Origin of the sequence: Paenibacillus sp. 37 (genome assembly GCF_008386395.1) — a bacterium.
Classification (GTDB): Bacteria; Bacillota; Bacilli; order Paenibacillales; family Paenibacillaceae; genus Paenibacillus; species Paenibacillus amylolyticus_B.
In genome coordinates, this window is record NZ_CP043761.1 from 749,730 (window position 1) to 1,211,102 (window position 461,373).

Below are 461,373 nucleotides of genomic sequence, written 5' to 3' on the forward strand. Positions count from 1 at the left end.
ATGGCTTGACCTACCGCTGGATCGGACCGGAAGACATGGACAAGATGGCATTCCCGAATATCTTTCTGAAGCTGATCAGCAGTTATTTTGCCGGTGCGTATGATCAAGTGAAGGATTAAATGGGGAAGCTAACGAACCCCAGAGGTCTTATTATGTGGATATACCACAATTATAGATTCTAACGAACCTGAGTGACGTTATCTTAGCCAAATCAACAAAAAATGCGAATCAAAGCTCGTATTTGGGGAAATAGCTACTCTGAGATTTGTTAGGTTCGCGATATGATGAAATATGGAGCAATAGCGGGTCCTGGGTTCGTTAGAAACAAAACACCCATTAACTATAGCGATAGCAAAAAGAGAGCCTGATCACGGTCACGACGACCGAATCAGGCTCTCTTTTATGTTAACTGTTGCATACTAAAACAGTCTTATTTTGCAGAAGCGTAACGTTTGTTCACTTCATCCCAGTTGATTACATTCCAGAAAGCGGCGATGTAGTCAGGACGTTTGTTTTGGTAGTTCAGGTAGTAAGCGTGCTCCCATACATCCAGACCCAGAACCGGAGTCAGACCTTCGAAGAGAGGGCTGTCTTGGTTAGGTGTACTAGTGATGGACAATTTGCCATCTTTGCCAACTACGAGCCAAGCCCAGCCGGAACCGAAACGAGTTGTAGCTGCTTTAGCGAAATCTTCTTTGAATTTATCAAAGCCACCCAGTTCGCTATCGATAGCTGCTGCGATATCGCCTGTAGGAGCGCCGCCGCCGTTAGGTCCGATGATTTCCCAGAACAAGCTGTGGTTAGCATGTCCACCACCATTGTTGCGAACCGCTGTGCGGATGCCTTCTGGTACGCTGTCAAGGTTAGCGATCAGATCTTCCAAGCTTTTTTCTTGCAGTTCAGGAGCGCTTTCCAGAGCTGCATTCAAGTTGGTTACATAAGTATTGTGATGGCGATCGTGGTGGATTTCCATCGTTTTTGCATCGATATGTGGTTCCAGTGCGTCGTTAGCGTAAGGAAGTGCTGGTAATTGAAAAGTCATAATGAAATACCTCCTGAGATTTTAGTTTTTTTTGAAAACAGGTACATATGTAATAATACCCTTGCCACTAATATTAAACCGCATTCGAGCTAATTAAGCAACATTTTTGTTTATTAAGTCCCCCGAGGCGTTGATCTAATGATGGGCCAGAGATAACAAACATATTTTACCCTTTATGCAACTATTTATGTGTTATAAGGCGTTTAAATGGATGAAAAGTTTAATATCCTATTGTAAACGGTTACAATTAAGCGCTTTCAAAAGAAAATGCGTGTTTTATGGAGAAAAGTATGGTTTAATTGACGAAGAAGCGGTATTTTCTCGTTTTTTGTCATTATATGAACATTGGGTTTTTGGTAAAAAGGGATTCCCTTTTTGTAAAAAACCTCATCTAAGCTAACGAAAAGGGAGATTTAAGACATGCACGTTCGTTCCTTTCAGTTGAGTGATGCAAGCCAGATGACGGAGCTTCTCCAGGTTGCACTATCGGAAGAGTGTTATGAGAACACGATGGGCCCGTTTGCCCGTCAATTGTCATGGGATTCTGACCTGATCATGGTTGCGGAAGAAGAGGGAGACCTCGTCGGCGCTTTGATCGGTACGATTGATCACAACCAGGGTTGTATCTACCGTATTGCGGTACATCCAGACTATCGTCGCCGTGGAGTCGGCAAAACACTTGTCGAGGCTATGGAACAGCGGTTCCAGCAGCGTAAAGTCAGCCAAGTATGGGTGGCGGGTGATGAGCACAACAAAGTAGCCATGCCTCTATATGAAGCAATGGGTTACGGTGCCAATCAGATTATGAGCGCTTTCCAGACTCTTAGTATTTTGTCCAAAGCTTAGTTTGCATGTTTAAAAAGAAATAAAAAAAAGATTTTCATTTCATATTAGGCATATCTCTTTAACGTGTAAGAACGTGGGGGATGTGCCTTTCTATTTATATGATTGTTCTTCACGTCATATTCCTCTGGTTTCCTCATTTTCTGAACATGTTTCGGAGTCTCCGAATTCTGTTTAAATTAACGCGATTATCCCGGCTGTATTCACGATAACGAAGGTACTGGTGCTCATAACCAATTGTTTCACTCTCCCAAATGAAGTAGACTGAAAGGGAGTGTGGTCATCAGGTTACAAGTTTAATTCAACTATTTAATAAATGAGGTGTCCCTTTGAATTCCAATCATCATTCAATGGAACATGTGACTTCCGAGCAACGAAATGAACCGTCAAAGCCTGAACAACCGGGAAAATCCTGGGTTGTCGAGCTGTGGGACTGGGTCAAAACGATTGTTGTTGCTTTTGTAATCATGATGCTGCTGAACCTGTTTGTGTTTAATCTGTCAATGGTCAAGGGACAGTCCATGCAGCCGACACTGGTTGAGCGAGATCGCCTTTTCGTCAACAAAATCGTATACCATCTGGGTACTCCTTCCCGATCAGATGTGATCGTACTTCGTGATCCAAGTGAAGGTGTGGAGAAGAAGGATTTTCTGGTGAAACGGATCGTTGGACTTCCGGGAGATACAATTGAAGTTAGGGATCACCATCTATATGTGAACGGTGAGCAACAAGCGGAGACGTACACCGATATTGAGGTGCAGGACCCTGATTTTGGCCCAATCACACTGGAACCGGATCATTTCTTCGTGATGGGGGATAATCGTCATGAAGGCAAAAGTAAGGATAGCCGAGTGTTTGGCAGTATTACATCCGACCAGATTGTAGGCAAGGCTGAATTTATTTTCTGGCCGTTTTCTGAATTGAAGAAATTGTAAAATGCTTACAGGACAACAACTTCAGACTGCATTTTGCGTTAAACCATATAGACTCGTTCCGTTTGAATTCAAATATGTAAGGCATATATAGAAATTAACGCCTGTCCTCTTACCGTGAGGCGGGCGTTCACTATTTACGGAATAAGTGTCGGAAGAAGAGAGGGAAGAGAAATGACGAGCGTACAGACCGGGGCAGCACAGGATGCCTCTGTATGGGAGAGGTTAAAACAGGAGATCAAGGCAGCTGGCCCCGGACTGGGCATTGATGATATCGGATTTGCTTCGGCTGATCCTTTTGTTTCCCTGAAGTCGCTGCTGGAGCAGTCGCGGGATAAAGGGTATGCTTCAGGTTTTGAAGAGCCGGATATTGAAAAAAGGGTGCACCCCGCCTTAAAAGATGGCGAGCCTGCTTCACTCATTGCAATAGCCGTGGCATACCCATCCAAAATGGTGAATCCGCCGAAATCGGAGCCTGGTGCGTATCGAGGTATTTTTGCCCGTTCGGCTTGGGGTCAGGACTATCATCAGGTCCTGCGTGCAGCGATGGACAAGCTGGTCAATTTTATAAAGGAACGCGTACCTGAAGCCATGATCGAAAGCATGGTAGACACTGGAGCATTGGTGGATCGTGCGGTGTCCCAGCGTGCGGGGATTGGTTTTAGTGCCAAAAACTGTGCCATTATATCACCCAAATTTGGTTCATGGATTTTTCTCGGAGAACTGGTAACGAATATTCCTTTTCAACCAGACACACCTGTGACCGAAGACTGCGGTGAATGTACAAAATGTATCGATGCCTGTCCTACAGGAGCATTGGAGGGGCCGGGGCAGTTGAATTCACAGCGTTGTATTTCTTTTGTAACCCAGACGAAAGGGTTCGTGGATGAAGAATTTATGCTGAAAATAGGCAACCGGCTGTACGGTTGTGACACGTGTCAGATCGTATGTCCGAAGAACCGGGGCAAGAACTGGGATCACCATCCCGAATTTCACCCTGATCCGGAGATTGTGAAGCCGTTGTTGCTACCACTACTGGACATTGGTAACCGGGAATTCAAGGAACGTTTCGGTCAGAGTTCCGCCGCTTGGCGGGGCAAGAAGCCGATTCAACGCAACGCCGTTATTGCCCTGGGCAATTTCAAAGACAAAAGTGCTGTACCCAAACTTACAGAAGTATTAAAACGTGATCCGCGCCCCGAGTTGCGGGGAACCGCAGCCTGGGCGTTAAGCAGAATTGGAGGAGAAGACGCCATGAGAGCAATTGGGGAAGCTGCCGCTAACGAACAAGATGGGAACGTACTAAGCATGCTGCAGAAGGCCGAGGAGCGACTGAGTTCGTCCGAGACCTTACCCAAACAGCCACAGGCTGGGCAAGTGAGTGAGAAGCAGCCAGAGGAACAGAACAACGAGAACAATGCTTTACGTGCGTTACAACAGGATTTGAAAATGGAAGCTGGGATTGAACCGGGTAGTGAGCAGTCTGCACAGCCTGACAAACCGGAAGCCGCAGCGTGGAAACCTTCAGCCGTTACGGGTCTTCATGGCAAGCCCGTATACTACGATGAGGTACTGACACCGATTGGTACTCTTACGTTATGCGCGACGGATGAAGGGCTGTGTCATATTGATTTTGGCGCCTTTCACGTACGGGAAGCTCATCTGCAACAATGGGCCCGCATCTGGATTGGCGAGTATCGATATGAGAAGAATGAAGAGAAGCTCAGCGAAGCTGCAAAACAGTTAAAGGAGTATTTTGCAGGGGAGAGAAAAACGTTCGACTTGCAGCTTGAACGGCTTGGAACACCATTCCAGCTACAAGTATGGCAAGTACTGTCCGATATATCTTATGGAGAGGCCTCATCACACCAACAGGTTGCGGAAATCATCGGCAGACCCAAGGCTGTTCGTGCAGTTCTGGACGCCATTAGCAAGAATCCGATTCCGATTATTATTCCCTGTCACCGTATCAGTGGTAAAGACGGTACCCTGGTGGGTTATGTAGGCGGTCTGCAAACCAAGGAGCAATTGCTCGCATTGGAGCAGCTATCGTAAGAGCGGGGGACGTTCATGAAGTATGTAAACGTGGAGAGCGTGGAAGCGGGGGAGCTTCTGGGCAAGACGGTATATTCCAGTAACGGCACGGTACTGCTGTCTGCCGGAGTCCAGCTCACCGTATACATGGTCAATACGCTGAAGCGTATTGGCGTGACCATGTTATACATCCAGGATGAAGCGTATAAAGATGTGGATGCAGAAGACATTCTGGATGAAACCACGAAACGGGCAATAATTAACGAAATGAGTGTCACACTCGAATCCATTCGATCCGGGAAAGATTGGAGTCCGAGAAAGGTTGCCCTCAGTATAGAGAAGTTGCTGAATGATGTACTGAACGGGCGTGAAATGCTTGTGCAGCTCACCGATATTCGTACCAAAGACAATGCACAGTATGTTCATGCGATGAATGTATGTTTGTTGTCTTCGGTCATCGGACTGAATATGGGACTCAATTATAATCAACTGAAGGACCTTGCTGTGGGGGCATTATTGCATGATATTGGCAAAGTGGGGGAACCTCCTGGCAGTGGCTCTGCTGCAAATTCTTCGCTGCACCATACATGGCGTGGATTTGAAGTGATTAAGAACAAACGGGAGTTCAGTCTGTTGGTCGCCCATACGGCCCTGCAACATCATGAGCATGTAGATGGTACAGGCATGCCGAGGGGAATCAAAGGGAGTGACATTCATCTGTTTGCGAGAATCGTTAGTGTGGCTAATATCTATGATAATCTCATTAATGGTTTATCCAAGGACAGTTTGATGCCACATGAGGCCTGTGAAGAGATGATGGCGTTGTCTGGTACAAAGCTCGATCGGGACATTCTGATTGAGTTCAACAAGAGTGTATCCGTGTATCCCAATGGTACAGCGGTACGACTGTCCACCAAAGAGACTGGAGTCATTGTGCGTCAACATCGGGGATTGCCCGGCAGACCTGTAATCAGGGTGGCACGCGGAAGTACGCGTTATTCTCTGGATGTGGTTGAAATCGATCTGGCTCAGCATACAACCGTTTTCATTGAAGCTGTCATGACGTAGCTTGTGTGCGGTTCAACTGGAAAATCCGTTTGCTCAAGGCGTGCGGAAATGCTATGATACTTTCAGGAAATCCGGTCTGTGTCAGGTTTGCAACATGTGCGCTTAACATCATGAAGTGACACGGATTATCAGGCTTTTTAGAATGCATACAGAGGTGTCTAAGAGATGGATATTGTTATACCGATTATTACATTGATTGTTGGTCTGGTCGGGGGATTTTTCATCGGGGTGTTCTACTTGCGTAAACAACTTGAGAAAATGCAAAGCAATCCGGACATGCTTCAGAAAATGGCGAAGCAAATGGGCTACAACCTGAATGGCAAGCAAATGCAGCGTGCCCAGCAGATGATGAAGAATCAGCAGCCAGGAGCGAAAATGCCTCAGCCGCAACAGCATCCTGCGCGTAAAAGTTCGGGCCGCCGAAAATAATAGCAGGGAATAACTGCTTAAAGTGCGTGTTCAAAAAGTTGGGTCGGACTTTTTGAACAACCTCTTACAGTAGTGGTTCGAAAGGAGGCGTTTGGCAGTGGCTGGCGTTAAAGATTATTTGAATTCAAAAGTATCCGACAATCGGGAAAAGATCGAGTATCATGTAGAGCAGATCCTGAAATTGATCGGGGAAGATAGTACACGTGAAGGGCTGCTTGAAACGCCTGCACGTGTGACCCGAATGTATGAAGAAATTTTTGGTGGTTATGAAGTAGATCCACGCGATGTGCTCGGTGTTACGTTTGACGAGAATCATGAAGAACTGGTTATCGTTAAGGATATTGTCTACTACAGTCAGTGTGAGCACCATATGGCGCCGTTCTTCGGCAAGGTACACATTGGCTATGTACCAAGCGGCAAGATCGTTGGTCTGAGCAAAATGGCTCGTCTGGTCGAAGCAGTAACACGTCGCCTTCAAGTTCAGGAACGTATTACTTCACAGATTGCTGACATTCTGACAGAGGCCGTTGAACCTCATGGAGTTATGGTCGTTGTGGAAGGCGAGCACTTGTGCATGTGTTCCCGCGGCGTGAAGAAACCGGGAAGCAAGACGGTAACGTCTGCTGTACGTGGTTCTTTCCGTGAGAATCCGGCACAACGTGCGGAGTTCTTGTCTTTGGTGAAAGATTAAGATCAGGTATGTCCACACGCTGGACAAGCCGGATGTGTAAGTTCCTTTGGTTTTGGAAGCAGTAGTTTCTAAGCCATAGGATGTGATATAAATAAGCCGTGTTCCCTGGGAACCGGCTTATTTATATATGTGTTGTCATTCCTATATACTGGATACATATGAATTCGTTAAGCCGGAGGTAATGGAACGATGAGTGTACCTTCCCATTCAGATCAACCGGTTCAGCCGGAAAAGGGACTACAGGCAGATCAACAGGCTACATTGCGTCTGCAAATCTGGGAGACACCACTCATGCGACAAGGGAGTAGTGTACTCGAAGCTTTTGCTTGGGAAGAAGTTATGTGCAGGCGGGTTGGGGCAGGGCATCTACCTGTTGCACATATATGGAGACACCCAGCTGCCTTTGTAGCGGGTCTGCGTGACCGCAGGTTGCCACAGGCTGTAGAAGCGATGGAACAGATTAGAAGCCAAGGTACAGCGGTCTGTGTTCGGCCTTCCGGTGGAGCGGCAGTACCCTTGAACCCAGGGGTAGTTAATGTGTCACTGATTCTGCCTAATCCCGGACATGCCATCAATATTCATGATGATTTCCGGGAGATGGCTTCGATTATTGCCGAGTCGCTAACGCCGTGGTCGAATCAGGCGCAAACTGGTGAGGTTCAGGGTGCTTTTTGCCCGGGAGATTATGATGTCAGTGTAGGTGGCCTAAAATTCTGTGGTATTGCCCAGCGTAGACAAGCAAAGGCGTATATTATTACTGCTTTTATTATTGTGGAAGGTCAGGGAGATCAATTGGCAGCGGCCGTGCGACAATTCTATCAGCATGCAGCAGGCGGGGCGAGTGAAGGATATCCCGATGCTCAGCCTGGCACGATGGCAAGTCTGAAAGAATTGGCAGGTGTACCTTCAGCTGCGGCATATACTGCGGCTTTGGTTCGCACACTGCGCGATCGCTATCCGCAGGCGGAGACCAGCAGGGTGCTTAGCGTTGGTTCTGAAGAAGTACGCGTGACAGCTGAGCAGATGAAGCTACGCTACGATTAACACTTTTTACTAGGGCTTGGAATTGGTTAATAGAGATGATATGATGTGATTTCGGAAGGAGAGTGTTAGGATGGACACATTGAGATATACGTATTTATATGAGGTTGTATCAACAGGCGAAAAATCCGAGTTCAGCCAAATGGCAACAAGCAAGGAAGAGGCTGCTGCACTGATCGTTGCACGTATAGCCGATCTGGAGTTTACAGATGAGTCTGATATCAAGCTGGGCGATCTGATCTCCATTAGCAAACAGGTTGGCGACAACTATGTGGCGTGCGAGGGCTGTGCTTCTTAAGTGAACATTTAGAAATAGGAAGTCTCTCAAAATACAAGCAAGTCTCTTTTTACAGGAGGCTTGCTTTTTTGTATACACCAAAAAGAGATATCTTTCAGTCATTCGGCTGGAGATATCTCTTTTTTCTCTAATCGATCTAACCCCAAGCTTAATAAGGCGGCCACAACAACTTGCGTGCCGTTTCGTAACGCTCCGCAACAGCGGGCCAGTAGACAACGTTCCACCAATCCTCGATATATTTTTTGCGTTCATTCTGATGTTTCAGATAGTAGGCATGTTCCCACACATCCAGTGGCAGGAGCGGTACGATATCGGACTGGGACAGGTTCTGGTGTTTTTCCGCCTGCAAAATCTCCAAACGATGTGCTCTCGGGCTCCAGACAAGCATCGCCCAGCCACTGCCTTCCACTTTATTCGCGGCTTCTGTGAATTGATTCTTAAACGCTTCATAACTTCCGAAATCTCGCTTGATCTGCTCTGCCAGCATACCGGAAGGTTTGCCGCCGCCAGCAGGATTCATAATCGTCCAGAAGATCGTATGCAGGTAGTGGCCAGCCCCGTTGAAGGCGAGTTCACGTTCCCAATGTTTGATGAGTTCAAAATTATTCTTTTTTCGCGATTCCGCCAGCTTCTTCTCTGCTACATTTAATCCGTCCACATAAGATTGATGGTGTTTGTCATGATGGATACGCATCGTCAGCTCATCAATATGTGGCTCCAGCGCATTGTACGCATAGGGAAGAGGGGGCAGTGTGTGCCCTCCAATGGGAACCGGCTTTTCTTTTACGGGAGGTGCTGTAGTGCTGGGTGTGGCTTGTGTTGTTCCGGTAGAAGGCGGTTGAACGGTTGCAGATTGGATCTGAGCTGAAGCAGCAGGTGCATTTACATTCCCCTCTGGAGAAGTTGGAGCTTCTGAAGCTTGGCGATGGACGCTTCCGGACCCTGACGTATGAAGCGCATTTTCCAGAAAAAGTGATGGCTCCGAATCCGTTTCACGCAAGATGCCCGGTTGGCCAAGCGTATCCAATACGCCCAGAAAATACTCCGATTCGCGGATAAAATGCAGAATGAGTACTTTGGCAAGCGGAACAGCTTGCACAGCAGCGCTTTGTTCCAGAAGAACATACAGCTGTTTGATGAACTCTCTCGATTGCTGCCGAGCTGCCAGCACAAGTTGATCGATACAACGAACCATGTAGGGAGCAGGTGGATGGGTTGCGGGCAATAGTTGTTTTAAAAGCTGATTGGCTACTCGCTCACTGTTTGCAAAGGTAACCTCCCATTCCTCCAGCAGCTTGACGTATGGGGGCTCCAGATCAGGAACCAGGGCACGGATGACGAGTGTATGTTCTTTCTCTTGCTCTTTCCAGAAACGAATTTCCTCCAATGTCCGCAGAGGCAGCAGGTGACCATATCCATACCAGTTCATCTATGTTGAACCTCCTTCAGATGAAATTCATTGCATGCAGACCGTCTGTTCATGCGTCACAAGAGTATATTCCGCGAGCTTGTTGTCCTATGAGTACAAAAAAAGAGCCCCTGAGGGCTCTGGAAAAAATTCAATGATTAAAATTTGGTTATTGTCCATTATTCGTGTTCTGCACATCGTCACTGCTTGTTTTCGTTACATGACTGAGGAAAGTTGAGACACGACGCAGATATTCCTTTGGATGCTCCCGGAAGATCAACTCATGATGCGCATCCTGGACAATCCATACATCGGAGTACGGATTGGTCTGGTTGGCGGCGAGTTGCTCCGCAATTGGATAAGGTGCCTTCTCGTCCTCTGTACCATGGATGAAGAAAATCGGGAACGGATAATCTTCCTTTTTCACTTCCTGGTATGGAATCTGTTGTAATCCGGTACCATTCAGAACAGGGAACAACAGCTTCATGATCTCCAGTGTAGGCTGACGTGGCAGATCGATCTGGTTGTGAATGTTGTGGTACAGTGTATCTGGCTCCAGCAGGAACGCACTGTCCAGAATCATTGCATCCACTTCCTTCGTAATCAGTCCGGTTTGTAACGCTGTACCGGCACCCATCGAGAAGCCCCAGACAACCAGTTCCTGCGCACCACGTTGCTTGGCGAACTGGATCGCACCGAGCAATTGCTGTGACTCAGCTTTGCCACCTGTTGCTACAGCTTTGTTCACCTGTGAGGCGAAGCCATAATCGAACATGACCACGTTGAACCCAAGTTGATGAGCATAGTGTGCCAGGTCATACATGGGAACCCATGTTTCTTCACGATTGGCACCATAGCCGTGACTGAAAATAATCGTTTTGCTTGCAGCATTGTCAGCAGGTATATACCATCCCTGCATCGTCCGGCTGCCATCTGCTGCCGGGAACGTGATGTCTTCGTACTTCATGTTCTTGGCTTGCATCGGATTGGAGAAGACCGGCGCTACAGTAGGATTGGATAATACCCATGCGATATAACCATGCAGTGCAATAAAACAAAACAGTAGAAAAAATACAACGGAGAGCAGCAGCGCTACGATAATATGTTTGAACCGAATCAGCCTCGGTGATAGGGAAGAGGGCAGATCGGACACTTTTGTTTGCAGCGGGGCTTCGCTCTGGGATGTTGGATACATGAATGCCCCTCCTTTGAAGTTCAGTTGAAGATAACAACGACATGAAAAGAGAATTGCGTCGATTTCAGAGCCTGCTTCAGAGCGATATCTTAATGTAATATATCTTTATCGTATGTTCCAATATAGTCAAAGTCAATTGATTGAGGGCATTTGTTACGCAATTGTTATATAGTTCTTAAGATATATGGGTAACATTACCTTAGTGTGTAAATTACAGGGGATTAAGTCTTATAAAAAGGAAAAATTTACACGTTGGCCTATTTTAATTTTGGCTCTTTTTGGTTTACAGATGAGACCGTTTCTCATATAATTTATGTAACCAAGTTTCATGTGATGAAACATGAGGAGGGCATTATGCCATGGAAGATCGAAAGTTAACCGTCCGGGCTGTGGAACGGGCGCTGGATATATTATTATGTTTTACCACACGCAGTGATCTGGGACTCACCGAAATTGCCAGCCAGATTGGCCTGCACAAAAGTACAGTGCACCGTTTGATGGCTACGCTGGAGGATCGAGGGTTCGTGATCCGCGATGCAGCAACAGAGAAGTACCGACTTGGCATCCGAATCTGGGAGCTGTCAGCTCATATGTCCCGCAGTGATGATCCCGCTATTCTGCTGCTGCCTGCGATGGAGCGACTGAGAGATCGATTGGGGGAGACGGTAAGTCTGTACTTGCGTGATGGGAGTGAAAGGATACGGATTCAAGCTGTGCAAAGTGATCAGGCGATCCGCCGAGTCGCTCCAGTGGGTGTTAGACTCCCGCTGTCTGTGGGCGCTTCCAGCAAAGTTTTGATGGCGTTTGCCACGGACGAGGATCGTGAAGAACTGATGAACGGGCCGGAATGGCCGGTGTTTATTGATCCCGCGGTGTATTTGGCGCAAATGGGAGATATCCGGGATAACGGATATGCGACGAGTTATGAGGAGCGTGAGCCGGGAGCTGCCGCGGTATCTGTACCGATTATGGATCGCCGAGGCAATATTGCAGCTGCTCTCTCGGTCTCAGGGCCTGTCAGCCGACTTTCGCAGGAGACATTGCATGAATACGCACCTGTGTTGAAGGATGCTGCTACGCAGATGGGGCTCATGTTATCCTGATGCTGATGTAAGTTTTTTTCCAAATTGAGTTGGTGTTCTGGAATATAAAGGTTGTTTTTATGTTCCGGTTGCGCTACTCTGTAATGGACTGCCCATCGGGGTCAGCTTCATTGAATATGAACGGCGGCTTATGTATGCCGCAACTTTTAACGTTACTGGGGGAGTCCGAATTGTCCGGACTGAGACGGAATCGCATGAGATTCCGGACCCTTTGCACCTGATCTGGATCATACCAGCGTAGGGAAGTAATCGGCGATATGACCACAACCACCATATGATGTGACCCTTGTAGGGCTCCGTTTAGGAGCCGCATGAAGGTGCATTATTGGTGATGGACATAAAAGTCGGTTCCTTCGGGGACCGGCTTTTTTATATACAGTGAACGGGCGATATAGCACGTACTCCATCGACTTCTTTTTCAATAACCTGCGAAAGTGGGCTTGGATGATGAGAGAGAAGTCACCATAGATCCATGATCTGTGGTAGCCTCCGTTCTGTCGTTAACTGTACATGAATAATGTCTCCCTCTGGTCTGGCGTAGGATCGCTCTTTCTTCTCTGCATTGCGCATGATTTGGGACAGGTACGTAAGCGAGCTAATGACGATACCAACCAAACAAGCGATGAACACTGAGGAGGAGACAATCGAACATGAGTACAGGAAATCAAACGGGACAACAAGCGATGGAACAGGAACATAACGGTCAGCAGGTGGAAAAAGAAACAGGAGCGGCCGGACGGGTTCAGCCCTTTCCGGGCAGCCGCAAAGTCTACATTCAGGGCTCACGGTCGGACATTGCTGTACCGGAGCGTGAGATAGCCCTTCATGACACGAATACTCCCCAAGGGGTGGAGCATAACGAACCGCTGCGTGTCTACGATACGAGCGGCCCCATGACCGATCCCGCATTTCATGCGGATATCCGTGCAGGTCTGCCAGCCCTGCGCACCCGTTGGATCACAGAGCGCGGCGATGTTGAAGCTTATCGGGGCCGTACGGTTAAACCGGAGGATAACGGACTGAAGCCCGGAGGGAAGAGAGCCGGCGCCGAAGAGTACCCCGGATTACGTGGCAAACCGCTGCGGGCACAGCCAGGACGCTGTGTGACCCAGATGCACTACGCGAGACAGGGAGTCATTACGGCAGAGATGGAATTCGCCGCCATTCGTGAGGGCGTGGAACCGGAATTTGTACGTCAGGAGCTGGCGAGTGGACGGGCCATTCTGCCATCCAACATCAATCACCCGGAGAGTGAGCCGATGTTGATCGGTCGTCATTTTCACGTGAAGATCAATGCCAACATAGGGAACTCTGCCGTATCCTCTTCCATCGAGGAAGAGGTGGAGAAGATGACTTGGGCAGTACGCTGGGGATCGGATACCGTGATGGATCTGTCCACAGGCAAAAACATTCATACGACCCGGGAATGGATCATTCGTAATTCTCCTGTGCCGATTGGTACGGTACCGCTGTATCAAGCGCTGGAGAAGGTGAATGGCGAAGCGGAGGCGCTGACCTGGGAGTTGTACCGTGACACACTCATAGAGCAGGCAGAGCAAGGCGTGGACTACTTTACGATTCATGCAGGTGTACTGCTGCGTTATATCCCGATGACGGCCAAACGGATGACAGGCATTGTGTCCCGGGGCGGGTCCATTATGGCAGCATGGTGTCTGGCGCATCATCAGGAGAATTTTTTGTACACTCATTTTGAAGAAATCTGCGAGATTATGAAAAGGTATGATGTGGCGTTTTCGCTGGGAGATGGACTTCGTCCAGGCAGTATCTACGATGCCAATGACGAAGCTCAGATGGCAGAACTGGCTACGCTCGGGGAACTGACGCAGATCGCATGGAAGCATGATGTGCAGGTGATGATCGAAGGCCCGGGTCATGTGCCGATGCACAAGATCAAAGAGAATGTGGATCTACAGATGGAGATCTGTAAAGAAGCACCTTTCTACACACTGGGGCCGCTAACGACCGACATTGCGCCAGGATATGATCACATCACGTCTGCCATTGGGGCAGCCATGATTGGCTGGTTCGGCACGTCGATGCTCTGTTATGTTACGCCAAAAGAACATTTGGGCCTGCCCAACAAGGACGATGTGCGCGAAGGGGTTATCGCCTACAAGATCGCAGCTCATGCCGCCGATCTGGCGAAAGGCCATCCACGTGCTCAACGCCGCGATGACGCATTGTCCAAAGCGCGGTTCGAGTTCCGTTGGCGTGACCAGTTCAACCTGTCACTGGACCCTGAACGTGCGTTGTCCTACCATGATGAGACTCTGCCAGCAGAAGGGGCCAAAGAAGCTCATTTCTGCTCCATGTGCGGACCAAAGTTCTGTAGCATGCGCATTACGCAGGACATTCGTGCCTTTGCCGCTGATAAAGGATTGTCCGAGAATGAGGCTGTAGCTGCCGGGATGCGGGAAAAGGCCGAGGAATATCGGACACGCTCCTAAGGAAGCCAAGTGATGAAGGTTTTTGAAGCTTTAAATTATAAATATTGATTAAAGTTTGGACAAGGCCAAACCCGCTTCACCGTAACTCTTGGATTCAATCCAACTTACGCCAAATCTGAAATAGGATACCTGCGATGACAAACAGCACGCCATCAGAAAGTTTAAGATTACTAGCATGTAGAAGTGCGGAAGAACCCATACCGACTAGGAACAAGATAAGAATATATAAAAATCGCATTAATTTATTCACCTCTCTTTTTGAGTGAAATGTGTAAAAGAGAACGATTGTTATATCGTTCTCTTTTGTGAATTTAAATTTATTCTACCTTTTATTACATAAACATATTTAACAAAGACTTTATTAATAATTAAAATTTTTAAGTGTACCTCTGGAATCATTATCAGCAGAGCCTGAGAAGCTAACCTCTAGAGCTCCAAAACTCAATCCTACACTGCCCGTACCTTTAATGTGGTAGTAATTGGATTGTATTTGAGATAGACCACTTTGATTTCCTTGCTTTTTATGTTCTATTGTAAAGACGGCAGAGGCAACCTGTTCTGTTATAATAATGCCCCCTTTGAGATCAGCATTGAATCCAACACCATTCTCACCAGTATATGAGAAATTACGTCCACTTCCTAAAGTTGTAAACGTAGAGTTTCCGCTATACTTGACTTTATCTTCATAATACCCAGAACCTGGAACTGTTCTCCAAATTTCTTTATCAAAAGAAGCGCCATAAGCATCAGATAAGCGCCAAAAAGGCATTGATTTCCACTTTCCTGTTAATGCAACCATAAACCGCTCACGATTATTAACATTATCAGTTCGAACTATGGTTATATAATAGTCAAATTGATCATCCTTGATATTTCCAAGTGGTCCAACCTCTCCGTTGAATTCAGGTGCTGAGGCTTTTTCATGAGCCACTACTTCAATTGATCCATCTTCTTTCGAAAGACTTTTCTTAAACTCAGGGCTCCAGGATTCTATTACTTCATAAGGAATACCCTGCTTTAATAAAGTTATATCCAATTTCACAGTTTTATTCTCTGCAGAAGCGAAAGCACTGGTAGGAATAAGTAATAGGCATAGACAGCAAACCAACAGTAACTTCGATAAACGCAATAATTTCAATGTAAAACCTCACCCTCTGAGTAATTTGTTAAATTATAACAATCTAAATTTATCATATAACCCTAGGTTTGTACACCTAAATTATGTATATTTAATTATTATTTTAAAAAAATAGGATTAATATGTATTTATGTAAATAATAAATTAAACATAATTATATTTATGCTACTAACTCTTAACAAGATCACAGGAGCACATCCAATTTGTATCAATTAATTGTTTGATGCATCTACTGTCGAGCCACGCCCAAATTCTTCTCCAAATACGTCGCAAGCAATGCCAGCGGGCTATGGATTGGAATACCGCGATCTATTGTGACCTGTGCAGCTGCGGGAGCCATAGACAGTTGGGCTGCCACTACCGTTTTACCCGGATGCTGCTCAGCAATCTGCTGTAATCCCTCACGTACCGCTGTGAGATATCCTTGCTGATCTCCACGCATAATCAACTCAAATGTCCCAGGGATGCACACCGCATCCGTCTGAGATGTCTTGGCAACGTGTAGTTGCCCATTCTCATCCTCTTGCTGTAATGCCTGATTCAACCGTGCCATCGATCCTTCAACGGTTGCCGGGTTGGTGAATGCGATTATGTAATCTCCTGTTACTCGCCGCATCTCCTGCAATAACGGATCATCTATGCCGATCACAGGCACAGGGACCTGTGTGGCTTCCTGCTCCAGTACTGTCGCAAACAGGGTACACGTGACCAGAATGGCATCGGCATGACACTTAGCGATCCATTGGAGCGTCTGGGCTACTTTCTCGTGAATGACGACCTCGGAAAAGTCAGCGTCATGTTTAAGGCGGTCCAGACCTGGATCGACGTAATGGACTAATTCAACTTCATAAGGAGCAAGCGTCTCTTTAATTAAGGCAATGTTGGAATAATGAGCGTGAAAACAACCAATGGTGATCATGTGCTAAGTCCCCTTTTACAGTTCGTATATGTCATGGATCTCGTAGATATTTAAAACCATTATAGAAACATGACTGAGGACTGTACAGTTGTTTATTGCTCAACGCCAATAACCGCCCTTCCGCCAAGCTGCGGAAAGACGGTTGATAAGCGGACTCGAATAGGGTCCGGTGTCCATTTTTATCTAAGGGAAGGAGAAGCATTTTTCTTCGCCATTTTTTGCTGTAGAATTTCATGAAAGGATAGACCTTGAGTGTTCTCATTCTCCTTTTTAGGAGCAGTGGTCGCCGTGTTGCGCGGATATTGGTGATGGTACGGGATCATTTGCTGAATAGGCATGCGGATCATCTTGGTTCCTCCTTTGATGCGTTTTTTCGAATTATGTATTTCGACTGGTTACCATGCCAGGTGCGCATATAGGTACATGTGACTTGTTAGACGAAATAGAAGAGTTTAAAGCGTAATTCCAATTGGATTGTAGTGATTTTACCCGGTTTTAAGGAGATGTAAACGTTTTTAGGGAAATTCAGGAGTAAAGGACCTGATATGAGAGGGTGTACATGGGAAGATCGAATCGGTTGTTATGCGAATAGTCCCAATTTTAAGGAAGTCAATGGTACCCGCATATGAGGCATATTATCTGGTTAAATGATGCAAAGCATGCTAACTAACTTGGTACCATGGTCGGGTTGTTTAGGGAGTAATGTAGTTCCGGATATAACAAAAAAGCTGCCGAGTGTACTCGACAGCTTGCGTGATATGAAGAAGGATGCGAACTAACTTTGATTCTGACTGAGATGTATATCGTACTACTTTTATCTACTTTGGCGAACAGCGATGTATATATCCACTTGTACACTTTCGGGATTCAGGCTGCGTTCATCATACAATTCAAAATCCCCGGTGAACGTACGATCGATTTGTTTCTCCCATGCCCACACGGCTCCCCATGCTTCACTAACAACCTCTGCCATTGGCCCTTTTCTGGAAGTGAATACGGCGTAAGTTGCAGGCGGGAGCAGAATGTCGTCCAATCCTTCAGGTAATGACTCCTCCGAACTGACCTCATGCCCTACCAGTATGGTGTACTCTCCGGTTATGCCATCGGTGTAATCCGTGTAACAGCCATAGCGGGCAGCTTCGGGTGCAGGGAGGTGCTCTGAGGCAAAATAATTGTTCCAGAGTCCCTGAATACAGCCTTTGCCACTAATCTCAATGGCATTGGTTGTGCGGGCGGATATGCCGGCCAGGCGTTTGCCCGGAAGGGTGACATAACGAACGGGCTGGGCAGATAACGATTGAGTTGTTGTAACCTGACCTGGTATAGCGGAAGTGACAGAGTTTTCAGCTGGAGATACTTCGTGTTGATCCGTTGTATTCGTGCGCCAACGTTTCAAAAAAGGAAGCTGATTACGCAGCATCGAACGAGCGGATTCCTCATCCATGCCCTCGTCCTTCAGAATGGCGGTGCACATCTCCGTCATGCCTTCCAGTGAAATACCGGGCTGCGCGAACTCGCCCTCTTTGTAACAATAGATACAGTATTCGCGGGTTGTGCTTCCATCTGCTTCCGTTCCGAATTGTGCAGGGGTGGTGAGTGGCATACCGCAGCTTTGACATACCGTAACATTCATCTTTCATTCCTCCTTGGGTATATATGCAACTTCAACCTGAACATATTTGAAGTATACGGGGAGGAACTGGACAACTGTCTGTCAGGTTTGATCGGAGGTTTTATAATTTTGAACAATTTGTTCGGCTATACGACACACGTTATCCCGAATATGCAACGGTTCCAGGACCTCAACATCCGCCCCAAAGCCCAAGATGAAGCCGTACAGCCAGTTATCTTCTGGAAAAGCGACCTGGCTGATATAATACCCGTTCCTGTCAGGCAATACATTTTCAATACCGAACCATTCCTCCGCAAGATGACGGATACGGGCATGGAATCTCAGGGTAATCCCAATCTGGTTGTCTGGCCGGCTCCATTCCTGCTGCCACGGCCGGTCTTGAAGGTTGATGGATTTTCGTTCATAGTGCTCTGTAGTAAGAGAGACGTCTTTCATACGAACCAGCTTGAACATGCGGAATTCATTTCGTTCATGGCAAAAAGCATACAGATACCACGCGTGCCTCTTCAGTACAAGCGTGTGGGGTTCAACTGTACGATAGGTCTGTGCACCTTCGGCGCTGCAATAGGCGAAATAAATGCATTGTAGTTGATCGATTCCCTGATCAATGACTTTTAATTTTTGTTGCAGCGCTTCAGGGTGTGTCCACGTTGAATGATCCACGATGAATCGGTGCGTGCTGGCCTGAAAATCTTCATTTTTGGCTTCCGGGACGATACTGCTTAGCTTTTCCACCAACAGTTCACGTGCAGCATTTGTATGTGAGGTCGATATACTGCGCAGGGCGGTGACGATGGAAACAAGATCCTTATCGGTTAACAGATTGCGATCCAGACGATACCCTTCCGCTAGGCCGATGCCTCCGCTTGCTCCCTGATAGGTCACGACCGGAATTCCGGCTTGTCCCAATGTGTCGATATCCCGATAGATCGTACGAATGGAAACTTCAAACATATCGGCCAGGTCTTTGGCCTGTAACCGCCCCCGGTTGATAAGCAGTACAACGATGGCTAACAAACGCTCCAGTTTCATAGTTAGGGTTTCCTTTCATTTATGGTTATAACATTGCTTTCAATTGTTTATCTGGTACTTATCTGTTAGATTCATAGGTGTTATATTGCCCAGCATCCCATATAGGAGTGAAATAAGCAATGAAGCGAATTACGATTCTGATTGCGGACGATGAGGTAGAGATCGCAGATCTGGTGGCTTTACATTTACAAAAAGAAGGCTATCATACCGTCAAGGCATCTGACGGACAGTCGGCACTACAGGCGATTCAGACACATGCCATTGATTTGGCCGTACTGGACATTATGATGCCGGGTATGGACGGGTACGAGGTGACCCGCAAAATACGGGAGCAGCATCATTTTCCGATCATTTTCCTGAGTGCCAAAACCTCGGATATGGATAAAATTACGGGGCTGGTAATGGGTGCCGATGATTATATGACCAAACCATTTAACCCGATGGAGCTTGTAGCACGCGTGAATTCTCAATTGCGTCGCTCATTGCAATTCAGCCAGTCCACAGCGGCGGTTCAGCGCTCGATTCTGGAAAAGGGCGGACTTGTCATTATACCTGAACAGCATAGCGTGACGCTTTACGGTAAACCGCTGGAGTTAACACCGAAGGAATTTGATATTTTAGTGTTGCTCGCGAGCAATCCAAAACAGGTCTTCAGCGCAGAAAGCATTTTTGAAAAGGTGTGGGGAGAGGCTTATTTCGAAAGTGGCAATACCGTTATGGTACATATTCGGACGCTGCGCAAGAAGCTCGGAGAAGATGTGGACAAGAACAAGTTTATCAAAACGATCTGGGGCGTGGGGTACACGTTCAATGACTAAACGCAGAAGCTTTCGCACAACGATGATTATGCTGCTCGGTCTAAGCATGCTGTCTTCTGGCGCTGTAACATTTATCGTGTACAGGCTCTTGCAGTTGTATTATTCAGGTGTGCGGATGGAAGATCCGCTGGCGGAATATCGAAATATCATGAGAAGTATTGGCGATTTATATGTCTTTATGCTGCTCTTCATCCCGCTTGCGATTTTATTTTTCTACTTGTTTACGAGACCCTATGTCACGTATTTCAAAGAGATTTCCACAGGCATTAATCACTTAGCGAACGGAGACTTTCAGCATCGTGTTCAGATTTCGTCCAAGGATGAATTGGGTTCGATTGCGGAGGGTATGAATATGGCAAGCCAGAAGCTGCGGGAGGCGATGGAACGAGGTGACTTTGCCGAGAACAGCAAAGACCAGCTCATCGTAAACCTTGCGCATGATCTGCGTACACCGTTAACCTCCGTGCTGGGCTATCTGGATCTCCTTATGAAGGATGATCAGCTGACAGAGGAACAGGTTCGGCATTTTACGTCGATTGCATTCACCAAATCACAGCGTCTGGAGAAGCTGATTGATGATTTGTTCGAAATTACCCGCATGAATTATGGCATGCTACCGATCAATAAGGCTCCACTGGATCTTAGTGAATTGCTGAAACAGATGAACGAAGAGCTCTATCCTGTATTTGAAAAGAACCAACTGGTCACCCGCTTGAAAATAGACACTGACCTTACCATCTCTGGTGATGGCGAGTTGCTGGCTCGTGTGTTCGAGAATCTGCTGATTAACGCTGCACGGCACGGCAAGGACGGCATGTACGTGGATATTAACGGATATCGTGATGCGGAACAGGTTATCATTCAGGTGATTAACTATGGCGGACATATTCGTCCAGAGGAATTGCCACATATTTTCGATATGTATTATACCGGAGATCGTGCCAGAACCCCTCAGGAGGGTGGGACAGGCCTCGGCTTATTCATAGCACGTAATATCGTGGAACAGCATGACGGTACAATTTCAGCCCAGAGTGATGTGGTACGGACATTATTTGAAGTTCGTTTGCCCCTATTGCAATGAGGTTCGACGTCAAATTTAAGAAAAACTTTAAAAATGCCCTGCTTTTTCTTTAACTTGTTTTGTCTATCCTTGATGTATGAGGTAAAAGGAGGAACAAGCATGAAGAAGTGGGGCTTTTTAATATGTATCGTTTTGATCGGATATATCGTTACACAATCACCAGGATGGATTCATCAAAAGGATGAGCTACCTATCGAGATTCAGAATACGTGTGAAAATCCCGCAGGTTATACGGTATCTGTCACGGGAAATATTCAGGATCAGGTACATAAGGGCAATTTGTTACTGGTTAATAAGCAATACCCCGTTCATGAGGAAGGGGTTAAATCGGATATTGTATATGTGGCGGATGAGGATGATCTGCTTCGTGGATATGGAATAATGGATCGGAAAATCATGTTATCCCGGCAGGTGGCACAGGAGTTTCGGAAGATGGTTGAAGCAGCAGGCGAAGAGGGAGTCCGATATTTTCTTGTCAGCAGCGGGTACAGGGACTTTGCGAAGCAGGACGAGCTGTATCAGGAAAAGGGTGAAGACTATGCACTGCCTGCCGGTCACAGTGAGCACAATCTCGGGTTATCCCTGGATGTCGGTTCCACATTGGCTGCTATGAATGAAGCACCAGAGGGAGCCTGGCTGGAGAAGAATGCATGGAAATACGGATTTGTTTTGCGTTATCCGAAGGATAAAGTGCGCATCACGGGAATACAGTATGAACCATGGCACTTTCGATATGTAGGGCTGCCGCACAGTGCTGTCATGTATAAGAATAATCTGGTGCTGGAAGAGTATTTGGATTTGCTAAAAGAGAAAGAGAACATTAATGTGGAGGTAGAGGGTGAGGCGTATCATATTCGCTACTATGGAGCCACCCGAGATACGACCGTTTACATACCTGAGCAAGGCCAAACTGAAATCTCGGGTGATAACATGGATGGCGTCATTGTCACCGTAAAGAAATAACAGGGCAGCACAAAGGAGGAGGAGCAGCAGCATGAAGCACAACAACCAGAAGAAAAACAAACATTACATCCTTTGGATTGCCGTTTTCATTATCTATGTATATCTACTTACGAAGCTGATCCTGTTCAAAGGAAGCCCGGTCGATTTTGGCATCGTGAAGGTTCGACTGATGGCGTTCTTGCAACAACCGGATCTGATCCATACACGAACTGTCAACCTGACGCCATTTCAGGAAATTTCACGAGACTGGAACAGTCTGTCGTTACATCGTCCGGGCACCGCAATCCATCTGGTAGGCAATATATGGGCCTTTATTCCACTGGGCATCTTCATCCCTGTGTTGACGGGCAACAAGTTATTCTCTGGAGTAAAGGTACTCCTGCTGTCCCTGCTGCTCAGTTTGGGTTATGAAGTGACACAGTTGTTGACGGGGATGGGAATATTTGATGTGGATGATCTGATGCTTAATACACTCGGCGGCTTGATTGGATATATTGTTTTCACTATGGCTATGGGTCTGAAAAAGGTGTTGTCGGGAGGAGAATCCCGCGTGACGACGAAAAAGTTAAATTCTAAGGAAAGTCACGTGTAAGGAGGGGAACAACTTGATTATAATAGCTGCAATCTTCATTAGCGCAGGGCTAATGTTTCTCGTGTATCCACACAAGGTAACAGATGCTTCGGAGAAACAGATTACGGAGCGAGTGATCGCGTCGAGATGGATCGGTGGCTCGTTAATAGCTCTGTCATGTTTGTTTCTGATCATGGGTACGATTCAACTGTTAGATCAAGCATCACATCACATTGGGCATTAAAAGGCAGTTGGTCTTGAAGCAACGGAGAACACACATACTGAAAACAAAGGCTCTCCATCACTGTGCAGATTGCACGTTACGGGGAGTTTTTTTGTTGTTTCATAAGGTATCGAATTTAGGATAGGATCAGTGAACTTTGCGAGTAACATCGCAAATGAGGTAGAGTAGAGATGATGCGTTAGTACCTATTCCTTACAAAAAAGGAGGATATACATTGTATTCATTAGCTAAAGAACTAGCAGGAACCATGAAAGCCATTATGCAAATTGAAACCGAAATTGCTGAAGCTAAGATTGATCAACAGGCTGAAGAGATCATACTTGGTATGGAAGAGAGAAGATCGGCTTTAATAAATAATGTCACACGTGATGAATTATTGGTCATCCAAACAGTGATGAACGTAGGAAGGTCAGAAAGAGGGTATCGTTATCATTTTAATTCGGAAGACGTTGAGATTATTAACCTTCCCGTTGAGTTAAACGAGCATGAGTTGATGCAGAAATATTCCTACTATCTGATACATAAAACCAAAGAGGAATTAGCATGTGAAATTGAATATCATACGCTTGTCTCATCATTTCTAAAAGAAGGTATAGAGATCTTAAAACTCTAGACCGTTACCCGACATACTAATAGGGGGTCTGCAAGATGATAATGAAAATTTCGTATTATACGCCAGATGGATTCTACTATTATGTCCCCGATCAATATGCAGAGAAGATGGAAGAGTGGAGAATTCAATTTTCAGATTTTTTGCAGAGTATAGAGGGGAAACATCCATTCACAGAATACGTGGAGTCCATTAATTATGAGGGTAAGTTGGAATATGCTATTTTTGGACGTAGTTATGGCGGAGATGAGTTTGTAGACTGGATTAACGTAGAGAAATTAAACTGCAGAGGTATATATCGTATAGCTGAGCCACCTGATGATTCGGAAGTTGGCTTGAAGATTGATTTTTAACCATACCCCGATTATAAAAAGCAAAGCCAAAAAAGCTCCCCGCCACGTGCTGATTGCACGTAATGGGGAGCTTTTTTGTATAACTTCATCGCATTAATGATTTATATCATTAAGCTTTTTTCATCATTTGACGCAATACGGTTTGCAGGATACCGCCGTTATGGTAGTAATCCACGTCAACCATGCTGTCCAAACGAGCGATGACAGGGAATTCGAACTGTGTACCGTCTTCACGAGTTACGGTAACTTTCAACTCTTGTCCTGGCTTCACGTCATTGCTGAGGCCAGTAATGTCGTACGTTTCACGTCCGTTCAGACCAAGGCTGGACCAGCCGTGACCTTCCTGGAATTGCAATGGCATTACGCCCATGCCGACCAGGTTACTACGGTGAATCCGCTCGAAGCTTTCTGCGATAACGGCTTTGACGCCGAGCAGGAATGTTCCTTTTGCCGCCCAGTCACGGGAGCTTCCTGTACCATACTCTTTACCAGCGATAACGATCAGGTTCTGTCCTTCATCCTGATACTTCATGGAAGCATCGTAGATGGACATTTCTTCGTCTGTTGGCAGGTACTTCGTAATGCCGCCCTCAGTACCCGGAGCCACCTGGTTACGAATACGAATGTTAGCAAACGTACCACGCATCATGACTTCATGGTTACCACGGCGTGAACCGTACGAGTTGAAGTCTTTGCGCTCTACGCCATGTTCTTTCAGGTACAGTCCAGCTGGGCTGGATGGTGCAATATTACCTGCTGGCGAGATGTGATCCGTTGTTACGGAATCCGCAAGCAATGCCATAACACGTGCAGAACGGATATCTGCGATATCGTTCAACTTGTCGCCAAGCTCTTGGAAGAACGGAGGATTCTGAATGTATGTGGAGTTCGGATCCCACTCGTACAATTCACCTTCCGGTACAGAAATTGAATTCCAACGCTCATTGGCTGTAAATACATTCTCGTACTTGTTGCGGAACATCTGAGCGTTCAGGGAACTTGCGATGGTATCCTTGATTTCCTCGGAAGTAGGCCAGAGGTCTTTCAGGAACACAGGCTCATTGTTCGTATCATAACCGATTGGATCGGTTTCAAAGTCAATATTCACGGTACCCGCAAGTGCATACGCCACAACGAGTGGTGGTGATGCCAGGTAGTTGGCTTTAACCTGTGCATGCACACGGCCTTCAAAGTTACGGTTACCGGACAATACAGCCGCTACGGTCATATCGTTCTCAGCAATAGCTTCGCTCACTTCGTCCGGCAGTGGGCCGGAGTTACCGATGCACGTTGCACAACCGTAGCCGGCAACGTTGAATCCGAGTTTGTCGAGATACGTGATCAGACCTGCTTTTTCCAGGTACTCGGTAACCACAAGGGAACCTGGTGTCAGACTGCTTTTCACATATCCTGGTTTGGTCAGGCCGCGTTCAACTGCTTTTTTCGCCAGTAGTCCCGCTCCAACCATAACACTTGGATTCGAAGTGTTCGTACAACTTGTGATCGCCGCGATCACAACAGCGCCTGCCTTCAGTTCACTGTTGGAACCGTCCGGATGCTTCACAGGTACGGATTGTTCGATTTTCTCATCGCTCAGACCGTAGCCGCCTTTATCTACAGGTGTGCGAATGATGCTGTTGAAGCTTTCTTTCATTTGTGTCAGCTCGATGCGATCCTGTGGACGTTTTGGTCCGGCAAGACTTGGTACAACAGAGCCGAGATCCAGTTCAATCACATCTGTGAATTCAGGATCAACGGTGCTTGAAGTACGGAACATGCCTTGAGCTTTGTAATAAGCTTCAACCAATTCTACCTGCTCGTCAGGACGGCCAGTGTTACGCAGATAGTTCAACGTTTCACTATCAACAGGGAAGAAACCGATTGTTGCGCCATATTCTGGTGCCATGTTGGCTACTGTTGCACGGTCAGCCAGACCGATGTTGGCAAGACCTGGTCCGTAGAATTCTACGAATTTACCAACAACACCTTTTTTACGAAGCAATTGGGTAACGGTGAGTGCAAGATCCGTTGCTGTTGCGCCTTCGCTCAGGCTGCCTGTCAGTTTGAAACCGATAACGTCCGGTGTTACAAAATAAAGCGGTTGGCCCAGCATACCTGCTTCGGCCTCAATACCACCAACACCCCAACCAACAACGCCAAGTCCGTTGATCATGGTGGTGTGGGAGTCTGTACCTACGAGGGAATCCGGGAATACAACGGTTTCGCCGTCCACGGTTTTGGTTGCTGCCACGGAAGCCAGATACTCCAGGTTAACCTGGTGAACGATCCCTGTGGATGGTGGAACGGCACGGAAGTTGTTGAATGCCGTTTGCGCCCAACGCAAGAAGCGGTAACGCTCTTCATTACGCTCAAACTCAACTTTGATATTGTAATCAAGTGCATCGTTGGTACCAAAAGCATCAACCATAACGGAGTGGTCGATAACAAGATCGACGGGTACGAGCGGGTTGATCTGTTTTGGATCGCCGCCTGCTTTTTTCACAGTATCACGCATTGCAGCGAGGTCAACGACAACCGGTACACCGGTGAAATCCTGCAGAACGATACGTGCAGGGATGAATGGAATTTCCTTGTTATTGTCACGGCCATCTGCCCAGCCGGTCAGTTGTTTTACGTGTTCTTCGGTGATAGCACGTCCGTCGAATTGACGAATTGCTGCTTCAAGCAACACTTTAATGGAGAAAGGAAGCCTGGAAAGATCGCCGTGGCCGTTTTCCTGAAGAGCATCGAGACTGTAGTAGCGGTAAGACTTGCCTCCAACCTCAAGACTGCGAGCGGCGGAGAAATGATTCTTTGCTGACATACATGTACCTCCTTGGGATGTGTCGGTGAGATGAAGAAAACGTTCATTTAGGTGAAGAACAGGCCTTCATCGTTCCGTGTTCTTGTTCGTTAGTTTCATCAGATGAAACGTAATTTCATAATCATAACTTTAGTTTTAAGTATACCGTTTTCACCTCCGTACGTAAAGGTCTTTTTGCCTGATCAAGCAAGCTTTTGGAGCGATGAAGGCGTTTTCGTGAAGCGAGCAGGAATAAGATATCTTGTGTACCTGTATTTGCCGAATTTCGAATCTCCCTCCTGAGCCGTGTACATACAACCGAAGACCCTTTCATATGAATAGTAGGAGTTTATATACGCAATGAAATATTCCAGACAGAACTCATGCCAAAGGGGGACATAGGCTTGGAACGGGAATGGAAGAGTGCCTTATATACTTACGTGAACCAGTACAATCGCTGTGAGATCGACTACCGTCCACAGACCAGCGAACGGATCGTTACCGATCCTGACTTTGTGGTGGAACGGGGAGAGCGTATGGCAAGGCTGGACGAATGGTATCGTAAGCGCCGCGCCGTGCCTCTTCGCAGCGAGACCAGCGCCAAGCTTGTGCGCACGCTTATGGATGGTCAGGAAGAAGCGGTGGTGGATGTACAATTGTACAGCAGACTGTTCTACGAGAAGAGCGGGATCACCCACCGGGAGGACCGGATTGAGCGGGAGCGGTTAACCTTTCTGAGGCAGAGTGGTGGATGGATCATTGGACGGGTTGAGCGAGAAGTGCCGGAGCGTCGCCCTGCTGGGGAAGGACGTCCGTTTCAACAAGCTGATTTTGTACAGGCGATGAATCGGCCGCTGCTGAATCGGGAAGTGTTGGGTCAAGGAAGAAGCTCACGGCAACAGTCATATCGCAGAGATCTGGCAGTTGCCTATGCAGATCGGTGGTGGAATGCGGGCAATCCGGCATTTGAGGAATTTGATGTGGATTGTACCAATTACGTGTCCCAATGTCTCTTTGCAGGGGGCGCACCCATCCACTATACTGGTAGAAGAGAAGCCGGCTGGTGGTATAAAGGGTATGTGAACGGCTCCGAAATGTGGAGTTACAGTTGGGCAGTTTCCAACAGTCTGGAGCGTTATTTGTCAGGCAGCAGCTGGGGTCTGACCGCGACAGAAGTGGAGCGTCCTGAGCAGCTGATGCTCGGCGATGTTATTCTCTACGATTGGGATGGAGATGGACGATTTCAGCACAGCACCGTTGTGACCGCGTTTGATGCGGGCGGTATGCCGCTTGTTAACGCACATACGGTTAGCAGCCGTCACCGATTTTGGGATTACCGGGATTCTTACGCTTGGACGGAGCGGACGGTATACCGGCTTTTTCATATTGCAGATGAGTTTTGATGACGAAAGATTTTCGGGATGCGGTGACGCAGACATTCAGTTCCGTGTAAAATAAGATCAGATAACGCAAGCAGAATAACAAGGGTGCTGAGCATGCAAACATGACAGCATCAGGCACAGATAATCGGAGGGTACACATGAGTATGGATAAATTAAAAGTAGGCGTCGTGTACGGCGGAAAATCGGGCGAGCATGAGGTGTCGCTGCAAACGGCGTTTGCTGTAACAAACGCATTTGATTATGAAAAGTATGAACTGGTTCCTTTTTATATCTCCAAGCAGGGGACATGGAAAAAAGGACCTGTCATGCATGCGCCGTTCGCGCAGATTGAAGATCTGAAGCTGGAGCAATCGGCGGGTGGAACGCAGGATGCGCTGAATGCCCTGTTTGGTCGTTTGTATGGCGGAGCAGAAGCGCTGGACGTGATGTTCCCTCTGCTGCATGGTACGTTTGGAGAGGATGGCACCATTCAGGGCATGTTCGAGATGGCGGATATGCCATATGTAGGTGCGGGTGTACTCGCTTCGGCTGGCGGCATGGACAAAGTGGTCATGAAAAAGCTGTTTGCACAGGCTGGCATTGACCAATGTGCCTTTACGTATTTTAACGCGACACAATGGAAGCAGACTGAGCACGAAATGATCGTACAGGTCGAAGATCAGCTGGGGTATCCTTGTTTTATCAAACCGGCCAATCTGGGCTCCAGTGTAGGCATCTCCAAAGCACGTAACCGCGATGAACTGAAGACAGCTGTTGAGTTCGCACTTCGGTATGATACGAAGGTTGTCATTGAGGAGTTCGTTGAAGCACGCGAGGTTGAAGTCAGTGTCCTCGGTAATGACGAGCCCATGGCTTCCGTTCCAGGTGAGATCGTATCCTCCGGTGAGTATTATGACTATGCAGCCAAGTATATTGATGGTCAATCACAGATGCTGATTCCAGCTCCACTGGACCCAGAGGCCGCAGATCGCATTCGCGAGGCAGCTTTGCAGGCGTTCCGTGCGATTGAAGGTAACGGTATTTCACGTGCGGACTTCTTCATTCGGAAAAATGACGGCGCTTTGCTTATTAATGAAGTCAACACCATGCCTGGTTTCACACCGTACAGCATGTATCCACTTCTTTGGCGTGAGACAGGTGTATCGTATGCCGAACTGCTGGATCGCATGATTGAGCTGGCACTGGAGCGTTACAACCGTAAGCAGGCACTGAATTACGAGAACGGCGTACAGGCGTAGCCTGCGACCACAAGATCAGGAGGGATATGCATGGGATTTCAGACTGAATTCAATTCCGTATGCAAGTTCAAGAATGAGCAGGAGCTGTTCGAACTGCTTGAATACGGACGCGGCAAAATGGTCAAACAGGGCTTCCGGGTATTTCCTACCGGCCAGAAAGTGATTGCATACACACCGGATAACGTGGCTGTAGCCATCGTCAAGATCGTGGTTTCCATTGCGGAGATCAACTTCCAGGGGCAAGAGGTAACTGAGGTGGAGATGCAACTCATCCGCAAATTGACTGAGGAAGAATCACGCATTCAGACTGCCCTTGCGGATGAGATGTTCTTTGGAGAGCAAGCACAGGAATAGTTGTTGACTGTAAGTGCGGGTCGGAAGGACGGATTTGCCAGAATACGATTATGGTCACTCTTTTAGGGTAAAACTTGGTTATATACAGTGACGGTACATCCTGACGGCTGAATGCCGTGCGGGTTCTCCGCCCTAATAGAGAGGAAGAGATTCATGCTCGTACGCTTTGGTTACGTGGCCATGTCCGTGCTTATAGAGAATGCCTCGCCTTCCCGGACCATGACCATGTCGAGTTTTAACAAAATCGGTGACAGGGAAGCAGCGATCCGCAAGCTCGAACGGATTGCAGCTGAGAACCTGCACAATACATTACGTTTGCTCAGGCACAACAAGGGCAGCCATATTCATGTATATCGCTTCTCTTCCAAATTGATTCCACTGGCAACACACGAGGATCTGAATGACTGGGACCCGTTCCCGGCACTGAAGCAGGACTTTGCGGCCATTGGTGATTTTGTGAAGGAAAATCATATGCGTGTGTCCTTTCATCCAGATCATTTTACCGTACTTAGTACCCCCCGCGAGCAAGTTCTGCGCAACTCGATTCGCGACCTTCGTCATCATGTTCGGATGCTGGATGCCATGGGGCTGAATGCCACTGCCAAGAACAATATACATATTGGTGGTGCATACGGGGACAAGCCTTCAGCGGCGCTTCGTTTTGAAGAAAACTTTTTGAAGCTGGATCGGGACATTCAGGAGCGGCTCACACTCGAAAATGATGACAAAACGTTCAATGCGCCTGAGACACTTGCCGTGTGCCAGCGCTTGGGATTGCCCATGGTACTGGATATCCATCACCATTGGGTGAACAACGAAGGAGAACAGGCATGGGATCTGTGGCCTGATATTCTAAAGACCTGGCAGTCACCGCTTGCCCAGGCAGATTCACCGGCTGATCAGCCATTGCCACCCAAAATCCATGTCTCCAGTCCAAAGAGTGAGAAGGATCTGCGAGGTCATGCCGATGGTGTGGAGGTAGAGCCTGTGCTCGATTTCTTGCGTCATATCGCAGCAGACACCCCAAGACTTGACGTGATGATTGAGGCTAAACGCAAGGATGAGGCTCTTGTGCAACTGATGCAGAAGCTGGCATTCTATCATGAAGAGGGTGTGGAGTGGGTGGACGAGTCTACCGTCATCATTCATCCGTAGTGCCAAAAGGGGCCTGGGCAACGAGAAACTTTACGACCTGTGGGGCGTATACTTTTAACAAGTATTTCAACTTTTCGTAGATTGATATAGAAAGTAGAGTGAACGCTTTGAATGAGAAGGAAAAGACACCTTATGTCGTGACAAGCAAAAGCTATACTGCCGTTGCCATTAATGCAGCTTCCAAAGCTGGCGAATGGATCAAAAGCCGTCTTGGGACGGTAGCTGAACTTGGCACCAAATATTCACCCCAAGATCTGGTGACCGAAGTGGATAAAGGAGCGGAACAGATGATCCGCCGCCTGATTCTTACGCATTTTCCCCACCATGCCATTCTGGGTGAAGAAGGCGTAGAACCGGGACCGGAAGCTTCGGCAAAAGCACTGAAAGAGGCCGAGGAAGAAGAGTTCCTGTGGATTGTTGATCCTGTGGACGGAACGACGAACTTTGTACACGGATTCCCGTTTTATTCGGTGTCCATCGCATTGGCTCACAATGGTGAAGTCATTGTTGGCGTGATCTACGACCCTTCCCGTGATGAAATGTTTGTTGCGGAAAAAGGGAAAGGGGCATATGTTCACGGAAACCGGATGCTTGTATCTGGTGAACAAGAACTGGCTCAGAGCCTGATTGCGGTTGGATTCCCGGCAGACACAACCTTTGCGTTGCCACTGAACATGGCAGCTGTGCAGGCGCTTGCTCCGCAAGTCCGTAACTTGCGTGCAGGCGGATCTGCCGCTCTTCATCTGGCATATGTTGCCGCAGGACGCCTCAGCGCCTACACCGAAGTTGGATTGAAACCGTGGGATATTGCCGCAGGTGCGCTGCTGGTTGAAGAATCCGGCGGCAAGGTGACCGATACCATCGGAACGCCTTACCAACTGTCTGTGAATCATGTCGTTGCCAGCAATGGCAAAATCCATGATGCACTGACGGATGTGCTGAAGGAAGCGAAGGCTACCGGGTTGGAGTGAGTTAGTTCAACTCATTGATGCTTTAATAACCTGTAATTGTACATTAACGGAGGGGACAGAAAGCATTTGAAGAAACGAAGTGCTCGCCTTTATCACCTGATTTCTTCCTTGGAAAAGGGAATCAAAGAAATCTGGGGATAACAGCGATCGGAAGATGATTCTGTATACGAAGTGAAAGTACAATAGCAATATTTAACGCATGTATGACTTTAATTAAAGGAGCGAGAACAATGGATGAATCCAAAGAACTGGAACGACGGCTCAGTGATATGCTGACGGAAGGGGACATGGAAGAGTCCGGCGACACCGATCAGCGTGAACGCCAGCTGATTCCTCCCAAGTATGAAGTGCGAATCCAGACAGAACGTGATCCAATTGTCGAGGAAACGTTAAAGTACCGGAAGATGGCACGTGAAGTGGATGATCGTTATGATCGATATCTGGAGCGAGCTGCCGGGAACAAACCGGAGAGCGACAAGGGTCATTCAAATTCTGAGGACTCGAATAAGCCGCAATCTTAACTAATCAGTGAACGTCATAGCTGAGCTTAACCAGTAACAGGCTCCCCTTTAGGGGGTCTGTTATTTCATGTGTGTTCTCAGCAGAGAGGACAACGCCTACTTTAAAATGATAGAATAGAGTAACACGAACCTATGTCATTGGAATGACCGATGTACACTATATTAGTGTAAATTATTATAGATTTGCGAGAAGGAGTGTTACCTGAATGAAGCGTAAACGTATATGGGAAAATACAGCTGCCGGTTTAACGGTAAGCATGTTGGCAGGAATGTTGCTCTTCACATCTTCTGCATTGCCTGCACACGCGGCTGACACCAAAACCGGTGTATTGCCAGCGGGCACAAATGAGACTTCGCTGACAGCGAAGAAAGATGCAGTAGCTGTAACCAAGGAGTTCCGCATCGTCACATTGGGAGATTCCATAACGGTAGGTTATGAGCCCAACACAAAAGAATTGTCTTATGGTTATGTAGAACGTTTGCATGAGCAAGGTTTGCTGCATGGACGTACACAGGTGGACAACTACGGGATCGCCGGATTGAAAACCAGTGGCCTGAAAAACTTTACTACTGCAATTAAGGATGGAAAAACGCTGACTTCAGAAGCCATTCAACCAACTCTTCCTGATCCAAGAGCGGGACAGATCGGAGCCAATACTGCTGCAATCCGTGAGAGCGTAGCACAGGCCAATCTGGTTGCAATTACCATTGGGGGAAATGATGTATCTGAGCTTCTCGGTACAGCAGACAAACTGAGTGATCAGGATCTGCAAGCGAAGGTAAAAGAATTACTCGCAACATATACAGCCAATGTTAGTGCAACGATTAATGATATCCATGAAATTAATCCGACGGCTACAATTGTCATCGCCGACCAGTATCAACCGATGCCGGAAGTAGCAGGCAAGGCAATCTATGCCAAACTGATGGAGGCATCCCAAGGTTTCACACAGACCATTGATGGCATTGCAGCACAATTCACTGCTCAGGGTACTGATGTCAAAGTCGCACACGTGGCCAAGGAGTTTGTTGGTGGTGAAGGCACGATGACACATATGATCAAAGATCGTGATTTCCACCCGAACCAATTTGGATATGCGGCCATTGCCGAAGTATTTTCCAAAACGATCTGGGGCGACTACACCAAGCTGACTGCACCTGCGACAGGTGAGCCGATGAACATTATTGTGAGTGGCAAAACATTGAATACACCGTACAAACCGATTATCCGTAACGGCAAAAACTTTGTGGCGATCCAAGACATCGTGAATGCGGTCGGTGCTACTACAGTGTGGGATAACAAAACTTCAACCGCAACCATTACATATGGAGACCGAAAGGTTGCTGTGAAGATTGGTGCCAATGCTGTGAAGGTAAATGGAGCATCGGTTACTGTGGATACACCTGCATTCCTGAATAAGGTAGGCAAAGAGTCCAAAACATATGTACCACTTGCCATGGTGGCTGAAGGTCTTGGCTTTGATGTGCAATATGTAGCGAAGCTGAAAACTGTTTTTGTTAATCCGTAAATTGTATTTCATGCTTTAACCTGATGTTATTCAACAGCCAGAATACCTTGATCTGTTCAAGGTATTCTGGCTGTTTTGTGTTCTTTTTGAGTTGCTGACACAGATGTATACCTTCTCTAATGACCTAAAATGTTGCATAAATATATCTTGTCAGATGACCAACGGATGTGTAAATATGAAAATAACTTACAATAAAACCACTAATGCATAGGATGACAGGCACCCCTCGCAAGCCAAAGGAGCGCTTAGGATGAACAAAATTAAGAACGCTTTCACAACACTGCCGATTCATCACAAAACGATTCTTCTCATCGGACTTTTGATGTTGATCAGCTTTACGTTTTATGCGTCCGTACTCCGATATGTGTTCAGTATCTATGACCGTCAGATCTATGAGAAATCATCGCAGGTCCTCAATATGTCCTCGGTAGGTATTGAGAATCAACTACGTGAAGTTTCCAATCTCTCCTTCAAGGTGATGTCAGACGAGCCGCTCCAACAATATTTGCTTCAACTTGAAAAGGCCGAGACGGGATATGAGAGAAATGGTCTGCGCAAGAAAATTACCAATCGATTGGTTGCTTATGCGGGTTCTGAGAAGTACGTCTATTCCATGCTATTTATCGATAATGATAATAACGTCATGGCCGCAGGCAATCGGGAGGGAATTTCGGAGTCGAAGCAAAAAGAACTGGTTGCACTGGGACAGCAATACTCGGGCTCCAATGCCTGGCATACCAGTGGGGATAAACAGTCCCGACTCTTGTCGGTCCGGCAGGTGAAATCCTTTATTGGGGGAGCATTTACATTGGAAGACCTCGGCACACTGATCATCCGCGTACGGCTGGACCGAATTGTACAGGACCAGATGCAAGAACCGGCTGAGGACTCCCAATTACTCATTACGGATGGAAAAGAAGTGATCTATCCAACAGAATCGTCGGTCAGTGAAGCTGAGATTGAGTCTGAACTGAAGCGCACCCAGCCCTATGGGATTGCCATGTTAGAGCAAGGGAGACACTTTGTAGCTCGTGCTCATTCTTCCTATACGGATTGGACCTATTTGTACACAACCCCGTTTGACCAGATGTTTAAACAGATCCAGTTTGTCAAACAGTTGGTCACGGTGATTTTCATCATGATTTTTCTGGCGGCGCTTATCATTGGAGCGAGATTCTCTCGCAGTATTACCCATCCGATTGCGCAGTTGATCAAGAAGATGCGTAATATCGAAAAAGGCGATCTGGATAAGCTGGAGGAGGCTGCTCTCGGAAATGTTCCGATATCTCCACAGAATGAGGTTGGGCTGCTGCATCGCACATTCAAGATGATGCTTCAACGGATACGTGAATTGATTGATGAGAATTATGCCAAGCAACTGGTGATTCGTGAGACTGAATTGAAAGCGCTTCAGGCTCAGATTAATCCACATTTTCTCTACAACACGCTGGAATCGATTAACTGGCTGGCTAAAGTACAGAAGCAACGACAGATCTCGGAAATGGTTGAGGCTCTCGGATTCCTGCTGCGTAGCTCTGTGAATATGTCCGAGAAGTGGATTACGCTGGAAAGAGAGCTGGACATTGTCCGCAGTTACGTGACGATTCAGCGCACTCGTTTTGAGGAAAGACTGGATTTCGACATGGAAATTGCCCCAGAGGTAGGAACGGCGCGGATACCGAAGTTAACATTACAGCCTTTGGTGGAAAACGCCATACATTATGCACTTGAACCAAGCATTGACCCTTGCCGGATCCGTATTCGGGCGAGAGCAGATGGAGATAAGGTGATTATTGAAGTCGAGGACGACGGTCCGGGGATGACACCGGAATTCCTGGAACAACTACACGAAGGACGTATTCAGACAAGAGGACAGGGCATTGGGTTATCTAACATCCAGGAACGAATCAGACTGACCTTCGGCGATGAAGGTGGAATGGTGATGAGCAGCAAGCCCGGATCAGGAACTGTAGTATCGATCAGCATACCTTGGATCAGAGAGGACGATGACGATGTACAAAGTGATGCTCGTAGATGATGAACGTGTCATTCTGGAGGGGATTTCCCAAGTGGTCGATTGGGCCGCGGCAGGTACGGAATTGGTGGATACGGCGAGGAACGGGATCGAAGCATTGGATAAAATCGGACAGTCGAGGCCCGATATTATCATTACGGATATTTCCATGCCGGGTCTGGATGGTCTCGGACTCATAGAGAAGGCATCTGAAGCATACCCGGGTGTACGTTTCATTATGTTATCCGGCTATAAGGAGTTCGAGTATGCCCGCAGAGCGATGCAATATGGTGTGAAGCATTATTTGCTCAAGCCCTGTAACGAGAATCAGATCCATGATGCATTAACTGAACTGTTGCAGGAACATCAGGATGCCCAGGTGAAGGAGAATGTTGCAGGGGAGATGAAACAGCGATTGCAGCGAGTCCTTCCACATGTGAAGGAGCAATTTCTGCTGGAGTTCATGACCAACCGCACCTATGGGCCGGTTGATCTGGAGTATTATCAGGAGCTGTTTGATCTGGAGCTTGAAGAGAACGCAGTTCGGTTACTGTTGTTCCGAATTGTAGATGAACATGATTACAGCCACTTATTTGCGATCAAAAACATTGCCAGTGACCTGCTCCCACATGTCCTGTTAAGCACAACCATTGAAGGTAAACTCCTCATTCTGCTCGCGGATTCAGCTGATCCGGCTGGACTGAAAGAAAGTATTGAAGAGGTTCGGGCTGCATTTACCAGACTATATAAATTGGAAGTGACCGCTGCGCTGAGTGAAGCAGATCGAATGATTCAGTCCCGGCGGTTGTTTCGTGAGGCGTTGCAGTATCTGAACCATCGCTTCTTTATCGGTGAAGGCAAGCTGATTACGAAGAATGATCTGGTATTGGCGGGAGAATGCGACGGATTGCATGTAGAACAGGATGCCGAGCAACTGTGTCAGTTGATCAAATCGGGAAATACCGAGGAAACAGCGGTAGAGGTGGAGCGTCTGTTTGATCTACTATCACGTCAGCAGCTGGAAATCGAGGTGACTCGCTCTTATGTAGTGCAGCTCTACTCGGCGATGGTTCATGTTTGTCCACCTGAGGAGGCAACGGAATTCACCCAGCGTATGGCAGAATTGCCTCATATCGATACGTTATCCGGTTTGAAATCTTTTGTTGCAAGCAGTACAGCCCGATTAACTTCCGGTTATTACAAAAACCATATCAGCCGCCAGTCTTCAGCCGTGGAGAAGATGATGGATATCGTGGATCGTCATTATGGAGAGGCGGATCTCTCACTCAATGGAGTTGCTCATCAAATGTTGTATATGAATCCGGATTATTTGGGTAAGATTTTCAAAAAAGTCACAGGCGAGAATTTTTCCAACTACGTGAATCGTCTGCGCATTGAACGCGCATGTGACCATATTCGCAGAGGCGGGGATGTGAAAGTATTTGAGCTTGCTGAATTGTTCGGATTCGGCGGGAATTCACAATATTTCAGTCAGGTGTTCAAAAAGTGGACTGGGATGACACCTACGGAATTCCGTAGGATCGGCATATAACAATGGACTACCAATCATGTAATTCATGTCTGAGGAGGACGAACAGCGACGAGAGGAGGCTGTTGTCCTCCTCTGTTTTTTGAACCAACTAGACGGTTTTGTGTATTCAACTATGGTCGTACATTTGCGAAAATGACATTAACAAGTTTGTGAAAGCGTTATCAGAAATAAAAGGATAACTCGTTCACACAACCATATCAACATAAAAGGGGAGATTGGCATGGTGAAAAAGGCAATATTCCTGATGATGGCTGCTTTGCTCGTGTTTACAGCGGCATGTAGCTCAGGTGGAGGAACTGAAGGAGCATCTGGAGATGACTCAGTTACCCTGCGGATCGCTTGGTGGGGCTCGGATGCAAGGCATGAATATACACAGAAGGTCATCGACCTGTATAAATCGAAAAACCCGAATGTCAAAATCGACGTGGAATATGCTTCATTTGATGACTACTGGAAAAAGCTCGCACCACAAGCAGCGGCAAATCAGTTGCCTGACATCGTTCAGATGGATATTTCCTACATCAGTCAATATGCACAGAATGGTCAGCTTGAGGATCTAGCGCCTTATCTTGGCAACCAGATCAAAGTGGACGATGTGTCCGAGAATGTTATCAGCACAGGTGTAATTAACGGTAAACAATACGGTGTACCTGCCGGTGTTAACGTTCTGGGCTTCCAATATGATCCGGCATTGCTTAAAAAAGCAGGCGCAGATGCAATTCCTGACAATATGACTTGGGAGTCGTACGAAGCACTCGGTAAACAAGCCGCAGATAAAGGTCTGTATCTGGATGGAGGCGTAGCTCCGGATATTTTCTTCCATTACTTCCTACGTACCAAAGGGTTGTCGCTATACAATGCGGAAGGCACAGGTCTTGGTTATGATGATGACCAATTGTTTGTTGAATTCTTCGGACTTATGCGCCGCATGATTGAACAGGGCGCAGCACCTACACCGGATGTAGCCAACCAAACCAAAGGCATTATTGAGGAATCGGATCTCGTGAAGGAAAAAGGAATTGGCGTATGGCAGTGGTCCAACCAGTTCGTAGCCTTGCAACAGGTAGCGAACCGTCCGCTCGAAATCGCCCCAATGCCAGGACCGGATATGGAAAAAGGACTATATATGCAACCAAGTATGTATTGGGGTGTAACGTCCAACTCCAAAGTGAAGGAAGAAGCGGCTAAATTCATTGATTTCTGGGTGAATGACGTGGAAGCCAACAAACTGATCAAAGGTGAGCGTGGTGTACCAATCTCCGGAGCAATCAAAGAAGCTATCGCACCTGAGCTGAGTGACGCCACGAAACAAGTCTTTGAATTCGTAGCAGCCATGGAGCCTAAGGCTTCACCAATGAGTTCTCCGCCACCGGTTGGTTCACCTGAAGTAATCTCTTCCCTAGCAGATGTGGTTGAAGAGTTGAACTTTGGCAAAATTACACCTGAACAAGCAGCAGAGACATTCCGCAAGAACGCCGAATCTGTTCTTGCGAACAATAAATAACAGTTGAATGATGGCTTGCTCATCCTACTTCAGGGATGGTCGGGAATGGGGCTACTCGCAAATGCGAGGGCCTTTCCCCGTCCAGATGACCGAAGCCAGGATGAGGGAGCAAGCTGATCCATGAAGGAGGTTCGTTCCATTGAGGCAGTATTCGTCGTTACGTAGAAACTTAACTGGATATGCGTTCATAAGCCCGTTTATTATTGGATTCCTGGGCTTCACACTCATCCCCATGTTTGTGTCCTTATATATGTCGTTCACGAGTTATAATTTGTTCACTTCTCCACGGTGGATTGGGCTTGATAACTACACCAAAATGTTTTTTGATGACCCGAAATATTGGAATTCGGTTAAAGTGACGTTTCTGTATGTATTCATTGGGGTACCGTTAAGATTGATCTTTGCCCTCTTCGTAGCGATGGTCCTGAACACTGGCTCTCGTATGATTGGAACGTACCGGACGTTGTATTACCTGCCATCCATTATCGGTGGTAGTGTGGCCGTATCCATTATGTGGCGTAACCTCTTCAGTAATGAGGGTGTTATCAACAGTGCTCTAACGGCAATCGGGATTGGGCCTATAAGCTGGTTTGGTGACCCGAATGCATCCTTGGTTATGCTCATCTCACTGTCTGTGTGGCAGTTTGGTTCGTCCATGCTGATCTTCCTGGCTGGTCTCAAAAATATCCCTACTGAGATGTACGAGGCAGCAGGTGTGGATGGCGCGAACCCTATACGGAAATTTTTCAGCATCACCTTGCCACTACTTAGCCCGATCGTCCTGTTCAATATGATTATGCAGACGATTGGTGCATTCATGACGTTTGTACCTGCCTATATTATCTCCAAAGGCGAAGGTGGTCCAATGGACGGTACGATGCTGTACTCCCTGTATCTGTTCCGTCAGGCGTTTATGTTTAACAACATGGGTTATGCTTCGGCAATGGCCTGGATCATGCTAATCATGATCGGTATACTCACGGTAGCTGTGTTCCTGACATCCAAGTACTGGGTGTTCTACGAATCTGAAGGAGGGAAGTAACGATGGTTTGGAGAAATGTAAAATGGCCCATTTATCACCTGTTCGTTGCAGCTCTTGCCCTCCTGATGCTCTATCCCGTCCTATGGATGCTATTTAGTTCATTCAAGGAAAGCCGTACGATTTTTGTCACAGCGGATACCCTGTTTCCTGCGGAGTGGATCTGGAGCAACTATGTGGATGGCTGGAAAGGCACAGCTGGAAGACCGTTTATGGATTACATCACCAACTCACTTGTAATCGTGGTTATTTCCACGATCGGTGCCGTAATATCGTCATCGCTGATCGCTTTTGGTTTTGCCAGACTTAACTTCAAGGGACGCACGTTCTGGTTCTCCTTAATGATGTTGACGCTGATGCTGCCACATGATGTGGTATTGGTTCCTCAGTACATCATTTTCACGAAGCTCGGCTGGCTGAACACTATCTTGCCAATCGTTGTACCTACATTTTTCGGAATGCCATTTTTCATCTTCCTGATGGTACAGTTCATTCGAACGATTCCGAAGGAGCTGGATGAGGCTGCAACCATCGATGGGTGTAACAAGTTCAGACTGTATATTCAGATTATTATGCCGCTGATCAAGTCTTCTCTGGCGACTGCAGCCATCTTCTCCTTCTATTGGAGATGGGAGGATCTGCTCGGTCCGGTATTGTACCTGAACTCGCCTGATAAATACACCGTGTCGATGGCGCTGAAAATGTTCCTGGATAGCGAATCTGCTTCCAACTGGGGCGCAATGTTCGCGATGTCCATCGTCAGTCTGGTTCCGGTTGTAGCTGTGTTCTTCATCTTCCAAAAACAAATTGTTCAAGGGATGAGCACCAGCGGATTGAAAGGATAAGCCAGATTACTGTATCTTCGTATCTTCGCCCGAATGAACGTTTACGAAAGTTAACCAAGGAGGGTATCGCTTTTGAATAAAGCTCAAGGTAGTCAGGCCGTTGCCATGGAGGCAGCGGCAGAGGGCCAGGCAGTTTCCGTGACCAGCTGGAAGTTTAACTTTGGACCGGACTCGGGAAGAGCAGATGAGACAGGGGATTATCTGAAAGTAACTGCAACAACCGCATATGAGGAACGCGGAGGATACGGATTCGAAGCAGGATCTCTGGTGTATGAGAAACAACGCATTAGTGATGACGATGTGTCGGATCCCACGAAACAACATCATAACCATCCGGGGCAGACAACCATGTCTGCCCGATTGCGTTCGGGCTTCTGTATTCCACTTAAAGCATCCTTCATCGTGGATGTTCCCGATGGAACCTATCAAGTTTTACTTGTTGCAGGTGATGAATTGGCTGAGACAGTGACCCGTGTGAAAGCTGGTGAGGGCAGGCTTGTACTGCCAACCATTCGTACACTTCCCGGGCAATTTGCAGAGATGCGATTCTCGGTCGTTGTTCGCGGCGGCAGACTTCGTCTGTCATTCTCCGGTCCTGCACCGAGAATTAATGCTTTGGAGATTACTCTTGCGAATCAGACCATGACCGTATTTCTTGCCGGGGATTCAACCGTAACAGATCAGCCGGAAAGTGGATATCCGTATTGCGGTTGGGGCCAGTTATTTCCAGCACAGTTCAAACATGATGTGGCAGTAGATAATCACGCCCAGTCAGGGCGCAGTTCCCGCAGCTTTATGAATGAAGGCAGGCTCAGGGCCATTCTGGAGCTAATTAAGCCCGAAGATTTTCTGTTTATTCAATTTGGACATAACGATGAGAAGCCGGACCCTGAACGTGGGACCGACCCATTCACAACATATAAGGAATATCTGAAAAAGTATATCGATGCTGCCCGTGAAGCCAAGGCTCGTCCGGTGCTCATAACCCCCGTGCATCGTCGCTATTTTGCGGATGATGGCACATTGAATGATACACATGGCGATTATATCATCGCCGTTCGTGAGCTTGCAGAAGAGGAAGGTGTTCCGCTGATTGATCTGGCTGAGCGCAGCCGTCTTCTGTTCGAACAGGCGGGCGTTGAAGGCACCAAGGACGACTTTATGTGGGTGCTGCCAGGCGAGTATGTGAACTTCCCCTCAGGCGTGGAGGATAACACGCATTTTCAGGAACGCGGTGCCCGCCGCCTTGCCCAGCAGGTGGCAGAAGCCATCCGCGAGTTGCAATTGCAACCGCTGCAGATGTATCTGCGGTAGGCGAGTAATCATCACAGTTGTAAAGGTTCTAATTCTATTGCACTAGTGGATAAGTTCCCGCAGGATTTTAAGTCCTGTTCGTCCGTATTTATGCAAAGCGAGTTAAACGAAGTAACGAGCCAGCAAAAGTTGCCCAGCGAAAGAGCGAAGGCAATAATCTTTTAAATCAGTCCGGCGAGCGTAGCAGCGGAGGAGGGCGGAATCGGGTAGAGGGAGCGAAGCGTCCGCCTTTGGAGCGGGATTTCCCCTGCTGAGGGGGGAATTGAATAGAAATCCCGAGCCAACAGCGGCCCACAGCCCGATCCGCCCGCCGAAGCGACTGTCGTGCGAGCCCACCAGATTTTTAACCTATATTGCAATCGCAAAAAAGGAGGATGTATTTCAATGACACCTGACCAGACAGAATCAGGCACATCTGCCCGTAAGAACGTTTCAGTAGCTACAGGTCACACCTACTGGGTCATTCCGGATGGTTACATTCCCCCGGAGAGCCGGGGCACATTGGAGAGTCATGAGAGCATCTGTGTACTGAACACCAGTGCCACGGATGCGGAGCTGCACATCACGATTTACTTTGAAGACAGAGAACCACTCGAAGGTATGGTCGCTGAAGTGCCAGCGAGAAGGACGAAGCATATTCGCACTGCATCGCTACGATCCGGGGAGCAGTCTATTCCGCCGGGCGTGCCTTATGCGATTACGGTTTCCAGCAATATCCCCGTTATCGTCCAGTACAGTCGTTTGGATACGACCCAGCCTGAATTGGCTTTGATGAGTGTCATGGCGTATCCATTAGGATAACTTCCCCAATCGACAGCAGTTGGAGATGGTAAGAAGCCCCGTAACCTTGCATCCAATGCAGGCACGGGGCTTCTTTTTCTTCATTTATTCGCTGTATTTATACGTGCTCGCATTAAGGATATCCACGTGAACCTCCACTTTTCCAAGCTTAAAACGTTGGAGTGGGTCCGCCCGGTTGTAGACTTCCTGTTTCCATAAGGGAAGGTTGTGGCGATATAAGTGTTCCACAAGACCGTATGAATCAATCATGCGTGACTTGGTTTTTTCGAACGTATCTCGGATTTGGGATTCGATTTGTTTCTCCGCTTCTTGTTCCATGGCCTGAGGCGTGCGCGGGGCTCCATGGTCTTCGGTGATGGAACTTTTGACCGAGGTAACCAGATCAAATGTGACGCCATCTCCTTGTTTCCTTGCCTTGATTCTAGTCTTGGGATCACGAAGCATCAGGGTTAAATCAGGAGTCTTTCGACCATTCCCATATACGTATAGTGGGTACTGATGTACGCGCTCATAATTTACGTATCGTGTACCGTCCGCGTCTGCTCCTGCAACTCTACCCTGACTTGTTCCTTTGGAAATAACATAAAATCCATCCATTCTAACAAGGGGGGGAGTTTTATCCCCGTTGAACCAAGTCTCGTTCCTTGTTGAAACCGAGGGTAAAAGAACAACGGAAGCTGGCTCCCGTAGTCCATCAAGAAGCTGATGGAGCCGGATTGGTTCGTAACCGGAATGCTGTTTGTATAGCCTCATGGGCTCAAATAACTCAATGGTCTGGGCGGATTGGTTCAGCAGCGCAGAAGGGGAGAGCACGTCCGGAATGTTATGTTCTGTCGCGTAAATCCAGGGTGTATATCTCAGTTGACCTGAATGCAGCAACGTGTTAAATATATCCTCCAGCTTCCCGTCGAGAGCATTTTTCGATAAAACAATAGCTTTAACATGAGTCCAGAGCGTTTGCTGCTGTGACGTTTCATACAAGTCGTTAATAGCCATACTCAGTGTTGTACCTTCGCCCCGTCCAATCCAGATATCCCTTGTCTCCCGGGAAGTTGGTGTTTCCTGTTTTGCAATACTGGAGAAGTCAATCAGTTGGGCATACGCAATATACCGGTTGTCTACATAATCAATTCCTATCGCCGTAATGAAGTTTATACTTTGCACCTCTTTGGAATCCCAGCACCCCGTTAGCAGGATCAAGCAGCATATAAGAAGGCCGCTTATGGATACCCATCGTTTCACGGACGTTTCCTCCGGCGGGTAGAATCCTGTGTATGAAGTGCTTCTGGGCGCTTGGTTCTTTTCATGGAAGGTGGCATGGATACGGCCTGAGTGAAGTCTCCGGGAATGTAAGGAGATACAGGTGACAGATAGGATACGCCATAACACTCCAACGATACGAGATGCACCAACAGGGCGAATAGTCCGATCATAAAACCGAACAATCCAAGAATTGAAGAGACGAGTAACATCCCGATCCGAACATGGGCAGTAGCCCCGCTTAGCACAGTATTCACGAGAATATAACTAGAGATGACCGAGATCGCAACCGTGACTATTATGGTGGGAGAAGTAATCCCTGCACGAATAGCGGCATCCCCAATAATAAGCCCGCCAACAACGCTGACCGTTTGCCCCAACGCACGTGGTAATCTACGCCCTGCTTCGTTGAATAGCTCAAACATAAAGATCATCAGGAACGCTTCCAGCGTCACCGGCATGGGCAGGCCCATTCGAGTACCAGCAATTGTAGCCAAGAGAGGTAGTGGGATCTGTTCCACATTGAAACTGGTCAGGCCGATATAGAAGGCTGGGAAGAAACAGGCAATCAGCAGTCCGGATATACGCAAAATTCGTTCGAAAGTAACGATGAAAAAGGGTGTACTTTCGTCTTCAGGAGATTTCAATTGATTGAAAAGTGTAGTTGGCGCGATGACCGCTACAGGAGAGCCTTCAATAAGAACGGCAAACCGTCCATTTAACAGGGAATCGACAACAAAATCAGGACGTTCAGTGTTATCCGTGAGCGGAAAGATGCTCCGAACCCCTCCCATGACAGCCCGCTCCATGATCGAGGTTCCCAGAATGCCATCGATCTCAATCTGATCCAGATTGTGTCGTGCTTCTTTTAGAATGTCTGGATTAATAATATCTTTTACATATACAAGTCCAATGGCAGTTTGAGTACGTCCGCCTTTGACATATTTCTCATAACACATCGAAGATGTTTTCATTCGTTTGCGTATAAGGGCCACGTTGGTAGTGAGTTCTTCGGTGAATCCATCGCGCGGGCCTTTAACTGATGTTTCAATGGCTGATTCTTCGGGACTGCGTCCCGGGATATCAGCAATATCTACACTGCAGGACTGTACACCATTACCGAAAATGATCAATAGTTGTCCACTAAATATCAACATATTAAGCTTGTTAGTATCTTTGAGGTCATCCAACGGATTCAATGTTAAGCCGAGTTCTTTGGGATGTGATTCCTCAATGATCAGGGAGTGCTGTTCCAGACGGGGAATGATAAATTGGTTAATTTGTTTACCGTCGACGAGACCGTCACAATAAAGCAGAATTACGGGCTGATCAGATTCGTCTTTAACAGGAAAGGTCTGAATAACGACATCTGCACATGGATTGAATTGCTCTTTCAAAGAGGCAAGCAGTGTTTCATGGGACGTGGTGTCAATCGCTTGATGCTCCATGATGTTTCCTCCTCTGATGGCGTGAATGGATAAAGGCAACCGTCGTCGCGATAATCGCAAGTCCGCTCAGATACACGAGATTGAACGGAAATATGTATTCGACCAGAAGCTTTTCGAAGGTCATATCATCCATAGGATACAACATGGTCAGGATAAAGAAGACACCCAACGAGATACAACTGATAAGCCTTTTGGTAGAGCTCTTAATATTCCATATTTCAACTACAATATACATGGCAAGACTAATTCGGGTGAATGCACCTGCCAGCCATTGGTAGATTGAAAAGAAGTCGGTCTGGGCAATGTATTTGCCCAGAGAGGCAATTCGCCATTCTTCAAAGGCGGGATATCTCATTTTGGCAGCCTCAAAAGGATCGAATTCCACAATCGCCCCAATGAGTGGGCCGACAGTCAGTCCTACAAGAATGAGTGCGAGCATCAGATACTGCCATACACGTATACGTTTGGTGAGATGAGGCTGGATGTACCAGATGAACAGCAGTTCAAACATGCCTGCAAGACTGTAGACCATGCCATTAAGAATAGGATGCCATCCATGTTCAAGAACGGGCAACAGACGACTGTAGTCCTTGTACTGGGTATTTACGATAGCAACATAGAAACCTAACAAGACAACTAGTGGCAGGACTAACCCTGCGGTAAAGGCCAGCGAGCGAATACCTTTATACGCAGCGTAGGCACAGAGAGACATCAGGGCAATACTGGTTACCAACACGGGCGTTTCGGTCAGATAGTTCGTTTTAGCCCAAGCCGTGGTATCATGCAGTGTGAAAAAGATTACGCTTAGAAAAAAGAGACTGTTACCAACTCGAAATAACATGCCAATGGGCTTCCCGAGACGGGAGGTTAACCAATCATGCAGGGTTTGATGCTGTAGGAAACGAGAGACATAGGCGAGCATTAGCGCAAATATCAGAAATGGTCCGGCTGATAGCAGGACGGAAATCCAAGAATCCCTTTTGGCCGCAGCCAAAAGGGCAGGAATAATCAGAACATGGCTGATCAAGCCAACGGACAACATGATCAACATCATAGCTTGTAAAAAAGAAGGCTGTGTTCGTTTCATGCTGAGGGGTCCCCTTTTCCCAATAGACTGTCCTCAGCAGTGTTAACGTGATTGGGGCGCTTCATACCGTCAGTTGAAATAACGAATACCCATGGCTTCTCTTACCTCTAACATCGTTTCCCGGGCCGCTTTCCTGGCCTCACGGGTACCCTCGATAAGAATCTCTTTCACTTGATCATCACGCTGTTCATAATAATTCCGTCGTTCGCGAAAAGGAGCAAGCAGATCATTGATGGCTTCACCTGCGATCTGTTTACAATCTTTGCATCCAATCCGCCCCTGACTGCAACTGGCATGTATTTCGTCTGCGTTCTCCTTGCGGAAAAGCTGATGATAGGCAAAAACAGGGCAGATATCCGGGTGTCCTGGATCAGAACGATGGATGCGGGCAGGATCAGTCTTGGCCTTGATCAATTTGGCTTTTACATCTTCAGGACTTGCATTTAATGAGATCGCATTGCCCATGCTTTTGCTCATCTTACCAACGCCATCCAGTCCCCCAAGCCGCTCTCCGGTCAAAATGCGGGGTTCGGGGAGAATGGGAGCGTATAACTCGTTGAACCGGCGAACCAATTTTCGTGCTGTCTCAATGTGAGGAATCTGATCTTCCCCTGCCGGAACAAGGGTGGCTTTACAGAATGCAATATCAGCAGCCTGACTGACCGGATATCCGAGAAATCCGTAGTACAGGTCGGTATATCCGCGATCACGTGCTTCGCTCTTGATGGTCGGATTATGCCGGAGTGTATTGACGGTAACAAACATGGAGAAGATCACAGTCAATTCCGCAATTTCCGGAATCATGGATTGAATGAACAGGGTAGCTTTGTTCGGATCAATGCCTACGGCGAGGTAATCAAGCGTGACTTGATGAACACTATCTGCAATCAGGCCAGGTTGATCATAGTGGGTGGTGAGTGCCTGAACATCTGCCAGTAAAATATAGGTTTTGTACTCTTCCTGCAATTGCACCCGACTGCGCAGGCTGCCTACGTAATGGCCGAGATGAAGTTGTCCGGTAGTCCGATCTCCTGTCAAAATAATATCCTTGTTTTTGTTCATGGTTTATTCTCCTTTGGTTTTGTGATTTTTCAACGTTGAGCTGTCGCCACCAGCCGTCTTCCACGACCATCACCTCCTTTCAGCCTGCAAAAAAATCAAAAAAGCTTCGTCTTTTATCCCATTCCCCGGTTGGGAACAGAATAAAGGACGAAGCTTGTGCCTCGCGGTCCCACCTTCATTGGCCGCTCTGTTGCGGCCCACTTGAGGGATACGGATGAGGTATCTACCGGGAGCTCTTTTATGAGCTTCCATGCCTATCGATATCCTGTCCATGGATAACGGCTGGACATGCCGCCTCGCCTACTGAAAGTGTGTATTCCTAGGAAAGGATACAGACTTTGTTCAACTTGGAACTCCGAAGCCCATTTCCACATATCCGATGCACCGACTCCCACCAGCCGCCGGCTCTCTGTAGCATCCTGACATATGTACTTCTCTTCATCATCGCGGATAACAAATGTTTACAATTTCCAGAATTATATCACGCTTTGATTCCACTGACCAGCCTATGTTTGCGACCGCTCATATTGGTGCCAAGCACACCAGCGATAATCAACAATGCACCAATATAGTGGTAGCTACCCACTGGTTCATGCAGAATCCATGCCCCTCCTACAATAGAGATGAGCGTGGACAGATTGCTGAATACACTCATTTGGGAAGCCTCCAGATGGGTCAGGGCATAGCTCGCAAGCAGGGTGGAGATCATGGTGGAGAGGATCGCCAGATAAGCGAGTGCACCCAGATAGGATGCATCTCCCAGTGGTTTGATGTAATCCATCATGGAGCCGCTGGACGCATGGCGGATCAGGGAAGCTGCGTTAAATACAATACAGCCAACCATCAGTGTGACCCAGGTTAATTCCATTGGTTTATACTTCTGGGTTAATGGTCTTGCAAGCACGCCATACCCTGCAAAACAGACCGTGGAGAGTAGCAATAATGCAATACCCTTCAGGTTACCTATAGACATGCCACTTCCTTGCATTATGAAAATAAAGACCACTCCAGCGACAGACAGTAGCAGGAACAGCTTCTGCATCGTGGATGTGCGTTCTTTCAGGAAGACTGAAGCGAGAACGAGTGTGAATACAGGGGCCATGGCCTGAATAATACCCGCTTCCGATGAGTTGGAAGAGACAAGTCCAAAGGCTTGAAAGGCAAAAAATAAGACGGGAGATAACAGCCCCAGTGGAATGATTCGCCACAGATCACGAAGGCTCAGTCGGATCTTGATCCAACCCAAAATGACAGGAATGCTGACAACGATCAGCGACAGAGCGAATCGATGGGCAAGCACATCAATGGGATGTGCAACAGTGACGGTCATTTTAACAAATAGAAAAGATAGACCTATAATAGCCGCGTATAGTATAGCTGCGATATAAGCGTATCCCCGAGTGTGTGTTGTGTTCATGAATGCTCCTCCAATACAGTAGTCATAGCTCTTTATTTTTCAATATCCTGAATAATGTCAGGTTCGAAGGCATGTGCTGGCCTTATTCAATATACTGCCAGGTGCATCGTGCTACAATAGATAAAAGGATGAACTGTAACGGTACAATTGTGGGAGAGGGATGGGTGCAGTGAGAAAATACGAAGTGATTGCCGAAGCGTTAAAGCAATGGATTCAGGAACAGATGCACCAGCAGGATCGTCGCCAGTGGGCAGATAAGGGCATTCGACTGCCAGCAGTTCGAGTTGTAGCAGAACAATATCAATGCAGTGTAAGTACAGCAATTCGTGCATATGAGTGGCTGGAGCAACGTCATTTGGTGTACGCCATACCTCAATCCGGTTATTATGCCGTACAGAACGGGACAGGTGCTCAGGACATGGACTGGCAGGGGGCGTTGGACTTCGCTTCGGCTGCTCCCGATCCAAGGGTGTTCCCTTATGCAGACTTTCGTCATTGTGTGGATCAGGCGATGGAGAAGAAACAGGCAGAGTTATTCATGTATGGCACGGATCAGGGATTACCTTCGCTAATTCTGCTGTTGCAGAAGCAGTTTGCGGATTATCAGGTGTTTGCGAGAACAGAGCAGTTCTTTATCACATCAGGTGTGCAACAGGCGCTGGCTGTACTTGCATTAATGCCTTTTCCCAATGGAAAGAGAAAAGTATTGCTTGAACTACCGACCTATCACAATATGCCCTCGCTACTGAGTGGATTAAATGTGCCGATTGCCGGTGTGAGACGTGCCCTGGATGGGCTGGACTGGGCATCGCTTGAACGTCAGTTCGCTGAGGAAGATATTAAGTTTTTCTATGTCATGCCGCGCTTTCACAATCCGATTGGCACATCGTTGACTGTTGCTGACAAGAAGAGACTGATCCGGCTTGCACAGCGGTACGATGTCTATCTGATAGAGGACGATTATCTGGCTGATCTGGAGGACAATACGAAACAGGACCCGCTATGGTCCTATGATACCGAAGGTCGGGTCATCTATCTGAAGAGTTACTCCAAAATTTTGTTTCCAGGCTTGCGCATTGGTGTAGCTGTTCTGCCCTCACCACTAATTCAATCTTTTGGGACTTACAAAAAAATGCTCGATATCGACACTTCCGTTCTGTCTCAAGCTGCTCTGGAGATCTATGTCCACAGTGGAATGTTCGCTCATCACAGGAAAGTGATTCGTAACCGCTATGCTGCCCGGATGCAAAAGGTACATGAGCAACTGGACTCATATCCAGACTTTGCTCCGTTTATGGACGCTCCTCGAACAGGAGGGGAGCATACCGTATTACCTTTGGCGGGTGATATGCCGCTTCGTGTTCTGCTGTCCCGGCTTCAAAAGCGAGGAGTCATCGTTGATACGACAGAACGGTATTATCCGGAGAGAACATATCAGGTGCATCAGGATCAGATGCTGCGCTTGAACATCTCCAATGTGCCGAAGCAGCGAATTGAGGAAGGGATGAGGAAGATCCGGGAGGAAATTTTGAAACTTCAGATCAGGCAGAGATAAAGACAAAGCTATAACAGCAAGGCCATTACAACAAAACGCATATAGTTGTTACACTTAGCATCTATCTAGTCGTATTGGCCACTCACCACTGTCTGTATATAACAAAAGGCGTCCACACAAGTTGATCACTTGTTGGACGCCTTTTCCATGAGTTGTTATCCATCAACGATGTAGCTTGTACGCTACATCGTTGATGGAAATAATCTAATTTATTCCTGAGCCATCGCTTTGAAGGAAGCTTCTGCAGCTTCCAATGTAGCCTGAACATCCTCGTCTGTATGAGCCGTGGTCAGGAACCAGGCCTCATATTTGGATGGAGCCAGGTTAATGCCACGGTCCAGCATGTGACGGAAGAAGGAAGCGAACAGCTCTCCATCCGTGTCTTGAGCATGATCGTAGTTCGTAACTGGGTGATTACAGAAATGGGTGGAGAATGCACCACGAATCCGGTTGATCGTCAGTGCAATCCCATGACGGTCAGCAGAAGCTTGCAGACCCGCTGTCAGGTCGATAGCAAGACGTTCCATCTCTTCATATACACCCGCGCCTTGCAGGACCTCCAGACACGCGATACCAGCCGAGATGGATGCAGGGTTACCAGCCATCGTTCCCGCCTGATAAGCAGGGCCGAGCGGAGCAACCTGCTCCATAACATGTTTGCGTCCGCCGTAAGCACCGATGGGCAGGCCACCACCAATAATTTTACCAAGAGCCGTCAGATCCGGTTCAATCTCTGCATGGTTATCGAGTCCGGCATACGTCTGAGTAGAACCGTAATGGAAACGGAAAGCCGTAATGACCTCGTCATAGATAACCAGTGAGCCGTTAGCCCGTGTCATGGCACAGAGGCCTTCCAGGAAGCCAGGTTCCGGCATAACCATACCAAAGTTACCAACGATCGGTTCAACCATGACCGCGGCAACATCATCACCCCAGCGCTCCAAAGCATCCTTCAGGGCTTCCAGATCATTGTAGGGCACAGTAATGACTTCTTGTGCAATACTGGCTGGAACTCCCGCGCTGTCAGGAATTCCGAGCGTGGACGGGCCTGAACCGGCAGCGACAAGCACCAGATCGGAGTGACCATGGTAACATCCGGCGAATTTTACGATCTTGTTGCGTTTGGTGTAGGCACGAGCGACCCGAATCGTAGTCATGACCGCCTCCGTACCGGAGTTTACAAAACGCACTTTATCCATGGAAGGAATAGCTTCCTTCAGCATTTTGGCGAGCTTGATCTCAAGCTCTGTTGGGGTACCGTACAGTACACCATTTGCTGCTGCTTCCGTAATGGCCTGCGTAATATGCGGGTGGGCATGTCCTGTAACAATCGGACCGTAAGCGGCCAGATAATCAATATAACGGTTGTCATCGACATCCCAGAAGTGGGCGCCTTGGGCTTTTTTCATAAATACAGGTGCACCGCCACCAACGGCTTTGAACGAGCGTGAAGGGCTGTTAACACCTCCTACAATATGCTCAAGTGCTTCTGCGTATAGAAGTTCGGAACGGGAACGTGATGGTTTCATAAGATAACTTCCTTTCGTAATTCAAAATATGATAAATTAACAAGCCACAGAAAGATATGATGATTTTCTCATAATAGTATAGCCGGGCACAACGAGAGGGCAGCGTAATGGCTGCCCTCTGCATGTTTAGGTTACTGAGCCGGTTGTTCTGACTTTTGATCGTCACCACTGGCTGTTTTATCTTCGGTACTGGTCGTACTATCATCCGTTGTAGCAGGCGGGTGAATAATATCCTGAATATGCTGCTTCAATTTCTCTTCATTGGTAACCGTCAATACTTGCGCACCGCCTGCTGTACGTTCTTCTTTCAGCAGGTTCATTGGCGGAATCTGCTCACTGCCGTTCATGCTGCTCTGGTAACCGAGGCCACCCAGCTTCCACATATCGGAGAGTGTCAGATTTGTATCCACATAAGGATTAACCTGTTCCAGTATGGAAGGCAGTTTGGCAATGGTAGTTGTTGACTGCATTTTCGCTGTTACAGCTTTCAGCAATTCACGCTGACGCTCGGACCGAGCGAAATCAGACATTGCATCATGACGGAAACGAACGTACATGAGCGCTGTCTCGCCATCCAGATGCTGATATCCTTTTTTGAGATCAATATCGTATTCGTTATTGTCTGCTTTACTTGTATAGTGCATGTCTTTCTCCACATCAAAATCAACACCGCCAACGGCATCCACCAATTTGATGAATCCCTGGAAATCCGTATACACATAATACTGTACAGGAATGCCGAGCAGGTCGCCGGCAGCTTGCATCGCTGCATTAGGACCATGGGTGATGGCAGTGTTGATCCGTTCCTTGCCATATCCGTCAATATTGACGTAAGTGTCGCGCAGAATGGAGAACAGATTGATTTTTTTGGTAAGTGGGTCGAGCGATACAACCATCATGCTGTCGGAGCGGGGAACTTCACCTTTTTTCAATCCGCGCGCATCGACACCCATAACGAGAATATTTACCGTTTCTGTACCTTCCCATTTGGGTGGGTCAGGAGTATTTACTTTCTCCACATTCTCGATACCTGCGAATGGTGATTCGTCACCGTCTTTTGCCAAACCGTCCAACTGATTGAGAATAGAACCGAAATAATATGCCGCTGCTCCTCCAATAATCAACACGAAGGCGGCAAGAGAAATCCATATGGTTCTCTTCGTCTTTCTGGTCATGCTAGCTCTCCTTTGTATTTGAGATGAAATAAAAAAACGAGTTCGAGTATTCAAGTAAGATCTAGTCGGAGCTTTCCGTACACGTCTTTTCCCAACATAAGGGGAGGAACGCGGCTCCAGACTATTTTAAAGCTTGCTGAATTTTGACTGATACCATTATAATTTCTTTTTGGGCTACAAGCAATTTCAACAAAATCCAAGTGAGGTATAATCATGCTGGCGATTGATGTCAAAGATTTGCGCAAGTCGTTTAGCGTCCAGAAAAGCCGAGGTGGGCTGAAGGGCGCGTTCCAGGACCTGTTTGCACGTCAATACCAAGAGGTATTGGCTGTAAATGATATTTCATTTCAGATTCCGCAAGGCGAAATATGCGGATATATTGGGGAGAACGGTGCCGGTAAATCAACAACAATCAAGATGTTGACCGGCATTTTGGTGCCTACTTCAGGGCAAATATCGGTTGGTGGCTATGTTCCGTATCAGGAACGGGAGAAGTTTGTACAGAATATTGGTGTTGTTTTTGGTCAGCGCAGTCAATTGTGGTGGGATATTGGCGTTATCGAATCCTTCCATTTATTGCGCAAAGTATATCGTGTCGGAGAGGTCGATTTCCGTAAACGGCTGGATGAACTGGTTGAGCGATTACAGCTTCAGGATCTGCTAAGTCGTCCGGTACGGAAGCTCAGTCTTGGTCAGCGTATGCGCTGCGAGTTAGTTGCAGCATTATTGCATAACCCAAGTATTGTTTTTCTGGACGAGCCAACTATTGGTTTGGATATTGTGGTGAAGTCGGAAATTCGGGATTTCTTGAAAGACATGAACAAGGAGCATGGAACGACCATTCTGCTCACAACCCATGATTTGCAGGACATTGAGGCACTGTGCTCCCGGGTGATCATGCTTGATGCAGGCAACATCATTTATGATGGAGGTCTGGATCATCTCAAGTCCCAGTGGGGTAAGGAGCGGGAGATCCGCTTCAAGTTTGGTTCAGCTCACAACATCAGTCAGATGCAGGAATGGACTGCTGCGTTGCCTGTACGTTGGACGGTTGAGAATGAACTGTCCGCATCCGTATGGATTCCGCTGGAACTGAACGTTTCGGATGTACTCGGACGTGTTGTTGGACAAGCGGATATTACCGATATTCAGATTATCGAGATCAACACGGATGAGATTGTGCGCAGTATTTACCAATCCGGTTCCGCCGAGCGTCCCGAGATTGTGGGAGCAGGGAAAGAAGCGGTGGGTGTATCCTGAGATGAATAGTGCATTTATTGATTTTATGCGCATCCGTTTTCTAACGATGCTGGCATACCGGGTGAATTATTACTCCGGCATTTTGATATATACGCTGAATATCGGCGTGTATTACTTTACCTGGCAAGCCATTTACGGCAGCAGTGGTGAACTCGGCGGCTTCACGGCAGCGCAGATGACCACTTACATCGCTGTATCCTGGATGGCACGTGCGTTTTACTTTAACAACCTGGACCGGGAGATTGCCGCAGATATACGGGATGGCTCCATTGCGATTCAATTCATCAGGCCGATCAATTACGTTATGGTCAAAATGATGCAAGGGCTTGGGGAAGGTATTTTCCGCTTCCTGCTGCTCATGATTCCGGGGATGCTCATCGCCATTTTGCTGTTCCCGGTTGAATTGCCTACGGCCCCATCGGCGTGGATTGGCTTTCTCGTCATGCTGTTCTTCAGTTTCCTCATTAATTCCCAGATTAATGTGATCACGGGACTAGCGGCATTTTTTGTGGAAAACAATGAAGGCATGATGCGTATGAAACGCGTCGTGGTTGATTTGTTCTCTGGTCTAATCATCCCGATCAGCCTGTATCCAGGCTGGATGTCCGCGGTGATGAAAGTATTGCCTTTTCAGGCCATTACGTATCTGCCCGGTTCCGTCTTCACTGGAAGAGTGGAAGGTACCGCCATCTGGAGTGTACTCGGTATTCAGGTGTTCTGGTTTGCCGTACTGCTGCTTCCGATGGTATTGATCTGGCGTAAGGCGCGCAAGCGTCTGTTCGTGCAAGGGGGATAACAGATATGTACTATATGGGTCTGATCTGGGAATATTTGAAGAATTACATGAAAACACGACTCACGTACCGTGCTGATTTCTGGGTGGAGATCCTATCGGATCTGCTGTTCCAGGCAACCAACCTGATCTTTATCTTTGTGGTCTTCCGTCATACGGATAACCTGGGCGGCTGGAGTGAGAGTGAAGTGCTCTTTGTTTATGGATATTTTATGGTGCCCTATGGCATTTTTAGTTGTTTTATCAATCTGTGGGGATTCAGTGAGCGGTACATCGTCAAAGGAGAGATGGATCGTATCCTGACACGCCCCGCACATAATTTGTTCCAGATCTTGCTTGAAAATGTAGATCCGCCTGCACTGGTGGGCTCGTTTATCGGCTTGATCATCATGATCTTTAGCGGAGCAGAGATGGGTCTGATGCTGGAGTGGTGGCATATCCCTGCCTTAATTATATTGGCACTCAGCTCAGTCATGATCTATGCCGGCATCTATACTACGTTGACTTCACTATCCTTTTATTCGGACGCGCCAACAGGTATCCTGCCATTGATGTATAACATCCAAGGGTATGGGCGTTATCCGGTAACGATCTACAACCGTGCCATTCAGGTGCTGTTAACCTGGATCATTCCGTTTGCCTTTGTGGGCATCTATCCCGCAGCCTTGTTCCTGGAAAGGTCCGAGATGCATCGCATGGCGCTGCTTACACCTGTGATGGGATTGGTGTTTGGCTCCATGGGCTTGCTTTTGTGGAATTTTGGCGTGAAGCGGTATCGCGGAGCAGGTTCATAATAACGCCCTATAGCAATTCATGGGGGAGATTAGGGAGGAACTGACATGACGTTAAAAGTAGGCGAATTGGCACCGAATTTTGAGCTTCCGTCTAGTACGGGAGAATCAGTAAAGCTTTCGGATTACCGCGGACAGCGGGTGCTGCTTTATTTTTATCCCAAAGATATGACCTCGTCCTGTACACAACAGGCTTGTGATTTCCGGGATCGACATGCTGAATTTGAAGGGCTGAACACGGTCATTCTCGGAATCAGCACCGATCCGATGAAACAGCATGACAAGTTTATCGCCAAATATGGACTGCCGTTTGCCTTGTTGTCGGATGAAGAGCACGTTGTAGCCGAGCAATACGGTGTATGGCAGCTGAAGAAAATGTATGGCAAGGAGTACATGGGTATGGTTCGCTCCACTTTTCTGATTGATGAAGAGGGGAAGTTGATCAAGGACTGGTCCAAAGTTCGGGTCAAAGGACATATCGAGGCTGCGCTTGAGGCTTTGAAGGCTATATAATACTGCTTTCACAGCATATATGTACCCTTAATATAAAGGCTGTGTTCATGGAAGTTGCCATGTACACAGCCTTTTGTATATCCTTTTATAATACAATTTGTTCGTCAGCTTCAGATGTTATCCGATTCATGAGGGGATGGGTTTACTCTTACGGGAACGAATGCGATAAACCAGTAAGAGGAACAGTGGGATGATAAAGCTGACAGTGATATCCCAGTCTACCCAAGCAGGCATGATCGTATCTGTATAGAAAATAACATTTGGAGCGATCAGCACGCCTAGGGCGAATAATAACAAGGACGAAGGCAAAATGAGAGGCTTATATGTCTTTAACCGAAATAATTGTGCTGTTCCCAACACAAAGGCGAATAGATATAACAGACTTTTGAAATAGGTAGAAATTAACCAGGCGATAGCCATGAAGGCCTCAATTCGTTCAAAGAAATTACCTATATTAATCTTCTGTGAAAGGGCGTATGAGATATAGATGCTGTGCTGCGTAAGTGTGTGTCCCATCACCATAAGTGACAGAAGCAGTAACAGGCTTAACAGTACTCCCCCAAAGAGGGTAGCCAGTAGAAAATCCCTTTTGAAATGAAATCCTGTTTGTACATACGGAAGAAACACAGAGAGAATGATAAGTTCGCCAAAGGAAGTGAACGCTGCGCGTATGCTAGACTCTACAAGATGTATCCAGGGCGTACTGAAATACGGCTGCAGATTTGCACTTTTGGCTTGAGGCAGGAGCCCCAAAAAGAGAAAAAGAATAAACACCACAACGATGGGAGTTAATAGTTCTGCGCTCAGCCCCATCGTACGAAAACCATGAATAAGTCCCCAAGCCAGGGAACAAATGATCATCAGAATAATGACCCGAATGGGAGTTTTCAGATATATTTGCGTCGTCATGAAGTCACCGACTTCACGGACACATATGGCTGCACCTATGGCGAAATAAAATAGATAGGCAACTGATAACATGGAACCTACCCAGGTCCCAAGTAATTGGTTACAGATTTCAAAAAGAGACAACTGGGGATGTGTTCGATGTAGCTTGTACAGGACCCACATGATGCCAACACCGATCGGCAGACCAATCAGAGAACAGAACCAGGCGTCCTGCTTGCCTACTGCGGTAACGAGGGAGGGGTAGATCAGGATCATATCTCCAACCATAACCAGAAAGGTGAGCAAGGTGAACTGTCGAATCGTAAGTTTTTCGTTCATCAACATTTCCTTTCGCTCCTTCCCATGAGGGATAATTTTCCTCAATTCCCTACGAATTATCCTTCAGTAGTTGGCTGAGGTTGTGAACGGGATGTTCTGCGGGATTTCACTAACGCTATGAGAACCAGCATACCCGGAAGAATGATACCTAGCGTGGTGTCCCAATCCACCCAGTACGGAACGATGGTGATGATAATAAATGTCAGGCTGGGCGCAACGAGATTGGCCATTCCATAAACGAGAAGTGTTGATGGTAGAATGAGCATTTTAAATTCCTTTAGTTTGAAGAGTTCTGCGCATCCGACAATAAAAGCGTATAAATAGATCATCGCTTTGAAATAGGTAGAAATGAGCCATGAGCAAGCCATGATAACCTCGATTCGTTCGAAGAAACCGCCGATACTAATCTTTTGAGACAAAATAAACGAAGCATATATATTGTGTTGGGTTAGAAAGGGGCCGAGTACGAGCATGGATATGCTAACAAGAATGGCAAGGATCAAATTACCGAAACCTGCTGTGATAACGATGTCACGCATACGATGGCGACTGTTTGCGACATGGGGAAGAATCATCAAAATGGGAATGGTTTCTCCGACAGGATATATGATACTCACAAGGATTCCTTGCGATATGGAGACAACACCAGTATCCGATATGGGCTCCAGTTTACTGGTACTAACCTGTGGCAAAAGACAGAAGGCGAGTATCACGATAAACAGTATAACGAGGGGCATGAGCAGTTCACTTGTTCTCGCGATGGTCTCCAAGCCGTGATATACCCCCCATCCGATGGCAATCACAAAAATAAGAATGATGACACGAATAGGGGTGTATTGAAATATTTGGGACGTCATGAAATCACCGACTTCCCGGGTATGTGTGGATGTGCCAATCATGAAGAAGAACAAGTAAAAGCACGACAAAAAGGTGCCTGGCCAAAACCCCAGAATATCTCGGGAGATCTGCACCAGGTTTTTCCCTGGATGCATCGTGCCCAATTTCAATATCAACGCCATGAGAGCCATTCCGAGCGGAACGCCAATAAGAGCACATATCCACGCATCTTGTTTGGCATAGGACGTGATGACGGAAGGATAGATCAGCATCATATCACCTACCACTAACATAAATGTAAGGGTGGACAATTGTCTTGTACCGATCCGTCCCTTTTCGAGCATGATATACCCTCCCTCTTCACCTAAGTTCCAGTCAAGCGTGCTAATAAATGGTTCACGGGATCATAGATCCACATAATGATATACAGGGGACTGGGGAACTCCCACAAATTAGATGCAATAACACCGAAGAATGTAGCTGTGAGAAGCATTGCACTGTATACAGCCGTTTCTCTCCACTCCTTCCGGCGAATGAGGCCAGGCAGATCAACCCAGCCAATAATTACTGCTACGAAGATAACCGCCAATGTAAGCAACATGCTTCCTCACTCCTTCAGTTCATCTTTGAATGAATCATCCAGTGTACCGACACGTTTAATCTGCACATTGGCTTTGTACTTGATATCCAGTTCTTCGAAATATTTATCCCAGTCATTCTCTATCTTCTTGAAGAACTTGGGATCTGCATGGTACACTTCCTGTCCAAAACCAAATATATCGACATGAAACTTACGTCTTACTGAATGCACAGATTCCTGCATCAGTTCAATTAACCGTTCTTCACTATCGGATTCCAGCTCTTTGAGAACTTTCATTGAACCGATCCGTATTCCACATTCAACTGCGCCTATGGAGGAGACATTCTTGATATCAATGTTGATGACAGGTTTGCCATTTACGATTTTGGCTTTTCTCTTCGTTGTGGTGCGGAGTGTCTTAAATGTCACGTTGCCCTTCTTGCGACAAGGCATGTGGCTGACAGTAGATTCTACATTATCACGAATGTAATTGTAGCCTTTGGATTCATCCTCTGTTAACCAGCCAATCAGCTTGTCTTTCCGGAATACACTTAGCCCCGTTGTATTAAGGCGGGCTGGTGACCGGATGGTGGCTATATTCTCTTTATTACCACTTTGTTCTTGGTTACCGAGGATTTCTACACCCGTAATGACAGGCTGGATGCCGGGAGATATCATGAAATCCATTAATTCATCCCCGGTTACCGTGGTAGTAGGGGACCAGGTCTTGGCGGATACATCCAAGGAATTAAACAACTTTTCCGCAGGAATATTTTCTAAAGGTGTAAGCACATCAAGGACATGGGAGGCCGTTGTATTCTTTGCTACCATAACGTAATAATCAGGTCGAGCCGTAGGTTCACGCATTAGCGCTTCGATAACGTCGTATATTCCATCTTTTCGCGCATATTCCTCGCCAAATACCAGTACGCGGATATGCGCCATGAATATGCGGCGTGGACTGGTCTCCGTTAATTTCTGAATCGCTTCGAACAAAGTGGCAGCAGATGCTTGATACTGCGTAACCGGGGTGCCTTTGCCTCCTCCTGCCTTGGAAGATACCTCATTTGGAACAACGACCTGAGCACTCACTTTGATCATATCGCCATCTTTGTCCACACCGAGACCCAGCATAATGCCAAGTTCATTCAGTTCCTGGCGATCCCAGCATCCGGTAAGGAGAGGAAGCAGAAGGGCAAAGGATAAAATTAAGCGTAAGCATCTGTTCATGGATGTGCACTCCTTACCGAATTTCTACCGCTTCGTTTTTTTGGTGGACTGTCTGACTTCATTGGTTGCATGAGTAGAGAGTGGGCGAGTTCTCATATGGGACCAAGGCACACGAAAGATCGTGTCTTTAAGATCTTTCTGAATAAAAGGTGCAAATGGAGACATGTAGGACACCCCGAAAGAACGCAAGCTGCAGAGGTGAGTTACGGTAATTAACAGCACGATCAGGATGCCATAGAAACCAAATGCTGCCGCAAGTATCATCAATACAAATCGCAGAATACGTACAGAGATGGACAGTCCGTTTTCCGGAATAACATAACTGGAGATCGCAGTGATGGATACGATGATGACCATCGCAGCGGATACAACCCCAGCATCTACCGCTGCCTGACCAATGACAAGCGTACCGACAATGGATACGGCTTGACCCACCGTCTTGGGAATCCGTATGCCTGCTTCCCGCAAAATCTCATAGGTTAGCTCCATAAGTAAGGCTTCAATAAAGGCGGGGAAAGGTACGCCTTCTCGCTGTGCTGCCAGACTGATGAGAAGATTGGTAGGCAACATCTCCTGATGGAACGTGGTAATGGCAATATAAAAGGATGGGGCAAGCAGGGCAATAAAAAAGGCTAGATATCGGATCATTCGAATCAGCGTACTGATATCGGCTCGTTGATAATAGTCTTCTGGAGACTGAAAGAAATGAACAAACAAGGCAGGAACGAGCAATACAAAAGGTGTCCCGTCCACAATGATTGCAACACGCCCTTCAAGCAAAGCGGCAGACACGGTATCAGGTCTTTCACTGTTGTAAACCGTGGGAAAGATCGTCCCCGTCTTGTCTTGTACCAGTTCCTCGATATAACCACTCTCAAGGATGCTATCGATATCGATTTCATCGAGTCTTCGACGCAGTTCTTTTACAATTTCCTGATCCACGATATGCTCCAGATAGAGCACGGCAACCCGGGTCTTGGTGACCCTGCCGATTTCTCTTTCTTCAATCCAGAGATGAGGATTACGGATTCGTTTGCGAATTAATGAGGTATTGGTCCGCAGGTTTTCGTTGAATCCCTCCATTGGTCCGCGAACGACGGTTTGGGAGACAGGTTCTCCAACGGATCTATCTTCCCAGCCTGCTGCGCCAATCTTTAATCCACGTACAGATCCTTCGAGTAGTAGGATAGCCGATCCCGAAAGAAGTGCATTCATTACCTCCTCCATATCGTCCACCAGCAATACATCACTGGCGATCAGAATATCATTCTGAAGGTAGCTGAGATGTTCATCGTCTGCGGAGAATTCAGGGAGATCACGCTTTTGCAACAACGATTCCATGATGGAGTGATTCAGAATGTTCACATCCACCAATCCATCGATGTACAACATGACAGCAGGCCATTTGTGCAAACATTGCAGAGGTCGGATCATCAAGTCGTTGCTGTTCCCCATCACTTGTTTGCAATATTGGGTATTGTCATTCAGATTCGGAGAGATCTTCTTCTGGTCCTGATGGTTCTGCACCGATGCACTCATGCCTTCGCCTCCCTATATACCCTATATTTGCAAGTTAGTATGACCGGGATGAATTCGGATTATCACAAAAAAATAAAAGAATGATTCGTTCTTACACTGTTCGTATAAACGAAAAAAAAAGGAGCTGCGAAGACTCGCAGCTCCTTACTTTTATAGGTGGACGTTTGTCCGAATTTACTTTTGTCTTTGTCGAACAGGGGCTGGCTTGGATACGGTGGATCTTGCTGTCCATGCTTTGCGGTAACGATAAAGCACGGCTACGATAAGCAATAGGCCGATTCCTCCCACGATATATGCTGCATATTGGTGAGCCAGATGGAATACGGCATTCCATTGGGGGCCGAATATTTTGCCAATACCCAGAAACAGCACGACCCAGAACAGTGCGCCTGAATAGGCATAGAGAGCGAATTTACGAAAGGGAACAGCAGCTATGCCCGCAAAATATCCGGTGAAATGCCTTACACCCGGAATGAAATAACCGATGAAGATTAAGGCATTACCATACTTGGCGAACCACTTTTGCGTTTTATCGAGTTTGTCCTGCTTCAGCAGAAACCATTTTCCGTATCGTGTTATAAAGGGCAGTCCTGCTTTGGCTCCAATAAAATAAGTGATGGTCATGCCAATCGTTGTTCCCAGAAAAGCCAGTATGGTGAGGATTCCAAAGTCGAGATGCCCCTTGTAGGAGAGAAACCCTGCGTAAGCCATCGTTGTTTCACCAGGAAAGGGAAGTGCGATGAATTCAAGCAACAAGCCAAAAAACAATACGCTGTATCCGTAGGACCCAAACAGATGTTGGATCTTCTCAAGCAATTCCAATAGATTTCACTCTCCTGAATACGGGGTGGGAGCATGAATACTCTCCAAGGTGTTTTAATGTGTTCTGCCTGTCCATTATGCTACCTAATCTGAAGCTAAGAATCAATCAGGCTAGATAGCAAATTGTGAAAAAATATTAAACAAAATCACGTCTTTTTTCAATGTAGCCTCCATATAATTCTAACAAATCTGCTGAAGTCTATCAGCAAATTCACTAGAGACGGTGGAGGGCGATTCGTAAATGGTACAGAGACCGGAATTCACAATCAAGGAATTAGGGGGAAACTCTGCAACAACCATACATACGTTTTTATCTGGACAATGGTATGTCATTCTCGTGCGAATTACGATATTGTTATGTGCATTTGCTGTATATGCAGGCACGGCTTATGCATCTTCTGCTTCCGGCTCAGGTGATCCAATCCCGGAAGATAAGAATACTCAAGACAAGGTAGTCTATCTGAGTTTTGACGATGGACCGGGTAACCATACCCGTGAAGTATTGGATATTTTGCGTAAGGAGAAGGTGTTGGCTACATTTTTTGTGCTGGGTGAGCAGGCAGAGCGTTATCCCGAGTTAATCCGGGGGCTAGTGGAGGATGGACATGCTTTGGGCAATCATACGTTTAATCATCAATACGAACAATTGTACAGTGATTTTAAAGTGTTCTGGAAACAGATCAAGCAGACAGAGGAAGTGCTGGAGCGTATAACCGGTTTCCGTCCGAATCTGGTGCGGGCACCAGGCGGTACCTACGGGCATTTTGACCAGAGTTATTTTGATTTGCTCCAACTGGGTGGATACACCGTCATGGACTGGAACGTCGACAGTGGGGATTCCAAGCGTAAAGGTGTTCCGGCCAAAGAGATCCTCAGCAATTCGACCAAAGTACCTGCGGGAGCACGTTCGGTCATTGTCCTGATGCATGACGGTGGTGCACATGCTGAAACGGTAAAAGCACTTCCGGGTATTATCAAATATTATCGTGATCATGGATATCGTTTTGACACCATAAAGAGTACGGATCAACCAGTTCAATTCCGTGTACATCCAGATGGTAAGTATAAGGCCCGCAAGGCGCCGGGAAAGGCCTGGATCGCAGAGCATGTAGAAGCGAACGCGACGTTATGGCTTGCAAACAAGAAGCTGAAGGTAGAGGTGGGATTGGCTGCGGCTACCTTGCAACCGGGTGAGTTCCGCATGGAGGGTCAGCGAATCATGGTGCCTTTGCGTACTTTTATGAAAAAATTCGGGGGCAGCACTCGCTGGGACTCTGAAACAAGGACAGCCATAGCAGTATGGAAAGAAAGAACGATTCATGCAGACAGTGTGAGCGGAACACTGACAACAACAGGGGCAATTGAAACGGGGGCAGTACAGAGTCATGGTGGAACCATCTGGGTTCCATTACGTGAGTTACTGGAGCAGATGGGGTTGAGGGTGAATTCCTTAACCAGTAATGAAGCAGAGTGGACGGTAAAGGCGGGCGTTTCCAGATCCATTTCGGCAATGAATAACATATTTAAGTATAAAATGATCTGAAGAAAGTCATTCTTGCAGGACTATTCTCTCTACTTCCGGGCAACACTGAATCATAGATTACTATGGTTCAGGAATGCTGATGAACGGAAGGAGATCAGGAGAAATGTCTTATATCCGAATGGAACATGAACATGCTGTTGAATTGTTAAACAGGGTCATGAAGCGTGTTGAGAGTGTGATTATTGGCAAAAAAACAGAGATTCGTTATGTCCTCACTGCAATGCTCAGTGGGGGGCATGTACTTCTGGAAGATGTGCCGGGTACCGGGAAAACGATGCTGGTTCGTGCCGTTGCTTCTGCACTGGACTGCTCCATGGGCCGGATTCAATTCACGTCCGATGTCATGCCGGCAGATGTTACGGGCACTTCAATCTATCATCCACATACAGCTGAATTCAAGTTTCGGCCCGGACCTGTCATGTCCAACGTTGTCCTGGCTGATGAAATAAATCGCGCTTCACCACGCACTCAGTCTGCCCTGCTGGAGGCAATGGAGGAACGGCGTATTACGGTTGATGGCACAACCTACGCCTTGCCACGCCCGTTCTTTCTGCTGGCGACACAGAACCCGTTACAGTTCGAGGGTACGTACCGTCTGCCTGAAGCGCAGCTGGATCGATTTATCATGAGAATTGGACTGGGGTATCCCGATCCGGAACAGGAATTGGAATTGTTAACCCGTATGCAAAGTAGAGAAGCGCTTGATGAACTTCGCCCTGTCCTGCTTGCTGAAGAGGTCGTAGCCATGCAGCGTGAAGTCAAACAGGTACATGTTGACCCGGTCGTCAAACAGTATCTGGTGGCCGTTGCTGTAGCCTCTCGCAGCCTTCCGGCGGTCAGACTGGGCATCAGTCCGCGTGGAACACTGGCCTGGATGGCTGCCGCGCAGTCATTTGCCTATCTTCAAGGACGCAGTTATGTCATTCCGGATGATGTGAAAGAGGTAGCTGTGCCTGTCCTTTCCCACCGTGTTCAATTGAAGGCCCAGAACAGAGCGGAGGTTTGGGGACAAGTACAAGTCATTGAAGAAGCATTGTCATCGGTCCCGGTACCTGTACAGATGGCATCACAGGGAAGGGGACGGAGGCAATGACTGCGCTGGGACAACGGATGGTGAGTGCTGTCTTGGTAGTTGCTTTCGCTTCCTTGTATCAGTGGCATGGGGGCAAAGCGGCGTTGTTTCTATCCATTATAGCTTTCTTGATGTTCACAGGAGGTTTGCTTCTCCATTGGTTCAGACCACGGTGTATTCACATCCGTCGGACAATACACACGAACCGGATTGAGGCAGGCGAGCAGGTACGGGTTCTTGTCGAACTGGAATTCAATTGCCGTATTCCATTGTTATGGATCGTTCTGTGTGAGAACACACCTGCAGGTGTTCATCGCAAATTGATTTTCCCGGGAACACGGCGACAATTTTCCTATCAATATGAATGTTCCGGTTTACGCAGAGGAGTCTACAGATGGGATACGGGCAGATTGTACTGGGGTGATATGTTTGGCTGGAATACCCTCTCTGCAGAGACCGAAGGAGGTACTCCCCTGATTGTTGTTCCTCAAGCAACGGCTTGGGGGAAGGGGGATTCGGTAGAATTCGCAGCGATGATCGAAGGGACTCTGTCGGAGCGAAGAAATAGCCAGGGTAACCGTAGCCCGGAGTTCCGTGAATATCAGCAGGGTGACCCCCTGGGACGTGTTCATTGGAAAAGTACAGCCAAAACGGGAAAACTTCAGACCTTTCTGCCTGATACCACGGATTTAGCTTCGCTCGGCATCCTTGTGTATGAAGGCGCGTCAGGTTATGACGTAAAACAACGGGAGAACATGGATGCACCTGCTTTTGAACGAGTGGTTCGTGCAGCAGCCAGCTGGATTCATACCGCTGAGCGGGATGACATTCCTTATCATCTGTGGATGGAAGGCGGAGATAAGACCCATGGTGCACAAGATCAATGGCAACATGGGTCATTCCTTGCAGATGATGAGAATCATGGACTGGACAGACTAGCGGGGGCACGAATATCCAAAGCACAATCTGTGTCTGTTTCACTCCGAACGGAGATGTTGGATGGACTGGCGAGCGGTTCGCGAATTGTGGTTCTCACAGGTAAGATGGATCAGGTTCTGGCCGAATGGATCATAACTGCAATCGGGTCGGGTTATCGTGTAGAGGTGCAATTGACTGAAGCGAACCAGAGCGAATTAGGATCAACGGATAGATTGATGAATGGATTGGGATATGACAGCTTAAGTTTGGAACGGCTTCGTCACAGCGGGGTGCCGATCCACGCGGTTACAGACATTGCGTTATCTTCATTGGGAAAGGTGGAGGTAACGGATGTGGGAGCGTAATGGTAACCAGCAACCCAATTCCACTGTGGCCGACTTAGAGTCAACGGACCGTACGAGAATAGAATCGGCCCATTCCGTATATAAAGCTGTGAACCAGAATTCAGTGACGGACATAAAGGATGAGGGATATGTGAGCGTACCTGTCCTGTACAAAATTGTTATTTCGGCCATTTTACTAATACTGTCTCTGGAGTGGATATATCCTGTTACATCATCAGGTCAGCAGGGCAGTGAACGGTTCTTGTCCGTAATGGCGGGATTAACGGGAGCATTGTTGCTCGCGGGGTTAATTCGTACAGGATGGATCACCGGAGTGCTGATCCGATTATTCATTGCACTCGCTGCTTTATGCCTGATGTACGGAGGAAGTGATCCTGTCCGTTGGGCGATCGCTTATCCGGGGATATTTTCAGCGGATAAGGACACTTTTATAAATAACTGGCGATTTCACTCGATTAGTACAGAAACGAGAGGTTTGTTCATGATGTGCGGCTGGAGCATGCTCATGGCTTCTGTGCAATCCCTTGTGTTGTTACGTCGAAGTGTTATGCTGTTTGGCAGTGCAACGCTGCTCTATTTGCTTTTGCTTGAATCTTTTGCGGGGCTGGATGTGTATGCTTCTGTAATGCGGTCTGTCCTATGGACTTTTCTTATTCAGGCTCTGCTCCAGCTATTACGTCTCAATGCAGCAGTCACTACTCCGAGTTATCGCGGCAGCCCCTATGGCCGTTGGAGTGCAGTAACTATCGTTGCATCTGCAGGTATGGTGTTTTTATCAGCGTTACCTGGCCAGTTTGCTTCCATTCCTCAACCGGAACGCATATCTCTGGAACAGATGGGTGAACGCATAGCTCGCTGGGCAGGTTATACAAAGCACAGTAGTATCCCTGCTGCAACGGCAGTCACGGGATATAGCACAGCGGACGCGCCTATGGGAGCACCGTTGGTGCAGGGGAACTCCATCTTTTTTATAGCAAAGAGTCCAAAAGTGACGTATTGGCGAGGGGAGACCCGTTCATATTATAACGGTAGTACTTGGAGTGATCCGGGTCAAAGCTTCGAAACGGCAAGTCCATCCGGAATGCTGCGTGCTGATGGTTGGGAGAATCCAACCTATTGGAGTCGCATTCGCCAAACCGTTACGATGCAGCGAGAGTGGAAAGGACCAAATCCACTCTTTACCGGGGGCATACCGGTCAACGTATCGTTCCAGGACAAGAACAAGGATAATCAGGAAAACATGTTTTCCTTGCTGTCTAATCGAGATTCGGCAACATTGTGGCTCACAGGCTCCGGAAACGATAAGATAGTTAAAAATTATTCGGCAGATGTCATGGTTCCTGTCGCAACACCTGAACAGTTACGTCTGCTTGAGGAAACGAATAAAGAGAAAGATCCGGCAGCCATTCGGAGGGACTATCTGCAATTGCCTACGTCACTCCCTGGTCGAGTGCAGACGCTCGCCAAGGAAGTTATTCAAGGCAGTGAGACCCGGTATGACGCTGTGCAGGCCGTCAAGACTTATCTGGCTGCTCATGCCGAGTATACGTTGGATACCCGTATGCCACCGCGAGGAACAGACTTTGTGGACGATTTTCTATTCGTCACCCGGCAGGGGTATTGCAATCATTTCTCCACAGCCATGATTGTGTTACTTCGTTCGGAAGGTATCCCCGCACGCTGGGTTAAAGGTTTTGGCTCCGGAGTTGCTGACCCGGATGTGCCCAGTCAGTATGTGATTTCACAGGGAGATGCACATTCCTGGGTAGAGGTGTATTTTCCGGGTGCAGGCTGGATGCCGTTTGAGGCCACGCCGGGTTTCACCATGGCGCAAGGCGCGGGCGAAAATGTCGCAGCGCTCACCGAACCACAGCCTGTTGCGGAGAATCCGCCGTATATGATCGGCGGATTGGCTAACGCGGGCGCATGGCTGCTCGCCCGCGCACGGGCCATTGCCGCGGAGCCATGGCTCGCGGCAGCCCTTGTGGCAGCGGCCTTGCTGGGCGCCGCTGCTCTGGTCCGCATGCGGCGGCTACGCCCCGCGCTGCGGTTAGGGCTGCTGCTGGCGTGGCCGCGCAGCAGCTTTCCAGACCGCGAGCGGCTGCTGGGTGCCGCCGCTCCGGTCTGGTCCGCGCTCGCGCGCCGGTACGGCCCGCGGCCGCCGGATATGACGCTGCGTGAATATGCAGCGTCACCGGCTTTGGCCGCAGGCGCGGACGGCGCGGACATCGCGCGGTTTGCAGCCGACTGGGAACGGCTGCTGTACGGTCCAGACCGTCCGCTGCGCGCGGACAGTCTGGACTTCCTGCGCCGGGCACTTCGTCTGGCCCGGCGCTTACAGGCGTTGTAACACAAGGATGTTACAACGTTACACCAAAGCATACAATCGCTATCGATTTCCAATAAAGCTTGGCCGCTTGAGGGTAGCTTGTGGGCAGATGAAGATCGCCATTGCTGGCGCACTGTTTTTAAATGCAGCGTTTGGTTCATCGCTGCATGCCATACATAAGACGCCTTTCGCGCTGCGCTGCGAACGAGGCGTCTTTCCACGATCATACACTTGAACCAGCATCTTGCTGCCAAGCTTTTCTATTCGGAATTTCATATTTAGAGGCATTTGGTAATCCTGTTTTGATATGTCGAAAAAAGGAGTTTCGCCTTTCCTTGACGGTATGTTTTGTCGTTGCGTATAATTAGTTTCATTGAATTGAGGGAGGCACGGTTATGAATAAGCAGAATGAGATTGTGGTTGTCCTTGACTTTGGGGGCCAATACAACCAGTTAATCGCCAGAAGAATCCGGGATCTTGGCGTATACAGCGAGCTTTTGCCGTATAACACACCGGCGGAAAAGATCGCAGAAATGGCACCAAAAGGAATCGTATTTTCAGGTGGGCCGTCCAGCGTATACGCTGAGAATGCTCCACACGTGGACCCAGGTGTCTATGACCTGGGCTTGCCAATCTTCGGTATCTGCTACGGGATGCAGCTTATGGCCCAACAGCTCGAAGGTAAAGTAGAACGTTCCGAGAAGCGAGAGTACGGTAAAGCAGACCTTGAGTTTGCTGCGGGATCTACACTGGCAAAAGGCATTGAAGGCGAACATACGGTATGGATGAGTCACGGTGACCACGTGGTTACACTTCCTCCAGGTTTCAAACTGGATGCAGGCACGGAAAGTGCGCCAATCGCTGCCATGAGTGACGATGAGCGTAAATTGTATGCTGTTCAGTTCCACCCTGAGGTACGTCACTCTGTTCGCGGTAACGACATGATTCGTAACTTCCTGTTCGAAATCTGTGGTTGCGAAGGCAACTGGACGATGGAGACATTCATCGATGACACCATCAAAGACATTCGTGAAAAAGTGGGCGACAGTAAAGTACTGTGTGCGCTTAGCGGCGGTGTAGATTCTTCCGTTGTAGCTGCATTACTTCACAGAGCCATTGGTGATCAACTGACATGTATGTTTATCGACCATGGTCTGTTGCGTAAAGGCGAAGCAGAAAGTGTAATGGAGACGTTTGTTGGCAAATTCGACATGAAAGTTGTCAAAATTGATGCACAAGAGCGTTTCATGTCCAAACTGGCTGGCGTGGATGATCCAGAACAAAAACGTAAAATCATCGGTAACGAGTTTATTTACGTATTTGACGAAGAGTCCAAGCAGTTCGATGACTTTGCATTCCTGGCACAAGGTACACTGTACACGGACATCGTAGAAAGTGGTACAGCGACTGCACAGACCATCAAATCCCACCACAACGTGGGCGGTCTGCCTGAAGACATGAACTTCAAACTGATCGAGCCACTGAGCACGTTGTTCAAGGATGAAGTACGTAAAGTCGGTACCGAGTGTGGCCTGCCGGACGAAATTGTACACCGTCAGCCGTTCCCTGGTCCGGGTCTTGCGATCCGTGTTCTAGGTGAGGTTACTGAAGAGAAACTTAAAATTGTTCGTGATTCAGACTACATCCTGCGTGAAGAGATTGCCAAAGCCGGTCTTGACCGCGAAATCTGGCAGTACTTCACTGCCCTGCCGAACATGAAGAGTGTTGGCGTTATGGGTGATGCACGTACGTATTCCTACACTGTGGGTATTCGTGCAGTAACATCCATCGACGGTATGACTGCGGACTGGGCACGTATTCCTTGGGATGTGCTGGAGAAAATCTCCGTACGGATTGTTAACGAAGTTGATAACGTAAACCGTATCGTTTATGACGTAACATCCAAACCACCTGCAACAATCGAGTGGGAATAGGGTATAGACTCTGAACGATAGATTATAAAAATGCTCTTTTATCTGCGGTATTTCGCAAATAAAAGGGCTTTTTTTTATAAGAAGAATATTGTGATCAAGTTTTCATTGGGTACTTTTTTTACAAATAGTACACTCTCAAAATTAATCCCATTTTAAAGTTCACTTCATGATCCTTTCAGGTCCAGCCTGTACAATAAGTACATACTAAGAGCTATATGCCTACTGAAAGGAGATTGAATGTATGCGTAAAACCGACTATATGAGCAAATGGAAGATGGGCATTGGAAGTGCATTTCTGATGGTGATGCTGGCAGGATGCGGTTCAGGTGTGCAAGATCTGGCTTCCGGTTCGGGGGACTTTCCATTTACGAATTTAGAGGCAGCGGATGCTTCTTCCGATCAGACCAGAAACCAGGAGTTATCCTCTGACACAACAACAAACGCGAATCAGGAACAACAAGAGATACAGGATACTCCGCAGACAGAGATCTAATTAACATAGGACTGATCCGGCAAAAAAAATTCTCCGGAACATGTCGCAAATTGCTCCATATACCTAATGAGTATATGCCTTCGGAATACGAGACATCGTTATTCCTAGATCATCATTCACCTCATTGCTAAAAACGCATCAGAAACATAAGCTAGCCTGATTAGAGCGCTTCTGCTCTTTGATCAGGTTAGCTTTTTATGTTATCCTGTGGAACTTTCAGCCTGAAAGAATGGACATATCCCATTGAGATTTCATCGAAAAAAGCGCATTCAATTGGGTTGTAAACCGCTGAACTGGTTCAATCTGTTAAATAATACGAACGATATTATACAAGGGTGAGATTAATATTCGTTTTTCTCATTGACAAAAACATACTGCCCTCCTAAAATAGTGATGGGAAACAAACAAATAGCGCATACTTATTCGTATAATCCTGGGGATTGGCCCGGGAGTCTCTACGAGATCACCCTAATGATCTGGCTACGAAGAGGAGAAGGCTAAGCACATGAATTCTACATGATTGCGGGGACATCACGCACATTAGAATTTTTTTTGTTCTTAGTAAAGGCATCATGCCACTCCTTGTCAGCTGAACCCTGGGTGAAGAATCTTCATCAGGGTCATTTGTCGTTTTTCAATATGGCTTCAACATCTCTAAGGGGGAGTTAGTAATTATGGATCGTTTCTTTAAATTAAAAGAAAACGGAACAAACGTTAGAACGGAGATTGTTGCGGGTCTCACTACGTTTATGACAATGGCTTACATTCTTTTTGTGAATACGTTGTTCTTGGGACAAGCCGGTGCGGGGATGTCGGATAATGCAGTATTCTTTGCAACAGCCGTCGGCGCCGGATTAATGACTATTATTATGGGATTGTTCGTGAATATTCCGATTGCGCTCGCACCAGGTATGGGATTGAATGCGTACTTCATGACTGTCGTTCTAAGTTCGAATGGAGCGATTACTTGGCAAGCTGCTCTCGGAGCGGTATTCCTTTCCGGTATCGTGTTCATTATTCTGACCGTGACCAAGATTCGGCAAATGTTGCTTGTTGCAGTACCGCAGTCGATCAAAATGGCCATTACGGTTGGTATCGGTCTCTTTATTACGATTATCGGTTTCAAACTTGCTAATCTCGTGGCTGTAACGGTGAATGTTGCGCCAGACGCAGATCTGAGCCAGCCGATTCCAGGCAGCAGCTTTAATCTTTCATTGGGTAACTTTATAACGCATCACGATGCATTACTTGCACTGATTGGTTTGCTCCTTATTGCTATACTGATGGTTATGCGTGTTAAAGGCGCTCTGCTAATCGGGATCGTAGTAACAACGTTAATTGGTATTCCGATGGGTGTTACAAATCTGAGTGGTCTTTCGGGCGCAAGCTGGTTGCCTAACTTCAGTGATCTGGCGGTTGGACAGCTGGATTTAAAAGGTGCCATCAGTCTGGGATTGTTCGAAATCATCTTTATCTTTACCTTCGTTGAATTGTTCGACACGTTCGGTACGATGGTAGGTACTGCAACGCGTATGGGCATTATGAAGGACAAGAAAAAAGGCGAGAAAACCATCGGTAAAGCGATGCTCGTCGATGCAGTTGGTGTCAGCGCAGGTGCTGCACTGGGTACAAGTACCATTACGGCATACGTTGAAAGTGCTTCAGGTGTTGAGGCAGGTGGACGTACAGGACTGACTTCGGTAACGACAGGTTTGTTGTTCATTTTGGCTCTGTTTATCGCGCCTCTTGCGCTTGTTGTTCCATCCGCTGCGACGGCTCCGGCATTGATCATCGTGGGTGTGCTTATGATGAGTCAAGTGCGCAGCATTGAGTGGGATGATTTCCTGCAAGCTTTCCCTGCGTTCCTTACCATTGTATTGATGCCTTTCACAGGTGGAATCGCAAACGGGATCTCCGCAGGTATCGTATCTTATGTGATTTTGGCGGTGTTCAGTAACTTGGTAACAGAGCGTAAAGTGAAAATTCACTGGCTTATGTGGATTTTGGCGCTCATTGTAGTTTGCCGATACGTATTTATTGGCGGGGAGTAGGGTTCGTTAGGTGTAACGAAGAAATATCTCAGATACGTTTGCTATCCTATAAATGAAGAAGCGGAAGCCACGGGATTTAGACCCTGGGCTTTCGCTTTTTTTATATTCTTTTTTTGGGAAAAATGAATTTGAAAAATGTTTTCCTTCTATATAGAAGGAAAGAATATAATGATCTATGATTTGTCGGTTGTTTATCCAATGAAATCATCGGTTAATAAGTTTCTATAACGTGATGAGTCTGTACTGTATACAATATGTGTTTCTCTATTACTCCGATTCATTAAAATTTATAACCGGATGTATCATCTGGTCGATAATAAGGAGATACTTGCTAAAAGGACAGCAGGGAACTTATTTTATAAGATTTAATGTTTTTCGAAAAAAGACTTGCGTTCCGTATCTGTACATGGTATATTCTATTTCCGGCCAAAAAAACACGAGATACACGGTGCGGCAAGCGGTTGAAATAAGCTTCGAAAGAAACTTAAAAAAAGAGCTTGCAAAGTTGGTTCGGACATGATATTATATAAGAGTTGCTGAAGAGAACAACATTCGGTAACGAAACAAGTTTGATCTTTGAAAACTGAACAACGAGTGAGTAAACATTCTGCTTGCAGAATGAACGCGAAAGTTGAGACAAGCTTTGGCTTGGATCGACTGGAGCACAAATGAGATTTTTAATCTCGTCAGATTCAAAATGAGCTTATCGCTCTTTTCAATACTTTATTGGAGAGTTTGATCCTGGCTCAGGACGAACGCTGGCGGCATGCCTAATACATGCAAGTCGAGCGGAGTTGATAGGAAGCTTGCTTCCTTGATACTTAGCGGCGGACGGGTGAGTAACACGTAGGCAACCTGCCCTCAAGTTTGGGACAACTACCGGAAACGGTAGCTAATACCGAATAATTGTTTTCTTCGCCTGAAGGAAACTGGAAAGACGGAGCAATCTGTCACTTGGGGATGGGCCTGCGGCGCATTAGCTAGTTGGTGAGGTAACGGCTCACCAAGGCGACGATGCGTAGCCGACCTGAGAGGGTGATCGGCCACACTGGGACTGAGACACGGCCCAGACTCCTACGGGAGGCAGCAGTAGGGAATCTTCCGCAATGGGCGAAAGCCTGACGGAGCAATGCCGCGTGAGTGATGAAGGTTTTCGGATCGTAAAGCTCTGTTGCCAGGGAAGAACGCTTGGGAGAGTAACTGCTCTCAAGGTGACGGTACCTGAGAAGAAAGCCCCGGCTAACTACGTGCCAGCAGCCGCGGTAATACGTAGGGGGCAAGCGTTGTCCGGAATTATTGGGCGTAAAGCGCGCGCAGGCGGTCATTTAAGTCTGGTGTTTAATCCCGGGGCTCAACCCCGGATCGCACTGGAAACTGGGTGACTTGAGTGCAGAAGAGGAGAGTGGAATTCCACGTGTAGCGGTGAAATGCGTAGATATGTGGAGGAACACCAGTGGCGAAGGCGACTCTCTGGGCTGTAACTGACGCTGAGGCGCGAAAGCGTGGGGAGCAAACAGGATTAGATACCCTGGTAGTCCACGCCGTAAACGATGAGTGCTAGGTGTTAGGGGTTTCGATACCCTTGGTGCCGAAGTTAACACATTAAGCACTCCGCCTGGGGAGTACGGTCGCAAGACTGAAACTCAAAGGAATTGACGGGGACCCGCACAAGCAGTGGAGTATGTGGTTTAATTCGAAGCAACGCGAAGAACCTTACCAGGTCTTGACATCCCTCTGATCGATGCAGAGATGTATCTTTCCTTCGGGACAGAGGAGACAGGTGGTGCATGGTTGTCGTCAGCTCGTGTCGTGAGATGTTGGGTTAAGTCCCGCAACGAGCGCAACCCTTATATTTAGTTGCCAGCACTTCGGGTGGGCACTCTAGATAGACTGCCGGTGACAAACCGGAGGAAGGTGGGGATGACGTCAAATCATCATGCCCCTTATGACCTGGGCTACACACGTACTACAATGGCCGGTACAACGGGCTGCGAAATCGCGAGATGGAGCCAATCCCAACAAAGCCGGTCTCAGTTCGGATTGCAGGCTGCAACTCGCCTGCATGAAGTCGGAATTGCTAGTAATCGCGGATCAGCATGCCGCGGTGAATACGTTCCCGGGTCTTGTACACACCGCCCGTCACACCACGAGAGTTTATAACACCCGAAGTCGGTGGGGTAACCGCAAGGAGCCAGCCGCCGAAGGTGGGATAGATGATTGGGGTGAAGTCGTAACAAGGTAGCCGTATCGGAAGGTGCGGCTGGATCACCTCCTTTCTATGGAGAATCGTTTCCTGCAACGGAAACATTCAAATATAAGTCTTCAGGAAGCATGCTTCCGAAGCGAGCTTTACTTCGTAAAGCTTTTAACTCACTCGTTGTTCGGTTTTGAGAGCTCAAACTCTCAAACAGCTTGCTTTTGCATGGAGCTTGTTCTTTGAAAACTAGATATCGAAACGAAACAAACGCGAATTAGAACATTCCTTTTTAGCTGAACTTGTGTTAAACAAGTTTCAATAAAAACGGTAGATTGCTGGAGCGAGTGATCGAAATGGAGTGACTTTTGGCTTTGGACGTAGTCCAAAACAAGGGAAGCGACAGCTCGAACACGAGCGCAATGGTTAAGCTACTAAGAGCACACGGAGGATGCCTAGGCGCTAGGAGCCGATGAAGGACGTGGCGAACAACGAAACTGCCTCGGGGAGCTGTAAGCAAGCTTTGATCCGGGGGTGTCCGAATGGGGAAACCCAGCTGGGGTAATTTCCAGTTACTCACAACTGAATACATAGGTTGTGTAGAGGCATACCAGGGGAACTGAAACATCTAAGTACCCTGAGGAAGAGAAAACAATAGTGATTCCGTCAGTAGCGGCGAGCGAACGCGGAGAAGCCCAAACCAGAGAGCTTGCTCTTTGGGGTTGTGGGACGTCTCACATGGAGTTACAAAGGAACCGGTTAAGCGAAGAGGTCTGGAAAGGCCCGCCAAAGAAGGTAAAAGCCCTGTAGTTGAAAGTCTGTTCCCTCCGAGACGGATCCCGAGTAGTGCGGGGCACGTGAAACCCCGTATGAATCCGGCAGGACCATCTGCCAAGGCTAAATACTTCCTAGCGACCGATAGTGAAGCAGTACCGTGAGGGAAAGGTGAAAAGCACCCCGGAAGGGGAGTGAAATAGAACCTGAAACCGTGTGCTTACAAAAAGTCAGAGCCCGTTTTAGGGGTGATGGCGTGCCTTTTGTAGAATGAACCGGCGAGTTACGTTCCCGTGCAAGGTTAAGGTGAAGAGCCGGAGCCGCAGCGAAAGCGAGTCTGAATAGGGCGACATAGTACGTGGACGTAGACCCGAAACCGGGTGATCTACCCCTGTCCAGGGTGAAGGTGCGGTAACACGCACTGGAGGCCCGAACCCACGCATGTTGAAAAATGCGGGGATGAGGTGGGGGTAGCGGAGAAATTCCAATCGAACTCGGAGATAGCTGGTTCTCCCCGAAATAGCTTTAGGGCTAGCCTCGGAAAACAGAGTCGTGGAGGTAGAGCACTGATTGGGTGCGGGGCCCGCAAGGGTTACCAAGCTCAGTCAAACTCCGAATGCCATAGACTTACTTCCGGGAGTCAGACAGTGAGTGCTAAGATCCATTGTCAAAAGGGAAACAGCCCAGACCATCAGCTAAGGTCCCCAAGTGTGTGTTAAGTGGGAAAGGATGTGGAGTTGCACAGACAACCAGGATGTTGGCTTAGAAGCAGCCACCATTGAAAGAGTGCGTAATAGCTCACTGGTCGAGTGACTCTGCGCCGAAAATGTAACGGGGCTAAACACACCACCGAAGCTATGGCTTGATGCTTTGCATCAGGGGTAGGGGAGCGTTGTATAAGGGTTGAAGGTGTACCGTAAGGAGCGCTGGACATTATACAAGTGAGAATGCCGGTATGAGTAACGAAAAGATCAGTGAGAATCTGATCCGCCGAAAGCCTAAGGGTTCCTGAGGAAGGCTCGTCCGCTCAGGGTAAGTCGGGACCTAAGGCGAGGCCGAAAGGCGTAGTCGAAGGACAACAGGTCGAAATTCCTGTACCACCGTAAGCCGTTATGAGCAATGGGGGGACGCAGTAGGGTAGTGACGCGGACTGATGGATGTCCGTCTAAGCAGTAAGGCTGATGTGTAGGCAAATCCGCACATTGTAAGGCTGAGCTGTGATGGGGAGCGAAAATTATAGTAGCGAAGGTCATGATCTCACACTGCCAAGAAAAGCCTCTAGCCAGGTGATGGTGCCCGTACCGCAAACCGACACAGGTAGGCGAGAAGAGTATTCTAAGGCGCGCGGAAGAACTCTCGTTAAGGAACTCGGCAAAATGACCCCGTAACTTCGGGAGAAGGGGTGCCCCGGTAGTGTGAATAGCACGAGGGGGCCGCAGTGAAAAGGCCCAAGCGACTGTTTAGCAAAAACACAGGTCTGTGCGAAGCCGTAAGGCGAAGTATACGGGCTGACGCCTGCCCGGTGCTGGAAGGTTAAGGGGAGTGGTTAGGGAGTAATCCCGAAGCTGTGAACCGAAGCCCCAGTAAACGGCGGCCGTAACTATAACGGTCCTAAGGTAGCGAAATTCCTTGTCAGGTAAATTCTGACCCGCACGAATGGCGTAACGACTTGGGCGCTGTCTCAACGAGAGATCCGGTGAAATTTTAATACCTGTGAAGATGCAGGTTACCCGCGACAAGACGGAAAGACCCCATGGAGCTTTACTGCAGCTTGATATTGAATTTGGGTACGATCTGTACAGGATAGGTGGGAGCCTTTGAAGCATGAGCGCCAGCTTGTGTGGAGGCAACGTTGGGATACCACCCTGATCGTATCTAGGTTCTAACCTGGTACCGTAATCCGGTGCGGGGACAGTGTCAGGTGGGCAGTTTGACTGGGGCGGTCGCCTCCTAAAGAGTAACGGAGGCGCCCAAAGGTTCCCTCAGAATGGTTGGAAATCATTCGAAGAGTGCAAAGGCATAAGGGAGCTTGACTGCGAGACCTACAAGTCGAGCAGGGACGAAAGTCGGGCTTAGTGATCCGGTGGTACCGCATGGAAGGGCCATCGCTCAACGGATAAAAGCTACCCTGGGGATAACAGGCTTATCTCCCCCAAGAGTCCACATCGACGGGGAGGTTTGGCACCTCGATGTCGGCTCATCGCATCCTGGGGCTGAAGTAGGTCCCAAGGGTTGGGCTGTTCGCCCATTAAAGCGGTACGCGAGCTGGGTTCAGAACGTCGTGAGACAGTTCGGTCCCTATCTGTCGTGGGCGTAGGAAATTTGAGAGGAGCTGTCCTTAGTACGAGAGGACCGGGATGGACGTACCGCTGGTGTACCAGTTGTTCCGCCAGGAGCACCGCTGGGTAGCTATGTACGGACGGGATAAACGCTGAAAGCATCTAAGCGTGAAGCCCCCCTCAAGATGAGATTTCCCAGTATGTAAGACCCCTTGAAGACGACGAGGTAGATAGGCTGGGGGTGGAAGTGCAGCAATGCATGGAGCTGACCAGTACTAATCGGTCGAGGGCTTATCCAATAGCAAGTGATAATTCGCGTGTTTCGTTTCGAATCTAGTTTTCAGAGAACAACAACTCTGAAATGTTAATTAAGCTATGCGTTTGGTGGCGATGGCGGAGGGGTTCCACACGTACCCATCCCGAACACGACCGTTAAGCCCTCTAGCGCCGATGGTACTTGGACCGCAGGGTCCTGGGAGAGTAGGACGCCGCCAAGCAATCTAAAGACACACTTGATGATATCGAGTGTGTCTTTTTTTGTTTTTGTTTATCTAATTTGATCTATGAAAGAGGAACAGCTCACATTTGTTGGGCTGTTTCTTATGACCCTCTCACTTCACTTACACGATTGTAAGGCAATTGCAAGATAGATCAATATTATCAACTCAGTGGCTCCTGTATACTAATCCTATCCATCGATGGGGTTGAATTTCAGGGGGAGTTGCCGTGAGGTTATTTGAAATCCTATTATTCTTCTCTAGTGTATGTTTATTGGCATTTTTGTTCATTCCCAATCAACGTATACGAAGAACAGCTTTGCTCATGACAAGCGGAGTCGGCTTTATTATTTTAGTGATACATTTTCTAGCTGAAGGATACAGGATTCAGCTTGTATTCTTATACGGATTTACGACCCTGATGTTCATGTTTTCTCTTATAAAAGTTGTTCGAACGCAGAAAGGAGTGTGGCCAGCCTCCCGAATTCCTAGAGTGCTTGGTCCCCTTTTTATTGCAATTGGGCTGATCGCAACAGTCTGTTTCCACTATGTGTTTCCGGTTTTTGACCTTCCAGCACCAACTGGCAAGTTAAAAGTAGGCACACAAGTCTTTCATTTCGTCGATCCAAACCAGGAGGAGACATTCGGGAAATCAGAGACAGGCAAGAGAGAATTAATGGTTCAGGTGTGGTATCCGGCTGAAGCTGGCACTGGGAAGTATACTCCATTTATCCCTAATCCCCGAATCTTATCTTATATGGCGGAGAATTATGGTCTCCCCGGGTTTACTTTTCAACACCTGAAGTATGTATCCAGTCATGCTTACTTGGCGACTGAAGTCTCTTCGGCTCAGGCCTCATACCCACTGATTCTTGCAAATCCCGGTTTTGGTTCCTCCAGGTTTCTTCACACGTCACAAGCCGAAAATCTGGCGAGTCACGGATATATCGTGGCAGTGATCGACCACACCTATAATACATTCGCAACCGAGTTTCCGGACGGTCAAATCACGACCAGCACAACCAGCGATTTGTTTTCACCCGAACATGATTACAGAACAGAAAGAGAAAACCGTGACAAGTTGGGAAAAGTGTTAACCGACGATGTGGTGTTTGTGCTGGACCAATTCGAACTGATTCAATCGGGGAAAATTCCAAGTCAGCTAAAAGGGAAGGTGGATGTGGGTCATATAGGAGTGTTCGGTCATTCCATTGGAGGAGCGACGGCCTATGATGCTTCATACGATCCACGAATAAAAGCTGGGATAGACCTTGATGGAGGACTTTATGGTCTGCATGACAAAGAGGGCCTGCGGAAGCCGATTTTGTTCATGAACTCGGAAAGTGGATACGAAAAATTAAAAATGTTGATCGATCACCGAGTCTACACGGATGTTGAACTTGAGCGTATGGGTAATACAAGAGAGTGGGTGGATCAAGAAAGGAAAGACAAAAAGTTGGAGCTTGATCGGATGCGTAAAACAGTTGCCGCAGGGGGACAAGTTCTATATATCGATAATGCGGAGCATTTAAATTTTACAGACGTGCAGTTCATTTCTCCAATTTTCAAAATTCTGGGTATTACAGGGAAGATTGCGCCCGATAGAGCGAATTTCATTATTAATTCCTATATGCTGGATTTCTTTGATATGTATCTGAAAGAAAAGGGTGGAATCTTAATGAATGGACCCGATAGTCGGTTTCCGGAAGTGAAGTTCATAACCCCACTATTATAATTATGGAACAGGTTGTCGATATTGCGATAACCTGTTTTTTATATGATTTTGTATCCGTTTCTTCAAACGTAGCTAGCAGAAATGTCAATCCCCCATCCCCGTTATTGAGGTTCACCTTAACCTGAAATTTTTAATTCGACTGATGTAACCCTTATATAAGGACAAAGTGTCTTTAGAAAGCTCGTAAATAGGGTAATGGTTCAGAAACATCTCTTCAAGCGGATAAAAGTAATGCTGATTCCAAGTATAAATTGAGTAAAGATTATAAAAAGATTAGTACCAACTACTAAGACTTAGTGCTATAATGATAAAAAACAAGTGAGGTGACTACCGGTATGAATCATCAATCAAAGGCAACCATCACGGCAATGGGGACGTATGTACCGGATCGAATATTAACGAATGCTGATCTGGAGAAATTAGTGGAGACTAGTGACGAATGGATTGTGCAACGTACAGGCATGAGAGAACGGCGAATTGCAGCTGATGATCAATATGTATCTGACCTGGCTACGAAGGCTGTAGAAGATATGATACGTCGTTATGATGTGAGTGTAGAAGATGTGGATATGATCCTTGTGGCTACAAGTACACCTGAATATGCTTTCCCAAGTACGGCATCCAGAGTACAGGCTAATCTTAAGATCTCACACACGGGTGTACTGGATTTAAATGCTGCATGCGCAGGTTTTACCTACGGACTACAGCTTGCTGACAGTCTGGTGACCAGTGGAATGTACCGCAAAGTACTGGTTATTGGAGCAGAGACATTATCCAAAATTACGGATTATACAGACCGTACAACTTGTGTACTGTTTGGTGATGGAGCGGGGGCCCTCTTGGTGGAGAGATCATCGGGTGCTGAAGGTGACTTTATGGCAGCCGTATCAGGTACACATGGAGAAGGCGGTGTACATCTCTATAAGACTGGCTTATCTTCTGAGATGAATGGTGTGCCTTTACAGGGTGAGGGATGTCTTGTCCAGAATGGCAGAGAGATTTATAAGTGGGCTGTACGGACGATCCCAGAGCAATTGGATAAGCTGATAACAAAAGCTGAATTAAGCCCTGACCAGATTGACTGGTTTGTCCCGCATAGTGCAAATATGAGAATGATTGAAGCTGTTTGCGAACGTGGTCCTGTTCCTTTGGAACGTACGTTAACCAGTGTCGAGTATCGTGGGAACACATCGGCTGCTTCCATTCCGCTTGCTTTACAGCTTGCAGTGGATGAAGGAAAATTGAAAGAAGGACAGAGCGTAGCTCTCTTTGGCTTTGGCGGTGGTCTGACGTACGCAGGTCTGGTACTGAGATGGGGCGTACCGGACAAAGTTCAGTAATGGATAACATACGAGAATTTGCAACATCAAATTAGACAAAGGAAATAAAAGAGATCACCCAGACTTCATACAATCATGAAGAGGGTGGTCTCTTTATTGAGATAACTCGTTTGAATAAAATGATATGAATGCATCTGTTTTTGTGTTAACAGGAAATGCTTAATCCCATAAATATTTTACGGCGTAAGTTTTGGGGCTTGACGGTGGTGAGTTCCTTGTTCGTAGCTGTACGCTAGCTTGATCAAAGTTCCTTCATCAAAAGCACGGCCCAGGAATTCCATGCCTACAGGCAGACCATCGGTTGTGAAACCAGCAGGAACCGTGACCGCCGGGAAGCCGGAGAATGGACTCAAACGGTTGTTACCACCGGAGTTTTGTGCTTCGCCAATAACACCAGCGGCTTGTGTGGACGTAGGATAGATGATGGCATCCAGGTTATTATCTGCCATAACTTTCAGCAGGGACTCACGTGTAACTTGGGTGCGTTTCAGAACGATGTCCTTGTATTCGGTAGTCTCCAATGTTTGGCGTGCATCCCGAGTTTTCATGGATTGCTCCTGAGACTTATCAAACTCTCCGGAAGCGATGATCTCGGACAGACTGTGATATGGAGCATCTGCACCCAATGATTCCAGATAGTCATTCAGCTGGAACTTGAATTCATATCCACTAAGGCTTGGGTATTTGTTGATCTCGGCCAAGTTCGGGATAGAAATTGGAACTGCGGTAGCGCCAAGTGACTTCAATTCTTCCACAGCTGTGTTGATTACGTCAGCAACGGCTTTTTCTTCAGCTTTGGTACTTGGGATGAGTTCTGTGGCCACACCGATGCGTGCACCTTTCAACCCGTTTACATCCAAGAAATCAGTGTAGCTGGAGGGGATTTTCCCAACCGCGTAAGCTGTAGCGACATCTTTTTTGTCATAGCCGGCTGTAGCATCCAGCATGATTGCGGCATCACTTACGGTACGAGCCATTGGTCCACCGACATCCTGTGTCAAAGCCAATGGAATAATGCCTTCACGGCTAGACAGTCCGATGGTTGGGCGCATACCCACAAGGCTGTTGAAGCTGGATGGGATTCGGATTGAACCGCCAGTGTCTGTACCCATGCCGGCTGCGGCAAAGTTAGATGCAATGGCAGCACCTGTTCCACCGCTTGAGCCACCTGGATAATGGTCCAGGGCGTAAGGGTTAAGTGTTTGTCCACCCAATGAGCTGGATGTCGTGATGCCAAATGCGAATTCATGTAGGTTTGTTTTGCCCAAAATAATGGCGCCAGCTGCTTTGAGTTTCTTCACTTGTTCAGCATCGTGAGCAGGAATGGAATCTTTCAGACAGATACAGCCTGCGGTTGTCGGCATGTCATTGGTATCAAAATTGTCTTTCACCAAAATCGGAACGCCATGCAGAGGCCCGCGAGCACCTTGGGCTGCACGTTCTTCATCCAATTGCTCCGCAATTTGGAGTGCATCCGGGTTCAGAGTTAATACGGCATTTATGCTCACGCCTTGATCATCGTATTTTTCAATGCGGTCCAGATATTTCTGAACCAGTTCTTTTGATGTCAGTTTTCCTTGCGTCATTGCGGCCTGGAGATCCATAATGGTTGCTTCCTCCAAGACAAACGGTTTTATGTAGTTATAAATGCGGTCTTTCAGTATGGATAGGTCATTCTCGGTAAGTACAGCTTTTGGAAGGAAGAGGGAATCGGTATAACCTTTCATTAACCCTGCGGTATTTAATGCACCAACAGCACCTGCGAAAGTGGCTTCATCCGGGACATCCTTAAATGATTCGGTAGTCGAATCCAGCTTGAGCCATTGTTGCAAGGCAACCGCAGCATCTTTACGTTGTACGGTTGTGCCGGAGAATTTGTCCATGGTAAAAGGAACACCTGCAAGTGTTGCCGCTTCTTCCATGGCCTGAACAAATGCTGCCGGAGTAACAGGCGCTTTTCCTTTGGATACAGCAGCTACTATTGTTTTACTCGTAGGCGTTGCCGTTGCGGCTGATGCCGAAGGCACCGTTCCTCCCCATGTTGTGGCAACAACAGCTCCCGCCAGTAACAAAGTCCCACTTTTTTTCAATACAGATCCATGATAAGTCATGCATCCACGCTCCCTTCCTGTGTCTCATTGATGTGTGCTAGCAGCGATTCTGTTTCTATGCTTTTGACACATTGTATAGTCATGTCAGGTAATCTTACAATGTTTATATTTATCCAAAAAAACGTATACATCAATATTGATCAGTATAAAACCTTATTCATGCTTCTATTTACGTGAGCTCAGAAAAACTATTAATTATTATAATGTGAGTAAATATGACATCTATTCGATATATTGATTAAACATGAGGTTACAGGATACGAGTAGATTAGGAAGTAGAGATGACAGAGCATACCTTTCGTGTGAAATGATATAATGAAAAGATAGGAATAAAAGAGACATAACGTTCTACCAGAGAGGAAGAGATATGAATTGAAGACATTGGTACTCGCAGAAAAACCGTCTGTGGCACGCGAAATAGCCAGAGTTATGGGTGCACGTGATAAACATAAAAGTTATATGGAAGGCCCGAAATATATCGTTACCTGGGCGCTTGGACATCTGGTTGGATTAGCTGAACCGGAGGATTACGACAAGAAGTATGCAACATGGAATCTGGAGGACCTGCCAATTCTGCCAGAACGTACGAAACTGAAGGTACTTAAAGAGACCAACCATCAATATAAAGCCGTCCAGCAGTTGATGAAACGTCAGGATGTAGGTGAGCTGGTCATTGCTACGGATGCGGCCCGTGAGGGAGAATTGCTGGCCCGTTGGATCATGCAGATGGCGGGGTGGAAAAAATCGTTCAAACGTCTGTGGATTTCGTCCCAGACAGATAAGGCGATCAAAGACGGATTTGCTTCGCTGAAGCCAGGCAGTCAGTTCGACCGTCTCTATGAATCAGCACGTTGCCGGGCCGAGGCCGACTGGATGATTGGACTTAACGTGACCCGTGCGCTAACCGTTCGTTTCAATGCACAGTTGTCTGCTGGACGGGTCCAAACTCCGACCTTGGGCATGATTATGGATAGAGAAAATGAAATTAATGGGTTCCGCTCGCAGGAATATGAGACGTTAACGGCAGATTTGGGCGATTTTCAGGCTGTTTGGCGGGCAGCAGGGGGAGATTCACGCATTTTCAACCCTCAAGAAATGCAAGAATTGAAGAAGCGGGTAGACGGGCGCAAGGGCACGATTGCCCAGGTGAAGAAAAGCGAGAAAGTAGAGCCGCATCCATTGGCATATGACCTGACAGAACTGCAACGGGATGCCAACCGGAAATATGGTTTCTCGGCAAAGCAAACATCAAATGTCCTGCAACGTCTGTATGAACAGCACAAACTTGTGACGTACCCACGTACGGACAGCCGGTACCTGACTGCCGACATGACAGCTACATTGAAAGAACGTCTGGACAGTGTAGCCATTGGACCTTATGCGTCTCTGGCACGTCCTTTGCTGCGCAAAAATCTGAATATCACCAAACGTATTGTGGATGACAGCAAAGTGACCGATCACCATGCCATTATCCCCACGGAGCAAACGGTACTTCTGAATCAATTGAACCCGGAGGAACGCAAATTGTACGATCTGATCGTACGTCGTTTTATCAGCCTGTTCTATCCGGCAGCGAAGTACGATTCCGTTGCAATCACGGTGCAGGTGGGGAATGATTCCTTCCATGTCAAAGGTACAACGGTGAAAGAAAGCGGATGGCGTGAAGTATACGGCGGCGATTACAGCGATGATGACGATGACCGTACTGATGATGCAGCAGACCATGAGCGTGCGCTTTTGCCAGATGTGCAGCAAGGACAGTCCGTGACGGTTCAGCGTTGTCATATTAAAAGTGGACGGACGATGCCGCCCAAACGGTATACCGAAGCTGCTTTGCTTTCCCAGATGGAAAAGCATGGACTCGGTACTCCGGCTACACGTGCGGATATTATCGAGAAGCTGGTCAGTTCCGATACAATAGATCGTCAAGGCAACAGCATGCACCCGACTGGCAAAGGAAAACAGTTGATTGAACTGGCTGCTCCGCAGCTTCGTACACCGGATCTGACTGCTCGCTGGGAGGCTGAGTTGGAACGAATTGCACGTGGGCAAGGGAAACCAGGACCGTTCCTGGATAGTATTCGTTCAATGGCGAAAGAGCTAGTGTCTACGGTAAAAGGCAGCAAAGCAGAGTACAAGCCACATAATGTGTCCAATAGCCATTGCCCGGACTGTAACGCACGGTTGTTGGAGAAGAAAGGCAAGCGAGGCAAGTTTCTTGTATGTCCTACCGAGGACTGTGGATATCGTCGTTCGGCAGAGAAAAGATTGTCCAATCGTCGTTGTGCGCAGTGCCACAAAAAGATGGAAATCAAAGAAGGCAAGGCGGGGTTATACGTACAATGTCTACCTTGTGGTATTACAGAAACGTTGGATAAGGACAAACAGCATGTGAACAAACGCGATCAGCAAAAGCTGGTAAAACAATATGCGAAACAGGAGTCCATTGGGTCTAACCTTGGAGATTTGCTGAAGGCGGCTATGGAGAAAAAGGGAAAGTAACACGCTTGAGGTAGTTGAGGTCGTACCTCGTGCACTACGAACCATGTGAATGATTTACTTATTTACTCCAAATAAACTGATTGAGACTTTTCTATTCATACTTGTAAAGTCGTATAAGATCCTCCGTTTTCAGGCAACGTAAGCCAAGGAGGTGATACCTATATGCCGCATAACAAACCAGAGAAAATCCATAACCAGCAAAACAAAGACAGTATTCGGGAAGAGAGTATCGCTGTGCGCCCGGACAAAGCAGCCAAAAGAGCACCAAGTCTGAACGGTATTCCAAAACAGGAGTCCTAGGTCAGGGCGATGAAGCATTTTACACAAATTTGCGGTTCCCTACCTGGTGCGTTGAACATGTCTCTGATGAGGACTATAATGGAGACAGGGAGATGTCCCGGGACAGGGGGATCGCTAGAATTATATGCAAACCGGACTTATATTGTGGTTTTTATTTATTAATGTAGTTGGTTATCTGGTGATGTCGGATGATAAGAGGCGTGCACAACAGCGTCGTGACCGTACACCTGAACGAACGTTATTCTTGCTTGCGTTTATTGGCGGTGCTTTGGGAGTCTGGATCGCGATGTATCGGAAAAGGCATAAGACCAAACATCCCAGCTTCACCATTGGCATTCCGTTGTTGTTGTTCCTGAATGCGGTAATCTATGGTTACTTTATTCAATGAACACTTGAAACACACGCGTAATCGTTCACAGGTTTCATATGTAAATTCTTTCGTATAAATGGTTCATTGTGGCTCCGGAACGTTTAAGAAGTTATATGCTATGTTAGTTTATTGGATGTTAGACCGAAGCTTGCTTCGCGTGCTCTACATATAAAGGAAGGGACGGGATTCACATGTTATTTTCTAAAATATTAGTGGCTTATGATGGTTCCAAAGCTTCAAATAAAGCACTTGATCGTGCAATTGAGCTAGCCAAAGTGTCCCCGAATGCTGTACTGGATGTCATTCATGCTTTTGATTTCCCGCGTGTATTCATCGGTGAGGGGTTGGCGCCACTGCCACCTTCACTTAATAATGACTACTACAATCTGGCGGTGCAAACGACAGATGAAGCGAAAGAACGAATTCAGGCTGCTGGTGTAACGGCCAATGTGGATCTGATTCAAGGGGCGGCAGCCGAAGTGTTGCTTGATTTTGCCAAAGAAAATGATTCTGATATCATTATTATTGGTAGTCGTGGACTTGGTGGAATTCGGGAATTTGTCCTGGGTAGTGTCAGTCACAATGTGGTGCAGCATGCTCAGGTTCCAGTACTTGTCGTAAAATAATGGATGAAGTGTGCACGCACTGAAAAGCAGGGAGCCGGTTGTCTTCGAGAGATTGAAGAGGAGCCGGCTTTCTTTTATGGGATGAAATGGATGGCTGAGCGAATTTAAAGAAGCAATTCCCGAACATTATATTTGTCAATATGTTAAATGTTCGTCTTTAAGTTGACATTAGCTGTAGGGGATTGTTAGAATGTTAGATGTGTCGATCAGGTAAGAATAAGGTCGAGTAGGAACGAAATATGTAATAAGAGATTACAAAAATGAACGAAGATAGTTTGATAGATATTTGCTCGTATAACGCCGGGAATAGGGCCCGGAAGTATCTACCCGGGAACCGTAAATTTCCGGACTACGAGGAGATACGGCTGAGAGTCGCATGCAACTAGATGCGGACAGCAAGCCCCCTTTTGGCATGCCCAAATGAGGGATACGTATTTCTTAGAGTCCGGTGTCCGGAGAAAATGTGATGTTTTCGCGGGTAGCGGATTTTTTCATTTCACACGTAAAATGAATTCATTAATACCTGATGTAATCAAAAAAGCTCAGACGGGAGTTGGATGTATTCATGTCACTGCAAGTCGCTGTAATTATGGGCAGCAAGTCGGATTGGGAAACGATGAAACATGCGTGCGAGGTGCTGGACGAGCTGGAGATTGGTTATGAGAAAAAGGTGGTCTCCGCCCATCGTACACCGGATTTGATGTTTGAATACGCAGAGCAAGCAATTGATCGAGGATTCAAGGTGATCATTGCAGGTGCAGGCGGGGCAGCACATCTACCCGGTATGGTCGCTTCCAAAACGATGCTTCCAGTCATTGGCGTACCGGTTCAATCCAAAGCATTGAACGGTCTCGATTCCTTGTTGTCCATTGTTCAGATGCCTGGTGGTATTCCCGTCGCAACTGTAGCGATTGGCAAGGCAGGGGCAACGAATGCCGGATTGCTGGCAGCTCAGATGATCGGAGCTTTTGACCCGGATGTCCAACGTCGCTCTGAAGCTCGCCGAGAGCGTATCAAACAAGAAGTACTCGAAAGCAGTGAAGAACTATGAGTAGTACAGGGAACCAATCCGGTATAGCAGGAGAGCTGAAAAATGTTCTGCTACCGGGGAAAACAACCATTGGCATTCTTGGAGGCGGACAGCTGGGACGTATGATTACGCTCGCAGGAACGGCAATGGGGTATCGATTCGTTACTCTTGATCCCGCTGCGGATGCACCTTGTGGTCAAGTTGCTCGTCAGATTGAAGCTGATTATGACGATGCCAAAGCTGCACTTGAACTGGCTCGGCAATGCGATGTTATTACGTATGAATTCGAAAATGTGGATGCAGAAGTCGCTGGGCTGCTCGAACGTGAGTCCTACGTTCCGCAAGGAAGTGCGCTACTATACACCACACAACATCGATTACGTGAAAAACGTGCAATTGAAGCCGCTGGAGTAAGAGTTGCACCTTATCGGGAGATCACGAGTGGGGATACGATGCTTGCTGCTGTAAGTGAACTTGGCGTGCCATGTGTACTGAAGACGGTGACTGGAGGTTACGATGGCAAAGGCCAGCGTGTAATTCGGGAAGCGAATGAGGCTGTGGCTTCGTACGAAGAGCTTGCGGCTACTGGTGCGGAACTGGTGTTGGAACAATTCATTAAGTTCGAATGCGAGATTTCGGTCGTTGTTGCGCGTAGTACAAATGGGGAGATCAAAACGTTCCCGCCTGCGGAGAACATTCATGTGAATAACATTTTGCATGCTTCAATTGTACCGGCTAGAGTTGCCGCAGATATCCAGATTGAAGCGCAAAAGCTGGCAGCAGCGGTAGCAGAATCGATGAAGGCTGTTGGGCTGCTGGCTGTGGAACTGTTTGTAGCGTCGGATGGAAGACTGTACGTCAACGAACTGGCACCAAGACCACATAATTCCGGTCACTATACGATGGAAGCTTGTGCGACTTCTCAGTTCGAACAACATATCCGTGCCATCTGCGGATTACCACTCGGTGACACTTCGTTATTGAGTCCGGTTGTTATGGTCAATGTGCTTGGAGAACATCTGGAAGGCATTATCGCAAGAACAGGGCAACCTGATGTAGAAGCGATAGACCTCGGTGTGATTCCCAAGCTTCACATATATGGTAAAACCGAAGCAAAAACAGGACGTAAGATGGGGCATGTGAATCTGCTTTGTCAGGATGTTGAAGAAGGATTGCAATGGATAGAACAAACTAACCTCTGGAGGAATACAAATTCATGATTGAACGTTATAGCAGACCCGAAATGAGAGCCATCTGGACCGAAGAGAACAAATTCCAATCGTGGCTGGAAGTTGAAATTTGTGCATGTGAGGCGTGGGCCGAACTGGGTGTAATCCCTAAGGAAGAAGCAGCATTGCTTCGTCAGAACGCATCTTTTGACATCGACCGCATCTATGAGATTGAAAAGGAAACACGTCATGACGTTATCGCATTTACACGTACGGTATCTGAAAGTCTGGGTGCGGAGCGGAAATGGGTGCACTACGGACTGACTTCCACAGATGTCGTGGATACGGCTCTGGGTTATGTACTGCGTCAAGCGAATGAGATTCTGGAAAAGGATATCGTGAATTTCATTGAAATTCTTCGTGAAAAAGCACTGGCTTATCAGCACACACCAATGATGGGACGTACACACGGGGTGCATGCGGAGCCAACAACATTTGGTCTGAAAATGGCGTTGTGGCATGAAGAGATGAAACGGAACCTGGAGCGTTTCCGTCATGCAGCAGACAATGTACAATACGGCAAAATCTCAGGCGCAGTAGGAACATACGCGAACATCGATCCGTTTGTTGAAGAGTTTGTCTGCGAGAAGCTGGGCACAAAGCCAGCGCCAATCTCGACTCAAACATTGCAACGTGACCGTCACGCAGAATATATGGCTACACTGGCGTTGATCGCAACGTCCTTGGACAAGTTTGCTACAGAGGTACGTGCACTGCAGAAGAGTGAGTTCCGTGAAGTGGAAGAAGCTTTTGCAAAAGGTCAAAAAGGATCTTCAGCAATGCCGCACAAGCGTAACCCAATTGGTAGTGAAAACATCTCTGGCTTGTCCCGCGTCATTCGCGGACATATGGTATCGGCATACGAGAACGTAACGCTCTGGCATGAACGCGACATCTCGCACTCTTCCGTAGAACGTATCATTCTGCCGGATGCAACGATGCTGCTGAACTACATGCTGAATCGTTTTGGTAACATCGTGAAGAACCTGACGGTTTTCCCTGAAAACATGAAACGCAACATGGAGCGCACCTACGGGGTACCATTCTCCGGTCGCATCATGACAAAGCTGATCGACAAAGGTTTCAGCCGCGAGCAAGCATACGATACCGTTCAACCACGTGCGATGCAAGCATGGGAAGAACAACGTCAGTTCCAGGATATCGTGAAATCCACACCGGAAATCACCGAAGTGTTGAACGCAGAAGAAATCGCAGATGCATTCAACCCGTCATGGCATCTGAAGCACGTAGACACCATCTTCAAAAAGCTCGGCTTGAACGATTAATATATAACTCCCATAAGGCTATAGCGCAGAATGATGGTTTTGCAGGGAACGCAGAGGACAGAAATAAGCTGAAGAAGCGAACCTAAACGTTTCTGATAGAAAGCTACTTCGGAAGCATACGCTGCGCCTTTATCAAGCTTGGAACAAGTTTTTCTAACTAAAGTATAGGTTGATTATGTGTTCACGCTGGAACGGAGAAGGTAGAAAAAACCTGGAGAAACGAAGTGTTCGCCTTTATTCCCGGATTTTAACCCTTTGAAAGTAAGATTAAAAAATCCGGGAATAACAGCGATCGAAAGGTTGTTCTGCATTCGGAGTGGCCCGCGTGATGAGGGGAATTGAACTTATATTTTACATCTCCTGAAAGAAGGTGAGCCCATGGCACTGTCCACTGCGGCAGATCTCGTTAAAGCACCTCTGTTATATAAAGGAAAAGTACGTGAATTGTACGATCTGGGTGAACATTTTCTGATCGTGGTTACCGACCGAATCTCGGCTTTTGATTACGTGCTGGACCCGGCAGTTCCCGAGAAAGGAAACGTACTGAACAAACTCAGCAGTTTCTGGTTTGAACTGACAGGCAGCATGATGGAGAATCACGTGGTTCATACCGATGTGAATCAATTGGGTGATCTCGTCACAGACCCAGAATTGCTCAAAGACCGCATCATGGTAACCCGCAAAGCAGAACGCATTGATATTGAATGTGTTGTGCGTGGATACATCACTGGTGGTGGATGGAGACAATACGAGACGAGCGGTGAAGTGAATGGCATTAAACTGCCTGACGGACTTCGCAAGAACGCCAAACTCGAAGTTCCCATTTTCACCCCGGCAGCCAAAAACGATGTTGGTCATGATGAAGACATCCCAATGGATCGCATGAAAGAACTGGTGGGAGACGCACTCGCAGTTGAGCTTCAGGAAAAAAGCCTGCGACTGTACGAATTCGCCCGTGATTACTGTGATCAGCGTGGCATCATTCTGGCAGACTGCAAATTCGAGTTCGGTATCGTGGACGGCAAGGTGATCCTGATTGACGAAATCTTCACGCCAGATGCTTCACGCTTCTGGGCCAAAGAGAATTATGAACTCGACATCGAGATTGACAGCATGGATAAAGAGCCAGTGCGCACCTATCTCGCTGGAACCGATTGGGACAAGAACAGCAAACCTGATCCACTCCCGCAAGAGGTAGTTGAAGCAACAACCGCAAGATACGTCGATATTTATAATCGTTTAACGAAATAATAAAGTTTAACGTTTGAGCGCGAGCTACGGGAAAGTTTGGCTTTCGATCGCTGTTGCCCCCGGAATGTTCTGATCGTATCCTTTTTTCAAAAGGAAACATTCCGGTTGCAAAGGCGAGCACTTCGTTTCTCTAGCTCAAATCTTTCCCTCCGCCAGTGTTCAAACTGGTGGGTGAGGCAATTAAAGAACAAAGACTTCTATTAAACAGGAAGTCTATAAATAGTAAAACAGTATAGTTACTCATGTAACGTAAAGACCATTCACCGTTTCCACGTAATGGTCAGTCTAGACCATTACACACCGTGCAATGTAAAAGGTTTAGGCCTTTAAAAAAACGTCGCATGGACTAGCGGAGGGGCGGAATTGTTCTTAAAGGAGCGAAGCGTTCGCCTTTGTCCCCGGGTTTTGACCGCAAAGCGGGCCAAAACAATCCAAAAAACCTGGGGACAACAAGCGACCGGAAAGAACAATCCGCCCCGGAGCAAGCTCCACACCCCTTTTTTAACAGCATAAAGCATTTATCCCGTTCATTACTGAGGAGGAACATAAGGATCATGATCAAAGCAACCGTATATGTCACTATTAAGCAAAGCGTACTCGACCCGCAAGGCGTAGCTGTTCAAGGAGCCCTGCATTCAATGGGATTCAACGAAGTGGAAAGTGTACGGATCGGTAAAGTCATGGAACTGAACCTGGATACAACAGATCGTGCGGAAGCGGAGAAACGTTTGAAAGTCATGTGTGAAAAGCTGCTGGCCAACACCGTTGTTGAAGATTACCGCTACGAATTGGAGGGTTAATCTCATGAAATTTGCAGTTCTTGTGTTCCCTGGCTCCAACTGTGACATCGACTGTTACAAGGCAGTGGAAGATGCGATTGGACAAGAGGTTGATTATGTATGGCACACGGCTACAGATCTTTCGGCTTATGATTGTATTTTAGTTCCGGGTGGTTTCTCTTATGGTGACTACTTGCGTTGCGGAGCAATTTCCCGCTTTGCACCGGTAATGAACGAGGTAGCGAAAGCTGCTGAACAAGGTAAATATATTTTGGGTATTTGCAACGGATTCCAGATCCTGACGGAAGCGGGATTGCTTCCAGGTGCATTGATTCGTAATACTTCCCTGAAATTCCGTTGTCACGATACGGTATTGAAAGTGGCGAATGCAGATACACCATTTACACGTGACTATGCACCCGGTGAAGAGATTATCATCCCGATTGCTCACGGCGAAGGCAACTATTATTGCGACGAGGAGACGCTCGCGAGTCTGCAAGCGAACAACCAGATCGTATTTACGTATGGTACCAACCCTAACGGTTCCTTGGGTGATATTGCAGGAGTTTGTAACGAGGCTGGAAACGTGGTCGGCATGATGCCGCATCCAGAGCGTGCAGTGGATTCACTGTTTGGTTCGGAAGACGGCAAACGTATGTTTACATCTATTTTGAAAGCATGGAGGGATCGGCATGACGCAGCAGCTATCCGCTAAGGAACCAACAGCAGAACAGGTCGCAGAACATAAACTTTACGCACAAATGGGCGTATCTGACAGCGAGTATGAGCTGATCTGTGAGTTCATGGGCCGCAAGCCAAACTACACGGAAATTGGTGTGTTCAGTGTAATGTGGTCTGAGCATTGTGCTTATAAAAACTCCAAGCCATTGCTGCGCCGTTTCCCAACCACTGGACCACGTGTCCTGATGGGACCTGGTGAAGGTGCCGGTATCGTGGATATCGGTGATAACCAGGCCGTTGTATTCAAAATTGAAAGCCATAACCATCCTTCCGCGGTTGAGCCTTATCAAGGTGCGGCAACAGGTGTGGGCGGCATTATCCGTGATATTTTCTCCATGGGTGCAAGACCGGTAGCAATACTGAACTCCCTGCGTTTCGGTAAGCTGGAGAGTGATCGCGTTAAATATTTGTTCGAACATGTGGTAGCGGGTATTGCTGGATACGGTAACTGTATCGGTATTCCTACCGTTGGTGGCGAAGTGATGTTTGATGAGAGCTATGAAGGCAATCCGCTGGTTAACGCCATGTGTGTGGGTCTGATTGATCATGACAAGATCCAGCGCGGTGTAGCTAAAGGTGTAGGTAACCCAGTCTATTATGTTGGGCCACCGACAGGCCGCGATGGTATTCATGGAGCAACCTTTGCATCGGTTGAACTGACGGAAGAATCCGAGTCCCAACGGACAGCGGTTCAGGTCGGTGACCCGTTTATGGAGAAACTGGTGATGGAATCTTGTCTGGAATTGATCGACACGGGCATCGTGCTCGGAATTCAGGATATGGGTGCTGCGGGTCTGACATGTTCGAGTGCAGAGATGGCAAGTAAAGCGGGTAACGGTCTGGAACTGTATCTGGATCAGGTACCACAGCGTGAAGAAGGCATGACCCCTTACGAGATGATGTTGTCTGAGTCCCAAGAACGGATGTTGTTCGTTGTTGAGCCGAAGGATGAGGCGCAGGCGATGGAAATCTTTGAACGTTGGGGCGTAATCTGTGCCAAAGTTGGTAAAGTAACGGATGACGGCCGTCTGAAATTGATCCACCACGGCGAAGTGGTCGGAGATATGCCGGTAACGGCTTTGGTTGACGAATGTCCAGTCTATGACAAACCTTCTTCTGTACCTGCCTACTACGAGCAAAGTGCTTCCATCGACACGCTTCGTTACGACGAAGTGTCGGATCTCGGCGGAGCGCTGAAACAAGTGCTGGCTTCACCAACAGTAGCAAGTAAAAAATGGATTTATGATCAATACGACTACATGGTGCGTACAAGCACTGCTGTTCGTCCAGGTTCGGATGCGGCTGTAGTTACGATTCGTGGCACACGCAAAGGTCTCGCAATGACAACGGACTGTAACGGACGTTATGTGTATCTTGATCCTGAAGTTGGCGGACGGATTGCCGTGAGTGAAGCTGCGCGTAACATTGTATGTTCTGGTGCAGAGCCACTGGCAATTACGGACAACCTGAACTTTGGTAACCCGGAGAAGCCGGATATTTTCTGGCAAATGGAGAAAGCGGTAGACGGTATGGCAGAAGCTTGCCGTGTGCTGGATACACCGGTAATCGGTGGTAACGTAAGTCTGTATAACGAAAACGCCAAAGGCTCCATCTATCCAACGCCAGTTGTCGGTATGGTAGGTCTCGTTCATGATACGGATCATATCACGACACAAGCATTCAAATCCGAAGGTGATGTGATCATCCTCCTCGGTGAGACAAAAGCTGAACTAGGCGGTAGCGAGCTGCAATACGCGGTTCATGGTCAAACGGAAGGTCGTCCACCAGAACTGAATTTGCAAACGGAAAAAGCGTTGCTGGGAACCGTGCTGGAAGCTATTCAATCCGGTCTCGTTCGCTCTGCACATGACTTGTCTGAAGGTGGCTTGGCTGTAGCACTCGCAGAGTCTTGTATCAGCGGTAACGTAGGAGCACAGGTGAATGTGGAGACTGCACTGCGTGCAGATCACGCCCTGTTCAGTGAGAGTCAATCCCGTATCTTGTTGTCGGCTACGCCAGAGCAAGCGGGTAAACTTGAAGCATTTGTACGTGAGCGTGGTGTACCTGTAGCTGTGATTGGACGTGTAGAAGGAAGTAACCTGACGATTGAATTGAACGGAACATCAGCCGTGAGCGAACCTGTAGGAGGTTTGGCTCAGGTCTGGGAGGATGCGATTCCATGTCTCATGAACTGATGACAGGACCGTTGTGGACAGGCGATTATTATAATGAAGGGTCCGGCAAGGAAGGACTCGACAAACTGAAGGAAGAATGCGGCGTGTTCGGGGTGTACAGACACCCTGATGCGGCTTCGCTCTCCTATTATGGACTGCATGCGCTCCAACATCGGGGCGAAGAAAGTGCAGGCATGTGTGTGAGTGATGGCAGCCAGTTTAACTATCATCGTGGCATGGGTCTGGTGAAAGAAGTGTTCACCAAAGATCTGATGCAGACGTTAACCGGGGATATTTCCATTGGACATGTCCGTTATTCAACAAGTGGTGACAGTAAACTGACGAACGCACAGCCACTGGTATTCAAATACCGTGATGGCGATTTGGCAGTAGCAACCAACGGAAACATTGTGAATGCACCAACGATCCGGCGTGAGCTGGAGCAGAGCGGTTCCATTTTCCAAACAACAAGTGATACCGAGGTTATTGCGCATCTGATTGCACGTTCCTCCAAAGGGCTTGTGGAAGCGGCAAAAGAGGCATTCCAGCGCATTGTTGGCGGTTATGCGTTTCTGATCATGACCAATGACAAGCTGCTCGTAGCTTCCGATCCACACGGACTTCGTCCGCTCACGATGGGTAAGCTCGGAGATGCGTATCTGTTTGCATCCGAGACGTGTGCGCTGGAAACAATTGGTGCAGAGTTAATTCGTGATATTGAACCCGGTGAACTGCTTGTGTTGGATGCAGATGGACTGCATGAAGATCGCTTCGATCATCACAAACACCGCAAGGCATTATGTGCGATGGAATATATATATTTTGCTCGTCCGGATAGTGATATGAATGGTGCGAACCAACATGCTGCCCGTAAACGGATGGGAAGCCGCATGGCGATTGAGTCGTTTGTGGATGCGGACTTGGTTACGGGGGTACCAGATTCCAGCATCTCGGCGGCGATTGGATATGCTGAACAGACAGGTATTCCGTATGAGATGGGTATGATCAAGAACAAATACACCGGACGTACATTTATCCAGCCAAGTCAGGAATTGCGGGAGCAGGGCGTGAAGATGAAGCTGAGCGCCGTGCGTCGCGTTGTGGAAGGCAAACGTGTGGTTATGATTGACGACTCCATCGTACGGGGAACGACCTCCCGGCGGATCGTGAACATGCTGCGTGATGCAGGAGCAACGGAAGTTCATGTACGCATTACATCGCCACCTTTCAAAAACCCTTGTTTCTATGGCATTGATACACCGGACAGCCGCGAATTGATCGCCTCACAGCTGTCGGTGGAAGAAATCTGTCGTGAAATTAATGCGGACTCCTTGGAGTTCCTCAGTCCCGATGGACTGATTGCATCCATTCAGGGAGATAATCAGGATGATCCCAAGGGCGGGCTTTGCCTCGCATGTTTTGATAATGATTACCCAACCCGCCTCGACTTTGGCGGCGAAGAAAAATTCGGTTGCAGCTGTTAATGCATGCGGATGAGAAAGAGTTATAACGAAGGTGACGTGTTCTTGATTCCGATGAAGGATGGCCGATTTGCGGTATGCCAGGTGGTATGCACACTTAAAGGTCGTTTTAAAAAGACATTTTCGTTCGGCGTGATGAGCATTCAGCGTGACGAAACCGAAAAGTTGGAAGATGGCGATTTTCTCTTCTATTCTTATGGGAACCGTAGAAGCAACGTTATATTCACTTCTCCGGCCAATATCCGAAACGGATCGTGGAGGATCGTGGGTAACACACCTTTGACGCCCGAAAAGGAAAAGCTGAAAGTGTTTCAGTGTGCCGGACATTTATACTGCGGTGATGAGTACATTCGTAACCTCCCGATAGAAGAGTATAGTCAGTTTAATACGCTCGGCGTGGCTGGGTTTGAATTGGTACAAAACCATCTGTTAGAGATGGAGCAAGGATAGGTAGGTTGAACTTAACATAGACACGATAAAAGCTGGAGATAACGGCAATCGAAAGGTTGTCCAGTCATCGAAGAGGTACGTGTTAATACGCTGGTTCAATTTTTATAAGATACGAAGGGTGTGATGGTTGTGTCCGAAGCATATAAAAAGGCCGGCGTCGATATCGCGGCAGGTAATGAAGCGGTTGAACGGATGAAAAAACACGTGAAGCGTACCTTCCGTCCGGAAGTGATGACAGATCTGGGTGGATTCGGTGCCCTGTTCGGTTTGAACAAAGATAAATACGATGAGCCTGTACTTGTATCGGGTACGGATGGCGTAGGCACCAAGCTGAAGATTGCATTTGCCATGGACCGTCACGATACCATCGGAATTGACGCGGTAGCCATGTGTGTGAACGACATTGTGGTACAGGGTGCAGAACCACTCTTCTTCCTCGACTATCTGGCATGTGACAAAGTCATTCCTGAGAAGATCGAAGCTATTGTTGCGGGTATCGCTGAAGGCTGTCATCAATCGGGTTGTGCGCTGATTGGTGGCGAGACGGCAGAGATGCCGGGCATGTACAGTGAAGGCGAATACGATATTGCCGGATTCACGGTGGGCATCGTGGACAAAGCAAAGATCATCAACGGCACAACCATCGCCCCTGGCGACACTGTGATTGGATTGGCCTCTAGCGGTGTACACAGTAACGGATTCTCGCTGGTACGCAGACTTTTGTTGGAAGATGCGGGACTTGATCTGCATGATGAAGTAGCGGAACTGGGCGGTAAGCTGGGGGATTCCCTGCTGGAACCTACGAAAATCTATGTTAAACCCCTGTTGTCCCTGCTGGAAAAGGTAAAAGTAAAAGGCATGGCACACATTACAGGTGGTGGCTTCATCGAGAATATCCCACGTATGTTGCCGAGCAACGTGAATGTGGATATTAACTACGGCTCTTGGCCGATCCTGCCGATCTTCAACCTGTTACAGGAAAAGGGATCTGTCTCGAACCGTGACATGTTCACCACATTTAACATGGGTGTTGGGCTTGTACTGGTCGTTAATGAAGCAGATGCAACGGAAGCACTGCAACAATTGAAAGCATCTGGTGAAGAAGCGTACATCATTGGCCGTGTTACTGAAGGAGATGCGCGAGTAACCTTCACAGGAGCGGATGTTTAATGGCGAACTACCGCATAGCTGTATTTGCCTCGGGTGAAGGGACCAACTTTCAGTCATTGGTTGATGCAGTACGAAACGGTGGGCTGAATGCATCCGTGGATCTGCTCGTGTGTGATAAACCGTCTGCACGTGTTGTGCAGCGGGCACAGGATGCAGGCGTGGATTGTCATCTGTTTACTCCGAAAAATTATGCTTCCCGTGAAGCTTATGAGGCAGAGATCGTGGAAGTGCTTGAATCCAAAAAGATCGACTTGGTCGTTCTTGCGGGATATATGAGATTGCTGACTTCGGTTGTGGTGGATCGTTACGCTGGGCGGTTGATTAACATTCATCCGTCCTTGCTGCCGGCATTTGCAGGCAAGGATGCGATTGGACAGGCTATCGAATACGGTGTGAAAGTTACGGGTGTGACCGTGCATTTTGTGGACGGAGGCATGGATACTGGACCGATTATTGCCCAGCATCCGGTTCCCATTTTGCCAAAGGATACGCCTGAGTCAATCAGCCGTTCCATTCATGCGGCCGAACAGCAGTTATACCCCGAAGTGGTATCTTGGTTCGCTCAAGGTTTGGTTCAATTGAATGGGCGTCACGTCACTGTTAACAAACCGGTTTGATACCACTTATATAACAGAAGTCGAAACTTGGTACGCATTTTGTGATATTTCTCGGGAAATAAATCGGCTGTGTTTCGTCAGGAAACGCGAAGCCATGGGACATTAAAGGAGGAGCATATTGTGAGTATCAAAAGAGCGCTGGTCAGCGTATGGGATAAAACAGGCATCGTGGACTTTTGCCGCGAGCTGTCGCAAATGGGTGTGGAGATTATTTCGACAGGAGGTACAAGCAGCCTGTTGTCGAAGGAAGGCGTACCTGTCATCGGAATTTCGGATGTGACCGGATTTCCGGAAATTATGGACGGACGTGTCAAAACATTGCATCCGGCAGTGCATGGTGGGTTGCTGGCTGTTCGTGACAGCGAAGAGCATAAGCGCCAGATGGAAGAGAACGGACTGGATTATATCGACCTTGTTGTCGTGAACCTGTACCCCTTCCAAGATACTATCGCTAAACCCGATGTGACGTACGAAGATGCGATCGAGAACATCGATATTGGTGGTCCTACCATGCTTCGTTCTGCTGCCAAAAACCATGCTTTTGTTAGTGTCGTTGTTGACACAGCAGATTACGGCAAGGTGCTTGAAGAAGTTCGCAGCAATGGAGATACCACTCTCGAAACACGCAAACGGCTTGCGGCAAAAGTGTTCCGCCATACAGCGGCTTACGATGCAGTTATTTCTGACTATCTCTCCAACCTGAACGGTGATCCGTTGCCAGAGCGTCTAACGGTTACTTACGAAAAACTCCAGGATTTGCGTTACGGCGAAAATCCACACCAGCAAGCGGCATTCTACCGCAAACCGCTGGCTGCTCAAGATACGTTGACAACAGCCGAGCAATTGCATGGCAAAGAGTTGTCTTACAATAACATCAACGATGCGAACGCAGCATTGCAGATTGTCAAAGAGTTTGAAGAACCGGCTGTTGTCGCGGTTAAACATATGAATCCATGTGGCGTGGGCATTGGCGCAAGTATCTATGAAGCTTACAGCAAGGCATATGCTGCAGATCCAACGTCTATCTTTGGTGGCATTGTGGCAGCGAACCGCATTATCGACAGCGATACAGCATCTAAATTGAGCGAGATTTTCCTGGAAATCGTGCTTGCTCCTGACTTTACACAAGAGGCTCTCGATATCCTGACGAAGAAGAAAAACATTCGTTTGCTCAAAACAGGTGAGTTGAATGCTGCTCGTAAACGGGAGAGCCAATTCGTGGTTACGTCCATCGACGGCGGCATGATCGTGCAACAGTCTGATGTTCACTCCATTGAAGCGAGCGAGCTGAACGTGGTTACGGATCGTGCGCCATCGGAAGAAGAACTGAAACAGCTGTTGTTTGGCTGGAAAGTAGTTAAACACGTGAAATCCAACGCGATTGTACTTGCTGCGAATGATATGACGGTAGGTGTGGGCGCTGGACAAATGAATCGTGTGGGTGCAGCCAAAATTGCGATTGAGCAAGCTGGCGAGCAAGCAAAAGGTGCTATTCTGGCATCGGATGCGTTTTTCCCAATGGGTGATACGCTGGAACTGGCAGCAAAAGCCGGAATTACAGCGGTGATTCAACCTGGTGGTTCGATCAAAGATGAAGAATCCATCAAAGTAGCCAATGAATACGGAATTGCCATGGTCTTCACAGGCGTTCGTCACTTCAAACACTAGAGCAAAAAAGATTTAATAAGGGGTGTCGCCAGTCATACTTATGACTTATGGTACACCCCCTCTTTTTTAGATTGTTCAATACGCAGTAGCGTAACAAATCCAGTTATGCACGGAGGGGGAACAGAGCGAATGGATATTCTGGTAGTAGGCGGCGGTGGCCGGGAGCATGCAATCATCTGGGCGCTGGCGAAGAGTCCAAAGGTAGACAAGATTCACTGTGCACCGGGAAATGCAGGTATTGCTCAGCTCGCTGAGTGTCATGCCATTGCGGTAAATGAATTTGATAAACTAACGGCTCTTGCTGTAGAGCTTAAAGTGGGATTAGTGGTTATTGGTCCAGATGATCCGCTGGCAGATGGGATCGTGGATGCATTTGATTCGACAGGTATTCCGGTATTCGGACCTCGTCGCAATGCAGCAGAGATCGAAGGAAGTAAAACATTCATGAAGGACCTGCTGCACAAGTACAACATTCCAACCGCAGCCTATGAGAAATTCGATAACTACGAACAGGCTCAAGCATACCTGAATGAGCAAGCGATTCCGGTTGTCATCAAGGCAGATGGACTGGCAGCGGGTAAAGGTGTGACGGTAGCTTATTCCCGTGATGAGGCTAATCAGGCTCTGCGCAGCATCATGGTGGAGAAGGTATTTGGTGAAGCGGGAGCCAAAGTGATCATCGAGGAATTCCTCGCAGGGCAGGAAATGTCCATTCTGGCCTTTGTTGATGGAGAGACGGTTCGTCCGATGGCCGCAGCACAGGATCACAAACCTGTATTCGACAATGACCAGGGGCCAAACACAGGCGGTATGGGTACATACTCACCATTGCCACATATCCCTGCATCCATTATTGAAGAAGCCGTGGAGACGATCATCAAACCAACGGCCAAGGCAATGGTATCCGAGGGGCGTCCATTCCAAGGCGTATTGTTTGCCGGGTTGATGATCTCGCCGGATGGCAAACCCAAAACCATTGAGTTCAATGCACGTTTTGGGGATCCGGAAACACAGGTTGTATTGCCACGTCTGAAGAGCGACTTGTTCGATATCTTCTGGGCAACCGTTCATGGCAAGCTGGCTGACATTGAGATTGAATGGAGTGATGAAGCCGCAGTATGTGTGGTGCTTGCTTCAGGAGGATATCCGGGACCTTATGCCAAAGGTGTAGTCATTGAAGGACTGAACCAAGTAGATGATGCTGTGGTATTCCACGCAGGTACAGCGCGTAGTGAAGCGGGAGACTGGGTTACGAATGGTGGACGAATCCTGGGCGTAGTTGGCCTTGGTGCGGATATTGCCGAAGCTAGAAACAAAGCCTATGCACAGGCGGAGCGTATCCGTTTTGATGGTAAACATCAGCGGACAGACATTGCTGCCAAAGCACTCGTATAGAATAAATACAAGAGCCCGTAAAGATGTATACCGAAAAGGTATTTGCATCCTGCGGGCTCTTTGCTGCGTATACAGATGTATCTTGTGTAAACGGCCGGACTCGTCCATACGAGAAAGCCATGGGAAAGACGCAAATTAGGAGTGGATCAGGATGATCACGCATGTTTAACGCCCAAAACTAAAGGGTAGTATTTTTATAAATTGGACTATACTAAACATGTGAAGATTATCACATTATGAGGTAATAACCATCATATTATAGAAAGTACGTAACATACATAGAGACTAATTTGTGAACATTATACTGTAACCTTGTTCCAAACCATAACGTGCAACTGGATGGTTGAGCGGGAAACATGGTATACTTTTCGGAAACAGGAATGAGTAAGAGGGGAGGTGGATATCTATTGGGTAGGCGATATTGTAAATTGTCCAAATGGCGAATCTAGGTGGAGTTAAGCGAGGAACAATTGACAGCATGAGGGGTAAACCCGATTTGAATGAAGAAGTTTCTGCAAGTCATTGACTTCATCTTGAATTCCTGTTTTGTAATTTTACAAGGTCAAACGTAAAACTTATACAAAAATTATCATTGATATCGATTTTATATAAGGCAGACGTCGTGTTGAAAGACTAACAGCGGATGAATGGTTAACACAGTTAACGGATCACGCTGTAACTATCTCTGGAGGTGAATCCCTGAGAATCGGGGAAATCATTGGACATAATTACCATATTGAATATCGCTTTACTTATTATCTTGATTGCATTGACTGCATTTTTCGTAGCATCGGAGTTCGCTGTAGTCAAAATTCGTACATCAAGAGTAGATCAACTGGTTGCCGAGGGCAATAAAAAGGCTGTACTCGCCAAAAAAGTTGTCTCGGACCTGGATTATTATCTGTCAGCCTGTCAGCTCGGTATCACGGTCACTGCTCTAGGACTGGGAGCACTCGGAAAACCGACGGTTGAGAGATTGTTATACCCGGTATTCAATTATTTAGACGTACCTGCTTCGATCTCATCCATTGCTTCCTATGCGATTGCCTTTATCCTCGTCACGTTTTTGCATGTGGTTGTTGGTGAGATGGCACCCAAAACATTGGCGATTCAGTTTTCGGAAAAACTGACGTTATTACTCTCGCCGCCTCTATATTGGTTTGGTAAAATCATGTACCCATTCATCTGGGCGCTTAATGGAACCTCACGTGTTCTTCTGAGAGGATTCGGTGTAAAGCCTGCCAAACATGATCAAGCCTACTCGGAGGACGAGATCAAAATCATCATGAACCAGAGTTATGAAGGTGACGAGAACAACAAGACCAAGCTTTCATATCTGGAAAATGTATTTGTATTCGACGAACGTGATGCCAAAGACATCATGGTACCACGTACGGAACTGGTGACGTTAGATCAGGATATGACCTATGACGATATTATTCCTATATTGGATGAACATAACTATTCACGTTACCCTGTCATCGAGGATGGGGACAAGGACCGCATCATCGGCGTTGTAAATGTGAAAAAGATTTTGCCTGACATGGTAGCCGCAAGATCATATCAACTAAGCGAGTTCGTTCGTGAGATCCCATTCGTTTCCGAAGTTACAAGTATCCAGGATGCGATGATTAAAATGCAGCAGGAACGTGTACACATGGCTGTGGTCGTGGATGAATACGGCGGTACTTCGGGAATTATTACGATGGAGGATATCCTGGAGGAGCTGGTCGGTGAGATTCGTGATGAATTCGATGCCGATGAGGTGGCCGATATCCAGGAGACCGGAGAGAATCAATATCTCATTAATGGTCGGGTACTTTTGGATGAAGTGGAGCGGCAGTTCGGGCTTAGCTTTGAAGGAAACGAAGAGATGGATACCGTGGCCGGATGGATTCAGTACCAGAAGGGTGTAGGTGTGGAAAAAGGCGACACGGTAGAACACGGCGATTATGTCTGGACCGTTGTGGATACCGAAAATTATCACATCAAACAAGTTCTTCTGGAACGAGTGAGCGGCGCGCAGGTTGAGGAAGTTGCAAGCGATCTGGCGTAATCTTACCCGGAAATTTTTTAAATTTAAATGTTTTTGCGATAACGGAGAGGGCAGAATAGACTGAAGAAGCGAAGCGTCCGCCTTTATCCCGGATTTTCCCCTTTTATATAAGGATCTAAAAAATCTGGGATAACAGCGGTCGGAAGGTTATTCTGTCATCGGAGTGGTCTGAGCAACCTTAATATAAATTTTACTTGGAGGTGAATCCCTCAACCTGAGGGAAATCATTGGACGGAATAATAGCCTTGAATTTATTTTTAGTAGCCGTATTTATAGGTCTGACAGCCTTTTTCGTTGGAGCCGAATTTGCAATTCTTAAAGTACGGATGTCCCGAATCGATCAATTGATCTCTGAAGGGAACAAAAAGGCAGTACTGGCCAAAAAAGTGGCGCACAACCTGGATTATTATCTGTCGGCATGTCAATTGGGGATTACCATCACGGCGCTGGTATTGGGAGCCTTGGGTGAACCTACCGTTGAGAAAATGCTGCATCCGTTGTTTGAACGAATGGAAGTGCCGGCTGCGTTATCTACCGTGCTTTCCTATGGTATTGCTCTGGCGATCATTACGTTCCTGCACGTGGTTATTGGTGAATTGGCACCGAAAACACTGGCGATTCAATTTGCAGAGAGAATGACGCTGTTGCTGGCACCACCACTGTACTGGTTCGGTAAAATCATGAATCCATTCATCTACGCGCTGAATGGAGCTGCTCGTCTGTTGCTTGGCATATTTGGTGTAAAACCTGCCGGGCATGATACCGTTCACTCCGAAGAAGAGCTGAAGCTGATCATGGCACAGAGCTACGAGAGTGGCGAGATCAACCAGACGGAGCTGGACTATCTCAAAAACATTTTTGCTTTTGATGAGCGTCTGCTTCAGGAGATTATGATTCCAAGAGATAAAATTGTTACTCTGAATAAGGAAATGCCGATTGATCAGATCATTGAGACGCTAAATCGACATGAATACACGCGATACCCTGTCATTGCAAATGGGGATCAGGCTCATTTTGTTGGCTTTATTAATACAAAAGAAATGCTGACGAGTGTGGCTGCGGGCAGAGATTTCAATATGGAGACATTTGTTCACAATACGCCGAGTTTTTCCGAGCGTTCTCCAATTAAGGATGTACTGATCCAGATGCAGCAGAGCCGTGTACACATTGCCACCGTGAAAAACGAGGCAGGTGCTACGGTAGGTATGGTTACGATGGAGGATATCCTTGAAGAGATTGTCGGAGACATCAAGGATGAATACGAGCATAAAGATTTGGTGAATCCACCAAAAAGAATGAAACTGGTTTAAGAAGCAGTAATACAAAAGTAATAGAGGAATACGAAACAACCTAATCAATCTTTATAATGCTAAGCAGGTTCCCGGAGTGATCGGGGCCTGTTTTTTATATTCAATCTTAATTTTAAAATAAAAGCTTGCATATTGAGGTCCAATGGATTAATATAAATTTAAAGAATCTTAATTTAAAGATAAATAACAAAGAACAACAAATAAAAGAAGCAAAAACAACCTATGATACAACTAAAACCAAAGGAGTGGAGATTATGTTCAGAACTTCAGGAATTCATCATATTACAGCTTTTGTTGACGATGCACAGAAAAACGTTGATTTTTACGCAGGTGTGTTGGCGCTCAGACTGGTGAAAAAAACAATTAACTTTGATGCACCAGATGTGTATCACTTGTATTACGGGAACGAGCAGGGTGCACCGGGCACAATCATTACCTTTTTCCCACAGCAAAATTCAAGAAGAGGTGTCATTGGTTCCGGTCAGACGGGAGTTACCGTATATGCGGTTCCTGTAGGAAGCCTGCCTTTCTGGAAAGAACGTCTTGCTTCCTTTGACATTCCATATGAAAATAAAACCAGATTTGGTGAGCAGTACATTCGTTTCTTCGACAAAGGCGGTCTGTTGCTTGAACTGGTTGAGCGTGAAGGCGGTCAGCCAAGCAACTGGAGTTTCAACGGTGTGACACCGGAGCATGCCATCAAAGGATTTGGCGGAGCTGTATTGTTCAGCCACGTTCCTGAAAAAACCATGGACGTCCTGGTGAGCAAACTGGGTCTGGAGCAAGTCGGTGAAGAGAACGGACTCCTTCGTCTTCAGGCAAGTGGCGATATCGGTCAGATCATCGATATTCAGTCCACAGGCATCCAACGCGGGATTGGTGGAGCCGGAACGGTTCACCATATTGCATGGCGTGCCAAAGATTACGTGGAGCATGAACAAATTCAGCAGGATCTTGAACAATCCGGATATCATCCAACGCCAGTCATTGACCGTCAATACTTCAACGCTGTGTATTTCCGGGAGCCGGGTGGTATACTGTTCGAACTGGCTACGGATCCTCCGGGATTTGCACGGGATGAACCAGCAGAGAGCATGGGTGAGAAACTGATGTTGCCTGAATGGTATGAACCACAGCGTGAGCAGATTGAACAATTGTTGCCACGAATTGAAGTACGTGAATGGAAAGGAGAGTCCAAATCATGACCACAACCAATACAATGAAACATATCTATAAAGCAGGTGCTCAGCCGGATGCGCCAACAATCCTGTTGCTTCATGGCACAGGCGGAACCGAGAATGATCTGATCGGTCTGGCGGAGATGATCGCACCAGGAGCTGGCATACTTGGGGTGCGGGGTAATGTATCGGAGAACGGGATGCCCCGTTTCTTCCGCCGTCTAGCCGAAGGTGTTTTTGATGAAGAAGATCTGATTGCTCGTACGGCAGAGCTGGGATCTTTTGTCGATGCAGCTGCGGTGGAATACGGTTTCGATCGGTCCAACGTGTATGCACTGGGTTACTCTAACGGGGCCAACATTGCGGCAAGCTTGATCTTCCATCAAGCAGATGTATTCAAAGGTGCAATTCTGCATCACCCGATGGTACCGCTGCGCGGACTGGAACTGCCGGATCTGAAAGGTCTGCCTGTGTTCATTGGTGCGGGCGAGAACGATCCGATTGTACCAAGACGTGAAACGGAGGAACTTGCTTCGCTACTGAGCGGTGCAGGTGCCGATGTAAACACGTATTGGGAGCGTCAGGGTCATCAGTTGACTCGTACCGAGGCAGAAGCCGCGGCAGCTTGGTTTAAGACACAGGCGTAAATTGGGTGGATAGACGGTTATGAAACGTATAGAGACAGCCTGATCGAGAAGATCGGGCTGTTTTTCCTTTTTATTTTGATCATCTTTAGGAAGAAGAAATGATTGACTGGTGTTATGTAACCGTTACTAACCGGGTAAACATTTGAATGTGTGGTAGATAACCTTGTATGCTTAGTGATATAGCTATGCATCAACATCATGAACTGGAGGGGTTAATGTGGAACGTGACATCAAGGAACTGGTACAGCAGATGACACTGGAAGAAAAAGCGGGTATGTGCTCAGGACTGGACTTTTGGCATCTGAAAGGGGTGGAGCGTCTTGGCATTCCATCCATCATGGTGACGGACGGACCTCATGGGCTGCGCAAGCAGGATGGAAGTGCGGATCATCTGGGTCTGACGTCGAGCGTGCCTGCAACCTGTTTCCCTTCTGCGGCAGGACTGGCTAGTTCATGGGACAAGGAGCTGGCGCGTCAGGTCGGGGTGGCCTTGGGGGAGGAGTGTCAGGCCGAGGATGTAGCGGTATTACTTGGACCGGGTGTAAATATTAAACGTTCCCCACTGGGCGGTCGTAATTTTGAATACTTTTCCGAAGATCCGTTGTTATCTACGCAGATGGCTACCGGTCATATTCAGGGTGTGCAGAGCCAGGGTGTGGGTACATCTCTCAAACACTTTGCAGTCAATAATCAGGAAGAACGGCGCATGTCGATTGATGCGGTGGTGGATGAACGGACGCTGCGCGAGATTTATCTGGCGAGCTTTGAAGGTGCGGTGAAGGATGGACAACCGTGGACGGTGATGTGTTCCTACAATAAGGTGAACGGTACGTATGCTGGTGAGAATGAATGGTTGCTTACGGATATCCTGAAAGACGAATGGGGACACGAAGGTCTTGTGGTATCCGACTGGGGCGCGGTCAATGAACGTGCAGACGCCCTTGCAGCAGGACTGGAACTGGAGATGCCCACAAGTGGTGGAATTGGTGAGCGTAAAGTGATCGATGCTGTAGAGAACGGACAACTGCCGCTGGACAAGCTGGATCGGGCGGTGGAGCGTTTGCTTACGCTGATCTTTAATGCTGTTGATCAAAAGCAAGATGGGGCTACATATAATAAGGACGAACATCACCACCTTGCGCGCAAGGTGGCAGCCGAGAGTATGGTTTTGCTGAAAAATGAAAAAGGTCTCCTGCCGCTGGGGCGTGAAGGCGAAGTGGCGTTAATTGGGGCATTTGCGCGTAAACCCCGCTTCCAGGGCGGTGGCAGTTCCCACATTAATCCAACCAAAGTGGATGATATTGTGGAAGAGATGACCCAGGTGGCTGGCGAAGGTGTAACCTTCTCATATGCTCCAGGTTATCGGATTGAAGCGGATGATGTGGATGAAACATTGATGCATGAGGCTATTCAGGCAGCGCAGTCGGCTGATACTGCCGTGGTGTTCGTTGGATTGCCGGATCGTTATGAATCCGAAGGGTATGATCGTGCCCATCTGCGTCTGCCTGACAATCATATTCGTCTGATCGAAGAGATTGCGAAGGTTCAATCCCGTGTGGTCGTTGTGCTGAGCAATGGATCTCCAGTGGAGATGCCTTGGCTGCCTCAAGTACAAGCCGTGCTTGAAGCTTATCTTGGTGGACAGGCCGTTGGTGGAGCGATAGCTGATCTGTTGTATGGAGAGGTGAACCCGTCCGGTAAACTGGCAGAGACGTTCCCTGCCAAGCTCAGTCATAATCCATCTTATCTGAATTTCCCGGGTGAAGGGGATCGTGTTGATTACCGGGAAGGCATCTTTGTTGGTTACCGCTATTATGATAAAAAAGAGCTGGAGCCACTGTTTCCATTTGGTTATGGACTGAGTTATACAACATTTGAATATGCTGACCTGCAGGTAAATCGTACAGAATTGACGGATCAGGATGAAGTGAATGTACATGTTCGAGTTACCAATACCGGAGATATCGCTGGCAAAGAGATAGTACAGCTGTATGTCAGGGATGTAGAGAGCACAGTTATTCGTCCGGTGAGAGAATTAAAAGGATTTGCCAAGGTGGCCCTTGAACCTGGAGAGTCCAAAGTGGTGAGCTTCACACTAAACAAACGTTCATTCGCCTATTACAACGTAGATATGAAGGACTGGCATGTGGAGACCGGAGAGTTCGAGATTCAGGTAGGCAGCTCCTCACGGGACATTCATGTGCACACACGTGTGAATGTAGAGTCTACAGCGACATTCCTTCCAACCTATACGCGTAATAGTACATTGGGTGATATCCAGCGTGATCCGGCGCATAAGAAGCTATTGGAACAGGCTTTGCAACAGTTCCAGAAAGCCAGCGGGTTCGGTGGTGAGGATGCTGGTGATCACGCAGATATGATGGATGCGATGATGAAATATATGCCACTGCGTGCACTGGTTGCGTTTAGCGGTGGGGCCATGACGGAAGAAGCGATGAATGAACTTCTGGAGCAGCTGAACAACAAGGATCATGGTATTCGGGGATAAGGGGCAGTAGCCTTAGACCGAGTATCTGTCCTTCATGGGATTAAGTAATTGTGCAATCCGTGCAGGAACTGCGCAGAAAGCAACAAGAAGGTGTATATGAGGGCCAGCCGCATAGTGGCTGGTACAGTTACCCGATCCGATTATGGATCGGGTTTTCTTTTTGCATAAAGAAAAAGAGGGAGAAAGGAACGGTGGGATAGGCGGATAATCCATGCAACGTAACAGAAAGCGATAGAAACGACAGGACGGCTGTAACTTTGCTGAAGCAACATGGTTGTCGTAAAGGATGGATTATTCTATAATGAAGTAATTGATAATCATTTTCAATTAGATTCGGTGATAGATGACTATGCACGTAATCAGGAGGGGAATATGAATCCTAACCCTAGCTCACATACATTTGGTTCAAGTGCGTTTGTTCAGACCCGCGATGGTCGCAAACTACATTATATGTCCAGGGGAACAGGAGAATTGACGGTAGTGTTTGAATCAGGTATGGGCGCCTCCAGATCGAACTGGGGACTGGTTGCACCAGCTATTGCTGAGCATGCACGTGCTGTTGTGTATGACAGGGCAGGGGCGGGGAGAAGTGATGTCGACTCGGCTCCCCGCAACCTTGAACGCATTGCAGGGGACCTTGGGGAACTGCTGACAGCTCTGGGCCCGGGCCCATTCATTCTGGTTGGACATAGCTGGGGAGGTCCGATCGTACGGGCTGCGGCGGCTGCAAATCGCAATAGATTACGAGGCATTATCCTGGTAGATCCATCAGACGAGCATTGCGAAATGTATTTTTCCAAGCTTACTAAAAAGAGCTTTGCCATCAATGGTTTCATTATTCCAATCATGGCGCGGACTGGCTTATATAAGAAACTTGGCAGCAAAGCTGGAAGTGTTCAGCCTGACGATGTGGCAGCGGATCATCTCAAGGAAGATTTCACTGTACGGGCAGCTAGCACGATGCTTGCGGAAGGCAAAACGTTTCTGGATGACATGGCAGCGCTGCTGAAACATCCTCCGGCTCTGGGTGATCTGGAAGTTAGCGTGATCTCGGGTACGAACCCGGGCAAGGGAGAGGGGAAAATCAGACCCGCCCTTATCACGGCGCATCGCCAGACGGTGAGCCAGCTGTCTAATGCGAGATGGATTGGGGCGGATCAATCGGGGCATATGGTTATGTATACAGACCCTCAGGTCATTATTGATGAAATTGTACGAATGATAAATGAAGTGGGCTCAAGCGCAAGAACAGATCAAAAGTGATACAATACAAAGAAAAGCAGTGCGCGACATTGCTAGATAAGTTGAATTAGTCATTTACACGATAACGAAGAGGACAGAAAGAACCTGAAAAAGCGGAGCGTTCGCCTTTATCACCGGATTTTTCCCTTGGAAAAGGGAATCAAAAAAATCTGGGGATAACAGCGATTGGAAGGTTGTTCTGTCATCGTAGTTTCAGTGTAAATAAACGTTGTTCAACTTATATAGACCATAAAAGCGGAGTGTGGAGACAACATGAAACCAGTTGAACAAGAACCAACGGGAACCACAAGTCCCGGTCGTGCCAGTGTTGGCATGGAAGATATCGTACGCGCACATCATGTGTTGCGTGAGGTCATTGTTAGAACGCCGTTACAGCGGGATGCTGTATTGTCGGCCAAATATAACTGTAATGTCTATCTGAAAAGGGAAGACCTTCAAGTGGTGCGTTCGTTCAAAATTCGAGGCGCCTATAATATGATTCGCAGTCTGACACCAGCCGAGATGGAGAAGGGTATTGTCTGTGCAAGTGCGGGCAATCACGCTCAGGGTGTTGCTTTTAGCTGTAATGCGCTCGGAATTAACGGCAAAATCTTCATGCCGAGTACAACGCCGAACCAGAAGGTGAAGCAAGTGAGACGCTTTGGCGGCAATAACGTTGAAGTGGTGCTGATCGGAGATACGTATGACGATGCATACGCAGAAGCAATGCGTGCATGTGACGAACAGGGCATGACGTTCATCCACCCTTTTGATCAACCCAAGATTATTGCAGGTAATGGTACGGTAGCGATGGAAATCATGGAAAGTCTCGATGAGAATGCCGACTATGTATTCGTGACGATTGGTGGCGGAGGGCTGGCAGCCGGCGTGGGAACCTACATGAAGACCGTGAGTCCAGAGACACGCATCATTGGAGTTGAGCCACTTGGGGCAGCTTCCATGAGTGAGGCGATGTTCCGCAAACAGGTTGTGACGTTGGATGACATAGATAAATTCGTGGATGGCGCAGCGGTGAAACGGGTTGGTGATCTCACCTTTGATATCTGCAATAGTATACTTGATGACATTGTGAAAGTGCCAGAAGGCAAAGCCTGCACAACTATTCTGGAGTTATATAATGAAAATGCGATTGTGGTCGAGCCTGCCGGTTCCTTGGCTGTTGCGGCGCTTGAGCAATATCGTGAGCAAATCGTGGGCAAGACGGTGGTCTGCGTCATTAGTGGCGGGAACAACGATATCGACCGGATGCAGGAAATCAAGGAGCGTTCCTTGATCTATGAAGGTCTGAAATATTATTTCATGGTTAATTTCCCACAGCGTGCAGGAGCTTTACGTGAATTCCTGGAGGAAGTTCTAGGGAAGAATGATGATATCACCCGGTTTGAATATACGAAAAAGCATGATAAGGAAAATGGCCCTGCCTTGGTGGGCATTGAGCTGATGTACAAGGAAGATTACCAACCGCTCATTGAGCGTATGAACCGCAAAGGTATCGCCTATACCGAGCTGAACAAAAACTTGAATCTGTTCAATATGTTAATCTGATGAATTATTCCAAGACAGGCATGCCATCGGAGGTGAAACAAATATGAAAGCAGATCACCACGAGGCCTCTCCTCTGATCAGACCTGCGCGCATAGAAGATGCAGATCAGGTCATTCCATTACTGTATCAGGCGATAGGAGACATTGCATACGCGCTTGCGGGTGAGGCGGACCATGAGAAGGCGATGCAGATTTTGCAGGCGTTTTATGTACAGGCAAACAACCGGATTAGCTATCGTCACGTAACGGTGATGGAGCAGGATGGGCTGGTCGCGGGAATTCTCGTAGCCTATGATGGCGGTCAAGCAGATCAGTTGGATCAGCCGATATTGAATCGCCCTGGACGAAGCCTTGAAGAGAAGTATGCATTGGTCAAAGAAACCCGTCCGGGTGAGTATTATCTGGATACTCTCTCGGTAAGTGAAGCTTATCAGGGGCAGGGTATCGGCCGGGCCCTGATGGCTGCTTTTGAGCAGCAGGGAAGAGAGCTGGGTCACTCGCAGGTATCCCTGATTGTAGAACGGGACAACGGCCGTGCGCTAATGCTCTATGAACGGCAGGGGTATGTCAAAGACGATGTAATTGTCATCGGGGGACATGAGTATAATCATATGGTCAAACCGATTCAATAGTACAGAGCGCTGACGGGTTAAGTCAGTTTCACAATTGAAAGCAAGAAGAAACCGCCACAGGAGCGAATCCTGTGGCGGTTTTTGTTGTGGTTATCTGTTGGGATTTAGCCTGAATTTGAACCGGATGTTAACCGTGGGAGCGGATTAACTCAATAGTTTGCATAGTCGCTTACAGGTACATTCTGCTCCAGCCATTTCTCGACAGTAGCCGTTTTCTCGAATTTGGCTTCGGTTACGATGTCCATGAACTTTTCGAGTTTGGTCAGGAAGGCACTGTCTTCGGAGGAGTTACGTTGTAAGACAGCTTTGTAACCTTTCTGGGCATTGGCTGTCATTTTGTTCGTTTCATAGTCAAATAAAGGCGTATTATTCAGGCCATAAAACGTATACAAGGTATAGTTATTCATCAGATTTTCTACCTGTTGTACCCGATTGGACTTCGGATATTCGTTCAGGAATCGTTCCTGATTCATAGCGCGATTGAGTACCTCCTGATAGCCAATGACCAGTGCACCATCATCGGCGGCAAGGTTGCTGGTTTCAACTGCCATGATATTAATGTATTGTTTGATGTCTGGTTTCACGTACGAGATATATTTCTGAAAAGCCATATAATTCATGATCGGATAGAGGGAGCCTTCCAACATAACCAGGCGATAACCGCTATCCCGTGCTTGCTGGAGCAGTGCACGCAGACTGGCGTCGTTGGTGCGGCTCATCAGTTGGGTGAAGCTATCATTCCACTTGTAGGCTTTGATCATCTTGTCTTGAACATTAGGCACCAGTAGACGGTCCGTCATGGCTGTTAACGCCTTGTTGCGGGCATTCTCCAGTTGTAAGACCATCAGAGTTGCATGATAAGTGGTGACTTGATTGATATGAGATTCGAGATAAATATCCGCGGCAGGCAAGCCGTTCTTTTTGTAGAGCATGGACTGAAATGTTTTATATATCGTTGTTGAACTGGCAGTTGTGACTTTGGGTTCTGTACTGGAAGAAGCGGCAGCAGCGACTCCGGATAAGGGAGCGACAGCCGTTTGGAGCAGCATGAGGATGGCGGTGGCTGTAATGAAGGTGCGCATGCCTTTACGTTTGGCAGATTGGAACGATGATGTCATAGATATGAACCTCCCGTAGTTAAGAAAATGATAGGTGTTGTTCACTAGTCACTATACATTAACCCAATTGGTGCAGGATGTGGTTGCGGAATGGTGACAAATTCTTCTGTTATTTTTAACTTTTGGAGGGTGGAAGATAGAGGAAGTTTTCTGCGAAAATAAATTTTGCACAACTGGAAACTTTTGAGCTGATCTGAACGTCTTAGATGTGCACAGGTAAATACAGGAATTAATGAAAAGAACAGCGAATCTATTTCGATGTTAACTAATTGTGAGAATGGGGATATGGGATATGAGGAAAGCGGGAGGAAAACAAGTGAAGAAGGTAATGTCAGCGCTGGCTGTATCGGCCATGCTGATGTCCGCACTTCCAACGTCGGTTATGGATGCAGCTGCGAGAATCAGCATATATATTAATGATGCAGAGTTATCCTCTGCTCAGGCACCTGTGATGAAAGGCGGACGCGTACTGGTTCCGCTTCGGTCGATTTTTGAAGGATTGGATGCGAAGGTACAGTACACGAACAGAACCAAAACGATTGTTGCAACTCGCGATGATCAGGAAGTTACTTTGAAACTTGGTTCCAAAACGGCATACATCAACGGGGAAGCGATATCGCTCGATGTACCTGCGAACACGATTAAGGGCAACACGATGGTTCCAATTCGTTTTGTCAGTGAAGCTTTTGGAGAAAAAGTGTTCTGGAACTCACGCAATCAGCGTGTAGATATTAAGACAACAGCAACACCTCCAGTAGATGAGACACAATATGCTGCTTGGAACATCTATGGTTCGGTATCCGGAAGTAACGGAGACGGTCGTGACTTGACCGTGAGCTTCACACGTCCAACTTCAGAGAAGGCGGTATCTGCTTACCGGATTATGCTGGTAAAAACACGCGATGTGAATAGCTTCACGGAGTCCTCAGCAACTGCCGTACCTTCTGCGAACTATACATCTGTTACACCGAATGGCAGCAACCCAAAACTGACGCTTAATGCACAGACGCGTGACGTGAACGGGGATTTGCTCAATAGCAATGAAACGTATCGCCTGTATGTACTGACTGTTGGTAACAGCAGCAATAATTATAAAAATGCATTGAACTGGTCTTCCCAGGCTTTGAAGCTCAATATTGTGAAATCCACAGTACAGGCAGTTACAAGTCTGCGTGCCGCAGATATTAGCGACTATGGCGATGGCCGCGATCTGGAGATTAACTTCACGCAGCCGAGCACGACATCGAACATTACGTATTATCGTGCATTTGTGGTTAAAGCGAAGGACTCTTCTGCATTCAATCTGGCTGCAGCGAACAAAGTGTCCAGTGCAAACTCCACGATCATATACAAAGGAAACAGTACCGCAGTGAAAAGCCAGCTGACCTCTTCGACACGGGATACCTCTGGCGAATTGATTAAAAGCGGCACAGCGTATGTGGTTTACATCTTGTCGGTAAGCACTAATACAACAACAGACAGCAAACTGTCCGCAGCATCATCTTCACTTACACTGTCCGTGAACACAGCAACGTCTCCAGTAATTACGCAGGTGAAGGATAACTCGGATTATGGAGATGGTCGTGATATTCAGGTGAGCTTTAACCGTTCATCGGATGAGTCCAAGGTGGCGAATTATCGCGTCTTTGTGGTGCGTAACTCGGTTGCCAGCAGCTTCAATCTGACAACGGCAAGTAACCTTTCCTCCAGTCTGTACTATACGGTGAATAAAACAGGTAACAACATTACAACGACTTTGCCTTCATCCATGAAGGACACAAGTGGTTATAACGTAACGAATCTGCAAGATTATCGCATCTTTGTGATGGCGGTGGGCAATCAGCAAAATGGATACACCAATGCGCTGTCAGCTTCCTCCACTGCTCTGAGACTGACAACGACCGGTAACGCGGGAGTCATTAGCAACCTGGCTGTTGCGGATATTGGTGACAACGGTGATGGCCGTGATCTGCGGGTTTCGTTCAACAAAGCTGCGGATGAGTCCAGAATCTCTGGATATCGAGTATACGTTGTTCGCTCCGGTAATGTGGGCAACTTCACACTAAGTGCAGCTAATGCGTCGAACTACTATACGCAGGTGAACAAAACGGGTGGTAACCTGTCCGTTACGCTTCCGAATGCATATGATACAAGCGGTTCTAAAGTCCAAGAAGGTGTGAGTTATCGTGTATTTGTTGTATCGGTGAGCAACAGTGGGAATGCTAGCCAGAATGCACTGTCTAGTTATTCTTCATTAATCACATTATCCAAAACTGCTGTATTGACTGCACCAACAAGCATCACAGCAAAGGATATTGGCGATAATGGCAATGGTAGCGACATAAGTGTGACGTTTAATAGATCGGCGAATGAGACTAACGTTCATCACTACCGTGTGTTTGTAGTAAAGAAAACGAATGTAAGTGGATTTGATCTGGCAGAAGCGAATCGAAATCCTAATTTTATTCCCCAGAGTAAAACTGGAGGAAGCGGAAACTACACTTTGACTTTAAATAATGCAAGAACGACAGATGGCGCAGATATTCGAAATGATGAAGACTATCGTATATTTGTACTGGCGGTGAGCAATACCGGTACTATTTCGAATGTTCTATCTACGGTCTATTATGATGTTAGGTTGTCTGTAACTAGTGAAGTTGGGAAAGTCGCAATCACTGATGTTGAAGTTAAGAAAGAAGAGCAAGCTGCAGGTAATGCTACCGATGTAAAAGTGACATATACAAAACCAGTCCCTGATCAAGCCATTGGACGTTATGTGTTAATGGTAGTACCTGCATCTACAACTTTCGATCTAAATGCGGCCAAAAAAACTGCGAAATCCAGCAATTCACTCGATGTTTCTGCAAGTACAGTTACAGAACTTCCTATTTCTTTATCCGATAGTAATGGTGACGAGATCAAAGCTGGAGCATACAAGATTGTTATTTTGTCCGAATCATCTGATGGTAAACGAGAATCAAGTATGACTACGTCGACTCCTTTCACGATTAAAGCAAAAAAACAGGCACCAACGCCTGTTAATAGTGTAATAGATCTAAAAACAACTGTAAGTGCTTCTTCCATTAATATAATTTTCACTAAGCCAAATGAAGTAGGCATTGCTCGTTACGATGTGTATATCATTAAAGAAGAGAGCAGCTCAGGAACTACTGGGAGAGTTTTAAAAGATGTTAGTGTAGGTGGTGCTCCTTTAGCAACAGTGGATATTGGAATTTCCGCCAAGGATTCAGAGGATGCAGTTTTCGGAGCAGGAAAATACAAAGTTTTGGTAGTCTCAGTGGTGAGTGAGCCGACGAAATATACATCTGTCCATGCAGAAGGCACATTTGAGATTTTGCCAGCTCCTTCTGGCACTGGTCAGGGAACTGACAATATGGGCGCGGGGACTTCAGGCGGTAATGGCACTCAACCATCTGCTACAAACGAGCTATCCACTACGCAGGGTTCATGATTTTAAGATAGGCAAACGCGGTTGAAATTCATAATGGATAATTAAATTTTAGGAATTCGAATCCATTAACTCCCTTTCCATACGGAAAGGGAGTCTTTATCATTCCCTCGTAGATACCGTTTAACGTTCTCGCGGCAACTTGCTTTATGAAAATCTTGTCGCCAAAAAGGTTCCTTAGACCATTGTTGCAACAGGACAAACAAATGGATAATAGAAGGAATAAGTTAAAAGCCTATGAGCCGAAAGGAATGATGGAATGCTTGCGTTTCGTTTGACGGGCCTGCCGGATTCCCGGTTGCCGTTGTACCTGTATTGTGTGGGCACGCAGGAAGAGAAGGTTCTGCATAGACCGGATGGATTTCCGGTGTATCAGTTGTTTTTGTCACACGGTGGTGAAGGGCAGTTCAAGATAACGGGAAAAGGGACATGGACGATGGGAGCAGGGCAGTTATTCATCGTGGAACCCGAGGTTGCGCATGAGTATGTACCTCATTCCAAATCCAAAGGGGAACTGGGTTATCTCGGTATTGGCGGTACATCGGCTGGATCGGTACTACAATCCGCGGGTTTGCTTCAGAACGAGCCGTGCCATATCTCCCGTTTTGAAATCATCTGGTCACGCATGACCAATCTTTGGCACGCGTTGGATCAAGGAGCAACGGAGATGTGGAACACATCAGCTCTCGTCTACCAGCTTATTTTAGATATAGCACAATCGAAAATTCCATCTGATGTTACTAGCGTATGTATTGGATCATCTAGGGCACAGGATGGCACTGTAAAACACTCTAATCGGGAGCCCGATCCGAGCAAGGATGCACTCGTCCGAGCAGTAGCATTGATGAATACACACTACCAGGATGACCTGTTATTGAAGCACATCGCTGACGCAGTGGGTTATTCGGTACAGCACCTAAACCGATTATTTCATCATCATTATGGCGTGACAGGACATCAATATATGCAACGATTACGTTTGCGGAAGGCTTCAGAATGGATGGACAAACATCCAAGAGCAAGTGTACGAGAGGCGGCAGAGACCGTAGGGATGGAAGTGAACTATTTTATCCGGATGTTCAAGCGGGAGTTTGGAGAGACACCGGGTAAAGGAATAAACATCGCAATCAGCTCCAAATGGAAAAAGACCTCACGAATTCGTGAAGCCCCTTAATCAATTATATAACGTGTTATGCTGTTTTCTTCTGACCGAATAAAGGCCTTAACGTGGCAAGCCCCACAATGCCAATCACCGCACTCAACCATGGAGCTAGTGCAAATACCGGAAGTTTATCACGTAGGGGGTACCCGACAAACAGCACGAGTACCACGACCACGATGTAGATGACGATCCCCCGAATATTGACTTTAGGTACCTTATTTCTGTCCGCCCCTTCATCGTCTGGTCTTTCAGCAAGACGGCGAAGCATCTCCACCAATGCAATACCGCCAACTGCCGCAACGATCAGAGAGAACAGACTGATGTGTTGGAACGGCTCCGTATCTCCGCCAGTCCAACCCACGAACAATCCCACACATCCTTGAATCAACATGACAAAAGACAAAGCCGCCCAAGCGATCATGGCATACCACATTGGTGTCCGTTTCACAGGCTCTGGATTCTCAGTTGGCTGTGGTTCTACAGCGTTGGCATTCTTTTTCGATGAAGCTGTTGGACTATTACCGCGGGTTGAACTGGATTTACCCACCTCAACGGCAGCCGTCTTCTCCAGTGCTGTATTTGTAATCCCGAGCTGTGCATGGATGTCTTGTTCCAGATCAGGTCCGTATAACTCGCGAGCGGGTTTATTATCCCGCTGAGCCTGTACGATTGCTTTTCCTGCGGAGAGTATCCACTCTTCCTGTGTTCTCTCGTCCGCTGGCGCATGACGCGCAATGGTGCTGATCTCGTCATACAGTTTCACATGTTCAGGTGTCATTCGACTCATCTCGGTTATTTGTCGATTCTGTATTTCTTTAAGCTTCTTATAGGAAATCCCCAATGATTGCTCCCCCTGTCTACACACGTTCTGATCTTCCAATTGTCAGAAGACCCTGACGGTATTTTAGTATACGGGAAGGGCTCTCGTTTCGCAAAGTCATTCCTTATAAAAAAGCTGCTCATGATTGGCCCATATCCATACACAGGCCAGTATAACACAGGTACATAACAGCACCAGTTTACCGTGATGTTGAATCCATTCCAGTAGATGTTCCATGAATTCATTCCTTTCGGCAGAAGGATTCCGAGGCATATGCTGCCTATGTTTTTTCGTTTATTTTCCCCTGTTCATGTGAAAAAATACCCTCATGCCTCACAGATCTAACGATTGTGTGAAGTATGCATAAAGAGCAGCCGATTCCATCACAATAGTAGCATTTCCAACAGAAATCCAAGATTGGAGTGTGCTTGTTATGGATAAACAAACAGAATTGACGCGAAAGCTGCTACTGAACAGCAACTCCCGTGGAGTCGTGGACGAAGTTGTATCCTTTGAAGAGAATCTGGAGGATACGGAGTATGCAGAAGAACTGACAGATGGCAATTTGAAGGGAAGAAGTTTCTGGGACAATAGTGATTCGGGTCATGAGCATGAGTGGAATGGACGGGTGGAGACCCACGAGATGTTCCGTAGAAGCTACGAATAACGATCCTGCAACACTTGGTTTTAATTTCAAATGATATCCGGGCCAGCTGTCATCAGCGTGGCTCATTTTTTTGTGCTTATTATCCGATAAAATGTAGATTGGTGGTCGACGTAGAAAGGTTTTTACTTACGTTGACTTGCAGGTTACGGGATGATAATATATGAATAACATCTTAATACACACTAAACTTATCGGATTATATATATTTAATAAATGGAAGTTAACAGGCTAAGCGTGGAAAGGGGAAATCGGTATGGAACGTCAGATCAGTATCCGTCATGGACAGGAAGAATTAACAGCCACGATTCATTATCCGGTCGTGAAAGATATCAAGGAGGAGAAGAGTCAGCAGCGAGTCCCTCTGGCGGTCATCTGCCACGGCTTCGTTGGTAGCCGGATCGGCGTGGACCGTTTGTTTGTAAAGACTGCACGGGAGCTGGCTGAAGACGGTTATCTGGTCCTGCGTTTCGATTATATCGGTTGCGGAGAGAGCAGTGGGGAGTACGGAGCGGAGGGACTGGAGTCCATGGTGCTGCAGACTCGTTCGGTGCTGGATTACGCGGTGAATTGCAGTGATGTAGATCCTACGCGTGTTACGCTGATTGGTCATAGTCTGGGTGGTGCCGTTGCATTACTAACGGCTGTACGTGACAAACGTGTCAAAAACCTGGTGATGTGGTCCTCCGTGGGTTATCCATTCAATGATATCGTGAAAATTACGGGACGGGAAGTATACGATGAAGGCGTGAAACTGGGTGCGGCTGATTATCTGGGATACAAATTCACACCAACGTTCTTCGAGTCTCTTGCTGAACAACAGCCATTCCAGGAAGCAGTTAAGTTTAGCGGAGATGTACTCGTCGTGCATGGCACGTCAGATGAGATTATTCCTGTAGACTACGCATTCCTGTATCAAAAGGTATTCTGGATGCGCCAAGAGGGCCGCTGTGATAAGGAGATCATCTTCCAGGGCGATCATACCTTCTCTTCAGGTAAAGAGCGGGAACAGCTAATTACGCGTACCAGAGAGTGGCTGGGCGAACGTCAGAAGATCGAGCAGGATTGGCAGCACTGGATGATATAAGTGGCAGGATTACAACTGTTTGGGGATGTCAGCTTGGAAAAGCGCCTTCTTAAGGGTAAAATAGAGGAGTAAGCATTCTATCCGTGTCTGGAGGTTGGCAGCAATGACATTACCCGCACTTTTCATTGCGCATGGTTCTCCCGCTCTGGCGGTGGAGAGCAATGACTACACTCAATTCTTGAACCAGCTTGGAGACAGGCTGCCGGCTCCGAAAGCCATTGTCGTATTTACGGCGCATTGGGATTGTCCTGAACCGTCCGTGACGATGGATGATACACATCAGACCTTGCATGATTTTTACGGATTTCCTTCTACGATGTATACGATGGAATACCCTGCATCTGGGCAGCCAGATTTAGCGAACGAGATATGTGCTTTGTTCACCCGCAGCAACCTGGCACATCAGCCGATTCGTGGCCGAGGGCTGGATCATGGCGTATGGGTACCGTTGCTCCATATGTATCCCGAGGCTAATATCCCTGTGATCGCTGTATCTGTAGACTCGCTGCGTACGCCGCAGGAACAGTATGATATTGGCCGAATGCTGGAACAGCTGCGTCATGATGATGTGCTGATCATTGGCAGTGGTGGAACGGTTCACAATTTACGATTGCTGGGCAATACGGATGAACCGCAAGAGTGGGCGGTGGAGTTTGATAACTGGATCGGGGAGCGCTTGCAGCAGTGGAACACAAGAGAACTGTTTCAATATGAGAAAAAAGCCCCTCATGCACGTACGGCAGTTCCGTCGTATGGTACAGAACACCTTGCACCTTTGTTCTACGCCATGGGTACAGCGGATATGTCCCGATCAGCGAAGCGTCTATTTCAGTCTTATCCTTATGGAACGCTCAGTTTGAACTGCTGGCAGTTTGGAGACGGCGTGTAACTTGGAACAGACAACAGCCTGATTATGGTGCCTGAAGCCAGTTTCATACGGATAACATAACGTGTATTAATGCATACAATTACAATATATAAACAAAAGAAGGTTCCTGTACACCCTTGATTGGATACAGTAACCTTTTTTCAATACGAAGACTTATTCGTGCAATAGATCTTTATTTGCGGATCTCGAACAATTCACAGTCTGTACGGGAATGATAAGCAAGTTCACTGACACTGGATTGTACAACTACGGTATTGCTGTCAAAACGGATAATAATGCCACCCGAGTCAATCTGGTGATTATCTTTAAAAACTCGAACCTTATACTTCATATTCATGGCTTCCTGGAAGTCTGCATCGGTTTCAAGACGTCGTTGGGTCGGCATATCGTGTACTCCTTTGAAGTTCAACTTTATTTTATCATAATACGATTTTCTGTGGATGGGCAAGTCAGTCAGGCATTCGGGCAGATTTTTGAAAAGTAAAAAGCCCTGCTCTCCAGGGGGATTGGGAGCAGGGCCGAGAATTCTATGAATGATTGCTTAAGCTGTTTTTTGAGTAGGGCTAATCGTTGGTGTGTCTTTAGGAAGATTACCTTTGTTGTTACGAGTGAACAATCCGCGAAGGTAAGGCAGTACCCAGTGATCCAGACCGATTTTACCTGCATTTGCACCAGCAACGACAAGGAAGATTTCCATTACAACCAGTTGAGCATTCGTGCTTACTGTTCCCGAGAAGAGGAACGCGAAGTTCATGACCATAGCCATCAGTGCTGCTAGTGTAGTGAAGCAACCGAGGATGAGACCCAAACCTACAAGGAATTCACCCAATGGGATAACGAAGTCGAAGAGTCCTGCGTTTGGTACTGCGAATTTCTCAAGGAACGTTGCCCACCAAGCTTGGACAGCCGGGTGATCACCTGTTGCTTTTTCTACCGCACCAGCCAAGAACCCGCCAGCTTCGAATCCGCCAGTCAATTTGCTCCATCCGTGAGTCATCCAATCATAACCGATATACACCCGAAGTACTGTTAAAATCCACATTGCTACTTTGTTTTCTCTAAGCCATTGGTTTGTGCTGAACATATAAACCACTCCTTCATGGAATCTAGTGTGTGTTGTTTTTGTTTTTTCTAAGTGATCACCTTTGATGTCTTTATTGTATAGTTCAAAAGTTGTTTTGTTTGTGATTAAAATCACAATCTAGTTCAAATTTTAAGTAAGGTTTGAGAAGTTCACATTTAGGACATATTTTTCTGGCTATATGCTGTTTCAAATGTGAATTTCAAGCTGTATCAAGGCCTTCTAGGCGCAGACAAATCGGATGGGGTGTGATTAAATGGAAAGAAATACGTGAAATGGTTGCCCACATGAGACATATATCACAACTTAGAACCAGGCCATATCGTTCAGGAGGTCCTCTATTGAAGCTTTTTAAATGGAACAAAGCAGCATCGGCAGCATCTCTGTTTATTCTCTCATTAAGTCTTGTTGCCTGCCAAAACCAGGAGGTGTTGCAGATGCCAGTTCAGCCAGAACCGACACCTGCACCTGTACAAGAAGAACACGTGGAGGAATCCAACACGTCTCTCTATACAGCACCTCTGACAGGTCTACCTGTAGATGAAGCGATTACGCGTCGACCACTCGCCGTAATGATTAATAATGCACCCGCAGCTCGGCCCCAATCGGGTCTAAGTTCAGCCGATATCATTCTTGAAGTTCTCGCTGAGGGAGGCATTACCCGCTTCATAGCCATCTTCCAGAGTGAAGGCGGTGCGGAGACAGTTGGACCCGTTCGCAGTATACGTCCATATCTAATTGAGCTCGGCGAGAGTTATGATGGGGTCCTTGTTCATGCCGGAGGCAGTCCGGAGGCGTATTCCATTTTGCAAAGGCAGCAGAAACAGCATATGGATGAAATCTCGAATGGTGGACCTTACTTCTGGCGTTCCTCGGATCGTAAAGCCCCTCATAATCTGTATACTTCAGCGGATAAGCTGAGAGAAGGGTCAGATATCAAGGGTTACAGCCATGATTTCAAGTCGCCGGTATACATCTATAATGAAGAAGGCGCGACATCCGCAGGAGAGGCAGTGAAGCAATTCGATATCCATTATTTATTGGATAGTTACCGGGTGACGTATGATTATGATGAAGTTAGCGGACGATATATGAGAATGGTGAATGGCAAGGCAGATCAGGATATGGATAATGAAACTCAACTTGGTGCAGCGAACATCATTGTGGCAGGTGCAGATCACAAGGTCCTCGATAGTGTAGGTCGGTTGTCCGTTAATTTGGAACAGGGCGGGGAAGCCATGTTGTTTCAGAAGGGCAAGATGATTCGTGGGCAGTGGGTGAAGAAGCAGGGAGATATTATACGGTTTGTTCAGGGTGGCAGTGAAGTTGCTCTTGTGCCGGGTAAAACCTTTATCAGCATTGTTCCCAATCAACCGGAATTTTCCAGTCATGTGAAGCTCGCTGTGCAGCAATAAAAGGATGTAATGAAAGAAAACAATGAAACATGTATCCATTTGTCGTCGAAAAGGCATTATATTTGTCCTTAGCGTAAAAAGTAGAATCGTGTCGGTTCTGTATTTTGATGTCGAATTGTAAACGCAGTGTAAAATCTTGACTTGAATTTACCATTATTCCAAATAATTAAGATTCATTTCAGATTAATGTGATAAGAATATAAAAAAGGATCACACCTTTTGTACAAACCATGAAACAAATATGATAAGATATCAAAGGTTGTCATTTCATGTTTCATCGGTTGTCGGCAATTTTTCTCGTAAAGGGGATAGAGCTATGAAGCTTAAGAAGAAGAAGGATATATTTTTTGAGACACTGGAGAATATGGCAGATACGGTTGTTCAAGCGGCAGATTATTTCTCCCAGCATGTTTCCAACCTTCAGGATGTGACTCTTTTTGCTAATGAAATGAAGAAGTACGAGTCGAAATGTGATGATTACGTGCATACGATCATTACAGAACTCAACAAAACATTTATCACGCCGATCGAACGCGATGATATTATGGAGCTGACAACAACACTTGATGACGTATTGGACGGACTCGAAGCAACGGCTTCCCGTTTCTATATGTACCAACTGACAGATCCTGATGATGAGTTCGTCATACAGTTTGCTGAAATTTTGCGCCAATCGGCTTATGAAATTCAGAAGGCGATCCATCTGCTGTCTCAGAAAAAATTGCTCGCGATCCGTGAGTACACCATTCGTTTGAATGATCTGGAAAACCAGGGCGACGAAGTGCTGCGCATGTGTATCAAACATCTCTTCGCTACCGTGTCTGATCCGATTGAATTGATCAAGCGTAAGGAAATTTACGAACGTCTTGAGACAACAACGGATGCTTGTGAAGACGTGGCGAACGTGCTTGAATCCATCATTATGCGTAATTCTTAAGGAGCCAGAGAATAATGGAAACAACGATTTGGGTATTGGGTATAGTCGTCTTCCTTGCACTGGCGTTTGACTTCATCAACGGTTTTCACGACACGGCCAATGCCATTGCGACTTCGGTCTCAACCCGAGCACTGACGCCGCGTCGAGCTATTCTTATGGCAGCGGTGATGAACTTTGTCGGTGCGATGATGTTCACAGGCGTTGCGAAGACGATTGGTGGGAGTGTGACCGACCCCACCACGCTGGATAACGGGATAGAGGTCGTCATAGTCACCTTGATCTCAGCGATTATCTGGAACCTGGTTACATGGTGGTTTGGTATTCCGTCTTCTTCCTCACATGCACTTATTGGAGCCCTTGCAGGTGCCGTGCTCGTTGGCGCAGGATCTGATAAAGTGAAATGGAGCGGATTCATTGATATCGTCGGAGGTTTGTTATTATCACCACTGATCGCATTTGCCATTGGTTATGTGGTCATGACGATTCTCAAATATATTTTCGCCAAACGCAGTCCGCATAATGTGAACAAAGGTTTCCGTACAGTACAGATTTTCACGGCAGCACTGCAAGCATTCACGCATGGTACGAATGATGCACAGAAAGCGATGGGGATTATTACCTTTGCTCTGGTTGCAGCAGGTGTGCAGGATAATCTGGATGTTCCGCTGTGGGTTAAAATCTCAGCAGCAACTGCGATGGCTCTGGGTACATCCATTGGTGGTTGGAAAATCATCAAAACGATGGGTACCAAAATCTTTAAAATTGAACCGATCAACGGTTTTGCGGCGGATCTGTCAGCTGCATCCGTTATTTTCACAGCAACGTTGCTTCACCTTCCAGTTAGTACAACGCACGCGATCACATCAGCTATTCTGGGTGTAGGCTCCGCGAAACGTTTCTCTGCGGTGAAATGGGGACTTGCTGGACGTATTATTATTACGTGGTTCATTACGATTCCGATTACTGGGGCACTGGCAGGATTATTGTACTGGATTATTTTCTAAAAAGAGAAGTTATCCCGAACAAAATTCGGAGTTATCAGACAATCTGTTCATAACTGTGTGAATATCGGGATATGTGGATAAATATACAACCAAAATCAAGAGACGCCTGTGCATGAACGTGTGGACAGGCTGGATATGTGGATAGCCATCCGTGGAATGATAAACCAAAAGAAGATATTCCTGTGGATACAGGGAACTGTGGATAGGGAAATGAGAGAAGCCAACAGGGTTGGCTTTTTTTGTTGTCGAGTTTGAAGGCACCTGTGTACAATAACGTAAAGATACAGGACAAGGATGTGATCTGATTTATGATTCGTACACTCGCCATTACACGAGAACATCAAGTCTCCGTTAACGTACCACTTACACAGCTGGATCTGAACGATTACGCCTGGGTATGGGCCGATTTTAACCAGCCGACGGAAGAGGAAAGCCGTTTGCTGGATACATATTTTCATTTTCACCCTTTAGCTATTGAGGACTGTCTGCATGTGTTGCAGCGGCCTAAGCTTGATTATTATGATAATCTGCAGTTTCTTGTACTGCATGCACTGAACCCGTCCACACTAGAAGCCGAGGAGGTTGACTTGTTTCTCGGATCAAACTTCCTCGTGTCTTTTCATCATGGCGTATTGGAAGAAGTGGATGAAGCGTGGGAGCGCTTGTTGCACCATGCACATGAACGAACCATCTGGGCGCGAGGTCCGGTGGCAGCAGCCTATACGGTGATGGACAAGCTGGTCGATCATTATTTTCCGTCTTTATTTGCGATTGAGGATGAACTGGCTGAACTGGAGAACCGGGGTGGACAAGAATCGGTTGAAGACTTGATGAACCAGGTGTTTGATCTGCGGACTCGATTGCTGAAGCTTAGAAGAACTGTAGTACCGATGCGGGATCTGCTCTATCGGGTGGTGAACTCCCAGCATGTGCAGCGAACAGGTGAACATACGGCTTATTTTACTGATATCTATGACCACTTATTGAAGCTGACGGACATGATTGAAGCCGATCGGGAGATGACCGCTGACCTGCGCGACAGTTATATTTCCCTGAACTCCAACCGGATGAATCAGATCATGAAGACACTCACGGTGATCACGACTGTATTTATGCCGCTCACACTGATCGCGGGTATTTATGGCATGAACTTTGCCTATATGCCTGAGCTTCAGTGGAAATTTGGGTATGGTGCTGTTCTGCTGTTGATGTTTGTGCTTGGTGGAAGCATGGTGGCCTGGTTTGTGAAACGAGGATGGTTTAAGTGAGAACGAATGTAATCAGATGTTAGTAACATAAACTTGTAATAACGTGTATCCACAGGTAAAATATAACGATATGTGAGTGAATAGAATCTGGATGAATTATCCATACATATCATTGTGGAAGGATGGGATACGATGAGATTGGCAGAGGCTCTTGTACTGCGAGCGGATGAGCAGAAGAAGATAGCTCAGCTCAAGCAACGTCTGGAACGCGTAGTCAAAGTTCAGGAAGGTGAACAGCCAGCAGAGGACCCACAGTTGCTTATGATCGACCTGGAGAACACGATCCGGAGCCTGACGGTATTGGTTAAGAAAATTAATAAGACCAATGCACAGACTGACTTCACTGCTGGAGTTACGCTTGCTGATGCCCTTGCAGAGCGGGATGGAATCATGCAAGAAAGAGCATCATTTAACGAAGTTTTGCAGAATGCGTCCATTCGCCAGGATCGGTACAGTCGTTCTGAAGTGAAGTATGAGCGAACCGTGAACATAGCAGATATTCAACATAAAGTGGATAGCCTTTCGAAATCCTATCGGGAACTGGATTTTAAAATTCAGGAGAAGAACTGGACCATAGACTTAATCGAGGAATAAAACTGCGTCGGTAACCCTATCCAAATGAAGCGAGCATAACCCACCAACGGGAAGTTGGAAACCTGGTAGACGCTGGGCCATGTCTAACCCACATCATCATTTAGCCCAATATTGTTACAAGAATGCGCAGCATGGATGTATCGTGTATCTTTCTAATTGTTACGACCATATGCAGGTCTTTGGATAGCGGTGAGGGTGGGTAAGGGGAATTGCAGTTTGAATTACATATGAAGAAGGCCACTGGGCCATGATCTCGGGCAGTAATAACTGTCGGGAGATGATGTTTGCCAGGTGGCCTTTCTGATTCTTCTATTAGAAGTTTTGAAAAAAAATGTATCCACATGTGAATAACTAATCCGCAGCAATAAGCTGTGTATAACTTACGAGGTTTTTCCTGTTACTCCACTTCAAGGATAAAAGAAGTCGTTGCTGCCTCTTTGCCATTCACAACAATCGTTAACGTATGCAGTCCAGCATAGTATTTTCTCGTTGTGATGACTTTGAACGATTGTTTAGTGGCTACCTTGGTTCTGCCTGTCGGGTACATTTTATCGGAGCATTTGAATCGTTTAGGGGCCTGTTTGCCGTTTGCCTTCATATAACCCATCTCATATTCAATTCGCAGCATCTGTGACTCGCCGCTCTCATTAACAACATCAAATGAAAAATGAAGATCCTCGCCAATGGAAATCGTATCCTGGACAAGCTGGAGCTGCTCAATGTGAATCGAATCCTGCTCGTTATAACCAAAAAGACTTAGTGCTTTGCGATGTCCTTTCTTCAGTAATGACCTGCTGGCATGCCGGACAATCCAGTCTGTGTGTACATGTTGTCCGTACCAGGTCGTGGCCAGATCCATAACCAGTTCAGGGTGGTCCTTGGAGATGTCATTCAGATGATTGGCGACACTTTTGCGAACATAGAGGGACTCGTCCTGTTTCAATGCATGCAGAATCGGAAGTACAGGTGTTGGATCAGTGATAAAGTTCTGGAGTTTCGCACCCCATGGCAAACGTGGCCGGCTGCCCTCACTGGCAAGTCTGCGGATATGCTCGTTGTCACTTTCTGCCCACGCCATCATATGTTTCATCGTTTGGATTGGATAATGTTCAATAAACGGACGTACCGCGAACTCTGAGCTGGAATAAGGTGTGAAGAGGGTTAGATACTTCATGGATAACTCGTAATCTTCTGGGTCAAGTCCGTTCACTTCAATAAAATCCGGTACAAATAGATATTCAACGCCTCTCATCGTCGGGGCGGCTTGTTCGATAATATGTAATGCTTCCTCATAATTGTCCGGCAGTACCTGGGTCAAAGCCAGTGTGATTCTGCGAATGCGCGCTTTGAATTCCAACTGTTCCCAGCCTTCAGCGAAAACCAATTCATGAAATTGCTGTGTATCCAGCTTAGGGTAGAATTGGCGCAACTGTTCGCCGGTCCGATCGATTAATGCGGGAGTGTATTTGTCTTTGATAAGTTCCATGGTCCGCCTCCTTTAGTTACTATTCAGTATACCTCAAATTACAGAAATAAGAACGTAAGTTCCTGAAAATTATTTGTTTACCGATGAACGGTGTTAAGGCACCCGCCTTCTGTAAGGGGGTGCCTGAATTTTCTTAACCTTTGCGACTTTTGGGACGGCGCTTCGTGGAATTGGATTTGCGGCGGACTGGAGTTGTATTGCGGCGACGTGTAGCATTCGTTGTTTTGTTCCGACGTTTGTTTTTGCGTTTCCGGGGCGGCGTATATTCTTCATAGTCTGCATCAGCTGCGCTGTTATTCGATTTTCCTTTTCCAAAAGGCAGAATGCCCATTACAAGTTTCATCATGGGAGCCATCTGCTGGATGCCACCAACGACCTTCTGCATTTTGCCTATTCCACTCATGATTCCATCAATACCGCCGAAGCGGTCGATCATTCCTTTTAACTCACCGATGTTGGCTAACGAAAAGCCGGTACTGCCAGTAGCAGGCGCCGTTACCGGAGCTGGGGGAACAACCTGAGCTGCACCTCCATAAAAGTTCCCGCCAGACACACCCTGCCCATAGGGTACGACTGCAGAAGCCTCGACTTCACCAAAGCCCGGGTAGTGTGGTTCTACGCCAGGATACATCGGTTGAATTTGAGTTTCATTTAAAGACCGCGGAACCACACCGGGCGGCATATAGGCAGAAGTATGTGCCTGTCGATGAGCATGAGAAGACGGACGCTGCCCTGGTGGTGGCTGGCGGTGATAATAATGCTGTGGCATGAACGATCACGTTCCTTCTATGTTGGATTTCGGAATTGCGTTCCATGAGTTGCATGACAGATGTACATCATAGACCCTTGTGGAACTCCCTTTTGTTATACTGTATGTCATTCGCGGAGAGACGGCGTAGGCGGGTGTCCCGGAAAACGGGATATTTGCGGATTTGGGCGCATGGCATGATGGCAGGTTCCCGAAGAGAAAATGAAGTTTGGACACAAAATTGTCACATTTAAGTGGGTTGAAATCCTACATAAGCAATCGGATATATACAGGTGAAAACTGGGAAATAACGCGGTAATTTCGTCTGATGTGCGCGAGGCGAGGACAATAGTACCTTTTGTAAGCGGTAACATGTATTTTTATTCTGTAGTGCGTGAAATCGGTAACGCTTGAAATACCAACTCAGTGTGAGTACAATGTAGGTACACAGTAACCGCTAGGGGATGATGATGAAATGCAGCTGAAAAAGCTAAATGATAAAAGCATTGAACAACTATTCGAGGCTATTTTGACGCTAAAAGATATTGAAGAGTGTTATGTTTTCTTTGATGACCTCTGCACAGTTAACGAGATCCAATCCATGTCCCAGCGGCTGGAAGTGGCTCGTATGTTGGGTAAAGGCAATACGTATAACCAGATTGAAGCAGAGACAGGTGCGAGTACAGCTACAATTTCACGTGTGAAACGCTGCCTGAATTACGGCAATGATGGTTATAAAATGACGCTCGAACGCCTGGGACGCTAACATGAAGAAGCCGGGTGTGCTCATCATCAGTCACGGTTCACAGGAGCAGACCTGGGTGGAATCCGTCGATGACGCGATCTCCCGGTTGAATCTGCCTGTTCCATTACCGGTTGAAGCCGGTTTTCTTGAACTTGTGGAAGGACGCCTGATCCAGGACGGTATCGACCGACTGGAAACACAAGGCGTAACCGATATTCTGGTCGTACCTCTATTTGTTTCGTCCGGGAGTACACATGTGGATGAAATTGAATATGCCATTGGTGCAAAGGAAACACCTGATCGCGAAACGGATCTGGAACCGTTCGATGTGAAGGCTCGGGTTCACTTCGGTTATCCAGTGGATAACGATCCGGATATTGCCGTAATGGTGTGGGACAAAGTCCGATTATTGTCGCAGCAACCGGAGGAAGAAACGATTCTGCTGGTAGGCCATGGGAGTATTCATAATGGTTTTCGCGAGCGTTGGGAAGCCGGAATTTCTTCCCTTGCAGAGCTTGTGCAGGAAGTTAGTGGTGTAGCCCATACGGATTATGCATTGTTGAATCCAGAGAGTGTGTACGACAAAGTGAAGTATTGGAGCGAAGAGCGGGGGAACCGAGTCATTGTGGCGCCGCTGTTTTTGAGTGCCGGTTATTTCACGAGGAACGTTATCCCGGGTCGGCTGCAGGAACTGAACTATGTGTACAGTGGAGAGACACTGTTGCCACATCCATTGCTCGGGCAGTGGCTGGAGCATCAGATCCAGATTTTGCTGGAGAGATGTAATGAAGTTAAAGCTTCTTCTTGAAGTGATCGTTTTGGCATAGGTGTGTGGTCACATCGCTCGCAGTAATGTTGCATCAATTGATTTGAACTCCATAGCTTCATAAACAATCAAACCACGTCAAAGGACGTGGTTTTTTGTTTGTTGTAGATCACTTAACAAGGATTAGTTTATCCATTAATGGGTGCGTGCAATTGCAGATGTAGCTCCAGTAAACTTATTAATTGGTCAACGATCTCCTCGGCCGGATAAGGCATGGAATTCATAATCCACCACTCCAGGAGGCCCACAGCAGCGGAAGCAAGAAACTGTATGGTAACCTCTTTTTTCATACCTTCCTGGATGCCACAGGCATCCATCTGTTCCTCCACTCCCTGGACCAACAATTTCATCAACTTACTACGGAATGCCGGAATACCTTTTTTGGTTAGAAGTGTGGTATAGGTAGAGGCATGCTGTTCCAGATAACGGAAAGTTCTGAGCAGCGCATCCTTGGCCGTAACGGGTGTTGTAGTAGAGCTTTCGATCATACAGGCATCCAACAACCGCTGCAAATAGGTTTCAATGCATTGATCCAACAAATCGAACTTGTCTGCGTAATGCAAATAGATGGTTCCTCGGTTTACATTAGCCCGATCAGCAATATCGTTTATCGTAATTTGCTCGAAATCCCGTTCTTCCAGTAACCCCACAAAAGCTTCGATTATCGCCTTTCGTGTCTTGAGTACTCGTCTGTCCATGGCCCCTCCTATGATGGTTTTCAACAATAAGGAATCATTCGTTGATTTTTCAACAAAAACGGATATTTTAACGATTGAAGCACAGTAGGTGCTTTGTTACTCTTATTTTATCAACAAATGTTCATAAAGCAACGAATATTGATAAAATATGAAAATAGAGGGATAACCAATGAAAATATTAGTGTATGGTGCAGGTGTTTTGGGAAGTCAATTGGCGCACGTTCTGGTGCGCGGTGGCAATGATGTTACTGTTCTGGCTAGAGGGAGGCGGGCAGAGGAACTGGAGAAGGATGGAATCGTCATCCGGCATATTTTTCAATTCAAAACGACAGTTGATCAGGTTCGGGTAGCCAGAACGTTGGAAGTGGATGACCAATATGATCTGATTTTTGTTGTCATGAAATATAACGATTTTTCTTCCGTGTTACCTATTCTGGCAGAGAATCAGAGCAGTAATATTGTGATTGTGGGAAACAACGCAGATGCGCGAAGCATGCAAAACTTTTTGGAGGAAAACAGCAAGGTGGCAAAACAGGTCGCGTTTGGATTTCAGGTGAGTGGAGGGAAGCGGGAAAAGGACCGCATGTTATCGGTCGGTGGAGGTGGCGGACAAATGGTGATTGGCAGTCTGGACGGTGATATCAACTTTAAACCTTTGCTGGATCAAGCTTTCCAACATGTGAAATACAAGTTGAATGTTCTGAGCGATATTGATGCCTGGCTGAAAAGCCATATCATCCCCATTCTGATGCTTAATGCGGTGAGCTTTAATGAGAAGCACGAATTGATCAAGTTGGACGGGAACAGAAAGCAAATCCAACATATGATTGGGGCGATGGATGAGGGCTTCAGCGTGCTTGAGGCTATGGGCATAACGATTATACCGGAGATTCAGGCTAAAATGATTCGCAAGCATCAACGGATGTTATACCTTCTGTTGAAGATCTATAGCATGCTTCCGGTTCATAAGCTGGTCGCGGGTTCTTTTGGAGAGATTGAGGCATTAAATAATGCATTTACCGATTGGAAAAAGACAACAGGCATCCCGACTCCCCATTGGGACGTGCTGAAAAGAGATTTTACTATCCTTAAATGAAGTATTGCTCATTCCTTGCATACCGACTAGAATAAAACCAACTAATAAAATGGGGATAAGGAGATATACAGATGCGGGAAGTGCCCATGCGTTATGTGAAAGCAAATCAGGTCGGTATTGTATTGTTTGTTTTACTCTTGTTTGTGTTTAATCCAATTGTAGTTCTGGGAGCGCTGTGGAGTATTCAGGTGGTTGGTCTGGCTTCCAGTGGCAAGCTTAATCTGTTTGTGCACATTGGGAAAGCTGTGTTGACTGGTAAAGGTAGAGAGATGCAGGCGGTGGAGCTGCAGCGATTCAACAATATTCTGGCCGTGCTCTTCCTGTCTCTGGCACTCATCTCGTTCTCGCTTGGCTGGGTAATCGCAGGTTATGTATTCTCCGTTATGCTTCTCGCGGCTGCAAGCGCGGCGCTGCTGGGTTATTGTGTAGGCTGCACTGTATATTTCTGGTATAAACAGCTGCGTGCAGGGCGAAAAATCGGATTTTGAGGTTGGCTGAAGCGAGACGGAGATACGATGACGAAAACGTCCGATACTTCGAGTAAAGAGAGCCATATTCCGAGGAGTTTTCTTGCGGCAAGTTTTCACCTGAACCTATAGCGATCGTGATACGATCACTTCATCATGAAATCCCCCTCAAGTGACTGTTCACTTGAAGGGGATTTTTTTACCTAAACCAAGCCTTGTTCAGATTGTTCGTGAAATTGTTATCGTTGAAAGGCACGTTCGCGCTACCGAAGTCCGTCGTGTTGAGTGCATTTCGTGCCGCAGAAGTCAGATCGTCCCATCCGATCAAAGGCTGAGTTCCACCCACAGTATTAGTAACGTTAAGCTCATGGTTCAGTGGCCAGGTACTATTATAGGAAATCAACGGATGGCTACCTTGTGTATTGGTATTGCTCGGTGTAACTTTGGTAAACTGGCCGTGACCGGAATAGGCGATGGAGAGGATTTGGGGATTGGCCGCTGCCGGATTATCGACCCACACGACGATTCCTTCCCAATCGTGACGATGGCCGAGTCCGGCAGAAGGGGAGTCTTTGGGGAAATACCACGAATACATGATGGCCCATACCCCATTGTGCCATGTGGAGCGGGAGTAGATCTGCCCTGTATTTGAGCTGCAGTTCCCATTGGATGACCCGGACGTATTCAAGCCAGCGCTGGTATTGCCCTGTTGATCGACTGCGGGAAAAGGGACACAACCATGATAGACCTTCAAAAACGGCTGAAAACGCTTGGCTGCTTGTTGCATTACGGTGACTGGTGTGACTTCCTGGAATCCGACAACCTGATCATGATTAATTTCTGCTGCTTCAACAACGGTGACCCAAGGAATACATGCCATAAGCGAAACCATGAGCATTAACACAATTTTTTTCATATACACTTCTCCTTCAAGGGTATGATATGGTGCTAAGTTGAGGGTTCACTAAAACTATATTGGAAAAAGGTTTATGTTATTTATCTTTTCATCTTAAGAATTGTAAATTTGTAACATATCTATGTCATAATCATATGAAGATCATCGAAATCGAAGACTAATTCCTGTCCAAGCGGGCAGAATGGTTGATTAATGAGACTATTTTACATAAAAGGTAGTGGGGAAGATTCAGGATCGGTGTGTGAGGTTTATTGGATAATGGATGGATTAGTGGGTACATATATGAAAAAATATACTTATGGATTACAGGCTAGGACATCTTTACATTTGATGATATGATAGGAGTTAAAGGCTTTGGAATGAGACGGAATTCCTGATGCATAGATATAGGTAAGACGAAAGATTAGAGCAACATTAACGGAAGTTCATTATTGTGTAAAAAATATGCCCTTTTGTGGACTGATGCAACGTAAGAATATGAGGTCGTTTAGACTCATGGATAATGTGGAATAGGTGGCGTATGAGATGAAAAAAGCTCGCTTAATATATAATCCGACCTCAGGCCGGGAAGAAATGAAGAAACGTCTGGCTGATATTTTGCAGCGTTTGGATCAAGGTGGTATTGAAGCTTCTTGTCATGCAACAACGGGCGAAGGTGATGCAACCCGCGAAGCTGAACTCGCTATTGAACGCGGCTATGACATGATTATTGCTGCTGGTGGAGATGGCACGTTGTACGAAGTGATTAACGGTATGGCAGAGCGGGAGAACCGTCCTCCGCTGGGTGTGTTTCCTTTGGGAACAACGAATGATTTTGCACGTGCACTCGGCATTCCGAGACAGTGGGAAGATTACGTAGATCTGGTCATTAACCAGCAACTTCGTCCGCTCGATCTGGGCAAAGCAAATGATAAATATTTTATCAACATCGCCGGTGGCGGATCATTAACTGAACTGACCTATGAAGTACCGAGTCGTCTGAAAACGATGATTGGGCAACTGGCCTATTATATGAAGGGTATTGAGAAAATGGCGAGCCTGTCTCCACAGGAGCTGATTATTCGCGCCGATGGTCAGGAAGAGATCCATGACGAATTCATGTTATTCCTCATCGCCAATACCAATTCGGTCGGGGGCTTCGAGAAGTTGGCTCCAGGTGCAACCATTGATGATGGTCTGTTCGATGTGATCGGTGTTCGCAAGTGTAATCTGGCCGATATGATCCGCCTCGTAACGCTCGCGCTGCGTGGGGAGCATCTGAACGACAAGAAAGTGGTTCATTTCCAGACGAGTCATATGGAAGTTACGTCGCCAGGATATGTCCAATTGAACCTGGATGGAGAGTTGGGGGGCACATTGCCAGCTACATTTACGAACCTCAAGCATCATCTGCAGTTGTATCGTTAAGAATATGGGTGCTGGGGGCAATATGGGTCGCTTGCGAAAAGCAATGTTGATCGCCTCAGAAAAGCAATGCTGCAGCAGCAGTGGTTGCACATTATCTCATAACTGTTGAGGAGAGTTGGATTCAACTCTGTGGTAAGGCGAGATGGAAGTGGATTTTCCAGTTGCCGTGTAGGGTGGGATCGCGTATAATCTCATGTGGTCACCGTGCGTTGAGCTGATAGAGGGTACATTGTGGTGATTGAGTTAACGTGACAGCGAACAGCGAATATTGAACGGTGAAAGTAAAAAGCGCTGTTCTTGTTCGATGGTACTGGAATGTGATTACCGTGCTGAAAATAGCAGTTTGGTCGGGTGTCGGCGGCTAACGAACTCAGAAAGCCTTAATATGGCGAAATCGCCTAAGCTGCGAATCTAACGAATTACAGCATCGTTATTTTAGAGAAAATGACCGAAAGAGGTCGCAAAACACCATCCGAAGATGATATAACGTTTCTGAAGTTCATAAGAAATTCGGAACGTTATTTTTGATGTGATACCATATAATAAGAAAGAAGTGAATGTACGTTGTCTAATACGAACCGCAGCGGTCGTGGAAAAAACCGCCGGAATTCGGCTGCCTCTCAGGGGCAAGGGAACGCTTCAGCGTCCCGTCAGCCAAGTCAATCATCTCGTCCATCACCACGTCAGCAAGGAAAAGAGGTGCGCCCACAAGGAGCATCTCTTTCTGCCGTTCGTCCAAAGGGGAGAGCGCGTGAATCTTTACCAATCGAAGGACTTCCGGTTAGCAAAAATGAAGAGACTGTCATCGACATCATTGGCATGAACCATGACGGTGAGGGCGTAGGTCGCGCGAATGGATATACGCTCTTTGTGCAGGGTGCGCTTCCAGGTGAAACTGTGCGTGTGCGCGTGATGAAAACCAAGAAGCAGTATGGCTACGCCAAGTTACTGGAGATCGTGAACGCCAGCCCGGATCGTGTGTCCGCGCCTTGCCCGATCTACGATCAGTGCGGAGGCTGCCAGATCCAGCATATGAGCTATGCCGGACAGCTTGCGTGGAAGCGCCAGTTGGTGGTCGATAATTTGCAGCGGATTGGCAAGCTGAACGTAATGGTGGAGGATGCAGAGACGTTGGCATCCAACGTGCAGGAAGATGAAGAAAGTGCAAAACAACGTGTGCAGAATGACGCTTCAGTTGGTGAGGCGAAGCTGGAGGAGCGGTTGGTACAGGATGAGAATCAGCCAACTCAACCTGGACAAGCATCTTCTGAAGCACAGATGATTGGAAGTAATCGCATTCGTTTGCGGCTTGAAGGTGTCATGAACGAAGAAGATACGGAACAGGGCATTCGCGTACTGCCTACGATGGGTATGGACGAACCATGGCGGTATCGGAATAAGGCACAGGTGCCGATTGGAGCAGCCGAGGGTGGTCTGGTAGGTGGCTTTTACGCTAAAGGAAGCCATCGGATCATCGATATGAAGAGCTGCCTCATTCAGCATGAGCATAACGACGAAGTGGTTGCGAAGGTGAAGGAGATCGGTAGTCATTTTGGAATTAGCGCATATAACGAAGAGACAGGCCGCGGTCTGCTGCGTCATGTGGTTGTGAAGAAAGCGTTCCGTACAGGCGAGATGATGCTCGTTCTGGTTACGAATGGTCGAGACATTCCGTACAAAGACGAATGGATTGGCAGTATCCGTGAAGCGATTCCGCATGTCGCGAGCATCTGCCAGAACGTGAACAAGAAACAGACCAACGTTATCTTTGGCGATGAGACCCGCGTTCTCTGGGGACGTGATGTAATCTATGACTTTATTGGCGATGTGCAGTTTGCGATCTCTCCGCGTTCGTTCTACCAGGTGAATCCGGTGCAGACGGAAGTGTTGTACGGGAAAACGGTAGAGTACGCCGGACTGACCGGCAAAGAAACCGTAATTGATGCCTATTGCGGCATCGGGACGATTTCTCTTTTCCTCGCGCAACATGCGGATCAGGTGTACGGGGTGGAGATCGTGCCTGAAGCGATCGAGGATGCACGTAGCAATGCGCTCTTGAACGAGATGCGTAACGTGAAGTTTGAAGTCGGCGCATCTGAGGATGTCATCCCGCGTTGGAAAGAACAAGGCATCGAAGCTGATGTCATCGTTGTTGATCCTCCGCGTAAGGGCTGTGATCCACGTTTGCTGGAAACGATTCTGGAAATGAAGCCGGAGCGCGTGGTGTACGTGAGTTGTAATCCGAGTACCTTGGCACGTGATCTTCGTGTGCTGGAGGATGGCGGATATCGAACGGTTGAGGTAACGCCAGTGGATATGTTCCCGCATACAGTACATGTGGAGAGTGTAGCGATGTTGGTTAGGGTGTAGTGTTTTGAAGCTACATTTACCTGTTTTAATATAGCTAATTTGCCCGAGGCTTCTAAAGCTCGGGCTATAATTGTTTTAACCGAAGTCATTCATTCAGCGAAAGGCATTCAGTTTATCAGTTTTTAATAGCTTGGTGTTGTTCAGTGTTTTCTAATGCCACAGTAAGACGTGGTAAAGGTATGCCTAACTTTTTTGCTTCTCTCACAACTTCAAGTACCGCAAAACCGGCTTTACTATTGTTGTATTCAATGAAAAGTCGTGGTAAGCTGCCCTTTGCAAGAATAACCTTGTTAAACAGCAGGCTGAGAAGTGCCGGTGGGATCTTGGTCAACAGTAGAGTAATCGCGTCCATCTTTGCGCCTCTTGCTTTAAGTACAGGGGTCATTTCCCGCATACTCTTACCGACATTTGCGAATGAGTCACTATGATTCAAGACTGCTGGGAAACTTCCTCGTTTTAACACCTCGGTCTCCATCGCCGCATTCATGGCAAAATGATTCCATAGCCAGCTTTGCATATCTTTTGTCCAATTGATTTTAAAATGGGCGCTTTCAAATAGTTCTTTGACCTTGTTGTTTATCTGTTCTGTGCCTACCCGTGGTTTTTCCAGAAATATCGTTTTTAAAAAGCCGCCCCTAAGCTTATTGTCCTCAATGCCGCCTCCTGCTCCTGGGAACCCAAAGACAACATTGTTCATAGACAAGGGCAAGATCGATGATTTTAAATCCTGCCAAATATTATTGAATATTAGGATAGGGGTGTTACCCGCGGCAGTCGATAGGAGCTGTGCTGCTGATGGAAGTTGCTCCGTGTTGACACTCGCAATGATGAGATCGTAATTTGGGCTTATCTCCTCATGCAGTTTGATGTTCCAGCTTTCTTGGATTAACTGTTTCCCTCTTCGTGCGTCCCACATTTCAAGCGCTATATGACTTCCGAGGGTTTCTTTTCTCCCTTTTCTAACGTAAAACTCAACGGTATGCCCTGCCTTTTCAAAAGCCCAAGCATACTGGGTCGATATGACACCTCTACCAAAGAATAAAATTCTCATATTACCTCCTGAAAAAAATATTTTAATCCTTATTGATGATCCAACAACATGTTGTATAATGTTATTGTATTGATTCACTTTACGATCATCAACCATCAGATTTTTAATATCTGTCGTATAATTGATCGAACAGCAGACGGAGGCAAATAATGAAAAAGCAACCTGAAATTACGGACAAAACAAGGCAGACATTTATAAATGTATTCTGTGATTTATATAGTCGAAAACCCATCGAAAAAATATCCATACAAGAGATCGCTAACCAATCAGGATATAATCGGAGTACATTTTATCAATACTTTACAGATATCTATGAGTTGTTGGACTGCGTTGAAGAGCGTGTTTTGAAATCCATTAACGAGGAAATGGCAGGCAGAGAGTTTTCTACACATACGTTCCAGGATGCACTTCAATGCTTGGAAAATGCAGAGGACATTTCAGTTCTGAAGGCCCTTTTGGGAGACTATGGTTCTGTTCATTTTGTGGAACGCTTGAAAAGAGAAATTCCCTTTGAGCGATTGATTGTGGATTTTCCAACAGATGATGTCTTGGCACCATATATCATTGAGTTTTACATTTCGACATTAATATCTATGTTTCGTCTTTGGATACGCAACGACAAAGATCTATCGTCAGAAGAATTGGTCAAGCTGATCGATAGCCTATTTGCAAAGGGGATAACACCGTATCATATCTTTGGCGAGGTCAATCCGAGCGCTCTGATCTGAATAAAAAGTAAAGGGACGAGGAGAAGGAGAATGAGGGCTTGACTGTTACAGAATCCCTGATACGAGGGTCGTTTCCCTAATCATTTTGCAAGACCCTTTTCTGGAGTGCCTATAAACAGATCATACAGATATTCTAGCGAAAAACAGTAAAGAGGAGCATTTGCTCCTCTTTACTTCAATAACTATAGTAGTCTAAAACTCCTCACTCCATCATCCCAAGCGGTAATTAATACACATGCACATCCGTACCAAGCACGGATTTGTTTTGTACGGAATTACCGGATAGATATACCTTTTGCAGATTAGGCAGCTGGCTTAGGGTCTCGATATTGGAAATGGCATTGTTCTCGAGATGAAGCTCTTCTATGGCCTGCCAGTTACTCATAAATTCGAGAGAAGACAAATTGCTGTCTTGCAGAGTAAAGGAACGTAGAGCCGGCATGTTGGCAAAGTAAGGCATCATCTGGTCAACTTCATTGACAGAGTTGTTATTTATGCTGAAATATGGCTGCTCTAAAGCCAAATGTTCAAGCACACTGTTCTCCGTGGCCGATTTTTGCTCGAAATTCAACCTACACTCGGAGCACATCAGAGATTTGATTTGCTTCAAACGAAATAAAGCATCGCTCTCCTTATATAGTGACGAGTCGTAAATGTTTAGAGTCTCTAGGCTGGGCAAACCGTCCAAGGCGCCAAGACGTGTAATTTCATCGATCTCCCAGAGGGAGAGTTGCTCCAGTTTTGGGAATTTCCCCAGCGCAGCCAAGTTCAATTCCCCGCTTCCGCCACGGAGCGTCAGACTGGTTGTAGCCGGGGCCTTTAGCCCAGTGAGAAAGGAGCTTGGAATTTCCACTCGCCCCACATTAGGCAATGTCAGCGCTTCTGCTTTCTCGTAGTAACCGGACAACGTTAATTCTCGCAGAGAGGGCAGACTGTTTATGACCTTTACCGAAGCAAGCTGACTTAGAGAAGCCAGACGTAGTGTAGTAATGGAGGCCTTGTCGGCCAAGGGCTCCAGGCTTGAGAAGTTTACGTTTTCGAGATCAAGTGTTTGTAGAGCAGGCATATTTTGTACAAAGTCGATGGACTTTACATTCGTTAAAAAGGATAGCTGAAGCTCCTGAAGCTGGGTCAAGGCGTACAGCGGCTGCAGGTCTGTGGTTTCACTGTAATGTATGGATAAGGATGACAGCCCGGTCATGGAGGACAACCATCCCAGTTCATCGACAAAGGTGAGCGACAGAGACTTGAGCGGCAGCTTGTTCAACAGAAAGAAATCCGTTACGGATTCATCCACATAGGTAATGGATAACGAGCTCAGATTAGGAAACTCCAGCAGCATGGCCAATTCCTGATTGCTGCGAAGCTGAGTGGAAAGCTCCGTAATTTTAGTCTTGTCTCCAAAGTAGCCCGAAAATGTACTGAAGGATTCGTTAAAAGCGCCTCCATAACTTTTTAATCCGGACATATGGGCCAAAGTGGTTTGATCCGTCTGGGAGATTTCATAGGTATTCGTCAGGTCCAATGCCGTCAGTCCCGTAAAGGCTTCAAAATCTCGCTGATCGATCTCCTGGCTATTCAGTTTCTTGTCCTGAGTAACATAAGTGATTTTCTCGGCCTGTTCATCGCTGAAGGGATCGGAGAGGCTATATGTAAACGTCCACTGATCATTCTCCGAATGCTCTACGGTTAAATAGCGAAGACGAGCCAGTTCCTCCTCTGTCGGTAGGGCAGATCCTTTATCGAAGATATCTCGCAAAAAGGAAAGAAGAACCTCGCTTTCGGGCATCTTTCGCACAGGCAGATTGGCTTCTGTTTTTGAATAAGTGGAGCTGTTGCTATAATAAAAATATGTACCGATGGCGCCTGATATGACAAGCAGCAGGACCAATAACAGCCTTAGGGGGATGGAGACGGAGACGGACGGCTTCGGCGTCGCCTCAGGAACTGTCCCGTGGTAATGATTAATGGTCTGGTCTACGTAATAGACATGATTTTGCTTCAATAAAAGCTCTGTTTCACAATAGGGACACTTTAAAACTTCATCCTCCTTGTATTCAATTCTTCCATTGCAATTGGGACAGTTTAACGGGATAAACGCCACGAATGTCCTCTCCTTCATTTCATTATGATGTTCATAAGATCATGCTGAACGGTCATCTGATTTCATTATACCTTGTGAATTTACGTTTGATGAGAGAAAGAAGTTTCACATAACGAAGGAGCAGGGAAATCCTGCTCCTTTTTGATCTTTTTTTAATATGGTCAGGTGGTAGGTCTTATTAAATAAATCATCAAGCAATAGATGTAATTGGATGTTTAACGTACACAGGGTAGAGATGTTCACCATGAGTTCTTACAAATAAACCTTCATTGGTGATTGTACTTTTTAGAACGATATGATCTGTTACATCTGGAGTGAAATGGAAGGTTATTTTCTCCGTATCCTCATCTGCGATCTTATCCAAGATATCTTTCATATTCAATTCGTTTAAGCTAACAACATCGTAGAGCTCAATATGATTGTCTTCTTTCTGATAAATAACAATGACGTTTTCGTTTTCCAAGTAATAAATATCATCACTAAAGACATTCAGGCAATAAAACATGAGTATTCCTTGAGCATGATAGGTTGCGAAGTGCTGAGAAACAGGTAATCTTTCCGATGCCAATTTTTGAATAAGACGTATATCATCCGCGTTATTTACATTTAGTTTTCGGATGTTCGCAGGCTCGGGTGATTTTATTGCCGTATAATTCATTGAAAAAAGATGTTCTTCCACAGGCTTAAACCCAAACTTGGGGTAAAAATCAAGCACCGATTCATTGGCAAAAAGGTACATGTAATCGTACTTGTTCTCATATTCCTCTAAAACTTTGATCATTAAACGTGTAGAGAGTCCTTTCCCCCGATAATCAGGATGTGTCATCACCGTGCCGATTTGAATCGCTTTTTTCTTCTCACCGTGAATGATGAGCTCAAGGATGTTAACAGAAACGTTGGCAATAACCTGGTCTCCATCGACATATGAATAAGGGATGTAACGCTCGCCCCAGTATCCTTGTTGATACCAATCTTCAAAGTTGATCTCAAACGTGTTGACAGCAAGCTCGAAAAAACTCTTGCGCAGTACTTCATTGTTTTTATAATTCTTCATAAATATTTCTTGCATGGTATTACCCCCTGCTCTCGATAAGTTTATTATTAAGTGAGTTAACTTACAATTCTACCAGATATTATTCGTCAGATGTTTCTGACCCCCTTAGAAGGTGTGATTCGTCAAACTTTAATTGAGAAAAATTATCTTGATACAGTTATAGGCTTGCCTGCTAACTTGTTTTACGGCGTATCAATTCCAACCACAATTTTGGTGTTTAAGAAAAATCGTAAAGCAAAGGATATTTTGTTTATTGATGCAAGCCACGAGTTTGAAAAGGGTAAGAATCAAAACAAACTTACGAATGAGAACATTAATAAAATTGTTGAAACTTATCGAAATCGTGTAGATGTTGATAAATACGCTCATGTGGCGTCACTTGAGGAAATTAAAGGAAATGAGTATAACTTAAATATTCCTCGTTACGTGGATACGTTTGAAGAAGAGCAAACGATAGATCTTGCTGAAGTGAATAAGCTATTAGAGCAAGATCGAAAAGAAATTGCTGAACTTGAAGCTAAGATTAATGCGCAATTGAAAATATTAGGAATTCATATGTAATAATGAACGAAAAATAGTCAAGGATAACAGTTCTTGACTCTTTTCGGTTTCCGCACTTCTCAAGTGAGAGTCCTATGGCTGACAAGCACGTTTGCGCCCATATAAATTTTACGACGAGCAGTTTCACTTAATGTACTTTAGAGGAGACCGAAGCAACATTGAAGTTGGAGAATCCCTTTTAGTTTTCTTTAATGTAGCTATCTATTTAGGCTTGAATGAGCAAGAAGCTTCTAAAACCACGAAGAGACGGTTTTGGAAGTTTCTTTGTTTACTTTAACTTTGTATGGACGAAGTATAGTTGAGATATAAAATTAACTTGTCCACTTACAGGTTCATTGTGTTATAAGGGATACTTTGGAGGATTATGGATATATTTGTCGTATATATACAACAAATATGAATATATAGATATCTGATCTTGCCAAGCAGGCGGGTCAGGGTTCAATAGGTGGAGGCAAGATATGGAGAAGATTGTATTTGTAGATACGGAGATTCAAGCAACGACGGGAAAAATTATGGACATTGGGGCTGTACACGAAGATGGAATGAGTTATCATTCCTCATCTGTGCAGGCATTCACAGCTTTTATACAAGGAGTGCGTTATGTATGTGGGCATAATATTATTCATCATGATCTGAATTATCTGCGTAGTTCTCTGAGTACAGTGGGGATCGACGAGCGGACATGTATTGACACACTATATTGGTCTCCTTTGTTATTTCCAAAGAAGTTCTACCATGCACTGCTAAAGGATGATAAGCTCCAGTCGGATGAAGCGAACAATCCGTTGAATGATGCAATGAAGGCACGGGAACTATTTGCCGATGAAGTGGAGGAGTTCCTTAGGCTACCAACAGCTTTGCGTCACATTTATAGTTCTTTGCTATGGAAGCAGAGAGAGTTCAGCGGTTTTCTGGACTATGTCCGGTTGCCAGTGTTCCAGTCTAATCCAGCTTCGCTTATTAAGGAATTTTTTTCTGCCAATATATGCGAGCATGCTGAAATAGGACGCATGGTTGCTGAGCAGCCAGTGGCGCTAGCTTATGCACTTGGGCTAATTTATACCAATGATCTGCATTTGATCACAGGAACAAAGGCGATTACACCTCCTTGGGTGCTGCAACAATATCCTGAGACAGAGCGCTTTATGTTTTTGCTACGCAGCAAGTCCTGTTTGAGTGGATGTGCTTACTGTAATGAGAAACTGGATGTGCATAAAGGACTGCATCATTTTTTCGGTTACAACCAATTTCGCAGATACGGTGGGGAGCCGCTTCAGGAGCAGGCAGTCAAAGCCGCTGTCGCCAATAAGTCACTGCTCGCTGTATTTCCGACAGGAGGCGGGAAGTCGGTAACGTTCCAACTGCCTGCGCTGATGAGTGGACAGACAATGGAGGGGGTGACTCTGGTCATCTCACCTCTCCAATCACTGATGAAGGATCAGGTGGACAATCTGGAGCGTAAAGGTATTACGAAGGCAGTGACCATCAATGGGCTGCTGGACCCTATTGAGCGTGCGAAGTCGTTTGCACGGGTGGAGGATGGATCAGCATCCTTGCTTTACATTTCACCAGAATCGCTGCGCTCTGCATCGATTGAGCGTTTACTGCTAGGGCGCAACTTAGTTCGTGTCGTTATTGATGAGGCACACTGTTTTTCATCCTGGGGACAGGATTTTCGAGTAGATTATTTATACATAGGAGATTTTATCAAGTCATTGCAGGAGAAGAAAAACAGTCCTGACCCAATTCCAGTGTCCTGCTTTACCGCCACTGCGAAGCAACAGGTCATTGAGGATATTCGGGATTATTTTCGGAATAAGTTGGGACTGGAGCTGGAACTTTACGAGACCCAAACAGGACGTACCAATTTGCGGTATAACGTACTTAAGATGAATGACGAGCAAGAGAAGTACAATACGACGAGAAGGCTGCTGGATAGCTATGAGGTTCCTAGCATTATCTATGTATCGAGAACACGTAAGGCTGCCGAGCTGGCTGAGAGGCTATGTCAGGATGGATATGTAGCAAGAGCATATCATGGGAAAATGGACAAGCAGGAGAAGATGAGCAACCAGGACGCTTTTATTGGCGGTGAAGTGCCCATTATGGTGGCTACTTCTGCTTTTGGGATGGGGGTTGACAAGCCAGATGTGGGGCTGGTGCTCCATTATGAAATCTCGGACTCGCTGGAGAATTACGTGCAAGAGGCAGGCAGAGCAGGCAGGGATGAGTCGATCTCGGCGGTATGTTATGTGTTATTTCATGATGAGGATCTAAGCAAGCATTTCATCCTTTTGAATCAGACCAAGCTCAGTATTCGGGAAATTGGGCAGGTGTGGCAGGCAATCAAGGTTCTGAGTAATTCCCGTTCGACGATTTCTGAATCTGCACTGGAAATTGCTCGTAAGGCAGGCTGGGATGAGAGCGTGCTGGACATTGAAACGAAAGTGAAAACGGCAATTGCAGCGCTGGAAAAGGCAGGGTATGTGAAGCGTGGACACAATCGTCCCCGTGTATTTGCCAGCGGTATTATATCCCGCAACGCCGCTGAAGCTATCGCACGGATTCAATCCTCTGAGCGGTTCGACAGTACGCAGAAGGAAGCAGCAGGCCGAATTATCCGGAAGCTATTTTCCACCAAGAGCCGCAAGCATGCTAATGAGGAGATTCCCGAAGCTCGTATTGATTACATTTCAGATCATCTCGGCATGAACAAAAAGGATGTTATTCGAATAATCCAATTGCTACGTGAGGAAAATATTCTTGCAGATACGAAGGATTTAACCGCATATATTAAGTCGAGGAACCAGATCAGCAGCTCAATGGCGACATTGAACAGATTCAAGAGGCTAGAGGTGTTCCTGCGGCATCAACTAGAGGATGAGGGGGAACATTTACTGCATCTGAAGGAGTTGAATGAACAAGCTGAGAGTGATGGAATCAAGAGAGTTTCTATAGATACCATTAAAATAATTCTGAACATCTGGGCTATTCAGTACTGGATCAAGCGGCAGACCATTTCCTCGAATCATGTTGCAATTGTGAGGGTGTTAGCTAAGCAGGTATGGGGTGAGAGAATGGAGCGCCGTCATGAGCTGGCAACATTCATAGTGAGCAATCTTCATCAGCGTAGCAGCTCAAGCTCTGTGGATACAGGAATGAAGGAAGATATGCTAGTGGAATTTTCGGTGCTAGAGTTGAAGGAGGCCTATAATAAATCGATTAAGGGTGTCCTAACCCAACAGGAGGCAACGATAGAGGAGATAGAAGATGCTATATTCTATCTGTCTCGTATTGATGCAATAAAGCTGGAGGGTGGTTTTCTGGTCATATACAACACGGTAACGTTGCAGCGGCTGGAGATGGACAAGAAACGGCGATACAGGCTGGAAGATTATGCGGATCTGACACAGTTCTACCAGAGCAAGATTCAGCAAATTCATATCGTTGGTGAATATGCAGCGAAGATGGTGGAGGACGAACGTGATGCATTGCAATTTGTGGGTGATTATTTTCAAATGCATTACGGCAATTTCCTGAACAAATATTTCAAAGGCCATCGGCGGGAGGAGATCAACCGCACGATCACTCCAACCAAGTTTCACCAGCTTTTTGGCGAGCTGTCTCCCGCACAATTAAACATTGTCAACGACAAGGATTCACATAACATTGTAGTGTTAGCTGGACCAGGAAGTGGCAAGACTCGCCTGCTCGTTCACAAGCTGGCTTCTCTGATGCTGATGGAGGATGTGAAGCATGAACAGATGCTAATGCTTACTTTTTCCAGAGCGGCTGCGACCGAGTTCAAGAAACGTCTGCTTGAGCTGGTGGGGAATGCTGCGCATTATATCGAAATTAAAACGTTTCATTCATACTGCTTCGATCTACTAGGTAAAATTGGATCGTTGGAAAAGTCTGATGCGATTATCAGAGAGACAGTTCGACGCATTCATAGCGGTGAGGTGGAGGTATCTCGTATTACTAAGACGGTATTGGTACTGGATGAGGCTCAAGATATGAATGCTGATGAATATGAGCTGGTGCAGACACTCAAGCAGCTTAATGAGGATATGCGTATTATTGCTGTAGGTGATGATGACCAGAATATTTATATGTTTCGGCATGCCAGCTCTCGCTATATGGCACAGTTGCTAGAGGCAGAATCCAGCAGGATGTATGAGTTAGTGGAAAATTATCGCAGTAGGCCTAACCTGATTGCATTTACGAATCAATGGGTACAGCAGCTATCAGATCGACTCAAGCGTACCTCAATACAGTCAATTCACCAGGAGAATGGCATGCTGGAGATCGTCACCTACAATAGTGATCAACTCGTAATCCCGCTGGTAGAACGGCTTCGGAATACTGGAATGGACGGTACCACGGCTGTGTTAGCCTATACCAACGAGGAAGCGATGCAGGTATTTACAAGGCTTGTAGAGAACAAAATCCCCGCCAAACTGGTGATCAGCAATGACGGGTTCAACTTGAGCAATCTTTTTGAATTGCGCTATTTTTTGTTGGAACTGCGTCAGCATTGCCAGACTGCCCGTATTCAACAGGACGTATGGGAGCAGACTTTGTGTAATTTCAAGGAACGTTTTAAGAGGAACCCTCATTTGGAAGCATGTTTGGGACTCTTTCAGGATTTCGCCGATATACATGCTGGTAGCATGTATATGACCGATTTGGAAAGCTTCATTAGCGAGTCCAATCTGGAAGACTTTGTAGCAATTGATAGGGAGACGGTATATGTGTCCACGATTCATAAGGCGAAGGGGCGAGAGTATGAGAAGGTGTTCCTTTTACTTAGAAACTTGAAGGCAGGAGACCCTACGGTGGTTCGCGCAATATATGTTGCCATGACCCGAGCCAAGCAGCACCTGTCCATTCATTATAATGGCAGCTATTTGGACCATCTGAATGTAGAATCGATGCAGCGTGTTGCAGATTCGACAGTGTATCCACCCTCGGCACAGTTGGCGATTCCGCTGACTCTCCGCGACCTGTGGCTGGACTTCTGTATGAGATGCCAGTCTGCGATAGTTCTCACACGTCCGGGTGATCAATTGCAACTCGATGGCAGATACATTCTGAACGCTCGAGGGCAGAAGGTAGCTGCACTTTCGGGACGAATGCTAGAGACAATAGGTGAATTGCACTCCAAGGGGTATGAGCCTGTAAATGTGGCAGTACGGTATATTGTTTATTGGAAGAAGGCGGGTGAGGAGAGGGAAATATTAATTCCTATACCAGATATTATGTTTAAGCGGGGATAGTTAGTCGGGACGTGTAAACCAGAGGGGGATATTATGAGTAGAAATCTCCACGCAGTAGTAACTGAAACGATGCTTTGTAACCAACCTCAATAAGGAATGTTGTCACAAAATGTAGTAGTATAATATTGGTAATAGATTTAGAAGCGCAGCGGGGAGCGAGAATAATGTCACTAGAAGAAACAGTAGAATACATAGGTGAAATGGTAAGCAATGGTGAGCTATCAGAACATTATAAGGATATGGCACTTTCACTGAAAAGAAGAGGTCAAATCATATTATATGGCCCGCCAGGTACGGGAAAGACATATACGGCAAAAAAGTTTATCGACTTATGCTCGGTGAAAGATAGTAGGGAACCAAGATTATGGTTGTATTCTACCATATTACATATGGAAGAACCGTTCTACTGGTATGTAAAGGGGAGTCTTTGTACTACAATTGCTGAAGATGATTTTATCTTAATCGTACACGTTTCCAAAACCCAAAATACTATTATTGGTTTGGCAAAAGTAAAATATTCAAAGGGCAAGAAATTTAAAAGTGAAGATGGGATGGAATGCTATAAAAACCACTTTGAGGATATATACTATTTTAAACCTTCACTGACTACATCTCTCCTTGCTAAGTATTACAAAGGAGCAGAGGATGAAATTAATGAAGCATCTGCTAGTGTGAATGCTCAAAAACAGGCCAATCAAAAGCTTATTTCAAATAATCTGAAAGAAGCAATTATTGCTTGTTTAGGTGAAATTAGTGAACGAGATAAGATAATCAAAATGATTAAAAAAATAGATAATGGAAGCGTACCTCTTCAAATGTGTACGTTTCACCCTTCATTCAGTTATGAAGACTTTATCGAAGGCTACAAGCCTATTCAAACCAATGAAGGTTTAGTCGCATTTCGATTGGAGGATGGGATATTCAAAGAATATTGTAAGGAGGCCGAAAAGAATCCGGGTACAGACTATTATTTTATCATCGATGAGATTAATAGAGGAAACACAGCCAAAGTATTTGGTGAAATTATTACGTTGCTGGAATTAGATAAACGAGATACGACATTGACATTACCTCAAAGCAAATCAAAATTTGCTATTCCAAGCAATGTATATATAATCGGTACCATGAATTCAGCGGATAGAAGCATTAGCTCCTTGGACGTGGCTCTAAGAAGACGATTTGCATTAATCGAAATTCCTTCCGAACCTCAATCACTCGGTAATACGATTAGCTATGAGAAAAATGGAGAGGAATGTGAGCTACAGCTAAGCAATTTACTGGAAGAGATTAATGATAGATTAAAAAATGAAATGGGCATCAGTGAAAATAAATTTATTGGGCATGGGTATTTCTATCAAGATGGTCAGGAAATTGAGGGGCCACTGGAAGTAAGGGATATTTTGAAGTTCGAAATATTGCCCATATTAATGGAGTATTGTTCCTATGAGACGAACAGGTATACAGAAGTATTTGGTTATTTAGAAGAATTGTGTTCCGATCTTACAGAAGAATAGGTGCTGACGATGGTCATACAAAAAGAGCAAGTTGTTCTTATGGAGTATGGAAGAGAGGAATGGTTAACTAAAGAAAGAGTGACTGAAGAGGATATTCGGTATTTAAAATCGCTCCAAAATCGGAAGAGCGCTGAAAAATCCTATGAAGAGGACGATGGTTGTTTAGTTTTTAATGAATGGACTTTTGGAATAAGGGCGTTAGGATGGGTAGGCGTTATTGAATTGAAAAACTATCAAATCACTATTCGTCCCAGATTTAATAAAGATTTTAAATACTTCATTAACATGTTACAGGTGGCTGAAGGATTGCCTAATATTCAGGAAAACAGCATGGTTGAATCAGCCAAGTTGCCTAAATTAATGCATGATTTTCTAGAATTATTGGCGCAACTGTATTTGAGTGAACTAGGAAAAATGATGCGCATTGGTGTCTATAAAAGTTACGTTACCGAGGAAGATAATCTAAGCATACTTCGGGGTAGGCCAGATTTCTATAAAAACCTAAAACATAACTATGCATTACCACCAAAAATTTATTGCAGCTACGATGAATTAACAACGGATGTACCTGAAAACCAATACATTCTTAAAGGGTTGGACTATCTCACCCATGTATCCAGATATTTAAATGAAACGACTAAGCAACAGCTTATGTATTATTACAATGATTTTATGGATCTTTGTACAGATGTTGATCACATTCAGAATTCATTTAACTATAATCAACTGAACAAGCACTATAAAGAGGCACATAGGTTAACACAGATATTAATTAATAGTATGACAGTCGTAAATCTTCATAGGCCTACAGAGCGATTGTTTACTGTCCTTTTCAATATGAATGATGTTTTCGAGAAGTTTACGGGGAAATTTCTCGAGGCATCACTGAAGGATTTGTACCAAGTTACTTTGCAGCCCGAAACATTTGGTGCGATCCAAAGTGATGGAGGTTTGATGAAAAAAAGAGCTATAACCCCAGATATTGTGATTTCATCCTTATCGGAAAATTCTAGTGACTCAGAGATGAAACTTGTCCTTGATACTAAGAATAAGGATTATGCCAATATAGGCAAAGTCTCCAATGCAGATATTTATCAGATTACGTTCTATGCTCAGTTCTTTTCGCAAATGTCTGTGATAGAACAAGGTAAAGAAAATAATGAGTTTTATGCAATTATGGTCTACCCAATAAGAAACAGTGGATATTCTGGGAAAATTGTGGAAAAGAACTCCAATATTATCGTCCCTTTAATGAATGGTGGGAGAGGAAGAATCCAAGCTAAAGGTATTCATGTGGATTCATTAATTGAACTTATCTACTCTCGGAAAAAGGTAGAACTAGTTCATGCTGCTGTGGACTTGATAAGTCAGGAATAGAATATCAATAAAAGTATTTTTTAAGCAAACATCATTCCTTTGGGAATTTAATGTTTCGTTTTCACTGAGTGCTTGTCACATGTGGATTCAGTGACGATGTTGGTCAAGCAGGATTTGTAACAAGGGATTAGTTAGCAAAAGAAGACGCGAGCAAATTTGCGTCTTCTTTTGCTTGATATATACTCCATCAATCTACGGCAAAATGCACGACTGCACTATATAACATTTTGGTGCGAATAGGATCAAATGTTACTTGATGTTGGACTTGCTTCACACGCAGCATCAGCGCTTTATTGATTTCAATTCGTTCTTCAATCACTCGCGCCAGTTCATGAAAGTCATAAGCCTGCAAGCATTCAACTTTATCTTTAATTATATCCAGTGAGATCTCCATATTTAAGTCATGCCTCCTCCAAATGACGATCTGCAGGTTAAATACCTGCCGAGCTTCATTTTAGAGGAGCTTTTCCAGTTCGGCAAGAGCAATCGGGCTGAAAATCTAATAAAGACGTGATAAAATCGGGAAAGGGCAATTTCGAGATCATCGAACTTTCAATAATCTGAAGATCTAATGGAAGTAATAACAGATACTGCTGTTTGAACAAAGTTACATTTGCATGGTATAAGTGAAGAAGAAGGCTAGGACACCATAATGTGAATTGCCACGAAACTGCGAATGATCTTGTAAATGATAGGCCAGCAGATGCATGAGTTACGAGTTTTACTATGTTAACTATTAATGAGGACAAAGACTGTCCTGGAATGTATAGAGGAGCTTTTGAGATGACAAAGGAAAATTTTTGGCGTGAATTGCCACGACCATTTTTTATACTGGCACCCATGGAAGATGTGACGGATGTTGTGTTTCGGCATGTCGTAGGTGAAGCGGGAAGACCGGATGTGTTTTTTACGGAGTTTGCGAATACAGAGAGTTATTGTCACCCGGAGGGGCACCATAGTGTGCGCGGGCGTCTGACTTTTACAGCGGACGAACAGCCGATTGTGGCTCATATCTGGGGAGATAAACCGGAATTCTTTCGTGAGATGAGTATCGGTATGGCGAAAGAAGGATTTAAAGGCATCGATATCAATATGGGTTGTCCGGTAGCGAATGTAGCCGAGAATGGAAAAGGAAGCGGATTGATCTGCCGGCCAGCCCTTGCGGCGGAGATTATTCAGGCGGCGAAAGCCGGGGGGCTGCCGGTCAGTGTGAAAACGCGTCTTGGATTTACTGAGGTCTATGAATGGCGCGACTGGTTGACCCATATTTTGCAACAGGACATTGTGAATCTATCTATTCACTTGCGGACGAGAGAAGAAATGAGCAAAGTAGACGCTCACTGGGAACTGATTCCGGAGATTAAAAAACTTCGTGATGAGATAGCACCCAATACTCTTCTAACGATTAATGGGGATATTCCTGACCGTGAGACGGGCCTCCGACTAGCTGAGCAATATGGTGTGGATGGCATTATGATAGGACGCGGTATCTTCCAGAATCCATTTGCTTTTGAGAAGGAGCCGAAGGAACACAGCAGCACGGAATTGCTTGATCTGCTACGGCTGCATCTGGATCTCCATGATCAATATTCCGAGCTTGAACCGCGTTCGTTCAGCCCGCTAGCCCGGTTTTTCAAAATCTATGTTCGTGGCTTCCGCGGTGCTAGTGAGCTGAGAAACAGCTTGATGAACGCCAAAACCACTTCTAAAGTACGCGAATTGCTCAATGAGTTTGAAAGTAATGAACAGGTGGAGTAGAGTAAGCCGTAATCATGGATACGAAGTATGATTCAGGTAGATTTAATAGAAAAAAAGAAGCGGTAACTTTTCCGCTTCTTTTTTTTGCTTTGCTGTTTAACGCGTATACTCTGGCTTCTCTATTGCGACTGGCTGAGGATTCGCTAATACCCATAACACAGCCAACTCGGATAATCTGGCAGGCGCATCAAAATCGTATCCATCATGAAGCCTGCTGACCAGGTTTGCTGCCTCTTGGAGTAGTGCCGGGGCGAGTGGCGCACCAATGCCCAGGTGACGAATCAGTGCATCCAGCATCTTGCGATACTCTGCATCCCAGTTTCCTCCGCCATTATCCAATACTTCATGGGATACACGCCCTGTGATGCGGATAACCTCTCCCTGCACCGTTTGAGCATGGCCCTGGGCGGGAATGAGATATTCCCACAGCTCTTGATGTTGCTTGGGCCAGGTGGTTGCCGTTACCTGAATGGGGGTGGTCCCATCGTGCATGATCCGATTTGCTACCGGCTCGACATCAAATAGCCGGTAAAGTTTGATTAGCGCGTCTGAAACTTCATCGACCTTGTCCTGATTGAACTTCTCACGAACGAATTCAAAATCCTTACCAATCCGCTTCACCGATTCTTTCATATCTGGCGTGACCGATGCACCAGCATTCAGCAGAATGGCGGCAATCTCCGCCAAATCGACAATATCACTATTCTGGCAATTGACTAATCCCTTAGCTAATGGCGTATTTCCCTTATTATTTTCAACGTTAATAGCAGCACCTTGGTTTACCAACTCTTGAACCACTGTGGTTCTATACCCATTGACCGCTGCATGTAACGGTGTTTCATTTTGGTAATCCACAGCGTCCAGATCCGCACCTAATTCAAGAAACAGGGCTACATTTCCTGACCAGTGTGAGGCATGAGCATGTAGAGGCGTGCGTTGATATTTGTCGCGTGCATTAATATCTGCCCCTTGCTCTACCAGCCAGCGGACCACTTCATCCGATATTTGACGAAAGCTGAGGGTCGTACCTTTGCTGTAGCCCCCACGGGCATCCCATTCACATTGCTCGAAAACTTCTTTTACAGCAGAAATATCATTATCTTTAACGAGTTTTTCCATATGAGCAGGTAAGGTTGCTTTCTTCTTAGCCATTACATTCTTCCTCTCCTTTGTGAATAACAACGTATGTTCCAATGGTAAGCTATGACGATTTAAGAGTAAGTAGATAATTTTCTGCAATTTTATCACACAGAGGAATTTAAAACCAATAACTGGGTTTCTTCCATCGTCAATTTGTTTTGCTATGTTATAATTTAGGTGAATGTTGATACTGGAGACGGATTGAAAAAAATATTTGAAATGATCGCCGCAATTCATGCGGTAGGCTTTTGATAATAGGAGGATTTATGTCCTGGAGCAAATTGAAGCAACAACTGGAGAGTTTTCTTAGTCCCGCGTTAGTTGGAAGGGTGGAGTACCGTGCTACCAGCTATCGCTATTCACCTGATAAATCAGGCAATTGTTATATTACTGTAGATAAAAAAAATGTACTCAACATGAGTGATACTACAACCCCAATCCGATGGTATCAGACAGAGCAGGAGATCAAGAGCGATCCGGAGATCATGATTCCTGTGAGCGATGAAGAGATTGAAGCTATCAGAAAAGATTCCAAAGGACCCATTCCCGAGGAGCGTCTTCAAGTCATGGCAAGAAGTAGAAAAATCTCGGTACATGCCAAAGAGCTGTTGTTGGCTCAGACCGCACTTAGTAAATCGAATTTTACCGTTGCAGCCACGACATATCTATCGACTTCTATAGAGGATAATCTGGAGAGCAAGGATATCTTGTTTAATATTCTGGCTTTAATGGACAGACGAGTTGGCAAAAAGCGAATTCTGAACATGTCGGAGCAGGTCAAATTAAAACATCCAGCGGTACAATATTTTTATGAACTGCGTCGTCGTACGGTGTGAAATTGAATAACGTTCACGGATAGAGGTACATTGTGTCGGTGACGGTTTCACTGAAATCTGTCTAATAAGTGGATATAGCTTTTAACTATAACCAGTTATGGTTTTTAAGTATCCCTTCTAACTGCTCTCAGCGTGATATGATCATTGTATACAACGAGGGGGGTTTTTACATGACTGATAAGTTCCAGATCGTAGGAAGTTTATTGCGGCCGGATGAGCTGCTGAAATATAAAACGCAAATTGAACATAATGATGATATCCAATATCCGTTCTATGAAAACTACGAAGGATATGAAAAGTGCGAGACGGAGGCTATCAAACAAGTTGTCGCTAAGGAAATCGAACATAACTTGTCCGTTGTTACCGATGGAGAATTTTCCAAATCGATGTGGCATCTGGACTTTGTATGGGGATTTGGCGGCGTGAAGCGTTACATCGCGGATCACGGCTATTTTTTCAGAGATGTGGACGGAACTTCGAAATATGAAACACGCAAAGATATTGGACTACGCATTACTGATAAATTGAGTGGAAAGAACCATCATTTCATTCAACTGTTCCAACAACTGCAAGACACAGCTGGCGAGCAACAAACGAAACTTTGTGTACCGTCTCCTTCCCATATTTTCGGTGAGCTTTCCTGGTCGGATAACATTGGTGGAACGGATGCTGTATATCAGAACATACAGGAACTCAAAGAGGGTCTTGTGATCGCGTATAAGGAATTCGTGGAGGAATTCGCTGCAGTGGGCGGTAAAATTCTGCAATTCGATGATTGCTTATGGGAACTGTTTGCAGACGACAACCCGAACTCTCCGTTTACAGGGGAAAATATTAATCAAGATGAAGTAAAGGGTCTCGCTACCGAATTCATTGATATTAATAATACCGTGATTGACTTTGGTCATAGCCTTGGCTTGAAAATGTGGACACATAACTGTCGTGGCAATTATGATTCCCGCAACATGGGTGGTGGATCGTATGCCAAAATTGCGAATCTGTTCCTGAAGCAATTGAAGTATGATCGTTTCTTCCTGGAATGGGATGATGATCGTGCGGGTTCAATTGAAGCTCTGGAAGTGTTCAAGGACAGACCTGAAACGGAAATTGTACTGGGTCTGTTGTCATCCAAAACGAGTACACTCGATGATGAAGCACGTGTTGTCCGTTTGCTGGACGAAGCTTCCAAAATCATCGATAAGGATCGGCTGCTGCTGTCTCACCAATGCGGCTTTGCATCTTGTGATGGCGGTAATGAATTAAGCGAAGCTCAACAATGGGCGAAGATTGATCAAGGGCAGAAGATTGCAAAGCAATATTGGGGCAGCACGATCTAGGATTTAAGCTGAATGGTATTGTGACCTTATAAACACAATGTTTGATCAATAGTGTTATGCACGATAATGAAACGGCGACTTTTCCTCTGGAATCTATCCAGGGAGAAGCCGCCGTATTTGTTGTGGAACGTACACATGGTTAGGTTCTCATGTCTATAACTTTTTTAAACTAATGATGACGCATAGGCATGTCTTTCTTTATTACTGCGATTCACGCTGAGCCAGCCATTCCTTTTTCAACAAAGCATATTGATACGTATTCTCGTATTTCGGTGTGCCGTCCTCATTATTGACAAATGAAATGAACTCCATAAAAAGACCTTCCCGGCGCATGCCCAGCTTCTCACACAGTTTCTGAGAACGGAAGTTATCATCCTCGACATAGGCGTACAGTCTTCTTATTCCCTGTTCCATAAAGAGATTTTCGATGAAAGCATTGGCGCTCTCACTGGCGTACCCTTTCCCTTCATATCTGCCATTAAAATTCCAACCAATACTATACGTATCTGAATTCGAATCCTTATCCGTATCGGAATCCCGATCTTCCCTCATACCAAACAGCTCACCGATCAGCTCGTTACTGTCTTTCAGGCAGACCGCGATGTGGGAATCGTCACTGCTTCTTTTTGCGACCTCTGTCTCCGCGTCTTCCAATGTTAAAATTCGTTGATCCATAAAACAATTCACTCTGGGATTTGCCGTGTATTCCAATAGTCCGGCTGCGTCCGTTACGGTGAAATTTCGCAGGATTAATCGATTGGTTTCAAGTGTTTGCATAAGATATACCTCCGGTTTTCATATCAATAGATTGGCTATGTTCATGTTGTATCTCTTTTTATTTTACGAGACTCCCTATTCGTACTATAACTGGGTATAGCCTTGGGTTTGGCTTTGGTACTGTCTGACCGGGAGAACAATCCCACCAATTTCTCCCTATAGATATAACCGAGTACAAACCCGATTACAGCGATAACAGAAATAATAATGGCGATTGTGTATTGTTGCATATGAATTGTGGACCCTATAACGGTAGATGCGATGATCCACGGCAGACGACCAACGATAAGGATCGTGAAGAACCTAAACGAACTAATCGATGTAAGTGCGGCGACAAATACAAGCATGTCTTTGGGCAAGCCGGGAATTACGAAAAATATAAATAAAAAAGCGGAGAACTTCTTCTCATCATGAATTAAAGACATCCACTTATTATTTTTCTTTTGCATTAGTCGTGAAATATAGGCGCGACCGATGTAACGAGTGAAATAAAAGGCGATCGCTGAGCCTATAATCAAGCCTATTGTAGTATACAAGGACCCAATTGTAACCCCATAGATATAACCGCCTGCAATCTGTACCACTTCTCCTGGAATAGGTGCAACCACGATCTGAAGAATCTGGAATAAAATAAACATGACCGGACCCCAATGGCCTGTTGAATGAATATACGCTCTGAAATTGTCCATGGAAGACATGATTTTAATAATGGCAGGAGAATAATACACCAGTAGACCAATGGACAACATGATGAACAGACCCAACAATATGTTAATCATTACTTTTTTCGAAGTTTGTGGCATTCCTGACGACCCCTTTGTGTAATAACTTCTACATATTTACAGTATAAGACGAAATTATTAAGAGATACCTACATAACTTCTGAAGAATTCTTAAGTCGATTGTATTTGCTGGTAGTCGCTAATAGCGCATATTATACTGAAATTAGACGGAGGGATCAGATGAGCAAGAAAATTCTAATTGCTGATGATAACAGTGAAATTCGTGAAATTGTAAGGATTTTGTTAGAGAGCGAGAATTATGAAGTGATTGAAGCGATAGATGGTCAAGATGCGATTGATAAAGTGAACGAAGAGACGGATCTCATTATTTTGGATATGATGATGCCCAATAAATCGGGGCTGAAGGCGTGTCTGGAGATTCGTGAAAAAACAAGCGCACCGATCCTGTTTCTCACAGCGAAAACGCAGGACTCTGACAAACAATTGGCCTTTTCCTCAGGCAGTGATGACTTTTTGTCCAAACCCTTTTCCTATACAGAACTCGTTTCGCGGGTGAAGGCTTTACTGCGGAGATATTATATATATCGGGGCAAGGAGAAGACCGAAGAAAAGGACCAAATTATCGTTAAGGATCTTACCGTCCATCAGGATTCAAAAGCCGTGTTTGTTGGGGAGAAGGAGATTGCTCTAACTGAAATTGAATACCAGATCTTGCTCCTACTGGCCAAGAAACGACGTAAGGTGTTTTCGGCAGAAAACATCTATGAGAGTGTTTGGGGGCAACCCTACTTTTATACGTGTAATAACACAGTGATGGTTCATATTCGTAACTTGAGAGGCAAACTGGAGGATGACCCGCAGAACCCTAAATATGTGAAGACCGTTTGGGGGAAGGGGTACAAAATTGAATAGATTATTCATAGGAAAAAAGCTGAAGATTAAACTGGTTCTGGCGGTTGTCATTTCTTTGGTCATTTCCATAAGTGCACTCGTTATTTTACAAGTTGTTGGCGAGACTCTATTGGATAGTTATTTAAGCAAATCCACTTTTGTAGAGAACAGGCAGCAAGATGCGCTTGATCGATTCGAAGCATTTGTGGATAACCAGAACGTGTCAACCCGTGATCATGAGGAATTGTCTGCTTGGATAAGTCATGAGCGCTACTTAAATCTGTATATTTTTGCAAAAGACAAATTGATATTTTCCTCCAATACGGGGATTGATCCGGCCATTAATGAAGAGTTGTTAACTCAATTCGTGCCATCGAAAATACCCATTACCACCATCCACTTTGCGGATCAGGATGCCCAGATATACTTGGTTAGCTTTTATGAGTATCAATACTACAACCTCATTCTGATTATTGGTGTTTTCATAGCGGCCATTGTGTTCCTCGTTTCCTTTCTACTGATGATTAATAAGAAAACATCTTATATTGGCGTGCTTGAACAAGAGATCAAAATACTCGAAGGTGGAAATTTGGATTATTCGATTACGATATCGGGAAAGGATGAACTGTCATCTCTGGCCCAAAGTATTGATGAGATGAGGAAATCATTTGTGGAGCGGCTGGACAGCGAGGAGAGGGTCAGGATGGCCAACCGTGAATTGATCACGGCGATTTCCCATGATTTGCGAACGCCACTCACGATTCTATTAGGATATATGGATATCATAGAGCTCAACAAATATAAGACACATGAGGATCTGTTGCAGTATATTCATAATAGCCGGGAGAAGGCCTATCAGATCAAAGTGCTGTCGGACAAACTATTCGAATATTTTACGGTATCCTCGGCCGCTGAAGAAGAGGAAGTAGAGTTTGAAATGTATGAAGGCAGAGCACTTATCGATCAACTCATAGATGAGCAATTAGTGGTTTTGGACGATATAGATGTGCAGGTTCAGACAGATGCACATCATGAGGAGTTTTTGTTGGAAATCAATCTGGTCGCCATGCGTCGCGTAATGGATAACATATTTTCAAATATTCGAAAATACGCCGATCCAGTGCATCCTGTTCATATCCAGATTTCTTTGAAGCAACAATGGGTCATTCTTGAGGTAGAGAATAAGATTAAACGTGTTGGCAAAAAGAATGATAGCAACGAAATCGGGCTCGTTAGTTGTCAGAAAATGATTCAGCAGCACAACGGGACGTTGACGGTTTCGCAGGAAAAGGATATCTTTTCACTACAGATTAAGCTACCTGTCATCCTCAATAAACCAACACAGACTCATATATAACGGATCTCTTGAAATGATACTGATTGTCTTCCGTGGGATTTCTCTGGCTGTCTGATTTTGTTGTTACCTTAGACTGCTGTAGTGGAGAAGCTTGCTAATGGGCATGGGCGAATGAACATCGCTCTACCATTCACACTATACAAAAAGAGCCATGCGACAGCATGGCTCTTACATATATCGTGAGAGGGCAAGACTCATGTTTTAAACAACAGGTTCATTCTGTTTCTTGAAATATTGTTCAATTAAAAACGCGAGCATCGGTCCGGGCTCAGCCTTCTGTAATTGAGCCTGATCGCCAAATTCCATGAGATACGGCTGTTCCGTAGTACAAGGAGTCCAATGAGGCATCAGCTTTCCGGTGGAGTCCGAGCCGTTTGGATCACCTGTAGCAATAAAGTTGGATAAATAATTACACATCTGGCGAGCCAGATCATAATGCTTGCCTGTGAAAGGCCGCCAGCATTTGGCGAGTGTTTCGAAGAAGAACCACAGATCGACGGAGTGAAAAGTGCCTGGCTGATCCCAGCCCGGAATCTCGGCGTCGAAGTTATAATAGTAGAGAGGCGTTTCAGACGGATGACCACTGTTCGCGCGAATGGCGAGCAGAATGGCATGTTGGATCATGCGGACCGATGCCTGTTGCAGGGCATGCTCGAATTGGCCGGAATTAGTCTCACATAGCTGCAAAAAGGTAGGAGCATCCTCGCCAAACAGCTCCACAGCCATCTGTTTCAGTTCTTCCAGATTGGCTGCGGCGGGACGGGTCCAGAATTCTGAAGACGTATGCCCCAGCATTACGGGTATCGCCTCGCGCTCCTGCTGAACAAAACGAGTAAACGAATCGCCTGCGCAGAATTGTTCGTCGATGACGGTTCCCCAGAAGCTTTTATATTCGAGTGCTTTGTCACGGAGAAATTCAGCATCCAGTTGTCTCGCCTCAGTCAGGGAAGATACGCCCAGGAAGTCGAAAAATGCAACCCCGGCTTGCTCTGCATCCCGCAGTGTGGAACGGACAGAAGGCACACGGACTTTCGGGTACAACTCCGTAGCCATACCGCTCATGATGACGGCTCGCTGGAACAAGCCCTTATTTTGCGGAGAGGTCATCTGGCTGAGTACACTTCCCCCGCCTGCCGACTGTCCACCGATCGTGATCTGGTCTGGATTACCGCCAAAGGCGGCAATGTTGCGTTTGACCCACTGTGTGCCCGCTTGCTGATCGAGATGACCGAAGTTGGCGGGTGCATGGGGGGATTCGGCACTAATCTCAGGATGACACAGGAAGCCGAAGGCATTCAGCCGATAATTAATCGTCACGACGACAATGCCTCTACGAGCGATTCGCTCACCGTCAAATTCCATTTCGGCCGTATGGCCCACTTGGAGGCCCCCGCCAAAGTACCAGACAAAAACAGGCAGCTTCTCGTCCGTGCGTTTGGCTGGTGTCCAGACATTCAGATACAGACAATCCTCATCCATGGGCAGGTCGGGATCAACGGCCCATTCGCGGGTATAAATATTGTTGTCATCGATGACTGTTGGGGCTTGCATGGAGATGGGGGCAAAATCAAAAGCTTGCAGTACACCTTCCCAGCTCGACTGCGGCTGCGGAGCGCGCCAGCGGTTCTCACCTACAGGAGGTGCGGCAAAAGGAATTCCCTTGAAGCTGGTAATCCGCGGGTCCGCCGCGGGCAGTCCTTGCACTTGTCCATGTTCTACCGTAACCATTCTAAGCATACAACATTCTCCTCTCTGGATTTAGCGTGTAAGCGTTACCGTACATCTGACCAACGTGGCATTAGAAAGGGGGAATCAAGGTTGAATCCGATTTGGCATGAGAGCAATAGAGCCAGTAATTTGTATTTTATCAGCGGTGGTCACAAGCCAGCCAACCCTCACCAATGGGGGCCAGGCGTGCGAGACGTTTATGCGTTGCACTATATTATCCGCGGCCAAGGGACGCTGGAGACGGGCGGCCGCGTTTTTCGGTTAGTTACGGGGGAAAGCTTTATCATATTTCCGCAAAAGGAGATTTATTATTATCCAGACCCGCAAGATCCATGGGAGTATGTCTGGGTGGAGTTTAGCGGTGAGGATGCCGGGCGGTTGCTGGGGCTGACGCAGTTCTCAGAGGTACAACCCGTGGTGTCGGTCTCGCCGGAGACACTACAGCCTTTTTTCCACCTTGCCTGGAACGCGGGTGCATCATCCTATGAATTACTGCGGGCTGATGCACGTTTGCGTCTGCTGCTCTCCTACTATATGGAGCATTATCCGAAGGAGCCGCAGGTGGATGCCAAGGATTATGTCTGGCTGGCGAGAAAGTACATCGAGCAAAACTACTGGAAGCCGACACTGACCGTCACGGAGATCGTAAAGGCAGTTAATCTGGAGCGCAGTTATTTGTTTCGTCTGTTTAAGGCAGCAACCGGCAAGTCTGTTTTGGAGTATATTACATCCTGTCGAATCGATCGCGCCTGTGAGCTGCTGAAAACGTCGGGCCTGCCGATTCAATCGGTAGCCTATTCTGTCGGATACAATGATCCGTTATATTTTTCCAAAGTATTTAAGAAAGCAACTTCACACACGCCAACATCGTACATGATGTTGCACGGGACCAAGGCATAACGTTAACGGAACAGGGCGCAGTTCCCGGACTCTCGGAAATAATGGATCAGCTTCTCAATAGGCTCGCGTCCACAGTTCAACTTCACTCCTATACAATCGATGCACAGAAATTGCTGGGCAGAGCGCGAGATCAATTTGAGGTAGATGCCCACATCGTCTGAAGAGAGCGGAACCTGACAGGATGTGCACAGGCGATGTTGAGTCATCTATTTCACCAGTTTCGCACGCACAATTAAACAATCATGTGCTGCGACAACGGGAGCGAAGCGTTCACGGAATACGCCAAGCTCTTTATGTTCCCAGCAGTCATACAGGGACAGGGCATAACCGGCAGCGTAAGGCAGACCCATATCCCAAAATTGCAAAGACAATTCCCGCTGGCTGTCGCTCAGGTTGAAGAAACCAATAGCTAGATCACCATCCGTGAGTACTTTCACCAGCATAAATACATCGTCTGTGTGAAACCATTGCGGTTCTGGTTTAATGCGGTAAGCTCCGCGTGCTTCTACATCCTGATTGATAGCGATCAGGTCAGGATTAAGGAGAATATCCTTTGTAATCTGGTTAGCTTTGCGCATGTCACATCCGATCATTAATGGGGAACCCATCATGGACCAGAGTGAGAAGTGGGTTTTATATTCGATGTCGTTGCATCCGCCGATGCTACCAATATAATCATTGTTGCTTCCACCGTACATACCAACGATTAGCATATCCATGTCGTTATGGCAGAAAGAGCCAGTGTAGCTTTGTTTCCCGAGTTGGGACAGGGCAAGTTCCTTCACTGAATCCCAATTGTCACGGATATCACCGGTGGAGCGGTACATATGAGCGCCCGATTCCCGTATCCAATCGTATACGTCATCAGCTCCCCAATTGCAGGCGGAGAACAGGATATCGCGTCCGCAGTTTTTGAGCGCAAGGCTCATCCGTTTGTACAGCAGCTCTCCTGAGATATGGCGCGGCTTGAAGCAGTAGTCATACTTCAAATAATCAACGCCCCATTCGGCAAAAAGGGCAGCATCCTGGAATTCATGCTCAAAGCTGCCTGGATACCCGGCACATGTATGCGTACCCACGCATGAATACATGCCGAACTTTAGTCCTTTGTTATGGATATAATCAGAGAGCGCTTTCATTCCACTCGGGAATTTCTCCGGGTCCGCCACCAGATTGCCGCTCGCATCACGTTCCTTCAGGCTCCAGCAATCATCAATGACAATATACTCGTAACCAGCGGCCAGATAACCTTCCGATACAAACACATCAGCGACATCCCGAATTAATTGTTCGTTAATATCCCACGTAAAGGTATTCCACGAATTCCAGCCCAAGGCAGGGGCAAAGCCTAACACTTGATTGTTGCTCATGCTCTCGCATCCTTCCTCATCTCGGTTTGGTTAACAACACTAAACTGAACATAAACGATGAGCGACGTATCCTGCCATAGCTTAACGTTGCTTGGACATGGACAGATGTTGCTCTGCTTGTGCTGGGGGAATTAGCTCTTCCAATCAGGCTCTCGGCAGGTATTCAGAAGTTGCCGGTAAAAGCATAAGAAAGGAAAAATGTCTGTCTGCGAAGAAGTTATATCTATCTTTTCAGGGATCTGTGCGAAACAATGGTGTAGATGTTATGATCGGTGATAATGCTCGAACAGGTTGTCAGAGCAACAGGGAAATTTGAATAGTATTCAGTTTTTTTAGGAAAAATACCCCATTAGGGAATCCCTCATGTGAATGGTAATAATCTCGCCGGAATGATTTTGCATATGGCAGAATAGTTCGAATTGGATAATGTACGATTTTGCATCGGTTTTTCGTTAAACATAAGTGTCTGTTTGATATGATCAGATACTAATTTATAGGATTGGGAGTGTTGCCAAATGAATCTAGATGAAGTAATGCAGGAGCTTGAAGCGTTGGGCAAAGAACGAACGAAAAAAATCTATATTTCCAATGGTGCGCATGAACCGTTATTTGGCGTGGCAACCGGGGCGATGAAACCAATGGCGAAGCGAATCAAAAAGGATCAACCTTTGGCGGAGCAACTATATGCAACGGGGAATTATGATGCGATGTACTTTGCAGGCGTGATAGCCGATCCTCAAGCGATGACAGAAGATGATTTCGACCGTTGGATTGACGCTGCTTATTTTTACATGATCTCTGACTTCATCGTTGCCGTTACGCTGGCGGAGACGGATATTGCTCAAGAAGTTTCGGATAAGTGGATCGCCAGCGGAGATGAATTGAAAATGTCAGCAGGATGGAGCTGTTACTGTTGGTTGCTCGGCAGTCGAAAGGATGCTGAATTTTCGGAGAATAAACTGATGGAGATGCTGGAACAGGTGAAAAAGACGATTCACGACTCTCCGGAACGAACGAAATATTCGATGAACAACTTCCTGTATACAGTCGCGACATCCTATCAACCGTTGCACGATCAGGCAGTGGAGACAGCCAAGGCTGTGGGACCTGTCGAAGTGAACAAGGACATGCCCAAGAGCAAGCTGCTGAATGCCTCTGAGAATATCCAAAAGGCAGTGGATAAAGGGCGAACGGGCTTCAAGCGTAAATATGTAAGATGCTGAAATTTTTGCCGTAGCGTCAGTTTTAACATACGGAACATATGATTATCGTGGGATTGAAATCCACAATCTCCATGTTAAAATGGGGACGGAAACAGCTTATCATGCAAAGAAAGCCGTGCGCTAACACGACACTCTGACGCAATAGCCGCTTTTAAGGGCGGTGGGCTTAACAAGAGGATACACGATCAAGTAGACCGCAACCTTTGCCAGGGTGAGCGGTCTATTTGTGTTTTTAACTTGATATAGCAACATCAAATCTACTTATTGTATAAAAACAAGAAACCCTTACATATCTTTTCTTTTAACCATTTCTTTGGCTTGCTGTCTGCCCGCCGAGAGAAAGCTGTCGCTAAGCTCAGGATCACTAACAGAGCGTGCAAGTACAAGCGAACCAACCATTGTACTGAACAGTGCACGACCGCTGGACATATCGATCTCAGCCAGATTGGAGATAAAAGTGATCATCCGCTCTAATTCATGGGTGAACACCTGCCGAATTTCTTCGGACGAACGGGATATTTCGCTGGAAAGGGCGGGGAAAATACAGCTCATTTCCGTTTGGTCGCGGTGATACGGACTCAAATAATAATCGATTACTTTATTAATTTTGGAATTCTGCTCTTCCTGATCAGCCACGTTCTTTAGAAGTGTAATGGTATCACTAATGGCATATTCACAGGCTTCGGCAACCAATTGTTCCTTGTTGTCAAAATGTGAATAGAACCCTCCGTGAGTTAATCCAGCTCCCTTCATAATAAACGGGACACTCACTTCCTGGATACCATTGGTGCGAAAAGCTCGAGCCGCACTTTCAACAATCTTACCTCGTACTTTTATCTTATGTCCTTTAGGATAGGGCATGATCATTCACTCCATAGTTTCATCATTATACTTTTTAAAATATTATAGTCATCATAATAAAGCCTGTCAATTTGGCGACTGAATATCTGTTGCTTTACAAACGGATAAAATACGGTTGTTGACGATTTTAAAATATGATGATTATAATATATTACGGTCATCATATTTTAAATTGACTTCAAATCGGGAGGTATCAGAATATGAGCAAGCTTAAATCTGTGGATACGTTAGTTATTGGATCAGGTCCAGGTGGTTATGTGGCGGCGCTTCGTTCTTCGCAGTTGGGGATGAAAACGGCGATTGTTGAACGTAAACAGCTCGGCGGGGTCTGTACACATGTGGGTTGCATACCATCCAAAGCTTTAATTGCGGAATCGCATCGCTATGATTGGTTCAGACAGTTCAATCAAGCTGACGCGGCAGCGACATTTAAGACTGCTCAGGATTTTAAACAGGGGGTTGTGGATAAACAGGCAGGTGGCGTCCACTATTTGTTAAAGACTGCGGGTGTTAACATTCTGGAAGGAGAGGCCAGTCTGGTGGATGAGCACACAGCCATGATCCAGCAAGCTGGGCAGGAGCAAAGCATTTCTTTTAAAAATCTCATACTGGCAACGGGGTCTCGTCCAATTGAATTGCCAGCATTTCCAGTTGGAGGTCGCATCTTATCTTCCACTGAAGCATTATCTCTACAGGAGGTTCCGAGTAGTCTGATTGTGATCGGCGGAGGTTATATTGGGGTGGAGCTTGGACAGATGTATGCCAAATTCGGAACCAAGGTAACGATTCTGGAGGGAGGCGCACAAGTATTGCCTGGATTCGAGGGGGAACTTGCAGCCCCTGTAGTCAAACAATTGAAGGCGGACGGCATCCAGATCGTAAACGGAGCGATTGCCGAAAAGGTGGAGCACAATGCGGATTCCGTTACACTGCATTATTCAAAAAATCAGGAGCAGCAACAAGTTACAGCAGAATATGTACTGGTTACAATCGGCAGAAAACCCAATACAGACGGCCAGTTAGGACTGGAACGCATAGGTGTGCTCGTAACGAACAAAGGACTGGTTGAGACGGATGAACAGTGCAGAACGGTTATCCCTCACATTTACGCTATTGGAGATATTACAGCCGGTCCGGCACTTGCCCACAAGGCATCCTATGAAGCCAAAGTAGCTGCAGAAGCCATTGCTGGTCTTACCTCCAAAGTGGATTACAAGGTAATTCCGCTTGTCGTGTTTTCTGATCCGGAGATATCCAGTGTTGGGGTAAGTGAGACGGAAGCCAATGCACAGGCCGTTCCGGTGGTTATTGGGAAATCTTCTTTCGGGATTAACGGAAGAGCATTGGCATTAAGAGAACCCGAAGGATTTGTGAAAATAGTGGCAGACCCGACCACAGGAATTGTCATTGGTGCGCAAATCGTAGGCGTGGAGGCATCCACACTGATATCGGAGCTCGCACTCGCAATTGAGATGGGGGCAACCGTGGAAGATCTGGCCATGACGATTCATCCTCATCCGACTTTGGGAGAAGTGATCATGGAGGCAGCCGAGAATGCGGTCACCAAAATTAAAAAGCAAAAATAGTCAGCAAATTTAACCATACACGAGGATTGGGAATGGGAGAGATATAAGAATGAAGATAAAAGCAGGTTTGTATATCGGAATTGCGATGGTGGTTATTATTGGAGGTTCACTTCTTACGGTTAAAGGGAAGGATGCTGTAAGTCAGGCCGAGAGCCGGAAACAAGGCATACTTGAGTCAGAGCAAACGACTTTATATTATCAGAATAGTCCCGGGACGATTGCAGAGGTTGGTGCATCTACGGGGGACTCTGTGAAAGAGGGAGAGGTTCTTTTCAAAGTGAAATCAGCCGGGGAGGGAGATGTGGATGTACTCGCACCGTATGACGGATTGGTTGACCGAGTCGCTGTGAGTAAGGGAGATCAAGTACAAGGAGGAGTTTCGCTAGCAGTTGTGCAAAAGAATACGTATTACACCGACCTTTACATACAGGAAAGTGAAATTCAACAGCTTGCAGTGAATCAAAGCATTGATGTTCATTTTCCATATTTGGATCAGCCAACGCAGGTGAAGGGGAGCGTCACTTCCATCTCAACTGCTCCTCAGTTCGCAAATTTGCGGATGTCCCGGGAAAAAGGGCAAGCCGATTTGAGTATGTTTTTGGTCCGGATATCGATGGATTCGAATACTGAATTGCTTCCGGGGATGACAGCAGAGGTGAAACTTGATGAAATCACTGATTGACGAGTGGAAGTACGTCATAGGAAGTAAGTATATACGGCTAATTTTTATTGGGCCAATGATTGCAGCCTTATTTTTTGGATTAATGTTCTCGCAGAATCAACTCAATAAATCACCAGTTGTGGTCATTGATGAGGATCATAGCGAATATTCACGGCAATTGATCTCCAAAATAAATGCGTCACAATACATGAGCGTCAAGAGCGTATATGCGAGCCGAATGAGTCCTGAAACATTACTTGCCAACGAGCAGGCTGTAGCGATCATTATGCTTCCCAATCAGTTGGGATTGCGTCAACAACAAGGGAAATCGACGAATATAGGTATCTTGATGGATAACACGATGCCCTCGGGGTTGACTGGTATTCGCACTGCGATTCAGGAGATCATCCAGACGGAAAATATGACCCTTTCCATGACACGTCTGATCCAAAAAGGGATGGATACCGAGACAGCTAAAGGAATCGTGTCACCGTTATCCCTTCAGCAGCGGATGCTGTTTAATCCAACCTCCAGTTATGTCGGTTTTATGGTGCTTGGATTTGTAAATATCGTAGTATTGATGATTACAACAAGTGCAGCGGGATCGATTGTACCTCGGCTTCGTCAGGAAGGGAAACTGTTTGCCAACGGAAAGTCACCTTTTCAACTATGGGTTCGGAGTGTACCTTACGCTGCGTTGAGTTCACTTTCACTGCTTCTATCCTATGGATTGTTAAAACAGGTGGGGGGAATGCGGTTTGAAGCAGAGGCTTATCTTTTTATCATTCCGTTAGTTGTTTATGCTTTTGCCTTGTCACTCATGGGTATGCTGATTGGATACACTGCCAAAGATATGTCGAAAGTAAGCCTTCGAACCAGCTTGGTATTGTATCCCTCCTTTCTGGCTACGGGAATTCAATTAACGCCGCTGGCGTTCCCAGAACCGTTCCAAATGTTCGCATGGGCATTACCCATGAACTGGCTTAACCGTCTGATTCGTGGAATGGCGTTTAGGGACGGGACGCTGACAGCCTACAGTCAGGAGTTGGGGGCATTGCTGATTATTATTGGCGGAGTGTCCTTGTTCATGGGATTACTGTTTCTGCGGGAAACAAGGAAAGTTTCTTCCAGCAGAGCACCCCTGTTGAATACGGATATATTGCTGAGCAGTAATTAATTATTTAAGAATCGTTAAACAACGAAAAAAGGCGCACGGGAGTCATTCCTGTTGCGTCTTTCTGTTTTCTTTTAAATCTCATTCGTGCCTCTCATACGGCGAGCTATTTTCCATATTCAAAAATGGTCTGCGATAGTAAGGGGGAAATACCATAGATTGTTTCTCATTAATCGTCATCATTATATGATATAATTTCTCACTGAGAGTACAGAAATGGAGAGCAAAAACGGCTTGATCCAGCTACTCCATAGCTGCGCCCATTTGTGACCTACTGCTCAGATGAAAACTTCCAAGGGAGCACTGGCTTTTAGGATATAGAGCTGCACGCAGATAAAATTATATATTGTGGGAGTTGTCTAACGAATCATGAATAAAAAAGAAGTCGCGCACATACGCAAGCAATTTAAACTCGATCACGATCTACTGAATATTTACGATATTCTCAACGTGTATATTACGAAGGAAACGAATGAGGTCTATCACTGGGAGCGTCATCCGTTCGAACTGGTGGACAGAGAGAAGCAGGAGCTGTACATGGGCAATTTCAAAAAATTGCTGACAGGTGATTTGGATCAGAAGTTGTTTGAGTTGAAGTTCCAGGAAGCGGCGGAGGACCCGGCACAGGTATTGCTTCACCAGGCTCTGGTAACAGGTGATCCGGATGAATGGCAGGATCTGATGCTGCTGCTCGTGGATCGAATGTTGGTGGATACGAAGTTTGAGCGGGACATGGTAGCTACGTTTGTGCGTGGACAGTATTATCTGCCGACCAAGGCTAGAAACGAAGCCACGGAAGAGAGTGAGAAGAATGAGGTGTTCGCCCATCCGTTCATTCTGTGCAGCGTAAATTCCACGGAGAAACAGCGGAAGACACTCTTGTTTGATTACGTGGAGAGAGAATTCAAATACAACATTATTGTCGATCCGATTATCAAATTAAGCACGCCAGAGCAAGGATTCTTGTACCCTAGCGTGACGGACAACTACTCCGATGTGAATCGTGTACTATATTGTACAGGGAAATCCAATTTCCCGGATCCGCATTTTGTTGAAAATGTATTGAATGGAGAAAGATCCGTAACCGCACTGGAAGAACGGGCGATCTTCGAAGATATCGTCAAGGAAGTGGCCGGTGAACAGCTCGATTCAGCCACCATTGCACATGTATACGAGGAGATCAACCGAGTCATCGAGATTAACGAAGAGTCCCATGAGGAAGAACCTCCGAAGCTGGATTATAAAGATCTGGAACGTGTACTGACCGCAAGTGGTATAGAGGATCTGACAACGGAGAAAGTAGAACGTGCCTTCGAAACGATCGTTGACAACAAGAACTATGAGATGAAGGCGACCAGTGTTATGCCGAAGTTTACGTCCAAATCCATTAAGATCGAAACCAAGGTTGCTACGATTTCGGTTAGCCCGCAAGACCTGAGATATGTGAAACAGGTGAACTATCAAGGCAGACGTTGCATCATGATTGAAGTGGACGAAGATGTTGTGATTGAAGGCTTTACCCTTAACACAGAAAAACTTATAAATGAGTGATTGATTATAGACCATGATGATGTAAAATCATCGGACAAGGACGGATAAACGTCCATCTATTGCAAAAAGCCCAAGCCTAAAGCAACACTGAACTGCTCCCTGTCATAGTAGACCGTAGAAGACTACGATGGGAGCAGATCAGTATGCCAAGGCATGGGCTGTTTTGCTGTTTCATGATTGTCGCAACAGTTGTTTGATATCTGCTGCCGGACTGGAGTCGAGCTCCTCTCTGAGCAATTCCTCCAGAACAAGATATTGGCGCTGCGCTTCGGTTCTTCGTCCGAGGGACAGATACAGCAGGATGATCTCGCGATGGATATCTTCCCGAATCGAGTCAATCTGGAGGATACGTTCAAAATAATACAGCGCCCTTAGCGGCTCGCCTTCCTTCGCGTGATAGTGGGCAGCAGTTTCCATCGTCATAATGAAATCCAGTTCCAGCTGTCTGGACCATGCGAAAGCCCACTCATAATGCCTTCCTTTCAGGAGTTCACCCGTATACAACGTGTCCATCCGCTCGAAGAGATCGGGGCGATGTACCGAGGCCTGACGCATCTGCCGGAACAAAACCTCGAACTCGTACAGATCACAGTTGATCGCTTCCCGGTCGATACGGATACCATTCCTGTCCTTAAGAATGATCGGCACGTCACTGTTATCCCCGATAGCACGTCGCACATAGTACAGCGTGGAATTGATGTTCGTCCAGGCCTTCTGCGGACTGAGGTCCTTCCACAACGTATCGGCCAGCGCATCACGGGTAGTCGATTTGGTATATAGCAAGAATGCGAGTAACTCTTCCGTTTTGGGCGTTCTAAGCTTGATGGGGCTGTCTGCTCCGACTCCACCGAACACGGTGAATTCACCGAACAGACGAACGTTCAGTTTCGGTTCAGGCACCGCTGGCTCGGGCGTTGTCACGGACTTGTGAAGCTTTTCCTGCAACCGCTGAATGCTGCGGTTCAGTCGCTCTGCCGTGACTGGTTTAATAACGTAATCGATCACCTCTTTGTCGAAGGCCTGCACCGCATATTCCTCATATCCGGTCACCAGCACGATGGGGAGCGAAGGGTGATGTTTACGTAATTCACCAATGAGGTGCATTCCCGAGATGCGAGGCATCGTAATGTCCAGAAATGCCGCATCGAAGCTATTCTCTGCTGCATATTCACAGGCTTCCTCCGGGTCGTGAAATGCGCGAGATACTTCAACTTCTCCACTTTCTGTCAAAATGCGATTCAGTCGCTTCAGCGACAAATCCTCATCATCCACGATGATGACTTTCATCATGTTTCATACCCCCCGTTCCCATCTGTGTTTAGACGTTGATTTGGAAGATCAAATGTAATCCGCGTTCCCTCGCCGTCCAGACTTTCCATCTGAAGGTGTCTGCCATACAGCAGGTTCAGCCGGCTGGAAATATTCCATAGTCCAACGCCGTTACTGCCGTCTGTAGATTGCCGAATTTCGTCCATCCGTTGCTTGGTTATGCCAATTCCGTTGTCCTCGATGGTGAAACGTGTTTCCGTATCATTCAGATTACGAATGGACAACATGACCCGACCACCGTGAATGCTGGACATCAGACCATGCCGAATTGCGTTTTCGATCAGGGGCTGTAACGTGAGCGGCGGAATGTCCATGTTCCGGTTCACATCCGCATCCACATCGATAATGACCTCCAGCCTTGAGCCAAAGCGTGCCTGTTCAATGGCAACGTATGCTTCGATCATCTCCAGTTCGTTCATCAGGCTGGTTTTGGAGTCCAGATGTTTGAAGTGCACACTGCGCCTTAAGTAACTCGATAATTGCAAAATCAATTGTTCTGCCCGATTCGGCGCATCCACGCACAATTCGGCAATGGCGTTCAGAGCGTTATATAGAAAGTGCGGGTTCATCTGTGACCGCAAAAAAGATATTTCCGCATCTCGCGCAGCTTGCACGGATGTTTTCATCCGAGTCAAACCACCGATCCGTGCCACCAGTTCCTCCGATTCGAACGGCTTGGATACAAAATCATTGGCGCCTTTCTCCAAGGCCAGCTTCAATTGATTAGCTTTATTACTCGCCGTCAGCATGAGTACAGGCAACTCGGAAGGAGAGAAGCGCTCCCTGATCCGTTCCAGCAATTCGTAACCCGACATGTCAGGCATCATGATATCAGCAATGACGAGATGCACGGCAGGTAGCTTGTCCAGCAGCTCCAGTACCGAAGGTGAGCGTGAAGTGACCACATAACTGTAACCCTCCAGCTTCAAGAGATTCACTATGGTCTGTAAATTAGCCGAGTCGTCATCCACAACGATGATCCATTCGTCTTTATTCCCTTGTACAATCGTTGGTTCTTCGAACCGGAGTAGCCGATTACCAGGACCTGTAGGAGCGATGGTAAGTGGCATGACGTTGGAACGTTTCTCTCCTTTTTTCTCTGCCAGCGGAAAAGTCAGGATGAACGTGGCACCCATGCCGGGTGCTGATTCCGCATGAATGGTTCCGTCGTGCAGCTCGACCAGCTTGCGCGTAATGCTCAGTCCAAGACCGGTGCCTCCGGCAACGACTGGCCCCGAATCTGCTTCCTGCTCGAACGGCAGGAAGATATGTTCCAGCTTGTCTGTACCGATACCACGGCCGGTATCCACAATGCGTATTTCCGCTTTGCCTTGCACAACCGCAGCTTTGACGCTTACCGTGCCATGTTCCGTGAACTTAACTGCATTGCCGATCAGATTATGCAAAATCTGAATCAATCGGTTGCCGTCTGCATAAATCGGCGGGAAATGCGCCGGGATGCGGTTGATAAGCTCCACCTTTTTCGCGCCAAGCAGGAAGGAGTGCATACGCATGACCGATTCGACAAACGAGTACAGATCGGTCGAAGACCGGTGGAGCGGGATGTCGCCATGTTTCATTTTCGAATAATCCAGTAATTCATCGACCAGATAGGTTAATCGTCTGCCACTTCCCGTCACGATCGCCAGATTGTGCGCTTGCTCATCGGTAAGGGGACCTTCTGCGCCTTTAAGCAGGCTTTCACTGATGTTGACAATCGCGTTCAGCGGTGTTTTGAGCTCATGCGAGGTATTGGACAGGAAGTCATCCTTCACTTTGTCCAGCAAGAGCAGCTGATCTTTGAGAGTACGGACCGTACGATAGGCCTCGAAGAACCGAAGCACCGCTAGAAACAGCATCAGGATGCTGAACAGGACAATGGAAGCCTGTCCGATGTTCATATTTTCCTTGAGCGAGATCGAGAAGAGATTAATGTCCAGACAGTACAGCATGATGCTTAAGAGAGCTGCGTACCACAGAAAAGTAGACAGCCGTTCGCCCTTCTCACTGGTTAGGAATTGTTTTGCACATTGATATAGCAACCAGAGCAGCATCAACGTGTACATAACGACGACGTAAGGTGCAGCCAGCCCATAGATGGAAATAGGCAGGAGCGTGACCATACATAAGTAAGCTCCGAAGATGATCAGGATCACCGCCGTGAGCATACCGGACAGGATGCGTGTTTTGAATCGGTAGAAGTAGAAGGTTAACAGACCCAGACATGCCACGGAGCAGAAATCTTTTAATTTATAGAGCGTGCTAAAGGAAATTTCCGTGCCGGCCATGGATAACACACGTTCGCTGATCATGCCGTTATAGAGTGCATACAGCAGACAGATTAGACCAAGCAGCAGCAGGGAATCGTCTCTGTTTCGGTAGAGCGCAGACCCCAGGTAACTGATGAGGAATATGATCGAAATGGTAGCCAGTACAGCAAGCGTGCCGAATTCAACGGCTGTGCTGATTTGATGTTTTTTCAGCATGGCTGCTTGTTCGCCGAAAAAGAGTGGCCCCGGAATGCCAGCGTCCGTGTAATCATAATTAGCCACCCGGATCAGAATCTCAATGTCACCGCCATGATAAGGGAAAAAGCCAATCTGGGGGGAGTTTCCTGGTCGATATCCCGCTGATTTCTCCACGGCATGCCCATCTTCCAGCAGCTTGTTGCCATTGATATAGATTTCGCTGGCAAAACGAATGTTCATTTTTTTGATCGCCAGCGTTCCTTCAACAGGTGTATTACGCAGTACCAGTCGATACGTGGCGAAGCCGTGGGTTGGCAGTCGTTCACCATCCACTTTAAGTCGATTCCAGGAGCCGGGAACGGTTGCATAAGTGTCGGGTGCTTTCGTTGGACCAGCCTGATTCGATGTTGCAGATTTGTCAGGAAGCAATCGCTCCCAGTAAAACTCCCACTCCCCGTCCAGCTTGATCCGCTCGTCTTGTTCAGGGTCCCAGGCCGAGAGGTCCAGAACACCTTGACGGGCATGAAGTGCAGCAGATTGTGGTTCTCTGATCGTTGACAGGAGCAGTACGGTAACAGCGACTACAACCGTCAGGACAACGCCTGAAATTTTTAATAACACGAAATGCTGCTCCTTTAGAGATTGTTCAATCCTTTGGTAGCTTCGGACAAAATCTCTTGTATTCTATCGGCATTGTAGCGAATATCTCTGGGGGGTGCAATCATATTTCGACAAATTCCTTCATACCCACCCCGTAAATTCCAGTATGGACGCTTTTGCAGACTGTGCTTCCGTATGTGCCCCTTTGCGCCAGGCTTTGGGTGATTCTCCCATCAGTTTGGCGAAGCAACGGTTAAAGCTGGAGATGGATCGGAAGCCGACCTGCTCAGAGATGGACAGAACGGAGGCCTCCGTGCTTTTTAATCGCTTGCACGCCTCTTCGACCCGGGTACTATTCAGAAAATCGAGCGGTGTGGTTCCCATAATTTCATGGAACTTGCGGCGAAAATGCGTTGTACTCAGATGACACAGTTCAGCGAGGTAATCGATGGTCACAGGCATCATATAGTTTTTGGTGATAAACTCCAGCACGGGTGAGATGACCAAGTTACCTTGGAGGTCTCGTTCCCGTTCCTGATCCTGAGATGACAAGCGCTCGCTGCTCGCATGAATTCGAAGCAGTTCGATATATAGAGACATCAACAAGCCGTACGCGCTCTCCCGATAGTAGGGGGACTGCTGCTTCATTTCTTCTACTACTGATGTTGCGAGCATGTGAATTTTGGGATGTTGTTCTTTATTCAGGATGCAATTGGTCCCCTGAATCGCCCATAAATTCGGTTCAATGTGAGTTTGTGCTGCTTTGAGCGAATGGCGGAAGAGTTCTTCCGGTGAAAAAAAGATATACGCCCACAGGCTGGCGTTATTAGGTGAACTGTACGTGGTATGCGGAAGATAGCGGGGAATGAACGTGACATCGCCTGCTCGAAAAGGCACAGATTCTCCCTTAATCTCCATGATTCCTCCATCGGAATAACAGATGCCAATCTCCATGTGGTTATGGAAATGAAGATGCTCACTCTTGATATCGGATATTCTCCAGCGGTCTCCACTGAGTAACAGGACAGGAAAATCAATGGGCAGGCTATAGTGACGATATTCAATGACAGGTTTCTTCGGTTTAGGCATTTTCGAGGACTCCTATGTATAAATGATTGAAATTGCACAGTTTTGTTGTGAATATGCTTAGATTGAGACTATTTTACTGCGTACAATGGAATAAGTAAAGCGTTTACAAAAATGGACGGACACCTCTCAGGGTGCACTTGGGGGCGTGTGCGCAGGGAGAGGGGAATAACAATGCTTCAAGTGAAATATGACAGAGAACAGATTCTGCACGTAATCGAGAACGTTACCAAGAAAACACTGGATATGGATCTGACATGGGATTGGCCCGGCGGTGTGGCGTATTACGGTGTATCCAGAGCCTATCAGACGACAGGCAACCAAGAAATACTGGACAGGCTGGTGAAATGGGCGGACGAATATATCGAGCTGGGTCTGCCAAGTTGGACTGTAAATACATGTGCCATGGGTCATGTGCTCATCACTTTATATGAAGAAACCGGGGATCAGAAATATTGGGATATTGTTCTCAGCAAAGTCGATTATCTCCAGAATCATGCGCTTCGCTTTGGAGACAACGTGCTTCAGCATACAGTATCCGTTTCCAATGATTTTCCGGAACAGGCTTGGGCGGATACCTTGTTTATGGCGGCATTTTTCCTGCTCCGTGTAGGTAGCAAATTAAAAGACGAAGCCATGATCCAGGATGCGCTGAATCAGTATTACTGGCATATCAAATACCTGCAAGATCCGAGCAGCAGTCTGTGGTATCACGGTTATAACCATATCAACAAGGACCACATGTCCGGATTTTACTGGGGAAGAGCGAACGCTTGGGGAGCCTATACCATGTCTCAGGTGAAACCGCAATTGAACGACTGGTACTTGTATCCGCAATGTATGGATGTAGAGTGTGCCCTTCGCGATCAGTTGGCGGCTCTCAAGCTGGTGCAGACCGAGAACGGCTTGTGGCGTACGGTTTTGGATGACGAAGAATCGTATGAAGAGGTGTCGGCTTCCGCGGGTATTGCAGCAGCCATGATCAATAACGGTAATCCACTGCATACGAAATATGTGCAAAAAGCACTGGAAGGTATCCTGAACAACATTAGCGAAGATGGGCGTGTGCTTGGTGTATCTGGCGGTACGGCGGTAATGAAGGATCGGGATGGCTATCGCAATATTCCAAAAGACTGGATTCAGGGCTGGGGTCAGGGCCTGGCTCTCGCTTTTCTGTCCGATATGTTGAGATAGGGAGGGAACCACATTGTCCAAAACAACCAAAGGCTCCTTTACACTACCGGGAGAATCCGGTTATGAAGCACTGACGCTGGAACTTGCCGATCGCTGGGGTGCCGATGTAATCCGTGACAGTGACGGTACGAAATTGTCCGATGAGATTATCAATGCCGGATATGGCATCTATTCAACCATTTGCATTATTCGGGATCATAATGAGTGGGCATCCCGTAATCTGGATAAACTGCAGCAATGTTTTCTCATTACGAATCCGAAGGTCGCTGTGCAAGATTATGTATCCATCTATCTGATGGAGGATTTCTTCGCTGAACAATTCAGGGTGAATGATTCCAAAGAAGCGTTTAAATATTGGCAAGTGTATGATCGAACGACTGGGGAAGAGGTACCTAGAGGACAGTGGAATTATGAAAGGGAATCAGGCAATGTTGTCATTACTGGTGTTGCTCCTTGGCATAAATACACGGTGAGTTTCATGGTCTATCGGATCTGGGAAGAGATCTCCATGTACAATCATACGACGAATAATTGGGATAAAGAGCATCTGATGCAGATTGACCCGATCTATACGGAAACGCAATCGTATCTACTAGATTGGATGGAAAATTGGTGCCAAAACCATCCGGAAACAACGGTTGTACGTTTTACATCGCTATTTTATAATTTCGCCTGGATCTGGGGCAGTGATGAACGGAATCGCCATCTGTTCTCGGATTGGGGTTCCTATGATTTTACGGTAAGTTCGAGAGCCTTGGATCTGTTCGCTCAGAAATATGGGTACTCACTCTCAGCCGAGGACTTTGTGAATGGTGGTAAATATCAGGTCACTCATATGCCTGCGGATCAGCGCAAACTGGACTGGATGGCATTTATCAATGATTTTGTCATTGAATTCGGTAAGAAATTAATTGATATGGTGCACAAACATAACAAGCTGGCGTATGTCTTCTATGATGACAGCTGGGTGGGAATGGAGCCGTACAATGATCGCTTTCAGGAGTTTGGATTCGACGGCATGATCAAATGTGTGTTCTCCGGTTACGAGGCTAGAATGTGCTCAGGCGTTAAGGCTGATATCCATGAGATTCGATTGCATCCCTACTTGTTCCCGGTTGGCTTAGGCGGACTTCCAACCTTCAAGGAGGGAGGAGATCCTACCCTGGATGCGAAGAAATATTGGATTAATATCCGGCGTGCGCTGCTGCGTGAGTCGATTGACCGGATTGGATTGGGTGGATATTTGCATCTGGTTGAGCCTTACCCGGACTTTGTGGATTATATCGAGAAGATTGCCCATGAATTCAGGGAAATGAAAGAGCTGCATCAGGCTGGAAAGCCTTATCAGATCAAGACAAAGGTAGCCGTGCTGCATAGCTGGGGCAAGTTAAGATCGTGGACCTTGTCCGGTCATTTTCATGAAACACATATGCATGATCTGATTCATGTGAATGAGGCCTTAGCCGGGTTGCCTGTTGACGTGCAGTTTATTGATTTTGATGATATTGGTCAGGGCGCGTTGAAGGATGTAGATGTCGTCATCAATGCCGGCTCTGCAGGTTCAGCATGGAGCGGTGGAGAGCATTGGAGTGACCACAAGTCTGTGGACTTATTGACCCAATGGGTGTATGAGGGTGGTACCTTTATTGGCATTAACCAGCCTTCGGCAATGGATGGGTACGACAGCTATTTTAGAATGGCCCACGTGCTTGGGGTGGATGAGGATACAGGCGCCAGAGTTGTCCATGGAAAATGGTCGTATGAGGTTAGTGATGAGTATGGTTTGGTGCCTGAGGGGGCTAGCATACTTCCGAAAAATAACATTTATCTTACTGATGGATCAGCAGCTGTAGTGAGTGAAACGGATGGTCAGATCACACTGTCCACACATGCTTTTGGAAAAGGAAAAGGGATCTACCTGCCTTCCTTCGAATTCAGCTGGGCAAATACAAGACTACTTCTGAATTTGATTCGATTTGCGGGCAATGAATTCCATGAAACAAAGTACATCACGGATAACTTGTACACCGAGTGCGCCTACTACCCTGAGAGCAACATATTGGTTGTGATCAATAATAGCGATCAGGTTCAGTCCACGACGATCCATACAGAGCATGGAAAACAGACCGTGGAATTGGAGCCGTATGATACGGTGATCACCAAAATTGGTTTAACAAAATCGGTATCCCCATAGAATGATGACTCGATAGACCGTATTCCTTAACCAGGGAGCGGTCTATTTTATTTATGAGTTGAATCAATTTCATTAACGTATATATTGCGGATCTTACAGAATCCCCGAACGAGAAAGCCAAATTCTTTAGATGTGGGATGAAAGTGAGGTCGGATACGGAGTATCACTATTGTGATGCTTCAAGTATCCGAAATGTCTGCCTTCTTAATTTTTTTAGTTTGTTTCAATTCATCTATTAAACTGATACAATATAGATATGAATGAATATAGAAGAACAAACACAACCGTATCTTTGTTGAACTATCATTTTGTGTTCTGCCCACGATACAGAAGAAAGATATTTCTCAAATTAGAGGTAGAACAGCGCTTCAAGGAACTGGTGCATGAGGTATGTGCAGAGCTTAAAATTGTGATTGTTGCCATGGAGTGCGACAAAGACCATACACATATGTTTCTCAATGCACTTCCAACATTAAGCCCTGCTGATATCATGGCAAAAATAAAAGGAGTCACATCAAAAAAACTACGAGAAGAGTTTCCACACCTTCTGCATTTGCCCAGTTTGTGGACACGTTCCTATTTTGTTTCTACCGCTGGAAATGTATCAAGTGAGACCATCAAGCGTTATGTTGAACAACAAAAGACAAGGGGGTGAAGTAACTGTCTCAGACCCTAACAGTTAAGGTAAAGCTGCTGCCGACTAAAGAGCAGATCCAACTATTGCAACAAAGTAGTCATGAATATATCCGAGTTGTTAATACACTCGTGGCCGAGATGGTAGAAGAAAAGAAAAGGTTGAAGAAGACAACAAAAGACATTCCTGCTAATCTACCAAGTGCAGTAAAAAATCAAGCGATTAAAGATGCGAATAGTGTCTTCTCTACCAAAGTTAAGAAAAGTAAATACGCAATCATACCGACCCTAAAGAAACCGATTTGCGTATGGAATAACCAAAACTATTTTCTTGACTTCACGCACATTTCCATTCCATTCATGGTAGAGGGAAAATCTAAGCGTTTAAAAATTCGTGCATTGTTCATCGACAAGGACCATCGAAACGTTGACCTTTTGAAGCATAAACTTGGTACGCTCCGTGTCACGAAAAGCTCAGGTAAGTGGATAGCCCAAATTGCTGTCACCATGCCAATAACTGAAAAAACGGGTATGCGGATTTTGGGCGTTGATTTAGGGTTGAAAGTCCCTGCCGTAGCCATCACAGATAATGATCACGCTCGATTCTTTGGGAATGGGCGAGAAAACAAATACAAGAAACGGAAGTTTCGTAGTGTTCGTCAAAAACTAGGAAAACAAAAGAAAGTGAACGCTATTCGCAAGTTAAATGATAAAGAACAACGATGGATGAAAGACAAAGACCACAAAGTCAGTCGTGAAATCGTTAATTTCGCAGTCGAAAATAAGACTTCTGTCATTCGCTTAGAGCAACTAACGAATATTAGGCAGACGACAAGAACAAGTCGTAAAAACGAAAAGAATCTACACACATGGTCATTCTACCGTTTGGCACAATTCATTGAATACAAAGCAAACATAGCAGGGATCAAAGTGGAATATGTGAACCCTGCATATTCAAGTCAAACCTGTCCAGAATGTTCAAAAAAGAACAAGGCGCAAGATAGAAGATATACGTGCCCATGTGGATTCAAGAGACATCGTGATATCGTTGGGGCGATGAATATTCGCTACGCAACTGTGATTGGCGGTAACAGTCAATCAGCCTAAGATGCTATATGCACTGTCTTAGGAGGGGTAATGGCATACCCTAATCTTAGCATCTGTCCAAAGCAGAAATGAAATGAGGACGTTAAGCTTAGCTAAGAATCCCAATCACTTTAGTGATCTTGCCCCTTTAGGGGTGGGAGTGTCAATGTATAGTGTTAACACTATTTAGTAGAATATTTAAATAAGGATAGGGATCATGAGCCCTAATATATTATTGTTTTCATCTTTTGAAAGGAGAGAATGCCCTAATGTACAGTTATAAAATGTTGGACAAGATAAGTATGGAAACAATTCACGAGGCGTTTGTGGATGCGTTCTCCGACTACCAGGTTAAAATGGATTTGCCTTTTTGGAAGTTTCAACAGATGCTCCAACGAAGGGGTTATCACCCCGAAATATCTATGGGAGCCTTTAAGGATGAGAGAATGGTCGGATTTGTTATCAATGGACTTCGAAGCTGGAATGGAAAGACAACTGCATATGACCTTGGGACAGGCGTTGTAAAAGATTGCAGACGGCAAGGCATTACAAGCGATCTGCTCTTAAATATTCAAAAGCTGTTAAAAGAAAAAAATGTAGAGCAATATTTGCTGGAAGTCATCCAATCCAACGAATCCGCAGTTCAGCTGTACAGTAAACAAAACTTCAAAATTCAAAGGGAATTTTCATGTTTCCAGTTGCAAAAAGATAAATTCATACCGCAAACGACCTGCACGGTGGAATGTGTGGAGAGAATCGATGTGGAGCAGTTTAAGGAATTTTGGGATGTGGAGCCCTCCTGGCAAAATTCAATTGATTCCATCTACGCTTTACCGGAAGCTTTTATCTATGTGGTTGCACGTCAGGATCACAGCATTGTTGGCTATGGCATTATAGATCAAAAAACAGGTGATGTTCCACAGCTTGCAGTGAACCAAAATTATCGGGCTAAAGGTATTGCAAGCAGCATCCTGACAGAGATGGTTCAACGCACAGAATCGCCTAGAATCAGTGTCCTCAATGTGGAGTCTCATCTGAAACCGATGCAAGATTTCCTCCTGGTCAAATCAGGTTTTGCATATCATGTGGGCCAGTACGAAATGCTCTTGAAATTATAACGTGATCGTCGTTTCGACTTAAGATCAGATCCGGTTCATACGAAAATATGTTGGTGTTAGTGTCTGTCTTGTTGGGCCAGTTGAACCGGAGGTTGATTAAAGGCTTCCCGGAAATCCTGGATTACAGTATCCAACCCATCCTGTACTCGTTATAATAATGTTGATATATGACATGGTTAGAGGAGACAAAGACATAACATGAGCCGAAAGACATACTGTAAGCGTATTCAGTTTCTGGATGATTGGAGTCTCAAAACCAAGTTGTACATATTGTTCATCTTTTGTGTGCTGGTCCCGGTCCTGGTCACAAATACCGTGTTTTACCTAAGCATCAAAGGCAACATTGAAGAGAAGGAGCATAGCCGATTTAATGAAATGCAGCAAAGGATCAAGTTCAACCTGCGGAACAGTATAGATAATAGCTTGTATGTGTCCAATTTTCTCTATACCGATGGAACGCTGAACCGGTTCATGGAGTACAAGTATCGCGATCAGGAAGACTATTATTCTGCCTACTATGATATGCTTAGCAACAACAATCTGGTCAGGTACTATTACAGCTACCAGCAGGTGAATCAAATTACGTTTTATGTTGGCAATGATACCTTCGTCAATGGAGGAAACTTTATTAAGCTGGATGATGAGGTGAAGAAAAGCGATTGGTATCAAGCGCTGATGAACACAAGCGACCATATCATGATCTATTCGTATTTTGACAAACAACAGGCTGAGATGTCGCAAAGTCAGGGAGGACGCAAAGTAAGCATTATTCGTAAGCTGGATTACTTTGGGGAGCAGCAGGTTGAAAAGGTGTTAAAGGTTGATCTGGACTACGCTTTCATTAACAAATCGCTTAAAAATGAGGGAGCAAATGGGAAGGTGTATGTCGTTTCGGATGGCAGGGTCATTTTCTCGAACGATTCAAAAATGAATCAGATGCGCAAGCCATTTAATCTGATTGCAAACAGTCCAATTGACCCTGTTCAATCCATGCAATCGATTCCCGTCGTATCCGAGGATTGGCAGATTGTCGTCAGCACGGAGAAATTGGACGTTCTGTCGGAGATTGTTAATTCCAAGCTTAATTTGACTTTACTAATCATTCTTAATCTGTTGGTGCCGACACTGCTAATCTGGTTGATATCCAGATCACTGGTCATCAGAGTTGATCGGATAGCGAAGCACCTGGATCAAGTGAAGCATGAGAAATTTGAGGTGATATCGGGACCTGTGGGCAAAGACGAGATCGGTAGCCTGACCCATAGTTATAACATGATGGTCATCAAGATCAAGAACCTGATTGAGATTGTGTTTAAGGGTCAGGTGGAGCGGCAAGCCCTTGAGCTCTCCAAGAAGCAGGCGGAGCTGAAAGCCCTTCAGAGTCAGGTGAATCCCCATTTCATGTTCAACACGCTTGAAACGATCCGTATGAGGAGTTTGATCAAGGACGAACTTGAAACCTCCGATGTCATTCATAAACTGGCACTGCTGTTACGTCAGACGATCAATTGGGGCGATGATCTGATTACAATCGCAGAGGAAATCCATTTTGTGGAGAGTTATCTGAGTATCCAGCAGTATCGCTTTGGTGAAAAGCTGCAATTTGCAATCCGGATCACAGACGAATCCATTACTGCCATGATGATACCTAAACTAACCGTTCTCACCTTTGTGGAGAATGCTTGTATCCATGGCATTGAGGGGACGTCGAATGATGGGGTCGTGGAGGTATTATTCGAAATTCGAAGTAATGAACTGTACATTTCCATTCGAGATACCGGAGTTGGTATGGATCAGGACAAGCTGGCCTCGCTCCGCAAAATGATGCAAGATCCGAGTATGGATCGGATGAGCGAGCTTAGCAGCATTGGTATGATGAATGCATATATTCGGCTGCGGATGTATTTTGATGATTTCGTTCAGGTGCACATATTCAGTGAAAAGGGGAAGGGAACAACGATTGGCATTCAAATTCCTCTTATGCAGGCATCCCAAGAATAAGGAGCGAGGATATGATCAACGTGCTGATTGTGGACGATGAGCCATTTATTCGCCAAGGTCTTCTATTGTTAATTGATTGGGGGTCTTACGGATTTCAGATTTGCGGTCAGGCTTCCAATGGCATGCAGGCATTGGAGTGTATACGCGCTATGCAGCCCGATCTGGTGATTTCCGACATTAAGATGCCGGAAATGGACGGATTGCAGCTTGCCAAAACCTTGTACGAGCAATATAGCCGTGACATCAAGCTGATTCTTCTAAGTGGATTCTATGAGTTCGGATATGCCAAGCAGGCGATTAAATACCAGGTGGATGACTACATTCTCAAGCCTATTGTGAAGACCGAACTGGTTCAGGTGCTTGAGGAGTTCAGGGATGCATTCAATGCGCGAATGGAAGAGAAGCGATATCAGCAAAAAAAAGATCAGATTATTATGGCCCAGCATATGCAGTCGATCTTGCTTGGGGTGGCCGAGGAGGAAGCTGTTACGAGTCTGCAGCCCCACTATCAAGATGCCGGCATACTGCGTTGCATCCTGATTGAGGCGGAAGCCGGTCCAGATCAGGGAACGGATTGGTGCGCTCGTGTTGAGGCATGGGTGGGCAAGACCTTGCCGGGACAAATTTTGAAGCCGTTCACAGGTGATAAAAATGCGGTTCTGCTCATGGTTACGGACCTGATGGTGAACCGTGAGGCAGTGACCTTGGAGCAATATTTGACCCGATTACATGCCGATCTGAGCCATGGTCAAGAGGCGGCTATTGCTTGTTATGTCGGGAAGGAAGTACATGAGTTGGAGGCGCTGCACGAGTCTTATCAATCCTGCGGCATAATGAAAGGCTTACGTTTCTTCACCACTTGCAGGCCCATTTATTACTTCGAACTTATGGATACGACCTTGTTTGTTAATCGGCCGGGACAGTTCGAAAAACAATTGTTTGATGGGCTAGTCAAGTGTATTGAGGAACAGCAGACGGATGAGCTATTTAGTCATGCAACGGCGATTTTTCAATTTTTTCTGGATGAGCGAATCGAGCCTGGTATTGTCCGCATCCACTTGCATTATCTGGCATACACTTTGCTGGATCTCGTGAATAACGATACGGTTACTCCAGATTCCGGGTTGATGGAATCGACTTTTCTGAAGGTGAACTACGCGATGTTATCCATGGAGGAAAACATTGAACATTTATGCGAATTCTCGCTCATGTGCGCAGAGAAACTGAAGGAGCAGCAAAAGTCAAATGCGATGGGCGTATTAGCCAAAATTGAGGCCTTCATTCACGAGCATTACAGAGAAAATATCAGCCTGAAGTTGCTCGGGGAGCAGTTTTACATGAATAGTGCATATCTGGGTCAGATTTTCAAAAAGCATTACTCGATCAGCTTCAGTGATTATTTGAATCAATTGCGTATTGAGGAAGCCGCCCGGCTGTTGCGCAGAACAGATCAAAGAGTATACGAAATCGCAACAATGGTGGGATATCGGGATTCCGATTACTTTATTAGCCGGTTCGAGAAACTCATGGGGGAGACGCCTGCACAATATCGTAAAAGTGCCCATGCTGCGTACTCTCTGGATTAACATCCTGCACTCCTTGACGGAGCGGCGGGATATTTTTTTTCGCAGATGCTGGAATTAGTGGGATTCCATCTATAGTTTATCCCGTTGAGAGGGGCATGGAAGCATGATAATTTTAAGTCAGCCTTTGGAAAGCGCTTTCCAAAAAGCTTCTGTCAATATAATCGATGGAGGGGTCATGATGAAAAAGGATGTTAGAAAAAGAATCAAGTATAGTGCTCTGCTCGCTTTAATACTGGTCATCGCACTCACTGGATGTACACCGGGATCGTCCTCAAAAGGGGAAAAGACAGCAGATGGAAGGGAATTGAAACAATTTTCCGCATTTTTTGCCGTACCGGGAAAAATTGCGCCTGACGATAATCGGGTGTTAAAGGCTATTGAGGAGAAAACAGGCGTCAGAGTTACGATGGACTGGCTTACAGGCCAAACAGCCAAAGAGCGGATTGGTGTACTCATTGCAGGCGGCGAATATCCCGATTTTATCGATGGGAGTGATGGTACTCAGCAACTGGTAGCAGCAGGAGCGTTAGTACCACTTGAGGATTACATCGATAAATATCCAAACATCAAAAATTACCTGGGCGAAGACTGGAAGAAGATGAAAAATACGACGGATGGACATATCTACTTCATTCCTCAATTCGGCAATATACAAGAAAAGTCGATGAAAGTATCCCATGACGGAGAAGCATTCTGGATTCAGAAGGCCGTATTGGAGTGGGATAATTATCCGACAATCAAAACGCTTGACCAATACTTCGACTTGATTGAACGATATAAAGCAGCTCATCCGACCGTTGATGGTCAGCCAACCATTGGATTTGAAATTATCTCCTATGACTGGCGTTATTTCGCACTGGAGAACCCTCCGCTCTTCATGGCTGGTTATCCTAACGAAGGCGCAGCCATCGTTGATAAAGAAACGCTGACGGCCAAAAACTATAATACCATTCCGGAAGCGAAGGCATATTTCAAGAAAATTAATGAGGTATATCATCAAGGCCTCGTCGATAACGAAACCTTTACAGCAAACTATGACCAATATATCTCCAAAATTTCAACCGGACGTGTGCTGGGCATGGTGGATCAAGGATGGCAGTTCCTTGACGCCGAGGCATCACTCGTGAAGCAAAAATTGTATGACAAAACCTATGTACCGTTGTCCATTACACTTTCCGAGAATGTTAAAGGGCGTTATCAGAACAATCCAATCCTTAACGTGAATGGTGGCCTGGCCATTACAAAGAGCTGCGAGGATATCGAGGGAGCACTTCAATATATTAATGATTTGCTGGACCCTGAGATGGAGGTATTGAGAACCTGGGGACAGGAAGGCGTGGATTACCAAGTCGATGACAAAGGCGTGTTCTCCAGGAATGAAGAGCAACGTGCGAATTCCAAAGATCCGGACTGGGTGCTGGCAAACACGGGAAGCCCGTTGGTCTATTTCCCGCATCATGAAGGCATGACCGCTGATGGGAAGAATGCTCTTGACCCTAAGGAGCAGCCGGAGGAGTACCTTGCCACATTGAATGACATCGACAAAAAAGTGCTGAAGGCTTATGGATATACGAAGTTTACCGACTTCCTTGAGCCTGCGGAGGAAAATGAACCGTGGTTCCCAATCTACACCTATAATTTCGAACCAAATAAACCGGAGACCATCGCCAGACAGAAAATGGACGATGTAAAACGCAAATGGCTGCCAAAAGTGATTATGACTTCACCAGCCGAATTTGATAAGGCTTGGGAAGAATATCAAGCCACGCTCAAGGAAAGCGCAGATATTAAAGCGTATGAAGATGCGCTGACGGAAGAAGTCCGCAGACGTATGGAACTGTAGGGATAAAGGCCTGTCACACAGAAAGGCTATGGGGAACCCCGTAGCCTTTCTTACACGCTAGATTGGGAGATTGGATAGGAATGGAATCGATTCACCCAGACTGGGTGATATAGATAAACTCGTAAGCAAGGAGAGAAAAACATGGCCAAAAAGGAGCTGCAGCCTTCGTTAAAAACCAGCCATATCCCAGCGGGAACAAGCTGGATCGGGTACAACCTGTCCAGAATGAAAAGTCAGCGACAATTAATGTGGATGTCATTTCCGTTTATTGCGTTTATCGCTATTTTTGCGTACGGACCATTATGGGGCTGGTTGATGGCGTTTCAGAATTATAGACCGGGCATTGGTTTTATGGAGCAGGATTGGGTTGGAGTGGATCATTTTCGAACGTTATTCACGGACCCTACATTTTTACGTGTCATTCGCAATACGCTGGCGATGAGCCTGATCAGTCTGTTTCTGGGATTTGTCGGCTCGATTGGTCTGGCGCTGTTATTGAATGAACTGCGAATGGTATTGTTCAAACGTGTGGTACAGACGGTTTCTTACCTTCCACATTTCCTGTCGTGGATCATCGTAACAGGCATTGTAGCGAATGTATTATCAACGGAAACAGGAATAGTGAATGTGCTGTTGACGAAATTGGGCCTGATTGATGCACCGATCAATTTTTTTGCCGAACCCAAATACTTCTGGGGGATTGTAGGTCTGTCCAGCATGTGGAAGGAAATTGGCTGGGGCACGATTATTTATCTGGCCGCCATGGCGTCGATTAATCCGAGCTTATACGAGGCAGCTTCCATCGACGGAGCCGGACGGTTTCGCAAAATGTTCAACGTCACACTTCCAAGCATCAAACCAACGATTATTATCCTGCTTATCATCAACGTTGGTAACGTACTGAACGCGGGTTTTGAGATTCAATACTTGCTGGGGAACGGACTTGTGCAGGATGTATCCGAGACGATCGACATTTTTGTTTTGAAATACGGGATTAATCTCGGCAACTACTCACTTGCCACCGCAGCAGGCATTTTCAAAAGTGTGGTCAGTCTGGTGCTCATATTTATCGCCAACGGGATTGCCAAGTCTCTTGGTGAAGAGCGATTGATATGATAAGGGGGCAGAACTGTGAAGCGATTTAGCAGAAAACGAAGCTTGGGTGACTCTATTTTTTCCATCACCAATGGCATATTTATGTTGCTTGTCATGGTTGTTACGTTATATCCTTTTTTAAACACCATTGCCGTATCTTTCAATAACGGGCTGGATACGATCCGCGGGGGGATCTATCTCTGGCCGAGGGAATGGACGCTGCAAAATTACGTCTCCGTATTCCAAAACCCGAATCTGACACAAGCCGCATTTGTTTCGGTCGCCAGAACTGTGGTGGGAACGGTTGTACAGCTGTTCTGTACAGCCATGCTGGCCTATGTGCTGAGCCGCAAGGAGTATATGTTTAACAAATTGGTCACAACGCTGTTTGTCATGACGATGTATTTCAGCGGTGGCTTAATTCCGGGATACATGCTGATCAAACAAGTGGGGCTGCTGAACAGCTTCTGGGTATACATTATTCCCGGGTTGATCGGAGTGTTCAACATGATCGTCATTCGTACCTACATTCAGGGACTGTCCGAGGGATTGATAGAATCCGCGAAGATGGATGGAGCCGGAGATTTTCGGATTTTCATGCGCATCGTGCTTCCGCTGTCCAAGCCGGTGTTGGCTACAGTTGCTCTGTTCATTGCTGTAGGTCAGTGGAACTCCTGGTTTGACTCCATGTTGTACACGGCGGGAAATCGGAATTTGACCACCTTGCAGTATGAGCTGATGAAATTGTTATCCTCTGCGACCTCACAGGGGGGAACCGTCAATGTGGATTCATTCAAAAATGTAACCAACATGGTGACGCCTGTATCCATTCGGGCAGCAATCACGGTTGTAACGGCAATGCCAATCGTTTTACTGTATCCGTTCTTGCAAAAATACTTTGTGACTGGACTAACCATTGGAGGGGTAAAAGAATGAAAAATGCAAATCAAAGCGAACAATGCACGTTTAACAATCCGATTATGCCCGGATTTTATCCAGATCCATCCGTATGCCGGGTGGGTGAAGATTTTTATCTGGTGACATCAACATTTGCCTATTTTCCTGGCGTTCCGATCTTTCAGAGCCGTGATCTAGTGAATTGGAAACAGATTGGCAATGTGCTGGACCGCCCTTCACAGTTGAATCTTCAGGGAGCAGGCCATTCACAGGGGATATTCGCACCAACGCTCCGGTATCATGAAGGCACCTTCTATATGATTACAACCAATGTATCACATGGCGGCAATTTTGTTGTAACCGCTACCGACCCGGCTGGGCCATGGTCTGATCCATATTTTATTGAAGGCGCAGAAGGCATCGACCCTACGATTTTCTTCGATGACGGCAAAGCCTATTACCTTGGTACACGTCCTTGCTCTGAGGGAGTTCGTTATAATGGCAATTGGGAAGTTTGGTTGAGAGAGCTTGATTTGGGCAGTATGAAGCTGGTGGGAGACAGTTACGTTCTGTGGCGCGGGGCGATGGTGGATGTCATCTGGCCGGAAGGCCCGCATCTGTATAAGATCGATGAATATTACTATTTATTGATTGCAGAGGGAGGCACAGGGCCAAACCACGCCGTGACCATTGCTCGTAGCAAAAGTTTAACCGAAGGATACGTCGGGAATCCGAATAATCCAATCATTACACATCGCCATTTGGGTAAGCGTTACCCTGTTGTTAATGTAGGACATGCCGACTTGGTGCAGGCTGCGAACGGTCAATGGTTCATGGTTATGCTTGCTTCGCGTCCATATGGAGGGAGCTATAGCAACCTGGGGCGGGAGACGTTCCTTGCTTCTGTCGTTTGGGAGGACGGATGGCCTGTTGTCAATGAGGGCCGCGGAATCCTGGAGGAGCAGGGCACGTTGGATTTGAAGCCTGTTCCGGTAGAGCCGCAACTGCGTTTTGACCATTTTGACAGTGATAAACTGGGCTTGCAATGGATGTTTCTGCGTAATCCCCAGGAAGACTTATATTCATTAACCGAACGAAAAGGATACTTGCGACTGAAGCTGAAACCGCAAACCTTGAAGGAAAAAGAAAATTCCAGCTTTGTTTGTCTGCGTCAAAGGCATATGGATTATGTCGCAGCTACAGCGATGGAATTTGTGCCTGGAAATGAAAACGAAACGGCTGGTCTCGTCGTCATTCAGAACGATCAGTATCACGTACGGATTGAGCGTGCTCTGGCCGAGAATCAGCAGGTGCTGCGTGTGGTGACCGTTATAGATGGTCAGGATAGCCACATTGCGCAAATCGCGCTGGATGATGAAGTATCGCGAGTGTATATCAAACTGGCTGCGACAGGTCAGCAACTCAACTTCTATTACAGCACGGATGGAAGTCATTATCATCTGGTGGCGGAACAGGTGGATACAAGCAGCCTGAGCACCGAAGTAGCCGGCGGCTTTGTTGGCTGTTGTATCGGAATGTTTAGCAGCAGCAACGGTACTTCTTCCGATCAGGTAGCGGACTTTGACTGGTTTGAATATGGTTCGTACTAACGTAAATAAAAAGGGAAGCTCAATCCAGCAGCGATGCTAAGGGTTGAGCTTTTTTCTAGTCTGCTTATCTTATTATGAAGCATCCCCACAGGAATTGACCCGGTTTATATCCAAAATTTCGTTCACATGATGTTCTTCGAAACGGTCTAGCAGAGCGTCCAAACCATATTCGAGCTTGTGCTCAAGCTCCTCCAGGTAAATAGGGAGGACTGCGTAGAAGTGCACAGTCTGTCCATCTTCCATGTCGAGCGTCAGGAAATCCTCATCGACTTCAAGCGGAGGCAGCACGATAAAGGCACACATTTCTGTGTTATTGGAAAATGGCATTGCCGGATCACCATTCGGCACCGTATGCCCCCAACTTAGCCAGGTATCGTAGTCATGCGGCAAGCGAGCCATCGTTTTTAACCAGCGTATTGGCCAGTAGTTGTCCGACTCCTCCAATTCCTCCTCTGATAGTGGCCAATCCGGCGGCAAACAAATCATCAACTCTGCGTACTCATAGTCCTCTGCATCTTCAGGCGTGTTCATAGGCAAGGCGCTCATGCCTGTGGTGTACAATGTGTAATAATTTCGTTCTGGTGTTGGACGAATCATATGGACATCGATATGAACCTTGTCTGACAGCAACTCATGGAATACAGACTCGGCTTCGCCGAGATATTGGTCGGCATGTTTCTCGATTTGCTCCAGCCATTCGTCTTTTGCATAAGAAGTAGACTGCCACTCACGCTTCCTATCCTTATGACGAAGGATAGGAACGCCGGAGGGTGAATATTCGGATGGTTTGGACATACTTACAGCTCCCCTGCACAGTATAATGTACTTGCTTTTTTCATCTTATCATATCATGTGAATTGAAGTCTGAACCTCGTTCTATGGTATGATATGAGCATGTTGACGAGTTCGATTGAAGGGGCATAGCGTATGAATCAGAGCATACAACAGTTTAAAGCGGATTTTTTCAAAGCGTTGGCACACCCGATGCGGATTCAGATTCTGGAGTTGCTGAGTGAAGGAGCCAAAAACGTGAATGAACTGCAAAGCATTCTGGGATCGGAAGGCTCTGCCGTTTCACAGCAACTGGCTGTACTGCGTAGCAAAAACGTTGTCCACGGAATAAAAGAAGGGACAACCGTCACCTATTCGCTGCGTGATCCGCTGATTAAGGACCTGCTGGCAGTCACCAAACAGATTTTTGACAATCATCTGGTTGATGCCATTTCCATGCTGGAAGATATTCGTAAAGAGTCCTGACACAATAAACAAGAGCAACTGGGTGTAATCACCGGAGGTTCTTGTTTTTTTGTGTTAAGTTCCTACTGAGATTGTGCATAATCCGATTGACAGGGCGTATGCAGGGGAGTAGTCTTTTAGATATATTCAAATATTCAAATATATGAAGAAAAGAAGGTTTTTGTGCATGAAATGGATGGGGAGATATGCAGGGTACAATGCTGCCGCTTTTCGCAAGGATCTGTTATCAGGACTGATTGTAGGTATCATTGCGATTCCACTCGGTATGGCCTTTGCCATCGCTTCCGGGGTCAAACCGGAGTATGGATTGTATACCACAGTAATCGCAGGGATTCTCATTTCCTTGCTGGGTGGGTCCAAGTTCCAGATTGGTGGGCCAACGGGGGCATTCATTCCGATCCTATTTGCCATTGTGATGCAGTATGGATATGAGAATCTGCTGATCGCCGGAATGATGGCCGGTTTGATGCTTGTGCTTATGGGCGTATTCAAGCTTGGGGCATTAATTAAGTTTATTCCAAGGCCGGTGACGATCGGTTTTACGGCAGGGATCGCCGTCATTATTTTTAGCGGACAGATTACGAACTTCCTGGGACTTCGAGGCATCGAGAAGCATGAAGATTTTTGGTCCAATATGAAAGAAATCGGGATGCACATCTCGACGATTAATATATACAGTGTGCTTACAGCTGGAGTCTGTCTGGCTGTTCTTCTGCTTTTGCCCAAGTTTGCACCAAAGGTGCCTGCATCACTGGTGGGGCTCGTTCTTTCGACGGTAGTCGCAGCGATCTTTTTTGAAGGACAGGTGGCTACAATTGGTTCGTCCTTTGGCGCCATACCTAACTCCTTGCCTCAGTTCCATATGCCTGAGATCACTTGGGAGCGTATCATGAACTTGCTGCAACCCGCTTTTGTCATTGCCATGCTGGGTGGAATTGAATCGCTGCTGTCAGCTGTTGTTGCCGATGGCATGACCGGAAGCCGACATAACAGCAATCGGGAGTTGATTGGGCAGGGAATTGCTAATATGGTGACGCCGCTGTTTGGTGGTATTCCTGCAACAGGAGCGATTGCACGTACAGCAACAAATATCAAATCCGGCGCAGTATCGCCATGGTCTGGCGTGATTCACGGTGTGGTGGTTTTGCTGGTACTTGTTCTCTTTGCGCCATACGCATCCCACATTCCTCTTGCCAGTATGGCTCCCGTTCTCATGCTGGTTGCCTGGAATATGAGTGAACGAAGATCCTTCGTGCATGTCATGAAAACCAAAACGAGTGATTCACTCGTTCTGCTGATTACCTTTTTGCTGACCGTATTTACAAGTTTAACAACGGCTGTAGAGGTTGGGTTAATTCTAGCGGTCCTTTTATTTGTTAAACGCATGAGTGAGATGTTGAAGGTTGCCAAAGTACTGCCCGATCCCGATCATAAACATGAGAAAGTCATGGCCCACATGGTTCGGGAAGGACATGACTGTCCGCAAATAAGCCTGTATACAATTGAAGGGCCACTGTTTTTCGGCGCAGCGGATATGTTCGAGAAGTCGGTCATGGATTCAATTCATCGGCGACCGGGCATTTTGCTGTTGCGCATGGGCAAGGTACCTTTTATGGATACAACAGGCGAGGCTAACCTGGCGAGTTTAATCAAGCATTTTGAACGGTCGGGCGGAATTGTATTGTTATCGGGCATACAAGAGCAGCCGCTAGAGATGTTGAAACGAACGGGTCTGTTAGAGCGTTTAAATCCTGCCCATCGTTTTGAACATACTGGGGAAGCCATTAATTATGCGTTACAGCATTTAAACGAGGAGAAGTGTAAGGGGTGCAAACATTTTGCCTTTCGTGAATGTGCTGCATTGTCGAGCGCTGGCATCGACCCAGAGTGTAATAGCCTGCTGAAATCTGGGAAGCGGGTCAATGCAAGCAGTTCTGTATAATCTACTGAAGAGAGAGGAAACTTTGGAATTCCAAAGATGATGCACCTGTTTAAAATATATATTCTGGAAAATTAACGAAAAATAGACTATATTATAGGTTGATAGGTGAATACGGTTACATCGTTCATCAGATGAGAAATAATCATATAAACTGAAGGAGTATACATATGTCCATTCAACCGACTGCTTTACGTTCAGTGCTTAACCCCAGGTATCTGGAGTCTGCATTGAGCAATCAATATGACATTGGAACATGGGAAGAATGTTTGTTTTGGCTTAGAGGATTGAATGATACCTACCGGGTTCGCACGTCCAGTGGCATGTATATTCTCCGGATCTACCGCACTGAAATTACGGAGGCAGATGTTCAGTATGAGCTTTCGTTATTGTCTCAACTGAAGAACGTTCTAGGTTCTGCGGAACATACCGACATTGGAGAATACATCGAGAAGAAAGATCATACGGGATATACGGTGTTGGAGGCTGCGGAAGGCAAGCGGGTTGCTGTGATGTTTCGGTATATTGAGGGTACGGAGAACAACCTGGAGGATGAGGAGTCTTGTTACGCCTTTGGTCAATCTGCCGCTGAATTGCATGAAGCTATGGATCAGGTGAACATGGAGCTGCCACGATATGAGCTGGATCTAAAGTTACTTATTGACGAACCCCTTGAGCGAATTATCCACTATATCGGTGAGAACAATGAAGCAGCAGCATTTCTCCATACGTTTGCCACAACGTTAAAAGAACGCATCGTTGCCATTTCCAGACAAGACCTGGACTTTGGTCTGTGCCATGGCGATATGCATGGGAATAACAATGTATTTCAACAGGAACATCAGTTCATCCATTATGACTTCGAGTGGGCAGCCAAAGGCTGGCGTGCCTATGATTTAGCTCAAGTGAAAGTTCGAAAAAGACAGTCGGGTGATTCAAGGCAGAAACAAAGACTATGGGATGCATTGATGAAAGGATACCGGTCGGTTCGGAAGTTTACGGATGCAGACGAACAGGCGGTTGATCTCTTTATTGTTGCTCGCCGATTCTGGGTGATGGGTCTGGATGTTGCTTTTATCGAGAGTGATACAGGTGCGCTGGATTATGGTTCGGATTGGCTGAATGACTTTCTGGACGAGTTCCGAGATACGGGGATTGTATCATAGCGAATGATGGACATTGTTTAAGATGTAGGTTTGAATGTTTTAAGACCCTTCCGAGTCAACTTGAACTCGGGAGGGTCTTTTTCATCTTATATTGAAGGAAACAGTGGCACTTATTAGTTGGATGATGATGAAGAAGCGGCAGCAGCCGATGCTGCGGCAGCTGCGGCCATGGCGGCCTGCTGGGCAATAATGTTTGTGATGCTGGTTGAGATGGTTGTGGTTAGAGCACCGTTGCGCAGATCCTCTACATATTGTATGGCTACCAGAGCAGACGAGAACAGGAGCAACTCCTGTTTGTCGATTGACCAGGCACCGAAGCCTTTTTGAGTCCGTAACCAGTCATTTGTTTCCGCGACTTCATCCACTAATGACTCTCTGTCCGAAGGCAGTAGAGAAAGTATTCCGAGAGAGGCTAACGTATACGTTTTGTCCATTCGAAGATTCCTTTTGCGAAAAGCTTCATTTAAGGCAATCACTCGAGCCCCTGCCTCCGGGACATCCTCTCCAAGAACCAGGACCTGTGTTAACGCCTGCACACTGTTTCTGGAAGAGAACTCCGGTTTTAATTCGCCATAAAGTTGTTCCATACGTGCCACACCGGTATCTACTTCGAGATCGGAAAGGGCTAACATGGCAGCGAAAATGTAGTCATCCTGTCCAGTGAGGAAACGATGCTCTGCTTTCATGCAATCATAAAATAATTTGGCCCGCTCCACCGTAGGTTGAAACTGGTCAGGTGATGTCTGAGTAGCGATCTGATAGGCGGCAATAACCAGATAATCAGAGTTGCGGAATTTGATCTCTTTCATCAAATCATAGACATGCAGGGTATCTGCCAGCTTTGTGTCCTCATCCGTTGTAAGGGAGAGCATGGTAGCAATGCTAATGGCCGAATTACCTCTGAATGCAGAGAAGAGTTTTGTGTTTTGCTTAATCAACTCATGGCTTTGATGAATAGCTTCCCCATCCGCTGTTTTATTCTCCGCTGCATAGAGCAGGGCAGCCAGACGTTGCATCATCGCATGTTGCCATTTGAACGACTTCTTGATGATCTGGGTGTTGGAAACAAATAATTCAACTCGTTCTGCATGAGATTGTTGCACGGGCACACCTCCATATTCACTGTTATTCAACAATACCTTTCCAGCTTCCTTCATTCCGTCGGTGTAAACAGATTATATGATTAGGAATATCAAATGAATTAAAGCGATTATTCCCATAGGGTAGATCAATGATCTGGAGAACCCGTTTTTAAATTCATTTCGAGGATGTTTTTCGAAAAAGAAGTGTAATACGGTATGTATGATGAAAAAGATATCCAGCACCCAAAATGTAATGGTCTGATATGGGCTAAAAAGAAGAGAGAGGATGATGGTATACATTGGCAGGTGAATCCAAGTGAAATACCTATAGGCTTTATCATCTTCCATATCTTTTAACACCATAAATAATTTCCATTCGGACCGCCTGATGGCATCCATTTCGTGAAGCAGAAAGAGAGACAGATTAAACAAAAATAAAACCAGTAAAAAGTCAGGCATGTAAAGTCTCCTTTTCCTATTCAATCTGCTCCTATCTTACTAAAGGTAATTTAATTTGGCAAAATATGAAAAAAAGGTTCACGCTCCGTTCATAAGTTCTTGATATGCTCTCGAAAGAAAGCAAGGAACAGGTATTAAAAATATGCGGAGTGGTGGGGGCGAGTCATGTCATTCTTGATAAGAAAGATTTTTGGGAAAATGATTTTACTGGTGTTATTGTTAGGCATGATATTAGGGGCAACTGGATTAGGGACCATGCCACTATCGGCAGCAGTATCCAATCAGGGATTAAACTCGGGCAAATTGGAGCAAGGAGTCGTAGTGAATCTGGATGATTCAGATCAGTTAACGGCATTCATGGATGGGATGATGGATGTGCAAATGCGATCTTTACAGATTCCAGGCGCAGTCATATCGATTGTGAAGGATGGGAAGATCCTGCTCTCCAAAGGGTACGGACATTCGAACATCCAAGAAAATAAACCCGTTGATTCCGAAACCAGCTTATTTCGAATTGCTTCGACAACAAAGTTGTTCACATGGACCGCGGTGATGCAATTGGTTGAGGCGGGCAAGCTTGATCTCGATACAGACATCAACACCTATCTAAAAACGGTGAAAATACCGAAAACCTATGAGGAAGCGATTACGTTGCGCCATCTCATGACCCATACCGCAGGGTTCGAGGAAGGCGGAGTAGGTTATCAGATTACTACCGATCCGGGGAAACTTCCTATCTCTATTGCTGAAACGATGGCGAAACATATGCCTGCACGGGTTAAGCCACCAGGCGAGATGCTGTCGTATTCCAATTATGGCGCTTCACTCGCGGGACTTATCGTCGAAGAAGTCAGTGGTGTTGCCTACAATGACTATATACAGAAAAATATATTTGATACGCTGGGCATGAATTATGCTACGGTAGAGGAGCCTGTTCCAGCGTCTCTGGAGCCTTATGCCGCCCTTGGATACGCCCGAGCTAACGGCGAGTTTGTAACCAAACGGCCAACGTATGAGGGCGGATTTCGTCCTGCGGGATCAGGGAGCGTGTCGGCAAACGATATGGCTCATTTCATGATTGCCCATCTTCAAGATGGGCGATATGAAGATAAACAAATGCTCAAGCCGGAAACAGCCAAGCTCATGCATTCTCCGGCATTCCAGTTTGATGAACGTTTACCCGCCATGGATCTGGGCTTTTACGAGTTGAATATGAATGGACTGCGTGTGATCTCTCATGGAGGGGCCGATGAGCTGTTTAATACAGCGCTTTATCTTGTACCGGACAAAAAATTGGGCATCTTTGTTTCCTATAGTGGAGGGGAAGGCGGAACGGCAGCAGAAGGGTTGGCGCAAGCCTTTTTTGACCGATACTATCCTGTACATGCAACTAAGCAGCCTAATGAAACTACTATTGAATTAGGGGAGTCCCTGGAAAAATATGCAGGCTCCTATCAATTTACACGTCGTAATCACACAAAGATCGATAAGTTTTTCAGTTTTCTGACTCAAATCAATATTGAGGTTTCGGATAACCGACTGTTTATTGGAAGTGGTGCAGATCAGCAAGTATATACTCCGATTGGCGTGAATTTATTCCAGGAGGTTGGAGGGAAACATCAGATGGGGTTCCGCACCGATGCAGGGGGCAAGGTCACGTATCTGTTTCTGGATATGTTAAACCCAATGCCGCTGGAACCTACACCGTTAATGAACCAATCGAAGTTCTGGCTCCTCTTGCTCGGCATTTCGGTTGTTCTGTTCATCACCGTATTACATGGACTTGTTTATCGCAGACGCGAAATCAAAGCGATGTCAAAAGCGCAAAAATGGGCAGTCCGGCTGTCGGCTATTACGTCTATATGGGGATTATTAACCTTGGGTGCAACACTTCTGGTGTTGAACATGAATCTGATTGATCGGCTTAGCCATATTCCACTATCTTTACGTCTCTATCTGTTTATGCCGGTGATCCTTGTAGGGTTGACTGCGGCAATATTCATCATGAGCGTCCTGGCATGGAAAAACCAATATTGGACGTTACTTAAGCGTGTGCACTATACGTTTGTAACGGTAGCAGCAGTGATCTTGAGTTTATTTTTCTATCATTGGAACCTGCTGGGTTGGCATTTTGGTTGAAGACTTCCTCCCAAGAGGAAGAAACAAGATAGATATCGGAGGCATACATTTGATATGACCAAAATCCTAGTTGTGGATGACGATGTGCATATTCGTGAGCTGATCACCTTGTTTTTGCGTAATGAAGGATTCGAGATTGTGGTAGCTAAGGACGGTACGAAAGCACTGGAGATCGTGGGGAAATCCCCAATCGATCTGGTTATCCTTGATATTATGATGCCGCGATTGGACGGTTGGGAATTATGCAGGGAGATCCGGCGTATGGATCTGAATATGCCATTGCTAATGGTCACGGTAAAAGGGGAATCGGCCCAAAAAGTGAAGGGATTTCAGTTGGGAACAGATGATTATTTAACGAAGCCCTTTGATCCGCTGGAACTTGTGATGAGAGTAAAAGCATTGCTGAAACGTTACTTGATTGTCTCTTCCCAGACCATTCAACTAGGGGGCATTGTGCTGAATCGACGCAGCTTCCAAGTGATTCGTGGAGAGGAAACAATCAATTTGCCTTTAAAAGAGTTTGAATTGCTGTTCATGCTGGCAAACCAACCTGGGCAGATTTTTACCCGGGAACAGTTAATCATCAAGATCTGGGGGAGTGATTACGAAGGGGATGACCGGACAGTTGATGTTCATATCAAGCGACTACGTGAAAAATTCGCTGGGGATGCACACCATTTTCAGATTGAAACGGCTCGTAGTCTGGGCTACCGGTTAGTCATCACATGATCAAAACCTTATATGTTCGTATTATTTGCACGTTTCTGGTCGTCATTGTTTTCAGCTTGCTGACCTCTTTCTTCATGGGGATCTTCTTCTTCAAAAAAGAAATAAATCATATCGGTCAGAATGACATGATTTCTGTGGGGGAGGAACTGATTCATCTATATGAGCAAACGCAACCTGAGGACAGGGATGCGTTCATCAAGAGTATGGTTAAAGTGTCCACTTATCCCATTCATCTATATGACGTTTCGGGTAACGTAACCTTTTATGACCTAGACCATACAGAGACCATTAAAATTGCACCAGAAGTGGTTCAAATGGTGTTGCAGGGTCAGGTCTATCGTTCTCCCGGAGAAGTGGAGCAGACGTTCATAGGTCTTCCTTTTCCATACAAAGGGGAACCACAAGCCATGTTTATGCAGTATTCTCCGCAGAATGAAAATATCATTAATCGGATGATTTTATTGGTGTTAATGTTTGCACTGTTAATCGGAAGTTTTTGTATCCTTATTGCTGCAAGGTATTTGGTAAAGCCGATCCAGGTATTGACGCGGGCAACCAAACGACTGGCGAAGGGTGATTTTAATGTGGAGATCCAAACAAAACGTGTGGACGAAATGGGAGCATTGACGCAGAGTTTTAATGAAATGGCGAGTGAGCTTAAACAGCTGGAACAGATGAGACAGGATTTTGTTTCCAATGTATCTCACGAGATTCAAACGCCTCTGACCTCTATTTCCGGTTTTGCCATGGCTTTGAAAAACAGCAGTCTGGTTGCGGAGGCCGATCGTAACTATTATCTCGATATCATTATTACGGAGAGTGGACGGCTATCCAGACTTAGTGATAATCTGCTGGAGCTTGCGTCTCTGGATTCAGATCATCATCCGTTCGAGACAACCACCTATAATCTTGATGAGCAAATCAGGCAAGTGGTGGTGACTTGCGAGCCTCAATGGTCAGCCAAAGGCATTCCAATTCACTTAGAATTGGCGGATGGCATCAAAATCAGGGCAGATCAGGATCAGCTTAACCAAGTGTGGATGAATTTATTAGGCAACAGCATTAAGTTTACTCCCGTGGGCGGGCGTATCGAAATACGCACGAGCCAGTCTGTGGATGGAATCTTTTTTACGATAACCGATTCGGGCATTGGAATAGTGCCGGAGCAACTGGATTATGTCTTCGAACGGTTTTATAAAACAGACCTGTCACGTGATCGTAGCATCAGTGGTAACGGTCTGGGCCTCGCCATCGTCAAAAAAATCGTGATGCTTCATCACGGAACTGTCGAAATTAAAAGTCAGGTGGGCGTAGGGACAACGGTGATGGTTCATCTGCCTTCCGGATGATTACTAAAATGGATTTAGGGCTGCCAAAGATATTTTTCTGGTAGCTCTTTTTTTGTGAGTTTTCAGATAAGTATTCCAGTGGGGATAAAAATCAGGATTATTCTGATTGCAATAAATCATCGGGGGTTATCCTAATCATGTCAGGTGAGAGCATGAGGAAGAGGCACCTTTTTCATGTAAAAGTCCTGTTTAGCTGGCTTTCCTCACATTCCTTGTTGTATTTCTGCGGCACATCTCGTACAATTTGGTGAAGTAATTCTGCATTGCGTTAATGTGAATGTGAAAATTAAAGATTACATCAGGAAGCTGTACACAAGAAAAGGGGAGAATCGTTTGGAATCAAAGCAACTATCTAGAGGGCTAAAGCCCCGGCATGTAGAGCTGATTGCACTCGGAGGTACAATCGGCGTTGGTTTGTTCATGGGATCGGCAAGTACGATCAAATGGGCAGGTCCATCCGTGCTGCTGGCTTATTTATTGGCTGGTATCGTTATCTTTTTTGTCATGCGCATTATGGGGGAAATGTTGATTCAAGAGCCGGTCACGGGTTCGTTTGCAACATTTGCTCACAAATATATTAGTCCGCTTGCCGGATTTCTGACCGCCTGGAGTTATTGGTTCCTGTGGGTTACGGTGGGTATGGCGGAAGTTACGGCTATTGGCATCTATGTCGGGTATTGGTTCCCGGATATTCCGCAGTGGCTGCCGGCACTTACTGGGGTGCTGATTATTGCGGCGGCAAATCTGGCGGCGGTGAAGTTCTATGGGGAATTTGAATTCTGGTTTGCGATGATCAAGGTGACGGCTATTGTAGCCATGATCGTTATTGGAACCGGGCTCATCTTCTTCGGCTGGGGGAACGGAGGACAGCCAATCGGGCTGTCGAATCTGTTCAGTCATGGCGGATTCTTCCCTGGAGGCATCAAAGGTTTCCTATTTGCACTGTGTATCGTAACAGCTGCGTATCAAGGGGTGGAGATGGTCGGCATTACAGCAGGCGAAGCGGAGAATCCAAAATACACCTTGCGTAAAGCGATCAAAAATATCGTGTGGCGTATTCTTATTTTCTACGTTGGAGCTATATTTGTTATCGTAACCCTGTACCCTTGGAACGAGGTAGGCGAGACGGGTAGCCCGTTTGTGCTCACCTTTGCCAAGGTTGGTATTGTTGCTGCAGCGGGGATCATTAACTTTGTGGTACTCACGGCGGCCATGTCTGGATGCAACAGCGGGATCTACAGTGCAGGACGGATGTTATACACGCTGGCTGAGAATGGGCAGGCACCTGCATTTTTCAAAAAGCTGTCCAAGGGCGGGGTTCCCCGCAACAGTATCGTCATTACAATCTCCTTGCTGTTGATTGGGGTTGTGCTGAACTACCTGATGCCGGACTCCAAGCTGTTCCTGTACATCTACAGTGCAAGTGTTCTTCCGGGTATGGTTCCATGGTTCGCGCTGGCGTTCAGCCAGTTCCGATTCAGAAAGCGTTGGGACAACGAGATGGCAGATCATAACTTCAAGTCCAAATGGTTCCCGATCAGCAATTACATTATCATCGTGTATCTGATTCTCGTCATTATCGGTATGGCGTTTAACCCGGATACGCGCTTGCCTCTGATAGTTGGAGCTACGTTTATGGCCATCGTGGTGGCTGGATATTTCGCATTTGGCATCGGAAAAAGACAACGGGTAGATGGCGGCGAAGATCGCTAGTCTAATATTCAAAAGTCAACTTAAATCGTAATATCAACCATGCATTCCTTGAAATGATTGGAGAACCTGAGGGTGATTCAGCGTCATTCAGGGAGTGCATTTTTTTATCTGAGAATCCATGCTTGATTATAAACTCTCAAATCTCAGGAGATTCAATTTTAGACGGTTGTCAGGGAATCTGGTTAGCTTAGTTTAAATAACGCCCAACTCGGTTACAAAGGAAAGAGTGCAACATTTAAGAAAACAACTTCTGTGATCGTACTGATCAATATAAATAACCAAGGAGGAATTGAACATGGCTAATCAAGACCAGCACACCATGCAAGACCCAACGACACAATATCCGAAGGCTACAACGGAGTGGAAACAGCAACAGGATGAGCCGGGGCTCCAGCGTGAGATGACCCCTGTCCCCGATGCGGGTGAGAAAAGTTATAAAGGCAGCGGACGTTTAACGGGACGCAAAGCAGTTGTTACCGGGGCCGACAGCGGAATTGGCCGGGCGGCAGCGATTGCGTTTGCACGTGAAGGTGCAGATGTCGTTCTGGCCTATCTGCCGGAAGAGGAAGCAGATGCGCAGGAAGTTGTGAAGCTGATTGAGGAAGCCGGTCGCAAAGCAATTACGATGCCAGGTGACCTGAAGGATGAGAAATACTGTGAAGAACTCATTGAATCTGCGGTAAAAGAGCTTGGCGGAATTGATATTCTTGCTAACGTGGCAGGCAAACAGCAGTTTGTAGAGCAGATTGCGGATCTGACTACCGAGCAATTCGATGCGACGTTCAAAACAAATGTTTATTCCATGTTCTGGCTCTGCAAAGCAGCTGTGAAACACATGAAACCGGGCAGCTCCATTATCAACACATCATCCATTCAGGCGTACAAACCTTCGCCAATCCTGCTGGATTATGCGACAACGAAGGCAGCCATTAACACGTTCAGCAAAGCGCTGGCTCAACAGGTGGGTAGCAAAGGGATTCGTGTCAACGTTGTTGCACCGGGCCCGGTATGGACTCCGCTTCAGGTCGTGGGTGGACAGCCAATCGAGAAGCTGGCCGATTTTGGCTCCAACACACCGCTTGGTCGGGCAGGACAACCTGCCGAGATGGCTCCGGCATTTGTGTTCCTGGCAAGCCAGGAATCCAGCTATGTGAGCGGCGAGACACTGAATGCAAATGGTGGTACGGTTAGTCCGTAAATAGTCTTAGTAATTCGATCAGGGTATCAGAGGATACGGTCTCCATATTGGGGGCGGTATCCTTTTTTTGTCGTTAAGATGAGAGAAATAAAATATTTTTATGTATGAAAGCGTTCTTATATAAATCAGGAAAGGTACATGGTAATATATTCAAGAACATGATCTTCGCTCCCAGATTTGAGAGTGCGTTGCTTATACAATGAATCTGTTCAGATGAATACACTATGCCTAGGAATCGAAGGAGGAATTCTGTAATGGCCAAGAATGTACTTAAACTAGGTGACCCTGTCATAAGCACGTACACATCATATGGGACATTAACATCCGTTATGCACGAAGATTTATGGCCATGGATTTTCAATAACTTTATACAAATCAGGTATGCACATGGATGGGGAATTTTTTCGTTTGATTCTCATCAGTTTTTGCTAAGTACCTGTCCGGGAATTTCCTTTTACAACCTGCCACAAGAAATTGTGATTAGCAAATGGGGAACATCACTTAAGCAAGTGATTACGGAAGCGATAGATATGGGGTATTATCTATATATTTATGCAGATAGATACTACCTTGCGTGTACAGACTTTTATCAAAAAGAACATCTCATGCACGAATTATTGGTGTACGGGTATGACCTGGATCAAAATGTGATATACATTGCTGATAATCTAGATGATGGTAAATTCATACAAACCGTATGTAGTCTGGATGAACTTGAGAAAGGCTACTGGACCATGTCTAATGAGTACAGTTTTTGGACAGAAGTGAGATTTCTCAAGCCTATCCAGAATATTAACTATGCAATTCATGTGGAGCAGATTATAACGGCGATGGAAAACTATCTTAACTCAAGCGAGACATATGACTTGGTGAGAGATCAGAAATACGATTTTGGAATGCAAGCCATTCAACGCATCTTTACCGACATTGAGCAGGCAGCCCTAGTTGGAGAAGCATTGGATTCACGAGTCTTTCATCTTATGTATGAACATAAGCTACTAATGGAGTTACGTTTATCTTATTTAATGGAGAAATCAATCATTAAGCCAGATACAGCCTTTATGGAATTAAGCACTGTTCTGAAACAGGACTACTTTAAATTGAGAAATATAGTTCTGAAATACAATATAACGCGTGATGCAAGTACACTTAGTAAAATAAGTGAGAGATTGCAAGAGAATCTCATAAAAGAGAAAGCTTTTATTTCTTCTTTTATTACCAGATTGCAACAGGTTGAATCACTGGTTTGAAGCCATCCAATAACAGACCAAAAATCCCCTTTGCTTGTAGTAAAGCAAAGGGGATTTTTGTGTAATAATAAATTTACTTCTGTTCTGGTTTCGGGTCCAGAATGGCATAACTGCCAAGCGTGGCTAATTGTGCTGTATTCAGAAGGGCTTCATCGACCGCAGCGAGGGCTTCACCGGCAGCTGTCATCAACTCATCAGAGTCAACAGGTGAGGCAAAGCGGAGAATAACCCGGTTCTCTCCTTTTTTAAGTTCACTCTCAGCCTTGGTTTTGTACTCATTAATAGATGCGACTTCAAGATCATTCTGTACATAATAATCATTGGCATCGCTCTCGCCATTAAACATCGCGAGCTCGGAATCAAGCCAATAATCTTGATCCGCTATCGTTTTCTGACTTGCAGCAGTCTCATCGTTGGCATTGTACAGGAAGTATGGGATGCCGGAGTTCGTCAGGTTGTTGGTGGCATCGACATGGAACCATTCGTTCCCGATTTTGACCTTGTTCCATGCATGTGGGACGCCGCTGGAAGCGCCCGTTACAACGATGCTTTCCAGTCCCGAGAGATCCGAGAGCAATTTGTAAACGGAAGCATAGCTGGCACATACCCCAACACCTTTGACCAGAATACCGTATGTGGTAAACGAGTCATTGAATTGCGGATCGACATTTTTAAAGTTGTTCTGTTCCGCACTCTCCAGTGCTGCATCATCATACTTCGCGTTATCGTTCAGATAATCGTAGATGGCTTTTCGTTTCTCGTCTTCGTTCATACCATCTTTAATGATAGAAGCCACGACTTCGTTCGCTTTGGCAATAATCTCATCCTGTTTCTTCTGGATACCACTAGCCGATTCATTGTAATGAATGGAAAGGGTAAGCGTACCATAGTTGTATTCGAAACCTTCCACACCAAGAATCAATGGATTCTGGTACATCACTTTCAGGACAACATCCGAGAGTGTCGTGAAATTTTGAGCTTCGGGGAAAGCTTTTAACGAAATATTATCTTGTGCCGCAATCATGTTTTTGGCTAAAACTTCTTCCAATGCAGAATCTGCATTGATCATTGCATCGCCTGTAGCAGGCTGAGGCACAGTTTCCTGATTACCTTGTTCTACATTTTGCTGTGTATTGGATTTCTGTTCATCTACCAGGTTGTCTTCTACAGCTTCAGGAGCTGGAGCAGGTGCTTCGTTCGAAGTTTCCTCAGAAGCTATATCTGAAGAAGTATCAGAAGTATCATCGGAAGCCTCAGTAGATAGAGGATCAGTTGCATCTTCTGACGTTCCAGTATCGGTTGTAGACTCTGGAGTTGAAGTTTCCGAAGCCGGTGCTTCTTTTGTTTCCGTTGCAGACTCAGGTGCATCATGATTGTTGATAATCGTTGGCACATCAGGTGCAGGAACGTAAGGTGTGTCATTCTTTGGTTCCACCAGTCCGTTGCTGGAATCGGCTACGGTTTGCTGAGCAAGTCTGTCCAGGTCTGCTTGGGTCACATTTTCTACGCGTACGTAACTTTTCAAAGCTGTTCCTTTAACGTGAAAAGGAATATTCGTCTCATTGAACTCTGAAATTTCTACGCTTTTGGTATCATAGACAATGGTTTCACGAGCTAGAGAGCCGTCATTGTACTCAACTGTTGCTTTCTGAGGAAGTACATCTATATTCTTTAATTTCTCCCTATACAATTGTTCTTTCAGAGATGTTGGTAACTGGGAAGCAAGCGGAGCTGTAGGGACACCTCTGCTAAAATTGGATTCTTTGCCTCCGCCGATTGCAGTGACATAATATTCTCCTCGTATACCATGGTTCTGAGTGGTAGTTATCATTTCATTATAAGTGCCTAGCCCGCCTTTTCCGTCTCTCAAAAAATCATTGAAAGACGTCTCTGTCGTTACCGCAATATCTAAAGGCAGACTATTACTGAAAGCGTCCTCTGCGCCAGTTAGAGGTACATTGGTTTCGAAGTTGGTTAGGTCAGAACGTTTATAAATTTTATATTCAGTGGCACCTTCAACCTTGTCCCAGACCAACTTGAACCGTCTATCTTTGTCAATTTCGTATCTTAGGTTAGGTACGGGTAACTCCGATTTCACTGTAAACGGAATAATGATGGGCTGATCGAGTAGTGTTAGCTTCTCAGCATCCGGATCATAATTCAGACGAATGTAATAAATGGGGGCACCGCCCCAAGAACTTTGATCCTTGTTCATCATGGAATCTGAACTTAAAACGCCCCATCCAAGAGGTTTAATAGAAACACTATTGTCGTTTGTTTCTGGAATGGCATATACATCGCTTGCTTTGAGTGCTTTAATATCGGTATGTACACTAATAATGTCACTAGCTCGCAGGTTACTTTTACGTAAATCTGCTTTAAACTTGAACGTAAATTCTTCATCCTGAGCTACGTTGTACATCGGCATAATCGCTTGTTCCGATTCGGAGCCGTATTTCTGCTTCAAACTTAAAATGGTAGAACCTTCTACGACTTCTGTAGGATTATTCTCGGACGGACTGCTTTCCTGCTCAGTACTCTGGCATCCAGCCAGTAACAGGGTGAGCGCAAACATAATAAAAAATAGACGTTTCATGATACACCGCTTTCTTGTTTTTCTGAGTTGTTCAAATAGCTACGTTCTACACACCGAAAGATTATCAGATTTGGTTAAAACCCATACTCAATCCTCTTAACGGCTAAACCTCCTATTAAATTCCTGACATCCTTTGCTAGTTTATGGTCATATTGACGCATTGTCAAGGTGAGAGGGTAGGTTTTAAGTCCTGTAGAACAATAGAACAGATGTAATTCCGTAGCGTGTGTTCCATGTTAAAATACAAGAATTACTACATATTTATATATAATCGGATATTTTGAATAGACTGGAGTGGCTCAGATGACAGTAGAACAGATTGTCAGATCCTTTTTTGAAGAGGTCCGATCAGGTCGGAATCCGGATTATGCAAGCAGCGTGATGGCAGAACAGGTACTGGCCCATCAAGTGATATCTGAAGAAGAAGTCACGGTGACCCGAACGCCTTCCGATTATGCGGATCATGTGCGGGAGATGATCGAAGCTTACGGGGAGTTTTCACTTGAAATCCAGGAGTTGCTGACGCAAGGGGATAAAGTCTACGTGCGCTGGAGACAAACGGGTACCCATGTCGGAGACGTGGACGGATATACACCAAGCAACTTACCAGTGATCGAAATTGCGAGCGCGGTATACCGGGTGGCAAACGAACGCATTGCAGAATATTGGATTCAGATCGACAGATTGGGCATCGAGAAACAATTGGAACGGAATCGGAGCTGATTTTTTCAGCTCTTTTTTAGTTTTTGATTTTCTGTAAGCGTTCCCGTGTTATAATGAACCAAGTTGTATACAAGTTACCTAAAACGTTTTCTGCCTTTTGACTTCATAATCTGAAAGCGAGGTTCAGTGATGATTAAAGCAACGGAAGATAATCAGTATGTTGAACTAACAAGCCCGACAAGTTTACCGAAGGCATCCGGATTTCTTTGGAATGAGAAGATGATGATTCATGTGAATTGCCGGGGGTACGCGGTGGCCCAATTCATGCAGCCCGAACCTGCCAAATACTCATACGCGCCCAACCTGGAAGCGAAGACATTTATGCAACCGGAGCAGCCATACTATGCCCACCATCCGGGACGGTTTGTCTACATTAAAGATGAAGTCAGTGGCGAAATCTTCTCAGCCCCGTATGAACCGGTTCGCAAGCAGGCGGATAGTTATACGTTCGCTGTAGGCAAACATGATATTCACTGGAAAGTGATTCAGGACGACATATGTGTCGAGATGTCCCTGCGCCTGCCGAAGGAAGATGTTATGGAGCTGTGGCGTGTGAAGGTAACCAATCTGTCTTCGAGAAAACGCAAGCTGAGTATCTACCCGTATTATACAGTCGGTTATATGTCATGGATGAACCAGTCCGGTTCCTATGTGGAAGAGTTACAGGGCATTGTCTGCTCGGCGGTTACGCCGTATCAGAAATATCAGGACTATAGCAAAATCAAAAACTATAGTGACAAAACCTATCTGCTTGCAGATCATCAACCGATCGCATGGGAAGTGAATCAAGAGAGCTTTGAAGGCGAAGGCGGACTTCATCAACCTTCTGGACTTCAGTCGGAGACACTCGCTGGTGGAGATGCGCGATATGAGACACCTGTGACCGTATTGCAATACAGAGTAGATCTGGAAGCTGGTGCTGAGCAGGCCTACCGATTTATCTTTGGCCCGGCTCATGATGAGGCAGAGATTGAGGGAATCCGTCAGCATTATTTTGTGAAGCAGAATGAGGAAGGACAGGATGGTTTTACGGCTGCCGAGCAGGAGTATGCGAATTATATTGCGGAAGGGCAAGGGAACATCCAGATTGAGACATCGGATGGCTGGCTGGATAATGTCGTGAATCACTGGCTGCCTCGTCAGATGTATTATCACGGGAAAACAAACCGTCTATCGACCGATCCCCAGACCCGGAATTATCTGCAGGATAATATGGGGATGAGTTACATTCAACCGCAGGTTGCGCGGGCTGCGTTCCTGACTGCATTGTCACAACAGCATATTAGCGGCGCCATGCCGGACGGCATTATTTTGCACCCGGATGCAGAATTGAAATATATTAACCAGATTCCTCATACCGATCACTGTATCTGGCTTCCGGTCTGTATGAAGACTTATCTGGATGAAACCAATGACTATAGCATTCTGGAGGAACAGGTTGCTTTTACAGACAGTGAACAGAAGCTTTCCGTACTGGAACATATGAATCTCGCGATGCGTTGGTTGATCCATGAGAGGGATGCGCGTGGGTTGAACTATATCAATCAGGGTGACTGGTGTGATCCGATGAACATGGTGGGATACAAAGGCAAAGGCGTATCCGGCTGGCTGACCATTGCGACGGCATATGCTTTTAATGTTTGGGCAGATCTTGCTGAACAGGCAGGGTATGCCGAGGTCGCAGCGGAATTCCGTCAGGAAGCGAATCAGACGAATGCGGTAGCGAATGAGTACCTGTGGGATGGGGACTGGTATGCCCGCGGAATTACGGATGATAACGTAGTGTTTGGTGTAAGCAAAGACGTGGAAGGACGCATCTATATCAATCCTCAGAGCTGGGCACTTATGAGCGGTGCTGCGGATCAGGAGAAACAGGAGAAGTTAATCCGTGCGGTAGAAGAGCAATTAGAGACGCCATATGGTGTCGAGAAGCTCGCGCCGTCTTTCACAGCGATGCGGGAAGATGTAGGCCGTGTCACGCAGAAACATCCGGGAAGTGCAGAGAATGGAGCCGTGTACAACCATGCGGCGGCTTTTTATATCTATGCGTTGTATCTGGTGGGCGAGAAGGAGAAGGCGTATCGTTTGCTGCGTAAAATGATTCCTGGCCCCGATGCCGAGGATATCCTCCAGCGGGGTCAACTGCCTGTATTTATCCCGAATTATTATCGCGGAGCCTATCGTCAATTCCCACGTACAGCTGGGCGCTCCAGTCATCTGTTCAACACCGGCACGGTACCTTGGGTGTATCGCTGCCTGATCGACGGATTGTTTGGCTTGCAGGGTCACGCGCAAGGGCTTCAGGTTCGCCCGCAGTTGCCAGAAGATTGGAACGAGGCATCGGTCACGCGTTTGTTCCGCGGAGCTGAGCTGCATGTAAACATGAAGAAGGATGCAACTGTCCAGGCGATTGAAGTGCATGTTGACGGTGAACGGATCGAAGGTGACATCATCAAGAATATCCAAGCTGGCGTGAATTATGAGGTGCTGGTGAAGCTGCCTTTGTAGAAAGAGTACGGAGTAGGTGATAAACGGTGTGAAGAGTTTTGGACAATCACTAAGAAAAATTAAAAACTGCCTTTCCTTTATAGAAGGAGGGCAGTTTTTGCTTTCAAGATGTTGTTTTGAATTAATCTGTTTGTCAGACTGAATATGATAAAAGAATTCACAAGCAAAGCTTGATTAGCAAACACTCTATTCTTTGACTCTGTACCAGTAGCTATATATTTCCGAATAACCAAGCTTGGCGTAGAGCTTTAACGCAGGTGCATTATTCGCAACAACTTGCAGATAACTGGAGGTAGCGCCTTGTTTTTTTGCCCAATGCAATAGATGCAAGATCATCTGTTCAGCAAGTCCCTGATTCCGGAAATTAGCGTCTGTAATGATATCATACAATCCAATATAGCCACGTTCGATGACACCAAACCCGCAAGCGACGACCTGCCCGTCAATCAACAGCGAGATGAAACCTACCTTTGTTCGGATATTGTCCAACATTAATTCCGTCGTTTTCCGTTGCAGATCATTCACCTTGTTCAGTCGGCAAAAGTGATCCAGCCACGCTGTGGTCAACTGTTCGTCGATCTGTACAGCTTGGTGTACAGGTTCTTTTATATCATCTAGACTCCGAGTCTGGATATGGGTCAGATCGACAACGCCATACCCTTTTTCTTGCAAAAGCTGGTCGAGATGATCCGGCTGAATAAACGGTGTGATTTTGAATATGGTATTTAACTGATTGGAGGCATAGATGCGCTCACATTCATCAATCTTTTCATGCACATCCAGAGTGGAGTAATGGATAGGTTGAACGGAGTTTGCACGCTTGGTATATCCTTTGGCAAAACGGAGTACCCAACCGTCATATAATAAGGTGGACAAGGGTTGCCAGTGATTAAGGGATAGTTCTTCAATGGTTTTGTATTCTGAATCTATGGTATGCGTCATATCCAACCTCCGATTTTATAATTAAATAATAATACATAATAATGTATAAAAATACAATACGAACATATATATCGTCGAACAGTATGCATTATAGCCGGAGATGGTATACAATTTGATTGAATGAATAATTTCAGAAGCGGAGCGCGTTATGTTAACGATAGAATTAAATAATCACAGCATTAACTGTCATATCCAATACGGCAAACGCAAGAAAGTGTCCATCACGATGGACTTGCCTTATATGGTAACCATCAAAGCACCCAATGGTACCAGTGAAGACATGATCCGGCAACTTGTGGAGCAGCATGGAGATGTAATTTTGAAGAAATCCGCTCTGATGCAGCGGGCGCTCGATGGTCCTCAAGCCAAGGAATACGAAGACGAAGGCAAAGGGAAGTTTTTGCTTTTTGGCAAGGAACACGCATTACATGAATTAATTCCTGTAGAGGGGCTTACAGAAGAAGAGCTGCGAGCGAATCTGAAGAAGTTTTATTTTGCCGAGTGTAAACGCATGATTGGGGAGCGCATTGGTCGTTATCAGCAGGAGTTGAAGGTGAAGCCGAAGTCAGTAGAGATCGTAGATTCACCCACCAAGTGGGGCAGTTGCAGCTGGGACAAAAAACTTACGTTCAATTATCGCCTGGCGATGGCACCATTGGAAGTGATCGATTATGTCATTATTCATGAACTTTGCCATATTCACCACATGAATCATGATCGCTCCTTCTGGCGGCGGATTGGCAGTATCATGCCGGATTACAAAACAAAAGAAGATTATCTGATGCGAAATGGTCGGGCCATGACACTATAATAACAAGCTTAAGCCTTCACTTGGACGCGCCATACCCTTCTATTATAATTCGTATAATCCGCGAAGGTCCCACTGTTTGCAGTGAGCGGCTTCGCGGATTTTTGTTGTGTCTGGATATTAGGAATAAGATAATTGAACGCCGTATTGTTTGAAAAAATGAGTAACCGCATCCATGTCCATTCGGTCATCGAACAGATGCTCAGGATAATAGATGCCTGGAGCCATAGGCTTGTCCGTTGGCATCATCAGTATCTTCTCGGCTTGCACCGCAGCGCCGAGTGCAGTCATATGAGTTTGACCGAGTGGGTCAGAGACTGTCATCGTTCGTTTAACGTCGTTTCCTTTTGCATCCAGCCCTTTCAATTGAATGACCAGGTGATGTGCACTCCCGGTTCCCGGATTATAGAGCAATTTCCGCCGGAATGGCTGGAAACGTTCACCACTGATCATCTTCCACACTCCGGTTTTGACCAATCCGGCGAGTGCATAGGTAGATACTTTACTATCGAATGAAATACGGAAACTGGCGGAATCGATATGGCTGGTATGAGGCAAAGTAACGTGATCAGGTGTATCCAATCTGTAACATGGGGTCGTGTACCCGTTCGGAAAATGTACTTTAACCGGATCTGTCATGGGATAGACAAGCCGGTTCATGTTGGATTCGGTCACCTGAAAGGGAATACTCATCCGATCCATAAAAGCTGCTGAGTCAGGCCCGGCCTTATCCCGCAGCGACCACAGGGCATGAATGTTTACTTCGACATGTTGCAGCGAGTTAGAAAGTATCATGGCAAATAGAGAAGCCGTTCCTGCCATCCACCCGGAAGACAACACTACCGGGGCATGAAGTTCCTCCTGTTCTACTGTGCGGATCGCTTGATTGAACACCTCAGTCCAACGTGTTACGTCAATGAGTGGAATTTTTCTTCGCACTGCCGATACCAGTAGCCGATCATCCAGATCGTTCACTGCATTAATGATTAACGATATATTCTCTCCTGCGTGAATCAGTGGATCGTCTGCATTGGTATCAACAACAACGGTTTGGACACGATTGGATGGAAAAGGTGCTGCTTTACCCGCAGAACGACCTCCCAATACCAATTCCAGATCAGGATGCCTGTCATGCAAAATGCGGGCAAGCTGTGCACCTACAGCACCATAACCTCCAGCGATAAGAACTCTTTTTCTATTCATTCGATATACCTCCGTTGATATGTTTATGTACTTATATGTTTAAACTGTTAAACGCAATAGAGTGAAGAAAAGGAATGCAGTACACCAGCGCGGTATGCGCTAGCTCTGACATTCCACTTCCACGAGATGAACGAGCTGTTTGAGTATTGCGATCGCATCGTTGAACTCCAGTTTGTAATACATCTCCGTACCTTTTTTCTGAACCGATAACAGCCCGGATTGACGCAATATTTTCAAGTGATGAGAGACCGTAGGGCGTGACATGGGAATATGCTCTGCAATCTGGGATACGTTCATGCTCTCTTGATCAATGAGCAGCGATATGATTCGCTGGCGAACGGGGTCTCCCAAACCTTGAAGATAAGGACTTAGATTCTCGAAAATATCAATAACTTTTTGGTTACCCATCGATTCGTTCATGGCTCACTCCGTTATAATGTTTAATTGTTTAAACGTATTATAATGCTTAGTTCACTTAAAAATCAAATTTAACATTCCAAGTTGCAGGAAAATAGCTGTTCCGCTTGTCCATTTGAAGTACAATAAAAGCAAATATGCCCGTACCACGAATCCATTGATGTATCCGTGGTGGAAGGAGTCCAAGATGGCTGAGAGTAACCATTATTCGGTGCTGGTAGATGAATATATCTCGGAGTTTACACCTGATGTACAGGTGAGATTACAAGCGTTAAGACAGATTATTCGCGAGTCGGCTCCGAACGCCGAAGAGAAGATCAGTTACAAGATGCCCACGTATGCACAGCATGGGAATCTGGTTCATTTTGCCGCATACCAGCATCATATTGGGTTTTACCCTGCTCCGAGTGGGATTCTGGCATTCAAGGAGGAACTCTCTAAATACAAAGGGGCCAAGGGATCTGTCCAGTTTCCGCTGGACCAGCCATTGCCGGAGGATCTGATCCGCCGGATTGTGGAGTATCGGGTGAAAGAAAATGTGGAGATCGCGCTGGAAAAGAAACGCAAAAAGTAGGAAATGATGGATGGAAATCTGTTAGTCTACTGAAGGGGAATTGCAGATGAACAAAGCACTAATCGTGTTGGATGTGCAGTATGGGATCACATCAATGAAGGATTTCACTGCTCAATTGGGCAAGATAGAAGCGGTTATCGCTGATTTTGAACAGCAACATGAGCCAATCATATACATGAAACATGTAGATTACGATCAGGAGGGTTCTTCACTGTTCTATAAAGATCCTGTAAACCTGGAAATTATAATGAGTACCGGACAGCATCCTGTTATGGAGAAAAGCAAACCAAGTGCCTTCAGCAATCCGGAGCTGAAAATTTGGCTGCATGATCATCAGGTAGAACATGTATTTATTGTTGGATTCAACATGGAATATTGTTGTCTGTTTACGGCAATTACTGCAGAACACGAAGGGTTTAAGGTAACCTTAATTGAGGACGCAACAGGTTCGGTGAACACAGCGGAGACGTATGAAATGCCGGGTCTGGATATTCAGGATTTTGTCGGTTCGATTCTGAATTGGTCGAATTGTATTGAAGTTTTATATGTGGATGAGTATAAAGAAATGTATCGTATCTAGCGTGGTTTACATGTGACGCCGGAGATTTGAGTATGGTATAATAAGAGCAGATTAGACGTAAAATGCACAGAGAGCCGTGCTGGTAACACGACTCCTCCGAGCAATAGCCGCTTTTAAGGGCGGTGGGCTTCGGTAACATAAGGGCACGATGAAATAGACCGCATTCCTTTGCTACGGGGGCGGTCTATTTGTGTGTATTGGATAGAATAAGGCATCCTTTGTCAACATCACAGTGTGCATTTTAGTTTGGAGGAGAATTCGTATGATCAAGGTTCATTTATCTCGTATTATGGGTGAGAAAAGAATTAATATTGCTGATTTATCCCGACTAACCGGATTACATAGAAATGGGATTGCCAAATTATATAATGAAGAAACCGATGGTGTGAAGTTTGATACGCTGAATCGAATATGTGAGGCTTTGGATTGTGACATCCAGGATATCATTGAGTTTATCAAGGACGAGAAGTGATCTTCAACAATTAGCTAATACCCTACCCTATACTTTCAAAAGAATGGACATATAGACCGTTACCTTAATCAAAGGGACGGTCTTTTCTGTCTGCATACACATGCCGATCAGTACCGATTGCAAGCGTTACTTCCTTTCAGCGATTTTTCAGCCAGAGCGATTATAATACTCACGGAATCCTGTAATGGAAAAGGAGTTTTCGCATGGCTAAGATGTTGCATAAGTCGTTTTATCTTATTTTGCTCATGTTTGTTGCTGTGTTTATTGCTTCGTCCTTGGTGGTTCGGGCCCAGTACAACTACGCCTTGTATGGGGACAATCCCATTTTGGGCATGCAGCAGTGGAGTATTTTTCTCCCGGTCATTCTTTTGCTTTTTGGTTCAGGTGTCGGGTTATATGCGCTGTGTCTGAAACTGAACAAATACAGTCCGAAGGTTGTTATTCCGATCGTGCTGTTATGTTCTCTGGCCATTCAGATCATCATCATTTTTGTATTTCCGAGAGTGCCCACCGATGATTCACAGACGGTTCTTTCACTCGCCATGAACATGCTGTATGACCAGGATTACTCCTCGTTTGAAACGGGTGGATATTTGCATATGTTCCCGTTTAACTACTCGATCGTGCTGTACCTTAAGACGTTGCTGTACCTGTTCCCGGACAACTATCTGGTCATCAAACTATTTAATATTTTGTTTTCAACATTAACAACTTTCATGATTTATCTTATTTATAAACAAGTGAATGACAGATCCACGGAACGTGATTACGGTGTGTTGATCTTTGCAGCAACGTACCTGCCTGCCTTGTTCCTGAACAACCTGATCTATAACGATGTGATTGCCACAGCATTTCTGACATCTTGTCTTTACTTTATCATTCGTTTTGTGCGTGAAAAGTCTTGGAAAACAATCATCCTTGCCGCCATTTTTCTCGCGATGGGCAATTACTTTCGAAGCATCGGCGTTATCGTGTTAATCGCAGCTATCATATATATCTTGCTGAATATGCGAAGCATCGGAGTGAAGAAAGTCATCATTTCCATCGGTGTGCTGGGTATGCTGTTTAATGTACCAACCTGGACTCAGAATGCGGTTCTTCAATCCTCCGGTGCTGTGAGTGGACCTGTTGGAGAGAATGCTGCACCAGTCTATATGTGGCTGAATATGGGGATTAATCTGGAGCGCTTTGGTTTCTGGGACAACATGGAGAGTTATCAGATCTATCAGAGGCAGGCCAACTACAATAAGGCCGAGAGCGCAGCATTGTTCAAACAGGAGATTGGCAGCAAGCTGTCCGAAGCAAGTGCGAGTGACTTGGTGCAGATGTATTACAAAAAGATCATATGGACCTGGACCGAAGGGACATACCAGATGGACCGATACGGAATCGGCAATGAAAGTTCCATCGGTGCCGGAAGAGGAAGGGGAGGCGGAATCGCAGGGTCCTATAGTTATACCAATGCGGTAACAGAACTGTTGCAGGGGGATTCGGCTTATCGGACGGGATTACTCTGGATCGTATATGTGATGAATTTCCTGATGTACTGTTTTATCCTCATCCGGTTGGTAGGTGGAATTCGTCGTAAAAGGTATGACGAAGTTTCATTGATTCTGGTCATTCTCGGATTCATCGGATTTTATATTCTCTGGGAGATTAAGTCCAGATACATCTACCCGGTATATCCGCTGTTGGTTGTGCTGTCCTATATGGGGTTCAAAGACACGTATGACTTCATATTCCATCGTAAAGGTACCTTGAGCAATATTCCCTGAGAAAAAGGTGATCATATGCGAAAAAAACAATATTTCACATCGGTTACGCTATTCCTGTTGCTAGGATGCATGGTTATGCTGACGGCTTGCGATGTTATAACCGCCCAGAATATTACCAACACCGGTTCTGTGCAAGGTATGAACGGGTTTGGGAAGCCAAATGGTGGCGGTCTGGGCATGAACGGAGGAACACCAAGAGGTGGAAGGGGTACCCCGGGCATGAATGATCGAACAGGCAGTCCCGACATGACGCAGGGGACGATGAATGCCGACATTACGGGTAGAATCATCTCCGTGGAGGGAAACACAGTTACGCTGGCGTTACTTGAAATGCAGGACACCTCATCTCCAAGCATGGAATGGAAGGATACCGGAATGGAATTGAAATTGAATATAACAGATGACGTTACTATTACTGAAGGCATGGGAACGCCTCGCTCGGGCAATTCCAACCCAAGTGCAAATTCGTCCATTCAAGTGTCTGATCTTCAAGAAGAAGACATCGTGATGGTGTGGTATACGGACAACACCGAGACGGTGGAACGGATGATGGTTGTCCAGTAAAAGATGATGGAATTATCGTCATTTTGTAATTGCTTACATTTGGCCTATGGGTTATTATGGAAACAGCTGTTTTTTGAAGGGAGTGAGCGTCATGAAACGACGGTCTAAGATGGTATGTTCTATTACTACAATGAAGGTTAGCATAAACTGAATAATTCCGGCAGATCATTCAGATACAGTGTGGGACACTTCCGGTTTCCCAGTCGATTTGAGATCTGCTGATATATAGGGATATAACTGCTCATTTTTTCTGGCGTATGCGAGGTTTATTTGCTTGTGCAAATTTCTCATACACTCAGAATTTTTAAAAGCCGCAGGCATAGCCTGCGGCTTTTTGCGCGCAAAAATAGGCACGAGTTGGCTATAAACCATCCACACGAAATGATCAAAAAGGAGAAATGCCCATGTTATCATTAAAACATTTATTTCAAAATAACGACCTTGCCGAGATGATTCTAAAGAATTGGAGTTATGATCCCGAGTCACTGGATATGTTTCAGTATTATCGCATATCCTCCAATGCGGTGTATCCGTTTAGAGATCAGGGGGAAGTCCGATTGCTTCGATTTGCCCCGGTAGAGGAAAAAAATCAAATCAACCTTAGTGCTGAACTGGAGTTCCTCCGTTATCTTCGAACGAATCATTATGGAGCCATGGAGGCTGTACCTTCTCATTTAGGGACAGAACTTGTAGAGGCTCACACCCCATGGGGAACGTACTATGCTTCCGTATTCAAGCGAGTCCCCGGATCACAGTTAGGAAGTATTGATTTGAATGACTCCATCCTGTACAGCTATGGTCAGGCGTTGGGTGAGCTGCATCATTTATCACGTATATTCATGCCTGAGCAAAAGGAGAAACGCTGGACCTATACGGATGTTTTGGATTGGATGCAGGAGATCCTGAAGGGTTTTCCTGGTGAAACGGCTGCTTTGAATGAGGTGGAGTTTCTTCGAACGTATTTTGCGACTTTACCGATGACCCGGCAAAATTTCGGTCTCATCCACTACGATTTTGAATTGGATAATGTCTTCTATGACGAAGATAGCCAGTCTTGTTACGCCATTGATTTTGATGACTCGATGTATCACTGGTACGCAATGGACGTGGAACAGAGTCTGGATAGTTTACGTGAGGAGATCGAGCCTGAACAATGGGAGCAGAAGAAACAATTGTTCCTGAACGGATACTGGTCCGAGACAGGAGAACGTTATGATCTGGAGAGTATGTTCCCCGCTTGTCGCCGTTTCGCCAACTTGTACGGCTATTTGCGTATGCTTCGATCTGTTGCAGAGCAGTGGTCACATGAGCCGGAGTGGATGAGCGGACTAAGAGCAAGATTGAGTCGGAAGATGACAGAACAGGCAGAGCAATTCGGAAAGGTAGTCAACAGCTAAGGTGTTCCAATTCATCCCAGGATAGTCAAGATCCATGAGCACTGAATTTTGGAAACATTCACGTAAATCCGGTCCCGCGGTCAGATGCAGATCCTTTGTATCGATCACGGGGCTTTTCATTTTGTTCGAACATTACCGAATAATGAAACGGAAGTGGAAATCTTGTTGAAAGGTTGGATGGGACTTTCATTGTTTCCATGCTAAAAAAGGGTTTTTGATGTCGAATTATATAAAAAAATGTTAAAAAAACAAATAAAATAGTTATTGATTAAATATGGGTGGAATGATAAGTTGTAATTAACTTATTTTAGGATAAATTATATATAAAGGAGAATTAGATGGGAAATGTATGTGTTGATTTGCATCCTTTAACAGAGCATCAACGAAGAATATGGTACATGGAAATGTTATATCCAAAATCAGATGTATGGATGATTACATCCAAGATGAGCATACCGGAACCGATCGATTTCACCTTGCTAGAGCGGTCGATTAACAGGGTTCTGAAGAATAACGAACTGCTTCGAACTCGTATTGTACTGGATCAAGGTGAGAATAAACAATACATCCAACCTTATGAGTACAGATCACTCAAGCATATTCATGAAGATCCAGCCTTAACGGATGAGACATGGACGGAGTATGTGGATAACCATCCGATTCATGTACACAGTGAAGATCTATGTCAGTTTTATACGTATGAGGGTCCTGGACAATACGGATACATCATTCAGATTCACCATATTATCTGTGATGGTCTGGGATTATTCCAGTTGACCGATGAGATTACGGCAACCTATCATGCCGAATTGAAAGATGATAATGCAAATAGAATGGAAACTACGATTCACGATTATGAATACTATATCAATAGTGAACAACAATATCTCGCTTCCAAACGCTATGCGAAAGATCAGGCCTTTTGGAGAGAGAAGTTTCATACGATTCCCGCATTTATGGAATTGAAAGCGCATAATCCCCTTCTAACTCACACCGCAGCCAGAAGAAAAACGATGAATATGGATCACTCCATGTATGTACGTTTGAAAGATTTCTGTCGTCAGAAGAATGTCAGCGTATTCACCTTTTTTCTCTCAACTCTAGCTATTCTGCTGAATAAACTCACTCACCAAACCGATTTGGTCGTTGGAACCAACTACGCGAACCGCACGAGTAAAACAGATAAAGACATGATTGGCATGTTTGTCACCACCATACCTGTCAGGATCGGGGTAGAACCCTCTGACACCGTGTTAACCTTGCTACAACGCATTTCCAATGAACAAAAAGAAATATTGCGTCATCAGAAATATCCGTATAATCAGCTGATCCGTGATCTAAGAGAGTCGCTCTCACTACCGGAACTGAACAGACTGTTCGGTATATCACTGGTCTATCGTCCAGAACGCTTTGACAAGATGCAAGGACATGATGTCTATATGGACAACAAATTTAACGGACATGAGACGAATGATCTGCTTATCAACATTATTGAAAAAATCAATGAGGATCGTATCATATTTCAGATGGATTATCGGACCCAATTGTTCAGTGAACCGTTCATGGGCAAGCTGTTCGATCAGTTTCTTAAGGTCACGGAAGCCGTTCTGGAGTATTCTGAACAAAGGATTGAACAGATCAGCATTGTAAGCGAAGCCGATAAACAATCGATGCTTATCGAGTTTAATGATACCGAGGCGTCTTATCCTAGCGACAAAACGGTCATTCAGTTGTTTGAAGAACAGGCAGCTGCTACCCCTCAACATACAGCACTTATCCTGGGGGATAAGGAGATGAACTATGAACAATTGAATGCCAGAGCTAACGGCTTGGCTACGACACTGATCAGCAGAGGAATCAAGCAGCGAGAACTGGTAGGCATTATTGCAACCCACAGTATGGAGATGGTTATCGCGATTCTGGCTGTTATGAAAGCCGGGTGCGCTTATATTCCGATTGACCCCGAGTATCCTGATGAACGAATTCAGCATATTTTGAAAGATTCTCAGATAAGGTTTGTCCTGGTTAATCAGCGTATCGATTTGTCGGACAGTCTAGAAATCATTCATATCCGTGAAGATAATGATGGGCATTTACCAGCAGGTAATCTGAACTTGACCATAGATATGAAGGATTTGGCTTATGTCATCTACACATCAGGGTCAACTGGAGCACCGAAGGGTGTATTGGTGGAGCATAGGGGATTGACGAACTATATATGGTGGGCGAGTCAGACCTATGTTACTGACGGTAAAACGACTTTTTCCCTGTATTCATCTATCGCTTTTGACCTGACTATCACATCCATCTTTACGCCGTTGATTACGGGTAACACGATGATTATCTATAACTCGTCTCATAACAAGGCGTTGATTGCGGATGTTGTTCTGGATCCGCGAGTAGATCTGGTCAAGCTGACTCCGGCACATCTGCAATTGATTCAGGACATGAACATTATGGACAGATCCAATGTTCGAACATTTATTGTAGGTGGCGATAATTTGAGTACTTCGCTGGCTGCAAATATTACCCGGCAAAGTAAGCATGAGGTTACCATTTTCAATGAATATGGACCGACAGAGACAGTGGTGGGCTGTATGATCTATGCCTACGATCCTCATGTTGATCAAACGGAGTATGTGCCTATCGGCAAGCCTATTCAGAACACATCCATATATGTGTTTGATCAATCACTGCAATATGTTCCTGTTGGTGTTCAGGGTGAATTATTGGTTGGGGGAGACGGCGTGACCAGAGGTTATCTGAACCAACCCGAGTTGACGGGCAGAAAATACGTCGAACACCCGGATCGTCCAGGCGAGCGCTTGTACCGGACTGGGGATCTATGCCGGTTAAGAGAAGACGGTCAGATGGAATATCTCGGAAGAATGGACGATCAAGTGAAGATTCGCGGGTATCGAATTGAACTGGGTGAGGTCAAGGCAGCTTTTTTGAAAATCAAAGGAGTTCGGGATGTTGCTGTAAGCGTCAAGACGGATCAGCAATCCCGTCAGTTATGTACTCATTACGTCAGTGAAGCATATGTAACCCGGAGGATGATTCGAGATACCTTGGCATCTCTGCTGCCGGAGTATATGGTTCCCACACATCTGATCAAGGTGTCTTCCATTCCACTTACGATTAACGGCAAGATTGATTACTTGGCGTTATCGATAGAGAAGCCGCAATCGGATGAAGACAATGTGTATGTGGCGCCGAGTTCAAGCATGGAACAGACGATATCTGCCATCTGGTCTGAGATTCTTGGCCTAGACAAGGTGGGGGTGACGGACCATTTCTACGAACGGGGTGGTGATTCACTGAAGTTGATTCAGATCTATACCCGACTTTCCGAGATAGGTTTTGAGTTTTCGATTAACGATATGTTTAATTTCCCTACAATCCAAGCCTTAAGTTCACATCTGGAACAGGTCATGGAAGGAAAGGAAGGCATGATAAGCATGGAACACAAGACAATAAAGAGATCCAAAGTGGATGTATTGAACGGAATTATGGACAAGCCGATCTTCCTTTCAACAGAGATTGCGAGCGTTGATCCGGCGCTCAAAGGTGTGATGTCATTCAATCAGGAATCCCTGTGGCTGGTTGAACAGTTCGAAGGAAAGAGCACCAAGTATAACATTCCCGGACATGTCATTTTCGAAGGCGCATTCTCGGAAGAGGCATACGTCTATGCATTGAATCAGATCCTACAGCGGCATGATGTATTGAGAACGTATTTTGTTGTAGAGAACAATACACCTGTGCAGCGAATCAGACCTTACGAGCCTTTTGGCATAGAGGTCCAGTATACGCTGAGGGATGACTCCCAAGCTAGTCTGAAGCGTGTGATTGAAGAAGAATCCAAACACCAATTCAACCTGGAAACCGGGCCGATGTATTATTTTGGATTGTATCAGATCCATGCACAACAATATTTTGCCTATTTTAATTTTCATCACATTATCTTCGATGGCTGGTCGCAGGATATCCTGATGGCTGAACTGGGGTCATACTATAATGCTTATCTGAGGGGAGAAAATGCTGCAATAGAGCATTTGAGTATTCAATATTCCGACTATTCACATTGGCAAAAAGGTAAATGGATGATTGAAGAATTTCCGACAGTTCTGGATTATTGGCGCAACCAGTTGGGAAGTACCGTCAACCGATCGGTAAAAGTATTGCCCTATGACCGGGAGCCTTCGGTGAACAACGTGGATACCGGAGATATACTGCTCGCAGAAATTCCGATACAAACCATTGAAATGATCAAAAAGGCCGGTATGAAAAACAATGCCAGTCTGTACATCACCATGCTCACCGCCTACAAAATGTTGCTGTACTTTTACTCGGGTGAAATCGAGATCGTCGTAGGAACACCCGTCGCAAACCGGAATCGTGCAGAAGTGCAGAAGTTGATCGGATATTTCTCCAACAGCCTTGCCTTGAAGACGGTCATGGACCCGGAACAGTCCGTGGATGCCCAGATTATTTCGGTTAGAAATACGGTATTTGAAGCGTTTGATCATCAGGAGATGCCTTTCGGCAAGCTGATTGAACTGCTGAACCCGGATCGTGCTTCGGGGCTCACCCCGTTCTTCCAGACGTGGTTTGTACTTGATGTCAAAAATACGTACAACATCGAAGGACTAAATATTGCTCAGAATGAAATTTTGTGGGGACACAGCGGCAAGAGCAAGTGGGATCTGACATTAAATCTTATCGAAGCTGACCATGTAATGAATGTAGTGGTGGAATACAAAACAGAGTTGTTCGGCAAATCCACCATGAAGAGATTCCTGCATGATTATATGGCAGTAGTAGAGCTGATTGCAGCTGATTCCTCCCGGAGTCTTCAAGCTGTTCGTCATGATTGGGAGGTGATGGCCCACGAGTACAAGATGGTGTTGCTGAATAGCAGTAAGAGCAAAAAAAAATTTAACAAAATTAAATCCTAGGAGGATTAACGATGAAGAAGAAATTTGATAAAGGCGCGCAGATGGTCATCCAGAAAGAAATTGTGAAGCAATCGTTTCTGGAGGAAGGTCAGGAACTGCCGTTGGTAATCAAACCCAATGTAGCCGGTCTGGATCTGAATCAATGGTATCTCAACAATAAGGATATGGTAGAAGAGAAAATTTTGAAATATGGTGGCGTGCTGTTCAGAGGTTTTGATACTACCACACCAGAGAGCTTTTATGGGTTCATCGATGTAAGCTGCCCCGAACCGCTCAGTTATAAGGAAGGAGCGACACCGAGAACCCAAGTACAGGGCAAGGTGTATACGTCAACGGAATTTCCGAACGAGGAGACTATTGCACCGCATAATGAATTGTCCTATGTCATGACATGGCCCAAAAAAATCTGGTTTTCCAGTATTGTTGTTGCTGATGAAGGAGGAGAAACACCTATTGTGGATGTACGGAAAGTATATAACCTCATTGATCCGGACATTCGGGATGTTTTTGCAGAGAAAGGCTGGATGTTGGTTCGAAACTATGGAACCGGATTCGGACAGACCTGGCAGTATGTTTTCCACACAGAGTCCAAGGATGAGGTCGAGCAATATTGCCTGGACAACAACATGACTTGCCAATGGAATGAGGATGGAACATTGACAACGAAGCAGGTGAGACCGGCTATTACGATCCACCCGGATACCAAAGAGAACCTGTGGTTTAATCATATTGCCTTCTGGCATAGCAGTAGCCTGAACGAGGAAGTTCGCAACTTGATGCTCGAAGAATTCGGAGAGAGTGGCTTGCCATACCAGACGTACTATGGAGACGGAACTTCAATTGATGCTGATGTGGCTGCACATATTCGTCAGGCTTATGCGGATGCCACGATCGCCTTTCCATGGCAAGCGGGAGATATTCTTATGCTGGACAATATGCTGGTGGCGCATGCACGGAACCCGTACCAAGGAGATCGGAAAGTACTCGTAGCCATGGGAGAACCGGTGAGTCGTTAAGCCTCAATTGCGACTTAAGGAAATTACATTCGAACTGAAAATACATTAGAAATGCAGGAGGATTGAACATGGAAAATGTAATGCTGGGTTATCCCCTTTCACCACAACAGAAACGACTGCATGAACTGAATAATAACGGATTAACATCACGCGTCCCAAGTGTAATTGCTGTTAACATCAAAGGTGAGTGCTCGAATGGTCAGATTGAATTAGCCGTGAAGAGAATAGCCGAGAAATACAGTACACTCCGCACCTCCATAGAAGCCGATCCCAATTATGGGGTCCATCTTCAGAAAGTAGATTCGGAGACCAGAAGCCGATTCCGTACTGCATATTCGGATGAACCGATTCAGGAGCAGGATCTCCAAGGGCTGATCCGAAAGGAGTTGGACACATGGACAGGTGATTATTCACTGGAAGCCATTAATGTGGATCTGTCCGAACGTTCCAAACTGTTGATTCTCGCTTTTGATCCGCAATTCTCGGATATTGAACCTGCCGTTATTCTTGAAGACTTGTCTCAATTCATTGCGGCCGAGGTAGACCCTGAACTTTTGGAAGAAGAGGTACCGTATTATGCTGTATCCGAGTGGTTGAATGACCTGTTGACCAATGATGAGCACGCGGAGGAAAGAAGTTTTTGGAACAATAAACGGTTTGATCATGTTGATAAACAATTGTCCATGGTATCCGGTAGCGGAACCACGAGTATTACGATGGCAAGTTTCCCTGTGGAAGGGTCACCAGAATTGTGGGCTGAACTTGAGAAAGTAGCAGAGAAGACTGGAAGTACAATAGATAACGTTGCGCTCGCCTGCTGGAATTTGACTTTGCATCTGCTGGGCGAGGATAAGGACCTAACGGTTGGCGTACATACGCGTGGCCGACAAGATGAGGATTTGGAGAAGGTTGTCGGTGCATTGAATCGATACGTACCTCTGTACTCGGGCTTGAAAGAGGACGACACGCTGACTCAGTTTTTCCAAAGAACGACGAGTGAAGCGAAAGATAGTGCAGAATATGCAGATTATTTTGACTTCAAAATGTTTAGCAAATCGGATTCGAGTCAATCTGTGTTCTCTTATGGATTCGAGAGTCGGGATGCATCATCCGTGGTGGAATCGGGTGGTTACACATTCCGGGTTGTGTATCAGTCGGAACAGATTGAACCGGTTCACCTTGGACTCAACATCCAGCAATACCCTGAACGTAGAGATATCGTTCTTCGATATAACAAGGAAACGTACACTCCGACAGAGATTGGCTACGTAGCAGATATATTCACACATATTTGCAACAAGGCTTATGTGAATCTGGATGAACCCGTATCGTTCAACATCATCCCTGATCATCTGACATTTACATTGCAATCGATTCTTCAAGGAGAAGTTCGGGAATATGCAACCTCTACATTGATAGAAATGCTGGACGAGCAAGCCTCGAAGACACCAGATCAGATTGCGATTGTGTCTGGTAACACACTGCTTACGTTCCGGGAGATCCATGAGAAGTCCAAACAGCTTGCCCATTATCTGCATCGGACAAGAAGTGTAGGGCATGGAGATGTAGTCGGGGTAAGCGTGGAGAGATCTCCTGAGCTGGTCATAGCCCTTGTGTCTGTGCTTCGGGCAGGAGCAGCTTATGTACCACTTGATCCGGATTATCCGAATGAGCGATTGTCCTATATCTGTGAGAATGCCCACATTAAAACGGTGCTGTTGTTGAATAAAAACAACGAACGGCTCAATTCCCTTTTTGCCAATCCTGTATTTCTTGAAGAAGAAGGCGAGGCCATTGCAACCGAGCCCACAGACGCATCGGCAATCGGAGTAGATGCCAGAGACATCGCCTATATCCTCTATACTTCCGGTTCCACAGGCAGACCCAAAGGGGTCAAAGTGTCACATCAGGCCATCAGCAACCATATGCATTGGATGAACAATGAATTTCCACTGAGCGGGGAAGACGCTGTATTGCAGAAAACATCAATTAATTTCGATGCATCAGTATGGGAGTTCTATGCACCGCTCACTACGGGCGCAAGGCTGGTTCTTGCTGAGCCGGACAAGCATGCTGATCCCGACTATCTGCTCGATATTATTCATAAGGAACGAATCACGACGTTACAGGTTGTACCTACCATGCTTCAGGCTTTGGTGGAAAAAGAAGCGCTCTCTTCAGCACCGTTAAAAAGGGTGTTCAGCGGCGGAGAGAGACTGGGAATTCCACTCCAGAAGGCTTTCTTAGATAGATCCAACGCTCAGTTGATTAACTTGTACGGCCCAACTGAGGCGAGTATCGATACGACGTATCATATCTGTGACAGGGATAACGTTCATGAAACGATCGGCAGACCCATTCATAATACGAATCTGCTCGTGCTCGACTCGAACCTGAATCTTGTCCCGCCAGGTGTTGCCGGAGAGTTATATATCAGCGGGAAGGGCCTGGCAGATGGATATGTGGATGAACATCTTAATGATCTGGCTTTCCTGACACATGCTTATACGCCGGACAAGGTGATGTACAAAACCGGCGACAGAGTGCGTTATTTCCCTGATGGTCATATCGAATACATTGGCAGGGTTGACCGGCAGGTGAAGTTAAGAGGGTATCGGATCGAACTCGGCGAGATCGAGAAGGTTCTAAATGAACACCCTCATGTGCGACTTGCAGCGGCGAAGTTGCAAGAGAAGACTGAACCATTGCTGGCTGCCTATGTAGAACTGGATACCGATGGAGAGATTCAGGATGTCAAACAGTGGATTTCATCCGCACTTCCCGAATATATGATTCCGAACGTCATCCAGGTACTGGAGCATTTACCGCTGCTGAGCAATGGGAAAATTGATTATCACGCCCTGCCGGATGTGGATATCAGTTCCGGGGCGGAATATGCCGCACCAACGACAAGCGTTGAGCAGATTGTTGCCCAGATCTGGAGAGCGGTATTGAAGCGGGAGCAGATTAGTATTGATGAGAACTTCTTTGCACTCGGAGGGCATTCGCTTATCGCAACGCAGGTCATCTCTGGGATCAGACAACAGGTAGGTGTTAATCTGCCGCTACGTAAAATATTTGATGCGCCTACCATTCGTGAATTGTCCGAAGTGATTGAGAATCTGTTGTTGGAAGCGAATGGATATTCTGCGGAGGGTAATTAAATGAAAAAATCAGGTGCAGTAATAAACAAAAGCGAACTGATTGATCGAATATTAAGTCAGATGAATGTGACCAATACAGTACAGCGCACTTCTCGTGACATAAATCGCTTTCCACTATCTTTTGCTCAGAAGAGGTTGTGGCTTCAGCAGCAGATTGAGCCAGCAAGTACGGCTTATAACATGGTTTTTGCCAATGAGATTAGGGGAGAGTTCGATAAGTCTGCATTCGAACAAGCTATCGGACTGCTGGTGGAGAGGCAAGAGGCATTACAAGTTCGGATGGATGCCGAGGAAGGCATACCTTATCAATATATTCAGGAAGACCAACCGGATTATGAATGGGTTGATATATCAATGTATCCGGGCGATCAGGCTGAAAGGCAGATTGTAGATGGAATTGAAAGGGCCGATGGCCCTTTTGATTTTACCCGAGATAGATTATGCAGATTCAAAGTATTTAAGCTGAACGATCACCGCCACATTTTTGTTCTGATGATGCATCATATCATCTCGGATGGTCAGTCGATCGAGATCATACGAAGAGACCTGTTATCTTATTATGAACATTTCCGCGGAGTAGGCCCTTTGCCGACATATGACGCATCCGCGACCCAATATATAGATTACGCAGTATGGCAGAATCAATTACTGGAAAGTAAGGAGTTTGCTAATCAGAAGAGGTACTGGATCGATCAACTGAAGGGGCACTCCTATACGCTCAATTTGCCATATGACCATGAACGTCCACAGAAACGGAGTGAAGAGGGGATATCAATATACTTCACGATTCCGGCACCTCTTACCAGCAGATTAAGAGAGATTTCGGAGAAGCATCATTCCACGTTATTTATGGTGATGTATACCTGTTTTGCGATTTTGTTACGCAAGTATTCGGGTGAAACGGATCTGATGATTGGTACGCCTGTCTCCAATCGGCCACAGTCCGATCTGGAGAAGATCGTGGGTTTCTTTGTTAATACACTGGTACTGCGAAGCCGTATCCATGATCAACAATCATTTCTGGAGCACCTGGACGCTTCCAAAAATACGATCCTTGATGCATTTGACCATCAGGATGTACCGATTGATCTATTGTTCGATGACCTGATCCAATCTAGAACCACAGGATATTCGCCATTGTTTCAGGTCATGTTCAGTCTGGGGAAAGCGGGCCATTTTGAACAGAAAGATCAACAGGCTGTGTTCAGGGAGATCAAGCTGAAGCAGATCAACACATCCAAATTCGACATGTCCCTGGATTTGACGGAAGATCAGGATGTGATTAAGGGTACGTTTGAATGTAGTCGGGATCTGTTCCACGTGAGTACGATCGAACGCTGGGCCAGTAATTTTATAGCGTTGCTTGAACATATTGTGGATTATCCAGGAAAGCCAATCGCAGAGGTTGAAGCCGTTAGTGATGAAGAACGACAGAAAGTTCTATATGAATGGAACGATACCGTAATGGATTACCCTGATCATCTCTGTGTACATCACCTGTTCGAAGCATCTGTAGCCCGAACCCCGGATCAAGTGGCTGTGGTATATGGGGAAGAACAATTAACTTATCGTGATTTGGACCGCCAAGCGAATCAATTGGCTCATCTTCTGATCGAAAAGGGAATCGGACCTGACAAGGCGGTAGCCATTGGCATAGAACGTTCGCTGCATTTGCCCATTGCCCTTCTAGCCGTGTTAAAAGCGGGAGGAGCTATCGTGCCTCTGGATCTGGATGCACCTGTCGAGCGTAACCGGCACATGTTAACAGACTCGGAAGCGTCGATCTGTCTCATCAATACGAATAAGTTGCCGATTCCCGAGGATGTTGCCCTTCTGATCGACGTATCTCAGCCTGAAACATATACGGACAAGCCGATGACAGTTCCACAGTCACAAGTAGGGCCTGATCATTTGGTAGCTATTTATTATACGTCAGGCACTACAGGGAAACCGAAGGGGGTATCTGTGCTGCACCAGGGGTGGGTGAACCGAATCTGCTGGATGCAGCATCAATTCAAGCTGGAATCCCATGAAACGGTACTTCAAAAAACAACTCTGACCTTTGATGATGTCGGTCTTGAATACTTCTGGACATGGATGGCAGGGGCAAGGGTTGCCCTGTTGGAGCCAGGATTCCATCGTGATCCGTATGCGATTATTCAAGCTTTGAAGCAATATGAAGTGGCCATCGTCTTTTTTGTTCCGAGTATGTTGAAAATGATTTTGGAGCGAATTGGTGGGGCGGATCTGGAGCAGTTAGCGTCATTACGGGAAGTATTCTCTAGTGGAGAGGCATTAAAGCCCGAGATGGTTGCAGCGTTCCACAACCATCTTCCCAAGCGTAATCTGCATAACAGTTACGGGGTAACCGAGGTTTCCATTGATTCGACCATTCATATGAATGTGCAAGTAGAAGGTCGTCGTGCTCGAAGAAATATATCCATTGGTCGTCCAATCGGGAACAATTTCATCTACGTTTTGGATGAGATGCAGAATCCGGTGCCCATCGGGGTTCAGGGCCATTTGTATATTGGTGGTGTTGGGCTGGCGAGGGGGTACTATGGAGATCCCGTGAAGACCGGACAGGCTTTCTTCGTGAACCCGTTTACGGATGGAAGGATCTACAGGACGGGTGACATTGCTTATTACGACGCCACTGGCAAATTATATATTGTCGGTCGAATAGACAATCAATTGAAGATCAGAGGCATGCGTGTAGAGTTGGGGGAAATCACCGATGTAATCTCCAGACACGCTGATATTCAGGAGTGTGCGATGCTGGCTGAGCGATGGGGAGATGATGAAGAACTTTCACTGAGTGCCTATATACAGCTGACTCCATCTTCTAAGATTCTCAGTACGGACCTTCGCAACTTCTGCCGAACCCTGCTGCCAAGTCACATGATTCCCTCACGTTTCATTACGATTGATCATATTCCGCTGAACAGTAACGGTAAGTTGGACAAGGCGGCGCTGAAGCAGCTGGATCGTGGCACATTGAAGGATTATATTGCTGCCCCGCAGGATGAGCTGGAAGAAAAGGTCATGCAGATCTTCATGGATATCCTTGGTGTGGATACCGTACATCTTCATGAAAGCTTTTTCGATCAGGGTGGCCATTCAATCAAAGCGGTCCGTTTAATGGATGTTCTGAACAGAACATTTCATACCGAGCTATCCGTGATCACTCTGTTTGATTACTCCACCGTGACCGAGATTGCACATATCATTCGGGAGGGGAACTTTCCTCAAGACCAATCGTTTGTTGTGTTGAAAGAAGGCGGCCGTAAAGATGAAACCCCGCTGTTCCTCATTCCAACAGGTGGTGGCAATCTGATCAATTATTATGAGTTGGTTAGTCAACTGGAAGGATTGAATATTTACGGGTTTGTACCAAAAGGATATGAAAATGACGAAGAACCGCTCTATACCGTCCAGGAGCTGGCTCACTATTATTATGGTGTTCTTACACAATTCAATCCGGTAGGCCCGTACCGATTACTGGGTTGGTCCTTTGGTGGCAATGTGGCATTTGAGATGGCACGGATCATTGAAGATGCGGGACAACAGCTGGAGTGGTTGATCATTCTGGATGCACCTGCCCGAAGCCATGAACGGGATGTTCGTCCAATAAATAAGATGGAGGCTCTTGCCGAATTAGCACACAATAACGGATATGAGTTCAAGCGCAATACAGACTATGAGGAACAGTTAAAAGAAGCCATGAATCACTTCCCAGGTGAAAACACGCTTAGACATCTCAAAGTGCGTTTGGCCAATGAAGTGGCCTTTGATAACTACTATTCAGCAAAACCGATTCAGTCCGATATCCATCTATTGTACGCAACCGCTCAGGATGAACGAAGTCCAGTTCCGTTAACGGATGCACAAGTTTGGCATGCCAAGACGACAGGTATATGCACTTCAATTCCGATTCCAGGTCATCATGAGAATCTGATCGACTACAATCATGCAGTGAATGTGGCCCAATATGTGAATCAAATGGTGAAGGGATGATCAGATGACTTTTGAAACGATGGAAAAGATCATGCCTCCATTGAACATCTCCAATCACAATCTGCGAAAAGGAATCGACATTCTGAAGGAAAGCATTACTTCTGTTTTGACGTTGCAAGAGGTGAAGGTTGTACAAAAGATTTAACTTTCGAACAGAATAACAGATTGAACCAAGCGAAGCAGGAATGACTTCGCTTGTCTTCATTCTTCATAGCTGCATGAAAGAGATGCTGAATGAGATATAGGTTCGACGTAGGCGGAGGTGGACCATGGAGATTTTCAAAAACAAGAACTTCAGTTTGATGTTTTTTGGCAGAATCTTAACCAACATTGGAGATAGCTTATATGCGGTATCCGCCATGTGGCTGGTCTACAATCTGGGAGGCTCCTCATTTTATACTGGACTCGCGGGATTTTTGTCCATTTTGCCGAAGCTTATTCAACTGTTGTCCGGACCGATGATAGATCGGATCCCGATTCGAGGGATTCTGGTATACAGTCAATTAATTCAGGCCTTATTGTTATTAATTGTGCCTATTGCAGCGTACTATGATTTTCTGAGCGTCGGCTTGGTATTGGTGATCACCCCTATTTTGAATATATGTAATACCTGGGTGTACCCTGTTCAGATGTCAGCTCTGCCAAGAGTATTGGAGAAACACCAACTCACGCAGGGCAATTCCCTGTTCTCCATCGCTTATCAGGGGATTGATGTGGCTTGTAATGCTATCTCCGGGATGCTCATTGTTGCGCTGGGTGCGGTGTCTTTGTATTTTTGGAATGCCATCGGTTTCTTCATAGGTGCTTTATTATTCTCTCAATTGCGGATTGCTCCTTATATCATGGAATCGAAGATGAAGAAGGAACAGGGTACATATGATGAGACTACTGAACAGGCGAGTGGGAGTACACCGTCAGGAATGCGTTTGTTTTTAAGGAATTACACCGATGATATGGTGAGTGGAATCAGGCTGCTTACACAGACGGCATTGGCCAAGTTACTCTTTGGCATTATGGTAATTAATGCTGCAGGAGGAGCGACATTTAGTGTACTTCCCCTATATAGTGATCAGATCGGCGGAGCCAATATCTACGGGTTGATGCTGATGGCACAGGCGCTTGGCAGCGTCATAGGTGCAACATGTGCACCGTATCTCAGACTGGAAAATGTACGTTTGGGTCGATTGTATTCTGTGGCATACATCATATCAGGAATTGCCTGGATTGGGTGCATATTTACCCCGTGGAGCTGGCTGAGCATTCTGGTATATGGACTGGCCTGGGTTCCTGGCGGAGCCGTTAACGTCATCATTAATACCGTTGTTCAGAAGGGGGTACCGCAGCAATATTTGGGTTTGGTGTTCTCCGCGACGATGGCGTTAAGCGGCATAGCCATGCCAATCGGCAGTCTGATCGGTGGTACGTTGGGAGTCTGGCTACACAGTTCTACAGTCATCACTTTATCTGGAATTACCGTTGTTCTGGTAGGGGTATACTGGATGCTTGATCGCGTATCCCGCAACCTGCCCAAGACGGAGCAACTGGATGAAGGACATTTCAATTTCACACCACGCGGCGGCACGGCTCGCTCGAATACCGAAATGGGGGCTTAACGCTGACATAACATAATGAGCCCGTCGTTTATCTCTAAATTTCATGTGTGAAAAAATAAAAAAATGGCACCTCCAGAAAGGCCATGAGGATAACGACTGGTTATCCCGTGCCTGTTCCATGAGGTGCCCTATTCAGGTTCATTCATGTTAAACCATGTTAAACGCTACCTGAGCAATGGAATATTGCAGGTTAATTGTTGTTACTCTGTATAATCACTTATCGCAGTTCGCCCCGCCTCTACACTGATCCAGTAGGCATAATCTTCGCGCACGTCCACATAGAGGTTAAGTTCCTTCGCATCAAGGTTACTTACCGTTAGTTTGAAATTGCCATAGGCATCTGTTGTAACCTGCTGCGTCTGGATGTGCTCTACAACAGGCGAAGGACCATGGATTTTAATTGGCATCGTCTGGTTGGCATACGTCGGGAACGTACCTTGAAGGACTAGTGTGTGATCGGCGGAATATACTGCTTTCATGGTCTGATCCGGTAGTCCGCCATTCTTTTCATTCTCGGTAGCTTCAGTGGCATTCTTCGGTCTGCTCCATAGTTCGAAGCCTTTTTCCTTCAGGTTCTGGAGAAAAACAACGGCCTCTGCCCGGGTCAAGGATTCTTGTCCCGCATAACCTTGCACCGTAGCTGCGGTTTTGCCTGAAGAGTATCCCATGTTCAGCAGATACCGGATGGCATCGTCATCCTGGGTATAATTTTTACCGCCAAGCCCCGCCACGATTACGGCTACTTCTGTTCGGTTCAAGGCATGATTGCGCAGCTTCGGATTCTGTTTGCTGGCATCCAGTTTCAGATTCAACGCGGAAGCATAGGTATAATAACGATCACTCCAGATGTTTCCTTTGATAGCTTGTCCCTCTACAGCATCGATGCTCTGAATGACATGGGAATTCGCATACAGCTTGAACAACATGGAGAGGAATTCGGCTTCACTCACCTGATTGTTGGGTTTGAACGTTCCATCCTCGTATCCACTGACCATCTCCTGTTGAACGGCCCATTGAATGGCATCTTTTGCCCAATGTGTGCGGATATCAGTTAATTGGGGAATTCCCGTTACCGTAACAGAGACAACCGCTTCTTTCCCTTCAAAACGAATCCGAATTTCGGCTTTACCAGCCTGAAGTCCAATGATTTTACCATCCTTGATGGCGATGCGATCTGACGTCGTGGTGAAGGAGACGTTAGATTGTGGAACATAGGATGTTCCGTTATCATTCACGGCAGTGATCGAAGGCAGATCAATCTGTTCTCCAGTTCGAACGTTCAGGTTTGGTTGTCCTGGTTTTATACGAGTAAGAGTTGTATCTTGTACACCGTCCACATGGAAGAAACGCGTGGAGTATGAGATTTCCGCCGCTGTACCGTTCTTCTTTTGCAGACCTGTAATTTGAATGTTGAACGTATCACCGTTTTTTAACAATTGCACATCGTCGGGACGGAAGATGATGGCGTAGCCATATCCATATCCACCTGTCTCTACATTGAAATAGGCTTGATTAAACCATTGTTTATCCGCAGGGTCCACGTTGTAATAACCGGTTGGAAAGCCGCTGTTCTGATTCTTGGCGTTAAAGGTCCACGTACGTTGATCGGAAGTCCGAGTCATCTCGACCTGTACCTCAGACAGTGATGGCTTCGCAAATACATCTGTATTAAGTTGAACAGACCAGGCCTGTGTGCTGCCAAAGGCTTCGATTGGAAAAGCGCCTTGATTCGGGAACAGACTGTAATTGAACGAAGTTCCCCCAGTTCTGCTTTTATCAAATACCTGCATGGCACTATAGTACTGATCATATGTCTTGCCTGCTTCACTACGAGTGGCAAGTCCAAATCCGATCCGTTGCAGTTGTGGGCTCAAAATCCAGCGCCGGTGACCCAGTCGATCAATATTGGAGGCATCCGAATCATTCATGTAGGCCTGAATGCTTTTTGTCAGGACGTTATTCTTGGCACTGCTGGTAACGTAAAGATTGGAGCTGCTAGCAGACTTTGAACCTGTGTCAAAGAAATCCTTTGGCATATCTCCTGGCTGTTCTGGATAATGGGACAGGTATCCACCTGTGGAGACCACAACAGCCCCATGCTGGGCTTGACGATTCAAGGTAGGATCAAGGACAAGATCTCCCTGCAGCCCCGCAATAAAACGATAAAAGTTGGCTGCGTTCAGACCCTGATCCAGATAGGCATCACTTACCACACCAGCAAAGTAGGGAGCACTTGTCGAAGGTGTCTCTGTATACAGGGGAGATGTATCATTGTCATTCATCCACTGATTCCACTTCTGAACAATCTCCTGCTGACTTCGCTCAGGCAACAAACTGTCTACCTGTTCCGCATGTGCCGCTTGAGCACCCCATAATAGAAACAGCAGGCCTGCCAAGGGTAGAGCGAACAGCGAATGCATTTTATGTTTCGGATAAACCATGTTTCCAACCCCTCTCAATTCTGAACGTACGAAGAACATATGCATGAACAGCATTATGGTATATTCATCGACATTACAGCTGATTTTGCTTAGAGACAGGTATGGGGAGCATAGTGCCGAGCGTATGAATGAGGGGATTTATAGGAGTGAAATTGGTGGTTCATTTGTGGAAAAAGAGCACAGGCTACCCGGCTGATTCGGGACAGCTTATGCTCTTTCTACATATGTATCTACTTGGTTAGTCGAGACTCAGGTCGAAATCAGGCTCACACATATAATCTAATGGGTACAAATCATCTCGTGCCGAGATTAATGCACGGAAATGAAGATAAAGATTATTGGGCTGTTCCACAATGCCACCAACACGATGAGGTATGAGTTCAGCCACGACGAAGACATCTTGGGCATTGTTACATTTAAAAAGAACATTCTTCGGATGAATGACTTCCTCCAGGTAACTGTATGTCATCACATGAAATGTTTGTCCACGCCAGTTTGTCTTGATTACTTTATAGGAATGTGTGCGAACTAGATCCAGATAACGTTCCAGCTGGAACGTATGTTCAAATTGCGTAATATAGCCTTTTTTATCTACATCAATCGTAAACTCCACATCGTAGCTCACATGCATTTCATCTCTATAAGTTCCGTTCATGACCTTCATGGAGTCAAAGTGTGATCCGAAGTTCGGATCTTCCACATAGGGAATGGTAATGAGTTCGGGGTCAACATGATCAGTGATCTTACTGTTCATAGAAGGTGCGCTGTAATACTTTGATGGCTGAAGATCAATTGATCCGATCATGCTTCCAGGAAAACCGGGGCTGCAAGATATTCGCATAGTCATCTCCTTCGTTGTTGGTCAGTAGTTAGACGAACGAGTAAGAAGAAAGTTGCATCAGAATAAGGAAGTGAAGGATGAGCGTGAATTCGATATGTTTCGTGTGAATAGGAGTACTGGCACTATTTCCAATCTACCTACTCTTTTGATACAGTAACTGTAGGACATATCGGAGGTATATATCATATATGGAACAAGCACTTCAGATCTTAATGCGAAATGCAGGTGCAGAAAAGAACACCTTTTTGTATATGCTGTAAGAGGAGGCACGTTTCGATCAGGAACTATTCTGGCAATACGTGAACAGTATTATGGAACTGACTCGTCTTACTGCCAATCAGCCTTTGGATCGCGAACTTTCCAGTGCCGTTAGCTTTACATATTCCAAAATCATGGAGTATCTGCAATGGCATCAGTTGGATCGTGATGTGTATGAGATTAAACAGTTTCCATATGTCTACGCACATCAGATTGTGAATCTGCTGGGCAATGTAGTCAACGGCTTATATAAAGGTATCGCACCAGATGAAGCCGATTTCGATGAGGAGTTCCCCAATCCGGCTTTCACAGGCGAAATGGCAGAAGAGCAACCAATCATTTTGCAATTAGGCTATTATAAACAACATACGAATGTACACGCCCTTGCCTTTCGAGAGGAAGATGGGACGTATCGAATTGTTTTGAATGAAGAAGAGGACCGGGATCTTGCAGATTCCAGGCTGAGTCGCCGTGAGGTGGAAGGAACGTATCTTTTTACGGCTCCGGATGCCAGTAGCGCCCACCAATATTTTCATGAATGGGTCATGGAGAACCGTGCCCCATATCGCTCTCAGAGAGGAGTCCATCCAATGAATGTGAATGAAAAAGTGATCGAACACCAGTCTCTTACCTTTGTGGGAATCAAACGAACGTTCTCTTGTGTGGATGGAGAGAATTTAAGAGAAATCCCAAAGATGTGGCAGGATGCTTTGGCAGACGGCATTGAGGAACGTTTAAAAGGGTTCAATAACGGAGCTATTCCCGGTCTGGTGGGCATCTGCATAGATCAGAGAGAGCTGAAGGACAATCAAATGGAGTATTGGATTGCTACCTCTTACTCAGGTGAAGTGCCTGAAGGTTTGGTGCCTATCGAACTCCCAGCGTCCAATTGGGTTGTATTTGAAGCGGATGAATTAAAGCCGGAGGCGATACAACGGTTGTGGCACCATATTATGACAGCGTGGTTTCCTTCCGCTTCATATAAGCATGCAGGGATCCCGGAACTTGAAGTGTACAGAGGTCATGGAGCACCTCCCCAAGTCTGGATACCTGTAAAATCTGTGTGAGCAAAATTGAACTAGGAGGTCTACGATGTTATCCAATAGAGTGATTGATCATTGCAAGGAGCAAGGCTGGTGGCATGAAGATGTCCCAGCAGCTTACGAAGAAGCATTACGGAAGCTTGAGATTGATTTTCAGTCGGATTTTGCACAATTTTATCTACATGCAGAGGATGGACCGACTTTTTATAGCAGGCATCAGGAGTTGTATCAGATCTGTTGGTTTATGGAGAACACCGTATATATGGAAGATGTGAATGTAGCACAGCTCACATTGGGACTCCCTGAGGCATATATTCCACTAGATAGTTTTGAAGGTGAAGGTGGATTTTTCTACAATCGTCAGACAGGAGAAGTGGTGCTGGTGGAACTGGGCGAGTCCATTGAACGGTTTCTTAATGGCGAAAGTAAGCCGCAGTGGTCTGATTTCAATGCTTTTTTGGAATGGTATTTCGTCCTGGAGGAGGAGACGGTGCAATGAAAGAGCTGACACCGGAACATGCCGAACTGGAGCGACAGATTATTGAGACCGTAGAAGCCGGTAATGTACTGGACGAGACGCAGCAGCATGAACAGGCCCTCGTCTATTATGATCAGGCATGGGGCATGTTGCCCGAGCCGAAGATGGGATGGGAGATCGCAAGCTGGATCGCATCCTGTCATGCGAATGCACATATCGATCTGAAGCAATATGAACTGGCAAAGCCGTGGGCTGAGATATCGTTACATACGCGGAGTACGGATAGAAATACGAGTCCATTGGTCGATCTCGGCATGATCTGCTTGAGACTTGAACAGCATGACGATGCGTATATGTATCTGCACCAGGCGTATGAGTTTGGCAGAGAGCGTGCATTTCAGGGAAGCCCTAGGGACGTGTTGAGTTATTACATTGAAGAGCGGGCTAAACGCAAAGTAGAGTGATTCCGACCATACCATGAAACAAAAAGGGTACCCCGGTTTGGCCAAAATATGACCACTGGAGTACCCTTTCGATTATTACGGGATGTTTTACTTCATCTAATCCGAAATGTTACGCGTATAGTATTCAATAATATCCTTACGACGGATAATACCGAGGAAGACACGATCGACATCCACCACGGGCACAAAATTTTGGTCAGCTGCAAGTGTCAGCATATCCTCCATTTCAGCCTCAATGAATACACATTCATTATATACCCGATTGTTAATCTCATGGACTTGAACCTGATCCATCGTATCAAAAGTCAATCCGGGTGTATTTCGCATTTTCCATAACAAATCGCCTTCGGACAGGGTAGCAACATATTTTCCATCCTGGTCAATCACGGGAATGGCGGTGTAGTGGTGCGATTCCAATTGCTCAATAGCATCTTTCATGGAAGCGGTAGACTTGATATAGGCCACTTCGGCTTTGGGGAGTAAAAAATAGCTGATTTCCATCATCGGGCTCCTTTTCAGCCTTTTGCATAGCAAAAAAGCTTTAGTATGTAATCTCACTATCCTTATTTAAACATATTATGTGAGCTTTCGGCTATTTTTAATGATAAATTCGTCAGATTTGTTTCATTGTTTAAATGGCGCTGGAAATCTATAGTGTATATTAGAGGTGATGTAACCATGAAATCCAAACGTAAATTAATGTACGGACTGCTACCCATCTTGTTTGCAGGTGGAATCGGAATGTATCTATACATGCAGAATAACAAAGAAGCAGAAGCCAAGCCCCAGACTACCGTGAATCAGTACATAGAGCATCTGCAAAAAAAAGAGTTTGATCAGCTGTATACCTTGATGACACCTGCTTCGGTGCAAGAGTCGGGCATGAACAAGGAACAATTTGTTGAAAAATACAATGCGATCTATTCGGGCATGGAAGTATCCACCGTCAAGGCGGAGGTTAAGCCAGTGGATGTTGCCGAAACGGCGGCCGATGACAGTAAGACCGATGCAGAGAAACAAAACCCGGATACGTATGAGGTGGATTACAACCTGCAACTGACAACTTTTTTGGGAGAAGTCAGTGAGACGCATACATTGAAACTGGTTCGGCAGGAGCTTGAGGATGGGGGCAAAAACTGGCAAATTAACTGGCAGCCATCGTTGATCCTGAATGACATGGTAAAGGGCAGTAAGGTGCGAGTGAGGACACTGTTCCCGGATCGTGGAGACATTGTAGATCGTGATGGCTTGCCACTGGCTACCAAGGGCACGATGAACGAATGGGGCATTGTACCTGAGAAACTTGGTGATAACCCGGACGAGATGATTACACGAATCGCAAGTCATTATCAGGTTTCGGAAGATGCCATTCAAAAGGCGCTTGCGCAGACATGGGTGAAGCCGGAGTACTTTGTCCCGATTGGTTCAACGGAGGAGTTTGACGTGCCAGAATCTTTAAGCGGGGTTACGATGCAGAGTAAGGAAATCCGTTATTATCCACTCGGTGATGCGGCTGCGCACCTGATTGGTTACGTGCGCAAAGCCACCAAAGAAGATCTGGATAAGGATACAGAAGGCTATTATCGCGCAGAGGATTGGATTGGCAAAGCGGGTTTAGAGCAGTCCATGGAGAAACAACTGCGTGGTGAACGTGGTGGTTTGATTGAAATTACGGATGAGTCCGGTAACTCCCGTTCTGAGCTTATTCGCAAGGATGCTGTAGATGGACAGAATGTTCAACTGACGATTAGCTCCAAACAACAGAAGAAATTGTATCAGACATTGTCCAGTGGTGGAGACGCCGGTGCGATGGTTCTGATGAATCCGACGGACGGCAACTTGCTGGCGTTGGTGAGCGCACCTTCCTATAACCCGAACAAGATGGTTACAGGACTTACACAGGCAGAGTGGGATGCTTATTCGGCGAATGAGAAGCTTCCTTTTATCAACAGAGTCACTACCCGGTATGCACCAGGATCAACCTTCAAAGCGATTACAGCCGCAGCGGGACTGATGGAGAAGGTGACTACAGCGGACAAAACACATGATATCTCTGGCTTGCAATGGCGTAAAGACGATAGCTGGGGCGGTTATTATGTCAAGCGTGTGAAGAGTTTATCTCCAGTAGATATGGTCGATGCACTAGTGTACTCGGACAATATTTACTTTGCCATGGAAGCGATCGAGATGGGCAGCGCCAAGTTTATTGATGGGATCCAGAAGTTTGGTTTTGGTGATAACTTTGGACTGGATGAACTGTATCTGAAGCCAAGCCAATATGCCAATGAAGCACATCTGGATCTGTCTTCCGAGGTATTACTCGCTGATACGTCCTACGGGCAAGGGGAGATGTTAATGTCCCCGATACATCTGGCATCGTCATTTACACCTTTTATTAATGAAGGGAAGCTGGTGAAACCTGTTCTAATCGAGGGAAAAGAAAGCACTGACCCTGAGGTAATCATTACTCCGGAAGCCGCAAATACGGTTAAGGATGCTTTGGGAGAAGTTGTTTCCCGGCAGGGAGGTACGGCCCACACCTTGAATTCAATTCCTGGAGGACTCGCGGGCAAGACAGGAACAGCGGAACTGAAAGCGAAGAAGGGAGAGAAGGGTCAAGAAAATGGATTTTTCGTAGTATTTGATACCGACTCTCCGACCTTCCTGTTATCCGCTGTGATTGAAGAGGTGAACGGTCGGGGAGGCAGCCACTATGTCGTGGATAAGTTGAAGCCTTTCTTGGAGAAGCTCGAGATGCCAGACGGGGAAAACATTGCAGAAGAATAAAGTGTGTGAAGAACGTAGAGAGAAGTTATAAATAAAAAAACACCGGTAACGGTGTTTTTTTTATTTGCAGTTATACCAAGGGTATACGAAATGGATTATATCTTTGTTAAGTATTCGGTTAATTGATTGAGTGTTCCGGTAAACCCCGCTTGTACCATCTCTTTTGCAGCCTCGAAAGTTTGAAGTTCTTCCTCCGTTGGAGATGCGGGAGCAACAGTCAGTGTAATGGCTGTTTCCCCTTCCTCTTCGCTGAACGTTAGAGTATTTAGAGTGTTCATCGGCCAACTTTGGTCAAAGGGTGCACGTACAATGTGACCTTTCTCGTCAGAAAAGAAACTGGTGTATATAATTTTCTCTGATGCAATAATCTCACTGTATACGAATTTGACCCACATGGTGTCACCGTCAGCAGGTTTCTGGCTGTAATGAAAGACACCGCCCGAACGAAAATCTGATTCAGCAACATTTAACGACCAACCTTTTGGGCCCCACCAGTTCTGCAGATGTTCTGAGTCGGTAAATGCTTTAAACACAAGTTCGCGTGGAGCATTGAAGCGATAAGAGATTTCAACTGGACTAGACATTGTGTTTCCTCCAATAGTTTTAAGATAAGGTTAGCCATTATTTTCTTGCAGTAATCATGAAGCGTGCCGAGTTGGTACGAATGCCCTTCTCTTCGTAATGTTCTCTCACAAACTTCTGGAATCGTTCAACGTCCGTTTCTACCTTTCCGAAATCAGGAATAATGGGGGCATGGGTTAGGAGAAACATCAAGTCTTCGGGTGTAGCGTAATGCTCCACCACATTATATTCACGGACCTGAATGTCATGGAAACCTGCTATTTGAAGTTCATGCTTGTATCGTTCCATCAATGTGCCGGGTTGAATGCCAAGGCTCTGTCCACGTCCAAAAGCTTCTGAAAGGTTGGATTTATCATGTTCGCTGACCTGCTGGGTTAGAAATATCCCACCCTGAGCAAGAACTCTAAATACTTCTGAAGCAGAGAAGCTGGAGTGTCTGGAGGATACCACGTTAAAGAAGGAATCTGGAAATGTTATGTTCTCTGCGTCCATATGCAGGAAGCGTACGTTGGGGTGAACTCCTGCAGCTAAGAGATTATTTTGTGCAGTTTCAATCATTCCTTGAGCGAGATCAATTCCCACCAATAACAAGGCTTCTTCTGCAATGGATAGAACAGCTTCTCCACCGCCTGTTCCAATATCGAGTAACAGATCGGACGATCGCGTATGGCGAACAACTTCCTCATAGAAATTCCATCCGATCTTCTCCGAGACAACGTTCATGGAGCTGAAGTTCCAGCCATTCGTCCGGCCTACGCGTTCATAAAAGTCAGCATAATCTATGTTGTTTTTCATTTTCATTTTCATTTCCTCCAATGTGAGTTTGTTTGAACAGGACAAGAGAGTTGTGCATATCGTTCTATTGTAAATGGTCGAATGGGATCAAATGGACAGACGTGTCCCTTGATAGCTGGTACGCGTTTTGACCCAGCCCGACAACTATGTACTTCGAACAATACGGAGCAACATCCGTGTCACCTCACAAGTTGGAATGTCTTCATTATATTCAATTGACAGCGTATTCGCGAGGTGTTATTTTGAGGTGGAATGTATTCTATGAGTTCGAGGTGATCGATGGTGGCTATTCGTGCTAAGCAGATTTTTGTCAATTTACCTGTCCAAGATTTGAAGAAATCCGTTGAGTTTTTTACCAAGGTGGGATTTGAGTTTGACGCCAATTTTACGGACGAGTCTGCTACTTGTATGATCATCGGGGAAAATATTTACGCCATGCTTCTGGTGGAGGAACGTTTCCAATCCTTCATCTCGAAAAAAATCTCCAATGCTGCCGATACAACCGAAGTCATCGTTGCCCTGTCTGTAGATAGCCGAGAGCAGGTAGATGTAATTGTACAAGCTGCCCTCGATGCAGGCGCGAAACCATACAACGAACCGCAGGATCACGGATTCATGTATGGATGGAGTTTTCAAGATCTGGATGATCACCTCTGGGAAGTCTCCTATATGGACCTAAGTGCTTTTCCTTCGGCGTGACAAAATGAAAATAAGTAGAACCTTCCTAGTATAATAGGAAGGTTTTTTTGCATCTTTTCTGCATCCATTAATTATCGGGAGTATGCATTCACACATCCCCATGTACATGGACATGAATAGGATAACCCGAGCTTTTTAAAAAGGGACGACAGTCAGCCAAGGCATCCGTTGGACAGGGCGGTAACGCATTTGCGACCAATGCCAACGAATTGGGCAACATCCGGGTGCGCGCAGGACAGCAGGACTGAACAGGAGGAGATACCGCGTGTCGGTATCTCCTTTATGCTTTATGGAAACACGCACCGAATTTATCCGGATAACATATGGTGTATTCTACCTTTTTGCTATATGATAAGTGTCGATTCATGTTGACGTTTTGTATCGAAAGATGCTATAAGCTCATGTACTAGAAAGTTAGAAGGTAAGTATACATACGTTTCTTTTTGATGGAGGGATTAGGATGTATTGTCACATATGTGGGACCAAAAGTAGTCCTGGGGATAGTACGTGTAGAACGTGTAACACAAAACTGAAAGATGCAAGCTCCACAGAGGAACAGATCTGGGCGGAAACAGCAGTGGGTTTGGAAAAAAGAACAGGGGAAACAGCCGAATTATTATCCCGGCAGCAACAGCCTGCACTCAGACAGGGCAACACCAGTCAAGGCCGCGCATTTAGTTGGATCATTCCACTGTTACTGGCAGCCGTGATGGGGACTTTACTAACGTTCTACTACAAGCAGGAGATGGGTATTAATGCGGAGGTGAAGTCTCTGCATCAACAGGCGGAACAAGCTGCACTAGAGGGGAAATATAAAGAGGCTCTTCAACTGCTAGACACCGCTCTAGTGAAACGACCAAACTATGATGCACTTATACAGGATCGTCAAATTACGGCGAAAGCGTTCAATCTGATGAATCAGTTGAATGAGGCTGCCACAAGTCTGAAAACAGGAAAACTCTCAGAAGGAGACAAATCCATTCAGACAGTAGCGAAAGTACTGAAAGAGCGAGAAGAGCCTGTTTTCACCAAAGTGCGTGCCACATTAAGTAATAGAAAGGTTACGCTGGCTGTGCTGAAGGTGAAGAAAGAAATCGATAGTTTGACGACAGTAGAGGCACTGGCTGAGAAGCTGGATACGATATCGAATCTGAAGGGTAAGGAAGCCGAAGCAGTAGAGAAGCAAATTGTTGATAAGCTGGCAGGGATTAGCTATAAGCAGGCTGAGCAGCAAGTCAAGACAAAGGATTTTACAGCGGCATTGCAAACGGTCGATCAAGGGCTGTCTTATGCGCCGGAGGATGACAAACTGACAGCGTATCGTGATCGGGTGCTAAGTGAGAAGAAGAATTTCGAGAAAGCGGAAGCCGAACGAATTCAACTTGCCGAACAGCAGGCAGCAGAAGAAGATCTGAAGAATCGAACGTCGGCAGTGAGCATTGTGAATGTCGAAGCAACGCTTGATATGTATGGTGACCTGTATATTAGCGGTTCAATCATTAACAATGCAACTCGGCCGATCTCTTCCGTCACCGTCATGGTCGATATTTATGGTACAGACGGTACTTATTTGGGCCAAACCTATGTGGATGTGTATCCAAGCTGGATTGAAGTGGGTGAAGAAGGATTTTTTGAGACGTATTATTATGGTGTATACCAAGAAGCAGAAGTATCTGTTGTGAATGCAACGTGGTATCTGGAATAGGAGGACAGGTCGGAATGGGCAAACGAATATGGAGCACCATTATATCCAGTGCAATCATTATAGGAGCCGGAGCAGGAGGCGTGTTCTGGATTCACAGTTATACAGCAGATCAGTTGCAGGCTGAACCGAGATTGGCAGTTGTTAATGCGAAAGAAACAGAAAACGCAGCATCCAAACCGTCCTCCAAGACAGCCGTGAAGAAAACACGTAAACAGATTATTGAAGAGAGTCAGAAGAAAGTGGTTACGATCGAGAGCAGCAGCGGGCTAGGCTCCGGTTTTCTCTATAATGATCAGGGAGATGTTGTAACCAATGCTCATGTGGTAGAAGGTTCGGAGGAAGTGACGATACGTACTCTGAATCATGAGGAATACAAAGGAACCGTAATTGGAATCGGGGAAGAAACAGATATTGCTGTTGTTCGAGTACCTGATCTGAAAAAGTTGAAACCGCTGGCTATCGCCAAATCTAAAGCCGAGACTGGAGATGAAATCCTAGCTCTTGGGAGCCCGCTGGGATTAGAGAACACGGTAACTACAGGCATTATCAGCGGTGTTGGACGCAGCTTCGAAATTGCGCCTTACATTTACAGCAATCTGTATCAGATCTCGGCGCCGATTACCCATGGCAACAGTGGCGGACCACTAATCAACGCAGAGACGGGCGAAGTACTTGGTATTAACTCAGCCGTTGTGGAGCAGGAGGGTGGAATTGGGTTCAGTATCCCTATCACCAGCGTGCTGAAGCAGGTGCAAGCCTGGTCCAAGAAGCCATCCAGCACAACGGCGGTTCAGACGGCTGGTGGTAATGGATCGGGATCGCTCTCAGCTTCTGCGAAAGCAGAAGGGGTGGTGACCGAGTTTTACAACAGTCTGAATCTAAGTGACTATGTTACAGCTTATGCTTTGCTTGGTAGTGAATGGCAGAGCGGCACAAGTTATGCCAAATTTCGTGAGGGTTACCTCAATACCAGTTATGTGACGATTGGAGAGGTCTCTTCTATAGACAAGGGCAATGATGGGATGGAAGTGACAGCAGTGATTACAGCCGATGAACGCAGGGACGGCGAATATGTAACGACGAAGTATAGGGTTACATATCAGGTTGCTTCTGAGAATGGTCAATTGAAAATATTGCAGGGTAAAGGTAAGAAAATAACATAAAATAAATCATCAAAGGAGAGTTGGCTGATGTGCCACTCTCCTTTTTTATTGCTTATATTGGATGCATCTGTTAAAATACAGAACGAATGTTCAGTATGGATGGGACGGAGTGAAATGGAATGAATATGAATAAAAAGCAACTTCAAACCGAGCAGACCAAGAAGAAACTTGCGGATGCTTCCAAAGCCCTTTTTGTACAAAAAGGTTATAAAGCAACATCCATTGAGGATATTGTAGCTGCGACGGGCAGCAGCAAAGGCAATATATATTACCATTTTAAAAGTAAGGAAGGTCTGTTCCTCTATCTAATCGATGAATGGGACCGAGAGTGGGAAGAGAGCTGGGCGGCCAAAGAACATCTCTATCACACCTCCACGGAGAAGATTTATGGTTTGGCGGAGCAATTAGTTCTGGACGATATGAATCACCCCCTGACGAAGGCGGCTGATGAGTTCTTCACAGGGGAAAAGAAAGAAAATGATATTGAGGAGCGGATCTCCTTAATGTTTGAGCGGCATATTCAATTTAATAAACAAATGATAGAGCAAGGCATTGAGAGTGGTGAGTTCAAAGCAGACAATGTAGATAATCTCGCACTGATATTGGAAAGTACCATTATTGGTCTTAGTCAGATGTCACGGGGGATGGAGCCTGATCAGGCTCTTGCGTTATACCGCCAGGCCGCCAGTGTATTCTTACATGGGATTGCAAAGGATAAAGCTTAAGCAACATTTTGACAACTACGGAGGATGGAATCATGGCATTACTTACACGGAACAGGGGCGCACTGCTGCTGTTAATGTTTAATATTTTTCTTGTTTTTACGGGTATTGGTCTGGTTGTGCCGATCATGCCTGCGTATATGGATCTACTGCAAATCACCGGATTCACGGTTGGATTGCTGGTAGCGGCATTCTCCTTCACCCAGTTTCTGTTCTCCCCGCTTGCGGGTCGATGGTCGGATACATGGGGACGTAAAAAAATTATCGTTGGCGGCATGCTGATCTTTGCCGTATCGGAGTTTATGTTTGGTGCGGTCAATGCACCAGTCTTGCTCTTCGCGGCCCGGATGCTTGGTGGTATTGGTGCGGCGATGATCTTCCCGGCGGTTATGGCTTACACCGCAGATATTACAACAGAGGAAGAACGCGGCAAAGGTATGGGATTGATTAATGCAGCCATTACAACCGGATTTATCATCGGACCGGGAATTGGTGGATACATTGCTGACTTTGGCATTCGAATTCCGTTCTACGCCGCAGGGGTTGCCGGGTTGCTGGCATCGATTATCACGTTGATTATTTTGCCTGAATCCACGCGAAGCACAGGAGAGCAAACTAAACCTGTAGCTGGCGCAGAGAAGGTCAAAGCTCCGGGTATGGTATCCCAATTGCTCAATTCATATCGTGAACCGTACTTTTTCAGCTTGATTATCGTGTTTGTTATGGCATTTGGTCTGGCTAACTATGAGACGGTATTTTCACTATTTGTGGATCACAAATTTGGCTTCACGACCAAAGACATTGCATTTATCATTACATTTGGTTCCATCGCGGGTGCGGTTGTGCAAGTATCCCTGATCGGTTGGTTGCTCAATCGGTTTGGTGAAAAGATGGTCATTTCAGTCTGTCTGTTATTTGTAGCCGTATTTGTACTGTTGACCTTGTTTGTAAGTACGTACTGGATGATTCTTGTCGTAACGTTTATCGTGTTCCTGGGCATGGACATTTTACGTCCGGCGATCAGTACACAGATGTCCAAACTGGCACAGGAACAACAGGGCTTTGTGGCCGGATTGAACTCGGCTTACACGAGTTTGGGAAATATCGCAGGCCCGATCGTAGCTGGAGCACTATTCGATGTGAATATTAACTATCCTTATGTTTCGGCAGCAGCAGTTTTGGCGATCTGTTTCCTGTTATCCCTACGGGTACTCAGAGGGGCCAAAGCGGTAAAACAACCGAAGGCTGAAATGTAATTTTATAATTGGAAATGAAGTACATTAACAAAAAAAACAGTCGATCACACATAACGTGTGGTCGACTGTTTTTTATTATGATATTAAAGGAGTACGGTATTAACGAATTTCTCCATTCGTTTCAATTAGTTTTTGATACCAGTGGAAACTCTGTTTGCGGATACGTCTCAATTCCTTGATATCGAATTCCTCACGATCCACATAGATGAATCCATAACGTTTGCTCGACCCTTGATGTGTGCTGACCAGATCGATCGCAGACCAAGGGCAGAAGCCAAATACATCCACGCCGTCCGTAATTGCCAGTTGAATCTGTTCGATATGTTTATTGAAAAATTCAATACGATATGGATCGTTAACCACGTCGCCTTCCTCCAGTTTATCAAATGCACCCAGACCGTTTTCCGTAACAATCAATGGCAGATGATAACGGGAGTAGATCTGACGCAGGGTAGAGCGGAAGCCCACCGGATCAATTTCCCAACCAAACTCCGTTTTTTGCAGATTGGGATTCACAGATCCTCTATATGCGCCTGGTTCACCCACAATTTCATGCTGGTCTCCTGTATGAGAGAAGTCATTACCATCGTTCAGACTTTCACCAACCGTCTGGGAAGTGTAATAGTTAAACGCAATAAAGTCAGGATTTCCTTGCGCCAGGATGTCCATATCTCCGTCTTCAATGACAGGCGTATATCCTTTCTCTTCGAGATAACTCCAGGCAATATGATTATAACGTCCATATACCGCCATATCGAGATAGAGCCAGTTACGAATGGCAGCATAGTTATCAGCCGCGAGTGTGTCTTCTGGTTTGGAGCTCGCCGGGTAAATTACACCGATATTAGGGGCTGGACCAATTTTGGCTTCAGGCAGCATTTCATGACATAGCACCATGGCTTTAGCTTGAGCAACCAGCATGTGGTGATTTTGCTGATACAGTGTTTTTTGCGGATCAACAAGTGTTGTATCCAGTGTACCCAGAGAGCCGGGATGCAGGATCAACATATTTTGTTCGTTGATGGTCAGCCAATATTTAACCCGATCTCCGTAGTTCTCATAGAGGGTCTTGGCATATTGTTCAAAAGCATCAATCGTTGCACGGTTGGACCAGCCACCTTTTTCTTCAAGCGCGTAAGGAAGATCGAAGTGATACATCGTCACTATGGGTTCAATACCGTATTTAATTAACTCATTAATGAGAGAATCGTAAAAGGCGAGTCCCTTCGGATTCACTTCACCCGCTCCTTGCGGATAGATGCGTGTCCATGCGATCGAGAAACGGTATGCTTTGAAGCCCATTTCGGCCAGCAACGCCACATCTTCTTTGTACATATGATAGTGATCACTGGTTACCTTGAAGTCGGTTACACCTTCCACATGGTTGCCCATGTCGATGACAGAAGGACCTTTGCCATCTTCATTCCAGGCTCCCTCAATCTGATAGGCAGAGGTTGAACCTCCCCAGAAGAAATCTTTAGGAAATGGTTTAAGTTGAGTATGTTTCATGGTTAGTTCCTCCTAAGTTGAATTCATATAATATAAGTTGGATCAGACAACGAGAGTCAGCAGGACATCATTTTTCTGTACCTGCTCTTGAGTTGTTTCGAATACATCCACTTCCTGCTGCGTAAGAGTAACAATGACAGGGGTTACGGTTTCGTATCCGGCTTCTTTGATCTTATCGATGTCAAACTGGATCAACAGATCGCCCTGTCTGACGATATCCCCTTCCTGAACGACAGGAGAGAAGTGTTTTCCCTTTAGCGCTACTGTATTGATGCCGATATGAATCAGGATTTCCGTTCCTGCGTTGGTGGTTAATCCAATGGCATGTCCAGTCGGGAAGAGGGAAGTGACAACACCGTCTACCGGAGCAACAACTTCACCAATCTCAGGGACAATCGCCAAACCTTTGCCCATAGCACCAGTCGAAAAGGCGGGGTCATTAATAGTGCTCAGTGCTACGGCTTTACCTGTAAGTGGGCTATAAATTTGTTCTTTCTTGATCTCCGTTGTTTTGGTCTCAGGTATGACAGGAAGCTCTACCGGCGTACTTTCAGCCGATGGGCTGGAACCAGATTCATTTTTCTCGGAAGCTATGTCTTTCGTTTTGCTTTCATAACCAAACATCACCGTTAATACCGCTGCTACAGCAAAGGAGCAGGCAATAGCAATCACGTAGACAACCGTTGGTGTATAGACAGGAATGGCAAATATATTATGGAACACATAAGCAGTCATTTTAACACCAAAGTGACCATTAATGGCACCGCCGATCGCACCTGCGATGACTACGATAGGAATTACACGTTTATAACGCAAGATCAGACCGTATACAATTGGTTCAGTTACTCCTGCAAGTAAACCGGTAAGGCTGGTCGAGCCAGCAAGGGTTCGCAGGGTTTTATTCTTTTTGGCTTTCAGGAAAATACCGAAGGCTACACCGATTTGTGCAAATACAGCTGCAGCAGCCATGGCTTCAATCGGATCACCGCCAACCCCGATATTCTGTATCGTGATTGGAGTGAAGCCCCAGTGGAGTCCAAAGACAACCATGAAGGTCATGAATCCACCGAGTACAATCCCTGATAATATACCGCTGACACCAATGAGCCAAGTTACGCCGGAGGAGATCCAGTCACCTACCGTGGTGCCGAATGGTCCAAAGGCCATTGCGGACAGAGGAACCATAATCATCAAAGCAATCATCGGTACAAGGAACAATTGCAGGTCTTTCAAAATGATTTTTTTGAGTAACTTATCAAGAACAGCATAGATACTGATCGATATGAAGATTGGGAATACGCTGGCTGAATAATTCATCATGACAACCGGTATACCCAGGAACGATACATCTGAGCCCTTATCCATCAGCCCGGTGAAGCTCGGTTCCATCAGAGCGGCACCAATTACGCCAGCTACATAAGGATTGGCTTTCAGCTTCATACCCAGTGTGATGCCAAGGAAGATGGGCAAGAAATAAAATACAGCGTTGCCGGCAGCGGATAAAATCAAGTATGTGTCACTTGTATCCGACATCCATCCGAGCATGGTCAGGACAGTCAGCAAAGCTTTTAGCATACCTGATCCTGCCATAGCCGGGATTAACGGCGAGAAACTTCCGGATATAATTTCAAAAACTTTGGATAACAGCGAGGTTTTTTCCCCTGTGGACTCAGCCGATGAGGAGGAATCTCCTCCAAAATCCCGGTTTTTCATAATCTCCGCATATACATGAGCCACGTTACTACCGATGACAACCTGGAACTGGCCGCCGCTTTCGACAACGGTAATAATACCATCGTGTTTTTCAAGCGTTTCGCGTTCGGCCTTTTTCGAATCTTTCAGGTCAAATCTCAGCCGGGTCGCACAGTGGACAAGACCATTGATATTGGCTTCTCCGCCGACGAGACGAACGATGTCATCCCCCATTTTTTTATGATCCATGTTCATTCTCCTTTGTTGTTAAGATTGCCTGAAAACAAAAAAATACCTAAACGAATGGCTATGATGATCATCGGAAAGATGACCTGTTGCCAATCATTTAGGTATCGCCTGCTTGAGCAGTAACAATCCTTGTCGTTAAGTTGTGAGACCTACTATATCTGACGCCGTAATCGTTTGCAAGCTTTTTTTATTCCGCGCCCAGCAACTCGTTACGAGAAGTGACACGTTGAATATGGATCGTCAAATACACCTTTTCATCAATGGACATGGCACTTTCAAACCTTTCTTCAAGGTACTGATTGATTAATTGGGTGCATTCAAATGCCTTGCTATATTTGTCCTTCACCTGCTCATACAGAAAGTTGTCTCCTGAAGCAAATTGCTCCTGTTCATTACTCAACATTCTCTGCACAAAATATTGAAGATGGGTAATAAACCGGGAATAATTAAATGAATTTTCATCCAGGGCGATGTGGTAATGGTTGGTCACAATGTTGAAGATATCATCAATAACTTCAGTGATTTCAACGGTTTGTTTCATGCCTTGAGCATCTTGACGAGCGTTTACAAAATGCATTGCAATAAAGCTGGCCTCATGTTCATCCATCTGGATGCCGAATTGTTCCTGGATCAGCTCCACAGCGTTCATGCCAATCCCAAATTCCTTCTTGTAAAACTTCTTGATCTGCCACAAAAGGGAATTCTTCAGCCCGACGGATTTACGGTACCGGGTAATGGCAAACTGAATATGATCGATCAATGATATATAGATATTATCACTAAAAATATCACCCATTTCCTTTTTGGCATGGCCCACAATTTCGTCTGCTAACTTCAAATATTCAACCGATGTTTCCCCAATCAGATCAATGAGTTTTTGCGGTATTTTATCTGATTTCAGCACAAAGGTTTTTTCGATTTTATCCTCATCCACAGGCTGCCCGTTTTTCTTTTTGAAGCCAAGACCGTTGCCAATGACAACAAATTCGTGACCAACCTGGTTCTCAGCCCGGATGACATTGTTGTTAAAAATCTGACGGATGATCATATATGTGTTTCACCTCAATTGGTCGTAATAATAACAAAAAACCCAAACTAAGGCTTAATAGACAGCCTTGGTTTGGGTATCGCCTGCTTACCAGTAACAATCCCGAAGAAGACGCAGCTTCCTCTTTCAATTATGTCCACTATACCGCTTTCATAACAGAATAACAATACAATGATTTCTGGAAATGGACGTAAAGACGTGGATTTTTGGTATAATAAGAAATGCTGGAAGTGAATTAGATGGGCTGGGTTGCATAATAAGTTACCGAGGACGGTCATTTTTAAGCATATACAGGATTATTGGAGTGATAACATGAGCAATGCAAAAGGAAAAGGCGGCACCGGCCGTGGTACGGGTAAAAAAGGCTGGAACCGTTGGCAAGCCGCTGCAAACCGGGCAAAAAGTGCCCCGAAGCCTTATAAAAGTAAAGGTACAAAGAAGAAGGACGATACCGAAACTTCAAGTGGCAAGCCCGAGTAAGTATGGTTTGACGATGCCAGAGGAGAGAGCTGCCTGACTAACGGGTGGGTCTCTTTTTGCTTGGAAAGATAAAAAATTAAATTGACAGTATTGTAAATATGGTAATAATATAGAGCTTACGCAAATTAGATGGTAGTGCTACTATATAGAGAAAGGAGCAACAGCATGCCTGTTAATATGGATGAAAATCCACTTGGACTGATTCTGTCACGGACGTATCTGGCATACAAAAAAACAACAACCAGAAATCTGAGCGAACAGGATATTACTCCGGAACAATTTGCAGTTCTGAATGAATTGAGCAAGGCTGGAAGCCATATATCACAGAAAAAACTGGCTGAATTAACAGTGCGGGACCAGACAACGGTAGGCAAAATTATAGACAAGTTGATTCGCAAAGGTCTGGTGACAAGAGAAGAAGATCCACAGGACCGCAGAGCGGTTTTGCTTTGTTTGACGGCGGAAGGACTGGAAATGAATGACGTTCTTACACCAAAGGCAAAACAGCAAGAGCAAGAGGCACTCGCCGAATGTTCCCCTGAAGAGCTTGAAGCATTCATGAATGTGATGAATCGCATCTATGAAAAGATGAAATAAATTTTTTTGACCAAATATGTGCACGTGCATATATATGTAGTGCAATTATTTTAATTTTAACTAACGGGAGTCGTGAACGAATGAGAAGCTTCAAAGATTTTCTTAAAGTGCCACAGACAAAAATAGGGTTGGTTTTTGCATTGATTGTTCCGCTGTTATTTGTTGTGATCTGGATGACGGGTTATCATCAAGCCACGGAGAGAGTGGATCAACTTCAAGTTGCTCTCGTGAACGAAGACGGGACACAGGGAACAGAGGTGCAGAAGCAGATTGAAACGCTCGCGCCTTTCCATGTCAATGTTCTGGGATCTGCCGAGGAAGCTGAGCAACAGATGAATGCGGGTAACTATGCGATGGTTATTGTTATTCCGGAAGGATTCACTGACCAGATTGAAGGAGGTACAGAGGCGAGTTTGTCCTTTTATATCAATCAGGGAAATGCGGATGTAGCCAAATCCATTGTGGAACATGCCGCGACCGGAATGACTGCACAAATGGGTCAAGGGATTCTGGAATCCAAGGTTCAAGTGACACTCAATAATGATAGTATAAACAGCGATGAACTGAGTGCAGCTATTGGACAAGCGATGGCGAAGATGAATGAAGGGCCTGTGAAGGCTGAAATTAATAAAACGAACAGCGTGAGTGATTTTGCAACATCGATGCTGCCCATGATTCTGGGTTTTATCACCTACATTGCTTCGATGACGATGAACATTCAGTTCAATATTACGTCGAATATCATGAAGCGTACCCATTCCAAATGGGAAATCTTCTGGGGACGGCAATTGCTGTTATTGTGTATAGCTGTGATTGTTCCCCTAATTGTGGATACAGTAGCTCTTCAGTTCACGGATGTTGCGAGCTCCTTCGGCGCTTTGTATCTGTATCATGTGCTGGTGAGTCTGGCTTGTATCTGTTTTACACAAATGAGTTTTGCCCTGTTTGGCAATGCAGGACCTCTATTTAATGTAGCGATGGTTCCGCTCCAGTTGATGACAGCAGGAAATATCATTCCAGCCGAGATGCTGGCGCCATTCTACCGTTATATAGGAAACTTTCTGCCCGCTTCCAATGGAGTACAGGGATTTATGCGTTTGATCTATAGTGGAGAAGCAGTGGGGGGATACATGGTTCATCTTCTGTTGATCTCGATTATTACGTGGGGAATTACGTTGCTGCGAGTTGGCATGCAAAAAGCAGGTAATGGACAAATGACGAAGACGCCTCCAGCATCAGCACAGGCACAACATTAAGGGTTTCCTTCTATATAATGTAATAACACACAAGAAAGTGGTTCACGTATAGTTATATGCGTGCATCACTTTTTTTGTTTATCTTCTATAATAGTTCTACTTATACTCGTGGTAACTTACAGTACCCCCAGTAATTTTACATGACCTTGATAAAAGGACAACCTAAATTGAGCATATGAATGAAGCTAAAATATATGAGAGGAGATGTAGGCTAATGAGTTTAAGTCAATTAGACATGTATGGTGATGTATGAATGGGGAGAGTGTCGTTTAAGCTATAATAAACTTTACACTGGGATAGAGGAGAGCAACACAGTAAAGGTAGTTGGTTTGTAGTAAATGAATAATATTAAATTAAGTATTGTAATTAATATTTATAAGTGATATATTATTAATCCGGCCAAGAAAACACGGTTTAACACTGGTGCGGCAAGCAAATGAAATAAGCTTCGAAAGAAACTTAAAAAAAGAGCTTGCAAAGTTGGTTCGGACATGATATTATATAAGAGTTGCTGAAGAGAACAACATTCGGTAACGAAACAAGTTTGATCTTTGAAAACTGAACAACGAGTGAGTAAACATTCTGCTTGCAGAATGAACGCGAAAGTTGAGACAAGCTTTGGCTTGGATCGACTGGAGCACAAATGAGATTTTTAATCTCGTCAGATTCAAAATGAGCTTATCGCTCTTTTCAATACTTTATTGGAGAGTTTGATCCTGGCTCAGGACGAACGCTGGCGGCATGCCTAATACATGCAAGTCGAGCGGACTTGAAGAGAAGCTTGCTTCTCTGATGGTTAGCGGCGGACGGGTGAGTAACACGTAGGCAACCTGCCCTCAAGTTTGGGACAACTACCGGAAACGGTAGCTAATACCGAATAATTGTTTTCTTCGCCTGAAGAGAACTGGAAAGACGGAGCAATCTGTCACTTGGGGATGGGCCTGCGGCGCATTAGCTAGTTGGTGAGGTAACGGCTCACCAAGGCGACGATGCGTAGCCGACCTGAGAGGGTGATCGGCCACACTGGGACTGAGACACGGCCCAGACTCCTACGGGAGGCAGCAGTAGGGAATCTTCCGCAATGGGCGAAAGCCTGACGGAGCAATGCCGCGTGAGTGATGAAGGTTTTCGGATCGTAAAGCTCTGTTGCCAGGGAAGAACGCTTGGGAGAGTAACTGCTCTCAAGGTGACGGTACCTGAGAAGAAAGCCCCGGCTAACTACGTGCCAGCAGCCGCGGTAATACGTAGGGGGCAAGCGTTGTCCGGAATTATTGGGCGTAAAGCGCGCGCAGGCGGTCATTTAAGTCTGGTGTTTAATCCCGGGGCTCAACCCCGGATCGCACTGGAAACTGGGTGACTTGAGTGCAGAAGAGGAGAGTGGAATTCCACGTGTAGCGGTGAAATGCGTAGATATGTGGAGGAACACCAGTGGCGAAGGCGACTCTCTGGGCTGTAACTGACGCTGAGGCGCGAAAGCGTGGGGAGCAAACAGGATTAGATACCCTGGTAGTCCACGCCGTAAACGATGAGTGCTAGGTGTTAGGGGTTTCGATACCCTTGGTGCCGAAGTTAACACATTAAGCACTCCGCCTGGGGAGTACGGTCGCAAGACTGAAACTCAAAGGAATTGACGGGGACCCGCACAAGCAGTGGAGTATGTGGTTTAATTCGAAGCAACGCGAAGAACCTTACCAGGTCTTGACATCCCTCTGATCGATGCAGAGATGTATCTTTCCTTCGGGACAGAGGAGACAGGTGGTGCATGGTTGTCGTCAGCTCGTGTCGTGAGATGTTGGGTTAAGTCCCGCAACGAGCGCAACCCTTATATTTAGTTGCCAGCATTTCGGATGGGCACTCTAGATAGACTGCCGGTGACAAACCGGAGGAAGGTGGGGATGACGTCAAATCATCATGCCCCTTATGACCTGGGCTACACACGTACTACAATGGCCGGTACAACGGGCTGCGAAATCGCGAGATGGAGCCAATCCCAACAAAGCCGGTCTCAGTTCGGATTGCAGGCTGCAACTCGCCTGCATGAAGTCGGAATTGCTAGTAATCGCGGATCAGCATGCCGCGGTGAATACGTTCCCGGGTCTTGTACACACCGCCCGTCACACCACGAGAGTTTATAACACCCGAAGTCGGTGGGGTAACCGCAAGGAGCCAGCCGCCGAAGGTGGGATAGATGATTGGGGTGAAGTCGTAACAAGGTAGCCGTATCGGAAGGTGCGGCTGGATCACCTCCTTTCTATGGAGAATCGTTTCCCGAGTGGAAACATTCAAATATGCAGCTTAGCTGCAAAACACTCACTCGTTGCTCAGTTTTGAGAGCTCAAACTCTCAAAACAGCTTGCTTTTGCATGGAGCTTGTTCTTTGAAAACTAGATATCGAAACGAAACAAACGCGAATTAGAACATTCCTTTTTAGCTGAACTTGTGTTAAACAAGTTTCAATAAAAACGGTAGATTGCTGGAGCGAGTGATCGAAATGGAGTGACTTTTGGCTTTGGACGTAGTCCAAAACAAGGGAAGCGACAGCTCGAACACGAGCGCAATGGTTAAGCTACTAAGAGCACACGGAGGATGCCTAGGCGCTAGGAGCCGATGAAGGACGTGGCGAACAACGAAACTGCCTCGGGGAGCTGTAAGCAAGCTTTGATCCGGGGGTGTCCGAATGGGGAAACCCAGCTGGGGTAATTTCCAGTTACTCACAACTGAATACATAGGTTGTGTAGAGGCATACCAGGGGAACTGAAACATCTAAGTACCCTGAGGAAGAGAAAACAATAGTGATTCCGTCAGTAGCGGCGAGCGAACGCGGAGAAGCCCAAACCAGAGAGCTTGCTCTTTGGGGTTGTGGGACGTCTCACATGGAGTTACAAAGGAACCGGTTAAGCGAAGAGGTCTGGAAAGGCCCGCCAAAGAAGGTAAAAGCCCTGTAGTTGAAAGTCTGTTCCCTCCGAGACGGATCCCGAGTAGTGCGGGGCACGTGAAACCCCGTATGAATCCGGCAGGACCATCTGCCAAGGCTAAATACTTCCTAGCGACCGATAGTGAAGCAGTACCGTGAGGGAAAGGTGAAAAGCACCCCGGAAGGGGAGTGAAATAGAACCTGAAACCGTGTGCTTACAAAAAGTCAGAGCCCGTTTTAGGGGTGATGGCGTGCCTTTTGTAGAATGAACCGGCGAGTTACGTTCCCGTGCAAGGTTAAGGTGAAGAGCCGGAGCCGCAGCGAAAGCGAGTCTGAATAGGGCGACATAGTACGTGGACGTAGACCCGAAACCGGGTGATCTACCCCTGTCCAGGGTGAAGGTGCGGTAACACGCACTGGAGGCCCGAACCCACGCATGTTGAAAAATGCGGGGATGAGGTGGGGGTAGCGGAGAAATTCCAATCGAACTCGGAGATAGCTGGTTCTCCCCGAAATAGCTTTAGGGCTAGCCTCGGAAAACAGAGTCGTGGAGGTAGAGCACTGATTGGGTGCGGGGCCCGCAAGGGTTACCAAGCTCAGTCAAACTCCGAATGCCATAGACTTACTTCCGGGAGTCAGACAGTGAGTGCTAAGATCCATTGTCAAAAGGGAAACAGCCCAGACCATCAGCTAAGGTCCCCAAGTGTGTGTTAAGTGGGAAAGGATGTGGAGTTGCACAGACAACCAGGATGTTGGCTTAGAAGCAGCCACCATTGAAAGAGTGCGTAATAGCTCACTGGTCGAGTGACTCTGCGCCGAAAATGTAACGGGGCTAAACACACCACCGAAGCTATGGCTTGATGCTTTGCATCAGGGGTAGGGGAGCGTTGTATAAGGGTTGAAGGTGTACCGTAAGGAGCGCTGGACATTATACAAGTGAGAATGCCGGTATGAGTAACGAAAAGATCAGTGAGAATCTGATCCGCCGAAAGCCTAAGGGTTCCTGAGGAAGGCTCGTCCGCTCAGGGTAAGTCGGGACCTAAGGCGAGGCCGAAAGGCGTAGTCGAAGGACAACAGGTCGAAATTCCTGTACCACCGTAAGCCGTTATGAGCAATGGGGGGACGCAGTAGGGTAGTGACGCGGACTGATGGATGTCCGTCTAAGCAGTAAGGCTGATGTGTAGGCAAATCCGCACATTGTAAGGCTGAGCTGTGATGGGGAGCGAAAATTATAGTAGCGAAGGTCATGATCTCACACTGCCAAGAAAAGCCTCTAGCCAGGTGATGGTGCCCGTACCGCAAACCGACACAGGTAGGCGAGAAGAGTATTCTAAGGCGCGCGGAAGAACTCTCGTTAAGGAACTCGGCAAAATGACCCCGTAACTTCGGGAGAAGGGGTGCCCCGGTAGTGTGAATAGCACGAGGGGGCCGCAGTGAAAAGGCCCAAGCGACTGTTTAGCAAAAACACAGGTCTGTGCGAAGCCGTAAGGCGAAGTATACGGGCTGACGCCTGCCCGGTGCTGGAAGGTTAAGGGGAGTGGTTAGGGAGTAATCCCGAAGCTGTGAACCGAAGCCCCAGTAAACGGCGGCCGTAACTATAACGGTCCTAAGGTAGCGAAATTCCTTGTCAGGTAAATTCTGACCCGCACGAATGGCGTAACGACTTGGGCGCTGTCTCAACGAGAGATCCGGTGAAATTTTAATACCTGTGAAGATGCAGGTTACCCGCGACAAGACGGAAAGACCCCATGGAGCTTTACTGCAGCTTGATATTGAATTTGGGTACGATCTGTACAGGATAGGTGGGAGCCTTTGAAGCATGAGCGCCAGCTTGTGTGGAGGCAACGTTGGGATACCACCCTGATCGTATCTAGGTTCTAACCTGGTACCGTAATCCGGTGCGGGGACAGTGTCAGGTGGGCAGTTTGACTGGGGCGGTCGCCTCCTAAAGAGTAACGGAGGCGCCCAAAGGTTCCCTCAGAATGGTTGGAAATCATTCGAAGAGTGCAAAGGCATAAGGGAGCTTGACTGCGAGACCTACAAGTCGAGCAGGGACGAAAGTCGGGCTTAGTGATCCGGTGGTACCGCATGGAAGGGCCATCGCTCAACGGATAAAAGCTACCCTGGGGATAACAGGCTTATCTCCCCCAAGAGTCCACATCGACGGGGAGGTTTGGCACCTCGATGTCGGCTCATCGCATCCTGGGGCTGAAGTAGGTCCCAAGGGTTGGGCTGTTCGCCCATTAAAGCGGTACGCGAGCTGGGTTCAGAACGTCGTGAGACAGTTCGGTCCCTATCTGTCGTGGGCGTAGGAAATTTGAGAGGAGCTGTCCTTAGTACGAGAGGACCGGGATGGACGTACCGCTGGTGTACCAGTTGTTCCGCCAGGAGCACCGCTGGGTAGCTATGTACGGACGGGATAAACGCTGAAAGCATCTAAGCGTGAAGCCCCCCTCAAGATGAGATTTCCCAGTATGTAAGACCCCTTGAAGACGACGAGGTAGATAGGCTGGGGGTGGAAGTGCAGCAATGCATGGAGCTGACCAGTACTAATCGGTCGAGGGCTTATCCAATAGCAAGTGATAATTCGCATGTTTCGTTTCGAATCTAGTTTTCAGAGAACGATCTCTGAAATGAAAATTGGTACATCACAGAATGTGTGTATGATTTTCAGTTCCATATCTGATTTCAAGAAGCTATGCTTCGACAAATCGCGTTTGGTGGCGATGGCGGAGGGGTTCCACACGTACCCATCCCGAACACGACCGTTAAGCCCTCTAGCGCCGATGGTACTTGGACCGCAGGGTCCTGGGAGAGTAGGACGCCGCCAAGCAATAGAAAGACACACTTGATGATATCGAGTGTGTCTTTTTTTTATTTTAATGTAATTAATAGTCCCGATTTGACTTGTTATATACATAAAATACTGGCGTTCCAATCCTTAAAGCTGTGATACAATAGGTGAGGTCTATATAGAAAACGGAAACACGCATAAGTACGAGGAGGAAAAGTGAACACGATGAAATCAGCCCCGTTTATTGCCGTGGAAGGTCCGATTGGAGCGGGGAAAACAACGCTGGCAACGATGCTTTCCCATGAATTGAATCTTCCGTTAGTTAAAGAAATCGTAGAAGAGAATCCATTTCTGGCTTCCTTTTATCAGGATATCGACGAGTGGAGTTTCCAATTGGAAATGTTTTTTCTGTGTAATCGGTTTAAACAACTGGAAGACACGGGTGTTCATTATGTAGAGCAGAATACCCCAGTCATTTCAGACTATCATATCTATAAAAATATGATTTTTGCCGATCGTACCTTAAAGGGAACGAAACGGGATAAGTATCGTCAAATCTATCATCTGTTAACAGATGATCTGCCAAAGCCCAATCTGGTGCTCTATATTGAAGCTGAACTCGATACGTTGATGTACCGCATTAACAAGCGTGGACGCTCATTTGAGCAGGACATGGACCCGGCATATATGGAACAACTGATCGCCGATTACAAAACAGGCATGGACTATCTGGCAAATAGCTCAAATCCACCAGTAATCATTAAGGTTAATGCAGAGCAACTCGACTTTGTGGAACATCCTGAACACTTCAGGCAGATTGTTAATCAGGTAAAGGAGTATATCATATGAATAACTATGGCATTCCAGCGAATGCATTAATTACGGTAGCAGGTACGGTTGGGGTGGGTAAATCCACGTTAACGGCTGCGCTTGCACAGCGTTTGAATTTCAAGACTTCTTTGGAGCAAGTCGATCACAATCCTTATTTGGAGAAGTTCTATCATGACTTCGAGCGTTGGAGCTTCCATCTGCAGATTTATTTCCTGGCAGAGCGCTTCAAGGAACAGAAGAAGATTTTTGAACTGGGTGGGGGATTCGTTCAGGATCGTTCCATCTATGAAGATACGGGCATTTTTGCACAAATGCATGCAGATCAAGGAACCATGTCTGCTACCGATTTCGAGACATACAGCAGTTTGTTTGAAGCGATGGTAATGACACCGTATTTTCCACATCCAGACGTGCTGATCTATCTGGAAGGCAGTCTGCCTTCGATTTTAAACCGAATTACGGAACGCGGACGTGAGATGGAGATTCAGACGGATCGTTCGTACTGGGAGCACATGCACGAGCGCTATTCCGTGTGGATTGATCAGTTTACGGCTTGCCCTGTGCTACGTCTGAACATTGATGAGTATGATGTGCATGATCCGGCATCGGTGGATGCCATTTTGGCACAGATTGCAGCTGTCATTCAGCCTTCCAAGGAAGTACAAAGGTAAGATAGATAGAGCTTTTCAATGTAGTTTTCTCGGTTACATCGGTTATATCTATGATACAGATATGGACAACATCCCTTCTACGGCAATTATGCTGTTGGAGGGATGTTTTTTTATGTGCCAAGGGAATGATTATGAGATGTTTGTGGATAAAACTAAAATGATATATTCGAGCGAATAAGGAAATAGATGCTTAATATATCTTTTCTATTATATAAATACATGGTCACCAAAAGTAGAAAAATGTTGAATAATAGGTCTTTTTGTGGTTTCATAGGAAAGGTGAATTCTGGAAAAGAAGCATATGCATGACTCAGGAGGGAAAGACAACGTGGAAGAGAAACAAGGAGTTAAAATCGGTATGCCGATCATTGGTGGTTTAATTGCAGCCATTCTGGGAGGCATCGTATGGGCAGCTATTGCTGCAATGACCGAGTATGAGGTGGGACTAATTGCGATTTTGATTGGAGCACTCACGGGCTACGCAGTTGTGTTGTTCTCCAATAAACAAATTGCGACGGTACATAAGATTATTGCCGTACTGTTTGCGCTTGTTGGCATTTTGTTGGGGAAATATCTGACGGTCGTATATTTTACTTCCGAACTGTTTGGTGATGTAAGCGTGATGGAACTTGTGTTTGATAGCGAGATGATCAGTGCGTTTGTGGAAACCTTTCAGGAGTACTTCAGTCAACCGATTGATTTGTTATTCATCGTGCTTGCGATTGTGTCTGCATGGCAGATTCCTGGCCGGATGGCGAGAACAAGTCTAGCTACGGATGCATCTTCATCGGATCACGCGCCAAGAGCTTAATCGGATAGACGGTGGACGCTGGGAGCAAAATGAAGAACGTTTGACAGAAGAAACTTAATCCTCTTCTTCCTAAGCATCTGGGGAAACGGTTATATCGAAGGACTGGGAGCAGAAGAAAAACGTAGTAAAGAGCATCTACACTAAAAGATATTTATAAAGTACTCAGAGTGAGCAGCAGTTAGGCATGTTCACATTGCGGCTGGGTTACTTGCATATACAAAAGGGACGATACGCCTTAGGGCGTACGTCCCTTTTGTGATCCACCAGTTAGGAGGTGGAATATGGCTCATAACTGTTGCAACAACTCGGATCGATTTAAATTACTTACCACATAACCCTAGTATATATCCAAGATGTTCATAAGGTTAATTACAAGAAAGATGTGGTCACCCCAGGAGGTAGGTTCAAATATCCCAAGGGTCATTTACTGCGAATAAAGCTGATGACGAGAATATTTTACCTTTTCAGGACAGGGGGTAACTTCCAGACTATCGTTTACAGTGCACATCTGACAGCAATGAGAGTTGAATAATACTGAATGTGATCGAAGACAGGGCTATATTATTTGTTTTGGTCAGCAAATACAGCCATAGCATCTCTCATAAATACTGCCAAACCATCGCCAAACTGATCAATATTACGCGTGAAGCGTTCATCGTCCACGTACATCTGACCAAGCCCTCTGAAGGCTTCAGGTGAGTAGCTTCCCATTTGGTTTAGCCAAGTGTACCACTCTTTGATGCCAGACTGTGCCTCCGCAGATGCTGGTTCTGTGTGACGAAGTGAAGCCAGATGTTTGTAGATCTTGTTCATTTGATCGGATAGAGCCTTCTGATCTGTGGTTGATTTACTGTGCAGCTTCTGATTTGCGTGATCGACGGCATGGTCTCCCCAACGTTCCCGCGCTTCTTGTTCATACGAATTCTCGCTAAAGTCAAATCCTTCGAATTGTTCTTTGGCTGTCATTTTAATTTCTCCTTTCACGTGTAAAACCGTTCTATCAATGGTAGCAATCATCTGGTCCAAGCGTCGGCGCTTCTCCAGCAGTATAAGTCGATGCATATTAAGTGCTTCTTCTGGATTGAAGGAGGGGTTGTTTATAATGTTTTTGATCTCCTTCAGAGAGAAGTCGAGTTCCTTGAAAAACAAAATCTGCTGTAACCGTTCCAGGTTGGCATCTGAATATAATCGATACCCGGCAGAAGTCACTTCGTCGGGGGTTAATAGTCCGATCTCATCATAGTGATGCAGTGTGCGCACACTGATCGAGGCAAGTTCGGCAACTTCTTTTACCTTCATGGCCATGTGTGAAACCTCCTTACAACATCGATTGTACAGTGTCACGTTACGTGAGAGTCAACCGTTGAAAATGAAAAAACAAGATGCAAGCATGGAGGCTGCATCTTGATCATGGATTGGTGAATAGATGTGACTGAATTATTGTATCATCCAGTCACTGCAGGGAGCGGATGCGCTTCTAAGTCGAAGACATAGACTGCCGCACCGCAGGGTGTTGTGAGGCTCCTCTGTTATGGAGAGGAGAGCGAGCGGTTATGGGCCGCACCATGTATTCGGTGCAGCCCATGGGGCTGGCAGTGCAGGGAGAGCAGGGCTACGCCTGCATCCCGAGCACTGCCGCAGCGAACTGCGCAGCCGCTGCGCGCACATCGGCCGCGCCCGCGATGGCGGAGATGACGGCTACGCCGTCGGCTCCAGCCGCCATCACGGCGGCCGTGGTATCGGGCGTAACGCCGCCGATACCTACAATCGGAACTGCGATGCCTGCGGCGCGCAGTTCCGCCACCCCTGCGGGGCCCAGCACAGCGTGGGCGTCCGCTTTGGAGCGCGTCGGGTACATGGGCCCGACGCCAAGGTAGTCGGCGCCCGCCTGCACGGCACGGCGCGCCTCATCCACAGAGTGGGCGGATACGCCAAGCATCCGCCCATCTCCAATGCGGGCGCGTACCAGCGCCGCGTCCGCATCTTCCTGGCCGACATGCACGCCGTCGGCCTCCACCGCTACAGCCAGCTCCACATCATCGTTCACGATGAACGGGACCCCGTGCTGGCTGCACACCTCACGAAGCCGCATCGCAAGCGTGATGCGAGCTTCGCCGACCAAGGCGCCAGTTCCCTTTTCACGGAACTGGAACAGCGTGATGCCGCCAGCAATGGCCTGGCGCAGCACTTCCACAGGGTCTTGCGTTGTATTGACGCTGCCCATCACCAAATACACCTTCATCGCGCGTTGTACCGCTTCTGCATCCCAAGGGCGCATCACTGCTCACCCCGCTGTCTGCGCTGATATGCAAAATGATTTGTCGGCCCATGTCCGGCCCCAATCCCCAGCTCATCTTCGATGGCTGCCTGAATGAATGCTCGCGCGGTCGTAACGGCAGCCAGAACAGGTGAACCCTTGGCTAACTCTGCAGTAATGGCCGCAGAGTACGTGCATCCTGTTCCGTGTGTATGACGTGTTACTACACGAACATTCTCCAGATAATGAAAAGACTGCCCATCGTAGAGCACATCAACGATCATACCACTTCCTTCATCATGACCACCTTTGACCAAAGCATACGTTGATCCCATCTGTACAATCCGTCTTGCGGCTTCTTCCCGCTGACTCAGATTTGTGATAGACATCTCGGTAAGCAGTTCCGCTTCCGGAATATTGGGTGTTGTGATCAGGGCATGGGGCAGCAGCTCCGTAACCAGCGCTTGTACAGCTTCCTGCTGGAGCAGAGGGGCACCGCCTTTGGCGACCATCACAGGGTCGATGACCAGATTAGACCAACGGTAATGCTGCCATTTCTCAGCCACTAGACGAATAATTTCGGCACTATATAACATGCCGGTCTTCGTTGCGGTTGGTTGAAAGTCTTCACCCGTCGAGTCCAATTGCTGGGCAATGCCATCGTAAGGGATGGGAAAAACGCCCTGCACACCTGTGGTATTTTGGGCAGCAATAGCGGTGATAACGGTCATGCCGTATGCGCCAAGCTCCTGGAATGTTTTCAAATCAGCCTGAATTCCTGCACCGCCCCCGTTATCAGAACCTGCAATGGTTAGCGCTTGAGCAATGCTCATATTGCACCTCCACGGATTTGACGGATTTGTGCGCGTTCTGCCAAGAGGTCTGGTGTTACTTGTGCCAGTTGATTCAACAATTCAATCTGGAAGCTGCCCGGCCCCTGATGAGCTGTCCGCTCTGCCGCCAGTTCAGCTGCTACACCATAAAACGCGAGCGCTTCAACAACACTGCCTATAAGATCGGCTCCTGATTCCGCTATGGCTGTAAAAGCACCAATCACCGAACTGAGAAGACAGCCAGCACCTGTGACCTGAGTTAGCAGGGCATGACCATTACTCGTAAGGAATGTGGATTGTCCATCAGTAATGATATCTTCTTTTCCGGTAATGACCACAACACAGCCAAGTTTATGAGATGCCCGCTCCGCAATTCCAATCCGGTCACCTTCACCTGATCCTGCGTCCACACCTTTAATGCTCCAGCTCTCACCGATGACATTGGCAACTTCCGCCACATTGCCGCGCAGCACCGTGAGGCGAATCTCACGAACGAGCATCTGCACGGTTTCTGTACGATAGGTGGTCGCGCCAGCTCCAACCGGATCAAGCACCACAGGCACGTGATACGCATTAGCCGATTGGCCTGCCAGACGGATCGCCTGAACGACTTTGTCATCGAGTGTACCAATGTTGAGTACCACGGCTCCTGACATCTTGGCGACATCAGCGACCTCTTCATGGGCATAGGCCATAAAAGGGGATGCACCCAGTGCGAGCAGACCATTGGCTGTAAAAGGAGCAACGACAAGGTTGGTAATATTGTGTACCAGCGGATTTTGCGTACGAACACGTTCCAGATAAGACATATAATTTCCTCCTTGTTATGAAGTAACCCCATCGGCGGAAGTCCGATATCTGGAGTCACTCAGCAGAATAATAGAATATGAGTCTCCTTGTTGAGTTGGGGCGCAGAGTCTAACAACAGCTAGATGCATTAATGCGAGAAAAGCAGAAACGTAAAATCTAAATTAGTTTCATAACTCACTAAAAAGGGATTTTTTGTAACAGGATATAGACAAATTGAATCATTCTGATCGATATCTAGCCTTGATTGAAATAGCTAAAAGGTAGATTCATATAAAATGTAAATTCGCAGATAGACAACCGTACAAATACGAAACAGTACAAAACGAAACGATACAAAATACAGAAAGTGAACCCGGGTCTTTCTCCAAACTCAGGCAAGAGATAGTGTGATGGATGTTAGCGTCTAACCAGTGTCTTGAAGTCCAGGCTGGTCGATACCCAACTGATTGGGGCACGACTGGTCAGACGATGTTTCTAAAGAACACAGGACGTCTTATGTGGCTGTCAGCTCCTCCTTTTGAAATGTAAGGAACATCAGACACGTTATCCCAGAATCTCCTGACCAAAACGCTGCAAACAGCTATTTATTCTGATATAACATGCTTCAGGTTCTTTAGATTTCTGCAACCGCTCCAAATCCCTGAATAGGACGCCTCAGATTCGTTAGCGCTCGCTGCATGCTCTACTCCAAGCACATTAAGGAGCTAGCTCCCGGAAGGTTTGAAGATATGCGCTAATGTTCATACCAAATTCATACCAACAAGCCACCAAAACGCATATCAAGCTGCTCTGATGCACATCAAGCCACTTAGGCTTGTTATAAATTCTGATCCTTCGATGCTTGCTTCAGGGCTATTCCATTTCACAAACCTTCATGCATCCGATCCTATATTTTGCTAAAATTTGTTTTTAACCCCTTGCTTTCATTCTGTTTGTGTCCAAGGTCCAGTTACTTTTCCTTTATTCACGTTGCTCTCCTTTATTTACTCTCCTTGCAGATTAATAAAAGCATCCTCGGCTTTCACCGATTCAGGAATCAGATCCTGTTCAACGAGCCAAGCACGTACATTCTCCCATGATTCCATTTCCTGCCGACCAAACGGTTGGCCTTCTTCATTCATAAGTGGCAGTAGAATAGTAAGGCTTTTGGTTTCGACATCCGGGTCAAGCGGAGACGTTTGATTCTCATGAGCGAGCAGAATATTCAAGGCTTCTTCTGGATGCTCAGTCACATATTTTTGTCCTTCCTGGACCGCTTTGACGAACCGGGTAAGCTGTTCTTTTTTTGCTTGAATGCCAGCTTCACTCGCAGTCAGGACCAGTTCATAATAATCAGGTACGCCATAATCGACGGGGTTAATTGATTTCATGGAATGTCCTTCTTTCTCCAAAATCAATTGTTCATGGTTAATAAAACCACCCATAATCGCATCCGCCTGTCCGGAAGCCAGTGAAGGAATCAGATCGAATCCAACGTCGACCAGATTCATGTTATCTGGGTTGCCACCATCGTGGCTGATCATCGTACGAACCATCGCTTCATACAGCGGAATTGAAGAATACCCGACAGTTTTTCCGTCAAGATCTTTGGGTGAACTCACGTTGCCATTGGCTTCGGTCAATAGATGAACAAGCGGGTGCCGAACAACAGCAGCAATAGATCGTACAGGAATGTTCTCGCCACGCGCGAGCAAGATTTGGGGCTGGTAGCTTAAGGCCAGATCAATTTTACCGGCAGCAACAAGTTTGAGTGAATCATTGGTATCCGCAGGCATCTGAATTTCGACATCCAGACCTTGGTCTGCGAAGTACCCTTTTTCCTGAGCCACATAGATGAAGGAGTGTACTGCATTCGGGTACCAGTCGAGCATGATGGACAGTTTATCTTTGGCGTCTGATGCTGGTTCGGTTGCAGACTTGTCTGTTTGTTGTGCATTGGTTGCAGAGTCTGTTGTTGGCGTGTTACTGCTGGTATTCGTGGTGCTGCATCCACTGACTATCAGCAAAAGGCTAATGAGCATGATGGGAAGCAGGGAGTGTATGCCTTTATTATTCATAATGGAAGTTCCTCATTTCATTGTTTAAGGTTTGTAGGAGAAGAACAGCAGGATGTTAACGGACAACGTGATGATTGAAACATAACTGATGATATGTGAAAAAAGTGTTTGGAAATCATACTTCCTATCATTAAATCGGGTTCACTCTCCAAGATTATCCGTTCTTTCTTTTGCCTCCATGACGGCGTGTGTTAAACCGTTTCTCCAGCCAGGCAATCAATATAAACAAAACGATCCCAAGCAGGGATAACAGCACAATAGCGGCAAACATCGCGTCCGTGTTCATGTTGCTGGACATACGGCGGCTGAAGTATCCGAGACCTTTGCTGCCACCGAGCCATTCGCCAATCGTTGCACCAACCACGCAGTACACCACAGACATCTTTAGCCCCGAGAAAAAAGAGGGAAGGGCAAGTGAAACCTGGAGTTTGCAAAAAATATCCCACTTGCTGGCGCCCATGGTGAGCAGCAGTTCACGCTGTTCTGGATCGCCTTGGCGAAGTCCATCGTAGGTGCTGACCACAATGGGGAAGAAGGCGATCAGGAACACCACGGCGACTTTGCTCCACAAGGTATAACCAAACCACAGGATGAATACAGGGGACAGGGCAATCAGTGGTATGGTTTGACTGATCACGATGAAGGGATACAAGGCCTTTTCAATCGATCGGTTCATATGCATTCCTGTCGCTAGCGTAATTCCAGTCACTATGGACAAGCCAAAACCAACAATAACCTCCATCAAGGTAGCAGGCAGATGTGTAGCCAGCAGGAGGTAGCGATGCTCATACAGGGAGCTGGCAATCGCCGTTGGGGCTGGAATGATGAAGGAGGGCACCCATCCCATACGCACAATCCACTCCCAGAAGACAAGCAACAAGAGCAGGAGCCAAAGAAACAGACCATAACGGGCAAGCCAACGCCTTACGCTATCCTTCATGCAGTCTCCCAAGTTACCTTCTCGCATGCAATTGTTCCTCCAGTCGTCGTCTCATCTGAACGAGCGCCGGTTCATAGATCATGTCCGAATGTCTTGGACGTGGCAAAGGTACCGTCAAATCCTGTAGCTGTTGGCCTTGGCGCCCCGGAGTTAACAGGATAATCCGATCACTGAGCAGCAGCGCCTCTTCAATGTCATGCGTAATGAACAACACGGTTTTGCCAAAGCCCTCCCACAGTTCCAACAACCAGCGATGCATCTCCCGTTTGGTTAAGGCATCGAGTGCGCCGAATGGTTCATCCAGCAGCATGAGTTGGCCACCTGTCAGCAAAGTACGAAGCAGCGCGACACGCTGGCGCATGCCACCCGATAGCTCGTCTGGGTAAGCATGCGCGTAGCCGGATAGGCCAAATCTGTCGAGCCCAGCCAGAATGTCCGCGCGAATTCTCCCCTTATCCTGCCGCTCTGGAGCAAGTTCAGCGGGGAGCATGCAATTCTCCATGACGGTTCGCCAGGATAACAGGAGGTCCTTTTGTGGCATATAGGCCACCTGCCCCAGTCGCTTTCCTTCAGGGACCCAAGGAATTTCTATGGTTCCATGGGTTGGCTCAAGCAAGCCTGCCAGCAGCTTGAAAAGGGTGCTTTTACCGGAGCCGCTGGAGCCGATAAGCGAGACGAATTCGCCGTTGGCTACACGCATCGACACATTGGAGAGCACGGGGGAATCCCTTTTTCCCGGGAAAGCGTAGCTCATGTTGTGAATGGTTATGTTATTATCCATCTCGTTTTGTCCCCCCCTTGTTATTCCAAATTCAACTTCAAACTACGGGATCTTTAATTACACCTTCTGATCTGCCCGCAGAACGCGAAAAAGACCCACCCATTTCCGGAGAAATGAGTGGGTCTGTAAGTTCAATTCACATTAAATTTCATCATCAACATGAAAAAATCCGCTTACTGAAAGGCCGCTCCACTTCCCTCCGCTGGTATGATCCAGATCAGGTTCAAAGGGTCCGAATCATTCGATTCGTCTCAGCCGTAAGGCTCCCCTAGTGCAATGTTCAAGATATGCAGTTGTGTGTTCAGCATATATCACATGCAAGTGGAATGTAAAGGGGGCGCTTGGAAAGAATGTGAGTACTGATCTGAAAATGGTTCCGGTCAGATTATTTGGATTGTACAGCCAGATCATTCGGGTAGAAGCAATAATCCGTTGCCGGAATTGCTCCAGATCCCTCTATTCCTCTTACTGGGGCAGGTTTATTTAATCAGATAGATACGGTACAATATCTATTAAATTTCTATATACTGCTTTCGGAATGTATTAAATGGAAGGGAGAGTGTATATGAAAACGATTGGTCTTATTGGTGGAATGAGCTGGGAGTCATCGTTAGAATATTATCGAATTATTAATGAAGAAGTGAAAAATAAATTGGGAGGATTGCATTCAGCCAAATGCATTTTATATAGCGTGGATTTTGAAGAAATCGAGCGTTATCAAGCTGAAGGTGATTGGGAAAGTGCTGGTGAATTATTAGGGAATGCTGCTCAGTCTTTGGAAAAGGCAGGAGCAGAAATGATTGTAATTTGTACAAATACGATGCATAAAGTGATTAAACATATTGAAGAAAAAGTGCGTTTACCCATTGTACATATTGCTGATTCAACAGCAAATCAAATTCATAAGTCCAAAATAAGTACGGTTGGTTTACTTGGCACTAAATATACGATGGAACAAGACTTTTATAAAAAACGAATTGAATTGAATGGTATTAAGGTTTTGATACCGAATGAAGAGGATAGAAAAGTTATCAATAAAATAATATATGAGGAATTATGTTTAGGGAAAATTGAGCCCTTATCAAGGGATTATTATAAAATGGTGATCCAAAGGCTAGTTGATGATGGAGCTGAGGGGATCATATTAGGTTGCACCGAAATTGGATTATTAGTAAAAGTAGAGGATTCAGAAGTTCCATTATTTGATACAACACGTATTCATGCGATTGAATCTGTTCATTTGGCACTAGCCAAATCATTTTGACACAACCAGATAAACCAGTTCTCTGATTTACCTTGGCTCATGAACCCGATATAATAGGGATGGCCCGTATAGGCCGGATCACAAAATGCAGGTGGGATTGTTCTCCCTCCTAGGCAGAATGGGGACCCGAGTTGAAAACGTTCAAAAAAGTATATATTGAGATCACGAGTATCTGCAATCTGGCTTGCAGCTTCTGTCCACAGACGCAGCGTGCCAAAGGATTCATTGACCCTGAAGTCTTCAACAATATACTGGAACAAGTTAAACCACACACCAATCATATTTATCTACATGTCAAAGGTGAACCCTTGTTGCATCCCAAAATAGATCTGTTGCTCGATTCCGCACATGAGAAGGGACTCAAGGTGAACATTACAACGAATGGTACACTATTGCCCAAGACTCAGCATAAATTGCTTGGCAAACCGGCGCTGCGGCAGATGAATTTCTCCCTGCACAGCTTCGATGGGCATGAAGGTTCGACCGACCGTGACGGATACCTGAGCAACATTCTGTCTTTTGTTCACGAAGCGGTGAAGCACAATGTCATCATCTCATTCCGGTTGTGGAATCTGACGCAGGATAACTTCACAAATGCTCAGATGAATCGAAATCGGGAGACCCTTGAAGTATTGGAACGTGAGTTCAATCTGGACTTCCGAATTGAGGAAAAAGTAGTTCCAGGCAGCGGGGTCAAAATTGCCCCGAATGTATACCTGAATCAGGACCATGAGTTCCAGTGGCCGAGTCTGGATGCACCTGAAGATGACGGCAAAGGCTTCTGCCATGCATTGCGTGGTCAGGCAGCTGTGCTTGTAGATGGAACGGTGGTTCCATGCTGTCTTGATGGTGAGGGTGTCATTAACCTTGGTAATGTGCACGAGAAGTCATTCTCGGAGATTATTGAGGGTGAGCGAGCGAACAATCTGGTATATGGCTTCTCCAGGCGCGAAGCTGTGGAAGAGTTGTGTCGAAAGTGCGGTTATCGTCAGAGATTCGGAGCCTGATATCTTATATCAGCAAGCCAGAAGCCATTCAAGATCACACATTTGGAGACAAATGTAGTGGTCTTTCTTTGTTATCGGGGATTCAAGTGAGGGTACATACGTTACAAATGAGCATACCAGAGGTTGATATGAGCATATTGCTTGAGAGACCTGGCATGCAAAAAACGAGGATATGACAGGGATTGTGCGATGTCATAATATATCTGATCTAATGATTATTCTAGTTACCTTCCTTATTTGGTAGGATTAGGTTGTGGGTCGGACAGAGGTGCACCTCTGACGATCTTCTAGGACAAGCTCAGGCTTGTACACTATCAAATAACGAGAGAATAAGGGAGGAATAAAGTTATGAAAAAAATGTTGACGTTGTTGCTGTCCGCTGGTTTGGTTGCTTCTATATTTGGTGCCGTTCCGGCTGCGGCTGCACCTACCGTTGTAAATTCAACCATTGTGGTTCCAAAGGGCACGACCTATGACGGCCAAGGTAAAACATTTGTAGCCAATCCTTCCACACTGGGCGACGGATCTCAAGCAGAAAATCAGAAGCCAGTCTTTCGTCTGGAGGCAGGGGCCACGCTCAAAAACGTAAACATTGGATCACCAGCTGCTGATGGTGTTCATTGTTATGGCAACTGTAATATATCGAATGTAGTCTGGCAGGACGTGGGCGAGGATGCACTGACATTGAAGTCTGCCGGAACGGTTAACATTACCGGTGGGGCAGCTTATAAGGCTTATGATAAAGTGTTCCAGATGAATGCAGCTGGAACAATTAACATCAAAAATTTCCGTGCAGATGATATTGGCAAACTGGTTCGCCAAAATGGTGGAACTTCCTTCGCAGTTAACATGACGCTGGATAACTCCAACATTTCTAATGTAAAAGATTCGATTATGCGTACAGACAGCAGCACATCACAAGGGAAAATTACGAATACCCGTTATTCCAAAGTACCAACGTTGTTCAAGGGGTTTGCTTCAGGGAAAACGAGCCAGTCTGGGAACACGCAATATTAGACAGGAGATTGAATCGCTGGAGTTGGTAAAAGTTTAAGCTCCGCTTGTAATTTGAAGTTAAAATATAACGCCAAAAGAGCGTCCCAAGGTCATTGCCACAATGACTTTGAGGGCGCTCTTTGTAATGCAGATGTGATAATATTTCTGCTGAGCAATGTCTTATAGAGGATGCTCAGACTATTTCTCTCCTGGAACTTCAACGATGACTTTGCCTTTCTCGGGGACAACAGAACCGGTATCACTAGAGCCCAATTTGTTCATGATCTCGTAAGAGGTTTCTTCAAGCATGCGAGAGTACTTGAATGATACGAGTGTTTGACCTGTTACGGAAGGACGAGTCCCTGCTTCAGCAACGGCTTTGTTTTTAATAAAGAACAGGTCAACGATGGTTCCGGCATTTTTGCTAATGTTAGCCTGCCATTGTAGCAGTGCACTTCCATTTTTAAGGATATAATAACTGATCAGATCGTTATCCTCAACAACGAAGAAACGATCTTTTTTACCTTGCTCAAAGATGTATTCAATGGATGAATCCACCGGACCTAAAGGATTGCGAATGTCCAGACGTGCTTGTCCCAGTTCAGAGAAGCGTGGCAGATGCAATGCGGCTTCACGCGCCACAGTCAGATCGGAACTGTTATATTCTTTTACAATCGTAGCGTCGGTAGTGTAAATGTAGGCTTCCTTGGCCTTCTGGTTCCACTGCACCTTGGCACCAAAAGCTTCACCGATGGCACGGAGCGGAAGCATCGCTTTACCATTCACCAGAATCGGCGCTGAGGAGAATGTCGCATTCTGACCGTTTTTCTTCATTGTTTTGCTGTTAGGTGTAAGGACATACTTATCGCTGCCTGTGCTAATGCTGATCTCTTTTGTTTCGTTATTGTAACCAAACGTATAGTTGCCGAGGAATTGAAGCTCCGTCAATGCCACGTAAGTAATACCCTGCCGTATGACAACATCATATTGAGCTTGAACATTGTTAATATAAGCTGTCGGTTTAGGTTTAGTTGCTGCGGCTTCCGCCATAGTGGATGAGAGTAAGGCAGGTGCCGTACCTGCGGTGAGTATCGAAGCGGCAAGGACCATTTTCCATGTTTTAAGCTGCCAAACAGAATTGTAATCTTTCATCACTATCAATCTCCCTTCTAATGTTTAAGACGGACTACATAACCTAAATGTTTCATATTATGGAAAGTGAACCATCAGATTCTTTCCCCTGTTACCCCAAATGAAGCATGATGATTTTTCTAGGGATTGCCACAAATACCCATCTGATGTACATTAGAAGCAATGAAATAAGTGAACCGGGAGCTCAATGAAGTTGGGCTGAGAGAGTGGCCTTATGCCGCTGACCGTACATCTGATCTGGGTAATGCCAGCGTAGAGAACATGGATTTGCGATATGTAAGGGTGAATTGTGAGAATGAACGTGGATGAACAACAGACCTCTTTGAACTGTGGTGGTGTATCTGCCATGACGGAGGGGCGCTGGTTGATATTCCGTATTTTTGACATCCACCCAATACATCATTGTGAGGATTGTACACTGTACGTAAGGCCTGCCCGGAACCGGGGAGGCTTTTTCGTTTATTTTTAGAGGTTGTTCAACCAGTCTTTTTGAACACACACTTTTACAACTCCCACAGGGAACAAAGGAAGGACGTAGAGAACATGGCAACAACAGCAGGCAACAAGCGATTGAAACTAACGGATATTCTGGTAACCATCGTGATCGCAGTAGTGTTTGGGGTGATCTACAAGATATGGGGACCTACATATGACTTGATGAAACCCTTTGGTGTTCATGCGGAGCAGATGATCTACGGCATGTGGTTTATGGCGGGCACGTTTGCTTTTGTTATCATTCGTAAACCTGGCGTGGCTATTCTAGCCGAGGTTGCGGCTTCAACGGTAAGTGCTTTTCTGGGCAGTGAATGGGGCATGTCCACACTTGTATACGGTCTGTTGCAAGGATTGGGAGCCGAGATATTCTTCGCCGCATTTTTGTATCGTAAAACCAACCTGTTTGTCACCTGTCTTGCAGCCATAGGAGCCGCAGCGGCTTCGCTTTTGCTGGATTATCAGTACGGGTATATTGATTCACTCTCGGCCTGGAATTATACGTTATTTATCGGATTACGCTTCATCGGAAGCATCTTGATTGCAGGAGTGTTTGCTTATTATCTCGCCAAAGCATTGGAACTGACCGGTGTAACACGCTCACTCAGACCAGTATCCAAACAAGATTATGAGGCGCTGGATTAGATGAGCGTAGAGGGGAATTCGCAAGCGGTAAGTGTGACAAATCTAAGATGCAAGTTCCCGGGAGAGAAAGCCTTGGTATTTCAAGGCTTGTCTCTTTCTGTGCGTCAAGGGGAGAAAGTGCTGTTGCTTGGCCCAAGCGGCTCCGGTAAATCGACGTTATTGCAAGTTCTGAGCGGTTTAATTCCACGTTCAGTTGAAATTCCGATGAAATGTGATGATATTCAGGTTCCCGCCAGAGCAGGAGTAGTCTTTCAGGATCCGGATACCCAGTTCTGTATGTCCTTTACGGATGAAGAGATCGCATTTGTTCTGGAAAACCGAAATATTCCGCGTGAAAAGATGCCAGGGCTGATTGAATATTATCTGAAACAAGTGGGGTTATCCTTTGAACAGAATCGTGTATTGATCCAGTCCATGTCTCAGGGGATGAAGCAGCGTCTCGCGATTGCTTCAATGCTTGCCATGGACCCGGAGGTATTGTTTTTGGATGAACCCACTGCACTGCTGGATGATGAGGGTACTTCCCAAGTGTGGGATACCGTTAAACGGATCGCCAGTGACAAAACGATCATCATCGTTGAACACAAAATAAACGAGATTGTGGATATGGTCGACCGCATCATTGTCTTATCACCTGAAGGAAAGATTGTGGCGGATGGGCCAGCACAGCAGGTATTCACGGATGAACGGAGCAAGTTGAGGGATTATGGAATCTGGTATCCGGGTGTGTGGGATGAGCACGAGCAGGCAATTAAGGAAGAAGAGGGAAGTGCTTCTGGAAAGCTTCAATTGTGTGTGGACCACGGCATCTCAAGTTTGGAAGCACAGCAATCGTCTGGTTTATCCGATACACCGGGTATATCCCCCATATCTCACGTCTCATCCATATTACCTGTATCACCCGCCTATCAGCTTGCACTGGATTTGCAGCAGTTCACCGGATGGCGTGGGAAAACACCTTTCATTCAGGTGGAGCGGGCCAAGGTATGGCATGGAGACTGGATTGGTATTGTCGGAGCTAATGGAGCAGGCAAGAGTTCATTGTTGTTATCTCTGATGAATATCCTGAAAACAACAGGTCATTATGAGGTGGAAGGTCAGCCTTCTGGCAAAACGGAGCAGCTTGCAGATCGAATCGCGTTTGTATTTCAGAACCCGGAGTTTCAATTTGTAACCAACACCGTCGCGGAAGAAGTGGAATTCTCATTGCTGGGGGGCAGGCTTACAACGGAAGAAAGACATGCCAGAACTACTCATATGCTGAATCAATTTGGACTAGTCGACTTGTCCGAGCGCCACCCCTATCAATTATCGATGGGGCAGAAACGACGTTTGAGTGTGGCGTCCGCATTGGTCAGAGAGCAGCGAATTCTGTTGCTGGATGAACCCACTTTTGGACAGGATGCCCGCAATACGTTCGCCATGTTAGCACAACTGGAGCAATTGCGGAGAGAGGGAACAGCCATTGTTATGGTTACCCATGATCGTGAAATTGTAAAAAGATATTGCACCCGAATCTGGTCGGTGGATGAGGGGAGGTTATGTGATGCAACTGTCGTTTCCTCATCGTGAAACCTGGCTTCATTCCGTTAATCCGGGGTTGAAGATGATTATTCTGACACTGATGTTCCTCATCGTTATCCTTATTCACAATCTGAATGTAATGGCCAATATTGCGGTGGTAATGATGCTATTACTGTGCTGGACAGGTCATCCGTGGTACAGATTGATACTGTATGCATCACCATTTATTCTGGTTTTTATCTCCACGTCTACAGGCATGATGATGTTTGGTAAGGGCGAGACCACATGGTATAAGTGGGGATTGATCCACATAACCGAAGAGAGTTTCTATCGCGGTCTACACTTGGGTTTTCGCTCGCTGACTATGGCCGCGGCTGGGTTACTCTTTGGTCTTACGACCAAGCCTGTGAGACTGTTTTATTCCCTGATGCAGCAGTGGCGGCTTCCCGCAAAATATGCCTATAGCTTTCTGGCCGCGATGCGCATGATCCCGATTTTGCTGGATGAATTCCAGACGCTCCGTTACGCTATTCGTATTCGTGGAACACAGCAACGTGGCTCTCGCTGGAACGTGTATGGTACACTCAAGCGTTACGCTATTCCGCTGCTGGCACAGAGCATTCGCCGTGCACAGCGAATGGCGGTAGCGATGGAAGCGAAAGGATTTACGGATGGCGCGAGCCGAACGTATTACATTCAGATTGGCTATTCGCGGGCTGATCTGTGGTTTGTATTTTATTATATGCTCACCTTAACAGCTGCTTATTACATCGGGGTTACCTTTCCTTATCATGCTGCGATGGTGGATGTAAGGTAATATTGGGAGATAGATAGAAATATATTGAGGTAAAAGGTAACTTTTTCCTTTTTACTGCGTCTCTATTGGAAATAACTTCTAATGGATGGGGATGAACGAGAGTGAAGACGGGTCCTGACTGGCAGAGAACGGGGTACAAATGGATTACCATGACTGGATTAACAGCTGTGCTGTTGACGGGATGGATGCTGCTGGATTCACAAAAGGTAGTGCTTAGAGGACAAGCTTCGGTTACAACGCCCCAAGCTTTGGGGGTAAGTCCCCAAGCCTTATCAACAAAGTCGGCCTATAAACAAGGAGAATCCGTTACGCTCATGAATGATATCCCCCTGTTTCAAAACAGGAGGGACAGCAGTGTGGCTCCTGACCAAATGAAGATTGAATACTATACAACAAAAAACGAGAAGTATACGTTGGCATCGGTTCGTGGCGAGTGGTTGCAGCTTAAGTCATCCGATCATGGAGACTTTTGGCTGCCAAGTTGGTATGCCCTGAAGGAGAGCAGAAGCATGACGGAAACAGCTCCCCAAAACTTCACGCTCCGATCAGGCAGTAAGCTGTATCTGGCTCCGGATAGTTCTACAACTTGGTCTAGTGAGAAAGCGCTAACAGATAAGGCTGTTATTGTTGCAAAGTGGAAAGGCTGGTATGGGGTCTCCATTGCCCCACGAGTCTGGAATAAAGAATCCTTCACGTATCGGCCAGGACTCTTCTGGATCAAGTCTCAGGCTATAGAACAGCGGATGAATGTGGCGGATGGTTGGTTCCAACAGGATACATCGCTGCCAACTTCGGTTATACGCCATCTGACAGATATTAAGCTGAACAAGGCAACCACCTCCAAACAAGTGGCTGGGTGGTTAGGCGAGCCGGATTGGAAAGAGAGTTCAAGCAATCTAAATTTCACGGGTTATTCAATGAGTATTGGACAGACCTGGAGATATGAGCGGGAAGATGCGCAATTTCTGGTCACATTCAACAAGAATGGCAGACTGGTCAGAACACGCTGGAATTTAGCACAGGATAATCGAAATGCTGTTGTTTCCGATTGGAACATCAGTCGGGCGGATGAATATGGGTTCACAACAAAAATCTATGGCACAACACTGCCAACGACAATCCCTTGGAAACCGGTATGGACCAACCAGGGGGATATTAACTACACTTTTTTACAAGTAGCTACGGATGATGTGCTCCTGATGAAGGGGGATGACGGTGGATTTAGCGGGGGCTACTACGAAGGTTCCATATATGCCCTTGACCGTCATACGGGCCAGAAATTATGGAGGATTAATGGGGGTTTTGGAAGACAGCAGGCTGAGGTGGATACAGCACGCCAATACGTTACAATCTACAATGATTATGACCCTGACAAGAAAAAATACGTGGATCGTATTCGTCATCTGAACTTGAAGAACGGGAAGGTCACATGGACGTACACCCCTAAGCAAAATTTTAGACTAAATGGCATCACCGCTGCGAAAAACGTTGTGGTCGTGGATAGCCCGGTTGTTGAGAGCTCAAGCAACAGTTGGTTGACGGTACTGGATAGTGCAAACGGAAAAACATTGTGGACGCGAAAACTCGCGAAAGGTTATGAATTATTGAACAAGAGTGCAGATGACCCTTATGTGTTGTATTGGGAAAAGAATAAGCTGGTTGCAGCCGATCCGCAATCGGGCCGAATTGTATGGAGCTTGAAGGCCAAACGATCCACCATAGAACAATTTGTGAATGATCCATATTTTGATGGAATCGAACGTCGGGATCCCTTTGCAACCACGAATGCTGAAAGATGGCTATCACTAGACAAGCAGTTGCTTCTGCTTGATCTGAACACGGGGAAAAAGCTTGCCCAATTTCCTGCTCGGGCAGGACAGAGATTTGAGGAGCTGAATGATGGCATGTTGTTGATCCGTGAGAACAAAAACGGCGATCATTACGGAGAATATGAAGATTTTACAACCACCCTGTATGATGCCAAGACAGGCAAAACACGCTGGACGCTCAAGGGCAAGATTGAACGAGGACTGGTGGAAGAGGATCAGTTGTATGTGATTAAGAATGGCTATCCGGCGGCAGTGGATTATAAAACGGGGGAGACACGTTGGAATGCCAAAGATGCGATTGCAACACTAAGGCATCCGACGAATCAGGGAAGTTATCTGGTCATTGATGATCAGTTGCTGCTGCCCATGGATGAGAATTGGTTGGTATTGAATAAAAACAATGGAGCCTTGTTAGGTCGTGTACATGACGTGGTGATGGGAAACCCGGAGCATCGCGACCGGGATGCGAAGAACGGAACGATCAACCGGATCGGCAATGAAGTGTATGTGGGTTCGTCCAACGGACGTTTTCGCGTGTATGAAGCCAGCCGCCTTCAGGAGGCAATCTCACCTTAAAAGCTTGTCTCATCAGGGATGTTGATTTATTATAAATGAACAGGATTGCTCGCGCTCCGGTTATCGGCTGTGCGGGCTTTCTTCATGTGTTCTTGAAGAACCATGCATGATCATTCACGGGAGGACTCTCCATGATCTCATTATATGGTGTAAGCAAACGTTATAACGAGCGCGGTTCCCGTGCAGATCAGGGATTCGAAGCATTAAGCTCGGTGTCCCTCGAAGTGGGACAAGGAGAAATACATGGCATCATCGGATCGAGTGGTGCAGGCAAATCCACACTTCTGCGGATGCTCAACGGACTGGAAAAGCCGGATGATGGTGAGGTTGTTGTGAATGGGCAGCACTTGACCCAGATGAATGAGCGCACGCTGCGTCTTGCACGAAGGTCCATTGGCATGATCTTTCAACACTTCAATCTTGTCAGTAACCGAACGGTGAGTGGCAATGTCTGTATGCCGCTGGAACTGGCAGGGATGTCCCGTACACAGCGAGTCGAACGTGGACTTGAGGTGCTGCGGTTTGTTGGACTGGAAGACAAGGCAGATCAATATCCTGCTCAGCTTAGCGGAGGACAGAAGCAGCGTGTGGCGATTGCGCGAGCGCTGACCAGTCGTCCGGATGTGCTGCTCTGTGATGAACCAACCTCTTCGCTTGATCCACAGACCACGAACGGTATCCTGGATGTGCTGCGACATATCAATGAAACGCTGGGCGTGACCATTGTTGTAGTAACGCATGAGATGGAAGTGGCTCGCAGACTATGTCACAGGATATCCGTCATGAAGGATGGGCGACTCGTTCGTACGTTGTCTAAAACGGAAGTGAGCAGTATCCCCGCTCCGCAGCCTGACCTGCTGACCTCCTTGCTTGCGGGTGACGAATACGGGATGACAGGTTCGTCTCTGTTCCGTCAGGCAGAACAGGAGGACAAGTCATGAGGTTACCTGAGTCTGTGCTGAAATATCAGCATGAGATATGGCAGGCGATTGGAGAGACTTTTGTCATGGTGGGCATCTCTATTGCGGCAGCTGTTCTGATCGGGTTACCTCTGGGTACTCTGCTATACTTATTCCGGAAAGGACAACGGTATCAGAATCAAACGCTGTCCTTTGTACTCGGTAGTGTCGTCAACATCATTCGTTCGTTTCCATTCTTACTGCTGGTTGTATTCATGATTCCATTCACACGGATTGTTGTGGGAACGTCCATCGGTACGCTGGCGGCAACCGTGCCACTCTCGGTCATTGCGATTGCCTACTACGCCAGACTGGTGGAACAAGCGTTGCTGGATGTACCGAGGGGAGTGGTTGAAGCTGCTGCTTCCATGGGGGCATCGACGATGCAACTCGTGGTGAAATTCTTGTACGTGGAGGCACGATCTGGTCTTGTACTGGGACTCACGACAGCTACGATTAGCTTCATCTCTTACTCGACGGTGATGGGTATTGTAGGTGGCGGCGGGGTTGGTGATTTCGCCATTCGCTACGGTTATCAGCGCTTCGAAACGGAGATTATGGTATTTACGATCATCATTATGATTATCCTGGTACAGATGATCCAATTCACAGGTAGCAGACTGTCCCACTGGCTGGATCGCAGATCCTGAACGGTCGGACCGTGCATTATTACGAATAACCAATACAGATTATACGATGAGGGGTAGACATGAAATGAAAGTAAAGATGATGCTTATGTTGCTTGCAGTAATGCTGGTTGTAGCTGCTTGTGGCAAAAAAGAAGAAACACCTGCGGCTGAAGGAACAAAGGAAGACACACAAGCTGCACAAGAAGTTACGTTGAAAGTAGCTACGTTGATTCCACCGATGACAGATGTGCTGGATATTGTTAAACCGCTTTTGAAGGAAGATGGCGTCAACTTGGAAGTTGTTGTGTTATCAGATAACGTTCAACCAAATACGGCACTCGCGAATAAGGAAGTGGATGCAAATTTCTTCCAACATGTGCCTTACATGACCCAGTATAATGAAGCGAACAATGCCAATCTGGTGGCTGTACAGCCTATCTATAATGCCATCTATGGCGGCTACTCCAAAAAGTACAAAACGATTGAGGAATTGCCAGAAGGTGCAACGATTGCAATTGCAAACGATCCTTCCAACATCGGTCGCTCTCTTGTGATGCTGGAGCAGAACGGGTTGATTAAGCTGAAAGAGGGCGTAGGTTTTAACGCCACACAGGCAGACATCACCGAGAATACAAAGAACTTCAAGTTTGAGGAAGTGGACTTGTTGATGCTGGCTCGTATGATGGATGATGCTGATCTGGTAGCCATGACACCGGCATATGCCAGTCCTCTCGGTCTTACACCGAAGAAGGATGCATTGTTAACCGAGAAGGATGATTCCCATTTTGCCATCACCATGGTTGCCCGTGAGGATAATAAGGACTCCGAAGCGATCCAGAAGCTGGCTAAACGTATGGCGGGTCCAGAGGTCAAAGCCTTCTTCGAAGAGAAATATGCAGATATTGCGATCCCGGCATTTGAATAGAGAATACGTTGGTCCAATGTAAATAACCTTTAGATCTGAGCGATAACGCTTGGATCTTTTTTTTGTCATCTGCATGCTTATTAATAAGTATTTAGAAAGTTAACAATTTGGTCATATCCCCGGAACACTTTATTTAATAGTTTTTTCGTATAATTTGTTTGAAAATAGTTCTTTAGGATTATAAATGAAGAGATTTATTCGAGTTTTTTAGTGTAAAGAGTGTTTTTCACAAGAAGTGAGACCTAGTTTCTTGAAAAGATGGTTTACAATCTATGAGAGCTTTACAAGAGCTAAATAAGTTGTATGAATCATTCAGCGATTGGAAGGTTGTTCTGCATCGGAGTGGCAAGTTTAAATAATCACTAGTTCAACTTATAAGTAGATCAATTAAAACTAAAATTAATCTGGAAGAGGTAGAGAAATTTGTCCCAAAAAAATAGCAAACCGACCTGGTTCAACAAGATGCATAAGAACTTTAAGACCAAGCTGGTGGTGTCCTTTATTGCTTTCCTGGCCATTCCTTCGTTAAGTATTGGAGTTTTATCGTATAACAGTGCAAAAGATGAAGTGGAGAAGCAAATTTTACATAGTGCGATGGAAAATGTGAACCTTGCCAGTGCAACGATAGATCTTTCAGTCAATACCAAGCGGAATCACATTGAATATTATGCGAATACACTTGCAGAGCAATTACGTCAAGATGATGCAGAGGTTCGGGTTGTGAACGAATTGAAGGGGTACGCTGCACAGAACAAAGACATCATTACCATAGGTGTAGGCACAGAGGCAGGAGTGTATCTGATGTCTTCTGATGCAGAGATGCCCAAGGATTACGATCCCCGAGTAAGACCATGGTATACCGAAGCAATGGGAAATCCAGAGCAGGTCATTGTTACAGACCCTTATATTTCTGCCGAGACAAAAGAGATCACCATTACGATTGCCAAGGCATTGAATGACCAATCTGGTGTAGTCCAATTGGATCTTAATCTGGCGGACATTAGTCAATTGGTTAGCGGAATTAAAGTAGGAGAAAAGGGACATCTGATTCTGCTGGATGCCAGCGAAAAGTATATCTATCATCCGACGATGCAACCTGGAACAGATGCAACAGAAGATTTTTGGACTCAAGTGTATACGAATGAATCCGGTAACTTCAACTATACCTTTGATCAGGTTGATAAGGTCATGTATTACGCCACGAATGCATCCACGGGATGGAAGGTCGCAGGCACCATGTTTTCTTCTGAAGTAGAGGATGCTGCTGCGCCTATTCTGAATCGAACGATTATGGTCATCGTTTCTTTTCTTGTCATCGGAATTTTGATCATCTGGCTGGTGATGCGATCAATTGTTAAACCGATTCGTCAGTTGAAGGTTCAGGCGATTCAGGTGAGCGAAGGGGATCTAACCCAGACCATTACAAGCACAAGTAATGATGAAATAGGTGAACTGAGTGAGGCTTTTGGCAAAATGCAGAGCAATCTGCGTGTGTTGATTCAAAAAGTGGAGAACAGCGCCAGTCAGGTAGTCATCTCATCGGATGAAATGACTCAGAGTGCGGAATCAACCAGTGCAGCCAGTGAGCAGGTAGCGCGAGCCATTCAGGAAATTGCGAGTGGTGCGGAGAAGCAGACCCAGGGTATTGAACATAACCATCAGGCCATGAATGAAATTACGATTGGTATTACAAGAATCGCCGAACGTTCCATACATGTCGCTGATTTGGCGAAACATACAACCGTACAAGCAGAAGAAGGCGGCAACACCGTCAAGCAGACGGTGAGTCAGATGCAATCGATTCAAGAGACGGTAGAACAGACAAACCAATTGATTCAGGCGTTATATGAACGATCACACCAAATTTCAGCGATCACGGAGTTAATCGGAAATATAGCCAAACAGACAAACCTGCTCGCGCTGAACGCATCCATTGAAGCTGCTCGTGCAGGTACACATGGCAATGGATTCGCTGTTGTAGCAGCAGAGGTTCGCAAGTTGGCAGAGCAATCCGGGCAGTCCGTCAATGAAATCACCGTGCTGACTACGGCGGTACAGGAAGATATGGCTGCTTCCGTTCGCATGATGGAGAAGGTGACTTCAGAGGTTGGAGAGGGCATGGACATCTCTACAGAAGCGATTCGGAAGTTTGAACGTATTCTGGAGAGCATGAGGGAAACGACACCTCAGATTGAAGAGATTGCTGCCACGTCGCAAGAGATCACAGCAGGTGTACAGGAAGTATCTGCTGTATCCAATGAGTTGGCAGGCATTGCGTCTGGCAACGCCGCAACTTCCGAAGAAGTGGCCGCTTCCTCAGAGGAGCAACTGGCAGCGATGGAGCAGATTTCTTCATCGGCTCGTGGCTTGTCTACCCTGGCTGAAGAGCTGCAGCGCCTGATTAGACAGTTTAAGTATTAAACGGGATCGTAGAAGAGAGTATCACACAGGGACAGCATCACATCATGTTTCATTAGAGGGAGTGGACAACCATGCAACTGGAACTCAAAGCCTTCTTACTGCTAACGGATGCGGTCATGATTACAGATGAGGAGGGTGTGATTCTGGATGTGAATTCCGTTTATGTAACCAAAACAGGATTCTCACGGGAGAGCACCATAGGTCAGCCTGCCCGATTGCTAATGGATACCCACTGGAGAGGAAATCAGACCTGGTCCGGCGTAGCCAAACTGATGAAGGCCGATCAGGAAGTGTGGGAAGCCCAAGTTACGATTACATCGGTTCATTTGGATGATTCTCTTTTTTATATCAGCATATTTAATGATGAATTTTCATGAAAAAAAATTGTTGTTTGGTGATAAGGGTATGTTAGCTGAAAGTAGTAATTATTTTCAAAAAAATGGTCAATATCTTCAATTGAATAAGGGAGTCCGGCATACTATGATTTGTGTACTGGGGAACTGCGACCATGAATCTGACAACATTCATTGAATGCATGAAATCCTGAAGTCGTAATGTGGACGGTGACCATTTGCTACGCGATCTTGTATTAAATTTCACGCTAATTTTGATCTTTGTTTTCCTAATTCATCACTATCTGAACCATACAAATGCTACCCGTTCAACATCCATCACGACTCGGATCATTATTGGTATTACGCTGAGCATGCTGGGCACGGCGCTCTATTATTTCTCTATTGTGCTTGAGGATGGTACATTGTTGAATTTCCGGGCCAGTGTGTATCTGCTTGCTGCTTATTTTGGTGGGAGTGGATCTGCTTTCGTTACTTTTGCATTCATGTGGATTTTTCGGATTAATATGGGGCGTAATCCCTTGTTGGAGAACTGGCAGTATGCGTTGACAGAGTTGTTATTTGTTGTAGCCATATGTCTGATCTTTAAGTATATCAGGGGATTTATGCAGAAGTGGTTGTCCGGAGCGTTGCTGCTGATTACTGTGTATGAACTTTCTGTACTAAAGACCTATTCTCCTTCTCTGCTAATGATGGGGCAGATTCTCTTTTTTCAATGTATCTGCCTGCTGTCCGTTATATTATTCCTGTATTATCTGAACCAAAATCATCGATATAGGAGATTGGTCATTCAGAGGGATCAGGAAATGCTGGAGATGCTTCGTATGCAGCCGGGTTTTACTTTTAAAATCCGAAAACAGAACGGAAAATTCGAGTATCTTGTGCTTGAGGGAGAGATGCTCTCCCAACTGGGCTTGGATATGAGTAGTCTGAAGCAAGATTACAAACTGGGCACATTGGATATTTTACCTCAGGAGAAGGTAGAGTTTCTGCGAAAGCAGTTTAACCGGGCATGGGAAGGGGAATCTTTTTTTTACGAGATTGAGCATGAAGGTTACTATTCGCTGGTGAAAGTTCGCCCTCTGCGAGAAGAGGGTGTGGTGAAATATGTCGTGGGATATGGACTTGATATTACGGAACATAGAGCGGTTAAACGAAGGATTCAAGAAAGTGAAGAGCGATATCGAACACTTGAGCGAGTGTCGGCAGACTGGTTTGTCGGTTTGGATAACAACAGATGTATTGTGTCGGTTAATCAGAAATTTCTGGATGTGCTCGGTCTCGGCAGGCATGAAGTGATTGGGCGTCAGATTGAAGAATTGTTGTTCATTGAGCAGCTGGAGAACTGGTTGTTCGTTTTCCAAAAAGCCTTACATCACAATATAGCTCAGGATACGGAACTGAGTTTCATTATTGGTGAAGGTCATGAGCAGCATGTTCGGGTTCACCTATACCCTGTTAGAGTATTAAACTCGAGTGAGAAAATTAAGGCAGTCATTCATGACATTTCGGATCACTATAGACGTGTTAAGGCTGACAAAGCAAGCCAGGCGAAGAGTGAGTTTCTCGCATTCATGAGCCATGAGATTCGTACCCCACTGAGCGGCATTATCAACTTTTCGTTGTTGCTTCAACGAACAGATCTATCTCCACAACAAAAGGATTATTTGAGTAAAATCAATGCGTCCTCCCAAACCTTGCTTGCCCTCGTAAATGATATTCTTGATTTTTCGAAAATAGAGGCAGGCAAGCTGATGTTGGAGAAGGTCTCTTTTTCACCAGAGGAAGTGATCAAACGTGTGGCAGATCAGATCGGCGTGGCAATTGGGCACAAAGATATCGAAGTGATCTTTACAACCGATCCCGATCTGCCATTAACGGTAATTGGTGATCCGTTCCGACTTGAACAGGTGATATTGAATCTGCTCAGTAATGCGATTAAATTTACGGAGCATGGATATGTAACGCTGCAGGCAGAGGTACTTTCATTGGGGGCGGAGCGAGTTCATGTCCGTTTTGAGGTAGAGGACACGGGAATCGGAATGTCACCCGAACAATTGGAACGACTCTTTGTCCCGTTTACTCAAGCGGAACCCTCGACGTATCGAACATATGGTGGCTCTGGTCTTGGGCTGGTCATCTGTTACCTTCTGGTCACCTCTTTGGGAGGAAGCTTGCGGGTGGATAGTGTGCTGGGAGAGTACAGTCTGTTTTCATTCGACTTGATATTTGAACTTGCAGATTCGGAAGAAGAAGAGAGTTTTTCCCTGCAGACACACCCTCTCCTATATGGAGCGAATGATGTGGTTATCATTGAAGATGATGAACGGATGGGCGCAAATCTGAAGCAGCTGCTCTATTCATTCGGTATGAATCCGAAGCTGTATACTTCCTTGAACCATATGATGGAGAGTGATTGGTATACTCCTGAAGCCGAAGGGACAAGTTCGATGTTGATCATGTTGGATATGGATATAGAAGACACAGTTAACAGTTCGTTATGGGACAGTTTCATGAAGCGAATGAATCGAACCAAATTTCAAATGGTGGGTTATACCCATGCTTTTAGTGAAAATGCCCTGTGGAGTGAGGAGAGATCCTTTCGCCCGGATCTCATGATGATCAAACCGATTACACGTCTGGGATTATTCGAAGTATTACTTGCACTTCAGGGTGAAGGGCCATTGGAGAAAAAGCGGATGATAGAATACGATGAATCTTATTTGCTTAAATCCAAAGGGCACATTCTGATCGCTGAAGATCATGAAATCAATCAACTGGTCATTCGGGCCATGCTGGAACATACCGGATTCAAGGTGACGCTGGCAGATAGTGGCACAGAGGTTTTGAAGAAATTGGATGAACAAACATGGGAACTGATTCTGATGGATCTCTATATGCCAGATATGAACGGAATTGATGCAGCAAGGCACATTCGCAAGATGAGGAAATATGATCGTACCCCTATTATTGCGCTTACAGCGAGTAGTTTAAAAAGTCACCATGAATTATATCTTGAAGCAGGCATGAATGCCATACTGACTAAACCCATACATGAACAACAGCTCGCAGACATTTTGGAAATATGGATTGATCTAAAAGGCATAAGAGATATCAATGGAATTGATGCAGATAAGGCGATCAGACAGATGGACGGCAAGCCCCATATTCTGCAATATGCGCTCACGAAATTTAGGACGGAGTATGACTCGTTTCAGAATAAACTGGCGATTCAACATCAGCAACAGCAGATTGCTGATGTCATTCGTAGTGTTCATTCTCTTCGAGGCGTAGCTGCGAATCTACATGCGGTGGACCTGATGTGTGTGGTTCTCCAATTGGAATCGCTCCTGTCCCGTCCGTTAATCAAAGATGAGGAACTTCGTTCGGAATTGGAGAAGGTACAACAGGAAATTGATAAAATTACCGAGTCCCTGCCATGGTGATCGGAATGAAGCTGTGTTGTTTTAAGGTGTGAACTTATATCCGACCCCCCAGATGGTTTGAATGTATTGGGGGTTTTTTGGATTGTCCTCAATTTTTTTGCGAAGCTTGGTAATGTGCACATCGATGGTGCGATCATTAATGTAGGCATCAATACCACGAATGGCTTCAATCAGAGCATACCGACTGTAGACCTTGCCAGGATTGAGGATAAACAGCTTCATGATCTCAAATTCGGAAAATGTCATCTCCACGCGCTGGTTATTCAACAGAACGGTTCTTCGGGCCAGATCGAGAGATATTCCGGTTTCCTGTTCAGTGACAACAGAGCTGTTCAATATGGAGTAGCGGCGCAATACGGCCTCAATACGTGCCTTCAGCTCCTGCATGCTGAAAGGCTTACATACATAGTCATCAGCCCCATCTGTTAATGATCGAATCCGCTCAGAAACCTCGGTTAACGAAGAGATGACAATGATGGGGATTGCTGTATGCTGGCGCATGAGAGAACTAGGATTCTTATTACCCGAATCAGGGAGCATCAAGTCAAGAAGCAGGATATCAGGCCGCGCTTGAAGCTGTAGAAGACCATCTCTTGCGTTATCGACACGGATAACATCATACCCTTCACCTTGCAAATACAAGGATAATGTATCGCCTAACATGTTGTCGTCCTCTATGATAAGCACTTTCGTCATGATATTCCTTTCTGAACCCCCTTCTTGTAGAAGGACTAAGATCCATGGATTACTTCATATACCTGATATTTAAAACATGCAACATGAGGATGTCAAGGCTCTAACATGACGCCGAGAAGGTGAGAGACTCCGATTTAATGCTTGCCAAGATGTGGATCAGCTTCACGCTCGATCAGGCGCATCAGTTTGCGCTCGGTAGCGCTCTCTGGCGCAGGGGTGTAGACACTGCAACGCAGATCGGAACTACCCTGAACCTGCAAGGAAGTCAGATCAAACAACATTTTGCCTGCTTTGGAATGCCTGAATTCGATTAAAACGTCCGGGGCACTGCTGACGCTGCTTTGTTTCCAAAGGGTATGAAAATCGGGATGTCTGTTCATCATGTCATCCAGAAATAAATTATACCATTCATCATCAACGTACTGGCCATAGTAAGCACGAAAAATCGCCAGAAATCCGCTAACAAAATCCTCCCAGTTCACCGCGAGCCTGCGAAACTCTTTTCGATCAAATAACAGACTGATCATATTCCGCTGTTCGGGGGCAATCTGTTCAAAATCCATAAAAACATGCCGGGCTGCATCATTCCAGCCAACAATGTAACAACGCCGATCCGAGATCACGGTAGGGCAGTGATGAAGTTCTTGCAAAATTTTCTGCAAGGAAGGGTGAAGTTGAACCGGTTCTTCTTCCAGTGTGGGCAGCTCCGAGTGATGCTCCATGGCGAGCGAAAACAGATACTTTCGTTCATCTGCAGTAAGCCTCAGTGCTGAAGCAATGTTATCCAACACGGAATGGGATACCTGAATATCCCGACCTTGTTCAAGCCAGGTATACCATGTTGTACTCACTCCTGCCAGTTGGGAAACCTCTTCTCTCCTCAGCCCAGGCGTTCTTCTCCGACTTCCAGTGGGTAAACCGACCGATTCAGGAGAAATTTTGGAACGCTGTGTTTTCAGAAAAGTGGACAATGCCTGTAACCTGACATCATAGTGCAATCCATCACCTTCAATCCTCGTTATCATGGTAGTCATTATACTATTATAATTGACAACTTGTAATAGGATATTCAAAAGTGCACTATTAGTGGCAGAGCGTAAGAGTAAGGTAGACAATAGCGCTGAAGGAGGATGGATATGGAACGAGTCGTAATTACAGGTATGGGAGTCATCTCTCCTTTGGGAAATGATGTACATACATTCTGGAATGGATTAATTGAGGGTAGATCAGGTGTATCACCTATAGAACATTTTGATACAGCTTCGTATAAAACCAGAATCGCTGGCGTGGTCCGTGATTTTGATGGTGAAGAGCGTTTTGGACGCAAGGAAGCAAGGCGTATGGATCGATTCGTGCAATTTGCTGTTGCTGCTGCGGATCAGGCTGTATCGCAATCGGGTCTTGTGATGGATGAACTGGACCGTGAACGGGTAGGTGTATATATTGGTTCAGGCATAGGCGGCATCCAGACATTGATGGAACAAGGCAAGGTCCTGTCAGATCGGGGACCTGCGCGAGTCAGCCCAACACTGGTACCTATGATGATCTCCAATATGGCTGCGGCTATGGTCAGTATGAGGTTTGGTTGCTGGGGACCGACATTATCGCCAGTAACAGCTTGTTCCATTGGCAATACAGCCATTGGAGAGGCTTTCCGGTTAATTCGTCATGGCGGAGCCGATGTCATTATTGCTGGCGGGACAGAAGCGGCTGTAACGGAAGTGTCGCTGGCAAGCTTTGGTAATGCGACAGCATTATCAACAAGAAATGAAGCCTTTCAAACAGCAAGTCGTCCATTTGACGCAGGGAGAGACGGTTTTGTCATGGCGGAGGGTGCTGGAATTCTGGTTGTGGAATCACTGTCTCATGCTCTAGCAAGAGGAGCGAATATTCTTGCCGAAGTGATTGGATATGGTGCCAGTTCGGATGCGTATCATATGGTAGCTACCCACCCGGAAGGACGGGGTGCATATCTGGCGATGAAAGCATCACTGAAAGAGGCTCAGATTGGACCTGAGGACATTGATGTGATTAACGCTCATGCCACCAGTACGGAGGCAGGTGATCTGTCTGAGACAAGAGCGATTAAGCAACTTTTCGGGACAGGTGCCTATGATATTCCGGTCACAGCGAATAAGTCCATGACAGGACATATGCTTGGTGCAGCAGGCGGTGCGGAGGCGATATCACTTATTCAAAGTCTGCGGCATGGCATCATTCCGCCAACTATCAATCAAGAGCAGAGAGATCCCGAATGTGATCTGGATTATGTACCAAACGAGGCAAGAAGAGCAGAGTTGCGGATTGGGATGTCTAATTCTTTTGGTTTTGGCGGTCATAATGCGGTTATTGTTCTTCACAAATATTCATCTTAAGTAGAAAGACAGCCGTAACCAAAGGAACAGCGCTGCCTGATGGGGCAACGCTGTTTCTTTGGTAACCTATGGACCACTCGTAAACACTGTACCTTGGTTAACGGCCGAGTGGTTGTACGCCTCAGGAAGAGAGGAATGTCGAATCGGCCATGCCTTTGTTACCTCGGCTCAGCCAGCTTACACGCCAGCGGGATTGCATGAAGAGAACCAGGAACAGGGAAGCTGCTGCAATCAGGCTAAGAATGACAAAACCTGGCGTGTAGGATTGATAGCTACTGTACAGTTGGCCGAGAATCAGCGGCAGTGCATACCCGCCCAATCCGCCAGCGGCACCTACAATACCTGTCATCAGGCCAATCTCATTGCCGAAACGTTGGGGAACCAGTTGGAACACCGAACCATTTCCGGCTCCCAGACACATCATACCGAGGAACAACATGACGACTACAACAGGAAGCGGTGGCATGAAGGATACTCCGATTAACATGATGCAGGCTCCTGTGTACAGGAATGTTAGCATGCGGGTTCCACCAATTTTGTCCGCCAGGTAACCCCCAACAGGCCGGAAGAAACTGCCTGCGATTACACAGAAGGTGGTAATGTCTGCGGCACGAACAGGAGAGAGCCCATACTGGGTGTTGAAGAAGATGGTGAGATAGTTACATAATCCAACGAAGCCACCAAAGGTCACACAATAGAAGGCACAGAATACCCAAGCATCTTTTTGTTTAAGCAGACTTCCGTATTGGGACAATTTCTTGGGTTCAGGCCGGTTAGGGCTATTTTTGGCGAAGATAGAAAAGAGGATGAATACAATAGCGATTGGTATAATAGCAAGTCCGAACACAACTTCCCAGCTGCCAAAATGCGTAGCCAAGCGATTGGCAAACAACGTTGCGAGTACGGTTCCGCTGTTACCCGCCCCGGCAATACCCATCGCCAGACCCTGATGCTCTTTGCCATACCATTGGCCTGCCAGAGGTAGCGCAGCAGCAAAGGAGGCGCCTGCGACACCGAGCAAGAGTGCCACCACGTACAGTTGGCTTAAAGAGTCGACCCATAACCAGCCGAGTAATAAAGGAACTAAGGTGACGAGCATCCCGATCTGTGCGGTCAGTTTCGGACCAATATAATCAGACATGAACCCAAGCACAAGGCGCAGGATGGAGCCGCCGAGAATAGGCAATGCGACCAGATTGGCCTTTTCCAGCGGAGTCATCGGATAATCCAATGCAATGACAACTGCGAGTGGACCCAGCATTCCCCATATCATAAAACTGATGTCAAAATACATAAACGCCCCGAAAAGGGTGGGCTTATGCCCGCTTTTCCAAAAACTTTTGCTCTCCATCATCCATCATCGCTCCTCATCCAATTGAGATCTTCGTGATTTGTCTATGTGCTTGTTAAGGCAGAAAAAGGCCGCAATTCGTCCAGATCTGAACGATTTGCGGCCCCGTTGCCGACAGGCGGTACACGTCATTGTGTTCCCGCATCTGAGTTGATCACAGCACTGTGATTTTGATTCAAATTATAATCAAGAGAAAATATATATGTCAACAAAAATTACATGTAATTTTAGATAATTCGTTTTTTAATCGTTATTCGCATTTTTGTGTTAATTTAGTTGACATTAGATTCAGATTCCCTTAATCTGAATCTAATATGAATCTACACAAAGGCGTGTGGATTCCGGAGGCAACGGTGCCCTTTTCCGAATCATGGAGAAGGGATTTTTCTGTTTATTTTCAGGTGAGATAGATAGGGGGCAGCCCATGAGTAGAAGCAAACTGGTGATTATCGGGAATGGCATGGCTGGAATGAAGTGTGTCGAAGAGATTATCGCACTGGAGCCTGATACGTATGAGATTGTAATCTACGGTAATGAGCCCCGTCCCAACTACAATCGGATCATGTTATCGAAAGTATTGCAGGGTGAGCATTCGTTACAGGATATCATTATCAATGATTGGAGCTGGTATGCCGAGCATCAAATCCGGCTATGCGCAGGTGAAACGGTGCACCGCATTGATACCCGTAGAAAATATATAGAGACTGAATCCGGATTAAAAGAAACCTATGATGTCCTGATTCTGGCGACAGGGTCTTCACCTTTTATCCCACCGATTCCGGGGATTGATAAAGAGAGGGTCATGTCCTTCCGAACGATTGATGATTGTACGCGCATGTCTGATTATTCCAAAACATATCGCAAGGCCGCAGTCATTGGTGGTGGATTGCTTGGGCTGGAGGCTGCACGCGGGTTGCTGCATCTGGGCATGGAAGCTGTGGTGGTCCATAACGCGCATTACATTATGAACCGGCAGTTGGATGAGAAGGCTGCCGCGATGCTTCAACAGGAACTTGAAGGGCAGGGTATGTCCTTTCTTTTGAACAAAAATACACAGAAAATTACCGGACGATCACAGGCGCAGGGGCTGCTCTTCACAGATGGTTCCAAGCTTGAAGCTCAGGTTGTCATTGTCGCTGTAGGGATTCGGCCAAATGTGGATCTGGCCAGACGAAGTGGAATCGCTACGAATCGGGCAATCATGGTAGATGACTATATGCGCACCAGTGTACCGGATATATATGCAGTTGGGGAATGTGCCGAACATCGGGGAATCAGTTATGGTCTGGTGGCTCCTATATACGAACAGGGGAAGGTGCTCGCACGTACGCTCTGTGGACAGGAAACGCCTGAATACAAGGGTTCAATTCCTTACTCACAACTGAAGGTATCGGGAGTTGATGTTTTCTCGGCGGGTGAGATTAGCGGGGAAGGCATGCAGACTGCAATTCAACATCTGGATGGTATTCGAGGCACATACAAAAAAATACTGATGCAGGCTGGCAAAGTGCGCGGCGCCATTTTATTTGGAGATACAGCGGAAGGAACGGCTTTGCTTGGACTGGTGCAACGAGGTGCGGATGTAGCGGAATTGGCTCCGCGTGAAGGGGCCCCGGACCCGGCTGAGATGGCTGCTGCGGCATTACCAGCTCAGGAGACCGTATGTGCCTGTAACAATGTGACCAAGGCTGCCATTATGAAGGCGATTCAGGAACAGGGCCTCGAGACGGCAGATCAGGTGAAGGAGCAGACGAAGGCTTCTGGTTCATGCGGTGGCTGTCGCCCGATGGTGGCTGCACTGTTGAAACATACGCATAACCTGAAAAATAACGGGGGTACTGGAGTGGAAGCCACACCAGATAAACCTGCTCCAATGCCTGTGTGCAGTTGTACGGCGCTTGGGCATGCAGAACTGAAGGAAATACTGGCTGACATCGATGTTCTGGAGACAGGGCTACCAGACATATTTTTAATCTTGCAGAAGCTGGGTTGGGGTTCGGAACATGGTTGCTCGGTATGTCTCCCTGTAATTCATTATTACTTACAGGTATCCGGTGGAACGATGGTTGTTCGAGAGATCGAAGCTCACTCAGAGGTTCAGGTGCGCTGGGATGATCAGATCCCGCTTTCATCCTATGCAAGAGATGCCAGGGGGTTGGCTGCACAGCTTCGTACGAGTTGGATCGGTGCTGCGATGCCGTCGCCGGTGAATATGGGCGTCGCACCAGGGCACGGTTCGTTGGTGAGCGCACTGGTGCAAGATATTGGCTTGCTGGCTTCACCAGCTGGGTGGGAGATCTATGCAGGCGGTCATGCAGAGCATCCGGTCAAACAAGGTGGCTTGCTCGGGGTGGCTGAGACAGAGGTGCAAGCGGCCACACTCGCATCAGCCTGCCTTCAATGGTATCGCCAAACCGCTTGGTATGATGAGCCGTTATGGGCATGGACGGAACGATTGGGATTCATGTCGATTCGGGAAACGCTGCTGGATGACCAACTACAGAAGGAACTTGTTGCGATTCATCATCATGAGCGGGATGTGGCTTCAGCATCCCCTATGAAGCGATTTCTTGAATCTCCCGCGGTGCAGGGCACCGTCTGAAACGGATCAGTATTACAGCTGAAAGGTAGGGATGGGAAAATGGAATTATCGATAACTTCGGAAATGGCGGTATCCAAGCTGTATGTAAAGGAGACCCAGTGTCCATATTGTAGTGTGCAGTGCAAGATGACTGTTGAAGAACTGGCTGCACCTGTTGCAGGACAGCGTCGTGGTGAGTATACGGTTCAGGGTGTTCCGAATGAAGCCTCTCAGGGCAGGTTGTGTGTGAAGGGTATGAATGCTCATCAACATGCGCTCAGTGGTCAACGATTAATGCATCCGCTCATTCGTCGCAATGGCGAGCTTGAATCCTGTTCCTGGGAAGAGGCCATTCAAACCATCGCAGAGCGGTTTCAGGACTTGAAAGATTCTTACGGAGCAGATACGGTCGGAGTCTACGGAGGCGGATCTTTGACCAATGAGACAGCCTATCTGCTCGGTAAGTTCGCCAGAGTTGCATTGGGGACGAAATACATCGACTATAATGGACGGTTCTGCATGTCAGCTGCGGCTTCAGCTGGAAGTAAAGTGTTCGGGATGGATCGTGGATTGACGTTCCGTCTGTCCGATATTCCCAAGGCAGGTTGTATAGTACTCGCAGGTACCAATATTGCGGAATGCCAACCTACCCTGTTGCCCTACTTCAATCAGGCCAAGGAAAACGGGGCCTTCATTATCGTTATTGATCCACGCAAGACGGCAACCGCTGCCATTGCCGACCTTCATTTACAGGTGAAGCCTGGCATGGATGCACTGCTGGCAGATAGCATGTTGAAGGTGATTACGGATGCCGGCTTGGTGAAGCCTCATTTTATAGAAGAACGAACGCATGGTTACGAGCAATTGATACAAGGGTTGGCTGATCTGCAACTCGAACAGGCGGCACAAGCATGCGGGGTTGATCTGGCGTTGATTCGTCAGGCGGCGATGGCATACGGTGAGGCAGAGACAGGCATGATCATGACAGCACGTGGTGTGGAGCAGCAGACGGATGGGCATATGGCCGTCAGGCACTTTCTGAACCTGGTGCTCGCGACTGGCAAAATTGGCCGAGAAGGATGCGGATATGGTGCCATCACAGGTCAGGGGAACGGGCAAGGCGGACGTGAGCATGGGCAGAAGGCTGACCAACTACCAGGCTATCGATCCATTGAAAATGAAGCCGATCGTGCCTATGTGGCATCCGTCTGGGGTGTGGAAACTGCAAGTTTGCCAGGCAAAGGGGTATCCGCCTACGAGATGATGGAGAAGGTCCATGATCAGGAGATTCGGGCGTTGCTTGTAATGGGCTCCAACCCGGTCGTATCCAACCCCAATGTGCGTTTGGTGGAGGAAGGTCTGCGCAAGCTGGACTTTCTGATCGTGGCAGATATGTTCCTGTCGGAGACAGCACGCATGGCTGATCTGGTTCTCCCGGTTACATCTTATATGGAGAATGAAGGTACACTGACCAATCTGGAGGGGCGTGTTCTGCTCCGTGAACAGGGGCGGCCTGCGCCGGGAGAAACGCTCGATGATTGGGATATATTATGCCGGATTGCCGCGCAATTGGGTAAAGCTTCTTATTTTGAATATGACACTGCTGAGGATATCTTTAATGAGCTTCGGGTGGCGAGTCGTGGCGGGGTGGCTGATTACTATGGCATTACCTATGAGCGTTTGCGTAACGAGAAAGGGGTATACTGGCCGTGTTCTGCCCTGGAGGATCAGGGAGAAGGACTGCTGTTCGGTGAACGATTCGCTCACCCGGACGGCAAAGCGGCGTTCACATTTGAATCCAGCCCGGGCTGGAATGATATATCTTCGGAGTTCCCCTTAATTCTCACCAATGGGCGTGTGTTACCTCATTATCTTACAGGGGTGCAGACACATCGAAGTCCGGCACTGGCAGCTCGTGAATTGGAGAACTTTGTTGAACTTCACCCGGCTACCGCTGCCCGTTATCGTATTCACGATGGAGAGTGGGTAGAGATTCAATCGACGTACGGAAGCTTCACGGTTCGTTCGCGCATCAAAGATTCGATTCGGCAGGATACCTTGTTCGTGCCGATGCATTGGGGCGGCATTCAGAATGTGAATCGGGCCACCAGACCAGAGCTAGATCCGTTCTGCCGGATGCCTGGGTTCAAGACAGCAGCTGTAACCATTCGATCGTTGCGTCTGGCGAGATGATTAATAAAATTACAGATTACCGGTGTCATAAGCTGTTCTAATAGTAGCTTAGCGGCTGCGCAGTCATATTTATATGAGACTGTGCGGTTTTTTTTGCGTATATGTACGCAAGTAGGCCATAGTTCCGTGGTTCCACGTAAACATGAGGATTGGCTCATGAATATGGATTGAATTTTAGTTATGATGTTCATCAGGGGTACATATGTACGTGTTTTTGGTTTTATTTTGAGATAGATCGTCATTTCGAGTTTAGGTTATTACGCATCGTGGTATAGATATCGGGGCTTATGGAAGTTTCTTCAAATAGGGCAGGACAGAGGGGGCATGACAGTGAACGTATGGATAACGGTAAAAAGTCTGGGTAAGCGCAAGCCGGTACTTGCCAAGCAAGCTGCCGAACTTCCGGAAACAACTCATACGTTAAGGCAGCTCATTGAGAACATGGTGGCTCTGCAATTAAAAGCGCTTCAGGACAAGAAACAACAGACTGAATTGCTCTCCTACCTGATGCCGGATGATATTGAGGCGCAGGGAGCGGCGGGAAAAGTCGGGTTTGGCGCAGTATACAATGAGGGTGTTCCTGATCTGAATGTTGCGATGGAGACAGCTATAACCGCCTATGAGGATGGGTTGTACAAAGTATTTCTCAACGATGAAGAATTGCAGGAACTGGATGAGTCACTTGTTGTAAAAGACGGAGATAACGTGGTATTTATTCGTTTTACAATGCTTGCCGGACGTCTGTGGTAGAGAGCGATGAAGGAGGAGAACAGGATGAATCAGGAAGAGCAAGTACAGGTGTATATCGATGGATTGCAGGAAAGAGCCAAGTCGTTAACAGGGGTACAGCTTGAGCTGGCAGGCTATGTTGTGGAGATCGCCGGGTCTACGTATTTGCGTGGAGACGAAAAGATGTTTCTGAATACTGACAAGTTGCTTGAAAGGTTGGCTGCAGAAACGCAGAAACCATTATTCGAGCCACTATTGGATGTGCTACAGCATCTGGCGAGCGAGTCATTGGTTGCACGATTCCGTTATATCGCAGAGCGTGCGACTCGTTTCCCATACAGTAACAACTATGAACGTCGGCCTTTCCGCACATCCGATCCGGAGCAGCATGTAGAACAAGTCATCCGTAAACTGATGGGATTGTTCCGTATGGAAATGAAAAATTTCTCCCTGGAAGAATATGTGTCACTTCGTGAGTACAAGCTGGATTATCTCCATGAGATCCGTTGGGTTCTGGCGGATTGTATCGCTTATGAACTGGATCATCAGGGCGGAGATATGAAGCAGGCGCTGCATGATATTATCTATGGTGACAATCAGACGGCGTTGTTAACCCATGAAATGATCAAAGGCATATTCATGAGCGATCAGGCGGATGCCTATCAGATGGTGGGTGAGCTGCTCGTTGCAGCAAGGTTGCAGGAAGGGCTGCGCCAAAGCATTGTGGAGCGGATGGATGAAGGGACACTGGAAGCCTATATTTACATATTAAAAATCATTATCGACAACAACCTGATTCGGTTCAGTTCCGTGGTAAGAGCGCTTGCCGTATGGACGGGGATCGGCATAGAAGCAGCTAACCAGCGTGTTGCCGCACAGTTGATTGAACAGGCCTATCAGGCGCTTGTGCAACCTGAAGTACGCGAGGCCTGGCAGCAGGAAGCAAATGCTAACAAACTCTTTATCAGTCTGTGGGCGACAGCGGTCATTGAAGAGAATGAATTGAAGAGCAAGATAATCGAGATTATGGATCAAGGTCAGTTATATCAGAAGATTGTTGCCCAATATGTACTGGCTAACAGCCAGAACAGGGAGCTTCGATTGGACATTGCGCGTCGTTATCTGGAGGCGCAGGATACCGAGTTGGTGCACTGGATTGTGACCAACTATGATGCGATGTATATGTACAACTGGAGTTTCGAGAATGGAGAGAATCAGCGTAGCGTCTACGTGTGGCCATTACCTGCTCTGGGAGATAAGGCCTTGCGGCGTAAGGACTTTGATCAGTTCAAACAGATGCTGGCTGCCATTCCAAAAGGCGGGTCAGGTGGACCATCGGGTGTACTTGAGTATGTTCACTACCAGATCGATACGGATGATGTAGTCAAGAAAATGTTATATTTGGCTGCATATGATATGGACCCGGAATGGATCGGGGAGGTCATCGCAATCAAGGACCGATTGAGCCCGGAACTGCGCGGAGAACTGTTGTCCCAGTTTGTTCAGCATCCCGATAATGAGGTACAAAGACAGTTTGTGTTTGAGAGTTTGTCTGATAAAAGCATTAGTAACCGGGAGAGTGCACTCGCCAAGGCGAAGCTGCTCACGTTGACGGTTGATGAGATGAAACAGATGGAGGCGTTGATGAAGCTCAAAACAGGCTCACTTCGTCAGAAGGTCATCCATGTATTGTTACTGCAACCCGTGGACCAATTGGCAGTCTCGCTGAAGCGACTTTTGGAGGCCAAGAGTGAACTGCAGCGCTTGGGTGCGCTCGAATTATTGACCGAGATTGCGGCAGATCCAGAGCGGATAGATCAGCAGGAGCAATTGCAGCCATTGGCGCAGCTGATTGAGACACCCACTGCCAAGGAACAGAAACTGCTGGATAAGCTGACCGATCAGGGGAGGCGTTACACAGCCTCTAATGGATTTGGTTTATTTGATCCGAAGCGACGTGAGCCATTGCTGGATGAGAAGCGTGATCTCAAGGGCCATAATCCGAAGGATATCTTTACACTCTCTCTGGATAAGACCAGACCATTTCTGGAGGGACTTAGTGAATTAGTGCATGAACACAGGGATTATGAGTACCAGGTGGAATACTACGCTGGCTACAAAGACACATTGTTAATCGGAGCGAGTCTTCGCTCCAAGGTTCCGTATGGAGAGCGGAATGAAATGAAGCAAATGGAACAGTTTCCGCTTCATGACGTATGGGAGAACTATATTCAACATGCCGGGTTTAGCAGTGTGGAACTGATGCAGTTGTATATGGGTATACAGCTCCGGGATTTCAATGGCAAATTGAGCGACCATTACAGTTACTTCCATGATCAGTATGGCTATGAAGAACTGCAAAAGATTCCGTTACTGGAAGGCTGGCGCAAGACGTTTGCTGAACAGACCTATCCTCTGGATGATATCGAAAAGCTGCAGCAGATGCTGGATTCGTTAACGTATAAGGATCAGGTAGTGGCGCTGATATCGGCGGCATTTTTGGATAGCGATCCGATCGACACGTTTGAGATAGCTGAGAAAACCTGGGCCTCCATCATCGCGAGTATGCCTGCTGATCGACTCGAGAAAGAGTCAGGTATGCTTCATATTCTGACTGGACCTTGGAATTATGTAGTTCGTGGCGGAATCCATGACGATAACAGCTTCAAACGTTTCTTCCAGACAGCTTACCAGTTCACTAGTCTTGTAGAGAGTAGCCAACCGCTGTCTTTACTGTCACTTGAAGATTTCCTGCGTGCGTACCAGTTGAACCTGATTGATGAACAGGAGATATATCGACAGGTGCTGGTCGGTGGGAATCGTCTGATGTTTATTCGGAACTTAACATCCACTCGTACAGAAGGGATCGCAAGTGATCCGAAGCTGATTCACTTACGGGATACGGTCGTTAATCGGATTCTGGAGATTGAGCTGACCCGGGGAGAACTCTCTACAGAAGTAAGTACACTTGCCATGAAACTGGAACGAATTGAAGGCATGGAACACTGGGTACATCTGGTCTCGGCGATGGATCAGGATACATTTGTCCGTGGATATATCTATAGTTATGGAGACAACACAACACGTAAAGAGACGTTTAGCTATCTAATTCAGAATTGTCATCCACGGGATGGAGAAGATGAGAAGCGTCTTGGAGAATTGCTCCAGAAGTATCCGGTGAATGAGAAAAAATTGCTGGAGGCAGCCATGTACGCCCCGCAGTGGATGGAGATTGTTGCGAAACATTTGGGATGGGAAGGTCTTCGCAGTGCAGCCTGGTACTTCCATGCTCATATCAATGAACGCTTTACTGCGGAGAAAGAAACCATCGTGGCCCACTATTCTCCAATCTCACCACAGGACTTTAATGAAGGTGCGTTTGATATCACTTGGTTTGAAGAAGCCTATGCTGCTGTCGGAGAGGAACGGTTCAATCTGTTATACGATTGTGCCAAGTACATTTCCGGGGGAGCTAATCACCGCAGATCCCAATTGTTCGCAGATGCTGCACTGGGCAAGCTTTGTCTGGACGACATGCGTGATTCCGTGTCAGATAAGCGAAACAAAGATCATTTGTTAACCTACAGTTTGATTCCATTCGCGGCTAATCGGGAACAGGATCTGCGTGAGCGATACGACTTCATTCAGAAGTTTCTGATGCAGAGCAAACAATTCGGTGCACAACGCCGTGCCAGTGAAGGTCTGGCATCACAGATTGCACTGGGCAATCTTGCTCGTAATGCAGGTTATGCCGATGTTACGCGGCTGATGTGGGACATGGAAGCACGTAAGTTGGATGAGATGAAATCTTTCTTTGAACCTCATGCATTGGATGCTGACACGACAGCGCAATTGGTCATCGATGAGGAAGGCCAACCCGAGATGGTTATCGTTAGCAAAGGCAAGACACTCAAATCTGTACCAGCTCGGTTCAAAAAAGATGGATATATCGCTGAACTGAAAGAGCTCAAATCGGATCTGGTGGATCAGTATCGCCGGGCACGGCAGGAGCTGGAACGTTCGATGACTGCTGGAACGTCCTTTACACGTGAGGAAATTGCCAGTCTGATGCAAAATCCGGTTATACATCCGCTGTTAAGAACACTTGTATTCCAGTCAGGTGACAAGACGGGACGATTCGATGTAGCATCCAATGGTTTGGTTGCTCCAGGGCCGGAGGGTACGAACCATACACTAGCGGAACAGGATCAACTGTTGATTGCTCATCCGCTTCATCTGTATCAGAGCGGAAGCTGGAGTGAATTCCAGCGGGATCTGTTCACCCGTCAGGAGCGTCAGCCGTTCAAGCAGGTATTCCGTGAGCTATATCTTCCTAACGAGGACGAATTGGCTAATGGTACGGTGTCTCGTCGATACGCCGGGTATCAGATTCAACCGAAAAAAGCAGTAGCTCTGCTTAAAGGACGCCAATGGACTGTCAGTTATGAGGAAGGACTGCAGAAGGTAAGTTACGAGCACAATCTGATTGCGAATCTTTATGCCATGGCAGATTGGTTCTCACCAGCAGATACGGAGGCACCTACCTTGGAGACGGTGCAGTTCTACGATCGTAAGAGCTACAAACCTGTAGCGCTGCAAGATGTACCGCTGACGTTCTTCTCGGAAGTTATGCGTGATATCGACCTGGTGGTCAGCGTTGCACATGTGGGAGGCGTGGATCCGGAAGCCAGCCTGACAACAATCGAGATGCGTCACGTCATTGTGAACGAGTCGTTGCGTCTGCTGAAGATCGACAATGTACGTTTGGATGGGAATTACGCAAGAATTGATGGTGAATTGGGTGAGTATGCTGTTCATCTGGGGAGTGGTAATGTGTTCAAACAAGCCACAGGTGCACTTCATATCGTACCGGTGCACAGTCAGCATCGGGGGCGAATCTTCCTGCCATTCCTCGATGAAGATCCGAGAACAGCTGAGATTCTGTCCAAGGTGATGTTGCTCGCCGAAGATAAAAAGATCAAGGACCCGCAGATCCTTGCGCAGTTACAGAATTAGAAGTGAACGAACTAGAAGTGAACCGCCCCGTGGGGCGGTTTTTTTATTTGTTACTCCGATTTCAATGTAACTTCAAATCTCAATATAACAAGTGTAGAACAAGAATCATGGATGGAAAGTGGACAATATGGAGCAATTCCAACATAAAGGCAGCTGAAGAACCTGTTAAAAGGGACCTCAGTTGCTTTTATATTTTTGGATATTTCATTGGACCGGATTGGTTCCGTTTTCAAATAGACTTAGGACCCAGAGTGTATCGACATATTCCTTAATCTGATAATTAATTGCATTAATTGGTTGATCGGGAGTGGGTCGAACTGACTGTTTTTAAAAGTAAAGAATTTGTTCGAAAGTAGTTACGGAAATGTAAATAATTCGTTTTCTTTTTTTGTTATCTGAATTATTAATATGGTGATTCCAAAGAACTAGGCTTGTTCTAATCGGTCATTTACCAAATTTAAGGGGATGTAATTCATGTTCATGTCGGCTATCGTTAGGAAGCGAAATCTGCTGACTTGCTTGCAGGCTGCAGTTTCAGAAGCCATGTGCAGGACGACCTGAATGCTTGAAAGACTGGGATCAAGCCAGTTTGCATTCCCTTGTATACATGTATTCAATATGTGCACAAGAAAAATGATCAAGAGAGAAGGAGAACTTACAACATGAACAGAAGACTCAATCTGATTTTCCTCAAACGATGGTTTATGTTATTAATCATCGTGGCGGTTGCGGCTATGCCGCTGCACGCCTTCGCCGCGGAGGCGGATTCTGGGGCCAATCGGCCTTGGATGAACACATCTCTATCAGCGGAGGAACGTACCGAGCTGCTGCTCAAGGAGATGACGCTGGAGGAGAAAGTTGGATTCGTAACCGGTAAAGTAAATAACTATTATGGTTTCTATAATGATGGACTGGAGCGCCTCGGCATTCCGGCATTACAGATGGCAGATGGACCCGCAGGAGTACGTGTGGCAAACCCGGATGTACAGGACAAAAAGTCCACGGCATTGCCTGCACCCATCGCGCTTGCCGCTTCCTGGGATACCAATCTGGCCAAGAAATATGGCGATCTGATCGGTCAGGAAGCACATGATACAACACATAATGTAGTGCTCGGCCCTGGGCTGGATATTGCACGTACACCATGGGGTTCCCGGAACTTCGAATCTCTCGGGGAAGATCCTCTACTGGCTTCCGGCATGGGTGCAGCGTATGTGAACGGGATTCAAAGTAATCCGGTTATCGCTACAGCGAAGCACTACATCCTGAACAACCAGGAGACGGAACGTTTCACGACCAATGCAACAGCCAGTGAACGTGCGATTCAGGAAGTCTATGCACGTCCGTTCCAGGCGATGGTCGAAAAAGCGGATCTCGGTTCAGCAATGTGTTCATTTAACCAGGTGAACGGTACATATGCTTGTGAGAACAAAGAGATGCTGACCAATGTCCTTCGGGATCAGTTTGGCTTCGAAGGGTTTGTCATGAGTGACTACGGTGCAAACTTCAGCACAGCCAAATCCGCCAATGCGGGTCTGGATCTGGAGACACCTGGAGAGCCGTATGGCAAATGGGGAGACAAATTGCTGGAAGCCGTGAACAATGGCGAAGTCAGCGAGCAAACCATTGATGAGAAGGTTAGACGCATTTTGCTTCAAATGTTCGATAAAGGGCTGTTCGATAACCCTGTAACGAATACACAAATCAATGCCAAGAAAGACGGCAAACAGGCACGTGAAATTGCAGAAGAGAGCATGGTTCTTTTGCAAAACAACGATAATGTGCTGCCGCTGTCCAAGAAAAACGTGAAATCCATCGCTGTCATCGGTCCGGATGCAGATAACGCATCTGCTGCTGGTGGAGGTAGCAGTCTGGTTAATCCGACGTATACTGTAAGTCCGCTTCAAGGAATTCGTAACCGTGCCGGTAACGGTGTGGATGTAAAATATGCTGCCGGAACGGATCCTATCTCCGCAGGAGATGCATTTAATGGACCATCCGCCGTACCTTCTACTCTTTTATCACCAGCGGATGCTCAGGAGAGCGAAAGAGACTATGGTACAGATCGTGCGGAATACGGTCTGCGTGCTGAATACTGGACGAATACAGATATGGAGGGTAACCCTTCTCTGGTCCGTACGGACAATCAGGTCAACATGAATCTTGGATTCTACAACTATGAAGGTTTTAACGCACAATCTTCCAAGCTTCCAGTTACACCAACCAAATTCAATGCCAAAATGTCCGCTCGTTGGACAGGGGCAATCACAGCACCCCAAACGGGTGAATATAAGCTGTCCCTGACCAGTCTCGGTTCTGCGAAGCTGTATGTGGATGATAAGCTGCTCGTAGACAATCAAGGTGAAACATTGAGTACAACGAAGAAAGAAATCACATTCAAAGAAGGCGAGTCCCACAATATTCGAATTGAGTATCGTACGGATTTCCCGGTACAGACCAATCATGATATGGGCGCACAGGTTCGTTTTGGCTGGGAAGCTCCAGAAGACGCTGTGGATATCAAAATGCAAAAAGCAGTTGAGCTGGCGAAAAAATCCGATGTTGCCGTCGTGGTAACTCGTACGTATGACAGTGAAGGTTACGTTGACCGTTCCGACCTGGAGCTGCCGAATAACCAGGAGCAGCTGATCCGCAAGGTAGCAGCAGCCAATCCAAAAACGATTGTGGTGCAAATGAGTGGTCGCGCTGTTGAAATGGATTCCTGGCAAAAAGAAGTGCCATCCATCGTTCAGGCTTGGTATGCAGGTCAGGAACAAGGTAATGCCGTGGCACGTGTGCTGTTTGGTGATGTGAATCCATCCGGTAAGTTGCCGGTGACGTTCCCATCAGATGATTCCCAGACCCCGGTATCCACTGCGGAACAATTCCCGGGTGTTAACGGGGTGGGCAACTATTCCGAGGGTATCTTTGTAGGGTATAAAGGATATGACAAAGAAGGCATGACACCGGCGTTTGCCTTTGGACACGGACTGTCGTATACCGAATTTAATTATCGTAATCTGCATGTGAAAAACACTGGCAAAGGTGATAAGGAAACCGTAGAAGTATCCCTGAATCTACGTAATACGGGTAAAGTTTCCGGTGCAGAAGTTGTACAGGTCTATGTTGGCAATCTGCCAACTAAAGTTGAAACGCCAGAGAAGCAGCTTGCTGGTTGGGCGAAGGTAGATCTGAAGGCAGGCAAGCAGCAGCGGGTCAGCATTCAACTGGATCGCAGTGCATTGTCCTATTGGGATGAAGCATCGCATGAATGGGTAATGCCTAAGGGTAAAGTCCAAGTGTATGTTGGCAGTGCATCGGATGATATCCGTCTAACAGGCAGTGTGAATATCGGAAGCAAGTCCGGTAAATAAAGTTCAATCAGGGAGATTGGAAGGTGTTCTCCCAGTGAAGTTAATTGTGTCAAATGCAGTTTGTTCTAATTCATATAGATTAGGAAATTGAGTCGTGGCCTAGTGGCCGCGGCTTTTTCCACAATGGAAGGAGAGTGAAGCGTGATGAACATAGGCTGGCGAGAGCATCCCAAACGATGGATGATCCTGTTAATCGCTGTTTGTTGTATCGTTGGAGGAATTTCGCTTATCCTCAACCGAAATGAACAATCCATTCCTCCACCGGTTGTGGACAAGCAGAGAGCGGCCGAAGTCTGGCTAACCACGGGAGATCAGCAAAATCTGCTTACACCACAGAAGCCCATTCCAATTACAGATCACCATGATGCAGACACAAGTTCTTCAGTTTCTTCAACGCAGGAGCCAGACATTTCTTCGTCGGCGTTCACCATACAGATTGACCCGGACAAGACGTATCAGACTATGGATGGATTTGGCGCAGCGATGACGGGTTCATCGGCACATCTGATCAACGTGCTTCCAGAGGAACAACAAGAGCAACTGCTGAAGGACCTGTTCTCGACGGAAGGGCTGAACTTGGATATGGTGCGTCATACGATTGGTGCCTCCGATTATTCGGTAGATGAATCAGGTGTGGCTTCAAGTTATACCTATGATGATATCGAATCCGGCACGGATTATGAGATGGAACACTTTTCGATCGATAAGGATCAGGAAGTTGTGAATATGTTGGAGCGTGCAGTTGGGTTGAAACCGGATCTTAAAGTGCTGGGCACACCGTGGACGGCCCCGGCCTGGATGAAGTACGGGGAAGAGAAGACCACTAACGGCTGGTATCTGGATTATAACAACCCCAAGGTATATGAAGCGTATGCGAGATATTTTGTGAAATATATCGAAGCTTATCAGGCGAAGGGCATTCCCATCTACGGGATCACGTTGCAAAATGAACCGGAGTTCACCTCGGATAAATATCCGAGTATGAGTATGGGCGCCGAAGAACAAGCGATGTTCATACGGGATTATCTCGGCCTGGCGCTACAGGATGCAGAACTGGACACACGAATCATCGCGTATGATCATAACTGGGATCAGGCGGTCGAATATACCGGTAAGGTGCTTGGTGATGAGCAGGCCACTGCATATATCGATGGATCTGCTTTTCACTGTTATGCAGGTGATCCATCTACCATGTCGGAAGTGCATGAGCGCTTCCCAGACAAAAATATCTATTTTACCGAATGTAGTGGTGGGGAGTGGAGTCCTGATTTTGGCGAGAATCTGATCTGGCAAATGTCCAATCTCATCATTGGTGCACCTCGCAACTGGGCGAAAAATGTGCTGCTCTGGAACATTGCACTTGATCCGCAAGGTGGACCCACGAACGGTGGCTGTGAGAACTGTCGTGGGGTTGTGACGATTGACCCGGAGCGTGATGAAATCACCAGAAATGTCGAGTATTATGCGTTAGGCCACATCAGCCGTTATGTGCGTCCGGGGGCTGTGAGAGTTGAATCCACGCAAGAACAGGGCAAGATCGAGAACGTAACCTTCCGCAATCCGGATGGAACGATGGTGCTGGTTGCAGCTAATACGGGTGAGGTAGAAGTTTCCTTTGATGTAGTCATGGGCGGAGATTCGTTTCAATATACACTGCCTTCCCAGTCGGCAGCAACCTTCCGTTGGAAACCAAAAACGGGGGTAGAACGTTGACTCAAGATTGGAAATTATGGGTACAGATTGAATGATGGACATGGTAAAATAAACGTAGAGTTATTTCAAATATGATGTCTTAAACAAGTCCGATCCAAGGATCGGGCTTTTACATAACCTTTTACTTTTAATAGAAAAGGAGAATACGTTGGACATGTTAGTCGTTGCATATCGGGAACAGGATCATGACAAGTTGGTTGGAATCTGGGAGAGTGCTGTGCGGGCAACCCATACGTTTTTGGAAGAGCATCACATTCAGTTCTACAAAAAAGTGGTGAGTGATGTGTTGCAACAAAAACAAGTTGAGATTTGGGAAGTGCTCAATACGAAGCAACAACCCGTGGGTTTTATTGGTGTGGATGATAACTTTATCGAGATGTTGTTTGTAGATCCAAGCCAACACGGACAGGGTCTGGGACGTCTGCTAATAAACCATACCTTCGAAATCAAAGGCCGTCACCTCAAGGTGGATGTTAATGAGCAGAATACTGGGGCAGCCCGATTCTATGAAAAGATGGGATTTGTACAGATGGGGCGGTCTGAATTGGATAGTTCCGGTAATCCGTTTCCGCTGTTACATCTGGAGATCAAACAGGAAGAGGCCGAGAGATTGCCGTAATGGATAGACCATGAGTTATAGATGACCAGGATGAGGAGTGTGCAGGATGACACAGATCAAGGTGACACCGGAACAACTGGAGACGGTCAGTGGGCAGTTCGCTCAGGCACATCAGCAATTATCGGGCTTCATGTCCACATTGGACGGCAAGATGAGTGTCATGCGCAGCAACTGGGATGGCATGGAGCGTGAGCGTTTTTATAACGATTATTCAACGGCTCAAGGCACGATGAAATCTGTTCTGGAACTGGTTCTGTCCATTCAGTCGGAGCTTAAGAAAATTGCCGAGCGTTTCCGCACGACAGATGAGGAGGCGGTGAGCCAGGCAATCATGACGGCGCTGACCGCAGCGCGGGCCTTATCAACCATGGGCAAAAATAAAGGCGATGATCTGGACAAAACACCAGGTCCACCAAAGAACATGGATGAATGGGATGAGAAGGATGCCGAGAAATACCAGAACTATGAGGAAATGCTGAAGAAAGCCAAAGAGATGGGTGACGAAGAACTGGCGCAGCAGATTCAGGCCAGCATGAACATCATTCGGCTTCAGTATGAAGATGTAATCTATCAGACTGACCCCAACACGGGCAAGACGTTAAAAATAACCGAGGATTCCATCGTCGGTACGTACCAGGTAAAAAGCGACAAGGGCGAAACGACCACCATCAGTCTGGATAAACAGGGCAATGTGGTGGACTATACCAAAGATACGGAAAAGTATAAGTATTCGGAGCAAACGCACACCACCAGTCAAGGCGAGCATCTCTTTGGCAAAGCAGCACAAACGGCTACAGCCTACGGCATTGGTCTGCTGCTCACAAGCAAGACGGGCTCTGCCTTCACGGAACATGCGACAGGACTAGGTTCATCCTTCGTCGCGGACAAATTCCTGTTCTCCGTGCCGGAGGAAGGCGAGACACGTACGATGATCTACCGTACCAATAAGGAAACGGGCAAAATGGAGAATATGATCGTGGTCACGCGCGGCGACAACGATATTGAATATACTCCGTGGCGAGATTACTTCTAAGCCACGGATGGGGTTGGCAAGCGGGCAACACAGGGCAACCTGGTTGCGGCCCGCTTGCCGACCCACCGCATGGAGCCATGTGGTTGTGTGACACATGGCTATGTGTGTGGAGGGCAGGCGGCTTATCCATGAGCCTGCCTATAGAGAAACACCCCGGCAACCTTCTCCCTGAGATGGGAAGGATGCCGGGGTGTTTTGGATTCTTCTTACCGATTAGCCACGGTCAACGGACCGGACTGTAAGGAGATCTTTTTTTGCCAAAGATTAATGTGTCTCTTCATCCAGAAACGGTTTATTCACCGCATAATACATAAAGCCCATCAGCAGCACACCGCCCACCAGATTACCCAAGGTCACGGGAACCAGGTTGTGAAGCACACCTTCAAATGAGATCGTCCCCGGGTGATTCAGCACAAGTGCAATCGCGAACGTACACATATTGGCGATGCTGTGCTCGTATCCAGAGATGAAGAAGCAGAATACAAAGAGCATCATGGCAAACATTTTGGCTCCATTCTCCTTCATGAACATCGGGACAAAGAACGCCATACATACAAGCCAGTTACACAAAATCCCCCGGAAAAAGAGCTGCATCGTCGGAACTTCCATCTTGTGCTCCACCACACTTAACAGGAAACCATTCACCTGAGACGAGTCGAACAATCCCGTCAGGTAGATTAACAGGGCAAACACAGCTGCGCCCATCAGGTTACCGCTATAACTCGCAATCCACAGCTTGATAACTTCGAACCAGCGCAGTTTTTTGCGCAGCGCCGCATACGTGTAATAAAACGTATTGCCCGTGAACAGGTCACCCCCGCCATAGGCGATCAGAATGATGGCCGCGCCAAACGTAATTGCCGCCATCGGATAGGTAAACGGGGACTGCTCCATATAAAAGAAGTTACCTGTCTTAAACGCCACGATGACGCCGAATCCGATAAACATACTGGCCAGCATGGAGCGTGCGAGGTACCTGATTAAACTTTGTTTGTAAATCTTGTGTTTCTTCAGAGCCAGTTGTTCCACGTTGCGTAAAGCTTCCGTTTCCATAATTCTCCTCCAATAGCATGGTGTCTTGCTTACCATTATAACGAAATTATGGAAATTTGGGAGGGTAAACTTGGTTTATTGATTATTACTTCCTTGTTTCGAATGCAGTACCCGTATTGCAGAAGAGCCAAAATCAGGATCGGATTGAAGCGATTCTAACGCGGATGTTGCCCCATTAACTTGTTGATGTGCAACAAGAATAGCAAAGGCTGCTCCTCTGACTAATATGTAGGCATGTCCCTCCAGAACTTCCTGTGCCAATTGGATCTCGGCTTCTGTGATGGGCAATAGGGCCAGAGTCTGTAAAGCATAAATCTGTACATCCTCATCTTCTTCTGAGTCACGAACAAGTTGCGCGGCAGCATGAAGGATTTCCCCCAGAAGAGCAGAGGAGCCTGCCATGCCTAAAGCTCGCCATGCTTCAATACGGGTGAGATCTTCTTCAGCTGAATCCATGCCAATCGCGAGAACTTGGTGAGTAAGGTGGCTATCTGTCAGCTCAATCAGATCACGAAATGCCTGTATTTTTTCTTCTCCGCTGATTTCGTTAAAATCTGGGTGTCCATTGTTGTTATTATGATTTAAATCAGACATGTCAGACATATCCTACCGTTCACCTCCTGAAGAATATGAAGATGGGGGCGGAAGAATGATCGGACGAGCTGCCAACGCTTCCTCTACAATCTGTTCAGGCGTCAGGTCTCGATCATCCCAAAAAATCAGATTGCTGATCTCCGCATGTGGAACCTGCTGCTGTAGCTCCGTCAACATGTCATCCAACTCGGCTTCCGTTCCTTCAGAGTCCATCAGTTTGCGAACCAATTCGACCAACTGTAATCTATTGTCCATATCGATACCTCCTGAATGATTCATAGTGTGAACAAACTAGTCTTTCATGGGCTGATTCAATGGATCATACGTAATGAGCACCGGAAAAAATTTGGGCTCAAGCATCAGACTAATACGTTGTTCGTCTTGATCAGTATAAGAAATGATATAGTTCCCGAAATGAGACTCGTAGTTGAAGTCTTGGAATTGAAAGGAATGTTCGGGATACTTTATCTTCACATATAACGTAGTAACTCCTCGGGCTAAGGTTTCTTTTAACATAGGAATTTGGGCCAAAAGCATAATAGCGACCAGAAAAATTAATATACGTTTAGCGAGACGGGTCAAATGGATTCACCCCAATTATCGTAAATCAATTTTCAACAATTCATGAAGCTCCATCTCAAAACAGATGTCACTCCATACGTATAGCCAGATTACCAAACTGCTCGCCTTTTTCCATGCGTTCGAATGCCTTCGCTACATCCTGCAACGGATACATGCTATCGATTACAGGATGTATGTCATGCTGCTCCACCCATCGCAGCATCTGCACAAACTCCTCACGGCTGCCCATAGAGGTGCCGATCAGACTGATCTGCGGGAAGAAGATAGAGCGAATAGGAACAGTCAGATCATCCCCTGAGCTCGCACCGTACATCACGATACGTCCACCTGGTCTGATTATATCAAAATATTTCGGGAACATGGCTTGTCCGATGCTATCCAAGATGATGTCCACAGGTTCCAGATCGTTCTGCATACACCAATCGGCATGACTATCCAGTGCATGGGTAGCACCCAAGCGCAGCGCCTCATTTCTTTTGGCCTCACTTCTGGAGGTAACAGTCACTTTGGCACCAGCAGCGACAGCCATGAGCAGGGCATAGGTCGCTACACCACCACCAATACCGGGAATGAGGATATGTTCACCTTGTTTCAGTTCACCGCGAGTGAACAAAGCACGGTAGGCCGTCAACGCCGAAAGGGACAGCACGCCTGCTTCCTCCCAAGATAGGTGGACTGGCTTAGGCAGGGCATTTTCAGCAGATAACGTGATATATTGAGCCAGCGTTCCATCCGTAGGACCACCAACAATATCGGGCACGATGGGCACGTTACTTGCAACTTCCCAACTGAGTGTAGGATGGATAATGACTTCATCTCCTATCGCGAACGCTCTTACACCTTCGCCAATCGCTACGATAATACCTGCTCCATCGGAACCGGGAATGAGCGGGGTGTCCTGGGTTCCGCGTCCTGCCATGATGAATAGATCCCGATGGTTGATACCAGCGGATTTTAATTGAATCTGCACTTCCCCGGCTTCTGGTACCCGAGATGTTGACTCTGTATATTGAAGACCTGCAAGGCCGCTCTGGCCTGAATGTACGATAGCTTTCATATTCAATATTCCTCCTGTCGATATAATCAGATTTCACTACTGAGCCTCATTGTACAGATGGTGCAGATTCACGTAAAATGAACAAAAATGATTGTCAGTATCATTGAAAATAATAGATAAACACTTTGCATGGATTAGATGATGAAGAATGCCGATATAACGACGAGCAGGTGATCAAGGTATGGATGCAGGTGATTTGAAAATATTTCAGGCGGTTGCCCGCGAAGGTAGTATCAGTAAAGCTGCACTCGCACTTAATTATGTACAATCCAATGTGACCACACGAATAAAACAGTTGGAGACACAGCTACAAGTACCGCTGTTTCATCGTTCCAATCGGGGGATGTCTCTTACACCAGCGGGCGAGAATCTGCTTGTGTATGCGGATAGAATTTTGCAATTATTATATGAAGCAGAGCAGGCCACACAAGTGGGTAACCCGCCGTCCGGCCTGCTTCGTCTGGGTGCCATTGAGACAGCAGCTTCCACTTTCCTCACGCCGCTCTTGGCTGAATACAGTTCATGCTACCCTGAGGTACACCATTCGCTTGTCACGGGTGGGACCCATGAGCTGAACCAGAAGGTCATTCAACATGAATTACATGGCGCTTTAATATATGGCCCAATCGATCATCCTGAGCTGAACTATATGAAGATGTATGACGAGGAATTGGTGTTGATCGCTGAACCTGGAGTGCATGAGATACACGCGTTATTGTCCAGGCCGATGTTGTTTTTTGAGATTGGATGCACTCATCGCACTCAGGCGGAATCCTTTTTGAAAGATCAGGGTATCCACACGCTTAACATCATGGAATATGGAACACTGGACACGATTCTGAATGGAGTATCTGCCGGGCTCGGTGTATCATTGCTGCCGCGGTCTTCAGTTACCAAAGCAGAATTAAGAGGTGAGATCTCAGTGATGTCTTTGCCAGATCCCTATTGCCGGTTGGAAGTAGGATTTGTGTATTCCCGTGGTGAACATATATCAAGTGCGCTAAGCGCTCTGGTTGAGATTATTACAGAACCAGAACTATAAGAGGTTGTTCAAAAGTCTATTTATGAATATGCACTATAAAGGAGTGAGTGATCTTGAAAGAAACTGCGCTAACGTTGGGTGATGCATTTAATCAGGTAGATTTTATTGTAGGCGGTCATGGCAGTCGCCAAGTGAAGGTACTTCAGAACGTACTGGACCAGATGGATGGGGAGGTGTTCAGTGACCACTACGGCAACGGCTCCATCATCGAAGAATTTCAGCAACAGATGGCCGACGTTCTTGGCAAGGAATCGGCAGTGTTTTTCCCAAGCGGAACGATGGCACAGCAGATTGCATTACGGATCTGGTGTGACCGCAAAGGTGTAAAACGGGTAGCTTACCACCCTCTGTGTCATCTGGAAATCCATGAGGAAGACGGATTGAAAGAGTTACACCAGATTGAATCGATTTTGCTGGCGGACAAGGATCGGTTGATTCGTTTGCAAGATGTACAAGCGCTTGATCAGGACATTGCCTGCCTGCTGTTGGAACTGCCACAACGCGAGATTGGCGGGCAGTTGCCAGCGTATGAAGAGTTGGAAGCGATCTCGGCCTATTGCCGTGAACGCGGGATTAAGCTGCATATGGACGGGGCACGTCTGTTTGAGATTACTCCCTATTACGAGAAAACGCCTGCGGAGATTTGCAGTCTGTTTGATACGGTGTATGTGTCTTTTTACAAAGGAATCGGGGGCATTGCGGGGGCCATATTGGCCGGGGACACGGATGTGATGCAAGAGTCGAAAGTATGGAAACGGCGGCACGGCGGTGATCTGATCGGCCTGTATCCGTATATTCTGAGTTCCCAGTATTATTTCAATGAACGGATTGGCAAAATGGAGCTTTATTATGAGCAGGCTAAAGAACTGGCATCTCTATTGAATGCATGTCACGGGATACATACATTGCCCGAAGTCCCGGTATCCAATATGTTCCATGTACATCTTGCGCTCGGTGCTACCGAAGTTGAACCAATCCTTGTGCAAATGGCTCAGCGGTTTGGTATAGGAATGACTTCATATCTGAACAAGACGAGTGGGAACAGCTGTGCCTTTGAATTGTCTACGGGTGATCGTTATGAGAAACTTCCCCAGGATAAGCTGCGTGCAGCACTGGAATGGCTGGATCAAGAGTTGCGTACACAGGTGAGATAAGAAGTTAATCTTAATGCTCGACTGTATGGTAAGTTGTATGAGAGCGTTTCTTCAACACATGTCTAAGGAGGGAGTTCAAGTGAAGTCGATAGAATTAGAACCGATTCGTGATCTTTTGGTGAAGGCTTACGATACGACAATGGGAGAAGGGTGTACTCCTGAAACACAACAGAGCATTGAGGATTTTGAGCAAAAGCATAACGTGAGACTGCCAGCAGCGTATCGCGCGCTTTTGCTTGAATTCGGTGCATGTAATTTCGGCGATCCTGCCTTGTATTCGGTGAAAGAACTAAGCTGGGCTTATCCCGAGTTTCTGGAAGTCTACCGTGAAGTGGAGAAGGAGTACGAGCTTCCAGCGGATATCCAGCCGTTTCCCATTGGTGGATTTGGTGAAGGAAGTATGGCTATGTTGGATCAGACTTCGGGCAAGATCCTGATGTTGATCCATGATGCAGGAGATACGCCAATTCGAGAGATTGCAGTAGACTTTATTGATTTAATGACGCAGCTGACGGAGTCCGCGATCTGGGTACAGGAACAGATGAATTAACAGGGAGACGGAAGGAAGCGCAACAGACCTATGGATATTCGTAAGTTAAGATATTTTATCACTGTGGCGGAGGAACTTCATTTTCACCGTGCAGCGGAAAAATTAAACATGACGCAACCACCCCTGAGCCAGCAGATTCAAAATCTGGAGGAAGAGCTTGGCGTAAAGTTATTGGAGCGCACGAGAAAAATGGTTCGTTTGACGCCAGCAGGTGCCATATTTCTGGAACAGGCCAGACTCATCATGGCCCAGCTCGAACGATCCATTCAGCTTACGCAAAAGGCAGATCAGGGCATCATTGGGCATATATCCGTAGCCTTCGTGGATTCCGCTTCGGGCGGGATCATGGTGGAGGTGCTTAGAAAATTTCGCACTGCGTATCCGCAGATTGAATTGACATTACGTGAGATGACTTCGTCCCAACAATTACAGGCATTGGAAGACGGACAGATCCATGTTGGATTTTTGAGATATCAGGAAGATACTCGTCATGTCTCGTTCCGTCCCTGTCAGATGGAAACGTTGATTGCCGTATTGCCAGATCATCACCCGATGGCTTCTCAGACTCAAGTTTCAATTCGAGAACTGGCGGATGAAGATTTTATTTTATTCCCAAGGCATCTGGGTTCTCCGTTCCATCGTCTCGTTCTGGATTATTGCAGGGAGCATGGTGTAGACCCTCGAATTACGCAGGAAGCGATCCAAATGTATACGATTGTGAATCTCGTTGCAGCGGGCATGGGTATTTCCATTGTTCCCTCCTCGGTGGATGTGTTCCAGCGAAAGGGTGTGGTCTTTCTTCCATTACAAGAAAATCCGCCCTCCGTACCGTTGTATACGGCATGGCGGACGGATATGAATCAGGAAGTGGTATCCCGGTTTATGGACATTGTTGAGGGGGAATATGAGTTGCACTAAAGGTTATTTACACTTACACTGCGATGACAGAACAACCTTCCAATCGCTGTTATCCCCAGATTTTTTCGATCCCTTTTCTCAAGGGGAAATCTGGTGCTAAAGGCGAAGTGTATGCTTCCGAAGTAGCTTTCTTGCAGAAAGCTTTTAGCTCCGCTTTTTCAGGTTTTTTCTGTCCTCTCCGTTTTCGTGTAAATGATTAGTTCAACTTAGTATGTTGTGAGTAGTAAAAAAAGAAACTATCCCGTCTTGGCTGGATCACGTTCAATCCACGGATTCAGTATTTCATCAATACGAGTCATGATCGCAGAGTCCAGTTTCACACCGGAGGCTTTTACATTTTCCAATACCTGCTCCGGTCGGGATGCACCGATAATGACGGAACTAACATACGTATGCTGTAGAACCCACGCCACAGCGAGTTGAGGAAGAGTTAGACCAATCTCTTTAGCGAGTGGAACAAGCTGTTGCACAGCGGTAAGAACTTCTTCACGTAACCACTGTCCGACCAGTTTATTGAAAAATGGTGCTCCTGCCTCAGCAGCTGCGCGTGATCCGGTGGGCAATGCTGCGTTAGGCGCATATTTGCCTGATAGTATACCCTGAGCCAGAGGAGACCATGTAATCTGTCCAAGTCCTGTTTGGTCGCTTGCAGGTACCACTTCTTGCTCAATCACACGCCATAACATTGAATATTGGGGCTGACTTGCAATGAAGGGGACATGAAGTTCCCGCGCCAAAGCGGCTCCTCTTGCAATCTGATCTGCGTTCCATTCACTCACCCCGATGTAATGAACCTTGCCCTGACGCACCAGATCGGAGAATGCCAGAAACGTCTCTTCCAGCGGAGTGTTGTAATCATAACGGTGAGCGTAATAGACATCGATATAATCAGTCTGTAGCCGCCGTAATGAACCATTGCAGGCTTCCATGATGTGTTTACGTGAAAGTCCGCGGTCATTATGACCTGTGCCGGTTGGGTGACAGACTTTGGTGCACAGTTCAATACTCTCTCTTCGTATATCCTTAAGTGCTTGTCCCAGTACGGTTTCTGCCTTGGTATTGGAGTACACGTCTGCGGTATCAAATGTGGTAATACCTGTCTCCAATGCCGTTCGCACACAAGCTTCTGCTATTCCATCCTCGACTTGCGCTCCATGCGTAATCCAGTTGCCGAGTGAAATCTCACTGAACGGTTAATCCACTGTTTCCTAATTTACGATATTCCATTCATGTCGCCTCCCTAAGTCATCTGGACTCCATTGTAGCAATGGCAGATTAATAGGTGAAATATCTTTTAACCTCATCTTTGATACGAAAAAAGTATCAGTGAATCTACATTTTCTCCTGGAGGTATTTGCGATAGAGAGCAGGCGTAATTTCCTCGAACTTTTTGAATATTTTGATAAAATATCCCGATTCATTGAATCCCAGCTCGTCACTGATCTGTGAGACAGGCATGTCGGTGACCTCCAGCAATTGCTTGGCCCACTTAATCTTGAGTTTTGCAAGGTAGGTTGTGAAGTTCTCACCCGTTTCCTTGGCAAACAGTCTGCTGAAATAACTCGGACTCAGGTGGCATAGATCAGCCATATGTTTGAGCGAAACCTGTTCGCTTTTGTGACTGTGAATGTATTCAAAAGCAGGCTGAAGCACCGGACTGGAGCTTTCCGCATCACTTGGGCTGTTCTTGAGATAGGCATCTGCAATCGCATTGGTCATCTCTTTTTTGATCGACTCGATATTGCGAATGGAGTACCCAGGCAGAATGGTGGAGAGGTTTAACGACTCCTGATTGCCTGAAGCTTTCTCGAACATTTCCACTAACAGATTTTTGTTGAGTGCTTCTTCCACAATGTAGTTGCAGAGCAGGGATAACATGTTGGAGATTTTCACAATCTCTTCATAGGTCATGACAGGCAGCTGGGCGTAATCGTCCTTTAATTCCTCCAGCTTGGCTGCATGCATGGGTACGTTTTTGGACGTGACAATTTGCTCCAAGTCGCTACCCTTTTCGGGGTCGGCGAGTTTCACTTGTCCTGCCATGACAGCGCCGATATATTTGCCATCAATTGTGATCGGAATCGCGATATCTATAATATTGAAATGGCATAAATACACATAAGGCTCGTTCAATCGAACGGCTTCCAGACCACCGCGTGAATCACATTTTTGGCAGTAGGGGAGAAGCTCCGGGTCTTTACGCACATTCTGGCAGAAAGCCTGACAGCTGCTATGACTGGTTACGGGAATGCCTTTATAATCCACGGTGAGGATCGCCAGTTTGGTTACTGTTGCGAGAGAATCTTGTAGACGCTTCCATTTATTAAGGTCGAGAATTTTATTGATATGCAGATATTCTTTGATCATTGGTGCAACCTCCATAGGCTAACCTGATTCATAATTTAGGCCGTTAAAAGTTAGCAAGTTGTACATATTAAGATGTAATGATGACGGGTAATGTATAATGGGAGGTCAAAATTCAACCATCTCATGACAATAACATACCATGATTGCGCTAAAAAGCAAAAAATTACGATTGTAAATTATAATAATTTGTTATCAAAGTCCACTGTAAACCTGCCGCTCATGCGTTATATTAAGGTCAATTGTAAGAAATTAAAATTTGATGTAATCACTACACGATTTCATATCCTTAGGAGGCATATAATATTATGAGAAAAGCATTTATCAGCCCAACTAAATATGTACAAGGCGAAGACGAGTTGTTGAACCTGGGGTACTTTGTTAAATCCTTCGGAGAATCGGCCTTGCTGATTGCACATCCGGATGATGTACAGCGTGTCAAAGCAAAGCTTGATGCAACAGCAGAGAAATTTAATATTACGTTTGTTGAAAGCGGTTTTAAAGGGGAATGTTCCCGTGAGGAAGTTGCTCGTCTGCAAGCGATCGCGAAGGAAAAAGGATGTGACTCTACCATCGGTCTTGGTGGCGGTAAAGCGATCGATGCTGCGAAATGTGTAGCTGAAGGCGAAGCACTGATCATCTGCCCAACGATTGCGGCAACAGACGCACCGACAAGTCACTCGGCTGTATTGTACACACCGGATGGTTCTTTCGATGACTATGCTTACTTCAAACAAAGCCCAAGTGTGGTACTCGTTGATACAACGGTAATTGCTAATGCACCAACACGTTTCCTCGTATCCGGTATGGGAGATGCGCTCTCTACATACTTCGAAGCAAGAGCAACAGCGAAATCCTATTCCCGTGTAAACGCAAGTCTGCCAATGGGTTCCCGCGAAGGATACACACCATCTGCAGTAGGTACAAATGCTGCACTTGCACTGGCAAAACTGTGTTATGAAATGCTGCTGACTGACGGTGCAAAAGCAAAAGTAGCGAGCGACAGTAACGTTGTGACACAAGCGCTGGAAAACATCGTTGAGACCAACATTCTGTTGTCAGGTCTTGGATTCGAAAGTGGCGGTCTGGCCGCAGCACATGCGATCCACAACGGTTTGACTGTTCTGGAAGGCACACATCATTTCTTCCACGGTGAAAAAGTATCCTTCGGTACGATTGCACAACTTGTACTCGAAAATGCACCAACCGAAGAGTTGCATGAAGTCATGGACTTCTGTCTTGAAGTGGGACTGCCGATCAGCTTGGCGGATATCGGTGTAGACACGATTAGTCAGGAAGAGTTGTTGAAAGTTGCCGAGATCGCTTGTATTCCGGAAGAATCCATTCACGCCATGCCGTTCCCAATCACTGTTCCTGAAGTGGCTGCTGCCATAGCAGCGGCTGACCGCATGGGTCGTGAGTACAAAGCAGCTCGCCGGGAGGTAAAATAATGAAGAAAATTATTAACCAGGCCGAACATGTTGTTATGGAAATGTGCAACGGGATTGCGCTTGCACACCCGGAGCTTGAATTTCTGAAAAAATATAAAGTCATCAAACGCAGAGAGATCCAGGCTGATAAAGTCAGCCTGATCAGTGGCGGCGGCAGTGGACATGAACCGGCTCACGCAGGTTATGTGGGTAAAGGGATGCTGGATGCAGCCGTATGTGGAGATGTGTTCGCATCTCCTTCCCAGATCCAGGTATACCAAGCGATCAAGGCAACAGCCAGCAATAAGGGAACACTTTTGATCATCAAGAACTACAGCGGCGACATGATGAACTTCAAGAATGCAGCGCATCTGGCTGAAGAAGATGGCATCGACGTACAATATGTGCGTGTTGAGGATGACATCGCTGTACAAGACAGCTTGTATACCGTTGGACGTCGTGGCGTTGCCGGCACTGTATTGGTTCACAAGATTGCCGGAGCAGCAGCGGAAGAAGGCCGCAGTCTGGCAGATGTGAAATCCGTTGCCGAGAAAGCAGCTCAGAACGTGCGCAGTATTGGTTTTGGATTCACATCCTGTACCGTACCCGCCAAAGGCACGCCTACATTCGAAATTGCTGAAGATGAGATGGAATTCGGCGTAGGGATTCATGGTGAGCCAGGGATTCGCCGGGAGAAAATCGTATCGGCTGATGAATTGGCAGGACGTATGGTCGAAGCATTGCTCGCAGATATGAAGCTGGATAAGGATACATCCGCTGAGATTGTGGTGCTCGTGAATGGTTTTGGTGCAACGCCACTGCAAGAACTTTACCTGCTCAACAATTCCGTTCAGCGTGAGCTTGCTGGACATGCAGGTCTGAAGGTCGCTACTACGTTTGTAGGCAACTACATGACAAGTATCGATATGGCGGGTGCATCGGTTACGATCCTGAAACTGGATGATGAACTAAAAACGCTGTTGTTCAAGGAAAGTGATACACCTGCATTTAAAGTATCTGGCCCTCCAGTAGCACAAGTGGCGTATTCCGAAGCGCTTGAGGCTGTTGTGGGTGAAGACGCTCCCGTATCTTACGAAGTGGAGACGGATGCATCAGCTGCGGTAATCAAAGTCAATCAATTTTCACTGGACAATGTCGTCTACCTGATCGATAAAATGGGTGAGATCATCATCAAGAACGAAGTACCGTTCTGTGAACTGGATTCCCATGCCGGTGATGGCGATTTTGGTATGAGTGTGGCAAAAGGCTTCCGCCAGTTGAAACGCGAATGGAACCACATCATTAACGAAGATAAAAAAGACATCGGATCGTTCCTGGATGCATGTTCCTTGGTCATCATGGAATATTGTGGCGGCGCATCCGGCCCGATCTGGGGTTCGGCATTCCGTGCAGCTGGCAAAGCTGTAGGGGATAAACAGCAATTAAACGTTGCTGAATTCGCTGAGATGATCCATGCAGCCGTGCAAGGGATTCAGTCTACTGGAGAGCGTTCCTTCGGACGTGGCGCCGTTGTAGGTGATAAAACCTTGATCGATGCACTTGTTCCGTGTGCCGATTCCTGGACACAAAGTGCGGAGTCAGGCGATGACTTCAAAACCGCATTTGCCAAAGGTGCAGCAGCAGCCGTTGAAGGTGCGAAGAAAACCGAAGACATCGTAGCACGTATGGGACGTGCAGGTGCCGTCGGCGATCGTAGTCTGGGCTACCCGGATGCAGGCGCGTATGCGCTGGGTGTTATTTTCACAGAGCTGTCCGAGTCTATGAAGTAAGATTGGTTTCAATCATCCAAAATTCAATATGATATGCAGTGATTGACACAGGTAACGGCGCCGGATGTCCGGCGTCTTTATGTGTGCCTTTTTTAGGCCATATTAAGTCAAGTTTTACATGTTATCATTTACATCAATGGGTATATCTTATTTTTTCACGCATATGTTCATTTATTTATCTAACATTTTATATTTATTAAAGGAGTTTTCTATGAGAACAGTCACATCATTCTTGAAAAAACCGCAGGGCTTGCTGGTTTTATCACTAGTTCTGGTTATTTTCGGTAGCTTGTTTGCCGGAATGTTCAATACGTCCTTCTATTCCGTGAAGGTCAAAGAGATCAAATTCCAAGCTGAGCACGGAACACTGTCAGGCCTGCTCTACATGCCTAAAGGCGCGGGTGCAGATGACAAACGTCCAGTTATTATTACAACTCACGGGTATCTGAATACCAAAGAAATGCAGGATGCACCTGCCATTGAAATGTCACGACGCGGTTACATCGTGCTTGCACTGGACATGTACGACCATGGCGATTCTCGCTGGAGTGCAGATATTCCTGTGAAGGACCTGTTTGGCACGTTCTGGATCTACTCGCAATTTGATGCCGCCAAATATATCTATGAGCAGGACTTCACCAAAAAAGATGAGCAAGGCAATGCCTATGTCGCAGTTAGCGGTCATTCCATGGGTGGGTTCTCAACATTGCTATCCATGTACATGGATGAGATGAGTTCCCTGCAAACCGGATACCGCATGATCTATACAGGTATCTCCGTTGGTTCGGATTTCTCCTACGCCGCAGCTGTTGCACCTCAAGATCAGCTTCAAGCAGCATATGGCAGCCGGACTGTAGGCATGATTGCAGGTAAGTATGACGAATTCTTCTTCAACAAATCAGATGAAGAAAAAACAGCGGCAGAGAAAGAAGTGCAAGGTACCGTAACTCGTAAGGACTTTGCTGCAACTGCTTCGGGTAAAGCTTTCCTTGGACTTAAGCCAGATGTGCCAAAAGGCGAGACGGACCAATTTAAAGAAGTAACATCCGGTGATCTAACCGTGGATGGTAAGGTGGTACGTGCTTCTCAGACGGGTGAACACATTATGTATACACCGAATCAAACACACCCATGGAACCATTTCTCGGGAACAACGACCGGTCATTTGATCGACTTTTACACGCATGCATTCAATGGTGTGACCTCACCCAACCAGACAAATGTGAATCTGGATTCCGGTAATCAGATCTGGTGGGCTAAGGAAGCCTTTAATTTTGTCGCTCTGATCGGGTTCTTCCTGATGATTGTTCCGCTGATTACGTTGATGCTCAGACTTCCGTTCTTGCGTAACGCGGCAACAGGTGAGATTGCAACCGTGTCCGCAGCGGTCAATGGGAAACAAAAAACAATGTATTGGCTCGCTATTGCATTCAGCACATTGATCCCAGCAATCTTGTTCCCTACCTTAATGGATAAAGAGGCGAGCGGACTGAATGTACTCCGCATCATTGCTCTGATTTTGCTGATCGTAAGTGTGATTGGTGCCATTATTGGATTCGTCGTGGCTGGAAGCAAAAGAAACAACTATACCGCAAGCCGTCGGGTAAACAATATTGCGGTGGGCAGTGTGCTTCTCACGATCGTATCTCTGGTAATGTGGGTCATCTTCAACTATGCAGATAAGATTGTGGTTACAAGTTCGTATTTCAATGAACCAACAACAAATCAGATTGTGTACTGGGCGTTGGTATCGGCCTTAATTATGATCCTGGTAACCTTTGCATTCCACTATTTCTCTAAAAAGGATGCTGGAACTCGTTTCAGCGATTATGGTATCAGCCTGAACCCTGTTACGATAATTGCCAGCTTGGTAACTGCAGTACTTGCGGTAGTTATTGGGTACGCATTGTTATTCGTAGTACAGGCGATCTTCGGAACAGATTTCCGAATCTGGACGTTTGCGGTCCGTACGTTTGAGAGTGAACACTTCATTACCGCATTGCGTTATACCCCGTTTTTCCTGATATATTACTTTGTCAGCGCGGTTGCCCTGAATGCCAATACACGTGGCAAACGTGGGGGCATGTTCCTGGCCATGGTACTGAATGTTGGCGGGTTGGTGCTGTGGTTGCTAGTGCAATACGGCAAAGACTTTATGACAGGTGTGGCGTTGTATCCAGGTCAGGCATTGAATGGCATTTTGCTCTTTGCACTGGTGCCTTGTCTCATCATCGCTGCCGTGTATGCACGCAAATTGTTTGAAAAAACGAATAACGTATGGCTCGCCGCATTTGTGAACACATTATTGTTCACCATGGTTACGGTGGCGAATACCGCACTGTTTTGGAATTTGGTTTAATGTGAAAAAGATATGGAATGCACCTAGGATTACACTTGACCACTCCGATTGCAGACCATACTTGATTTAGACACTCAGGAACTACACAGACAGAAAACCTTTCGATCTCTCTTATCCCCGGATTTTGATGATTTTCCCCCTCGAAGGGAGAAATCCGGTGATAAAGGAGCACGCTTCGCTTCTTCAGGTCCTTTCTGTCTGCTTCGCTCTTGTGTCTATAATAAGTAATATAACTGCAATCTCCATTCCGGTGTAATCATGGGTCAAACCATATCCAACGTTACATTAAACGTGGATATAAGTAAGGGGACCGCTCTGTAGCTTGGCTTACAGAGTGGTCTTTTTGATATGGAGGAGCGGTCTTGTGTGCCTTAAATTGGATTCGCAGTTCCAGATAGTGTAATCTGGAGGTTAGGTGCAGATCGGTAAAAAACCATTTGAACGAGAAGGGATCGGGATGATTCAATGACGCAAAAAATCTATTATGACTCTGCTTATACAAGAGATTGGCATACAACGGTTACAGGCAGAGTGGACAAGGAAGATGGTATATATGTCACACTGGCGGAGACTGCTTTTTACCCGCATGGTGGCGGACAACCTTGTGATCTGGGACAGATTGGTGGCATCGCAGTTCTGGATGTGAACATTGAAGATGGCGAGGTGTGGCATAAGCTGGAACGCGCCCCTGAACAGACTGAGGTACATTGTGAGATTGACTGGGAGCGCAGATTCGATCATATGCAGCAGCATACGGGTCAGCATTTGTTATCGGCAATCACTCTGAAGCTGACTGAAGCGATGACGCTCAGTTTCCATCTTGGAACGGAGTATGACACGATTGATGTGGCTGCGCCTGAACTGGGAGCGAATCAATTGACCGCCATTGAACAAGAAGTGAATCGCCAGATCTATCGTAACGCTCGCATCAACACGTCCTGGGTTACAGCAGAAGAGGCAGCACAATTGCCACTGGTGAAGCAGCCTACGGTAACGGAAGGCATTCGTATCGTCGAGATCGAGGGTGTGGAGTATAACGCCTGCGGCGGAACCCATGTGTCGGCGACAGGCGAGATTGGGATCATCAAACTGTTGAAAACCGAAAAAGTGAAGGGCGGCACCCGCATTTATTTCAAATGTGGAACAAGGGCGCTGAATGAATTCACAGCTACACAAAACGTGCTCAACAGCATCATGGTTAAATTAAAGACCAGTAAGGACGAGTTATTGGAGCGCATTGAGAAAATGGAGCTGGAGCAAAAACAGCTGCAAACCGAGCTGAATGCAGTGAAAACAACGAACGATGCCTATTATGCGGAGGAACTTCTGGCCGCCCGGCAGGGGCTGGTGATTGCGCAGGTCTTTGAAGACAAATCGCTCAAGGATATGCAGAGCCTTGCCACCAAGCTGACGGCAGACCATGAAGGCCTTGTACTCTTTGCCAGTATCTCAGAGGCCAAAGTTGTTCTGGCACAGAACGGACAGCCGCCTGAATGGGCTTGTGGACCTTTCTTCAAAGGCAATCTTGGAGCCTACAATGGCAAAGGTGGCGGCAGTGAAAAGATGGCTCAGGCGGGGTTTGCCAGCAGTGAAGATGCGCTTGCCTTTTACGAATTCACCAAGGATCAGCTGGGACATCACTGATTCGCATTTTCCTTTATGAGACACGCAGGTATTTAAATATAAGTAGGGGACAAGCACGTCACATTGTGGCGTGTTTTCCATTGCCAATAGTTGAAGGAGGTTGGAACATGACAGAACGAATTCCGTGTATACGTGAAGGGTGTCCAAATACCATTTTGCCAGCAACGGCTGCCAGAACAAGTGGGTATTGCATGCCTTGCAAGCAAGAGATGGAGCGCGAGGAACGCCAGAGATACATTGAAGCGAATCGACGTGACGTGAACTTGTATGCAGGTATCACAGACCCGGTCGAAGTTTTGAAAATCATGCATGAACCTCAGGTACGCGATCCACTAATTCGTTATACACCCTATGAACAATCCGAGGAACAGGTATATCTATCTTTGTCTGTTGAGCAACAAGATCAGATGAAGGATTATGCGATGCAACGGATTCGTACAGGTGATGAAGATATGGGCAAAGACATTCTGGTATATCTGGTCTGCTACCATGATATATCGTTAACCGCCGAAATTCCTGAGCTGCTGGAACAGGAGATCTATTATCCTGCCATTTTGTATAAAAGTGCCTCGGGTGAGGATCGTGATCGTCTCTTGCAGCAGGTGAACACCGATGATGAGAATCGGAATCACATATTGCTCATGCTGGCTCATATCGGAGATGATGTTGTCGTGCAGCAGTTCCGGCAGTGGAGACAGTCTCCTCCATCTTGGGCGAGTGAATTGTACGTGGCACCAGAGCACTACACTACTGAAGCGGGTTGGGAGCTTACAAAAGACGGGCAGCGCAGGGAGTTATTCATCACCCCAAGTTATTCACTCTATAAAGTAAAAGAGAATGAAGCGCCTAACGTGGAGTCAACCGGAAATTCACTCTCGATTCTGAACCCTAGCGTTAATTGTTGTCCATGGTGTGGCAATGCGTTAACCACCTTAATTAATCTGGATGTTAAACATCCCGCTTTGAAGGAGGTGTCTTGGCATGCCGAGCGACTTCAGATACAGACTTGCGTGATATGCAGCAGTTACGGTGTGGTTTACATGGAGCTCGACGCAGCGGGGGAACCGTTATGGAGTTCACATAATATCATGCCTGCGGGAATGGACGAGATTGACCAGGACGACTATGGTAAACTTGCACCGGATGTTGGCCAGCAGTTTCGGATTGCGAATGCATCGCGTCATGCTTTCCATGCCAGTGAGTGGGGGATGGAGCCATCGTTATCTCAGGTCGGCGGCCATCCAGGATGGGTTCAGGATGCAGAGTATCCAACATGTCCAAGCTGTTCCGTGAGAATGAAGGCTGTCGCACAACTAGATTGGGGAGAGGTTGAGGAATACGGTGAGGGTATGTATTACATGTTCATATGTGAGCCGTGTCAGATGACCGCCGTATCGTACCAGCAATCTTGATGGTGGAAGCTATGATTAAAAGCTATTATTAGCAATCATCTTATTAGTAATATTACACCGCTGTTAGGGTTGGAATGACAGTCGTAGCAGACAATAGCAAAGAGGCATCCCGTAAGTTCTTGAACTTCAGGGGATGCCTCTTTGCTTGCCCTGCGCAGGATGGCTGGGAGATATCTGCTACAGTTAGCCGGTTATGTTATTTAGTCACCAGAGTGACAATGGGGTGTTTTTTCTACGTGCTTAGGCAGCTTTATCGTACGCACACAATCTAACGAACCTAGCACGTCTAATTGGGCGAATTAGCAGCTCGGTAGAATTCTAACGAATCGTAGCTACGTTATTGCTTCTTATCCCAGGTTTTTTCGAAGCAAATCAGAGGTTTTGTCTGTAATAAGAATGCTGAGATTCGTTAAAATTTCATATGCCTGTATAACTGCGATATAAGGTGTATCCGATTCGTTAGCGCTTGGCCCAAACCCGAACCTAAACTTACCCCATACACACGACCTGTTCATTACCGCGCCCACATTGTACCACCTGAGTTACTACTGCTTCATATGCGTCTCCTGACTACATCCTCTACAAGTCCGCAGATGCCTGCTTCAGCAGTCCAGCAAGCCACTCATAGTCCGGTGTATCTTTTTCCTTGAGCTTGATCGTTTTGCGTTCTTCCGGGCCTTCAAATATGCCATCGGGTAGATCAAGTCCGGTTGCATGAAAGATCGTGAAGGAAACGGCCTGTTTGGATGGAGAGATGACCGCAGCGTACTTTCCATTTTTCAAAAAATGAGGTTTCTTGTATTGCACACGTTCCTGTACGTCAGGGATGGTATCATGGACCAACTGTCGCAATTGTTCAGCGACTTGTATTTGCCAGGGGATCTGAATCTGTTCAATAAACGCAGTAACTTCTACATTCTTGGTCATGCATGTTCACCCTCCGTATGGATCTGATTGTGTATTTCCCATTCTGGTCTCAGGATTCCCATCATCAAGCGGTCGTAACGCTTGCCATCACGATATACAGCTGAACGTGCCCGTCCTTCCAACTGAAAACCAGCCTTCTCATAGGAGCGAATCGCTTTGGCGTTGTAAGCGATGACATCGAGACCAACCCGGTCCAGATTCATCTCATGGAATGCATATCGTAAAATTAGATTCAACGCTTCCGTGCCATATCCCTTGTTGCGATGTTTGGCAAGTCCGATGCCAATGGCAAGTTGTCCGCAGCGGTTGTTCCATTCAATGCTATGAATGACGACAAAACCAATCAGCGTATCCTCTTCATGCGTGCGCAGTCTGAAGTAAACTTCCTTGTTCTTCGTTTCGCCCTCATCTTCCAACTGTTTCTCTGAATAGGGAATGGCAAGATCAGTATCCACATTCCGAAGGTACTCCGGGTCTTCGTTCCATTGCAGCATGGTCTGCACGTCTTCAGGACGTGGGGGAGTCATTTTTAATCGTTTGCTATAAAACAGGTTGTCCGTAGTTAGTGTCATAGGGGTCTCCTTTAAATTAAGTTAAGCTAGCTTCACCTTAGTTTCACATTTAACTCTATGTATAATTCGCAATAGACCTCGCCCCTTTGGCATCTGATAGCCTCATCATACTGGAAATTATAGGTGAATCACAATAGCGTATTTCAGTGGATATAAGTAACCTCTTGTCATAAAACCTAACACGGTAGTAATATGAGTTAATCGATATACATTCAGTGATAGAACCAATAAAAATGTCGGCAGGAGTGATACGTTTTGGAGATCAAAGTGGATGATTTAACTGGAGTACAAGTGAAGACATTAATTGCAGAGCACTTGCAAGGGATGGCAGCGGATTCGCCTCCGGAGAGTATTCATGCGTTGAATCTGGATGGGCTTAAGAAACCTGAAATTACATTCTGGTGTGCGTGGGAAGGGGAAGACTTGCTCGGTTGCGGGGCTATCAAAGAACTTGATCCAGCGCATGCAGAATTGAAATCGATGCGTACCGCTTCGGCTCATCTGAGAAAAGGCGTAGCAAGAAAAATTTTGGCCCACATTATGGACGTTGCTGTAGAACGTGGTTATAAGCGAGTCAGTCTGGAGACGGGCTCCATGGATTCGTTTATTCCGGCACGGAAGTTGTACGAAGACTTCGGATTCGAATATTGCGAACCATTCGCGGATTATACATTGGACCCAAACAGCGCATTTATGACGAAAACAATCTAAATGGATTTACGTGAGAAACCAGTATTCTGTTTTTTACAGGATACTGGTTTTTTATTTTTTGCAACATATCGTACATTTTTAAAGTTGGAAAAGGAGTAGAATACACGCAATGATGTAACATGGACCATGCTATGAAAAGGGTGGAGGGAGCCGTGGATGATATATTGGTGGTTGGATCAGATGAATCCGCTGTTTGCCGTCTTGGTGTTATGTCCTATAATTGCTGTGGTGCTTGGAGTAGGCAGTTATTTTGCCAAATGGTTTAGACTCTGGGTAGCGCTAGTTATTTCTTTTATGTTGCCTTTGTTGTATATCGCGAGTGATCTTTCAACATTGGGTAGTAACATAGGCGCTTGGTTCATCTATGGGGCAGGGTATAGTTTGATCAGCTGGGTTGTATACAGATTGCTTCATGCCATTGTGGGGTATAAAACATAGATTATGTCCGTATGCTTGGGATGAATTGGCCATAAGGAACTACTGGGCTGATTGATGAACAATAGGGTATACTGGACATTATGTCTATGAAACAAGACAGCAGTACAGACGTTTTTTACATCAGGAGGATTTGAATTGGCTCAGACAGAAGGAACACTACAGAAGAAGCTTAAACCAAGACACATCAGTTTTATGGCTATGGGTGGTGTCATTGGAACAGGGATTTTCAAAGGCAGTGCAGAGACGATCGGACTCGCAGGTCCGGGCGTTATTGTCACGTACATTTTTGCTGGATTATTGCTGCTGGTTGTTATGGCCGCGATGGCAGAGATGGCTACGGTGTACAAGAACAAAAATATGAAAGATTTCGTGCAGGAGGCATTTGGTAGCCGAGTATCCTTTGTTATGGGATGGATGTATTGCTTTCTGTGGTTATCGGTATGTGTCATTGAGGTGATTGCTGCCGGGAGCTTTTTGCAGTATTGGTTCACGGAAGTACCGCTGTGGATGCTGAGTCTGGCTTGTGCGGCGTTCATTATACTCGTTAATCTGTTAAGTGTAGGTGTGTTCGGGGAATTTGAGTTTTGGCTGGCCGGAATCAAAATTGCCATGATCATTATTTTTATCTTCCTGGGTGCCGGGTTGATCTTTGGCATTATCCCAAGTGATAACACTCCATATCTGCAAAATTATACGCAAGCAGGCGGGTTCTTCCCGAACGGATGGTCATCGATTTTCTCGGCACTGCTTGTGGTCATGTTCTCTTATGGGGGATCGGAGCTGATTGGTCTGACCCTGACCGAGACGGAGAATGCAGAAAAAGTGATGCCCAAAATCGTGGGCAATTTCATGCTCAGAATTATTCTGTTCTTCACCTTGCCAATTCTCATCATCTGTGGTCTTATCCCATGGAATGAAATTGGGCCGGAGAGCAGTCCGTTTGTACAGGTGCTCGCCTCCACGGGACTGCCGGGAGCAGCACACATAATGAACTTCATTTTGGTGACGGCAGTTCTGTCTGCTGCAAATTCAGGGATCTATGGTGCATCCCGGATGATGCACTCCATGGCAGTGGGCGGGGAAGCTCCGAAGGCATTGTCAAAGACGAATCGCAACGGTAGCCCTATTAACACACTTCTGGTGTGCTCAGTAGTTTTGCTCGGAGGTTCCTTGCTTGGCCTGTTCGCGCAGGATCAACTGTTCCGTGTATTGCTCGCAGTTCCGGGGTTTGTCGTGATTCTTGTGTGGATCTGTATTGCCTCATCCCAGTTGAAACTGCGGAAGAAATATCCGGTTCAACCGACCTTCAAAGTTTGGGGATTCCCTTATATAACCGGAGTCGTGGTACTATGTCTCAGTGTGATTGCGGTGATGTTTGTGTTTGATGAGGGTAATCGGTTCAGCATTAGCATCTGTCTTGCCGTGCTCGCGGTGCTGATCATCTGGTCCCTGATTCGATTCAGAAAGATGAATGGACGGACCGTTTAGTATTTGTAATATATAGATGTACGATAATACGTAACAAAGAACATCCCGGCGGTGGTATTCGAGCCGGGATGTTCTTTGTGTTAATAGTTTTTTGGTATTCAATTTATTGTCCTACATACTTATCCATAAAGTGATCTACTCTTTGGAAATAATCAGTAGGATAATGATTAATCGCATCAATGTGTTCCGTATTTTGAGGATACCATACTTCTGCATTGGGATTATTTTTTAAGGACTCATAGATCTTTTCTGTATTTTTATAACTTATTTGCTGATCCCCAGTACCGTGAATGAGCATAACGGGCTTGTCTTGCATCTTTTTAACCGCGTCCATGGGTGATACGGAATCGAGATCAACGTTAAAGACCCAATCCGCCATCCATGTCGATGTATAACTGAAAGGGAATGCAGGTAAACCTGAGAAGAATGGCAGGCCCTCTCTCAGAAATAAACCGGCATTACGAAATGGACTATCTGCAATTACAGCCTGGATATCATCACTTTCACTTGTGGCCAGTAGAGAAGTAGCAGCCCCCATAGAGAAGCCGATAACTCCAATATGGTCTCCCGCATGATCTCTGGATTTTAGATAGTCTACAGCCCCAAATAAATCGTATTTCTCATGTAGTCCCAGCGTAATCAAATTCCCATCGGACTTACCCTGTGAGCTGAGATCAAAGGCCAGTACGTTATACCCCTTTGGAACGAAATGTTCTACCAACTTGGGAGTACGACCTTTGACTAAACGATTACTCGTATACCCATGCACGACAATAATTGTTTTGTTACTTGCTGTGCCTGAAGATATACTCGCTGGAAAGAAAGTTCCTCGAATCGTATTATCATTTTTCATACTCTTGAATTCGACTTCTTCGTAAGGTGTTTTCTCCATATTCAACTCGTAGCTGACATTGGTATCTCGTGGATGGTGTAATAACGTGTCTACTACTTTATAGGATACAAAGAATACAAGAGAGACAATAAGCACAAGTGCTATCCCCAGGCCCCATAATAGTTTCTTGTGTTTCTTCATACGACCTTTAAAGGTCAGAACAGGGGGTAAAGATGATTGACTCATTGAGATTCCTCCAGTGTTTCTTCGTGTTGTATGGGTGCAAACAGATAAAAGGCATGTCCCTTCAGATTCTCCCACTCAGGATGATGAAGGATGTCATCTCCGAGAGTTAAAGCTACTCCATTCAAAAAAGAGATATAACTTCGAGAGATCATCGCTGGAGAGAAGTTTTTGTTGAACTCCCCCATGGCTTGTCCCTTTGTATAGACAGATTCAATCGTATCGGTCATTATTTTAATGCTTTCAAGAACCTTCTGTGTAAGTTCGGGAAATCGGGTTCGTTGCCCCAAGACAGATTGAACAAGTCGCAGCTCATTGGTATAGAAGTAAATATGACTGAATTGTTCTTCTACCATGTTTTTAATCAGCGTACCTGGTGTTCCTTTTTGTTGTAGAGAAGCAAGTGATTTCTTCTGAATATCATCAAGCGGTTCAAGTACAGCGGCATGGAACAGAGCTTCTTTGCTTGGGAAGTATTGAAAGATGGTTCCGGAAGTTACTCCTGCAGTTTTTGCAATAATAGCCGTTGTGGTATTGGAATATCCGCCTTCGGCAAACAGGATCACGGCTTCTTTTAGGATTCGTTTACGCCGCTCGAGTCTCTTTTCCTCATTAACCGGTCTGGCCAAATGAATTCTCCTCTCATCATTACAATTAATTAATTAACTGATCAATTAATTAATAATATAACTGAATTAATTCCTTATGGCAATAGTAAGTTGTCCATTCATTTGCTGAAAGGATTTTAACTAGAAGTGGTTACAAGACAAAGGTATATATTGCAGGTTCTGTTGGGAAAAAAACTAAAATTATGCCTAGATGTAGTTTCTGCTAACAAATCTACCACATCCATGATAGCGTTTTTATGATAACCCAATATTATCTTGCCTAATTCGACATATTCGTTTACTATTTTCCCATACTTAGTGCTTCAAGCATGTGTTTTTTGGGTATCGCCTAGTCAAAAAGGCTTGGGTTCACGGGAGAGGAAGAGGAGCGGATGATCGGTTTTTTTAGGAAACGTTTGGTTGTACGCATTGTTGCAGTCGTTACACTGGCCATGACGATTATAGCTGTTGGCAGCATGCTGTTACAGGTGGCCAATATGAAGCTGGCTGCGCAGGAGGCCATATCGAGTTACAATATCCAGATTGCTCAGAGTTATGTGAATCAGCTGGATACCGCATCTTATGCCGAGTTTGCCAAGAATCCCAAGGAGAATGACGCGTTCTTGAAGATTCGTGATGAGCTGGATGATTTTCGCGTAAGTATCGGGGCCATGTATGTCTATTTCGTCAAAATAGATGACAAAGGTACGCCACTTATTATGGTGGACGGCATGAAGGATGCAGATAAAGCCTCACCGATTAATGAAGTGACGGATGTCCCTCAGGAGGCTGTACAGAAGCTGTTGCAGGGGCAAACAGCCAGTTCTTCAATCATTAACAACGAGGAGTATGGCGACTATATTTCCTCTTATGCTCCTTTGCTCGATAGTAACGGCGCTGTAACAGGTGTCATTGGTATCGATACGGCGGTATCGGTGATCGGAAGCATTGAGTCAGATATTATGAAGTCGAGTATTCCCTTTTATGCCTTATTGCTACTAATTACCCTTATAGGTATTGCCGTTGTCATGTGGTTTATCGTAAGGGGACTGCGACCACTTCAACCGCTGAAGGCGAGTGTGGAAAAAATGGCGCAGGGTGAGCTTGCAGAAGCCAACCAAATTTTGACGTCGTATCGTTTGAAAAGCAAAGATGAGATTGGAACCACATATCAAGCGATGATACATATGTCCGGCAACTTGAATAAGATCGTCAGTAACATGGTTGAAGGCGTGGCAGTAACCACAAATATTTTATCAGACTCAACCAAACAATTTAATCGCAGTACCGAAGAGATGCTTGAGATGAGCAAGACGGTTGATCAGTCAGTCGAACAGATTAGACAAGGGGCGCATACGCAGAAGCAGGGTGCGAGCGATAGTGCGAATGCGATGGAGGAGATTGCAAAAGGCATAACGGACATTTCCGAATCCTCCATGATTGTATCGGATGCGGCAACAAGTGCGCTTTCTACGGCGGAGTCAGGTAAACAGAGCATGACACTGATGAAAACACAGATGGAGAGCATCTCACATGTCTCAAGTGAAGTTGTAGCGATGGTTCATGTGCTGAACAACTACTCCCAGGAAATTGGTGGTGCCCTGCACACGGTTCGTGATTTTGCGAGTCAGACGAAGCTGCTTGCGCTTAATGCATCCATAGAGGCAGCACATGCAGGAGAACATGGCAAAGGTTTTGCGGTTGTGGCGGATGAAGTTCGGAAGCTTGCTGAGGCCTCAAGCACATCCATGGAACGGATCTCCGACTTGCTGCTTCGTATTCAACAAGAATCACAACAGATTGGCTCACAGATGGGGGTTACTGCAACCGAGATTGGACAAGGGGTTACAATTACCGCAGAAGCGGAGCAAGCTTTCGCTCATGTCGTTGATGCGTTCCAACTGGTGACCCGTCGCATTCAGGAAGTCTCCGCTGCGGCAGAGGAAATCTCTGCAGGTTCGGAAGAGGCTGCAGCCTCTGTCAATACGATCTCGCAGATCTCAGCCGGAGTGTCGGATCATTCGGATGAAATCTATCGCTTGATGCGTGAACAGTCGGCTATGTTCAGCAGGGTGGCGCAGACTTCCACCATGCTGGAGCAGCAGACCAACGAGATGAGCGAAGCCGTACGTAAAGTTAAAGTATAGTTTGAGTAAGGTGTAGTAATAGTAACGCAAGAGGTAGTCAGAAAAGTGTTCCGTTCCTGGAGAAGTTGGTGTGTATCCCAAACTTCCTTCAGAGGCGTGGAGCACTTTTTTAGATTTAAACTTTTAAATGATCCAGCTCTATCGCCTGTCTGAAGCGTTGGGCGAATCGTTCTGCAGCTACGGCGGACTCCTTGGACTCCGTCTGTACGAAGCCAATTTGCATTTTCGGTTGATCGATTCCAGTGATCTCTACCATCTTCACCAGACCTTCCTTCCATAATGGATTTTGGTAAAAGGAAAAGTCGTGACCAATCGTGGCGGCAATATCGTTTCGTAACACCATGTTGATGGCTTCTGAATTATTTGTTTTAAACAGAATGGACAGAGATCCATGATCATAAGTGAATTCCCTGATGAAGTCTTCGATGAAACCATCTCGATAGAGTGCCAGCTTGTGTTCTTTTAATTGATCAGGTGAAACACGGCTGTGTTTGGCAAGTTCAGACAGGTGATGAGTACCAACTACCAGCTTGCCCGAGTACATGGGAGTGAAGTGAAGTCCATCGAATTCCCGCAATTGTTTGGCATAGATCGCGATAAAGCCCAGATGGGTTTTGTTACTCCGAATATCCTCGATAATTTCCATGGACCCTTTCTCTTCAATCGAGATGTTAAGTTGGGGGTGCTCACGCTTCATATCTGCAGCAGACTGGACAAGATAGGGCATGACACTTGGAAAAGTAGCCACATGAAGCTCTCCGCTAAGAGAGGAGGTTTCTGCGTTCAGGGATTTCAATTCATCAATCCGCTGCAAAATGTCCAGTGCCTTGGCAATGAATTGTTTGCCTTCGGGAGTGGGGTGAGTTCCCTGCCGCGAGCGTTCGAACAGGATAATGCCCAATTCTTTCTCCAGACGATGAACCGATTGGCTGATCGCCGATTGTGTGACATGCAGATGCTCCGAGGCGGCGGAGAATGATTGCGTTTTTGCAATTTCAACGACATATTCGAGCTGTTCCAGATTCATGAGTTCATCTCCGTTTAGCATTAATACAACTAATGTTAACATTAGTATCTATAAATATGAATAATACATGAACAGCGATATAATATATAGACAATCATATAAAGGGGATGAACTTCATGAAAGCAGCAGTATGGTATGCCCATAAAGACGTGCGTGTGGAAGAACGGGAGGTTCCGGTCGCTCAAGGGGGTCAGGTCAAAATCAAAGTGGAATATGCAGGGATCTGCGGCAGTGACTTGCATGCCTATCATCATGGTGTGGGCATTCAAGAAGGTGAGAATCATCCGCTCTCAGGACAGAAAGCGCCGCTGACATTGGGTCATGAATTTGCAGGAACCGTGAGTGAATTGGGGAGTAATGTAAGCGGTATCAGTATAGGGGATCGAGTCGTGGTAGAGCCGTTGTACCATTGTGGAACATGTGAGTACTGTATCCAGGGGCGTTATAACCAGTGTACTCAATTTGGATTCGTTGGACTGAATGGTGATGGTGGTTTTGCGGAGTATGTTGTTGTTGAATCCTACATGGTTCATCCCATACCGGATAACGTAACTTTCGAAGAAGGCGCGCTCGTTGAGCCTACGGCAGTAGCCTTTCACGCGGTTCGTCATAGCAAGCTGAAAGTAGGTAACAAAGTGGCCGTATACGGAGCCGGTCCAATTGGATTATTGACGATTCTGTCTGCCAAAGCAGCAGGAGCCTCTGAAATCTATGCAGTCGATGTATTTGAGGAACGTTTGGACTTGGCAGTCAAGCTGGGAGCCATTCCGGTGAACAGTGCCAAAGTCAATGCAACCGAAGTGATTTTGCAGCAATCGGGCGGCATTGATGTGGCCTATGAAGCAGCGGGTGTGCAACCAACGATGGATAGCGCCATTGCGGTTGTCAAAAAAGGTGGAGAAGTTGTTGTCATTGCAGCAATTCCGAACCCGCTTCAAGTGAACTTCTTCGATCTTCTGGTGAAGGAAGCGAACCTGACAGCAACGTTGGCCTATCGTCACATTTTCCCTGAAGTGATTTCATTGATTGCGGAAGGATCGCTTGATGTGAAACAGGTCATCACCAAAAAAATCAAACTGGACGACATCGTGCAGGAAGGACTTGAACTGTTAATGACCGACAAGAGCCATGCGAAGATTTTGGTGGAGATTGGCGACTAAAAACCGTTCGCTAACGAAGATAGATTTTCATATCAACGTAATTGAAGTATAAGTTTTAGATCGCGAAAAAGACCGATCATCCGTATGAATGGTCTTTTTCGCGTTATTCAAGTAGAACAGTCATCTTTCACTAGCTACTCTTTATGAATCAATTCTGCTGATCGCGGTTCGCTAAGCTAATACCCAACACTAGGAATCATAACGGTAGCAGATCGCCTTACCCCCGCTACTCTCGGAGCTGAATTCCTCATCCTCATAGAATCCGAAACGCTCATATAAACGGATGGCATTGACCATCTGACCGCCCGTATATAAATACACCGTATTTTTGCCCATTTCCTTGGCAGATTCCACGCATTGTTGGAGCAATTCTCTGGCGATTCCATGACCTCTCCATTTGGGATCAACACCTAACAGCCGAATAAACGGATAATCGATTGGTAATTCAAAGTCTGGATAAGCCTTGCGCGCTGTTTCGAATAATTGGACTGTACCGACAATCTGATCATCAATCTTGGCGATCCATAATTGTGTCAGGTACGGATTAACCACAGACTCTCGAATATCTTTTAGGTAGGCCTCCCAGCGTTCATTTTGCTCAAAAGTCTCCCGATACTCGGCGTAACTTGCAATAAGGATATCTACAATCTCTGGATGGTCCGTTTCTGTGGCAGGATGGATCGTAACGGCAGCCGTTGTCATCTAATAATTCCCCTTCTCTTATGGGTTAAGTATGGAATATCGTTTTCTTGCATTTTACCATAACGGATTCAATCCGATTGATTCAAATATTCTATAGTAAACTCAGTCATTTCTATAGATCAAAGCATATCAGCGATTGAGCTGTGTGGAATACAGATGATTGCGATATTCGGTTGGCGTATTGCCTTCGTATTGCTTGAACATGCGCAGGAACAGCTTGTAATCGGAGAAGCCGCACTGTCCGGCAATTTCTTTTACACTGGCATTGGTGTTCAGCAGCAGCTGTTTCGCCCGGCGAATACGTTCGGTGAGGATATAGGTTTTGAGTCCAGTACCTTTCTCGCGCTTCACCATTTTGGAAATATAGTCTTTGTTAAAATTAAAATTTTCTGCAATCTGACTCACCGTGATGTTTGTATGCAGATGAATATCGACCCACTTGCAGATATGGTCCACAATCGCATTGTGCGGGCGATAATCGGCCTCTATATTACGCTCCAGTTCTCTGAACAACAATAGCAATGCAGCGTCGGCTTCCTCCGGTGAGAAGGATGACACATGCAGCAGCTGCTTAAACAACTGATTGGCCATGGAAGGTACCTGAATGGTGGCATGTGTCCTAAACTGGTTGAAATCTGCCAACATGGCATCATAGTGAACCCAGTAGAAGCTGACGGGGGCGTCGCTGATTTGGTAGCCATAGTGGGTGCGACCCGCGCGCAGAAACAACAGATCGTTGGCACGAACTACATATTGTTCCTCTTCTTCCGCGATGTACATCTCACCTTCCAGCATCAAAATGATCTCATGCACAGGCATGCTGCGTCTCATGTGGCTCCAGTTGCCTTCGGATATGAACTTGCCGCACAGGTAATGTTCCAGTGGCTTTTGCATAGGACGGATTTATCCACCTTTTCTTGGATTATGAGTCTGATGTAATTATATTTTATTTGATAATATGGGGATATTCAAGCTCGGAAGTGGATTGTTGAGTATTGGACATATGGAACAGAACACGGATTTTACCCCTTAAGAATGAATGGATATCTATATAAGTTGAACTAAGATAACGGAGAGGACAGAAAAAACCTGAAAAAGCGAAGCGTTCGCCTTTATCCCTGGATTTTCCCTTGAGAAAGGGGATCAAAAAAATCTGGGGATAACAGCGATTGGAAGGTTATTCTGTCATCGTAGTGTCAGTGTAAATAATCTTTAGTTCAACTTATCTATTACATCCCGAGAAGGAGTGAGTGTCATGATTGATACGAAAAAAGGATTTCTGGGACCGGAACATGTAGATCTGTTAAATGGAGTGTTCCAAACATCACAAGAGGTGGGGGAGCGTTACCTGTTATCGCTGGATATTGATCGATTCCTGGCTCCATGCTTCGAAGCTCATGGTTTACCTGCCCGAAAAGAGCGTTACGCGGGTTGGGAGGCACGTACCATCAGCGGACATTCCCTCGGACATTATCTGTCTGCCCTGGCTGTGACGTATCAGGCAACCGGGAATATCACGTTAAAAGAAAGACTGGATTATGCTGTCACCGAACTGGCGAGAATCCAACAGACCACGGGGAGCGGGTATATCGGTGGTTTGTCCGAAGAACCTTTCCACATGGCTTTTCGAGCAGAGAATATCGGTGGGTTCAACATCGGTGAATACTGGGTTCCCTGGTACAGTGTGCACAAAATCTATCGCGGCCTGATTGATGCGTACAAACTCACTGGTAACGGACAGGCACTTGATGTAGTTACTCGATTTGCAGACTGGGCGGTAGAAGGTTTGCTCCCGATGACAGAAGAACAGATGCAGACGATGCTTCAAAGTGAACACGGGGGCATGAATGAAGTATTTGCACACTTGTATGGGATCACGGGCAAAGCCTTATACCTTGAGATCGCCAATAAGTTTACCCATCAATTGATCCTGAGACCCTTGGAACACAAGCAGGACGATCTTCAAGGCAGACACGCCAATACTCAGATTCCCAAAGTGATCGGTGCTGCCGAAATCTACAATCAGGATCATACCCATGAGAGTTACCGGACAGCGGCAGAGTTTTTCTGGAACACCACGGTGCATCATCGTTCTTATGTATTTGGTGCGACGAGCATTTCGGAGCATTACGAAGCAAAGGGCATGGAGAGTCTCGGGATCAAAACAGGAGAGAGCTGTTGTACTCACAACATGTTGCATCTAACGAAGCAACTCTTCGCCTGGAATCACGATAGTGCCTACATGGACTATTATGAAAACGCCATCTATAATCATATCCTCGGCACGCAGGACCCCGATACGGGGAACAAAACATATTTTGCATCAACGCTACAAGGCCACTACAAAATCTATGGTACTCACGATACCGCCTGGTGGTGCTGCACAGGATCAGGCATGGAGAACCCGGGCAAATATGCCGAGGCCATCTATTTTGAGAATGAACAAGACCTGTACGTCAACCTGTATATCGCTTCCCAACTGGATTGGGCGTCACAGGGATTATCCCTGAAGCTTGAAACCGACTTTCCTTATTCGGAAAAGGTGACCCTGACGATCACCGGAGGCAGCGCCTCGGCTCATCTAAGATTACGCGTACCCTCATGGCTGCAAGAGCCAATGACGGCAACGGTTAACGGGGATACGGAACATCCGTATACACGGATGGAACCCGGCTATCTGTCCATCGACCGCATCTGGTCTGCGGGCGATGTCATCACAATCACCCTGCCGATGTCACTTCGCCAGTACACCTCCCGGGATGATGCCCACAAGGTGGCATTCCTGTACGGCCCGATTGTACTCGCCGGTGCACTGGGAAACGAGGGTCTTCCAGAGGATACGATTGTGGATGAAACAGCACTGAATCCCAAGACCGCACCCGTACCTGTGATCTGGACGGAGCAGGAGGATGTACAAGAGTGGATCAAGGTTGTAGATGCAGACACGTTAACATTCGAACTTAGCAAGGATGTCACTTCCACAGGTGAAGCCGTGAAACTCATTCCGTTCTATGATGTGCATCATGAATTTTATACCGTGTATTGGCCGTTTAACGATGAAGGTGATGCGCTCGAGAAAGAGTTGAACGATATCACGATCGACAGGGTTCAGGCTGACGGTCAGCAGGATGAGATTGGACATCAACTTGATAGCAACTGCCGTGGGGAGCATCACAACGGTTCAACCACAGATGGCCGTAAGAAGTTGCATATGTGGCGAGAGGCTTTTGGCATCAGTGGAGCTTACTTCAGTTATCAACTGGCAGTGGACCACGCCGCAACCAATTATTTATGTGTGGCCTATTGGGGTGGAGATCATTCCCCGTTTGAGCGGGAAGGTACGTTATATGAGAGACAATTCACCATTACCATGGATGGAACACTCATTGGAGAGCAGCGAATTCATATGAACAAGATTGGCGACGTGTTCTATGTGACATATGATATTCCTGAGAGCGTAACATCAGGTAAAGACAGCGTTAAGGTCATGTTCCAGGCGAAGGGCGACAATGGCTGTGCCGGGAAAGTCGTAGAGGTACGTACTACACGAAGCAAACCGGAATCTCTCTTTGCGTAATAAGAGGCATGGTGTGAAAAGGCGCAAACACAATGTTATAATGAAAATAAATTACGGTTAGGTGAAAGAGGAGGTTGGAAGTGTGGCAAAACCCGATAATAAAGGTACTTATAACTTTCAGGATTGGTTAACTTGGGAGGGGGCATGGGAATTAATTAACGGCAAAGCTTTTAATATGTCTCCAGCACCCACTTCATTGCACCAGTTTATTGTGGGTGAGCTGCACTTCTCTTTGCGGACTTTTTTTCAGAATCGGAAATGTTTCGTGTTTGTTGCCCCTTTTGATGTGTATTTTAGCGAAAATGAACAATATGACCTGCCAGATCAAGTTGTACAGCCTGATTTATCGGTGGTTTGCTCCAAAGACCAGATATCTAAGAATGGCTGTAACGGTGCACCTTCTTTAATTATCGAGGTGTTATCGCCTTCGACTGCGCTAAAGGATTTTAACGAAAAATTTAACTTGTATCAGAAATACGGCGTGAACGAATACTGGATTGTTGACCCCGGGAATCAAACCGTCCATGTGTACACGTTGGAGGATGGCAGTTACCAGACCCGTCATCTGTATACAGAGCAGGAAACGATTATATCTGTCTTGTATCCTGAATTGCACATTCCGCTGGATTCGTTGTTCAAGCTCAGGTAGTGGAAACTAAAAAAAGTGAACCAACGCATAAGGGACGAAACCGGATGATTTCCGATTCGTCCTTTTTGCAGTACTATTTTTCAGACAAGTCTTATATAAAAAATGACACGCATAGCTATTTTCCACGTATTACCTGATAACATTTCTTCTCCACAATCTGCTGTTTGAAAAGACGTACTTCTACGGATTGACCACCAAATTTCCTGCCTAGTTCCACGTTGTCCCTGAAAATATGAAATGGGATAAGCCCAAACCACGTATATTATGAGTATTCGAATATCCAATGTTATCCACCTGAGAGCGTTAACATCATGTACAATAAGAAGAAGTTGATCAGGAAAATTACGACATGAGGCACCAATATATAACATGAAAGGAGGTCGGATGATTGAACATGATCAAGTACATAAAATTATTGGGATTAATCCTCGGTATTGTGGCTGTGAATGTTCTGGCATTCTCACCCGGCTTTATCGGGCTGAATTTCGGGGAGGGTGCATTCACAACTGCGCTATCCGTTACCCTGTTGTTCGGTAGTGCAATGGCACTTTTATATGGCAGTTATACCTTGTTGTTGAGGCAGCCGATAGTCCTGCCCGTGAAGCATATCGAAACACATGAAGATTATGTGGAAGCTTTATCTTTTTATAGACGCATCAAGGTCCTCGAAGAAGATATTACGCTGGGGCTGTCCCAACTTAGCCGGATGAAAAAGAAGAAAGAAACACTCTTGAATGTGCTTCATCAGCGGTTTGATCCGGGGGAACTAAGCTACAAAAAATTCGCATCGGTCACGCTGGAAGTGGAGAAGCTGTTGTACCTGAATATCCGCAGTGTGCTGAACCGGTTGAATGTATTTGATGAAGCCGACTATGCCAACATGATGAAATCCAAATCCTCAAACCTTCCCCAAAAACTTTTTCAGGAAAAAACCAAGGTATACAACGATTATCTGTCTTATGTGAAGAATGCATTACACACCAATGAGGAAATTTTGCTCAAGCTTGATCAGTTGTTATTGGAGATTTCACGCCTCGACAGCTTTGAAGCCGGAGATATTGAACAGATGCCTTGTATGCAGGAGATTGATCAGTTAATCAAGCACACCAAATTATACAGACAGTGAGGGGTTGCTCGTATGGCCAAGAAGGGAAAGTTTTTTTTCATATCGATTGTAATGCTGGTACTCGTATTTGGTCTGGTCTATGCAGGGATTACACTGACGTCGAACTTTGGCAAGTCGACCACACAGGTGAGCACAGAGAATGCAGGTAAGGAACTGGGCAAACTGTACGCGGACATTGCACCAGCAACGGCAGAACCGGTCAAAGGACAGATTGATCTCGATCCGGTCGATGTGGCGGAATCACTGCCGGATATCTCCAAATTCGCAATTGCCGTAGAGAATACAACGAATGATTACGTCGAAATTTTCTCTTCCCCAGAGAAGTCGGGCAGCGGGGTAGACGGCTGGTTAACCGAGGTGGGCGAGGAATTCAACAAAGCGAATATCAGCGTTGGTGGAAAACCGGTATCGGTCAAAATCCGCAACATTGCCTCCGGAACCGCTACCGATTATATCAAGTCGGGCAAGTATATACCGGATGCATTCACACCTTCCAATGAACTGTGGGGCGAGATGGTTGAGGCCAGTGGGGTGAAGACAGAGATGGTCTCCAAGCGATTGGTTGGGAATGTTCCTGGTATTGTCATTTCTAAAGCCAAGTATGATGCACTGGTTGATACCTATGGCTCCGTTAATGTAAAAACCGTAACCGAAGCGATTGCCAACAATGAACTCGCGATGGGATATACCGATCCATTTGCCAGCTCCACCGGACTGAACTTTCTGGTGACTGCACTGAATACGTATGATAGCGCCAATCCGTTGGGAGAGAAGGCGATTGAGGGATTTGAGAAATTCCAGACGAATGTTCCGTTTACGGCCTCGACAACCATTCAGATGCGGGAAGCGGCCAAGTCAGGCAGACTGGATGCCTTTGTACTCGAATACCAGACGTATGTGAATACCGCTGATCTCAAGAGTGGTTACGTCTTTACACCTTTTGGCGTGAGACATGACAGTCCGCTGTATGCATTGGGACAATTGCCGCAGAACAAACAGGAGATTATCCAGAAGTTTGCGGAATTCGTAACCCAGGCGAAGTACCAACAATCAGCGGAAGAGTTTGGTTTCAACGGGTTGCAGGATTACAAATCCGAACTGGCCACCGTGGATGGCGGCACGTTGTTGTCTGCACAGAAAGTATGGAAAGAAAAGAAAAACGGCAGCAAACCGATTGCCGCGGTGTTCGTGACGGATGTATCCGGAAGCATGGACGGCGAACCGCTTAACCGACTGAAGGAGTCCCTGCGCAAAGGTCAGAAGTACCTGGGTACAGACAACAGTATTGGCTTGGTCTCTTACTCCAGTGGGGTAACCGTGAATCTGCCCATTGCCAAGTATGATACGAACCAGCAGTCCATGTTTGTCGGAACAGTGGATAGTCTGCAAGCTGGCGGAGGGACGGCGACCTTTGACGGGATCGTGGTAGCGATGAAGATGCTGGAAGATTACATGGCTGCTAATCCAAACGTGAAGCCTTTAATCTTTGTCCTGAGTGATGGCGAGACCAATGAAGGTCACACCCTGAAGGATATTCGGGATCTGGTCGAGACGTACCAAGTGCCGATCTATACGATTGGGTACAACGCAGACATCAAGGCTCTGGAGAGCATCTCCAGTATTAACGAAGCGGCAAGCATCAATGCCGATACCGATGATGTCGTGTACAAGATCGGTAACCTGTTTAACGTACAGATGTAATCTAAAGGGGGAACTATAGATGTCATTTTCAATGGAAATACCGAGCCACAAGGAAATTCAGAAGGTGATTGAAGAAGAGGTGAAACCCGTGCCCGCCGAGGTCGCGGAGCTTCAACAAGTGGCCGATGCCAACGTAGAGATGATTATGACACTGGATCTCGAATCCCTGGAAAAACGCAAAGAGATTCTGCAATCCATTGACGGCTTTGGTATGAACACGATGAGATCCTCTTCCGAGAAAAACGCCTTGCTTCAAGTCTCCGTTGGACATCTGTCCAAGACGGGAGACGAGGGCGGTCAGGTCGCCAAAGGTTTGACCGAGCTGCATATGCAACTGAAGGATCTCGACCCAAGTGTGGTTGATTTCGCCAAGACCGGCTTCCTCGGGAAATTATTCAATCCGCTTCGCGCCTATTTCCTGAAATACCAGAAGGCTGACGCAGTCATCGCTGACATCGTAACCTCCTTGGATAAAGGCAGATCCACCCTGCGTAATGATAATACAACGCTGGAGATTGAACAGCAGAACCTGCGGGAACTCACCAAACGACTGCAAAAGGAGATTCAGCTTGGCGTACTCATGGATGAGTCCATCGACGCGCAGATTGAAGCGGCCAAGGTCCGCAATGAGGACCCCGAGAAAGTCCGCTTTATTACAGAGGAAGTACTGTTCCCGCTCCGTCAGCGGGTCATGGACCTGCAACAAATGCTGGTCGTGAACCAGCAGGGTATCATGGCGATTGAAGTGGTCATTCGCAATAATAAGGAACTGATTCGAGGGGTAGATCGGGCGAAAAATGTAACGATCTCAGCACTGAAAATTGCCGTTACCGTAGCGAGTGCTCTCTATAATCAGAAGATTGTATTGCAGAAGATTGAGTTGTTGAACCAGACAACCAACGATCTGATCGCGGGTACATCCAAAATGCTCAAAGATCAGGGAATTGCCATCCAGAAGCAGGCATATGAAGCCAGCATTTCCGTGGATACGATGAAACAGGCGTTCACCGATGTGTTGTCAGCACTCGATTCGATTAGTCTTTATAAGCAGGAAGCCCTGCCTAGAATGCGCGAGACGATTAACCAGTTCCGTGAACTTGCGGATACCGGAGAGCAGCAGATTCAGCGTTTGGAGAAAGGGCAGAAGCTGGGGCTGTAATGAGCAGATTAAGGCCAAGGACATAATCTGAAGGAAAAGACTCCCAAGGGAGTCTTTTTTTGATACCGTTTTTGCATAATTCATGGTATTGCTCCGCGTACCGAATTTCGACGAACAGAATCATTCCGAACTACCTGTTGTAGATGGGGAGCTGCTTGTTGTTTTAATCCAACCACTGATGGAATCTCCATATACAATTATAGCCAATTGGATTAAAATTAAAGAGGTTTATAGTCGGGCAATTGGACTAAATATATACAGAAATAGAGGGATATGATGAAGGGTCAGAAGGTGTTTGCCATACTGCTGGGAGCGACTGTTGTATTGAGCGGTTGTGGCGGGATTGAGATTACGATTAAGGAAGAAGGGAAGAGCCAAGAATTACAGGAGACAACCAAACCAGTTGTACAGTCAGACGTAGTTCAAAGCGGAGAGCAGGTAGAGTTAGCGGTTGACTCGAAGAGCGAAGCTCAAAAGGAAGTTAACAAGGTTCAAGAAGATACGGCTCAGGAAATAACAGTAGAGAAACCTAAGGAAGAAGCAAGCTACGCTGTGGCTGAGACGTCGGCAGAACAAAGTATTGATTATCTGAAGCCAACGTCATCAGAAATAAATCTACGCGTAGCACCTAGTATCAATGCAAGATCAGTAGGTATCCTATACCAAGACGATGAAGCTGTATATCTGCACCGCAAAAATTTTGATCCCACGGACGGGCGTACCTGGTATCAGGTAAGTATTTCGGATGGAAGCATCGGATGGGTGAGCAGTAAAGTGGTGAAGCAATCGGATGGTCGTTATTACGAAGGAAATGCGTACTCCATATCTAAAGCCCAGTTCATGACCGTATCGGTGGCCCATGCCAATATGCGAGATATACCTTCGATTAACGGATCTGCAGTTGCCGTTGTGGACAAAGGAGATCAGTTGGAACACTGGGGCGGTTCCGTCTATGATCCATCAGATGGGTCGTACATGGTACGAAGTGTGGACAAGAGATGGGAAGTACGGATGGATTAGTGGCAAAGTAATCACTTGGTAGACGGAATACTAGGATTTTATATACCAAGTTTACAAGAGATACATATTAGCATTTTGCTACATTTAAACAGTCTAAACGGACCAGAGCTAGAGGAGCACCAGCTTCTTTGCTGAATTTACTCACTAGGATATGAGAAATACGTATATGGAAGATACATCCGCGAACTTACGGTTGAATGAGGGTAACCTGCCGATTCAACCGTTCTTTTTATTTTAACAATATGGAACTGCTAAGAAGGAGAATTCTATACAGGGGGACGCTTTAAAGTGTTGTCAGGCTTGTAATGAATGATCTTGAATAACTCCTCGGCCATGTAGACGGGACTATGCTTGAAATCCTGTCTGATCCACTCCATGATCATGCCAAATATCGCATGAGACTGGTAGCTTGCCAACAGTTCATGGTTAATGTGCTGCGGGAAGATATGATTTAGATCCTGTAAGGAGAGATCGCGAAGAACATCACAGATCATGCGCTGAAAGTTGGAGGAAGCCTCCGATTTAACAACCAGTGTATAGAATTGTGCGTGCTGGTGCACATGTTCAAATATGGTGATCGCCGAAGATGGCATAAGATTGACCTCGAACTCTTCCATATCCTGATAAGGTTTGCGAAAAGAAGTCACCAGATCCTGAATCACATCATCGATGATTTCGTTGAACAGGTCTTCTTTGTACTGATAATGCCTGTAGAAAGTACCTCGATTCAGGTCGGCGCGCTGGACAATATCCGTGATGGAAATTTCTTTAAAGGGATGTTTTTGCATCAACTGGATGAGAGCATCCTTCAGCGCAGCTTTTGATTTCTTGATTCTTCGGTCCATCGAATTCGGAGTTTCAGACATCTTTTTTCCTCCTCGCGAGTTCACTTTATTAATTAAAGAACATTTGGGCTTAGTAGTGTTGTTTAACGTACAACTGGACAAGCTTTTACTGATTGAAGTGAAACGCTATGACTTATTATACTAAGGATAAGAGTTAATGAACATTTGTTTGTTAACTTATTGTAAACGAATACACAAAGGAGGATACATGGAATGAAACTTCAAGATAAAGTGGCAGTTGTTACAGGTGCTGGTTCAGGTATGGGGAAAGCGATCGCCACGTTGTACGCCCAAGAGGGTGCGAAAGTAGTCGTATCGGATATTAACGAGGAATCCGCACAGGCAGTAGTGAATGATATTAAGGCACAGGGCGGGGAAGCGATTGTGGTTCTGGCCAATGTAGCCAAAGAAGAAGATGTGCAGAATCTGATTGATACAACGGTGAGCACATACGGTACAGTAGATATTCTGATTAACAATGCGGGCATTATGGATGGTATGGAGCCTGCAGCGGATATAACGGATGAGAAGTGGGAGAGATTGTTCGCTGTGAACACAACCAGTGTGATGCGGACAACACGAAAAGTATTGCCGATCTTCCTGGAGAAACAAAAAGGCGTCATCGTGAACATTGCTTCGGCAGGTGGATTGCACGGCGGACGTGCAGGAGCAGCCTATACGGCTTCCAAACATGCGGTCGTGGGCTTCACTAAAAATACAGGGTATATGTATGCTGAGCAAGGCATTCGTTGTAATGCGATCGCTCCAGGTGCCGTGGCAACCAACATCAGCGCATCCATGGCTGGTATTAGCCCATACGGTGCAGGGCGGCAACAGCTGGGCATGGCAATCAACCCACGCATTGGGACGAGCGAAGAGATCGCCAAGGTGGCCTTGTTCCTTGGGTCGGACGAGTCCAGCTTCGTGAACGGAACCGTTGTTACAGCTGATGCAGGCTGGAGCTCTTATTAATCCGTTCAAGCGCAGTCGAGCATGGAGCACTGAAATGTGCGAACAGTCAGGAAGCCGCATAATCATATGCGGCTTCTTTTTTTGTGTTACTCCGAAAACGGTGGACCCACAGTGTCATATCCCGTATTGGGACAAACGTTTGCATTACTACACGGATGCTCGAAATGGATCAAATTGAGGGTGGCTTTGGTTTGGAAAAGAGTGAGGATTCGCGCACGATCAGACGATGGGGGATAATGACCGGATTATGAGGTTGTGGTTCCCCGCTTAGAATTTTCAACAATACCTGAACGGCTGTATAGCCCAGCTGATAGGTTCCAATGTCTATAGAACTTAAGGGTGGTGAAGCCAGCTCCGATAGTGCAATATTGTTAAAACTGACCACGCTGATATCCTCAGGCACCAGATAATGAAGCTCGGCAAGAGCTCTCAGTACCCCAAAGGCCACATTGTCATCAATGACAACGATTGCGGTGGGTCTGTTCGGCAAGGACATGAACAGCGACATCGCCCTGAATCCACTTTCCTGCAGAAATTCGCCTTCCACAATCCAGTCACTATCGGCATCCAGCCCGGCTTGGGCAAGCGCTTTTTGGTATCCTAACATGCGATCATGCGATAACGTAATGTCCGGTGGGCCGCTGACAAATCCGATTCGCGTATGCCCTTGGGCGATCAGATGATGTGTCGCATCATAAGCAGTCTGTACATTATCGTTATCCACCATGGGGGCATTGGGATGAGCTTCACTGCGACCGATTAACACAAAAGGAAACTTTTCCGCTTCCAAAAATGTGATGATGGGATCGTCTCGTTTGGACCCAAGCAACAGAATGCCATCCACTCTACGACCATGAACAAGGCGGGATATCGCGTGCAGTTCATTGTCTGATGAAGTTTCAGTAGTTAGCAGCAATTCATAATTCATACGCGTGGCATGTGTAATAATACCTCGCAGCAGTTCCCCGAAAAAGTAATTCTGGAACAATTCTTCAGCAGGACGTGGAAGCATAATGCCAAGAGTATGTGTTGTCTTGGAAACCAGGCTCTTCGCCATGATGTTGGGATGGTAGTTTAATTCCTTCATGATTTGCTTCACTTTGAGAGACGTCTTGGTGCTGATTCTGGGATGGTTTGAAATCACCCGTGACACTGTAGAAGGGGAAACACCCGCCAATTTGGCAATATCCTTGATCGTAATCATGTAAAAAATCCCTTCTGAACAATCGTATAAATATCCTCCTATGGTAATCCAAAGGATACGATAAATCAATTGCTAACTGCCAAATATGAGATGCACAGGAAGTAAAATAAAGGAAGAAAGAGTCTGAACAAGGAAACAGGAAATTACTGTAGGTAAAAGAGGTAAATTGGTTAAAATTGAGCAAATATGGCTTGTGCAAACGTTTGTGCAAAGAAAGTACAGTATTGTATGATGTGATTGTTATTGTAGCGCTTACATCTGTGGATTTACATACTTCTCGACTAGTTTACCCCTACATATTGAACGGAGGAGTCATCTTGTCTTCCATTTGAGCAAACGTTTGTACAAAAGTGAACATGGAATGCAAAACCTGACAACATACGCAGACAAAAGGGTGAAAAGCGCGAACATTGTTGGACCAAGCAGAGGGAAGGGGACATTTTAGATGAGAAAATGGCAAGGGGCAACATTGTCCGTCATGATGGCTTTTACACTGGCTGCGTGCGGGGCTGGAGGCGGAAGTCCATCTCCAACTACGGCAGGTGAGAATCCGGAGGAAGTGGTAGAGCTGACAGCCGAGAACCTTCAACCGGAAGAAGGGGCAACGCTGGTGATCTGGGAGGACAAAAATCAAAGCAGTTTTATTGAGCAAAGAGCCAAAAAATTCGAAGAGAAGTATGGGGTAACGGTCAAAATGGAGGAATTACCTCCAACCGATCAGGTAACCAAACTAACGACGGATGGCCCGGCGGGTCTCGCAGCAGATGTCGTCGTTTTCCCTCATGATAAGATTGGTAGCGCTTCAGAGGCGGGACTTATTCTACCCAATGACATATTCGAAGCAGAGACCGTAGAGAACGCCAGCGACAACGCACTGAAGGCGGTGACGTTCAAGGATATCTTGTACGGCTATCCGTACAGCGTGGAGACCTATGCTCTCTTTTACAACAAAGCATTGTATCCAGAAGCTCCGAAAAACTTTGATGAGATTATCAGCTTCGCCAAGACGTTCAATAACGTGAAATCCAATCAATATGCGCTGATGTGGGAATTGCAGCAATTTTACTATAACTATGCATTCCTGGCTTCACAGGGCGGTTATATTTTTGGGGACAACGGGATGGATAGCGCGGATCTCGGTCTGAATAACGAAGGAGCCCTGAAGGGTGGACAGTTCTTGCAGAAGCTGAAGTCGGAAGTATTGCCGCTCAAGATGGGTGACGTGAACTATGATATCAAAAAAGGATTATTCTCCAGCGGCAAGCTGGCTATGGATATTAACGGTCCGTGGACCATTGCCGATTATCGCGATGCCGGTATTGATTTTGGCGTTGCTCCGCTTCCGGCAATTGATGGCAAACCGATGACCTCCTTCTCAGGAGTTAAAGCCTATTATGTAAATGCATTTACACAATACCCGAATGCGTCGAAGCTCTTGGCAGCGTTCCTTTCCAATGAAGAGGCTCAGATGGAGAACTTTGATCTAAACGGTACACTCCCTGCGAACAAAAACGTGGCTGCTGATTCGAAGGTGCAGGAGGACCCGATCAATAAGGCGTTCTTGGAACAGTTCAACAACTCGACACCAATGCCTTCACTTCCGGCCATGGACAGTGTCTGGGGACCGATCACGTCTGCCATTACGGATATATGGGATACCGATAAGGACGTGAAGGCATCGCTGGACAATGCTGTGAAACAGATCCAGGAAAGCCTTGCTACTGTCCAATAGGGACGAACGACGAATGCGAAGATATGCATAAGAATTGTATAGATTGAACTTCATATTTACACAAAAACGGAGAGGTCAGTGTAAGTACACTTTGTTCAATGTATACAGGTTAGCAAGAGGCGGGGAGGAGAGAGCAAATGCAACAGCAGCATGTCCCGGTGCCCGTTGGACCGAACAGGGAAAGACAGCATCGGATGACAGCGGCTATATGTTCCATCATACTGCAAGGTCTTGGGCAGCTGTACAATCGACAGTGGATTAAGGGAATTTGTCTACTGTTACTGGAGGGGGCAGGGCTTGCGTACCTGCTTCCTCGCCTGTCACAGGCCGTATGGGGCATATGGACACTGGGGGAAAATACACAGCGTTTTGTCAAAGTGAATGGGTCCACCGTACTCCAAAGGGGAGACCATTCCATCTTTTTGCTGTTGGATGGCATTATCGTATTGCTTGTGTTTTTTGTGTTTATCCTGATCTACATCTTGAATATCCGGGATGCGTATGTCACGGGACTCGCAAGGGAGGAAGGGAAGAAGACTCTGGGCGCAGCGGCTTCGCTTCGGAACATGATGGACAAAAACTTTCCCTACCTGTTTCTGTCCATCCCGGCACTGGGCATTCTTTTCTTCACCGTTATGCCGATTCTGTTTACGATCACCATTGCATTTACCAACTACTCAGCCCCGGACCACATTCCGCCAGCCAAACTCGTGGACTGGGTGGGCTTCAAGACATTCAGTGATCTGATTCAGTTGAAATCCTGGAGCCAGACATTCTACGGTGTACTGACCTGGACGGTCATCTGGGCCATTCTGGCGACAGTCACCACCTATTTTGGCGGTGTGCTTGTGGCGCTGTTGATTGAACAGCGGGGCATACGCTTCAAGAAGCTGTGGCGTACGATTTTTATTCTGCCTTATGCGATCCCGCAGATCATTTCTTTGCTGCTCATGCGTAATCTGTTTAATGGCCAGTTTGGACCAATCAATACGTACATGAGAGCGTTTGGGCTGGAGGGATTGCCCTGGCTGACAGATCCGTTCTGGGCGAAAGTCACCGTCATTGTTGTCAACATGTGGATCGGTATTCCCGTCAGTATGGTGCTCATTCTGGGTGTATTGACAGCCATCCCTCGTGATCTCTACGAGGCTGCGGAAGTGGATGGAGCATCCGCATTTCAGAAATTTCGAATTATTACGATGCCGTTCATTCTTTTTGCTACAACTCCGGTACTCATTATGCAGTTCGCCGGAAACTTCAACAACTTCAATGTCATCTTCCTGCTGACGAACGGAAATCCGCTACGCGGAGATTATCAGTACGCGGGGGCGACGGACCTGTTGGTAACCTGGCTCTACAAGCTCACGCTCGATAATAACAAGTTCAATATGGCTTCAGCGGTAGGGATTATTATCTTCCTCATCATCGCTTCATTCTCCATCTGGAACTTCCGCCGCTCCAAATCATTCAAGGAGGAGGACATGATTCAATGAAGACACGTAATAATCCGCTGCGTCTGGCCCTGAGTTATGTGTTATTGGTGATTATCGCTATTGTCTCCATCTACCCGGTACTCTGGATCTTTCTCTCTTCCCTGAGACCGGGTGCGGCATTGTTCAGTGAACGGTTGTGGCCCGAAGCATTCACGCTGACTCATTACGGTGAACTGTTCAATAATCCGTCCTTTATGTATGGAAGATGGTATATGAATACGCTGAAAATTGCCTTTTTCACGATGATCTTCTCCACGTTGATGGTGACACTCGGAATGTACGCACTGTCCCGCTTCCGCTTCCGTGGACGTAAAACCATTCTCTCCACCATGCTGATTCTTGGCATGTTCCCAAGCTTTATGAGCATGATTGCGATCTATATCATTTTGCTGCAAGTCAAATTGCTCGATACCCACGCTGCGCTCATTCTGGTCTATTCTTCAGGAGCGGTACTCGGTGGATTTATCGTCAAAGGTTTCTTTGATACGATTCCCCGCAGTCTGGATGAAGCGGCCCGCATGGATGGTGCGAGTCATCTGCGTGTATTTACCAGCATCATCCTGCCCTTATCCAAGCCAATGCTGACCTATGTGGCATTAACCAGTTTTACTGGTGCGTGGATGGACTTTATCTTCGCCCGCCTGGTATTGCGGACGAAGGAAAACTGGACGCTGGCGGTGGGGATGTGGGATCTGGTCAATCGGTATCAGGACAGTAACTTTACCATGTTTGCTGCGGGGGCGGTTCTGATCGCCATCCCAATTACCCTGCTGTTTGTTTTCTTGCAACGATTCCTTGTTCAAGGTCTGACGGCAGGAGCTTCCAAAGGTTAATTCTGCGCCATAACAACATAGTCAGCCGCGATACCTGCGGCACATTCCAATCAGGCACTTCCGTGATGTCATGTCTTTGTCGACTGACAGAACTGCGGAAGTGCCTGGTTCTATATGGGCTCGAATCTTGATTAGGGAGGAACGTGATGTATGGGCATAAACCCGTCCAGTGAGCCCGAGGTTATGGGATATCAAGGAGGACAAGCTGCATTGCAAAATGCCAAGACTCCGCGAACGCTTTGGCGTAATGTTACCTTTCGGAGAATCTTGTATGGCTATGCGATCTCCGTATTCGGGGATTGCTTCAACGGGATTGCGATCAGTCTGTGGGTGTTACAGACCACAGGGAGTGCAAAGAGCATGGCGGCCGTACAGATCTGTAATATGGCCGTCAGTTTTTTATTTGGATCGGTGGCGGGTACGGTTGCAGACCGATTGGATCGCAGGAAGCTGATGCTGGCCTCGGATGTATTCCGCGGCGTAATGGCTGTGCTGATTGCGATTAGCTTATTTGGTTGGCATGCGCCGTTCCCGGTGGTACTGCTGTTGCTCTCACTCTCCATGTTTTCAAGCCTGTTTCAGGCACCTGCATTCCACGCCTCTGTAGCAAGTATGGTAGGCAGGGAGCATATTCAACAAGCAACCGGAACCATTCATATGGTGGATAATCTTGCCCGGATCAGCGGTCTTGCCGCGGCGGGAGTTGCTGTGGCTGCGTTTGGAGGATTCGTCGCCATATTAATTACAGGGGCAACCTTCCTATTGTCCGCAGTCTGTGTGCTGATGGCAGGCCGCTTTCCTGTGGTACAGCGATCCGTTAGTCAGCAGACCACGTTTGTTCAGGAATGGCGCAGTTCGTTCGGCTACATTTATCGGAATCGTCTAATTCGATCCATTGTATTGCTCAATCCGGTGCTAATCTTGTTTTTCATGTCTGCCATGATGCTGGTTCAAGTGATGGCGGTCAAGGTATGGGAGGCGAATCCGGTACAGTTTGGATTAATTGAGACCTGTATTCCGCTTGGATATATGATTGGCTCTGCACTGCTGATTGCTTCGGGAAAACGATTGAAGCGAAGAGGAAGATGGGTATTTATCGGTCTGATTGTATTAGGACCACTCTATATTTTACTGGCGAATGTATCCTCACCAATCATGGCGTTGCCGTTAATCGTGGCCGGAGGTGCGATGTTCGCCTGCTGTACGATGCTCACTCAGATTATGCTGAGGACAGCCGTTCCAGACGAGCTGCAAGGAAGGGTCTATGGTGTCGTTGGAACAATCACCAGTACAGCGCCTATTCTGGGATTGACTGTTGTCTCCGTATTGGCAGATCAGTGGGGGGCAGCTTCTGTGCTGCAAGGCGTGGGCATACTGCTGCTGGCGACAGGTATTCTGGCCGCTACAACCTTGAAGTCGATCCGAACCTATCAATAAAACGTATTAGGATTATCAATGATATGGATTGAACCACATGTACACATCAGCAGAGAGTGAGATAGAGGTAATCTTAGCAGCTTATGAAGAACCTAAGCATTCTGGCTAAGCAAAACAAAACAGAACAAAACCCGGAGCACACGCTGCGTTAGCGTAACTACTCCGGGTTAGCTTGTGGACAGAATATTCTATTGCCAGTTTACATTTACAGTCGCTGTTCCGCTGGTTGGTGTGGTGAACGTGTGGTTGGAGCCACCTTCCCACGTAATGGTTGCTCCATTTTTCTTGAAGAATTTGAACTCCAGTTGTTTACCGGCAGGAACGCTCACATCATAGTACCAAGTTGGGTAGGCATGGATAACTTGATTGAAAGCAGGTCCAATAGCGGTGGTGCCCGTACTCCAGTTGCCGAGTTCTGCCACATTACCTGTAAGATAGATGTTCTGACCCAGAGTGGTGGAAGCGTTGTTAATGACAAATCGTACAGTGACCTGATCACCCGTAAGGATGGTGAAGTTGTTATACGCATTGCTGTTGACGCCATTCGCAGCTACCTTCACAGCATAATTGCCTGCGGCAACAGCTGGGATCGTCACTTTGATCTGTGTATCTTCCCATGAGGTGATAGCAGCACCGGTAACGGCTGTTGTACCGAAGTATACGGTACCTTTGGAGGAGCCAAATCCACGTCCGCTAATGGTAACAACATTATCCGGTTTACCCATCACCGGACCTACATGTCCGATCGTTGGTGTTGTTTCACTTGTTGTATACTGCCAGACCGCGGTTGCTCCGGCTGCCAGAGTGAATGAAGAGACGGTACCATTGGTGGAAGTGATGTTATTACCGTTCAGTGCGCCGCCCAGTACATCGGTGTAGTTGCCTGTTGGCAGTGAAGTGCTTAGATTCGCAATGCTCGCTGGTGTGGAGAGATTACGGTTCACGGCAACAACAGCTACACTTTTGCCGAATTTGCGCTCATAGATATACACATCATTATTGATCCAGCGTTGCTGCGTGGAGCCGTAGGCAATGGCCGGATTAGATTTGCGAAGAGGGGCCAGCTTGCTGATGACGTTGAAGGCTGTTGTTGTTTTGGAGAAAGAAGGCATTTTGGCCCGATTGTCAGGGTCCCCGTTACCTGTCAGATACTGTTCGGTACCATAATAGATGGCAGGTACGCCGCGTGAAGTCAGCGTGAAGGCCAGCGCCTGTTCCAGACGACGGTTATTGACGGCACTTGTTTTGAAGCGATCCATATCATGGTTGTCGATAAACGTAACTTGATCATTCACCTGATTGTAATCTGCCGCTGTACCTGTAATCATCGAATCGAGGGCATGCATGTTGGATGTGTTATCCCGGAAGACGTTACGTACGGCAGAGTTAAAGCGGAAATCAAGCAGGCTCATCCCGGAATCGTTGGCAAATTCCGTGTTATCCGCATCGGATGCAGCAGATCCCAGGAACCATTCACCGAAGGTGAATACTGGCTGGTGTGCATAGATGGAGGACATCCAGCTCTTTTGCCAGCCGAGAGGCATATGTTTCACCGCATCCACGCGAATGCCGTCCACGCCCATATCAAGCCAGAGCTTGATTGCATCTTTGAAATATTGGTCAATGGTACTGTTATTGTGATTCAGGTCAGCCAGGTCATAGAGGTTTTTGTAGATACCATTCTCCAGGGAGGAAAAATCGGAGCCGCCGTTGTGATGGAAAAATCCATTTGTATCATTTGTGTATCCGCCAACCAGGTTACCATTATCGTACAACTTGCCATTCTCAGCAAAGGACGTATCGGTTTCCATGGCAGGAGACGTATGGTTCGGTGCAAAGTCAATTACGATCTTGATGCCTTTGGCATGAGCGGTTGTAATCAGATTTTGAAAGTCAGCCATCGTTCCGAAATACGGATTGGTCTTTTTGAAATCACGTGCCCAGTAGCCATGATAAGCTGTGTTGATTACGCCGCCATAGTTGATCGTGGCGAAGATATTCTCAACCGGCTGGGAGATCCACAATGCCGTAACGCCCAGATCGCTGAAATAGTTATCGTTGATTTTGTTGATCAGGCCCTGCCAGTCTCCTCCGCAATACAACTTCAGGTTGCTACATGTAGCATCGTAGGCAGCTCCGGTGGGATTGTTGGAAGGATTGCCGTCCAGGAAGCGGTCCGTAAAGATCTGATAGATGACGTCTGTACTAAAGTTCTGCTTGTTGGTAACTGCGGTATCCGCATCGGCATAGATCGCGGAAGCAGGCAGATAGGGAAGTGCGCCTCCTGCAAGTAAACTGAGTGTCAGTGTTGTGCTGAGGAGTACACGTTTGGCCATTTGAAACATAGTAATCCACCCTTCTCGTGAATGTAGTAGTTTAAATAAACAACCAACCTGGCTCTTGAATAATAGCGCTTTCAATACAACGGAATGATACGCAGTGGATTGAAGACTTCCCTCCTTTTGACACGCCAACAACCCCGGCATCTCCTTCGGGAGTTACCGGGGTTGTCCTAAACCGCTCTGGTTTAAAAGCATGGCCCTCGAGTTATGATCACAACGTTATCGTAAGAAATATTGGATCTTATGTCAATAACTTTTTTGAGAGCATTTATTTTCTATTTTTATGTTTACAAAAGTACGTTCGCGCATTAAACTATTCGCAGATTCACAATATAAGGGCTATGTATCCCGGGACACGCACGTGTGTTTTGGGACAACCCCGTCTCTTCTGAGGCGGGGTTATTTGTATTATGCAGTCGAATCGGGAGAAGAGAGGCGGTTGATGATCGTTGAGTACCCATTCTGTCATCGAATGTTTGGAAGGCATTCAGGCGTCACGGCTGGGCAATATCCGCAACATTTATGTGTATCTCCCGCCCGGTTACCATGAGCAGACAGCTCGGCATTATCCGGTTCTGTACGTTCATGCAGGGCAGCGGGCATTTGGTCCGTCCGGGCCAGGCAATGAAACATGGAACATGGATCAGGCAGCAGACGGTCTTATTTCTTCCGGGCAGATTGAATCACTGATTATTGTCGGCATTACGCATATCCGTCCAGTCACGCACAACGAATTCTATCACTTCATCGCTCCGGAGAGAGAGGCCGTGAGTGTGGGGTGCTCAGGCATCGCTTATGAGCATTTTATCATTCATGAACTCAAGCCGATCATTGATCATCGTTACCGGACGTTGCCGGACAAGGAGAATACCGGGCTGTTGGGTTCATCTGCTGCTGCACTTTGTACATTTCACATGGGAATGCGAAATCCCGATGTTTTCGGAAAACTGATCATGATATCGCCATTCTATGTGGATGTGCAGCTGGACGAAACATCGGAAAGCGGGCTGTTGGAAGAAAACATGTATCGCTTGCCAGAAGAGGTACCCGACGTTCGGATGTGGATGGATATTGGAGACACGGAAGGTCTGTTTCTGCCTTCCCAGGTCAGAAGGGTAGCTCATCAATTACTTGAACGCGGAGTCAGATCGGATGAGGACTTGGCATTTTTGGAACAGCCGGATGCCTGTCATCAGGAAGGTGACTGGGGAGCACGCGTTCATCTCCCGTTACTATACATGTTCGGCCACGTTGGTAAACCCACCTCGCTCAAACTGCTTGGCAGGGATGTCATCGGACTACAGGGTGGAATGACCGTGTGTATCAATGCACAAATGCACTATGAGAGCGGGTGGGTTCAGAGTCTGCTGCATGGGAATTATTCTTCAAGTGACCCGGATGTAATCCAGGTTCGTTCGAGTGGAGAACTGGTGCCTGTCGGTATTGGAAGTGCATCCATCACGCTGAATATGGGGGGACTGTCTGCTACACGCATCTACACTGTCGTTCCTAAATTGTCCACTCATGTGGAGGTCTGCATTCATGCAGAGGTAGCCTCAGAGGAAGGGCGGGAGGAAACGATATATGGTGGGATGGGCATGAAACTTGTCCGTTCCGGTATAGGTCGATATGAAGGTTGTTACCGAGTTCCGCGTGATAGTGGATTCTCCTTCCGGTTTACTCGCGGTTTCCGCCGCTTCGAGACCGATGTGGATGGCAAACCTGTTGTCAATCGGGTATTTCGAGCGACAGATGATATGTCTGTACATTATTTAATCCAATCCTGGGGCAGTACTTCAGCCAAAACGGGAACAGGAGGCCCAAAATGATCATTCCTTCATTCGCTCCAGTGCTGGACATTCCCTATTATTATCCCTGCAATTTCCCTCTGATTCATGAAGTGCTCCATCAGCAAGGATCCATCACAAGTCTTGCACTGCTGGCGGCAAGCCGGTTGTACAGCCTTCCATCGTGCGGGGATAACGGACTGGTGAAGCCTTATTTTCACAAACTGGATTATGTTGAGCCGATCTGGGAGATGTATGGTCAGCGAGAGCTGGACAGCTTCGAGGAAGGCAAGGCGCAGATTAGGCAGCATATCGGCGATGGTGGGCTTTTTTTGGCTACAGGAACCAGTTATCATCTGCCTTATTGTGAGGATTATCAGAATCCCGAATACATTCGCAAACACGTGAAGCAAGGCTCCCGACTGCATCTGGTAGACCATTGGATTGCCGTGTATGGTCTGGAAGATGAGCATGTTCACGTCTATGATCCAGTGCCCTCCAAGTACAAGGGGAAGGTTGCTCAAAGAGCCTTTCATGATTTCTGGAAAGGGAACCAATGCATACCCGAGCTTGCTCAGGCGAAGCGCAAAGAAAAACTCCGAACGTTTGGCACCATGGACATTCGGGCAACTGTGCAGCTTGACTCTGCCGGGTACCGAGACATGTTGACCCAGGCGTTAACAACGCAGATTGAAGAATTTCTGACAGGCCGGACGATTACACAAGGAGAGCGGAATTATTATTTTGGACATGCGGTGTCTCTGCAGCTCCTGGATACGTTGCATGGAACGAAAGAAGGGGATCAATCCAATGAAATGTTAATTTCGGGTCTGCTGTTCGATATGCGATGGAGCCGGTATTTTCTGCGAGATCTTCTTCAGGAGTCTGCCTTATGGCTAGGTTCACCACTTGATCAATATGCAAGAAAATTCAACGACATCATTGTACGGTGGGAGAAGGCATACAATATGCTGCAGGTCAGCCGGATGAAGAATCACGAGCACTGGAAAGTACAACTGACAGGTGCCATTAAAATGTTGGTCACGGATGAATGGCACTGGTATGAGTCGCTTCGACAGTCCATGCCTCAGGCAGATTGCTTTCAACGTCAGAACGTGCCAATGATTGAACAAGAACACAGGGAGGTTCTGCTTCGTATCGTGCTGGATAGTTGCCGGGAGTTAAATGCATACCATAATACATCGATTCCGCTTGGTGAGGGCGGTAACGCTCCGCTATACGGACGAAATGGGCAACTGGATTCGCTGGAACTCGTGTCATTGCTTGCTGTGGTGGAGCAGGGAATCGAAGATCGATGGGGTACGGGAATGGGAGCTGCTCTGGCGGAGATAGCTGCTGCTTCCATGCCGGAAAGTCCCTATCAGACGGTAGGCTCACTTGTTGATTATCTCGCACAACAATATTCGCCTGCCGGTGAGGAGGAAGCAAAATGTTAAACCAATTCTTGCTTAAACGATTCGAGGAACAGGGACAGCATCCTGCACTGATCTGGAAGGATCAGGAGTACAGCTATCAGTGGCTGCTGGAACGGGTTGGCATTATGGGTGAGTGGATTATAGCAGAAGGGCTGACGGGGCAACTTGTAACACTGGAGGATGACTATTCCCCATATGCAGCGGCGGCATTGGTTGCTTTGCTCGGACAAGGGTGTATCGTGCTCCCCATGGATCGGTACCTGGTTGAAGCCAAACGACAGGAATACATCGAACTGGCACAGGTGAAATGGCGGTTGGGCGTTGAAGAAGGCAAGCTATGCATTCGGCAAACGTGTGAAACTTCTGGAGAGGTTCCTGTGTTGTTAACTACGCTAGCACAGGAGGGTGTAGGAGGACTGGTACTCTTTTCATCCGGATCAACCGGAGTGAGTAAAGCGACTGTGCATCGTGCAGATCGGCTGTTACATCGTTTTCGGCGGCAGGTTCGGCCCTTGCGAACGATTCCATTCATGATGTTTGATCATATCGGCGGTGTGAATACAATGCTGCAATCCCTGTCCAGTGGGGGATGTCTGTGTATCATTGCGGATCGATCTCCCGAAGAAGTGTGCCGGACGATTGAGAAGTTTCGTGTACAGGCGCTGCCTGTCTCCCCAACATTCATGAATCTGTTGCTGCTGGGCAGAAATGATGAGGGGTATGACCTGTCCAGTCTCGAGGTTGTATCATACGGATCGGAAGTGATGCCTGAATCTGTACTGGCAGCCTGGAACCGGAGATTTCCACAGATCAGAACGATACAGGCCTATGGCATGTCTGAACTTGGTATTCTGCCAACCCGCTCCAAAGAACCAGGTTCTCTGCTGTTCTCCATTCAAGATGAAGAGGTCAAGTACCGGGTGGTGGAAGGAGAATTGCAGATTCGTACAGCAACAGCGATGATCGGATATCTGAATGCACCATCACCCTTTACAGAGGATGGATGGCTGCGTACCGGAGATGAAGCCGTATTAGAGCAGGGGTACATTCGAATTTTGGGCCGCCGTTCGGAGATTATTAACATAGGGGGACGGAAGGTATATCCTGCCGAGGTTGAGGGTGTTCTGGAAGAGATGGAATGTATTGAAGCGGCGGTAGTTTCGGGAGAACCGAGTGGTATCATGGGTCAGAGAGTGAAAGTGACTATCCGGCTGGCTACAGAATGTACTCTTACCGATCTGCGGCGGTCCATCTGGGAATATTGTCGGGACAAGCTGCCTTCATACAAGATTCCGCAGAAAATCGTAATTACACAGGGAGAACTCGTAAGTTCGAGAATGAAAAAAATCCGTAAACCGATGATGTCGATATCCTGAACGAAATAATATTTCTCTGATTCGTTAGCCATTGAGCCCGCTTATAAAATGAAGAAATTAATGTGTGGTGGGTTCGTTAGGATATGACGTATAAGATGTAGGAGAGGCTGTCTCTGGTCGACAATATGACCTAGGAGACAGCCTCTTTGATGTTTTTTTCCTTGTTAGCTGTATTTATATCAGGCCTCAGCTGGTTGTTTGACCTCCATTTGGAGTAGGGAGAAGCCGTATGCTTCCAGATCGAGGGTCAGTTTATTTTGCCTAGCTTCCACGGTGTTTGATGTGTACAGATTCCGCCAAACGTTACGCTCTGCCAAAGGGAGTTCAAGAGTACATGGCTCATCTCCCGCATTCAGCACAAGAAGCATGCGCTCACCCGTATGCGAATCCGATCGTTCGATGGCGAGACAAGGGTCTCCGGCTTTTGCATATACAATCTTCAGTTCCGTGCTGCGCAGCGCAGGGTGCTGTTTGCGAAGGGCAATCGAATGGGTGAAGAATTCCAGAAGTTCACGGTTCTGCTTGGTCTCATCCCATTCCATACACTTGCGGCAACCCGGATCATATCCCCCGTCAAGCCCCACTTCGTCTCCATAATAAATACATGGCACACCTGGATACGTAAGCAGCAACGTAACGGCAAGTTTCATCTTGCGCTCGTCTCCATCACACAAGGTCAGCAGTCTGGGTGTATCATGACTTCCGAGCAGATTGAAGGCGGCTTCAGTAACCGTTTGTGAATAGGCTGCAAGCAGTTTGCCGATCTCATTGGCAAATCCGAGTCCGTCGAGTTTTCCGTTCACGGTGTAGTCCAATACCGAATTGGTAAACGGATAATTCATCACAGCATCGAATTGGTCTCCCTGAAGCCACATGAGTGAATCATGCCAGATCTCACCGAGCAGATACGCATCAGGTTTGATGGCTTTTACCGTCTGACGGAATTCACGCCAGAACTGATGATCCACCTCATTGGCCACATCGAGCCTCCATCCGTCAATGTCCATCTCCTCGATCCAGAAGCGTCCTACCTCCAGCAGGTATGCCTTCACTTCAGGGTGTTCCGTGTTGAGCTTTGGCATAAGCGGTTCAAAGGCAAAGGTATCATAAGTTGGAATGCCATCTTCCACACGAGGCGGCCAGTCTTTGATATAGAACCAGTCTGCGTAGGGGGAAGCGGCTCCATTCTTCATGACATCAACAAAAGGAGGGAACTCTCTGCCGGAATGATTGAACACCGCATCCAGAACGACACGTATGCCACGCTGATGACAGGCCTCCACGAACGCCTTGAACTGTTCATTGGTTCCAAAGTGAGGATCAACCTTCATGTAATCGCCTGTATTATATTTGTGATTCGTAGTGGCCTCGAACAGCGGACAGAAGTAGATGGCATTGATGCCCAGTTGGCTGATGTGATCCAGATGATCAAGTACACCTTGCAGATCGCCACCGAAGAAGTTCACCGGTGTGGGTTCTCCTCCCCAGGGTTCTGCATTGCTGGGACTGATGGAGGGATCACCATTCGCATAACGTTCCGGGAAAATCTGATAAAACACGGCGTCCTTCACCCACGCAGGCGGTTCAAAAATGTCGACCGGATTCATAAATGGAAAATCAAAAAACTCCAGTGGATGATCAGGCAGCGCCTGCTCGAATCCGCGCTCTGTCATCCAGACCGATTCCTCTCCCTGAATCAATTGGAAGCCATACCGTAATCTGCGATAGGGAGGTGAAGTCTCGGCTTCCCAATAATCGAACATTTCATCCCGGGCAAAGATGTGCATGGGAATGTGTGTGATCGTTCGGTCCCAGGCATATTTATCCCCGGTAATGGCAATCACTGCATCCAGATCATCACGTTTGGAACGAAGTCGCAAATGCATGGTCGAGCGGTCATAAGCATAGGACCAATTGAGTTTGGGGCGATGGTAAATGGCTTCAAGAATCATGTAAAACACTCCTCGTTAAATGATGAGATTTCAGATCAATGCGGCCATGAACGCAAAAAAAGGCACAACCTCAATTGTTCACGAGGTTGTACCTTTCGGCAGCATAGCCTTTTGATTATAGTGTTATTATACGAATTAACTCAGCAAAAGAAAACACTTTTCTTCCTTAAATTTCAAATTGTTTTATTCGAAATGTAGGATGCATATCTGCAATTACTGTTTTTTATAAATCAAATCCAAGTTTATTGGCGTATGCAGAGAATTCTTTGTGAAACTTCTCGATATTTTTCTTGCCAGCAGCAATTTTGGCATTGGATTGTTTCAGGAGAGCACTGTTTACCGTTGTTTTGGAGACCGCTTTTTTAGCAAGTTGGAATCCTTCCAGCTGTGTATAGCTACCTTTGATCAAGTTGGCATGGATTTTTTTCAATTCCGCATTTTGCGGTTTAATCAACTTCAGCTTGGATACATATTTGGTGTAGTTAGGAACCGCTGTGTTGGTCAGTTTCAGGTAAACGGACTTGCGATTGGATGATGTAATGTAAAATCCACCTCCCAAAGCATTAAAGGCTTTCTCCTCATATACCGACGCGGTATCCAACTGATCCAGGTAGTTGAGGAAATCTTCTTCTTCGACTGTAGGGATCGGTTCTTGTTCGGACGTGTCAACTTCTTCATAGTATTCGTCTTCCGAATATGTAGTGGTTGAGTCATCCGCAGCTGAGGCGTAGGACCCCGCAGGTGCGAATACCCCGCCAAGCAAGACAAAACTCATAATGATTGATAGTACCCATGATTTCTTCACGTGTTAATATCCCCTATCTATAGATGTGATTTTATTCCAATGGATAATCTAACATAGTGCGACAAGAAATTACAGGAATTGTTTTACAGTAAAACCCTTGGTTGGATGCATATGAATGCATATGAATGAATAATGTTTCACCAGCAAAAAGGGCTTGCACTAGATGAAGCTAAAAGTAAGAAGAGAAATTGGTATGTTAAGTAAGAAAGAAAAAATTACATATACGGTTTATGTGGAATTGGATTATATCATTGATTTCAGAAGTGATATGGTTTGAAGTAGAATGAAAATTTTTTCCAAATAAATGCTTGTATAATGATTTCATCTCCATTACAATTCAGTTGATAATGAGATTCAATATCATTTATCAGAAAAAGGGAGACGGGTTACATCACATTGTGGCTGTTTACAACAAGTCCATCTACGTAGAAAGGTAAACCGGAAGATCTCGTTACACAGGACATGGTCCAGAAGGTTTTCCAGATGGAGTGTGAGATTGCAGTCGGGTCCACTGTCCGGCACACCAACCATTATCCCGCATGGAAGGGGAAGGAAGCTGAATGGAGAACAGCGTTACACTCAGCTGGCCTGAGGATCTGAAGATGCAGATTTTGGCTGCGGAATATCGACTGACGAAGATCCCAAGAATTACTGTCCGACCTGTCTCAATTTAAACCATTAAGTATTTCTCTACGTGTTCCATGATTACTTCAATAAAGATTCGATGAATGATTCAAGCTATATCTCTATTTTTAACCCTCCTCGTCAACGCTTCTACGTTCAATGCAGATAACAGGAACAGGCAAACTCTTGGTTTCATCTGATTCAGAGATTGCCGCGTATGTTGTACCTGTTATTCGATGTAACAAAACCACGCCGACATAAACTTACTTCAAAATCAATCTTATTTTTCCTTAAAAGTTTATTATTGACAACAAAGAACAAATTGCCATAAAATAGATTTTATATGATATTGATAATCATTATCAATATCAATATCAATCACAATAAATATTGATGAACGTATGAGCGAGTACTTTCATTCGATCGAGGAGGATTTTCAGTGTTTCCGAAAGGGATTCATAATCTGCAAAACCGACTCATTATAAGCAAAGCGAGAGAAATGGGCATCACCTGTGAGCCACTTCTTGAGGGATGCGAAGATTTTCTGAAGCTGTCTGTAGGGGATAAAGAGATCATCATTAACAAGACCAGATCTCATCGTCTGCCGTTAATCGCTGGACTGCTCGCGAAGAACAAGCAGGCATGTAATATGTTGCTGCATGAACAGGGGATGCCTGTACCATCATTTATCGTGATCCCGGAGATGGGGAGCGAAGCAGTAGCTTTTCTGAAAAAATACGGCTCCATTGTAGTGAAACCACTGGATGCGAGCAGCAGCATGGGCGTGACGTTGGATGTGCGTACCGCTGATGAACTGGAGGCAGCCATTCGTCTTGCGAGTGTCCACGGCAGCAGCATTATGTTACAGCAATATGTGACCGGGATCGATTACAGAGTGCTGATTATCAACGGTGAAGTGGTGGCTGTGAACCAGTATCGACCTGTCTATGTCGAAGGAGACGGAACTTCAACCGTTCGGGCGTTAATTGAGCAGTTGAATCAGGATCGAATCGCGATGACGAACATTGGCGAGTATGAAGCGTTTCCCCAGGTGGATGCAGAAACGGAACGACTGCTGGAGGTATTGCATGCACAAGGGACAACTCTGGATGAAGTTCCTGCTGCTGGTGAAGAAATCGAGCTATATGATCTCCGTAACTCAGCCGCCGGAAAAATCAGTGAATTCTACAAGGATTGTACCGAAATCATTCATCCCGAGAATGCGCGAATGATCGTTCAGGCGGCCCAAACTCTTCAGATTGATGTAGCAGGGGTCGATGTTCGTTGTCGTGATATCCGCACGCCGATCTCCAGAGAAGAAGGGGGCATTCTGGAAGTGAACGCCTTGCCGGATCTGACACACCACGTCTTTCCCCATGGGGGGACAACTCGTGATGTGGTTCGGTTATATCTGGAATACTTGTGTCAGGAACAACTTGAATATAAGTCGTATAACTTATAACAACGTATAGATGACAATATATAACGAATATCAGATGATGGATGATAGATACCATCATATATAAATCGGAACTTACCATGATTTTGAACCAAGACACCTTGCCATATATGAATAGTGCAGAACAAGAATCACAGGCAGCAGTTAAGCCTGAATCGATGATAAGGAGCGTTAAAGGGCTATGTCAGTAGAAGTGCAGACGGAATATCTGAAGATGCAAAATGAGAAGGAGTCCAATGCAAGATCGTACCCCAGACATTTCCCGCTTGTCATTAGCAAGGCCCATGGGGTGAAGATTACGGATACGGAAGGCCGCGTATTCTACGATTGCCTGGCTGGTGCAGGAACATTGGCGCTAGGGCATAACCATGACACGGTGGTCAATGCCATTCGCGATGTCCTGGATCAGCAAATTCCGCTACATACACTGGATTTGGCAACGCCGCTGAAGCTCTCATATATGCAAGAACTGTTCTCCATTCTTCCAGCAGAGATGCAGAACAAGGCCAAAATCCAGTTCTGTGGTCCAACCGGAGCGGATGCCGTAGAAGCAGCCATTAAGCTGGTTAAACATGCAACAGGCGGCAAGTCCATTCTTGCCTTTCAGGGTGGTTATCACGGTTCGACCCAAGCAACGATGTCGATGAGTGGCAACCTGAGCAAGAAACAACATTTGCAAAGCCTGCTGCCGGATGTTCATTTCCTGCCTTTTCCTTATGAATACCGCTGCCCATTTGGTGTTGGTGAAGGCATGACGGCCCGGTTAAGCGCACAGTATATCGAGAACTTGCTCGATGATAGCGAGAGCGGTATTGCCGCACCGTGCGGAGTCATTGTGGAGACGGTGCAGGGCGAGGGCGGGGCGATTCCGGCAGACATTGAATGGCTGAAGGAGCTGCGCCGAATCACAGCAGAGCGAAGCATTCCACTCATTATCGACGAAGTGCAGACAGGCATCGGACGCACAGGCCGAATGTTTTCATTTGAACATGCCGGAATTATACCCGATGTAATCATCTGCTCCAAAGCGGTCGGCGGAAGTCTGCCCATGTCTGTCGTCATCTATAAGGAAGAGCTGGACCAATGGCAGCCTGGTGCACACACAGGAACGTTCCGTGGCAATCAGCTGGCCATGGCTGCGGGACTTGCCACACTTCGTTATATCCGGGAACAGGATGTTCTACACAACGTGCATCTGCGCAGTGAGCAGTTCATGAATCAACTGAATGCATTGAAAGAGCGGTATGCAGAGATTGGTGATGTGCGAGGCAGAGGATTGATGATTGGCGTTGAGGTGGTTGATCCAATGGGACGGAAGGATCGTCTGGGACATTATCTGCCTAATGGTGCGCTGGCTGAGTCTATTCAGCGTGAATGTTTCAAGAATGGACTAATTGTGGAACTGGGCGGGCGTCATTCAGCGGTTGTTCGTTTTCTGCCGCCACTGAATATTACGGAACAAGAATCGGGCGCGATCCTGGCGATCTTTGAGAAATCGGTAGCTGAAGCGATTGCCTTAGCAACGGCTGCATGCTGAAGCTGTCCCTGATGAAGAGGCATGCCGTATTACTCGCGATTCTGCTCGGTGCTTTTTCGCTGGTACTAACCAACAGTGCATTCAACCTGCTGCTGCCTTATTTTGTGCAATATTATCAGATCTCTACGACAGCAGGAGGATGGATCATCGCCCTCTACATGCTCGCCATGACATTAACAATGCCACTGGCTTCCCTAATTGTGGACCGACTGGGGCGTAAGCAGACGTATATGTTGGGCATCAGTATCTATGGACTGTTCTCGGTGGCAGGTGCGTTGTTTTATCACTCCATCGAAGTACTCTTGCTGGTTCGTTTCATGCATGGGGTTGCCGCCGGGCTGATGATTCCGTTATCACTTGTGTTGCTGTTTGATGTATATGGACCGGAGGTAAGGGGACGAATTACAGGAGCGTGGGGGTTGCTGCTAATGCTGGCTCCTGCGGCTGGGCCAACGCTGGGCGGTTTCATCATTCAGTATGGACGGCTTGAAATGCTGTTCTGGCTTAATGTGCCGCTGGCTATATTCTCGTTCATCGGGTGCGGTCGAGTCATTCAGACCTATATCCCTGCACGTAGGAAAAAATGGCATCCATCCAGTGTCATAATGCTGATCTGCGCTGTAGGTGCCCTTAGTCTGGGGGTACAGTTGTACGCAAGTCCTGTCGTGGCAGTATGGGTACCTTGGATGCTGATTGCGCTTGGTGTGGTGTTGCTTATTCGTTTTGTCCAAACCGAGAATGGTCGCAAGGAACCACTGATCCGGTACCAGTTACTGCGGCGTAATGCCGTCTTTCCACTGACCGTGCTGATCTCGACCATTCAGGATTGTGTCATGTTTGGCGTGATCTTTGCATTGCCGTTATTGTTCCAGGACGTCTTCCACCTGTCGCCGGCCCTGTCCGGTGCGTTGTTCATTCCCTTGTCGATCTGTACAAGTCTGTTCATGTGGATTGGCGGCAGTTTGCTGGATCGCGGTCGGTCCATGCATTTTATCGCATGGGGTACGTTGCTGGTGTCCATATCGATCTTGTCGTTTGCGGTTCTGCCGATGGGAGCATCGATCTGGATCATCGGTATGCTCATGGCGTGCCGTGGAATTGGCGTTGGTCTGTCAGGCATGAGTATCTCTGCAATTGGCCTGCAAGCATTACCGGACGAAGACATGCACGAAGGGTCAGTGTTATCAACCACGATTGAGCGGCTGGCTTCTTCGTTTGCGGTGATGGGTATGACCCTGTATTACGATATGCGCTGGCAATGGCTAGCCGGGACAGGAACGTCCATGGAGATGGCAAAATGGGGAGCGCTCAAAGAGATCTGTATCGGACTTGGCTGTGCCATACTGCTTACACTTCCCCTGGTCTTACTTATAACCCGAAAGAAGGTTGGCATCATTGTTCGAGATGGAAAACAAGCTCCGGTCTGAGGCTGAGCAGCAGGCCCATGAACATTCGTGCAAGCTGTTGCTGAACTGTTACATACGTGAGCTTGCGCTAGAGAAAGAAAGCGATATTCGGATCAATCCGAATACGCTGACGTACGCGGTTGCTTTTCAAGCCAGCGGGGTGACGGTGACAGGTCGCTTGTCTTATTACTCTGCCATTGGGGAGCATGAATACCTCAGCATGGAATCTGGCGGGGAAACCGTGCATTATCGCGACCTGGTTCGTTGGATCACATCTGAATTAAGCGGGAATGGGGAACAGGGAGCGAGTTTGGATCAACGTGGAATGTTGAAGAGTGCGGTGGAAATGAAGAGTTCACTTGAGCTGGAGAATATACATCCATTGGGTGAAAATACGAACCGTGTCGAGGCGGCGTATGCCAGAGATTTTGCACAAAAGGTAGATAACAGTGTACGTAACCTTACCTTGTATATCGAACAAGCAGCGGGTCTCGACATCAACGACTATCGCACATCGGAACAGTCTTTGTTGGTTGGTCATCCGTTTCACCCGTTCCCGAAGAATTCCAAAGGCTTCAGCGAGCAGGATGTTCAGAAGTACAGTCCGGAGCTGCGCACATCGTTTCAACTCTGTTATATCGCGGTGAGGCAGGATGTCTACGTGCAGGAATGGGTCGATGACGAGGCGGCAATGGATTTGCATGATCTCCTGCGGAGTCATATGGAGCCTATTTTAAAAGGAAAGAGTGAGATGTATGGGCTGCTTCCCGTCCATCCATGGCAATACGCATATATATCTCGGTTGTCCGAGGTACAGCACTATATTCGAGATGAAAAATTAATTCTGCTTGGCAGTGCGGGGCCAATCGTCTATCCGACTTCTTCGGTCCGTACGGTATATGTTCCCGAATGGAACTGCAATATCAAGCTGTCACTGAACATGCAGATCACCAACATGATTCGCACCAATAGTGCTGAGCAGATGCGCAGAACATTGGATGCCTCCAAATACGTCAGCCAGCATGACTGTTTCGGTGCTGAACCGCACACCCATATTGCGTATGAGACAGGCGTAGCGACATGTAACTTTGATGATGAAGAGTTAACCAGTCTGTTTACGATAGCTTATCGGCCCGTTGAGTTTGACGTCGAGAATACGTATGTCTTATCCAGTCTGGTTGAAGCACCGATTCCCGGGATGCGGTCGCGACTGATGACGATGCTGGGTGGTGGACGTGACATAGCTGAGCGCTGGATGGATCGTTATCTGGCATGTTCTCTGCTGCCGATTGTACGGGCGGCGGGAGAGAAAGGCATTCATTTTGAAGCCCATTTGCAGAATACGCTTGTGACATTAAAGGATGGCATGCCTGTGGATTTTATCGTCCGCGATCTGGAAGGGGTCAGTGTGGATGAGGAACTTATCCGTGAGCAGGATTGTGCTGCGTCCGATTTATTATTTTATTCGCGAGAGAACGCCTGGGCGCGGACATCGTACTACTTTATCGTCAATCATCTGGGGTCTCTGATTCATGCCATGGCGCGAGATGTGAACGTCCCGGAGGAGCATTTCTGGAAGCAAGTACGTGAGGTACTTGTGGAGGAACTGGAACGAACGGGCAATGCATATGTGCAACATCTGCTGATAACGGATGCATTTCTGGCCAAACAAAATCTGGTGAGTTGTCTAAGGGGTATCAGTCAGACTCCAGCCTACGTGCCAGTGAGCAATGTAATGAAACGAATAGGGAGTGAAGTGCGTGGGAGTCGTGGGATACAGGGCTGAAGCAGGCGGCAGGACAGAAGCGATATACGTAAATGTACAGGAACGGATCATGCGGCAGACGCTGGAGGCGATGTGGTTCGAAGGCATTTTGGACAGTGATATGAGTGGAAGCGAATGGCGAACCAGCGGCCTTACATCTTCCGGCGATTCTGTGGCGTACACGTGTGAAGCCGAACGAAAGTTTTCATTTGGCCGAGTGAAGGTGAAGAAGGGTTCGATTCAAAGGGAAGGCGTACCCTGCACCGATCTGGATCTGTTTTTGGAGGAAATCGTGCTGAACTCATTGAAGGGTGCCAATGTGACGGCTTTTATTCAGGAGCTGCTCGAAACGATGGCAAAGGACAGCCAGTGCCGGGCGATATTGCCGTTGAACATTCCGCTAGAAGATCGGCATTATGATGCGCTCGAAAGTCACATGACCGACGGTCATCTGTATCACCCGAGTTACAAGTCGAGGTTAGGGTTTTCTCTGAAAGACAATCTGGCCTATGGTCCTGAGTTTAACTCTGAAGTTTCATTAGTCTGGGTGGCTGTGAAAAAAGAACTCGCTCAGACCGCTGTATCCGCGGGATATAGTTCTGAAGAATTGGTAAGGCAGCATCTGACTGCGGAGGACGTAGAGCGATTTCAAGAGGTTCTGGAGGGTGACGGTAAGACAGGTTCTGACGCGGATGATCGATATGTGTTCATTCCGGTTCATCCGTGGCAGTGGGAGCACCAGTTGGAGTCGGTATATGCCCGTCAACTGATGGATGGAGACATCGTGTATCTCGGTCCATCGTCTTCGCCCTATCGTGCACAGCAGTCAATCCGTTCGCTGTCGAACCGGGTGAACCCCGAAGCTCCTTACATTAAGCTGGCTCTCAGCATTACCAACACGTCGAGCACGCGGATTCTGGCACAGCATACGACCCAGAACGCACCGTTGATCAGCGATTGGCTGGATAATCTCGTTCGTGAAGATGAGCTGTTGCAGCGGGCGCAGTTTGGCCTTTTAAAAGAAATCATGGGACTGTCGTTCCGTTATGAGCAGTTGCCTGCAACGCAGTATGGACGGGCCTACGGCACACTCGGAGGCATCTGGCGGGAGAATGTATCGGTTCACCTGAAGCAAGGTGAGACGGCGTGGCCGCTGAATGCGCTGATGTTGGTACAAGCGGATGGTGTTCCATTTATCCAGGATGCTGTAGAACGACATGGCGTGGAAAAGTGGAGCGAGGCCCTCGTTCGCACGGTTACACTGCCGATTATCCATCTGCTCTATGCACACGGGATTGCACTGGAATCTCATGCTCAGAATATCATTTTGGTACTGGAAGACGATCTCCCGAAACGGATTATTATCAAGGATCTGCATGATGGTGTTCGCTATGTACCGGATCAACTGTTACATCCGGAAAGGGCACCGAAGCTGAACCCCGAGCCGGAAACTCATCGCAAGTTCAATCGGTATTCTTTCATCTATGCGGAAGATGTGTCGGAAGTCCGTGACTATACGTATGACGCATTCTTCTTTATCTGTATGACGGATATTGCGTTGGCCTTTGAGAAGTTTGGATTGTCAGAGCAGTCATTCTGGCAGCTGTGCGCAGGTGTAATTGTGAATTATCAGAAGCAGCACCCGGAATACGCAGAGCGGTTTGTTGCATTTGACCTTTTTGCCGAAGATGCACTGATCGAAGAGATGACCAAGCGCCGTCTGTATGGGGATGGGGAGTTGTATTTCCGTAAGGCGAGCAATCCGCTCAAGGTATCGAAGGATGCACTGGAATCACAGGGAACGCTTGAATTAAAGGGAATCGTCGAATGAGAATGAACACGCTGAAGGAAAAAATCTCACGTAAACAGCCCGTGTATGGCCTTTTTGTATCCATACCGCACCCAGTCATCATTGAGATGATCGGACATGCGGAATATGACTTTGTCATTATTGATCTGGAACATGCCGCAACATCGATGGATTCGGTAGAGGAATTGATCCGGGCGGCGGAACTGGTAGACCTAACTCCGCTGGTACGTATCTCGAAGGTAGAGCGAGCGGAGATTCTTAAAGTGCTGGACTGTGGCGCACAGGGCATCGTTATTCCGCATGTCGAGCAGTTGGAGCAGGTGGAAGAAGCGGTTCGTCACGCTTACTATCATCCGGTTGGCATGCGGAGTCTGAATAGTGGTCGTCCTGGGGTATTTGGGAAATATCCTCTCACGGGATACATTGGGGAAGCGAACGAACAAGTGATGATTGTCCCCATGATTGAAAGTGCAGAGGGAGTTCGGCAAAGTGCACAGATTCTGTCTCACCCTCGGGTGAGTTTTGTATTGGAAGGTGCGGCGGATCTGTCGCAATCCCTCGGCGTGCCATGGCAGACCGAGCACCCGGATGTGAGACGTGCGCTGGATGAATTGCATGCTACCGCGCAGCAGCGCGAAGTACCTTATGCTACGGTCACGAGAGGCATGGAAGACATGGCGCTCTGGGCTGAGCGGGGAGTACATATATACGTGCTGGGGGATGACCGAAATACGGCATTTCGGGCGTATGCCCAAAAACGGAATGACTACAGGAAATGCGGGTGGGCAGATATGAAACCAAGTGTATGGCAGGCGATCGATGAACTTCAACGAGGGATGGAAGACCCGGTATGTGCGTATATCTATGATCTGGCTGGCATTCAGGAACAGGTACGTCAGATGCTGGGCAGCATGCCCGAAAATACACAGTTGTTCTATGCCATCAAGGCGAATCCTGATCCACGCATCATTGAGGCGTTGCTTCCATTGGTAAAGGGCTTTGAAGTGGCTTCCATTGGAGAGTTGCTCAAAGTTAGAGCTGTAAGTCGAGAGGTTCCAATTCTGTTTGGAGGTCCGGGTAAAAAGGAGAACGAGCTGCGGTTAGCAATCGAGAATGACGTGAGTTATATCCATGTGGAAAGTCTGCTGGAGCTGCGGCGCATCATTGCGATTGCGAAAGATAGAGAGAAGGAGCAGGCGCAGGTACAGAAGAACAGGCAGCAGCAAGAATGGGAGCAGAAACTGGGGCTGAGGTACACGCAGGAGTACAGAGAGGAACCTATTCAAGGACAGCAAAAGCAGGATCAAGAACATGCGCCCCAACAGAAACAACAACAGAAGCAAACGCAGGAAGTACGCATTCTGCTCCGAATCAATCTGCGAAGCAGTACGTTACCCCGGACGAAGATTGTCATGGGCGGTGGGCCAAGTCCTTTTGGCATCGATGAAGAGTCGGTGGAAGAAGCGATCGAACTCATTCGTGTGGAAGGCGCGGGTATTGTTCGGTTGAGCGGGTTCCATTTTCACTCTTTGTCCAACAATATGGACGCCAGGCTGCATGCTGAGATGATTGAGCTGTATTTGCAAAAGGTAGAGCAATGGCAGCAACAATATGGTCTTCCTGTGGAAGTGGTGAATGCAGGAGGGGGATTCGGTGTCACTTATGATGGAAGTCCCGGATTCGATTGGTCGTTGTTTACTTCCCTGCTGGAACAAAGTGAAGCCAGACAACGCCTTGTTTCACGTGGAGGTGAGTTGTATTTCGAATCTGGTCGACTGCTTGTGGCAGACCACGGGTATTATGCCGCAGAGGTTACGGATATCAAAACTTCTCATGATCAGCATTTTGTTGTGTTAAGAGGAGGTACGCACCATAATCGTCTGCCTGCTTCATGGGGGCATAACCATCCGTTTCAGATCATGACGACGGAGCGTTGGAAGCATTCATTTGCCCGCCCAGAGGTAAGGGATGGTCGAGTCCATATCGTAGGTGAGCTGTGTACACCCAAGGATCGCATGCATTCTGATGCGGAGGTAGCACTGCTGCGGGTGGGAGATATTGTTTTGTTTGAAAAGTCTGGAGCTTATTGCTGGACCATCTCGCATCATGATTTTCTGGGGCATCCGCACCCGGCATTCCATTATCTAACGGAGGACAATAATCATGTCAACACTGATGAAGCATTCCAGTCTGCAAGCCGCTGAACGCCAGATTATGGCGGATCTGATGAATTCATTTTTGGCCGAGCAATTACTCCCACTGGAGGATCACCCATTCATTAATTTTGCCGCAGCACCTGCACCATTCAGACGATTGTATAAGGAATATGACGGCGAAGAGCAGATACAGAATGGTGCTTCTGACATTAGATTGCATACGCAAGGTGTACTGTGTCTGATTGAAACAGGAGTGAGACAAGCGATTCAGTGGGTTCAGGGTTCAGCAATATATGAGGAGAAACCAGATGGAAGCTGGGTTCTCCTTGATTCTGCGGCAGAAGTTGGACGTGCGGTGTTACAGAGGGCTTTGTCGGATGGGGCTTATGCGCAGCCTGGAGTTGCGGAGTTCCTAGCTAGTCTGGATATTGCTGTGGAGCAGTACGCTCTGGGCTGGGAACAAGTTCAGTATCTGTCCGCCTGCGTTCCTGCCTCTGCTTATGAGTGGTTTATCAAAGGGGAGCGCGTTGCGGCATTACGGGATCGTCCATTCCACCCATCGTCCAAAGCCAAGGTGGGATTCAACGCAGAAGATGTTACACAGTATGCAGCGGAATTCGGGAAGGCGATTTCGTTACGCTGGGTGGCTATACGGCTGGATGCCGTGCAGCAAGGTTGCGAAGATGGGTTGTCCATTTTGGACGTCTTAGACGATGTTCAGCGAGGAATGGTGGAGGCCGAGTTTGCCCGAAAAGGGATCACGCTCTACGAATATCTGCCGATGCCTGTTCATCCGTGGCAATTGCAGCATGTGATCCTGCCTCGCTTCACTGGAGAGATTGAAGAGGGCAGCATTGTTGTATTGGATATTGAAGCGGGCGACGTACAGGCCACATCCTCTCTGCGCTCGATGGCCCCATCAACCGAATCTAATCTGATGCTCAAACTACCCGTTAGTGTGCTGTCGCTGGGGGCTGCTCGTTATCTGCCAGTAGTCAAACTGTTGAATGGTCTTGCTGGAGAACAGATGTTAAGACAGGCCGTTGCTTGTGACGAGACGTTGAAGGACAAGGTATATATGTGTGAAGAGCAGAACTGGTGGGGGTTCATGCCCGAATCCATGGGATTGTTCGACGATCATCCCCGGCATCTGGCTGCACAGATTCGTGTGTATCCTCCTGAATTGTTGGATGAATCCTACAAAGTCATCCCTATGGCTGCGCTGGGTGTGAATCTGGATGGACATCATCTATTAACGGAGATTCTGGGAGATGACCTTAGCAGTACGGACGTGGTGGAATTCTATAAGAGTATAGCTACGACGTTCTATGATATCGTGATGCGTCTGTTCAAGGTGGGTGTTGTACCTGAGATTCATGGTCAGAACTGCTGTCTGGTGTTACGGGATAATCAGGTAAAAGGTCTATTGTTCCGCGATCATGATTCCGTGCGTCTGCATCAGCCTTATCTGGACAAACATGGCATTGCAGACCCTGCCTATCATATTCGACCTGGCTACTCGAACAGTCTGTATAACGAGACGATCCAGAAGCTGATCTTTTATGTTCAGTCGCTCGGGACGCAGGTGAATCTGGCTGCGATCATGGAGGCACTGAGCGAGGTGTATCACATCCCGGAAACGAAGTTATGGGAGATCACGGAGCAGGCTTGGAAGGAAGCGCTGACTCATGTGCAGCTTCCTGAAGGTGACCGGGCCGAGCTCGCTCATGCGGTGTTCGAGAGCGAGGCGTGGCCCGTGAAGTTGGTTGTCCGTCCGCTGCTTGAAGCAGACGGAGTGCCTGGCGCGATGCCATCGGGCAAAGGCATAGGGTGGAACCCTTTTCACAAGGAATAGAGGTTAAAGTGAGTTCAAAGCTGCATAAAGTATTACAAAATAAGAGGTGACTTGAGATAATTCAGGTCACTTTTTAGATTTGGTTAACGATCAACTTGCAGTTCAAAGTGTAATAATTACTGAACTATATACAGTTTTCATGCAGGGAATGTCATTTCCATGACGAAACTTCTAATTAAGTTAGAAATAAGCAAGTTATGGAGGAATTTATGAGTAAAAATAATTGGTTTATTAGAGCCGGAGAGAATGCATATCTCTTCGAAGAGTTCAAAGAAACACAAATGATAGCCATTGGTTGGAATGAAGTAGGTTCATTGGCCCAAGTAAGACATATCGATGATGTGAAGAAGCGACTTCGTAACGAGTATCCTGACTATAAGGATGGCAAAGTAAATATAACAGCGGGCCAGTTAATCAGATTTGCTAATGAAATGAAAGTAGGAGATTTGGTTGTTACATATAATCCTCAAACACGCGAGTATCTGATTGGGGAAATTACGTCAGACTATGAATTTGGTGAAGGGGTTATTTCCGACAAAAATCACTATAGAAAGGTGTTGTGGAACGGGCTAGTTAATCGAGATGTTTTAACAGCGAACACACGGAATTCCCTAGGTTCGATAATGACTCTTTTTGCATTGCAAAATGAAACAGTGAAGGAACTGATCCATTTTTTGAAATCCAAAAGTGCTGAGTCTTTTGAATCACAACCGGAAGAGACTGAGAAAGAACAGGCAGAACTAGATACAATCAAGGAAGATGTAATTGAAAGAGCACATGAATTTATAAAGGACAAATTCAATCATTTAGATTGGGAAGAAATGCAGAGTCTGGTAGCTGGTGTCTTAAGAGGCATGGGATACAAAACAAGAATATCTGTAAAAGGGCCTGATCGCGGAAGAGATATTATTGCATCGCCAGATGGTTTGGGGCTACAACAGCCTAGAATTATGGTGGAAGTCAAACATAGGAAAAACGCGATGGGTTCCAATGAAATTCGAAGTTTTATCGGAGGATTAAGACCCGGTGATCAAGGGGTTTATGTTTCAACAGGTGGATTTACCAGAGAGGCTAAATATGAAGCAGAACGTTCTAACATTCCAGTATCTTTGGTAGATGCAGATCTACTGGTAGAGCTGATTAATCAGCATTATGATGCATTTGATTCAGAGGCTAAATCATTAATGCCCCTAAAGAAGATATATTGGCCTCTATAAAACAGAGAAGGTAACCCGGTTGACGGGTTGCCTTTTTGGCTTGTTGTCATTGGGAGTTGAAATACTTGGCGGGGAATAATACGTTCATCAATCTGGCTAAAAAATCTTGTGAAATGGAGTTACAGTAGAGAGACTGATGATATAATCAGGTTATGTGTTATAGTCATACTTGTGTATTATCGAAAAGGTTTTCGTAAAAATCGATATCAACTGTTGTAACCGCAATCATAATTTACTTCAAGAAAGTGAGAATCTACCATGAATCAGAAGAGGCTTTTTAATGATGGATGGCAATTTGTGAAAAGTAAGCTGGACGTTACGGAACCTGCGGGTCTGGTGTATGAACCTGTGGAGCTTCCCCATGATTGGCTGATATATAATACGCTTGAACTGTATGAAGACAGCATTGGATGGTACCGTAAGACGTTCCATTACACGAAGGATGAGCAGCAGCTTTTGCTCTGTTTTGATGGCGTATACATGGACTCTTCCGTGTATGTGAACGGACAGCTTGTTGGGGAGTGGAAGTATGGCTATTCTGCTTTTGAACATGAGATCACAAATGCACTGGTGGAAGGCGAGAATGAAATTTTGGTCAAAGTGGTGCATCAGAGCCCGAACAGCAGATGGTATTCCGGGGCTGGAATCTATCGCAACGTGTGGCTGAAGACAAGAGATCGCAACCATATTGTTACGGATGGAACGTATGTATCTATCAAGCAACAACCGGGTGGCTGGCAGGTGGAAGTGGATACGGAGCTGAACCTGGAACAGAATCAGCAGGCAGAGTTGGTGCATACGATCCGGTATGAAGGTCAGGTGGTGGCATCCAACCAAGCGAATGTTGCGGTTTCGGTGGGTGAGAACGCGGTTGTATCGACAGATAGCCAACAGATCATTGTGCAGAATCCAAACCTGTGGAGCCCAGATGCACCGCATCTGTATGAGCTGGTCACCGAACTGAAACTGATCTCGGAAGATCAGAGTGAAGAGATCATTGAGGCTGTATCCCAACGTATTGGATTCAAGGACGTTAAGCTGGATCCGAGCGAAGGTTTCTATCTGAACGGGGTCCACACGAAGATGAACGGTGTGTGTGAACACCATGATCTCGGGGCGTTGGGAGCGGCATTTAACCTGACGGCATTGCGTAGAAGATTCGTTTTGCTCAAAGAAATGGGCGTTAACGCCATCCGCACCGCGCATAATATGCCAGCCAAAGAGTTCATGGAACTTGCAGACGAGATGGGTATGCTCGTGGTATCTGAAGCCTTCGATATGTGGGAACGGGCCAAAACGCCATATGACTATGCGAGGTTCTTCCCGGAGTGGGCGCATACGGACGTGAAGAGCTGGGTGAAACGTGACCGTAACCATGTCAGTCTAATCATGTGGAGTATCGGGAATGAAATCTATGATACCCATGCGGATGAGCGCGGCCAGGAAGTGACTCGGATGCTGATGGATTATGTGCTGGAATTTGATCCAAAAGGCAATGCGGGCGTGACGATTGGTTCCAACTATATGCCATGGGAAAATGCACAGAAATGTGCGGATATCGTGAAGCTGGCAGGTTACAACTACGCTGAAAAATACTATGATCAGCATCATGCAGAACATCCGGACTGGATCATCTATGGCAGTGAGACCTCATCAGTGGTGCAAAGTCGTGGCATCTATCACTTCCCGTTCGAACAGCCGATTCTGGCTGATGATGATGAGCAGTGCTCGGCACTCGGGAACAGTACGACAAGCTGGGGCGCAAAGTCGGCTGAATATTGCATTCTGGCTGAGCGGGATCGTCCGTATTCATTGGGGCAGTTCCTGTGGACCGGATTCGACTATATTGGCGAACCGACACCGTATCATACGAAGAATTCGTATTTTGGACAGCTGGACACGGCAACGTTCCCGAAAGACGCTTATTATATCTACCAGGCGGCATGGACGGACTATAAGAAAAATCCGATGGTTCACCTGTTCCCTTATTGGGATTTCAACCCGGGTCAGATCATTGATGTACGCGTGTGCAGCAACGCACCGAAGATTGAACTGCAACTCAACGGTGAGACGATTGGCACCTACGATATTGATCACGCCCATGGAACACAGCTATCCGGCTGGTGGAAAGTCCCTTATGAAGAGGGTGAGCTGAAGGCGATCGCTTATGATGAGAACGGTGTTGTGATTGCAACCGATGTACAACGCTCTTTTACGGATGCGAAGAAGATTCGTCTGCAGGCGGATCGGGAGCAGCTACAGGCGAGCGGTAAAGATCTCATTTTCGTGGAAATTACGGTGAAAGACGAAGCGGGTAATCCGGTGCACAATGCCAACAACCGCGTCCAGGTTCAGGTGTCCGGTGCAGGGCGATTACTGGGTCTGGATAATGGAGACAGCACGGACTACGATCCATACAAAGGGCTCAGCAGAAGGTTGTTTAGCGGTAAACTGATGGCCATTATCGGAGCAACGAATGAAGCAGGAACGGTACAGATTGAAGTATCTTCGGAAGGATTGGAAGGTGCCACAGCTGAGTATAAAGTGCAGGTTGTGGATACAACGGATGTCGATGGTGATAAAAAAGAAATACATTCCGTCTTCATGGTTAATGAAGAACGTCCGGTGCTGACGGGCAGCGCTCAGGAGATTCCTTTGCGGAAAATCGAGATCATCAGCGAATCAGGACAGCTTCTCGATCCGTCCAACCCGGAGCTGGTCGTAACCGTCAAGCTGTATCCGGAGAACACGTCCTACCGGGACATCGAGTGGGCTGCTGTGAATGATGGGGGCATCGAATCCAATATTGCCAAGGTGGAAGTCCTTCCTGCGGGAACGGATGGCAATGGAGAGAATCAACATACGGTGAAAGTATCCGCGATTGGTGACGGGGCGTTCCGACTTCGCGCTACCAGTACAAATGGTACGGATAAAACAAAACTCATCTCCCAGCTGGAATTCAAGGCGGAGGGTCTCGGAACAGCATACAAAGATCCATACGGCTTCATCACGGGCGGATTGTATGATTACACCAAAGGTGAGGTTGGTAACGGGAATGAACGCGGTGTAGCAACAAGTCGGGACGGGGAGACCCATGTGGGCTTCCGCAATATCGACTTTGGACCCTATGGTTCCGATACGATCACCATTCCGATCTTTGCATTGTCGAGTGAAGAGTACTTTATTCAGATCTGGGAAGGCATGCCGGATGAAGAAGGCAGCACAATGATCGCTGATGTGGTATATGACAAGGAATCCAAATGGAATGTGTACCAGGAAGAGACATATAAGCTGTCCAAACGCCTGAGTGGGATTACGTCGATCTGTTTTGTGTTGAAGCAGAAGATTCATATTAAAGGGTTCTCTTTTGAGCCCCAGAGTCGCGCTTTTGAACAAAATGCGGCTGCATCCTGTGACCATCTTTATGGAGATACGTTCAAAATTGAGGGTGACCGTGTTGAAGGTATCGGGAACAACGTGTCGTTGGAGTTCGAAAACATGGACTTTACAGCAGAAGGCACGTCGAAGCTCGTCATTCATGGCCATTCACCAATAGATAAGAATACAATTCATATCCGCTTCGCAGGTGAGGATGGACAGAGTAACCAGCTGGTTGAGTTCACACAATCTGAAGGATATGAGGAGCGTGTATTTGAGCTTGGACGGGTGACAGGTGTGCAAAAGGTAATCTTTATCTTCTTGCCGGGAAGTCAGTTTGACTTTGACTGGTTCCGCTTCGAGAAATAAGTGTGATGTAAATATAAAACCCCTTCAAGCAGGCATCAGTCCATGGGAACGTGGATCTGAATCGCTTGCGTGAAGGGGTTTTTCTTGTATGTAGATGTGGAAGAAAACATCAATGAACCTGCTCTGCTTCAACTGAGAGATCTAAGTGATGACCTATCCTGCTATAAATGTACAATTTAATATCCGTATCTTGTAATGCAAGCAAACTGATCGTTTTATCCCTATTTCTGCTGATAGATGTCTCCATAGGTTCACTTACTTCATCGACATACATCTTCACATATACCGTGTGGTTGCTGTTGTTTCCAATTGATATGTTGGCATGTGTCCCGTTCGAAGCAACCATTGTGAAGCTGCCGTTGTATGCGGAACGACCTTCATGTTGAGTTGGGGCAATGAGCAGAACAGATGTAGATGTTGGGAAGGAGCGCTCCATTTCATGGGCTAATCCGGTTGACTGCCGTTCGTTCGTTGAAGCTAGAGTCGCTGTATTGGCTGAATGGGTGGATATGAGTACAGATAGAGCCAGTGCTACACCGATCATTGTTTTTAACGTCATTAAATTAGACCCCCTGCTGAATGATAAATCACTAAAATTTTCGTTCCTGTTTATACATTTCTATGATTCTAAACGTTCGGGACAGCAGGAGGGTTACGGATAAATGACAAAATAAGCATAATCATGCAACAAAGGATAAGATTGAGGCGTTTCATACATGAGGTGATGGAATGAGAAAAAGTATGCTTATCCTATCGTTAGCTTTAATGCTGTTAACTGCTTGTGAAGCAAATGATCCAACAACGGATGCTTCCGGAATTACGCAAGCTTTTCCAGAAATTATCGAGCCCCATAATCCAGAGCAAGCGGAGCAAAGCGGGGATGTGGTTGTGCTTCATGGAGACATACGGAACGAAGATAAGTGGGACACATTTATGAAAAATGTGGAGAAAAAACAGCAGGATCAGGTTCGTGTAACGATGTATACCATTGAAGGTGGGGCTATTATCCAGGAATTGATATACGATGGCTCAGCTATTCAATCGACTTACGATAACTCAAGGGATGCTTATGGCTCCAAACACGGAGTGAAGACCGACACCTGCAAAGGGATCAGGACGATGAAGAGTGAGCAGGGACGTATTTTTTACGTCTTAACTGGTTGTGAGAAGGAAGAGAACCCCTTTTGGATGCCTAAGCTTTAAATGAGATGTATCCACATGCAATTTCTTAATAAAAACTGTGAAGCCGAGGCTGGCTGTGCAGGTTTTTGTAGTTATATGAAAGGTGGAAAATCGGGATTTTATCTGTACAAAGCAATTGACTGCCCACCGCCCTGAATCTCATAACCCAACTTCACTTCATGATCTGTATAGGTTTCATTAAGCAGGGTGATGGTAAGCCCTTCTACAGTTTTGGTTTGAGTTGGGATGTTTGAATCGGGAAGTGCGGATTCTACCTTATTAGTAACAAAAAAATAAAGTACAAGCGGAAGTAGCAATATGACAAGACCAATAATGAGAGCAATGATAATATTCTTTTTGTTCAATGTGAGTGCTCCTTTCAGAGAAAAAATGTATTGAAGTGCAGTTGATCATTAATAACCAATTATATCATATTCTGGAGGAGGGATTTGATGAAGAGGTTCTGGATGTTATGTATATTAATACTCCTATTAACAGGATGTGGTCAGGACAATAGAGAGAAAGCCATTGATTATCTAACGCAAAATCAAAGAAATGATGCATCACTCATTGTATTTACCGACCGACCTTCGGAGCGGCCATTTATTGTTGAGTTACAGACGCAATTAAATGAAGTAAATAACGAGAATTTGAGGGCAGAAGGCCCAATAACTAACGTAACCTTTTATAATGTCCGTGATGAAAATAAGTTTAATTATGAGAAGATTTTTGGTCTGAAATCATATCCGTACATGATCCTGTTTGAGAAAGGCGAGATCACACTGGAGACGCAGGAACCCGAAGAGATCGTTCAGCATTTTAAGAAGAGGTAAGAGTCTACTAAAAAGAAGTTTGCTCCCATTGATCGTCTGAGTTAAACATAAAATATGATCTGCGAGGCCCTGCTGGGGAGACAATGAAGCCATGCTGGCAAGACAAAGGACAACTATAGCAGGACTCTTGTCTTTTTTATTGGGCTTCCCTCATAGTTATTCGCACACTCTCCGAATGTGTTAAGGACATAGTATAGGGCATATATACTGTGTGCCTTGGCCTAAGGAGATGACCATTTTGAAGTATCTGAACAAAAGGACAGCCACCCTCAACAAATTGAGGCCCAGTCGTTCTACGTCGAAATGCAGAAACAAACACTTGGGAAAACGAAAGAAATGCCATATTATCCGTAGGTCATATCGGAGAAAACGCTGCTCAATGAAGCGTCCATTAAGATCACAGAAGATGGCCCGTGACAAAAAAGTCATTGCATTACCGAGAGGGGGAGGCAGCAATCCTGTATGTTGTGAGCCTGGCCCACCGCTCACTCCATTGAGACAACATGAATTGAAGACTGTGATTCTCCCTGGAACGCAAGGTGTTGCAGGTGCTCAAGGCACAGCGGGATCTCACGGCGAGCCGGGTCAACCGGGTATTCCCGGAGCGCAGGGTCCAGCAGGCCCTCAAGGTGGACTGGGTCAACCGGGAGTTCCCGGAGCACAGGGTCCAGCAGGCCCTCAAGGCGAGCCGGGTCAACCGGGGCTCCCCGGAGGACAGGGTCCCGCAGGCCCTCAAGGCGAGCCGGGTCAACCGGGAGTTCCCGGAGTGCAGGGTCCCGCAGGCCCTCAAGGCGAGCCGGGTCAACCGGGAGTTCCCGGAGTGCAGGGTCCCGCAGGCCCTCAAGGTGAGCCGGGTCAACCGGGAGTTCCCGGAGTGCAGGGTCCCGCAGGCCCTCAAGGTGAGCCGGGTCAACCTGGTATTCCCGGAGTGCAAGGGCCAACGGGTCCCCCAGGTGAGCAAGGTCCGCCGGGCACCATACCCGGAATTGAAATCATTCCTACGGCAAACCGCTACTTCTATTTTCCGGATACCGATCTGGATTTGTCGGTCTCAGTTATAATTCCTGCCACAGCATTTACTAATGACGATGGTGACAGCATAACCCAATTTGGCGGGATTGGACTTAACAGCTTTAACAATCTTTATATCAACGGAATCGTTCAACCAGGAAACTCATACAGTGTAAGTGCGAATAGGTTGTCTTTTTCGTCCCAAAACGGTGTGATCTTTGCAGGGACACCTATTACTATCGAGATAATTATAATAACAACCAATATCATAAATGGTTAAAATTGGTTTAATTTACCGGTTCCTTTGCCTTCACTACTCCCAAACCTACCACATATACTATGTTAGGTAGGAGGTGAGAAACATGCCACTTGTGACACCCTTTCAGAACAGTTTGAGATTTGCTGCAACCATTGGTGATGGAACCGGGACTGGAGCAACGTTTGCGATTGCTGCGACAGCTTTTACAAATGACGCGGGTGTAGCTGCAACGGCATTTCCAGGCACGTTCAACTATTACAATCTTTATATTAATGGCCTTATGCAAACAGCAGATACATCCTCGGCTACCACGACTACAATTACAATTCCCGGTGGAGATGCATTAAATGCAGGGACTCCAATTGTCGTACAATTTGTAGTGTCTTAATGACGATGTAATCATGCTGTAACGTTATCTTGTGCGACTTCTATCTGAGATAGAAGTCGTTCTTTTTGTACAAGACTCTCGTCGACATAACAGTATTCATTCATGCATTAATGTGCAAAAATGGTTACCCAAGGATGTTGCCCAACTACCGGATAACCTCTGAGGAAATGATCCTTCCGTTTGATTCCAATCCTCACTCTCACTTGTTAAAATTTAGGTACATAAACTATGGTCAGGTTGGCGGTGAAGATAGAATGCAACGTATTCAGGTACATCCCGATGTGTTGGACGAGAAGGCTCGATTGGTCCAGCAGAAGAAACAGGAACTGGAGCGAATGGTCTGGGAACTGGAGAAATCCATCTATATGTTGCAATCCGATTGGTCGGGTGTGACCGGAGAGCGTTTCTTCTGGGATTTTATGCAGGCAAAAGAAGTGTTCCCAACTACACTCGGACTGTTGGACAAGATCCAGAATGAGTTTACGTTTATCGCAAAGAACTTCAGAACAACGGACGGCTCGGGCGAGGTGGCGTTGTACATCCCAGAAGAGCTGAAGCGCAATTTCGCTGTAGGGCTACTTGATAAATCCATAGGAGAAACAATAACGGGAATGGGGCAGACAGCAGAAGCTTTCTTCTCTAACCCGTTTAGTACAATAGGCAGTGTGGCATATGCCATGACCGTCGGTAAAGCTGTAGACGTTGGGCGTGGTATTCAATTTGCATGGGATGCTGCCTGGGGCACGGGAACGGCGAGGTCGGATATAGAGCAATTCGTAGAAGACCAGAAGAAGCAAATTGATGAGAATGGAGCAGGATATTACGGTGGAGCGATGACAGGTCAGGCTCTGGCGTATGTATTGTTTGGGAAAGCTTTTCGTTCGATGGATGACAAGCATACCGATCTGGGTGGGTCGGGGGGAGGTAAGAAGGAGCACGGGGAGAATGGCTCACATAATAAAGAATTTACGTTTATTACAGACCCCGGAGAAATGAAGAAATATATTACGCCTCCTAAAGATGGATTTCAGGCGTATCTTGAAAGAAATTATATTGAAATTAGAACAAAAGGAATTGAAGATGTACCTATTGTTGCTAAAAATACAGGACTGACAGAAGAACAAGTTACTAACATGAAAAGACATCTATTCTTGAGCACTTATAATTTGTCCATAGAAGGTAAACCGTATAAAGAAAACTACTTTCAAGCCGACGGGGATATAGCATATGCTTGGAAGAAAGCTCAAAACGGTGATCTTAATGAAGCTGAGAAGGATTGGTTTAAAACATTAGCGAATCATGAATTAAGAGAAAAAGAGTTAATGAGTGAAGGAATGCCCCTGAGGGATCGGTCGACTTGGAGCGCGGAATTAGAGACATTTAAAATAGATACAGAGAAAAATGCTCATGATAAAGCTGCTGTAACAGCTCCCAATCCCCCGCCTTTTCCAGGTTACGATCCTAGTAAGGATTTTGGTAAGTACTACGATGATAAGATTGATTACTAAATGTTGAGGTGAAACAGAATGTCATTGAAAAATGCAGTATCCAAACTAAATAATATAAATTGGGCCTTAGTAGGTACTGTTATCTCTGAGGAGGATACTAAACTCGGATATGAATTTCTCAGAAGAATGGCTCAATTTTATAAAGCGGAGCAGCTGAAGCCTATGCCACCTGCATTTACAAATGTGGCGAAACTGCTAGGAGATCAAGAAGAGGAATTAGATATTTCAGCTTATTGTAGTTCGGAGGCTGTTGCGTATTTGAATCAAAACTCATATGTGAAAAGAATATTTGAATATTATCTACAGTTGGCGAAGTACGCAGAGAATACTCCGAGCATCAGCCAGTATCTAGACATATATGAACCGTTAATTATACTTTTTGAACGGGGGGGCTCTTTTACCATCAAACCACTCTCTCTAGAAATTACACAAGTCTCACATTTTCCATTAAACAATTGGTATGAAAAATTTGTTGAGAAAGATCCGATTGATATTTAATAATCTGTAGATCATTAGGTTAATATTTCGCATAATCGTATTCATAGAAAAGCACTTCTACCAAACCAAAAGTAGAGGTGCTTTTTCCTATGAAATCAAACAACTAATGAAATCTTCCACAGATTGGTCGATAATATAGAAGAAACAATTTTTAGCTCATCATATACATAGAGAACGATCCACAACCATCCTACACCCACACGAGGTACATTCATGAAACAAGGCATATATGAACAGCTTATTAACACCATCACCAGGCAGGAGATTTCGGCGCTGGACCCGGATGTGTATAACATTGGGACTGAGAAGTTGGATGCAGAGGAAGCGCGCAAGCTGCTGTCCACGTATTTGGCAGCGGTGACGCGGCGAGCGCTCAAGATTGTGCGGGAACAGACGGAAGATAAGATGGCAGTGTTGGCACAAATTCGAGCGTGTAATGAGATTATTGCTACACTGAAAGGCACACTAGGGGAAGAAGAGTACAACGAATTGCAACTGGATGAGCAGGGGGAAGTATTGACCCATGTGTATTCCAAGTTGAACAGCATTCGTGCGGTCCGAGATACCAGAATCGTTCGTCCAGATACGCCTATCAGCCAAAGCTCTTTATTCACAGGTGCAAAGTCCGAACCGAGTATGTTATTGGAGTTGCAAAAGGAGATCGTGACCGCCGATCGGATCGATTGGCTAGTTTCATTTATCAAATTCAGCGGGCTTCGCCTGCTGCTGGAACAGCTTCAACAATTCACAGCGGGCGGTGGGAAATTACGGATCATCACGACCACCTATATGGAAGCAACCGACCTCAAGGCTATAACTGAACTTAGCAAATTACCTAACACCGAAATCCAGATTTCGTATGATACCAAAGTGACACGGCTGCACGCCAAAACGTACATTTTCCACCGTGATACTGGATTCACCACCGCTTATGTCGGCTCTTCTAACCTGTCCAACCCGGCGCTGACCAGTGGTATGGAGTGGAACCTCAAGGTGACGGAGAAGGATTCACTCGACGTGCTGCGCAAGATTGAAGCGACCTTCGAGAGTTATTGGAATGACCGAGAATTTACGCGGTATGTGGCTGAGGATGAAGGCCATGAGGCACAGTTGAAGGCGGCTCTGAATCGTAAAAAAGATCAATCCAACCACTTCCACCTCGACATCCAGCCTTACGATTATCAGAAAGAAGTGCTGGAGCAGCTGCACGCCGAGCGTACGCTGTACGGACGAAACCGCAACCTGATCGTCGCCGCCACAGGCGTAGGCAAAACGGTCATCTCTGCCTTTGACTACAAGCGATTCCGGGCAAGCCATGCTGGAGCCAAGCTACTTTTTGTCGCCCATCGGGAAGAAATCTTGAAGCAAAGCCGGGACACGTTCCGGTATATCCTGAAGGATATGAACTTTGGCGAGCTGCATGTCGGGAATCATCGAGCAGAGGCGTTGGACCACTTGTTTGTTAGCATTCAGAGTCTTAACGCCATGAAGCTGACGGAGATCATCAGCCCTGATTATTACGATTACATCATTGTGGATGAATTTCACCATGCCGCTGCACCTTCATACCAGAAGCTATTGTCCCATTACGAACCGCAGATTCTACTCGGACTCACTGCTACGCCTGAACGGATGGATGGCAGAGACATTACCGCCTACTTCGATCATACGATTGCCGCCGAGATCCGTCTAACCGATGCCATTGACCGGAAGCTACTGAGTCCTTTTCAATATTTTGGCGTCACCGATACTATCGATCTATCTCAGGTGAAGTGGTCGCGTAAAGGCTACGATCTGAACGAACTGGAGAAGCTCTATACCCATAACAAAATCCGTGCCAACCAGATCATCCAAAGTCTGAACAAATACGTAACCGATCTGGACGATGTGAAGGGGCTTGGGTTCTGCGTAGGGGTGGATCATGCGATGTATATGGCAAAAATATTTAACGAAGCCGGCATTCCATCCATAGCCCTGCATGGCGGGTCGAGCGAACAGGAGCGTCATTCTGCGAAAGGGCAGCTGGTGAACGGGGAACTGCGCATGATCTTCGTCGTGGACTTGTACAATGAGGGCGTGGATATTCCGGAAGTGAACACCATTCTGTTCCTGCGTCCTACCGAGAGTCTGACCGTATTCCTGCAACAGTTGGGACGTGGACTACGGATGGCCGATGGCAAAGAGTGCCTGACCGTGCTCGACTTCATCGGACAAGCGCATCAGGAGTACAGGTTCCAGGATAAATTCCGCGCCCTGATCGGCGCTACTAAACATTCCATCTCGCACTACATCGAGAACGGCTTTTCAAATCTACCTCGCGGCACGTTCATTCAATTGGAAAAACAAGCGAAGGAATACGTCATGCGCAACCTCAAGCAGATGAGTCGTAATCGCAGAGCGTTGATCCAGAAGCTGCAAACGTTCCAGCAAGACACCGGACTGCCGCTGACCTTGGCTCATTTTGTAGAGCATCACGGGATGACACTAGTTGAATTGTATGGTGGACGTACGGGGAAAAGGTATTTCCGAGGGATGTTGGCCGAAGCCGGACTGACAGAGCCAATCGAGAGTGAGAAGGATGAGTACATCCGCAGACTGCCGTCTGTGCTGACGATCAACTCCCGAAGCTGGCTGACGTTCCTGACGTTCCTCTAATTAAGTCTGGTGATTTAATGTTTTTTAAGAGATTCAATTTATTGCCTAAATTAGTTATTAATGAAGCAAGAGTTAATACCACTGATATTTCATATAATATAAGACTTTTCAAAGCATTTAACGCTCAATCGGTAGCTTTTTGTTTTTACAATTCTCTTACAATTACTTTATGTGAATATAATGGTCGTTTTTATGGGGGAGGGGTAGGAGAACTTGTACCAAGTGAATTTAAATCTCTATCTCTTCCATATATGAAAATAGATAAACGAAAAGTTAAGAAATTAGATAGAATGATAAGAAACAATAGTTCTATAAGAGAGATTATATCTTACGTTGATAGCGTTGTTCTTAAAGAACTATCCTTAAATGAAATTGAAATGTTAGAGAGAATAAGAAGTAAATTTTTGATGAGACGTCTAAAACAGTACTCCTAGCAGAGATTACTATAAAAATAAATGATCACTTTTGATGTGAAATTAAGAGGACTGATCCAACAATTCTTAACGTTTATATCCAACCTTATAAGAACTTTGCTTTAAGAAGGTCAGAAAATAAAGTTTTAATACGCGAAACGAGCCTAGGAAAATCGAAGGCTCGTTTCGCGTATTAAAAGAAAGCGAATTCCTGCCCTCAAAATTTTTCGAGAAATTAAATGCTTCTCCGTGCCGAATAAAGCAGTGAGTAACTATACTATCTCAAAACCTTCAAAGTATTAGGACATTAAGATTATCAAATTGACGAAATACTATAAGTGTTGAAAGCTACAAATTTTTAGAGTTAGTAATTTCAGTTATGATACTTTTAATCATTTTTAACTCTCTTTTATTCGATGCTCTAAGGAGACATATGATTTCTTGTATTTGTTGTTCTGCTCCTGAAATAGTAATTTCATCGTCAACATAAGCAAATAATTGAATCAAATTAACATCCAGTGACTCAGCGATCTTTGACAGATTCACCAAAGAAACGTTCTTTTCACCACGTTCAATCTGTCCTATGTATGAAAAATGAAATCCACCTTTTTCTCCGAGGGATTCCTGTGAATACCCTCTTTCTTTGCGTAGTGCGCGAATTCTGGCTCCGACCAGCTTCAAAACTTCTCTGTCCTCGTTCATGGTATTCACCTCTCTATGTTCAAAAGTGTAGACAAGTTTCCTCAAGGTAAACACCAAACGAAGAATACAAATAATTTATTTGATTACTATATGTATCATTTTATTGTATAATACTGGTATTAACTCTTTGGAGGGATGACAATGGCAAGAAATTGGTCCATAACCGAAGTACATTGTAATCACCAAGTAGATTTTACCCCACGTTTGCAAGACCATGATATCTCGACACAACCTAGGTCCAAACATACTCCTGCTTACCATATGCTACGTACCACAATAATGGCCTATCACCAACATGCTAAATATCATCTCAAAATTGCCGCCATCATGCGTAATCACAATCAGTTTAAAGCCTGCCTGATTCTATGTGATTGGGCTCTAGCCTCCATGATTAAGGCGCTTTATATCCATAAGTATCATTCAGTACATCCACCCAAGGAACTCACCATGAACGAAATCTTGCCTTTAGTGCATACGGACACTGAACCCGGATTGGATATCGCTTTGTTCAGCGGCACGATACAACATATTTCTTCCCTAGCAGATTACCCGAACGACCAGCCAATAGAACTGGACAACATCGAAAAGCTTCTTCAACGAACAGAAGAGATATTGGATGAGTTAGCCACTCGAATGAAGGATGATTCATCAGAGTAAGATGTTTTTTATTGATCATTTAGGTTAAATGTTTGATTTATCTGTGTTAGTAGGTGTACATTTTGAAAAGAGTAATTGCTATCGCGTTTTTCATATTATCTATATTGGAATTGGTTACTCTAATCCTAATTGGTAAAAGCATGATGATTGGGTATATGGAACCGAGTACGTTTAGCGGAATAATTTCATTCCCACTAGGCGCTACGTACCTCTCGATCTGGATGCTCTTTTCACGGCAAGAGTTTACCGGAGGACGAGTCGCGGCACAGATCAGTTTTACAGCGGCATTGTTGACGGGGTGCCCGTTGGTGTGTTTATGGATTGTTTTCTATTAAATCAAGAGATTAAGAAGATTTCCTTTGAGTTAGGACATATGAAGTACGTTGTTGGAAATATTGTTATGGTGAGAAAGGAAAAATCAGGATGTTAGAAGGATGTATATACACCAAGCTTCTGCTAACATGGTAAAATCCTAATTTTAACGGCGGAGAATGATATGAGTACAATTAAAGTAACACCAGAGCGGCTGCTGCATGTATCCAGACAGATCGAGCAGGGTAGGCAGCAGTTGGAGGGTATACGTAATGACCTGACCGCACGGATCGGATTCATCCAGTCTCAGTGGGCGGGAGCAACGCAAGAACGATTTTTCTATGATTTTCAGCAGTCACGTTCAGTACTTGATCGAGCACTGGAAAGTATGGTTAAGTCATCCCAAGATCTGTTCGCGATTGCCGAGAGATTCGAACAAGCAGATCAGGAACAGGTGAGCTTGGGAGCCGTTGCTGGGCAGATTGCTGCCCACACAATGATGAATCATAATATAGGTAACACAGAAGAACAAAGACGAATGGTATATAATCCTTTGTTTGGAGTTAACATGCCCGCAAGTGAAGCGGAGGATGGTATGCCAGGGCAAAAGGAGTTTGTTAAGTACTGGGAACAGGGTGGCACCTATGAAGAAATGAGAGCTGGACCGAAGCAAACGGAGTCTAGTGGTGGGGATATATATGATGAACAGATCAGCGCATTTAAGGAAGGTCATCATCCCGTAACTGGAGAATCCATACCGGCTTGGCAAGCAGCAGTTTCTATAGGAAGTTTACAGACTGCTAAGCTCGTATTGGCTTTTACTGGAATGTATAATAGAGGGTATAAGGTTCCGAAAGAAGGATTAGGATTCCCAAAAGGTATGATTGGTGGAAGAATTACAGTAAGTAATGAAAGAATTCACCATGCTTCACTTGGAGATTTTAATTCTAAAAATAGATTAATCAATGGTGGTCACGGTCAAGATAATATTAATTACCTACTTAAAAATAAGATCCCATTTAACATTACTAAAGAATATGAGAATGGTGTACGGGTTGGTAATATACCTAATCACAAAAATAAAGCAAAGCGAAGTGGAGAGGGCCAAGCATGGTTCCCTAAGGAGTGGACATCGGAAGATATCAAAAAGTCAGGTGAGCATGTAGCAAATCTGCCTGAGAATAGAGTTAAGGGTGACGGTGAATGGATGTTTGGAAACTATAATAACGTTAGAGTAGGCGTAATCAAGAACGATGGACAGATCGGAACGATTACTCCAGATAACTCAAGACAACCGTGAGGAGAGCAAACCATGGTAGACTACAGTGAAAAAGTTATCTCATTAGTAAAGAAGAGAAAAGATCTACACCCCGACGATCCTGCTATTCAAACGATATGGAATGAGATGGTAGACATTCTAAAAGAGAATGAACAGAGTGCCATATCATTTCTAAATCAATGTGGAGAAAAAGATTTATATTGGCTGAGTGAGATATTTGAAGATCTATCTTCTGAATTTCAAAGTCGAGCATTTATAGATTGTCTTCTTCAATTACAAAAGAAGTATCCTGATCTGGATATGGAGCAGGATATAGAATATGCGATTCAATCCATTGAGGATTAATAAAAAAATAAGCCTATTTCAACTCCTATACGGAGTAGTCATGGGCTATTTTTATCTCCTCAATCCATCCCAACTACTTTACAAAATCCACCCATTCCTTCTCATAGCAAATGGTATACTGGCAAAAAGAGAGATTCTGGCGCATAGCCTGAAGGCCCTCACTGCGGAAAGGATGTTATACCACATGTCTACATACAACAAATTGTGGCGAAGTATGGGCACTTCTTTTCACCCGAAAGCTTATCTGTTCGATGCCGATTGTATAAGAACCATAATCGCTTGATGCAAAAACCTCAAAAAATCCTCATCGCCAAACTGATCAAAATAACCCGCATAGCGGCGATCCGTCATATAGGCTTCTGCAATACATCTCAGAATCTCAGCATCACAGACCATAAATTGCTCCAGACAATTCTTCCATTCTCCCACTAACTTTTGTACCTCACCAGAATCAGGGGACAGATCCTGATGCTTCGCCAACTCCCGAAATACCTGCTCCATATTAACCGAAAACTGCTGGTAGGCTTTTTCTTGCTCTTCCGCAGACAGCTCGCTCACATTTGCTTCGAATTCCTGATATTTCTCGGTATCTCCGTAGATGAACTTTGCCTCAGATTCATATTGCTCTTGAATGGACAGGATGGAAGAGCCGTCAAACAGATGAAGGTGAGAGATATCCTTCCCATCCACATACTCGTCCAACTGGTCGATGATGGTTTCGAGTTTTTGTTTGCGTTGAACGAGTGTACTGCGGTGCTCTCTTAAGATCTCTTTTTGTTCACCTTTCGAAAGCTGCATCATGGCTGCAATTTCTGTTAAGGAGAAATTCATTTCTTTGAACAACAGAATCATTTGCAGATTCCCGAGTGCCTCTTGATCGTAATACCGATAGCCATTGTCCTCGACTTTGCTCGGTTTTAGGAGATCCGTTTTATCGTAATAATGTAATGCTCGTTTGGTGATGCCTGTGATCTGAATAATATCTTTAACGGTGAAATAGGGTGTCTTCATTCCAAAAGTCCTTTGTTTCAGCAAGGATGACACTTGCCGGAGTGATGGTTGCTTCGGTAATCGGTGTACCTGTTTTGTTCAGATAATATTGGATTAAGTGATAACCGCAGGCATAACCAGCCGCATAGGGCATACCTACGGGCGTGAAATTTTGCAGTGTGGCAAGTTCATCGCCGTATAGATACGGATTAATTTGATCAAAACCTGTGACATGCAGCTGGTCTTTCATCTTCGGTTTGATTACGTTGTTCAAAGTCTCCATATCCGTTTTGGCTACCCAGGGGCCTAGCAACTCTTCTCCATACAGGGATGTCGCAAAGCTCTCAGCCAGCCCCTCGCTAACAACCATCTCGCCAAGCGTAATCTGTGGATTCCACTGGATATATTGGTACCTCACATTATGATTGCATTCATGGGCTAACACGGATTGCATACGAGGTAGAGTATATCTATTTGGAATCAGGTTCGCAATAATGTAACCGGGGATTCCACCGTCTCCGCTGATACCTTCGTTCATGGTCAGTGAAGGGCTATTCTTATCACCCAATAAAATGGTATATAGATATTCGGAGACCGATAGCTCAATCCCGTGCTCTATAAAGGTGGATAGACTCGTATGAACAGCTTCATGACACTGTTGCCAAAATGCTTCAGACGAGATCGCTGCTAACGATTCGTTAATCTCAGGTGTGATATCTGCGGGAGCGATATTCATAAAGTTATTCATCATGATCACATCGAAGCCATTAGGCTCATGAGAACGAAACGGGATCTGTTGAATGTTCCATTTGTTCATAAAAGGACCCATCATACGCTCGCGGTATAACTCCAATTTCTCATCGGGTGCAGCCTGGATGATCTCTTCATAGATTAGATCTGAACGTAACGCGGTAATCTTCATACCTGATCTCTCCTTTTTATTCGCTTGAGATCATTATCAAGTATGACCTAACGTAACAGTCAAGCGTTGATGTTGCGCTGCTGGCTCTCTGCATGATTCTTCATCTTCATCGTGAATACTAGCGCAGACAGGATATAGATTAGGCTTAACAAGAGATAAGGGAGTTGCAACGAGAATACGCGATCGAACGTCGTTTCACTAACCCGCACCAATAATCCGCCGAGAAGCGTACCGATGGCACTAATGCCAAAGGACAGAAAGCGAAACACACTTCCGACCCGGCCTAGCATCTCATTAGGAACGGAACGTTGCAGGATGGAGGAGCGGGTAACATTGTAGACAATAATGAAAAATGCAGCACAGAAGTACAGACCACCTACCATATATGCATTTGTGGTTAGACCCACGACACCGTAGATGATTCCCATGCACAGAATGGAGGAGATAATTAATTGTTTTGTACTCCATTTCTTGCGCATATATGCAACAGCCTGGCTTCCCACAATGCTGCCGATGGTTGCGATGGAGATGAGCATACCGAATGCAAAAGCATCCAACTGAAGCACATCTCGTACAAAGAAGATCTGAGTAGCCAGGATGATCGAATACATCAGCGTAATGGTGACGGACAGAATGGCTAGACCACGCAGAAAACGATCATGATAGACATATTGAATACCGGACCACATCTCGCGTTTCCAATTCTTCATTGGGCGAACTTCCTTCTTGGTTGTTTCGGTATCCCCCGGGAAGAAGTTTCCCTTCAAACTGATCAAAAAGAGCAGAGCAATAACAGCTGTTACAGCGTCTATGGCAAAAGGAAACACAATATGCAGGGTGATGATGAACCCTCCCAGAGCAACGCCCAGAATATCACTTGTAATTAACTGTCCTGCGGTGAACTGCCCATTCGCTTTCTCCAACTTACTTTCATCTACAAGTTGTGGGATGACCGTATGCACCGTACTGTCGAATACGACCCGGCTAAGGCCGATCCCGAACATGAACAGAGCCAGAATCGGAATGCTCACCCATCCTCCCCAGATACATAACGTCAGAGCAAGCAGAAGAATCATTCGTGTAAAACCAGCCCCAATCAGCATATGTTTGCGTGAGTAACGGTCGATGAGAACACCCACGGGCAGACTGAAGAGAAGCCATGGTAAACGAAGTGCCGTCATGGTGACAGAGGCATACAGCGTATCGCTTGTAAGTGTGGATATGAGCCAAGGAACCGCAGCAAGCGTGAGTCCATCACCCAAAAATGTCAGCGAAAATGCACCGAATAACTTGGTATAGTTCGACTTGATTTTCATCGTTCCCTCCACGAATAAGATGAATAGCATAGCTACAATAAGAATGGGAAATAATGTGTTTTCACTTAATAACAATGTAAGTTATTGCAAAATGGATTTCAATCCTATTTTTACAATAAATAACTTCACAAAACGCTTACAAACTTTCAATTCTACCCTACCTTTTCCGCTGTGAAGCTGAGATAATGGGAGAGGAATAAGGCATGAAACAGATGCGACAACGATGTTCACCAACAGCCCAAAAATAAAAGCTGCACATCCATAGGAGGATTATTAATGACGACACAACCATTGAATCTGATCCAATCCACGGAGGGCCAATCGTTACTAGCCCAGATGTATGGAGAATCACAAGTAGCGGAACAGACTGCACGTTACACGAAGTTGAACGCCACGTTCGAAGAGTACTTTGGCGCACAAGAAGGAAGCAAGTTGTTCAGCGCATCAGGACGCAGCGAGATTGGCGGCAATCACACAGATCATAACCATGGTAAAGTGCTGGCGGGCAGCATTACGCTGGATACGATTGCACTGGCAGCACCAACTGCGGAGTCGGTTATTACCTTTTACTCAGAAGGCTATGACAAGAAGTATGTAATCGATCTCACGGACCTCACGCCAAATACGGAAGACGATGGCACAACAGCATTGATTCGCGGTATGGCTGCGGGATTTGGGGAATTCGGATATAAGGTAGGCGGCTTCCAGGCGTACCTGTCAAGTAACGTGTTCTCGGCATCTGGGGTGAGTTCTTCGGCGTCATTCGAGATGTTGATCTGTACGATTTTGAATCACTTCTATAATGATGGAACACTGGATGTTGTGACCTTGGCCAAAATCGGTCAGTATGCGGAGAACCATTATTGGAATAAACCTTCCGGTCTGCTGGATCAGATGGCTTGTGCGTACGGCGGACTGATTGCCATTGATTTTGAAAATCCTGCACAGCCGGTTATCGAGCCAGTTCAGTGGGATTTCCAACAGAATGGTTACTCATTGGTCATTGTGAATACAGGTGGCAACCACGCCGATCTGACGGAAGATTACGCGGCTGTGCCCAATGAGATGAGAGCGGTTGCTCAGGCGCTGGGCAGTGAGTATGTTCGGGAAATTACGGCAGACGCAATCTACGCCAATCTCAAGAAGGTTCGTGAAGCGGCTGGGGATCGTGCCGTGCTGCGCGCGCTTCATTTCCTGGAGGAAAATAATCGTGTCGATGGTGAGGTTCAGGCGTTGCGAGATGGACGTTTTGCTGATTTCCTGAAACTGATTACCGCATCCGGTAACTCGTCATGGAAGTGGCTGCAGAATGTATATCAGAGTGGTGCTGTGAAGGAGCAAGAGATTGGCATCGCGCTGGCACTGACCGAGAATTATCTGCAAAACCTGGGTGACGGCGCTTGTCGTATTCATGGTGGTGGATTCGCAGGGGTTATCCTAACGATCCTTCCGAATGAAAAAGTGGAAGAGTATATGTCCTGGATGCATGACATGTTGGACACGCCAATTATTGTTGTTAATGTGCGTGCACAGGGTGCGGTGTGCCTGAATACGTTGATTGCCTGATGCTGGCTAAACAGTACTCAGATAAATAGTTATAGTTAAATTCAAGGAAGTCCGGGCCATGCCCGGGCTTTTTGGGTTATTCCATTTTTGAAAAGACTTCAAACTTTTAAGGTCAGTAATGTGTTATTTAAGTAGTGGTTTAGTTAGGTTGGTAGTGACTAGAATACAGGCGTATTGATGATGGTTCGATTAGGTGAGAGGTTGTATCTCAATAATGTTCTCATGGGAGGAAGGATCAGATGATTACACCTACAGTGGCTGGGCAGGAAGAGGCTCAATTATACGAGGAGTTACGGCGTGCGATCGAAGAATTCGAAGAGGGAGAGCAGCGGCAAATCATTCTCAATCGGATGATCAAACAGCTCAGGTTCGCCAATTGGCGCAAAGATCGAATGCGTAAGATCGATGCATACTGTCAAAGAATAAAGCCCGCGACACTTTGGATCATATTAGCTACAGGAGCACTTGCGCCGGTTTTGTTATTTAGTATGTTCATCTGGGTATCGTTGTGGGTGGAATGAAGCTGTAGAGAAGAGGGAAAAGTGTGAAGGAAAGATCGCTGACTGCGGTGGTGTACAGTGAATTACTGTGTCTGCTACTCGTAATCCAATCGATGAAACAGGAGGGCTTCGTATTTCACGTATCTGGTTCGAGTGAGGAGCTAGCATTATGAGTGTAGAGGGGGTGACGAGTGGAAAGATGTATATGGAGCGTCGCTGCCTGACAAAGTTATAAACCATTACTTTCACATATTTATGCAAATTGCTGAAATTATTCTGGTAACAACGTCCTATAACTAAAAATGTGTATGATTTAATGCCTGAAATTTATAAAGACTTTGTGCTCATTTCTTATATGTCGTATACACGATTAACAGAAGATGGACTATAATGATTCTACTTCTTTGGAAAAAAGAGGATGAGATTAGGCTATGAAATCCCTATTATTACATATGAAAGAGCCATGTATCTGTACAAGGCCCTATAGTTTTAAAAGTTAATATTTCTTATAACTACTTAAGAGGTTTGATGTCTTCGGGCACTGAGCCTGTTTTGACTTCATAAGTATCATAATCCACCATTGAGAATATTTCTTGGGTCTTATTTCCTTTTACATACCCTGTCAGTGACACCGTATGAGACAAGTCAGACGGAATGAACTTGTGGCCTGTAAACTCAACATCAATTCCATAGGTTTCTTTAAAATAAGTTAGGCTTGCGATCTCGGCTTTTTGTACAATTTCTTTTTGCTGGTTGAACATGCAACCGCAAAATACAGTGATACTTATACTAATCAATATTAATAGGGTTAGAGGTGTACGATATTTAATAATAAGCATATCTACTACTCCTTGTTGGAACTTACTTGATTTTTTGGTCAAGTAACTCTTTCGGTACAACGGCTGTTTGAACTTCAAACGTGTCATAATCAATGAGGATGGTGATTTCGGTTTCTTTATTATTTTTAACATGACCACTCAAACTGATATTGTGACTAAGATCTTTTGGCATAAATTTATGATCAGTGAATTCCACTTCAGTATTATAGTGATCAATAAAGTATTGATGACCCACTTGAGTTGCTTCTTCAATAATTTTGTCTTGATTCGGCATAGAATTACATCCTCCCAATATAAGGGCTAAGATTATAAGTAGAATAGATACAAATTGAATATTTTTAAAAATATTCTTCAACCTCCTATATATGTGAACTTAACACTTTATAAATATACTTTAACTTTTTAGTTCAGTAAACAGAGAGGAGTTTTTATGGATACCTATATAACTGATAAAACATATAAGGAAATTTCGGAACTGGCCTATCTTAATTTGAATGAAGGAGATTACCCTGATACATTGGATTCGGCTAATTGGAAGTGATTGAGCCAGATGGAGCAAGATTGCATAGAAGGTCTGGGTTCGACGCAGTTGTTTTAAAGAATGATCTTACAGATCAGATTGTCATCGGTTATCGAGGAACTGAACCAGAAGGGAAGTTGACAGATATATTCGCGGATTGGGAGACAGATGCTTTTGATGTCGTAGGAGGAAGAACGAGAAAGCTTGAAGATTCCATAACCGACCCAGAGCGTCATAATATCTTCAAAAATAGTCCATTCAAACTCATGATGGATAATTCAAGTTGGGAAAACAATCAGTTTCATCAAGCTGAAGAATTGTATGAGGCTGTACAGAAGGCTTATCCTGATTCAGATATTTCGCTAACAGGCCATTCTCTTGGCGGTGGTTTAGCTCAATATGTAGCTGCTCGTCATGATGTATCTGGTATGACGTATAGTGCTCCAAGTGTAATGAATCTGCTGGATGATATAAGTTTGGCTAAGGTGAATGAAGGTCACTTTGACAACAAAATGGTTAATGTGGTTCATCCGAGTGATTCTGTAGGAGCTGGCGGAGTAAGTGAATATGACAGGCACGTTGGACTTACGGTGTACAAGGGACAGGATTTTGATACCGCTAATGCAATGTATCAGAACTGGAAGTTTCAATTACAGTTAAAGGTCCCTTTTCAACCTCTCGGTGCAGGCTCCCCGATGTTGGTTCATGACGTTGGAATAGATGTAGATCTAGATAAGCTGTACATTGGAAATATCGTTAGATTATTGGATTCCTTCTCCAAGGACGAAGGCAAGGGGTACCACTCCATGAAGCAATATGAGTTTGATAAGGAGGGCAACTTAATTGGCCCGTTAATCGATCGGAGTACGGGAGAGACGCTTGATATTTCTCCAAGATGGACTGCACATCAGAAAGCAATGGCTGTGTTCTCTAATGTGATGTCTGGTGCAGTAGCTTCGTTTATATCTGGAGTAGGTAGTTCTGGTGGCGGTAAGATTCAATTAACACCGGAAGAATTAGCGCAGTCTGCTCGAGAAATGAGACTGAGTTTGAGCGGATTTTCCAACGATGCACAAGCTTCTATTCAGATGTTCCAGACCCATATAGCAACGAGCGAAAGTCAGTCTTTTACACCTATTGCTTATAATGCAACAGCTACTTTGCAACAAATTAACCGTTGGTACCAAGAATCCATAAGTGAGATTGCAGATTATATTGAACGAAAGAGAGAAGATTTCGTAATCGCCGATCAGCAAAAATAATAATGGAATTTATATAGATAGATTAACAGGAGGAAAGTGGACATGGGCAGAATATCCGTATCCCTGTCGGATTTACGAAGAGCCGTTCAACAATGCGAACAATTGCAGCAACGACTTGTACAACAGGAACAGAAGATGCGTTCGATTCATGGGAGGTTGCAGCAGGACTGGGTAGGAAGATCGGCAGAGGAGTTAACTTATAAGATGCAGTCTTTTGTAGAGGGAGCATCTGTGAAACTGACTGAACTTGAAGCTCATAAGGAGGAATTGAAGCAATACATTCGCAAGATGGAGGAAGCGGACAGAGAGGATCAAAGAAATCGCAGCAGGATACAGTGATTGACTATATCTGCTCACACGTAAATAGTCAGATAGGAAGTAATCTTCCCACCTAACTATTGTTGCTTCGTTCATACAATTGTATCGATTGAAGTCACTTGCGCAAGCAGCTATTACTAATTAGTGTAAATCAGTATTATTCTTGTTCAAAGTTTGAATTTTCTCTTGGATATACTGGTGGTAATCGCGGAAGCTGCTGATGTGATGCAAAGAATCGGAGTTCTCAGACTGGATCTTAATTTTACCGTCCTGAGGCAAATTTTTCATCTCAGCAATGACGGATTTGGAACCTTGGATATCTCCGGACATGTCCTGAATTCGCTGTAATAATGCTGGATGTCCTTCATGCTGGAGCATTTCGGCGAGCGGTCTCATTTCCTCCAACTTTTGACTCGACCGTTCAAGTGTGGTCATCACCTTGTCTCCATCTGTACTTGCGCTAAGCGAAACCATTCGGTGGATGTGATCTTTCTCCATACGCTCAAGCGCCTCCAAATGGGAAGCTTCCAGTCGTTTGGGATCGCTCCAACTCTCCGATCGAACGGTGTCATTCTGTTGCTGGGAAGTATTATTCGCAGTGCCATTGCCACAGCCCCATAACAGAGATGAGCAGGTTAACACGGCTCCAACGGCGATGATACTTTTTAACCTCATGCTGTCACTCCTTCAATAATTTCCTGAAGGTAGTATGAGCAATAATATCCAAAATCATGCTTCTTCTCTTCATTTCTTTCCCATAATGAACAAAGGAAAATAACGAGCTAACTGTATGTATCATTGCAGTGTAGCCGGATCTTATTTTTTGGGATTGCGGCTATCGATGAACCAACCCGGTCCTGTCACACTGATGACTTCACGTGTGTCATAGTTATATGAAACGGTAATATGCTCATACTCGTGACCAGTTACATGACCATATAGGTACAAGCGGGAATGGACTGAAGGGTCGTCGATATCATGACTCGTGATGACAAAGTCTGCGTCATAATACTCCTTAATGTATTGGATGCTGACGGGTGTAGCTTTTTCAAGAATGTTTTGCTTATCTGATGTGGACAGGCTAGAACATCCTCCGATTGCAAGTGTAAAAACAAGTAAGTATAGAGCCATAAGTTTTGTTTTGATCAAGCTTTCATTCTCCTTTTTGGTGATAAACTCTAACGACACTTTTATTCTAATTTTTCTGCTAGTACAATTGCAACGGAATGTAACGAGGTGAGAAGTTAATGAATCTTTACACTAATAACATATGGCGCTGGACCATTAATCTTCTGTATCCTGCCATTATCTTTGTCTTCCAGAGCTGGGGACCGATATTGGATTCTTGGACAGGTCCTATTTTGTTCGTCGCTGTGTTCTGCTTTCTATGGAGCGATGTAAAAGACATGTTCGTTTCGACAGGACTAACATGGTTTATTGCCATCCCGTGTTGGTGGTATTGGATTGAACGTCCGAAACCATCGTTCGGCGCAGAACATTTTGCCGCACATCTATGGTTAATTGTACTTATATATATTGTCTTTGTACTCATTCCTCAGACCTTAATCCTGACTACGCGGTTGCGGGTAATGGATTATTATAAAAAGTGAAAATCAATTTAGAATAGGCGGACGTACAAGGATTAGGAGGTAGTATATGAGTCGCTTAAAAAGAATCAACAAGCCATACTTCATCTTCCTCATCTGGAACGTACTCATGATTGGCGTCGTAAGGGGGTTAACCTTCCAGCATGAGCCGGGTAGAGGGGTGTCAGGTAACGGTAACCTGGGACTTCTGGTGTTAGCTCCATCTCTTCTGACCTTTCTCATTCTCTGTATCTGGACGATGTTTCTATCCAAATGGTGGTTGTACGATCAGCGTCAACGCTGGGGAGGGAAGATACATGCCTGTGTACCCTTCGCGGCTCTCTTGCTGTGTGTGTTGTCTGTCGCTTGGGAGCTACACACCATCAATAACCTACGCCTCCAGCTCAATGGATTTACGAATGATCCGGATTCGGCCGTGTACCGTTTTGGTTGGCTGAACCAGTACACGAACACCTTGTTTTATAACGTGCCGATCCTGTTGTTCGGCCTGTCTTTCTCCATATTTATAGGCTGGCTGATGGAATGGAAACTTCGCAGTCCTAGGTCCGCTTAATCCGAACTGCAAACGAAATATATCCTTCATCAATACAACCCCCCCTTATCCGTCATACCAGACGGGCAAGGGGGGGTTCTCATGTTTACTACACTTTCCTTTTATATTTCCCTGTATACGGGATGGTAAGATGGATTTTCAGATCCTGGATCGAGTCTTCGGTAAGCATCATCTTGCTGCCATTGTTTGATAACTTACGCCAGAGCTTCGGATTTTTGCGATACAGTTTCTCCTGAAGGCCGTAAATATCCACACCACGCTCAAGGCCGTGACGATAGGTCTGCATAATCTGCTCTCGCAACTTCACTTCACTAATCTGGATCATCTCCTCATAAGAGGTGGGCACCAGATATTCATACAGGGCAGTTAGGTATTGAGCGTCAATATTAAACTTGACCTCTTCACCCTGAATGACAGGCTTGATTTTGATCTTTGGTAAACCTACACTGAGTGCCCCATAGATCGTTCCATCCTTCTGCACAAGCAAGGGAGCACGTCGCATGTCCTTGATCAGCCAGTGATACCCGGGAAGCTGACTGCGTGGAAGGTATTCAAAGTCAACGCCTGTCTTTTCGAAAAAGGCCCCCTCGATTAGAAATAAATCCTTTTTCTTCTCGTTCTCGGCCCATTGGGAGTTGTTTAATGCAATACTGGGCAGATACGTCGTAGTAGCCGGATCATTATGCGTTGCAATGAGCTTGAAGCTAAGCACGGGCGGATACAACGATTCTTCCATATAAGTCGGGAGCGGATTATGAAGAATGCTATCCAAGGGCGACATATTATAGATGGACGTTGCACTTAGAATTTTCTCCAGTGGTTCGCGGGTTCCGTAGACCCAGGTCGTATAACGGGATTCTGGGAACCGTCCCAGCATATCGAACACTTCTTTGATGTGTTTGCTGGTGAGCACACCTTCCGCCATTACGATGGCTGTCACATGCCCCCAAGCCATGTGTAATTGAGCTGTACGGAACAGTTCGTTCAGCGCCAGACTCATGGTTTTCCCTTCGGCATGTCCGACCCATACAGGTGGCGTATCTGCACTTTTGGTTGAACTTTCACTTTTGGCGACACTGGCAAAATCCAGCGTTTGTACATACAGGTGATACATCCCGTCTTTGTAATCAATGCCAAAGGCTTTGGCGTAGTCCACCTGTTGGATCTCAAAGGCACTCCAGCATCCACTTGTCATCACACACATTGATAGGCTTAACAGACCCAACGTACATCTCCGCAACAAACGCTTCATCTTCCGTTTCCTTTCTTACGCGGTTCTTGAGTCTCAAGATAGACGGGTCTGCGTTTACCCAACCCTTTTGGCAGTTTGAATAATGAAGCTATCGCTTGTTTAAAATGAAGCGGTGTTAACGGCGTGAGATACGGAATGCCAAATGATTTGAGATCGGTCAGGTAGATGAGGAACAGAATCAACGACAGGATGAACCCAAAGATGCCGAGGGAAGCTCCCAGGACAAAACAAAGGAAGCGCAGGATCAGCACAGAACTGGTCATAACCTGATTCACAATGGTTGCTCCAGCTACGACGGTAACTGCGATGATGACAATCATGAGGGGAGAGACCATGCCGGCTCGAATGGCGGAATCCCCTATGATCAGACCTCCAACCACAGTTAATGTCTGGCCGATGGCACTTGGTAGACGTACCCCCGCCTCTCGGAACAGCTCCATGAGCAGCATAATGAGAAACATCTCCACTCCCGATTCCATTGGCAGTCCCATACGTCCTACCGATATCGTGGCAACCAGTGGGAAAGGAATCTGATCCATATGAAATGAGGTCAGCGCAATATAGAAGCCAGGCAGGAACACGGTGATCATCAGGCCAAGAAAGCGCAGCATCCGCCCTACGTTGACAGCTAAGAAGGGAAAGCTGGCATCTTCCGGTGATTTGAGCAAAAGAAACAGATTGACTGGCCCAATAATCGCGCTGGGATTGCCGTCGACAATGAGGATAAAACGTCCGTTCAGGAGACATTCTGCAGCAAAGTCAGGCCTGCCCGTATAATGGGTGACGGGAAACAAAGTAATCTTCGAAGGGGACAGCAATTCTTCCAGTTCATTGGCGGTCAAGATTCGTTCGATCTCAATCTTACGCAACCGATCCTGGACGTCTTCGATCAGTTCCGGATTGGCGATATTTTTGATATACATCAATGCCACCTTGGTTGCAGAACGTGAACCAATCAGTTCGATATTGCAGGCAAGTTGGTTCGTACGCAGACGGGTGCGTATCAAGGCAACATTGACGGCAAGGGGTTCAATGAACCCATCTCTTGCCCCGCGGATCGAAACTTCGGTGGTCGATTCCTCCGGTGTTCTTGTCGGGATGTTGGAGATATCGATACTCCACATGGCTTGAAGGGATGGTATACAGATCAACATATGGCCTTCAAAAACACGGAGAGACATCAGTTCAGTTCCAAATGCCGGATCTTGCAGATCCATTCGGGTCCAATCCAGGCTGATGCATTTTTCAATGTCGGATGTACGGATAAAGTGTGTATCTTCATATGTTCGTTTGAGTTCCGGGAGAATAATATCGTAGATCGCTTCACTATCCACCATACCGCTGCAATAGGTCATAAGGAGTTGCATCGGAGGTTCTCCGAACATGTGACTATTGATGATGACATCATCAGATCCCGCAAAAAAGGTGTTCAGGTTATGCTCGTTCATTCGGAAAGGTTCAACTTCACGATTATTCTTGGGCTGGGTTGAGATCGGCACGTTTGGGAGCCTCCTTGTCCTTTTTGTGGATTAATGCGGCAATGGTTAATATCACGGTAACGATTGAGACATAGGCCAGCATGACCGGGAACTGAATATGATCTACGTAATAGTCGACGTAATCAATGCGCCACCATTGCATCGCCATAAAGCTCATGATGACGGTGATGGTGAGAATCGCTATATATCGTTTCTTCGGTCTGCGGAAATTCAGCAGATCCACGATGAGATACATAGATATAGCGACCCTTGCAAAGGAACCACTAAGCCATTGATAGATGGACAAAAAATCAACGTGTTGCAGCAGCTTGCCGATATTCACAAGTTTCCATTGTTCATAGGGACTGTTTCGTTGTTTTGCTGCTTCTTCTGGACCAAACTCGACGATGGCTCCGATCGTGGGACCGATCGCCATACTGAGCATAAACACGCCGAGGATCAAAACATGCCACCAACGAATTTTGCCTTTGACTTCATGTTGGAACAACATAAGAATCCAAATTTCCATAAGCCCGGCAAGAGAGTAGATCATGCCCCGCCATACGGGACCCATGCCGTTCTCCATAATCGGGAACAATAGACTGTAGTCTTTGTATTTCATATTGGCGGACATTACAAAATAACCAAGTAAAATTACAAATGGCAGCAGCAGACTGGAAGTCATCGCAATGGAGCGTATGCCTTTAGCCGCTGCCCACGCGGCAACCAGTGCTCCGCCACCAGCCAGAACGTAAGGTGGCGTGAATTGAAGATATGTGGAGACGGTCCAGTTAGTTGTCTCATACAGCGTATGTGTGCCAAGCGTGAACAGTAGAATGGAAGCGGAGATCCGGAAGATCCAGGAAGGAATCGGTCCGAATTCTCGCGTAATCCAATCTGTTAATCGCTGTCCGCGTACTCGCCGAATGATGATATACATCATACATAGAAACAACATGAAAAAAGGTCCTGCCGCCACGACAGACAACCATCCGTCTCTGCCGCCTGCTTCGAGAATTGCTGGGATGGACAAGACATGGCAGACCAGTCCGGCACTTAATAAAATGATGGAAAAGGACAACCAGATGGTAATTTGACCTTTCTCACGACTCATGCGAATCCTCCTTTCCAATGAAGGAAGTTTCCGTTAGGTTGTACAGCATACAGGAAGTTGATTCCTTTTTCAGATTTTTTCACAGAAAGTTGCAACCGATATGGACGGACTAAGCAGAAAGCTTTAACATACAGATATAGCAATGTCGAAGACAAGCACTGAGCGAAGCATAGAGAAATAGGGAGGAAACCTGCGATGACAAATACAACGAAGGCACCTGGAGAGACGAAAGTTGGCTTTATTGGTACAGGCGTGATGGGTAAAAGCATGGCTGGGCACATCCAGCAAGCGGGATATCTGCTGCATGTGTACACGCGAACTGCTGCCAAAGCGGAAGCATTGGTGAAGGAAGGTGCCGTATGGCATGACACACCAGGCAAACTGGCTGCCACGTGTGATGTCATCATCACAATGGTGGGGTATCCGAAGGATGTCGAGGAGATTTATCTCGGTGAGGATGGTCTCGTAGCCAATGCCAAACCAGGGTCATATCTGATTGATATGACAACATCCAGTCCGTTACTGGCTGCACGAATCTTTGAAGCTGCGGAAGCCAAAGGACTGCATGCACTGGACGCGCCTGTATCGGGCGGTGATATCGGAGCGCAGAACGCGAAGCTGTCCATTATGGTTGGAGGTAGTTCGGAGGCCTTTGAAGCCGTGCGTCCGCTGTTTGAGCAGATGGGCACCAACATTGTGCTGCAAGGCAAGGCGGGAGCCGGGCAGCATACCAAAATGTGCAACCAGATTGCCATTGCCTCTGGCATGATGGGCGTGTGTGAAGCACTCGCCTATGCCAAGACGTCTGGTCTGGACGCGGAGACCGTGCTGAAGAGCATTGCTACCGGTGCAGCCGGAAGCTGGTCGCTCAGCAATCTCGGTCCGCGCATGATCGCAGGCGATTATGAGCCTGGATTCTATGTGAAACATTTTATCAAAGACATGGGAATTGCACTGGAGTCTGCAAAAGCGATGGGCATGAAAACGCCTGGTTTGGCTCTGGCTGAATCCCTGTATCAGGAAATAGCGAATAATGGTCTGGAAGAGAAGGGTACTCAGGTGCTCTACACCTATTATCTTCAGGCTTAACATCCAAGAGAACAGCAGCGTATTCTTTTTCTATTCAGGAAAGGGTTGCGCTGTTTTTTTCAATTTTGCGGTTTGTTTATGCGTCTAAAGTCACGGAATTGGTTAAATGTTCATATGTACTTTGCGTATTGGAGAGAATTTGATCGTTTTCCCTTTATTTTTACCCCGCTTTATCCGACATAAGTAATAGAAGTTTACATAATGAATGTGTCAAAGGATGTTATTCCTCCTGTAATGGTCACCCGTAACCCACACTATAATAGAACGGAGCTTGCCCATGTTCAAGAAAATCCTGTCTCTGTTCAAGACACAACCAGAGCTTGCGAACCAGATTACAGCCTCCGCTTCAGCGTTACCATCGACGACAACCATTCCCCCGCGTATGGTCCGTAGTAAGCGCAAGAAAAAGGCGGAAGGGGATTGGACACGCCAGCCGGAGGAACCTAGTACAGCAGATCAGCTGATCGGTCTTCCAAGTCAATATAAAGTGCTGAACGACCTGCTCGTTACCAATCCGAAGTCACGCTCCGGTTATTCGCAGATTGATCATGTCGTGATCGGTCCGCGGGCAATCTTTGTGATCGAAACCCGAAATCTGACGACAGGTGAGATTCGCGGCGGAAGAAGAGAGGCCAATTGGTCGGTCAGCAGCAGCCGGGTCAAAATGTACAATCCACTCATGCAGCATCGTGCGCACGTGGAAGCCATCCATGCACACCTCGGAGACTACAAAAGAGTGCGTCTCGTCTCCATGGTGACTTTCACCAACCGTTGCCGTATCAGTGTTGATCCTGCTGTGAGATACGTGAATTCAGATGAACTGATCATCTACGATCATGAATTGGTGGAAACGATTCAGCGGAAGACGGAACGACTTGAGAGTGAGGTTCCCGAAACCGTATTTCAAGAGAAGGATATTCAGGCGATCTACGCTCTGTTATCATCGGTCAATTCCACCGATCCTCAGATTCGGTCAGAGCATATGGAGAAGGCTAAAGGGATCAAATAATTACCCTTCACGAACACTGTTGTCCATACGGGCGGCAGTGTTTTTGTGTTGCGGTGGTAGTTAATGTGCGAGTAGTAAAAGGCTTTAGACACAGGTATATCGTCGTATACAACCGATTTTTAACTTATGATAGAATGTAGAGCATGTCCATTGTGTGAATCAAGCATGTTATATGAAAGGATATTTTTGTAAGCGGGTGTTCAAGTCTTGAAGCAGAGGTTAATGGTTCTCAGGAATATACATAGGATAGGGGAAGATTATACATGAAATGGAATTATACGATAAAGACGTTCACAGTTATGCTTGGTTTGGCAGCGATTCTGACAGCTTGTGGTGGCGGAGCGAAAGAGACGTCATCGCCGGAGTCTGCTTCCGGTACAGAAGTTGCTTCATCAGAAACAAGCAGCTCGAATGCTGCTGTAACAGAAACCGCAGCAACCGGTTCGAATGGGAGTGAGCAGACAGGTTCAGCTACAGAAGAATCTTCTTCAGCTGATGACGGCAAGATTGGAAAGGATTCGACACTGGAAGAGTTGAAGCAGCAGTATGCGGATAAACTTGGTTATATCCGTATCCCTCTGAATGATTATCCGGTGCGTCGGGTTAGTGAGGAAGGTTCCAAAAATATTAATGTAGCCAACTACAGCGATGCCGTTGTGGACATGAATGCAGGGGTGCCAATTCACTCTGATTCGCAGCGGTTGATTGATGATGCCTTTCCTTTTTTTACAACCGTACAAGCACCTGACGAATCTTATATAACTTGGGGAGAAGCAACCAATCTGGAGCGTGCCATGGTGAAAACGCTGTTTATCGCGCGTGAAGGGCTGCTAATTACCGAAGATGCGATGAAAAATAAGGATTACAGCAGTACATCGTTCCAGGATTCCAAGGATTTCTTCAGGGTCACAGCGAAATTTGAATCGATGGCACCTGTTGCACAGCATCCGCGTGACATTACGTTGAGTACGTTATACGACAAAGCCCGCACGTCATGGGGCAAGCTTGCTGCGATGGACCCGGAGCAGGATGAAGCGGCGTTTGCCGAGATGTACAAGACGACGAGAACCGATGCCAATAATGCCATGGGGTTGCTTAATGTTCTGCTGTCTACCAATGAGGATGAACGGATCAAAGAGATTTACGGGGAATAAAAATGCCGTGATCCAGAGTTAATCTGGATCATCCTGGTAACATGTCTGGATCACATGCCTTCAAACTCTGACTACCGATTGAAGCGGGGTCAGGGTTTTTCTGGTTTTTTCCAATAGGTGTATGATATGTTTTTAGGAGAAAGACATGTACGGAATATAGGTGAGGTGTGTGAAAGATGTGGTGGATGAACTTTTGTAAACGCTTTAAATTTAAAACGAAGCTAATCTTGTTTTTATCTACCGCAACGGTCTTAATCTCCGGAATCACAGGGTTGATCACCTATCGCATCCATATCGATCTGTTCAATGAAGAGGTCAGTCGCCAGTATAGTCTTACCGCAGAGCAGATTCTTGCACGTCTGGATTCCAGGGTACACGACATGTATAAAGTCACCGATTATATCACACTGAATCCCTCCGTAAAAAATGCCATCAAAGCACAGACCTCTGGCATCTCGTCCTATGATCAGATGAAGCTGGAAGATGAACTGGATGATCAGTTGTATCAGGTAAGGCTGGATGCACCGGAGATCATGGGGCTCCGCATATATGACCTGAAGGAAAACATATTTAATCTCGGTGCCTTTGCCGGCTCATTTCAACAGATGGATCCTTCCTATCTGGCAGAGATGGTTCATAGACTGGAAGGAACGGGCGGCGAATATGGTTGGAATCGTTTGGGGCCGGATGCTTTCTTGCAGGAGGAACAATCCAATTGGATTCTGGCGGGACGATTAATGCGGTCTGTTGATCTGGAGACCTATGGCGTCATGTTAATTCTGTTTAACACCTCATTGTTCGAATCGTATCTCAAAGATCTGCGACTGAATGAGGAAGTTGCTGTCTACTTGTTTGACGCAGATGGTGAGCTTCTTTATGCCTTTCATAATCAGGATGCGGATCCACCACCACTTACCGAGCTAAGCCTAGGGGCGACGGAGATCAGGGACGAGCAGGGAACAACCCAATTGTATACGAAGCAAACGTCTGACAAAGCGGGCTTCACCTTGGTTAGCAAAGTCTCACTCGCTCAGATTCAGAACAAGGGAAAGATCATTGTCAAAGTTGCTGTGTTCTCTGCGGTAGCCAGCATATTATGCTCCTGGTTCATCATTACCATAATTAGCGGCAGACTGTTGCGTCCACTTGCGAGTCTGGTCAACGCGATGAAAAGAGTGCGTGATGGACAGTTCGATACACGGGTTCGGATCGAGACACGGGATGAGCTCGGTTTTATCGGTGAACGATTCAATGCAATGGCTTCCCGGATTGATACGCTTATACATGAAGTGTACGAGCGCGAACTCAGTGAAAAAGAAGCTGAACTCAAAGCTATTCAGGCCCAGCTTAATCCCCATTTTCTGTATAACACGCTGAGCATGTTTTTCTGGAAGTTCTATATGCTTGGCGATGAGAAATCGGCTCGCCTGGTCACTGCCTTGTCCGAGATGCTGCAGTATACGCTGGAACCCGTGCAGCAACTGACGACCGTGCAGGATGAGATGAAGCAAATAGATCACTACCTGCAGATTCAGCAGGCCCGGTATCAGGAAGCCTTGTCGATTGAAATTGCCGTTCCTGCTGAATTGCTTCGCTGTCAGGTGATCCGACTGTTGCTTCAGCCCATCGTGGAGAATGTTTTTGTTCATGCCTTCTCGGACAAAAGGAACAACCGTCATCTGGAGATTCGTGGCTCGCGGCAAAACGGGCATGAAGGAGAGCTAGATCTGCTCATCATTGAAATTTCAGATAACGGCTGCGGCATGCACGCATCGGTCATTGAACACATTATGACGCCAGTGGCACATGCGGATGAGGAACGTCAGCACATTGGCATGCGGAGTGTACTTCGAAGAATTGAGTTGATTCACGGTGAACCCTACGGTGTACAGATCGAGTCGACTATGGGAAAGGGTACGCTAGTACGTCTTCGTTTGCCTTATCAGATCGGTGAGGACTTATGCCGGGAAATTCAGGTGACTGAGAGGAGTAGGTTCTGTTGAATGGACGTATGCTCGTAGTGGATGATGAAGCATTATTTCGTCAGGGTCTGATTCATCTGGTTCGCAATAACCCCCTCGGTTGGGAGGTTGTCGGGGAAGCGGCCGATGGAGAAGAAGCGATACAGGCTGTACACAGCTGCACACCCGATCTGATCATTACGGATATCAACATGCCTGTGATGGATGGTCTAGATTTGGCCGAACGCATACACGAGAGTGGACTGGACATTATGATTATCATTTTGACAGGTTATCGTGAGTTCGAATATGCACAGCGTGCTATCCGGTATGGAGCAATTGAATTTTTGTTAAAGCCGTTCTCGCTGGATGATGCATGTCAGGTGTTACAAAAGGCACATGAACGATATCGCCGAAAACAGTCCGACATTCGGATCAGGGAACAATACAGCCAGGTGGACCGTACCGAGCGACTGCGAGAGGAACTGACTTTGTTGCTGCTCCATCATCAATTCGGATCGATAATGAATCGGATCGAGGTGTTGCTGGAAGAAGCGTCCGGGATGAGCTTGTCACAAGGCAAAGCGGAGATTCATATGCTTATGAAGGTCATGACGGACTTACTGGTACAACAGCTTCAGCCTCAGGAATCCGGTGGGATGGACTCAACTGCCCCAGATCCACTGCTCTGGATTCATACCATACCTGAAGTCATCGCTTGGGCCAGATGCAAGAGTGAAGAGTGGGTGGATATGCTGATGCGGCTAACTCAGGAACAGCAGGATCATGTCGTTACACGAGTTATACAGTATATTGAAATGAACTATTCCAGCACATGCACGTTGCAGGCCGTGGCTACCCATGTTCATGTGACACCCAACTACTTGAGCCATTTGTTCAAAAAAGAGACAGGACAAGGCTTCAGCCAATATGTCAGCAAGCGCCGAATTGATAAGGCGAAGCTGCTGCTGCACAGCACTCGGCAGAGCATGGCAGATATCGCGGAACTGACCGGGTTCGATAACTCCAGTTATTTTACAACCGTATTCAAACAGATGACGGGGGTATCGCCCCGCGAATATCGCAAGCAAGTAGCCAAGTAAAGTGCCCGGTAGCAATCCTCCTTGAACTGCTGCAGGGTCACAATTAAAGAGAAGTCTCCTCCTAATTTCTGTTCGTTTCCAAGTTCAACCCCACCATGTGGGGTTATTTTTGCGTAGAAAATTATAAAAGGATCGTTAAATAACAAATGTTTACGCTTACATTTTTATCTAAAATACAACTATAGTACATCAACAGTAGAGAGGAGTGATGGATATGAAGGGGGAACTGACCGCAGGTCCGCCGTCTGGATTACAACCACCGGATAGTGAAATGAAGCATCGGATTCGGCAGCAGCGGCTTCGACGATTCAAGATGAATATACCGTTAATCTTGATGTTTGTTCCGGTGATTATGTTCTACCTTACCTTTCGTTATGCACCCATCGGAGGGCTGGTCATGGCCTTTAAGGATTACAACTTCTATGATGGGCTGTGGAACAGTCCATGGGTGGGCTTTCAGCATTTTCAGACGCTGTTCAGTGATCCGCGCACGGTGGAGATTATTCGCAACACCTTGTTCCTCAGTTTGTTAAGCATCATTATCGGGTTTCCCATTCCGATCATTCTGGCCATTATGCTGAATGAAGTGCGAAACATGGCCTTTAAGCGAACGGTGCAGACGGTGGTCTATATGCCACACTTCTTTTCCTGGGTCATCATTGCGATGATGATCATGACGGTTTTCTCTTTGGAAAATGGGATCGTAAATCGCTGGGTCGAGGCCTGGACGGGAGCACCTTATCCGTTCATGTACAACAAGGGTTCGTGGGTTGCGGTGTTTGTTGGCTCAGGGATCTGGAAGGACATGGGCTTTAATGCCATCATTTTTCTCGCGGCACTAACGACCATTGATCCGAGTCAATACGAGGCTGCACAGATGGATGGGGCCAGCAAAATGCGCCAGATCTGGCATGTCACCCTTCCGGGTATACGCTCCACCATTATTCTCCTGCTGATTCTATCGATGGGGCGGGTGATGGAGGTCGGATTCGACCAGGTGTACATGCTTCAGAATTCCAATGTCAATGAGATAGCGGATGTCATCAGTACCTATATCTACCGCACCGGTCTTCAGGGAGCACAGTTCAGCCTGACAACAGCGATGGGATTGTTCGAATCACTGGTTGCATTTATCCTCATTTTTAGTGCAAATTATATCGCGCGGCGATTTAACGAAGGTTTGTGGTAGGGAGGGAGAACGGCATGAGAAAAACCAAAGGAGAAAAAGTCTTTTATCTAATCAATTATGTATTGTTGTCATTGGTTGCCGTCAGCTGTATCCTGCCCTTACTGAACATTGTTGCCTTGTCATTTAGTGATGCGAGAGCGGTTGTTTCAGGTCAAGTGGGATTATGGCCCGTCGATTTCACCTGGTTCTCCTATCACAGCCTAATTACCGGAACGCCGATTCTGAATGCATTCTGGAATAGTGTGGAGATCACATTGATCGGTACAGGGCTCAGCATGGCGGTGACGATTATGGCGGCATATCCGCTGTCACGTAGACATTTTTATCATCGGCGCTTCTTTACGATGGCGATGGTGTTCACGATGATTTTTAACGGTGGACTCATCCCGACTTATTTGGTCGTGCAAAATCTCGGTCTTGTGAACAGTTACGGTGCGCTTTGGCTACCGGGCCTGGTGAGCACGTACAACATGCTGATTATGCGATCTTATTTTGAAAATCTGCCAGGGGAAGTGGACGAGGCTGCGCGCATCGATGGTTGTGGTGAACTGGGGCTTTTGTTCCGCATCGTGTTGCCATTGTCCAAACCTTTGCTGGCGACTATTGCTCTCTTTTACGGCGTGGGTTACTGGAATTCGTTCATGAGTGTGATGATTTATATCAATGATACGTCCAAATACAACATGACCGTGCTTGTCCAAAATATGATTATGTCCAATCTGAATGTACAGGATTTTACCGATCCAACGATGATATCGAATCTGACCCCGGAAGGCATTCGGGCAGCAGCTGTCATTGTGATGGTCATACCCATTTTGGCAGTGTATCCGTTCTTGCAGAAGTACTTCGTTAAAGGGGTCATGCTTGGATCAATTAAAGGTTAAAGCAGGCTGTGGGTTAACCCGCATGGGTTCATATTACAGGAGAGAAAGAGGGTCTTATCTATGGCGTTAACGATGAAGGCATGGATGAAGTCGGGTCTCGTTCTGGGCTTGATCGGTGGTTTGCTGGCGGGATGTACAGGAGGTAACGGTAGCGAACAGGCGGAAGGCGAAGGCAACAGGGGGAACATCACGTCAACAATCTATGATCGGGGCGCGGTCCCAAGCGGCATGGGTACAATCGAAGATAACATGTGGTCCAAGTGGATCAACGAGAATGGCCCGGCTAATGTAAAATATACAGCAGTTCCCCGATGGGAGTCCCAGTCCAAACTTAACGTATTATTCGCTTCTGGCAGTGCACCGGATATTATTTTTGAATTCGGTACGCCCATCCGTAACACACTGTTTAATCAGAAACAGCTGATGCCGCTGGATGAGTTGATCGAGAACTCGAGTGTGGAATACAAAGCCTTGATGGAGAAATATCCCCAGCTCAAGAAGGCCGGCATCAAAAGCGATGGTAAGCTCTATGAAGTGGGGCGTATGAACGAGGTGTTTCCACTAACGAGCTTTTTCATACGGGAAGACTGGCTGGAAAAGTTGAATCTAGAGGTACCGACCAATGAGGAAGAGATGCTGGCGGTAGCCAAGGCCTTCACGGAGAATGATCCCGATGGAAACGGAGCTAAGGATACATACGGCATCGGTGGATTTCAGTTCGGCGATACAGCGGGTCTGTTCCGCTATATGTACAACGCCAACTGGGTGAATGTGGAGGACGGGGAGATGGTGGTTGGTCCCAACAACATGAAAGAAGCAACGGCATTCAAACGTGCATTATATGAAGCAGGAGTGGTGGATAAGGACTTACTGACCGACAAGGACGGGGCCAAGGCGAAGCAGGATTTCCTGAATGGCAAAATCGGTATGTACGCGGCCATGACTTCGGATTATACCGGGTTTGCGGCGAAGGAACTGGATACGCTGATGCAGAATGTTCCTGAGGCCAAATTAAAGGTCATCGCTCTGCCAACCACGTCCGTAGGACAGCACACGATGGTGTGGAATAACCCGGTTCAGATGACTGCAGCTGTGAATGCACGAGCCAAAAATCCGGAAGCAGTTATGCAATATATCGATTTTCTGACCAAAATAGAGTCAGGCCGGACCTTCAAAAATGGATTTGAAAACACGCATTATACGCTGAACGATCAAGGCTGTCCGCGTATCTCGGATCAGGAGAAATACAAGCAGGAGATCAGCTGGGCAGGCGATTACGCCATGTTGTACAGCCGTCTGGAGGAAGGCAAATGCGGGTACACAGAAATGCTGTTCAGCGAAGAGATCCCATCGCAGAAAGAAGGACTTCGACTATTCAAGGAAGCGCGTGAGGTATATATGACGGATCTTCCGGTAGGAGAGGGTGTTACCCATTCAGAACATATGCCGCAGCTACCGAAGGAACTTCAGGTGAAGTTGACCAATGTGACAACAGCGATCAACGATATTTTTACCCGTTCCATCATTGGCGGAAGCAAATATACAGTCGAACAGGCTGCAACGGAAGCACAGCAGAAGTGGGAGCAAGGCGGTGGCCCGGAGATTGAAGCATGGTACAAAGACTGGTGGAGCAAGGAAAAGAATAATGTACTCGTCTGGGACGATTTCTATGAGATCTATGAACAACAACAGGCTGATTTTGAAAAAGCAGAGTGAATTCAAGGATTCAAATCATTCATAAAATTTATAATTTTGGTGTTGGTAGAAATAAGCGCTCTGATCCCCTGATCAGAGCCTTTTTATGTTTGGGCTTCAAATAGGGGAATATTTGACTGAAAAATGAAGTGAATAGAAAGTTCTCGCCTCTCGCTTGAAACCATATCCAGAACGATGCGTATCATAAGGTATTAATTGTTTTTTAATGTAGAATATTGCCGTATTTCAGAGTATAGTTAAGGAATAATTTAACTTATATTCAATCATGATGTAAGGATGAAAATTACTGAAAACCATGAAAAAAAGTGAAGAACACCATGTATGAAACTATTGGAGGTTGAGTATGAGTTCATTTAAAAGTTGGTTAAATTCAACAAAACAAGGACTTGAAGAGCAAGTCAAAAAGTTTAAAAATAAAGATTTTATGGATGCCGTGGTTGCAGGTTGTGCACTGGTTGCTTTTGCAGATGGTTCCATTGACGAAGCGGAAAAGAACAAGATGGCCGGTTATATCAACCTCAGTCAGGAATTGAAAGTATTCGATATGGCTGAAGTGATTACACGCTTCAATCATTATGTCGCGAACTTTGAGTTCTCTCCAGAGATCGGGAAGCAGGAAGCGCTGAAAGCCATTGGGAAATTTAAAGGTAAGCCAGATGTAGGACGCGTTATTGTGGGCGTATGCAGTGCAATTGGTTCAGCGGACGGCAACTTTGATGATCAGGAGAAAAGAGTTGTTGCCGAGATCTGCAATGTACTTGGACTGAACCCGGGTGAATTCAATCTCTAAGTAGAGTAGATATTTTACATGTGAAGGGAGGTGAAAATCAGTGGCAAGCATTAACTTGGTCAAAGGACAGAAGATTGATTTAACCAAAGGCAATGCAGGACTTACGCAGGTGATTGCTGGTCTCGGTTGGGACCCGGTAACTGCCAAAGGGTTCTTCGGAAGAAAGAAACAAGCGGATATCGATTGTGATGCATCGGCGATCATGTTGAATGAAGAAGGCAAGTTGGTGAAGGACTCCAACCTGGTTTGCTTCCACAACAAGCAAAGTGCATGTGGTTCGGTTATCCACTCAGGTGACAATTTAACAGGACAGGGAGACGGTGACGATGAACAGATCAAAATGGATCTGTCCCGTATTCCTGCTGATGTTCATAAAGTATTAATCGTTGTTAATATCTACGATTGTGTCAATCGCAAGCAAGATTTTGGCATGATAGAGAAGGCTTATATCCGTATTCTGGATGGTAAAAACTCCAGTGAGCTCGTGAAGTTCAATCTATCCGATAACTACACAGGTTCAACAGCGTTGATCTGTGGGGAATTGTATCGTCATGGAGGCGAATGGAAATTCTCAGCAATTGGAGAGGGTTCCCATGCGGTACATATCAATGAACTCGCTCGCAGGTACTCCTAAGTACAAGATTTAACCTAAATCGACAATAATCCTGATATTCATATGTCACGATAACTACAATACACTTAAATAAGCGAGGATGATCATACGATGGCAATTAATCTCTCTAAAGGTCAAAAAATCGATCTGACTAAAACGAACCCAGGTTTGACAAAAATCACAGTAGGCTTGGGCTGGGATACCAATAAGTATGATGGTGGAAAAGACTTTGACCTGGATGTATCGGTATTCTGTACCAATGCAAACGGTAAAGTAGAAGGCGAGAAAAACTTCATCTTCTTCAACAATCCACAAAATGAAAATGGTTCTGTTGTTCACACTGGTGACAACCGTACAGGAGATGGCGATGGTGATGATGAGCAGATCAATATCGACCTGCCTAACGTACCCGCCAATGTAGAGAAAATTGCATTCTCCATTACGATCTACGAAGCTACAGAACGTAGCCAGAACTTCGGACAAGTCTCCCGTGCTTATGTGCGAATCGTTAACGAAGCAAACAACGAAGAACTGATTCGTTTCGACCTGGGAGAAGACTTCTCCATCGAAACGGGTGTAGTTGTTGGTGAATTGTATCGTCATAACGGCGAGTGGAAGTTCAGTGCCATCGGTAGTGGTTACCAGGATGGATTGGTTGGATTGACACGCGATTACGGTTTGCAATAGGACGTACAGAACGACTTACAGGATGGGAAGAACCGTCTCCTGGGCGGTTCTCCTTTTCATTTAATCACATATCTTGGAAAGGTGGAAAAACAAATGACGATCAGTCTTGCCAAAGGACAACGTATTGACCTGACTAAGACGAATCCGGGCCTTACCCGTGTGGTGGTTGGTTTGGGTTGGGATACAAACAAATATAGTGGTGGAGTCGACTTTGACCTGGACGCTTCGGCTTTTTTGTTGTACGAAGATGGAAAAGCCAAAGGTACGGATGACTTTGTTTTTTACAACAATCCAAGCGGCGGTGCGGGTTCAGTGACACATACCGGTGACAATCGTACGGGTGAGGGTGACGGCGATGATGAGCAAGTTGTTGTTGACTTCAGCAAAATCCCTGCGCACATTCACCGGATCGGTATTACGGTAACCATCTATGATGGAGATGGACGAGGGCAGAATTTTGGACAAGTCTCCAATGCTTTTGTTCGTGTTGTAGATGCTGCAAGTGATCGGGAAGTGCTTCGTTTCGACCTCGGAGAGGACTATTCCACAGAAACAGCTGTGGTGTTCTGTGAGTTTTATCGTGCAGGTGCGGACTGGAAATTCCAGGCGGTAGGCAGCGGCTTCACAGGTGGACTATCTGCTTTATGCAAAAATTACGGACTGGATGCACAATAACTTGGCATAAGAAAGGTGAGTCTGCTATGGCGATTTCTGTCGTGAAAGGCCAGAAGAGTGATCTGACCAAAACCAATCCAGGCTTGTCCCGTCTAACGGTAGGCATTGGTTGGGAGGCAGCCTCGGGTGTGGAGCTGGACACATCAGCATTCCTTCTGGGTTCAGACAATAAAGTGGCTGGAGATGAGGATTTTATCTTCTATAACCAGCCCTCTACCGCGTTTATCACGTATATGGATGGTGGGCAGGTTAGCGGTGAGAAGAAACAGTTCGCCATTGAACTTGGCAAGATCCCTACCCGAATTGAGAAAATCGCCTTCAGCCTGACGATTCATGACGGTGAAGCACGACGCCATCATTTTGGACAGGTTCAGCATGGTTTTCTACGGTTTGCCAATGCAGCTACAGGTCAGGAAGTGATGAGATATGATCTGGGAAGCGGTTTTACAGTGGAGACCGCGATTGTCATTGGTGAATTGTATCGCCATAACGGAGAATGGAAGTTCAATGCAATAGGATCGGGTTTTGCAGGAGGTTTGAATGCACTCTGTGCTAACTTTGGTGTGGATGTGGATGGTGGATCAGACGCTGCGCCAACCACATCAACCGTTCCCCCGACAGCTGCACCGACTCCACCACCCCCGGCACCCGCACCAGAACCGACGCCTGCTCCTGTGAATTCGATCAATTTCAGCAAAATTGAATTGAAGAAGAAGGGCGACACCATTAACCTCAAGAAAAATGCGGGGGGACTTGGTGAAATCCTGATTAACCTCAACTGGAATCAACAGGGTAGCAAAGGGTTATTTGGTCGCAGCAAGAGTGTGGATCTGGACTTGGGCTGCCTGTTCGAGATGAAGGATGGTACACGAGATGTGATTCAGGCCTTGGGACAAACGTTTGGTTCACTGAATCGTTTCCCTTATATTGCACTGGATGGAGATGACCGGACGGGATCGGTTAAGACGGGAGAGAATCTGCGGATTAATGGTGCCCGTATTTCGGAAATTGAGCGCATCTTGGTATTCACCTATATTTATGGTGGTGTGGCCAACTGGTCTCAAGTAGACGGTGTGGTAACCATTCAGCAGAAGGACGGTCCCGATATCATTGTTCGAATGAATGAATACGGGAGCCCGCTTGGCATGTGTGGCATCGCGATGTTACGCAATGTGAACAATGAGACATTCAGTATTGAACGAATCGTGCAGTTCTATAATGGGCATCAGGCGTTGGACGAGGCTCATGATTGGGGAATGCAGTGGGTTGCGGGAAGAAAGTAATCATTCGTATTTATTGAATATATAAACGCTGTATCGGTCAGCACCATTGCAAGGATACTGTTGACCAACGTTATCCTCGATAATAGACCATCAATCCCTCCAGACTAAGGAGGGATTGGTTTTTATGCCCCGACAGCTGGAATCAACTATTGCAGATTGGCTATTGCCAAAGGTGCGAGGAGGAGACAACCCTGAAATATTTTAACTTTTTGAGTCTGGAAGAAGAAGATACTTTATTTTTCTCTTCACCCGTCTCGTTCAATCACCGGACTTCCAAAGATCTACTGGCATATGCTGTTGGGGCTGCTTTATATATGCCCGCGACGCGCACACATATCGCGGACGACATTATGAATGGTAAACATGAAGGTCTGACGACCATTATTATTGATCTGGAGGATGCTGTGGGTGACGACCAAGTGGAGTTTGCCGAGCAGTGTCTGGTACAGCATCTAACTCAACTGATGACTTATATGGAGACAGGCATGCTGAGTCAGGATCAAATGCCTCTTCTGTTTGCACGTGTACGTTCACCACAACAGTTGGAACGACTCATTGATACGTTGGGAGAATTGGTGTCCATGCTGACAGGTGTGGCATTGCCCAAGTTTTGTGTGGGCAATGGAAGAGCCTATTTTGACCAGATCCGCAAGTATAATCAACGGAAACCGGATCATTATCCCGTTCTCTATGGAATGCCTATATTGGAAACGGCTTCAATTATATATCGCGAGACACGTTGGGAGACCTTACTGGGCCTTCGAAACATCCTCGATGAACATGTTGAATATGTGCTCAATGTACGCATTGGTGCGACCGATTTCTCCAGCCTGTTTGGACTACGCCGAAGCCCGGAATTGACCATATACGATATCGCCACGATCCGTGACTGCATCTCAGATATTATCAATCTGTTTGGACGAATGGACAAGCCGTATGTGATCTCAGGTCCTGTCTGGGAATATTTCAGTCAGCGGGAGCGTGTGTTCAAACCTCAATTACGACAGACTCCATTTGAAGAAACCCTAGGCAAATCAGGGCTGCATCTGAGAATGAAATATATTACGAATACAATGGATGGATTGATGCGTGAAGTCATGATGGACAAGGAAAATGGAATTGTAGGCAAAACGATCATTCATCCTTCTCATATCAAGCCCGTACAAGCGATGTACGTTGTTACACATGAGGAGTATTCCGATGCCCAAGACATCATCGCCCGTAATGACGGTAGCCTGGGTGTGTTCAAAAGTAATTACTATAACAAAATGAATGAGATTAAACCACACTTGAGCTGGGCAAATCGCATTCTAATCCGATCACAAATATATGGGGTGTTACATGAACAGCAGCATTTTGTCGGGCTCTTGCCCAAGCACGAACAACAACATAACTACGTTCCCAATTCTTGATCAATTCAGTCTGAACGTTCAGGTTACACATAACCCGCTGCAACTTCCACTAGAATCTCTATTTTCCATGGCTGCACGAATCAATAAGAAACGTTCATTTTTGTTTGTAAGCAAACTGCTGGGCAAGCACATCTCGGTTAACCCGTATACCTCGCTTCTGAGTGGTGCAGCATTAGCTGTTCTGTTATATGAGCACCTGACTGAGGAGACGGAAGAGACCAAAGATCAGATCACCGAGTGGAAACGTGAAATGGTCGAAGGATTGATTGATCCCCAGCAAGCTCGGCAAGTGTACAACATGCTGTTGCAAGAAGGCTTGAGCTTGCCGGAAACGATTCGTTTTGTTGGTTTTGCGGAGACAGCGACAGCGCTGGGCCACAGCATGTATGAGATGTTTGCTGATCAAGCTTCCTATATTCACACCACTCGCGAATATGTTCCAGCGATGCATCCAGATATTCAATTTGAAGAAGAACATTCTCATGCGATGGCTCATCGTTGTTATGCGCTGGATCATCAAGCCTTTGCAGGAGAGGGCCCGATTGTTCTGGTGGACGACGAGATTACGACGGGCAAAACGACGTTGAATATCATTCGGGATATTCAGGACAGATACCCCCGGAAGCAATATGTGATTGCTTCGCTGTTGGACTGGCGTACGGAAGCGGACGAGAATCGATTTGCCGAACTGGAAGCTGAACTTGGAATTACCATTACACCGTTAAGCCTGTTGAAGGGCCGCATTGAAGTGGTGGGTACTCCACAGTTGGAAGCAACACAGCAAGATGAGCAGCTATCTCATCCTGCCGTAACGCTTCATACCTCTACCGTTGCAGATGCCTTCGATCAGCTGCATGCCACTTCGGAGGATGGAGAAGGTAAACGTAGCACAGCGAGCTACGTCCAGCATACGGGCAGGTTTGGTATGCAATCCCGACATAATGACGTATTGCGTGAAGAGATTAGCCGGATTGCAGAACGACTTCGGTCACAGCGTACGGGAGAACGGACGTTGGTGATGGGAACAGGGGAGTTCATGTACATTCCGATGCGTATTGCTGCCGAGATGGGAGAAGGTGTGTTTTATCAATCCACTACTCGCAGTCCAATCCATACACATCCAGCTCCAGCATATGCTGTTCGTAGTGGTGCCGGATATGCTTCACCGGAAGACGCTTCTGTTCGTAACTTTATCTATAACATTGCCCCGGGACAATATGATGAAATCTTTGTTTTGCTAGAGAGACAGATGTCCGAAGAACGAATGGAACCGATGTTGAAGGTACTGGGTCAGTTGGGATGCGGACACATTCATATCATATATTGCGGTTTGCCAGAGAAGACAGGGGACTACGAGCAATGAACTTAACTACACTGGAGCTAATCAGACAACGTGAGATTCAATCTCCCGAACCGATGGGCAGTTATGCTGCATCGGACGTTGTTTTCCTACTGAAGGATATCAGCCATGTGGATCTGGAAAAGGGAACGGGTGAACGGGAGCAGGCGATCCAATCCGGGGTTCATTATTCGGAGATGCTGCCCGTGGAATATCAGCCCACAGCAGAATACATCGAACTGTTTCATCAAACGCTGGAACAATCCGCTGCAAGAATCGCACGTCATACCGCCATTGTGGCTGAGAAGATTGTAGAGCGCAGGGGACTGAATCTGGTGCTGGTATCTCTGGCTCGAGCCGGAACGCCTGTAGGCATCCTGATCAAGCGTTATATTGAATTGAAATACAAAGTGACGATTCCGCATTATAGCATTTCGATTATTCGTGGCAAGGGTATGGACGAGAACGCAATTTTATATATTTTACAGCAGCATGGTCTGGAAACAGCCATTCAGTTTGTAGATGGTTGGACAGGAAAAGGGGCTATTCGCAAAGTGCTGAAAGAGTCCTGTGACCAAATGGAACGGACTTACGGTGTAAGCCTCGATGATGATCTTGCCGTGTTGGCAGATCCGGGGCAATGCTCAGGCACCTTTGGGACGAGGGAAGATTATCTCATTCCTAGCGCTTGTCTGAATTCCACTGTCTCTGGACTGGTTAGCCGTACAGTACTTCGAGATGATCTGATTGGGCCGGCAGATTTTCACGGGGCCAAATGGTATCGTGAATGGTCCTCTGCGGATGTGTCGACCCAATACGTGGATACTATTGCTCAGCATTTTCCGCAAATGATGGACCTGGCGGAAATTCAAACGGACGACAATGCTACCGATACTTCGGAAATCACCTGGAAAGGCTGGCAAGATATCGAGTCCATCCAGCAATCCTTTGGCATTGCGAACATCAATCTGATCAAACCTGGAATCGGAGAAACAACCCGGGTGTTACTGCGCCGTGTTCCTTGGAAGATTCTTGTGGACCGTCTGGATAATCCGGATTTGCAACATATCATGATGCTCGCCAGAGACAGAAATGTGCCGGTTGAGGTATATCCGGGACTAACCTATTCCTGTTGCGGCATTATTCAATCCCTGGGAGGTGGCGGAGAATGATGATCTACGCAAGTGATCTGGACCAGACGCTGGTGTACTCCCGTCGTGCGCTCCGTATTCCCGAAGATACACCGGGACTTGTTCCCGCAGAGTGGATTAACGGCAAGTTGTCCGCTTTTATGTCAGCATATGCACTGGAGCGGTTGCAGTCTTTGCCACAAGACATTGTATTTATGCCTGTGACGACACGTACCGTGGAGCAGTACCGACGTATTCATATTTTTCAGAACGAATGTATCCCGAAATATGCAGTGACGAGTAATGGTGGGAACATCATTGTTGACGGTCAGGTAGACGATGAATGGAATCTGCATATTCGTTCTTTGCTTCGTCAGCAGGCAGCTGCTCCCGAAGAGATCCTGGATTTATTTGACGATGTACTGAGCCCGGAATGGGTGATTAACCAGCGATTGTGTGATGAGCTGTTCTTTGCATTGCTAATCGAACGTGACAAGCTTCCTATGGAGCGCATTGCCGACAAGATTCGGGTGTTAGAGACGCTTGGATGGGAGAGTTCGATTCAGGGGAGGAAGCTCTATCTGGTGCCTTCGGCCGTGAACAAACGAGCTGCAGTGGAGCACATTAGGCAACGCATTGGCGATGTGCCTGTGATTGCTTCGGGTGATTCCTTGCTGGATCGCTGTTTGCTGGACTTTGCGCACCACGCCATTGCTCCGTCTCACGGAGAGTTACATGTGGAGAGACAGCGTGTACCTGAGCAGGTACCGTATCAATTTACGAAACAATTCGGTGTTTTTGCAGCAGATGAGATTCTCGATTACGTTCACCGTATTCATAACGATCAACAGACCCAAATAGACCATGCCGACATAAGGGAGACCGTATAAATGAAAAAAATGAAGATTTACTTCAACCGTTGGTTCTCTGTAACGTATCATTATATGAATGCGATTCGGGACAATGAGGACGGCATGGAATTTGAGATCTACGGTACTCATCCTGATCCGGGACACATGGCATTACAGGGCTGTGATGTTGCAGAAGTTGAACCGCGTGTAACGGGCCGGGAATATGTTGATTTTTGCCTCGACTTTTGCCGCCGTCATCAGATTGATGTATTTATTCCACGCTGGAACATGCTGGACATCAGCAGACATATCTCCCTGTTCGAAGAGATCGGTACACGGGTTATCGTATGCTCGGACACGGAATTGCTGGAACAATTGATGGAGAAAGACCGATTTTATGAATCGGTGCGTGAGAAAGGCATTATGGAGATTCCGGATTATTTTACGGTTAGCAATGCTTCACAATTCCAGCAAGCCTATGAGGCGCTGCGTGCACGTGGACATGATGTATGCTTCAAACCATGTAATGGTGAGGGCGGCATGGGCTTCCGGGTGATCAACAACGAGCGTGATCCATTGCAGGAGTTGTTCGGGTATGCGCTGAACTCGATTTCATATGAAGATGCCCTGCGTGCATTCTCTTCTGCTCCGTCCTTTCCCAATGTCATGGTGATGGAGGTACTGGAAGGATATGAATACAGCATTGATTGTCTTTCGGATCGCAATGGGAAACTATTAACGGCTATTCCGCGTAGAAAAGAAAGAGGACGTTTGCGCTTGCTCGAAGAAAACGAGGAACTGCTGGCGATTGCCCGTAATGTGGCAGAGGTATATCGGATTCCTTATAATTTTAATATACAGATGAAATATCGCAAGGATACACCGAAGCTGCTGGAGATCAATCCGCGTATGTCGGGTGGGTTGCACATGTCTTGTCTGTCCGGCGTGAACTTCCCTTATCTGGCGGTCAAGTCTGCACTTGGCCATGATATTGGACCACTTCATCCGAAGTTTGGCATACTGGGAAGCCATATCGAACAGCCATTTATAATCGACGTTCAGAAGGTAAGCGGAGTACACCACGTCTAGCTGAGAATTTTCCTCAACATTGACACCTTCTGGATGGTTTTTTTACAATACGGATGAGAGGTTATTCAAAAAGTCCACTTTTGATTACGAATAATGCCTTACGGCATCATCAGCATCGAATATGAAATTCAGCCGAAATGTCCGTTGCTCACGTAGTTTTCCTACGCTCCGCTACTCCATTTCTATCTTCATTCCATCTTCTCGGTACTGAAAACAAGACTTTTTGAATATGCACTTTATGTGTTGTTAAGGCAGGAGGACAAGTAATGTTACGGAAAACGAAGATAGGTATTGGCGCATTGGTCGGTTATGGTCTCGCGGCCATCTCGAGTCCCTTTCTACCGGATGTCATCACGTGGGCAATTCCGGCACTGGCAACTGTGGTCGGGGGACTGATTCCTTCACGTTCCACGCCGCGTACACAGGTCCAGGGTTCGTCATCAGCCCCTGTACCCATTACAGATATCGGAAATGAACCATCCCGCTTGAATGGTGGACAAGCGCCGAGCGCAGTGCCAACAGGGGCAAGAGAAGCTTCTCCGGCACAGCCTCATTCGAGCTCCACTCCCGCACAACATGCGGGCTCAGAACAAGCGAAGCCTTCCCGCACCGAACCAGATCCTGTATTTGATCCGGTGATTGAATACCTGGAGGTTCTGGAGGACATGATCATCTCCGAAGGTCAGAAGAACGAGCTGGATAATGAGATCGTGGAGAAATCACTGGCGTTGTTTGCTCGTTTGCAGCGTGTGATCCCTTCTCTTCAGGAGCTGAACAACGGGGATATCAACCATACGGTGCGCAGACTGATTTTGAAAGACCTGAACGGGTTTATTAATCCATTTCTACGTTTAAGTGGAGAAGCCAAACGTAATAATCGGCGTATGCTACTGAATGGTCTTCGAGACGTGGATTCCAAGATATCGGATATTGTATCAACGATTGAACATAAAGACTTAATGGAGCTCCAGAACAAAGCGGAACTAATACATCAACGGTATAACAGCTCTGAATTATAGGAGGGATTGGCATGGCAACGGAATGGGCTCAGTTGAAGCAGGAAGATGAGCAACGGATTAACCAGGAAGCAACGCAGCTTATTCAGAAAGTGTCCCAAAGTGACCCGGCTCATCTGGATACCTTAATGGATGATATCGGCAAGTTGGGTGTGAAAACACAAGAGAGAGCAGGACAGACTCTCAAGCTGCTTGATCGTCCAGTCAATGAACTGATGTCCGGGAATCGGGCAGAGGTATCAAACATGATCCTGAAGCTCCGTGATGAATGTGAGAGTCTGCAGCAGAGTAAAAATGTTAGTTTTGTTGGGAAGTTGTTACGTAAAAGCCCGCTGAAAAACTACGTATATCGTTATCAATCCGTTCGCACGAACATTGATGCCATCATTAACGGGTTGCGGGATGGCAAGGACAACCTGGAAGAAAGCATCGTGAACATGCGTCAATTGAAACGTTCTTCGATTCAGGAGATCTACAATCTGCAGACCAAAATCTCTTTTGGTAATCAATTGAAAGCATTGTTTGAAACTGAGATCGCAAAGCCCGAGAACGAGAATCGTAAAGCACATCTGGAGCGTGGGTTGCGCAAAGTGGTAACACGTACCCAATCCATGACAGAGATGATTATGCTGTACAATCAGGCGATCGCAGCTACCGACATCATTAATGATAACAATGACAAGTTGATTGATTCAGTGAATAATGCCATTGATAAAACAGCGAATCTGATCACCGTTTCGGCCATGATTGCTATGGCACTCAATGATCAGGAGAAGGTCATTTCTGCTGTGGAAGCTACGAATAAGACGATTGAAGATCAATTCAAGGAGAACGCCAGATTGTTGAAGACAACAACAGAGAAAACTAATGAACTGTTGTCCAAACCGGCGATGTCCCTTGAAGCCGTCAATCAGGCGATGGGTGATCTGATGTCTGCGCTGGATTTGTCCGAGCAGTCTAATCGCCGGATCATCGAGAGTTGTAATGACTATACCAACAAGATGACAACCCTTAACGCTAAAATGAGCGATCGACTGGGTCTGGAAGGGCCGAAAGCTGCTGCCATTCCGGAGAAAAATAAACCGGATTCCAGTGCATTAGGATCTTTCCTGGATTAGGGTAATAGGGCGAGACTCGCTGCATAAGCCAGGAGATTGCTAGATGTATATCTTTCTACGAGGGGCGCCGAGTGCGTCTCTTTGTTTCATTTGATAGAATAAAGCTAAAATCTGGGGTTATACGAAGGAGCTTGCTGAACATGCTGGACTTTTCATTCGAGATTATTGATGAGACCAAGATTAATATTCAATACAAATATGGCAGTGAGTTCTTTAACTTTAACCTGTATTATGCAAACGGGGAGTGGACACTGCATCCATTTGACGGCATACTGATCCAAAACCGTGAAATGTGCAGTCTGATTGTATCTGAGCTGCTCCGTAACAAAGATTTTCATGTCATGCTGGCCAAAGAGAAAATCATTTTATCCCAACTACGTACGAGTGTTAATCTCCAGTCCAATGAGCCGGATGAATGGGTTGCAGATCGGAGAAACTCAGATTATTCCAGACATGATGATGAGTTGATGGATTACATAGGGAACCACAGTTTCGAAGACATATTACAGCTTGAGCGAGAACAGATTGAGGCCAGAGTGCAATTCTTCCAACAGATCATTCAGAGAATGTTTATGGAGGGGCTTGGACCGGAAGATGCTGATTTTATCAAAGTTCAGGCCGTGATTCGGATATATAAAGAGACATACGATCGCCTGGGAGAGTTGAATGATGACTACCGGGGTGATCGTGGACGCAGAAGATGGTAGTGAACATCTCGCTTGGTATGTAAACAGATAACTATATTTCTGCAAAGTTAGGCAGATGACCTGAGTGCAGATATGCATTTCTTTTTGATCTGAAATATGTCTGTGAGCGGGCGAGCTGTAAGCACTTAACTAGCGTGGGGAAGGGAGACCTTCCTTTTTTTACTGCCAAAATGAAGAGAAGTTTATTGTATTGGGAAAAGTAGGGTAATAAGAATAGAAGCGGCATTGTAAAATACGCTATAATAACCATATGTGTACATAGAAATGATTACATATTGGACGCTGTGGAGAAAACAACATGTCTAATGGAGGCTCTGAGCTGGAACGTGTTATCGGTTTAGGGTGCTCCGAGCCGGAGGAATGCTTATGATCAAGCTGTTGTACCACCTGAAGAAGTACCGAGTTGCCGCAATTGCAGCCCTGGTCATGATGTTAATTGAGCTTGCGGTGGAGCTGGCTCAGCCTTATCTGATCTCCAAGATCATCGATAATGGGATTCAGCAGGGAGACTTATCTGTCGTCTGGTTGTGGGGCGGTGTGCTAGTTGCTAGTGCTGTTGTGGCTTTTGCGGCCGGAATTGCCAGTTCGTTCTTTGCATCCCATGCAAGTCTGGGGTTCGGATACGATCTGCGGGAGAAGTTGTATGAGAAAGTGCAAACGTTCTCTTATGCCGTCTTTAACCGGTTCGCAACGTCGTCCCTGATTACCCGATTAACGGGGGACGTGACCCAGGTTCAGGACACCGTCTTTATGAGTCTGCGCTTCATGACACGTGTGCCCCTGGTGGTGATTGGTAGCATGATTATGGCAGTGATCGTGAACCCGAGGTTGGGTCTGCTGCTGGTTGTCATGGTGCCTGTACTGCTCATTGTTGTGGTGTGGATGATCAAAAAGGCAGCGCTACTGTTCCGCAATGTGCAGCGTAGACTGGATGCCGTCAATGGAGTCATCCAGGAGAATCTGACAGGCATCCGGCTGATCCGTGTTTTTGTACGGATGGGCCATGAGATTGAACGCTTTGCCGGATTCAGCGGCAAGCTGATGAAAGGCACAATCTCCGCGTTGCGTCTGACGGAGACCACGATGCCGTTCATGTTGCTGATGATGAACGTATGTATCATCGCCGTGTTATGGTTTGGACGAGTTGACATCGCCTCGGGTAATGCAACCGTGGGTGAAGTGGTCGCCGTCATTAACTATCTGCTTCGCACAATTGGTGCCATGTCTGCATTGTCATGGATTCTGGTAACCTTCTCGAGAGCAAGCGCTTCGGCGCAACGGCTGAATGAAGTGTTTAATACGGAGGACACGTCGGAGACTGAACAGACGAAGTCGTTATCAACGTCTGCACCATCTGCTGGATCTATGAAATCTTCGCATTTTCCGCAATCTGTATACCCAGCGAAGAAACAGCGCGCTGTGCAGGGAGCGGTTGAATTCCGCAGTGTGGGCTTCAGTTATCCGAATAGTGAAATTACAGTGCTGGATAACATCACATTCTCGGCAAAAGCGGGGGAACGCATTGCCATTATGGGAGCAACTGGCTCAGGCAAATCCTCGCTCGTACAGCTCATTCCGCGGTTATACACAGAGGATCAAGGAAAGGTGCAGATTGATGGTGCCGATGCATCAGAGCTGGATCTGTCCATGTTGCGTGGTGCGATTGGTTATGTGCCGCAGGAGGTTGTCCTGTTTACCGGTTCCATACGGGAGAATATTGCCTGGGGTCAGGAAGATGCTACCTTGGATGAGATCGTGGAAGCGGCTAAGCGCGCGCAGATCCATGAAACAATTGAGAATTTACCAAACGGTTATGATACATTGCTGGGTCAACGGGGAGTGAATCTCTCCGGTGGACAGAAGCAGCGACTTTCCATTGCACGAGCACTGGTACGTAGACCAAGAATTCTGATTCTGGACGATAGCACAAGTGCGCTGGATGTGGCTACAGAAGGCAGACTGCTCGATGCGCTGGAGGAATTGTCGTGTACCACGTTTATCATCACCCAGAAGATCAGTTCAACCACTTCGGCGGACCTGATTCTACTGCTTGATGATGGACAACTCATTGGGCAAGGAAAACATGAAGACCTGATGGAATCGTCAGAGCTGTATCGTCGAATCCATGAATCACAATACGGGGAGGGTGCGCAGCATGTTCAAAGCATTCATTGAGCCTTTCCGTCAGCCGCCACCGCCGATTGATCCGGAGACGTTACGATCAGGCGGTGGTCGCAAACCCAAGGCACGGGCGAAGAACTGGTCAGGTACGCTAGGTCGTATCTGGACCTATCTGGCACGTCGCAAGGTTAAGCTGTCCATGGTACTGTTGATGGTGTTTGCCAGTTCCGCACTCGCTTTGCTAGGCCCCTACATGGTAGGAGTGGCCGTGGATGATTTCATCGCGGGTGAAGCCGGCGCAAGCTGGACTCGGTTTCTGATTGGATTAACCGCAGTCTATGTCTTGTTCTCTCTTACATCCTGGTTACAAAATATATGGATGATCGAAATTGCACAGGAAACCGTGTTCCGCATGCGGTATGATCTGTTCTCCCATCTGCACAAGCTGCCGATTCCATTCTTCGGTAAACGCCAGCAGGGTGAGATTATGAGCCGGGTGACCAATGATATCGAGAATGTCAGCGGTACGTTGAACAGCTCAGCGATCCAGATTTTCTCAAGTGTATTAACGCTGCTCGGAACGTTTGGGGTTATGCTCTGGCTCAGCCCACTACTGACCCTGCTTACCTTTATCGTTGTGCCTCTGATGGCCATCGGCATGCGTTGGATAACGCGCAGAACGGGACCGCTCTTCAAGGAGCGGCAGCGCAATCTCGGTGAACTTAACGGTTATATCGAAGAGACATTATCCGGCCAGCGGATCATTAAGGCATTCTCCCAAGAGGAGCGTGTGATTCGCGGTTTTGAGGAGCGGAATACCCGCATCCGGATTTCCGGTTTCTGGGCACAGACCATCTCTGGTTTTATCCCGAAACTGATGAATGGATTGAACAACCTGAGCTTTGCGATTGTGGCGGGCATCGGTGGTATTCTGGCGATTCAAGGTTCGGTTACAGTCGGGGTGATTATTATCTTTGTGGAATATGCCCGTCAATTCACCCGTCCGCTGAATGATCTGGCGAACCAGTGGAATACGTTATTATCCGCAATTGCGGGGGCTGAGCGTGTATTCGAGGTGCTGGACGAAGATGAGGAAGCGAAGGATGAAGGGGCAGCGGTATCTCTGGACAAGGTAGAGGGAGCCGTTCGTTTCGACAAAGTATCCTTTGGATACGATGAAGGACGTAACATTTTGCATGACATCAGCTTTGAAGCCAAACCGGGTGAGATGATTGCCCTTGTAGGTCCGACCGGAGCGGGGAAAACAACATTGATTCAGCTGTTATCCCGTTTCTATGATCCGACAGGTGGCACATTAACGGTAGATGGTCGCGATATGACCACCATTCGGCGTGAGAATCTGCGGTCACATATGGCATTTGTACTACAAGATTCATTTCTGTTTCAGGGTACGATTCGAGAAAATATTCGGTTTGGCCGTCTCGATGCGACGGATGAAGAGGTGGAAGCAGCCTCCCGGCTGGCGAATGCCCATTCCTTCATTGTGCGAATGAAGGACGGGTACGACAAAGTGCTCCAGGCCGATGGGAGCGGCATTAGTCAGGGTCAGAAGCAATTACTCGCCATTGCCCGGGCAATTCTGGCCGATCCATCGATACTCGTACTGGACGAAGCGACGAGCAGTATTGATACTGTCACGGAGATTAAAATTCAGGAAGGGCTGCAACGTCTGATGCAGGGACGAACAAGTTTTGTCATTGCTCACAGGCTCAACACGATCCGTCAGGCCGACCGAATTCTGGTGCTGAAGGATGGTCATCTGTTAGAGCAAGGATCGCATGATGACCTGCTGGAACAGGGTGGTTTCTACAGCGAGTTGTATTACAGTCAGTTGCGTAAAAAGGCTCAGTAGTCATTTGGGATAATATGTGAGAAGTAATAGAGGTTTTATTTTTACAAAAAAAGAGCAGGGCTGGGGGCACGAAGCTCCTTACCTGCTCTTTTTTGCATATTGGTTTGAAGCATAAATGGATAATGGAGCCATGACGATATGTTAGAAGATGGATATAATGGAATAAGTTATTTTTTAAGGGGGGGGTCAACAGTGAATTGAAAAATGAAAAAGTCGCACACAGGCTTATTTTCTTCAATATCATCTATGCTATTACGCTTTTGCCGTATCCTTTTATGTTGATAATGGGTCTATACACATATGTCTACAGTCAGTCGAGTAATCACCCATTGTTGGACATTATAACATCAGGCCTCATGGCTACGTATCCAATTGGTGTGTTAGTCTCGTTTATTTGTTGGGCGTTCTATCATTCCGGCAAATACAAATGGGCTGTGGCAACTGCCAATTTATTTCTGGTCTGGTTAGTTGCTTTTCTAATCGTTATCCTTATTTCTGACTATATTATGGCTTTCTTTTTGTTCAATGGACAGGTTAGTGAAGTAGCAATAAAGTAAAATGATTCTTATGGGAACGATATGCTTCATACTAATGAAGTGATGCCTTAAAAGAGAGGAGGGCAATGTGGAATGGAATTCAGATTTGGAAATGGTGCTATTCTTCTACCCCCTTTACACATTACGATTATCGCAATCATTATTCTTTTCTTTCTGGTAAGGTGGAGCAAGCAATTAGAAACAAGACGTTTTACGGTTTTCTTTTATTTTTTGATTAGTACGTTCATTACTCCAATTTATTCTCAAAGTACAACAAAAGGTGTCTTTGAGCTATGGATTCCTTTAGGATTTATAGTGATTTTCTTTTATTTGATTCGCAGCGAAAGAAATCATCCATCTAAAATGAAAGCAAGTATTCTAGGATTTTCCATAGCCTTATATCAGTTAATTCTTCAATATGTCGGATAACGAGAAGGGACAGGATAGTTCAATAAGAACAAGTAAGCAATAGGTTGAAAACAAAAGAGCAGATCCTGATCACAGGACCCGCTCTTTCTCATTTAACTTCCAATAACTTTCCAGTTATCCGCCTGCTCCACTTTTAACGGCTGGTGTCTGCGGATGTAATCCTCCACCAGTGCGGCCATGTCCGTGGCACCTTCATGCAGTACCTTTTTTCCTGGATACATCGCATAATCCCCGCCGCCAGCAGCGCGGTAGCTGTTCATCACCACAGAGTACATGCCATTCATGTCCATTGGCTTGCCCTCACGTTCTAACTTCACAACTCGACTGCCTACAGGTTGGGAGATATCCAGCTCGTATTCCATGCCAGCCCACATATCGTAATTATAATGTTGGGGTTTGGGTTCCATATAAGCCGGATTGACTGCCACCTCACCAGAAGCATTCACTTCAAAGTAACGAGCCGTTTGTTCCAGTGCCTCCCGGATATCCTGACCACTCAGCTCCAGCACCGTCAGAGTATTAGGATAGATGAAGTTGGATAACACGTCTCGAACGGTGATGTGACTCCCGAAACCGCGAGCTTCTTCACTCAGCATGGCGGTATTGGAGAGCTGCGCTCCAGTGGCTTCCATCTGCACTTGATGTACAAAAGCAATGAATGGATGTGCCTTGAGTCGCAGAGCCGTAGCATTGGTGATGGATAAATCCCCGGCCACCTCGCCAATGGATTGATCAAGCCATGCTTGTGCCTCAGTTTCCAGATCATCTGTCAGTTTCATGACGGTTGCATCAGGTTCAACCTCATGATGTTCATCCAGAAGTAACAACCGAGCCTTCTTATCTGTAATCTGCCACTTGCCGCCCGATGATTGTTCCAACTGAACGGAGACATGCCCCGCACCATTTCCACTGAAGCCCGGCTGAATGACGGTTACACCATGAATATTAGCGGTAAGCTGACGATGCTGGTGTCCGGTAAGCAACACATCGATGCCTTCGATGTCCCGGCAGATGGCATATCCTTGATTTTCTCCAGTTAACCGTTCGGTGGGTTCTCCTGTCTCCAGATCACTCTCAAATCCGCCATGATAACTGACAACCATTACATCTGGTTGTTCATGCTCGCGTATATAGTTAACCCATGCACGGATAGTCTCCAAGGCATCAAGGAACTGTAACCCCTCAATATTTTTTGGATGCTCCCAGTTTGGAATGTAATGCGTAGTTGCGCCCAACAGGGCAATTTTGACACCCGTAGACAATGTTTTGATTAGATACGGAGGACCGAAGGCAGGTACGTCTGGATGCTCATTTTTTACAATATTGGCAGACAGCCAAGGGAAATTGGAAGCTTCAACTGCTCCACGCAACAGATTCTGACCATAGTTAAACTCGTGATTTCCCATCACCGCAGCATCATAACCGAGTTCATTCAGTACTGTAATAAAAGGATGGTGACCCTCAGCAGTTCCTTTTGAAGCTGCATAAGAGGCCAAGGGTGATCCTTGCAGCAGATCCCCGTTATCCACCAGCATCAATTCAGGTGCACGTTCACGTTCCTTACGAATCAGGGAAGCCAGCAGGGCAAGTCCAGCCGGGCGGTAAGCGTTGGTATTGTAATGAATGGGGCGGATGGCCCCGTGCAGATCACTGGTGAACAGAATGTCCAAGCTTGCCGTATGGTTTATGGATGTCATTTTACAATCTCCTCTAATATATAAGTTCAGATATATGGAATTGCCATAAAACGGAGAAGACAGAAAAGGCTGAAGAACCGAAGGTTATGCCGTTATCTCCGATGTTCTTCCTATATCTTCAACCATAATGAGCCTATTCTAACAGATACAAGTCCCGCTGACAGCCTGACAGGAAACTTTACAAAACTCCAAATTCCGTTTCACATCGCGCTAATATTTGGCAACTATAGTAGATAAGTACTGAAAAATAGAAACTCTTTGGAGGGTGTTCGTTTGAAGAAGTCTGCTTTATTTTTACCATTGTTGATTTTGGTTCTGTTTCTGAGTGCTTGTGGGTCTAGTAGTAGTACAACAGGTTCGGCTAACGGGGATAATGCGAGTTCGAATGCATCCGGTACGTCTACGGCAGAGACAGAGAAAGCTGTCGAAGGTTATGTACCAACGGAATTGACGGTTCAATTTGTTCCTTCCCAGAATGCAGATACGCTTGAAGCCAAAGCGAAACCGCTGGAGAAGCTGCTTGGTGACAAACTGGGCATTCCGGTAAAAGTCAGCGTATCCACCGACTACAACACAATTATTGAAGCAATGGCTTCCAACAAAGTAGACGTAGGTTTCTTGCCTCCGACAGCTTATGTACTGGCTAAAGAAAAAGGCGCTGCACAAGTTATTTTGCAAGCACAACGTTTTGGTGTAAATGATGAGACAGGTGCTCCAACAGAGCAACTGGCAGATTCATATAAATCCATGTTTATCGTGAAAAAAGACTCACCGATTCAATCCATCGAAGACCTTAAAGGTAAAAAAGTGGCTTACCAAAACGTAACGTCTTCCGCAGGTTATGTATGGCCAGCAGGTCTGTTGCTCGACAGAGGGATTGATCCATTGAAAGATGTAACACCTGTAACGTTGAAAGGTCATGACCAGGGTGTTATCGCTGTATTGAACGGTGACGTTGATGCGGCAGCTATCTTCCAAGATGCCCGCAACACGGTAGCCAAAGACTATCCGACTGTATTTGAAGATACACGTGTACTGGCGTTCACTGAGCCTATTCCTAACGATACCATTGCCGTTCGTACAGACATGAATGCCGATTGGACTGCGAAGATCAAACAAGCCTTCATCGATATCGGTAAAGATACGGAAGGTCACCAGATCATCAAAGAAATCTATACGCATGAAGGTTATGTAGAGTCCGATGATAGCAAGTTTGAGATCGTTCGCCAGTACGGCGAAAAAGTGAAAGGTGAATAATTCTGATCCAAAGTAGTTCGGGATCTGTTCACTTTGTAGTCGCTCTCTTGGATGGGAACAGCTTAATCGTAGCAATGGACAGGCCAGTTCAGCGTGATCTACGCTGCGCTGGCTTGTGCCATTATAACAAGGACTCATGTATGGTTGATCATTATGAATGAAAGAAGGATATTGTCATGATTGAGCTTCATAACGTTACCAAAACTTACGCTAACGGCACCAAAGGCCTGGATAATATTAATCTGAAATTTGAGCAGGGTGAATTCATTGCTGTAGTGGGTCTGTCCGGTGCGGGTAAATCAACGCTCCTACGCTCCATTAACCGACTGCACGACATTAGTGAGGGCGAGATTCTGATTAACGGAAGTTCCATCACAAAGGCGCAAGGCAAACGGCTACGTATGATCAGACGTGACATCGGCATGATCTTCCAGAGTTTCAATCTGGTGAAACGGTCCAGTGTACTTCGTAATGTACTCGCTGGACGTGTTGGATATCATTCCACCATGCGTACCATTCTGGGACGTTTTCCAAAAGAGGATATTGAACTGGCATTCACTGCGCTGGATCGTGTGAATATTTCGGAGAAAGCCTATTCCCGTGCAGATCAGCTATCGGGTGGACAACAACAGCGTGTGGCTATTGCCCGTGTACTGGCACAGGAAGCAAAAATTATTCTGGCCGACGAACCGGTTGCTTCACTCGACCCGCTTACAACGAAGCAGGTCATGGATGACCTGAAACGCATCAATCAAGACCTAGGGATTACCACGATCGTCAACCTTCACTTTATTGATCTGGCGAGAGAGTATGCGACCCGTATTGTCGGATTGAGAGCAGGCGAGGTCGTATTCGACGGTCCGGTGGAAGAGGCAACGGATGAGCGCTTTGCAGAAATATACGGCAGACCGATTCTGGCTGACGAATTGTTGGACAAGCAGGCTGTGCATGAGCAGGGAGAAGTTGTGGTATGAAGGGGCAGTCCAACGTTCCATTTCAGAATTCAGGCGGAGTGGGGAAGGAACCCGGTTCCAGCCCGGCTCAGGTTGTGAATCGCCCAAAACCGCCTGGGCGTACGAAACATCTGCTCACCTTAGTTATCATTCTGCTCTTATTGTGGGCAAGTGCGAAACAGACGGATGCCAGCTTTACGGAGTTGTTTGAAGGTTTTCCCAACATGTTGGATCTGCTGAAGGAGATGTTCCCACCCCGGTGGAGTTACTTTGATAATATCGTGCAAGGCATGCTGGAAACGATCCGAATGGCCCTGATTGGAACTACCATAGGTGCGATTATTGCGATCCCGATCTCGATCATCTGTGCCGGTAACTTGATGCCAAGTCGCTGGATCTACTATCCGGCGCGCTTTCTGCTGAACCTGATTCGGACCGTGCCAGATCTGTTGCTTGCTGCTTTGTTCGTTGCTGTATTTGGTTTGGGGCCCATCCCCGGAATCTTGGCACTGGCTGTGTTCTCGATAGGTCTGATCGCGAAGCTGACGTATGAGACACTGGAAACCATTGATCAGGGGCCGCTGGAAGCGATGACGGCTGTGGGTATGAACCGGATTCAGCTCATTGTATATGGCGTGGTGCCGCAACTGGCTGCCCAGTTCACATCCTATGTGCTGTATGCCTTCGAAATTAATATACGTGCCGCTGCCATTCTGGGACTGGTGGGAGCCGGAGGAATTGGACTCTACTATGAGGCAACACTTGGATTCCTGGAGTATGACAAGACCAGCGTAATCATTCTGTTTACCCTTGTCATTGTTCTGGTCATTGATTATGTAAGTACTAAGCTGCGGGAGAAATTGCTATGATGAAAAATGAAACAAGCCGCATCCGGCCTAAACCACGGAAGAACCCGCTACGCTGGGTTATTGTATTACTGCTGATCCTTGTGTATGTCTGGGCGCTTGCTGGTGTACCGTTTACTGGTTTCAAGGAAACCGCTGCTCAGATTATGAAGGCCATTGTAGCCGGGATTTTCTCACCGGATTGGGATTTTGTATATTTGCCTGAGGGGGAAGACCTGCTGCGAGGACTGCTGGATACACTGGCGATTTCCGTGCTGGGCACCGTAATCTCGGCTGTGCTCTGTATTCCGTTTGCCTTTTGGTCTGCCCGTAACATGAGTGGGCATCGTTCCATCTCGGGTGCAGGTAAAATGGTACTGAGCTTTATCCGCACGTTCCCTGAGATTATCATGGCCTTGTTGTTCATCAAGGCAGTAGGTCCCGGATCGTTTGCAGGGGTACTCGCCCTTGGATTGCACTCTATAGGCATGTTAGGCAAATTGTACGCAGATGAAGTTGAAAATATCGACTATGGTCCATCTGAGGCGCTGCTCGCCTCCGGAGCCAATCGTATGCAGCAGTTGTGGTTTGCCATCCTGCCGCAGGTTATGCCTGGATTCCTGAACTATACGTTGTATCGTTTCGAGATTAATGTACGTTCCGCGACTATACTGGGTGTAATCGGAGCAGGGGGAATTGGTACACCGCTGATCTTTGCACTCAGCACCCGGAACTGGCCGCGAGTAGGTATAATCCTGTTGGGTATTATCGTGATGATCACGATCATCGACTTGATCTCGGGGTATATTCGTAAGAAGTTGGTATAGAGTTAATGTGGAGCTACGAATATATTAGATGAAAATTAAGATAAGTTGATAGAGGAAGAAGAGAGGGCTATTCGGTGCCAGAATATTGGCAGGGGATAGTCTTTTTTTGTGTCTGCAAAAAAAGACGGTGCATTCTTGTTGCTCAGCCAACCGTCGAGGAATAAGAATATTCAAAGAATATGCATCACAATGATTGAATTATTTTCCAAATACATGTAAGATTAATAGGTTTCTATATAAAGGGAATTAAGGATATTAATTAATACTCCTCTTAGATATCCATACAAGAAATGAGTTTTTCGAAAGGAAGGTGACCTATGGAATTATTTCAATATATATGGATTGGGTTTATGGTACTCCTATTGCTGTACAGAATGATCTTTCAGAAGTTTAAAAAACATAACAAAGAAAATATTGGGCTCAGTGCAATCCTGATCATTTTCACAGGAAGCAGTTATACGATTACACAGATGAACTTAATTCTTGTTATTAGTGTCATCGTCGTGGCCGCTTGTTCTGCGGTATGGAACAGCATTATATTTGTGAGAAATGGATATGAGCCTGAACGTTTGAAATGAACCTAAAAAAACCGAAACCATGTTGCCCTGTGAATCAGGCAATGTTGGTTTCGGTTTTTTAGTTGCTTGTTTAAACGTTAGGCTTCTTTAACTGAGACTTAGCTAGCCAAAGGCAACGCTTTGGTCACTTGAACCGTAATCGTCTCTGTGCTGGTTACGCCTGCCGCGTTGATCAGCTCAGCACGGTACGTATACGTTCCGTTAGCGCGTCCCGACAATTCAGTTGTAGCACTTTGAGAAGCAGGTGTAGCGGCTTTCAAAGTTTGTGTATCAATCAACACATCATTCTCATAGAGACGGTATTCGGTTGCGTTTGTACCCCACCAGAGGTTCATGGATACGTTATAGTTGCCGTCACCATCCCAGTTGTTTTGGGACAACGTAGCTTTGCCTGGAGCAGCATTGGTTACTTGTACCGTCAGCACGTCACTGCGTGTTGTGCCTTTGTCATTGGTCAGCTCGGCTACGTAGGTATACGTACCGTTGGCTTTACCTGTAATAGCTGTTTTGGAGGACTGAGCCGATGGTGAAGCCGCAGACAACTTCTGTGTATCGATCAGAACGCCGTTCTCATACAGTTTGTACTCGGAACCGTTTTCGCCCCACCAGAGGTTCATGCTTACGTTATACGAACCTTCGAACAGGCCAGTGGTATATCCATTATCAGAAGAAAGCACCGGTTTACCCGGTGCTCCTGCAGCTGGAGTGGAAGGCACTTCGCCGCCACCTTGCTCTTCAGCAGGTACAAAATCATTCAAGCTTCTAGGTTTCAATTGATATACATCTTTGAAAATAGCGGAAACGCCTGTGATATCAATTTTGTCCCCAGCAGCATAAGGGAAGGAAGTCTCCGTCACACCTGTACGGGTATCTACACGGATATGTGTGCTTGTTCCATCTGCTGCTACCGCGTCGAATTCAAAAGATCCAACTGGTGTAGCACTGATGATATTCTCGATCGTTACATTTTTCAATTGAATCAGTTGACCTTGGTTCGCATCTGTAATTGCAGTAACCTCGATTGGAGCAGGTACGGAAGCCGTACCTGTTTTCTCAATCGAAACGATATCGGTAAGCTCGAACTCGCTGTTATAGATGGTTGTTGCTGCTGTTACTTTCACCTTGTCACCAGCATGGAAGCCGCTAGTATGCTGGAATACGTAGATTCCGGCAGTTTCATCTTGAAGATAAAAGGCTTGTCCACCGAATGCACCTGGTTCTGTCGTTACAACACCTTCGATGGTTACGGTAGTACCGACAGCTTTGGTGCGTGCTTCAGCAACGGTAATCGCTGCTGGAATCGGTCCTTCTTCTTCCGGAAGCTGTTCAGCTGGCACATTGCCAACAGTCACGGCATTGGTGATCAGGTTACTGCCGTTCAGACGCAGACGCAAGCTCGCAGCGCCAGTTGTACCCGGTTTGATACGTACATTCAGATCTTTGATCCCGCGACCTTGGCTATCCGAGGTTACACTGAATGTGGAGCTGTAACCGTACGATGTCGGCCAAGTACCACTTTCATTCTGAATCATGGCTACCTGTGTTCCGCCAGTCAGATAGATACCAGCACTATAACCGGATACGGTTGTGTTTGGAGCCATGTTCTCCACAACGACACGAATCTGGAAGTCTTCTGCATTCGGAAGCGTATCCTGTTTCACGAAGCTGTAAGAAGCATTTGCGCTAGATGCAGGGCCGCCGTAAGAACCAGCCTTGAACGTGGAACGATCGTACCACTTGTATCCGGCAGCAGGTGCGGCCCAAGGTTCAGCCTGTGGTTCTGTAGAAGCAGCCGGCTCTTCGAATGGCAACAGCGCTGTAGCTGTATCCAGTTCAAGTCCGTTTACTTGAGTGAAGTCCGTGTAGTTCTCTTGTGTAGCAAGCCAGTTCACCGTGTTCACGAGCAATACGGCATCATCAGCTTCTTTAAAACCATCATAAGTCGTTTTGCGTGTGCCTGTCTCTTCACGCAAGTATTTTGGCGATGCATCTTCTACTGGAGAGGAGTCACCGATGAAGGCAGCTTTACCTGCACCCAGCTTGGATACAGCCACATAAGGACCTTCTTCGATCCCGCCACCGTTGTAGACACCTTGGTCTACCGCGTTATTCCATTTTGCGTTGGTTTTTGGCAAGTAAACAATACCTTTTGCCTTTTCCGGATCAGTGATTGCGAGTGTTGAACCTGCGTGCATGGCTACACCCGACACCCCTTCTGTGATGCCGAAGGCTTGATCTGCCGGTACAACGATATTGGCATTGATATCGCCAAGTGCGTTATAGCGGAATCGTACGCCGAAGTTATCGGACAACCAGTCCGAACTGGTTATATTTTGCATCGCTTCAGAATTACGCTCATCTGTGCTCATGCCTTTGGCCGGATCTTCGAATGCTCCCCGACGATAGCCGTTGATGACTTCAGAGCCATCCCAGCGGTTTTTGTTACGGTCAGCATTATAGTGATCTCCAACAAAGAAGATGCTGCCACCCGTTTCAACATATTGTTTGAGTGCTGCTTGTTCGGATGTTTTGAAAGGAATTTGAGGCTCTGCAATAACGAATACGTTATACTCTTTCAGATCATCATAGGTAAATGGAGTTGTCTTGCGAAGTTCTTTGACATAATAACCATCATTCGCGAGTGCATTCCCGAAGTCGGAGAAACCTCCATCAATGACCCAGTCTGCAGCTCCAGCCGTTTGGCCGTGAGAGTTGTCGAACAATACTTTTTTACCTGCATTTTGGTTCACAACCTTTGCCTGGATGAACGGTGCCGGGTCTGTCGGTCCTTCCGCATGAACCGATGCATCTCCGTTCCATAATCCGATCTGAAGCGGCAAAGCCATGGACAATGCCAGGAGTGATTTTAAAAATACTCCTCGCATACCTGTTAATTTACCCAACCAAATCCCTCCCAAATATTAGTTGATTCATGAGTTCGTCCATATTCTACCACACGAAAATCTCACATAGTCATAACAATTTGTAAAAATTAACTCGATATTTGTAAAATTGGGTCTTTTGACATATCCATAGGTATTTCGGTCCCGTCATAATCCATTCATTTCTGCGTGTATATTGATTTTACGCAAATAAAAAGCCATCTCTTATGAGATGACTTTGGCCCGAATTCGATTGACGGCATGGAAGACAGAGGATTTAATCATACCTTCACTACGGTTCACCAGCTCTGCTGTTTCCTTAATGGAGTATCCATGGATGAGCCGAAGTTCTAATATTTTACGATGTTCGGTGTTGTTAATATGGGAGACAAGATCATGAACACCCTCGCTAATTTCAAGGTGGGATGTATCGACGTGATGGGTAGGCACCTCTAGACGACTGTCTCGTCTGAGTGTACGGGTCCGCCTGCGGAAGCTGTCCATCGCCAGGTTACGGGCAATGCGTTTGAGATAATAGAGAATGCGATCTTCAGGGATATCCACGGTAACGTTCATTAGTCGAATGAAACAATCCTGTGCCAGATCTTCTGCATCTTGCGGTTGTTTGACGATATGGGATAGATACCTTGTGATTTCTGATTTATAGTTGACATAAGCATCATTAATTTGTGTGCTGTTCATATGATGTGAATCCCCCTTGGATACAGATCAGGCTTGGGTCCGGTCTGGTATAAGTCTCTTATGATTCAAGTATATCGGGAGGTTGTTTCCAAAAGGTTCAGAGTTGTATCGGAGTTGTAACATTTCGTGCTTCCCTCTATTCAAGCATACGGCTTGGGATACAAAATAAAGGCAGATGAAGGAAATTCATAGAGCAGGGAGATTACGAAAGTATCATGAGACAAAAAGAGATTTTAATTATTGAGGACGAGGAGTCCATTCGCGATATTTTGTCCTATTCGTTACGTAAGGAAGGATTTGAGATCAAGGAAGCAGCTACGGGAAAAGAGGGCCTGGATCTGCTTCGGGATTCGAAGCCGGATCTGATCCTGCTGGATCTGATGCTTCCAGACATGAGTGGTTTTGATGTGTGCAGGCAACTATCCGTGAATTCCAAGATACCCGTCATCATGATTACCGCCAAGTCGGACATGCTGGACAAGGTGCTTGGCATGGAGCTTGGGGCGGATGATTATATCACGAAGCCTTTTGATATCCGTGAGGTGGTTGCGCGCATTCGGGCGATTTTTCGACGGATTGATCTGATCAGCGAGACACTGGAGAATCAGTCCTATGAGGTGGTAAGGCTAGGCAAGCATATTGAGATCCGCAAGGATGAACGGGAAGTGTGGAAAGACGGGGAACGGGCAGGACTCACGAATAAAGAATATGATCTGTTGTTATTTCTCGTGACCCATCATCGTAAGGTTCATACACGTTCTGAACTGCTGGATAAGGTATGGGGATTTGATTTTGCAGGGGATACCCGAACAGTGGACATTCATGTGCAACGGATTCGTAAGAAACTGGATAGTGGTGTGCAAGGTATTTCGATGATTGAAACGGTATTCGGTGTGGGGTACAAGCTGAATATTCAGGTACAGACATGAAGTGGACGATCCAGTTTAAAATGGTGGTGCTATTCTCGGTCATTGTATTTATCGGATTCTCCGTCCTGCTGATTCTGTCCAATAAGGTAGCCCAGGAGAATATGTACCGGGAAGTGCATGAGGATATGGTGCAATCCAAAAGAAATCTGGATATCGCGCTGAATCAGTACTTCTTGATTCATAATAAACGCATGAGCAGAGACTCGCTCGAAGCAGGAAGTCGCGAGCTCGCGGAGCAGATTGGATCAGCCGTTGGTGGGGAGATTACGGTATACCGTCCCGATGCTTCGCCCTACGGATCTGCTGGTAGCAAGGTTAACGTTGCTAAGCGCTCTGATCATCCTGATGTGGAGGAAGCCATACAATCCCGGATCGCTTATACCACAGTTGTGGATAAAGGTCGGGTCACCTCCAGTCTGTCCTTCCCGCTTCAGATGGATCAACAATTGATTGGAATTGTGCAGTTGGAGAAGGATTACACCGACTTGTACAAACGCAATCTCCGGTTCCAGAATACGATCAAGCTGTTTGCAGCGGTTATTTTTGTATTTGTATTTATCGCATCCATCTTTATTTCCCGGAAAATTACACAACCCATCCGTGTACTGACGAAACGTTCTGCGGAAGTGGCCCATGGAAGTTTGAATGCGGACATTCAGATTACAACCAAGGATGAAATCGGTGAATTGGCTTCAAGCTTCACCGTCATGATTGATCGGGTACGGGAGCAGATTGATGTGATTGAGCGAGAGCGGGACGAAGTGAAGCAAGTACAGGCGCGAAGCAAAGTTTTTTTTGATAATGTGACGCATGAATTGAAGACACCCTTAACGACGATTCTGGGATACGCCCAGATTTTACGGGATAACGGATTTACCGACCAGGACTTTTTCGACAAAGGCATGAATTATATCATCAAGGAAAGCCAGCGTCTTAACACGATGGTTGCGGATATTCTGGAGGTGTCGGTCTCTTCTGCGGTCATTCAGGCATACCGGTTCGAACGTATCGATATATCAGATATTATTCGTGAAGCTTGCGAGGACATGTCGATTAAGGCGAGCAAGTACAATATAGGCATCCACTATGAGTTGGAGGAACATCAGTATTTACAGGGAGATCGGGATAAGTTGAAGGAGGTCTTCCTCAACATCCTGGATAATTCGGTCAAGTACAGTGATGTGAACTCCATTATCGAAGTACAGTCCTTCCGGTTAGGTGATTCTATTGCTATTGTGATAAGAGATCAGGGGGAAGGAATCGGCGCTGAAGCGCTCCAGCATGTATTTGAACCCTTTTACCAGGATAAAGGAATCAACAGGGCCGAGAAAGGCAGTGCCGGACTGGGTTTGTCTATTGTGAAGAACATCGTTGAGCGTCATGGAGGAACTGTGGAGATGAAGAGCATCATGCGGGAAGGGACACAAGTGAATATCAGTCTTCCGGGGGAAATGAACGCATGAGACATCCTGGATTTTGGCGTAAAAACCGTGACAGATTGATGCTGTCAGGGTTGTTGATCGCATTTGTCAGCGGAATTTTTGGGATTGGGAGCCTGTTCAGTCTCGGAAATCTCAAACCAAGAACGGTGATTTTGCCAAGTGAGCAGTTCAACAGCCGTCTGGCACCACCACCTAGCAGTACGATTCAGATCGAGTCGGCTACCAAGATTCCAAATGACTTTGCGATCTTTGATTTTGAAGTGTTAGACCGGAATACGATTATATTTAATCAACCGGAATTTTCCTATTCAGGGCTCAAGCTGTCTCTCCTGCATCTGGATGATAAGGAAGTGAAGAACATTGCGGCTAATACGGATTACGGTGTAACGATCAGTCCGGATCACAAAAAAATCATATACTCCCAGTATCGGGCAGGTCAGACGCAGAAGACAACGTATGAGTATATGATACAGAGCGGGGAACGTCGCAAACTTCCGTACGACAACTCGTATTATCGAGTGTTTGTAGGGAACGACTCCTACATCGGTCAGGATGATCTGTCATTTAAACAAGTTGATCTGAGCCAGGGGAAGAGTCATGTCATCTACACGTATGAAGAGCTGATGAGCATGTTCACAGGACCAAGACAAGGGAAAGGTTCGAGTGATACGTTTATCGTTATGGATGTGTTGCAGGTCAGTGGGGATCACGAGCAGTTTTATATACTGGTGATGCTGAAAGACAAGTATGCCATCTATCGTGTATCGCTTGAGGATGAGCATGAAGTGAAGGCGTATGCTGCAATGGAAGACATTCAACAGTACAAGTTGCTGAAAAATGGTGACATGCTCATCCAGGGAACGATGAATAAGGTACAGGGCCTGTATCGGTATCATGCAGCAGAGGAGCAGTATGATCTGTTATTACAAGGTTCGATCTGGAGCTTCGATCTGGATGCAGATGAATCCCGAATAGCTTACTTTTTCCCGATGGACAGTCAGAATCAGAAGAATGAGTTGCATGTTGCCTACCTGAATGACAGCAAAATTTCGTCGGATACGGTGATCTATCGCAATATTGATAACTTCATCAGTCTGAAATGGAATGACGATGAATTATTTGCTGTAAGCAGCTCAGTGGATAAAAGTGAAATGTACCGCTTTAGTTTCAGAGCCTGGTAAGCTGCGGAAGGTATACGAATATAAGACCTTGGTCTGATGGAGTGATAGCTGCTCTGCGGACAAGGTCTTTTTGTTATGACATGTTACAAGTTGGATACAACTCCGGCCAGCCCGGATACATCTCCACCCTATAATAAAAGGGAATGTGCTACGCGAATCTTTACATACAAGTTCAAAAAAACTGGTTTTCAGTACCGAGAAGATGGGATGAAGCTAGAAATGGAGTAGCAGAGCGTAGGGAAAACTACGTGAGCAACGGACATTTCGGCTGAATTCTATATTCGATGTTGATGATGTCATTAGACATCCTTCGTAATCAAAAGCGGGCTTTTTGAACAACCTCTGTACATATTTAGCAAGTAGAAAGGAAGAAATGCAGTAATGCTTCAAGTTGAACAATTATCCCACTCGTTCCGCAATGGCCAGGGAACCGTGCCGGTGCTTCAGGATATCAACCTGACGATTGGAGAAGGCAAGATGGTAGCCCTGCTGGGCAGTTCTGGTTCGGGTAAATCCACACTGCTGAATCTGATGGCGGGGCTGATGAAACCGGATCAGGGCAAGATTCTCATTGCGGGACAAGATATTGTACGTTTCAGTGAAAATCGCCTGGCTGAGTTCAGGCGCAGTCATATTGGGTTTATTTTTCAATCCTATGAACTGCTGTCCAATCTTACGATCCGGGAAAATGTAGAATTACCCTTGGTGTTTATGGGGATAAGCCCTTCGAAACGCAAAGCAAAAGCATTGAAGTTGCTGGAACAAGTGGGACTGGGTGAAAAAGCAAACTTGTTCCCGTCCCAGTTGTCGGGCGGCCAACAACAACGTGTCAGTATTGCACGTTCGCTTATTACCGAACCCTCGGTTATCTTTGCAGATGAGCCTACCGGGAATCTGGATACCGAGACGGAGGAAGAGATTATTGCGATTTTGCAGCAGCTTAACCGGGATATGAATACAACCTTTGTCATTGTGACACATGAAGCAGAGGTCGCGGAGCAGATGCAAGTTGTGCTTACACTGCAACATGGAATACTGGTCGAAGAGGCTGTAAGGGAAGTTTGAGGCAAAAGGAGAGGAAATGTGAGAATACGGGATGTAGCACGTATGGCCTGGGGACAGATCATTCGCAGAAAAATGGTCACACTGCTGTGTATGATGGGGCTGTCCATTGGTTCTGCCGCCATGATTATTGCACTTAGCGTGGGGCAGTCCGTACAGACCTATAGCGAGAAAACATTGAACGACAATTACAAGATGGATGAAATCACGATTACGCCCAATGAAGGCATACGTACCGGGAACGGCAAGGGGAATAGTCAGACATCGAAGTTTGAACGGGGAGCATTGACGTTGGAAAAGATTCAGATTATCCAAAGACTTCCCCATGTTGTTGCCGTGGCTCCCATGTTAAAGCTGGATTCGCTGGAAATGGTGCTTCCGGATGGTCGCAGCACGTATGTTGAGGTCATTGGTACCCAGCTGGAGACCCTGGGCGGGTTTGGATACAAGTATGCTGAGGGACGTGGGGCAGAGGATGGTCGTATGGCGGTAACCAGTTATGGGGCTGCATTCGGACTCGTGGACCCCAAAGTAACTCAGAAGTTATTCGAGCAGTTGAATGCTGATCCATATAACAACGAGCTTTTGGAACAGTTTATGGAAATGTCCGCCAAGCAGGATCAGCTGGTTCAGCAGCTGGTTCAGTTCCGATATGAAGATTATGCGAATGCAAGCAAAACCAAAATGAGTGGCTCTATACGCGTGTCTGGAGAGTTGACGAAGCCTTCCAACATGGATGAGATGAGCGCTCAAAACGATAAAAAAGTATATCTGCCGCTCGATACAGCTCGTGCATTGCAGGATGAGCTTGGATTACAGCAGGCCGACAGCAGTGCGGCCAAGCATCTTAACTCGGCTCTGGTCAAGGTTGAGGACAAACGTTATGTATCCCAGGTGGAAGAACAGATTAAAAAGCTGACTTTAAATACACAGAGTAATCTGTTCCAGGAAGAAGCGATGTCAGGTCAACTGGCAATGTACCAAAAAGCGGCATTGGGAATCGGCGGTTTTATCATGCTGCTGGCCTCATTATCCATTATTGTAGCGATGATTATGTCTACGCATCAGCGTCGTAAACAGATTGGTGTGATGAAGGTGCTGGGCGCAAATCTGTGGCAGATCCGTCAGATGTTTATTACGGAAGCAGCGATGCTTGGATTAATGGGCGGCGTGGCTGGTGTGGGGATTGCCTTTGCTGCCCTCGGCGGGGTGAACAGTCTGCTGGCGAGTCAGATGGCAGATCAGATGAATGGTCCGATGACCGTCGTTATTCAGCAATCCGCTCTGCCACTCGGCATCGTTTTTGCTGTTCTGGTTGGCATTGTATCAGGTATATATCCGGCAATCAGCGCATCTCGAACCAATGCATTAACTGTGATCAAATCAATGTAATTTTATCAGCGAAAGGGAAATTGGGCACATGAAGAAATGGATTAAAATCATCATCACCGTTGTACTTTTGGCAGGTGCAGGGTACTGGTTGTATGAAAAGTACAAGCCAAAACCGGAGGCACCTATAGAGATTCCGCCCCCGATTACTTTTGATGTGACAC

At 46.4% G+C, this 461,373-nt stretch carries 367 protein-coding genes, 6 rRNA genes, 3 pseudogenes, 5 riboswitches and 1 other annotated feature (2 of these 382 running past the window's edge); of the genes and pseudogenes, 271 read left to right on the forward strand and 105 right to left on the reverse strand.

Annotated elements, in window-relative coordinates:
* Window positions 1-119: the final stretch of an A/G-specific adenine glycosylase gene (mutY, locus tag F0220_RS03505; RefSeq protein ID WP_149846258.1), read on the forward strand. The gene continues 1,246 nt to the left of window position 1, outside the view; 119 of the gene's 1,365 nt are visible here — the last part of the coding sequence; its start codon lies beyond the left edge, outside the window; the stop codon is at window positions 117-119.
* 311 nt (window positions 120-430) lie between these two features.
* Here mutY and F0220_RS03510 read toward each other — a convergent pair whose 3' ends face one another.
* The gene (locus F0220_RS03510; protein WP_036614138.1) at window positions 431-1,042 is read right to left on the reverse strand and encodes a superoxide dismutase; all 612 of its coding nucleotides are present in this window, start codon (window positions 1,040-1,042) and stop codon (window positions 431-433) included.
* Window positions 1,043-1,462: 420 nt separating this feature from the next.
* Between F0220_RS03510 and F0220_RS03515 the strand changes: the two genes are divergently transcribed.
* The 8 genes from F0220_RS03515 (at window position 1,463) to F0220_RS03550 (ending at window position 8,378) form a co-directional block, all read left to right on the forward strand.
* A complete protein-coding gene (locus F0220_RS03515; protein ID WP_017690782.1) occupies window positions 1,463-1,888 on the forward strand; it encodes a GNAT family N-acetyltransferase in 426 nt (141 codons plus the stop codon).
* A 347-nt stretch (window positions 1,889-2,235) separates the two neighbouring features.
* The gene (gene lepB, locus F0220_RS03520) at window positions 2,236-2,820 is read left to right on the forward strand and encodes a signal peptidase I (protein ID WP_074096722.1); all 585 of its coding nucleotides are present in this window, start codon (window positions 2,236-2,238) and stop codon (window positions 2,818-2,820) included.
* 171 nt (window positions 2,821-2,991) lie between these two features.
* Window positions 2,992-4,872: a tRNA epoxyqueuosine(34) reductase QueG gene (queG, locus tag F0220_RS03525; protein WP_149846259.1), complete on the forward strand. Its 1,881-nt coding sequence runs from the start codon at window positions 2,992-2,994 to the stop codon at window positions 4,870-4,872.
* A gap of 15 nt (window positions 4,873-4,887) precedes the next feature.
* The gene (locus F0220_RS03530; protein WP_017690779.1) at window positions 4,888-5,919 is read left to right on the forward strand and encodes an HD-GYP domain-containing protein; all 1,032 of its coding nucleotides are present in this window, start codon (window positions 4,888-4,890) and stop codon (window positions 5,917-5,919) included.
* A gap of 165 nt (window positions 5,920-6,084) precedes the next feature.
* Window positions 6,085-6,348: a YneF family protein gene (locus tag F0220_RS03535; RefSeq protein ID WP_017690778.1), complete on the forward strand. Its 264-nt coding sequence runs from the start codon at window positions 6,085-6,087 to the stop codon at window positions 6,346-6,348.
* Window positions 6,349-6,445: 97 nt separating this feature from the next.
* A complete protein-coding gene (folE, locus tag F0220_RS03540) occupies window positions 6,446-7,039 on the forward strand; it encodes a GTP cyclohydrolase I FolE (RefSeq protein WP_036668229.1) in 594 nt (197 codons plus the stop codon).
* Window positions 7,040-7,228: 189 nt separating this feature from the next.
* The gene (locus tag F0220_RS03545) at window positions 7,229-8,083 is read left to right on the forward strand and encodes a lipoate--protein ligase family protein (protein ID WP_149846260.1); all 855 of its coding nucleotides are present in this window, start codon (window positions 7,229-7,231) and stop codon (window positions 8,081-8,083) included.
* Between the two features lie 70 nt (window positions 8,084-8,153).
* The gene (locus F0220_RS03550; RefSeq protein ID WP_036614132.1) at window positions 8,154-8,378 is read left to right on the forward strand and encodes a hypothetical protein; all 225 of its coding nucleotides are present in this window, start codon (window positions 8,154-8,156) and stop codon (window positions 8,376-8,378) included.
* Window positions 8,379-8,526: 148 nt separating this feature from the next.
* Here F0220_RS03550 and F0220_RS03555 read toward each other — a convergent pair whose 3' ends face one another.
* Both F0220_RS03555 and F0220_RS03560 read right to left on the reverse strand, forming a co-directional pair.
* On the reverse strand, window positions 8,527-9,807 hold the full coding sequence (locus tag F0220_RS03555) for a Fe-Mn family superoxide dismutase (protein ID WP_091018748.1): 1,281 nt from the start codon (window positions 9,805-9,807) through the stop codon (window positions 8,527-8,529).
* 148 nt (window positions 9,808-9,955) lie between these two features.
* A complete protein-coding gene (locus tag F0220_RS03560) occupies window positions 9,956-10,981 on the reverse strand; it encodes an alpha/beta hydrolase (RefSeq protein ID WP_091018746.1) in 1,026 nt (341 codons plus the stop codon).
* 359 nt (window positions 10,982-11,340) lie between these two features.
* Between F0220_RS03560 and F0220_RS03565 the strand changes: the two genes are divergently transcribed.
* Window positions 11,341-12,084 (forward strand): IclR family transcriptional regulator, encoded by a 744-nt coding sequence (locus F0220_RS03565; RefSeq protein WP_017690772.1) that lies wholly within the window; start codon window positions 11,341-11,343, stop codon window positions 12,082-12,084.
* A gap of 147 nt (window positions 12,085-12,231) precedes the next feature.
* A riboswitch (TPP riboswitch) is annotated at window positions 12,232-12,345 on the forward strand.
* A 422-nt stretch (window positions 12,346-12,767) separates the two neighbouring features.
* On the forward strand, window positions 12,768-14,552 hold the full coding sequence (gene thiC, locus F0220_RS03570; RefSeq protein WP_149846880.1) for a phosphomethylpyrimidine synthase ThiC: 1,785 nt from the start codon (window positions 12,768-12,770) through the stop codon (window positions 14,550-14,552).
* A 361-nt stretch (window positions 14,553-14,913) separates the two neighbouring features.
* Here the strand turns inward: thiC and F0220_RS03575 are convergent, their stop codons facing one another.
* The 5 genes from F0220_RS03575 to F0220_RS03590 all read right to left on the reverse strand — a co-directional run bounded on the left by F0220_RS03575 (window position 14,914) and on the right by F0220_RS03590 (window position 19,274).
* Window positions 14,914-15,690: a hypothetical protein gene (locus F0220_RS03575; protein ID WP_101315048.1), complete on the reverse strand. Its 777-nt coding sequence runs from the start codon at window positions 15,688-15,690 to the stop codon at window positions 14,914-14,916.
* Between the two features lie 229 nt (window positions 15,691-15,919).
* A complete protein-coding gene (locus tag F0220_RS03580; protein WP_149846261.1) occupies window positions 15,920-16,609 on the reverse strand; it encodes an aspartate/glutamate racemase family protein in 690 nt (229 codons plus the stop codon).
* A gap of 179 nt (window positions 16,610-16,788) precedes the next feature.
* Window positions 16,789-16,956, reverse strand: coding sequence for a hypothetical protein (locus F0220_RS32380; RefSeq protein WP_017690769.1), 168 nt, complete (start codon window positions 16,954-16,956; stop codon window positions 16,789-16,791).
* A gap of 467 nt (window positions 16,957-17,423) precedes the next feature.
* The gene (locus F0220_RS03585; protein WP_149846262.1) at window positions 17,424-18,242 is read right to left on the reverse strand and encodes a zinc ribbon domain-containing protein; all 819 of its coding nucleotides are present in this window, start codon (window positions 18,240-18,242) and stop codon (window positions 17,424-17,426) included.
* Between the two features lie 81 nt (window positions 18,243-18,323).
* A complete protein-coding gene (locus F0220_RS03590; RefSeq protein WP_149846263.1) occupies window positions 18,324-19,274 on the reverse strand; it encodes a helix-turn-helix transcriptional regulator in 951 nt (316 codons plus the stop codon).
* A gap of 119 nt (window positions 19,275-19,393) precedes the next feature.
* Between F0220_RS03590 and F0220_RS03595 the strand changes: the two genes are divergently transcribed.
* From F0220_RS03595 to F0220_RS03625, 7 genes are all read left to right on the forward strand, one after another.
* Window positions 19,394-20,092 carry a response regulator transcription factor gene (locus tag F0220_RS03595; RefSeq protein WP_091018737.1) on the forward strand — a complete coding sequence of 233 codons (699 nt, stop codon included), beginning with the start codon at window positions 19,394-19,396 and terminating at the stop codon, window positions 20,090-20,092.
* Window positions 20,085-21,173 (forward strand): HAMP domain-containing sensor histidine kinase, encoded by a 1,089-nt coding sequence (locus F0220_RS03600; RefSeq protein WP_105602372.1) that lies wholly within the window; start codon window positions 20,085-20,087, stop codon window positions 21,171-21,173. Before F0220_RS03595 ends, F0220_RS03600 begins: the two co-directional genes overlap by 8 nt.
* Window positions 21,174-21,272: 99 nt before the next feature.
* Window positions 21,273-22,136, forward strand: coding sequence for a M15 family metallopeptidase (locus tag F0220_RS03605; RefSeq protein ID WP_149846264.1), 864 nt, complete (start codon window positions 21,273-21,275; stop codon window positions 22,134-22,136).
* 31 nt (window positions 22,137-22,167) lie between these two features.
* Entirely contained in the window at window positions 22,168-22,728 is a 561-nt protein-coding gene (locus tag F0220_RS03610) for a VanZ family protein (protein ID WP_105602370.1), read from the forward strand.
* Between the two features lie 13 nt (window positions 22,729-22,741).
* Window positions 22,742-22,951, forward strand: a complete 210-nt coding sequence (locus F0220_RS03615; protein ID WP_149846265.1) for a hypothetical protein — start codon at window positions 22,742-22,744, stop codon at window positions 22,949-22,951.
* Between the two features lie 214 nt (window positions 22,952-23,165).
* A complete protein-coding gene (locus F0220_RS03620) occupies window positions 23,166-23,564 on the forward strand; it encodes a hypothetical protein (RefSeq protein ID WP_149846266.1) in 399 nt (132 codons plus the stop codon).
* A 35-nt stretch (window positions 23,565-23,599) separates the two neighbouring features.
* Window positions 23,600-23,914: a hypothetical protein gene (locus F0220_RS03625; RefSeq protein ID WP_149846267.1), complete on the forward strand. Its 315-nt coding sequence runs from the start codon at window positions 23,600-23,602 to the stop codon at window positions 23,912-23,914.
* A gap of 109 nt (window positions 23,915-24,023) precedes the next feature.
* Here the strand turns inward: F0220_RS03625 and acnA are convergent, their stop codons facing one another.
* A complete protein-coding gene (gene acnA / locus F0220_RS03630) occupies window positions 24,024-26,738 on the reverse strand; it encodes an aconitate hydratase AcnA (protein ID WP_036614112.1) in 2,715 nt (904 codons plus the stop codon).
* 362 nt (window positions 26,739-27,100) lie between these two features.
* Between acnA and F0220_RS03635 the strand changes: the two genes are divergently transcribed.
* From F0220_RS03635 to F0220_RS03700, 14 genes are all read left to right on the forward strand, one after another.
* Window positions 27,101-28,120, forward strand: coding sequence for an amidase domain-containing protein (locus F0220_RS03635; protein ID WP_197997991.1), 1,020 nt, complete (start codon window positions 27,101-27,103; stop codon window positions 28,118-28,120).
* Window positions 28,121-28,257: 137 nt separating this feature from the next.
* A complete protein-coding gene (locus F0220_RS03640) occupies window positions 28,258-29,358 on the forward strand; it encodes a D-alanine--D-alanine ligase (protein ID WP_036614110.1) in 1,101 nt (366 codons plus the stop codon).
* 30 nt (window positions 29,359-29,388) lie between these two features.
* On the forward strand, window positions 29,389-29,712 hold the full coding sequence (locus F0220_RS03645; RefSeq protein WP_036614107.1) for a hypothetical protein: 324 nt from the start codon (window positions 29,389-29,391) through the stop codon (window positions 29,710-29,712).
* A 153-nt stretch (window positions 29,713-29,865) separates the two neighbouring features.
* Window positions 29,866-30,867, forward strand: a complete 1,002-nt coding sequence (gene uvsE, locus F0220_RS03650; RefSeq protein WP_105602367.1) for a UV DNA damage repair endonuclease UvsE — start codon at window positions 29,866-29,868, stop codon at window positions 30,865-30,867.
* A 107-nt stretch (window positions 30,868-30,974) separates the two neighbouring features.
* Entirely contained in the window at window positions 30,975-31,838 is an 864-nt protein-coding gene (locus tag F0220_RS03655) for an inositol monophosphatase family protein (protein WP_197997992.1), read from the forward strand.
* Window positions 31,839-32,068: 230 nt separating this feature from the next.
* On the forward strand, window positions 32,069-32,359 hold the full coding sequence (locus tag F0220_RS03660) for a hypothetical protein (RefSeq protein ID WP_091018724.1): 291 nt from the start codon (window positions 32,069-32,071) through the stop codon (window positions 32,357-32,359).
* A gap of 206 nt (window positions 32,360-32,565) precedes the next feature.
* Window positions 32,566-33,888 carry a stalk domain-containing protein gene (locus tag F0220_RS03665; protein WP_105602365.1) on the forward strand — a complete coding sequence of 441 codons (1,323 nt, stop codon included), beginning with the start codon at window positions 32,566-32,568 and terminating at the stop codon, window positions 33,886-33,888.
* A 250-nt stretch (window positions 33,889-34,138) separates the two neighbouring features.
* On the forward strand, window positions 34,139-35,926 hold the full coding sequence (locus F0220_RS03670) for a sensor histidine kinase (protein ID WP_091018722.1): 1,788 nt from the start codon (window positions 34,139-34,141) through the stop codon (window positions 35,924-35,926).
* Complete coding sequence (locus F0220_RS03675) at window positions 35,901-37,454, forward strand: response regulator transcription factor (protein ID WP_105602364.1); 1,554 nt, start codon at window positions 35,901-35,903, stop codon at window positions 37,452-37,454. The genes F0220_RS03670 and F0220_RS03675 overlap by 26 nt, the downstream gene beginning before the upstream one ends.
* A gap of 220 nt (window positions 37,455-37,674) precedes the next feature.
* Window positions 37,675-38,958, forward strand: a complete 1,284-nt coding sequence (locus tag F0220_RS03680) for an ABC transporter substrate-binding protein (RefSeq protein WP_091018718.1) — start codon at window positions 37,675-37,677, stop codon at window positions 38,956-38,958.
* A gap of 139 nt (window positions 38,959-39,097) precedes the next feature.
* A complete protein-coding gene (locus F0220_RS03685) occupies window positions 39,098-40,000 on the forward strand; it encodes a carbohydrate ABC transporter permease (protein ID WP_047841423.1) in 903 nt (300 codons plus the stop codon).
* A 2-nt stretch (window positions 40,001-40,002) separates the two neighbouring features.
* Complete coding sequence (locus F0220_RS03690) at window positions 40,003-40,842, forward strand: carbohydrate ABC transporter permease (protein WP_017690747.1); 840 nt, start codon at window positions 40,003-40,005, stop codon at window positions 40,840-40,842.
* Window positions 40,843-40,947: 105 nt separating this feature from the next.
* Window positions 40,948-42,156, forward strand: a complete 1,209-nt coding sequence (locus tag F0220_RS03695) for a rhamnogalacturonan acetylesterase (protein ID WP_105602423.1) — start codon at window positions 40,948-40,950, stop codon at window positions 42,154-42,156.
* A gap of 384 nt (window positions 42,157-42,540) precedes the next feature.
* On the forward strand, window positions 42,541-42,957 hold the full coding sequence (locus F0220_RS03700) for a sensory rhodopsin transducer (protein WP_105602362.1): 417 nt from the start codon (window positions 42,541-42,543) through the stop codon (window positions 42,955-42,957).
* 84 nt (window positions 42,958-43,041) lie between these two features.
* Here F0220_RS03700 and F0220_RS03705 read toward each other — a convergent pair whose 3' ends face one another.
* From F0220_RS03705 to F0220_RS03725, 5 genes are all read right to left on the reverse strand, one after another.
* A complete protein-coding gene (locus F0220_RS03705; RefSeq protein WP_181155616.1) occupies window positions 43,042-44,199 on the reverse strand; it encodes a Ger(x)C family spore germination protein in 1,158 nt (385 codons plus the stop codon).
* Window positions 44,196-45,665, reverse strand: a complete 1,470-nt coding sequence (locus F0220_RS03710) for a spore germination protein (protein WP_105602359.1) — start codon at window positions 45,663-45,665, stop codon at window positions 44,196-44,198. The genes F0220_RS03705 and F0220_RS03710 overlap by 4 nt, the downstream gene beginning before the upstream one ends.
* Complete coding sequence (locus tag F0220_RS03715; RefSeq protein ID WP_100526774.1) at window positions 45,646-46,752, reverse strand: GerAB/ArcD/ProY family transporter; 1,107 nt, start codon at window positions 46,750-46,752, stop codon at window positions 45,646-45,648. Before F0220_RS03715 ends, F0220_RS03710 begins: the two co-directional genes overlap by 20 nt.
* Window positions 46,753-46,821: 69 nt before the next feature.
* Window positions 46,822-47,814 (reverse strand): tryptophan--tRNA ligase, encoded by a 993-nt coding sequence (gene trpS, locus F0220_RS03720; protein ID WP_105602357.1) that lies wholly within the window; start codon window positions 47,812-47,814, stop codon window positions 46,822-46,824.
* Between the two features lie 140 nt (window positions 47,815-47,954).
* Window positions 47,955-48,268: a binding site (T-box leader), on the reverse strand.
* Between the two features lie 27 nt (window positions 48,269-48,295).
* Window positions 48,296-49,231, reverse strand: a complete 936-nt coding sequence (locus tag F0220_RS03725; RefSeq protein ID WP_105602354.1) for a DMT family transporter — start codon at window positions 49,229-49,231, stop codon at window positions 48,296-48,298.
* 160 nt (window positions 49,232-49,391) lie between these two features.
* On the opposite strand from F0220_RS03725, the gene F0220_RS03730 reads away from it, so the two are divergent.
* Window positions 49,392-50,786 carry an aminotransferase-like domain-containing protein gene (locus tag F0220_RS03730; RefSeq protein WP_105602352.1) on the forward strand — a complete coding sequence of 465 codons (1,395 nt, stop codon included), beginning with the start codon at window positions 49,392-49,394 and terminating at the stop codon, window positions 50,784-50,786.
* 209 nt (window positions 50,787-50,995) lie between these two features.
* Here F0220_RS03730 and F0220_RS03735 read toward each other — a convergent pair whose 3' ends face one another.
* Both F0220_RS03735 and F0220_RS03740 read right to left on the reverse strand, forming a co-directional pair.
* Entirely contained in the window at window positions 50,996-52,315 is a 1,320-nt protein-coding gene (locus F0220_RS03735; protein ID WP_105602351.1) for a glutamate-1-semialdehyde 2,1-aminomutase, read from the reverse strand.
* 131 nt (window positions 52,316-52,446) lie between these two features.
* A complete protein-coding gene (locus tag F0220_RS03740) occupies window positions 52,447-53,490 on the reverse strand; it encodes an LCP family protein (protein WP_091018703.1) in 1,044 nt (347 codons plus the stop codon).
* 213 nt (window positions 53,491-53,703) lie between these two features.
* Here F0220_RS03740 and F0220_RS03745 point away from each other — a divergent pair, with 213 nt between their 5' ends.
* Genes F0220_RS03745 through bcp form a run of 4 tightly spaced genes read left to right on the forward strand, consistent with a single transcriptional unit; the run spans window position 53,704 to window position 56,847 of the window.
* A complete protein-coding gene (locus tag F0220_RS03745; protein ID WP_036614079.1) occupies window positions 53,704-54,750 on the forward strand; it encodes an ABC transporter ATP-binding protein in 1,047 nt (348 codons plus the stop codon).
* 1 nt (window position 54,751) lies between these two features.
* Window positions 54,752-55,546 carry an ABC transporter permease gene (locus tag F0220_RS03750; RefSeq protein ID WP_036614077.1) on the forward strand — a complete coding sequence of 265 codons (795 nt, stop codon included), beginning with the start codon at window positions 54,752-54,754 and terminating at the stop codon, window positions 55,544-55,546.
* A gap of 5 nt (window positions 55,547-55,551) precedes the next feature.
* Window positions 55,552-56,337 carry an ABC transporter permease gene (locus tag F0220_RS03755; RefSeq protein ID WP_036614076.1) on the forward strand — a complete coding sequence of 262 codons (786 nt, stop codon included), beginning with the start codon at window positions 55,552-55,554 and terminating at the stop codon, window positions 56,335-56,337.
* Window positions 56,338-56,382: 45 nt separating this feature from the next.
* Complete coding sequence (gene bcp / locus F0220_RS03760) at window positions 56,383-56,847, forward strand: thioredoxin-dependent thiol peroxidase (RefSeq protein ID WP_105602349.1); 465 nt, start codon at window positions 56,383-56,385, stop codon at window positions 56,845-56,847.
* 126 nt (window positions 56,848-56,973) lie between these two features.
* On the opposite strand, the gene F0220_RS03765 is transcribed toward bcp, so the two are convergent.
* The 6 genes from F0220_RS03765 to F0220_RS03790 all read right to left on the reverse strand — a co-directional run bounded on the left by F0220_RS03765 (window position 56,974) and on the right by F0220_RS03790 (window position 63,082).
* Complete coding sequence (locus F0220_RS03765) at window positions 56,974-58,080, reverse strand: GerAB/ArcD/ProY family transporter (RefSeq protein ID WP_105602348.1); 1,107 nt, start codon at window positions 58,078-58,080, stop codon at window positions 56,974-56,976.
* A gap of 50 nt (window positions 58,081-58,130) precedes the next feature.
* Window positions 58,131-59,255, reverse strand: a complete 1,125-nt coding sequence (locus F0220_RS03770) for a GerAB/ArcD/ProY family transporter (RefSeq protein WP_091018694.1) — start codon at window positions 59,253-59,255, stop codon at window positions 58,131-58,133.
* Window positions 59,256-59,275: 20 nt separating this feature from the next.
* On the reverse strand, window positions 59,276-59,512 hold the full coding sequence (locus F0220_RS03775) for a hypothetical protein (protein ID WP_091018692.1): 237 nt from the start codon (window positions 59,510-59,512) through the stop codon (window positions 59,276-59,278).
* 6 nt (window positions 59,513-59,518) lie between these two features.
* Window positions 59,519-60,721, reverse strand: coding sequence for a Ger(x)C family spore germination protein (locus F0220_RS03780; RefSeq protein WP_105602346.1), 1,203 nt, complete (start codon window positions 60,719-60,721; stop codon window positions 59,519-59,521).
* Window positions 60,722-60,745: 24 nt separating this feature from the next.
* Window positions 60,746-62,260 (reverse strand): spore germination protein, encoded by a 1,515-nt coding sequence (locus F0220_RS03785; protein ID WP_105602344.1) that lies wholly within the window; start codon window positions 62,258-62,260, stop codon window positions 60,746-60,748.
* Between the two features lie 174 nt (window positions 62,261-62,434).
* A complete protein-coding gene (locus tag F0220_RS03790) occupies window positions 62,435-63,082 on the reverse strand; it encodes a DedA family protein (protein ID WP_017690726.1) in 648 nt (215 codons plus the stop codon).
* 241 nt (window positions 63,083-63,323) lie between these two features.
* Between F0220_RS03790 and F0220_RS03795 the strand changes: the two genes are divergently transcribed.
* The 12 genes from F0220_RS03795 (at window position 63,324) to F0220_RS03850 (ending at window position 82,606) form a co-directional block, all read left to right on the forward strand.
* Window positions 63,324-64,625 carry a polysaccharide deacetylase family protein gene (locus F0220_RS03795; protein ID WP_105602343.1) on the forward strand — a complete coding sequence of 434 codons (1,302 nt, stop codon included), beginning with the start codon at window positions 63,324-63,326 and terminating at the stop codon, window positions 64,623-64,625.
* A 103-nt stretch (window positions 64,626-64,728) separates the two neighbouring features.
* Window positions 64,729-65,718, forward strand: a complete 990-nt coding sequence (locus tag F0220_RS03800; RefSeq protein WP_105602341.1) for an AAA family ATPase — start codon at window positions 64,729-64,731, stop codon at window positions 65,716-65,718.
* Window positions 65,715-66,980 carry a DUF58 domain-containing protein gene (locus tag F0220_RS03805; protein WP_105602340.1) on the forward strand — a complete coding sequence of 422 codons (1,266 nt, stop codon included), beginning with the start codon at window positions 65,715-65,717 and terminating at the stop codon, window positions 66,978-66,980. Before F0220_RS03800 ends, F0220_RS03805 begins: the two co-directional genes overlap by 4 nt.
* Window positions 66,967-69,330 (forward strand): DUF4129 domain-containing transglutaminase family protein, encoded by a 2,364-nt coding sequence (locus F0220_RS03810; protein ID WP_105602338.1) that lies wholly within the window; start codon window positions 66,967-66,969, stop codon window positions 69,328-69,330. Before F0220_RS03805 ends, F0220_RS03810 begins: the two co-directional genes overlap by 14 nt.
* Before the next feature lie 374 nt (window positions 69,331-69,704).
* Window positions 69,705-71,243: a glutamine-hydrolyzing GMP synthase gene (guaA, locus tag F0220_RS03815; RefSeq protein WP_105602336.1), complete on the forward strand. Its 1,539-nt coding sequence runs from the start codon at window positions 69,705-69,707 to the stop codon at window positions 71,241-71,243.
* A gap of 259 nt (window positions 71,244-71,502) precedes the next feature.
* The gene (locus F0220_RS03820) at window positions 71,503-71,736 is read left to right on the forward strand and encodes a hypothetical protein (RefSeq protein ID WP_146117124.1); all 234 of its coding nucleotides are present in this window, start codon (window positions 71,503-71,505) and stop codon (window positions 71,734-71,736) included.
* Window positions 71,737-72,139: 403 nt separating this feature from the next.
* Window positions 72,140-72,239: riboswitch (purine riboswitch) on the forward strand.
* A 171-nt stretch (window positions 72,240-72,410) separates the two neighbouring features.
* Window positions 72,411-73,787, forward strand: coding sequence for an NCS2 family permease (locus tag F0220_RS03825; RefSeq protein WP_105602335.1), 1,377 nt, complete (start codon window positions 72,411-72,413; stop codon window positions 73,785-73,787).
* 723 nt (window positions 73,788-74,510) lie between these two features.
* Window positions 74,511-76,063, forward strand: a 16S ribosomal RNA gene (locus F0220_RS03830).
* A 342-nt stretch (window positions 76,064-76,405) separates the two neighbouring features.
* Window positions 76,406-79,333 (forward strand): 23S ribosomal RNA (locus F0220_RS03835).
* An 81-nt stretch (window positions 79,334-79,414) separates the two neighbouring features.
* Window positions 79,415-79,531 (forward strand): 5S ribosomal RNA (gene rrf, locus F0220_RS03840).
* The 16S, 23S and 5S rRNA genes sit together here, the layout of an rRNA operon.
* A 229-nt stretch (window positions 79,532-79,760) precedes the next feature.
* Window positions 79,761-81,266, forward strand: coding sequence for an alpha/beta hydrolase family protein (locus tag F0220_RS03845; protein WP_105602012.1), 1,506 nt, complete (start codon window positions 79,761-79,763; stop codon window positions 81,264-81,266).
* 335 nt (window positions 81,267-81,601) lie between these two features.
* Window positions 81,602-82,606: a ketoacyl-ACP synthase III gene (locus F0220_RS03850; protein ID WP_149846268.1), complete on the forward strand. Its 1,005-nt coding sequence runs from the start codon at window positions 81,602-81,604 to the stop codon at window positions 82,604-82,606.
* A 176-nt stretch (window positions 82,607-82,782) separates the two neighbouring features.
* Here F0220_RS03850 and F0220_RS03855 read toward each other — a convergent pair whose 3' ends face one another.
* Entirely contained in the window at window positions 82,783-84,717 is a 1,935-nt protein-coding gene (locus F0220_RS03855; protein WP_149846269.1) for an amidase family protein, read from the reverse strand.
* 372 nt (window positions 84,718-85,089) lie between these two features.
* Here F0220_RS03855 and F0220_RS03860 point away from each other — a divergent pair, with 372 nt between their 5' ends.
* The 25 genes from F0220_RS03860 to F0220_RS03975 all read left to right on the forward strand — a co-directional run bounded on the left by F0220_RS03860 (window position 85,090) and on the right by F0220_RS03975 (window position 114,925).
* Window positions 85,090-87,219, forward strand: coding sequence for a DNA topoisomerase III (locus tag F0220_RS03860; protein ID WP_149846270.1), 2,130 nt, complete (start codon window positions 85,090-85,092; stop codon window positions 87,217-87,219).
* 162 nt (window positions 87,220-87,381) lie between these two features.
* Window positions 87,382-87,519 (forward strand): hypothetical protein, encoded by a 138-nt coding sequence (locus F0220_RS32385; protein ID WP_017690703.1) that lies wholly within the window; start codon window positions 87,382-87,384, stop codon window positions 87,517-87,519.
* 124 nt (window positions 87,520-87,643) lie between these two features.
* A complete protein-coding gene (locus F0220_RS03865; protein WP_017690702.1) occupies window positions 87,644-87,907 on the forward strand; it encodes a DUF1294 domain-containing protein in 264 nt (87 codons plus the stop codon).
* 173 nt (window positions 87,908-88,080) lie between these two features.
* Window positions 88,081-88,515: a universal stress protein gene (locus F0220_RS03870; RefSeq protein ID WP_076215141.1), complete on the forward strand. Its 435-nt coding sequence runs from the start codon at window positions 88,081-88,083 to the stop codon at window positions 88,513-88,515.
* A gap of 270 nt (window positions 88,516-88,785) precedes the next feature.
* Window positions 88,786-88,887: riboswitch (purine riboswitch) on the forward strand.
* Window positions 88,888-89,080: 193 nt separating this feature from the next.
* Window positions 89,081-89,566 (forward strand): 5-(carboxyamino)imidazole ribonucleotide mutase, encoded by a 486-nt coding sequence (gene purE / locus F0220_RS03875; RefSeq protein WP_105602018.1) that lies wholly within the window; start codon window positions 89,081-89,083, stop codon window positions 89,564-89,566.
* A complete protein-coding gene (gene purK / locus F0220_RS03880; RefSeq protein ID WP_223199842.1) occupies window positions 89,563-90,765 on the forward strand; it encodes a 5-(carboxyamino)imidazole ribonucleotide synthase in 1,203 nt (400 codons plus the stop codon). The genes purE and purK overlap by 4 nt, the downstream gene beginning before the upstream one ends.
* Window positions 90,762-92,060, forward strand: a complete 1,299-nt coding sequence (purB, locus tag F0220_RS03885; RefSeq protein ID WP_105602019.1) for an adenylosuccinate lyase — start codon at window positions 90,762-90,764, stop codon at window positions 92,058-92,060. The genes purK and purB overlap by 4 nt, the downstream gene beginning before the upstream one ends.
* A 378-nt stretch (window positions 92,061-92,438) precedes the next feature.
* The gene (locus tag F0220_RS03890) at window positions 92,439-93,311 is read left to right on the forward strand and encodes a phosphoribosylaminoimidazolesuccinocarboxamide synthase (protein ID WP_105602021.1); all 873 of its coding nucleotides are present in this window, start codon (window positions 92,439-92,441) and stop codon (window positions 93,309-93,311) included.
* Window positions 93,312-93,865: 554 nt separating this feature from the next.
* Window positions 93,866-94,111 carry a phosphoribosylformylglycinamidine synthase subunit PurS gene (purS, locus tag F0220_RS03895; RefSeq protein ID WP_017690695.1) on the forward strand — a complete coding sequence of 82 codons (246 nt, stop codon included), beginning with the start codon at window positions 93,866-93,868 and terminating at the stop codon, window positions 94,109-94,111.
* Between the two features lie 4 nt (window positions 94,112-94,115).
* Window positions 94,116-94,805, forward strand: coding sequence for a phosphoribosylformylglycinamidine synthase subunit PurQ (gene purQ / locus F0220_RS03900; protein ID WP_036606071.1), 690 nt, complete (start codon window positions 94,116-94,118; stop codon window positions 94,803-94,805).
* A complete protein-coding gene (purL, locus tag F0220_RS03905; RefSeq protein WP_105602022.1) occupies window positions 94,783-97,026 on the forward strand; it encodes a phosphoribosylformylglycinamidine synthase subunit PurL in 2,244 nt (747 codons plus the stop codon). Before purQ ends, purL begins: the two co-directional genes overlap by 23 nt.
* A complete protein-coding gene (gene purF, locus F0220_RS03910) occupies window positions 97,011-98,489 on the forward strand; it encodes an amidophosphoribosyltransferase (protein ID WP_105602024.1) in 1,479 nt (492 codons plus the stop codon). Before purL ends, purF begins: the two co-directional genes overlap by 16 nt.
* 9 nt (window positions 98,490-98,498) lie before the next feature.
* A complete protein-coding gene (locus F0220_RS03915; protein WP_105602185.1) occupies window positions 98,499-98,936 on the forward strand; it encodes an immunity 26/phosphotriesterase HocA family protein in 438 nt (145 codons plus the stop codon).
* A gap of 129 nt (window positions 98,937-99,065) precedes the next feature.
* Window positions 99,066-100,106: a phosphoribosylformylglycinamidine cyclo-ligase gene (purM, locus tag F0220_RS03920; protein ID WP_105602187.1), complete on the forward strand. Its 1,041-nt coding sequence runs from the start codon at window positions 99,066-99,068 to the stop codon at window positions 100,104-100,106.
* On the forward strand, window positions 100,106-100,723 hold the full coding sequence (purN, locus tag F0220_RS03925) for a phosphoribosylglycinamide formyltransferase (protein ID WP_105602025.1): 618 nt from the start codon (window positions 100,106-100,108) through the stop codon (window positions 100,721-100,723). The genes purM and purN overlap by 1 nt, the downstream gene beginning before the upstream one ends.
* A gap of 120 nt (window positions 100,724-100,843) precedes the next feature.
* Window positions 100,844-102,391 (forward strand): bifunctional phosphoribosylaminoimidazolecarboxamide formyltransferase/IMP cyclohydrolase, encoded by a 1,548-nt coding sequence (gene purH / locus F0220_RS03930; protein WP_105602027.1) that lies wholly within the window; start codon window positions 100,844-100,846, stop codon window positions 102,389-102,391.
* Between the two features lie 129 nt (window positions 102,392-102,520).
* Complete coding sequence (gene purD, locus F0220_RS03935; protein ID WP_105602028.1) at window positions 102,521-103,786, forward strand: phosphoribosylamine--glycine ligase; 1,266 nt, start codon at window positions 102,521-102,523, stop codon at window positions 103,784-103,786.
* A gap of 718 nt (window positions 103,787-104,504) precedes the next feature.
* A complete protein-coding gene (locus F0220_RS03940) occupies window positions 104,505-105,842 on the forward strand; it encodes a hemolysin family protein (protein WP_105602030.1) in 1,338 nt (445 codons plus the stop codon).
* A gap of 227 nt (window positions 105,843-106,069) precedes the next feature.
* Window positions 106,070-107,152, forward strand: a complete 1,083-nt coding sequence (locus F0220_RS03945; RefSeq protein WP_036606063.1) for a hemolysin family protein — start codon at window positions 106,070-106,072, stop codon at window positions 107,150-107,152.
* A gap of 254 nt (window positions 107,153-107,406) precedes the next feature.
* The gene (locus tag F0220_RS03950) at window positions 107,407-108,357 is read left to right on the forward strand and encodes a ring-cleaving dioxygenase (RefSeq protein ID WP_074093485.1); all 951 of its coding nucleotides are present in this window, start codon (window positions 107,407-107,409) and stop codon (window positions 108,355-108,357) included.
* A gap of 14 nt (window positions 108,358-108,371) precedes the next feature.
* Window positions 108,372-108,977 carry an alpha/beta hydrolase gene (locus tag F0220_RS03955; RefSeq protein ID WP_105602188.1) on the forward strand — a complete coding sequence of 202 codons (606 nt, stop codon included), beginning with the start codon at window positions 108,372-108,374 and terminating at the stop codon, window positions 108,975-108,977.
* Between the two features lie 217 nt (window positions 108,978-109,194).
* Complete coding sequence (locus F0220_RS03960) at window positions 109,195-111,486, forward strand: beta-glucosidase family protein (protein WP_105602032.1); 2,292 nt, start codon at window positions 109,195-109,197, stop codon at window positions 111,484-111,486.
* 372 nt (window positions 111,487-111,858) lie between these two features.
* The gene (locus tag F0220_RS03965) at window positions 111,859-112,749 is read left to right on the forward strand and encodes an alpha/beta fold hydrolase (protein ID WP_105602033.1); all 891 of its coding nucleotides are present in this window, start codon (window positions 111,859-111,861) and stop codon (window positions 112,747-112,749) included.
* Window positions 112,750-113,001: 252 nt separating this feature from the next.
* Window positions 113,002-114,294: a threonine ammonia-lyase IlvA gene (ilvA, locus tag F0220_RS03970; protein WP_091019795.1), complete on the forward strand. Its 1,293-nt coding sequence runs from the start codon at window positions 113,002-113,004 to the stop codon at window positions 114,292-114,294.
* A 43-nt stretch (window positions 114,295-114,337) separates the two neighbouring features.
* Complete coding sequence (locus tag F0220_RS03975; protein WP_105602035.1) at window positions 114,338-114,925, forward strand: GNAT family N-acetyltransferase; 588 nt, start codon at window positions 114,338-114,340, stop codon at window positions 114,923-114,925.
* Between the two features lie 149 nt (window positions 114,926-115,074).
* Here F0220_RS03975 and F0220_RS03980 read toward each other — a convergent pair whose 3' ends face one another.
* Window positions 115,075-116,043: a hypothetical protein gene (locus F0220_RS03980; protein WP_105602036.1), complete on the reverse strand. Its 969-nt coding sequence runs from the start codon at window positions 116,041-116,043 to the stop codon at window positions 115,075-115,077.
* 316 nt (window positions 116,044-116,359) lie between these two features.
* Between F0220_RS03980 and F0220_RS03985 the strand changes: the two genes are divergently transcribed.
* Together F0220_RS03985 and F0220_RS03990 are read left to right on the forward strand one after the other, a co-directional pair.
* Window positions 116,360-119,515, forward strand: a complete 3,156-nt coding sequence (locus F0220_RS03985) for a copper amine oxidase N-terminal domain-containing protein (protein WP_181155608.1) — start codon at window positions 116,360-116,362, stop codon at window positions 119,513-119,515.
* A 256-nt stretch (window positions 119,516-119,771) separates the two neighbouring features.
* Window positions 119,772-120,686, forward strand: coding sequence for an AraC family transcriptional regulator (locus F0220_RS03990; protein ID WP_105602040.1), 915 nt, complete (start codon window positions 119,772-119,774; stop codon window positions 120,684-120,686).
* A gap of 16 nt (window positions 120,687-120,702) precedes the next feature.
* On the opposite strand, the gene F0220_RS03995 is transcribed toward F0220_RS03990, so the two are convergent.
* A complete protein-coding gene (locus F0220_RS03995) occupies window positions 120,703-121,515 on the reverse strand; it encodes a DUF1129 family protein (RefSeq protein ID WP_105602041.1) in 813 nt (270 codons plus the stop codon).
* Window positions 121,516-121,927: 412 nt separating this feature from the next.
* Between F0220_RS03995 and F0220_RS04000 the strand changes: the two genes are divergently transcribed.
* The 3 genes from F0220_RS04000 (at window position 121,928) to F0220_RS04010 (ending at window position 124,134) form a co-directional block, all read left to right on the forward strand.
* Window positions 121,928-122,161: a hypothetical protein gene (locus F0220_RS04000; RefSeq protein ID WP_047840502.1), complete on the forward strand. Its 234-nt coding sequence runs from the start codon at window positions 121,928-121,930 to the stop codon at window positions 122,159-122,161.
* A 253-nt stretch (window positions 122,162-122,414) separates the two neighbouring features.
* A complete protein-coding gene (locus tag F0220_RS04005; RefSeq protein WP_036606057.1) occupies window positions 122,415-123,245 on the forward strand; it encodes an alpha/beta hydrolase in 831 nt (276 codons plus the stop codon).
* A 103-nt stretch (window positions 123,246-123,348) separates the two neighbouring features.
* Window positions 123,349-124,134 (forward strand): DODA-type extradiol aromatic ring-opening family dioxygenase, encoded by a 786-nt coding sequence (locus F0220_RS04010; protein ID WP_091019782.1) that lies wholly within the window; start codon window positions 123,349-123,351, stop codon window positions 124,132-124,134.
* A 172-nt stretch (window positions 124,135-124,306) separates the two neighbouring features.
* Here F0220_RS04010 and F0220_RS04015 read toward each other — a convergent pair whose 3' ends face one another.
* Together F0220_RS04015 and F0220_RS04020 are read right to left on the reverse strand one after the other, a co-directional pair.
* On the reverse strand, window positions 124,307-124,519 hold the full coding sequence (locus F0220_RS04015; RefSeq protein ID WP_017690673.1) for a hypothetical protein: 213 nt from the start codon (window positions 124,517-124,519) through the stop codon (window positions 124,307-124,309).
* A gap of 156 nt (window positions 124,520-124,675) precedes the next feature.
* Window positions 124,676-125,218, reverse strand: coding sequence for a DoxX family protein (locus F0220_RS04020; protein ID WP_091019780.1), 543 nt, complete (start codon window positions 125,216-125,218; stop codon window positions 124,676-124,678).
* 338 nt (window positions 125,219-125,556) lie between these two features.
* Here F0220_RS04020 and F0220_RS04025 point away from each other — a divergent pair, with 338 nt between their 5' ends.
* The 5 genes from F0220_RS04025 to F0220_RS04045 all read left to right on the forward strand — a co-directional run bounded on the left by F0220_RS04025 (window position 125,557) and on the right by F0220_RS04045 (window position 130,433).
* Window positions 125,557-126,630 carry a DUF3048 domain-containing protein gene (locus F0220_RS04025; protein WP_091019779.1) on the forward strand — a complete coding sequence of 358 codons (1,074 nt, stop codon included), beginning with the start codon at window positions 125,557-125,559 and terminating at the stop codon, window positions 126,628-126,630.
* 316 nt (window positions 126,631-126,946) lie between these two features.
* Window positions 126,947-127,567 (forward strand): DUF47 domain-containing protein, encoded by a 621-nt coding sequence (locus tag F0220_RS04030; protein WP_017690670.1) that lies wholly within the window; start codon window positions 126,947-126,949, stop codon window positions 127,565-127,567.
* A 14-nt stretch (window positions 127,568-127,581) separates the two neighbouring features.
* Window positions 127,582-128,571, forward strand: coding sequence for an inorganic phosphate transporter (locus F0220_RS04035; protein WP_036668387.1), 990 nt, complete (start codon window positions 127,582-127,584; stop codon window positions 128,569-128,571).
* Window positions 128,572-128,879: 308 nt separating this feature from the next.
* Window positions 128,880-129,839, forward strand: coding sequence for a magnesium/cobalt transporter CorA (corA, locus tag F0220_RS04040; RefSeq protein WP_036668386.1), 960 nt, complete (start codon window positions 128,880-128,882; stop codon window positions 129,837-129,839).
* Between the two features lie 114 nt (window positions 129,840-129,953).
* Entirely contained in the window at window positions 129,954-130,433 is a 480-nt protein-coding gene (locus F0220_RS04045) for a DIP1984 family protein (RefSeq protein ID WP_317451996.1), read from the forward strand.
* 397 nt (window positions 130,434-130,830) lie between these two features.
* On the opposite strand, the gene F0220_RS04050 is transcribed toward F0220_RS04045, so the two are convergent.
* Together F0220_RS04050 and F0220_RS04055 are read right to left on the reverse strand one after the other, a co-directional pair.
* The gene (locus F0220_RS04050) at window positions 130,831-131,919 is read right to left on the reverse strand and encodes a DNA alkylation repair protein (RefSeq protein WP_149846271.1); all 1,089 of its coding nucleotides are present in this window, start codon (window positions 131,917-131,919) and stop codon (window positions 130,831-130,833) included.
* A 133-nt stretch (window positions 131,920-132,052) separates the two neighbouring features.
* Window positions 132,053-132,688, reverse strand: coding sequence for a tyrosine protein kinase (locus F0220_RS04055; RefSeq protein WP_105602049.1), 636 nt, complete (start codon window positions 132,686-132,688; stop codon window positions 132,053-132,055).
* 454 nt (window positions 132,689-133,142) lie between these two features.
* Between F0220_RS04055 and F0220_RS04060 the strand changes: the two genes are divergently transcribed.
* On the forward strand, window positions 133,143-133,433 hold the full coding sequence (locus tag F0220_RS04060; RefSeq protein WP_017690665.1) for a YerC/YecD family TrpR-related protein: 291 nt from the start codon (window positions 133,143-133,145) through the stop codon (window positions 133,431-133,433).
* Window position 133,434: 1 nt separating this feature from the next.
* A complete protein-coding gene (locus F0220_RS04065) occupies window positions 133,435-134,220 on the forward strand; it encodes a sirohydrochlorin chelatase (RefSeq protein WP_149846272.1) in 786 nt (261 codons plus the stop codon).
* A 146-nt stretch (window positions 134,221-134,366) separates the two neighbouring features.
* Here the strand turns inward: F0220_RS04065 and F0220_RS04070 are convergent, their stop codons facing one another.
* Window positions 134,367-134,936, reverse strand: coding sequence for a TetR/AcrR family transcriptional regulator (locus F0220_RS04070; RefSeq protein WP_149846273.1), 570 nt, complete (start codon window positions 134,934-134,936; stop codon window positions 134,367-134,369).
* A gap of 169 nt (window positions 134,937-135,105) precedes the next feature.
* On the opposite strand from F0220_RS04070, the gene F0220_RS04075 reads away from it, so the two are divergent.
* Both F0220_RS04075 and F0220_RS04080 read left to right on the forward strand, forming a co-directional pair.
* Window positions 135,106-136,032 carry a ketopantoate reductase family protein gene (locus F0220_RS04075; protein WP_149846274.1) on the forward strand — a complete coding sequence of 309 codons (927 nt, stop codon included), beginning with the start codon at window positions 135,106-135,108 and terminating at the stop codon, window positions 136,030-136,032.
* Window positions 136,033-136,103: 71 nt separating this feature from the next.
* The gene (locus tag F0220_RS04080) at window positions 136,104-136,520 is read left to right on the forward strand and encodes a DUF4395 family protein (protein ID WP_149846275.1); all 417 of its coding nucleotides are present in this window, start codon (window positions 136,104-136,106) and stop codon (window positions 136,518-136,520) included.
* A gap of 178 nt (window positions 136,521-136,698) precedes the next feature.
* Here F0220_RS04080 and F0220_RS04085 read toward each other — a convergent pair whose 3' ends face one another.
* Complete coding sequence (locus F0220_RS04085; protein ID WP_149846276.1) at window positions 136,699-137,415, reverse strand: NPP1 family protein; 717 nt, start codon at window positions 137,413-137,415, stop codon at window positions 136,699-136,701.
* A 525-nt stretch (window positions 137,416-137,940) separates the two neighbouring features.
* On the opposite strand from F0220_RS04085, the gene F0220_RS04090 reads away from it, so the two are divergent.
* Both F0220_RS04090 and rlmD read left to right on the forward strand, forming a co-directional pair.
* Window positions 137,941-138,822 (forward strand): diacylglycerol kinase, encoded by an 882-nt coding sequence (locus F0220_RS04090; RefSeq protein ID WP_074093499.1) that lies wholly within the window; start codon window positions 137,941-137,943, stop codon window positions 138,820-138,822.
* Window positions 138,823-139,641: 819 nt separating this feature from the next.
* On the forward strand, window positions 139,642-141,192 hold the full coding sequence (gene rlmD / locus F0220_RS04095) for a 23S rRNA (uracil(1939)-C(5))-methyltransferase RlmD (protein WP_411157707.1): 1,551 nt from the start codon (window positions 139,642-139,644) through the stop codon (window positions 141,190-141,192).
* A 115-nt stretch (window positions 141,193-141,307) separates the two neighbouring features.
* Here rlmD and F0220_RS04100 read toward each other — a convergent pair whose 3' ends face one another.
* A complete protein-coding gene (locus F0220_RS04100; RefSeq protein ID WP_105602080.1) occupies window positions 141,308-142,243 on the reverse strand; it encodes a ketopantoate reductase family protein in 936 nt (311 codons plus the stop codon).
* Between the two features lie 149 nt (window positions 142,244-142,392).
* Here F0220_RS04100 and F0220_RS04105 point away from each other — a divergent pair, with 149 nt between their 5' ends.
* Window positions 142,393-142,971, forward strand: coding sequence for a TetR/AcrR family transcriptional regulator (locus F0220_RS04105; RefSeq protein WP_105602081.1), 579 nt, complete (start codon window positions 142,393-142,395; stop codon window positions 142,969-142,971).
* Window positions 142,972-143,197: 226 nt separating this feature from the next.
* On the opposite strand, the gene F0220_RS04110 is transcribed toward F0220_RS04105, so the two are convergent.
* Together F0220_RS04110 and F0220_RS04115 are read right to left on the reverse strand one after the other, a co-directional pair.
* Entirely contained in the window at window positions 143,198-145,075 is a 1,878-nt protein-coding gene (locus tag F0220_RS04110) for a leucine-rich repeat domain-containing protein (RefSeq protein ID WP_105602083.1), read from the reverse strand.
* Between the two features lie 190 nt (window positions 145,076-145,265).
* A complete protein-coding gene (locus F0220_RS04115) occupies window positions 145,266-146,144 on the reverse strand; it encodes a GNAT family N-acetyltransferase (RefSeq protein ID WP_105602085.1) in 879 nt (292 codons plus the stop codon).
* A gap of 87 nt (window positions 146,145-146,231) precedes the next feature.
* Between F0220_RS04115 and F0220_RS04120 the strand changes: the two are divergent.
* From F0220_RS04120 to F0220_RS04135, 4 genes and pseudogenes are all read left to right on the forward strand, one after another.
* Window positions 146,232-146,690 (forward strand): annotated as a pseudogene (locus F0220_RS04120) (N-6 DNA methylase); the annotation flags it as partial.
* 461 nt (window positions 146,691-147,151) lie between these two features.
* Window positions 147,152-151,972, forward strand: coding sequence for a RecQ family ATP-dependent DNA helicase (locus tag F0220_RS04125; RefSeq protein ID WP_105602087.1), 4,821 nt, complete (start codon window positions 147,152-147,154; stop codon window positions 151,970-151,972).
* Between the two features lie 125 nt (window positions 151,973-152,097).
* Window positions 152,098-153,486 carry an AAA family ATPase gene (locus F0220_RS04130; RefSeq protein ID WP_223199843.1) on the forward strand — a complete coding sequence of 463 codons (1,389 nt, stop codon included), beginning with the start codon at window positions 152,098-152,100 and terminating at the stop codon, window positions 153,484-153,486.
* A 9-nt stretch (window positions 153,487-153,495) separates the two neighbouring features.
* Entirely contained in the window at window positions 153,496-154,863 is a 1,368-nt protein-coding gene (locus F0220_RS04135) for an McrC family protein (RefSeq protein ID WP_105602090.1), read from the forward strand.
* A gap of 187 nt (window positions 154,864-155,050) precedes the next feature.
* Here F0220_RS04135 and F0220_RS04140 read toward each other — a convergent pair whose 3' ends face one another.
* Window positions 155,051-155,257: a DUF2536 family protein gene (locus tag F0220_RS04140; RefSeq protein ID WP_105602092.1), complete on the reverse strand. Its 207-nt coding sequence runs from the start codon at window positions 155,255-155,257 to the stop codon at window positions 155,051-155,053.
* A gap of 389 nt (window positions 155,258-155,646) precedes the next feature.
* On the opposite strand from F0220_RS04140, the gene F0220_RS04145 reads away from it, so the two are divergent.
* On the forward strand, window positions 155,647-156,621 hold the full coding sequence (locus F0220_RS04145) for a tRNA dihydrouridine synthase (protein ID WP_105602093.1): 975 nt from the start codon (window positions 155,647-155,649) through the stop codon (window positions 156,619-156,621).
* Between the two features lie 96 nt (window positions 156,622-156,717).
* On the opposite strand, the gene F0220_RS04150 is transcribed toward F0220_RS04145, so the two are convergent.
* Window positions 156,718-157,740 carry an ankyrin repeat domain-containing protein gene (locus F0220_RS04150; RefSeq protein ID WP_223199844.1) on the reverse strand — a complete coding sequence of 341 codons (1,023 nt, stop codon included), beginning with the start codon at window positions 157,738-157,740 and terminating at the stop codon, window positions 156,718-156,720.
* 287 nt (window positions 157,741-158,027) lie between these two features.
* Here F0220_RS04150 and F0220_RS04155 point away from each other — a divergent pair, with 287 nt between their 5' ends.
* Window positions 158,028-158,597 carry an SF0329 family protein gene (locus tag F0220_RS04155; RefSeq protein ID WP_105602096.1) on the forward strand — a complete coding sequence of 190 codons (570 nt, stop codon included), beginning with the start codon at window positions 158,028-158,030 and terminating at the stop codon, window positions 158,595-158,597.
* Between the two features lie 170 nt (window positions 158,598-158,767).
* Entirely contained in the window at window positions 158,768-159,934 is a 1,167-nt protein-coding gene (locus F0220_RS04160; RefSeq protein ID WP_091019746.1) for a cobalamin-independent methionine synthase II family protein, read from the forward strand.
* Window positions 159,935-160,135: 201 nt separating this feature from the next.
* Here the strand turns inward: F0220_RS04160 and F0220_RS04165 are convergent, their stop codons facing one another.
* Both F0220_RS04165 and F0220_RS04170 read right to left on the reverse strand, forming a co-directional pair.
* The gene (locus F0220_RS04165; RefSeq protein ID WP_105602098.1) at window positions 160,136-160,711 is read right to left on the reverse strand and encodes a GNAT family N-acetyltransferase; all 576 of its coding nucleotides are present in this window, start codon (window positions 160,709-160,711) and stop codon (window positions 160,136-160,138) included.
* A 41-nt stretch (window positions 160,712-160,752) separates the two neighbouring features.
* Window positions 160,753-161,514, reverse strand: a complete 762-nt coding sequence (locus F0220_RS04170; protein WP_105602099.1) for a TVP38/TMEM64 family protein — start codon at window positions 161,512-161,514, stop codon at window positions 160,753-160,755.
* Window positions 161,515-161,673: 159 nt separating this feature from the next.
* Here F0220_RS04170 and F0220_RS04175 point away from each other — a divergent pair, with 159 nt between their 5' ends.
* Together F0220_RS04175 and F0220_RS04180 are read left to right on the forward strand one after the other, a co-directional pair.
* On the forward strand, window positions 161,674-162,366 hold the full coding sequence (locus tag F0220_RS04175) for a response regulator transcription factor (RefSeq protein ID WP_091019742.1): 693 nt from the start codon (window positions 161,674-161,676) through the stop codon (window positions 162,364-162,366).
* Window positions 162,359-163,702 (forward strand): HAMP domain-containing sensor histidine kinase, encoded by a 1,344-nt coding sequence (locus F0220_RS04180; RefSeq protein ID WP_091019739.1) that lies wholly within the window; start codon window positions 162,359-162,361, stop codon window positions 163,700-163,702. Before F0220_RS04175 ends, F0220_RS04180 begins: the two co-directional genes overlap by 8 nt.
* A 201-nt stretch (window positions 163,703-163,903) precedes the next feature.
* On the opposite strand, the gene F0220_RS04185 is transcribed toward F0220_RS04180, so the two are convergent.
* Complete coding sequence (locus F0220_RS04185) at window positions 163,904-165,439, reverse strand: carboxylesterase/lipase family protein (RefSeq protein WP_105602101.1); 1,536 nt, start codon at window positions 165,437-165,439, stop codon at window positions 163,904-163,906.
* Window positions 165,440-165,520: 81 nt separating this feature from the next.
* Here F0220_RS04185 and F0220_RS04190 point away from each other — a divergent pair, with 81 nt between their 5' ends.
* A complete protein-coding gene (locus F0220_RS04190) occupies window positions 165,521-166,330 on the forward strand; it encodes a helix-turn-helix transcriptional regulator (protein WP_105602103.1) in 810 nt (269 codons plus the stop codon).
* Between the two features lie 2 nt (window positions 166,331-166,332).
* Here F0220_RS04190 and F0220_RS04195 read toward each other — a convergent pair whose 3' ends face one another.
* On the reverse strand, window positions 166,333-166,536 hold the full coding sequence (locus F0220_RS04195; RefSeq protein WP_105602104.1) for a hypothetical protein: 204 nt from the start codon (window positions 166,534-166,536) through the stop codon (window positions 166,333-166,335).
* Window positions 166,537-167,700 (reverse strand): glycoside hydrolase family 27 protein, encoded by a 1,164-nt coding sequence (locus tag F0220_RS04200; protein ID WP_105602106.1) that lies wholly within the window; start codon window positions 167,698-167,700, stop codon window positions 166,537-166,539.
* 515 nt (window positions 167,701-168,215) lie between these two features.
* On the opposite strand from F0220_RS04200, the gene F0220_RS04205 reads away from it, so the two are divergent.
* Window positions 168,216-168,923 carry a DNA alkylation repair protein gene (locus F0220_RS04205; RefSeq protein ID WP_105602107.1) on the forward strand — a complete coding sequence of 236 codons (708 nt, stop codon included), beginning with the start codon at window positions 168,216-168,218 and terminating at the stop codon, window positions 168,921-168,923.
* 285 nt (window positions 168,924-169,208) lie between these two features.
* On the opposite strand, the gene F0220_RS04210 is transcribed toward F0220_RS04205, so the two are convergent.
* Window positions 169,209-169,784, reverse strand: coding sequence for a TetR/AcrR family transcriptional regulator (locus tag F0220_RS04210; protein WP_091019728.1), 576 nt, complete (start codon window positions 169,782-169,784; stop codon window positions 169,209-169,211).
* 200 nt (window positions 169,785-169,984) lie between these two features.
* Here F0220_RS04210 and lpdA point away from each other — a divergent pair, with 200 nt between their 5' ends.
* The 4 genes from lpdA (at window position 169,985) to F0220_RS04230 (ending at window position 174,756) form a co-directional block, all read left to right on the forward strand.
* Window positions 169,985-171,370 (forward strand): dihydrolipoyl dehydrogenase, encoded by a 1,386-nt coding sequence (gene lpdA / locus F0220_RS04215; protein WP_105602109.1) that lies wholly within the window; start codon window positions 169,985-169,987, stop codon window positions 171,368-171,370.
* A 49-nt stretch (window positions 171,371-171,419) separates the two neighbouring features.
* Window positions 171,420-172,052 (forward strand): biotin/lipoyl-containing protein, encoded by a 633-nt coding sequence (locus F0220_RS04220; RefSeq protein ID WP_091019724.1) that lies wholly within the window; start codon window positions 171,420-171,422, stop codon window positions 172,050-172,052.
* Entirely contained in the window at window positions 172,036-173,208 is a 1,173-nt protein-coding gene (locus tag F0220_RS04225) for an ABC transporter permease (RefSeq protein WP_105602110.1), read from the forward strand. The genes F0220_RS04220 and F0220_RS04225 overlap by 17 nt, the downstream gene beginning before the upstream one ends.
* A 366-nt stretch (window positions 173,209-173,574) precedes the next feature.
* Window positions 173,575-174,756, forward strand: a complete 1,182-nt coding sequence (locus F0220_RS04230; RefSeq protein ID WP_036668338.1) for a DUF4317 domain-containing protein — start codon at window positions 173,575-173,577, stop codon at window positions 174,754-174,756.
* 171 nt (window positions 174,757-174,927) lie between these two features.
* Here F0220_RS04230 and F0220_RS04235 read toward each other — a convergent pair whose 3' ends face one another.
* The 3 genes from F0220_RS04235 to F0220_RS04245 form a co-directional block, all read right to left on the reverse strand.
* Window positions 174,928-176,046 carry a response regulator gene (locus tag F0220_RS04235; RefSeq protein WP_105602112.1) on the reverse strand — a complete coding sequence of 373 codons (1,119 nt, stop codon included), beginning with the start codon at window positions 176,044-176,046 and terminating at the stop codon, window positions 174,928-174,930.
* Window positions 176,043-179,174 (reverse strand): ATP-binding protein, encoded by a 3,132-nt coding sequence (locus F0220_RS04240; RefSeq protein WP_149846278.1) that lies wholly within the window; start codon window positions 179,172-179,174, stop codon window positions 176,043-176,045. The genes F0220_RS04235 and F0220_RS04240 overlap by 4 nt, the downstream gene beginning before the upstream one ends.
* 120 nt (window positions 179,175-179,294) lie before the next feature.
* Complete coding sequence (locus F0220_RS04245) at window positions 179,295-180,242, reverse strand: AraC family transcriptional regulator (protein WP_100526364.1); 948 nt, start codon at window positions 180,240-180,242, stop codon at window positions 179,295-179,297.
* 171 nt (window positions 180,243-180,413) lie between these two features.
* Here F0220_RS04245 and F0220_RS04250 point away from each other — a divergent pair, with 171 nt between their 5' ends.
* The 11 genes from F0220_RS04250 (at window position 180,414) to F0220_RS04300 (ending at window position 195,496) form a co-directional block, all read left to right on the forward strand.
* Window positions 180,414-181,433 (forward strand): glycoside hydrolase family 88/105 protein, encoded by a 1,020-nt coding sequence (locus F0220_RS04250; RefSeq protein WP_091019710.1) that lies wholly within the window; start codon window positions 180,414-180,416, stop codon window positions 181,431-181,433.
* A gap of 13 nt (window positions 181,434-181,446) precedes the next feature.
* A complete protein-coding gene (gene gnpA / locus F0220_RS04255; RefSeq protein ID WP_105602115.1) occupies window positions 181,447-183,627 on the forward strand; it encodes a 1,3-beta-galactosyl-N-acetylhexosamine phosphorylase in 2,181 nt (726 codons plus the stop codon).
* Window positions 183,628-183,883: 256 nt separating this feature from the next.
* On the forward strand, window positions 183,884-184,282 hold the full coding sequence (gene tnpA / locus F0220_RS04260; RefSeq protein WP_047840510.1) for an IS200/IS605 family transposase: 399 nt from the start codon (window positions 183,884-183,886) through the stop codon (window positions 184,280-184,282).
* 5 nt (window positions 184,283-184,287) lie between these two features.
* Entirely contained in the window at window positions 184,288-185,367 is a 1,080-nt protein-coding gene (locus tag F0220_RS04265; RefSeq protein WP_149846279.1) for an RNA-guided endonuclease InsQ/TnpB family protein, read from the forward strand.
* A gap of 248 nt (window positions 185,368-185,615) precedes the next feature.
* Entirely contained in the window at window positions 185,616-186,464 is an 849-nt protein-coding gene (locus F0220_RS04270; protein WP_105602118.1) for a GNAT family N-acetyltransferase, read from the forward strand.
* A gap of 198 nt (window positions 186,465-186,662) precedes the next feature.
* Window positions 186,663-188,465, forward strand: coding sequence for a cache domain-containing sensor histidine kinase (locus F0220_RS04275; protein ID WP_105602119.1), 1,803 nt, complete (start codon window positions 186,663-186,665; stop codon window positions 188,463-188,465).
* 11 nt (window positions 188,466-188,476) lie between these two features.
* Window positions 188,477-190,051 carry a response regulator gene (locus F0220_RS04280; RefSeq protein WP_105602121.1) on the forward strand — a complete coding sequence of 525 codons (1,575 nt, stop codon included), beginning with the start codon at window positions 188,477-188,479 and terminating at the stop codon, window positions 190,049-190,051.
* A 175-nt stretch (window positions 190,052-190,226) separates the two neighbouring features.
* Complete coding sequence (locus tag F0220_RS04285; protein ID WP_223199845.1) at window positions 190,227-191,894, forward strand: extracellular solute-binding protein; 1,668 nt, start codon at window positions 190,227-190,229, stop codon at window positions 191,892-191,894.
* Window positions 191,895-192,035: 141 nt separating this feature from the next.
* Window positions 192,036-193,010: an ABC transporter permease gene (locus F0220_RS04290; RefSeq protein WP_036606005.1), complete on the forward strand. Its 975-nt coding sequence runs from the start codon at window positions 192,036-192,038 to the stop codon at window positions 193,008-193,010.
* Window positions 193,011-193,025: 15 nt separating this feature from the next.
* Window positions 193,026-193,925 (forward strand): carbohydrate ABC transporter permease, encoded by a 900-nt coding sequence (locus F0220_RS04295; RefSeq protein WP_017690606.1) that lies wholly within the window; start codon window positions 193,026-193,028, stop codon window positions 193,923-193,925.
* A complete protein-coding gene (locus F0220_RS04300) occupies window positions 193,922-195,496 on the forward strand; it encodes a glycoside hydrolase family 43 protein (RefSeq protein ID WP_105602124.1) in 1,575 nt (524 codons plus the stop codon). The genes F0220_RS04295 and F0220_RS04300 overlap by 4 nt, the downstream gene beginning before the upstream one ends.
* 72 nt (window positions 195,497-195,568) lie before the next feature.
* On the opposite strand, the gene F0220_RS04305 is transcribed toward F0220_RS04300, so the two are convergent.
* A complete protein-coding gene (locus tag F0220_RS04305; protein ID WP_105602126.1) occupies window positions 195,569-196,291 on the reverse strand; it encodes a suppressor of fused domain protein in 723 nt (240 codons plus the stop codon).
* Between the two features lie 132 nt (window positions 196,292-196,423).
* On the opposite strand from F0220_RS04305, the gene F0220_RS04310 reads away from it, so the two are divergent.
* The 3 genes from F0220_RS04310 (at window position 196,424) to F0220_RS04320 (ending at window position 199,858) form a co-directional block, all read left to right on the forward strand.
* Window positions 196,424-196,753, forward strand: coding sequence for an ArsR/SmtB family transcription factor (locus tag F0220_RS04310; protein WP_017690603.1), 330 nt, complete (start codon window positions 196,424-196,426; stop codon window positions 196,751-196,753).
* Window positions 196,754-196,919: 166 nt separating this feature from the next.
* Window positions 196,920-198,695, forward strand: coding sequence for a SulP family inorganic anion transporter (locus F0220_RS04315; protein ID WP_091019697.1), 1,776 nt, complete (start codon window positions 196,920-196,922; stop codon window positions 198,693-198,695).
* Window positions 198,696-198,862: 167 nt separating this feature from the next.
* Window positions 198,863-199,858 carry a phosphotransferase gene (locus F0220_RS04320; RefSeq protein WP_105602127.1) on the forward strand — a complete coding sequence of 332 codons (996 nt, stop codon included), beginning with the start codon at window positions 198,863-198,865 and terminating at the stop codon, window positions 199,856-199,858.
* A 113-nt stretch (window positions 199,859-199,971) separates the two neighbouring features.
* Here the strand turns inward: F0220_RS04320 and F0220_RS04325 are convergent, their stop codons facing one another.
* Window positions 199,972-200,991, reverse strand: coding sequence for a DUF4003 family protein (locus tag F0220_RS04325; RefSeq protein WP_223199846.1), 1,020 nt, complete (start codon window positions 200,989-200,991; stop codon window positions 199,972-199,974).
* 42 nt (window positions 200,992-201,033) lie between these two features.
* Complete coding sequence (locus tag F0220_RS33305) at window positions 201,034-201,399, reverse strand: DUF6713 family protein (protein WP_091019691.1); 366 nt, start codon at window positions 201,397-201,399, stop codon at window positions 201,034-201,036.
* A gap of 165 nt (window positions 201,400-201,564) precedes the next feature.
* Here F0220_RS33305 and F0220_RS04335 point away from each other — a divergent pair, with 165 nt between their 5' ends.
* From F0220_RS04335 to F0220_RS04360, 6 genes are all read left to right on the forward strand, one after another.
* Window positions 201,565-203,538, forward strand: coding sequence for a serine hydrolase domain-containing protein (locus tag F0220_RS04335; protein ID WP_105602129.1), 1,974 nt, complete (start codon window positions 201,565-201,567; stop codon window positions 203,536-203,538).
* Between the two features lie 54 nt (window positions 203,539-203,592).
* Window positions 203,593-204,267: a response regulator transcription factor gene (locus F0220_RS04340; protein ID WP_105602130.1), complete on the forward strand. Its 675-nt coding sequence runs from the start codon at window positions 203,593-203,595 to the stop codon at window positions 204,265-204,267.
* The gene (locus F0220_RS04345; RefSeq protein WP_105602132.1) at window positions 204,264-205,616 is read left to right on the forward strand and encodes a sensor histidine kinase; all 1,353 of its coding nucleotides are present in this window, start codon (window positions 204,264-204,266) and stop codon (window positions 205,614-205,616) included. Before F0220_RS04340 ends, F0220_RS04345 begins: the two co-directional genes overlap by 4 nt.
* Before the next feature lie 333 nt (window positions 205,617-205,949).
* Window positions 205,950-207,329, forward strand: a complete 1,380-nt coding sequence (locus F0220_RS04350; protein ID WP_105602134.1) for an amino acid permease — start codon at window positions 205,950-205,952, stop codon at window positions 207,327-207,329.
* A 295-nt stretch (window positions 207,330-207,624) separates the two neighbouring features.
* A complete protein-coding gene (locus tag F0220_RS04355) occupies window positions 207,625-208,527 on the forward strand; it encodes an SDR family oxidoreductase (RefSeq protein ID WP_105602135.1) in 903 nt (300 codons plus the stop codon).
* Window positions 208,528-208,781: 254 nt separating this feature from the next.
* Window positions 208,782-209,777: a cysteine peptidase family C39 domain-containing protein gene (locus tag F0220_RS04360; RefSeq protein WP_105602137.1), complete on the forward strand. Its 996-nt coding sequence runs from the start codon at window positions 208,782-208,784 to the stop codon at window positions 209,775-209,777.
* 73 nt (window positions 209,778-209,850) lie between these two features.
* On the opposite strand, the gene F0220_RS04365 is transcribed toward F0220_RS04360, so the two are convergent.
* Entirely contained in the window at window positions 209,851-212,373 is a 2,523-nt protein-coding gene (locus tag F0220_RS04365; RefSeq protein ID WP_105602139.1) for a transglutaminase domain-containing protein, read from the reverse strand.
* Between the two features lie 303 nt (window positions 212,374-212,676).
* Here F0220_RS04365 and F0220_RS04370 point away from each other — a divergent pair, with 303 nt between their 5' ends.
* Both F0220_RS04370 and F0220_RS04375 read left to right on the forward strand, forming a co-directional pair.
* Window positions 212,677-213,096, forward strand: a complete 420-nt coding sequence (locus tag F0220_RS04370; RefSeq protein WP_105602140.1) for an ester cyclase — start codon at window positions 212,677-212,679, stop codon at window positions 213,094-213,096.
* Between the two features lie 129 nt (window positions 213,097-213,225).
* Window positions 213,226-215,604, forward strand: coding sequence for a GH36-type glycosyl hydrolase domain-containing protein (locus tag F0220_RS04375; protein WP_105602142.1), 2,379 nt, complete (start codon window positions 213,226-213,228; stop codon window positions 215,602-215,604).
* 186 nt (window positions 215,605-215,790) lie between these two features.
* Here F0220_RS04375 and F0220_RS04380 read toward each other — a convergent pair whose 3' ends face one another.
* Window positions 215,791-216,546: a GNAT family N-acetyltransferase gene (locus F0220_RS04380; protein WP_105602143.1), complete on the reverse strand. Its 756-nt coding sequence runs from the start codon at window positions 216,544-216,546 to the stop codon at window positions 215,791-215,793.
* A gap of 148 nt (window positions 216,547-216,694) precedes the next feature.
* Here F0220_RS04380 and F0220_RS04385 point away from each other — a divergent pair, with 148 nt between their 5' ends.
* Window positions 216,695-217,357 (forward strand): M48 family metallopeptidase, encoded by a 663-nt coding sequence (locus F0220_RS04385; protein WP_105602145.1) that lies wholly within the window; start codon window positions 216,695-216,697, stop codon window positions 217,355-217,357.
* Between the two features lie 117 nt (window positions 217,358-217,474).
* Here the strand turns inward: F0220_RS04385 and F0220_RS04390 are convergent, their stop codons facing one another.
* Both F0220_RS04390 and F0220_RS04395 read right to left on the reverse strand, forming a co-directional pair.
* The gene (locus F0220_RS04390) at window positions 217,475-218,557 is read right to left on the reverse strand and encodes a Rossmann-fold NAD(P)-binding domain-containing protein (protein WP_105602147.1); all 1,083 of its coding nucleotides are present in this window, start codon (window positions 218,555-218,557) and stop codon (window positions 217,475-217,477) included.
* Between the two features lie 99 nt (window positions 218,558-218,656).
* Complete coding sequence (locus F0220_RS04395; protein ID WP_091019663.1) at window positions 218,657-218,977, reverse strand: ArsR/SmtB family transcription factor; 321 nt, start codon at window positions 218,975-218,977, stop codon at window positions 218,657-218,659.
* Window positions 218,978-219,161: 184 nt separating this feature from the next.
* Between F0220_RS04395 and F0220_RS04400 the strand changes: the two genes are divergently transcribed.
* The 12 genes from F0220_RS04400 (at window position 219,162) to F0220_RS04450 (ending at window position 239,107) form a co-directional block, all read left to right on the forward strand.
* Entirely contained in the window at window positions 219,162-219,548 is a 387-nt protein-coding gene (locus F0220_RS04400) for an iron chaperone (RefSeq protein ID WP_105602148.1), read from the forward strand.
* Window positions 219,549-219,594: 46 nt separating this feature from the next.
* Complete coding sequence (locus tag F0220_RS04405; protein WP_105602150.1) at window positions 219,595-220,128, forward strand: cysteine hydrolase family protein; 534 nt, start codon at window positions 219,595-219,597, stop codon at window positions 220,126-220,128.
* A 262-nt stretch (window positions 220,129-220,390) separates the two neighbouring features.
* The gene (locus F0220_RS04410; RefSeq protein WP_036605982.1) at window positions 220,391-220,600 is read left to right on the forward strand and encodes a helix-turn-helix domain-containing protein; all 210 of its coding nucleotides are present in this window, start codon (window positions 220,391-220,393) and stop codon (window positions 220,598-220,600) included.
* A gap of 203 nt (window positions 220,601-220,803) precedes the next feature.
* Window positions 220,804-222,375 (forward strand): glycosyltransferase family 39 protein, encoded by a 1,572-nt coding sequence (locus F0220_RS04415; RefSeq protein ID WP_105602151.1) that lies wholly within the window; start codon window positions 220,804-220,806, stop codon window positions 222,373-222,375.
* A gap of 15 nt (window positions 222,376-222,390) precedes the next feature.
* Complete coding sequence (locus F0220_RS04420) at window positions 222,391-222,939, forward strand: hypothetical protein (protein WP_146117121.1); 549 nt, start codon at window positions 222,391-222,393, stop codon at window positions 222,937-222,939.
* 404 nt (window positions 222,940-223,343) lie between these two features.
* Window positions 223,344-224,336 (forward strand): phosphotransferase enzyme family protein, encoded by a 993-nt coding sequence (locus F0220_RS04425; protein WP_105602155.1) that lies wholly within the window; start codon window positions 223,344-223,346, stop codon window positions 224,334-224,336.
* Between the two features lie 338 nt (window positions 224,337-224,674).
* Window positions 224,675-229,297, forward strand: coding sequence for a non-ribosomal peptide synthetase (locus F0220_RS04430; RefSeq protein WP_105602156.1), 4,623 nt, complete (start codon window positions 224,675-224,677; stop codon window positions 229,295-229,297).
* An 11-nt stretch (window positions 229,298-229,308) separates the two neighbouring features.
* Window positions 229,309-230,313, forward strand: a complete 1,005-nt coding sequence (locus F0220_RS04435; RefSeq protein WP_105602158.1) for a TauD/TfdA family dioxygenase — start codon at window positions 229,309-229,311, stop codon at window positions 230,311-230,313.
* A 68-nt stretch (window positions 230,314-230,381) separates the two neighbouring features.
* Entirely contained in the window at window positions 230,382-233,477 is a 3,096-nt protein-coding gene (locus F0220_RS04440; protein WP_105602159.1) for a non-ribosomal peptide synthetase, read from the forward strand.
* On the forward strand, window positions 233,478-237,494 hold the full coding sequence (locus F0220_RS04445; protein ID WP_105602161.1) for a non-ribosomal peptide synthetase: 4,017 nt from the start codon (window positions 233,478-233,480) through the stop codon (window positions 237,492-237,494).
* Between the two features lie 19 nt (window positions 237,495-237,513).
* The gene (locus tag F0220_RS33195; RefSeq protein WP_258171884.1) at window positions 237,514-237,639 is read left to right on the forward strand and encodes a hypothetical protein; all 126 of its coding nucleotides are present in this window, start codon (window positions 237,514-237,516) and stop codon (window positions 237,637-237,639) included.
* Between the two features lie 124 nt (window positions 237,640-237,763).
* On the forward strand, window positions 237,764-239,107 hold the full coding sequence (locus F0220_RS04450; RefSeq protein ID WP_091019648.1) for an MFS transporter: 1,344 nt from the start codon (window positions 237,764-237,766) through the stop codon (window positions 239,105-239,107).
* Between the two features lie 200 nt (window positions 239,108-239,307).
* Here the strand turns inward: F0220_RS04450 and F0220_RS04455 are convergent, their stop codons facing one another.
* The gene (locus F0220_RS04455) at window positions 239,308-241,548 is read right to left on the reverse strand and encodes an S-layer homology domain-containing protein (RefSeq protein ID WP_181155610.1); all 2,241 of its coding nucleotides are present in this window, start codon (window positions 241,546-241,548) and stop codon (window positions 239,308-239,310) included.
* A 238-nt stretch (window positions 241,549-241,786) separates the two neighbouring features.
* Window positions 241,787-242,389: a hypothetical protein gene (locus tag F0220_RS04460; RefSeq protein WP_105602164.1), complete on the reverse strand. Its 603-nt coding sequence runs from the start codon at window positions 242,387-242,389 to the stop codon at window positions 241,787-241,789.
* Window positions 242,390-242,688: 299 nt separating this feature from the next.
* Here F0220_RS04460 and F0220_RS04465 point away from each other — a divergent pair, with 299 nt between their 5' ends.
* From F0220_RS04465 to F0220_RS04475, 3 genes are read left to right on the forward strand one after another with little or no spacing between them, the layout of a single operon-like run.
* Complete coding sequence (locus tag F0220_RS04465) at window positions 242,689-243,714, forward strand: GyrI-like domain-containing protein (RefSeq protein WP_105602166.1); 1,026 nt, start codon at window positions 242,689-242,691, stop codon at window positions 243,712-243,714.
* A gap of 25 nt (window positions 243,715-243,739) precedes the next feature.
* Complete coding sequence (locus F0220_RS04470; RefSeq protein WP_105602168.1) at window positions 243,740-244,189, forward strand: hypothetical protein; 450 nt, start codon at window positions 243,740-243,742, stop codon at window positions 244,187-244,189.
* Window positions 244,186-244,632, forward strand: coding sequence for a hypothetical protein (locus F0220_RS04475; protein ID WP_105602169.1), 447 nt, complete (start codon window positions 244,186-244,188; stop codon window positions 244,630-244,632). Before F0220_RS04470 ends, F0220_RS04475 begins: the two co-directional genes overlap by 4 nt.
* A 96-nt stretch (window positions 244,633-244,728) precedes the next feature.
* Here F0220_RS04475 and F0220_RS04480 read toward each other — a convergent pair whose 3' ends face one another.
* Complete coding sequence (locus F0220_RS04480) at window positions 244,729-245,133, reverse strand: CBS domain-containing protein (RefSeq protein WP_074093601.1); 405 nt, start codon at window positions 245,131-245,133, stop codon at window positions 244,729-244,731.
* A 177-nt stretch (window positions 245,134-245,310) separates the two neighbouring features.
* Between F0220_RS04480 and F0220_RS04485 the strand changes: the two genes are divergently transcribed.
* Entirely contained in the window at window positions 245,311-247,419 is a 2,109-nt protein-coding gene (locus F0220_RS04485) for a penicillin-binding protein PBP4(5) (protein ID WP_105602171.1), read from the forward strand.
* Window positions 247,420-247,514: 95 nt separating this feature from the next.
* Here F0220_RS04485 and F0220_RS04490 read toward each other — a convergent pair whose 3' ends face one another.
* Both F0220_RS04490 and F0220_RS04495 read right to left on the reverse strand, forming a co-directional pair.
* Window positions 247,515-248,003: an SRPBCC domain-containing protein gene (locus tag F0220_RS04490; protein ID WP_105602172.1), complete on the reverse strand. Its 489-nt coding sequence runs from the start codon at window positions 248,001-248,003 to the stop codon at window positions 247,515-247,517.
* Window positions 248,004-248,040: 37 nt separating this feature from the next.
* Window positions 248,041-248,796: a class I SAM-dependent methyltransferase gene (locus F0220_RS04495; protein WP_105602192.1), complete on the reverse strand. Its 756-nt coding sequence runs from the start codon at window positions 248,794-248,796 to the stop codon at window positions 248,041-248,043.
* A gap of 282 nt (window positions 248,797-249,078) precedes the next feature.
* Between F0220_RS04495 and F0220_RS04500 the strand changes: the two genes are divergently transcribed.
* The 5 genes from F0220_RS04500 to F0220_RS04520 all read left to right on the forward strand — a co-directional run bounded on the left by F0220_RS04500 (window position 249,079) and on the right by F0220_RS04520 (window position 254,341).
* On the forward strand, window positions 249,079-249,495 hold the full coding sequence (locus F0220_RS04500; protein WP_105602193.1) for a VOC family protein: 417 nt from the start codon (window positions 249,079-249,081) through the stop codon (window positions 249,493-249,495).
* A 583-nt stretch (window positions 249,496-250,078) separates the two neighbouring features.
* Complete coding sequence (locus F0220_RS04505; protein ID WP_146117119.1) at window positions 250,079-251,200, forward strand: FxLYD domain-containing protein; 1,122 nt, start codon at window positions 250,079-250,081, stop codon at window positions 251,198-251,200.
* A gap of 14 nt (window positions 251,201-251,214) precedes the next feature.
* A complete protein-coding gene (locus tag F0220_RS04510; RefSeq protein ID WP_105602176.1) occupies window positions 251,215-252,363 on the forward strand; it encodes a S1C family serine protease in 1,149 nt (382 codons plus the stop codon).
* A 125-nt stretch (window positions 252,364-252,488) separates the two neighbouring features.
* Window positions 252,489-253,088, forward strand: a complete 600-nt coding sequence (locus F0220_RS04515; RefSeq protein ID WP_091019814.1) for a TetR/AcrR family transcriptional regulator — start codon at window positions 252,489-252,491, stop codon at window positions 253,086-253,088.
* A gap of 32 nt (window positions 253,089-253,120) precedes the next feature.
* Complete coding sequence (locus F0220_RS04520; protein ID WP_091019627.1) at window positions 253,121-254,341, forward strand: MFS transporter; 1,221 nt, start codon at window positions 253,121-253,123, stop codon at window positions 254,339-254,341.
* Window positions 254,342-254,440: 99 nt separating this feature from the next.
* Here F0220_RS04520 and F0220_RS04525 read toward each other — a convergent pair whose 3' ends face one another.
* From F0220_RS04525 to licT, 3 genes are all read right to left on the reverse strand, one after another.
* Window positions 254,441-255,850: a glycoside hydrolase family 1 protein gene (locus tag F0220_RS04525; RefSeq protein WP_074093605.1), complete on the reverse strand. Its 1,410-nt coding sequence runs from the start codon at window positions 255,848-255,850 to the stop codon at window positions 254,441-254,443.
* A 42-nt stretch (window positions 255,851-255,892) separates the two neighbouring features.
* The gene (locus tag F0220_RS04530) at window positions 255,893-257,791 is read right to left on the reverse strand and encodes a beta-glucoside-specific PTS transporter subunit IIABC (RefSeq protein ID WP_105602177.1); all 1,899 of its coding nucleotides are present in this window, start codon (window positions 257,789-257,791) and stop codon (window positions 255,893-255,895) included.
* Window positions 257,792-257,978: 187 nt separating this feature from the next.
* Entirely contained in the window at window positions 257,979-258,839 is an 861-nt protein-coding gene (gene licT, locus F0220_RS04535; protein ID WP_105602179.1) for a BglG family transcription antiterminator LicT, read from the reverse strand.
* Between the two features lie 312 nt (window positions 258,840-259,151).
* Between licT and F0220_RS04540 the strand changes: the two genes are divergently transcribed.
* The 9 genes from F0220_RS04540 to F0220_RS04580 all read left to right on the forward strand — a co-directional run bounded on the left by F0220_RS04540 (window position 259,152) and on the right by F0220_RS04580 (window position 269,193).
* Entirely contained in the window at window positions 259,152-259,319 is a 168-nt protein-coding gene (locus F0220_RS04540; protein WP_074093608.1) for a DUF3934 family protein, read from the forward strand.
* 165 nt (window positions 259,320-259,484) lie between these two features.
* On the forward strand, window positions 259,485-259,916 hold the full coding sequence (locus F0220_RS04545) for a MarR family winged helix-turn-helix transcriptional regulator (RefSeq protein WP_181155611.1): 432 nt from the start codon (window positions 259,485-259,487) through the stop codon (window positions 259,914-259,916).
* 80 nt (window positions 259,917-259,996) lie between these two features.
* The gene (locus F0220_RS04550) at window positions 259,997-261,172 is read left to right on the forward strand and encodes a YhgE/Pip domain-containing protein (protein ID WP_105602182.1); all 1,176 of its coding nucleotides are present in this window, start codon (window positions 259,997-259,999) and stop codon (window positions 261,170-261,172) included.
* A gap of 698 nt (window positions 261,173-261,870) precedes the next feature.
* Window positions 261,871-263,423 (forward strand): 16S ribosomal RNA (locus tag F0220_RS04555).
* A gap of 308 nt (window positions 263,424-263,731) precedes the next feature.
* Window positions 263,732-266,659, forward strand: a 23S ribosomal RNA gene (locus F0220_RS04560).
* A gap of 143 nt (window positions 266,660-266,802) precedes the next feature.
* A 5S ribosomal RNA gene (gene rrf, locus F0220_RS04565) occupies window positions 266,803-266,919 on the forward strand.
* A gap of 186 nt (window positions 266,920-267,105) precedes the next feature.
* The gene (locus F0220_RS04570; protein ID WP_076253494.1) at window positions 267,106-267,729 is read left to right on the forward strand and encodes a deoxynucleoside kinase; all 624 of its coding nucleotides are present in this window, start codon (window positions 267,106-267,108) and stop codon (window positions 267,727-267,729) included.
* A complete protein-coding gene (locus tag F0220_RS04575; protein ID WP_091016111.1) occupies window positions 267,726-268,382 on the forward strand; it encodes a deoxynucleoside kinase in 657 nt (218 codons plus the stop codon). The genes F0220_RS04570 and F0220_RS04575 overlap by 4 nt, the downstream gene beginning before the upstream one ends.
* 328 nt (window positions 268,383-268,710) lie before the next feature.
* Window positions 268,711-269,193, forward strand: coding sequence for a hypothetical protein (locus F0220_RS04580; protein ID WP_223199847.1), 483 nt, complete (start codon window positions 268,711-268,713; stop codon window positions 269,191-269,193).
* A gap of 561 nt (window positions 269,194-269,754) precedes the next feature.
* Here the strand turns inward: F0220_RS04580 and F0220_RS04585 are convergent.
* From F0220_RS04585 to F0220_RS04615, 7 genes are all read right to left on the reverse strand, one after another.
* Window positions 269,755-270,498 (reverse strand): MerR family transcriptional regulator, encoded by a 744-nt coding sequence (locus F0220_RS04585; protein ID WP_105601085.1) that lies wholly within the window; start codon window positions 270,496-270,498, stop codon window positions 269,755-269,757.
* Between the two features lie 307 nt (window positions 270,499-270,805).
* Complete coding sequence (gene thiE, locus F0220_RS04590) at window positions 270,806-271,471, reverse strand: thiamine phosphate synthase (RefSeq protein WP_105601083.1); 666 nt, start codon at window positions 271,469-271,471, stop codon at window positions 270,806-270,808.
* A complete protein-coding gene (gene thiD / locus F0220_RS04595; protein ID WP_091016104.1) occupies window positions 271,471-272,283 on the reverse strand; it encodes a bifunctional hydroxymethylpyrimidine kinase/phosphomethylpyrimidine kinase in 813 nt (270 codons plus the stop codon). Before thiD ends, thiE begins: the two co-directional genes overlap by 1 nt.
* Window positions 272,280-273,092 carry a hydroxyethylthiazole kinase gene (thiM, locus tag F0220_RS04600; RefSeq protein WP_091016102.1) on the reverse strand — a complete coding sequence of 271 codons (813 nt, stop codon included), beginning with the start codon at window positions 273,090-273,092 and terminating at the stop codon, window positions 272,280-272,282. Before thiM ends, thiD begins: the two co-directional genes overlap by 4 nt.
* A 984-nt stretch (window positions 273,093-274,076) precedes the next feature.
* On the reverse strand, window positions 274,077-275,150 hold the full coding sequence (locus F0220_RS04605) for an ABC transporter substrate-binding protein (protein WP_105601081.1): 1,074 nt from the start codon (window positions 275,148-275,150) through the stop codon (window positions 274,077-274,079).
* Between the two features lie 154 nt (window positions 275,151-275,304).
* Window positions 275,305-276,117: an ABC transporter permease gene (locus F0220_RS04610; protein ID WP_374954423.1), complete on the reverse strand. Its 813-nt coding sequence runs from the start codon at window positions 276,115-276,117 to the stop codon at window positions 275,305-275,307.
* Window positions 276,104-276,871 carry an ABC transporter ATP-binding protein gene (locus F0220_RS04615; protein WP_105601080.1) on the reverse strand — a complete coding sequence of 256 codons (768 nt, stop codon included), beginning with the start codon at window positions 276,869-276,871 and terminating at the stop codon, window positions 276,104-276,106. The genes F0220_RS04610 and F0220_RS04615 overlap by 14 nt, the downstream gene beginning before the upstream one ends.
* Before the next feature lie 177 nt (window positions 276,872-277,048).
* A riboswitch (TPP riboswitch) is annotated at window positions 277,049-277,151 on the reverse strand.
* Between the two features lie 285 nt (window positions 277,152-277,436).
* Between F0220_RS04615 and F0220_RS04620 the strand changes: the two genes are divergently transcribed.
* The 3 genes from F0220_RS04620 (at window position 277,437) to F0220_RS04630 (ending at window position 280,159) form a co-directional block, all read left to right on the forward strand.
* On the forward strand, window positions 277,437-278,135 hold the full coding sequence (locus tag F0220_RS04620; protein WP_105601078.1) for an aspartate/glutamate racemase family protein: 699 nt from the start codon (window positions 277,437-277,439) through the stop codon (window positions 278,133-278,135).
* A gap of 131 nt (window positions 278,136-278,266) precedes the next feature.
* Complete coding sequence (locus F0220_RS04625; RefSeq protein ID WP_105601077.1) at window positions 278,267-279,142, forward strand: radical SAM/SPASM domain-containing protein; 876 nt, start codon at window positions 278,267-278,269, stop codon at window positions 279,140-279,142.
* A gap of 348 nt (window positions 279,143-279,490) precedes the next feature.
* On the forward strand, window positions 279,491-280,159 hold the full coding sequence (locus F0220_RS04630) for a pectate lyase (RefSeq protein WP_036606151.1): 669 nt from the start codon (window positions 279,491-279,493) through the stop codon (window positions 280,157-280,159).
* A 177-nt stretch (window positions 280,160-280,336) separates the two neighbouring features.
* Here F0220_RS04630 and F0220_RS04635 read toward each other — a convergent pair whose 3' ends face one another.
* On the reverse strand, window positions 280,337-281,290 hold the full coding sequence (locus tag F0220_RS04635) for a copper amine oxidase N-terminal domain-containing protein (protein WP_105601075.1): 954 nt from the start codon (window positions 281,288-281,290) through the stop codon (window positions 280,337-280,339).
* Between the two features lie 165 nt (window positions 281,291-281,455).
* Window positions 281,456-281,566: riboswitch (TPP riboswitch) on the forward strand.
* Between the two features lie 267 nt (window positions 281,567-281,833).
* On the opposite strand from F0220_RS04635, the gene F0220_RS04640 reads away from it, so the two are divergent.
* From F0220_RS04640 to F0220_RS04685, 10 genes are all read left to right on the forward strand, one after another.
* A complete protein-coding gene (locus F0220_RS04640) occupies window positions 281,834-282,427 on the forward strand; it encodes an ECF transporter S component (protein WP_105601074.1) in 594 nt (197 codons plus the stop codon).
* Entirely contained in the window at window positions 282,428-283,999 is a 1,572-nt protein-coding gene (locus tag F0220_RS04645) for an ABC transporter ATP-binding protein (protein WP_105601072.1), read from the forward strand. It begins immediately after the preceding gene.
* Window positions 283,974-284,768, forward strand: a complete 795-nt coding sequence (locus F0220_RS04650; protein ID WP_105601070.1) for an energy-coupling factor transporter transmembrane component T family protein — start codon at window positions 283,974-283,976, stop codon at window positions 284,766-284,768. Before F0220_RS04645 ends, F0220_RS04650 begins: the two co-directional genes overlap by 26 nt.
* Before the next feature lie 101 nt (window positions 284,769-284,869).
* Window positions 284,870-287,173, forward strand: a complete 2,304-nt coding sequence (locus F0220_RS04655; protein WP_105601069.1) for an outer membrane protein assembly factor BamB family protein — start codon at window positions 284,870-284,872, stop codon at window positions 287,171-287,173.
* A 131-nt stretch (window positions 287,174-287,304) separates the two neighbouring features.
* Complete coding sequence (locus tag F0220_RS04660) at window positions 287,305-288,114, forward strand: methionine ABC transporter ATP-binding protein (protein ID WP_105601067.1); 810 nt, start codon at window positions 287,305-287,307, stop codon at window positions 288,112-288,114.
* Window positions 288,111-288,782: a methionine ABC transporter permease gene (locus F0220_RS04665; RefSeq protein ID WP_091016081.1), complete on the forward strand. Its 672-nt coding sequence runs from the start codon at window positions 288,111-288,113 to the stop codon at window positions 288,780-288,782. Before F0220_RS04660 ends, F0220_RS04665 begins: the two co-directional genes overlap by 4 nt.
* A gap of 46 nt (window positions 288,783-288,828) precedes the next feature.
* A complete protein-coding gene (locus tag F0220_RS04670) occupies window positions 288,829-289,686 on the forward strand; it encodes a MetQ/NlpA family ABC transporter substrate-binding protein (RefSeq protein ID WP_091016079.1) in 858 nt (285 codons plus the stop codon).
* A 423-nt stretch (window positions 289,687-290,109) separates the two neighbouring features.
* The gene (locus F0220_RS04675) at window positions 290,110-292,107 is read left to right on the forward strand and encodes a methyl-accepting chemotaxis protein (protein ID WP_105601065.1); all 1,998 of its coding nucleotides are present in this window, start codon (window positions 290,110-290,112) and stop codon (window positions 292,105-292,107) included.
* Between the two features lie 71 nt (window positions 292,108-292,178).
* Window positions 292,179-292,484, forward strand: coding sequence for a PAS domain-containing protein (locus F0220_RS04680; protein WP_036672654.1), 306 nt, complete (start codon window positions 292,179-292,181; stop codon window positions 292,482-292,484).
* A 179-nt stretch (window positions 292,485-292,663) separates the two neighbouring features.
* Entirely contained in the window at window positions 292,664-295,906 is a 3,243-nt protein-coding gene (locus tag F0220_RS04685) for a hybrid sensor histidine kinase/response regulator (protein ID WP_105601064.1), read from the forward strand.
* Window positions 295,907-295,927: 21 nt separating this feature from the next.
* Here F0220_RS04685 and F0220_RS04690 read toward each other — a convergent pair whose 3' ends face one another.
* Window positions 295,928-296,602: a response regulator transcription factor gene (locus F0220_RS04690; protein ID WP_105601062.1), complete on the reverse strand. Its 675-nt coding sequence runs from the start codon at window positions 296,600-296,602 to the stop codon at window positions 295,928-295,930.
* Between the two features lie 134 nt (window positions 296,603-296,736).
* Entirely contained in the window at window positions 296,737-297,636 is a 900-nt protein-coding gene (locus tag F0220_RS04695; protein WP_411157703.1) for a helix-turn-helix transcriptional regulator, read from the reverse strand.
* A 102-nt stretch (window positions 297,637-297,738) separates the two neighbouring features.
* Between F0220_RS04695 and fabF the strand changes: the two genes are divergently transcribed.
* Complete coding sequence (fabF, locus tag F0220_RS04700) at window positions 297,739-298,977, forward strand: beta-ketoacyl-ACP synthase II (RefSeq protein ID WP_105601059.1); 1,239 nt, start codon at window positions 297,739-297,741, stop codon at window positions 298,975-298,977.
* A 121-nt stretch (window positions 298,978-299,098) separates the two neighbouring features.
* Here the strand turns inward: fabF and F0220_RS04705 are convergent, their stop codons facing one another.
* Window positions 299,099-300,328 (reverse strand): nitrate/nitrite transporter, encoded by a 1,230-nt coding sequence (locus F0220_RS04705; RefSeq protein WP_105601114.1) that lies wholly within the window; start codon window positions 300,326-300,328, stop codon window positions 299,099-299,101.
* A 424-nt stretch (window positions 300,329-300,752) separates the two neighbouring features.
* Between F0220_RS04705 and nirB the strand changes: the two genes are divergently transcribed.
* The 8 genes from nirB to F0220_RS04745 all read left to right on the forward strand — a co-directional run bounded on the left by nirB (window position 300,753) and on the right by F0220_RS04745 (window position 317,586).
* On the forward strand, window positions 300,753-302,930 hold the full coding sequence (gene nirB, locus F0220_RS04710; RefSeq protein WP_105601057.1) for a nitrite reductase large subunit NirB: 2,178 nt from the start codon (window positions 300,753-300,755) through the stop codon (window positions 302,928-302,930).
* A 39-nt stretch (window positions 302,931-302,969) separates the two neighbouring features.
* On the forward strand, window positions 302,970-305,102 hold the full coding sequence (gene nasC, locus F0220_RS04715; RefSeq protein WP_105601055.1) for an assimilatory nitrate reductase catalytic subunit NasC: 2,133 nt from the start codon (window positions 302,970-302,972) through the stop codon (window positions 305,100-305,102).
* 324 nt (window positions 305,103-305,426) lie between these two features.
* A complete protein-coding gene (locus F0220_RS04720; protein WP_197997766.1) occupies window positions 305,427-305,852 on the forward strand; it encodes a hypothetical protein in 426 nt (141 codons plus the stop codon).
* Between the two features lie 24 nt (window positions 305,853-305,876).
* Window positions 305,877-310,847 (forward strand): DUF4132 domain-containing protein, encoded by a 4,971-nt coding sequence (locus F0220_RS04725; protein ID WP_105601052.1) that lies wholly within the window; start codon window positions 305,877-305,879, stop codon window positions 310,845-310,847.
* A gap of 662 nt (window positions 310,848-311,509) precedes the next feature.
* A complete protein-coding gene (locus tag F0220_RS04730; protein ID WP_105601051.1) occupies window positions 311,510-314,221 on the forward strand; it encodes a beta-glucosidase in 2,712 nt (903 codons plus the stop codon).
* Between the two features lie 144 nt (window positions 314,222-314,365).
* Window positions 314,366-315,934 (forward strand): glycoside hydrolase family 30 protein, encoded by a 1,569-nt coding sequence (locus F0220_RS04735; protein WP_223199963.1) that lies wholly within the window; start codon window positions 314,366-314,368, stop codon window positions 315,932-315,934.
* Window positions 315,935-316,088: 154 nt separating this feature from the next.
* Entirely contained in the window at window positions 316,089-316,553 is a 465-nt protein-coding gene (locus tag F0220_RS04740; RefSeq protein ID WP_374954421.1) for an acetyltransferase, read from the forward strand.
* A gap of 46 nt (window positions 316,554-316,599) precedes the next feature.
* On the forward strand, window positions 316,600-317,586 hold the full coding sequence (locus F0220_RS04745; RefSeq protein WP_091015973.1) for a WXG100 family type VII secretion target: 987 nt from the start codon (window positions 316,600-316,602) through the stop codon (window positions 317,584-317,586).
* 264 nt (window positions 317,587-317,850) lie between these two features.
* Here the strand turns inward: F0220_RS04745 and F0220_RS04750 are convergent, their stop codons facing one another.
* The 4 genes from F0220_RS04750 to F0220_RS04765 all read right to left on the reverse strand — a co-directional run bounded on the left by F0220_RS04750 (window position 317,851) and on the right by F0220_RS04765 (window position 320,872).
* Window positions 317,851-318,639, reverse strand: a complete 789-nt coding sequence (locus tag F0220_RS04750) for a formate/nitrite transporter family protein (RefSeq protein ID WP_017690511.1) — start codon at window positions 318,637-318,639, stop codon at window positions 317,851-317,853.
* A gap of 75 nt (window positions 318,640-318,714) precedes the next feature.
* Window positions 318,715-319,242: a hypothetical protein gene (locus tag F0220_RS04755; RefSeq protein WP_105601048.1), complete on the reverse strand. Its 528-nt coding sequence runs from the start codon at window positions 319,240-319,242 to the stop codon at window positions 318,715-318,717.
* Between the two features lie 3 nt (window positions 319,243-319,245).
* Window positions 319,246-319,488 (reverse strand): bacteriocin immunity protein, encoded by a 243-nt coding sequence (locus F0220_RS04760; protein WP_105601046.1) that lies wholly within the window; start codon window positions 319,486-319,488, stop codon window positions 319,246-319,248.
* A 394-nt stretch (window positions 319,489-319,882) separates the two neighbouring features.
* A complete protein-coding gene (locus F0220_RS04765; protein WP_105601043.1) occupies window positions 319,883-320,872 on the reverse strand; it encodes a quinone oxidoreductase family protein in 990 nt (329 codons plus the stop codon).
* 181 nt (window positions 320,873-321,053) lie between these two features.
* Here F0220_RS04765 and F0220_RS04770 point away from each other — a divergent pair, with 181 nt between their 5' ends.
* The 4 genes from F0220_RS04770 (at window position 321,054) to F0220_RS04785 (ending at window position 324,536) form a co-directional block, all read left to right on the forward strand.
* Window positions 321,054-321,914 (forward strand): LysR family transcriptional regulator, encoded by an 861-nt coding sequence (locus F0220_RS04770; RefSeq protein ID WP_091015957.1) that lies wholly within the window; start codon window positions 321,054-321,056, stop codon window positions 321,912-321,914.
* A gap of 53 nt (window positions 321,915-321,967) precedes the next feature.
* Complete coding sequence (locus F0220_RS04775; RefSeq protein WP_105601042.1) at window positions 321,968-323,068, forward strand: threonine aldolase family protein; 1,101 nt, start codon at window positions 321,968-321,970, stop codon at window positions 323,066-323,068.
* 79 nt (window positions 323,069-323,147) lie between these two features.
* Window positions 323,148-323,618: an SMI1/KNR4 family protein gene (locus F0220_RS04780; RefSeq protein ID WP_105601040.1), complete on the forward strand. Its 471-nt coding sequence runs from the start codon at window positions 323,148-323,150 to the stop codon at window positions 323,616-323,618.
* A 30-nt stretch (window positions 323,619-323,648) separates the two neighbouring features.
* Complete coding sequence (locus tag F0220_RS04785) at window positions 323,649-324,536, forward strand: LysR family transcriptional regulator (protein WP_105601038.1); 888 nt, start codon at window positions 323,649-323,651, stop codon at window positions 324,534-324,536.
* A 236-nt stretch (window positions 324,537-324,772) separates the two neighbouring features.
* Here F0220_RS04785 and F0220_RS04790 read toward each other — a convergent pair.
* Together F0220_RS04790 and F0220_RS04795 are read right to left on the reverse strand one after the other, a co-directional pair.
* A pseudogene (locus F0220_RS04790) lies at window positions 324,773-325,763 on the reverse strand (aldo/keto reductase family protein).
* 105 nt (window positions 325,764-325,868) lie between these two features.
* Window positions 325,869-326,903, reverse strand: coding sequence for a PocR ligand-binding domain-containing protein (locus F0220_RS04795; RefSeq protein WP_105601035.1), 1,035 nt, complete (start codon window positions 326,901-326,903; stop codon window positions 325,869-325,871).
* A gap of 305 nt (window positions 326,904-327,208) precedes the next feature.
* On the opposite strand from F0220_RS04795, the gene F0220_RS04800 reads away from it, so the two are divergent.
* From F0220_RS04800 to F0220_RS04820, 5 genes are all read left to right on the forward strand, one after another.
* The gene (locus tag F0220_RS04800; RefSeq protein WP_017690500.1) at window positions 327,209-328,351 is read left to right on the forward strand and encodes a glycerol dehydrogenase; all 1,143 of its coding nucleotides are present in this window, start codon (window positions 327,209-327,211) and stop codon (window positions 328,349-328,351) included.
* Window positions 328,351-330,120 (forward strand): dihydroxyacetone kinase subunit DhaK, encoded by a 1,770-nt coding sequence (dhaK, locus tag F0220_RS04805; protein ID WP_105601033.1) that lies wholly within the window; start codon window positions 328,351-328,353, stop codon window positions 330,118-330,120. Before F0220_RS04800 ends, dhaK begins: the two co-directional genes overlap by 1 nt.
* A 232-nt stretch (window positions 330,121-330,352) precedes the next feature.
* Window positions 330,353-332,479, forward strand: a complete 2,127-nt coding sequence (locus tag F0220_RS04810) for an alpha/beta hydrolase family protein (RefSeq protein WP_223199848.1) — start codon at window positions 330,353-330,355, stop codon at window positions 332,477-332,479.
* A gap of 465 nt (window positions 332,480-332,944) precedes the next feature.
* Window positions 332,945-334,123, forward strand: coding sequence for an alanyl-tRNA editing protein (locus tag F0220_RS04815; RefSeq protein WP_105601030.1), 1,179 nt, complete (start codon window positions 332,945-332,947; stop codon window positions 334,121-334,123).
* Between the two features lie 107 nt (window positions 334,124-334,230).
* Window positions 334,231-335,535 (forward strand): DUF1963 domain-containing protein, encoded by a 1,305-nt coding sequence (locus F0220_RS04820; RefSeq protein ID WP_105601028.1) that lies wholly within the window; start codon window positions 334,231-334,233, stop codon window positions 335,533-335,535.
* Between the two features lie 579 nt (window positions 335,536-336,114).
* On the opposite strand, the gene F0220_RS04825 is transcribed toward F0220_RS04820, so the two are convergent.
* Both F0220_RS04825 and F0220_RS04830 read right to left on the reverse strand, forming a co-directional pair.
* Entirely contained in the window at window positions 336,115-336,462 is a 348-nt protein-coding gene (locus F0220_RS04825) for a DUF1801 domain-containing protein (RefSeq protein ID WP_105601026.1), read from the reverse strand.
* Window positions 336,459-337,034, reverse strand: coding sequence for a GNAT family N-acetyltransferase (locus tag F0220_RS04830; protein ID WP_179198498.1), 576 nt, complete (start codon window positions 337,032-337,034; stop codon window positions 336,459-336,461). Before F0220_RS04830 ends, F0220_RS04825 begins: the two co-directional genes overlap by 4 nt.
* A gap of 255 nt (window positions 337,035-337,289) precedes the next feature.
* Between F0220_RS04830 and F0220_RS04835 the strand changes: the two genes are divergently transcribed.
* The 3 genes from F0220_RS04835 (at window position 337,290) to F0220_RS04845 (ending at window position 339,671) form a co-directional block, all read left to right on the forward strand.
* Window positions 337,290-337,745, forward strand: coding sequence for a GNAT family N-acetyltransferase (locus F0220_RS04835; RefSeq protein WP_091015919.1), 456 nt, complete (start codon window positions 337,290-337,292; stop codon window positions 337,743-337,745).
* A 156-nt stretch (window positions 337,746-337,901) separates the two neighbouring features.
* Window positions 337,902-338,183, forward strand: coding sequence for a hypothetical protein (locus tag F0220_RS04840; protein WP_105601025.1), 282 nt, complete (start codon window positions 337,902-337,904; stop codon window positions 338,181-338,183).
* A 135-nt stretch (window positions 338,184-338,318) separates the two neighbouring features.
* Window positions 338,319-339,671, forward strand: coding sequence for an amino acid permease (locus tag F0220_RS04845; protein ID WP_143786512.1), 1,353 nt, complete (start codon window positions 338,319-338,321; stop codon window positions 339,669-339,671).
* 103 nt (window positions 339,672-339,774) lie between these two features.
* On the opposite strand, the gene F0220_RS04850 is transcribed toward F0220_RS04845, so the two are convergent.
* Both F0220_RS04850 and F0220_RS04855 read right to left on the reverse strand, forming a co-directional pair.
* Window positions 339,775-340,749, reverse strand: coding sequence for an alpha/beta hydrolase (locus F0220_RS04850; protein WP_105601023.1), 975 nt, complete (start codon window positions 340,747-340,749; stop codon window positions 339,775-339,777).
* A complete protein-coding gene (locus F0220_RS04855; protein ID WP_091015914.1) occupies window positions 340,746-341,375 on the reverse strand; it encodes a TetR/AcrR family transcriptional regulator in 630 nt (209 codons plus the stop codon). The genes F0220_RS04850 and F0220_RS04855 overlap by 4 nt, the downstream gene beginning before the upstream one ends.
* 371 nt (window positions 341,376-341,746) lie before the next feature.
* On the opposite strand from F0220_RS04855, the gene F0220_RS04860 reads away from it, so the two are divergent.
* Window positions 341,747-343,501 carry a methyl-accepting chemotaxis protein gene (locus F0220_RS04860; protein WP_105601021.1) on the forward strand — a complete coding sequence of 585 codons (1,755 nt, stop codon included), beginning with the start codon at window positions 341,747-341,749 and terminating at the stop codon, window positions 343,499-343,501.
* A 115-nt stretch (window positions 343,502-343,616) separates the two neighbouring features.
* Here F0220_RS04860 and F0220_RS04865 read toward each other — a convergent pair whose 3' ends face one another.
* Window positions 343,617-344,528: a LysR family transcriptional regulator gene (locus tag F0220_RS04865; RefSeq protein WP_105601020.1), complete on the reverse strand. Its 912-nt coding sequence runs from the start codon at window positions 344,526-344,528 to the stop codon at window positions 343,617-343,619.
* A 116-nt stretch (window positions 344,529-344,644) separates the two neighbouring features.
* Here F0220_RS04865 and F0220_RS04870 point away from each other — a divergent pair, with 116 nt between their 5' ends.
* A complete protein-coding gene (locus tag F0220_RS04870) occupies window positions 344,645-345,688 on the forward strand; it encodes a 2,3-butanediol dehydrogenase (protein WP_105601018.1) in 1,044 nt (347 codons plus the stop codon).
* A 189-nt stretch (window positions 345,689-345,877) separates the two neighbouring features.
* Here F0220_RS04870 and F0220_RS04875 read toward each other — a convergent pair whose 3' ends face one another.
* Together F0220_RS04875 and F0220_RS04880 are read right to left on the reverse strand one after the other, a co-directional pair.
* Window positions 345,878-346,390 carry a GNAT family N-acetyltransferase gene (locus F0220_RS04875; RefSeq protein WP_105601017.1) on the reverse strand — a complete coding sequence of 171 codons (513 nt, stop codon included), beginning with the start codon at window positions 346,388-346,390 and terminating at the stop codon, window positions 345,878-345,880.
* Between the two features lie 129 nt (window positions 346,391-346,519).
* Window positions 346,520-347,284: a helix-turn-helix transcriptional regulator gene (locus F0220_RS04880; protein ID WP_105601015.1), complete on the reverse strand. Its 765-nt coding sequence runs from the start codon at window positions 347,282-347,284 to the stop codon at window positions 346,520-346,522.
* Window positions 347,285-347,645: 361 nt separating this feature from the next.
* On the opposite strand from F0220_RS04880, the gene F0220_RS04885 reads away from it, so the two are divergent.
* From F0220_RS04885 to F0220_RS04910, 6 genes are all read left to right on the forward strand, one after another.
* The gene (locus tag F0220_RS04885) at window positions 347,646-349,967 is read left to right on the forward strand and encodes a beta-L-arabinofuranosidase domain-containing protein (protein ID WP_149846282.1); all 2,322 of its coding nucleotides are present in this window, start codon (window positions 347,646-347,648) and stop codon (window positions 349,965-349,967) included.
* An 82-nt stretch (window positions 349,968-350,049) separates the two neighbouring features.
* Window positions 350,050-350,616, forward strand: a complete 567-nt coding sequence (locus tag F0220_RS04890; RefSeq protein ID WP_149846283.1) for a Uma2 family endonuclease — start codon at window positions 350,050-350,052, stop codon at window positions 350,614-350,616.
* A 394-nt stretch (window positions 350,617-351,010) separates the two neighbouring features.
* On the forward strand, window positions 351,011-351,742 hold the full coding sequence (locus F0220_RS04895; RefSeq protein WP_091016231.1) for a hypothetical protein: 732 nt from the start codon (window positions 351,011-351,013) through the stop codon (window positions 351,740-351,742).
* A gap of 12 nt (window positions 351,743-351,754) precedes the next feature.
* Window positions 351,755-353,443, forward strand: coding sequence for a vWA domain-containing protein (locus tag F0220_RS04900; RefSeq protein WP_105601011.1), 1,689 nt, complete (start codon window positions 351,755-351,757; stop codon window positions 353,441-353,443).
* A gap of 19 nt (window positions 353,444-353,462) precedes the next feature.
* Window positions 353,463-354,602, forward strand: a complete 1,140-nt coding sequence (locus F0220_RS04905; protein ID WP_091015899.1) for a toxic anion resistance protein — start codon at window positions 353,463-353,465, stop codon at window positions 354,600-354,602.
* A 273-nt stretch (window positions 354,603-354,875) separates the two neighbouring features.
* Complete coding sequence (locus tag F0220_RS04910; protein ID WP_105601008.1) at window positions 354,876-355,622, forward strand: SH3 domain-containing protein; 747 nt, start codon at window positions 354,876-354,878, stop codon at window positions 355,620-355,622.
* Window positions 355,623-355,888: 266 nt separating this feature from the next.
* On the opposite strand, the gene F0220_RS04915 is transcribed toward F0220_RS04910, so the two are convergent.
* A complete protein-coding gene (locus F0220_RS04915) occupies window positions 355,889-356,488 on the reverse strand; it encodes a TetR/AcrR family transcriptional regulator (protein ID WP_105601006.1) in 600 nt (199 codons plus the stop codon).
* A gap of 192 nt (window positions 356,489-356,680) precedes the next feature.
* Between F0220_RS04915 and F0220_RS04920 the strand changes: the two genes are divergently transcribed.
* On the forward strand, window positions 356,681-357,439 hold the full coding sequence (locus F0220_RS04920; protein ID WP_074093664.1) for an SDR family oxidoreductase: 759 nt from the start codon (window positions 356,681-356,683) through the stop codon (window positions 357,437-357,439).
* Between the two features lie 169 nt (window positions 357,440-357,608).
* On the opposite strand, the gene F0220_RS04925 is transcribed toward F0220_RS04920, so the two are convergent.
* Entirely contained in the window at window positions 357,609-358,643 is a 1,035-nt protein-coding gene (locus F0220_RS04925) for a LacI family DNA-binding transcriptional regulator (RefSeq protein ID WP_105601005.1), read from the reverse strand.
* A 445-nt stretch (window positions 358,644-359,088) separates the two neighbouring features.
* Here F0220_RS04925 and F0220_RS04930 point away from each other — a divergent pair, with 445 nt between their 5' ends.
* From F0220_RS04930 to F0220_RS04945, 4 genes are all read left to right on the forward strand, one after another.
* Complete coding sequence (locus F0220_RS04930; protein WP_105601003.1) at window positions 359,089-360,375, forward strand: sugar ABC transporter substrate-binding protein; 1,287 nt, start codon at window positions 359,089-359,091, stop codon at window positions 360,373-360,375.
* Window positions 360,376-360,512: 137 nt separating this feature from the next.
* Window positions 360,513-361,868, forward strand: coding sequence for a sugar ABC transporter permease (locus F0220_RS04935; protein WP_105601002.1), 1,356 nt, complete (start codon window positions 360,513-360,515; stop codon window positions 361,866-361,868).
* Complete coding sequence (locus F0220_RS04940) at window positions 361,865-362,701, forward strand: sugar ABC transporter permease (protein ID WP_091015889.1); 837 nt, start codon at window positions 361,865-361,867, stop codon at window positions 362,699-362,701. Before F0220_RS04935 ends, F0220_RS04940 begins: the two co-directional genes overlap by 4 nt.
* A 150-nt stretch (window positions 362,702-362,851) precedes the next feature.
* Window positions 362,852-364,138 (forward strand): MFS transporter, encoded by a 1,287-nt coding sequence (locus tag F0220_RS04945; RefSeq protein WP_105601000.1) that lies wholly within the window; start codon window positions 362,852-362,854, stop codon window positions 364,136-364,138.
* Between the two features lie 188 nt (window positions 364,139-364,326).
* Here F0220_RS04945 and F0220_RS04950 read toward each other — a convergent pair whose 3' ends face one another.
* Entirely contained in the window at window positions 364,327-366,483 is a 2,157-nt protein-coding gene (locus F0220_RS04950; RefSeq protein WP_149846284.1) for an alpha-amylase family glycosyl hydrolase, read from the reverse strand.
* A 446-nt stretch (window positions 366,484-366,929) separates the two neighbouring features.
* Between F0220_RS04950 and F0220_RS04955 the strand changes: the two genes are divergently transcribed.
* The 3 genes from F0220_RS04955 to F0220_RS04965 are packed head-to-tail and all read left to right on the forward strand — an operon-like array spanning window position 366,930 to window position 371,079.
* Window positions 366,930-368,309: an alpha/beta hydrolase-fold protein gene (locus tag F0220_RS04955; RefSeq protein WP_149846285.1), complete on the forward strand. Its 1,380-nt coding sequence runs from the start codon at window positions 366,930-366,932 to the stop codon at window positions 368,307-368,309.
* Window positions 368,306-369,724, forward strand: coding sequence for a cysteine peptidase family C39 domain-containing protein (locus tag F0220_RS04960; protein ID WP_149846286.1), 1,419 nt, complete (start codon window positions 368,306-368,308; stop codon window positions 369,722-369,724). The genes F0220_RS04955 and F0220_RS04960 overlap by 4 nt, the downstream gene beginning before the upstream one ends.
* Window positions 369,718-371,079 (forward strand): ANL family adenylate-forming protein, encoded by a 1,362-nt coding sequence (locus tag F0220_RS04965; RefSeq protein ID WP_149846287.1) that lies wholly within the window; start codon window positions 369,718-369,720, stop codon window positions 371,077-371,079. The genes F0220_RS04960 and F0220_RS04965 overlap by 7 nt, the downstream gene beginning before the upstream one ends.
* Window positions 371,080-371,258: 179 nt before the next feature.
* On the opposite strand, the gene F0220_RS04970 is transcribed toward F0220_RS04965, so the two are convergent.
* On the reverse strand, window positions 371,259-373,031 hold the full coding sequence (locus F0220_RS04970; protein ID WP_149846288.1) for an alpha-glycosidase: 1,773 nt from the start codon (window positions 373,029-373,031) through the stop codon (window positions 371,259-371,261).
* A gap of 223 nt (window positions 373,032-373,254) precedes the next feature.
* A complete protein-coding gene (locus F0220_RS04975) occupies window positions 373,255-373,836 on the reverse strand; it encodes a hypothetical protein (RefSeq protein WP_105600992.1) in 582 nt (193 codons plus the stop codon).
* Between the two features lie 1,063 nt (window positions 373,837-374,899).
* Between F0220_RS04975 and F0220_RS04980 the strand changes: the two genes are divergently transcribed.
* The 9 genes from F0220_RS04980 to F0220_RS05030 all read left to right on the forward strand — a co-directional run bounded on the left by F0220_RS04980 (window position 374,900) and on the right by F0220_RS05030 (window position 391,412).
* Window positions 374,900-375,922: an ATP-grasp domain-containing protein gene (locus tag F0220_RS04980; protein WP_091015875.1), complete on the forward strand. Its 1,023-nt coding sequence runs from the start codon at window positions 374,900-374,902 to the stop codon at window positions 375,920-375,922.
* 178 nt (window positions 375,923-376,100) lie between these two features.
* Window positions 376,101-377,456 carry a diaminobutyrate--2-oxoglutarate transaminase gene (locus tag F0220_RS04985; RefSeq protein ID WP_149846289.1) on the forward strand — a complete coding sequence of 452 codons (1,356 nt, stop codon included), beginning with the start codon at window positions 376,101-376,103 and terminating at the stop codon, window positions 377,454-377,456.
* Entirely contained in the window at window positions 377,450-378,883 is a 1,434-nt protein-coding gene (locus F0220_RS04990; RefSeq protein ID WP_223199849.1) for an MFS transporter, read from the forward strand. Before F0220_RS04985 ends, F0220_RS04990 begins: the two co-directional genes overlap by 7 nt.
* Window positions 378,861-380,648 (forward strand): IucA/IucC family protein, encoded by a 1,788-nt coding sequence (locus F0220_RS04995; RefSeq protein ID WP_223199850.1) that lies wholly within the window; start codon window positions 378,861-378,863, stop codon window positions 380,646-380,648. The genes F0220_RS04990 and F0220_RS04995 overlap by 23 nt, the downstream gene beginning before the upstream one ends.
* The gene (locus F0220_RS05000) at window positions 380,623-382,458 is read left to right on the forward strand and encodes an IucA/IucC family protein (protein ID WP_149846291.1); all 1,836 of its coding nucleotides are present in this window, start codon (window positions 380,623-380,625) and stop codon (window positions 382,456-382,458) included. The genes F0220_RS04995 and F0220_RS05000 overlap by 26 nt, the downstream gene beginning before the upstream one ends.
* Entirely contained in the window at window positions 382,455-384,641 is a 2,187-nt protein-coding gene (locus tag F0220_RS32795) for an aldolase/citrate lyase family protein (RefSeq protein ID WP_223199851.1), read from the forward strand. Before F0220_RS05000 ends, F0220_RS32795 begins: the two co-directional genes overlap by 4 nt.
* On the forward strand, window positions 384,601-386,448 hold the full coding sequence (locus F0220_RS05020) for an IucA/IucC family protein (protein ID WP_149846292.1): 1,848 nt from the start codon (window positions 384,601-384,603) through the stop codon (window positions 386,446-386,448). Before F0220_RS32795 ends, F0220_RS05020 begins: the two co-directional genes overlap by 41 nt.
* A gap of 209 nt (window positions 386,449-386,657) precedes the next feature.
* Window positions 386,658-387,665, forward strand: coding sequence for a restriction endonuclease (locus F0220_RS05025; protein WP_149846293.1), 1,008 nt, complete (start codon window positions 386,658-386,660; stop codon window positions 387,663-387,665).
* 258 nt (window positions 387,666-387,923) lie between these two features.
* On the forward strand, window positions 387,924-391,412 hold the full coding sequence (locus F0220_RS05030) for a glycoside hydrolase family 2 TIM barrel-domain containing protein (RefSeq protein ID WP_149846294.1): 3,489 nt from the start codon (window positions 387,924-387,926) through the stop codon (window positions 391,410-391,412).
* 109 nt (window positions 391,413-391,521) lie between these two features.
* On the opposite strand, the gene F0220_RS05035 is transcribed toward F0220_RS05030, so the two are convergent.
* Entirely contained in the window at window positions 391,522-391,971 is a 450-nt protein-coding gene (locus F0220_RS05035; RefSeq protein WP_149846295.1) for a hypothetical protein, read from the reverse strand.
* A gap of 170 nt (window positions 391,972-392,141) precedes the next feature.
* Between F0220_RS05035 and F0220_RS05040 the strand changes: the two genes are divergently transcribed.
* Window positions 392,142-392,615 carry a DUF4362 domain-containing protein gene (locus tag F0220_RS05040; protein WP_149846296.1) on the forward strand — a complete coding sequence of 158 codons (474 nt, stop codon included), beginning with the start codon at window positions 392,142-392,144 and terminating at the stop codon, window positions 392,613-392,615.
* Window positions 392,616-392,713: 98 nt separating this feature from the next.
* On the opposite strand, the gene F0220_RS05045 is transcribed toward F0220_RS05040, so the two are convergent.
* On the reverse strand, window positions 392,714-392,959 hold the full coding sequence (locus F0220_RS05045) for a hypothetical protein (RefSeq protein WP_149846297.1): 246 nt from the start codon (window positions 392,957-392,959) through the stop codon (window positions 392,714-392,716).
* A gap of 87 nt (window positions 392,960-393,046) precedes the next feature.
* On the opposite strand from F0220_RS05045, the gene F0220_RS05050 reads away from it, so the two are divergent.
* The 7 genes and pseudogenes from F0220_RS05050 to F0220_RS05080 all read left to right on the forward strand — a co-directional run bounded on the left by F0220_RS05050 (window position 393,047) and on the right by F0220_RS05080 (window position 400,180).
* The gene (locus tag F0220_RS05050) at window positions 393,047-393,427 is read left to right on the forward strand and encodes a hypothetical protein (RefSeq protein WP_149846298.1); all 381 of its coding nucleotides are present in this window, start codon (window positions 393,047-393,049) and stop codon (window positions 393,425-393,427) included.
* Between the two features lie 379 nt (window positions 393,428-393,806).
* Complete coding sequence (locus tag F0220_RS05055) at window positions 393,807-394,718, forward strand: DUF4183 domain-containing protein (RefSeq protein WP_149846299.1); 912 nt, start codon at window positions 393,807-393,809, stop codon at window positions 394,716-394,718.
* 82 nt (window positions 394,719-394,800) lie between these two features.
* Window positions 394,801-395,085 carry a DUF4183 domain-containing protein gene (locus F0220_RS05060; RefSeq protein WP_091015856.1) on the forward strand — a complete coding sequence of 95 codons (285 nt, stop codon included), beginning with the start codon at window positions 394,801-394,803 and terminating at the stop codon, window positions 395,083-395,085.
* A 254-nt stretch (window positions 395,086-395,339) separates the two neighbouring features.
* Complete coding sequence (locus F0220_RS05065; RefSeq protein ID WP_188310516.1) at window positions 395,340-396,593, forward strand: WXG100 family type VII secretion target; 1,254 nt, start codon at window positions 395,340-395,342, stop codon at window positions 396,591-396,593.
* Between the two features lie 18 nt (window positions 396,594-396,611).
* Window positions 396,612-397,091 carry a hypothetical protein gene (locus F0220_RS05070; RefSeq protein ID WP_149846301.1) on the forward strand — a complete coding sequence of 160 codons (480 nt, stop codon included), beginning with the start codon at window positions 396,612-396,614 and terminating at the stop codon, window positions 397,089-397,091.
* Between the two features lie 213 nt (window positions 397,092-397,304).
* A pseudogene (locus F0220_RS05075) lies at window positions 397,305-399,734 on the forward strand (DEAD/DEAH box helicase family protein); the annotation flags it as partial.
* Between the two features lie 53 nt (window positions 399,735-399,787).
* On the forward strand, window positions 399,788-400,180 hold the full coding sequence (locus F0220_RS05080; RefSeq protein WP_149846302.1) for a hypothetical protein: 393 nt from the start codon (window positions 399,788-399,790) through the stop codon (window positions 400,178-400,180).
* Window positions 400,181-400,507: 327 nt separating this feature from the next.
* On the opposite strand, the gene F0220_RS05085 is transcribed toward F0220_RS05080, so the two are convergent.
* On the reverse strand, window positions 400,508-400,861 hold the full coding sequence (locus tag F0220_RS05085; RefSeq protein WP_149846303.1) for a helix-turn-helix domain-containing protein: 354 nt from the start codon (window positions 400,859-400,861) through the stop codon (window positions 400,508-400,510).
* A 141-nt stretch (window positions 400,862-401,002) separates the two neighbouring features.
* Between F0220_RS05085 and F0220_RS05090 the strand changes: the two genes are divergently transcribed.
* From F0220_RS05090 to F0220_RS05100, 3 genes are all read left to right on the forward strand, one after another.
* Window positions 401,003-401,518, forward strand: a complete 516-nt coding sequence (locus F0220_RS05090) for a HEPN domain-containing protein (RefSeq protein WP_188310517.1) — start codon at window positions 401,003-401,005, stop codon at window positions 401,516-401,518.
* A gap of 496 nt (window positions 401,519-402,014) precedes the next feature.
* Window positions 402,015-403,130 carry a WXG100 family type VII secretion target gene (locus F0220_RS05095; protein WP_149846305.1) on the forward strand — a complete coding sequence of 372 codons (1,116 nt, stop codon included), beginning with the start codon at window positions 402,015-402,017 and terminating at the stop codon, window positions 403,128-403,130.
* 12 nt (window positions 403,131-403,142) lie between these two features.
* On the forward strand, window positions 403,143-403,454 hold the full coding sequence (locus F0220_RS05100) for a hypothetical protein (RefSeq protein WP_149846306.1): 312 nt from the start codon (window positions 403,143-403,145) through the stop codon (window positions 403,452-403,454).
* 240 nt (window positions 403,455-403,694) lie between these two features.
* Here F0220_RS05100 and F0220_RS05105 read toward each other — a convergent pair whose 3' ends face one another.
* The 3 genes from F0220_RS05105 to F0220_RS05115 are packed head-to-tail and all read right to left on the reverse strand — an operon-like array spanning window position 403,695 to window position 406,682.
* Complete coding sequence (locus F0220_RS05105; protein WP_149846307.1) at window positions 403,695-404,465, reverse strand: MerR family transcriptional regulator; 771 nt, start codon at window positions 404,463-404,465, stop codon at window positions 403,695-403,697.
* Window positions 404,440-405,366: a DUF2268 domain-containing putative Zn-dependent protease gene (locus F0220_RS05110; RefSeq protein ID WP_149846308.1), complete on the reverse strand. Its 927-nt coding sequence runs from the start codon at window positions 405,364-405,366 to the stop codon at window positions 404,440-404,442. The genes F0220_RS05105 and F0220_RS05110 overlap by 26 nt, the downstream gene beginning before the upstream one ends.
* A 59-nt stretch (window positions 405,367-405,425) precedes the next feature.
* Window positions 405,426-406,682 (reverse strand): MFS transporter, encoded by a 1,257-nt coding sequence (locus F0220_RS05115; RefSeq protein ID WP_188310518.1) that lies wholly within the window; start codon window positions 406,680-406,682, stop codon window positions 405,426-405,428.
* 276 nt (window positions 406,683-406,958) lie between these two features.
* On the opposite strand from F0220_RS05115, the gene F0220_RS05120 reads away from it, so the two are divergent.
* The 3 genes from F0220_RS05120 to F0220_RS33200 all read left to right on the forward strand — a co-directional run bounded on the left by F0220_RS05120 (window position 406,959) and on the right by F0220_RS33200 (window position 408,921).
* Window positions 406,959-408,248, forward strand: a complete 1,290-nt coding sequence (locus F0220_RS05120) for a galactokinase (protein ID WP_105600977.1) — start codon at window positions 406,959-406,961, stop codon at window positions 408,246-408,248.
* 239 nt (window positions 408,249-408,487) lie between these two features.
* Window positions 408,488-408,769, forward strand: coding sequence for a hypothetical protein (locus F0220_RS05125; RefSeq protein ID WP_105600975.1), 282 nt, complete (start codon window positions 408,488-408,490; stop codon window positions 408,767-408,769).
* A gap of 23 nt (window positions 408,770-408,792) precedes the next feature.
* Complete coding sequence (locus F0220_RS33200) at window positions 408,793-408,921, forward strand: hypothetical protein (RefSeq protein WP_258170244.1); 129 nt, start codon at window positions 408,793-408,795, stop codon at window positions 408,919-408,921.
* Between the two features lie 339 nt (window positions 408,922-409,260).
* On the opposite strand, the gene F0220_RS05130 is transcribed toward F0220_RS33200, so the two are convergent.
* Window positions 409,261-409,587, reverse strand: coding sequence for a hypothetical protein (locus tag F0220_RS05130; RefSeq protein WP_091015831.1), 327 nt, complete (start codon window positions 409,585-409,587; stop codon window positions 409,261-409,263).
* Between the two features lie 22 nt (window positions 409,588-409,609).
* The gene (locus F0220_RS05135) at window positions 409,610-409,861 is read right to left on the reverse strand and encodes a hypothetical protein (protein ID WP_091015829.1); all 252 of its coding nucleotides are present in this window, start codon (window positions 409,859-409,861) and stop codon (window positions 409,610-409,612) included.
* 263 nt (window positions 409,862-410,124) lie between these two features.
* Between F0220_RS05135 and F0220_RS05140 the strand changes: the two genes are divergently transcribed.
* Window positions 410,125-411,369 (forward strand): lipase family protein, encoded by a 1,245-nt coding sequence (locus F0220_RS05140; RefSeq protein WP_105600974.1) that lies wholly within the window; start codon window positions 410,125-410,127, stop codon window positions 411,367-411,369.
* A 42-nt stretch (window positions 411,370-411,411) separates the two neighbouring features.
* Entirely contained in the window at window positions 411,412-411,708 is a 297-nt protein-coding gene (locus F0220_RS05145; RefSeq protein ID WP_105600972.1) for a WXG100 family type VII secretion target, read from the forward strand.
* Between the two features lie 120 nt (window positions 411,709-411,828).
* On the opposite strand, the gene F0220_RS05150 is transcribed toward F0220_RS05145, so the two are convergent.
* Together F0220_RS05150 and F0220_RS05155 are read right to left on the reverse strand one after the other, a co-directional pair.
* The gene (locus tag F0220_RS05150) at window positions 411,829-412,362 is read right to left on the reverse strand and encodes a hypothetical protein (RefSeq protein ID WP_105600971.1); all 534 of its coding nucleotides are present in this window, start codon (window positions 412,360-412,362) and stop codon (window positions 411,829-411,831) included.
* A gap of 141 nt (window positions 412,363-412,503) precedes the next feature.
* A complete protein-coding gene (locus F0220_RS05155; RefSeq protein WP_223199852.1) occupies window positions 412,504-412,836 on the reverse strand; it encodes a hypothetical protein in 333 nt (110 codons plus the stop codon).
* A gap of 98 nt (window positions 412,837-412,934) precedes the next feature.
* On the opposite strand from F0220_RS05155, the gene F0220_RS05160 reads away from it, so the two are divergent.
* Both F0220_RS05160 and F0220_RS05165 read left to right on the forward strand, forming a co-directional pair.
* Complete coding sequence (locus tag F0220_RS05160) at window positions 412,935-413,297, forward strand: hypothetical protein (RefSeq protein ID WP_105600969.1); 363 nt, start codon at window positions 412,935-412,937, stop codon at window positions 413,295-413,297.
* Window positions 413,298-413,343: 46 nt separating this feature from the next.
* The gene (locus F0220_RS05165) at window positions 413,344-413,847 is read left to right on the forward strand and encodes a hypothetical protein (protein WP_105600967.1); all 504 of its coding nucleotides are present in this window, start codon (window positions 413,344-413,346) and stop codon (window positions 413,845-413,847) included.
* Window positions 413,848-413,935: 88 nt separating this feature from the next.
* Here F0220_RS05165 and F0220_RS05170 read toward each other — a convergent pair whose 3' ends face one another.
* The 3 genes from F0220_RS05170 to F0220_RS05180 are packed head-to-tail and all read right to left on the reverse strand — an operon-like array spanning window position 413,936 to window position 417,691.
* Complete coding sequence (locus F0220_RS05170) at window positions 413,936-415,099, reverse strand: Ger(x)C family spore germination protein (protein ID WP_105600966.1); 1,164 nt, start codon at window positions 415,097-415,099, stop codon at window positions 413,936-413,938.
* The gene (locus F0220_RS05175) at window positions 415,096-416,598 is read right to left on the reverse strand and encodes a spore germination protein (protein WP_223199853.1); all 1,503 of its coding nucleotides are present in this window, start codon (window positions 416,596-416,598) and stop codon (window positions 415,096-415,098) included. Before F0220_RS05175 ends, F0220_RS05170 begins: the two co-directional genes overlap by 4 nt.
* A complete protein-coding gene (locus F0220_RS05180) occupies window positions 416,570-417,691 on the reverse strand; it encodes a GerAB/ArcD/ProY family transporter (protein ID WP_091015818.1) in 1,122 nt (373 codons plus the stop codon). Before F0220_RS05180 ends, F0220_RS05175 begins: the two co-directional genes overlap by 29 nt.
* Window positions 417,692-417,886: 195 nt before the next feature.
* On the opposite strand from F0220_RS05180, the gene F0220_RS05185 reads away from it, so the two are divergent.
* The 24 genes from F0220_RS05185 (at window position 417,887) to F0220_RS05300 (ending at window position 445,465) form a co-directional block, all read left to right on the forward strand.
* Complete coding sequence (locus tag F0220_RS05185) at window positions 417,887-418,780, forward strand: NAD(P)-dependent oxidoreductase (RefSeq protein ID WP_105600964.1); 894 nt, start codon at window positions 417,887-417,889, stop codon at window positions 418,778-418,780.
* A 277-nt stretch (window positions 418,781-419,057) separates the two neighbouring features.
* Complete coding sequence (locus F0220_RS05190; RefSeq protein WP_036606252.1) at window positions 419,058-419,789, forward strand: nuclease-related domain-containing protein; 732 nt, start codon at window positions 419,058-419,060, stop codon at window positions 419,787-419,789.
* 263 nt (window positions 419,790-420,052) lie between these two features.
* Window positions 420,053-420,943, forward strand: coding sequence for a hypothetical protein (locus F0220_RS05195; RefSeq protein WP_105600963.1), 891 nt, complete (start codon window positions 420,053-420,055; stop codon window positions 420,941-420,943).
* A 227-nt stretch (window positions 420,944-421,170) separates the two neighbouring features.
* A complete protein-coding gene (locus tag F0220_RS05200; protein ID WP_188310519.1) occupies window positions 421,171-422,946 on the forward strand; it encodes a cache domain-containing sensor histidine kinase in 1,776 nt (591 codons plus the stop codon).
* Window positions 422,943-424,007 (forward strand): response regulator transcription factor, encoded by a 1,065-nt coding sequence (locus F0220_RS05205; RefSeq protein WP_149846311.1) that lies wholly within the window; start codon window positions 422,943-422,945, stop codon window positions 424,005-424,007. Before F0220_RS05200 ends, F0220_RS05205 begins: the two co-directional genes overlap by 4 nt.
* A gap of 271 nt (window positions 424,008-424,278) precedes the next feature.
* Window positions 424,279-425,196 (forward strand): ABC transporter permease, encoded by a 918-nt coding sequence (locus F0220_RS05210; RefSeq protein ID WP_047844113.1) that lies wholly within the window; start codon window positions 424,279-424,281, stop codon window positions 425,194-425,196.
* Window positions 425,197-425,210: 14 nt separating this feature from the next.
* Window positions 425,211-426,080 (forward strand): carbohydrate ABC transporter permease, encoded by an 870-nt coding sequence (locus F0220_RS05215; RefSeq protein WP_036606256.1) that lies wholly within the window; start codon window positions 425,211-425,213, stop codon window positions 426,078-426,080.
* 60 nt (window positions 426,081-426,140) lie between these two features.
* Window positions 426,141-427,796 carry an extracellular solute-binding protein gene (locus tag F0220_RS05220; protein ID WP_149846312.1) on the forward strand — a complete coding sequence of 552 codons (1,656 nt, stop codon included), beginning with the start codon at window positions 426,141-426,143 and terminating at the stop codon, window positions 427,794-427,796.
* 343 nt (window positions 427,797-428,139) lie between these two features.
* Entirely contained in the window at window positions 428,140-428,586 is a 447-nt protein-coding gene (locus F0220_RS05225; protein ID WP_091015805.1) for a tellurite resistance TerB family protein, read from the forward strand.
* Window positions 428,587-428,626: 40 nt separating this feature from the next.
* Window positions 428,627-429,220, forward strand: a complete 594-nt coding sequence (locus F0220_RS05230) for a TerD family protein (protein ID WP_091015803.1) — start codon at window positions 428,627-428,629, stop codon at window positions 429,218-429,220.
* Window positions 429,221-429,310: 90 nt separating this feature from the next.
* Complete coding sequence (locus F0220_RS05235) at window positions 429,311-429,886, forward strand: TerD family protein (protein WP_149846313.1); 576 nt, start codon at window positions 429,311-429,313, stop codon at window positions 429,884-429,886.
* Between the two features lie 93 nt (window positions 429,887-429,979).
* Window positions 429,980-430,561, forward strand: a complete 582-nt coding sequence (locus tag F0220_RS05240; protein ID WP_036606267.1) for a TerD family protein — start codon at window positions 429,980-429,982, stop codon at window positions 430,559-430,561.
* Between the two features lie 26 nt (window positions 430,562-430,587).
* Complete coding sequence (locus F0220_RS05245) at window positions 430,588-431,844, forward strand: TerD family protein (RefSeq protein WP_091015800.1); 1,257 nt, start codon at window positions 430,588-430,590, stop codon at window positions 431,842-431,844.
* Window positions 431,845-432,053: 209 nt separating this feature from the next.
* The gene (locus F0220_RS05250; protein WP_223199854.1) at window positions 432,054-433,256 is read left to right on the forward strand and encodes an HpcH/HpaI aldolase/citrate lyase family protein; all 1,203 of its coding nucleotides are present in this window, start codon (window positions 432,054-432,056) and stop codon (window positions 433,254-433,256) included.
* Window positions 433,186-434,619 carry a phosphoribosyltransferase family protein gene (locus F0220_RS05255; RefSeq protein ID WP_149846314.1) on the forward strand — a complete coding sequence of 478 codons (1,434 nt, stop codon included), beginning with the start codon at window positions 433,186-433,188 and terminating at the stop codon, window positions 434,617-434,619. Before F0220_RS05250 ends, F0220_RS05255 begins: the two co-directional genes overlap by 71 nt.
* Complete coding sequence (locus F0220_RS05260; RefSeq protein ID WP_091015797.1) at window positions 434,616-435,767, forward strand: cysteine protease StiP family protein; 1,152 nt, start codon at window positions 434,616-434,618, stop codon at window positions 435,765-435,767. The genes F0220_RS05255 and F0220_RS05260 overlap by 4 nt, the downstream gene beginning before the upstream one ends.
* Window positions 435,767-436,615 carry an HAD family hydrolase gene (locus F0220_RS05265; RefSeq protein WP_149846883.1) on the forward strand — a complete coding sequence of 283 codons (849 nt, stop codon included), beginning with the start codon at window positions 435,767-435,769 and terminating at the stop codon, window positions 436,613-436,615. Before F0220_RS05260 ends, F0220_RS05265 begins: the two co-directional genes overlap by 1 nt.
* Window positions 436,616-437,665 (forward strand): ATP-grasp domain-containing protein, encoded by a 1,050-nt coding sequence (locus F0220_RS05270; RefSeq protein WP_149846315.1) that lies wholly within the window; start codon window positions 436,616-436,618, stop codon window positions 437,663-437,665. It abuts the gene before it with no gap.
* 266 nt (window positions 437,666-437,931) lie between these two features.
* Window positions 437,932-438,684 carry a hypothetical protein gene (locus F0220_RS05275; protein ID WP_149846316.1) on the forward strand — a complete coding sequence of 251 codons (753 nt, stop codon included), beginning with the start codon at window positions 437,932-437,934 and terminating at the stop codon, window positions 438,682-438,684.
* Between the two features lie 11 nt (window positions 438,685-438,695).
* On the forward strand, window positions 438,696-439,799 hold the full coding sequence (locus F0220_RS05280; RefSeq protein ID WP_036606281.1) for a toxic anion resistance protein: 1,104 nt from the start codon (window positions 438,696-438,698) through the stop codon (window positions 439,797-439,799).
* Window positions 439,800-439,939: 140 nt separating this feature from the next.
* Complete coding sequence (locus F0220_RS05285; RefSeq protein ID WP_149846317.1) at window positions 439,940-440,506, forward strand: hypothetical protein; 567 nt, start codon at window positions 439,940-439,942, stop codon at window positions 440,504-440,506.
* Window positions 440,507-440,872: 366 nt separating this feature from the next.
* A complete protein-coding gene (locus F0220_RS05290) occupies window positions 440,873-442,681 on the forward strand; it encodes an ABC transporter ATP-binding protein (protein ID WP_149846318.1) in 1,809 nt (602 codons plus the stop codon).
* Complete coding sequence (locus tag F0220_RS05295; protein WP_149846319.1) at window positions 442,662-444,500, forward strand: ABC transporter ATP-binding protein; 1,839 nt, start codon at window positions 442,662-442,664, stop codon at window positions 444,498-444,500. The genes F0220_RS05290 and F0220_RS05295 overlap by 20 nt, the downstream gene beginning before the upstream one ends.
* Before the next feature lie 629 nt (window positions 444,501-445,129).
* Window positions 445,130-445,465, forward strand: a complete 336-nt coding sequence (locus F0220_RS05300; RefSeq protein WP_149846320.1) for a hypothetical protein — start codon at window positions 445,130-445,132, stop codon at window positions 445,463-445,465.
* A gap of 92 nt (window positions 445,466-445,557) precedes the next feature.
* On the opposite strand, the gene F0220_RS05305 is transcribed toward F0220_RS05300, so the two are convergent.
* Window positions 445,558-447,162 carry a bifunctional metallophosphatase/5'-nucleotidase gene (locus F0220_RS05305; protein WP_149846321.1) on the reverse strand — a complete coding sequence of 535 codons (1,605 nt, stop codon included), beginning with the start codon at window positions 447,160-447,162 and terminating at the stop codon, window positions 445,558-445,560.
* Window positions 447,163-447,420: 258 nt separating this feature from the next.
* Here F0220_RS05305 and F0220_RS05310 point away from each other — a divergent pair, with 258 nt between their 5' ends.
* The 5 genes from F0220_RS05310 to F0220_RS05330 all read left to right on the forward strand — a co-directional run bounded on the left by F0220_RS05310 (window position 447,421) and on the right by F0220_RS05330 (window position 451,622).
* The gene (locus F0220_RS05310) at window positions 447,421-448,419 is read left to right on the forward strand and encodes a phosphate/phosphite/phosphonate ABC transporter substrate-binding protein (RefSeq protein ID WP_397376322.1); all 999 of its coding nucleotides are present in this window, start codon (window positions 447,421-447,423) and stop codon (window positions 448,417-448,419) included.
* A gap of 176 nt (window positions 448,420-448,595) precedes the next feature.
* Window positions 448,596-449,393, forward strand: a complete 798-nt coding sequence (gene phnC, locus F0220_RS05315; RefSeq protein WP_062837418.1) for a phosphonate ABC transporter ATP-binding protein — start codon at window positions 448,596-448,598, stop codon at window positions 449,391-449,393.
* Window positions 449,390-450,241 (forward strand): phosphonate ABC transporter, permease protein PhnE, encoded by an 852-nt coding sequence (gene phnE / locus F0220_RS05320; protein ID WP_091015781.1) that lies wholly within the window; start codon window positions 449,390-449,392, stop codon window positions 450,239-450,241. The genes phnC and phnE (F0220_RS05320) overlap by 4 nt, the downstream gene beginning before the upstream one ends.
* The gene (phnE, locus tag F0220_RS05325) at window positions 450,238-451,044 is read left to right on the forward strand and encodes a phosphonate ABC transporter, permease protein PhnE (RefSeq protein ID WP_017690380.1); all 807 of its coding nucleotides are present in this window, start codon (window positions 450,238-450,240) and stop codon (window positions 451,042-451,044) included. Before phnE (F0220_RS05320) ends, phnE (F0220_RS05325) begins: the two co-directional genes overlap by 4 nt.
* Before the next feature lie 317 nt (window positions 451,045-451,361).
* Window positions 451,362-451,622: a hypothetical protein gene (locus F0220_RS05330; RefSeq protein WP_149846323.1), complete on the forward strand. Its 261-nt coding sequence runs from the start codon at window positions 451,362-451,364 to the stop codon at window positions 451,620-451,622.
* Window positions 451,623-451,720: 98 nt separating this feature from the next.
* Here the strand turns inward: F0220_RS05330 and F0220_RS05335 are convergent, their stop codons facing one another.
* Complete coding sequence (locus F0220_RS05335; protein ID WP_411157708.1) at window positions 451,721-454,507, reverse strand: DUF5689 domain-containing protein; 2,787 nt, start codon at window positions 454,505-454,507, stop codon at window positions 451,721-451,723.
* Window positions 454,508-454,729: 222 nt separating this feature from the next.
* Window positions 454,730-455,206 (reverse strand): RNA polymerase sigma factor, encoded by a 477-nt coding sequence (locus F0220_RS05340; RefSeq protein WP_076253376.1) that lies wholly within the window; start codon window positions 455,204-455,206, stop codon window positions 454,730-454,732.
* Between the two features lie 215 nt (window positions 455,207-455,421).
* On the opposite strand from F0220_RS05340, the gene F0220_RS05345 reads away from it, so the two are divergent.
* The 6 genes from F0220_RS05345 to F0220_RS05370 form a co-directional block, all read left to right on the forward strand.
* Window positions 455,422-456,135 (forward strand): response regulator transcription factor, encoded by a 714-nt coding sequence (locus F0220_RS05345; RefSeq protein WP_036606313.1) that lies wholly within the window; start codon window positions 455,422-455,424, stop codon window positions 456,133-456,135.
* Window positions 456,132-457,598 (forward strand): sensor histidine kinase, encoded by a 1,467-nt coding sequence (locus tag F0220_RS05350; protein ID WP_091015776.1) that lies wholly within the window; start codon window positions 456,132-456,134, stop codon window positions 457,596-457,598. The genes F0220_RS05345 and F0220_RS05350 overlap by 4 nt, the downstream gene beginning before the upstream one ends.
* A complete protein-coding gene (locus F0220_RS05355) occupies window positions 457,595-458,758 on the forward strand; it encodes a hypothetical protein (RefSeq protein WP_091015774.1) in 1,164 nt (387 codons plus the stop codon). Before F0220_RS05350 ends, F0220_RS05355 begins: the two co-directional genes overlap by 4 nt.
* Before the next feature lie 381 nt (window positions 458,759-459,139).
* Complete coding sequence (locus tag F0220_RS05360; RefSeq protein ID WP_091015773.1) at window positions 459,140-459,823, forward strand: ABC transporter ATP-binding protein; 684 nt, start codon at window positions 459,140-459,142, stop codon at window positions 459,821-459,823.
* A gap of 18 nt (window positions 459,824-459,841) precedes the next feature.
* The gene (locus F0220_RS05365) at window positions 459,842-461,212 is read left to right on the forward strand and encodes an ABC transporter permease (protein ID WP_091015771.1); all 1,371 of its coding nucleotides are present in this window, start codon (window positions 459,842-459,844) and stop codon (window positions 461,210-461,212) included.
* A gap of 28 nt (window positions 461,213-461,240) precedes the next feature.
* A protein-coding gene (locus F0220_RS05370) for an efflux RND transporter periplasmic adaptor subunit (protein ID WP_149846325.1) crosses the window boundary here: on the forward strand, window positions 461,241-461,373 show its 5' end (the start). Its footprint extends 944 nt past the window's final position; 133 of the gene's 1,077 nt are visible here — the first part of the coding sequence; it begins with the start codon at window positions 461,241-461,243; the stop codon falls past the right edge of the window.

Excerpts from the sequence above, each read along its gene's own strand:
- F0220_RS03510 (WP_036614138.1), bottom strand. The coding sequence starts at position 1,042 with ATGACTTTTCAATTACCAGCACTTCCTTACGCTAACGACGCACTGGAA.
- F0220_RS03515 (WP_017690782.1), top strand. The coding sequence starts at position 1,463 with ATGCACGTTCGTTCCTTTCAGTTGAGTGATGCAAGCCAGATGACGGAG.
- lepB (WP_074096722.1), top strand. The coding sequence starts at position 2,236 with ATGGAACATGTGACTTCCGAGCAACGAAATGAACCGTCAAAGCCTGAA.
- queG (WP_149846259.1), top strand. The coding sequence starts at position 2,992 with ATGACGAGCGTACAGACCGGGGCAGCACAGGATGCCTCTGTATGGGAG.
- F0220_RS03530 (WP_017690779.1), top strand. The coding sequence starts at position 4,888 with ATGAAGTATGTAAACGTGGAGAGCGTGGAAGCGGGGGAGCTTCTGGGC.
- F0220_RS03535 (WP_017690778.1), top strand. The coding sequence starts at position 6,085 with ATGGATATTGTTATACCGATTATTACATTGATTGTTGGTCTGGTCGGG.
- F0220_RS03545 (WP_149846260.1), top strand. The coding sequence starts at position 7,229 with ATGAGTGTACCTTCCCATTCAGATCAACCGGTTCAGCCGGAAAAGGGA.
- F0220_RS03550 (WP_036614132.1), top strand. The coding sequence starts at position 8,154 with ATGGACACATTGAGATATACGTATTTATATGAGGTTGTATCAACAGGC.
- F0220_RS03555 (WP_091018748.1), bottom strand. The coding sequence starts at position 9,807 with ATGAACTGGTATGGATATGGTCACCTGCTGCCTCTGCGGACATTGGAG.
- F0220_RS03560 (WP_091018746.1), bottom strand. The coding sequence starts at position 10,981 with ATGTATCCAACATCCCAGAGCGAAGCCCCGCTGCAAACAAAAGTGTCC.
- F0220_RS03565 (WP_017690772.1), top strand. The coding sequence starts at position 11,341 with ATGGAAGATCGAAAGTTAACCGTCCGGGCTGTGGAACGGGCGCTGGAT.
- thiC (WP_149846880.1), top strand. The coding sequence starts at position 12,768 with ATGGAACAGGAACATAACGGTCAGCAGGTGGAAAAAGAAACAGGAGCG.
- F0220_RS03580 (WP_149846261.1), bottom strand. The coding sequence starts at position 16,609 with ATGATCACCATTGGTTGTTTTCACGCTCATTATTCCAACATTGCCTTA.
- F0220_RS32380 (WP_017690769.1), bottom strand. The coding sequence starts at position 16,956 with ATGATCCGCATGCCTATTCAGCAAATGATCCCGTACCATCACCAATAT.
- F0220_RS03585 (WP_149846262.1), bottom strand. The coding sequence starts at position 18,242 with ATGAATGTTACGGTATGTCAAAGCTGCGGTATGCCACTCACCACCCCT.
- F0220_RS03590 (WP_149846263.1), bottom strand. The coding sequence starts at position 19,274 with ATGAAACTGGAGCGTTTGTTAGCCATCGTTGTACTGCTTATCAACCGG.
- F0220_RS03595 (WP_091018737.1), top strand. The coding sequence starts at position 19,394 with ATGAAGCGAATTACGATTCTGATTGCGGACGATGAGGTAGAGATCGCA.
- F0220_RS03600 (WP_105602372.1), top strand. The coding sequence starts at position 20,085 with ATGACTAAACGCAGAAGCTTTCGCACAACGATGATTATGCTGCTCGGT.
- F0220_RS03605 (WP_149846264.1), top strand. The coding sequence starts at position 21,273 with ATGAAGAAGTGGGGCTTTTTAATATGTATCGTTTTGATCGGATATATC.
- F0220_RS03610 (WP_105602370.1), top strand. The coding sequence starts at position 22,168 with ATGAAGCACAACAACCAGAAGAAAAACAAACATTACATCCTTTGGATT.
- F0220_RS03625 (WP_149846267.1), top strand. The coding sequence starts at position 23,600 with ATGATAATGAAAATTTCGTATTATACGCCAGATGGATTCTACTATTAT.
- acnA (WP_036614112.1), bottom strand. The coding sequence starts at position 26,738 with ATGTCAGCAAAGAATCATTTCTCCGCCGCTCGCAGTCTTGAGGTTGGA.
- F0220_RS03635 (WP_197997991.1), top strand. The coding sequence starts at position 27,101 with ATGCCAAAGGGGGACATAGGCTTGGAACGGGAATGGAAGAGTGCCTTA.
- F0220_RS03640 (WP_036614110.1), top strand. The coding sequence starts at position 28,258 with ATGAGTATGGATAAATTAAAAGTAGGCGTCGTGTACGGCGGAAAATCG.
- F0220_RS03645 (WP_036614107.1), top strand. The coding sequence starts at position 29,389 with ATGGGATTTCAGACTGAATTCAATTCCGTATGCAAGTTCAAGAATGAG.
- uvsE (WP_105602367.1), top strand. The coding sequence starts at position 29,866 with ATGCTCGTACGCTTTGGTTACGTGGCCATGTCCGTGCTTATAGAGAAT.
- F0220_RS03660 (WP_091018724.1), top strand. The coding sequence starts at position 32,069 with ATGGATGAATCCAAAGAACTGGAACGACGGCTCAGTGATATGCTGACG.
- F0220_RS03665 (WP_105602365.1), top strand. The coding sequence starts at position 32,566 with ATGAAGCGTAAACGTATATGGGAAAATACAGCTGCCGGTTTAACGGTA.
- F0220_RS03670 (WP_091018722.1), top strand. The coding sequence starts at position 34,139 with ATGAACAAAATTAAGAACGCTTTCACAACACTGCCGATTCATCACAAA.
- F0220_RS03675 (WP_105602364.1), top strand. The coding sequence starts at position 35,901 with ATGTACAAAGTGATGCTCGTAGATGATGAACGTGTCATTCTGGAGGGG.
- F0220_RS03680 (WP_091018718.1), top strand. The coding sequence starts at position 37,675 with ATGGTGAAAAAGGCAATATTCCTGATGATGGCTGCTTTGCTCGTGTTT.
- F0220_RS03690 (WP_017690747.1), top strand. The coding sequence starts at position 40,003 with ATGGTTTGGAGAAATGTAAAATGGCCCATTTATCACCTGTTCGTTGCA.
- F0220_RS03695 (WP_105602423.1), top strand. The coding sequence starts at position 40,948 with ATGGAGGCAGCGGCAGAGGGCCAGGCAGTTTCCGTGACCAGCTGGAAG.
- F0220_RS03700 (WP_105602362.1), top strand. The coding sequence starts at position 42,541 with ATGACACCTGACCAGACAGAATCAGGCACATCTGCCCGTAAGAACGTT.
- F0220_RS03710 (WP_105602359.1), bottom strand. The coding sequence starts at position 45,665 with ATGGAGCATCAAGCGATTGACACCACGTCCCATGAAACACTGCTTGCC.
- F0220_RS03715 (WP_100526774.1), bottom strand. The coding sequence starts at position 46,752 with ATGAAACGAACACAGCCTTCTTTTTTACAAGCTATGATGTTGATCATG.
- trpS (WP_105602357.1), bottom strand. The coding sequence starts at position 47,814 with ATGAACAAAAACAAGGATATTATTTTGACAGGAGATCGGACTACCGGA.
- F0220_RS03725 (WP_105602354.1), bottom strand. The coding sequence starts at position 49,231 with ATGAACACAACACACACTCGGGGATACGCTTATATCGCAGCTATACTA.
- F0220_RS03730 (WP_105602352.1), top strand. The coding sequence starts at position 49,392 with ATGGGTGCAGTGAGAAAATACGAAGTGATTGCCGAAGCGTTAAAGCAA.
- F0220_RS03735 (WP_105602351.1), bottom strand. The coding sequence starts at position 52,315 with ATGAAACCATCACGTTCCCGTTCCGAACTTCTATACGCAGAAGCACTT.
- F0220_RS03740 (WP_091018703.1), bottom strand. The coding sequence starts at position 53,490 with ATGACCAGAAAGACGAAGAGAACCATATGGATTTCTCTTGCCGCCTTC.
- F0220_RS03745 (WP_036614079.1), top strand. The coding sequence starts at position 53,704 with ATGCTGGCGATTGATGTCAAAGATTTGCGCAAGTCGTTTAGCGTCCAG.
- F0220_RS03750 (WP_036614077.1), top strand. The coding sequence starts at position 54,752 with ATGAATAGTGCATTTATTGATTTTATGCGCATCCGTTTTCTAACGATG.
- F0220_RS03755 (WP_036614076.1), top strand. The coding sequence starts at position 55,552 with ATGTACTATATGGGTCTGATCTGGGAATATTTGAAGAATTACATGAAA.
- bcp (WP_105602349.1), top strand. The coding sequence starts at position 56,383 with ATGACGTTAAAAGTAGGCGAATTGGCACCGAATTTTGAGCTTCCGTCT.
- F0220_RS03765 (WP_105602348.1), bottom strand. The coding sequence starts at position 58,080 with ATGTTGATGAACGAAAAACTTACGATTCGACAGTTCACCTTGCTCACC.
- F0220_RS03770 (WP_091018694.1), bottom strand. The coding sequence starts at position 59,255 with ATGCTCGAAAAGGGACGGATCGGTACAAGACAATTGTCCACCCTTACA.
- F0220_RS03775 (WP_091018692.1), bottom strand. The coding sequence starts at position 59,512 with ATGTTGCTTACATTGGCGGTTATCTTCGTAGCAGTAATTATTGGCTGG.
- F0220_RS03780 (WP_105602346.1), bottom strand. The coding sequence starts at position 60,721 with ATGAACAGATGCTTACGCTTAATTTTATCCTTTGCCCTTCTGCTTCCT.
- F0220_RS03785 (WP_105602344.1), bottom strand. The coding sequence starts at position 62,260 with ATGAGTGCATCGGTGCAGAACCATCAGGACCAGAAGAAGATCTCTCCG.
- F0220_RS03795 (WP_105602343.1), top strand. The coding sequence starts at position 63,324 with ATGGTACAGAGACCGGAATTCACAATCAAGGAATTAGGGGGAAACTCT.
- F0220_RS03800 (WP_105602341.1), top strand. The coding sequence starts at position 64,729 with ATGTCTTATATCCGAATGGAACATGAACATGCTGTTGAATTGTTAAAC.
- F0220_RS03805 (WP_105602340.1), top strand. The coding sequence starts at position 65,715 with ATGACTGCGCTGGGACAACGGATGGTGAGTGCTGTCTTGGTAGTTGCT.
- F0220_RS03810 (WP_105602338.1), top strand. The coding sequence starts at position 66,967 with ATGTGGGAGCGTAATGGTAACCAGCAACCCAATTCCACTGTGGCCGAC.
- guaA (WP_105602336.1), top strand. The coding sequence starts at position 69,705 with ATGAATAAGCAGAATGAGATTGTGGTTGTCCTTGACTTTGGGGGCCAA.
- F0220_RS03820 (WP_146117124.1), top strand. The coding sequence starts at position 71,503 with ATGAGCAAATGGAAGATGGGCATTGGAAGTGCATTTCTGATGGTGATG.
- F0220_RS03825 (WP_105602335.1), top strand. The coding sequence starts at position 72,411 with ATGGATCGTTTCTTTAAATTAAAAGAAAACGGAACAAACGTTAGAACG.
- F0220_RS03850 (WP_149846268.1), top strand. The coding sequence starts at position 81,602 with ATGAATCATCAATCAAAGGCAACCATCACGGCAATGGGGACGTATGTA.
- F0220_RS03855 (WP_149846269.1), bottom strand. The coding sequence starts at position 84,717 with ATGACTTATCATGGATCTGTATTGAAAAAAAGTGGGACTTTGTTACTG.
- F0220_RS32385 (WP_017690703.1), top strand. The coding sequence starts at position 87,382 with ATGCCGCATAACAAACCAGAGAAAATCCATAACCAGCAAAACAAAGAC.
- F0220_RS03865 (WP_017690702.1), top strand. The coding sequence starts at position 87,644 with ATGCAAACCGGACTTATATTGTGGTTTTTATTTATTAATGTAGTTGGT.
- F0220_RS03870 (WP_076215141.1), top strand. The coding sequence starts at position 88,081 with ATGTTATTTTCTAAAATATTAGTGGCTTATGATGGTTCCAAAGCTTCA.
- purE (WP_105602018.1), top strand. The coding sequence starts at position 89,081 with ATGTCACTGCAAGTCGCTGTAATTATGGGCAGCAAGTCGGATTGGGAA.
- purK (WP_223199842.1), top strand. The coding sequence starts at position 89,563 with ATGAGTAGTACAGGGAACCAATCCGGTATAGCAGGAGAGCTGAAAAAT.
- purB (WP_105602019.1), top strand. The coding sequence starts at position 90,762 with ATGATTGAACGTTATAGCAGACCCGAAATGAGAGCCATCTGGACCGAA.
- F0220_RS03890 (WP_105602021.1), top strand. The coding sequence starts at position 92,439 with ATGGCACTGTCCACTGCGGCAGATCTCGTTAAAGCACCTCTGTTATAT.
- purS (WP_017690695.1), top strand. The coding sequence starts at position 93,866 with ATGATCAAAGCAACCGTATATGTCACTATTAAGCAAAGCGTACTCGAC.
- purQ (WP_036606071.1), top strand. The coding sequence starts at position 94,116 with ATGAAATTTGCAGTTCTTGTGTTCCCTGGCTCCAACTGTGACATCGAC.
- purL (WP_105602022.1), top strand. The coding sequence starts at position 94,783 with ATGACGCAGCAGCTATCCGCTAAGGAACCAACAGCAGAACAGGTCGCA.
- purF (WP_105602024.1), top strand. The coding sequence starts at position 97,011 with ATGTCTCATGAACTGATGACAGGACCGTTGTGGACAGGCGATTATTAT.
- F0220_RS03915 (WP_105602185.1), top strand. The coding sequence starts at position 98,499 with ATGAGAAAGAGTTATAACGAAGGTGACGTGTTCTTGATTCCGATGAAG.
- purN (WP_105602025.1), top strand. The coding sequence starts at position 100,106 with ATGGCGAACTACCGCATAGCTGTATTTGCCTCGGGTGAAGGGACCAAC.
- purD (WP_105602028.1), top strand. The coding sequence starts at position 102,521 with ATGGATATTCTGGTAGTAGGCGGCGGTGGCCGGGAGCATGCAATCATC.
- F0220_RS03950 (WP_074093485.1), top strand. The coding sequence starts at position 107,407 with ATGTTCAGAACTTCAGGAATTCATCATATTACAGCTTTTGTTGACGAT.
- F0220_RS03955 (WP_105602188.1), top strand. The coding sequence starts at position 108,372 with ATGAAACATATCTATAAAGCAGGTGCTCAGCCGGATGCGCCAACAATC.
- F0220_RS03965 (WP_105602033.1), top strand. The coding sequence starts at position 111,859 with ATGAATCCTAACCCTAGCTCACATACATTTGGTTCAAGTGCGTTTGTT.
- ilvA (WP_091019795.1), top strand. The coding sequence starts at position 113,002 with ATGAAACCAGTTGAACAAGAACCAACGGGAACCACAAGTCCCGGTCGT.
- F0220_RS03975 (WP_105602035.1), top strand. The coding sequence starts at position 114,338 with ATGAAAGCAGATCACCACGAGGCCTCTCCTCTGATCAGACCTGCGCGC.
- F0220_RS03980 (WP_105602036.1), bottom strand. The coding sequence starts at position 116,043 with ATGACATCATCGTTCCAATCTGCCAAACGTAAAGGCATGCGCACCTTC.
- F0220_RS03990 (WP_105602040.1), top strand. The coding sequence starts at position 119,772 with ATGCTTGCGTTTCGTTTGACGGGCCTGCCGGATTCCCGGTTGCCGTTG.
- F0220_RS04000 (WP_047840502.1), top strand. The coding sequence starts at position 121,928 with ATGGATAAACAAACAGAATTGACGCGAAAGCTGCTACTGAACAGCAAC.
- F0220_RS04005 (WP_036606057.1), top strand. The coding sequence starts at position 122,415 with ATGGAACGTCAGATCAGTATCCGTCATGGACAGGAAGAATTAACAGCC.
- F0220_RS04010 (WP_091019782.1), top strand. The coding sequence starts at position 123,349 with ATGACATTACCCGCACTTTTCATTGCGCATGGTTCTCCCGCTCTGGCG.
- F0220_RS04015 (WP_017690673.1), bottom strand. The coding sequence starts at position 124,519 with ATGCCGACCCAACGACGTCTTGAAACCGATGCAGACTTCCAGGAAGCC.
- F0220_RS04020 (WP_091019780.1), bottom strand. The coding sequence starts at position 125,218 with ATGTTCAGCACAAACCAATGGCTTAGAGAAAACAAAGTAGCAATGTGG.
- F0220_RS04030 (WP_017690670.1), top strand. The coding sequence starts at position 126,947 with ATGAAGCTTAAGAAGAAGAAGGATATATTTTTTGAGACACTGGAGAAT.
- F0220_RS04035 (WP_036668387.1), top strand. The coding sequence starts at position 127,582 with ATGGAAACAACGATTTGGGTATTGGGTATAGTCGTCTTCCTTGCACTG.
- corA (WP_036668386.1), top strand. The coding sequence starts at position 128,880 with ATGATTCGTACACTCGCCATTACACGAGAACATCAAGTCTCCGTTAAC.
- F0220_RS04050 (WP_149846271.1), bottom strand. The coding sequence starts at position 131,919 with ATGGAACTTATCAAAGACAAATACACTCCCGCATTAATCGATCGGACC.
- F0220_RS04055 (WP_105602049.1), bottom strand. The coding sequence starts at position 132,688 with ATGCCACAGCATTATTATCACCGCCAGCCACCACCAGGGCAGCGTCCG.
- F0220_RS04060 (WP_017690665.1), top strand. The coding sequence starts at position 133,143 with ATGCAGCTGAAAAAGCTAAATGATAAAAGCATTGAACAACTATTCGAG.
- F0220_RS04065 (WP_149846272.1), top strand. The coding sequence starts at position 133,435 with ATGAAGAAGCCGGGTGTGCTCATCATCAGTCACGGTTCACAGGAGCAG.
- F0220_RS04070 (WP_149846273.1), bottom strand. The coding sequence starts at position 134,936 with ATGGACAGACGAGTACTCAAGACACGAAAGGCGATAATCGAAGCTTTT.
- F0220_RS04075 (WP_149846274.1), top strand. The coding sequence starts at position 135,106 with ATGAAAATATTAGTGTATGGTGCAGGTGTTTTGGGAAGTCAATTGGCG.
- F0220_RS04080 (WP_149846275.1), top strand. The coding sequence starts at position 136,104 with ATGCGGGAAGTGCCCATGCGTTATGTGAAAGCAAATCAGGTCGGTATT.
- F0220_RS04085 (WP_149846276.1), bottom strand. The coding sequence starts at position 137,415 with ATGAAAAAAATTGTGTTAATGCTCATGGTTTCGCTTATGGCATGTATT.
- F0220_RS04090 (WP_074093499.1), top strand. The coding sequence starts at position 137,941 with ATGAAAAAAGCTCGCTTAATATATAATCCGACCTCAGGCCGGGAAGAA.
- rlmD (WP_411157707.1), top strand. The coding sequence starts at position 139,642 with ATGAACCATGACGGTGAGGGCGTAGGTCGCGCGAATGGATATACGCTC.
- F0220_RS04100 (WP_105602080.1), bottom strand. The coding sequence starts at position 142,243 with ATGAGAATTTTATTCTTTGGTAGAGGTGTCATATCGACCCAGTATGCT.
- F0220_RS04105 (WP_105602081.1), top strand. The coding sequence starts at position 142,393 with ATGAAAAAGCAACCTGAAATTACGGACAAAACAAGGCAGACATTTATA.
- F0220_RS04115 (WP_105602085.1), bottom strand. The coding sequence starts at position 146,144 with ATGCAAGAAATATTTATGAAGAATTATAAAAACAATGAAGTACTGCGC.
- F0220_RS04125 (WP_105602087.1), top strand. The coding sequence starts at position 147,152 with ATGGAGAAGATTGTATTTGTAGATACGGAGATTCAAGCAACGACGGGA.
- F0220_RS04135 (WP_105602090.1), top strand. The coding sequence starts at position 153,496 with ATGGTCATACAAAAAGAGCAAGTTGTTCTTATGGAGTATGGAAGAGAG.
- F0220_RS04140 (WP_105602092.1), bottom strand. The coding sequence starts at position 155,257 with ATGGAGATCTCACTGGATATAATTAAAGATAAAGTTGAATGCTTGCAG.
- F0220_RS04145 (WP_105602093.1), top strand. The coding sequence starts at position 155,647 with ATGACAAAGGAAAATTTTTGGCGTGAATTGCCACGACCATTTTTTATA.
- F0220_RS04150 (WP_223199844.1), bottom strand. The coding sequence starts at position 157,740 with ATGGAAAAACTCGTTAAAGATAATGATATTTCTGCTGTAAAAGAAGTT.
- F0220_RS04155 (WP_105602096.1), top strand. The coding sequence starts at position 158,028 with ATGTCCTGGAGCAAATTGAAGCAACAACTGGAGAGTTTTCTTAGTCCC.
- F0220_RS04160 (WP_091019746.1), top strand. The coding sequence starts at position 158,768 with ATGACTGATAAGTTCCAGATCGTAGGAAGTTTATTGCGGCCGGATGAG.
- F0220_RS04165 (WP_105602098.1), bottom strand. The coding sequence starts at position 160,711 with ATGCAAACACTTGAAACCAATCGATTAATCCTGCGAAATTTCACCGTA.
- F0220_RS04170 (WP_105602099.1), bottom strand. The coding sequence starts at position 161,514 with ATGCCACAAACTTCGAAAAAAGTAATGATTAACATATTGTTGGGTCTG.
- F0220_RS04175 (WP_091019742.1), top strand. The coding sequence starts at position 161,674 with ATGAGCAAGAAAATTCTAATTGCTGATGATAACAGTGAAATTCGTGAA.
- F0220_RS04185 (WP_105602101.1), bottom strand. The coding sequence starts at position 165,439 with ATGCTTAGAATGGTTACGGTAGAACATGGACAAGTGCAAGGACTGCCC.
- F0220_RS04195 (WP_105602104.1), bottom strand. The coding sequence starts at position 166,536 with ATGACTCAACATCGCCTGTGCACATCCTGTCAGGTTCCGCTCTCTTCA.
- F0220_RS04200 (WP_105602106.1), bottom strand. The coding sequence starts at position 167,700 with ATGAGCAACAATCAAGTGTTAGGCTTTGCCCCTGCCTTGGGCTGGAAT.
- F0220_RS04205 (WP_105602107.1), top strand. The coding sequence starts at position 168,216 with ATGAATCTAGATGAAGTAATGCAGGAGCTTGAAGCGTTGGGCAAAGAA.
- F0220_RS04210 (WP_091019728.1), bottom strand. The coding sequence starts at position 169,784 with ATGCCCTATCCTAAAGGACATAAGATAAAAGTACGAGGTAAGATTGTT.
- lpdA (WP_105602109.1), top strand. The coding sequence starts at position 169,985 with ATGAGCAAGCTTAAATCTGTGGATACGTTAGTTATTGGATCAGGTCCA.
- F0220_RS04220 (WP_091019724.1), top strand. The coding sequence starts at position 171,420 with ATGAAGATAAAAGCAGGTTTGTATATCGGAATTGCGATGGTGGTTATT.
- F0220_RS04225 (WP_105602110.1), top strand. The coding sequence starts at position 172,036 with ATGAAATCACTGATTGACGAGTGGAAGTACGTCATAGGAAGTAAGTAT.
- F0220_RS04230 (WP_036668338.1), top strand. The coding sequence starts at position 173,575 with ATGAATAAAAAAGAAGTCGCGCACATACGCAAGCAATTTAAACTCGAT.
- F0220_RS04235 (WP_105602112.1), bottom strand. The coding sequence starts at position 176,046 with ATGATGAAAGTCATCATCGTGGATGATGAGGATTTGTCGCTGAAGCGA.
- F0220_RS04245 (WP_100526364.1), bottom strand. The coding sequence starts at position 180,242 with ATGCCTAAACCGAAGAAACCTGTCATTGAATATCGTCACTATAGCCTG.
- F0220_RS04250 (WP_091019710.1), top strand. The coding sequence starts at position 180,414 with ATGCTTCAAGTGAAATATGACAGAGAACAGATTCTGCACGTAATCGAG.
- tnpA (WP_047840510.1), top strand. The coding sequence starts at position 183,884 with ATGAATGAATATAGAAGAACAAACACAACCGTATCTTTGTTGAACTAT.
- F0220_RS04270 (WP_105602118.1), top strand. The coding sequence starts at position 185,616 with ATGTACAGTTATAAAATGTTGGACAAGATAAGTATGGAAACAATTCAC.
- F0220_RS04275 (WP_105602119.1), top strand. The coding sequence starts at position 186,663 with ATGAGCCGAAAGACATACTGTAAGCGTATTCAGTTTCTGGATGATTGG.
- F0220_RS04280 (WP_105602121.1), top strand. The coding sequence starts at position 188,477 with ATGATCAACGTGCTGATTGTGGACGATGAGCCATTTATTCGCCAAGGT.
- F0220_RS04285 (WP_223199845.1), top strand. The coding sequence starts at position 190,227 with ATGATGAAAAAGGATGTTAGAAAAAGAATCAAGTATAGTGCTCTGCTC.
- F0220_RS04290 (WP_036606005.1), top strand. The coding sequence starts at position 192,036 with ATGGCCAAAAAGGAGCTGCAGCCTTCGTTAAAAACCAGCCATATCCCA.
- F0220_RS04300 (WP_105602124.1), top strand. The coding sequence starts at position 193,922 with ATGAAAAATGCAAATCAAAGCGAACAATGCACGTTTAACAATCCGATT.
- F0220_RS04305 (WP_105602126.1), bottom strand. The coding sequence starts at position 196,291 with ATGTCCAAACCATCCGAATATTCACCCTCCGGCGTTCCTATCCTTCGT.
- F0220_RS04310 (WP_017690603.1), top strand. The coding sequence starts at position 196,424 with ATGAATCAGAGCATACAACAGTTTAAAGCGGATTTTTTCAAAGCGTTG.
- F0220_RS04315 (WP_091019697.1), top strand. The coding sequence starts at position 196,920 with ATGAAATGGATGGGGAGATATGCAGGGTACAATGCTGCCGCTTTTCGC.
- F0220_RS04320 (WP_105602127.1), top strand. The coding sequence starts at position 198,863 with ATGTCCATTCAACCGACTGCTTTACGTTCAGTGCTTAACCCCAGGTAT.
- F0220_RS33305 (WP_091019691.1), bottom strand. The coding sequence starts at position 201,399 with ATGCCTGACTTTTTACTGGTTTTATTTTTGTTTAATCTGTCTCTCTTT.
- F0220_RS04335 (WP_105602129.1), top strand. The coding sequence starts at position 201,565 with ATGTCATTCTTGATAAGAAAGATTTTTGGGAAAATGATTTTACTGGTG.
- F0220_RS04340 (WP_105602130.1), top strand. The coding sequence starts at position 203,593 with ATGACCAAAATCCTAGTTGTGGATGACGATGTGCATATTCGTGAGCTG.
- F0220_RS04345 (WP_105602132.1), top strand. The coding sequence starts at position 204,264 with ATGATCAAAACCTTATATGTTCGTATTATTTGCACGTTTCTGGTCGTC.
- F0220_RS04355 (WP_105602135.1), top strand. The coding sequence starts at position 207,625 with ATGGCTAATCAAGACCAGCACACCATGCAAGACCCAACGACACAATAT.
- F0220_RS04360 (WP_105602137.1), top strand. The coding sequence starts at position 208,782 with ATGGCCAAGAATGTACTTAAACTAGGTGACCCTGTCATAAGCACGTAC.
- F0220_RS04365 (WP_105602139.1), bottom strand. The coding sequence starts at position 212,373 with ATGAAACGTCTATTTTTTATTATGTTTGCGCTCACCCTGTTACTGGCT.
- F0220_RS04370 (WP_105602140.1), top strand. The coding sequence starts at position 212,677 with ATGACAGTAGAACAGATTGTCAGATCCTTTTTTGAAGAGGTCCGATCA.
- F0220_RS04375 (WP_105602142.1), top strand. The coding sequence starts at position 213,226 with ATGATTAAAGCAACGGAAGATAATCAGTATGTTGAACTAACAAGCCCG.
- F0220_RS04380 (WP_105602143.1), bottom strand. The coding sequence starts at position 216,546 with ATGACGCATACCATAGATTCAGAATACAAAACCATTGAAGAACTATCC.
- F0220_RS04385 (WP_105602145.1), top strand. The coding sequence starts at position 216,695 with ATGTTAACGATAGAATTAAATAATCACAGCATTAACTGTCATATCCAA.
- F0220_RS04390 (WP_105602147.1), bottom strand. The coding sequence starts at position 218,557 with ATGAATAGAAAAAGAGTTCTTATCGCTGGAGGTTATGGTGCTGTAGGT.
- F0220_RS04395 (WP_091019663.1), bottom strand. The coding sequence starts at position 218,977 with ATGAACGAATCGATGGGTAACCAAAAAGTTATTGATATTTTCGAGAAT.
- F0220_RS04400 (WP_105602148.1), top strand. The coding sequence starts at position 219,162 with ATGGCTGAGAGTAACCATTATTCGGTGCTGGTAGATGAATATATCTCG.
- F0220_RS04405 (WP_105602150.1), top strand. The coding sequence starts at position 219,595 with ATGAACAAAGCACTAATCGTGTTGGATGTGCAGTATGGGATCACATCA.
- F0220_RS04410 (WP_036605982.1), top strand. The coding sequence starts at position 220,391 with ATGATCAAGGTTCATTTATCTCGTATTATGGGTGAGAAAAGAATTAAT.
- F0220_RS04415 (WP_105602151.1), top strand. The coding sequence starts at position 220,804 with ATGGCTAAGATGTTGCATAAGTCGTTTTATCTTATTTTGCTCATGTTT.
- F0220_RS04420 (WP_146117121.1), top strand. The coding sequence starts at position 222,391 with ATGCGAAAAAAACAATATTTCACATCGGTTACGCTATTCCTGTTGCTA.
- F0220_RS04425 (WP_105602155.1), top strand. The coding sequence starts at position 223,344 with ATGTTATCATTAAAACATTTATTTCAAAATAACGACCTTGCCGAGATG.
- F0220_RS04430 (WP_105602156.1), top strand. The coding sequence starts at position 224,675 with ATGGGAAATGTATGTGTTGATTTGCATCCTTTAACAGAGCATCAACGA.
- F0220_RS04435 (WP_105602158.1), top strand. The coding sequence starts at position 229,309 with ATGAAGAAGAAATTTGATAAAGGCGCGCAGATGGTCATCCAGAAAGAA.
- F0220_RS04440 (WP_105602159.1), top strand. The coding sequence starts at position 230,382 with ATGGAAAATGTAATGCTGGGTTATCCCCTTTCACCACAACAGAAACGA.
- F0220_RS04445 (WP_105602161.1), top strand. The coding sequence starts at position 233,478 with ATGAAAAAATCAGGTGCAGTAATAAACAAAAGCGAACTGATTGATCGA.
- F0220_RS33195 (WP_258171884.1), top strand. The coding sequence starts at position 237,514 with ATGGAAAAGATCATGCCTCCATTGAACATCTCCAATCACAATCTGCGA.
- F0220_RS04450 (WP_091019648.1), top strand. The coding sequence starts at position 237,764 with ATGGAGATTTTCAAAAACAAGAACTTCAGTTTGATGTTTTTTGGCAGA.
- F0220_RS04455 (WP_181155610.1), bottom strand. The coding sequence starts at position 241,548 with ATGGTTTATCCGAAACATAAAATGCATTCGCTGTTCGCTCTACCCTTG.
- F0220_RS04460 (WP_105602164.1), bottom strand. The coding sequence starts at position 242,389 with ATGCGAATATCTTGCAGCCCCGGTTTTCCTGGAAGCATGATCGGATCA.
- F0220_RS04470 (WP_105602168.1), top strand. The coding sequence starts at position 243,740 with ATGTTATCCAATAGAGTGATTGATCATTGCAAGGAGCAAGGCTGGTGG.
- F0220_RS04475 (WP_105602169.1), top strand. The coding sequence starts at position 244,186 with ATGAAAGAGCTGACACCGGAACATGCCGAACTGGAGCGACAGATTATT.
- F0220_RS04480 (WP_074093601.1), bottom strand. The coding sequence starts at position 245,133 with ATGGAAATCAGCTATTTTTTACTCCCCAAAGCCGAAGTGGCCTATATC.
- F0220_RS04485 (WP_105602171.1), top strand. The coding sequence starts at position 245,311 with ATGAAATCCAAACGTAAATTAATGTACGGACTGCTACCCATCTTGTTT.
- F0220_RS04490 (WP_105602172.1), bottom strand. The coding sequence starts at position 248,003 with ATGTCTAGTCCAGTTGAAATCTCTTATCGCTTCAATGCTCCACGCGAA.
- F0220_RS04495 (WP_105602192.1), bottom strand. The coding sequence starts at position 248,796 with ATGAAAAACAACATAGATTATGCTGACTTTTATGAACGCGTAGGCCGG.
- F0220_RS04510 (WP_105602176.1), top strand. The coding sequence starts at position 251,215 with ATGGGCAAACGAATATGGAGCACCATTATATCCAGTGCAATCATTATA.
- F0220_RS04515 (WP_091019814.1), top strand. The coding sequence starts at position 252,489 with ATGAATAAAAAGCAACTTCAAACCGAGCAGACCAAGAAGAAACTTGCG.
- F0220_RS04520 (WP_091019627.1), top strand. The coding sequence starts at position 253,121 with ATGGCATTACTTACACGGAACAGGGGCGCACTGCTGCTGTTAATGTTT.
- F0220_RS04525 (WP_074093605.1), bottom strand. The coding sequence starts at position 255,850 with ATGAAACATACTCAACTTAAACCATTTCCTAAAGATTTCTTCTGGGGA.
- F0220_RS04530 (WP_105602177.1), bottom strand. The coding sequence starts at position 257,791 with ATGGATCATAAAAAAATGGGGGATGACATCGTTCGTCTCGTCGGCGGA.
- licT (WP_105602179.1), bottom strand. The coding sequence starts at position 258,839 with ATGATCATCCGTCAGATTTTTAACAACAATGTCATCCGGGCTGAGAAC.
- F0220_RS04540 (WP_074093608.1), top strand. The coding sequence starts at position 259,152 with ATGAGCAATGCAAAAGGAAAAGGCGGCACCGGCCGTGGTACGGGTAAA.
- F0220_RS04545 (WP_181155611.1), top strand. The coding sequence starts at position 259,485 with ATGCCTGTTAATATGGATGAAAATCCACTTGGACTGATTCTGTCACGG.
- F0220_RS04550 (WP_105602182.1), top strand. The coding sequence starts at position 259,997 with ATGAGAAGCTTCAAAGATTTTCTTAAAGTGCCACAGACAAAAATAGGG.
- F0220_RS04570 (WP_076253494.1), top strand. The coding sequence starts at position 267,106 with ATGAAATCAGCCCCGTTTATTGCCGTGGAAGGTCCGATTGGAGCGGGG.
- F0220_RS04575 (WP_091016111.1), top strand. The coding sequence starts at position 267,726 with ATGAATAACTATGGCATTCCAGCGAATGCATTAATTACGGTAGCAGGT.
- F0220_RS04585 (WP_105601085.1), bottom strand. The coding sequence starts at position 270,498 with ATGGCCATGAAGGTAAAAGAAGTTGCCGAACTTGCCTCGATCAGTGTG.
- thiE (WP_105601083.1), bottom strand. The coding sequence starts at position 271,471 with ATGCGCCCTTGGGATGCAGAAGCGGTACAACGCGCGATGAAGGTGTAT.
- thiD (WP_091016104.1), bottom strand. The coding sequence starts at position 272,283 with ATGAGCATTGCTCAAGCGCTAACCATTGCAGGTTCTGATAACGGGGGC.
- thiM (WP_091016102.1), bottom strand. The coding sequence starts at position 273,092 with ATGTCTTATCTGGAACGTGTTCGTACGCAAAATCCGCTGGTACACAAT.
- F0220_RS04605 (WP_105601081.1), bottom strand. The coding sequence starts at position 275,150 with ATGAATAATAAAGGCATACACTCCCTGCTTCCCATCATGCTCATTAGC.
- F0220_RS04610 (WP_374954423.1), bottom strand. The coding sequence starts at position 276,117 with ATGCGAGAAGGTAACTTGGGAGACTGCATGAAGGATAGCGTAAGGCGT.
- F0220_RS04615 (WP_105601080.1), bottom strand. The coding sequence starts at position 276,871 with ATGGATAATAACATAACCATTCACAACATGAGCTACGCTTTCCCGGGA.
- F0220_RS04620 (WP_105601078.1), top strand. The coding sequence starts at position 277,437 with ATGAAAACGATTGGTCTTATTGGTGGAATGAGCTGGGAGTCATCGTTA.
- F0220_RS04630 (WP_036606151.1), top strand. The coding sequence starts at position 279,491 with ATGAAAAAAATGTTGACGTTGTTGCTGTCCGCTGGTTTGGTTGCTTCT.
- F0220_RS04635 (WP_105601075.1), bottom strand. The coding sequence starts at position 281,290 with ATGAAAGATTACAATTCTGTTTGGCAGCTTAAAACATGGAAAATGGTC.
- F0220_RS04640 (WP_105601074.1), top strand. The coding sequence starts at position 281,834 with ATGGCAACAACAGCAGGCAACAAGCGATTGAAACTAACGGATATTCTG.
- F0220_RS04645 (WP_105601072.1), top strand. The coding sequence starts at position 282,428 with ATGAGCGTAGAGGGGAATTCGCAAGCGGTAAGTGTGACAAATCTAAGA.
- F0220_RS04650 (WP_105601070.1), top strand. The coding sequence starts at position 283,974 with ATGCAACTGTCGTTTCCTCATCGTGAAACCTGGCTTCATTCCGTTAAT.
- F0220_RS04660 (WP_105601067.1), top strand. The coding sequence starts at position 287,305 with ATGATCTCATTATATGGTGTAAGCAAACGTTATAACGAGCGCGGTTCC.
- F0220_RS04665 (WP_091016081.1), top strand. The coding sequence starts at position 288,111 with ATGAGGTTACCTGAGTCTGTGCTGAAATATCAGCATGAGATATGGCAG.
- F0220_RS04670 (WP_091016079.1), top strand. The coding sequence starts at position 288,829 with ATGAGGGGTAGACATGAAATGAAAGTAAAGATGATGCTTATGTTGCTT.
- F0220_RS04680 (WP_036672654.1), top strand. The coding sequence starts at position 292,179 with ATGCAACTGGAACTCAAAGCCTTCTTACTGCTAACGGATGCGGTCATG.
- F0220_RS04690 (WP_105601062.1), bottom strand. The coding sequence starts at position 296,602 with ATGACGAAAGTGCTTATCATAGAGGACGACAACATGTTAGGCGATACA.
- F0220_RS04695 (WP_411157703.1), bottom strand. The coding sequence starts at position 297,636 with ATGACTACCATGATAACGAGGATTGAAGGTGATGGATTGCACTATGAT.
- fabF (WP_105601059.1), top strand. The coding sequence starts at position 297,739 with ATGGAACGAGTCGTAATTACAGGTATGGGAGTCATCTCTCCTTTGGGA.
- F0220_RS04705 (WP_105601114.1), bottom strand. The coding sequence starts at position 300,328 with ATGGAGAGCAAAAGTTTTTGGAAAAGCGGGCATAAGCCCACCCTTTTC.
- nirB (WP_105601057.1), top strand. The coding sequence starts at position 300,753 with ATGAGTAGAAGCAAACTGGTGATTATCGGGAATGGCATGGCTGGAATG.
- nasC (WP_105601055.1), top strand. The coding sequence starts at position 302,970 with ATGGAATTATCGATAACTTCGGAAATGGCGGTATCCAAGCTGTATGTA.
- F0220_RS04720 (WP_197997766.1), top strand. The coding sequence starts at position 305,427 with ATGACAGTGAACGTATGGATAACGGTAAAAAGTCTGGGTAAGCGCAAG.
- F0220_RS04725 (WP_105601052.1), top strand. The coding sequence starts at position 305,877 with ATGAATCAGGAAGAGCAAGTACAGGTGTATATCGATGGATTGCAGGAA.
- F0220_RS04730 (WP_105601051.1), top strand. The coding sequence starts at position 311,510 with ATGAACAGAAGACTCAATCTGATTTTCCTCAAACGATGGTTTATGTTA.
- F0220_RS04735 (WP_223199963.1), top strand. The coding sequence starts at position 314,366 with ATGAACATAGGCTGGCGAGAGCATCCCAAACGATGGATGATCCTGTTA.
- F0220_RS04740 (WP_374954421.1), top strand. The coding sequence starts at position 316,089 with ATGTTAGTCGTTGCATATCGGGAACAGGATCATGACAAGTTGGTTGGA.
- F0220_RS04745 (WP_091015973.1), top strand. The coding sequence starts at position 316,600 with ATGACACAGATCAAGGTGACACCGGAACAACTGGAGACGGTCAGTGGG.
- F0220_RS04750 (WP_017690511.1), bottom strand. The coding sequence starts at position 318,639 with ATGGAAACGGAAGCTTTACGCAACGTGGAACAACTGGCTCTGAAGAAA.
- F0220_RS04755 (WP_105601048.1), bottom strand. The coding sequence starts at position 319,242 with ATGTCTGACATGTCTGATTTAAATCATAATAACAACAATGGACACCCA.
- F0220_RS04760 (WP_105601046.1), bottom strand. The coding sequence starts at position 319,488 with ATGGACAATAGATTACAGTTGGTCGAATTGGTTCGCAAACTGATGGAC.
- F0220_RS04765 (WP_105601043.1), bottom strand. The coding sequence starts at position 320,872 with ATGAAAGCTATCGTACATTCAGGCCAGAGCGGCCTTGCAGGTCTTCAA.
- F0220_RS04770 (WP_091015957.1), top strand. The coding sequence starts at position 321,054 with ATGGATGCAGGTGATTTGAAAATATTTCAGGCGGTTGCCCGCGAAGGT.
- F0220_RS04785 (WP_105601038.1), top strand. The coding sequence starts at position 323,649 with ATGGATATTCGTAAGTTAAGATATTTTATCACTGTGGCGGAGGAACTT.
- F0220_RS04795 (WP_105601035.1), bottom strand. The coding sequence starts at position 326,903 with ATGATCAAAGAATATCTGCATATCAATAAAATTCTCGACCTTAATAAA.
- F0220_RS04800 (WP_017690500.1), top strand. The coding sequence starts at position 327,209 with ATGAGAAAAGCATTTATCAGCCCAACTAAATATGTACAAGGCGAAGAC.
- dhaK (WP_105601033.1), top strand. The coding sequence starts at position 328,351 with ATGAAGAAAATTATTAACCAGGCCGAACATGTTGTTATGGAAATGTGC.
- F0220_RS04815 (WP_105601030.1), top strand. The coding sequence starts at position 332,945 with ATGACGCAAAAAATCTATTATGACTCTGCTTATACAAGAGATTGGCAT.
- F0220_RS04820 (WP_105601028.1), top strand. The coding sequence starts at position 334,231 with ATGACAGAACGAATTCCGTGTATACGTGAAGGGTGTCCAAATACCATT.
- F0220_RS04825 (WP_105601026.1), bottom strand. The coding sequence starts at position 336,462 with ATGACCAAGAATGTAGAAGTTACTGCGTTTATTGAACAGATTCAGATC.
- F0220_RS04830 (WP_179198498.1), bottom strand. The coding sequence starts at position 337,034 with ATGACACTAACTACGGACAACCTGTTTTATAGCAAACGATTAAAAATG.
- F0220_RS04840 (WP_105601025.1), top strand. The coding sequence starts at position 337,902 with ATGATATATTGGTGGTTGGATCAGATGAATCCGCTGTTTGCCGTCTTG.
- F0220_RS04850 (WP_105601023.1), bottom strand. The coding sequence starts at position 340,749 with ATGAGTCAATCATCTTTACCCCCTGTTCTGACCTTTAAAGGTCGTATG.
- F0220_RS04860 (WP_105601021.1), top strand. The coding sequence starts at position 341,747 with ATGATCGGTTTTTTTAGGAAACGTTTGGTTGTACGCATTGTTGCAGTC.
- F0220_RS04865 (WP_105601020.1), bottom strand. The coding sequence starts at position 344,528 with ATGAATCTGGAACAGCTCGAATATGTCGTTGAAATTGCAAAAACGCAA.
- F0220_RS04870 (WP_105601018.1), top strand. The coding sequence starts at position 344,645 with ATGAAAGCAGCAGTATGGTATGCCCATAAAGACGTGCGTGTGGAAGAA.
- F0220_RS04875 (WP_105601017.1), bottom strand. The coding sequence starts at position 346,390 with ATGACAACGGCTGCCGTTACGATCCATCCTGCCACAGAAACGGACCAT.
- F0220_RS04880 (WP_105601015.1), bottom strand. The coding sequence starts at position 347,284 with ATGCAAAAGCCACTGGAACATTACCTGTGCGGCAAGTTCATATCCGAA.
- F0220_RS04885 (WP_149846282.1), top strand. The coding sequence starts at position 347,646 with ATGATTGATACGAAAAAAGGATTTCTGGGACCGGAACATGTAGATCTG.
- F0220_RS04895 (WP_091016231.1), top strand. The coding sequence starts at position 351,011 with ATGATCAAGTACATAAAATTATTGGGATTAATCCTCGGTATTGTGGCT.
- F0220_RS04900 (WP_105601011.1), top strand. The coding sequence starts at position 351,755 with ATGGCCAAGAAGGGAAAGTTTTTTTTCATATCGATTGTAATGCTGGTA.
- F0220_RS04905 (WP_091015899.1), top strand. The coding sequence starts at position 353,463 with ATGTCATTTTCAATGGAAATACCGAGCCACAAGGAAATTCAGAAGGTG.
- F0220_RS04910 (WP_105601008.1), top strand. The coding sequence starts at position 354,876 with ATGATGAAGGGTCAGAAGGTGTTTGCCATACTGCTGGGAGCGACTGTT.
- F0220_RS04915 (WP_105601006.1), bottom strand. The coding sequence starts at position 356,488 with ATGTCTGAAACTCCGAATTCGATGGACCGAAGAATCAAGAAATCAAAA.
- F0220_RS04920 (WP_074093664.1), top strand. The coding sequence starts at position 356,681 with ATGAAACTTCAAGATAAAGTGGCAGTTGTTACAGGTGCTGGTTCAGGT.
- F0220_RS04925 (WP_105601005.1), bottom strand. The coding sequence starts at position 358,643 with ATGATTACGATCAAGGATATTGCCAAATTGGCGGGTGTTTCCCCTTCT.
- F0220_RS04930 (WP_105601003.1), top strand. The coding sequence starts at position 359,089 with ATGAGAAAATGGCAAGGGGCAACATTGTCCGTCATGATGGCTTTTACA.
- F0220_RS04935 (WP_105601002.1), top strand. The coding sequence starts at position 360,513 with ATGCAACAGCAGCATGTCCCGGTGCCCGTTGGACCGAACAGGGAAAGA.
- F0220_RS04940 (WP_091015889.1), top strand. The coding sequence starts at position 361,865 with ATGAAGACACGTAATAATCCGCTGCGTCTGGCCCTGAGTTATGTGTTA.
- F0220_RS04945 (WP_105601000.1), top strand. The coding sequence starts at position 362,852 with ATGGGCATAAACCCGTCCAGTGAGCCCGAGGTTATGGGATATCAAGGA.
- F0220_RS04950 (WP_149846284.1), bottom strand. The coding sequence starts at position 366,483 with ATGTTTCAAATGGCCAAACGTGTACTCCTCAGCACAACACTGACACTC.
- F0220_RS04960 (WP_149846286.1), top strand. The coding sequence starts at position 368,306 with ATGATCATTCCTTCATTCGCTCCAGTGCTGGACATTCCCTATTATTAT.
- F0220_RS04965 (WP_149846287.1), top strand. The coding sequence starts at position 369,718 with ATGTTAAACCAATTCTTGCTTAAACGATTCGAGGAACAGGGACAGCAT.
- F0220_RS04970 (WP_149846288.1), bottom strand. The coding sequence starts at position 373,031 with ATGATTCTTGAAGCCATTTACCATCGCCCCAAACTCAATTGGTCCTAT.
- F0220_RS04985 (WP_149846289.1), top strand. The coding sequence starts at position 376,101 with ATGTCAGTAGAAGTGCAGACGGAATATCTGAAGATGCAAAATGAGAAG.
- F0220_RS04990 (WP_223199849.1), top strand. The coding sequence starts at position 377,450 with ATGCTGAAGCTGTCCCTGATGAAGAGGCATGCCGTATTACTCGCGATT.
- F0220_RS04995 (WP_223199850.1), top strand. The coding sequence starts at position 378,861 with ATGGAAAACAAGCTCCGGTCTGAGGCTGAGCAGCAGGCCCATGAACAT.
- F0220_RS32795 (WP_223199851.1), top strand. The coding sequence starts at position 382,455 with ATGAGAATGAACACGCTGAAGGAAAAAATCTCACGTAAACAGCCCGTG.
- F0220_RS05020 (WP_149846292.1), top strand. The coding sequence starts at position 384,601 with ATGTCAACACTGATGAAGCATTCCAGTCTGCAAGCCGCTGAACGCCAG.
- F0220_RS05025 (WP_149846293.1), top strand. The coding sequence starts at position 386,658 with ATGAGTAAAAATAATTGGTTTATTAGAGCCGGAGAGAATGCATATCTC.
- F0220_RS05030 (WP_149846294.1), top strand. The coding sequence starts at position 387,924 with ATGAATCAGAAGAGGCTTTTTAATGATGGATGGCAATTTGTGAAAAGT.
- F0220_RS05035 (WP_149846295.1), bottom strand. The coding sequence starts at position 391,971 with ATGACGTTAAAAACAATGATCGGTGTAGCACTGGCTCTATCTGTACTC.
- F0220_RS05040 (WP_149846296.1), top strand. The coding sequence starts at position 392,142 with ATGAGAAAAAGTATGCTTATCCTATCGTTAGCTTTAATGCTGTTAACT.
- F0220_RS05050 (WP_149846298.1), top strand. The coding sequence starts at position 393,047 with ATGAAGAGGTTCTGGATGTTATGTATATTAATACTCCTATTAACAGGA.
- F0220_RS05055 (WP_149846299.1), top strand. The coding sequence starts at position 393,807 with ATGAAGCGTCCATTAAGATCACAGAAGATGGCCCGTGACAAAAAAGTC.
- F0220_RS05060 (WP_091015856.1), top strand. The coding sequence starts at position 394,801 with ATGCCACTTGTGACACCCTTTCAGAACAGTTTGAGATTTGCTGCAACC.
- F0220_RS05065 (WP_188310516.1), top strand. The coding sequence starts at position 395,340 with ATGCAACGTATTCAGGTACATCCCGATGTGTTGGACGAGAAGGCTCGA.
- F0220_RS05070 (WP_149846301.1), top strand. The coding sequence starts at position 396,612 with ATGTCATTGAAAAATGCAGTATCCAAACTAAATAATATAAATTGGGCC.
- F0220_RS05085 (WP_149846303.1), bottom strand. The coding sequence starts at position 400,861 with ATGAACGAGGACAGAGAAGTTTTGAAGCTGGTCGGAGCCAGAATTCGC.
- F0220_RS05090 (WP_188310517.1), top strand. The coding sequence starts at position 401,003 with ATGGCAAGAAATTGGTCCATAACCGAAGTACATTGTAATCACCAAGTA.
- F0220_RS05095 (WP_149846305.1), top strand. The coding sequence starts at position 402,015 with ATGAGTACAATTAAAGTAACACCAGAGCGGCTGCTGCATGTATCCAGA.
- F0220_RS05100 (WP_149846306.1), top strand. The coding sequence starts at position 403,143 with ATGGTAGACTACAGTGAAAAAGTTATCTCATTAGTAAAGAAGAGAAAA.
- F0220_RS05105 (WP_149846307.1), bottom strand. The coding sequence starts at position 404,465 with ATGAAGACACCCTATTTCACCGTTAAAGATATTATTCAGATCACAGGC.
- F0220_RS05110 (WP_149846308.1), bottom strand. The coding sequence starts at position 405,366 with ATGAAGATTACCGCGTTACGTTCAGATCTAATCTATGAAGAGATCATC.
- F0220_RS05115 (WP_188310518.1), bottom strand. The coding sequence starts at position 406,682 with ATGAAAATCAAGTCGAACTATACCAAGTTATTCGGTGCATTTTCGCTG.
- F0220_RS05120 (WP_105600977.1), top strand. The coding sequence starts at position 406,959 with ATGACGACACAACCATTGAATCTGATCCAATCCACGGAGGGCCAATCG.
- F0220_RS05125 (WP_105600975.1), top strand. The coding sequence starts at position 408,488 with ATGATTACACCTACAGTGGCTGGGCAGGAAGAGGCTCAATTATACGAG.
- F0220_RS05130 (WP_091015831.1), bottom strand. The coding sequence starts at position 409,587 with ATGCTTATTATTAAATATCGTACACCTCTAACCCTATTAATATTGATT.
- F0220_RS05135 (WP_091015829.1), bottom strand. The coding sequence starts at position 409,861 with ATGCCGAATCAAGACAAAATTATTGAAGAAGCAACTCAAGTGGGTCAT.
- F0220_RS05145 (WP_105600972.1), top strand. The coding sequence starts at position 411,412 with ATGGGCAGAATATCCGTATCCCTGTCGGATTTACGAAGAGCCGTTCAA.
- F0220_RS05150 (WP_105600971.1), bottom strand. The coding sequence starts at position 412,362 with ATGAGGTTAAAAAGTATCATCGCCGTTGGAGCCGTGTTAACCTGCTCA.
- F0220_RS05160 (WP_105600969.1), top strand. The coding sequence starts at position 412,935 with ATGAATCTTTACACTAATAACATATGGCGCTGGACCATTAATCTTCTG.
- F0220_RS05165 (WP_105600967.1), top strand. The coding sequence starts at position 413,344 with ATGAGTCGCTTAAAAAGAATCAACAAGCCATACTTCATCTTCCTCATC.
- F0220_RS05170 (WP_105600966.1), bottom strand. The coding sequence starts at position 415,099 with ATGAAGCGTTTGTTGCGGAGATGTACGTTGGGTCTGTTAAGCCTATCA.
- F0220_RS05180 (WP_091015818.1), bottom strand. The coding sequence starts at position 417,691 with ATGAGTCGTGAGAAAGGTCAAATTACCATCTGGTTGTCCTTTTCCATC.
- F0220_RS05185 (WP_105600964.1), top strand. The coding sequence starts at position 417,887 with ATGACAAATACAACGAAGGCACCTGGAGAGACGAAAGTTGGCTTTATT.
- F0220_RS05190 (WP_036606252.1), top strand. The coding sequence starts at position 419,058 with ATGTTCAAGAAAATCCTGTCTCTGTTCAAGACACAACCAGAGCTTGCG.
- F0220_RS05195 (WP_105600963.1), top strand. The coding sequence starts at position 420,053 with ATGAAATGGAATTATACGATAAAGACGTTCACAGTTATGCTTGGTTTG.
- F0220_RS05210 (WP_047844113.1), top strand. The coding sequence starts at position 424,279 with ATGAAGCATCGGATTCGGCAGCAGCGGCTTCGACGATTCAAGATGAAT.
- F0220_RS05215 (WP_036606256.1), top strand. The coding sequence starts at position 425,211 with ATGAGAAAAACCAAAGGAGAAAAAGTCTTTTATCTAATCAATTATGTA.
- F0220_RS05220 (WP_149846312.1), top strand. The coding sequence starts at position 426,141 with ATGGCGTTAACGATGAAGGCATGGATGAAGTCGGGTCTCGTTCTGGGC.
- F0220_RS05225 (WP_091015805.1), top strand. The coding sequence starts at position 428,140 with ATGAGTTCATTTAAAAGTTGGTTAAATTCAACAAAACAAGGACTTGAA.
- F0220_RS05235 (WP_149846313.1), top strand. The coding sequence starts at position 429,311 with ATGGCAATTAATCTCTCTAAAGGTCAAAAAATCGATCTGACTAAAACG.
- F0220_RS05240 (WP_036606267.1), top strand. The coding sequence starts at position 429,980 with ATGACGATCAGTCTTGCCAAAGGACAACGTATTGACCTGACTAAGACG.
- F0220_RS05245 (WP_091015800.1), top strand. The coding sequence starts at position 430,588 with ATGGCGATTTCTGTCGTGAAAGGCCAGAAGAGTGATCTGACCAAAACC.
- F0220_RS05255 (WP_149846314.1), top strand. The coding sequence starts at position 433,186 with ATGAACAGCAGCATTTTGTCGGGCTCTTGCCCAAGCACGAACAACAAC.
- F0220_RS05260 (WP_091015797.1), top strand. The coding sequence starts at position 434,616 with ATGAACTTAACTACACTGGAGCTAATCAGACAACGTGAGATTCAATCT.
- F0220_RS05265 (WP_149846883.1), top strand. The coding sequence starts at position 435,767 with ATGATCTACGCAAGTGATCTGGACCAGACGCTGGTGTACTCCCGTCGT.
- F0220_RS05270 (WP_149846315.1), top strand. The coding sequence starts at position 436,616 with ATGAAAAAAATGAAGATTTACTTCAACCGTTGGTTCTCTGTAACGTAT.
- F0220_RS05275 (WP_149846316.1), top strand. The coding sequence starts at position 437,932 with ATGTTACGGAAAACGAAGATAGGTATTGGCGCATTGGTCGGTTATGGT.
- F0220_RS05280 (WP_036606281.1), top strand. The coding sequence starts at position 438,696 with ATGGCAACGGAATGGGCTCAGTTGAAGCAGGAAGATGAGCAACGGATT.
- F0220_RS05285 (WP_149846317.1), top strand. The coding sequence starts at position 439,940 with ATGCTGGACTTTTCATTCGAGATTATTGATGAGACCAAGATTAATATT.
- F0220_RS05290 (WP_149846318.1), top strand. The coding sequence starts at position 440,873 with ATGATCAAGCTGTTGTACCACCTGAAGAAGTACCGAGTTGCCGCAATT.
- F0220_RS05295 (WP_149846319.1), top strand. The coding sequence starts at position 442,662 with ATGTTCAAAGCATTCATTGAGCCTTTCCGTCAGCCGCCACCGCCGATT.
- F0220_RS05300 (WP_149846320.1), top strand. The coding sequence starts at position 445,130 with ATGGAATTCAGATTTGGAAATGGTGCTATTCTTCTACCCCCTTTACAC.
- F0220_RS05305 (WP_149846321.1), bottom strand. The coding sequence starts at position 447,162 with ATGACATCCATAAACCATACGGCAAGCTTGGACATTCTGTTCACCAGT.
- phnC (WP_062837418.1), top strand. The coding sequence starts at position 448,596 with ATGATTGAGCTTCATAACGTTACCAAAACTTACGCTAACGGCACCAAA.
- phnE (WP_091015781.1), top strand. The coding sequence starts at position 449,390 with ATGAAGGGGCAGTCCAACGTTCCATTTCAGAATTCAGGCGGAGTGGGG.
- phnE (WP_017690380.1), top strand. The coding sequence starts at position 450,238 with ATGATGAAAAATGAAACAAGCCGCATCCGGCCTAAACCACGGAAGAAC.
- F0220_RS05330 (WP_149846323.1), top strand. The coding sequence starts at position 451,362 with ATGGAATTATTTCAATATATATGGATTGGGTTTATGGTACTCCTATTG.
- F0220_RS05335 (WP_411157708.1), bottom strand. The coding sequence starts at position 454,507 with ATGCGAGGAGTATTTTTAAAATCACTCCTGGCATTGTCCATGGCTTTG.
- F0220_RS05340 (WP_076253376.1), bottom strand. The coding sequence starts at position 455,206 with ATGAACAGCACACAAATTAATGATGCTTATGTCAACTATAAATCAGAA.
- F0220_RS05345 (WP_036606313.1), top strand. The coding sequence starts at position 455,422 with ATGAGACAAAAAGAGATTTTAATTATTGAGGACGAGGAGTCCATTCGC.
- F0220_RS05350 (WP_091015776.1), top strand. The coding sequence starts at position 456,132 with ATGAAGTGGACGATCCAGTTTAAAATGGTGGTGCTATTCTCGGTCATT.
- F0220_RS05355 (WP_091015774.1), top strand. The coding sequence starts at position 457,595 with ATGAGACATCCTGGATTTTGGCGTAAAAACCGTGACAGATTGATGCTG.
- F0220_RS05360 (WP_091015773.1), top strand. The coding sequence starts at position 459,140 with ATGCTTCAAGTTGAACAATTATCCCACTCGTTCCGCAATGGCCAGGGA.